General features: G+C 63.9%; 288 protein-coding genes, 1 tRNA gene and 3 pseudogenes (1 of these 292 running past the window's edge). 133 read left to right on the top strand and 159 right to left on the bottom strand.

What is annotated here, in order from left to right:
• Positions 1-104: 104 nt before the first annotated feature.
• From AB8717_RS21510 to AB8717_RS21480, 7 genes are all read left to right on the top strand, one after another.
• Entirely contained in the window at positions 105-356 is a 252-nt protein-coding gene (locus tag AB8717_RS21510; RefSeq protein WP_443751087.1) for a hypothetical protein, read from the top strand.
• Positions 357-540: 184 nt separating this feature from the next.
• Positions 541-1,434 carry a dioxygenase family protein gene (locus AB8717_RS21505; RefSeq protein WP_443751086.1) on the top strand — a complete coding sequence of 298 codons (894 nt, stop codon included), beginning with the start codon at positions 541-543 and terminating at the stop codon, positions 1,432-1,434.
• A gap of 92 nt (positions 1,435-1,526) precedes the next feature.
• Positions 1,527-2,234 (top strand): hypothetical protein, encoded by a 708-nt coding sequence (locus AB8717_RS21500; protein ID WP_443751085.1) that lies wholly within the window; start codon positions 1,527-1,529, stop codon positions 2,232-2,234.
• Positions 2,235-2,356: 122 nt separating this feature from the next.
• Positions 2,357-3,184 (top strand): flagellin, encoded by an 828-nt coding sequence (locus AB8717_RS21495; protein WP_443751084.1) that lies wholly within the window; start codon positions 2,357-2,359, stop codon positions 3,182-3,184.
• 98 nt (positions 3,185-3,282) lie between these two features.
• Positions 3,283-3,675, top strand: coding sequence for a VOC family protein (locus tag AB8717_RS21490; RefSeq protein ID WP_443751083.1), 393 nt, complete (start codon positions 3,283-3,285; stop codon positions 3,673-3,675).
• 122 nt (positions 3,676-3,797) lie between these two features.
• Positions 3,798-4,259: a hypothetical protein gene (locus tag AB8717_RS21485; protein ID WP_443751082.1), complete on the top strand. Its 462-nt coding sequence runs from the start codon at positions 3,798-3,800 to the stop codon at positions 4,257-4,259.
• A 64-nt stretch (positions 4,260-4,323) separates the two neighbouring features.
• The gene (locus AB8717_RS21480; RefSeq protein WP_443751081.1) at positions 4,324-7,065 is read left to right on the top strand and encodes an MGH1-like glycoside hydrolase domain-containing protein; all 2,742 of its coding nucleotides are present in this window, start codon (positions 4,324-4,326) and stop codon (positions 7,063-7,065) included.
• An 18-nt stretch (positions 7,066-7,083) separates the two neighbouring features.
• On the opposite strand, the gene AB8717_RS21475 is transcribed toward AB8717_RS21480, so the two are convergent.
• Positions 7,084-7,383 (bottom strand): hypothetical protein, encoded by a 300-nt coding sequence (locus tag AB8717_RS21475; RefSeq protein WP_443751080.1) that lies wholly within the window; start codon positions 7,381-7,383, stop codon positions 7,084-7,086.
• 120 nt (positions 7,384-7,503) lie between these two features.
• On the opposite strand from AB8717_RS21475, the gene AB8717_RS21470 reads away from it, so the two are divergent.
• Positions 7,504-7,674 (top strand): hypothetical protein, encoded by a 171-nt coding sequence (locus AB8717_RS21470; protein ID WP_443751079.1) that lies wholly within the window; start codon positions 7,504-7,506, stop codon positions 7,672-7,674.
• Positions 7,675-7,747: 73 nt separating this feature from the next.
• Here the strand turns inward: AB8717_RS21470 and cimA are convergent, their stop codons facing one another.
• The gene (gene cimA, locus AB8717_RS21465) at positions 7,748-9,343 is read right to left on the bottom strand and encodes a citramalate synthase (protein ID WP_443751427.1); all 1,596 of its coding nucleotides are present in this window, start codon (positions 9,341-9,343) and stop codon (positions 7,748-7,750) included.
• Between the two features lie 110 nt (positions 9,344-9,453).
• Here cimA and AB8717_RS21460 point away from each other — a divergent pair, with 110 nt between their 5' ends.
• A complete protein-coding gene (locus AB8717_RS21460; protein ID WP_443751078.1) occupies positions 9,454-11,982 on the top strand; it encodes a hypothetical protein in 2,529 nt (842 codons plus the stop codon).
• Positions 11,983-12,275: 293 nt separating this feature from the next.
• Positions 12,276-12,935 carry an ankyrin repeat domain-containing protein gene (locus AB8717_RS21455; RefSeq protein WP_443751077.1) on the top strand — a complete coding sequence of 220 codons (660 nt, stop codon included), beginning with the start codon at positions 12,276-12,278 and terminating at the stop codon, positions 12,933-12,935.
• 66 nt (positions 12,936-13,001) lie between these two features.
• On the opposite strand, the gene AB8717_RS21450 is transcribed toward AB8717_RS21455, so the two are convergent.
• Complete coding sequence (locus tag AB8717_RS21450) at positions 13,002-15,404, bottom strand: TonB-dependent receptor (protein WP_443751076.1); 2,403 nt, start codon at positions 15,402-15,404, stop codon at positions 13,002-13,004.
• Between the two features lie 192 nt (positions 15,405-15,596).
• Between AB8717_RS21450 and AB8717_RS21445 the strand changes: the two genes are divergently transcribed.
• The 4 genes from AB8717_RS21445 to rhaT all read left to right on the top strand — a co-directional run bounded on the left by AB8717_RS21445 (position 15,597) and on the right by rhaT (position 20,589).
• Positions 15,597-16,754, top strand: coding sequence for a glycerophosphodiester phosphodiesterase (locus AB8717_RS21445; protein ID WP_443751075.1), 1,158 nt, complete (start codon positions 15,597-15,599; stop codon positions 16,752-16,754).
• Between the two features lie 112 nt (positions 16,755-16,866).
• Positions 16,867-18,549: an alkaline phosphatase D family protein gene (locus AB8717_RS21440; protein ID WP_443751074.1), complete on the top strand. Its 1,683-nt coding sequence runs from the start codon at positions 16,867-16,869 to the stop codon at positions 18,547-18,549.
• Positions 18,550-18,624: 75 nt separating this feature from the next.
• Entirely contained in the window at positions 18,625-19,521 is an 897-nt protein-coding gene (locus tag AB8717_RS21435) for an amidohydrolase family protein (protein ID WP_443751073.1), read from the top strand.
• A 3-nt stretch (positions 19,522-19,524) separates the two neighbouring features.
• A complete protein-coding gene (gene rhaT, locus AB8717_RS21430) occupies positions 19,525-20,589 on the top strand; it encodes an L-rhamnose/proton symporter RhaT (protein ID WP_443751072.1) in 1,065 nt (354 codons plus the stop codon).
• A gap of 85 nt (positions 20,590-20,674) precedes the next feature.
• Here the strand turns inward: rhaT and AB8717_RS21425 are convergent, their stop codons facing one another.
• Genes AB8717_RS21425 through rhmD form a run of 3 tightly spaced genes read right to left on the bottom strand, consistent with a single transcriptional unit; the run spans position 20,675 to position 23,505 of the window.
• The gene (locus AB8717_RS21425; protein ID WP_443751071.1) at positions 20,675-21,424 is read right to left on the bottom strand and encodes an SDR family NAD(P)-dependent oxidoreductase; all 750 of its coding nucleotides are present in this window, start codon (positions 21,422-21,424) and stop codon (positions 20,675-20,677) included.
• Complete coding sequence (locus AB8717_RS21420; protein WP_443751070.1) at positions 21,421-22,293, bottom strand: fumarylacetoacetate hydrolase family protein; 873 nt, start codon at positions 22,291-22,293, stop codon at positions 21,421-21,423. Before AB8717_RS21420 ends, AB8717_RS21425 begins: the two co-directional genes overlap by 4 nt.
• Before the next feature lie 12 nt (positions 22,294-22,305).
• Positions 22,306-23,505: an L-rhamnonate dehydratase gene (rhmD, locus tag AB8717_RS21415; protein ID WP_443751069.1), complete on the bottom strand. Its 1,200-nt coding sequence runs from the start codon at positions 23,503-23,505 to the stop codon at positions 22,306-22,308.
• A 100-nt stretch (positions 23,506-23,605) separates the two neighbouring features.
• Between rhmD and AB8717_RS21410 the strand changes: the two genes are divergently transcribed.
• The 4 genes from AB8717_RS21410 (at position 23,606) to AB8717_RS21395 (ending at position 27,999) form a co-directional block, all read left to right on the top strand.
• The gene (locus tag AB8717_RS21410; protein WP_443751068.1) at positions 23,606-24,424 is read left to right on the top strand and encodes an IclR family transcriptional regulator; all 819 of its coding nucleotides are present in this window, start codon (positions 23,606-23,608) and stop codon (positions 24,422-24,424) included.
• 27 nt (positions 24,425-24,451) lie between these two features.
• On the top strand, positions 24,452-25,228 hold the full coding sequence (locus tag AB8717_RS21405; RefSeq protein ID WP_443751067.1) for an SDR family NAD(P)-dependent oxidoreductase: 777 nt from the start codon (positions 24,452-24,454) through the stop codon (positions 25,226-25,228).
• A 222-nt stretch (positions 25,229-25,450) separates the two neighbouring features.
• Complete coding sequence (lldD, locus tag AB8717_RS21400) at positions 25,451-26,581, top strand: FMN-dependent L-lactate dehydrogenase LldD (protein WP_443751066.1); 1,131 nt, start codon at positions 25,451-25,453, stop codon at positions 26,579-26,581.
• The gene (locus tag AB8717_RS21395; RefSeq protein ID WP_443751065.1) at positions 26,581-27,999 is read left to right on the top strand and encodes a rhamnogalacturonidase; all 1,419 of its coding nucleotides are present in this window, start codon (positions 26,581-26,583) and stop codon (positions 27,997-27,999) included. Before lldD ends, AB8717_RS21395 begins: the two co-directional genes overlap by 1 nt.
• Here AB8717_RS21395 and AB8717_RS21390 read toward each other — a convergent pair.
• The 4 genes from AB8717_RS21390 to AB8717_RS21375 form a co-directional block, all read right to left on the bottom strand.
• Complete coding sequence (locus tag AB8717_RS21390) at positions 27,996-28,109, bottom strand: type II toxin-antitoxin system ParD family antitoxin (protein WP_443751426.1); 114 nt, start codon at positions 28,107-28,109, stop codon at positions 27,996-27,998. The genes AB8717_RS21395 and AB8717_RS21390 overlap by 4 nt on opposite strands.
• 71 nt (positions 28,110-28,180) lie before the next feature.
• A complete protein-coding gene (locus AB8717_RS21385; protein ID WP_443751064.1) occupies positions 28,181-29,737 on the bottom strand; it encodes an MFS transporter in 1,557 nt (518 codons plus the stop codon).
• 116 nt (positions 29,738-29,853) lie between these two features.
• Positions 29,854-31,017: a beta-galactosidase BglB gene (bglB, locus tag AB8717_RS21380; RefSeq protein WP_443751425.1), complete on the bottom strand. Its 1,164-nt coding sequence runs from the start codon at positions 31,015-31,017 to the stop codon at positions 29,854-29,856.
• 64 nt (positions 31,018-31,081) lie between these two features.
• The gene (locus AB8717_RS21375; protein ID WP_443751063.1) at positions 31,082-35,047 is read right to left on the bottom strand and encodes a beta-galactosidase; all 3,966 of its coding nucleotides are present in this window, start codon (positions 35,045-35,047) and stop codon (positions 31,082-31,084) included.
• 171 nt (positions 35,048-35,218) lie between these two features.
• On the opposite strand from AB8717_RS21375, the gene AB8717_RS21370 reads away from it, so the two are divergent.
• Together AB8717_RS21370 and rhaM are read left to right on the top strand one after the other, a co-directional pair.
• Positions 35,219-36,469, top strand: coding sequence for a rhamnogalacturonan acetylesterase (locus AB8717_RS21370; RefSeq protein WP_443751062.1), 1,251 nt, complete (start codon positions 35,219-35,221; stop codon positions 36,467-36,469).
• A gap of 10 nt (positions 36,470-36,479) precedes the next feature.
• The gene (gene rhaM / locus AB8717_RS21365; protein WP_443751061.1) at positions 36,480-36,794 is read left to right on the top strand and encodes an L-rhamnose mutarotase; all 315 of its coding nucleotides are present in this window, start codon (positions 36,480-36,482) and stop codon (positions 36,792-36,794) included.
• Positions 36,795-37,276: 482 nt separating this feature from the next.
• On the opposite strand, the gene AB8717_RS21360 is transcribed toward rhaM, so the two are convergent.
• Positions 37,277-38,104 (bottom strand): DeoR/GlpR family DNA-binding transcription regulator, encoded by an 828-nt coding sequence (locus AB8717_RS21360; protein WP_443751060.1) that lies wholly within the window; start codon positions 38,102-38,104, stop codon positions 37,277-37,279.
• A gap of 456 nt (positions 38,105-38,560) precedes the next feature.
• Here AB8717_RS21360 and AB8717_RS21355 point away from each other — a divergent pair, with 456 nt between their 5' ends.
• Together AB8717_RS21355 and AB8717_RS21350 are read left to right on the top strand one after the other, a co-directional pair.
• Entirely contained in the window at positions 38,561-40,459 is a 1,899-nt protein-coding gene (locus AB8717_RS21355; RefSeq protein WP_443751059.1) for a calcium-binding protein, read from the top strand.
• Positions 40,460-40,793: 334 nt separating this feature from the next.
• Positions 40,794-43,643 (top strand): beta strand repeat-containing protein, encoded by a 2,850-nt coding sequence (locus AB8717_RS21350; RefSeq protein WP_443751058.1) that lies wholly within the window; start codon positions 40,794-40,796, stop codon positions 43,641-43,643.
• Here AB8717_RS21350 and AB8717_RS21345 read toward each other — a convergent pair.
• From AB8717_RS21345 to AB8717_RS21335, 3 genes are all read right to left on the bottom strand, one after another.
• Complete coding sequence (locus AB8717_RS21345; protein ID WP_443751057.1) at positions 43,640-44,425, bottom strand: IS110 family transposase; 786 nt, start codon at positions 44,423-44,425, stop codon at positions 43,640-43,642. The genes AB8717_RS21350 and AB8717_RS21345 overlap by 4 nt on opposite strands.
• 124 nt (positions 44,426-44,549) lie before the next feature.
• On the bottom strand, positions 44,550-45,164 hold the full coding sequence (locus tag AB8717_RS21340; protein WP_443751056.1) for a hypothetical protein: 615 nt from the start codon (positions 45,162-45,164) through the stop codon (positions 44,550-44,552).
• 5 nt (positions 45,165-45,169) lie between these two features.
• On the bottom strand, positions 45,170-48,466 hold the full coding sequence (locus AB8717_RS21335; RefSeq protein WP_443751055.1) for an RHS repeat domain-containing protein: 3,297 nt from the start codon (positions 48,464-48,466) through the stop codon (positions 45,170-45,172).
• 1,332 nt (positions 48,467-49,798) lie between these two features.
• On the opposite strand from AB8717_RS21335, the gene AB8717_RS21330 reads away from it, so the two are divergent.
• Both AB8717_RS21330 and AB8717_RS21325 read left to right on the top strand, forming a co-directional pair.
• On the top strand, positions 49,799-50,014 hold the full coding sequence (locus AB8717_RS21330) for an RHS repeat domain-containing protein (RefSeq protein ID WP_443751054.1): 216 nt from the start codon (positions 49,799-49,801) through the stop codon (positions 50,012-50,014).
• A 24-nt stretch (positions 50,015-50,038) separates the two neighbouring features.
• Positions 50,039-50,824, top strand: coding sequence for a hypothetical protein (locus tag AB8717_RS21325; protein ID WP_443751053.1), 786 nt, complete (start codon positions 50,039-50,041; stop codon positions 50,822-50,824).
• Here the strand turns inward: AB8717_RS21325 and AB8717_RS21320 are convergent.
• The gene (locus AB8717_RS21320) at positions 50,821-52,254 is read right to left on the bottom strand and encodes an FGGY-family carbohydrate kinase (RefSeq protein ID WP_443751052.1); all 1,434 of its coding nucleotides are present in this window, start codon (positions 52,252-52,254) and stop codon (positions 50,821-50,823) included. The two genes, AB8717_RS21325 and AB8717_RS21320, sit on opposite strands and share 4 nt — an antisense overlap.
• Positions 52,255-52,406: 152 nt before the next feature.
• On the opposite strand from AB8717_RS21320, the gene AB8717_RS21315 reads away from it, so the two are divergent.
• From AB8717_RS21315 to AB8717_RS21290, 6 genes are all read left to right on the top strand, one after another.
• Positions 52,407-54,530, top strand: a complete 2,124-nt coding sequence (locus AB8717_RS21315) for a bifunctional rhamnulose-1-phosphate aldolase/short-chain dehydrogenase (protein ID WP_443751051.1) — start codon at positions 52,407-52,409, stop codon at positions 54,528-54,530.
• Positions 54,531-54,654: 124 nt separating this feature from the next.
• Positions 54,655-55,971 carry an L-rhamnose catabolism isomerase gene (rhaI, locus tag AB8717_RS21310; RefSeq protein WP_443751050.1) on the top strand — a complete coding sequence of 439 codons (1,317 nt, stop codon included), beginning with the start codon at positions 54,655-54,657 and terminating at the stop codon, positions 55,969-55,971.
• 630 nt (positions 55,972-56,601) lie between these two features.
• Positions 56,602-60,351, top strand: a complete 3,750-nt coding sequence (locus AB8717_RS21305; protein WP_443751049.1) for a TonB-dependent receptor — start codon at positions 56,602-56,604, stop codon at positions 60,349-60,351.
• A 307-nt stretch (positions 60,352-60,658) separates the two neighbouring features.
• The gene (locus AB8717_RS21300) at positions 60,659-63,391 is read left to right on the top strand and encodes an exo-rhamnogalacturonan lyase family protein (protein WP_443751048.1); all 2,733 of its coding nucleotides are present in this window, start codon (positions 60,659-60,661) and stop codon (positions 63,389-63,391) included.
• A gap of 39 nt (positions 63,392-63,430) precedes the next feature.
• A complete protein-coding gene (locus tag AB8717_RS21295) occupies positions 63,431-64,984 on the top strand; it encodes an alpha-N-arabinofuranosidase (protein WP_443751047.1) in 1,554 nt (517 codons plus the stop codon).
• Positions 64,977-65,756, top strand: a complete 780-nt coding sequence (locus AB8717_RS21290) for an alpha/beta hydrolase family protein (RefSeq protein WP_443751046.1) — start codon at positions 64,977-64,979, stop codon at positions 65,754-65,756. Before AB8717_RS21295 ends, AB8717_RS21290 begins: the two co-directional genes overlap by 8 nt.
• On the opposite strand, the gene AB8717_RS21285 is transcribed toward AB8717_RS21290, so the two are convergent.
• The 4 genes from AB8717_RS21285 to AB8717_RS21270 form a co-directional block, all read right to left on the bottom strand.
• Positions 65,745-66,833, bottom strand: coding sequence for an aldose epimerase family protein (locus AB8717_RS21285; protein ID WP_443751045.1), 1,089 nt, complete (start codon positions 66,831-66,833; stop codon positions 65,745-65,747). The two genes, AB8717_RS21290 and AB8717_RS21285, sit on opposite strands and share 12 nt — an antisense overlap.
• Positions 66,834-67,060: 227 nt before the next feature.
• Entirely contained in the window at positions 67,061-67,822 is a 762-nt protein-coding gene (locus AB8717_RS21280; RefSeq protein ID WP_443751044.1) for an SDR family NAD(P)-dependent oxidoreductase, read from the bottom strand.
• Positions 67,823-67,832: 10 nt separating this feature from the next.
• Positions 67,833-69,071: an oligogalacturonate lyase family protein gene (locus AB8717_RS21275; protein ID WP_443751043.1), complete on the bottom strand. Its 1,239-nt coding sequence runs from the start codon at positions 69,069-69,071 to the stop codon at positions 67,833-67,835.
• Positions 69,072-69,079: 8 nt separating this feature from the next.
• The gene (locus AB8717_RS21270; RefSeq protein WP_443751042.1) at positions 69,080-71,440 is read right to left on the bottom strand and encodes a glycoside hydrolase family 2 protein; all 2,361 of its coding nucleotides are present in this window, start codon (positions 71,438-71,440) and stop codon (positions 69,080-69,082) included.
• 248 nt (positions 71,441-71,688) lie between these two features.
• Between AB8717_RS21270 and AB8717_RS21265 the strand changes: the two genes are divergently transcribed.
• Positions 71,689-73,290 carry a hypothetical protein gene (locus AB8717_RS21265; protein WP_443751041.1) on the top strand — a complete coding sequence of 534 codons (1,602 nt, stop codon included), beginning with the start codon at positions 71,689-71,691 and terminating at the stop codon, positions 73,288-73,290.
• A gap of 69 nt (positions 73,291-73,359) precedes the next feature.
• Here the strand turns inward: AB8717_RS21265 and AB8717_RS21260 are convergent, their stop codons facing one another.
• Positions 73,360-73,713: a DUF2147 domain-containing protein gene (locus tag AB8717_RS21260; RefSeq protein ID WP_443751040.1), complete on the bottom strand. Its 354-nt coding sequence runs from the start codon at positions 73,711-73,713 to the stop codon at positions 73,360-73,362.
• Positions 73,714-73,832: 119 nt separating this feature from the next.
• Here AB8717_RS21260 and AB8717_RS21255 point away from each other — a divergent pair, with 119 nt between their 5' ends.
• The 4 genes from AB8717_RS21255 (at position 73,833) to AB8717_RS21240 (ending at position 77,536) form a co-directional block, all read left to right on the top strand.
• The gene (locus AB8717_RS21255) at positions 73,833-74,633 is read left to right on the top strand and encodes a DUF1295 domain-containing protein (RefSeq protein ID WP_443751039.1); all 801 of its coding nucleotides are present in this window, start codon (positions 73,833-73,835) and stop codon (positions 74,631-74,633) included.
• Positions 74,630-75,646, top strand: coding sequence for an SAM-dependent methyltransferase (locus tag AB8717_RS21250; protein ID WP_443751038.1), 1,017 nt, complete (start codon positions 74,630-74,632; stop codon positions 75,644-75,646). The genes AB8717_RS21255 and AB8717_RS21250 overlap by 4 nt, the downstream gene beginning before the upstream one ends.
• A gap of 76 nt (positions 75,647-75,722) precedes the next feature.
• Positions 75,723-76,733 carry a zinc-binding alcohol dehydrogenase family protein gene (locus tag AB8717_RS21245; protein WP_443751037.1) on the top strand — a complete coding sequence of 337 codons (1,011 nt, stop codon included), beginning with the start codon at positions 75,723-75,725 and terminating at the stop codon, positions 76,731-76,733.
• A 35-nt stretch (positions 76,734-76,768) separates the two neighbouring features.
• The gene (locus AB8717_RS21240) at positions 76,769-77,536 is read left to right on the top strand and encodes an IclR family transcriptional regulator (RefSeq protein WP_443751036.1); all 768 of its coding nucleotides are present in this window, start codon (positions 76,769-76,771) and stop codon (positions 77,534-77,536) included.
• Positions 77,537-77,609: 73 nt separating this feature from the next.
• Here AB8717_RS21240 and araD1 read toward each other — a convergent pair whose 3' ends face one another.
• Positions 77,610-78,605 (bottom strand): AraD1 family protein, encoded by a 996-nt coding sequence (araD1, locus tag AB8717_RS21235; RefSeq protein WP_443751035.1) that lies wholly within the window; start codon positions 78,603-78,605, stop codon positions 77,610-77,612.
• 164 nt (positions 78,606-78,769) lie between these two features.
• On the opposite strand from araD1, the gene AB8717_RS21230 reads away from it, so the two are divergent.
• The 3 genes from AB8717_RS21230 (at position 78,770) to AB8717_RS21220 (ending at position 83,723) form a co-directional block, all read left to right on the top strand.
• Complete coding sequence (locus AB8717_RS21230) at positions 78,770-79,726, top strand: family 43 glycosylhydrolase (protein WP_443751034.1); 957 nt, start codon at positions 78,770-78,772, stop codon at positions 79,724-79,726.
• A gap of 37 nt (positions 79,727-79,763) precedes the next feature.
• The gene (gene galA, locus AB8717_RS21225) at positions 79,764-82,196 is read left to right on the top strand and encodes a beta-galactosidase GalA (RefSeq protein ID WP_443751033.1); all 2,433 of its coding nucleotides are present in this window, start codon (positions 79,764-79,766) and stop codon (positions 82,194-82,196) included.
• 144 nt (positions 82,197-82,340) lie between these two features.
• Complete coding sequence (locus AB8717_RS21220; RefSeq protein ID WP_443751032.1) at positions 82,341-83,723, top strand: oligogalacturonate lyase family protein; 1,383 nt, start codon at positions 82,341-82,343, stop codon at positions 83,721-83,723.
• Between the two features lie 191 nt (positions 83,724-83,914).
• Here AB8717_RS21220 and AB8717_RS21215 read toward each other — a convergent pair whose 3' ends face one another.
• Positions 83,915-85,777 carry a glycoside hydrolase family 2 protein gene (locus AB8717_RS21215; RefSeq protein ID WP_443751031.1) on the bottom strand — a complete coding sequence of 621 codons (1,863 nt, stop codon included), beginning with the start codon at positions 85,775-85,777 and terminating at the stop codon, positions 83,915-83,917.
• Between the two features lie 287 nt (positions 85,778-86,064).
• On the opposite strand from AB8717_RS21215, the gene AB8717_RS21210 reads away from it, so the two are divergent.
• Together AB8717_RS21210 and AB8717_RS21205 are read left to right on the top strand one after the other, a co-directional pair.
• Positions 86,065-87,015: a FecR family protein gene (locus AB8717_RS21210; protein WP_443751030.1), complete on the top strand. Its 951-nt coding sequence runs from the start codon at positions 86,065-86,067 to the stop codon at positions 87,013-87,015.
• Positions 87,016-87,139: 124 nt separating this feature from the next.
• On the top strand, positions 87,140-87,907 hold the full coding sequence (locus AB8717_RS21205; protein ID WP_443751029.1) for a response regulator: 768 nt from the start codon (positions 87,140-87,142) through the stop codon (positions 87,905-87,907).
• A 47-nt stretch (positions 87,908-87,954) separates the two neighbouring features.
• On the opposite strand, the gene AB8717_RS21200 is transcribed toward AB8717_RS21205, so the two are convergent.
• The 13 genes from AB8717_RS21200 to AB8717_RS21140 all read right to left on the bottom strand — a co-directional run bounded on the left by AB8717_RS21200 (position 87,955) and on the right by AB8717_RS21140 (position 102,731).
• Positions 87,955-88,512 carry a YceI family protein gene (locus AB8717_RS21200; protein ID WP_443751028.1) on the bottom strand — a complete coding sequence of 186 codons (558 nt, stop codon included), beginning with the start codon at positions 88,510-88,512 and terminating at the stop codon, positions 87,955-87,957.
• Between the two features lie 25 nt (positions 88,513-88,537).
• A complete protein-coding gene (locus AB8717_RS21195; RefSeq protein ID WP_443751027.1) occupies positions 88,538-89,215 on the bottom strand; it encodes a TorF family putative porin in 678 nt (225 codons plus the stop codon).
• A 1-nt stretch (position 89,216) separates the two neighbouring features.
• Complete coding sequence (locus tag AB8717_RS21190) at positions 89,217-90,461, bottom strand: S8 family peptidase (RefSeq protein WP_443751026.1); 1,245 nt, start codon at positions 90,459-90,461, stop codon at positions 89,217-89,219.
• Entirely contained in the window at positions 90,458-91,102 is a 645-nt protein-coding gene (locus AB8717_RS21185) for a zf-HC2 domain-containing protein (protein ID WP_443751025.1), read from the bottom strand. Before AB8717_RS21185 ends, AB8717_RS21190 begins: the two co-directional genes overlap by 4 nt.
• Before the next feature lie 7 nt (positions 91,103-91,109).
• Positions 91,110-91,700, bottom strand: a complete 591-nt coding sequence (locus AB8717_RS21180; protein WP_443751024.1) for an RNA polymerase sigma factor — start codon at positions 91,698-91,700, stop codon at positions 91,110-91,112.
• A gap of 288 nt (positions 91,701-91,988) precedes the next feature.
• The gene (locus tag AB8717_RS21175) at positions 91,989-93,152 is read right to left on the bottom strand and encodes a TIGR03118 family protein (RefSeq protein ID WP_443751023.1); all 1,164 of its coding nucleotides are present in this window, start codon (positions 93,150-93,152) and stop codon (positions 91,989-91,991) included.
• 140 nt (positions 93,153-93,292) lie between these two features.
• A complete protein-coding gene (locus AB8717_RS21170; RefSeq protein ID WP_443751022.1) occupies positions 93,293-96,382 on the bottom strand; it encodes an efflux RND transporter permease subunit in 3,090 nt (1,029 codons plus the stop codon).
• Positions 96,382-97,302 (bottom strand): hypothetical protein, encoded by a 921-nt coding sequence (locus AB8717_RS21165; RefSeq protein WP_443751021.1) that lies wholly within the window; start codon positions 97,300-97,302, stop codon positions 96,382-96,384. The genes AB8717_RS21170 and AB8717_RS21165 overlap by 1 nt, the downstream gene beginning before the upstream one ends.
• Positions 97,299-98,582, bottom strand: a complete 1,284-nt coding sequence (locus tag AB8717_RS21160; protein WP_443751020.1) for a TolC family protein — start codon at positions 98,580-98,582, stop codon at positions 97,299-97,301. The genes AB8717_RS21165 and AB8717_RS21160 overlap by 4 nt, the downstream gene beginning before the upstream one ends.
• A 105-nt stretch (positions 98,583-98,687) precedes the next feature.
• Positions 98,688-100,046: an ATP-binding protein gene (locus AB8717_RS21155; RefSeq protein WP_443751019.1), complete on the bottom strand. Its 1,359-nt coding sequence runs from the start codon at positions 100,044-100,046 to the stop codon at positions 98,688-98,690.
• Entirely contained in the window at positions 100,043-100,696 is a 654-nt protein-coding gene (locus AB8717_RS21150) for a response regulator (protein WP_443751018.1), read from the bottom strand. The genes AB8717_RS21155 and AB8717_RS21150 overlap by 4 nt, the downstream gene beginning before the upstream one ends.
• Positions 100,697-100,758: 62 nt before the next feature.
• The gene (locus tag AB8717_RS21145; RefSeq protein ID WP_443751017.1) at positions 100,759-101,748 is read right to left on the bottom strand and encodes a YncE family protein; all 990 of its coding nucleotides are present in this window, start codon (positions 101,746-101,748) and stop codon (positions 100,759-100,761) included.
• 62 nt (positions 101,749-101,810) lie between these two features.
• Complete coding sequence (locus tag AB8717_RS21140) at positions 101,811-102,731, bottom strand: phosphatase PAP2 family protein (protein WP_443751016.1); 921 nt, start codon at positions 102,729-102,731, stop codon at positions 101,811-101,813.
• Between the two features lie 77 nt (positions 102,732-102,808).
• Between AB8717_RS21140 and AB8717_RS21135 the strand changes: the two genes are divergently transcribed.
• The 5 genes from AB8717_RS21135 to AB8717_RS21115 all read left to right on the top strand — a co-directional run bounded on the left by AB8717_RS21135 (position 102,809) and on the right by AB8717_RS21115 (position 111,673).
• Positions 102,809-103,465, top strand: coding sequence for a TetR/AcrR family transcriptional regulator (locus tag AB8717_RS21135; RefSeq protein ID WP_443751015.1), 657 nt, complete (start codon positions 102,809-102,811; stop codon positions 103,463-103,465).
• A 478-nt stretch (positions 103,466-103,943) separates the two neighbouring features.
• Positions 103,944-107,297 carry a TonB-dependent receptor gene (locus AB8717_RS21130; RefSeq protein WP_443751014.1) on the top strand — a complete coding sequence of 1,118 codons (3,354 nt, stop codon included), beginning with the start codon at positions 103,944-103,946 and terminating at the stop codon, positions 107,295-107,297.
• A gap of 60 nt (positions 107,298-107,357) precedes the next feature.
• Entirely contained in the window at positions 107,358-108,866 is a 1,509-nt protein-coding gene (locus AB8717_RS21125; protein WP_443751013.1) for a tryptophan halogenase family protein, read from the top strand.
• Positions 108,863-110,320 carry a tryptophan 7-halogenase gene (locus AB8717_RS21120; protein ID WP_443751012.1) on the top strand — a complete coding sequence of 486 codons (1,458 nt, stop codon included), beginning with the start codon at positions 108,863-108,865 and terminating at the stop codon, positions 110,318-110,320. Before AB8717_RS21125 ends, AB8717_RS21120 begins: the two co-directional genes overlap by 4 nt.
• Positions 110,321-110,638: 318 nt before the next feature.
• The gene (locus AB8717_RS21115) at positions 110,639-111,673 is read left to right on the top strand and encodes a LacI family DNA-binding transcriptional regulator (protein ID WP_443751011.1); all 1,035 of its coding nucleotides are present in this window, start codon (positions 110,639-110,641) and stop codon (positions 111,671-111,673) included.
• A 207-nt stretch (positions 111,674-111,880) separates the two neighbouring features.
• Here the strand turns inward: AB8717_RS21115 and AB8717_RS21110 are convergent, their stop codons facing one another.
• Positions 111,881-113,932 (bottom strand): glycoside hydrolase family 97 protein, encoded by a 2,052-nt coding sequence (locus AB8717_RS21110; protein ID WP_443751010.1) that lies wholly within the window; start codon positions 113,930-113,932, stop codon positions 111,881-111,883.
• Positions 113,933-114,339: 407 nt separating this feature from the next.
• Here AB8717_RS21110 and AB8717_RS21105 point away from each other — a divergent pair, with 407 nt between their 5' ends.
• From AB8717_RS21105 to AB8717_RS21095, 3 genes are all read left to right on the top strand, one after another.
• On the top strand, positions 114,340-115,356 hold the full coding sequence (locus tag AB8717_RS21105) for a cupin-like domain-containing protein (RefSeq protein WP_443751009.1): 1,017 nt from the start codon (positions 114,340-114,342) through the stop codon (positions 115,354-115,356).
• Positions 115,353-116,021, top strand: coding sequence for a DUF6445 family protein (locus AB8717_RS21100; protein ID WP_443751008.1), 669 nt, complete (start codon positions 115,353-115,355; stop codon positions 116,019-116,021). Before AB8717_RS21105 ends, AB8717_RS21100 begins: the two co-directional genes overlap by 4 nt.
• A 177-nt stretch (positions 116,022-116,198) precedes the next feature.
• Positions 116,199-118,442, top strand: coding sequence for a beta-glucosidase (locus tag AB8717_RS21095; RefSeq protein ID WP_443751007.1), 2,244 nt, complete (start codon positions 116,199-116,201; stop codon positions 118,440-118,442).
• On the opposite strand, the gene AB8717_RS21090 is transcribed toward AB8717_RS21095, so the two are convergent.
• The 6 genes from AB8717_RS21090 to AB8717_RS21065 form a co-directional block, all read right to left on the bottom strand.
• On the bottom strand, positions 118,443-119,495 hold the full coding sequence (locus AB8717_RS21090) for a LacI family DNA-binding transcriptional regulator (RefSeq protein ID WP_443751006.1): 1,053 nt from the start codon (positions 119,493-119,495) through the stop codon (positions 118,443-118,445).
• Between the two features lie 329 nt (positions 119,496-119,824).
• On the bottom strand, positions 119,825-121,354 hold the full coding sequence (locus AB8717_RS21085) for a tryptophan halogenase family protein (protein WP_443751005.1): 1,530 nt from the start codon (positions 121,352-121,354) through the stop codon (positions 119,825-119,827).
• Entirely contained in the window at positions 121,351-122,070 is a 720-nt protein-coding gene (locus tag AB8717_RS21080; protein ID WP_443751004.1) for a SapC family protein, read from the bottom strand. The genes AB8717_RS21085 and AB8717_RS21080 overlap by 4 nt, the downstream gene beginning before the upstream one ends.
• Positions 122,071-122,159: 89 nt before the next feature.
• Positions 122,160-125,210, bottom strand: a complete 3,051-nt coding sequence (locus AB8717_RS21075) for a TonB-dependent receptor (protein WP_443751003.1) — start codon at positions 125,208-125,210, stop codon at positions 122,160-122,162.
• A gap of 407 nt (positions 125,211-125,617) precedes the next feature.
• A complete protein-coding gene (locus tag AB8717_RS21070; RefSeq protein WP_443751002.1) occupies positions 125,618-126,844 on the bottom strand; it encodes an alginate lyase family protein in 1,227 nt (408 codons plus the stop codon).
• Between the two features lie 75 nt (positions 126,845-126,919).
• Positions 126,920-129,919, bottom strand: a complete 3,000-nt coding sequence (locus AB8717_RS21065) for a TonB-dependent receptor (RefSeq protein ID WP_443751001.1) — start codon at positions 129,917-129,919, stop codon at positions 126,920-126,922.
• Positions 129,920-130,356: 437 nt separating this feature from the next.
• On the opposite strand from AB8717_RS21065, the gene AB8717_RS21060 reads away from it, so the two are divergent.
• The 7 genes from AB8717_RS21060 (at position 130,357) to AB8717_RS21030 (ending at position 140,408) form a co-directional block, all read left to right on the top strand.
• Positions 130,357-130,818: a hypothetical protein gene (locus tag AB8717_RS21060; RefSeq protein WP_443751000.1), complete on the top strand. Its 462-nt coding sequence runs from the start codon at positions 130,357-130,359 to the stop codon at positions 130,816-130,818.
• A 110-nt stretch (positions 130,819-130,928) separates the two neighbouring features.
• Positions 130,929-133,322 carry a glycoside hydrolase family 31 protein gene (locus AB8717_RS21055; protein WP_443750999.1) on the top strand — a complete coding sequence of 798 codons (2,394 nt, stop codon included), beginning with the start codon at positions 130,929-130,931 and terminating at the stop codon, positions 133,320-133,322.
• A 219-nt stretch (positions 133,323-133,541) separates the two neighbouring features.
• A complete protein-coding gene (locus AB8717_RS21050) occupies positions 133,542-136,574 on the top strand; it encodes a glycosyl hydrolase family 28-related protein (protein ID WP_443750998.1) in 3,033 nt (1,010 codons plus the stop codon).
• A gap of 86 nt (positions 136,575-136,660) precedes the next feature.
• Positions 136,661-137,698, top strand: a complete 1,038-nt coding sequence (locus AB8717_RS21045) for a substrate-binding domain-containing protein (RefSeq protein ID WP_443750997.1) — start codon at positions 136,661-136,663, stop codon at positions 137,696-137,698.
• A gap of 77 nt (positions 137,699-137,775) precedes the next feature.
• Positions 137,776-138,102, top strand: a complete 327-nt coding sequence (locus tag AB8717_RS21040; RefSeq protein ID WP_443750996.1) for a YciI family protein — start codon at positions 137,776-137,778, stop codon at positions 138,100-138,102.
• 420 nt (positions 138,103-138,522) lie between these two features.
• A complete protein-coding gene (locus AB8717_RS21035; RefSeq protein WP_443750995.1) occupies positions 138,523-139,086 on the top strand; it encodes a gluconokinase in 564 nt (187 codons plus the stop codon).
• Positions 139,086-140,408, top strand: a complete 1,323-nt coding sequence (locus AB8717_RS21030; protein WP_443751424.1) for a gluconate:H+ symporter — start codon at positions 139,086-139,088, stop codon at positions 140,406-140,408. The genes AB8717_RS21035 and AB8717_RS21030 overlap by 1 nt, the downstream gene beginning before the upstream one ends.
• Here AB8717_RS21030 and AB8717_RS21025 read toward each other — a convergent pair.
• From AB8717_RS21025 to AB8717_RS21010, 4 genes are all read right to left on the bottom strand, one after another.
• Positions 140,405-141,181: a glycosyltransferase family 2 protein gene (locus AB8717_RS21025; RefSeq protein WP_443750994.1), complete on the bottom strand. Its 777-nt coding sequence runs from the start codon at positions 141,179-141,181 to the stop codon at positions 140,405-140,407. The genes AB8717_RS21030 and AB8717_RS21025 overlap by 4 nt on opposite strands.
• A 93-nt stretch (positions 141,182-141,274) precedes the next feature.
• On the bottom strand, positions 141,275-142,213 hold the full coding sequence (locus AB8717_RS21020) for a polysaccharide deacetylase family protein (protein ID WP_443750993.1): 939 nt from the start codon (positions 142,211-142,213) through the stop codon (positions 141,275-141,277).
• 35 nt (positions 142,214-142,248) lie between these two features.
• The gene (gene fdhD, locus AB8717_RS21015; RefSeq protein WP_443750992.1) at positions 142,249-143,040 is read right to left on the bottom strand and encodes a formate dehydrogenase accessory sulfurtransferase FdhD; all 792 of its coding nucleotides are present in this window, start codon (positions 143,038-143,040) and stop codon (positions 142,249-142,251) included.
• Complete coding sequence (locus tag AB8717_RS21010; RefSeq protein WP_443751423.1) at positions 143,033-145,330, bottom strand: FdhF/YdeP family oxidoreductase; 2,298 nt, start codon at positions 145,328-145,330, stop codon at positions 143,033-143,035. Before AB8717_RS21010 ends, fdhD begins: the two co-directional genes overlap by 8 nt.
• A 152-nt stretch (positions 145,331-145,482) precedes the next feature.
• Here AB8717_RS21010 and AB8717_RS21005 point away from each other — a divergent pair, with 152 nt between their 5' ends.
• Entirely contained in the window at positions 145,483-146,730 is a 1,248-nt protein-coding gene (locus tag AB8717_RS21005; protein WP_443750991.1) for a spinster family MFS transporter, read from the top strand.
• Here the strand turns inward: AB8717_RS21005 and AB8717_RS21000 are convergent.
• The gene (locus AB8717_RS21000; RefSeq protein ID WP_443750990.1) at positions 146,727-148,562 is read right to left on the bottom strand and encodes a glycoside hydrolase family 35 protein; all 1,836 of its coding nucleotides are present in this window, start codon (positions 148,560-148,562) and stop codon (positions 146,727-146,729) included. The two genes, AB8717_RS21005 and AB8717_RS21000, sit on opposite strands and share 4 nt — an antisense overlap.
• Before the next feature lie 131 nt (positions 148,563-148,693).
• Positions 148,694-150,337, bottom strand: a complete 1,644-nt coding sequence (locus AB8717_RS20995; protein WP_443750989.1) for a sodium:solute symporter family transporter — start codon at positions 150,335-150,337, stop codon at positions 148,694-148,696.
• Positions 150,338-150,464: 127 nt separating this feature from the next.
• Between AB8717_RS20995 and AB8717_RS20990 the strand changes: the two genes are divergently transcribed.
• Positions 150,465-151,238, top strand: coding sequence for a FadR/GntR family transcriptional regulator (locus AB8717_RS20990; protein WP_443750988.1), 774 nt, complete (start codon positions 150,465-150,467; stop codon positions 151,236-151,238).
• On the opposite strand, the gene AB8717_RS20985 is transcribed toward AB8717_RS20990, so the two are convergent.
• Positions 151,220-151,930 (bottom strand): 2OG-Fe dioxygenase family protein, encoded by a 711-nt coding sequence (locus AB8717_RS20985; RefSeq protein ID WP_443750987.1) that lies wholly within the window; start codon positions 151,928-151,930, stop codon positions 151,220-151,222. The genes AB8717_RS20990 and AB8717_RS20985 overlap by 19 nt on opposite strands.
• Positions 151,931-152,188: 258 nt before the next feature.
• Positions 152,189-152,965 (bottom strand): siderophore-interacting protein, encoded by a 777-nt coding sequence (locus AB8717_RS20980; protein WP_443750986.1) that lies wholly within the window; start codon positions 152,963-152,965, stop codon positions 152,189-152,191.
• 164 nt (positions 152,966-153,129) lie between these two features.
• On the opposite strand from AB8717_RS20980, the gene AB8717_RS20975 reads away from it, so the two are divergent.
• From AB8717_RS20975 to AB8717_RS20965, 3 genes are all read left to right on the top strand, one after another.
• Positions 153,130-154,641: a carboxylesterase/lipase family protein gene (locus AB8717_RS20975; RefSeq protein ID WP_443750985.1), complete on the top strand. Its 1,512-nt coding sequence runs from the start codon at positions 153,130-153,132 to the stop codon at positions 154,639-154,641.
• Between the two features lie 148 nt (positions 154,642-154,789).
• Entirely contained in the window at positions 154,790-158,659 is a 3,870-nt protein-coding gene (locus tag AB8717_RS20970) for a LamG-like jellyroll fold domain-containing protein (protein ID WP_443750984.1), read from the top strand.
• Positions 158,660-158,728: 69 nt separating this feature from the next.
• Positions 158,729-161,077, top strand: coding sequence for a DUF5703 domain-containing protein (locus AB8717_RS20965; protein WP_443750983.1), 2,349 nt, complete (start codon positions 158,729-158,731; stop codon positions 161,075-161,077).
• Between the two features lie 4 nt (positions 161,078-161,081).
• Here the strand turns inward: AB8717_RS20965 and AB8717_RS20960 are convergent, their stop codons facing one another.
• A complete protein-coding gene (locus AB8717_RS20960; RefSeq protein ID WP_443750982.1) occupies positions 161,082-162,194 on the bottom strand; it encodes an EAL domain-containing protein in 1,113 nt (370 codons plus the stop codon).
• Between the two features lie 579 nt (positions 162,195-162,773).
• Here AB8717_RS20960 and AB8717_RS20955 point away from each other — a divergent pair.
• Positions 162,774-165,662, top strand: a complete 2,889-nt coding sequence (locus AB8717_RS20955) for a TonB-dependent receptor (protein ID WP_443750981.1) — start codon at positions 162,774-162,776, stop codon at positions 165,660-165,662.
• An 80-nt stretch (positions 165,663-165,742) separates the two neighbouring features.
• On the opposite strand, the gene AB8717_RS20950 is transcribed toward AB8717_RS20955, so the two are convergent.
• Positions 165,743-166,747: a cupin-like domain-containing protein gene (locus AB8717_RS20950; protein WP_443750980.1), complete on the bottom strand. Its 1,005-nt coding sequence runs from the start codon at positions 166,745-166,747 to the stop codon at positions 165,743-165,745.
• 3 nt (positions 166,748-166,750) lie between these two features.
• The gene (locus tag AB8717_RS20945; RefSeq protein ID WP_443750979.1) at positions 166,751-168,262 is read right to left on the bottom strand and encodes a tryptophan halogenase family protein; all 1,512 of its coding nucleotides are present in this window, start codon (positions 168,260-168,262) and stop codon (positions 166,751-166,753) included.
• A gap of 134 nt (positions 168,263-168,396) precedes the next feature.
• On the opposite strand from AB8717_RS20945, the gene AB8717_RS20940 reads away from it, so the two are divergent.
• Positions 168,397-170,658, top strand: a complete 2,262-nt coding sequence (locus tag AB8717_RS20940; RefSeq protein WP_443750978.1) for a prolyl oligopeptidase family serine peptidase — start codon at positions 168,397-168,399, stop codon at positions 170,656-170,658.
• A 419-nt stretch (positions 170,659-171,077) separates the two neighbouring features.
• Here the strand turns inward: AB8717_RS20940 and AB8717_RS20935 are convergent, their stop codons facing one another.
• Positions 171,078-172,592: a glycoside hydrolase family 27 protein gene (locus AB8717_RS20935; RefSeq protein ID WP_443750977.1), complete on the bottom strand. Its 1,515-nt coding sequence runs from the start codon at positions 172,590-172,592 to the stop codon at positions 171,078-171,080.
• Between the two features lie 305 nt (positions 172,593-172,897).
• Here AB8717_RS20935 and AB8717_RS20930 point away from each other — a divergent pair, with 305 nt between their 5' ends.
• Entirely contained in the window at positions 172,898-175,630 is a 2,733-nt protein-coding gene (locus tag AB8717_RS20930) for a DUF5695 domain-containing protein (RefSeq protein WP_443750976.1), read from the top strand.
• Between the two features lie 13 nt (positions 175,631-175,643).
• Positions 175,644-177,050, top strand: a complete 1,407-nt coding sequence (locus AB8717_RS20925; protein ID WP_443750975.1) for an amino acid permease — start codon at positions 175,644-175,646, stop codon at positions 177,048-177,050.
• Positions 177,051-177,103: 53 nt separating this feature from the next.
• Here AB8717_RS20925 and AB8717_RS20920 read toward each other — a convergent pair whose 3' ends face one another.
• The 3 genes from AB8717_RS20920 to AB8717_RS20910 form a co-directional block, all read right to left on the bottom strand.
• Positions 177,104-177,748, bottom strand: a complete 645-nt coding sequence (locus AB8717_RS20920; protein ID WP_443750974.1) for a GntR family transcriptional regulator — start codon at positions 177,746-177,748, stop codon at positions 177,104-177,106.
• Positions 177,749-177,871: 123 nt separating this feature from the next.
• Positions 177,872-178,870 carry a 4-hydroxyproline epimerase gene (locus AB8717_RS20915; protein ID WP_443750973.1) on the bottom strand — a complete coding sequence of 333 codons (999 nt, stop codon included), beginning with the start codon at positions 178,868-178,870 and terminating at the stop codon, positions 177,872-177,874.
• A 255-nt stretch (positions 178,871-179,125) separates the two neighbouring features.
• Positions 179,126-180,040: a dihydrodipicolinate synthase family protein gene (locus AB8717_RS20910; protein WP_443750972.1), complete on the bottom strand. Its 915-nt coding sequence runs from the start codon at positions 180,038-180,040 to the stop codon at positions 179,126-179,128.
• A gap of 85 nt (positions 180,041-180,125) precedes the next feature.
• Here AB8717_RS20910 and AB8717_RS20905 point away from each other — a divergent pair, with 85 nt between their 5' ends.
• Positions 180,126-181,343, top strand: a complete 1,218-nt coding sequence (locus AB8717_RS20905; RefSeq protein ID WP_443750971.1) for an NAD(P)/FAD-dependent oxidoreductase — start codon at positions 180,126-180,128, stop codon at positions 181,341-181,343.
• A gap of 9 nt (positions 181,344-181,352) precedes the next feature.
• Positions 181,353-182,531 carry a M24 family metallopeptidase gene (locus AB8717_RS20900; protein WP_443750970.1) on the top strand — a complete coding sequence of 393 codons (1,179 nt, stop codon included), beginning with the start codon at positions 181,353-181,355 and terminating at the stop codon, positions 182,529-182,531.
• 222 nt (positions 182,532-182,753) lie between these two features.
• On the opposite strand, the gene AB8717_RS20895 is transcribed toward AB8717_RS20900, so the two are convergent.
• Positions 182,754-184,520, bottom strand: a complete 1,767-nt coding sequence (locus tag AB8717_RS20895; protein WP_443750969.1) for a DUF885 domain-containing protein — start codon at positions 184,518-184,520, stop codon at positions 182,754-182,756.
• 98 nt (positions 184,521-184,618) lie between these two features.
• On the opposite strand from AB8717_RS20895, the gene AB8717_RS20890 reads away from it, so the two are divergent.
• Complete coding sequence (locus AB8717_RS20890; RefSeq protein ID WP_443750968.1) at positions 184,619-187,027, top strand: beta-L-arabinofuranosidase domain-containing protein; 2,409 nt, start codon at positions 184,619-184,621, stop codon at positions 187,025-187,027.
• 194 nt (positions 187,028-187,221) lie between these two features.
• Positions 187,222-188,835, top strand: a complete 1,614-nt coding sequence (locus AB8717_RS20885; protein ID WP_443751422.1) for a family 43 glycosylhydrolase — start codon at positions 187,222-187,224, stop codon at positions 188,833-188,835.
• A gap of 72 nt (positions 188,836-188,907) precedes the next feature.
• Here AB8717_RS20885 and AB8717_RS20880 read toward each other — a convergent pair whose 3' ends face one another.
• Both AB8717_RS20880 and AB8717_RS20875 read right to left on the bottom strand, forming a co-directional pair.
• Positions 188,908-191,784, bottom strand: coding sequence for a TonB-dependent receptor domain-containing protein (locus AB8717_RS20880; protein WP_443750967.1), 2,877 nt, complete (start codon positions 191,782-191,784; stop codon positions 188,908-188,910).
• 231 nt (positions 191,785-192,015) lie between these two features.
• Positions 192,016-193,539, bottom strand: coding sequence for a tetratricopeptide repeat-containing sulfotransferase family protein (locus AB8717_RS20875; protein ID WP_443750966.1), 1,524 nt, complete (start codon positions 193,537-193,539; stop codon positions 192,016-192,018).
• A 588-nt stretch (positions 193,540-194,127) separates the two neighbouring features.
• On the opposite strand from AB8717_RS20875, the gene AB8717_RS20870 reads away from it, so the two are divergent.
• From AB8717_RS20870 to AB8717_RS20835, 8 genes and pseudogenes are all read left to right on the top strand, one after another.
• On the top strand, positions 194,128-197,001 hold the full coding sequence (locus AB8717_RS20870; protein WP_443750965.1) for a TonB-dependent receptor: 2,874 nt from the start codon (positions 194,128-194,130) through the stop codon (positions 196,999-197,001).
• A gap of 343 nt (positions 197,002-197,344) precedes the next feature.
• Entirely contained in the window at positions 197,345-198,958 is a 1,614-nt protein-coding gene (locus AB8717_RS20865) for an alpha-L-fucosidase (RefSeq protein WP_443750964.1), read from the top strand.
• A 63-nt stretch (positions 198,959-199,021) separates the two neighbouring features.
• Positions 199,022-201,660 (top strand): annotated as a pseudogene (locus AB8717_RS20860) (beta-mannosidase).
• Positions 201,657-204,176 (top strand): glycoside hydrolase family 3 C-terminal domain-containing protein, encoded by a 2,520-nt coding sequence (locus tag AB8717_RS20855; protein ID WP_443750963.1) that lies wholly within the window; start codon positions 201,657-201,659, stop codon positions 204,174-204,176. The pseudogene AB8717_RS20860 and the gene AB8717_RS20855 overlap by 4 nt, the downstream one beginning before the upstream one ends.
• An 8-nt stretch (positions 204,177-204,184) precedes the next feature.
• Positions 204,185-206,020, top strand: a complete 1,836-nt coding sequence (locus tag AB8717_RS20850) for a glycoside hydrolase family 35 protein (protein WP_443750962.1) — start codon at positions 204,185-204,187, stop codon at positions 206,018-206,020.
• 223 nt (positions 206,021-206,243) lie between these two features.
• Positions 206,244-207,656 (top strand): glycoside hydrolase family 125 protein, encoded by a 1,413-nt coding sequence (locus tag AB8717_RS20845; RefSeq protein WP_443750961.1) that lies wholly within the window; start codon positions 206,244-206,246, stop codon positions 207,654-207,656.
• 7 nt (positions 207,657-207,663) lie between these two features.
• Entirely contained in the window at positions 207,664-209,961 is a 2,298-nt protein-coding gene (locus tag AB8717_RS20840) for a GH92 family glycosyl hydrolase (RefSeq protein WP_443750960.1), read from the top strand.
• An 8-nt stretch (positions 209,962-209,969) separates the two neighbouring features.
• Positions 209,970-210,983, top strand: coding sequence for a N(4)-(beta-N-acetylglucosaminyl)-L-asparaginase (locus AB8717_RS20835; RefSeq protein ID WP_443750959.1), 1,014 nt, complete (start codon positions 209,970-209,972; stop codon positions 210,981-210,983).
• On the opposite strand, the gene AB8717_RS20830 is transcribed toward AB8717_RS20835, so the two are convergent.
• From AB8717_RS20830 to AB8717_RS20765, 14 genes are all read right to left on the bottom strand, one after another.
• Positions 210,980-212,464 carry a tryptophan halogenase family protein gene (locus AB8717_RS20830; RefSeq protein WP_443750958.1) on the bottom strand — a complete coding sequence of 495 codons (1,485 nt, stop codon included), beginning with the start codon at positions 212,462-212,464 and terminating at the stop codon, positions 210,980-210,982. The two genes, AB8717_RS20835 and AB8717_RS20830, sit on opposite strands and share 4 nt — an antisense overlap.
• Entirely contained in the window at positions 212,464-214,641 is a 2,178-nt protein-coding gene (locus AB8717_RS20825; protein WP_443750957.1) for an endo-beta-N-acetylglucosaminidase, read from the bottom strand. The genes AB8717_RS20830 and AB8717_RS20825 overlap by 1 nt, the downstream gene beginning before the upstream one ends.
• A complete protein-coding gene (locus AB8717_RS20820) occupies positions 214,638-216,710 on the bottom strand; it encodes an alpha-L-fucosidase (protein WP_443750956.1) in 2,073 nt (690 codons plus the stop codon). Before AB8717_RS20820 ends, AB8717_RS20825 begins: the two co-directional genes overlap by 4 nt.
• A gap of 108 nt (positions 216,711-216,818) precedes the next feature.
• Positions 216,819-217,556 carry a GntR family transcriptional regulator gene (locus AB8717_RS20815; RefSeq protein WP_443750955.1) on the bottom strand — a complete coding sequence of 246 codons (738 nt, stop codon included), beginning with the start codon at positions 217,554-217,556 and terminating at the stop codon, positions 216,819-216,821.
• Positions 217,557-217,723: 167 nt separating this feature from the next.
• Positions 217,724-218,458 carry a GntR family transcriptional regulator gene (locus tag AB8717_RS20810; protein WP_443750954.1) on the bottom strand — a complete coding sequence of 245 codons (735 nt, stop codon included), beginning with the start codon at positions 218,456-218,458 and terminating at the stop codon, positions 217,724-217,726.
• 12 nt (positions 218,459-218,470) lie between these two features.
• Positions 218,471-219,262 (bottom strand): copper homeostasis protein CutC, encoded by a 792-nt coding sequence (locus tag AB8717_RS20805; RefSeq protein WP_443750953.1) that lies wholly within the window; start codon positions 219,260-219,262, stop codon positions 218,471-218,473.
• On the bottom strand, positions 219,259-220,167 hold the full coding sequence (locus AB8717_RS20800) for a BadF/BadG/BcrA/BcrD ATPase family protein (RefSeq protein ID WP_443750952.1): 909 nt from the start codon (positions 220,165-220,167) through the stop codon (positions 219,259-219,261). Before AB8717_RS20800 ends, AB8717_RS20805 begins: the two co-directional genes overlap by 4 nt.
• Before the next feature lie 155 nt (positions 220,168-220,322).
• Complete coding sequence (secB, locus tag AB8717_RS20795) at positions 220,323-220,739, bottom strand: protein-export chaperone SecB (protein ID WP_443750951.1); 417 nt, start codon at positions 220,737-220,739, stop codon at positions 220,323-220,325.
• 28 nt (positions 220,740-220,767) lie between these two features.
• Positions 220,768-221,376 carry an aspartyl/asparaginyl beta-hydroxylase domain-containing protein gene (locus AB8717_RS20790; RefSeq protein ID WP_443750950.1) on the bottom strand — a complete coding sequence of 203 codons (609 nt, stop codon included), beginning with the start codon at positions 221,374-221,376 and terminating at the stop codon, positions 220,768-220,770.
• A 59-nt stretch (positions 221,377-221,435) separates the two neighbouring features.
• The gene (locus AB8717_RS20785; protein ID WP_443750949.1) at positions 221,436-222,122 is read right to left on the bottom strand and encodes a hypothetical protein; all 687 of its coding nucleotides are present in this window, start codon (positions 222,120-222,122) and stop codon (positions 221,436-221,438) included.
• 110 nt (positions 222,123-222,232) lie between these two features.
• The gene (locus AB8717_RS20780) at positions 222,233-223,645 is read right to left on the bottom strand and encodes an efflux transporter outer membrane subunit (RefSeq protein WP_443750948.1); all 1,413 of its coding nucleotides are present in this window, start codon (positions 223,643-223,645) and stop codon (positions 222,233-222,235) included.
• 1 nt (position 223,646) lies between these two features.
• The gene (locus AB8717_RS20775) at positions 223,647-227,117 is read right to left on the bottom strand and encodes an efflux RND transporter permease subunit (protein ID WP_443750947.1); all 3,471 of its coding nucleotides are present in this window, start codon (positions 227,115-227,117) and stop codon (positions 223,647-223,649) included.
• The gene (locus AB8717_RS20770; protein WP_443751421.1) at positions 227,114-230,239 is read right to left on the bottom strand and encodes an efflux RND transporter permease subunit; all 3,126 of its coding nucleotides are present in this window, start codon (positions 230,237-230,239) and stop codon (positions 227,114-227,116) included. Before AB8717_RS20770 ends, AB8717_RS20775 begins: the two co-directional genes overlap by 4 nt.
• Positions 230,240-230,401: 162 nt before the next feature.
• Entirely contained in the window at positions 230,402-232,297 is a 1,896-nt protein-coding gene (locus AB8717_RS20765) for an MdtA/MuxA family multidrug efflux RND transporter periplasmic adaptor subunit (protein WP_443750946.1), read from the bottom strand.
• 238 nt (positions 232,298-232,535) lie between these two features.
• Between AB8717_RS20765 and AB8717_RS20760 the strand changes: the two genes are divergently transcribed.
• Positions 232,536-233,141, top strand: coding sequence for a response regulator transcription factor (locus AB8717_RS20760; RefSeq protein ID WP_443750945.1), 606 nt, complete (start codon positions 232,536-232,538; stop codon positions 233,139-233,141).
• Between the two features lie 95 nt (positions 233,142-233,236).
• Positions 233,237-234,892: an ATP-binding response regulator gene (locus AB8717_RS20755; RefSeq protein WP_443750944.1), complete on the top strand. Its 1,656-nt coding sequence runs from the start codon at positions 233,237-233,239 to the stop codon at positions 234,890-234,892.
• Here the strand turns inward: AB8717_RS20755 and AB8717_RS20750 are convergent.
• Positions 234,816-235,136 (bottom strand): GxxExxY protein, encoded by a 321-nt coding sequence (locus AB8717_RS20750; protein WP_443750943.1) that lies wholly within the window; start codon positions 235,134-235,136, stop codon positions 234,816-234,818. The genes AB8717_RS20755 and AB8717_RS20750 overlap by 77 nt on opposite strands.
• Before the next feature lie 290 nt (positions 235,137-235,426).
• On the opposite strand from AB8717_RS20750, the gene AB8717_RS20745 reads away from it, so the two are divergent.
• Positions 235,427-247,918: a hypothetical protein gene (locus tag AB8717_RS20745; RefSeq protein ID WP_443750942.1), complete on the top strand. Its 12,492-nt coding sequence runs from the start codon at positions 235,427-235,429 to the stop codon at positions 247,916-247,918.
• Positions 247,919-247,924: 6 nt separating this feature from the next.
• Here the strand turns inward: AB8717_RS20745 and AB8717_RS20740 are convergent, their stop codons facing one another.
• From AB8717_RS20740 to AB8717_RS20730, 3 genes are all read right to left on the bottom strand, one after another.
• The gene (locus AB8717_RS20740; protein ID WP_443750941.1) at positions 247,925-249,202 is read right to left on the bottom strand and encodes an MFS transporter; all 1,278 of its coding nucleotides are present in this window, start codon (positions 249,200-249,202) and stop codon (positions 247,925-247,927) included.
• Positions 249,203-249,316: 114 nt separating this feature from the next.
• Positions 249,317-251,332, bottom strand: a complete 2,016-nt coding sequence (locus tag AB8717_RS20735) for a tetratricopeptide repeat-containing sulfotransferase family protein (protein WP_443750940.1) — start codon at positions 251,330-251,332, stop codon at positions 249,317-249,319.
• Complete coding sequence (locus AB8717_RS20730) at positions 251,332-252,180, bottom strand: LysR substrate-binding domain-containing protein (RefSeq protein WP_443750939.1); 849 nt, start codon at positions 252,178-252,180, stop codon at positions 251,332-251,334. The genes AB8717_RS20735 and AB8717_RS20730 overlap by 1 nt, the downstream gene beginning before the upstream one ends.
• 387 nt (positions 252,181-252,567) lie before the next feature.
• On the opposite strand from AB8717_RS20730, the gene AB8717_RS20725 reads away from it, so the two are divergent.
• The 14 genes and pseudogenes from AB8717_RS20725 (at position 252,568) to AB8717_RS20660 (ending at position 272,367) form a co-directional block, all read left to right on the top strand.
• The gene (locus tag AB8717_RS20725; protein ID WP_443750938.1) at positions 252,568-255,297 is read left to right on the top strand and encodes a TonB-dependent receptor; all 2,730 of its coding nucleotides are present in this window, start codon (positions 252,568-252,570) and stop codon (positions 255,295-255,297) included.
• A 65-nt stretch (positions 255,298-255,362) separates the two neighbouring features.
• Positions 255,363-256,505 (top strand): TIGR03364 family FAD-dependent oxidoreductase, encoded by a 1,143-nt coding sequence (locus AB8717_RS20720; RefSeq protein ID WP_443750937.1) that lies wholly within the window; start codon positions 255,363-255,365, stop codon positions 256,503-256,505.
• Complete coding sequence (gene phnX / locus AB8717_RS20715) at positions 256,489-257,319, top strand: phosphonoacetaldehyde hydrolase (protein ID WP_443750936.1); 831 nt, start codon at positions 256,489-256,491, stop codon at positions 257,317-257,319. Before AB8717_RS20720 ends, phnX begins: the two co-directional genes overlap by 17 nt.
• Positions 257,320-257,322: 3 nt before the next feature.
• Positions 257,323-258,633 carry a DUF5690 family protein gene (locus AB8717_RS20710; protein WP_443750935.1) on the top strand — a complete coding sequence of 437 codons (1,311 nt, stop codon included), beginning with the start codon at positions 257,323-257,325 and terminating at the stop codon, positions 258,631-258,633.
• A 1-nt stretch (position 258,634) separates the two neighbouring features.
• On the top strand, positions 258,635-260,257 hold the full coding sequence (locus AB8717_RS20705; RefSeq protein ID WP_443750934.1) for a TauD/TfdA family dioxygenase: 1,623 nt from the start codon (positions 258,635-258,637) through the stop codon (positions 260,255-260,257).
• A 68-nt stretch (positions 260,258-260,325) separates the two neighbouring features.
• Complete coding sequence (locus AB8717_RS20700) at positions 260,326-261,255, top strand: purple acid phosphatase family protein (RefSeq protein WP_443750933.1); 930 nt, start codon at positions 260,326-260,328, stop codon at positions 261,253-261,255.
• A gap of 199 nt (positions 261,256-261,454) precedes the next feature.
• The gene (locus AB8717_RS20695; RefSeq protein ID WP_443750932.1) at positions 261,455-264,277 is read left to right on the top strand and encodes a TonB-dependent receptor; all 2,823 of its coding nucleotides are present in this window, start codon (positions 261,455-261,457) and stop codon (positions 264,275-264,277) included.
• An 84-nt stretch (positions 264,278-264,361) separates the two neighbouring features.
• Complete coding sequence (locus AB8717_RS20690) at positions 264,362-265,000, top strand: sulfotransferase family 2 domain-containing protein (protein WP_443750931.1); 639 nt, start codon at positions 264,362-264,364, stop codon at positions 264,998-265,000.
• A complete protein-coding gene (locus tag AB8717_RS20685; RefSeq protein ID WP_443750930.1) occupies positions 264,997-265,617 on the top strand; it encodes an aspartyl/asparaginyl beta-hydroxylase domain-containing protein in 621 nt (206 codons plus the stop codon). Before AB8717_RS20690 ends, AB8717_RS20685 begins: the two co-directional genes overlap by 4 nt.
• The gene (locus AB8717_RS20680; protein WP_443751414.1) at positions 265,614-267,530 is read left to right on the top strand and encodes a tetratricopeptide repeat-containing sulfotransferase family protein; all 1,917 of its coding nucleotides are present in this window, start codon (positions 265,614-265,616) and stop codon (positions 267,528-267,530) included. The genes AB8717_RS20685 and AB8717_RS20680 overlap by 4 nt, the downstream gene beginning before the upstream one ends.
• 3 nt (positions 267,531-267,533) lie before the next feature.
• Positions 267,534-268,484: pseudogene (locus AB8717_RS20675) on the top strand (aspartyl/asparaginyl beta-hydroxylase domain-containing protein); the annotation flags it as partial.
• A gap of 33 nt (positions 268,485-268,517) precedes the next feature.
• Complete coding sequence (locus AB8717_RS20670) at positions 268,518-269,345, top strand: sulfotransferase family protein (RefSeq protein WP_443751420.1); 828 nt, start codon at positions 268,518-268,520, stop codon at positions 269,343-269,345.
• Positions 269,346-269,471: 126 nt separating this feature from the next.
• On the top strand, positions 269,472-271,577 hold the full coding sequence (locus AB8717_RS20665; protein ID WP_443751413.1) for a phosphocholine-specific phospholipase C: 2,106 nt from the start codon (positions 269,472-269,474) through the stop codon (positions 271,575-271,577).
• 37 nt (positions 271,578-271,614) lie between these two features.
• Complete coding sequence (locus AB8717_RS20660) at positions 271,615-272,367, top strand: DeoR/GlpR family DNA-binding transcription regulator (RefSeq protein WP_443751412.1); 753 nt, start codon at positions 271,615-271,617, stop codon at positions 272,365-272,367.
• Here AB8717_RS20660 and AB8717_RS20655 read toward each other — a convergent pair.
• Positions 272,364-273,158, bottom strand: a complete 795-nt coding sequence (locus tag AB8717_RS20655; RefSeq protein ID WP_443751411.1) for a UTRA domain-containing protein — start codon at positions 273,156-273,158, stop codon at positions 272,364-272,366. The two genes, AB8717_RS20660 and AB8717_RS20655, sit on opposite strands and share 4 nt — an antisense overlap.
• Before the next feature lie 3 nt (positions 273,159-273,161).
• The gene (locus tag AB8717_RS20650; RefSeq protein WP_443751410.1) at positions 273,162-273,737 is read right to left on the bottom strand and encodes a phosphonate degradation HD-domain oxygenase; all 576 of its coding nucleotides are present in this window, start codon (positions 273,735-273,737) and stop codon (positions 273,162-273,164) included.
• Positions 273,738-273,888: 151 nt separating this feature from the next.
• On the opposite strand from AB8717_RS20650, the gene AB8717_RS20645 reads away from it, so the two are divergent.
• From AB8717_RS20645 to AB8717_RS20620, 6 genes are all read left to right on the top strand, one after another.
• On the top strand, positions 273,889-276,030 hold the full coding sequence (locus AB8717_RS20645; protein ID WP_443751409.1) for a phosphocholine-specific phospholipase C: 2,142 nt from the start codon (positions 273,889-273,891) through the stop codon (positions 276,028-276,030).
• Between the two features lie 162 nt (positions 276,031-276,192).
• On the top strand, positions 276,193-276,675 hold the full coding sequence (locus AB8717_RS20640; RefSeq protein WP_443751408.1) for an RNA polymerase sigma factor: 483 nt from the start codon (positions 276,193-276,195) through the stop codon (positions 276,673-276,675).
• A complete protein-coding gene (locus AB8717_RS20635) occupies positions 276,672-277,730 on the top strand; it encodes a FecR family protein (protein WP_443751407.1) in 1,059 nt (352 codons plus the stop codon). Before AB8717_RS20640 ends, AB8717_RS20635 begins: the two co-directional genes overlap by 4 nt.
• Before the next feature lie 109 nt (positions 277,731-277,839).
• Positions 277,840-280,815 (top strand): TonB-dependent receptor, encoded by a 2,976-nt coding sequence (locus tag AB8717_RS20630; protein WP_443751406.1) that lies wholly within the window; start codon positions 277,840-277,842, stop codon positions 280,813-280,815.
• A 464-nt stretch (positions 280,816-281,279) separates the two neighbouring features.
• Positions 281,280-283,427 carry an outer membrane protein assembly factor BamB family protein gene (locus tag AB8717_RS20625; protein WP_443751405.1) on the top strand — a complete coding sequence of 716 codons (2,148 nt, stop codon included), beginning with the start codon at positions 281,280-281,282 and terminating at the stop codon, positions 283,425-283,427.
• A gap of 141 nt (positions 283,428-283,568) precedes the next feature.
• A complete protein-coding gene (locus AB8717_RS20620; protein ID WP_443751404.1) occupies positions 283,569-287,063 on the top strand; it encodes a glycosyl hydrolase 2 galactose-binding domain-containing protein in 3,495 nt (1,164 codons plus the stop codon).
• 53 nt (positions 287,064-287,116) lie between these two features.
• Here AB8717_RS20620 and AB8717_RS20615 read toward each other — a convergent pair whose 3' ends face one another.
• Both AB8717_RS20615 and AB8717_RS20610 read right to left on the bottom strand, forming a co-directional pair.
• The gene (locus AB8717_RS20615; protein WP_443751403.1) at positions 287,117-288,007 is read right to left on the bottom strand and encodes a hypothetical protein; all 891 of its coding nucleotides are present in this window, start codon (positions 288,005-288,007) and stop codon (positions 287,117-287,119) included.
• Between the two features lie 182 nt (positions 288,008-288,189).
• Positions 288,190-290,064 carry a glycoside hydrolase family 97 protein gene (locus AB8717_RS20610; protein WP_443751402.1) on the bottom strand — a complete coding sequence of 625 codons (1,875 nt, stop codon included), beginning with the start codon at positions 290,062-290,064 and terminating at the stop codon, positions 288,190-288,192.
• Positions 290,065-290,211: 147 nt separating this feature from the next.
• Between AB8717_RS20610 and AB8717_RS20605 the strand changes: the two genes are divergently transcribed.
• From AB8717_RS20605 to AB8717_RS20590, 4 genes are all read left to right on the top strand, one after another.
• Positions 290,212-290,724, top strand: a complete 513-nt coding sequence (locus AB8717_RS20605; RefSeq protein ID WP_443751401.1) for a hypothetical protein — start codon at positions 290,212-290,214, stop codon at positions 290,722-290,724.
• A gap of 53 nt (positions 290,725-290,777) precedes the next feature.
• The gene (locus AB8717_RS20600) at positions 290,778-292,343 is read left to right on the top strand and encodes an alpha-N-arabinofuranosidase (protein WP_443751400.1); all 1,566 of its coding nucleotides are present in this window, start codon (positions 290,778-290,780) and stop codon (positions 292,341-292,343) included.
• An 80-nt stretch (positions 292,344-292,423) separates the two neighbouring features.
• The gene (locus tag AB8717_RS20595; RefSeq protein ID WP_443751399.1) at positions 292,424-295,027 is read left to right on the top strand and encodes a glycoside hydrolase family 3 C-terminal domain-containing protein; all 2,604 of its coding nucleotides are present in this window, start codon (positions 292,424-292,426) and stop codon (positions 295,025-295,027) included.
• Between the two features lie 8 nt (positions 295,028-295,035).
• Positions 295,036-297,360, top strand: coding sequence for a glycoside hydrolase family 31 protein (locus tag AB8717_RS20590; protein WP_443751398.1), 2,325 nt, complete (start codon positions 295,036-295,038; stop codon positions 297,358-297,360).
• On the opposite strand, the gene AB8717_RS20585 is transcribed toward AB8717_RS20590, so the two are convergent.
• Positions 297,345-297,839, bottom strand: a complete 495-nt coding sequence (locus AB8717_RS20585) for a DUF3237 domain-containing protein (RefSeq protein ID WP_443751397.1) — start codon at positions 297,837-297,839, stop codon at positions 297,345-297,347. The two genes, AB8717_RS20590 and AB8717_RS20585, sit on opposite strands and share 16 nt — an antisense overlap.
• A 154-nt stretch (positions 297,840-297,993) precedes the next feature.
• Between AB8717_RS20585 and AB8717_RS20580 the strand changes: the two genes are divergently transcribed.
• Complete coding sequence (locus AB8717_RS20580; protein ID WP_443751396.1) at positions 297,994-299,055, top strand: alpha/beta hydrolase; 1,062 nt, start codon at positions 297,994-297,996, stop codon at positions 299,053-299,055.
• 157 nt (positions 299,056-299,212) lie between these two features.
• On the opposite strand, the gene AB8717_RS20575 is transcribed toward AB8717_RS20580, so the two are convergent.
• Positions 299,213-302,230 carry a TonB-dependent receptor gene (locus AB8717_RS20575; protein ID WP_443751395.1) on the bottom strand — a complete coding sequence of 1,006 codons (3,018 nt, stop codon included), beginning with the start codon at positions 302,228-302,230 and terminating at the stop codon, positions 299,213-299,215.
• Positions 302,231-302,608: 378 nt separating this feature from the next.
• Here AB8717_RS20575 and AB8717_RS20570 point away from each other — a divergent pair, with 378 nt between their 5' ends.
• The 6 genes from AB8717_RS20570 to AB8717_RS20545 are packed head-to-tail and all read left to right on the top strand — an operon-like array spanning position 302,609 to position 308,874.
• A complete protein-coding gene (locus tag AB8717_RS20570) occupies positions 302,609-303,124 on the top strand; it encodes an RNA polymerase sigma factor (protein ID WP_443751394.1) in 516 nt (171 codons plus the stop codon).
• A 3-nt stretch (positions 303,125-303,127) separates the two neighbouring features.
• Entirely contained in the window at positions 303,128-304,111 is a 984-nt protein-coding gene (locus tag AB8717_RS20565) for a FecR family protein (protein ID WP_443751393.1), read from the top strand.
• Positions 304,108-305,655, top strand: coding sequence for a tryptophan halogenase family protein (locus tag AB8717_RS20560; RefSeq protein WP_443751392.1), 1,548 nt, complete (start codon positions 304,108-304,110; stop codon positions 305,653-305,655). The genes AB8717_RS20565 and AB8717_RS20560 overlap by 4 nt, the downstream gene beginning before the upstream one ends.
• Positions 305,656-305,674: 19 nt before the next feature.
• Positions 305,675-306,370, top strand: coding sequence for a SapC family protein (locus AB8717_RS20555; protein WP_443751391.1), 696 nt, complete (start codon positions 305,675-305,677; stop codon positions 306,368-306,370).
• 11 nt (positions 306,371-306,381) lie between these two features.
• Positions 306,382-307,368 (top strand): cupin-like domain-containing protein, encoded by a 987-nt coding sequence (locus tag AB8717_RS20550; RefSeq protein WP_443751390.1) that lies wholly within the window; start codon positions 306,382-306,384, stop codon positions 307,366-307,368.
• Positions 307,369-307,374: 6 nt separating this feature from the next.
• On the top strand, positions 307,375-308,874 hold the full coding sequence (locus tag AB8717_RS20545) for a tryptophan halogenase family protein (RefSeq protein WP_443751389.1): 1,500 nt from the start codon (positions 307,375-307,377) through the stop codon (positions 308,872-308,874).
• 149 nt (positions 308,875-309,023) lie between these two features.
• Here the strand turns inward: AB8717_RS20545 and AB8717_RS20540 are convergent, their stop codons facing one another.
• Positions 309,024-311,870: a TonB-dependent receptor gene (locus tag AB8717_RS20540; RefSeq protein WP_443751388.1), complete on the bottom strand. Its 2,847-nt coding sequence runs from the start codon at positions 311,868-311,870 to the stop codon at positions 309,024-309,026.
• Between the two features lie 320 nt (positions 311,871-312,190).
• Between AB8717_RS20540 and AB8717_RS20535 the strand changes: the two genes are divergently transcribed.
• Positions 312,191-313,825, top strand: coding sequence for a carboxylesterase/lipase family protein (locus tag AB8717_RS20535; RefSeq protein ID WP_443751387.1), 1,635 nt, complete (start codon positions 312,191-312,193; stop codon positions 313,823-313,825).
• Between the two features lie 60 nt (positions 313,826-313,885).
• On the top strand, positions 313,886-315,973 hold the full coding sequence (locus AB8717_RS20530) for an alpha-L-arabinofuranosidase (protein WP_443751386.1): 2,088 nt from the start codon (positions 313,886-313,888) through the stop codon (positions 315,971-315,973).
• Positions 315,974-316,368: 395 nt separating this feature from the next.
• Here the strand turns inward: AB8717_RS20530 and AB8717_RS20525 are convergent, their stop codons facing one another.
• From AB8717_RS20525 to AB8717_RS20405, 25 genes are all read right to left on the bottom strand, one after another.
• Positions 316,369-316,707 (bottom strand): hypothetical protein, encoded by a 339-nt coding sequence (locus tag AB8717_RS20525; protein WP_443751385.1) that lies wholly within the window; start codon positions 316,705-316,707, stop codon positions 316,369-316,371.
• Between the two features lie 34 nt (positions 316,708-316,741).
• Positions 316,742-317,323: a tetratricopeptide repeat protein gene (locus AB8717_RS20520; protein ID WP_443751384.1), complete on the bottom strand. Its 582-nt coding sequence runs from the start codon at positions 317,321-317,323 to the stop codon at positions 316,742-316,744.
• The gene (locus AB8717_RS20515) at positions 317,313-318,125 is read right to left on the bottom strand and encodes a sigma-70 family RNA polymerase sigma factor (protein WP_443751383.1); all 813 of its coding nucleotides are present in this window, start codon (positions 318,123-318,125) and stop codon (positions 317,313-317,315) included. Before AB8717_RS20515 ends, AB8717_RS20520 begins: the two co-directional genes overlap by 11 nt.
• Positions 318,109-318,963 carry a flagellar type III secretion system pore protein FliP gene (fliP, locus tag AB8717_RS20510; protein WP_443751382.1) on the bottom strand — a complete coding sequence of 285 codons (855 nt, stop codon included), beginning with the start codon at positions 318,961-318,963 and terminating at the stop codon, positions 318,109-318,111. Before fliP ends, AB8717_RS20515 begins: the two co-directional genes overlap by 17 nt.
• Positions 318,960-319,373 carry a hypothetical protein gene (locus tag AB8717_RS20505; RefSeq protein ID WP_443751381.1) on the bottom strand — a complete coding sequence of 138 codons (414 nt, stop codon included), beginning with the start codon at positions 319,371-319,373 and terminating at the stop codon, positions 318,960-318,962. The genes fliP and AB8717_RS20505 overlap by 4 nt, the downstream gene beginning before the upstream one ends.
• A gap of 38 nt (positions 319,374-319,411) precedes the next feature.
• Complete coding sequence (locus AB8717_RS20500) at positions 319,412-319,681, bottom strand: FliM/FliN family flagellar motor switch protein (protein WP_443751380.1); 270 nt, start codon at positions 319,679-319,681, stop codon at positions 319,412-319,414.
• Between the two features lie 81 nt (positions 319,682-319,762).
• Positions 319,763-320,545 carry a FliM/FliN family flagellar motor switch protein gene (locus tag AB8717_RS20495; RefSeq protein WP_443751379.1) on the bottom strand — a complete coding sequence of 261 codons (783 nt, stop codon included), beginning with the start codon at positions 320,543-320,545 and terminating at the stop codon, positions 319,763-319,765.
• Positions 320,542-321,741, bottom strand: a complete 1,200-nt coding sequence (gene flgF / locus AB8717_RS20490) for a flagellar basal-body rod protein FlgF (RefSeq protein ID WP_443751378.1) — start codon at positions 321,739-321,741, stop codon at positions 320,542-320,544. The genes AB8717_RS20495 and flgF overlap by 4 nt, the downstream gene beginning before the upstream one ends.
• An 11-nt stretch (positions 321,742-321,752) precedes the next feature.
• Entirely contained in the window at positions 321,753-322,151 is a 399-nt protein-coding gene (locus AB8717_RS20485; protein WP_443751377.1) for a flagellar hook assembly protein FlgD, read from the bottom strand.
• A 12-nt stretch (positions 322,152-322,163) separates the two neighbouring features.
• Positions 322,164-323,012: a hypothetical protein gene (locus AB8717_RS20480; RefSeq protein WP_443751376.1), complete on the bottom strand. Its 849-nt coding sequence runs from the start codon at positions 323,010-323,012 to the stop codon at positions 322,164-322,166.
• Positions 323,003-323,458: a hypothetical protein gene (locus AB8717_RS20475; RefSeq protein ID WP_443751375.1), complete on the bottom strand. Its 456-nt coding sequence runs from the start codon at positions 323,456-323,458 to the stop codon at positions 323,003-323,005. The genes AB8717_RS20480 and AB8717_RS20475 overlap by 10 nt, the downstream gene beginning before the upstream one ends.
• Position 323,459: 1 nt before the next feature.
• The gene (locus AB8717_RS20470) at positions 323,460-324,779 is read right to left on the bottom strand and encodes a FliI/YscN family ATPase (RefSeq protein ID WP_443751374.1); all 1,320 of its coding nucleotides are present in this window, start codon (positions 324,777-324,779) and stop codon (positions 323,460-323,462) included.
• Positions 324,776-325,465 carry a FliH/SctL family protein gene (locus AB8717_RS20465; protein ID WP_443751373.1) on the bottom strand — a complete coding sequence of 230 codons (690 nt, stop codon included), beginning with the start codon at positions 325,463-325,465 and terminating at the stop codon, positions 324,776-324,778. Before AB8717_RS20465 ends, AB8717_RS20470 begins: the two co-directional genes overlap by 4 nt.
• Complete coding sequence (locus AB8717_RS20460) at positions 325,462-325,797, bottom strand: hypothetical protein (protein ID WP_443751372.1); 336 nt, start codon at positions 325,795-325,797, stop codon at positions 325,462-325,464. The genes AB8717_RS20465 and AB8717_RS20460 overlap by 4 nt, the downstream gene beginning before the upstream one ends.
• Positions 325,778-327,055 carry a flagellar basal-body MS-ring/collar protein FliF gene (gene fliF, locus AB8717_RS20455; protein WP_443751371.1) on the bottom strand — a complete coding sequence of 426 codons (1,278 nt, stop codon included), beginning with the start codon at positions 327,053-327,055 and terminating at the stop codon, positions 325,778-325,780. Before fliF ends, AB8717_RS20460 begins: the two co-directional genes overlap by 20 nt.
• 3 nt (positions 327,056-327,058) lie before the next feature.
• Positions 327,059-327,379, bottom strand: coding sequence for a flagellar hook-basal body complex protein FliE (gene fliE, locus AB8717_RS20450; RefSeq protein WP_443751370.1), 321 nt, complete (start codon positions 327,377-327,379; stop codon positions 327,059-327,061).
• Positions 327,376-327,798 (bottom strand): flagellar basal body rod protein FlgC, encoded by a 423-nt coding sequence (flgC, locus tag AB8717_RS20445; protein WP_443751369.1) that lies wholly within the window; start codon positions 327,796-327,798, stop codon positions 327,376-327,378. The genes fliE and flgC overlap by 4 nt, the downstream gene beginning before the upstream one ends.
• Before the next feature lie 2 nt (positions 327,799-327,800).
• Positions 327,801-328,142 carry a flagellar basal body rod protein FlgB gene (locus tag AB8717_RS20440; RefSeq protein ID WP_443751368.1) on the bottom strand — a complete coding sequence of 114 codons (342 nt, stop codon included), beginning with the start codon at positions 328,140-328,142 and terminating at the stop codon, positions 327,801-327,803.
• 18 nt (positions 328,143-328,160) lie between these two features.
• On the bottom strand, positions 328,161-329,282 hold the full coding sequence (gene flgI / locus AB8717_RS20435) for a flagellar basal body P-ring protein FlgI (RefSeq protein ID WP_443751367.1): 1,122 nt from the start codon (positions 329,280-329,282) through the stop codon (positions 328,161-328,163).
• The gene (locus AB8717_RS20430; protein ID WP_443751366.1) at positions 329,267-329,845 is read right to left on the bottom strand and encodes a flagellar basal body L-ring protein FlgH; all 579 of its coding nucleotides are present in this window, start codon (positions 329,843-329,845) and stop codon (positions 329,267-329,269) included. Before AB8717_RS20430 ends, flgI begins: the two co-directional genes overlap by 16 nt.
• Positions 329,842-330,267 (bottom strand): hypothetical protein, encoded by a 426-nt coding sequence (locus AB8717_RS20425; RefSeq protein WP_443751365.1) that lies wholly within the window; start codon positions 330,265-330,267, stop codon positions 329,842-329,844. Before AB8717_RS20425 ends, AB8717_RS20430 begins: the two co-directional genes overlap by 4 nt.
• 5 nt (positions 330,268-330,272) lie before the next feature.
• Positions 330,273-331,049 (bottom strand): flagellar hook-basal body protein, encoded by a 777-nt coding sequence (locus AB8717_RS20420; RefSeq protein WP_443751364.1) that lies wholly within the window; start codon positions 331,047-331,049, stop codon positions 330,273-330,275.
• 17 nt (positions 331,050-331,066) lie between these two features.
• Entirely contained in the window at positions 331,067-331,801 is a 735-nt protein-coding gene (locus tag AB8717_RS20415) for a flagellar hook-basal body protein (RefSeq protein ID WP_443751363.1), read from the bottom strand.
• Between the two features lie 629 nt (positions 331,802-332,430).
• A complete protein-coding gene (locus AB8717_RS20410) occupies positions 332,431-347,391 on the bottom strand; it encodes a glycohydrolase toxin TNT-related protein (RefSeq protein WP_443751362.1) in 14,961 nt (4,986 codons plus the stop codon).
• Between the two features lie 150 nt (positions 347,392-347,541).
• A complete protein-coding gene (locus AB8717_RS20405; RefSeq protein ID WP_443751361.1) occupies positions 347,542-348,690 on the bottom strand; it encodes a tetratricopeptide repeat protein in 1,149 nt (382 codons plus the stop codon).
• A 223-nt stretch (positions 348,691-348,913) separates the two neighbouring features.
• On the opposite strand from AB8717_RS20405, the gene AB8717_RS20400 reads away from it, so the two are divergent.
• Genes AB8717_RS20400 through AB8717_RS20385 form a run of 4 tightly spaced genes read left to right on the top strand, consistent with a single transcriptional unit; the run spans position 348,914 to position 353,069 of the window.
• Entirely contained in the window at positions 348,914-349,183 is a 270-nt protein-coding gene (locus AB8717_RS20400) for a flagellar biosynthetic protein FliQ (RefSeq protein ID WP_443751360.1), read from the top strand.
• 9 nt (positions 349,184-349,192) lie between these two features.
• Entirely contained in the window at positions 349,193-349,957 is a 765-nt protein-coding gene (locus AB8717_RS20395; RefSeq protein ID WP_443751359.1) for a flagellar biosynthetic protein FliR, read from the top strand.
• Positions 349,957-351,030 carry an EscU/YscU/HrcU family type III secretion system export apparatus switch protein gene (locus AB8717_RS20390; RefSeq protein ID WP_443751358.1) on the top strand — a complete coding sequence of 358 codons (1,074 nt, stop codon included), beginning with the start codon at positions 349,957-349,959 and terminating at the stop codon, positions 351,028-351,030. The genes AB8717_RS20395 and AB8717_RS20390 overlap by 1 nt, the downstream gene beginning before the upstream one ends.
• Before the next feature lie 5 nt (positions 351,031-351,035).
• Complete coding sequence (locus AB8717_RS20385; protein WP_443751357.1) at positions 351,036-353,069, top strand: flagellar biosynthesis protein FlhA; 2,034 nt, start codon at positions 351,036-351,038, stop codon at positions 353,067-353,069.
• Between the two features lie 285 nt (positions 353,070-353,354).
• On the opposite strand, the gene AB8717_RS20380 is transcribed toward AB8717_RS20385, so the two are convergent.
• The 5 genes from AB8717_RS20380 to AB8717_RS20360 form a co-directional block, all read right to left on the bottom strand.
• The gene (locus AB8717_RS20380; protein ID WP_443751356.1) at positions 353,355-354,041 is read right to left on the bottom strand and encodes a hypothetical protein; all 687 of its coding nucleotides are present in this window, start codon (positions 354,039-354,041) and stop codon (positions 353,355-353,357) included.
• Positions 354,042-354,070: 29 nt separating this feature from the next.
• A complete protein-coding gene (locus tag AB8717_RS20375; RefSeq protein WP_443751355.1) occupies positions 354,071-355,180 on the bottom strand; it encodes a putative toxin in 1,110 nt (369 codons plus the stop codon).
• A gap of 25 nt (positions 355,181-355,205) precedes the next feature.
• Complete coding sequence (locus AB8717_RS20370; RefSeq protein ID WP_443751354.1) at positions 355,206-357,911, bottom strand: hypothetical protein; 2,706 nt, start codon at positions 357,909-357,911, stop codon at positions 355,206-355,208.
• Positions 357,912-358,224: 313 nt separating this feature from the next.
• A complete protein-coding gene (locus AB8717_RS20365; protein WP_443751353.1) occupies positions 358,225-358,956 on the bottom strand; it encodes a hypothetical protein in 732 nt (243 codons plus the stop codon).
• Positions 358,941-362,213, bottom strand: coding sequence for a hypothetical protein (locus AB8717_RS20360; RefSeq protein WP_443751352.1), 3,273 nt, complete (start codon positions 362,211-362,213; stop codon positions 358,941-358,943). Before AB8717_RS20360 ends, AB8717_RS20365 begins: the two co-directional genes overlap by 16 nt.
• Between AB8717_RS20360 and AB8717_RS20355 the strand changes: the two genes are divergently transcribed.
• Positions 362,212-362,799, top strand: coding sequence for a hypothetical protein (locus AB8717_RS20355; RefSeq protein WP_443751351.1), 588 nt, complete (start codon positions 362,212-362,214; stop codon positions 362,797-362,799). The two genes, AB8717_RS20360 and AB8717_RS20355, sit on opposite strands and share 2 nt — an antisense overlap.
• Before the next feature lie 812 nt (positions 362,800-363,611).
• Here AB8717_RS20355 and AB8717_RS20350 read toward each other — a convergent pair.
• A tRNA-Ser gene (locus AB8717_RS20350) sits at positions 363,612-363,687 on the bottom strand.
• 156 nt (positions 363,688-363,843) lie between these two features.
• Positions 363,844-364,266 carry a hypothetical protein gene (locus tag AB8717_RS20345; protein ID WP_443751350.1) on the bottom strand — a complete coding sequence of 141 codons (423 nt, stop codon included), beginning with the start codon at positions 364,264-364,266 and terminating at the stop codon, positions 363,844-363,846.
• Positions 364,267-364,579: 313 nt separating this feature from the next.
• On the opposite strand from AB8717_RS20345, the gene AB8717_RS20340 reads away from it, so the two are divergent.
• Positions 364,580-365,371 (top strand): IS5 family transposase, encoded by a 792-nt coding sequence (locus AB8717_RS20340; protein WP_443751349.1) that lies wholly within the window; start codon positions 364,580-364,582, stop codon positions 365,369-365,371.
• Between the two features lie 882 nt (positions 365,372-366,253).
• Here the strand turns inward: AB8717_RS20340 and AB8717_RS20335 are convergent.
• From AB8717_RS20335 to AB8717_RS20310, 6 genes are all read right to left on the bottom strand, one after another.
• The gene (locus tag AB8717_RS20335; RefSeq protein ID WP_443751348.1) at positions 366,254-369,322 is read right to left on the bottom strand and encodes a hypothetical protein; all 3,069 of its coding nucleotides are present in this window, start codon (positions 369,320-369,322) and stop codon (positions 366,254-366,256) included.
• Between the two features lie 450 nt (positions 369,323-369,772).
• Entirely contained in the window at positions 369,773-370,105 is a 333-nt protein-coding gene (locus AB8717_RS20330) for a DUF6572 domain-containing protein (protein ID WP_443751347.1), read from the bottom strand.
• A gap of 2 nt (positions 370,106-370,107) precedes the next feature.
• Positions 370,108-373,929, bottom strand: coding sequence for a hypothetical protein (locus AB8717_RS20325; RefSeq protein WP_443751346.1), 3,822 nt, complete (start codon positions 373,927-373,929; stop codon positions 370,108-370,110).
• A 350-nt stretch (positions 373,930-374,279) separates the two neighbouring features.
• A complete protein-coding gene (locus AB8717_RS20320; protein ID WP_443751345.1) occupies positions 374,280-374,693 on the bottom strand; it encodes an Imm70 family immunity protein in 414 nt (137 codons plus the stop codon).
• Entirely contained in the window at positions 374,693-374,944 is a 252-nt protein-coding gene (locus AB8717_RS20315) for a hypothetical protein (protein WP_443751344.1), read from the bottom strand. Before AB8717_RS20315 ends, AB8717_RS20320 begins: the two co-directional genes overlap by 1 nt.
• A gap of 32 nt (positions 374,945-374,976) precedes the next feature.
• Entirely contained in the window at positions 374,977-389,484 is a 14,508-nt protein-coding gene (locus AB8717_RS20310; protein WP_443751343.1) for a hypothetical protein, read from the bottom strand.
• A 518-nt stretch (positions 389,485-390,002) separates the two neighbouring features.
• On the opposite strand from AB8717_RS20310, the gene AB8717_RS20305 reads away from it, so the two are divergent.
• From AB8717_RS20305 to AB8717_RS20295, 3 genes are all read left to right on the top strand, one after another.
• Positions 390,003-391,610: a family 43 glycosylhydrolase gene (locus tag AB8717_RS20305; RefSeq protein WP_443751342.1), complete on the top strand. Its 1,608-nt coding sequence runs from the start codon at positions 390,003-390,005 to the stop codon at positions 391,608-391,610.
• 122 nt (positions 391,611-391,732) lie between these two features.
• Positions 391,733-393,949: a hypothetical protein gene (locus AB8717_RS20300; RefSeq protein WP_443751341.1), complete on the top strand. Its 2,217-nt coding sequence runs from the start codon at positions 391,733-391,735 to the stop codon at positions 393,947-393,949.
• The gene (locus tag AB8717_RS20295) at positions 393,949-394,695 is read left to right on the top strand and encodes a DUF3142 domain-containing protein (protein ID WP_443751419.1); all 747 of its coding nucleotides are present in this window, start codon (positions 393,949-393,951) and stop codon (positions 394,693-394,695) included. The genes AB8717_RS20300 and AB8717_RS20295 overlap by 1 nt, the downstream gene beginning before the upstream one ends.
• Positions 394,696-394,708: 13 nt before the next feature.
• Here the strand turns inward: AB8717_RS20295 and AB8717_RS20290 are convergent, their stop codons facing one another.
• On the bottom strand, positions 394,709-394,906 hold the full coding sequence (locus tag AB8717_RS20290; protein WP_443751340.1) for a hypothetical protein: 198 nt from the start codon (positions 394,904-394,906) through the stop codon (positions 394,709-394,711).
• A gap of 162 nt (positions 394,907-395,068) precedes the next feature.
• Positions 395,069-395,845, bottom strand: coding sequence for a FadR/GntR family transcriptional regulator (locus AB8717_RS20285; RefSeq protein WP_443751339.1), 777 nt, complete (start codon positions 395,843-395,845; stop codon positions 395,069-395,071).
• Positions 395,846-396,392: 547 nt separating this feature from the next.
• On the opposite strand from AB8717_RS20285, the gene AB8717_RS20280 reads away from it, so the two are divergent.
• The 3 genes from AB8717_RS20280 (at position 396,393) to AB8717_RS20270 (ending at position 402,468) form a co-directional block, all read left to right on the top strand.
• Positions 396,393-399,326 (top strand): TonB-dependent receptor domain-containing protein, encoded by a 2,934-nt coding sequence (locus AB8717_RS20280; RefSeq protein ID WP_443751338.1) that lies wholly within the window; start codon positions 396,393-396,395, stop codon positions 399,324-399,326.
• 221 nt (positions 399,327-399,547) lie between these two features.
• A complete protein-coding gene (locus tag AB8717_RS20275) occupies positions 399,548-400,816 on the top strand; it encodes an MFS transporter (protein ID WP_443751337.1) in 1,269 nt (422 codons plus the stop codon).
• Positions 400,813-402,468: a glycoside hydrolase family 43 protein gene (locus AB8717_RS20270; RefSeq protein WP_443751336.1), complete on the top strand. Its 1,656-nt coding sequence runs from the start codon at positions 400,813-400,815 to the stop codon at positions 402,466-402,468. The genes AB8717_RS20275 and AB8717_RS20270 overlap by 4 nt, the downstream gene beginning before the upstream one ends.
• A gap of 9 nt (positions 402,469-402,477) precedes the next feature.
• Here the strand turns inward: AB8717_RS20270 and AB8717_RS20265 are convergent.
• Positions 402,478-403,974 (bottom strand): annotated as a pseudogene (locus AB8717_RS20265) (tryptophan halogenase family protein).
• 119 nt (positions 403,975-404,093) lie between these two features.
• On the opposite strand from AB8717_RS20265, the gene AB8717_RS20260 reads away from it, so the two are divergent.
• The gene (locus tag AB8717_RS20260; RefSeq protein WP_443751335.1) at positions 404,094-405,116 is read left to right on the top strand and encodes a LacI family DNA-binding transcriptional regulator; all 1,023 of its coding nucleotides are present in this window, start codon (positions 404,094-404,096) and stop codon (positions 405,114-405,116) included.
• Between the two features lie 43 nt (positions 405,117-405,159).
• Here AB8717_RS20260 and AB8717_RS20255 read toward each other — a convergent pair whose 3' ends face one another.
• Positions 405,160-406,737, bottom strand: coding sequence for a glycoside hydrolase family 43 protein (locus tag AB8717_RS20255; RefSeq protein ID WP_443751334.1), 1,578 nt, complete (start codon positions 406,735-406,737; stop codon positions 405,160-405,162).
• A 234-nt stretch (positions 406,738-406,971) separates the two neighbouring features.
• On the opposite strand from AB8717_RS20255, the gene AB8717_RS20250 reads away from it, so the two are divergent.
• The 3 genes from AB8717_RS20250 (at position 406,972) to AB8717_RS20240 (ending at position 411,719) form a co-directional block, all read left to right on the top strand.
• A complete protein-coding gene (locus tag AB8717_RS20250; protein ID WP_443751333.1) occupies positions 406,972-409,875 on the top strand; it encodes a TonB-dependent receptor in 2,904 nt (967 codons plus the stop codon).
• 156 nt (positions 409,876-410,031) lie between these two features.
• Positions 410,032-410,733 (top strand): SapC family protein, encoded by a 702-nt coding sequence (locus AB8717_RS20245; protein ID WP_443751332.1) that lies wholly within the window; start codon positions 410,032-410,034, stop codon positions 410,731-410,733.
• Entirely contained in the window at positions 410,730-411,719 is a 990-nt protein-coding gene (locus AB8717_RS20240; protein WP_443751331.1) for a cupin-like domain-containing protein, read from the top strand. Before AB8717_RS20245 ends, AB8717_RS20240 begins: the two co-directional genes overlap by 4 nt.
• Here the strand turns inward: AB8717_RS20240 and AB8717_RS20235 are convergent.
• The 9 genes from AB8717_RS20235 to AB8717_RS20195 form a co-directional block, all read right to left on the bottom strand.
• Positions 411,716-413,266, bottom strand: coding sequence for an MFS transporter (locus AB8717_RS20235; protein WP_443751330.1), 1,551 nt, complete (start codon positions 413,264-413,266; stop codon positions 411,716-411,718). The genes AB8717_RS20240 and AB8717_RS20235 overlap by 4 nt on opposite strands.
• 49 nt (positions 413,267-413,315) lie before the next feature.
• Positions 413,316-414,452 (bottom strand): hypothetical protein, encoded by a 1,137-nt coding sequence (locus tag AB8717_RS20230; protein WP_443751329.1) that lies wholly within the window; start codon positions 414,450-414,452, stop codon positions 413,316-413,318.
• A 229-nt stretch (positions 414,453-414,681) separates the two neighbouring features.
• Positions 414,682-416,388, bottom strand: coding sequence for a ShlB/FhaC/HecB family hemolysin secretion/activation protein (locus AB8717_RS20225; protein WP_443751328.1), 1,707 nt, complete (start codon positions 416,386-416,388; stop codon positions 414,682-414,684).
• An 8-nt stretch (positions 416,389-416,396) separates the two neighbouring features.
• Entirely contained in the window at positions 416,397-426,440 is a 10,044-nt protein-coding gene (locus AB8717_RS20220) for a YDG domain-containing protein (protein WP_443751327.1), read from the bottom strand.
• A gap of 241 nt (positions 426,441-426,681) precedes the next feature.
• Positions 426,682-427,782, bottom strand: a complete 1,101-nt coding sequence (locus AB8717_RS20215; RefSeq protein WP_443751326.1) for a sialidase family protein — start codon at positions 427,780-427,782, stop codon at positions 426,682-426,684.
• On the bottom strand, positions 427,779-429,047 hold the full coding sequence (locus tag AB8717_RS20210) for an MFS transporter (protein ID WP_443751325.1): 1,269 nt from the start codon (positions 429,045-429,047) through the stop codon (positions 427,779-427,781). The genes AB8717_RS20215 and AB8717_RS20210 overlap by 4 nt, the downstream gene beginning before the upstream one ends.
• 10 nt (positions 429,048-429,057) lie before the next feature.
• Positions 429,058-431,730: a family 78 glycoside hydrolase catalytic domain gene (locus AB8717_RS20205; RefSeq protein ID WP_443751324.1), complete on the bottom strand. Its 2,673-nt coding sequence runs from the start codon at positions 431,728-431,730 to the stop codon at positions 429,058-429,060.
• Between the two features lie 132 nt (positions 431,731-431,862).
• Positions 431,863-432,267, bottom strand: a complete 405-nt coding sequence (locus tag AB8717_RS20200) for a hypothetical protein (protein WP_443751323.1) — start codon at positions 432,265-432,267, stop codon at positions 431,863-431,865.
• Positions 432,268-432,385: 118 nt separating this feature from the next.
• Positions 432,386-433,510, bottom strand: coding sequence for a carbohydrate porin (locus AB8717_RS20195; RefSeq protein WP_443751322.1), 1,125 nt, complete (start codon positions 433,508-433,510; stop codon positions 432,386-432,388).
• A gap of 70 nt (positions 433,511-433,580) precedes the next feature.
• Here AB8717_RS20195 and AB8717_RS20190 point away from each other — a divergent pair, with 70 nt between their 5' ends.
• Positions 433,581-434,294 carry a MucR family transcriptional regulator gene (locus AB8717_RS20190; RefSeq protein WP_443751321.1) on the top strand — a complete coding sequence of 238 codons (714 nt, stop codon included), beginning with the start codon at positions 433,581-433,583 and terminating at the stop codon, positions 434,292-434,294.
• A gap of 2 nt (positions 434,295-434,296) precedes the next feature.
• On the opposite strand, the gene AB8717_RS20185 is transcribed toward AB8717_RS20190, so the two are convergent.
• From AB8717_RS20185 to AB8717_RS20125, 13 genes are all read right to left on the bottom strand, one after another.
• Entirely contained in the window at positions 434,297-435,199 is a 903-nt protein-coding gene (locus tag AB8717_RS20185; protein ID WP_443751320.1) for a fatty acid desaturase family protein, read from the bottom strand.
• Positions 435,196-436,029, bottom strand: a complete 834-nt coding sequence (locus tag AB8717_RS20180) for a MipA/OmpV family protein (RefSeq protein ID WP_443751319.1) — start codon at positions 436,027-436,029, stop codon at positions 435,196-435,198. Before AB8717_RS20180 ends, AB8717_RS20185 begins: the two co-directional genes overlap by 4 nt.
• Positions 436,026-436,415 (bottom strand): hypothetical protein, encoded by a 390-nt coding sequence (locus AB8717_RS20175; RefSeq protein ID WP_443751318.1) that lies wholly within the window; start codon positions 436,413-436,415, stop codon positions 436,026-436,028. The genes AB8717_RS20180 and AB8717_RS20175 overlap by 4 nt, the downstream gene beginning before the upstream one ends.
• On the bottom strand, positions 436,412-437,512 hold the full coding sequence (locus AB8717_RS20170; protein WP_443751317.1) for a GNAT family N-acetyltransferase: 1,101 nt from the start codon (positions 437,510-437,512) through the stop codon (positions 436,412-436,414). The genes AB8717_RS20175 and AB8717_RS20170 overlap by 4 nt, the downstream gene beginning before the upstream one ends.
• Positions 437,505-438,323 carry an alpha/beta hydrolase gene (locus tag AB8717_RS20165; protein ID WP_443751316.1) on the bottom strand — a complete coding sequence of 273 codons (819 nt, stop codon included), beginning with the start codon at positions 438,321-438,323 and terminating at the stop codon, positions 437,505-437,507. Before AB8717_RS20165 ends, AB8717_RS20170 begins: the two co-directional genes overlap by 8 nt.
• Positions 438,320-438,658: a permease gene (locus AB8717_RS20160; protein WP_443751315.1), complete on the bottom strand. Its 339-nt coding sequence runs from the start codon at positions 438,656-438,658 to the stop codon at positions 438,320-438,322. Before AB8717_RS20160 ends, AB8717_RS20165 begins: the two co-directional genes overlap by 4 nt.
• Positions 438,655-439,566: an arginase family protein gene (locus AB8717_RS20155; protein ID WP_443751314.1), complete on the bottom strand. Its 912-nt coding sequence runs from the start codon at positions 439,564-439,566 to the stop codon at positions 438,655-438,657. The genes AB8717_RS20160 and AB8717_RS20155 overlap by 4 nt, the downstream gene beginning before the upstream one ends.
• Before the next feature lies 1 nt (position 439,567).
• The gene (locus AB8717_RS20150) at positions 439,568-440,956 is read right to left on the bottom strand and encodes an aspartate aminotransferase family protein (RefSeq protein ID WP_443751313.1); all 1,389 of its coding nucleotides are present in this window, start codon (positions 440,954-440,956) and stop codon (positions 439,568-439,570) included.
• Between the two features lie 14 nt (positions 440,957-440,970).
• The gene (locus AB8717_RS20145; protein WP_443751312.1) at positions 440,971-441,621 is read right to left on the bottom strand and encodes an MtnX-like HAD-IB family phosphatase; all 651 of its coding nucleotides are present in this window, start codon (positions 441,619-441,621) and stop codon (positions 440,971-440,973) included.
• Between the two features lie 63 nt (positions 441,622-441,684).
• Positions 441,685-443,112 carry a sensor histidine kinase gene (locus tag AB8717_RS20140; RefSeq protein WP_443751311.1) on the bottom strand — a complete coding sequence of 476 codons (1,428 nt, stop codon included), beginning with the start codon at positions 443,110-443,112 and terminating at the stop codon, positions 441,685-441,687.
• A complete protein-coding gene (locus AB8717_RS20135) occupies positions 443,112-443,768 on the bottom strand; it encodes a response regulator transcription factor (RefSeq protein WP_443751310.1) in 657 nt (218 codons plus the stop codon). The genes AB8717_RS20140 and AB8717_RS20135 overlap by 1 nt, the downstream gene beginning before the upstream one ends.
• 12 nt (positions 443,769-443,780) lie before the next feature.
• Complete coding sequence (locus tag AB8717_RS20130; protein ID WP_443751309.1) at positions 443,781-444,977, bottom strand: beta-ketoacyl-[acyl-carrier-protein] synthase family protein; 1,197 nt, start codon at positions 444,975-444,977, stop codon at positions 443,781-443,783.
• A 1-nt stretch (position 444,978) separates the two neighbouring features.
• Positions 444,979-445,233, bottom strand: coding sequence for an acyl carrier protein (locus AB8717_RS20125; RefSeq protein WP_443751308.1), 255 nt, complete (start codon positions 445,231-445,233; stop codon positions 444,979-444,981).
• Positions 445,234-445,406: 173 nt separating this feature from the next.
• Between AB8717_RS20125 and AB8717_RS20120 the strand changes: the two genes are divergently transcribed.
• From AB8717_RS20120 to AB8717_RS20105, 4 genes are all read left to right on the top strand, one after another.
• Entirely contained in the window at positions 445,407-445,826 is a 420-nt protein-coding gene (locus tag AB8717_RS20120) for a DUF2147 domain-containing protein (RefSeq protein WP_443751307.1), read from the top strand.
• A gap of 121 nt (positions 445,827-445,947) precedes the next feature.
• On the top strand, positions 445,948-447,588 hold the full coding sequence (locus tag AB8717_RS20115; protein WP_443751306.1) for a hypothetical protein: 1,641 nt from the start codon (positions 445,948-445,950) through the stop codon (positions 447,586-447,588).
• 133 nt (positions 447,589-447,721) lie between these two features.
• The gene (locus AB8717_RS20110; protein WP_443751305.1) at positions 447,722-448,459 is read left to right on the top strand and encodes a FadR/GntR family transcriptional regulator; all 738 of its coding nucleotides are present in this window, start codon (positions 447,722-447,724) and stop codon (positions 448,457-448,459) included.
• Positions 448,459-448,911, top strand: coding sequence for a GNAT family N-acetyltransferase (locus AB8717_RS20105; RefSeq protein ID WP_443751304.1), 453 nt, complete (start codon positions 448,459-448,461; stop codon positions 448,909-448,911). The genes AB8717_RS20110 and AB8717_RS20105 overlap by 1 nt, the downstream gene beginning before the upstream one ends.
• Here AB8717_RS20105 and AB8717_RS20100 read toward each other — a convergent pair.
• The 10 genes from AB8717_RS20100 to AB8717_RS20055 form a co-directional block, all read right to left on the bottom strand.
• Entirely contained in the window at positions 448,908-449,942 is a 1,035-nt protein-coding gene (locus AB8717_RS20100; protein WP_443751303.1) for an arabinan endo-1,5-alpha-L-arabinosidase, read from the bottom strand. The two genes, AB8717_RS20105 and AB8717_RS20100, sit on opposite strands and share 4 nt — an antisense overlap.
• Positions 449,943-450,266: 324 nt before the next feature.
• On the bottom strand, positions 450,267-452,972 hold the full coding sequence (locus AB8717_RS20095) for a TonB-dependent receptor (protein WP_443751302.1): 2,706 nt from the start codon (positions 452,970-452,972) through the stop codon (positions 450,267-450,269).
• Between the two features lie 234 nt (positions 452,973-453,206).
• Positions 453,207-454,349 (bottom strand): cellulase family glycosylhydrolase, encoded by a 1,143-nt coding sequence (locus tag AB8717_RS20090; RefSeq protein ID WP_443751301.1) that lies wholly within the window; start codon positions 454,347-454,349, stop codon positions 453,207-453,209.
• Positions 454,350-454,411: 62 nt separating this feature from the next.
• Positions 454,412-455,614: a 1,4-beta-xylanase gene (locus tag AB8717_RS20085; RefSeq protein WP_443751300.1), complete on the bottom strand. Its 1,203-nt coding sequence runs from the start codon at positions 455,612-455,614 to the stop codon at positions 454,412-454,414.
• 4 nt (positions 455,615-455,618) lie between these two features.
• Positions 455,619-456,758, bottom strand: a complete 1,140-nt coding sequence (locus tag AB8717_RS20080) for an aldose epimerase family protein (protein ID WP_443751299.1) — start codon at positions 456,756-456,758, stop codon at positions 455,619-455,621.
• A 155-nt stretch (positions 456,759-456,913) separates the two neighbouring features.
• On the bottom strand, positions 456,914-458,233 hold the full coding sequence (locus AB8717_RS20075; protein ID WP_443751298.1) for an extracellular solute-binding protein: 1,320 nt from the start codon (positions 458,231-458,233) through the stop codon (positions 456,914-456,916).
• The gene (locus AB8717_RS20070) at positions 458,230-459,060 is read right to left on the bottom strand and encodes a carbohydrate ABC transporter permease (protein WP_443751297.1); all 831 of its coding nucleotides are present in this window, start codon (positions 459,058-459,060) and stop codon (positions 458,230-458,232) included. Before AB8717_RS20070 ends, AB8717_RS20075 begins: the two co-directional genes overlap by 4 nt.
• Positions 459,057-459,935, bottom strand: a complete 879-nt coding sequence (locus AB8717_RS20065; RefSeq protein WP_443751296.1) for a carbohydrate ABC transporter permease — start codon at positions 459,933-459,935, stop codon at positions 459,057-459,059. The genes AB8717_RS20070 and AB8717_RS20065 overlap by 4 nt, the downstream gene beginning before the upstream one ends.
• Complete coding sequence (locus AB8717_RS20060; protein ID WP_443751295.1) at positions 459,932-461,038, bottom strand: ABC transporter ATP-binding protein; 1,107 nt, start codon at positions 461,036-461,038, stop codon at positions 459,932-459,934. The genes AB8717_RS20065 and AB8717_RS20060 overlap by 4 nt, the downstream gene beginning before the upstream one ends.
• A 122-nt stretch (positions 461,039-461,160) precedes the next feature.
• Positions 461,161-461,373, bottom strand: partial view of a hypothetical protein gene (locus tag AB8717_RS20055; RefSeq protein ID WP_443751294.1) — the 3' portion only. 72 nt of this gene lie beyond the right edge of the window; 213 of the gene's 285 nt are visible here — the last part of the coding sequence; its start codon lies off the right edge, out of view; it ends in the stop codon at positions 461,161-461,163.

Here is a 461,373-nt window from a genome sequence, read left to right as displayed (position 1 = left end):
CTCAAGACGTGGGTTCCGCTTATCGTCCGGCTCAACGACCTCGTCATGCAGGCGGTTGACGCCATGCCGGAATTGAGGCCTCATGCCCCGACCAAGGGGGAAACATGGCGTCGAAATACCAGCTGAAGCGTCCTTTGCTAACGGCGATCGTATTGTCGATCGTCGGCGCGTTCGGGCTCAAATTCTACCAGGCCTTCGCGCATCATGCCTTCTACGGCGGCGTATCGCCCGAAACGCTGGGCTATATTGCCGGCACGGGCGCCGTGACGACCGTTGCCTTCTTCATTCCGATCGCCCTTGTCCTGCTGATCTGGCAAGGCATAGCCGGCCTGTTCGGCAAGAAGGCGCGGGCCTAGACTTCGCCGGTTTGCGCAGGTCTTTGTTTCTGAATGAAACAAAAAGCCGCTGGAAGACATCTAGATTTGAATATAGGTTCTCCTGCCATAAAGAAGAGCGTCTCCTTTTCACGGCCGAAATCACGGTGCCGCATAGGCTGTGCTAAGACCAGCGCATGTTAAAGACTTTGTATGCGGGTATATCATGAAGCGTCGCACATTCCTGACTTCAGCCTTCCTTGGCGCCGGCGCGGCCGTCCTGCCGCCGCAAGGCCAGGCGTCCACGCCAGCGGCGGCCGGCGAACTGACCGCCCAGACGACCGAAGGGCCGTACTATCTGGGGCTGGACCTGATGCGCGCCGATATCACCGAAGGACTTAAGGGCTTTCCGCTCGATGTCGTCTTCACCGTGCTCGATCCGCAGGGCCGGCCGTGCGCCGGAGCCCTGGTCGATATCTGGCATTGCAATGCGGAAGGCGACTATTCCGGTTTCGACAAGCCCGGTGTCCAGGGCCGTACCGGCACGACTTACCTGCGTGGCACCCAGACGGCCGGCGCCGATGGCACAGTGACCTTTCACAGCCTCTATCCGGGCTGGTACCAGGGCCGCACGACCCACATCCATTTCAAGGTGCGGTCCGGAAAATTGACCAACCTGACCTCGCAATTCTTCCTGCCCGATACGCTGAGCGAGTTCCTCTACACCCAGGTGTCGGCCTATCATCGCACGGCGCTGCGCGACACGCTCAACTCGACCGACGGCATCGCGATCGCCGCGGGCACCACGGTCGAAGGCAATGTCCGCGAGGCCAGGGGGCGGTATGTGGCGTCGCTGACCGTGCGCGTCGATCCCGCGGCCAATCCGCCGGTCGACCGGCCGCCCGCGCCCGGTCAGATGCCGGACGGTCTGGCGGGGCTGATGCCGCCGCCCATGGACGGCAAGGGGCCGGGGCAAATGGAGAAGGGCAGACCTTTCGGTCCTCCGCCTGGCATGAAGGCGCTTGAAGGTGAAAAACGCATCGCCGCTCTCCTGCCCGACGCCGAGCGTTCCGCAGCCATGCCGCCGATCGGTGGACCGAGGATGTCGCCGAAGGCGTAGTCGGGTCCGCCTCTGGCGTCGATGCGGTGCGGACCACGGTTGATGCGGGAGCGTGTAACGGCCTATATGATGTCCCAGGCTTTGAGGTGGACATGGCAATTCGGAAAATCGCGAAAACCCTGGGCGTTGCAGTGGCCTTGGCGGTCTGTGGTCTCTCGGTACAGGGACAGAGCCTTGCGCGACCTTCACCGCAGGCGTCACGTACGCGGGACTATTCCCAATTCCGTAAACTGGCAGACCCTTTGAGATTGGTCGATTTGGTGTCCGCGACGCTGGTCTCCCGTATTGCCGCTGACGAGTCGATGCAGGACCAATCACCGGAGTGGCGCGAAGCCTTTGGCGCCGCGCTCGACCACGGCGTACATGCCCGTTCCGAAATATTGATCGACACCGTGATGAGGGACGCATTCAAGTCCTTCAGTCATGACGAAATCGTGCGCCTGAACGAGATTTGCTCGAAGCCGTTTTTCAGACAATACCAAACAGCCAAATACGATGCCCTGCTTGGTAACGGCGGCGGTGCGGCGGCGGACGACGTGATAAGGACAGATCCGGACTTTCACGCCATGTCCCAAGCCGATCAGGAGCTGACAGGCAAATTTCTTTATGCATTCGGCCAATCGGTCAGCGCCGCGCGCGACGTGTTGAACGCGATCATAGCCGACGCTTACCGTGAGGCGGAAAAAGCAGATGCCGACGACATCGGGATGGCGGTCGGACCGCCCATACCTGTTCCTCCTGTTCCGGGAAGCGCACCTTCGCCGCCGCCCGCCAAGACACACGCAGGGCACACGCACTGAGAGCTGCCTAAATTCTTCCGTCGTCTTTAACAACCGTTAGCCGTGCTCTGCCATAATGGCGCCCAGGTGATGGACACGACCGGCTGCAAAACAGCAGCCGGCGCCAAACATGGAGGGTCAAAATGAAGTCTTCCATCAATACGAATATCGGCGCGATGGTCGCGCTGCAAAACCTGAACGCCATTACGGCGGACCTGATGACGACCCAGAACCGGATATCGACCGGGCTGAAGGTCGCCAGCGCCAAGGATGACGGCGCAACCTACGCCATAGCCCAGAGCCAGCGCGCCAAGGTCAGTTCGCTCGATGCCGTCAAGGAGTCGCTGTCGCGCACCTCGTCGGCCGTCGACGTCGCCATGAGCGCCGGCGAGTCGATCTCGGACCTGCTGACCCAGCTCAAGGAAAAGGCGCTGGCCGCGTCGGACACCTCGCTCGACACCACGTCGCGCAATGCCCTGCAATCCGACTTCAACGCCATCCGCGACCAGATCACCAAGACGGCGTCGAACGCCAGTTTCAACGGCATAAACCTGATCAACGGGTCGCGCACCTCGATCGCCGCCCTGGCCGATGCGTCCGGAACCAGCCACATGACGGTCGCCGCGCAGAACCTGTCGCTGGGCGGATCGATCATCACGCTCGGCGCCGCCGCATCCTTCTCGACCGCGACGTCGGCCCAGGCCCTGCTGACCACGATCGACAGTTCGATCAACAATGTGTCGTCGGCCTTGTCGAGCATGGGTTCGACCTCCAAGGCGCTGGATACGCACGCCACCTTCATCGGCAAGCTCCAGGACACGCTGACCGCCTCGATCGGCCATCTGGTCGACGCCGACATGGCGACAGAAAGCGCCAAACTTCAGGCCTTGCAGACCAAGCAGCAACTGGCGATCCAGTCCCTTTCGATCGCCAACCAGTCGCAGAGCTTCCTGCTCAGCCTGTTCAAGTAACTGCTGTCATCTGCTGCCAGCAGGTGCGGCGGTTTGCGCTGACGGCTTTGCGGCGTCATGCGGCGTACGATAGGCTTCTTTTCAAAAGGAGCCATGTCATGACCGTAAACACGAAGGGCGCGATCCCCTTTCTGCGCAGCGAGAAGGCTGTCGAACAGCTGGAATTCTACAAGACTGCCTTCGGCGCCATCGAGCATGGCCGCCGTCCGACGCCCGACGGACGCCTGATGCAATGCCATTTCGAGATCAATGGCGGCTCGCTGATGATGAGCGACAGCTTCCCCGAACACGGTTACCCGTTCGAGGGTTTCAAGGGCATAGTCCTGACCCTGATCATGGAAGACGGCAAGGCGTTCTGGGAGCAGGTGGTGGCCGCCGGCTGCACGGTCGAGATGGCCTTCGAGACGCAGTTCTGGGGCGACCGCTACGGCCAGGTCAAGGATCCGTTCGGCGTCATCTGGGGGATCAACGAACCGGCGAAGGCGGCGTAACGCCGCCTGTCCGCAGCGGCGCTTGCAGGGTTGCCGGCGCCGCGCCAATGCACCGACCTGGGTGGACGTGCGTCTGCGGGAGGCGTATCGTTGAAGCGGGCATAGTGATTGGGGGACGGGCAATGCATCCGGCAGTGAAGGCTTTGATCGCGTGGTGCGTGGCGGGATATGCCGCAGTATTTGTGCGCGATATCCTGCAACATGCTTTTTTTGGGTCTATCGGCAGCCTGTTTGCCTTTCCCGGCATAATCGCCACCCTGATCCGTTGCGCAATGCGTATCCCTTTCGCGACCGTCTGGTGCCTGGCCGTCCTTGTCCTGGCGGTCCTGATACGTATGGGACTGCGGCGCTTCCTGTCCGGCGTGCGCGCGCCTGTCGGCGTAAGTTTCGTCCTCGCGACGGTGGTGATCATTCCGTTGACGGTTTGGAGCGGCTGGGGGCAAATGCGGGAGGGCCTGATCAGCCCCGCAGAATTTCTGGTCCAGGCTGTTGTCCTGGGCGCGCCCTACGGCCTGGCGGCGTTCGGTGTCTACTGGACGGTCTACCGCGATCCGGCGCAACCGGACCTGACCAAGGTATTCTAGGAGTCTTAATGCGCGACGATGCCGCCTTGCCTGACGGTCTTTTGGTAAAGACGGGGGAGCGCGCATGAAGGTTTCGCGGCGCAGCATCCTCCTGGCCGCACCGGGCCTGGCCGCCCTGCAGGCCTTTGCCGCGGACAGGACATCGCCCCCGTCGCGGATCGGCAATCGCGACCTGCCCTTGCCCGAGTGGGGACCGTACAGCGACCAGTGGAACGGGGTCTCGCATATCTGCGATGAGCTTCGCGGCTTGCGTATGGATTTCGCCTGCGCACCGGCGATCCTGCGGCGGGAGACCCTGGTGCCCTATGCCGAAATGGGGCTGGACATGCAGCCGGTGCGCGCCGACCCGCGCCTTGGCTATGTGCGCTGGGAGTGCGGGCTGAAGGCCGGCATTGCCATGCACCTGGAATGGTGTGCGCTGGGAGCTGACGGGGGCATGTTGCGGCTGGCAGCGACCAACCGGTCGGACGCACCTCTACCGTTGTTGGTCAACTGGCTGGCGCGGCTGTCTCCGCCGACGGCGCCGGCGCGGACGCGATGGCAGGACCGTTCGGGTATTGCGGCTGTGGCGAAGAAGGGCGAGGCGGCGCGGCCCGCCGAGGTGCGCCTGCCGCCGGGCGCGGTCTGGGTCGGCGCGCTCGATTACCGGGACCTGGAATGGGCGAAGCCGCGCTTCGATGATCACCTGGTGTTCGATGGGCGCAGGCGCGGCGAGGTTTTCGAAGCGGGGTTCGTTGGCAATACCGGTATCGGCCAGGGCTTCGGCGCGGATGCGGGCGACCGCGCGGAGTGGGCGTTCATGGCGGGCGCCATGCGCGATGCCGTGATACGTATCCGCTATCGTATCGCGAAGGGCACGTCGGCATTCCGCGTGTCGGGGCCGGCCGATGCTATAGTGACGCTCGGCGGTGGCGGTGACCCGCAAGGCTTCCGGACAGTGGATGTTGCCGTTGGCGCAGTGAAGGCCGGGACGCAAAACCTGCGTTTGACCGCGCTGGGCGGGCAGGCGGTCGAGATCGACGGCTTTGCTGTTGGCGAGGCGGCGCAGATCGATACGGTGATTTTTGCCGATCATGGATGGAAATTGCAGCCCGAACGGCAGATGCGGACCCAAAATGCGCTGACGCTGCGGTTTCCGGAAGAGACCGGCAGCGCCTATGCCATGGCGTGGACCGGCGGCAAGGGCGCGGTCCATGGCGTGGCTGCCGACGACGTCCGGACGCTCGGCTGGGCGCTGAACGACCCCAGCCTGTTCACCATGAGCCGCGTGGCGGCCAGCGGCTCGGGCTATGTGACGATCGCGACGCCGGAGGTCGTGACGCTGAAGCCCGGCGAAACCGTGGTGCGTGACTGTTTTGTCGGGACGGCGGCGGATACGGTCGAAGTTTGGCGGGCGGCGGGCGGCGACGCTGCGTTGGAGCGGGCGCGCAGGGCGGCGGAAGAGGCCCTGCCCGAGGGCGCGCAGCGCCTGATGGCGACGCTATCCACCAATGTCGTCTTTCCCGTGTGGACGGGCGGCAAATGGGTCCGGCTGGTGACGCCCGGCCGCGAATGGAACTCTGTCTACACCTGGGATTGCGGTTTTATCGGACTGGGCCTGGCGGGGCGCGACCCGGGGCTGTCGGCAGCCGTGCTCGACGCCTATCTGACGCGGAGCGACGACGATCAGGCGGCCTTCCTGCACCACGGCACGCCGCTGCCGATCCAGTTCTACCTGTTTCACGAACTGTGGAACCGGAACGGCAGTCTGGATTTTGCCCGCGCTCGCTATCCCGGCCTGAAACGCTATGCGCGGTTTCTGCTGGGCGATGAGGGATCGACCTGCCGCGATCTGAAGTCCGGGCTGATCCGCACCTACGATTATTTCTACAATACCGGCGGGATGGACGATTATCCGGCGCAGATGGCGGTCCACGCAAAAGGCATGGCGGCCTGTGTGGCGCCGGTCATCACGACGGCGCACGTCATACGCTGCCTGCGCATTCTGGTGCAGGTGGCGGGCGCGATCGGCGAGCGCCGCGATATCGCCGTGTGGGAGGCCGAGATCGCTCGGCTCGGGGGCGCCCTGCAATCGCAGAGCTGGGACGAGGGCTCGGGCTATTTCGCCTATGTCGTCCATGACGAGGATAAGCGGCCCGTGGGGAAGTGGCTTTCCGACAAAGGCGAGAACTTCAATATGGGACTGGACGGGGTCAGTCCGCTGCTGTCGGATATCTGCACGACAGCACAGGCCAGAACCCTGATCGATAACCTGATGACGCCGGGGCGGTTGATGACGCCGTCGGGGATTACCGCGGTCGATGCGCGGGCCTCCTATTACGACCGCAACGGCTACTGGAACGGCAGCGTGTGGATGCCGCATCAGTGGCTGATGTGGAAGGCCTTGCTCGATTACGACGAGGGGGCGAAGGCGTGGCAGGTGGCGGAGACGGCGTTACGCGTCTACGAGGCCGAGATCGCGCGCAGCGGGCGGGCCTACGAGAATTTCGACGCCGTGACGGGCGCAGGCGGCGGCTGGCATCCGTTCGGCGCCTTGTCGTCGCCGGTGCGGTGCTGGGCGGAAGCTTACGGCCAGGCGGGGACGCTGAGCACGGGGTTCAATACGCGCGTGGTTCGGCAGGTGTGGGACAGCGGGTTGACGGCCGATCTCGAAATATCCGGGGCGCGGGCGGTGACGGTGCTGGCGGTTTTGAAGCGTGAACCTGTGACGGCGACGTGGAATGGCCAAGCCATTGAGATGGTTCGGCGGGGGCAGGGTGTTGACGTTATTGTCCCTCCGGGAAGAGGAAGGCTTTTGCTGCGATGAACGTCGCCTGAGCGGTCATTAGCGGGAATAGAGGGCTATTGCGCCGGCGATCAGCATGATCGGCATCTGAATGTAGGTCAGCCAGATCAGGATGACGTGCAGGCGGATCACGGTTCGCGCCGCACCGGTCTTTACCTTCGACAAGGCCCAGAGCCGCGTCAGCGTACCGTCCGACTCCCAGCCGAGATCGATGCGCTGGCGTTCGGCGGTACTGAGGACGAACCAACGGACCGCCAGACCCAGAATACGGCCGACAAAAAAAGCCGCTATAGTCGTGGCCAACAACACAGCCGCGACAAGGCCCGATACGAAATCCATTATTTCCCCCACCAAAAGCCCCATAAATGTGGGCTCCGTGCCAGCGTTTGTCCAGCGCGGGGTTCCCGTTGAACGTCGCGGGCGGTGCCAGGGATTCAAGGGTGTCCAAAGGAGATACCCATGCTTAAATCCGCGATTGTCCTGTCCCTTATTGCCGCCGGTCTGGCCCTGTCGGCGTGCTCGTCCATGGGAATGGCCGACCAGGGCGCAACGAAAACGCCCACATCCCAGGCCCCGTCGAATCCTACGCCTTCCAGCCCGCCGGCCATGCCATCGTCGTCGGGCTACTGATCCGCGGGATCCGAATGCCGATACGGTGCGTAAGGGAAGGTGGGGCTGCTGACGAGCGGCAGGTCTGGCCGGCCTAACCGACCGATTTGGCGCCCGACTTCATCAGGTGGTAGGTGATGGCGTCGTACAGCGCGTTATAGGACGCATCGATGACGTTGTGGCTGACGCCCAGCGTATTCCACGTCTGGCCGTCGTCGTTGCGGCTTTCGATCATGACGCGGGTCAGCGCCGCCGTCGCTTCCGACGGTGTCAGGATGCGCACCTTGTAGTCGTTGAGATGCATGCTTTCCAGCTGCGGATAGTGCGGCGTCAGCGCCTTGCGCAGCGCTGCATCGAGCGCATTGACCGGGCCGTTGCCCTCGGCGACCGTCATGACCTGCTGGCCGGCGACGGTCAGCTTGACCGTGGCTTCGGCGACCGTGAAGCGCTTGCCCTTGCCATCGATGCGGCATTCGTTGAGCGCGCGGAAGCTTTGCAGGTCGTAATAGTGCGGCAGCTGGCCGAGGCGCTCACGCGCCATCAGCTCGAAGCTGGCGCTGGCATCCTCGTAGGCGTAGCCCAGGGCTTCGCTGTCCTTGACCGCCTTGACCAGGTCCGAGATGTGGTCGTCGTCGGCCGCGACGTCTATCCCCATCTGCTCGAGGCGGCTGAGGATATTGGCGCGGCCGGCCTTGTCCGACACCAGGACCAGGCGGCTGTTGCCGACCAGGGCCGGGTCGATATGCTCGTATGACCGGCTGTCCTTGGCCATGGCGCTGACGTGCAACCCGCCCTTGTGCGCAAAGGCGCTGGCGCCGACATAGGCGGCGTGGCGGTTGGGTGCGCGATTCAGCCGGTCGTCGACCAGGCGCGACAGCTGGCCGATATGGGTCAGCTGTTCGGCGCTGATGCCGGTGTCGAAACCCATCTTGAGCATCAGAGTCGGGATCAGGGCGATCAGGTTGGCGTTGCCGCAGCGCTCGCCGATGCCGTTGATCGTGCCCTGGATCTGGCGGACACCGGATTCGACCGCGGCCAGGGAGTTGGCGACGGCCTGTTCGGTGTCGTTATGGCAGTGGATGCCGAGTTGGGCAGTCGGCAGGGCCTCGCGCACCGTGGCGACGATCTTGCGGACCTCGGACGGCAGCGAGCCGCCATTGGTGTCGCACAATACCAGCCACGAGGCGCCGGCTTCATGCGCCGCCTTCAGCGCATCCAGCGCATACTGCGGGTTGGCCTTGTAGCCATCGAAGAAGTGTTCGGCGTCGAAATGGGCTTCGCGGCCTTGGGCGACGACGTGCGCCAGCGAGTCCGCGATCATGCGCAGGTTTTCAGCCAGTGTGACCTTGAGCGCGGTTTCGACCTGCCAGGCCCAGGTTTTGCCGACCAGGCAGACCGCAGGCGTGCCGGGCGCCATGACGTCTTGCAAACCCGGATCGTTCGACGCTGAACGGCCGGCGCGGCGGGTCATGCCGAAAGCCGAGATTTTTGAGCGCTTCGTGGCGGGGAGGGCGGCAAAAAAGGCGTCGTCGGTCGGGTTGGCGCCGGGCCAGCCGCCTTCGATATAGTCGATGCCGAAGGCGTCGAGCGCCGCCGCGATCGCCTGCTTGTCGGCCACGGAAAAGTCGATGCCCTGGGCCTGCGCGCCGTCGCGCAGGGTGGAGTCGTAAAGATAGATGCGTTCGCCCATGGCCCATCTATAGGCCGATATGGAAATGTTCAACCCATATCGCCATTTGCGGGCGGTATGCGGACCTGAGACGCTTTGGAAAACAGTGGCGGAAAACCAGGAGTTTTCCCATGCCCGTTGTTCCGCGTCCGCAGAATTTTTCCGTCATGCCGTCCGTGTCGTCCGGCGGTACAGTCTCCAATCCCATGAGCATGGACGCGGCGACGCTGCCTGGGCGGCAGATATCGGCACTGGGCGAGGCGATTCAGTCGTCGGGCGCACAGATGTCGGACATGTTCGCCAAGGCAGCCAAGGAAAAGGCTGAGACGACGGTGGCACTGGACGGCAGCAATAAGCTGACACAGATGCGCTTCGACCTGGCTGATCCGAATAAGGTCTTCCCCGGCGTGAACGACTGGTCGAAGACCGACCATGCTTTGTCGGAGTTCGACAAGGGCTGGGCCGATATCTCGGCCAACATGTCGCCGGGCGCCCAGGCCATGCTTGACCAATCGGCGCTGACGATCCGGGGGGATTTGTCCAAGGACCTTGCGCGCCAGGACGGCGACCGCGCCAGGACTTTTCGGGCAAATGCCCTGAACACGCGGGTGAACCTGGCCACCGGCGCGCTGATGACCGGGGCGAGCGACAATGACGCCGCCTATGCATCCCAGGCCCGCGCGGCCTTGGTCGCAAGTGGACTGGGACAGGGGTTGTCGGGTGAAGACCTCGATAAACAGACGGCGCTTGCCTTCGGGCGACGGGTGGTCGAGCCGGTCGTCACGGCGCGGCTGAGCCAGGGCGATGTGACCGGAGCCCGTGCCTTCTTCGACAGCCACCGCGAAGGCATGGCGTCTGACGATGCCGATCTGATCGACAAACATCTGGTGGAAGCCGGGCAGGCAGCCGACACGCGGAACGCGGTCGATGGCCTGTGGGATCGTCTTGGTCCGAAAAACCTCAACGATCCGATCGATGTGAATGCGGTCGAGAGCGACCTGGTCGATCGCTATGGTGGTGATAGCAAGGCTTTGCAGCGTGCCCGCGACGAGGTCCTGCACCGCCTGTTGGGTCATGTCGAGGCCCGCGATGACTACAATGCCGGCAATGCCAATGCGGCGATCCAACTGGTCAGGGGCGGGGCATCGCCGGCGCAACTGGCCATCTCACCACAGTTCCTGGCCCTGCCGCAGGACCAGCAACAGCAGATCGCAGACTGGCATCGCGAGCAGGTAACCGACAAGCTGGCGGGCTTCGCGCCCGACCAGAACCTTGACCGCATAGCGCGGCAGTTCGCCGCGTATCACGACCTCACCGGCGACGATGCGCTCAGGCGGATGTCCGAGGCCCGGATTAGCGCGCTGGAGCCGGTGCTTGGCGGGGACCTGACGAAACAGGCGCTCGCGAAGAAACAGGCGCCGCCGGCACTCGACAATACCGAGTTCGCTGCCCTCGTTAAGAACATCGGTCTCGATCCCGATCTATCTGATGTCTTTGGCAAGGCGCAACTGGGCGTGGTTCGTTCAGCGGCTGACAAGGCTTTGGCTCAGACTGGCACGGCCCTGACACCGCAGCGGCGTCTTGAGATCACATTCGAGGCGGCACAGAATGCCGTTTCAGGGCATCCATTGTTTGAAGCCGCGTCTGATGATGCCAGCGACCCGACAGGCTGGGCCGGTGTCCTCGGTCGAAAAACCTATGGTCCGGCAGTTCAGGTCGCAGCGGGGTACGGTTCACTGGCAGCGAGCGATATAGATCTTTTCCACCGAAAAGCGCCCGTTGCATCGGGGACAGATCAGAACCAGGCAGACGCGTCAAATAGTGAGAAGACGGCCACTGTCGATCAGCAGGTGCTTCAGATATTGGCGGATCGCTTAAAAGACCCGTTCATTCACTACGACCCTGCATTGGGAACTTTGGTCCAGACGAACTTCAACATCGATGGACAGACCACAAACACGCCGTTGAGTCCGGACGCCATCAAGGCTTTCAAAGAACGGGCCCTGAATTCGATCACCTACGTTTATGACACGCCGTCGCCGCAGGAGTTGGCGCTTAAGGAGCAGATAGCGCCGGGAAGCACCGCTGCCGCGCTGAAGGCGCTGATGGCGCCAAAGCGCCAGACTCTGCAGGAAAAGAACTTGGCTGAAGCCAGAGCCAATCTGCAGGACCCGCGGGTGCGTGCCTATCTGGCAACGATCGCATACGCCGAAAATGGCGGGCAGGGGGCGTTGCTGGAATACAACTCGTCGTTCGGTGATCATCCGGAAAACCCAAAAGACCGCAAAACGTTCAGCGACTTCTCAAAGTTTCCCCCGTCGAGCGGGGTTGAATATAAGGGCACGGCTCAGACCGCAAATGGCCGCTATCAGATAACCGGCTATAGTTATCCCGGACATAGTAAGGCGCTTGGACTTACGGACTTTTCCCCCGATACCCAGGATTTGATAGCCGCCCATATGATGGCCGAATCTCGCGTAATCGACGCGTTGCGTAGCGGTGACTTCACCGCCGCAGTCGACCGCTCGAGAGACTGGGCTTCGTTTCCGAAGCTGCATAATGGAAAGTGGGGGACACGGTACGATACTCAGAAGGTAGTGCCGTATGAAAAGCTGCAGCAATTTTACGATAACTGGTTGAAGGCCCATCCCGACGGCTAACCTTGCGAAGAAATGCATTGGAAATGACCTCTTTGCCATTTTGTTGCCGCTATTTGATCCCTTATTGTTCTCCATTGTTGAGCTGGTCGAAAGCGTACGGATTAACGATCGGTTCTGTCCGGAGTGCCTTGGGGAGGGTTGGATAAGTGGCAATTCGACGCGTTGTGCCGACGGTCGCAGTCGAGGGTCTGTATGCGTTTGTCCAGGCATTGCGAGCTAAGCCGTGTGTCCTCGGTTTGACGATGCTTTTTGTATGGGGGGGAATTATCAGTTCTTCCACGGCTGGAAGTCATATGGACGGCAAGTGCAAAACTATGGCGCGGCCGCCCGATCATAGCCATCAGAACAATGATAATGCTGCACTATTCACCGCTGCCGTGGCATCGGGTGATTGGGGCCTCGTCCGTGCCTATCTCCTCTGGGAATATGCAACGCCAGGCAACCTGACACCGAGGCAAAAGGCCAGGGTCGAGCGTGAGAGACTATCGGCCGAACTGATCCCATATTCGGCCAAAGGGGATCGGAGGACCGTGCTGCGTTATTTGCGGTTGGGTGCCGATCCCAATGCCGGTGCGAACGCCGACGACTTCGCCTTTCCGCTTGCTTGGGCGGCGCGATGCGATCATCCCGAAGTTGTAAAAATATTGCTGGCGCACGGCGCCAAGGTTAATGCCCGGTTTACCTATCCCTTGACGACGGGCATGGGTGTCGATGCCACGGCGCTGGAGTGGGCTGTGGAAAATGATGCGCGCAAGTCGGTCGCGGTCCTGTTCGCGCATGGCGCAAATCCCCGTCTTATGTCGCACTTTGAACCCCTTCCAGGTTTTGAGGACACCGCAGATACCAGCAAGGGGACACGCACCGCCCTTGATGCTGCGACAGACCCTGAAATCAGACGAATGATCCGGAAGGTGTTGAAGGATCGGCGCCGCATCGTAACGAAGGCCGATTGATCATTATAGGCGCGAAAGCCCGGCGATCATGTGATCGCCGGGCAGTCTTGTGCTGCTCCGAATAAATCAGAACTTGGTGGTCAGGGTGACGAAGCTCATGCGCGGGGCCATCGGGTAAGTGTTGTAGGTGCCCGAGGCGGCGCCGACGACCAGGGTCGAGGTCGTCTTGATGTTGCCGAGGTTGGTGACGTTCAGCGACAGGCGCGCATAACGCAGGGGCGACCCTGCCGGCATGTCGAAGCGGTAGCCCGCCTGCAGGCCGGTCAGGAGATAGCCCTTGACCGACAGGTCGTTGGTGTAGGTGGCGTAGCGCTTGCCGACATAGTCGCCCGACAGCTGCATGTCCCAGTTGCTGTAGTTGGCCGAGACGATCAGCTTGTTCATCCAGTCGGGCGAGGCGGGAACCGCCTTGCCGGCGGTGTGCACGGTCGTCGAACCCGACATGTAGTCGTCCTGGAAGGTCGACTTGTTGTAGGACACGGCGTCGTAGACCGACCAGTGATGGCCGAAGTGGACCGTGCCGGCCAGGTCGATGCCGTCGGTCTTGACGTCGCCGACATTGGCGAGCACCGCGGCGCCGGCGACCAGCGACAGGATGACCGGGGTCGGGCTGATCGACAGCAGGCGATTTTTGAAGTCGACATGGTAGGCGCTGACCTGGCCTTCGATACCGGTGATCGGACCGGTGAAGGTGTGGTGGAAGCGCCAGCCGGCTTCGGTCGTCACCGACGTTTCCGGTTTCACATTGGCCTTGAAGTAGTCGAAGGCCGACTGGTTGGCCAGGCTCCAGGCCGAGCCGCCGGCGCCGTAGACGATGAACTGGCGCAGGTTCTTCTGTGCGTCGGCGAAGATCTGGTCGGTCTTCGACACATCCCATACAAAACCGACCTGCGGCAGGAAGTTCTCGGTCGTCTTGATCGTGCCCGACGGATAGACGGTCGGATTGGTTGCGCCGGGTGCGTTCTGCTGGTTGATCGGGAAGTAGCCCGTGCCGGTCTGCGACATCGACTTGAAGCCGTACTGCACCAGCAGGTTCGGGGTCAGGCGCCACTGGTCCTGGACGTGCAGGTTCAGCACCTCGACGTTGAACTTGCCGTAATACTGGTCGAAATTCTTGCCGGTCGGGATCTGGTACGGCGTCAGGTCGGTGTTCGACGCCGTGAACGGATACCAGGCGCGGTGCTGGGTCGAATAGAGCTTTTCATACCAGGCGCCGGCTTCGATATCGTGGTCGCCGGCGTGGATCTTGAAGGTCGAGATCAGGCCCGAGCGATTCTGCAGGTATTCGGTGGTGCGCACGGCCCAGCCGGTGCCGCCGAAGATCGACTTCAGCCGCGCGATCTGGTCGGTCGCGCTTTCGCCGGCCGGACCCGGATAGTAGACGGCGAACAGGGCGGGCAGGCCAGCCTGGTTGATCGGGCCGGCGACGATGCCGCGGCCGTAGTCGTAGTGGTAATAGGCCTGGTTCGACCAGCTCATAGTGTCGTTGAAGCGGTAGTCATACTTGACGTAGGTCAGCGCGTCCTCGCGCTGGGCAGCCGAGTGGTAGTTGCTGAAATTGTTGCCGGCCGAGGCGGGCGGCGCGCCGGTGGTCGGGTTGAGGTAGCTGAGCGCCGCGTCATAGTCGGGATAAAGGAACGGACGGACGTAGGGCGCCGAGGTCTCGCCGGCCACGTGGGCGATCGAATCCTCGTTCGGCTCGACCTTGGTCGAATAATCGACATAGGCGGTCAGCTTGCCCTTGTCGCCGGTATGGGTGAACTTGGCGTTGAGCTGCTCATCCTTCTGGTGGCCGTTGAAATCCCAGGCTTTGGCGTCGTGGTGCAGCAGCGAGACATAAAGCGCGTTGCCGTTGCCGAAAGTGCCGGTGTCGAAGCGCAGGAAGCTGCGCGTCGTCTGGTACGACCCCAGCGTTTCGGCGAAGGTCACCGTGCGCGCCTTCGACGGATCGCTCGAATAGGTTTCGATGGCGCCGCCGAGGTTCGAGGTCGATGCCACGCCCAGGCCCGCCGCGCCCGAGGCGAACTGCACGCGGCTGACGTTTTCCGAAATGACGGCGCGCGACGGCGACAGGCCGTTCCAGTTGCCGTACTGCTGGTCGCCCAGCGGCACGTCGTCAAAGGTGTAGCCAAGCTGTTGCAGCGAGAAACCGTGGACGAACAGGGTCTCGTTCTGCTCGTTATTGCCCCAGGGGTCGGCCGTTTCGAACAGCACGCCCGGCAGGGTCTGAATGGCCTTCAGCGGGCTGATGCCCGGCAGGATCTTCTGCATTTCGCTGCCGCCGAGATCGACCGAAGACCGCGTCGTGCGATTGACCCGGACGACGACTTCCTGGCTGGCGTCGTCATTGGCCGGAGTGGCCTTGGCGTCCTGGGCGAAGGCATGGGGAGCGAAGGCGAGCGGTGCCAGGCTCATGGCGCCGGTGGCGAGCAGAGCCGCACGCAGGCTCAGGCGATTGGAAAAGGTCATGGAAGGTCCCGGGGAGGATAAGGGTGAAGCCGTCCGGATAGGCGCGCCGCGTGACGAAACGGCTGCAATTGCAGAACAGTTTTATGACGTGGCCGGTCGGCAACAATTCCCTTACGGAAACGGGGTTTGCGTGACATATTCCTGTCGTGCGACTGTCGGCAAACTGTCTTGAATTCGCGCTATGCCGCAGGCATGATGACGCAACTCCCCTCGATCGGCCGTCGCGGTTTCTTTACCGGTGCGGCTTCGCTTGCCGTTTCTCTGGCTGCCGCCCGCATGAGCCACGCCGCGCCCGTATCCGAGCCGTTCAAATCGCCGCTGATCATCGGTCACCGCGGCGCGCCTGGCTATATGCCCGAGCATACACAGGGCTCATACGAAGAGGCGATTCGCCGAGGCGCCGACTTCGTCGAGCCCGATGTGGTGGCGACGAAGGACGGGCATCTGGTGACGCGCCACGATCCGGTGCTGACCGATTCGACCGATATCTTGGCTCACCCGGAATTCGCCGCGCGCAAGCGCACCGTGAAGTTCGCCGGCGGCTTTGAAATCACCGATTTTTTTGTCGCCGACTTTACGCTGGCTGAACTCAAGACCCTGCGCTGCAAGCAGGTCATGCCGGGCCGCGACCATAGCCGCGACGGCCAGTACCCGATCCTGACCCTGGAAGAGATGATCGACATCGTCCAGGCCGGCGCAAAAAAGGCCGGCCGCGCGGTCGGCATCTATCCCGAAATCAAGTTTCCGAGCTTCCACCGCTCGCTGGGCCTGCCGATCGAGGATCACCTGCTCGATGTGCTCGGCAAGGCCGGCTATACGGGCGCGTCTTCGCCCGTGTTCATCCAGTCGTTCGAACAGGGCAATCTGCAATATCTCAAGACCAAGACCGATATCCGGCTGATGCAACTGGTCGACGGTTCGGGCACCGATCCCGACACCGGCGCCATGCAGTTCAAGCCGCCATCGGACAAGCCCTATGACTGGACGCTGGCCGGCAAGGCCGGCACCTATGGCGACCTGCTGACGCCGGCAGGCCTCGATGAGGTTGCCAAATACGCCACGATCATAGCGCCGTGGAAGCGCCATCTGCTGGCCTTCAAAAAGGGCAGCGACGGCAAGCCCATTCCGGTCGTGCGCAAGGAGATCGTCGACAACGCCCACGCGCGCGGTTTGAAGGTTCACATCTGGACCATGCGCAACGACGCGCCCTATCTCGACCCGTATTACAACGGCGATCCGATCGCTGAATTCCTCGATTTCTTCCGCATGGGCGTCGACGGCGTCTTCACCGACTTCGCCGATACGGGTGTCGCGGCACGGGAGGCCTTCCTGAAGGAGCGCGCCGGCTAGGGCAGGCGCCCAGTGTCCACGGCCTGTGGATAAAACCGTCACGCAACCGCAAAATCCCTGTCATCAAATCGCTTTACACGCGCGCAGCGGTACCCCTTCGACGGAGCGCGTCATGCCGCTGAACCGCCGCACCCTTTTGTCCCTCAGCGTATTGCCCGCCATTCCGGCCTTTACGGGATCGGCCGAGGTGCCTGCGAAGGGCGTGCGTTTCGAGCACGGGGTAGCTTCGGGCGATCCGCTGACCGACCGGGTGATCCTGTGGACGCGCATCAGCGGTGTGGATAAGCCTGTGGATGTCGTGTGGCAGGTTGCCCGCGATGACACCTTCTCAGACATCGTAGCGCAGGGCCGCGTTACGGCGGATGCCGGCCGCGACTACACCGTCAAGGCCGATGCGGCGAGTCTTATGCCCGGCACGGCCTACAGCTATCGTTTTATCGCCAAGGATGTGACTTCGCCGGTCGGGCGGACCCATACCCTGCCGGAAACGACCGACGATGTGGTGCTGGCGGTGGTGTCGTGCTCGCTGCATTCCAACGGCTATTTCAACGCCTATCGCCATATCGCGGGCCTGGACCGGGTCGATGCCGTCGTGCATCTCGGCGACTATATCTATGAATACGGCGCAGGCCCGGAAGACTATGGCATGGGCAATGGCCGCACGCTTGGGCGCACGCCTGAGCCGCCGTACGAGATCGTCAGCCTCACCGACTACCGCACCCGCCATGCGCAGTACAAGCGCGACGACGACCTGCAGGCGGCGCACGCCCGCGCCCCATGGATATGCGTCTTCGACGACCACGAAATCTGCAACAATCCCTGGGTCGGCGGCGCCGAAAACCACAATCCGGAAAAAGGCGAGGGCCGGTGGTGGGACCGCAAGGCGGCGGCGCTGAAGGCGTATCGCGAATGGATGCCGATCCGCGATCCCGCGCCAAAGCAGCTGTCCGAGACCATCTACCGTTCGTTCCGCTTTGGCCAGATCGCCGAGCTGATCATGCTCGAGACGCGGCTGCTGGCGCGCTCGAAGCAACTCGACTACGGGACCGACCTGAAGATCATCGACGGCAAGCCCGACTATGCTGGCTTTGCGCACGCGCTGAACGATCCTGGCCGCCAGCTTCTGGGGCCGCGGCAAACGCAGTGGCTGGGCGAAACCCTGACGACTTCGGTAAGGGACGGCGTGCGCTGGCAGGTGCTGGGCAACCAGGTGCTGATGGCGAAGAATCCCGGCCCCGATATCGTCCGTGTTCTCGGTGAACAGCGCGTGGATGAGGTGCTGTCGGTCCTGCCGGCCGATGCGCGCGCCAAGGTCCAGGCCATGATCGGGCTGTTTTCGGGTGGCAATGCCATGCCGTTCAATCTCGACGCCTGGGACGGCTATCCGGCCGAGCGCGAGCGTTTTTACGAGCTGATCAAGGCGTCGGGCGCGCGCGTTGTCGTGACGTCCGGCGACAGCCATACGGCCTGGGCCAACGAACTGCACGACGCCAAGGGCCAGCGCGTCGCCGTCGAGCTGGGTGTGACCTCGGTGACCAGCCCGACGAAATTTCTCGATGCCTGGCTGCCCGACCTGCACCTGGCCAGGACCTTGGCGGAGCAGAACCCGGAAGTCATTGCGGCCGACGACAGCTACAACGGCTATGTCCGCCTGACCCTGACGAAGGACGAGATGTCGGGAGAATGGATGTCGGTCGACACCATTACCTCGAAGACCTTTGCCTGCGTCTCGCAAAAGCGCTTCATAGCCTATCCGGTGGAGGCTGGCGTATCGGCCCTGACCGTTTCGGGTTGACTCCGCTTTCCCACATAATATGGTAATGGTCCAATAAATAGGAATGTTTCAAGGCATTCTGACAGGGGCCACACCATGACGATTGCGCGCTTTGTCGACGCCCATATCCATTTGTGGGACCTGGGCCACTTGCGGTACCCGTGGCTGACCCCGCCCTTTTCCGACGATGGCCCGAACGGCAGTGTCGAGCCGATCGCATCAACCTACCTGCCTGTGGATTACCGCGCCGATGCTGCGGACTATCCTGTGGAAAAGGCTGTGCATATCGACGCCGGCGCGCATCCCGGCGACGCGCTGGCCGAGACGCGCTGGCTGCAGGACCTCTGTGACACGCAAGGCCTGCCGAACGCCATCGTGGCCTTTGCGGCGCTGAACGATCCGGATGTGGAAAAGCTGCTGGCGGCCCATGTGGAAAGTCCCGCCGTGCGAGGCATCCGCCACATCATCAACTGGCACCCCAACCCAAAGCGCACCTATACGCCGAAGAACCTGCTCGACGACGACGCGTTTGCGCGCGGCTATGCGCTGCTGGGCAAATACAACCTGTCCTTCGACCTGCAGATCTATCCCAACCAGATGACGCAGGCCTATGCCCTGGCGCGCCGGCACGAGACCGTTCCGGTCATCATCAACCATATGGGCATGCCGGTCGACCAGGACTGGGAGGGGATCGCGCGCTGGAAAGACGGTATGCGGCTGCTGTCGAGCCTGCCCAATGTAGCGGTCAAGATTTCGGGGCTCGGCTTTATTGTGCGTCCGTGGACGGCGGAAATGATGCGGCCGTTTGTCTTGGAAACGATCGACCGTTTCGGCGCCGATCGCAGCTTGTTCGCCAGCGACTTACCGACGGACAAGCTGTTCAACACCTACGGCCATGCCATGCAGGCCTATGACGAGATAACGCGCGCCTTCAGTCCCGATGAGCGCGAAGCCATGTTCGCGGGCAACGCCGAACGCATCTACAGGATCTGAACCATGACCCCCAATCCGCCCTTAGGCGTTGTCTTTCACTGGCTCGGCGGCTTCGCCTCGGGCAGCTTTTACGTGCCCTATCGCGGCGTCAAACGCTGGCCGTGGGAGATCTACTGGCTGATCGGCGGCGTCTTCAGCTGGATCGTCGCGCCCTGGGTCTTCGCCTTCGTCAAGGTGCCGCACCTGTTAGACATCCTGCACGGCGCCTCGCCCGAGACGTTGAAATGGTGCGTCATCTTTGGCCTGTTGTGGGGCCTGGGCGGCCTGACCTACGGCCTGACCATGCGTTATCTCGGCCTTGGCCTTGGGACGGCGATTGCGCTTTCGCTGTGCGCCTTCTTCGGCACCATTGTACCGCCGATCTTCAAGGGCACCTTTTTTACCGAGGTCCTGCCGACGCAACACGGCCAGATCGTCATGCTGGGGCTGTTGATCTGTCTTGCCGGCATCTGCGTTATCGGGTTTGCCGGCCACAGCAAGAACAACGACCTGCCCGAAGACAAGCGCCGTGAGACGCTGAAGGAATTCGATCTCAAGAAGGGGATCGCCGTCGCCATCTTCTGCGGCATCATGTCAAGCTGCTTCGCCTATGGCCTTGCCGCCGGTGACCCGATCACGGCGACGGTGGTGAAGTCTGGCGTCGATCCTTTGTTCGGCGGCCTTGCCACCCTGTGTGTCGTGCTGCTCGGCGGTGCCACGACTAATATCCTGTGGTGCGGCTACCTGATCATCAAGAACAAGAGCCTGGCCCAGATGGCGGCGCCGGTGCCGGCAGGCGAAAAGAAGCCGTCGGCGGGCCTGAACTTCCTGCTGTGCGTTGTAGCGGGCGTCACCTGGTACCTGCAATTCTTCTTCTACCAGATGGGCGAAAGCCAGATGGGCAAGTACGGCTTCTCGTCGTGGACCCTGCACATGGCGTCGATCATCGTGTTCTCGTCGCTGTGGGGCTTTGCCCTGAAGGAATGGAAGGGCGCGAAGACAAAGACCCTGGCTCTGGTCATGGGCGGCCTGACCCTGCTGATCCTGTCGACCGTGGTGATCGGCTACGGCAACTGGCTGGGTGGTTAGGGCCGGTCGCAATAAAGCAAAGACAAAACCCCGGCGGATCGCTCCGTCGGGGTTTTTCCTGTGGCATTATTTTACAGGTTTATTCTTAGAACGTAGTCCGGCCGCCCGAGGTGTCGAAGGTCGAAGCCGTGGTGAACGAGCACTCTTCCGACGCCATGAAGGTCACCATGGCGGCCGATTCGTCGACGATGCCGAGGCGGCCCATGGGGATTTTGCCCTTCATATATTCGACCTGAGACGGCGGCAGCTGCGCCAGGATCGGCGACTCGAACGTCGCCGGCGTCAGCGCATTGACGATGACGCCCTTGGTCGCCAGCTCCTTGCCGAGGCTCTTGGTGAAGCCGATCACGCCGGCCTTCGACGCCGAATAGGCCGAGGCATTGGGATTGCCTTCCTTGCCGGCGACGCTGGCGACATTGACGATGCGGCCATAGCCGTTTTCCAGCATGAAGGGGATGACCTCACGGCACGTATAGAAGGTGCCGTTGAGGTTGATCTCCATGACCTTCAGCCACGAATCGACGGGGAATTCCCACACCGGCACGGTGGCGCCGGTGATGCCGGCCGAATTGATCAGGATATCGATCCTGCCCAGGATGTCCTTCGACTGCGCAGCGGCGGCTTTGACAGCGTCGAGGTTCGACACGTCGAGCGCGACGACCCCCGAGGCTCCCGTCTCGGCCTTCGCCGTTTCCAAGGCTTCGGCATTGAGGTCCCACAGCACGACCTTGCCGCCTTCGGCGACGATGCGGGCTGCCGCAGCCTTGCCGAGGCCTGAAGCCCCGCCGGTTACAATGGCCGCGCGGCCGTCAAAACGTCCTGGGTAGGTGGTCACTCGATAATCTCCTGGCCTTCGAGGGTGAACGCCACCACGGTCTGGCGCTGTTCACCGAGCTTGCTGACGCCCAAGTGCATGGTGTCGCCGGCGTTCAAATAGATGGGGTTGGGCTTCTTGCCTTCGCCGACGCCGGGAGGCGTGCCGGTGATGACCAGGTCGCCCGGCTGCAGCGTGATGAAGCGCGAGATGTAGGCGATGCATTCGGCGACGTTGAAGATCAGCGTCTTCGTATTGCCGGTCTGCATGCGCTGGCCGTTCACATCCAGGAACATGTCGAGGTTATGCACGTCGCCGACTTCGTCGGGCGTGACCAGCCACGGGCCGGTCGGCGCGAAGGTGTCGCAGCCCTTGCCCTTGACCCACTGCGTGCCGCGTTCCTTCTGGAAGGCGCGTTCCGACACGTCGTTGACCAGGACGTATCCGGCGACGTGGCTGAGCGCTTCGGATTCTTCGACATAGCGGCAGGTCTTGCCGATGATCAGGCCCAGCTCGACTTCCCAATCCATTTTGGTGGCGTCGCGCGGCTTCATGACAGTGTCGTTCGGGCCGGTCAGCGAGGTGACGGCCTTGGTGAAGAAGATCGGCTCAGGCGGAACCGGCAGGTTCGATTCGGCGGCGTGGTCGGCGTAGTTCAGGCCAACGGCGATGATCTTGCCGATGCCGTTCACCGGCACGCCGTAGCGCGGCTGGCCTTCGACGACCGGCAAGCTGGCGATGTCGAGCGCGGTCAGCTTCTTCAGCTGCGACAGGCGCACTGTGTCGGGCGTCAGGTCGGAGACGATGCCCGACAGGTCGCGGATCTTGCCGTCTGCGTCGACGACACCGGGCTTTTCCTGGCCCTTGGGACCAAAGCGGCAGAGTTTCATGGGGATGATTCCTTAGTGGCTGTAAGGCCGCAGCAGTTTGACGGCGGGGTTCAATTCCACGCCGAAGCCGGGCTTGTCCAGTTTGTTGACGTTCAGGCGGCCGTTTTCCGGCACCGGTTCACCCAGCAACTGCGGGTGGAACATCGGCGCGACGTGGTCGGCCTTGGGCGCCATCATCAGGAACTCGGCAAACGGCGAGTTATGGCGCGTGATGACGAAGTGATACGAATAGACCGAAGAGCCGTGCGGCACGACCATGATGCCGCGGGCGTCGGCCATGGCCGAGATCTTCAGTAGTTCGGTGACGCCGCCGCACCAGCCGACATCGGGCTGGATGATGTCGCAGCAGTCCATCTCCATCAGCATGCGGAAGCCCCAGCGCGTAGCTTCGTGCTCACCGGTCGTGACCAGCATGCCGGCGGGAACGTTCTTCTTGAGCTGCTGATAGCCCCAGTAGTCGTCGGGCGAGATGGCTTCTTCGATCCACTTCAGGCCGTGCTCATGGCATTTGTGCGCCAGCTTGGTGGCGTAGTTGACGTCGAGCGCCATCCAGCAGTCGTACATCAGCCAGAAGTCGTCGCCGCACTTTGCGCGCATGTCGGCGACCATCTCGACATTCTTCTTCAGGCCTTCGTCGCCTTCGACCGGGCCGTGCAGCAGCGGCATCTTGCCGCCGATAAAGCCCATTTCCTTGGCCAGGTCGGGGCGGGCGCCGGTGGCGTAGAATTGCAGCTCGTCGCGCACATTGCCGCCCAGCATATGATAGACCGGCTCACCGCGCAGGCGGCCCATCAGGTCCCACAGCGCCAGGTCGATGCCCGAGATGGTGTTCACCACCAGGCCCTTGCGGCCATAATATTGCGAGGCGAAGTACATCTGGTCCCAGATGGTCTCGTACTCGAACGGATCGCGGCCTTCCAGGAAGCGCGCGAAGTGCTTTTCCACAAGATAGGCGGCCGGTTCGCCGCCGGTCGTCACGGCGAAACCGACCGTGCCGTCTTCGGCCTCGATTTCGACGACCAGGGTGCCCAGAACGTTGATTCCGAAGGATTTCCGGCTCTGGCGGTATTCGGGATAGCGCCCCATCGAGGTGGCGATGTGGTTGTCGATCCAGTGGCCTTCGCCCTGGTCGTGATAGTCGGCGCCGCCGCCGCCTTCGCCGCCTTTGATGACCGACGCACGCACCTGTTTGATTTTTGGATATTTCGCCATAGTCTCACAAAATGGGACTCAAAAGTCCGCTTCCTGGTGATGAAAGGGAGCGGGATCGACGCTTGCGTTCGTCCCACAATTTAGATATGGGTTCTAGAGAATGAAAAATTCGACGTCAATGGAAAATGCAGGCGAAGGCAACGCAGACGAGGGGACGGTCCGCATGGCGGGCGCGCAAACCCTTGTGCGCGGCCTGGAAGTCCTGACCGCCGTCGCCCACGGCCCGCGCAAACTGCCCGACCTGTCGGAGGCTCTGGGCCTGACGCGCTCGACCACGCACAGGCTGGCGACCAACCTTGTCGAGCTGCGCTTTTTGAACTTTACGCCGCGCGTCGGCTATAGTCTTGGGCCGAAGCTGCTTGAGCTCGGACACCTGGCGTCGCGCCAGATGAACCTGCCGCGCGTGGCGCACGACTACCTGGTGCAACTGTCGCAGCAGACCGGCGACACCGTCCACCTCGGCATCCGCGACGCCGATCGCGCGCTCTATCTCGACAAGGTCCAGGGCTCGCGCCGCATCGAGATCAGCTCGCGCATCGGCGAACGCCAGCCGCTGCGTTCGACAGGTATCGGCAAGGCGCTGCTGCTCGACGACAGCGAGAAGTCGCTGCGCCAGATCTACGAAGACGAGACCGTGGCCTTTCCCGGCTATCGCGTCGACGAGACCCTGTGGCTGGAGCGCATGCACCAGTACCAGAGCGCCGGCTACGCCTTCGACCTGGAAGAAAACGAAGACCGCATCCGCTGCGTCGCCGCGCCCATCCGCGACGCCGGCTCCAATATCATCGGCTCGATCAGCGTATCGAGCGCCGCCCAGTATATGGACGATGCCCGCATGAAGCAGATGGTCGACTACGTCGTCCAAACGGCCGGCGCCATCTCCTCGGAATTCGGCTGGGCCAACACTATAAAAACATAAGACAAAAGACGAAAAAGGAAGAACATAATGCTGTTGCAGGGACAACGGGTCTTGATCACCGGCGCGTCGCGCGGGATCGGCCGCGCCACCGCCATCGAATGCGCCCGCCACGGCGCCGACGTGGCGCTCAACGTCTATAATGACGACGAGGCGGCCGCATCGGTCGTCGCCGAGGTCGAGGCGCTAGGTCGCAAGGCTGTCCTGTTCAACGGCGATGTTGCCGATCCGGCGTCGGCGCCGGCCTTTGTCCAGACCGCCGTCGAGCGCCTGGGCGGGGTCGACACCTTCGTGTCGAACGCCGGCATCTGTCCGTTTCACAGCTTCCTCGACATGCCGCAGGACGTTTTGTTGCGCACAATGAACGTCAACCTGACCGGCGCCTACTATATGTGCCAGGCGGCGGCCAACCAGATGGTGAAACAAGGCCGTGATAGTCAAGGTCGGGGCGGCTCGATCGTCGCCGTGTCGTCGATTTCGGCCCTGGTCGGCGGCGAGATGCAGACCCACTACACCCCCACCAAGGCCGGCGTGCATTCGCTGATGCAGTCGATCGCCATTCCGCTGGGCCGTCACGGTATCCGCGCCAACTCGGTCATGCCGGGCACGGTCGCCACCGACATCAATAAAGAAGACCTGGCCGATCCGGCGAAGCGCGAATATATGGAAAAGCGCATTCCGCTCGGTCGCCTCGGCCGCCCCGACGATATCGCCAAGGTCGTCGTCTTCCTGGCCTCGGACCTGGCGAGCTATGTCACCGGCGCCTCGGTGCTGACCGACGGCGGTTTGTTCGTCAATCTCCAGTAATTCCTCAGTACTTTCGGAGCCTGCGGCCTTCCCCCTTCCGTCACTCGCTCCGCTCGCGCCACCTTCCCCGTAAACGGGGAAGGCATTAGTAAAATAAAGCTCCCTTCCTTCCCTGCGAAGGGGGGAAGGTGGCTCCCCGAAGCCATGGCGAAGGGGAGGCGGAAGGGGCAATATGCTGCGTCATCACGCGTCAAAGCTTCAGTTTAAAGCCGTGCCGAACCCATGATTATTTCCGCCCCCACCGACTATCGCGAAGCGGCGCGCCGCAAGCTGCCGCCGTTTCTGTTCCATTATCTCGACGGCGGCTCGGGGGCCGAAACGACGCTGGGCGCCAATGTCGGCGACCTGCAGACCGTCGCGCTGAAGCAGCGCGTGCTCAAGGGCTCGGAGACGCTCGACCTCAAGACGTCGTTCTTCGGTGTCGAACACGATCTGCCGATCTGCCTGGCGCCGGTTGGCCTGACGGGCATGTACGCCCGCCGCGGCGAGGTCCAGGCGGCCAAGGCCGCCGCCGGACGCAACATCCCCTTCATCCAGTCGACCGTCAGCGTCTGTTCGCTGAAGGAAGTGGCCACCCAAAGCGACAAGCCGATCTGGTTCCAGCTCTATGTGCTGAAGGACCGCGGCTTCATGCGCGATGTGCTGCAACGCGCCAAGGCCCTGGGCGCGGCGACACTGGTTTTCACCGTCGACATGCCGGTGCCGGGCTCACGCTACCGCGACCCGCATTCCGGCATGAGCGGACCGAACGCCGAACTGCGCCGCATCTGGCAATCCGTCATGCATCCGGCCTGGGCATGGGATGTGGGGCTTCACGGCACGCCGCACGATCTCGGCAATATCTCAGCCTACCGCGGCAGCACGACGGGGTTGAAGGACTATATCGGCTGGCTGGGCGCCAATTTCGATCCGGGCATTTCATGGCAGGACCTGCAATGGATCCGCGACGAATGGCAGGGCCCGATGATCATCAAGGGCATTCTCGATCCGCAGGATGCCCGCGACGCACAGGCCTTCGGCGCCGACGGCATTGTTGTGTCCAACCACGGCGGCCGCCAGCTCGACGGCGCCCTGTCGTCGGCCAGGGCGTTGCCGAAGATTGCCGAGGCGGTGAAGGACAAGATGACGATCTTCGCCGATGGTGGCATCCGTACCGGCCTTGATGTCATGCGTATGCTGGCGCTGGGCGCCGACGGTGTCTTGATCGGTCGCGCCTTCGTCTATGCCCTGGCGGCGGAAGGCGAACGCGGTGTGCGTAACCTGCTCGCCCTGCTGGAAAAAGACATGCGGACGTCGATGGTGCTGACCGGCGTCAAGTCGATCCGCGAGGTCACCTCGGACATCCTGGCCTGATGGCCAGCCGCGATATCCGCGACTTCGGCGCCAAAGGCGATGGCGTCACCGTCGATACGGCGGCGATCCGCGCGGCGATCGCGGCAGCCGACCATGGCGACAGCGTCGTCTTTCCGATCGGTCATTACCTCAGTTTCTCGATCCCGCTGAAGAGCGGCGTCCATCTCTATCTGACCGAAGGCTGCGTGCTCGAAGCCGCCGATCCAGCGCGCCACGGCGGGCAATACGATCCTGCCGAGCCCAATCCCTGGGACCTGTTCCAGGATTTCGGTCACAGCCATTGGTGTAACAGCCTGATCTACGGTGTCGGCGTCGAGGACGTGTCGATTACAGGCCCGGGCCTGATCGACGGACGCGGACTGACGCGTGAAGGCCCAGGCTCGCGCTGGAAGAAGCAGGCCGGAGAGTTTCCGCTCAGCATGCAGGGCATGTCGGCCGAAGAGATGGCCATCCTGTCGCCCGAGGTGTCGGAGATGGCCGGCCTTGGCAACAAGACGCTGGCCTTTCGCGAGGCGCGCAATGTCGTGCTTCGCGATTTCACCATCCTGAACGGCGGGCACTTTGCCCTGCTGGCGACGGGCGTTGATGATCTGGTGATCGAGAACCTGTTCGTCGACACAAACCGCGACGGGCTCGATATCGACAACTGTCGGCGCGTCACGGTGCGGGGTTGCCGCGTCAATACGCCGAACGACGACGCCATCGTGATCAAGGCCGGTTATTCGCTGGGGCAGAAGCGGCCGACCGAGGACGTGCTGATCAGCGATTGCCATGTCTCGGGCTTCGATCTCGGCACGCTTTACGACGGCACGCGCGGCCGCACTCAGGAATTTTCGCCCGACCGCGACCGGGTGACGGGCCGTATCAAGCTCGGCACCGAATCGAGCGGCGATTTCCGCCGTATCCGCATCGAGAACTGCACCTTCGAACGCTCGCGCGGCCTGGCGATCGAAACGGTCGACGGTGGGATTATCGAGGACGTGACGATCAGCAACCTGACCATGAACGAGGTCACCACGGCGCCGATCTTCCTGCGTCTGGGCGCCCGGTTGCGCGCGCCGGAAGGGGCCTTGCCCGGGAGCCTGCGTCGCGTGCATATCCGCGACGTCTCGGCCGAAGGCATTCTTGGCGACTATTGCGCGCTGATCATGGGGCTGGATGGCCATCCGATCGAGGACGTCACGCTGGAAAATATCCGCCTCAGCTATAATGGCGGCGGCACCGAGGCCGATGCCCAGCGCCACATCGCCGATCTCGACGATGCCTATCCCGAACCCAGCATGTTCGGCCGCACTCCGGCCTGGGGCCTGTGGACCCGCCATGTCAAAGGGTTGAGCCTAAGCAATGTCGAAATGACCCTGGCCGCGCCCGACTCCCGGCCACAGACCCTGTTCGAGGACACCGAACACCTCGACTAGGAGTCTGCTTCGAAACGTCGGTGCATTTCAGCCAGAAACGCCTCCGGATCGAAAGGTTTCGACGGTCCGGAATTCTCACCGTCGATAAGCGCCTGACGAAGGGCGATCATCCGGAGGTTTTCTGAATCGGGTGCGGAGGCTTCCATATGGGAAACCTATCACGCTTAAGTCCGAATGGCGACTAACGCCCACGTCCCCATAGCTGCGAATACTTCCAGCCCGTCAGGTTCTCGACGATTGCGCCGCTTTCCGGCGTGGCGGGCTCGGTCGCGCCGCCCCTCAGACGATCGATCTCGTTCATCAGCACGGCGTGGGTCTTGCCGTTGAGCTTGAAGCTGAGCGCGACCAGGAAACCCAACAGCATCACCACGATCGGCCCGATGACCAGGATCAGCGCCAGGGTCTGCAAGGCCTGCGGCGACTGTGTCTTGGCGCCTGACACGAAACCGCCGGCGCTGATCACCCAGGTGGTGCCGGCAATGGCGACGGCCTGGCTGAGCTTGCGCACCAAGGTCATCACGCCGGCGAAGATGCCTTCGCGGCGCTGGCCGGTGACGGCTTCGTCGACGTCGGGCAGGTAGTTGTAGACGCTCCACGGCACGAGGTTCAGCGTGCCGCGGCCAAGGCCTGCTAACATCACCGGCACGAACAGCCAGAAGAGCAGGGCAGGTGGCACCGTGCCGCCGAGCGCGCCGGTGAAGATATTGTGTTCGATACCGGCAATCGCGTCGCCATAACCGGCGGGCCGCACGATGTAGAAGCCGTAGAGCAGCAGGCAGCCGGTAATGAACGCCGTGATGGCGATGCTGTAGGCGCGCACGGGACCTGCCCTGAGGATGACCAGGATGGCGATCGCCACCGACAGCAGTTGGAAGCCGTACATGGTCGTCATGGTCTGGGCGATGATCAGCGGCGAGCCCAGCATGACCGTGGCGACGAACAGGGCAAAGGCGCCGTTGAAGATGTCCTGCGAGATATAGCCGCCGAGATAGATGCACAGGTGCTGGCGGAAGGCGCGGATGCGTAAGGTAGAGAACAGGTCGCCGAAGATCTTGATCGGGATCAGCAGGGCCCGGCCGAGGTTGAGGGGCTCGGGCTTGATCAGCTTTTCTTCGTCCGAATAGGGGCGCTCCCAGGTGCAGATCACCGAGATGATGATGACCAGGCTGGCCAGGGCGCCGAAGATGGCGCCGTTGATCAGGAAGGTGTTGGGTGAATTCTTGCCGCCAAAGGTATTGATGATGACCGCCGGCAGGCCCGAGGCCAGGATGGCCGACGCCTGGGCGCACAGCATGCGCGCGCCGGCGAACTTGGCCTTTTCCTTGTAATCCTTGGTCATTTCCGCCGGGAAGGTCTCCCACGGAATGAGCACGAAATTGTAGGTCAGTTCGAAGAACAGGTAGGTACAGAGGTAGTAGAGGAAGGTCTGGCCCGACACCCACATCAGGGCGAAACTGGGCAGCAGCGGAATGGCGATCAGCAGGAAGATCTTGCGCCGCCCGATCTTCCGTCCCACCCAGGTATGGCGCAGATTGTCGGAAATATAACCGATCAGCGGGCAGGTGAAGGCGTCGAAGAAGCGCGAGATGGCGAACAGGCTGCCGGCGCTCGCGGCGCTCAGGCCGCAGAATGTCGTGTAGAAATAGATCAGCCATCCCGACGTCACCGCCGTGATGCCGGCGCCGACAAGGTCGCCCGATCCCCAGCCCAGATAGTTGAAGAAGCCGGGCTTACGCATTTTCTGATCCGCCACTAAAGGCACTCCCTACTTTTTTCTTCTCCCCATCAAAGATGGGGAGGGGGACCACGAAGTGGTGGAGGGGTATCTGGCCCGTAAAGACCCTCCAGGGTATTTTAGATAAACCGGTACAGGAACTCGCCCATCGCCAACAACGCCATGGCCTGGCCGAACGGCATGCTGGTCAGCGGGATGTCCTTGTACTCCTGGATCGAGTTGAACACCGGCGTGCCGAACGACACCTGGGTCAATTCGCCTTCCTTGGAAATATGCGCGCGAACCGCCTTGGCGCCGCGGATGCCGATCTCTTCGTATTTTTTGGAAATGTATCCCTTGCGCACGGCCTTGAGGATGCCGTAGGCGAAGCCGGCCGACGCGGCGGCTTCCTCATACGACGTCTCGTCGTCGAGAATGGTGCGCCACAGGCCAGACGGCGCCTGGACTTTGGCCAGCGCCGCGACCTGAGCTTCCAGCGTGTCGATCAGGAACAGGCGCAGGGCGTCGTCCTTCGGCAGGTTCAGCAGCTCGATGAATTCCGGGATGACGATGGTGACCCACGAATTGCCGCGCGCCCACAGGGCATTGGCGAAGTTGTGGCGGCCGTCGAAGGTCCAGCCGTGGAACCACAGGCCCGTCTTGCGGTCCGACAGGTATTTGATGTGCACCATGAACTGGCGCTTGGCTTCCTCGACATAGTGCGGGCGGTCGAGCAGCAGGCCGATCTTGGCCAACGGCAGGACCGACATCATCAGCGTGTCGTCCCACAGTTGCTGGTTGTTGACGCTGTTATAGACGATGTGCTGGAAGCCGCCCTCTTCGGTGCGCGGCAGCTCGTTATAGACCCACTCGCCCCAGACATCGAGATAGGGCAGGTACCGGCGGTCGCCCGTGCGCTCATACAGATAGGCCAGGGTGATGAAGGGCGCGACGGTATTGATATTGCGCGACGGCATGCCTTCGCGGAACCGGTCCTCGAACCAGTTGATCATGACGTCCCACGACTTCTGGTCGCCGGTCATCTCCCAGACCTTGTACATGCCGTACAGGCCCACGCCTTGCGTCCACTCGAAACCGTGCCAGCTCTTGGTGTCGATGACGCGGCCGTCTTCGAGGCGCAGCAGGAATTCGCCGGTCTCGTCGCGGATATTGATCAGGTTGTCGATCAAACGGTCGCAGGCATCGATATAGTCGTCGCGGTCGGCGCCGAGCGCGGCCGTCTGGTGCGCCAGCAGCGGATGGATGCGGTCGGGATGCGGCGGCTTCAGCACCTGGTTGTTCATCGACTTCTTGGAAACGGGTACGTTCATAATAGCACTTTTGGAGAAGCTGGGGAGGGGCAGGAAATCAGCGTTGCAGATTGGCGGGCGAAGGGACGGGGTCGACGGGCACGCCGCCGCGTATGGCGTTCAGCACGACGAGCTTCACGGGTTCGAGGGCGTTTGCCGGCTTGCCGTCGCTGGTGACGGCAAGGGTGATCGTGTTCTTTCCGTTGGGGTTGAGGATGCCCGGCGGAATGACGAAGGTGCGTTGCGGGCCGACATTGGCGGCGAAGTGGCCGACGTGCCAGCCGTTGACGAAGATGAGCGCGCGCGTGACGTGGCTCGACTGCGGCTTGTCGGCATCGCCGATCACCAGGCCGACCTGGACGTCGTGGCCTTTCGGCAGGTCGAGCGGAACCTCCGTGCGCAGCCAGTAGGTGCCGGGCGCGGGCGGGGCGTCGTCGGGCTTGGCGGGTTGCCAGGTCGAACCGGTCGGGTCGGCCTTGTCGGCGTCGCCGCCCTTCGGCAGGTACCAGCCGAGGCGCTCGCCATAGAGACCGCCATTGTTCATCGGGCCGCGCACCAGGTCGGCGATTTCCTCGCCGCCCTTGTTGCCCTGGATCTTCCACGCGATCGGCGTGGCGAAGGCTGTTCCGCCCGACTGCGCCAGCGAGACGCTGATCAGGCCACGCGCTTCCTTGTGTTCGTCGGCCGCCGACAGGTCCCAGTTGTGCGAATGGTTGCGCACCATGACCGAGATTTCGTGTTCGCCGGAGTTCAGGACCGGCAGCGCGAACTTGGCGATATTGGTCGTCTGCGGCCGCGCCTTGCCGGCGGGCACCTCGTCCTGGCCGACGAACTTGCCGTCGATCCATAGCTGCAGCATGCCGGCGCCACCGCCGCCATAGTTCAGGTCGATATGGTCGCGGACCTCGCCAGCATTGACCGTAAAGCGGCCGCGATACCAGACGTCGCCGTGGTGGAAGCCATAGTCGCTCATGCTCAGCACCGGCTGGCCGGCGGGCGGTTGTGTCGCCGGGATGGCGGCCGAGCTTGTCAGGTCGGCTTTGCGCCAGGCATTGTCGTCGAAGGCCGGATTGGCTTCGGGCGAGTCGACACGGCGCTGCCACGCCTGGGTCCTCAGATCGGGCAGGGTGATGGCGTCGGGACCGGCGATCGTGCCGCTGATCTGGCTGCCGTCGGCCTGTTTCGTCAGGCTCAGTTGCGCGCCGTTGAAGGTCACGACGGGGGTCGAATAGAGATTGCCCCAGATTTCCATCGTCGAGGGCACGGACGTATCCCCCGTCAGGGCCAGGACCTTGCCGTCCTTGAATTCCGCATTGCGGATCAGCGCGGGGCTACGTTCCAGGAAGGTCCCGACGCCTGTCTCCTGCCGCCAGAACTGCTGTGCCGTCGCGTCGTCGCCAATCAGCAGGAGCAGGGCGGGCTTGCCGCCGCCGCTGATGCGCACACGGATCAGACCCTGGTGCGTATAGCTGAGCTTGAGATCGCCGGACTTTGTGTCGAAAACCGACGTCGCCTTGCCTTCCAGAACCTCGACCTTGGGCGCGCTTTTATAGCGCAGCACGGTCTCGCCGGTCTCACCGGCACGGCCGTACAGCAGCGCCAGGTCCGAGTGGTTCTCCTTGCCGCCCAGGATCAGGCTGGTCTGCAATTCCGACGTCGAATAGACGAGATGCTGGTTGCCGAGGCTATAGTTCGCCAGGAACAGCTTGCCGTCCTGGCCATTCAGCTGCGTCGACACCGTATAGGTCCCGTCCTTCGTCGTCAGCGGGAAGGTAAAGACGTCCCTGGTCGTGGTGTTCGACGGATTGTGGATGGCGAAGATCAGGTCGCCTTCGCCCTTGGCGCCGACATCGTGATAAAGCTTCACATTGGGCGACGAGCTTTCGATCGGCGCGCCCTTGTCGAGGTCGGACAACAGCCACCGGGCCGCCTGGACGAACTGGCCCTGCTGCTTGAAAGTATATTGCTTGGACCGCAAACGGCGCGCTTCGTCGATACCCGCGCCATAGTCGTACGACGTATAGACGACGCTGGCCGGCAGCCAGCCCCACGACGTGCCGCCGAACGCCATATAGACGCTGTGGATCGAAAGGCCGTTGATCAGCGATGATCCAAACGCCGTGCGGACATATTCCGAACCGACGCGCTTGGCCGTGCAGTCATAGGTGCCGGGGCTGCCCCAGAAATCGAACCAGCCGCCGCCGATTTCCGCTGCGAAGCCCGGCGTATTGGGCGACGCCAGCGCCCCGACCTTGACCACGCCCTTGGCGTCGGGCGTTGGGTCGCCGTACATGCCCCAGTTGGGCACCATGTTCGGCTTGCCGATCTCGGTCGTGCCGTTGCAGCCGCCGCCGGGATAGCCGTCGAAGCTGTAAAGATCGGTCGGCCCGGCGACCGCGAACGGCGCGGTCGATGTCGGCGGCGTCCAGTTGGGCAGGCGCCCGGCCGAATTGTGGAACAGCGGCACCGTAATGCCGTCGGCGCGCACCTTGTCGGCCAGGTGCTGCATATAGCGTTTGCGCGAGTCGGACGTGTCGCCCAGCTCGTTCTCGATCTGGTAGGCGATGACCTTACCGCCGCCGGTCGTGATCTGGTGGCGCGCAATGATGGCGTCGATCTGGGTCTGCCATTCGTCGACCGCCGCCAGATATTCCGGATTGTCGCTGCGCGCCAAAGGCTTTTGCCGCGCCAGCCAGCCCGGGAAACCGCCCATGGTCAGTTCGGCATTCACATAGGGGCCGGGGCGGATGATGATGTACAGCCCTTCGTCCTCGGCCATCTCGATGACGCGCTCGATATTGCGCACGCCCGAGAAGTCGTAGCTGCCGGGCGCCGCCGACTGATAGCCCCAGTCGAGATAGAGGGTGACGGCATTATAGCCGGTCGCCTTCATCTTCTGCAGGATATCGCGCCACAGCGACGGCGAGGGCAGGCGGAACATGTGGAATTCGCCCGACCAGATCATCTCTCGCTGGCCGTCGATCATCAGCGAGCGCTTGTCCCAGGTGATCTTCGCCGGCTTGGCCTTGGGCGCGGTGGCGGCGTCCACGACCGAAGTGGCTTCCTTGATCACTGTGAAATGACGTACCGAGCCCGACACGCCGCCCAATTGCTTGCGCGGCGTCCAGGTCTTGAGCCCGTCCGTGCTGTCGGAATACCAGTAGTGCTTGGTCAGGTAGTCGTCGAAATAGATGCGCCAGCCGCCGTCTTTCAGCGGCACCAGGGCCGGGCCTTCGATCCAGTCGCCCCAGCCGGCCCAATCGCCGGTCTTTTCGATCGTCCACGGCCCCGTCAGACTGGGCGCGGTCGCCAGTTCCAGCGTCTTGGTCGTCTCGTTCTTGGTGACGACGACATAGCGGCCGTTGTCCTTGATCGGAAACGTATCGATATGATTGTTGTCGAGGCCCTTCATCACCTGTGCCGGCCCGAAGTGCGTCAGGGTGGCGTCGGTCGCCTTCAGCGCATAGGCGGCGAACGGCCCCTTGGTGCCGCCGGTCGACAGCGACACGACGATCGACACCGAGCCGTCCGTATCGCGGAACCATTCCGGCGCCCAGACATTGGTCAGCCCCGGCAGGTCGATCGTGACGTCGCTTAAATGTTCCCAGCTCTTCAGGTCGCGGCTGCGCGCCACGCCGAAGGTCTGACCGGTCCAGCCGGTCGTGTACGCAATATAGTAATAGCCGTCCGCCGCGTGCAGGATCGACGGATCGCGCAGCAGGCCTTTCGGCGGCTGATAGGTTTCCGACGCCAGCGAAGTAAAGGTGACGCCGTCATAGGACGAAAACAGGCTGAGCTTGTCCTGCGACGTGGCGTTGAAGGCCGACATCACAAAGGTCGTATCGCCCTTCTGTGCGGCGACGGGCACGACGGGCGCATTGGCTGACTGCGCGGCCTTCTGGCTGGTCAGCCCCATGGTGTCCATGAAGCTGTCGCCGGTCTGAGCTTGCGCGCACGCCAGTCCCGGCAGCAAAATTGCCGCCGTGATCAGCAGTGCTGCTTTTGTCGCTGCCTTACCCGCCATGTCCTCGCTGTCCTTTGTAGGATGCGGGAATTTGACATTGACAGTGCAGGAGATCAATGAAAAATATCAAATTCAATCACATTTCTCCTAAAAATAAGCAAGGACTCGCTTGTTTTGATCAAATTCAATCATTGCCGTCGCCAAATCCTGCGATCGGGAGGCTTGGCGCTGATGACATCGTTGGCGATTCTGACGGCCGGCGGCGTTTCCGCGGCGACTCTCCCCGCGACTTTCACGTTCGGTGCGGCGAAAGCCGTTCCGGGCGCGATCGTGGCCGACCGCTCGGCCTATGACGCGGCGCGCGGCTATGGCTTCACCTCGCTGCCCGGCGGCAACGAGCAGGCGTTTTCGATTCACGCCGCGCCGGGCGATTACGAAGTCACCGTGACGCTGGGCGGGGCGCAGGCTTCGCGTACCGCCGTCTGGGCCGAGGACCGGCGGCTGATGGCCGCGCCTGTCGCGCTCAAGGCCGGGGAAACGCGCACCCTCACCTTTGTCGTCAATGTCCGCGACGCGGTGCTGGCGACGGCCGACCAGGATTTCGACACGCCGCCGCACGTCGGTTTGCGCGGCGACGACGGGCAAGGCCGCACCTGGGACGACAAGCTGACGCTGAGCTTCTCAGGCTCGGCGCCGGCCATCCAGACGATCGCCGTGAAGCCTGTGACCGCGCGCCGCATCCTGATCGCCGGCGACAGCACGGTCACCGACCAGGCTGGCGGCGACTACGCCAGCTGGGGCCAGATGCTGCCGCGCTTCGTCGATCCGGCCCTCTCGGTCGCCAACCATGCGCGCAGTGGCGAGACCATGAAGTCGTTCCTCGGCTCGCTGCGCTGGGACAAGCTGATGAGCGAGACACGCCCCGGCGACGTCGTTCTCATCCAGTTCGGCCACAATGACGAAAAGAAGCAGTGGCCGCGCACCTATGCGGCCGCTGATGGCGCCTATCCGGCGTTCCTGTCGGCCTTGGTCGCCGATGTCCGCCAGCACGGCGCGTCGCCCGTCCTGGTAACGCCGGTGGCGCGCCGCAGCTTCAAGGACGGCCGCATCGAAAATACCCACGCCGGTTACGACGCCGCCGTGCGTGATGTCGGCGCGAAGCTCAATGTCCCGGTGATCGACCTGACCGCCAAGACCGCTGCCCTTTACGAGGCGCTGGGACCGGACACGTCGGCCCTGGCTTTCGCCAATGACGGCAAGGATAAGACGCACCATAACGCTTACGGTGCCTATGCGATCGCCTGCTTTGTGGCGCACGACCTGGCTGTGCTGCCGGGACTCGCTATAAAGACCGCGCTGGATGCGCCGGCCTGCACGCCCGACCATCCCGACGACCCGCGCCACTACGCCATCGAACCCGGCGACTGGCCGATCATGCGCGCCAAGCCCGTACAGGGCGCCGAAGTCAAACCTGTGAAATAAGAGAAGATCCATGGAAACCATCGCCTTCACCATGCAGCTCAAGCCCGGCTTCGAGGCCGAGTACAAGCGCCGCCACGACGAAATCTGGCCCGAGCTGTCCGACCTGCTGCATCAGGCCGGCGTCTCGGACTATTCGATCTTCCTCGATCCGAATTCGCTGGTCTTGTTCGGCGTGCTCAAGCGCACTGCCAACCACGGCATGGACGCGTTGCCCAGCCTGCCGATCATGAAGAAATGGTGGGCCTACATGGCCGACATCATGGACACCAACCCAGACAATTCGCCGGTCGTAAAGGACCTGACGCCGGTGTTTTATATGGCGTGAGGCTCTGAAGTCGAATACGACTCCACCTTGGCGCTCCCTGCGAAGCCAAGGTAATTGCATATGGCCTCTAAGGTATTGAACGGACTTCCCTTCTCCCCACTTGAGGGGAGAAGGTGGCCCGCAGGATCGGATGAGGGGCTACTGCACCTTCAGCGCGCGCATCCTATGACGATTTCCCCACACCTTGGCCTCAGGGCCTTTCCTCTCTCCATTTGAGGAGCGGAGCGCCAGCGAAAAAAGCGCGTAGTGCCAAGCTGAGCGGCAGTGCCAGCACATGCGCTCGCGGAAGATGCCGGATTTACCCCTCATCCGGCCCTTCGGGCCACCCAACGCTGGCGAAAGCTATACTTTCGCTGGCGCTATACCCCTATTCAAGGGGAGAAGGAAAAGGCAACGCGCCACCTCGGATGCCATATGCGATTGCCCTGCCTACGAAGCGAGGGGGCCGCGCGGAGCGCGATGGGCGGGGCTCTTTCTTAACCTTAAGCCGCCGCCGCGCTTTCCTCAGCGCGAACAACCCGCACCTCGATATCGTGCGCCCGCAACCATTGCAGCGCTTCCGGGCTCACCTTGTCGTCCGTAATGACAACGTCGATCTGTGACAGCGGACACACGGACAACGACGCCGGCGCGTCGAACTTGCTGGAATCCGCCAGCACGATGACTTGGTTGGCGCGCTCCATCAGCCGGCGCTCGGATTGCACCAGCAGCGTATCCGTCTGCATCAGCCCGTTGCGCGTCAGCGCCTGGCAGCCGATAAACATGCGCGCCGCGGCGAAGTGCTGCAGGATGCCGTCCTCATAGGGGTTGAGGATGATACGCTGTTCGCGGAACAACTCGCCGCCGGGCAGGGTGACTTTCACACGCGAGCGGTCGAGCAGGCATTGCAGGATCGGCACCGACGTCGTCAGCACGTGATAGGCGTCGTCGGCCATCATCGAGGCCATCATCCACGTCGTGGTGCCGCCGTCGATGATCATCGACAGGCCGGGCGTCACGAAGTTCAACGCCTCACGCGCGATGGCGCGCTTGGCGGCGGCATTGGTGATGACGGCGTCGGAGAAGGCCGGCTGGCTTTGCAGGCCGTCGCTGCGGCGGTCCTCACCGGCGCGCGCCGTATAGAGCTTGCCCTCGGCGCGCATCGCCCCGCCGCGCACGCGCAGCAGATGGCCCAGTTCGTGCAGTTCGTTCAGGTCGCGGCGGATGGTCGCCGGCGACACGCCCATGCGCTCGGTCAACTCGTCCACCGAGGTCACGCGGTCGCTGCTCAGTTCGTCGATAATGCGTTTCCAGCGGTCCTGCAGATGCATGTGTATCCCCATTGTCCGGCCCCTGTCCCGCAGCGCGCCGGTCGATACTGATGTTACGAACGTTCCGTTATGCGCATTTCCGTTGCCGGAGTGATCGCAATTGATCGAATCTTATAATGTGGAACACAAGCGCTGTCGAGAGCGGGATGTGCGATTCCCTTAGTTGATTTGTCCGGTAAGGTTAATACTTAAGAGTTTCGGTTGAGTGAATTGCTATTAAATACGTCTAAATGGGCGATTGAACATTCCAAGGCTCGCCTTATGGAAATTATAAATTGCGCAATATTGTTCAACTGGTAACATATGCCTTAATATTCCGGTAACGGTACGCAACGTCGGGAATTCCTCTGGTAATTAACCATTGTTATTGCCCATATGAACGTTCCATGCGGTGTTTATCGTTTCTCCGGTCTTTTGTTTACACAATGTGCAAAGCTCAATATTCAGGGGAAAAGCATGGTAACGCCAATCAATATCATTACGGGCAGCAATGATGCTGACACAATTGTCGACACCAGGGTGAGCGACTGGATTCTCGGCCTTGACGGCGACGACCACATTGTCGCCACGACGGGTGGCATCGATACTGTGTTTGGCGGTGACGGCAATGATACGATCGTGGCGCTGGCCAGCGGTTCCGCGCTGCTTGATGGCGGCGACGGCGACGACAGCATCTTTGCCGTGCTTTCGGCAAACGCCTCAGCGACGATTTCCGGCGGCGACGGCGCGGACAGGTTCGACATCTATAGTGCCAGCGGTGGCAGCGCCCTGGTAAGCGGCGGCTGGGGAAGCGACACCTTCCTGACCGAGAGCGCGTCTACGGGCACGCATATCACGGTGGCCGATTTCTCCGCCGGAAAGGGTGGCGACGTCATCGACTTCTCGCAGGACGTCCTGAACACGTTCCAGGGCTATACCGGCGGCAATCTCTTCGACCAGGGCTATGTTCGATACGTCCAAAGCGGCCATGACGTGCTGGTGCAGACCGATATCGACGGCACGGGCAGCGCCTTCGGCTTCCAGACTACCCTTGTTCTCAAGGATGTCAGTGCGGCAACCCTGACCACCGGCAATTTCGCAGGTTTTAGCGACAACCTGTTCGGCAATGCCCAGGACAACTATCTCGTTGCTCACGCGGGCAATAACGTTGTGGCGGCCCTTGCCGGCAACGATACGATCGACGCTACGGCCACCGGCATCCACACCCTGGCCGGCGGCGACGGCGATGACCGCTACTGGATCTCCAACGCGGACGACGTCATCATCGAAAACGACCATGCCGGCTATGACGCCGTATGGAGCACCGTCAGCTATACACTGGCCGGCAATCTCGAAGAGCTCGACCTGCTCGGTAATGGCAATATCAACGCGACCGGCAACAGCGACGACAACTACATCTACGGCAATGCCGGCAAGAACGTGCTGTCCGGCATGGCCGGCAACGACACCATCGACGCCACGGCCGGCGGCAAGGACACACTGATCGGGGGCGACGGAAACGACGTCTATTGGATCAACGATACCAATGACGTGATTGTCGAAGCCAACAACGGCGACTGGGATACGGTGTGGTCCGAGGTCAGCTATACGCTGCCGACCCACGTCGAAGAGCTGGATCTGCTGGGCGCCGCCAATATCAACGCCACCGGCAACAGCGACGACAACTACCTCTATGGCAATTCGGGGAACAACGTCCTGTCGGGCATGGCTGGCAACGATACGCTCGATGCCACGGCCGGCGGCCACGATACGCTGATCGGCGGCGACGGCGACGACGTCTACTGGATCAGCGACGCCAGCGACGTCATCACCGAAACCAGCGCCCTCTACTCAGGCGGCTGGGACGATGTCTGGAGCTCGGTCAGCTATACCTTGCCGACCAATGTCGAGGAACTCGACCTGCTGGGCAGCACCAACATCAACGCCACCGGCAATAATGGCGTCAACTACCTGTTCGGCAATGACGGCAACAATGTCCTTTCCGGCCTGGGCGGCAACGACACCCTCGTTGGCAATGCGGGCAACGATACGCTGAACGGCGGCAGCGGGGCGGATTCGTTCATGTTCTCGGCGGCGTCGGGCAACGGCAAGGACACGATCCAGGATTTCGTCCACGGCACCGACCAGTTGGTCTTCACCGGTTCCGACTACGGCTTTTCGGCGGGCCATAACCTGACCTCGGCCGAGTTCAGTGTCGGCAGCTCGGCCGTCGGCAGCCATGCCCAGTTCATCTGGAACACCGCGACCCATACGCTCTACTGGGACGACGACGGCAATGGCAGCCATGCGGCGATCGCGATCGCGACCTTCACAAACGGTGCGACGGTAACCGCCAGCGACTTCCACTTCATCTAAACGACACTACAGTCGTTGAGCGGCCGCACCCCGGGATCGCCCCGGGTGCGGCTCTTTTGTTATTTGGCGTGGATCCCGGTGCGCGATCGGCCAGTGACCATTTTCGCCCGATAGCAATTTCCAATTGCCTATTGTTACCTGACTGATACGGTCGGGTATTAACGGTTTCGCAACCCTGTGAAACCTTGTGGGGTAGGCCGGTTCCATCAATCCATGTTCGTGCGGGGGCATCTTGCGATGCCGCCTGCCGTCCGTGTGACGGACAGGGGCTGTTACCCCGCCCATTGCCGCGCACAGGCGCGGCAATGGTCAAATTCTGAGGGGAGGGACGCCCATGACATCCGTGATCAACACTATAACCGGCACCAGCGGTGACGATACGCTCAACGACACCGACGCCAGCGACATCATCCTCGGCCTGGGCGGTGATGATTCCATCGTGTCGGCGCACGGCATCGATGCGGTCTTCGGCGGCGCCGGCAACGACTTTATCCTGGGCTACGGCGGCGGCCTGTTCGGTGACGCGGGGGACGATACTATCATCGGCCTTGCCGACGGTCCGATGCTGATCGACGGCGGCGCCGGCAAGGATACGATCTTTGCCTTCCTTGCCCCCAACGCGGGCGTCACCATTCTCGGCGGCGCCGGCGCTGACCGTTTTGACGTCTACGACTTCAGCGGCGGCAGCGGCAGCGCCAGGATCACCGGCGGCGCCGGCCGCGACGCCTTCGTGACGGAGGGCTGGTATTCGGAGGCGCATATAACGGTTACCGACTTTGACGCGGGCGCTCGCGGCGACATCGTCGATTTTTCCAGTGACCTCATAAACACCTTCAGCAACTGGGGATACACGGGAGGCGACCTATTTGCACTGGGCTATGTCCGCTACGTCCAGAGCGGCCATGACGTGCTGGTTCAGACCGATGTGGACGGCGCCGCGGGCGGCGTGTTCGGTTTCCATACCGCCATGGTTCTGAAAAACGTCGATGCGGCCGATCTTGTCCGCGCCAATTTCGTCGCCTACACGGGCAATGTCATAGGCGACGGCAATGACAACGACCTTACCGCCAACGCAGGCGACAATGTCGTCATGGGCCTGGGCGGCAACGATACGATCGACGCCACGGCGGCGGGTACGCATACCCTGGCCGGCGGCGACGGCGACGACCTCTATATTATTGCGAATTCGGACGACCGCATTATCGAAAGCGGCGCCGGCTGGGATGTCGTATGGAGCACCGCCAGCTACACGCTGACCGACAACCTCGAAGAGCTCGACCTGCTGGGAACCGCCAACCTCAACGGCACCGGCAATACCGGCGACAACTATATCTACGGCAACAGCGGCGACAACGTGCTCAAGGGCATGGACGGCAACGATACGCTCGACGCCACGGCCGGCGGCCACGACACGCTGATCGGCGGCAATGGTGACGACGTCTACTGGATCAGCGACGCCAGCGACGTCATCACCGAAACCAATGCCAGCGATGATGGGGGCTGGGATGCCGTGTGGTCAGCGGTCAGCTATACCCTGCCGACCAACGTAGAGGAGCTGGACCTGCTGGGTACGGCCAATATCAACGCCACGGGGAACGCAGGCGCCAACTATCTCGATGGCAATGCCGGCGACAACGTCCTGAACGGCATGGCCGGGGACGATACGCTCGTCGGTAATGACGGCAACGACACCCTCCAGGGCGGTGGTGGCGCCGACAGCATGGCCGGCGGCGACGGCAGCGACTACTACTATGTCGACAATGCCGGTGACGTGGTCGTCGAAGACGCCGGCGGTACGGGCTGGGACCAGGTCGAATCCTCGATCACCTATACGCTCACCGCGAACGTCGAAGAACTGGACCTGCTGGGCACCGCGAACATCAACGCGACCGGCAACGAACTCGACAACTACATCTATGGCAATAGCGGCAACAACCTCCTCAGCGGCATGGCCGGCAACGACACGATCGACGCCACGGCCGGCGGCAAGGATACGCTGCAGGGCGGCGACGGCGACGACGTCTACTGGATCAACAATGCCGGCGACGTCATCATCGAAACCAATGCCGGCGCGTCCGGCGGCTGGGACGATGTCTGGTCCAGCGTCAGCTACACCCTGCCGACGAATGTCGAGGAACTGGACCTGCTGGGTTCGGGCAATATCAACGCCACCGGCAACGCGGGCATCAATTACCTCTATGGCAATTCGGGCAACAACTATCTGAACGGCCTGGCGGGCAACGACACCCTGGTCGGCAATGCCGGCAACGATACCCTGCAAGGCGGCGGTGGCGCCGACCTGATGCAGGGCGGTGCGGGCGACGACTATTACTATGTCGACAATGGCGGCGATGTCGTCTCGGAAGAATCGACCCCGGGCATCGATGACGGCGGCTATGACCATGTCGCGTCGTCGATCACCTACACGCTGGGCGCCCATATCGAAGAGTTGGACCTGATCGGCACCGCCAATATCAACGGCACGGGCAACGCGCTCGACAACTACATCTACGGCAATGCCGGCAACAACGTACTCGGCGGCGCGGCCGGCAACGACACGATCGACGCCACGGCCGGTGGTCTCGACACCCTGGTCGGCGGCGCCGGCGACGATGTCTACTGGATCGCCAACGGCCAGGACGTCATCACGGAAAACGCCAACAGTGGCTGGGACGCCGTCTGGTCCAGCGCCACCTATACTCTGGCGGCCAATGTCGAGGAACTGGACCTGCTGGGCACCGCCAATATCAACGGCACAGGCAACAGCGGCGACAACTACCTGTCGGGCAATTCGGGCAAGAACGTTCTTACGGGCGGTGACGGCAACGACACCCTGGCCGGCAATGCCGGCGCCGACACCCTGATCGGCGGCAACGGCGCTGACCAGTTCGTTTTCTCGGCGGCCGCGACCAACGGCCTCGATGTCATCCAGGACTTCGTCCACGGCGTCGATCAACTGGTCTTCTCGAAGGCCGATTACGGCTTCGGTGCGGGCCACGTCCTGACGGCGTCGGAGTTTACGGCCGGCACGTCGGCGGTCGGCGCCTCGGCCCAGTTCATCTGGGACGCCGCGACCCACACCCTCTACTGGGATAGCGACGGCACGGGCAGCCACGCCGCCATCGCCATTGCGACCTTCACCAACGGCGCGACGGTCGACGCCAGCGACTTCCACTTCGTCTAAGCGGCGAAGCCGGTCATCAAGAGCCGCGCCTGGGAGGCAATCTCAGGTGCGGCTTTTGTTATCGAGGAAGGGAGAGGGCTGCAAGGGCGGTAAATGACTCTGACCCCTTTTCTCCGGGCGGTAAATGACTCTGACCCCTTTTCTCCCGCATCGGATTGGGCTCGCCGTTTGATGGTCGCGGAGATCGCCTTGATCTGGGCTTCGAACGCCGTCAGGCTGGTTATCATGGGTGCGAAGATGTCCCGCAGCTCGGGCTTCTGGCGGAACAGGAAGTCAAGACGCTTGTTACGCATGCCGGGCGTGGTCGATCCGCCCAGCCGCAAGCCAAAGAGTTTCAGCAAGCCGCGCATCTGGTTGACCATGGTGTTGTGAGCCCGGACCATTTGTTCGCGCATCTTGAGCCGCGCCCGATCGAGGTGGGTCTGGCTATCCTTCATATGCACGGCCTTGAACCAGCCGGTCCGCGCCATCTGCGCCAGGCCCTCGGCGTCATGGACATCGCTCTTGTTCACCTGGACCGACAGGACGCCCTTGGCATGGCGGGCGCAGATGCAGACGACCGGAAGACCGCGCTCCAGAAGGCCGTGATAAAGGAACGACGACAAGGTGCCGGTCTCAAGAACGACGCGGACGAGGTCAGGGCAACGCGCGTTCAACTGCGTCGCGATGATCTCGGGATCAGTAACGCATACCCCCCGCCAAGCCACTTTACCGTCAGTGTCGACAGCGCAGATATGGGTTGTCTTGTCGGAAACATCCAAACCGGCATAAAACTCGGTCATGACCATTCTCCTTCATCAGGCGGCGTCAAAAACGACGTCACCTCAAGAATGGCACGATAAAGCAATTACGCCATGTCCCCGAAATCCCGAGCTTTTTATCTTGCCCTAAGCCAAAAAAACATAATTAGAGGAGCTTGATGCTATCGACTCTGGTCCCAGCAGCCAAAGGCTTAATCTTGTCCAGCAGTTGCGCGCCGATGCTCCAATACACTTCCATATCGATGACTTCCCGATTTTCTCTCCGGTCCTCCCCTCCCAGGAACAAAGGCTTTTTATAGCCGACAGACTGGTAGGTTGCGATTGAGCTGTTTGCTCCGAAGAAGTCGTTGAAAGCTCCAACCGCGAGGATGTCGTCGGAGTTTTCAACTAATTCGACATCATGGAAGTTTTCCAGGCTAGATTCCATAGAAAGGACTTCCCCTTGGTCAATATCAACCATGTGGATGGTATTATGGTCGTTTGGGTCAAAAGCAAATTGTCGGCCAAGCCAATCGTAAGAAAAACAAAAAAGCTTTCCTCTTTGTTCCGGAAATATAGACAACACAATTTTTGTCCAAAAATCACATTTAGAAAAATCGTGAAATCTGTATATTCCTCGCCCGTATGATTTACCACTGTAATGTGGATTTACATGCTGAGATATGATGGAAGACCCTGGATATATATCTGGGACAGCTTCGGACGAAGTATTGTCCACCCGAAAGTATTTTTCGAATTCGCCAAAAGAAATCATATCCATTAAACCTAATTGGTACACTTAAACGTTACACTACAGATCGGCGTACCCGCAGGTGAGCCCTTAGTCTGCTGCTGAATTTGCGCACCAAAACTTCTATTCACACTGCTATCTAACGGCGCCATATTTGTAGTCTTATCTGCGCCTCCAAGCTGCAAGTCGATAGTATGATCGACATCGCTTCCCGCCGGAACATTATTTTGACGCTTAAAAGCACTGGTCGCAGTACTCGACCTAGTCGGGTTCGGGACAGTGGTCAATTCGCCATTTTTAGCCGCAGCATCAAGGCTAGCGGCCTTTTGCGCAGCTGCCGCATTTTGGGCATCACTCCATCCTGTCTTTCCTTTCAAGGTGATGTTAATGCTTTCACTACCGGCTTGGCCAGCGCCCGCAGCAGCCTCGATTGGAATTGCGATTTCAGCAAACGCCGGTCCCATTTGAGACATTAAGCTCGGATTATAGTTATCGCCATTGAAGCGCGGATCGTTTTCTTCGCGCCTCCACTCTTCTTTCACTGCCTGCACATATCGGCTAAACGCGACGCGCATGTTGCAACCGAAGTCGCATGGCTTATCCCTCAAGCCAGTTGGGTCGGTACCATTGATTGGATCCCCGCCCGTATAGGCATACAGATCCAGATCGTCTTTTGATCCGATGGGGTCAGTTTGTAAAAACCGTCCCCATCTAGGATCATAGACGCGGGCCTTGTAGTAATAGAGCTGAAGCTGCGACAGGGCGAGCTGGCCGGTGTAGCGGAAGGGCGAACCGCCCCAGAACTCATTGTTGCTGATGTCCTTGGGTTCGCCGTAGGGGCCGTACTTGTAGAGATCGATCAGGTTGCCCGCACTGTCGGTGTCGGCGATGACGCTGCCATGATAGTCGGTATACAGCGGCCGCATATTGTTGTTGTCGGCACCCACCAGCCAGACCAGTGGATTGTCGGTGCCGCCGCCATGGAGGAAGCGCGCGCTCATGCCGCCGCTGGGGGCGTAGATCGCGATCAGGTTGACCCCGTCGTACAGGAAGCTCGACCAAGTCGAGCCGCCGTCGACCGAGTACTTGGCCAGGCGCCCTTCCGGGTCGTAGACCATCCGGACATTGGCTGAGGGGCTGACACCCGACAGCATGCGGTTTTCGGCATCGTAGGTGAAGGTGCGGTTCGGCGTCTGCAGGCTGTCGCAGATCAGGTTCTGGTGGGCATCGTAGCCGCCCGACGGACAGGCCGTGGTCGTGCCCACGAGACGCGAATCCCGGTTCAGCCCGTCATAGGTCGGGCTGTCGGCGGAATTGACCGTTTCCTTGTAGTCGTAGACCGTGGACGAAGCCGACGATGTATAGAGCTGGCCCGCAGGATTGTAGTCAAAGGTCCAGCCGATATCGTAGCCTGTGCCGTTGAGGTCGTTGCTCATCGACGTCAGGCGGCCGATGTCGTCGTAACCGTACGACGTCGATCCACCCAGCCGGCCGATGCCCGTCAGCCGGCCCAGGCTGTCATAGGTCATGCTGGCCAGGCCCGAATCGGCGTTCAAACCGACCGTGCTTATCCGGTTTGAATTATCGAGGGCATAAGTGAAGTTGTTGATGTCGGGGAAGGTCAGCTGTGTCCGTGCCGACATTTGGTTGTAGCTATACCAGATCGTCCGGCTGTTCATGTCGGTCGTCTGGATGACCCGGCCCAGAGCGTCATAGGTATATGACACACCCTGGCCGCTGCTGGTGAAGCGCTTGTACAATACGTGACCCAGAAGGTCGTAACCTGTGTCCATGTCGGCAATGGCTGACCCGCCCTTGTGCACTTCATGGTTCAGATTGTCGTAGCTGTACGAGAAGGTGTTGCCGTCGCGCCGCCGCCACGATGTCCGGTTGCCGTTGCTGTCGTAGCCGTAGGTCTCGTAATCGTTGGGATTGTAGGCCCCGGCCGTCGCCAGCGCATTGGTCGGCGTAGACGGGTCATAAGCCGAAGGCCGCGTTGTCGACGGATAGTAGAGGGCGGCCAGACGATCGAAGCCGTCATAGGCCAGGGTCGCGCGGTTCCCGTTGGCATCGACCGTATCGATGACCTCGCCGTCAAGAGAATAGGAATAGGTGGCATAAACGCGCTGCGCCGAGGTGCCGACGGCTTGCCAAGTCTGCGAAACTCGTCCGTAAGCATCATAGACATTTTGGGTGATCCGGTCCGGACCGTAAGTTGCGCTGGTCGTATTTAGCGCGCAAGCGTTGTCTGTGGCTGTAAGGGATCCGTAAGTTGTTGGATTCATGCGGGTGGCAGTACAAGAAACACGACCAAAAGCGTCATAGCTTGTTTGGACTGCGGAATAGACGGTGCCATTCGCCGAAACCTTAACCATGGCGACACGTCCGTACTGGTCGTATGAGGTTTCAACTTGGCGTTTGGGGACGAAATTCACCCAGTCGGCCTCAGTTTGGCCGCTCATGATGCCTGTCTCAACGAGCTTGACCTGGCCGGCGGAGTTATATGTCCAACGGGTTGCTGGTCGCGACAAAGGGCCAGATCCGTCTGGGTCAGGGCCAACTTCGCCGATTTTCTGATTCAAAGAATTATATCTGTAGACTGTCTGAAAAGTCGTCCCTGGCATCGGATTTTCTGCAATCAGATTACCAACCGAATCATACGTGTACGTAGTTGTTTGCCACACATTATTGATCGTATAGGGCTGGGTGGTGTCGGCATTTCCAGCCATGATTGTCTTGGACGTCAGCAGAAGGTTGTTGCTGTTGTATTGGTATATTGCAATCTGATATTGAGCCGCCGCCGCACATGGGTGAACGGGGTCGTAGCTTGCCGTGCTTGGCACCGTTACGGAGCAGGTTAACTTCACAACTGGGCTTTCGGCATTTACCAACGTGCCTGAATTATTCAAAACCTTGGCGTACATAGAAGCGTAGCCGTACCGTGTTTGCGGACGCACGCCGTTCGCATCTGTAGGACCGGTCTCAGTCAGGATCATGCCGGTTGTGGCGTCGTGGGTGTAATCTGTTCTGTTGCCGTTTGCGTCAACGATGTAATTGGGCTGGTTGCAAGTGAGCCTGTTGGCGCAAACGCTATCGTAATTTGACGACGTATTGATGGCAGAAAGGGATGAGCCAGGCTTTGGCGAAACCGAAGTTTGAATCAAATTACTTCGCGAATCGAAATTATAGTTGCTTTGTATAGTGTCTACGACGACGTTTTGTAGTTGACTATGGTTAGTGTAATAATCGAAGTTAAGCGTTTTGTTGTTTTCGATTTCCCTGCTAAAGCAAGGCCATCCAAAAGAGCAGGTATTGTACTTTCGTACGGACATTGGGAATCCGAATGGCGGAGTAGACGTAAACTCACTTTGTCCGCTGTAATTTGGTACAGTGCCAGCCACATATCCAGAATATTGCCAAGTCGCTCCATTTTTGGTTACATCGTATATTAGCCCAATATTAAAATTTGGACTGTTTTGCGGAGCAGGAAACCGAGTGTTTGAGCAGGCGGGAGTCTTGACATTTAAGCCGGACCATTCACAAATATTATAATAAATATTGTCAGTTACTTGACTTTCGGGTGTTGTTATATAAATTGCTCCAGCAACCCGCCGATATTTTGTGGACCTATTGTACTGATCGGTCACCGACATGTTTTCTGTGTTGCCATCGCTGGACAACGAGTACGTATAACTTGCCGTTGGCCAAGATTTGGAAAAATTGCAGACCGTTGCGAGTTGATCGCAGTAATCAACAGATCTGTTGAAGGCCGTAACTCCGGTCAGTTGGTTGGTGTCATTATAATTGTATTTTAATTGATAACCAATGTTTGATGATACTGAGTTTATTAGAAGCTTTCCACCCCTAAAGATGTATGCAATTGATATGACGACTCCATTGGAGTGCTGTATTTTTGTATTTACCGTTGGGCATGAGCTGGAATTTGTTGGGCTGTAATCTGTGAAAGTGTATATCGTCCCGTCTTTGGAGGTATAAGTCGCCGTATCGTTTCCATTGTCGACTAGGGTTCCGCCATTGTTGTTGAGAGATATGAAACCGCCGTTCTGATACGAAAATGTCTCCGAGGACCCGTTCACAGCGACGCTAAGAACAGTATGCAAGAGGGCGTGGGAGCCATCGGTATTGCATTGGCTGTTGGGTCCTCCGTTCGCTTGGTAGAGTCTAATAGAGCCGTAATAAGGGTCAGATTCAATGTCGACGCCTATACCCCAATAGCCAACATAATTTCCGCGGCCTCGGACGCTGTCCGAGAGGGCGCCAACCCCGGAACCAATCCCGACCACAGGTTGATCCATAGCAAATTGATCTGACAAGAGGTCGACGTTGTTGGCGTCGCGGAACGAATATTCAGGCGCAGCGTTGATATGGGAATAGTCTGCGCCCGGGTCACTCGCTCGTGCACGCGTCCCGACCACCAAGAGACTAACCGCAAACGCCATTGCAACCGCCGCGCCAATATGGCGTGACACGAGTCTGGACAATTTAAGCATAAAGCCCCCACTAAATCTGTCTCAGGAGCAACCACAGTTCGACCCCCGGGGCAAGAGCCAAAAACACGGCGGAGATGAAATATTGTGTTTGCAATCCTGACGAATATTGCCTTAGCCTAAAGGGACTTGGGTCGCGCGAACGCGGGGGAAATGATGTCGAATTCGGCTCTGAAAAAGACGCTGCTTGTGGCGGCTATCGCCGGCGCTCTGGGCGGGCTTGTATCGCCGGCTTTTGCGACGCCGACGACCTATAAGTACGATGCGCTTGGCCGCGTGATCGAAGTTGATTATCCCGACGGCTCGATCGTTTATTATTCGTACGATGCCGCCGGCAATCGTACCAGCACGACGCGTCACGCCGGTTCGTAATTCCGGGAGTTAGGGCAGGCCGTCATGCGCCTTGTCGGCGGTATCCAGCGTATGAAAACCGGTATCGCGGCGCATCCCCGGATTCGCCGCGCACTTGCGTTTGGCCGGACGCTGGCATCGCGACTTTTGGTCACGGCGGACCGCCGCCGCCGCACTGTTGCTGTCACGGGTGCGGTTCTGCTGCACGTGCTTTTCCTGCTGTTCATCCTGCCGCAGACCTCGAAAGGGCTGTCGACCGGTGGGAGTGGTGGGCTGGCCGAAGGCGGCGACGGCCATGGATTTGTGGTGGAGCTGACCACGCTGAAGGCCGAGCCGGAGCTGGCTACCGCTGTGGCTTCGTTGCCCCAGGAAGACTTCACGCCGGCGACATCCGATACTGCGGTAACGGTTGACGTGGTGGCGGACGCCGCCCTGACATCGCCGGATGCTGCTGTCCCCTCCGTCAAGCCGCCTGAGCCGCCGTCACCGCAAACGGCGGCACAACAATCGAAGACGCAGCCGGCGGCCGCTGCCGGCGGATCCGGGCGGGACGGCCAGACCGCCGGCGCGGGTGACGACTTGTGGGCGGCCATCGCCCCGTGCTGGAAGCGGCTGGCCGCACGCGATGCCTTGCCGGTCAGGCTGACGGTCAGCTTTGCATCAACTGGCGTGTTGGTGCGGGCGCCGGAAATCGTGCGCGATCCCCAGGCCGCGGTCGATATCCATACACAGCTGTCCGAAGCCGAAGCCATCCAGGCGCTCAACGAATGCGGCGCCTATACCATGGCCGCGGGCCGCGAAAACGTAACGATCAATTTTCCGAAACCTTAAGCCGCCACGGCCTCGGTCACGGCCGAGGCCCACAGGCCGCGATAGGCGCGCATGTCCTGGATGAGCAGGGGCTTTACCCGGCGGTGCAGCACGCGTGGCGGCATGGCTTCGCCGAAGCGGGCCAGCGCTGCCGCACCCGTCGTGACGGCGCTGGTGGCGGCATTGCAATAGACCGGACCGTCATGCAAGGCTGCGATCAGGCCGCACAGCAGGGGATTGCGGGCGGCCACGCCTTCGATCAGCAGGTCGCGGCCCGACTGGATCATGTCGAGGCAGGTCGTGCTGAGCAGGGCCTGGTAGAGCAGGCCCAGCGCCGTACGCGTCTGCGGCGTGTCGTTCTTCAGGCCGCGGATCTCGCCGCGCAGGCCGGGATAGGGGCCGCCGGCGTCGAGGAAGCTCGGCAAGGCCAGGGCGGCGTCGTGCATGACATCGCTCAGTGTATGGGCGTCGATATCGAGATGGCCGTTGTTCATGGCCGGCGTGCCGCCGGTGATGATCTCGAACGCGCGGCCGCCCATGAAACGCGCGCAGGGCAGGGGGCGGCCGAAGACATCGACCGCGCCCAGGCAGTCGCGGCCGGCCTGAAGGCCGTCGAGCGTCCCACCCGGCGCCATGGCGATGAACCAGGTTCCGGTCGACAGCAGGGCCGGGGGCTCACGGTCTGCGGGCCAGCCGCTGAGCAGTGCCGCCAGGGCCGCGTTGGAATCGTGCACGCCGACATGGACGCGCGTGCCGGGGCTGAGACCTGTCGCGCGGGCGATATCGTCCGAAAGTGCGCCGGCGGTTTCCCAGGCCGACTTGACCGGACCGAAGCGGCCGGCCCAGCCTTCGGTGCGCGCCAGCGACGAAAAGCGTGCCTCGCGCGGCGACCACAGGTCCGAATGGCAGCCCAGCGAGGTGACTTCGGACGCGATCGCGCCGCTCAGGCGCCAGGCCCAGTACTGCGGATAGGGGATGATGTGGCGAACGCGCGCGAAGGCTTGCGGATCGCGGCGGCTTAGCCAGAATATCTGCGCGCCCAGGTTCAGTCCGCGCGGCAGGGCCGGCGACAGGGTTTCCTCGAAGGCCGGGCGAATCTGGGCGTATTCGCCGGCAAACGGCTCGGGGATGGCGAACTCATAGTCCTGGACCGGCGCGACCAGTTCGCCAGCGTCGTCGATGAAGGCGCAGGCGGCGCCGTGCGCCACCGGCATGATGCGGTCGATGTTGAGGTCGGCGAAAGGGGCCAGCTGTTTCAGCAGCCACGCGAAGATGGCGTCGGTATCGATGGCGTCGTAAAGCGGAGCCTTGAAGGTCGGCGTGGCGATGCGGCGTTCGGCCAGGATCGCGCCGCCGGGCGCGACGACGCTGAGCTTTGCGAAGCTCTTTCCGACATCGAGAACGGCGCAATTCGGCCCGTTCTGCGCGTTATGATCGCGTCTTCCCGTCATAGCCTGCCTGTACGACTGGCTCCGCTTCGGCGGGCCAGTGTCATTATTTGACCAATTATGATTGAAAACTTTCGATCAAAACGTTATCGTCGTTTTCAAGCACAGTGTGTCTGTTTGTCATAAAAACATATAATATTAGTGGGGAGTATTCAATGAGCTTGTCGCAGGACGTCGTTTTGGGCACCGGACAGGACGTTGTGTCCGCGGCTGCGGACGTCCGTGCGGGCGTGTTGAACAAGCCCGGCAATCGCTGGGACGAGGCGACGGCCGCCGGGCTCGACGAAGCCGGGCAACTGCTCTATCGCTCCAACCTTTTGGGCTCCGACCTGTCGGTGACCAATTTCGGCGGCGGCAATACCTCGGCCAAGCTGATGGATGCCGATCCGCTGACGCGTCAGCCGGTGGAGGTGCTGTGGGTCAAGGGGTCGGGCGGCGATCTCGGCTCGATGGGCCGCGACGGTTTCGCCACCCTGTATCTCGACCGCGTGCGCGCGCTGGAAGCCCTCTATCGCGGCCGCGCCTTCGAAGACGAGATGGTGGGCTTCCTGCCGCACTGTACGTTTGCGCTCAATCCGCGCCCCGCCAGCATCGATACGCCGCTGCACGCCTTCATCCCTTATGCCCATGTCGACCATCTGCACCCTGACGCCGTCGTGGCGATCGCCGCGACACATGAGTCCGAGGCTCTGACCGCGGAAATTTTCGGCGGTGAGGTCGGCTGGATCGCCTGGCAGCGCCCGGGTTTCGACCTCGGCCTGCGCATCGGTGAGGCCGTGCGCGCCCATCCGCACTGGAAGGGCCTGGTCCTCGAAGGCCATGGCCTGTTCAGCTGGGGCGCCACGGCGCGCGAATGTTACGATGCGAGCATCGACCTGATCGGCCGGGCCGTCGACGCGATCAATGCGCGGCTTGAGCCTGTGACGCCGGCCCCGGCGCCCGGTGCGGCGGCGATGCGCGCCCTGATCGAGCGCCTGCGTCCGCTGGTCAGTTCCGTGCGGCCCAAGCTGTGCGAGCGTTTGAGCGATGATGACATGCGCGCCTTCCTGGCCTCGCCCGAAATGCTGGGCGATGCGGCCCAGGGCGCAGCCTGTCCCGACCATTTCCTGCGCACCAAGCCGTGGCCGCTGGTGCTTGAACCTGAGCCGCTGCTGGGCGAGGGCGGCGATGCCTATGTCCGCGATGCCGTGGCTGGCTATCGCCAGCGCTATCGCAGCTATTATGAACGCTGCCGTCACGACGACAGCCCCGCCCTGCGCGATCCCGATCCGGTCGTGGTGCTGGTGCGCGACACCTGCGCCCTGGCCTTTGCGGCGGATCGCACCGGCGCGCGCATCGCCGGTGAATATGCCCGCAACGCCCTGACCGTCGTCCGTGGCGCCCGCGCGCTTGGCACCTACAAGGCGTTGGACGAGCAGGAGATGTTCGACATCGAATACTGGTTGCTCGAGGAAGCCAAGCTGAAGCGCCAGCCGGCGCCCAAGGCCTTTGTCGGACAGGTGGCGATGATCACCGGCGGGGCCGGCGGCATCGGCCGCGCCGTGGCGCAACAGATCCTGGCCGAGGACGGCTGCGTCATGCTGACCGACATCGACGCCGCGCGCCTTGAGACGGTGAGGGCGGACCTGTCGAAGCGTTTTTCCGCCGACCGTGTGCGCGCCTTTACCGTAGATGTGTCGGACGAAAGCGGTGTGGAGGCGTCGTTCGAGGCCTGCGTGCTGGCGTTTGGCGGCGTGGATATACTGGTGGCCAATGCCGGCATCGCCTCGGCGGCGCCGGTGTCTGAAACCTCGCTCGACCTGTGGCAATCGAACTTCCGCGTCCTGTCGGAGGGCTATTTCCTGCCGTCGCGCGAGGCCTTCAAGATCATGAAGGCCATGGGCGGGGCCATCGTCTTCGTGGCGTCGAAGAACGCGCTTGCGGCCTCGGCCAATACCTCGGCCTATTCATCGGCCAAGGCGGCGGAACTGCAACTGGCGCGCTGCCTGGCGCTCGAAGGCGCGCCGTACGGCATTCGCGTCAATGTCGTCAATCCGGACGCGGTGCTTAAGGGCTCGACCATCTGGACCGGCGAATGGCGGGCGCAGCGCGCGGCCGCCTATAACCTGCGCGAGGATGAGCTCGACGATTTCTACCGCCAGCGCAGCCTGCTCAAGCGTTCCGTCCTGCCCGAGGATGTGGCCGAGGCCGTGGTCTTCCTGGCCGGTCCGGCGGCGGCGAAATCGACGGGTAATATTCTCAATGTCGATGCCGGCAATGCGGCCGCGTTTACGCGATAGGAAGGCATTTCGTCTGATCACGACACCGGGGGACAATGGTGATTTGACTCGGGGGGCGGGCCATGGCTTTCTAGGGGCAAGGCGCGGACAACCATACAGACGCCGGTGTATCAGGGAGGAGTAGATGGGTTTTGTCGCGATCGACAGGGCCATGCTGGGAATTCCGCCGGAAGTCATTGCCAAGGATAATGACCGGCTGATGGAGGCTCACCTCGCCGACTACGCGGCGCTGGGTGCGCGGCTGGCGCGCGAAAACATCGACATAGAAGACATTGTCGCGAGGGTGATGGCGCTGGAAGTCGGTCTGCCGAGCTGGGGCATGGTGTCCGGCGGTACGCGTTTTGCCCGCTTCCCGCTGCCGGGAGAGCCTGTCGATGTCTACGAAAAGCTTGAAGACTGCAGTGTCGTCCACCAGCTGACCGGCCTGACACCGCGTGTCTCGCTGCACTTTCCGTGGGACAAGACCGATGACTATGTGGCGTTGCGCCAGTTCGGCGAAGCGCACGGCATCGGCTTCGATGCCATCAATTCCAACACCTTCCAGGACCAGGCCGGCCAGAAGCGCTCGTACAAGTTCGGTTCACTCAGCCACAGCCAGGCCCAGACGCGCCAGCAGGCGATCGAGCATAACCTGCAATGCATCGATATCGGGCATACGCTGGGATCGAAGGCGATCACCGTGTGGATCGGCGACGGCTCGAACTTCCCGGGCCAGTGCGAATTCACGGACTCGCTGGAACGGTATCTCGACAGCCTGCGTGCCGTCTACCGCCACCTGCCGCACGACTGGCGCCTGTTCATCGAGCACAAGATGTACGAGCCGGCCTTTTACTCGACCGTCGTGCAGGACTGGGGCACCTCGATCCTGTGCGCCCAGACCCTTGGCGACAAGGCGCAGTGCCTGGTCGACCTGGGTCACCATGCCCCCAACGTCAATATCGAGATGATCGTGGCGCGCCTGGCGCAGTTCGGCAAGCTGGGCGGCTTCCACTTCAACGATTCCAAGTACGGCGACGACGACCTCGATTCCGGATCGGTCAATCCGTTCCAGCTGTTCCTGGTGTTCAACGAGCTGGTGTCGGCCGAGATCCGCGGCAAGGGCAGCTTCCGGCCGTCCTACATGATGGACCAGTCGCACAACGTCACCGACCCGATCGAAAGCCTGCTCAATTCCGCGCGCGCCATTGCCGGCTCCTATGCCAAGGCGCTGATTGTCGATCGCGTGGCGCTCAAGGGCTACCAGGCCGACAACGACGTCATCATGGCGCACAACTGCCTGCGCCTGGCGTTCGAAACCGACGTCCGCGCCGCCCTGGCCATGGCCCGGGTGCGCAGCGGCGGGGCCATCGACCCGATCGCCTGTTACCGCGCATCCTCCTATCGCGCACTCAAGGCCGAGGTCAGGCATTACAATCCGAATCTCGGTGGCGGGATTGTCTGACAAGGCGATGCGGGCGCCTTTGCAAGTCCGTTGATCGATAATGATCAATTTTGACTGTTGTCAGAACGCAGTTCGTCCCGACGCGGGCCGTTGGCACCGGATGCGGTCACTTCACATGAACATATTGAAATAATAAGGTTTTTATTCCCGACCTATACTGTCGGACCGGAAACAATGTTTCGTAATATTGGTGCGGGGCTGTGGTGCAAAAGACCCTTGCCGACGCTTGTTCCTGCCGGCTGAGGAATAAATAAATTCGTTTTCTTTCAATGCCATATATTGGTATTTCTGCGATATTCCCTTTTGTAGGCGCGTTCATGGGCACGAATTTCGTTGCGGGCGCTACATGTTTGGCGCCGTGGGCGGTATTTGTGTGATCTTTTTGTTACGTCAGAGACCGCAAATGATCATTAGCGTGATGTAAACAAGGCGGAAGTGCGGCAAGCGCCTTGACTTGTCATTATCAATCATCGAAGGTGAAAACATGATGGCCTGACTCTTGTCGGGCTGACGGCTGTTTTCGCGGCGGCGGGACCAAAGGTCCGACCATTGTGCAGTAGCCTCGGCTCCGCCCGGATGGCCGGCGTAGAAAGTTACAAAAAGCGGTATAACCGCACCAGGAGGATCAACGTGACGAAATTCACCAAGACAGGCCGTATCGGGACTCTGCGCGCCAGCACCGCGCTGGCGCTTGTCGCCCTGTTCGCCGGTTCGACCGCCGCGTCGGCGCAGACGGCCGAAAAGAAGGCCGACGACAAGCCGGCAGCCGATTCCAGCGTCATCGTCATTACCGGTCAGCGCGCTTCGCAGCGTTCGTCGATCGATCGCAAGAAGCACGCCAAGACGGCGACCGACTCGATCGTCGCCGAAGACATCGGCCAGTTCCCGGATAAGAACGTCAACGAATCCATCTCGCGCATCGCCGGCGTGTCGCTCGACCGCGGCGATAACGGCGAAGGCCAGGGCTTCTCGATCCGCGGCAGCAGCGGCGAAACCACCCTTGTCGATATCGACGGCATGAGTGCCCTGAATACCAACGGTTCGCTGTCGGCGCCCGGCTTGTCGACGGCGGCCGACGGCGGCCGTGGCGCCGATCTGCGCGAACTGCCGGCCGACATGGTCAAGAGCATCGACGTCATCAAGGGTTCGACCGCGGCGACGACCGAAGGCAGCCTGGGCGGCAGCGTGCATATCGAGACGCGGACCGGCCTCGATTTCAAGAAGCCCTTCTTCCAGCTGACGGTCGATCAGCATCAGAATTCGATCGACGGCAAGTGGACGCCGGAATGGAGCGCCGTCTTCGCGCGCAAGTTCCTGGGCGGACGCCTGGGCATGAGCGGCAACATCGACTACAACGAAGTCCGGACCGTTGCCGACCAGCAGCAGCCGCAGACCTCGGGGCAGGCTGGACCGGCGCGCAATGCCGACTTCGACCAGTCGCCGGAAAAGACCTTCAGCTTTGCCAACGCCGTTGTTGATCCGACGCAGACGGCGGCGAACGTTGCGGTTCCAGGCTACAATTCTTTGTCTCCGGTCGACATCGTTAAAAAGTCGGGAGCCGCGGCCACAAAGGCGGACTGCTATGCAGCCTTCCCCTCGTTGACCACGGCTCAGCTGAACGCCATTACGGCCGCATCGACCTCTTCTGCCGCAAGCGGAAACCGTCAGTCGGCGATTACCGAGCAGACAAACGAACTGTCGACCTGTCTGAATCAGTGGAACGACTATGCGCCGTCGTTAATCCGTTACTTCTCGAAGCGCGCCTATGAGCGCCGCCTGGCGGCCCAGCTGCGTTTCGACTACCGCGTCAATGACGATCTGACCCTGTACATTTCCGGCAATATCAAGAACCGTACCGTCGACAACCGCGACGATACGCTGAACCTCGGCAGCCCGGCCTATAGCCAGTCGGGTTCGATCTGTATCCAGGGCATCTGTAGTTCGTCGGGGACGGTTCCGACCTTCGGCAGCACTTCGACCTCCAATATCTACAACACGCCGCGCACCGTGGCGACCGGCCTTGGCTATGGCTTCTACCCCGACAGCGCGCCGGGCTGTGCGACGACGGTCTCCGGTACGGGTACGGCTCAGACGACGACCGGCTGCGGCATGGAAAGCGACATCACCAATGCCGTGGTCGATGCGACGCACCACCTGACTTCGTTCACCCTGAACGACGCCAATGCCAATATCGACGCGATCCACTATCATACGCTGGTCACGTCGTGGGGGGCGCAGGTCGGCGGTCACTACAAGCACGATAACGTCAAGCTCGACTTCTTCTACGGTGACTCGGGTTCGACCTGGTCGCGCGCGCAACTGCGCACCGCGGTCAACTACACCTACGGCCCGGTGAACATGTCCATCACGCCTTCGGGCCTGTGGGCTTATGAATTCCCGTCCGGCTTCGATCTGAATACCCTGCCATATGCCGGTCTGAACTCGGTTGTTTCCCGGGCGTCGACGTCCGCCAGTTCCGTGCAGGCCGCCGTTCCGGCCTATACGGTCGCGCAGGCCGCGCAGTACGGCACCAACTTCAACGTCACCTGGCGCGCCGGCATCTCGGATGACAACGAAAAGCAACTGAAGTGGGACCTGACCTACGACTTCGATAACAAGCTGCCCTTCCTGCAAGACGTCCAATGGGGCGTTCAGAGCCGTAATCACCGCGGCGACGGCTGGGGCGGCGGCGGCTACACGGTGACCCCTGCCGTAGGCACTGTCGGCGCTGCCGGCTATGTCGCGCCGGTCATCGTTCCGACCGAAAACCTCACGGTCAACTACCGCGATTGTCTGCCGACCGCGACCTCCACGCAGTCGTGCCAGTACGGCTATACACCGAGCGCGGTTATCGGCGCGAACAACAGCGCGCTGACCAGCCTGAGCAACCAGCTGTCCGGCGTCTACACCTTCACGCCGGACCAATTGAAATCACTGGTTTCCAGCGCGCTCTATACGCGTGGCTATGATTTCATGGGCGACTACGCGCAAAAGGGCAACGTCCTGGCATCCTGGCCGTTGCTCAATCCGGACACCATCGCCAACGCGCTGACCGGCCAGACTTTCGACTTCAGCTGCATGAAGACGTGTGTGGCCAACGACGGCAAGACCTATTCGCAGCCGCACTATCAGTTCCGCGAAAAGACCAACGCCATGTACCTGATGGTCGATTTCGCGCAGCAACTGCCGTTTGGCCTGGAATTCGACGGCAACGTCGGCGACCGTGTCGTCAAGACGGATGTCGTGGCGACCGGCTTCATGACCCTGTCGCATACCGCCATCAACGGCGGTTGGGTATCGACGAACCCCAATGCCAACATCACAACGACCTCGGTGCTGCTCAACACCGCGCTCGAAAACCACACGATCGACTGGCTGCCCAGCTACAACCTGAACCTCTGGATTCTTCCGGACCAGCTGGTGGCGCGTTACTACACCGGCCACGTGATCTCGCGTCCGTCGCCCTCGGCCCTGCTGCCGCAAGGCACCTGCACGATCGACGAACGTCAGGACTCGAGCATCAATACCGATCTGGCGGAAGATGGCACCAATGCCTGCTCGGGTCGCGTCGGCAACCCCGCCCTGAAGCCCTACAAGGCGATCAACCACAACGAGTCGCTGGAGTGGTACCCGAACAAGGACTTCAACATATCGGTGGCGTACTTCTACAACAACGTCATCACCGGCAAGCCGATCGCCGGCAATCTGTCGGCCGCTTCCTTCTTTGCCGGCAGCGCGGCCAAGGACCCGGTAACCGGCCAGTTCTTCTCGGACTACGACTTCAACGTTCCGTCCTGGATCAACGGTCCGGGTGGCCTGCAGCGCGGTATCGAATTCTCGACCAAGCTGGCCTTCACCAAGCTGCCTTGGATGCTGAAGTACTTCGGTATCGACTACAACTATACCACGATGAGCACCACCAATTATCAGGTTGCTTCCGATCTGGTGACGGGCGCCGTCCTGCCGCCGCAATATCAGCGCGACTTCACCCAGAACGCCGCCCTGTGGTATGACGACGGCCGCCTCAACATGCGTCTGACCTGGCAGAAGCAAGCCGGCTATTTCGACTATATCTCGTCGTGCTCGAACGCGCTCAACAACTATCCCACCGCGTTCCAGCAGTGCTCCGGACAGACGATCCGCACGCCTTACAATCCGGGCGGTTCGAACTTCCGCGACATGACGAGCTTCCTCGACATGAAGATGAGCTACAAGATCAACAAGAACCTGCAGGCCTTCTTCTCGGGCCGCAACATCGGTCACTCGCTGACCTATCGCAACATCCAGCCGAACAACACCTATTCGGACGGCGCGCCGACCCTGGAAATGATTTCCTACGGCGGCGCAACCTGGGAAATGGGCTTCACCTGGCGCAACTAAGCCTGGGTCTTCCAGACCTGAAAAGCCGCCGTCCGGGAGACCGGGCGGCGGTTTTGTTTTGCGCAAAAAAAAGCCCGGCGCACGGGGACGGGCGCCGGGCAAGGATTCGCGAGCGGAGGAAAAACGACTGCGCGAAAAGGTGACGCGAACGTCACCATCGACTCTTCAACGCGACTGAAATGAAAGTCCGTCGCGTGCTTGCAGGAAATGCGATTTTGCGCAAAAATGACTGAAATCGATCGAAGTGCCGCCGGATCGCCTGTTGCGGTTCGTTGAAGTCCTGACATCAGAAATCCAGGGGAGCGCCATGCGCCAATCCGAACCCGCCATTCTCTCGCGCCGTACGCTGCTGCTCGGCACGGCCGCCGTCGCCGGCATGGCTGCCGCGGCGCCGGCCCTGGCAAAGCCTGCGCCAGCCACGCCGGGCACGGACGCCATCTGGCTCGATGGCACCGCGCCGGAGCTGTTCGAAGGCGCGACCTTCGGCGTGCCGTGGCCGCGCGGCGCGGTTTCGGCCAAAACAGGCTTTGCCATCGGCGACCTGCCCACGCAGTCCTGGCCGCTGGCCTACTGGCCGGACGGGTCGCTGAAATGGTCGGCGCACGCCGTCGGCGCGGCACCCGCCACGGCCAAGTCGTTTGCGTTGACCTCCGGCAAGGACAATCCCGGCGTGGCCACGCTCAAGGTCGATCAGTCCGGCGCCGATATCGTCGTCACCAACGGCGCGGTCGTATGGACCATCCCCAAATCCGGCAAGGCGCTGATCAGCCAGGCGACCAATGGCGGCAAGCCGGTCATGGGCGCGGTGACGCTCGGCGCCCTGGCCCAGGACGCCGCCACGCTTGAGGAATCCGCGACCGTAACGCAAACCGCCTACGACGGCGTCGTCGCCACGGCCACTGTCGAGCAGTCGGGGCCGGTGCGCGCCGTCATCAAGCTCGACGGCCAGCATGCGGGCCAAGGCCGCCAGTGGCTGCCGTTTTCGGTGCGCCTCTACGTCTATGCCGGTGCACCCTCGGTGCGCATCGTCCACACCTTCATCTTCGACGGCGACGAGCACAAGGACTTCATCCGCGGCCTGTCGGTCAACGCCGCCGTACCGATGCACGACGAGCTCTATAACCGCCATATCCGCTTTTCCGGCCAAGACGACGGCGTGTGGGGCGAGGCGGTGCGCACCCTGACCGGCCTGCGCCGCGATCCCGGCAAGCCCGCCAAGGACGCGCAGATCGCCGGCAAGGCCGTCGACCCGGCATCGCTGAAAGGGCCGTTCGCATCGGAAATCCAGTGGATCCCGGCGTGGAGCGACTTCACCCTGTCGCAGCCCAATCCGGACGGCTATAGCATCACCAAGCGCACGCTTCCTGGCCAAGGGTGGATTCAGTCGGTGACGGAGCACCGCGCCTCCGGCCTGGTCTATGCCGGCGGCGCCTCGGGCGGCGTGGCGCTGGGCATGAAGGACTTCTGGCAGCGCTCACCGTCGCGCCTCGATGTCCGCGGTGCGGCAAGCGATCAGGCCAAGGTCACCGCCTGGCTGTGGTCGCCCGATGCGCCGGCCATGGATATGCGCTCCTACCGTCCCGACTGGGGCATGGACACCTATGAGAAGCAGAACCAGGGCCTCGACATTACCTACGAGGATTTCGAGCCCGGCTGGAATACGCCCTACGGCATCGCGCGCACGACCGAGCTGACCCTGTGGGCGCTGGACGCCACGCCCGAGCGCGCGCGCTTCGCCGCCATGGCGCGCAATGTCGCAAAGCCGCCATTGCTGACCGTCTCGCCCGAACGCCTGCACCTTGCCGGCGTCTTCGGTGACTGGAGCCTGCCGGATACGTCGACACCGACGCGCGCCCTCATCGAGAACCGCATCAGCTACCAGCTCGACTATTACCTCAAGCAGATCGAGACGCACCGCTGGTACGGCTTCTGGACCTACGGCAACGTCATGCACACCTACGACGCCGACCGCCATGTCTGGCGCTACGACGTCGGCGGCTTCGCCTGGGACAATTCCGAACTCCAGTCCGACATGATGTTCTGGTACGGCTATTTGCGCTCGGGCCGCGCCGACGTCTTCCGCATGGCCGAGGCGATGACGCGGCAGACCGGCGAGGTCGAGGTCTATCACCTCGGCAAGTTTAAGGGCTTCGGCACGCGCCATGGCGTCCAGCCCTGGCTCGACTCGTCCAAGCAGCCGCGCGTGTCGAACGCTGCCTTCCGCCGCTTCTACTATTACCTGACGGCGGACGAACGGACCGGCGACCTGATGCGTGACCTTAACCGGTCGGACGAGACGCTTACCTCGGTCTTCATCGAACGCAAGGTGTCGTCCGAAGGCGGCAGCGGCATCGGCATCCGCGCCAAGATCCCCGGCACCGTCGATTGCAGTTTCGGCACCAGCTGGGGCTCGTTCCTTGCCGCCTGGCTGACCGAATGGGAGCGCACCGGCAATACCTACTGGCGCGACCGCATCCTTAACGGCATGAACTCGATCGCGACCCTGAAATACGGCTGGTTCTGCGGCGGCGCGCCGTACGATCTGAAGACGGGCAAGTTCGTCGGCGCCGGCGACAAGATCGACGTCTCGCACCTCAACGGCGTCTTCGGCGTCATGGAGGTCCATCAGGAATTGCTGACCCTGGTCGACGTCCCGGCCTACAAGAAGGTCTGGCTCGACTACTGCAAATATTACGGCGCGCCAGCCGCAGAGATCACGGCTTTCCTGGGCGTCGCTCCCAAGGACCGAAGCTTGCGCGACGCCCATTCGCGCTACACAGCCTATGCGGCGCGCGAGCTGAAGGACCCGAAGCTGGCCGACCGGGCCTGGAGCGAATTCCTGCAAGGCGAGGGGCGTTTCCCGCCGGCGCTCAGCACGCAGACGAAGCGCGTCGACGGCCCTGCCGTCCTGCACGTCACGGACGAAGACCCGCAGATTTCCACCAACGGCGCGGCGCAATGGGGGCTGGCCGCCATCGAAAATCTGCAATTGATCGGCGATACGGTGGAGACATACGGCGCAAAATACGTTAAGGCCTAGGTGAAATAGTCAGACAATATCACCTATGGGGATTTTTTGATGCTTAAAACCCTTGCCGTAGCCGCAAGTGCGCTTCTGCTTGCCGCCACCGCGTCCGTCAACGCCGGCACCCTGACCGCGCAAGGTGCGCTGAAGGCCGACCAGCCGGGTCCGCAGATCAGCCGCTATATCTACGGCCAGTTTTCGGAACACCTCGGCCGCGGCATCTATGACGGCGTCTGGGTTGGCCCGGATTCCAAGATTCCCAATGTCCGCGGCATCCGCACCGACGTGGTCAACGCGCTGAAGGACATCCACGTACCGGTCATCCGCTGGCCGGGCGGCTGTTTCGCCGACGAATACCACTGGCGCGACGGCATCGGCCCGCGCGACCAGCGCCCGCAGCGCAAGAACAACTGGTGGGCCGGCTCGCCCGAGACCAACGCCTTCGGCACGCACGAATTCATGGACTTCGCCGAACAGGTCGGCGCCGATCCTTACCTGTCGATCAATGTCGGCTCGTCCAACCCGACCGAGATGCGCGAATGGATCGAATACATGACGTCGGGCGACCAGGACACCCTGGCCAATGAGCGCCGCAAGAATGGCCGCGACAAGCCGTGGAAGACGCCCTTCATCGGCTTCGGCAACGAGGCCTGGGGCTGCGGCGGCAATATGACGCCGGAATTCTATTCCAACGAACTGCGCCGCTATACCGGCTTCTATCACCGGTCGGCTGAAAACCCGACCGTGCGCATCGCGTCGGGCGCCAATGCCGGCGACACCAACTGGACCGACGTGGTCATGAAGAATGCGTCGCATAATATCGACGCGCTTTCGCTGCACTACTATACCCTGCCGACCGGCAACTGGGACAAGAAGGGCGCGGCGACCGGCTTCACTGCCCAGGCCTGGACCGACACCTTCGCCAATACGCTGAAGATGGAAGACCTGATCACCAAGCATTCGGCGGTCATGGACCAGTACGATCCCAAGAAGCGGGTCGGCCTGTTCGTCGACGAATGGGGCACCTGGTACGATGTCGAGCCGGGCACGATCCCGGGCCACCTCTACCAGAACAATACCCTGCGCGATGGCGTGCTGGCGGCGGTCAATTTCAACATCTTCCACCACCACGCCGACCGCGTCCGCCTGACGGCTGTGGCCCAGACGATCAACGTCCTGCAGGCCATGATCCTGACCAAGGACGACAAGATCGCGCTGACGCCGACCTACTACGCCTTCAAGATGTACGTGCCGTTCCAGGACGCGACCTACCTGCCGCTCGACATTACGGCGCCGACCTTCACCATGGGCGACAAGACGATCCCCGCCTTCAACGCCTCGGCGGCAAAGGGCAAGGACGGCAAGATCTATATCGGCCTGGCCAATATGGACCCGAACGACGACGTCGCCCTGTCGGTCGACCTGGGCACGCTCAAGGCCAGGTCGGTGTCGGGACAGATCCTGACCGCCGACAAGATGGACGCCTATAACGATATCGGCAAAGCCCCGGTCGTCGCGCCGGCCGCCTTCAAGGGCGCCAAGCTGGCCGGCGGCAAGCTCAGCATCACCCTGCCGGCCAAGTCGGTCGTCGTGGTGACGCTTGACTAAGCCCGAACCCACCCGGGTCATTCAATTGTCGGACGGCGCGGACAACGCGCTGTCCGGCGACTGGCCGGACCGGGTGTTCACGGCCGTAAATCGCGCCGAACTCCACGCCTTCGAGATCGCCGCGCCGAAAGGGGCGGCGATCGTTTGTGGCGGCGGCGGATATGTGCAGCTTGTCCATGATCGCGAAGGCAATGACGTCGCGCAATGGCTGAACGGGCTGGGCTATAACGCCTATGTCCTGGTCCACCGCCTGCCGGGCAACGGCAATCCCAAGGCTATCGCGCTGACGGACGCCATGTCGGCGTTCGCGCATATTCCGGCGGACCTGCCGCGCGTCGCGGTCGGCCTGTCGTCGGGCGGACACCTGGCCGGGACGATCGCCTGCCAGGCCGAGGCCGACATCAAGGCTGCGATCATCGCCTACGCGCCGGTCAACGCCAACCACAGGGATTACAAGGCGCCGGCCGGCAAGCCCGACTTTCCGCCACCTGAAAAGCAGGCCTTCTACAACGACTGGCCGATCGGTATCGCCGCCGAAGCGCACGGCGTGCCGTCCTGTCCGGTCTTCCTGGCTTATGCGCTGCACGACACGGCTGTGCCGGTCGAGCACGCTTTAAACTTCATCAAGACGGCGCGCGACCTGAAGCTCGATCTCGACGCGCACATTTTCGCGCAGGCGCCGCACGGCTTTGCCCTGCGCGATACGTCGGGAACGCATCGCGCCTGGCCGGCCCTGGCCGAGGCCTGGTTGAACGAAAAGCTATTTCGCTGAGAAGGCAAACACCGTGGTCGCCCGCAGCATCTGGCCGGGCTTGAGCTCGGTCGACGGGAAGTCCGCGTGGTTCGGACTGTCCGGGAAGTGCTGGGCTTCCAGCGCCACGCCTGCGCCGGCGCCGAGCGGCCGGCCGTCGGCGCCGGTCAGCGAGCCGTTGAACCCGCCCGCCGTATAGACGACCAGACCCGGTTCGGTCGTGCTGACGGTCAGCTTGCGGCCGGTCGAGGGATCGCTCAGGACGGCGGCCGTCTTCATGCCCTTGCCCGTCAGCACAAACGTATGGTCCAGACCCTTGGCGGCGATCACCGACGGATGGTCGGAGGTGACGACATCATGGATCGGCCTGGCCTTGCGCAGGTCCATCGGCGTGCCGTCGAGCGGCAGGATCTCGCCTGTCGGGACGCGGTGGGGATCGGTGACCAGGTACTTGCCGGCGTTGATCTGCAAGGTCTGGTCGTAGACATTGTCCTGACCCGACAGGTTGAAATAGGCGTGGTGGGTGAGCGCGACGACGGTCGGCCTGGTGGTCGTCGCCGAATAGTCGAGCGTCAGCCTGCCCGCGGAAACGCGATAACGCACCGTGACGTGGACTTCGCCCGGGAAGCCGTTGTCGCCATCGGGGCTGACAAGCGAAAGGTCGAGGCCGCATTTGGCCGGCGTCACCGTCCAGATGCGCGTGCCGAAGCCCTTTGCCCCGCCGTGGCTGACCACGACATCGGGCTTGTCGAGATCGACGCGCTGTCCCTCAAGCGTAAAACCGCCGCCGGAAATGCGGTTGGCGTAACGGCCGATCAGGCTGGAGAAGTTGGCCCGGCCTTCATAAGCGGCGAGCGAATTGAGGTTGCGGATCACATTGCCCATCACGCCCTTGCGGTCGGGCACCTCGATGTCCTTGAGGATGCCGCCGAGGCTGAGCACGGTGACGTTCATTTTCGGCCCGTGGATCGTCCAGGCGTCGACCGCCTGGCCCGACGACAGCTGGCCGTAGGGCGCCTTGTCGACCGTGCAGGCGGCGGCGGGCAGGGCGGTCGCGGCGCCGGCCGCAACGACAAGGGCGACAAGGGCTGGTCGCATATCCGCTTCTCCAAAAAAGAGGCCGTTTTGCTGTGCGCAAAACGGCCCAATATGTTCCCACAGGGAGGAAGGGGAACGGAATCATTGGGGCCGTCACAGGACGGTAGCGCAACGGCCCCGGCAGGAAAAGGGAAGGGTCGATGTCAGACGGCCCTTGCAACCGATTACTACAGCAACCATGCTAACTGTCAAACAAAAACGATCAAAAATGATCTAAATCGATCAAATCAAGCCGGCATCAACTGCCCGCCGTTGACGTGCAGGATCTGGCCGGTGATGTAACGGGCCATGTCCGAAGCCAGGAAGACGACCGGGCCCGCGCAATCCTCGGGCGTGCCGATACGGCCGAGGTGGACCGAGTTCTTCATGGCTTCCATGCGATCGGCCGGGGTCTGGGCGTGGAAAGGCGTACCGATCACGCCTGGCGCGATGGCGTTGACGCGGATATTGCGTTTGGCCAGGTCGCGCGCCATGTGCCGCGTCAGGTTGTGGATATAGGCCTTGGCGCAGGCATAGTGGCCTGAGCCCGGCCCGCCGCCGTCATTGCCGGCAATCGAGCCGACATTGATGATCGACCCGCCGCCTGCCGCTTCGATGTGCGGCACGGCGGCCTGCGACGCGTTGATCACCGAACGGACATTGAGGTTCATCACGGCGTCGTAGAGGTCGTCGTCGATCTCCATGAACGGCTTGCGGCCGCACAGCGAGCCCGCATTGTTGACCAGGATGTCGAGCTTGCCGAGCCTGTGCACGGCCTCTTCGACCATGCCCCTGGCGGTCGTGGGGTCGGTCAGGTCGGCGCGGACCAGTACGGCCTCGCCGCCGGCCGCCGAAATTTCGTCGGCGACGCCTTGCGCGCCGTCTTCGTTCGAATGGTAGTGGATGGCGACGCGGGCGCCGAGGTCCGCGAAGGCGCGTGCGACGGCCGCGCCGATGCCGGAGCTGGCGCCGGTGACGAGAACGGCCTTGCCGCTGATTTGGTCGAGCATGATGATTCTTCTAGTTCAGGGGAATTATGATCAGCGACAGTTTCTTGCCCTGGGTCAAGAGGCCCGACTGGATCAACAGGCGCGTGCCGTCGGGGCTGAAGCTGGGGTGCGCATGGTCGGGCTTCATGACGTGGCCCGTGGTCAGCAGGGTGTGCGCGCCGCTTCTGCGGTCGATCAGCCAGACATCGCCATCGAAGTCGTCGCCCGCGGCGAAGCGGCCGTCATAGGTGACGCCGTTGTGCCAGAAGCTGTTGGGGCCGGTGCGGTCGCTACCGACGACGCTCTTGACCGGGACCTGGCCCAGGTTCTCGACCGTGCCGTCGCGCAGATCCACCACCATGATGCCGGTCGGGCGTTCGCGTAGGCTTGCGGTATGGCCCATCAGGTTGAAGATGACGTGGTCGGCGTCGGCGAACTGTTCGTGCGTTACCCAGTCGGTCGCGGCTTCCGGGAAGACGGGCCGGTTATTGGAGCCGTCCGCATTGACGATCCACATGCGCTGCGGCGCGTCGCCGCCGGTTTCGTTGCAATAGAGGATTTCGCCGGGCTTGAACGGATTGGCCTGGACGTGGCCGACACGGAAATCGGTCTTGACGACGGTGCGGGTCGCGCCGGTTTTCAGGTCGACGGCCAGGAGGCCGCCCGGCACCTGCGGCACGGGCTGGCCCTGCGGGCGCGGCGGCGCCTCGATCTGGTCGAAGCCGACATAGGCCGTCGTGCCGTCGGAATCGAGGGTGAAGCCGCCGGCCAGGATAAAGCCCTGGGGCAGGGTGGCGACCAGGGTCTCATACCCCTTCGGCGACACCTTTCCGGCCTCGGCATCGGCCAGAAGCGGCGTCAGCGCGATGCGGTACAGGCTCAGGCGATTGTCGGCGGCCTTGCGCAGATAAAAGACCTCGTTGGCCTGGCGCGACACCATGATCGAGGTCAGGTAGACGCCCGGTCCGTCGGTCAGTTGCACGATCGTGCCGGACGCTTCGTCGATGGCGAAGATCTCGCCCTTGCCGTCGCCGGCGCGCGAGCCCGAGCGAAAGACGATATGCTTGCCGTCGAAGGCCCATTGCTGGTCGGTCGGATACATCTTGGCGTCGCTGACCGTGCCGTTGGTCAGAAGGATCAGCTGGCGGCCGGTGACGGCGTCGGTCATGACGCGTTTTTCGGACGGATAGACCTTGCCGGCCTGGGCGAAGGCGGGGGCCGAAACGAGACAGGCCAGCGACAGCGTGGCGGCGAGGAAATGACGGGACATGATCGGGCTCACGGTTTGGCGGTAAGGGTGGCGGCGCCGGCCTTGAGGCCGGGTGCCGAAGCGTCGACGGTGATGGCGCCGGACGTGCGCGTGGCGCGGACCATGATCAGCGCATGACCTTGCCAGGTCGTGCGTTCGGGTGAGGCAAAGGCCGTGTGGTCTGTCGGTGAGCCATTATCGGCGGCGGCGAGGCTGCCGGCGCCGGAGACCTTGATCGACAACGGTACGGCGGCGTTCGGCACGACCACACCCTTGGCATCGACGACCTCGGCGCGGACAAAGCCGATATGGTCGAAGCCGGGCTGCAGCGTCTTGCTCTCCGCCGTCAGGCGAATGGCGGCGGGGGCACCGGCGGTCTGCAAGGTGGTCTCGGAAATGGCCTTGCCGGACGCGTCGTAGCCGACCGCCTTGACCGTGCCTGGCGCGAAGGCGACGTCCCAGGTGCGCGCGCTGTCGTCGGCATTGCGCGGTTTCTTGCCCAGGCTCTTGCCGTTCAGGAACAGCTCGGCCTGCGGCGCGTTGGAATAGATTTCGACTTTTTCCGTGTGCGGCGAAAGATTATCCGGCGTCCAGTCGGCCAGCACGCCCGGCCCCTTGGGCTGAGGCATGGCGACGCCCGTCATGGTCGGCAGTTCCGACGTGTCGATGACCGCCGTGACGCGGCGCGCGATGGCGATGACGGGGGCGTCCGACCACCATGAGGCGCGCTCGGCGCCGATCGGCTTGATGACGTCGTCGCGGTCGATCAGGCCCGACGGGTTCGAGATGAACGGCCAGCCCGCGCGGTCGGCCTCACCCAGATAGTCGGCGCCGGTCCACAGGAACATGCCGGCATAGGCGGGGTTGTCGCGCACCACCAGCCACGAGTCCCGGTTTTTGGAATTCTCGGTGCCGATGATCTTGCGCTCGGGTTTGTCGGCGTGCGCCTTGGCCAGTTCGGTCTCGCGATAGTTCTGGCCGACGACGTCGAGCATGTCGGCAAGGCCGTTGTCGTAGTCATGCGTGGTGTTGGGGCGGAACAGGGCCATGGTCACCGGGCGCGATGGGTCTTCGGCATGGAAGACATCCTTCAGCCGCGCGATGATCGATTTGGCGACCAGCGGGTAAGGGGTGTCGTGGATTTCGTTGCCCATCGACCAGATGGCTATTGACGGGTGGTTGCGGTCGCGCCTGACGAAGTCGCGCGCGTCCATCGACGACCAGTCGGTGAAGAAGAGGTGGTAGTCTTGCGGATTCTTGGCGACCGTCCACTGGTCGAAGGCTTCGCCCATCACGACAAAACCCATACGGTCGCAAAGGTCGAGGAATTCCGGACTGAAGGGGTGGTGCGCCGTGCGGATGGCGTTGACGCCCAGGCTTTTCAGGGTCGCCAAGCGGCGCGCATAGACATCGAGCGGCACGGCCATGCCGAAGGCCCCGCCGTCGGCGTGGATGGCGACGCCCTTGAGCTTGATGTTGCGGCCGTTGAGCCAGAACCCGCTATCGGCCTTGAACTGCATGTCGCGCACGCCGAAGGTGACGGTGTTGTCGTCCAGCACTTCACCATTATCGGCGACGACCTTGATTCGGGCTGTATTCAGCGCCGGATCGTCGAGACTCCATAGGCGCGGATTGACCAGCGTGCCGTCGGCGGTGAGCGTCGTCGTGCGGCCGGCCGGCAGGGCCAGGGCGCCGGCCTTGATCGTGGTCAGGGTCTTGCCGTCGGGGCCAACGACTTCGACTTCGAGATGAGCCGTGCGATCGGCCTTGCCCTGGTTGACGACGCTGCTTTCTATATGGACGGCGGCCGTACCGGCGCCGACCTGTGTGGTCACGGCATTGCCATAGGTGTCGGCATGGATATCGCCCGTGGTCATCAGCCGGACGTGACGGTAGATGCCGCCGCCGGCATACCAGCGCGATGCTGGCTGCGACGAGGTATCCGCGCGCACGGAAATCACATTGTCGCCGGCCTTGAGGAACGGCGTCAGCTCATAACGAAAGCTGGCATAGCCGCTCGGGCGATAGCCGAGGTGCATGCCGTTGATCCAGACGCCCGACCGTTCCATTACGCCGTCGAACTCGATGAAGATGCGCTTGCCGGCATCCGAAGGGGAGAGGGCAAGATGCTTGCGGTACCACGCGACCCCGGTCGGCAGCCAGGCGCCGGAACCGGTCGCGGGCGCCGTCTGGTCGAACGGACCGGCAATTTCCCAGTCATGGGGCAGGTCGATCCTTTGCCAGGCCGAATCGATAAAGGCCGGCGTTTCCGCGCCCGCGATGTCGCCTTTGGCGAACAGCCAGCCGGCGTCGAGCGTGCGGGTTTCGGCGGAGGCCGCGCCGGTCCAGGCGAGAACCGCCGCACTGGCGGCCATTGCGATGAATTTCATATCTCATTCTCCCTGGTATGCGCCGTTATACGATCAGCCTGGCTGGTTCCGTCGTGTCAGGTTTGAAATTTGATCATTTTCGATCAAAAAATTCGGCCACCATGTGGCATACCCGCACCGTGTTTTGAATGAAATTGATTACAAACAATCATCGGTGAACAAAGTCAATTGACGGTTTCCGACTTTCGTGAACACTGAATTATGTCGGGCCAAACACGCAATTTCGAAAACGCAATCAGGGGGAACCGATGTTCCAGTTAAAACGTCTTGGCGCAACCGGTGCGGCGCTGGGTGTCATTCTGGCGCTCGCGGCATCCGTTGCCGTGGCGCAGACCAATGGCCAGGCGACGCCGGGCCAGTCGCAGTCGTCGAGCCCGGCCGCCGCGCCGGCGCAGCCGGACCCGGGCGCCTCGGCATCCGACCAGACGTCGGGAACCGTCACCATCTTCAGCAAGCGCAATACGCGCCGCGCGCCCAACAGCACAGTGATCGGCACGCAATCGGCGTCGTCCTGCGGCTTCATGGATACGACGAACTCCGCCAACGACCAGGCCGTGCAGGACTATCTGACGGACTTCTACGGCGACGACGCCAATCAGATGGAAGAGCAGTCGGCGCCGAGCGACATCAGCGGCAACGACCCGACGAACAATTCCCCGGCGTCGAAGACCATCCGCAACAATTCGCCCTACGGCGACGCTTCCCGGGAGGGCAGCACCAATACGCCCGACGGCGTTGGAGAACCGGGCAGTCCGCCGCCGTCGCAGACCCCCGGCGCCGCGAGCTGCGGACCTGCCGACCAGGCTTTCGCCGCCGGCCGCTCTTATATCGCGCAGCACGACCATTCGCTGACCGATGCCTATAATGCCTTCGACGCTAAGGACTTCCCCAAGGCCCTGGCCCTGTTCAAGGCGTCCTACGACAAGATGGGCTACGACGTGGCCGCCCTGATGGAAGGCAAGATGTATGTGGCCGGTCTCGGCACGCCGCGTGACATGGACAAGGGCATTGCGTGGCTGAAGAAGGCCACGGAGGCGCCGTTCGATCCGAAGATGGCCGTCCGCTTCAATCCGGACGATCCGGACTACATGAACTCCCGCATCGACGCCGCCATGACGCTGGCCAAGATCTATGTCGCCGGTTACCACATCAAGCGCAGCCCCGCGGATGCCAAGCACTGGTACCTGAAGGCCGACGACTTCGGCTTCGTGCCGGCCAGCCACATCGTTGGCCAGATCTATGAAAACGGCTATGCCGGCGAAAAGAGCCTGCCCAAGGCGGTGACCTATTTCAAGAAGGCCGGCATCGTCGGCTACGCGCCGTCGGAATACGAGCTGGGCGTCATCCTGTACAATGGCGGCGACGGTGTGGCGCAGGACAAGAAGACCGCCGCCGACTGGCTGTATCAGGCGGCCAAGCGCGGCTATGCCAACGCACTCTACGCCATCGGCCGCATGCACGACCTGGGCGACACCCTGCCGGCCGATCCGCAGAAAGCCATCGTCTACTACAAGGAAGCCGCGCTGAAAGGGCAACCCGATGCCCAGAACGCCCTGGGCCTGTACTTCTACACCGGCGAGATGGTCGGCAAGGATCTGGTCACCGCGCGCAAATGGTTCCTTGCTGCGGCCAAGGGCGGCAATGCCGACGCCATGTTCAACCTGGGCGTCATGCTGGTGAACGGCGAAGGCGGTGCGAAGGACATGGTCACGGCCTATGTCTGGTTCCGTCTGGCCGATCAAATGGGCCTTGAAAAGGGCGGCGCCGCGGCGAAGGAACTGGAAGGCAAGCTGACACCGGACGAAAAGGCGAAGGCCGAAGCCCTGCTGCAGCCGGCGCCGAAACAATAGGCGTTTTACCAAAAACGCCGGGGGCGGGCCGGGCCATGCTGCGTAAGACGCGGCATGGCCCGATCTGTTTCAGTCGAGGCGGGTCCAGTCCATATGCTTGCAGATCAGGCCGCCCAGGACGCAGCCTGTGGTCGTCATGCTGCGGGCGGTGGCGGTGATAGTGATGCGGTAGGTCAGCTTGCGCTGCGGATCGTAGGCCTTGCCCGTCCAGCGCATCGCCCCGCCATGGCTCAGCGTCATGACCAGTTTGTCGTCGACCTTTTCGTCACGCACGCCCGGCTTGATCCAGGTGTTGATGGCGCAAAAATCCGGACCGCAGGGCGCCATGCGGACGCGGGCCTTGCCGTCGCCACGCGCCCATTCGCCCTGCAGGGCTGAGGTGTCGGCAGTCGCCATGGCGGCTACAGCCAGGTATATGATCATGGTCGGTCTCCGTCAGGCCCCTGACCGTCTACGTCTGCTCCACAAAATTGGATCGCGGGTGAACCGCCACGCCCCTGGCGCCGTAGACACTCCCGGAAACACGCTTTCGGGAGACCGGCATGGAGCCAGTGTTCGTCATCACCATCGCGGTCGGTCTCAGCGCGTTCATGACGCTGGCCTGGGTCATCCAGCGCCTGACGGGGAAAAGCGGCTGGGTCGACACGGTCTGGTCCCTGGCCGTCGGCGCCGGTGGCGTGCTGGCCTCGGCCTGGCCTGAATCCGGCGCCGTTACCGGACGCCGCATCGCCGTGGGTATATTGATCGCCCTGTGGTCCCTGAGACTGGCCGGCCATATCGCCGCGCGCACGAAAGGTGGCGAAGACGATCCGCGCTACGCCGATCTTGCCCGGCAATGGGGCAGTCTGTTTCCCGCCTATCTTTTTGTCTTTTTGCAGATCCAGGCCGCCGCTGCCCTGATCCTGGTGCTGGCAGTACGTTTGGCCGCTGTCCGGCCGGGGCCGTTTCCGGCGACGGGCGATTTTCTGGGCGTCGTCCTGCTGGTCGTCGCCGTGGCGGGTGAAGCCTCGGCCGATGCGCAGCTGGCGCGCTTTGCCAAGGCCAATAAAGGCAAGAAGGCCGTCTGCGACATCGGCCTGTGGGCCTGGTCACGGCACCCCAACTACTTCTTCGAATGGCTTGGCTGGTGCGCCTGGGCGGTGGTGGCCATCGATCCGTCCTGGCCATGGGGCTGGGCGGCGCTGGCCGCGCCGGTACTCATGTACGTCCTGCTGGTCCACGTCTCAGGTGTTCCGCCGTTGGAAGCGCATATGCTGAAAAGCCGCGGCGCGGCCTTCGAAGCCTACCGCGCGCGCGTCAACGCCTTTTTTCCCGGTCCTCCGCATAAGGAAGCTTCACGATGAACCTTGCGACGACGCTCGCTGAACGCGCCCCGCTGCCAGACGGCCTGACCCTGTTCGCCATCGACCTTTTGTGCGGGCAGACGCGCCGCCAGCTCGACCGGCTGGCGCCATCCGATGAAGCGGCCTTTGCCGCCGCCATGGCCGACTATCCGATCGCCGCCCACACCGACGCGGCCAATGCCCAGCATTACGAACTTCCGCCGGAATTCTTCGCCCTGATCCTCGGGGACCGGCGCAAATATTCGTGCTGCCTCTATCCCAGTGACGACACGACGCTCGATCAGGCCGAGATCTATGCGCTCGACGAAACCTGCGTCCATGCGGGCCTGGCCGACGGGCAGGCGATTCTCGAGCTCGGCTGCGGCTGGGGGTCGTTGTCGCTCTACATGGCCGAACGCTACCGCAATGCCCGCATCGTCTCGGTGTCGAATTCGCATTCGCAGCGCGCCCATATCGTCGCCCAGGCCGAGCGGCGAGGGCTCAGGAACCTAACGGTCGTTACCGCCGACATGAACGACTTCATGGCCGAGGAGCGCTTCGACCGCGTCGTGTCGGTCGAGATGTTCGAGCATATGTCGAACTGGCGCGGCCTGCTGGAACGCGTGCGCGGGTGGCTTAAATCCGATGGCCGGCTGTTCCTGCACGTCTTTACGCACAAGTCCCGGTCCTACCGCTTCAGGCATGACGCCGACGACTGGATCGGCAAGTACTTCTTCACCGGCGGCATCATGCCGGCCCACGACCTGGCGCACCGCTTTCCGGACCTGTTTGCCGTTGAGGCCGAATGGCGCTGGTCCGGCGCCAATTATCGCCGCACGGCGCTCGACTGGCTCGATAATTTCGACGACCGGTACGACCGCATCATGCCTATCCTGGGTCAGGTCTACGGCAAGGACGCAGAGCTGTGGCGCAAGCGCTGGCGGCTGTTCTTCATGGCGACGGCGGGCCTGTGGGGCCACGCCGGCGGCAGCGAATGGGGCATTGGTCATTATCGCATGTTGCCGATACGATAATTGCTTTTACCCTTGCAATCTTTCTCATGTGCCAATAACTTTCACATAAGAAAGTTATTGGCACGGAGATATGCGCGTGAAGACCCTCGTCTGCGAGAAGCCGTTTTCGCTTCAACTGGGCAACCAGCCGCGCCCTGAACGTAAGCCCGGCGAGGCGCTGATCCGCATCCGGCGCGTCGGCCTGTGCGGCACCGACTTTCACATTTTCTCCGGCAACCAGCCGTTTCTCAGCTATCCACGCGTCATGGGTCATGAGCTGGCGGGCGAGATCGTCGAAACAGATACGGGCTCGCGCCTGACGGTCGGCGAGCTGGTGACGATCAACCCCTATCTGCCGTGCGGACACTGCGTAGCCTGCCGCAAGAACAAGCCCAATGCCTGCGTCAATATCCGTGTCATGGGCGTCCATGTCGACGGCGGCATGACCGAGTTCGTGTCGGTGCCCGAAAAGGCGGTCGTCCCCGTGCCGGGGCTGACACCTGACCAGGCCGCCATGGTGGAATTCCTGTCGATCGGCGCCCACGCCGTGCGCCGCGGCCATGTCGTCGAGGACGAGCGCGTTCTGGTGGTCGGCGCGGGTCCCATTGGCGTCGCCACGGCGCTCTTCGCGCAACTGGCGGGCGCCGAGGTCAGCCTGATAGACACCAATGCCGGCCGGCTCGACTATGCCCGCAAGGCCATCGGCCTCGAACACACGGCTCTGGTCGGGGACGGTCTCGAAGACTGGCTGACGGGCCGGACGAACGGAGAGGGGTGCGACGCCGTGTTCGACGCGACCGGCAACGCGCGAGCCATCGAACAGGGCTTCGCGCGCGTCGCCCATGGCGGCCGCTACGTCCTGGTCAGCGTGGTCAAGGACACGATCTCTTTCGCCGATCCTGAATTTCACAAGCGCGAAATGACACTGATCGGCAGCCGTAACGCCACACGCCACGACTTCCAGCTGGTCATCGATTTGATCCGTGATGGCGCTATTCCCACAGCCGCCCTGCAGACCCACGCCTTCGCCATGGAAGACCTGCCGCGCGTGGTGCCCGAACTGATGGCCGACCCTGGCTCGGTCCTCAAGGCCATCGGCAGTTTTTAAGTTGCCAACAGCGTCCTGAACGCATACCCAGAAGCATGGCCCAGGACATCGAAACCGACGATTCAACGAATGAAGACACTGCCGGTCCCCGCCGCGTCTATTCGGCGCCGGCGCTGGAAAAAGGCTTCAATGTCATCGAGTTGCTGGCCGACACGCCGCATGGCCTGACCATCAGCGAAATCGCGTCGCGCCTGAGCCTGTCGATCAGCGAAATCTTCCGCGTCATCATGGTGATGGAGCGCCGCGCCTGGCTGCGCAAGGGGCCGGGCGACCGTTTCCGCGTGACGCCGAAAGTGCTCGACCTCGCGTTCCGCGCCACGCCGGCCGAGGAGCTGTCTGTCGTGGCCTCGCCCGTCATGCATGATCTTGCCCAACGCATTGGGCAGTCCTGCCACCTGGTGGTGCGCAATGAAGACCAGGGGCTGGTTATCCTGCGTCAGGAAAGCCCCGGACCGACGGGCCTGTCGGTGCGCATCGGCGCCAGCCTGTCGCTGGAAAAAAGCAGCTCGGGGCACGTCCTGCTGGCCTTCGGGCCCGAAGGCAAGGTCACGGCGAAGACCGAAGCGCAGCTCAAGGCCGTGCGCGCGCAAGGCTATGAGATGATGGACAGCGCGCGGACGCTGGGCGTCACCGACATCAGCTATCCGGTCTTCGGCTTCGACGGCCATCTGGCCGCGGCCCTCACCGTGCCGTTTCTCAAGCTGATCGACGGCACGCAGACGGTCGACCGCGATGAGGCGCGAGACCACCTGGCCCGCGCAGCCGCCCGCATTTCGGCGGGGCTGGGCGGACCGGAAAAGTAAGCTGAATCCTGGAGCGATGGGCTCGGGATGGTGGAAGGGAAAAGGCCGGAGATATAATCTCCGCCTTTCAACCTTACAGCGCCTGAATGACGACCTTTTCCTCGGACTCGGTCTTCAGCACGTTCTTCAGGCCGTAGACGAACGGCGCGGCGATGATTTCGAAGACGTCGCCGTCCTTCGTCTTGACCCCGTCGGCGAACGAGGCCGTCGCCGTGCCGAAGCAGTGAACGTGGACGTCGCCGGGCTGGCGGAACAGGCCGTACTTGAAGTGGTGGTGTTCCAGGTTGGCGAAGGTGTGGGACATGTTGTCCTCACCCGAGATGAAGGGCTTTTCCCACAGGACTTCGTTGCCGCGCCAGATGCGCGAGGTGCCGCGCACGTCGGCGGGCAGGGGGCCGGTCAGGATTTCGACGCCGAGCGAAGCCGGGCGCAGCTTGGAATGGGCCAGCCACAGATAGTTCTGCTTTTCGACGACGTGGTCCGAGAATTCGTTGGCGATGGCGAAGCCCAGGCGGAAGGGCGTGCCGTCCGGGCCAATGACGTAGATGCCGGCCATTTCGGGCTCTTCACCGCCGTCTTCGGCAAAGGCCGGCGATTGCAGGTCCTGGCCCGGGCCGACCAGCACATTGCCGTTGCCCTTGTAGAACCATTCCGGCTGGGCGCCGACTTCGCCGGCGGCGGGCTTGCCGTTCTTCACGCCCATCAGGAACATGCGCATCGAGTCCGTCTGGACCTCGGCTTGCGTCGCGGCCTTGTGCATCTTGTCGCGGCCTTCGGCGGAGCCGAGGTGCGTCAGGCCGGTGCCGGTCAGGTGCAGGTGAGCAGGATCCGGATGGTCGATCGGCGCGAGCACGCGGCCTTCGCTGAGCGCTTCGGCGACATCGACGCTGTCGCCCAGGCCCTGGCGGGTAATGGCGTCGGCGATCGGGATACCGGCCTTGATCGCGACCTGCGCCAGCTCATAGGTCGAAGAGACGCCGTCGACGATGCGCGCGGCGCCGTCGTCGTCGGCCGCCAGCACATGGCGTTGTCCGTCGCGGGACGTGATCTGGATAAGGCGCAGCGTCATTGTACAAGTCTCCCTGATAACTCTCTGTTGCCCTAACGCGGTCATTCGGGCGTGTCAATTGTCTGACAACTTAATTTAGATGATTGGTCCTATTGTCATACATTTGAAGCCTGATAAGCTATGCGGAACGAACCAAAAAACGCCTGACAGAGGAAACGATAGCCATGTGCGCGAAGAAATCCAACCGGGGATTTGCTCTTGTTCTGGCGGCGGCCGCGTGGTCGTCGGCGGCGCTGGCGGGCAACCCGATTTCCCAGCGCTTCAACGCCGATCCGTCGCCGCATGCCTTTGCCGGAAAATTCTATCTCTATGCCACCAACGACCAGGACAATTCCGGAAAATACTGGGATTCGACCGACTGGCGGCTGTTCGTGTCGAAAGACCTGGCGCATTGGGACGATGCCGGCTCCTTCCTGTCGGTGACGGTGTTCAAATGGGCCCGACCCGACGCCAAGGCCTGGGCCCCCGAAGCGGCCACCCGCAACGGCAAATACTATTTCTATGCCCCCGTCGGCGGCGACAAGATCGGTGTGGCGGTCTCGGACCATCCCGACGGTCCCTTTGTCGACGCCATCGGCGACGCCCTGATCGACAAGGCGCGCGACGCCAATGCCGGCGCCGAGCCGATCGATCCGGCCGTGCTGATCGACAAGGACGGCCAGGCCTATCTGGTCTTCGGCACGCGCGTGCCCAAGATCGTCAGGCTGAAGGCCGACATGATCCATACCGACGGTCCGATCCAGGACCTGGTCATCACCGGCTTTCCCACGGACGATCCCAAGAAGAAGTATGGCGAGGCGCCGTTCCTGTCGAAGCACAACGGCCTCTACTATTTCAGCTTTTCGACCGGCTGGCCGGGGCAGATCGTCTATGCCACGTCGAAATCGCCGATGGGACCCTACGCCTATCGCGGCGTCATCCTCGACTACCGCCCGATTTCGACCAACCACCAGGCGATCCTGGACTATAAGGGCAAGTCCTACCTCTTCTACCACGACAAGCTGCTGCCCGGCGGCGGCGATTACAAGCGCTCAATCGCCATCGACAGCCTGACTTACAATTCCGACGGCACGATCAAAGAGGTCGTGCCTACTGAAGCCGGCGTGAAGCCGGTCCACTAAACAAGACGGCGCCAAGCCGGAAAACTGGGAGAGAACCATGAATCGCCGCCAACTGATGATGGGCGTGGCAGCCCTGGGCGCCGCCTCGGCCCTCGATATCCGCACCGCCTTCGCCGCCGAAACCGGCCGCGAAGTCCTGTCGCTCAACAAAGGCTGGCGCTTCCACGACGGCGACATCGCCATGCCGAAGCCCATGACGCACGAAGACAGCTATATGAACGCCAAGGCGGGCAAGACCTGGGGGGCAGCGGCGCCGGAATACGACGACTCGAAATGGACAAGCGTCCGCCTGCCGCACGACTTCGCGCTGGAACAGCCGATCGTAAAGTCCGCCGACGTCTCGCAGGGCTATCGGCCGCGCGGCATCGCCTGGTACCGCAACACGCTGGTTTTCGACGAGGCCGATCGCGGCAAGCATATCGAGATCCAGTTCGACGGCATCGGCACGCTGGCGACCATCTGGTTCAATGGCACGCTGATCGCGCATAACTGGAGCGGTTATAACTCGATCTATCTCGACGTCACGCCGTTCGTACAATACGGCAAACATACAAACTCGCTGGTCGTGCGCGTCGATGCCGACACCATGCAGGGCTGGTGGTACGAAGGCGCCGGCCTCTACCGCAACGCCTATGTCGTCAAACGCAGCCCGGCGCACATCATCACCGACGGCGTCTTTGCGCACCCGGTCAAGTCGGCTTCTGGCTGGGATATTCCGGTCGAGGTCACGCTCAATTCGATCGCCAAGGCCGACCAGGCGGTGAAAGTGACGAGCGAGCTGTGGGACGGTGACAAGCGCATAGCATCGGCCGAGACGACGGCAGCGATCGCCCCGCTGCGCAAGGCCGTGGCCACGCTCAAGCTCAGCCATGCAACCCCGCGCCTGTGGAGCGACGAAACGCCCGAGCTTTACCGCGTCGTGACGACGGTCAGCCAGGGCGACGCGGTGCTCGATGCCGTGACCACGACCTGCGGCTTCCGCACGGAGCGCTTCGACGCGGACCACGGCTTCTTCCTCAACGACAAGCCCGTGAAGCTCAAGGGCGTGTGCCTGCACCAGGACCACGCTGGCGTCGGCGTCGCCGTGCCCGACGCCCTTTGGGATTTCCGCCTGCGCCGCCTCAAGGACCTGGGCTGCAATGCCATTCGTTTTGCGCACAACGCGCCGGCGAAAGAATGCCTCGACGCCTGCGACCGCCTGGGCTTCCTGGTGATGGACGAGAACCGCGTCTTCAACCCGTCGCCCGAGCACATGGCCGAGCTGGAGTGGATGGTGCGCCGCGACCGCAATCATCCGTCCGTCGTCCTGTGGTCGGTGTTCAACGAGGAGCCGATGCAGGGCTCCGAAGCCGGTTATGAGATGGTGCGCCGCATGCGCGACACCGTCCGCCAGCTCGATACGACGCGGCCGGTGACGGGCGCCATGAACAACGGCCTGTTCAACCCGGTCAACGTCTCGCAGACGCTCGACGTCACGGGCTTCAACTACCAGCAGGACAAGTACGACGCCTTCCACAAGGCCAATCCGACCTTCCCGCTGACCTCGTCGGAAGACACCTCGTCCTTCTCGGTGCGCGGCGAATACGCCAATGACGAGGCACGCCATATCAAGGGCGGTTACGACGCATCGCCCGCGCCATGGGGCGAGACGCATCGCGCCGCCTGGAAGGCCATCCACGAACGTGAATGGATCGCCGGCGGTTTCGTGTGGACGGGCTTCGACTATCGCGGCGAGCCGACACCCTACGACTTCCCGACCAATGCCTCGCTGTTCGGCATCATGGATTCGTGCGGCTTCGAGAAAGTGCCCTTCTATATCCACCAGGCGCAGTGGCGGAAGGATCCGGTTACCCGCATCGCCATCCACTGGAACTGGGCGGGCAAGGAAGGCAAGCCCGTGCGCGTCATGGTCTGCTCGAACGCCGACGAGGTCGAGCTGAAGCTCAACGGCAAGTCGCTCGGCCGCCAGAAGGCCGACTATTACGAGATGAATTTTTACGACGTAACCTATGCGCCCGGCCGCCTCGAAGCCATCGGCTACAAGGCGGGCAAGGCCGTCAGCCACGATGTCGTCGAAACGACCGGCAAGGCGGTGGCCCTTCAACTGACGCCAGACCGCAAGGCGCTTGCCGGTGACGGTGTCGACGCCATGCCGATCACGATCGCGGCGGTCGACGCCAAGGGCCGTGTCGTGCCGGACGCCATGGACATGGTCACCTTCGCGGTCGACGGCGCCGAACGCCTCGGCGCCGGCAATGGCGATCCCAACTCGCTGGAAGCCGACGTGGCCGATAAACGCTCGCTGTTCCACGGCCTGGCGCAACTGGTCATCCGTTCGCACGAAGGGGCAGGGCAGGCGGTCGTCACCGCGACGGCGGAAGGCCTGAAGGCAGCGAAGCTGACGGTGGCTGTGACCGTGGCCGAAACGCCAAAATACCAGGCGACGGTAGCGACGCCCGTGAAGGCATAAGGCGTCAGCCTCCTCTTCCCAAAGCGAAGAGGAGGCTTGCGCGATTTTGATCAATTTTTATCGAAAGCGGCGGACATCGATCATCGGAGCGTATAAGCTGGGAGAAAGCCCATAATACGTGTCCGCAGGTTCGAAAGGTCTCCCATGAAATCGCTCGCCGTTTCCGTTCTCGCCCTGACCCTCGTCCTGGCCGGGCCCGCCTTCGCCGAAATCCCCGTCTTGCAGGCCGCGCCGTCGCAGACGCAGACGCCGCCCAAGGAATGGATCGACAAGACGACCGGCCATCATATCGTGCGCATCTCGGAAGAGGCCGGCAGTTCCAGCAACTATTTCAACGTCAATTCCTACACGCCTGACGGCAAGTGGATGGCCTATTCGTCGCCCTCCGGCATCATGGCGCTGGACCTCAAGACGTTTACGTCGAAGCTGGTTGTGCCGGGCAAGGTCGCGCTGATGTTCGTCGGAAAGAAGACGGGCGCGATTTACTACACGACCTCGGCCGTGGCGACGCAAGGCCACGACGCCGCGCCCAAGGACGCCGATCCGCGTAAAGGCCCGCGTGTCATCATGAGCTTCGACATCAATACGGGTAAGTCAGTCAGGATCGCCGATCTCGATCCCGGCTACATGGTCGCGACGATCAATGCCGACGAGACCCTGTTCGCCGGCGCGCGCGAAACCGAGCGTCCTGCCGAAGGCCCGCGCGCCGCGCTGGGCGGCCCCAATGGCGGCGGCATGACCGACCCCGCTCAGGAAGTCCTGCCCGACGGCCGCAAGGCGACCTATGCCGAGGGCCGCGAAATCCAGATCAACCGCCGCCTGATGCAGAAGATCCCGATGGAGATCTTCACCATCGACATCAAGACGGGCGCGAAGAAGACGATCACCGCCTCGACCGACTGGCTGAACCACCTGCAATTCTCGCCGACCGATCCGGGCTTGCTGCTCTATTGCCACGAGGGCAACTGGCACATCGTCGACCGCATGTGGCTGGTCCGCGTCGACAAGCCCGATACGCCGAAGGCCGTGCATAACCGCACCATGAACATGGAAATCGCCGGCCACGAATGGTGGAGCAACGACGGCAAGACCGTGTGGTACGACCTGCAAACCCCGCGCGGCGAGGACTTCTGGGTGGCGGGCTATGAGATCGCGACGGGCAAGCGCACCTGGTACCATCTCGACCGCAACGCCTGGGGCGTGCACTTCAATTCGTCACCCGACGGTTCGGTCTTCTCGAGCGACGGCGGTGACCCCGAAATGGCTGCCCACGCGCCCGACGGCAAATATATCTATCTGCTCAAGCCGCACATGATCCCGGATGTTGCCGGCATCCACGCGGACAATGCCGCCAACCTGATCCAGGCCGGCGCCTTCGAGCCCGAAAAGCTGGTCGATCTCAACCCGCACAACTACCGCTCGGAGCCCAATGCCAGCTTCACACCCGACGGCAAGTGGCTGGTCTTCCGCTCCAACATGTGGGGTCCCGGTCACGTCTACGCCGTCGAGATCGCGAAGAAGAATTAGGACTGAGTGTCTGGAAGGCGACGCTTCCCCCCTTCCGTCATCCGCCGCTTTGACAGCGGCGTCTGCCACCTTCCCCTTAAAAGGGGAAGGAAGGGAGTTTACCTAATTCCTTCCCTGCGGAGCGGGGAAGGTGGCGCGAGCGGAGCGAGTGACGGAAGGGGCAATCGACCGGCCGACTGCCCCTCATCCCGTTAGTCCTTCTCCTTGCCGACATAGTAGTTGGCCAGGACATCGAAGGCTTCCTTGTGTACGCCGGTCTCCGATATCAGGCCCTTGCGGTTCCAGCCGTTCTGATACACCGGGTGTTCGCGGCGCGGCGACTGGAAGTCCTTGAGAATCCACGGCGACATGCCGCGCAGGGCCGGGATGTTGTCGGCCATGGCGAGGGTCTGGCGATAGAATTCCGCCTGGTATTCCTCGGTGAACTTCATCGGGTTTTTGGCGTCGTGGACGCCTGCCAGGGCGTCGGCGCCGAATTCCGAGAAGATCATCGGCTTGCCCGCCGGCATGACCCAGGTTTCCTTCGCCACGTCGGCCAGTTTGTCGTCGCCGTACCAGCCGTTATAGGTATTGGCCGCCATCAGGTCGAGGTGCTCGACCAGCGGGTCGTCGATCGCCATCTCGATATGGCCGTTCTTCATGTTATGCGACACCAGCAGGGCCGCGCTGATCATGCGCGTGCCGTCCCGCGCCCGGGCATCGTCCGCCAGGGTCGCCAGGAAGCGGTTGCGTTCCGGCGTATTGGGCGTCTCGTTGCCGACGCTCCACACGATGACCGAGGCGCGATTGCGGTCACGCAGGATGTTTTCCGCCAGCATGTGTCGCGCGGTGAGCAGCGTCTTGTCGCTGCCGAAATCGACCGACCAGTAGACGGGTATCTCGCTCCAGATCATCAGGCCCATCTCATCGGCCATACGCGTCGTCAGCTCGGAATGCGGATAGTGCGCCAGGCGGACGAAGTTGCCGTGCAGCCCGGTCTTGATTTCGCCGAGCAACGCCCGGATCGCTTCCGGCGTCATGCGGCGGGCGGGGTTCGCGCCGAACTCTTCCTCGTGCATCGAAATGCCGCGCAGGAAGACAGGCTTGCCGTTGAGCAGGATGTCGGTGCCTTTGGCCTGGATGGTGCGGAAGCCGATCTTGTCGGTCAGCGTGTCGTCACCCGCGGCAAAGGCCACGTCGTAAAGCGTCGGGCTGTCGGGCGACCACAGTTTCAGCCCCTTGGGCGCGGCAATGTCGAGGTGCGCGTCGCCATTGCCGTCGGTTTTGAGCGCGATCGCCTTGCCCGTGCCGATCTTCACCGAGACGTCGCGGTTGCCGGCGGATGCGCCGTTCAGGTGCACGCTGCCGCGGATATGACCGTCGAGGTCGAGGTGCAGGAATTCGTCGTCGATAAAGGTCTCGGGCGTGTAGATCAGCCGGATCGGCCGCGTCACGCCGCCATAGATATCCCAGTCGGTGACGGTCGGCGGGACGGTCGTGTCGTCGTGCGTCGAATCGACGCCGATGGTGACCTGGTTGTCACCGGCGCGCAGCAGCTTGCCGACCTCGATGGCGAAGGGCGTGAAGCCGCCCTCGTGCTGGCCGGCCAGCTGGCCGTTGACATAGACCTTGACGCGGTAGTTGACGGCCTCGAAGCGCAGGAAGGCGCGGCGGTTGCCGACAGCCTCGGCGGTGAAATGGCGCTGGTACCACATCAGGCCGTCGAACCAGCGCAATTCGGGTTCAGCGGCATTCCAGGCGCCGGGCAGGGTCGCCTTCGGCGCCTTGTCCATGTCGAATTCGAAGAAGTCGACATCCGGCTTCTTCGCCACCTCGGCGTCGACATTGATATCGCGGAAGCGCATGGCGCGCGGCGCCGGCGGGCGGCCGTTGATGTCGGTTTCGGCCGTCCGGTAAAGGTCGGTCGAATAGGCCCACAGGCCCGACAGGTCCTGGCCGGGCCGGTCGATGGCGTCGGTCAGCAGCACGGCAGGCGCCGCGGGCATCGCATTTTGCGCCAGGGCCGGCGCAGCACAGGTCAGGGTAAGGGCCAGGACGGCCAGTGTGTACCGCATATTCACTCCCGTGGGGTTTCCCATTATCGTTGTGCAGGCACATGACGGCAGTTGCATCAAATTGGCAATACCAATTTTACGCCTGTCCTGACCGGTTTGCGTTTTTTTAAATTCCGGCCGCGATATTTTTCAGAGGAAAATCTGTCGCCGGGTGTCTTCTGTCGTGTACAGGTTCGTTACGGTCGGAAACACACGGCTTTCCGGCGCAGCCAATGGGTTTCAGGGTCGCGGAGTCATGACGGGGAAAGCGGTAAAATCTGCCATGACCAGCCGATCGGGAGCGCGCCATGTCACCGATTGACGAAGCCGCCCTGGCCTGGATCGCAAAGCAGGCGGCGGGGCCGCTGAGCGACGCCGACAAGGCCGCCTTCGATGCATGGCATGCCGAAAATCCGCGCCACCGGGGTGCTTACCTGCGCGCCCAGGCGATCTGGCATACGCTCGACAAGGCCACCATCCAGCCGAACCTGCGTCCGCAGCCACCCGCGCGGAAAGTGCTGATGACGCGCCGCACGGCCATCGCCGCCGGCATGGCGGCAGTGGCTGCCGGCCTCGGTGCACTACTGCTGCCGCGACGGACGCCCGATGCCGTGCTGACGACGACCATGGGCGAGTTTCGCAAGGTGCCGCTGCCCGACAAGAGCATAGCCAGCCTCAACAGCGGCAGCCATGTCGAGGTGAAGATCACGCCGAAGCTGCGCCGCGTCGTGCTGGTCGAGGGCGAGGCGTGGTTCGAAGTCGCGAAAAACCCTGAAAAACCCTTTGTCGTCGAAGCCGGCGCCATCCGTGTCCAGGCGGTCGGCACGGCCTTCAGCGTCCGCCGCCGTGACGGCGGTGCCGACGTGCTGGTCACCGAAGGCATTGTCGAAGTCTGGAGCGAGGGCGGCAGCGAAGGGAGCGAACGCAGGCGCCTCCAAGCAGGCGACGAGGCTTTCGTGCCGTCTGACGCCACGGCGATCCGGGTCGCCGCCGCGCCCGCCGAGGTTGAGCGCAAGCTGGCCTGGCGCGAAGGCAATATCGTACTCGACAACGAAACGCTTGATGAGGCCGCGGCTGAATTCAATCGCTACAACGGCCAGAAGATCACGATTGCCGATCCGGCGGTCGGCCGGACGCGTTTCGTCGGCCAGTACCGGATCGACCAGCCGGCGCAGTTCGCGCAGTCCGTGCAGGCCGTCACCGGAGCTAAAGTTTCGATTGAGGACGGATCCATCGTGATCGGCCCCCCTGCCGCCTGACGGCTGTAAATGCCGAAAATCCAGATAAAACATGGGAAAGACGCGCCTTTTTGCTTCGGCGTTTACCGAATAGTTGCAAAAAATGGTGCATGGTGTTCGCGAAAGAGGAACACGACCCAGGACTATGGAACGGACCGCACTGATCCTTGAAGACAGCCGCATCCAGGCCCAGATCATCAGCAAGATGATCGAGGGCCTTGGCTGGGCGCCGATTCACTTCGAGACCATGCGCGACGCTTCCGAAGGCCTGACGCAGATGGCCGTGCACGCCCTGTTCCTCGATGTCTTCGTCGGCCAGCACAATACGCTGCTGCATCTCGACCGCTTCCGCAAGCTGGCGCCGTCCGCGCCGATCGTGCTGATGACGGCCGGTTCCAGCAAGGACGCCATCGAGGAAACCCTGACGCAGGCGCGCCGCTCCGGCGCCGACTTCGTGTTGCGCAAGCCGTTCAACGAAATCCTGCTCAAGGATATCCTGACGACGGCCGAAAGCAACCTGTCGGGCGGCAAAAGAAAGCGTCACGTCCTGGTCATCGATGACAGCCGTACGGTCCGCATGATCGCCGCGCGGGCCTTTGAAAGCGGCGGCTACCGCGTGTCGCAGGCGGAGTCGATGGAACAGGCCTTTGCCGACATCGATATCGCCCACGTCGACGTCGTGCTGTGCGACGTCTTCATGCCGGGCATGGGCGGTTTCGCCGGCATGCGCACGATCAAGACCACCTGGCCAAAAGTCCGTATCATCTCGATGTCGGGCGGCCTGGAAGCCAAGGTCAGCGAGCAGGACGCGCTCAACGCCACCCGCCGCATCGGCGCCGACGCCCAGATCCGCAAGCCCTTCGAGGCCGAGGACTTGCTGCAGGTCACCGCGGCCCTTCTGGACGCCGCTTAACAGCGCTCAGAGACCGCGCCATCAGCGGCGCTGCGCAGTGGCTTGTACTAGTCTCGTAAAGCCACGGCCGTCGCCGTGATGTCGAGATCGATCTCATCGCCGATCAGCAACCGGTCGCGGTCTATGCCGAAATCGCTGCGCCGGATATGCGCCCGCGCATTGAGCGCAAGCGCGCCGTCCGTCCGGTGGCATGTGGCCGTCAGGCTGATCCTGCGTGTCACGCCGTGCAGGGTCAGGTCGCCGGTAATGACCGCCTTGCCGGCGCCCGTCGTCACCACCTGCGTACTGCGGAAGGTGGCGGTCGGAAAGCGGTCGACGTCGAAATAGTCCGGACCGTGCAGCTTGCCGTCGAACCAGCCGGCGCCGATGGTCAGGCTTTTCATGTCGAGCCGGACCTCGACCGAGCTGGCTTCGGGCCTGTCGGGATCGAAGGCGCCGGTGCCCGTCGCCTTTTCGATGCGGCCGTCGGAGCGAACGAACCCCACCTGGTGATAGGAAAAGCGCACCGTCGTCGTATCGGATTGCAGGGCATATTCGCGCGCGCTGGCCGGCAGGGCCGAGGCGGCGAGGAAGGCGATGAGGACGGGCAGGGCTGGCATGATCATGTATACGCCTTTCCTGTCCGGCCGTTCAGAAGGCGCGCACCGCGCTGAGCACAATCCCCGTCCCGCCGTCTTCGCGGCCCCAGGCGTAGAGCGACGGCGTCTGCGTCACCGACAGGCGCAGCTCGCAGGCCCTGAGCGCGGCCGCGACGCCGGCGCTGAGGTCATAGCGCGGGCGCAAGCCCCACGTACCGGACAGCCGCCGCAGCCACCCGGCGTGCGCGAACAGGCGGACATGCGGTGAAATCTGTCGGCTGCCGCTGAGGTCCGCGTAGAGGGTCTGGACATCGCGGCCGTAATAGCGCGGCGAGTAGGACAGCCGCGCCGTAATCCCTGCGGTGATCAGTCCGGCATAGAGCTCATCGTAATCGTAGCGCTCGCGGTCGTCGATATGGGTGTGGCTGACACCGCCTTCCCATGACAGGTCCGATGCCGGGCGTGTCACGTAGCCGGCATAGGCGGTGTAGTGGGTGAGGGGCGCCGACTGGCCGCGACCGGGCGCCGCTGCCAGCGAAATTCCGCCATAGAGCCCCCCCTCCTCGTCGTAATTGACATCCAGCCTGACATCAGGCCGGCCATGACTTAGCGACACGCCGCGAAACCGGTCGTCGCTGTCGAGCGCGGCGCTGGCCGACAGCTGGCCGGCGTGGGCGGGAAGTGCGAGCAGGCACGACAGGAGAAGGAGCCGTGCGATCAGGACCTGCATCTCAGGGGCGTCCGCCGGCGGCGAGATCGGCCGGGCAGCCGGCCTGTATCGCCAGGCGTTTCAGCGTAGCGCACGGATCGATGATATTGTCGGTCCCCGTGGTCACCAGGGCCGACGCCGCCTGTGCCTTGTTGCTGCGCTCGCGCAGAAGGGCGAACAGGCCGCTGACATGGGCGGCGGCGTAGGAACTGCCGTTGACGAACGACCAGCCGCCGGGCCGGGTGGTCGGAATATCGCGCCCGGGGGCGCCGAAGGCCTTTATGTCCGACGAACGGTCGCCTTCGTCTATGACCGCGATGACGCCGGCGTGCGACGCCGGAAAGCCGCCGTCGCCTTCGGCCGGATCGACGGCGCCGACGACGGTGATGCCGTGCGACTGCGCCGCGTCGATCAGGTTGCCCAGAAGCCGGTCGGACGGCCCGGACAGGCTCATATTTATGACGTCGGCCTTGTGCTCGACCGCGAAATACAACGCCTTGGCCAGGCTCAGCGTATCGCACACCGTAGCGGTTGGGTTTTCCTGCCAGCAGGCGCGCAGGGCCATCAGCCGGGCATTGGGGGCGACGCCGACAATGCCCTTGCCGTTGCCGGCCGCGGCCGCGATGATGCCGGCCACGCCGGTGCCGTGGATTTCGGGCGCGTCGTCGCGGCCGGTGACAAAGTTCTGGCGCACCGCGACCTGGCCGATCAGGTCGGGATGCCGCGCATCGACGGAGCTGTCGATGACCGCGACCTTGACGTTTCTTCCCGTGGCGATGCGGTGGAGCGCGTCAAGGTGCCATTCCCGCATGTCGGGCTGGGCGGCGGACAGGGGGTCGCCCGAGGCTTTTCCCTCGGTTCTGCCCTGGCCGTGATAGGTCTGCATGGGCTCGGCCCATTCGATGCCGGGGTCATGCGACAGCTTGTCGGCGGCGTCCTTGGCCGATTGCTCCGGCGGCACTTCCATGACGAAGCAGTCGAGCCCGACCATGGGCATGGCCCAGCGGTCGACTACGGTCAGGCCGTTGGCGTGCGCCCGGTCGCGCGCGAAGGCCTCGCGCTTGGCCCCCTGTGCGCCCGTGGCGTAATTGCCGCCATAGCTGCCCTGCGGGGTGAAGTGGGCCGGCGGCATGCGCAGGAAGACCAGCACGCGATGATCGGTATTGGCGTCCTCGGCGTGGGCGGGCTGGAACAGGATCAGGCACAGGCCCAGCACCACCAGCAGGACACCGGCCACAAACAGGCTGTTGCGCGTCGCGGTCCTCATCTGCCGTCTCCGCTGTCGAGCGGTTCGGCGACCACGACGGCCTTGTCGGCGTGCAGGGTCTTCAGGGCTGTGTCGCGCGCCTGCGGCGGCACGGCCAGGATATAGGCGTCGGCCTCCGTCGGCCCATCGACCAGGCGGGCATGGGCGGCCTTCAAGGCGCCGCGGACCTCGCTTTCGCGGGCATCGGGCCGGAAGACGACGACGACATTGCCGGGGCGCGGCTGGTCGCGCGACGCCAGGGCGTGATACTGTGGCTGGGCCTGGGGTTTCGAAGACAAGCCGAGCCACAGGCCGCCGCCCACCAGCAGCATAAGCTGCGCGGCCACCGCCCAGCGCATCCAGGCCGGGCTGGCCGCCCATTGCCGGGCGATCGTGGCGCGTGGCGCCGCGGGCGCGGCGTCGATGTCCGCCATCAGCTTCGCGAAACCGCGATCGGTGTCGCCAACTGCCGCTGTATCGGCGAACAGCGCCTTCAGGCTGCGTTCGCTGGCCAGTTCGGCCTGGCAGGCCGGGCAGTCGGCCAGGTGCGCCTCGACGCGGGCGCGTTCGTCCGCGTCGAGGGTGTCGGTGGCGTACCAGGGCAAAAGCGCGTTGACCGCGTCGTGCTGGTCGCCATGCAGGGAAATAATGGTTCCGGTCATGATACTCTCACAGCCAGTCGGCCAGTTGACCGGCCAGCTGCGCCTTCAGGTTACGTCGGGCGTGGAACATGCGTGTCTTCACCGTGTCCACCGGGCAATCCATGATTTCGGCAATCTCACGATAGCCCATTTCATGGAAATAGGCGAGGTCGACCACGGCGCGGTGATCGGCGCTCAGGGTTTCCATGGCGTGGTCGAGGACGATACGCGTCTGGCGCTGCCCCAGGTGCTCCTCCGGGGTCTTGTCCTCGCTGCGCCGGCTTTCGGCGTCGGCGTCCTCGACCGCTTCGTCGAAGCGGCTGAGCGCCTTCAGGCCCTGACGGTAGGCGATGCCGAACACCCAGGTCGACACCTTGCTCTGGCCGTTGTAGCGGTCGGCGCGGTTCCACACGACCATCAGCGTGTCGTTCAGCGCTTCCTCGACACGGTCGGGGCGCCTTATGAAGCGCGTCAGGAAGGCGGTCAGGCGCGGATGATAGAGACGATAGAGGGTCTCGAAGGCGCGCCGGTCCCGTCCGACGACACGGCCCACCAGATCCACCTCGTCATGGTCCGCGCCGGGGACTTTCTTGCCGCCGTCGCCGCGCAGTTTGAGCATCGCACTCTCCGTCCGAACACATATATTCCCGATGCGTGCCAATCGGTTCACTCCGGACGAAAAAAAATAAAAAGCCCCGTCCTCCGGGGACGGACCGGAGGACGGGAAACACGGTGCCTTGCGGTCGGGGGTGAGGGGGGCGTTGACCGTTCGGCGCCGTGGTTGGGACCTTTCATTCCGCCGCGGCCGGACCTGCTCCAACACCGATCGGCTCTTTCTCGTTCGGTGTTGGCGAGGGCGAGGCGCCATGCGGCTTTTGAGCTGAAAAGCGCAGCAGGGCCAACAGCCCTACTGCATGTCGATCCGGCCATACGCGCCGTGGGCTTCGTTCGACGGGCCCGAAGCATAGAACAGCGTGTTCGACGGCTGGTTCTGCAGGTTGTTGCCGAAGGCGATGCCCCACAGGCCGTCTACGACGATCGCCTGGCCGTTGGATTTGCTGAGCGTGCCGACCCATGTCCCTGTCGCCGGGTCATAGGCGTTGATCTTGCCGTCGCCGAAATTGCCGACCAGCAGGTCGTTGCTGAACTGGCCGAAATTGGCCGGCGCCATGGCCATGCCCCACGGCGCGTTGAGCGCGCCCCCAGCGGCGACCAGCCGCTTCACAAGGTTGCCGTCGGTATCGAATATATCGACATAGCCGAAGCCCGCACCGGCGGTCTCGTCGTCGCTGGCCGCGTTCTTTTTCGCATAGGCGACATAGAGCTGGCCGCCGATGGCCTGGATGTTGAACGGGCTGTAGTCGGCGGGAATATTGGCGTCGGTAAAGCCGCCGGCCGCGGCGATCTTGGTGAAGGTGCCGTCGAAGACATCGATGCGCTTGTTGTGGAAGTCGGCGGCATAGAGCTTGTTGGTCGTGCCCGCCACGATGGCCAGGCCCTTGTAGACGGTCCCGGTGGCCGAACCGTCATAGACGACGAAGGCGTGCGTGCCGTCGACCGCCGGCGCCCAGGCGGTCAGCGTTCCGCTTTCGCCCGCGAAGATGAAGGGCGCCGCGCCCGACGCCGCGCCGGCATAGCCGCCGTGACCGACAAAGGCGCCACCGCCGACCGTGGCGTTGACGACGAAGCTGGTGCCGCTGTTGAACACGATGCCGGTCGGGTCCGCTGCACCGGCCAGGCCCGCGTTCAGGGTCACGACCAGGGTCTGTGGTACGCCGTTGCCGTCATAAAGGGTCGAGGTGCTGGTGCCGTTGTTCGCCACCCAGACAAAGCCATTGGGGTTGAAGGCGACGCCCCAGCCGTTGACCAGGTTGGCGTCGGTGTGCGGAAGGGTGTTGGTGTCGCGGACCACGTCCATGGCCGCATAGGCGGTCGACATCGAGGACGAATAGCTGCCGCCGCCGCCACTGCCGCCGCCGTAGCCGCCACCTCCGCCATAGCCGCCGCAGGCGGCGAGCGCGAGGATACCGGCAGCGGCGACCGTTACGCCGAGAGCGTACGCTTTTTTCATGATGTTCCTCCATCGACCTTCGGCCCGATGCGGCCGGTTCGGCTATGGATGCCGGGCCTTGGAAGAAACGTTCATTCCCAGCGCAAACGCCGCACGGCTCGCCGTACTCGCGGCGGCGAACAGGCCGCCGTTGGGATGATTTAGATCTGTCGCGCCGGCGTCCGGACCTTCGGATGGCGGTAGCGCCAGATCAGGGCCGGCAGCACGACCAGGCTCATCAGGGTCGAGGTGATCAGGCCGCCCAGGATGACGATCGCCATCGGCCCCTGAATCTCACGGCCGGCCTGGCCGGTTTCGAGCGCCAGCGGCAAAAGGCCGAGCGCCGTCACCAGTGCCGTCATCAGGATGGGCGTAACCCGCTCCTGCGTGGCCTGGGTGACCAGGCCGATCGACCATTCGTGCCCTTCGTCGGCCAGTTGTTCCGTATGGGCCAGCAACAGGATGGCGTTGCGCGCGGCGACGCCCAGCAGGGTCACGAAGCCGACCAGGGCGCCCAGCGACAGGCTGCCGCCGGTCAGCGCCACGGCGGCGACGCCGCCCACCAGGGCGAAGGGCGCCGACGCCGCGATCAGGCCGACCGCGCGGCCGCTGCCGAAGGCGAGCGCCAGCAGGGCGATGATGCCGACGACGGCGAGGCCGGTATTGAGCAGCAGCTCGTTGCGCGCACGCGCGGCATCGTCGGCCACGCTGACATAGTCGAGATAGACGCCGGCCGGCAGCCTGACCTTTTGTGCGACGGCGGCTTGCGCGGCCTTGGTCACGCGCGTGACATCGGACGGCTTAGGGTCGGCGGTGACCGTCTCGACCAGCCGGCCGCCGATGTGCGAGATGATGGTCCGGCTGTCGCTCAGCGATACGCGGGCAATGTCGCCCAGCCGCGCCACCTGGCCGTCGGCACTGCGGATCAGCAGGTCGGACACGGCTTCCGGCGACTGGCGCAGGTCGTTGGGCAGGGTGACCGCCACCTGGAGGGCGCGGTCGCTGCGGTAGATCTGCGCGGCGGACGCGCCCTCATAGGCGCTCTGCACCGCACTCAGGATATCGGCCGGCGAGATATTGTGCTCGGCCGCCGCCGAACGGTCGATGTCGACATGGACGCTGGGCGTCTTGGGCGGGGTTTGAACCTTGACGTCGCCGGCCCCCGGCACCTTTTCCAGCGTCGCGGCGATATCTCCGGCCGTGGCCTCGAGACTGTCGGCGTCCGAGCCGTAGACATTGACAGCCAGGGCCGCGGTCTCGCCCGTCAATGACTCGCCGATGCGGTCGCCGAGGAAGGTCATGACTTCGGTTTCGAGGCCGGGATAGCTGTCGAGCACCTTGTGGATGCGTTCCTCTATCTCGTCCTGGTCCTTACCCGACAGGTGCGGCTTCAGCTCGACGTGGAATTCCGAACGGTTGGTGCCGAAGGTGTCCTCACCACCTTCCGACCGGCCGATTTCCTGCTCGACCGTGGCGACCCCGTCGATGGCCAGCAGGTCGTGCGAGATCGACTCGCCGTAGCGCCGCATGACCGACAGCGACGTCCCCGGGGGCGAACTGACGCCCAGCACGAAATGGCCTTCCTTGAACGACGGCAAAAGCTCGGTATTGAAGACGAACAGGCCGGCGATCGCGGCGACGCTTATTATTCCTGAAATCAGGAATAGAAATCCCGGGCGGGCGCACAGACCTTCGAGCATACCGGCGTGCCGTTTCTTCAACCATTGCAGGACGCGCGGCTCGGCGGGAATATTCGTATTTTTCAGAAATAAAAGGCTGAGCGCCGGCGTGACGACGATGGCCACCAGCAGCGAGATCAGGGTCGCCAGGATGAAGGCCAGGGCCAGAGGCGCGAAGAAGGCGCCCTGCAGCCCATGCATCAGCAGCACCGGCACCAGGATCAGGGCGACGACCAGGGTGGCGTAGATGACCGGGGCGCGCACTTCCAGCGACGCCTTGAGGATGACGTCCGCGATCTTTTCGTCCTCGCGGCGTTCGCGCAGGCGGTGGACGATGTTTTCGACATCGATGACGGCGTCGTCGACCACGACGCCCAGCGCCACGGCCAGGCCGCCCAGCGTCATGGTGTTGATGCTCATCCCCAGGCGGTCGATGACCATGATCGCGGCCATCAGAGACAACGGAATGCTGACGAAGGAGATCAGCACGGTCTTGAAGCTGCGCATGAAGCCGAACAGGATGACGGCGATCAGCACGGCGCCGATGACGATGTCCTCGGTAATGCCGGACAAGGCGGTCTCGATAAAGTTGGCCGGGCGATGGAGCGCCGGGCTCATGACGATGCCTTGCGAACGCGCGGCGGGCTCGAGCTCCTTCAGCGCCGCCTCGACGTCGCGCGTGACCTTCAGCGTATTGGCGCCGTACTGGCTCGATAGCGCGATCAGCACGCCGGGCTTGCCCATGATGACGGCGTCGCCATAGTCCGGAGCGGGCGCTTCGACGACCTCGGCGACATCGCCGATATGGACGATGGCTCCGGTCCCGCCGGTGATCGGCGTGGCGGCGATATCGGCGGCGGTCGAGGCCTGGGCCCTGGGCTCGACCAGGATGCGCTGCTCAGACGTGTCGATGAAGCCGCCGCCGCTCAGCGCCGTCGAAGTCTGTGTCGCCTTGATGACGTCGTCGAGGCTGAGGTTGCGCGCCGCCAGGGCATCGGGCCGGACGCGCACTTCAAGCCGGCGCACCTGGCCGCCGTAGACGGTGGCGCGCGCCACGCCCGGCACGGCCATAAGGCGCGGGCGCACCTTCCACTGCACGAAGTCGCGCAAGGCCTGGGGGTCTGCCCTTGTGCCGGTGAAGCCAACCTTCAAGAGGTCCATGGTCGACGAGGTCAGGGGCGCGACCTTGGGCGCACCGACGCCGGCCGGCAGTTCCGACGCGGCTTCGGACAGGGCCTCGGCGACGATCTGGCGCGCGCGGTAGGGCTCGGCGCCGTCCTTGAAGATGACGGTGATGATCGACAGGCCCTGGATCGAGTCCGAGCGTACCTGCTGCACGCCCGCGGCGCCGTTGACCGCCTGTTCGACCGGACGCGTGACCAGTTGCTCGACCTGTTCGGCCGACAGGCCCGGCGCCTCGGTCTGGACTTCGGCCTGGGCGGGCACGAAGTCCGGGAAAACGTCGTAATTGGCGTTGATCAGGGTCAGGGTGCCCATGACGAGCAACACGAAGGCGGCCAGCGCCACAAGACGCGGGTGACGCAGGCTTAAGGTGACGAGCTGGGCCAGCATCAGTCGTCGCCGTCCTTGGCGGCGGACGCGGCGTGCGGCGTTTCGGCGGCCAGCAGGGCCGACGCGCCCTGCACGACGACGGTGTCGCCGAGGCGGAAACCGTCCTGCACGATCAGGCCGTCGGCCGTGACGCGGACGCTGTGCACGGCGCGCTTGTCGAACGCGAAGGGGCCCGTCTTCACCCAGGCATAGACCTGGCCGGCCGATCGCAGCAGGGCGGCATTGGGAATGAGGACGCCATCGGATATCCCGCCGCCGTACAGCCTGGCCTTGATGGCCAGGCCGGTGCTGAGATAGGCGGCCTGAGAGCCGGTGACGAGGGTGATCAGGCCTGGCGATTGCAGCCGGGCATCGGCCGTGCGGGCGATGCCGAGCACGCGGGCATTGGCGCTGCCCAGCGGGCCGAGGTCGAGCACGGCGCTCTTCGCCGTATTGAGACCGGCGCCCGACGGTGTGTCGACGCGGACGATGGCGGCCTGCGCCATGGCGAGATCATGCGCCAGCGCGGAAAGGTCGCTGTCCGGCAGCCGCGCGAAAGCCGCGCCCCACTCGACGGCCAGGCGCTGTTTCAGGACGGCGGCCTTGGCCTGGTCGGCGACGGCCTGTGCTTTCGCCGCCTCGGCGGTCTTGGTCGATACGGTCGCGTCTTTTGCCAGTGCCGCCGTGCGCGCGGCCTCGGCCTGCGACGCGGTGGCGGCGGCTTCGGCCGTCGTCAGGTCGCCCAGCAATTGCAACAGCGGCGACGGGTCCTGCACGGTGGCGAAGCCGTCGACCGCGGCCGTCGTGTGCGCCGTCCCGATCGGCGCCGTGCGAATCTGCAAGCGCGCCTGCGTGGCGGCGTCGAGGCGCACAGGGCCGGCGACGGCAAGAGCCGGGGCCATCAGCATTGTGACGGTGAGCACGGCGAGGCGGAAAGTCATTTCGTCATCTCTTGACTGAGAAGGCTGAGTTCGGACGCGTCGGCCGGCTGGCGGGCGGCGTCCTCGAGTTTCAGGCGGTCGTCCGATGCGGTCTGGGCGGCCTGTAGGGCGCTGGCCCGGGTCTGCGTCAGGGCGGCGGCGGCGGCCAGGGCCTCGGTGCGGTCGCTTTCACCGGCCTTAAGCGCGCGTTCGGTCTGCGCCGACAGGGCTTCGGCCAGCGACAGGTCTTTCGTGCGGATCGCCGCTTCGGTTTCGAGGTCGGCGCGGTAGCTGGCTGCGGCCGCGTCGGCGTCGTGCAGGGCGGATTTCACGCGGTCCTCCAGCATCTTGCCGGCGGCCAGCCGGGCCTTTTGCGCCTGGGCGATATTGGCGCGATTGCCGTCGAGCGGCGGCAGGTTCAGCGTCAGGTTGACCGGCCACTTCACCGCGCCGCGTTCCCAGGTGTAGCCCGGCGCGATCGTGATGTCGGGATATTGCGCGGCGATGGCCGCCCGAAGGTCGTTTTCCGCGGCGTCGTAGTCGGCGACGGCCGAGGCGATGTCGGCGCGGCTGACCAGGGTCTTCGCGATCAGGGCCCCGGCCGTCTCGTTGTCGAGCGGCGGCGGGGGCGCGATGTCGGGCAGGCCGGCAACCGTTTCCGGCGCGGCGTCGAGCGCGCGGGCAAGGTCGGCCTCGGCCTGGATGGCCTTCGCTTCGGCCTGACGCAGGGTCTGGCGCGCGGCTGAAGCATCGAGTTCGGCCTGGGCGCCCAGGCCGCGCGGGTCCTCGCCGCTGGCGACGCGTCGGGCGAGGGCCGCCGCAAAGGCCTCGCGCTGGCCGACCAGCGTCCGGTCGATGGCGACAAGCGCGCGGGCGAAATAGCGGTCGCTCAGGGCCTGGCGCAGGCGCTGGCGGCTCGACCACACGGCGTCGGCCAGGGCGTAGCGCGCCTTGATGACGGCAAGATCAGCGGCGGTGACACGCGCCTCGCGTTTCGCCCCGATGTCGAGCGGGATGCCCACGGCGCCGCCCCACAGCCACGGGCGCCGGGCGTCGGCATCCTTCGAATATTCGGCGGTCAGGGTCAGGCTGAGCGGCGGCAGGTTTTTCGCGGCCTTTTGCGCCGACACGGCGGCATCGAGGCTGGCGCGGGCGGCGGCCACCGCCGGATCGTGGTCGATGGCGATCCGCACCAGCGCACCGGCGTCGGCGGGCAGGGGGCCGGTGACGGCCGGCGCGGCCAGGGTTTGCGGCGTCAATGGTGCGGCGGAGTAGGAGACGCAGGCCGACAGGCCGAGCATAAGCCCGGTTGCCGCAAGTCCATGGATTCCAGCCCGCACCATCACCTGATCACACCCGTTTCCGGAGCCCATAGGCGGTCAAACTGAAGCGAAACTGAAAGCGTGTCATCGGAAGCGGACCTTTGCGCTTACGCCCGTTCCGTCGCCGGGCGTTTCAAGCGCGATATCGGCCGGCAGGATGTCACAGATCGTCCGGACGATGGCGAGGCCGAGGCCGCTCCCGGGCTCGGTCCGGCCCTTGCCGCGATAGAAGCGGGTGAACACGGCGTCGCGCTCGGCCTCGGGGATGCCCGGACCGTGGTCGCGCACGGTCACGGCGGGACGGCCGTCCTCGACGCCGATCGCAACCTCGACCGCCGAACCTTCCGGAGCATATTTGATCGCATTGTCGAGCAGGTTGCCGAGCAGCAGCGCCACCATGGCCCTGCGCGTCCTGAAGGTGATATCGGCCTCGCCCGAGAGGCTGAGCTCGATCCGGCGGTCGCGCGCCTTGGGATAGGCGGTGCGGATGGCGTCGGCGACGACCTCTTCAAGTGTCACCGGCACGGCTTCCGCCGTTGCGTGCTGCAGCCGGGCCAGGGTCAGCAACTGGTCGAGCAGGGCCGAGGTCCGCTGCACCCCGTCGCTCAGCGCGTCGAGCAGGCGCTCGCGCTCGGGGCCCGGACCGGCATTGCGCGCCACCTCCGCCTGGACGCCCAAGGCCGCAAGCGGCGTCCGCAGTTCGTGGGCCGCATTGTCGGTAAACAGGCGTTCCTGGGCCAGCGAATGTTGCAGCTTGGCCAGCAACTGGTTGAGTGCCCGCGACAGGGGCGTCAGTTCGACGGGCACCGCTTCGTCGATCGGCGACAGGTCCTCCGGCGTACGTTCCCCGACCCCGCTCGCGAAGCCGCGCAGGTCGCGCAGGCCCCAGCGCACGCCCAGCCAGACCAGAAGGCCGATGATCGGCAGGACGAACAACAGCGGCAGCGTCACGCCCCAGACGATCTTGCCCGAAACTTCGCTGCGGGCCTCGAACTTTTCGCTGACCTCGACCGTCGTGTCGTCGCCCGGCGACCGCATAGTATAGACGCGCCAGGTCTCGCCGTTCAGCCGGATGGTGGTGAAACCGCGCGGATATCGCCCGGAATTGGGCGGCGGGCTGTTGTCCGAAGCGATCAGCAGGGCGTGCCCCTTCCAGACGCGGAAGCGTCGCCATCGGGCATAATCGTCCAGCGCGTCCTGGTCGTCGGGCGTCATATGCATGGCGCGCGGATCGATGCTCAGCCGGCTGCCGCCGTTGTCGGCGTGCGACAGCAGCCACAGCTCCTGCGCCGTCGTCGTCAGGTTGGAATCATAGATTTCGGAAATCTCGTCACTGGCGCTGATCCAGGCGATGACGCCGATCAGCACGGTGACCAGCAGGAAGGGAAGCGCGATGCCCTTCAGGATCTGCGTGGCCAGCGAGGGGCGCAGGAACCGTTTCATGGATTGATCACGTAGCCGACGCCGCGGATGGTGGTGATCAGGTCGCGGCCGACCTTCTTGCGCAACGAATAGATGGCGGCCTCGACCGTATTGCTCTCGAAGTCGCCGTCCCAGCTATAGACCTGGGTTTCGATGTCGCCTTTGCTGACGATGCGGCCCATGCGCTGCATCAGGAGCTGCAGGATCTGGAACTCGCGCGCCGTCAGCTTGACCCAGGTGCCGGACCGTTTCAGCGTCCGCCCCGCGGTGTCGAGTTCCAGGTCGCCGTGGCGGATGACGGTCTGGGCGCGGCCCTGGCTGCGGCGATGAACGGCGCGCAGGCGGGCCAGCAGTTCGGCGAGGGCGAAGGGCTTGACGATATAGTCGTCGGCGCCGAGGTCCAGGCCCTGGATGCGGTCGTCCAGTCCGTCGCGCGCCGTCATGATGACGACCGGCACGTCGGACGTGGTCCGCAGGCTTTTCAGCAGGTCCAGACCGGAAATCGACGGCAGGTTGATGTCGAGGATGGCGGCCTCGTAGGGATTGGCCGCTAGGGCCGTGCGCCCATCCTCGCCGTCCTTCAGCCAGTCGACCGTATAGCCCGCCTGTTGCAGGCCGGTCTTCAGGGCATCGCCCAGCATGGCGTCGTCTTCGACCAGGAGGATGCGCATGTCAGATTCGCGAATTCATACCAGGTGAAGCCAATACACTGTGTCGCCGCCCCTCGAAAGCTTTACTGGCCCACGACGAGAATGGCGAAGGTATCCGGGACGACGCCTGGACGTTCGCCGGCCTTGGCGGGCGGCGCGTAATCGGCGAAGGGGAGAAAGACGCGGCCCGTGACCGGGTCCAGCGCGGCCGTGCGTGCCCCGGCCCTGGTCGTCACCGTGTCGACGACGTGCGGCTTGCCGTCGAAACCGATGACGGTCAGCTTGCCGTCACCCGAGGGGACGTAGCCGAGGCCTGTCTTGGCGTCGTAGAGCGCGCCGTCGGGACGCTGGCCGATGGGGAGGGTTGCGACCTCATTGCCGGTGTCGGCCTCGGTGATGCGGGCGATGCCGTTCTTGCACGCCGACAGGATCAGCCGGCCCTTGGCGACGAAGGCGACGCCGGACGGCTCGTCGCAGTCCTTCATGGCGTAGGTCGCCTTGATCGCATGGGTTTTGCCGTCGATGACGACGAGTGCGTTCTTGTCTTCCAGGTGGGTGAAGACCAGACCCTGGCCGTCGATGGCGGCGGCTTCCGGATCACCGCCGACCGGAATTTTCGCCACGAGGGTGTGCGAGGCGACGTCGACGACATCCACCGTGCCGCCGCCATTAGCCATGACATAGGCCTGGCCGCTGACCGGTTCGACGATAGCGGCGTCGGGCTTGGAATCGGTCGGCACAGATGCGACCTGCGCACCGGTCATGGCGTCGTTGAAGGTGACGGTGTTGCTCTTGCCGTTGGTCACCAGCAGCGTCTTGCCGCCGTCGACCGGAAGCGCGATATGGGCGCCTTGCGTAGCGACAAACGCCGGGGCCGCCTGGCGCGTGCCGAGGTCGAAAGCCGAGATGGCCGGGCCATGGGCGACGTAGACGCGATTGTGCGCGGGATCGAAGGTGACGTAGTCCCATCCGCCCGTTCCGCCGATCTTCAGGGTGTCGATGACATGCAGCGGCCCGGCAAGGGCGGCGGAGGGCAGGGCCAAAAGGCTGGCGGCGGCGATCAGGGATTTCATGGCGAGGTCTCCTTCGCCGTCCTCCTGCCAGACGAATATGATGCCAAAATGAACGGCCTGAATTATGACTCCGATCCGAGCGCATACAGGCGCAGGTCGGCGGCGTGGTGAAGCGCGATATGGATGCCGCCCGCGACGACGAGCGTGGCGAGGCAGATCGCCAGCAGGGCGCGCGCGCCGACAGGACGCGCCGCGCCGTGGGCGTAGAAGACGGCCAGGACACCCACCCACAGGGCGCCGAAGGTCAGCCCGCCTGCCACGTCGGACAGCCAGTGCGCCGCGAGATATAGCCGCGAAAAGGCGATAAGGGTCACCAGCCCGGCGGCTGCGCAGGCCAGGGGCAGGCGCAGCCGCTTCGGCAGTTCGCGGCCGATCAGGACGGCCAGGAAGCCGTAGAGCACGGCATTGGTCGTGCTGTGTCCGCTCGGAAAGGAAAAGGCGTCCCAGCCGCTGTGGTACAGATCGGTCGGCCGGGCGCGGTGCAGCGCCACCTTGATCGCCGTATTGAGCAACGAGCCGCCGGCGATCGCCAGGATCCAGTAGAGCAGGGCGCGCCAGGTCCGCCTCCAGGCCAGCCACGCCGCGACAACCACGCCCAGGGTGACGACCATGATCGAGTCGCCGAGTTCGGTGACGGCAATCAGCCCGTTGTCGCCGGCCGGCGTGCGCAGGGACCGCATCAGGGCGTAGACGGCCTTGTCGGCGGCGAAGGACGGGTCGCCCTCCAGCACGTCCTCGGCGATGCTGAAGAAGACGAAGGCGGCAAACAGCATGACCACGATCATGACGCAGAGGAATGCCCACTCGTTTTTCAAGGCGTCCGTATACCGGGCAAACCCCGGACTGCGGCGGCCCAGCCACAGGCGCACGGTCTCCGATCGCCGCGCCAGCGGCGGCAGGACAGCCTGGACGCCGGCCGCAAGGGCTGCGACGGCGGCAACCAGGATGATGACGATGAGCAACAGCCGAAGGTCGGGGGACATGGGGTCATTGATACGGGGCGCCGTGTCAAAAACCCATCGGATTTCGCGCATGGCCCGAAGTGTGCTAGACACGCCTCGTGCGGTACGATCCCGATCATAAGGCGCGCACGCGCCTCCGGCTGCTGACCGAAGCCGCCATCCTGCTGCGCGAGGCGGGACCCGACGGGCTGTCGGTCGCCACCCTGATGAAGCGCCAGGGCCTGACGCATGGCGGCTTCTACGCCCATTTCGAATCGAAGGAAGACCTGATCGAGCAGGCGATCGACGCCATGTTCGACAAGACGTGCGAACGCTTCGTCGCCCGCACGCGCGGTCTCAATCCGCGTGAGGCGCTGATCGCCTATGCCGACTACTACCTGTCGCCGGCCCATATCAACCGCGCGGGCCAGGGCTGTCCGGTGCCGGCCTGCGCCGGCGATGTGGCGCGGCTGGGGGCCGGGGCGCGCCGCCATTTCGAAGCGGGCATCGCCCGCCTGGAAGGCCTCATCGCAGACACCTTCCTGATGGCGGGATTGTCGCCGGCCGATGCGGCGTGGGAAGCCGCCGGCCTGCTCGGCCGCCTGGCCGGGGGCGTGGTCGCCGCGCGCGCGGTCAAGTCTTCGGCCATGCAGGACCATATCGCCCACGCCGCCCGGCTGGGCATAGAACGCGATCTCGACCGCCTGCCGCGCTCCGCGCCCGACCTGCGCGGCGACGGCGCCTTACGCCTTTCCGCCGCGCCCGACATCGCCTGAGCGCCGCCCGCGGCAGTGTGACATTTATGCAAACCTGTCACAGACTACGCCGCATTTCTGCCGGAATGGCTTGCCTTGGCGGGTGACGTTATATTATGACCATCATATAACAAGAGCGACGACCACCTTCAGGTGGCGCGATATCAAGGGGCCGGCAGCGATGCCGGATCAGGGAGAGAGGACTTTACATCTGCGGCCTGACCAAGGCGTCAGGGCCACTCCGCCGGAGCATCAGCACATGCCCGGCACAAATACCGAAAGAGACCTGGCGATAACAGTCACGGCACGCGCGCTCCAGGCGCGCAAAGCCTCCCGCTCAGTCTCCATAAACGTGTTGGACGAAGAACAAGCAAAAAACGGCCGGCAAACCGGTCAGATGCGGCGCTGCTCACGCGGCCGCTCTGTCCGTATGCCGGCGCATAAAAACGCACGCCAATCACAATGCCGGCGCGAACGTCGGCTGAACATGGAGAAAGCAATGAAGTCCAACCGTTTCAACGGTACGCAGCTGCTCAAGGGAAGTGTTTCCCTGATGGCGCTGGCGGCCGTGACGATCGCCGGCCATGCCCAGGCGCAGGCTGCCGCGAGCACGGACAAGAGTGACGAAGTCGTCGTCGTCGGTGTCCGCAAGGCGCTGAAAACCGCACAGGACATCAAGAAAAACGCCGACACGCAGGTCGATTCGATCACCGCGACCGACATCGGCGCCTTCCCGGACAAGTCCGTCGCCGAAGCCCTGCAGCGCGTGCCCGGCATCACCGTGTCGCGCTTCCAGTCGAGCGACGACTCGACCCACTTCTCGGCCGAACCGGCCCAGGTCCTGATCCGCGGCCTGACCTTCGTGCGCACCGAACTCAACGGCCGCGACATCTTCACCGCCGACGGCGCCCGTGGCCTGAACTTCAACGACGTGTCGCCCGAACTGATGGCCGGCGTCGATTCGTACAAGAACCTGACGGCCGACATGATCGAAGGCGGCATCGCCGGCTCGGTCAACCTGCGCACCCGCCTGCCGTTCGATTCGAAGGGCCAGGTCATCGCCCTGTCGGGCCGTGCCGACTATGGCGACCGCTCGAAGAAGGCGACCTACGAATATTCCGGCATGTACTCGAACCGCTGGCAGACCTCGGTCGGTGAGTTCGGCCTGCTGGTCAACTATGCCAATTCGCACGTCCTGACCCAGACCGAAGCGGTCGTCATGCAGCGCATCGGCACCTTCTGCGACGCCGGCTACGCCGACTCGTCCGGCAACCCGATCGTCAATTCGGACGGGTCCGTCCCCTGTACGCACAATCCGTACGGCGGCAACGGCTGGGCCTACATTCCCGACCAGGTCAACTATTCCCAGGTGGAATACGACCGGACCCGCCACGGCACGTCGCTGGCCGCGCAGTACCAGAACAACGACAAGACGTTCGAAGCCACGCTGCAGTACAACGACACCTATTACCGCAACGCCTGGCGCGAACGCTCGTCGAACGTCAGCCTGTTCGGCCTGTGGGCGGCGCCCGCCTTCTCGCCGCAGACCACGGCCATTGTCGGTCCGGCCGACGGCTCGTCCTTCACCTTCGCGCCTGACGGCACGCTGACCTCGGGCATCATCACGACCGGTTCGGGCGGCTGGGGCGGCTCGACCGCCGACAATCTCAACCGCGGTTCCGTCGTCGCGGGCCTGCCCTTCGTCAACTACTGCGGCGCGGGCGCGGTTCCGGCCTGCACCACGCAGCGCCAGGGCATCACGGTCAACGACGAAGCCCGTATCTTCAACCACACCGAAGGTACCAAGGATATCTCGCTGAACGCCAAGTGGAAGATCAGCGACCAGCTGCGCACCAATTTCGACGTGCAGTACGTCAAGGCCCAGACCAACAATTACGACATCCTGGTCGCCGCCTCGACGCTGGCCAATGCCGACTACAGCGTCAACGGCGACGGCACGCCGCAGATCAAGCTTGAGCCGGGTTCGAACGTCAACTACGCTCCGGGCTTCCTGTCGAACACCCACAACTGGTTCATCCCGTACATCCAGGACCACTACGAAGACAACGACGCGACCCAGGCCACCCTGCGCGCCGACGCCGAATACCGCTTCCACGACGCGGGCTGGCTCGACACGCTGAAGGTCGGCGTCCGCTATGCCGACCGCAAGCAGAAGGTCCGCTATTCGGCCTACAACTGGTCGCCGGTCGTCCAGCCCTGGAACGGCTGTAACAATCCGGGCTTCAGCCTCGATAACACCACGGGCGGCGCCTATACCTGCAACCCGACGGCCCCGGCCTTCAAGGGCTACGGCGCCGGCATCTGGGCGGTCGAACCGCTGCGCAGCGGCTTCTACAACGGGGACGTCTACAACAACGGGCCGATGGTCTTCCTGTCGAACGACGTGCTCGGCGACTACCAGCGCCAGGTCCAGGCCCTGTCGGGCTCGACGACCGGTTCGCCGCTCGGCTGGACCCCGTTGTGCCAGCGCGCCAGCAACACCGAAGGCTGCTTCGTCGACTCGGAAATGCTGAACGTATCCGAAAAGACCGAAGCCGCCTATGCGATGCTCAAGTTCGGCGGTCCGGACAAGACCATCTTCGGCGGCATCACCGTCAATGGCAATATCGGCGTCCGCTACGTGACGACCGACATCGAAAGCCGTGGCGGCGTGGCCTTCAACAACCCGACCTGGTACACGCTGCTGGCGCCGTGCTCGACGCCCACCAGCTCGGCCAACCTGGTCAACCCGTCGTGCTACCTGACGGCCGACATGCAGACCTTCAGCCAGGGCGCGGGCACCAAGAGCACCTACGGCGCCACGCACAACAACTGGCTGCCCAGCTTCAACATCCGCTTCGGGCTGGACGACAAGAACTTCATCCGTTTCGGGGCGTCGCGCGCCCTGTCGCGGCCTGATTTCGGCCAGCTGCGCAACTACGTGCAGATCCAGGCGCCGACGATTAACACCACGTCGAACTCGCCCTTCATCATCTGGAAGAATCCGGCGGGCTCGCATACCGATCCGAACAACGTCCAGGGCTACAACTTCGTCTTCAACGCGGATTCGGGCAATGCGGCCCTGGCGCCGATCACTGCCGACCAGTTCGACCTGAGCTACGAGAACTACATCAGCTCGACCAGCTCCTTCACCTTCGACCTGTTCTACAAGCACCTCAACGGCGATATCTCCTACGCCGAACTGCCGCGCGCCGTTACCTTCAACGGCGTGACCGAGAACGTGGTCGTCCGCGGCCCGGGCAACGGCAAGGGCGGCGGCACGCTGCGCGGCTTCGAAGCGGCCTACCAGACCTTCTTCGACTTCCTGCCGTCGCCGTTCAACGGCCTCGGCATCCAGGCCAACTATACCCGCACGGAGCAATCGGGCATCACCAACTCGAACCTGGCCAACGAGCCGGGCTACGCGGCGGGCGGCACGATCGCATTCGGCGGCGGTCTGCAGGTCAACGGCGCGGTCTTCGACTCGCACCGCCTGGCCGGCATCTCGGACGAGAGCTACAACATCGTCCTGCTCTACGAAAAGGGTCCGATCGCCGGACGCATCGCCTATAGCTACCGTTCGGACTTCCTGACGAACAACCTCGACTGCTGTATCGGCCTGCCGATGTGGCAGAAGGGTAACGGCTTCCTCGACGCGTCGCTGCGCTATCGCCTCAGCGACAATGTCGAGCTGTCGATCGACGGTTCCAACCTGCTCAACACCACGACCGTGATGCAGCAGCAGGTCATGGGCGACTCGTCAGTCACGCCGGGCGCCAAGCCGGTCCGCATCGACTCGGCCTGGATCCGCAACGACCGCCGCTTCCAGATGGGCGTTCGCTTCAAGTACTAAGGCGTAACCGGGCGCGGCCTCTTGTCAGGCCGCGCCCTTTTTGTTTTTTGCGAGTTCGCCATGCAATCGAAACGCACCATCGTGATCCTTGGCGGAGGCACCGCCGGCTGGATGTGCGCGGCAGCCTTGTCGCCGCTGATCCGCACCGGCAGGATCAGTGTGTGCCTGGTCGAATCCGACCAGATCGCCACGGTCGGGGTCGGCGAGGCGACGTTGCCGCACATCAAGGACTTCAACGACAGTCTCGGCATCGACGAAGCGGCCTTCATGCGTGCGACCCATGCCACCTTCAAGCTGGGTATCGCCTTCGCCGGCTGGGGCAGCGAGCGCTATATCCATCCCTTCGGCATCTTCGGCCAGGACTGGGGCGGGACGCCCTTCCAGCACCACTGGCTGCGGGCCCGCCAGCAGGGCGAGGCCGCGCCGCTGGAGGACTACAGTTTCGCCGTAACGGCCGCCTCCGCGCACCGTTTTGGCTTTCCGGACGGTGATACGGCGTCAGTGCGTTCGACCTTCGCCTACGCCTATCACTTCGACGCGGCCCTCTATGCCGGCTTCATGCGCGACTTCGCGACAAAGGCCGGCGTGACCCGGACCGAGGGCCGCGTCGTCTCCGTCGTCCGCGATACGAACAGCGGCGATGTCACGGGCCTCCGGCTCGAATCCGGTGCGACCGTGGCCGGCGACCTGTTCGTCGACTGCTCGGGCTTTATCGGCCTGTTGATCAACGCGGTCGCGCCCGATCAATGGGAGGACTGGGGCGACTGGCTGCCGTGCGACCGGGCCTGGGCGGTGCCGAGCCGCAGGATGGACGATGTCGCACCCTATACGCTGTCGATCGCCCGTGAGGCGGGCTGGCAGTGGCGTATCCCGCTGCAGCACCGCACCGGCAACGGCTATGTCTTTTCGAGCCGCTTCACCTCCGAAGCCGAGGCGATGGACGTCTTGATGGCGAATCTTGCGACCGAACCCCTGGCCGATCCGAAACTGCTGAAATTCCGCGCCGGCCGGCGGCCGAAGTCGTGGAGCGGCAATGTCGTTGCCACAGGCCTGGCCAGCGGCTTTCTGGAACCGCTGGAATCGACCAGCATCTATCTTGTCCAGGCGGCGATCCGCGAACTGATGCCGCTGCTCATGACCGGCAACGACGATCCGCGCGCCCGCGATGCCTTCAACCGCGCCATGGCGACCGAATACGACCGTATCCGCGACTTCCTCATCCTGCATTACCATGTGACGGACCGCACCGAGCCGCTGTGGCAGCATGCGCGCACCATGGACGTGCCGGACTCGCTCAAAGAGAAGCTCGCCCTCTTCCGGACCCGGGCCTATATCGAATCCTACAATAGCGGCCTGTTTTCCCCGCCGAGCTGGCTGGCTGTGCTGGTGGGGCAAGGCATCCTGCCGACCGGTTACGACCGCACGGTCGACTGGATGCCGATGGATCGCCTTGCCGGCATGCTCGACGAACATCGCCGCCGCATTGCGTCGGAAGCCGGCATTATGGCGTCGCACGCGGCAGCGCTGGCCTCCTATCTTGCGCCGGCGCCCGCGGAGATGGCGTCATGAGCAATCCCGTCCGCAAGGTTCTGGTCGTCGGGCGCGATGCCCCGCTGTGGCTCAGCGTCCTGGCGCTGCACCACGCCTTGTCGCCGGCGGGTATCGCGGTCGAAGCTGTCGAGTTGCCCGCCATGGCCCGGCCGCAGGACATACAGGCGGCCCTGCCGGCGCTCGAAGCCTTCCATAGCCGCATCGGCCTCGACGAAGGCGATGTATTGAAGGCGACGCGCGGCAGCTTTTCCATGGGACAGATGTTCGAGGGCTTTGCCGCGGGCCGGCCCTTCTTCCATGCCTATGGCAGCCACGGCACTCCGATCGCGGGCGTGCCTTTCCTGCCGTACCTGACGCGCGCGCGGCGCCAGGGCCTGGGTGTCGCCTTCGAGGATTTTTCACTGACGGCGGCCGCCGCCAAGCAGGGGCGCTTCGTCCTCCCCGACGACGAGACCGGCCCGTTCGCCCGGACCGACTACGGCTACCATCTGCCGGCCATGGCCTATGGTGAGATGCTGAAGCGGCAGGCCTTGCGGCGTGTGCCGGTCCATGCGGCGCGCCATGCCGAGGCCGTGCTCGACGCTGGCGGCGATATGGCGGCTGTCGATATCGGCGGTTTGCAGATCGCCGCCGACCTGTTCGTCGACGCCACGGGCGCGCAGTCGCTTCTGTTGCGCAAGGGGCTGAACACACCGTTCGAATCGTGGCGGCACTGGTTCCCGGGCGATCGCGTCCTGACAGCGGCCGGCCCGGCGCTGTCGCCCATACCGCCCTACGCCAGGATTACGGCGGCCGACACCGGCTGGACAGGATTGTTCGCCGCCCGGGACGCTACGCATATCGTCCATGTCTTCGACGGTTCGCAGACCCCGGATGAGATCGCCGCGCGCGGCATCGGCTTCGGCGACGCGGTCGTGACGCCGCTGGCGCCTGGCGGCTCGACGGCCTGGGTGCGCAATTGCATAGGCATAGGCGAGGCGGCCTGCGTCTTCGATCCGCTCGACGCCGTGGGATTGCAAGCCGTGCAAATCGGCCTGGCGCACCTGGTGACGGTGTTTCCCTATGATCGCGTCCATCAGCCCGAACGCGCCGAATATAACCGGCTGATGACCATGGCCAATGAAGGCTTGCGTGATTTCCAGCTCCTGCACCATGTGCTGTGCCGGCGGACCTCGGCCTTCTGGCAGAAGGCCCGGGCCGCCCCTCCGCCCGATCGGCTGCGCCATCGCCTTGACTCGTTTCTGTCGGCCGGCGTCCTCGCGCCGCAGGATCAGGACAGTTTCACGGCCGACAGCTGGAATGCGGCCCTGCTCGGCCACGGCCTGGTGCCGGACGCTTACGACCCGCGCGCCGACCTTACCCCGGACGCCGCCCTGAAAGGCAATCTTCAGTATATGCTCGGCTTTATCCGCGAGCAGGTCGGCAAGGCCTACGACCACGACACCTACCTGAAGGCGTTTTGCGGCGGGTGATTTTCCGCGATGGGCTCGTTTCCAACTGCGATTGACCTTCACTTGATCGCCGTTGGCAAGGGCGACTGCCCACCGCCGGCTTGTTCTCAAAGAGCGAAGCGTTAGAACGCTTCTATAGGCGGCGAGCCATGCGGCGTTTGAGCTGAAAAAAAGCCTATGCCAACGGTCATTCTTGATGGCCGTTGGCATAGGAACCGTTTTCATGAGGTGATTGATTGTTTCAATCATGATAAGGTCCTGTGGACGGGAGGGACCCATGACCCCTGCCGGCCAATAGTCCGAGAGCGCGACAGCGCCGGTGCCACAGGGTAGAGCAGGGTGAAGAGACCGACTTCGTTAGACATCGCCGCGATTACGGGCGTGTCGCAGACCACCGTTTCGCGGGCGCTCAGTCATTCGCCGCTCGTCAACGAGGAGACGCGCCAGAAGATCCTCGATGTGGCGCGGCAGCTGCACTACAAGGTCGACGCCAACGCCCGCAAGCTGCGCTCCAAGAAGATCCACACCATGGCGGTGCTGATCTCGGCCGACCTCGACAATCCGCAGAACCCGATCAATCCCTTCTTCCTGCCGCTGATCGGCTCGATCCTGCAATATGCCGGCGAGAAGGGTTTCGACATCATCACTTCGCTGCAGCAGCCGACCGACGACTGGGGCACCGACTATGGCTTCTCGCGCCGCGCCGACGGCATCATCTTCCTCGGCTGCAAGGATTTCGAGAGCTACACCAACAAGTTCGAATACCTGAACCAGGTCGGCGATCCCTGGGTCGTCTGGGGCGTCAACCGCCCCGACTGCGCGCGCCTGTGCATCGGCAGCGACAATGAGGACGGCGGCTTCAAGGCGACCAGCCACCTGGCCAGACTCGGCCGCCGCCGCATCGCCTATTTCGGCAAGTCTTCGCCTGAACATCCCGAGTTCAAGGAGCGCTTCGACGGCTATCGCCGGGCACTCCACGCGGCGGGGATCGAGTACGACCCCAAGCTGCACCGCGACTGCTTCCTCGAGCGCGACGAGGGCTTTGCCGAGGTCGGCCGCATGATCAATGAAGGTGTCGAGTTCGACGCGGTCTTCGCCTCGTGCGATCTGCTGGCCATGGGGGTATTGCAAGGTCTGAACCGCCACGGTTTCCGCGTGCCGCACGACGTGTCGGTTATCGGCTTCGACGACCTTTGGGTGTGCAGTTCGCTGTCGCCGGCCTTGTCGACCATGCGTCAGGACACCGAAGCCGCGGCGCGCGTTCTGGTCGACGGCCTCTCGGCGCTGATCGAGAACGAGCCGGTCAAGGATATCCGCATGCCGACGCAACTGGTGGTGCGGGAATCGTGCGGCGGGCTTTCAAGGATGAACTGAGGACTTAACACCTCCCCGTTTTCGAAGAAAATGGGGAGGGGGGCCGTCCCACGAAGCCTTGGCGAAGTGGGATGGTGGTGGGGTTTCTTACTTTCTTTCCACGCGTAGGCGATTCAAAGAAAGCAAGAAACCCCACCACCACCCTCCGCTAAAGCTCCGGGCGGTCCCCCTCCCCATTCGTTCCGAACGGGGAGGTACAAGAAGTGCCTACTTCCCCGGCACCAACCGTATGGCGAATCCACCCCCCGGGGCCATTTTCAGCATCAGCACGTCCTTGGCTGTCACCGTCTTCTTCTCGATGACGATATCGAAGCGTGCAGGGCCCTTGTCGTCCGCATGGTCGCCGTCGCGGTAGATCTCGGCCGTATAGGTTTTCCCCGGTGTCAGGAAGCTCAGCGGCACGCTGGCCGTCCGCCACTGGTCGTCGCTGATCCCGCCCAGGTACCAGGTCTGCGACGTCCGGTCCTTGCGCGCGATGACGGCATAGTCGCCGGGCTCGCCCGACAACATGCTGCTCTCGCTCCAGTCGGTCGGGACATCCTTGATGAACTGGAAGGCCTGCGGATATTTCGCATAGTTTTCCGGCAGGTCGGCCGCCATCTGGATCGGGGAATAGAGCACGACATAGAGCGCCAGTTGCTTGGCCTGGGTCGACAGCAGGTCGCGCTTGTTGCCTTCCAGGCTCAGCACGCCCGGCGTGAAGTCGAACGGACCCGCCAGCATGCGTGTGAAGACGAGGTTCGCCTCGTGCTCGGGCGGATTGATGGGCGTGCCCCAGGCGTTATATTCCTGGCCGCGCGCGCCTTCGCGCGACACCCAGTTGGGATAGGTGCGCCTGAGACCCGTGTCCTTGATCGGCTCGTGGCTGTCGACGGCGATATGGTACTTGGCGGCCAGTTCCAGCACCTTCGTATAGTGGCGCGAGCCCTCCTGGCTGTCGCTGAAGCCGTAGTGGATGCTGTTGCCGGGGCCGGCGAACTGGTCGGTGCCCGCGTCAGTGACATAGCCGGTCTTGACGCTGTCGACGCCGTTGGCGGCGTAGAGCTGGTAGGCCTGGTCCATCTGTGATTCGTAGCGCGCCATATTGCCACCGGTCTCGTGGTGACCCACCAGATGGACGCCCTTGGCCGCTCCATAAGCCGCCAGCGCCTTCAGGTCGAAATCGGGTGTCGGCCGCGTATAGTCGAAATCCTTGCCGGAGCCGAACCACTGGCCGTCCCAGCCGGGGTTCCAGCCTTCGACCAGCACGCCGCGGAAGCCGTTCTTCGCGGCAAAGTCGATATATTTCTTGGTGTTGTCGGTCGTGGCGCCGTGCTTCGGTCCCTGGGCCCAGGTCGATTTCTCGAGGTGCATTTCCCACCAGATACCGACATATTTGTACGGTTTGACCCATGACACGTCGCCCAGCTTATTGGGTTCGTTGAGGTTGAGCTCGATATTGGAATTGTAGAGCGCCGGCGCATTGTCGGTGATGATCATCGTCCGCCAGGGTGAGGTGAACGGCGCCTGGCGCTCGACGCTGGGCCCCAGCGAGCCCGGCGCCAGATGCGCTTTCAGCCGCTGGCCGTCGACGCGGCGCACCCACATGGAGGCAAAGTCGGTCAGGGCCGCTTCGTGGAGCGCGATATAGACGCCCTTGTCGGTCTTGATGGTCAGCGGCGTATTGGCCTGGCTGACCTCGTTGAGGGGCGTCTCGTTATAGAGATATTCCAGATTGTCCCATTCGCCACCGACATTCCACCATGCCTTGGCGGGATCCGCGACGGCGAACTCGGTCTGCTCGTCGATTATCTTCACGTCCTTCAGCTGCGGCTGGTCGGGAAATTCGTAGCGGAAGCCGATACCGTCGTCGAACAGGCGGAAAACCACAGTCATGTGGCGGTTGTCGTAGACCTTCTGCACGAAGTCGACGCGCAGTTCGTTGTAATGATTGCGCACGTAGCGGCGCTCGCCCCACGGCTGCTCCCAGGTCTCGTCCGCCGAAGAGGTCTTCTGCGAATCCAGGGCGAACTGGCCGTCGAGCGCCGGCGCATTGGCCACCAGGAAGCCCATGCGCGACGGGGCGATGATGACAGCGCCCTTGCGGTCGACCTCGTATGAAATCTTGCCGGTGGCGTCGGTATAGAGCTTCACGCTGAGCGTCCCGTCGGGTGACGAGCCCTGCGCCACCAGGTCGTCGGCCAGCGCCGGGGAAACGAGGCAGGCGGTCAGCAATGCCGTGGAGAACGACAAGGTACGCATGGCGGACTTGAAGCGCATATCTATACATCCCTGCATGAGTCCGGTGTGTCTCGGACCTTTGGTACATGTTTGTTGTTTCGGATGTACTATGCCAACGCTGTCAAGGTAACCCTAAAATATTCAATGCATACGTATTCAATTCAATGCATAGAATTGCATACGTATTCAATATTGAACTTCATTTGGTATGGCCGTAGCTTTATTATGCAATGAGTGTCCGGCAATTTCCCTTCCGGACTTTCGGCCTGCAGTGGGGGAGGGTCATGGCCTCTTCCGCGTTCTTTCTGGGTTCCGGGTTAGTGACTGAACCGGGGACCGAAAATTACGGAGCCCGTCTTTGTAATTTTGTTCTTCCCAACACACTGTCCCCTTGCCTCGCGGCAAGGGGATTTTTTAGCATGTAGAAAAGCAAAACGGGGACGGGCATGCGGGATCCATTTGCAAATCTGGCTCAGGTGGCGACGATCGATGCGCCGTCGCCCCAGGTCTTCCATCGCGATATCGTCGCCGCCGAAGAGCCGGTGATCATCCGGGGACTGACCGGGGCGTGGCCGGCACTCGAGGCCGGGCGGACCTCGGCCGCGGCCATGAGCGCCTATCTGCGCGGCATCGACACCGGCGGGTCCGTGCCTGTCATGGAGGCGCCGGCCGCGACCGGCGGCCGCTTCGGCTATATGAACGACATGTCGGGCTTCAGCTTCTCCAAGCGGCAACTGAGCCTGACGGCGACGCTGAACCGGCTGGAGGCCATCCTCGGCCAGGCCGATGCGCCCTATATCGCGATCCAGATGTTGCCGCTCCTGTCGCACTGCCCGGATTTTGTGCGCAGCAATCCCATGCCGCTTCTGTCGCCGCAGGTCAGCCCGCGCCTGTGGGCGGGCGGAGCCGTGCGCACCCAGACGCACAACGACCGCGACCACAACCTGGCCTGCGTGCTGGCGGGGCGGCGGCGGTTTCTGCTGTTTCCGCCGGAGCAGGTCGCCAACCTCTATGTCGGGCCGCTCGACCAGCCGCCGCCCTTGTCGCTGGCTGATCCCGAGGCGCCCGACTACGACCGCTTCCCGCGTTTCCGCGAGGCCATGGCCGCGGCGCGCGTGGCGTACCTGGAGCCCGGCGACAGCCTGTTCATGCCGAAATACTGGTGGCACCATGTAACCTCGCTCGAGCCGTTCAACGTCATGATCAACTACTGGTGGGGCGATATGCCGGCGGGCCTGGAGAACCCCAATGACGGCTTCCTGGCGGCGCTGCTGGCCTTCCGGCATCTGCCGCCCGGCGAGCGCCGGTACTGGAAGGCCATGTTCGACGCCTACGTCTTCGGCGCCGAGGGCGATGTGACCGGCCATATTCCGGAGGCGGCAAAGGGCGTGCTGGGCGCCCTGCCGCCGCCGATGCGCGCGCGGCTCAGGCAGGAACTGAAGCTCATCCTGTTGAAATCATGAACCCCTATGGTCCGCCCGCCAGCGCCCGGCTGGAGATTCGCCGTATCGGCGCCGAACAGAGCCCGCTTTTGATCGTCGACGATCCGGTCGCCGAGCCACTGGCCCTGATCGACGCGGCGTGCCGAACCGCCTTCTATACGCCCGACCATACGCTTTATCCGGGTGTCAATGCGCGCCTGCCCGAAGCCTACTATGCCGCGATCCTTGCCCTGCTGCGCGGGCCGCTGGAAGGCGTTTTCGGCCTGCCGGCAAAATCGTACCTCGACTATTTCGGCTTCTTCGGCCTGGCCGCGCCCGGCGACCTGAGGCCGATCCAGGCCGTGCCGCACTATGACGGCGCCGATCCCGGCCTTGTCGCCATGGTCCACTATCTTTGCCCCGAAACCTACGAAGGCACGGCTTTCTATCGCCACCGCGCGACCGGCATCGAAACGGTCGATCCGGCGCGCGAGGCGGGGTTTGCCGGGGTGGCCGCCGCTGAACTGGAAGCCGGGCAGGGGATGGCGGCCTATGAGGAGATCGCCCGGGCCGGGATGCGCTTCAACCGGCTGATCGTCTATCGTGGCAACAGCCTGCATCGCGGGCTGCTGGGCGGTGCGGACCTGTCGGCCGATCCTTTGCGCGGCCGGCTGACCGCCAATGGTTTTGTCAAACGCAAGGTGTGAGTTGTTTTTGTGGCGTCGGTTGACAAAGCTATTCTAAGGTGATGTAAGATAAAGCCAATGTCAGGCCGGGATATTAGTCAACGGCTTACGTGGCGTTATTTTATACTGCGGAAAATAAACTCTAAAGCCCGCAAGCTATAGTATGGCGCCGGATAAGTAACCGCAGGGATGCCAACAATGGTCACACCGTCGAAACTCGCCATCGCGGCTGTATTGTCCGCAGTCGTTATTGGAAGCGCTTCCATATCAATGCCGGTTTTGGCCCGCGCCGCGCAGGATCATTCCGCGTGGAGCAACAAAAGCTTGGGCGCCGATGCGCGCGCCGACCTTTTGCTGAAAGCGATGACGCGTGAGGAGAAGCTGACCCTCGTCTTCGGCTATTTCGGCGCCGACATGAAGGACAAATACACGCGTCCGCCCGAATCGCGCTGGTCGTCGGCGGGCTATGTGCCGGGCATCGCGCGCCTGGGCATTCCCGCGCAATACGAGACCGATGCCGGGATCGGCGTCGCCACCCAGCACGATGCCGACCATTGGCGTGAACGCACCTCGCTGCCGTCGGGTATTGCCACGGCGGCCACCTGGGATCCGGACCTGGCCTATAAGGGCGGGGCGATGATCGGTTCCGAGGCGCGCGATTCCGGTTTCAATGTCATGCTGGCCGGTGGCGTCAATCTGCTGCGCGAGCCGCGCAACGGCCGCAACTTCGAATATGCCGGCGAAGATCCCTGGCTGGCCGCCAACATGGTCGCCGCCCAGATCAACGGCATCCAGTCGAACCACGTCATTTCGACGATCAAGCACTATGCGCTCAACGCCCAGGAAACCGGCCGCCACTTCGTCAGTTCGAACATCGGCGAAAACGCCGCCATGACCTCGGACCTGCTGGCCTTCCAGATCGCCATCGAAAAGAGCAAGCCCGGTTCGGTCATGTGCGCCTATAACCGGGTCAATGACGATTATGCCTGTGAAAACAAGTGGCTGCTCAACGACGTGCTGAAGACCGACTGGGGCTACAAGGGCTATGTCATGTCGGACTGGGGCGCCGTCTATTCGACCGCCAAGGCCGCCAATGCCGGCCTCGACCAGGAATCGGCCGGTCATTCCTTCGACAGCCAGCCCTTCTTCAAGGAGCCCCTGGCCGCGGCGATCGCCAGGGGCGAAGTCAAGACAGCCCGCCTCGACGACATGGTGCGCCGAATCCTGCGCAGCCTGTTCGCCACAGGCCTGATGGATTCGCCCGAAGTGGCCGACAAGCCGATCGATCTCGCCGCCCATGCCAAGGTCACGCAGGCCGACGCCGAAGCCGGCATGGTACTGCTGAAGAACGACGGCAATGTCCTGCCGCTCATCAGGACCGCCGAGACCGTGGCCATCATCGGCAGCCACGCCGATGTCGGCGTGCTGTCGGGCGGCGGCTCGTCGCAGGTCCACGGCGTCGGTGGCAATGCCGTGCCGGGTCTCGGCGATCCCGGCTTTCCGGGGCCGGTCTATTATCACCCCAGCTCGCCGCTCAAGGCGATCGCCAAACGCATCCCCGACGCGAAGATCGTCTATGACGACGGCACCGATCCGGTGCGCGCGGCGAAACTGGCTGCCGGCAGCGACATGGTCGTCGTCTTCGCCAACCAGTGGACCGGTGAGGATCTCGACTTCTCCGTGACCCTGCCGGACAACCAGGACGCCACGATTTCGGCCGTTGCGGCGGCCAATCCGAAGACGGTCGTGGTACTGGAAACGGGCGGACCGGTGCTGATGCCGTGGGCCGACAAGACGCCGGCCATCCTCGAGGCCTGGTATCCCGGCACCGAAGGCGGCGAGGCGATCGCCCGCGTCCTGTTCGGCGAAATCGACGCGACGGGCCGCCTGCCGGCGACCTTCCCGGCATCGCTCGACCAGCTTCCGCACCCGGCGCTGTCCGACAACAACGGCAATCCCAAGGCCTTGTTCGACGTCACCTACGACGAAGGCGCGGCCGTGGGATACAAGTGGTTCGACAAAAAAGGCCTGAAGCCTCTGTTCCCGTTCGGCCATGGCCTGAGCTACACGCAGTTCGCCTATTCAGGCCTCAAGGTCGCCAACGCCAAAGGCAAGGTCACGGTCAGCTTCGACGTCAAGAATGTCGGCGGCCGCGCCGGCAGCGCCACACCGCAGGTCTATGTCGGTCCGGACGGCGATTTTGCCGGCTGGGAAGCGCCGAAGCGCCTGGCGGGTTTTGCCAAGGTGGCCCTGGCCCCCGGCGCCGCCCGCCATGTCAGCGTGACGGTCGATCCGCGCCTGCTGGCGACCTATAACAAGGGCTGGGTGATCAAGGGCGGCAAATACGCCGTCTCGCTCGGCGCCTCGTCGCGCGACATCAAGGATACGGTATCGCTGACGCTGGCCGCGCGGACCCTACCAGTGACCTACAAAGGAAACTGATCAGGCGTTCGGTGTTGTCGCCGACTCGCGGATGACGAGGCGGTGCGGCACCAGGGTGACAAGGCCGCTGTCCGATACGGGCGGCGGCTCACCGCCGACGATATCGAACAGGATTTCGGCGGCCCGCGCGCCCATGGTCTTGAGCGGTTGGTGGATGGTGGTCAGCGGCGGCCAGATGATTTCCGACACGGGCGTGTCGTCGAAACCGACGACCGAGAGGTCGCGCGGCAGGCTGAAGCCCATCTTGTGCGCGGCGAACAGGGCGCCCACGGCCATGTCGTCGTTGGCGCAGATGATGGCGGTCGGATGGCCCGGCGTGCCGAGAATCTTCACGGCGATATCGGTGCCCGAGCGGAAGGTGAAGCTGCCGCGCTCGACGCGCGCCGCCGCTGGGTCCAGTCCACCCTGGTCGAGCGCCCGGACGAAGCCGGCAAAGCGGTCCTCGGCCGAAACGTGCCCTTCGAGGCCCTTGATGAAGGCGAAGTTGCGATGGCCGAGCGACAGTAGGTAGCGGGTCAGTTCAAAGCCCGCGGCCTCGTCGTCTATGCTGACGCTGGGGATGATCTGTTGCGCCGGCCGGCCCGCCGATAGCGCTACCACGGGAAAGCGCGCGGCCTTTATCTTTTCCAGAAGCTCGGCGTCGTCGGAAAAGGGCGGGGTCAGGATCAGGCCGTCATAGCGCCGCGAGCGGATAAGCTCCATGACCGTCTCGGCCTTGCGCAGCGAATGCTGGTTGACGGCGTGCGTGCCCAGCTGGAAGCCGACCTGGCCGCACGCCCTGAGCGCGCCAAGCTCGATACCGGCGTAATAGAACGAGTTCGGTTCGTTCTCGACATCGGACGAATAGATCAGCCCCAGCACGCGGCTCTTGCCGCCCGCCAGCGAGCGCGCCTGCATGTTGACCTTGTATTGCAGCTTTTCGACGGCGGCCAGCACGGCCTGCCGTACCTTGTCGCTGACGTTCGGCCCGCCGTTGAGCACGCGCGAAACCGTGACCCGCGCTACCCCTGCCAGCGCCGCCACATCGTCGATTGTAGGCTTCCCCGATCCCACCTGGTTTTAACCCTCGAAACAATTTTCGTATAATGACGGCAGTTCGCAAATGATTGCAATAGCTTACCCGCGGTCATGAGGGCTGACCGCGGGTTTTTTCAGCTCAGGCGCCGCATGGCGCGCGCAAAAAAGAAGCCGGTTCTCCAGGGAGAAAACCGGCCGGGATCATGGAAGATCATGAAGTTGGGAAGAACGCCGCTCAAGCCAGAGCGGGGTAACGCGACAATGGAAGCGCTTCCATCATCTGTCTCTTTATGGCGTGCAGCGCTTGAAGAGTCAACAGAAACAACAGGTGGCCTGACCAGATTGTGCCGATTTTTTGCGACTTGTCACGCCATCGCCGGATGCCGGGCCAGCAGGGTTTGCAGGAAGGCGCGGTTGGCCGGCAACTGGGCGGCCGAGGTGCGGGCGCGCTCGACTTCCTGCCGGGCCAGGTCGTGGCGCCGCCGGTCCGCGCCGAAGGTGCGCCAGGCCGGAACCCGGGTGTCGAACGCCATGCCGTAGAGGACGTATTGATAGCTGGCGGCGGGAAAAATTTCCGCGCGGTGCGGAAAGTCCTCGATGCCCGGCGTGCGTGTCGCCCACAGCTGCAACAGGTCGCGCAAGGTGCCGGACAGGGTTTCCGGCTGGCGGTTGGCGACCCAGAAAGGCTCGTCGCGCTGGCTCAGGCTGTAATGCAGCTTGAGAAAGTCGACGATCGCCGCCCATCGCCCGGCAAAGGCCGCGTTGAAGCGCGGCGCCAGCACGTCCATGTCGGCGCGCGAGGCCGGCATGCGGTCGGCCAGCGCCTTGGCTGCCAGCTCGATCATGACGATCGATGAGGCTTCAAGCGGTTCGACGAAGCCCATGGACAGGCCGATGGCGACGCAGTTCCTGACCCACGGTGTCTTGCGGTAGCCGGCGTTGATGGCGATGCGGCGGGCATTTTCACCGGCCCTGCCGTCGCCGAGATAGGCCGAAAGCGTGGCGCGCGCCTCGTCTTCGCTGGCAAAGGCGCTGGAATAGACATAGCCGGTGCCGCGCCGGGCGTGCAGGCCGATATCCCAGATCCAGCCGGCGGACTGCGCGGTCGACAGGGTCGCAGAGCGGATGGGGGCGGCCGGCGTGTCGTAAGGGACCTGGATGGCAAGGGCGGTATCGACGAACAGCTGGTCCTTCACGTCGGTCAGGCCGGAGCCGAAATGCCTGCCGACCAGCAGGGACCCCATGCCGGTGCAATCGACGAACAGGTCACCGCCCAGCGTTTCACCCCCGGCCAGCCGCACGCCCGTCACATAGCCGTCTTCATCGGATTGCACGCCCTCGACATCGGCGACGACGTGGCGGACCCCCAGCTTTTCGACGCAGTGGTGTTTCAAAAAGTCCGCGAACTTCACGGCGTCGAGATGGTAGGCGTAGTTGGCGACCGGCTGGTATTCCGGCGTTCCCAGGGTCTTGGGCGCGCGGTCCTGTTCGCACAGGGCCGGCTGGAAGCTGACGAAGTCGGCGAAGTCGAGGTCACGGCCGCCGGCCAGCCAGTCGTCGGCCAGGCTGATCTCCTCGAACCGGCGGGGCGCCGTGAAGGGGTGGTAATAGCTGTGGCCGGGCCTGAGCCAGTCCTGGAACTTCGACGCCTGCTTGAAGGTCGCGTCGCACTGCACCAGGAAGTCGAGCTCGGAAATCCCCATGGCCTGCAGCGTCTCGCGCATGCTGGGCCAGGTGCCTTCGCCGACGCCGATCGCTGCGATCGTGGGCGACTCGACCAGGGTGACCGACAGGCCGTCCGCATCGCGCGGCCGGAAGCGCGCGGCCAGCACGCCGGCTGTCATCCACCCGGCCGTGCCGCCGCCGACGATGACCAGGGAGCGCACCGGCTTCATAGCACCACGCGCCGCCGGTTCTTCATCTCGATCAGCCGGTTGAGATTGTCGTGTGACGACACGACGTGGATCGCCAGGTCCAGGAATCCCGAGGCATTTAGGCTGGCCAGGGTCGTGCCGTCGAGCGTCCTCAGGGTGTCGGTGCGGATCGTATAGAGTTCCGGCAGCTTGTATTCGGTCGACTCGTCGAGGCGAATGTCGAGGTCGAGATAGGCGATCAGGCCGGCCTGTTCGAAGGCGGCGAACATCGCCTGTTCGACCTCGACACCGGCGTGGAGGGTGCGCAGGGTCGCGGCCGCCTGGTCGAGACCCGGAGCGTTGCCGCCGTGGTCGAGGAACAGGGGTTCGCCGTCCTTGCGGCCGACCCAGGGGTGGTCAAGATCGACCATGATCATATGGCTTTGGCCGCCGTCACCCAGCCCGATCGAGAACGGGCCGCGCTCCAGGATGGCCGGCACATAGCGCGCCTCCCAGCGGGCCGTTTCGCCTTCACCTTCGAGATACAGGTTCTCGTGCGGGTCGAGGCCGAGGATGGCGACGGCGTGATAACCGTTGTCGTCGCGGCGGAAAAAGATCGGGTATTCGCGCTGCAGGTCGCGAAATTCCGGGGGGAAGACGCGGACCTGGTTGACGGTCTCGCCGTTGCCCGCGCCACGCAGCCGCTTCAGCCGCACGTCGTGGTGATCGACATTGTTGAGGACGACGATTTTATTCATGAGCTTTCCGTTTTCCCGGTAACGGAGTGAGGGCCGAAGGCAGAAGCCCGCGGCCCTCACAACGCAGCTATAGTTTGACTACGAGACTATCAGAACTTGTACCGCACGCCCAGTTGGTAGCGTGAATCCAGTTCCTGGGCGAAGTAGATCTCGTTCGTCGCCCGGGCATATTCCTTGTAGGTCTCGTGGTTGAGGTTGAGACCTTCGAAGGTGATCTGCACCTGCGGCGTGACCTGGTAGTTGATGACCAGGTCCATCTGACCGAACGGCGCGACGAAGGTCGGGTTCCGGGCGGCGCCGTCACGGTTGGTCGACTTCAGGTACTTGTCCCGCCAGTTGTAGGCCAGGCGGCCGGACCAGGCACCCTTGTCGTAGATCGCCGTGATATTATAGGTGTTCGACAGACCCAGCACCGCGAACTGATCGATGTCCGAGGAGGCGGCTTCGTCGAACCGGACGTCGCCGTCGACCGTGGTGTAGCTGGCGGCGATACCGAAGCCGGTGTCACCGAAGAAGTGCTGGCCTTGCAGTTCGAAGCCGTGAATCTTGGCCTGCTTGCTGTTGACCGGCGTGTTGACGTCGAAGTTGAACAACGGATCGTTGGCATTCGCCGTCACGTCGTAGGCGCCGTTGATCTGGTCGATATAGGCCTGGGTCAGCTGGCCACCGACCAGATGGCTCTGGTACTCGTTGGTGGCGGCGGCGACGTTGCCGGCGTTCTTGTCGATCAGGGCGACCATGGTGAACAGGGTGTCGTCGGTGATGCCCTGGCCGATGCCGGTCAACGCCGTGATGGCGCTGCCCGAACGCGAACCGGCGGCGCCCGAGGTCGGGTCACGCAGGCCGAACAGGTTCTTGGTCACGACGCCCGAACCCACGAAGTTGCTGACATCCTTGGCATAGTAGCCGATCGAGATGTAGCTGTCCTTCTTGTAGTACCACTCCCACGAAACGTCGAAGTTGTCCGACTCGAGCGGCTTGAGCGAGGGGTTGCCCTGGCCGGCCGACGGGTTGACGCCGAAATAGGTGGGGCGGCCCGGACCGCCGACGCTGGTGGTCAGGAACATGTCGCCGAAGCCCGGACGCGCGATCGTCTTGCTGTACGAGATGCGGCTGACCATGTCGTCGGTCAGGTTGACCTCGAAGTCGAGGTTCGGCAGCAGGTTCGAATAGCTCGACGTCGCCTGGATGCTTTGCGGCGTGGTGCCCGTCTGGCCCAGGAAGTCGTTGTTGGCCGTCCACACGATCGCGGTCGGCAGGAGCTGGCTGGCCAGGACCTTGACGTCGGTGCGTTCGAAGCGGATGCCGGTCAGCAGCTTGGCGTCATGTCCGAGGAAGGTCGGCTTCATGGCGAACTGAAGGTAGGCCGAGCTGATATCTTCCTGCACCTGGTTGAAGTTGCTGCCCTGGTTCTGCGGAGTCTTCACGCCGCCGAGGCCGGTATTGGCGGGGTTGGCGTAGGCCGCCACCATCGCGTTATACAGGTCGATGGCGTTGTCGCGGAAGGCGATCTGCGTCTGGCCGGCCGGGATGTCCTTGAACAGGCACGACAGGCAGTATTGATGCACGATGCCCGGCGCATACTGGGCGACGTCGCCCGGATGGCCCACGCCCCAGTCGCCGAGGGTGTCGACGGTGCTGGAATCGGCTTCCTTGAGCAGCGACCGGCGCCAGCCGACACCGAAGTCGAAGTGGCTCTGGTCGTCGACCGCGTACGAGCCGTCGAAGCGGGCTTCGTCGAGCTTGTCGGTCTGGCTGGCCGTGAAGGTCCGGGCCGGCTGGGTGCCGAGGTCGCCGATATCGAGGACGCCGTTGCCGTTGCCCGAGATCGAGTCGTTCATCGTATAGCTTTGGACCGGATAGCCCGTGCTGAAGTCCAGCGAGTGGGCCGCGATGACCTTGGCGGCAGCGCCGGCGGTCGTCGAGGTCGTGCCGTTCGGATTGCCCGGCAGCGACTCGCTCTTGCCCGAGTGGACGTCGAGGGTCAGGGTCAGCTTGTCGGTCGCCCGCCACTTGGCATTGAAGCCGATGTCGGTCAGCTTGTTTTCAACGCCGCGCTGCTGGTTTTCGAAGCTCATGTCCTTCGTGCCGTTGATGTTTTCCTGCAGGAACACCGCGGTCGAGTTGGGCTTGGCGCCGTCGAAGATCACCTGGTTGAACGGGCGGTTGAACCAGTTCGACTGGTCCGAACGCGCTTCGCTTTCCTTGGTGTCGGCGTACAGGCCGTCGAGCGTGAAGGTCAGGTTTTCGGACGGACGCCATTGCGCCACGGCCGAGACGTTGTCGCGCTTGTAGTTCGTTTCAGCATAGTCCGTCCGGTTGTCGTTCGGGAACATGACATAGTCGGTCGCAGCCGGCGTGCCGGTGATCTGCGTGCCGGCCGTGACGCGGCCGTTCGACGGGTTGAGGAACTGGGCGCCGGTGTCGCGGTTCCAGCCGTTGACGCTTTCTTCGCGGGTGGCGACGTTCGACTCGGAATGCGAACCGAAGAGCGACACGCCGAAGTTGTGATTGTCGTTGACGAAGTTATAGACGCCCGAGATTTCGCCGGTCGACTTGTTCTTCAGCTGGACGCCGCCGTCATACAGGCCCTTGACCGAGATGCTGCCGTTCGAGCCGGGCTTCTGGTCGAGCGGACGCAGTGTGCGGACGTTTAGCGTGGCGCCGATACCGCCCGAGGCGATATTGGCCTTGCCGGTCTTGTAGACATCGAAGCCGCTGATGCCGTCCGAGGCGATCTGGGAGAAATCGAACGAACGGTCCTTACCGGTCACGCCGTCGCCCGAGGCGTCGCCGCCGACGGCTTCGACGCTGGCGGTCGGCATGGTGCGGCCGTTGAGCGTCACCAGGTTGTACTGCGGACCAAAGCCACGGACCGTGACCTTCTCGCCCTGGCCGTTGACGCGGCTGATCGAGACGCCCGGGATGCGCTGGACGGATTCCGCCAGGTTGGTGTCCGGATACTTGCCGATATCTTCCGAGTTGATCGAGTCGACGACGCCGTCCGCCTTGCGCTTCAGGTTCATCGACTTTTGCAGCGAGCCGCGGATGCCGGTGACGACGACGACGTCCGTGTCGGACTTCGACGGCGCCGCCGTTTGTGCGTCGGCGGCCATGGCGCTGGCGCCCAGCGCAACCATGGAAGCGCCGCACAAGAATGCGGACCGCAGAGTTATTTTACCACTTCGTAATGCCATAAGGCCCTCCCAATGAGACCGTGTCATGCAATAGGCGGCCGGCTGAACTCCCCGGCGCCCCTACGCAACGTTTTGTCTTTTGTGTTCCAGGACGAATTGTTTATTTTTCAGAGATTTACGAGAATTTTGTCGTCAGAAGGCCGGCACGATTCCGGGCGGAGTCGCGGTGGATGTCTGGCGGTAAATCCGCATAGGCTCCCTGGTTTTTGTGTACTTATCTGCATCCCCCGAACCCTACCGACGACAGGAATCACGTCGCTGATACAATTGGGAGCGCTTCCAATTCAGTACGATTCTTTAGTTGTGTTGTCAATCGCGACATAATCGTGTTTTTGACGCGTTCTGACCTGTTACGGCAAAAGTGGATAGACCAGTGTCGTTCTTGCATCACTTTTGGCGATGACGTGGGAGGTGACGGTGGGGTCGCGGTATCCCCAGGCGGCGCGCAGCAGGGCATCGTAGAGGTCCTGGGTGTTCATGCTGATCTCCTGCCACGTCCAGTCCTTCTCATGGCCGGCATAGGTGGCGATAAAGCGCGTCGACGCCTTTAATCCCTTGCCGTCGGCGTCCTGCCACGACCACAGGTCGACGCCAACGCATTCGCCGAGGCCAGCCACGTCATAGGTTGCCTGCAGGGTCCAGGTCGAATAGTGGAACGACCGCGTGCGCTTCAGCTCCTGCGGCAGGCTGCCGCCGGCGGTGAACTGCGGTTTGATGCGCCGGTCGGCGAAGGCTGCAATGACCGAGCGCGCCAGTTCGGTCTTGCCGGCGAACAGCGCGAATTCCGATAGCTCGAGGTCGTACCAGATGGCGTGGTTGTTCGCGGCGGCGCGCTCGGTCCGGCCGTTTTCGCTGTCGGTCATCCATGTCGTAAGATCGCCGAACCAGTTGCGGAGCGCTTCGACGTCGCCGGCCGACAGGGCGCGCGACGGCTGAAGAAGGCCGACCGACTCGACGACGGGTAAAAGCTCCGCGGAATCGATGATGCCGTAGGACCGGCCCGACACCTTGCCAGGCACGCCCTGGGCGAAGTCGAGATTGGGCTTCATCCGCGTTTTCGGATCGACGAACCAGGTCTTGAGGACCAGGGCCGCGCGGTCGGCATATTTTTGTTGGCCGGTAAAATAATAGGCGAGGGCCAGGGCCTGAACGGCGTCGGCCATCTCGCCGAGGCGCGTGCGGTCGAAGGCCTCGGTGGCGCGCTCCGGGTTTATCTCGCCGTCGCGGTTGATATAGGGCAGGCCATCGGGTTTGGCCGGATCGGGCCAGAAATAGGGGGCGATCGACATATAGTCGTGCCGGTCGCCGGATGGCGGCATCCGTGTCTTGTCCGTGACGCTCCACGGCCCCTCGGTCATGGCGGCGTCGGCCGCCTTCATCAGCTTCACATAGGCGGGCAGCGTCGGGTCTTTTGCGATGCGCGCCTTGGAAAGCGCCAGGGCTTCGGGACGCCACAGGAAGGTTTGCCGCCCGTCGAAGCTGGCGGCATAGCCATTGGCGCCATCGCATACAGGCGCGGCGATGGCGGGTGAAGCAAGGACAAGGCCGGCAAGGGCAAGGAAAACGGGCAGGCGCATGGGGCGTTCCAAAAAAAGCGCCGGAGACTGTAAACAGTCTCCGGCAGTGGGGAGTAACTCAAGACATCGCGATCATCAGAAGCTGGCGCGCAGCGTGACCTGGTAGGTGCGGCCGTCATAATCGAGGCGGCGCGGCTTCATGGGATCGTTTTCGTATTCGGCGCGGGTGGCGTCGGTCAGGTTGAAGCCGTCGAGCGCGATCGAGAGGCGCGAATTGAAGTTGTACGAGGCCGAGAAGTCGAGCTGGCTGCGCGCCTTGACAGTGCGGGCGGCGCCGACGAAGGTGTTGCCGGCGGCCAGGTCGTACTTGTCGCGCCAGTTGTAGACGAGGCGGACGCCGAATGTCTTGGTCTCGTAATAGCCGATCAGGTTGACGTTGTTCTTCGACACGCCGGGCAGGGTCAGGGGCGCGCCCGACTGGTCCTTGCCGTCGATCGTCGTATAGGCGTAGTTGAACGAGCCGCCGAAATTCTTCCAGAAGCCCGGCAGGAAGTCGAGGTTCTGCTGGGCCACCAGCTCGACGCCCTTGACGGTCAGCGGCGACAGGTTGGTCTTGCCGCTGATATTGACCGTGGCATTGGCCAGGACGGCCGGCTGGCCCGCCGGGGCGGTATTGACCATCACATCGCTGACGCACTTGCCGCCGGTGACGGTCAGGTGACCTAAACCAAAGTCCTGGCCGTGGATCAGGCCGTCGCTTGGGCACAGCACATTAAGGTCGGTGATGTTGCCGATATAGCCGTCGACCTTTTTCTGGAAGACGTCGATGGCGAACAGCCCGCCGGGGCGGTTGTACCATTCCAGCGACGCGTCGAGCGAATCCGCCGTGTAGGGCTTAAGCGCCGTGCTGCCGACCGTGACCGTGTAGGTCGGGTTGGCGGCGTTGGGCGTGGGTGCCGTGACCTGGGTGGTCGGGGTGATGTCGCGCGGCTGCGGCCGGACATAGGTCGAGTAACCTGCCAGGCGCAGCACCATCTTGTCGGTCAGGTCGGCGACGACGATCAGCGAGGGCAGGGTGTTGTCGTAGTGCTGCTTGTAGGTATGAAGGCTGAAGGTCTTGTCGGGGTTCTGGTCGAGTGAGCCGATCGTGTTCTTCGTATCTTCGTACCGGACGCCGGCCGAACCGCGGATACCGATGCCCAGGATCTCGGTCTTGAACTTGGCCAGCACGTAGGCCGCGGAGATGTCGTTGCCGTTCGAGAAGTTGTTGAGGCTGAAGTTCGTGTCGCCGCTGTTGTTGACCAGGCCGTAGGGCGTCAGGAACACGCCGTGCGCCGGGTCGAGCGTCCAGGTGACCGGGGTCAGCGACGACAGGGTCTTCTGGATGTCGGCGGCGACCCAGTTCTGGGTGTAGCCCTTGGCCGTATTGCCGAAGAAGTCGTTGACGAAACGGTCGGTCGAGGACAGCGACGTGTTGACGTTGGCGCCGATCGTGCCCTGGGCGGTGTTGCGCGAACCCGACGAGGTATATTCAGCCTCTTCGTAGCGGGCGCCGAACTGCACGCTCGACAGGAAGAAACCGTCCTTGAAATAACGTTCGGCATCGGCCTGGACGGCGTTCAGTGTATTGAGCGCGCGGCCGTTCGTCCCCGTCAGGCCGAAGCGGCTGTTCTGCGGGTTGGTCAGCTGGGTGGCCGAGCTCGACTGCGTATAGGGGCCGGGATTGATGTGGCTGGCCGTCGGCGTGTTGAGTGTGATGGCGAAGTCCTGCAGGTCCGAGCCGCCGGTATAGACGCTGCCATTGACGCCGTTATTGCTGCCGTTGGCCACCGAGTAATTGTTCTGGACGATGTCGATTTCGATCTGGTTGGCCAGCGAGCTGGCGCGCGAAACCGTCGCCACGCCCGAGAGGCGCCACAGCTCATTTTTGAACTCGATGCTGGGATTGACCGACCATGTCTCCTGGACCGCCGGCTCCGACCGCCGCGAGTCGGTGATGGCGGCGTTGCTGTAGTCGAACCTGTTGATATAGGCGTTGGTGCCGTTCGGCTCCTTGATGAAATAGATCGGCCCCAGATTGGTCAGGTGCGCCGACGCCGTGCCGGCGGCGGTCGACGACGGATAGGTGCCGGTGGCGCTGGCGCGCTGGCCGCCCGTCGTATCGACATAGAGCAGGTCGTTGGTCGCGTCTTCAAGGTTGCGGCGCGTATAGAAGGCGGTCGTGCCGACCTTCAGGCTGTCGCTGACCTTCCATTCGAAGCCGGTGGCGCCGGACACCAGGTGGCCGGAATTGTACTTCACGACCTGGCGCATTTGCGACGGATACTGGATGCCGGCCGAGCCGCCGGCGGTTGCCTGCGCCTGCAGGGCATCCCAGTCCGGGTTGAGGCCGGGCGCCTTGCCGTTGCCGACCTGGGTCGGGCTCAGGAAGCCGTAGGTGTTGACGAAGATCGAGTCGCGGCGGAACTTTTCATCCTTGGCGGCGATGACGCCGAAGACCGCGAAGTCGGGCGAGAAGTGGTGGTTGACGCCGAAGGTGACCGACGGGCTCGAAAGCTTGCCCAGGGTGTCGTATTCGGTCGAGGCCTTGATGAAGCCGCCGTCCTTGCGGCCCAGTGCCGGGGCGATGCGCAGGTCGATATTGCCCGACAGCCCGCCCGATTGGTCGGCCGCGGTCGGCGACTTGATGACCGTGATCGACGAGAAGATGTCCGAATTGAAGGCGCCGAGCGGCGTCGAGCCGTTGAGGATCGGATCGGCGAAAGCGATGCCGTTCAGTGTCGTGCGGGCAAACGTACCCGGCAGGCCGCGCAGGTTGATCGTCGCGTTGCGCGAGTCGGCTTCGCGGTTGATCTGGATGCCGGGGATGCGCTGGATCGCCTCGCCGACGTTGAGGTCGGGGAAGCGGCCGAGGCCATCCGACGAAATCGAGTCCGAGATTTCCAGCGTGTCGCGCTTGGTCTTGACGGCATCGGCGTAGGATTTGCGAAAGCCGGTGACGACGACCACGTCGCTGTCGGACTTGGCGGCGGGCGCGGCGATTTGGGCGAAGGCCGGGGCGGCGAAGACGGCCGTGGCGATGGCCAGCAGGCTGGCGGAGGCGGCGACGCGCACCGTATGGGCGGTGGATGGCATTATGAGCTCCCTGGTCTGACAGTGATGGCCCGCCTTATTTATGGAAGCGGTTTCATCGTTGACACAGGGCTATCGCAAATCGTGACGGCGGTCCACATAGAGAGATGACCTTTTGGCAGAATTGGTCAAATTGGTCTGATCTGTGTAACTATATTGTCACAATATAAGGAATGTTAATCCCGATTATAGGGAAATTGCGTAATTTGTATGGCAAATATGATGGATCCGACGGTGCAAATGCTACGTCGCCGCAAGTGGCTTGACCAAACGTCAAGATTCGGCTTGCGTTAAAAATCGGGACGCCGTGACCGGGATTGTAGCGCCGATAGGGCGGCCGGTACAGAAAATTGGAAACGCATCCAATTTTTTCGCCCATGCTGTTGACAGTACGCTTTTCCGGAATAACGCTGTTTCCCTACCATAAAGGGGAGGCGGGTATGATCCGCAGGCTTGGACTGGCGGCGCTGATCGCGTCGGTGCTCGATATGGGCGCGAATTTTCTGCTGTGGGGCCTTTGGAAGGGCATCAGCCCGGTGCGGATCTGCCAAGTCGTCGCCAGCGGCCTTTACGGCAAGGCGGCGTTCGACGGCGGATATGTCACGGCCCTGGCTGGCCTGGCGCTGGAATATGTCATCGTGCTCGGCATGGCTGCCGGCTATCATGTCATGATCCTCCTGGTGCCATGGACACGCCGGCATTGGGGTGTTGCCGTCGTCGCCTACGGTCTCTTTCTCTATATCGTCATGAACTATGCCGTCGTGCCGCTGTCGGCGGCGGGCCGTCCCTATCCCTGGCCGATCGTCTGGGATGTCAAGCTGGCCTTCAACCTGTTCTGCCACATCGTCCTGGTGGTGCTGCCTTTCGCGCTGATCCTGCGCCGCGACGCCTCGAAGCGGTAGCGCTCACAAAGGAATACGTATGCAGCCGGCCGCGTGGCGTTGCTTTCGCCGCGGGTTGTCTGGCATGGTCGCGCAAAACATATACGACCAGGCGTAAGAGGAAACGACATATGAAAACCCTGCTCATGACCGCATGCGCCGCCGCGGCGTTGCTGCTGGCGTCCGGCGCGGGCGCCGCTCAGATGGTCGACCACTATACGCTCGACCATGACGGCGTCCGCATGGAGATCACCGCGCCGCGCGGCGATATCATCCGCGTCCGGGCGGGCAAGGGCGCGCTTCCGGAAGACGCCTCCTGGGCGGTCAATGCCGATATCAAGCGCACCCTGTTCGAAGTGTCCGACGCCGGCCCCGTGGCAGAGATTTCCAACAATAAACTCACGGTCAGGGTCGACAAGGCGACCCTGGCGGTCACCGTGCTCGACAAGGCGGGCCATGTCGTTCTGGCCGATGCGCCGGGGCAGGCCCTCGGCTTTGAAAACGGCGGCTTCCGCGTACGCAAGGCCATGCCGGAGGACGAGCACTATTTCGGCCTGGGCGACAAGACCGGGCCGCTCGATCGCCGCGGCGGCGCCTTCACCAACTGGAACAGCGACACCTTCGGCTATGGCGTCGCCACTGACCCGATCTACAAGTCGATCCCCTTCGTGCTGGGCGTCGATGAAAGCGGACACAGCTTCGGCCTGTTCATGGACAATACCTGGCGCAGCTTCTTCGACATGGGCAAGAGCGAACGCAACGCCTTCGTCTTCGGCGCCGAGGGCGGCCCGGTCGACTATTATATAATGACGGGCGACGGCCCCAAGGACATTGTCGAGGACTATGCCTACCTGACCGGCAAGGCGCCGTTGACGCCGGAATGGGTATTGGGGTTCCAGCAGTCGCACTGGGGGTATCTGACCCAGGGTGAGGTCAAGGGCATCGGCGACCACCTGCGCGCTGACAAGCTGCCGGCCGACGTCGTCTATATGGATATCGACTACCAGGACCGCGACCGGCCGTTCACCGTCGACAGCAAGGCGTTTCCGGACCTGGCGGGCCTGGTGTCTGGCCTGAAGGCGGAAAACCTGCACCTTGTGCTGATCACCGACCTGCACGTCGCCTATGCGCCGAACCAGGGTTATGCCCCCTATGACAGCGGCGCCGCCCAGAACCTCTTCGTGCGCAAGGCCGACGGTTCGACCTTTGTCGGGCCGGTGTGGCCGGGCGACGCCGTCTTCCCCGACTTCAGCCGGCCGAAGGCGCGCGATTGGTGGGGCCAGCAGTACAAGACCTTCGTCGGCATGGGCGTCTACGGCTTCTGGAACGACATGAACGAGCCTTCGGTCTTCAATACGCGCTCCAAGACCATGCCGCTTGACAACCTGCACCGCATCGAAGAGCCGGGCTTCGCGCCGCGCGACGCCACCCATGCTGAGATGCACAATGTCTTCGGCATGCTGAACACCCGGGCGACCTATGAAGGCGTGCGCAAGCTGGCGCCCGACACGCGGCCCTTCGTGCTGACGCGCGCCACCTATGCCGGCGGCCAGCGCTATGCCGCTACCTGGACCGGCGACAATACGTCGAGCTGGGCGCATCTGCGCCTGTCGACCTCGCAACTGGTCAATCTCGGCCTGTCGGGCTTCGCCTATGCCGGCGACGATATCGGCGGCTTCGCCGGGGAGCAGCCGTCGGCCGATCTGTTGACCAAGTGGATCGAGGTGGGCGCCTTCAATCCCATCTTCCGCGACCACTACCAGAAGGGCAAGGAGCCGCAAGAGCCGTGGGTCAGCGGGCCGGAGCACGAAAACATCCGCCGCCACTATATAGAAGAGCGCTACCGGTTGCTGCCCTACATCTATTCGCTGGCCGAGGAGAACAGTCGGACCGGTCTGCCGATCATGCGCCCGGTCTTCCTGGAGTACCCGAAGGCCGTGGCCAATGACGGCGTGGCCGACCAGTTCATGCTGGGGCCGAACCTGCTGATCGCGCCGGCGCCGAACGGCGAATCGCCAGCCGCCTATGACGTCACCCTGCCGGGCGAAGGCTGGACCGACTACTGGACCGGCGAAAAGGTGAAGGCGGCGTTCAGGGAAACGCCGAAGCTGGAACGCCTGCCGGTTTTTGTGCGCCCGGGGGCTATCCTCGCCAAGCAGCCCCTGGTGCAGTCGACGATGGAAACGCCGAAGGGCGCGCTTGAGCTGCATGTCTATCCGGGGCCGGACTGCACCGCGCAGCTCTATTTCGACGACGGGACGAGCTTTGCTTATACGCGCGGAGTGTTCCTGCGCCAGACCGTGAGCTGCCGTGTCGAAAACGGTACGCTGCATGTGGCGCTGAGCGATCGCGAAGGCAGCTACAAGCCGTGGTGGACCGGGATATCGCTCGTCGTCCATGGCTGGAGCGGGAAGGGGGCGACTCTGAACGGCGGGGCGCTGAAGGCGGATGTTGCCGGCAATGCGCTGGTCGTCGGCCTGCCGGATCTGGCCAAGGCCTCGGACATCGTCGTGGCGGGGCAGTAGGCGGTAATAAAGGACGACTTAACCCTCCCCATAATGGGGAGGGTTAAGTGCCCTATTGTGCCGGTATTTCTTGCTCAGACCCATACCGCACATCGATGTTAGCGCTGTCATTTGTCCCACTATGTAGCACAAGCAATCCACGTTGAATCGGCCACATTTTTATGTTAGCGCTGTCATAACATACAACAGCGGCAGCCATAGCCGACAGGGAGACCGACCATGTTCAAAGCGATCCTCAAGCGTACTGCGTCCGGAATTTGCCTTGGCCTGCTGGCGGCGGCCGTCGCGATACCCGCCCATGCGGCGTCGCAATCGGCTTACCTCACGGCGCCCAACGATCCGCTGGCCGTGACGGTCAAGGCGGCCGGCGACGGCAGGGCCGATGACACCGCAGCAATCCAGGCCGCGATCGACCAGGCCGCCAACAAGGGCGCCGGCGGGGTCGTCTTCCTGCCGTCGGGCCGTTATCGCATCACAAAAAGCCTGCTGATCCGCCTGGCCGTGCGCGTCTACGGCACCGGCCCGACCCGGCCGGTCCTGGTGCTGGCGGCCAATACGCCAGGCTTCCAGAAGGGCGTCGGCACCATGGTCGTCTTCACCGGCGGGGATCAGTACGAAGTCGGGAAAGTCCCCGTGCCTGTGCCCAGCGCGGTCCCCTTCAGCGAGAAGAACCGCGACGCCAATTCGGCGACCTTCTATTCGGCCCTGTCGAACGTCGATTTCGAGATCGGTGATGGCAATCCGGCGGCGGCCGGCGTGCGCTTCCGCACGGCGCAGCATACCTATCTCAGCCATATCGACTTCCATCTCGGTTCGGGCTTTGCCGGTGTCTACCAGGCCGGCAATGAATGCGACGACCTGCATTTCTATGGCGGCCGCTACGGCATCGTCACCGAAAAGACCTCGCCCGCCTGGCAATTCACCCTGCTCGACTCGACCTTCGAGGGCCAGCGCGACGCAGCCATTCGCGAGCACGAAGCCGGTCTGACACTCGCCAATGTCTCCATCAAGAAGGTGCCGGTCGGCATCGAGATCGACCGCGGCTATGGCGACTCGCTGTGGGGCTGGGATGTGCGTTTCGAGAGCGTGTCGAAGGCCGCCGTCATCGTCAGCAATGAGAACAACGCCTTCACCCAGGTCGGTTTCGACAACGCCACGGCGCGCGACACGCCGGTCTTCGCCCTGTTCCGCGACAGCGGCAAGACGGTCAAGGCGCCGGCCAAGACCTATCGCGTCAAGGCCTTCACCTATGGCCTGAAGTTAGATTCGCCCACGGCCATGGGGCATTTCGATACGACGTTCGACGCCGCTGCGGTTTCCGCCCTGCCGGCGCAAACGGCGGTGCTGAAATCCCTGCCGCCGGTCGCCGACTGGGCCAATATCCACGATCTCGGCGCCAAGGGCGACGGCACGACTGACGATACGGCAGCCGTCCAGAAGGCGATCGACACGCATAAAGTCGTCTATTTCCCGATCGGCCTTTACCGCGTCACCGACACGATCAAGCTTCGTCCCGACAGCGTGCTGATCGCGCTTCATCCCAGCCTGACGCAGCTTGAACTGCCCGACAATACGCCGGCCTTCGCGGGCGTCGGCGACGCCAAGGCAATCGTCGAAAGCGCGTCGGGCGGTAACGCGACGATCAGCGGCATCGGCCTGTTCGCCGGCATGATCAATCCGCGCGCCACGGCGCTGATCTGGAAGGCCGGTGAGCAATCGCTGGTCTATGACGTGCGCATCCATGGCGGTCACGGCACCAACCTGGCCACCGGCGGCGGGCGCAGCGATCCCTACGCCAGGACCGCAGATGGCGATCCGGCGCTGTTCTGGGACCGCCAGCGGCCCAGCATCTGGGTCCGCGACGGCGGCGGCGGAACCTTCGCCAATGTGTGGACGCCGAATACCTTCGCGCAGGCCGGCTTCTATGTCTCGGACACGGCGACGCCGGGCCATGTCTACGAGCTGTCGGCCGAGCACCATATCCGCAACGAGATTGTGCTCGACGGCGTGAAGAACTGGGAATTCCTGGCGCCGCAGACCGAGGAAGAGGTGCGTGAAAGCCAGGACACCGTGTCGCTGGACGTCCGCAATTCGTCGAACATCCTGTTCGCCAACTACCACGGCTATCGCGTTACGCGGAACATCAAGCCGGCCATCAGCGCGGTCAGGCTGACCAATTCCGGCGACATCCGTTTCCGCAACGTCCATATCAACGCCGAAAGCGGTTTCGCGACCTGCGATGACAACGGTTGCGGCACCTATCTGCGCGCCAGCAAGTATCCGTTCGAAAACGCCATCGTCGACGACAATCGCAAGGTCCAGGTGCGCGAGCGCGAATTCGCCGTGCTCGACGTGCCGGCGGGCGCCATCGCCCCGGTGCCGGCGGCCAGCCCCGGCGTGGAAAAGGTCGCCACCGGCTTCTATTCGATCGCCGGCGCGGCGGTCGACGCTGCGGGCAAGCTCTACTTCATCGACCGCCGCTTCCAGCGCATCCAGGCCTATGCCGAGGGCGAGGGGCTGACGACCGTGTCGGACGCGCCGGTCGATCCGATCAATCTGGCGGTCGATGGTTCCGGCAACCTGCTGGTCCTGTCGTCCTTCGGCCCCGAAGCCTCCGTCTATAGCCTCAAGCCGGGATCGGCGGGTGCGGCGCTGCAGGTCCTGAAGCCCCAGGCCGCCACGGCCCATGCGGGCGCGAAGACCCTGCTGCCGGTCAATATCTGGAACAATGGCGAGTTCCGCGACCAGCTCAATCCCGACACCTACGAATTCACCACCCTGTCGGAAATGTTCATGCGCGACATGGGCGCGGCCAAGGCGCGCGAATACGTATCGCCCGACGGCAGCCTGGTCCTGCCGGCCTTCCGTGTCTGGCAGCAGGGGCCCACCACACACCTCGGCTGGCGTTTCTCGGATACGCTCGACACCTATGGCTTCCAGGCCAGGAAGCCTGGCGATCGCGTCTATATCGTCAGCGGCGCCGAGGATACGACCTATGCCGGAACCGTGGGCGAGGGCGGGGCGGTCAAGGATATCAACCCGTTCGCCAACCGCGGCGGCGAAAGCGTGACGACCGACGCCGCCGGCAATGTCTATGTCGCCAATGGCCAGGTCTTCGTCTATGCTCCGGACGGCACCGAGACGGCGCGCATCGACGTCCCGGACCGGCCGTTGCAGCTGATCTTCGGCGGCAAGGACGGCCGGACGCTCTACATCCTGACGCATCATAGCCTTTATGCCGTGAAGCGGTGAGGAGTCCCCGGTAGGTGAGCACAGGTGACAAGGCATAAGCCGGGTGTTAGCGCTTTCGTAAGCGAATTACCGGAATCCTTCGAGTCGTGAACGAACAGCCGATCAAAGCGAAAGCGCGCGCCTCCAGTACCGGACGGGTGACGCTCGACGACGTGGCCCGCCGCGTCGGTGTGTCGAGCATCACCGTGTCTCGCGCCTTCCGCCGGCCCGACAAGGTGGCCGACGAGGTGCGCGAGCGCATCCAGCGCGTCGCCGACGAGATGGGCTATGTCAGCAATCGCGCAGCCAGTTCGCTCGCCTCCGCACGGTCGATGAACATCGTCGTGCTGGTGCCTTCGCTGCGCAACATGGTCTTTGTCGAGACGCTGGACGGCGTCGAAAAAGCCTTGCGGCCCAAGGGCTACCAGATGCTGCTGGGTGTGACCAACTACTCGTCGGAGGAGGAAGAGGCGCTGGTGCGCGCCTACCTGGCCTTCGATCCCGACGGCATCCTTTTGACCGGTATGAACTACCGCGAGTCGACGCGGCGCCTGATCGAGCGTGTGCGCGTGCCCGTGGTCCATATGATGGAGCTGTCCGACCGCGACGGCGTCTACAGCGTCGGTTTTTCGCAGGAAGCGGCGGCCGAGGCCATGACCGAACACCTGTTGGCCCAGGGGCGCACCCGCATCGCCTTCGTCGGCTCGCAGCTCGACTCGCGTACGCTCGCCCGCAACCGCGGCTATCGCGACACCCTGATCCGCGCCGGCCTCTATGAGCCCAGGCGCGAGCTGATGGTGCCGGATCCTTCGTCGGTGGCGCTGGGGGGCATTCTTCTCGAACGCATCCTGCAACAGGCGCCCGATATCGACGCCATCTTCTTCTGCAATGACGACCTGGCGCAGGGCGGGCTGTTCGAATGCCAGCGCAAGGGCGTCGCTGTGCCCGAACAGCTGGCGATCGGCGGTTTCAACGACCTGCCGTCGTCGGCCTGCACGGTGCCGGCCCTGAGTTCGGTCGCGACGCCGCGGTTCGAGATCGGCGTCAGGGCGGCGGACATGCTGCTGACCCTTATGGACGGCCGCACCGTGGCGCGGCCGCATGTCGACCTCGGCTTTGCGCTGAAACCGCGCCAGAGCACCTGACGCCCTCAGCCGCGTTGTTTTTTTACGTCCCGTGACGTACCGGTGAGGCGTTTCAACGCTGCATATCGGGATTTGCGATGCCAAAATTCCTGACCATCGGATACGGTGACGAGGCCGGGTACGAAAAAACGCCTGCCAGCCTGCGCGACGCGGCCCACGCCGCCGACGCGGACCTGCAAAGGCGCGGGGCGATGATCGCCATGGCCAGGACGCCCGTCCAGGTCCGCAATACCGAAGCGAAGGGCGTCACGACGGCGGGCGGTCCGTTCATGACATCGGCCTTGCCGGTCGCGGGTTTCGCCGTGATCGAGGCTGCCGACCTGGACGAAGCCATTGCGATCGCGGCCAGGGCCCCATGCGCCGTCTGCCATGGTGTTGTCGAAGTGTGGCCGCTGGAATTGTAACGAGATTCCGTTTGACAAGCCGGCGCTTCAGGTGCAGTTTGTTGATGTTAGCGCTGTCATAAGCGTTAACGGGCAGGACAATGAACAGGACAGTCCGCTGACAGGCGGCAAATTCGTACAATTTTGACAATGTCGCTGTGTTTGGCGGCGCGATTCTCACGTCATGACCGGAAATGACGCGGCGAAAGCGTCCCACATAGTGCGATCTTGTGATGTTAGCGCTGTCATCGCTGCGGCGAAAGACAGTGTTCCAGGCTTCCCGGCATGCCTTCCCTGTCATGCCGGTTTCTCCAACTCGCACCGGCGTGAACTGTCATTCCCGTTCATCGCCATAGTGCAGCACGTTCCCGGACGCCGGTTTCTCTCTGGACAACCTGCATTCCCTGGTCCGGGAACGTGTTCTTTCTTTCGGATGCCGTAATGACTTTTTCGCCGCTGCCCGACGATATTGCCCCGGACCCCATGCCCGCCGTGCGGGCCATCGTCGTCATGGGCGTCAGCGGCAGCGGCAAGACGACGCTGGGCGGCCGCATCGCGGCGGCGCTGGGTTATGTCTTCGTCGAAGGCGACGACCTGCATCCCGAAGACAATGTCGCCAAGATGTCGGCCGGCATCCCGCTGACCGACGAAGACCGCTGGCCGTGGCTCGACCGCGTCGCGGACACCATCCAGGCCCTGAGCGCCACGGGCTGTGTCGTGTCGTGCTCGGCGCTGAAGCGTGCCTATCGTGATCATATCCGTGCCCTGGCCGGTGTCGCCGTGACCTTCGTCCACCCGGAGGTCGACTTCCCGACCCTGGCGCACCGCATGGAAAACCGGCCCGGCCACTATATGCCGCCCAGCCTGCTCGACAGCCAGTGGGCGATCCTGGAACGGCCCGACGCCGACGAAGGCGCCATTCGCCTGAAGGGGATATTGAATCCGGATGCCCTGACCGACCAGATTCTGGATTGCCTGTCGGCTCTGCGCAAGGCCAGCGCCTGATGACGGCGCAACTCCTGCCGCTTTTGCCGGTCGCCGCAGCCGTGGCGCTGCTGACCGTGTTGGTCGCCTGGGCGCGCGTCCAACCCTTCATCGCCTTTATCGTGGCCGCGCTCCTGGCGGCGCTGATGTCGGGCATGCCGTTCGCGGCGGTGGCCAAGTCGCTGGAGCACGGCATCGGCGATACGGCCGGATCGCTGGCCGTTATCGTCTGCCTGGGCGCTGTCTATGGCAAGCTGATTTCCGACAGCGGCGCCGCCCAGCGCATTGCGTTGAGCCTGGTCAGGCTCTTCGGCTCGAAGCGCATGGCCCTGGCCATGACGTTGACCGGCTTCATCGTCGGCATTCCGTTATTTTACAATGTCGGCTTCGTGCTGATGGTGCCGCTGATCTTCTCGCTGGTCTACCAGTCGGGCCGGCCCGCCGTGGCCCTGGGCATCCCGCTGCTGGCCGGGCTGTCGATCGCCCACGGCTTCCTGCCGCCGCACCCGTCGCCCACCGCGCTCGTGCAGCAATTCCATGCCGATCTCGGCCTGACCCTGATCTACGGCCTGATCGTCGGCATTCCGACCCTGATCGTCGCAGGACCGCTGTTCGCCATGACGCTGAAAGGCATCAAGGCCGACCCGCCGCGCCTGTTCGAGGTCGAGCCCTTGCCGGAAAGCGCCCTGCCGGGTACCGGCATAAGCTTCCTGGCGGCGCTTTTGCCGGTCATCCTTTTGGCCGCGGCCACGGGCGCATCGTATTTGCCGCTCGGTGCGGCAGCGCCCATCGTCGCCTTTACCGGCAGCCCGATGGTCGTCATGCTGGTATCCTATGTCCTGGCCATTCTTGTGCTGGGCCTGCTGCGCGGAAAATCCCTGCCGCAGGTCATGGCGCCGTCCGAACAGGCGCTGCGCGATATCGCGCCGATCCTGCTGATCATCGCCGGCGCCGGGGCGCTGAAGCAGATCTTCGTCGACAGTGGCGTCAGCGGCCATCTCGGGCAGCTTCTGGCTGAGGTTCCGCTTCCGCCGCTGGTCCTGGGCTGGGGCGTGGCCATGGTGGTCCGCATCTGCCTGGGTTCCGCGACCGTGGCCGGCCTGACCGCGGCCGGGCTGGTGGCGCCGCTGGTCGCGGCGGGGCACGTCAATCCGAACCTGATGGTCCTGGCCGTCGGCGCCGGCAGCCTGATGTGCAGCCACGTCAACGATTCCGGCTTCTGGATGTTCAAGCAGTATTTCGGCCTGTCGCTGAAGGACACCTTCCGCTCGTGGTCGCTGATGGAGACCCTGGTCGGTATCGTCGGCCTGCTGCTGACGCTTGGTCTGTCGGCCGCCGTCTAGCTTTCACCAAAAAGCAGACTGCGCAGTTGGGTAAGCGCGACAGGCGCCGGGCGCGAACGCCGGCGCGGCGCGGTGCGCCATGACACGAGGTTCAGCATGGCCAGGGTCTGCTGCACGACCGTGACGGGCGTCAGCACCCGGAAGACATCGGCCGTCATCGACAACTCGGCCAGCGTCCCGCGCCAGGCGCCGATCTTCTGGGCCTTTCGGATATTGAAAACGTCCGGCCACTCGACGACCGCGATCGGCAGACCGGCGCCGGTGATCAGCCCGTTCATGAAGGCCTCGGCGCCCCATCGCGGCAGGCGCCGCATATGGGCGACATGCGGTTTGACCAGGGCTGCCGGCAGCACGCGCTCACCCGACACGAAATCGAGCCCGAGCGCGCGGTAGAGCGCCAGGCTGTTGGCGCGCAGGCTGATACTGACGCCTGAGAGGCCGTCGAGCACGGGCTCGGCCAGGGCGAAAATGTTCGACGCCTTCAGCCCCTTCAAATCGGCGTCGATCAGCATGATGTGGTCGCCCGACGCGGCTTCGATGCCGAGGCTCAGGGCGTGGGTCTTGCCGCGGTTCCTGGCGTAGGAAATGACCCGTACATCCGGGAAGCTCCGGGCTACGGCCGCCGTGCCGTCGGTCGAGCCGTCATCGACGACGATGACTTCGCGGAACAGAGGATGGCCGCCGACGGCCCGCAGGATGTCGCTCAGGCTGTCGGCTTCGTTATAGGCGCAAACGACGCACGAAATCGAAGCGGGGGGCTTGGAACTGTCCATCGGGCATCCTCACTGATGCCCCAAGCGATAGGCCTTGCGCCATAACGGATTCAATGATGCGGCCGATACCTTGTGATCAGGCCGTCATAAAGGTTACCGGTCGGTATCGAGACGCGTGTAGGCCGTCTGGATGTCCTTCGGCGGATCCTTGAAATCGTCCCAGGGCAGGTCCTTGTTGAGGCCGCGCGACCAGCGTTCCAGCCATTCCAGCCCGTCCTTGCCGACATAGGTATCCGGTGTCTGGTAGGCGGGATCGGCCATGGCCTGCTCCAGCGTCACGACGCCCAGGTCGTGACGCTTCAGGATGTCGGCCAGGTCGTCGATGCAGTCGGCGTTGAGGCGCGTGTCGTGCAGCAGCATGACATAGGCCATGTCCCGTCCGAACAGGGCGCGCCCGGCCTTCTGATACAGGGTAAGGGTCCGGTCGGTGTAGGCCAGGTATTCGGCACGGATCTTCGCCACCCGCCTGGCATTCTTGCGCGTCACGGCGTCGTCATAGGGTTCGGAAAACATCCAGTCGGAATTTTCCATGGTCACCGGTGCGATGCGGTAGTTGTGATCCTTCAGCCAGGCTTCGATATCGGTCTTCTTCTTTTTGGTCGGGCCGGTTTCGAGATAGGGATAGCGGAACCAGGTCAGGGTCTTGCCGTGGCTTTCCAGGAGCGGGCGGATGACCCGCTCCCCCTTCAGGATGTCGGCCGTATAGGCACGCGCCGACAGCTTGTTCGGGCTCTCGTGCGAATAGGTATGGTTGCCGAGGTCGAAGCCGGCCGCGACCCAGTCCTCCAGGAGGGCGGTCTGCTGCGTCCGGTCCATGTCGGCGATCTTGCCCTCGTTGACGAAGCCGATGGCCGGAAAGCCATGCCGCTTCAGGCCGTCGAGCAGCCGGGCATTGGCGTCGTTCACATAGGGCTGTGAATTGTGCAAGGTCAGGCCGGGCAGGTCGTCGAAGGTCAGGGCGACGGTGTCGCCCGCCCGCGCAGACAGGGGCGGGGCCAGCAGCAGGGCGGCAAGAAAGACGTGTTTGTGCATGCGCCTGTGATGCCTGCTCGTGCTCGTTTTCGCAACTAAAAGATGATGCGTTCGGGGTGGGTAAAGACCTCGAAACCGTTGGCGCGGGCAATGGCCACGACCGTCAGTCCGGCGGCGTCGGCCGTGCGCAGCGCCAAGGCGGTCGGCGCCGAGACGGCGATCAGCACCGGCGCGCCGAGGAAGGCCGTCTTTTCGACCATTTCGACCGAAACGCGGCTGGTCAGGACGACGGCGCCCGGCCGGATGTCGCCCTGGCGCGCCAGCGCTCCGGCCAGCTTGTCGAGGGCGTTGTGCCGCCCGACATCTTCGCGCGCGGCGACGAGGCCGTCGCCGGGTGTCCAGAAGCCGGCGGCATGAACTGCACGGGTGCGCGCCGAAAGGGGCTGCGCCGCCTCAAGCCGGTTGACGGCGGTCAGGATGTCGGTAGGCGACAGTGTCAGGCCGGCGCTGATCCGCGGCACGCTGCGCACCGCGTCTTCGAGGCTTTCCACGCCGCAAAGCCCGCAGCCCGTAGGCCCCGTCCGGGTGCGCCGGCGCGCCAGGCGCTCGGGTCCAAGGCCCGGCACCAGCCAGGCGCGCGCCTCGATGCCGTTCGGCTGCGCCACGATCTCGATGCGCCGGATATCAGCAGCCCGGGCGACAATGCCTTCGGTCACGGCAAAGCCGGTGACGAAGTCTTCGAGGTCGGCCGGCGTCGCCATCATGACCGCCTCGGATGAGCCGTCGAAGACGAGGGCGACGGGGGTCTCTTCGGGCACGTCGCGCATGCTGTCGAGGGCTTCGCCGCGCCAGACGCGGTTGCCGACGGGAATGGCGGTGTCAGGCATGGGCGGCCGACTTCCGGATGCGCACGGGCAGCGACTTGTAGGACGGCGTGCCGCTCTTCCTGTCATGGGCGGCCAGCGGGATCAGCACATTGGCCTCGGGGTAATAGGCGGCGGCGCAGCCGGTTGCGATATCGTGGGCGAAGACCGCGAAACGGCGCAGGACTTCGCCAGAGGACAGGGATTCGACATCGACATGGTCGCCGGTCTCGAGCCCGCGCGCCGCCATGTCGGCCGCGTTCATGAAGACGACGTCGCGCCGGCCGAAGACGCCGCGATACCGGTCGTCGTGGCCGTAGATGGTGGTGTTGAACTGGTCGTGGCTGCGGATGGTGGTCAGGGTCAGGGCGTCGGCCGCGACATCCACTGCGGCCAGGCCTTCGAAGACCTTGAAATCGGCCTTGCCGGACTTCGTCTTCCACCTGCGTTCGGCGGTGGCTACCGGCAGGCGGAAGCCGCCCGGCGTCTTGATGCGTTCGTTGTAGTCGTCGAAGCCTGGAATAACCTGTTCGATGGCGTCCCGAATACGGTCGTAATCGCCGGCAAAGGCCTCCCAGCCGATGCCGTGCTTGTCGCCAAGGACCGCCCTGGCCATGTGCGCGACGATCCACGGTTCCGACCGGACCTGATCGGAGGGCGGGGCCAGCTTACCGCGCGAGGCGTGCACCATGGAAACCGTGTCCTCGACCGTCACCGCCTGTTCGCCGCCGGACTGGATGTCGCGCTCGGTGCGGCCAAGGCATGGCAGCAGCAGCGTTTCCTTGCCGATCAGCAGATGCGAGCGGTTGGGCTTGGTGGCGATGTTGACCGCCAGGTCCAGGGTGCGCATGGCTTTGAAGCAGGTCGTCATGTCGGGCATGGCGATCGCCAGGTTGCCGCCCAGCGCGATCAGCACCTTCGATCGGCCGTCCGCCATGGCGGCCATGGCTTCGACGGCATTGTGGCCGATGCCTTCCGGCACGTCGAAGCCGAAGACCTTCTTGATATTGGTGCGCAGGTGGGCGGGCGTCTTTTCGTCGATGCCCACCGTGCGATCGCCCTGGACGTTGGAATGGCCGCGCAAGGGACAGATGCCGGCGCCCGGCTTGCCGATATTTCCGCGCAGCAGAAGCAGGTTGCTGATCTGCTGGACCGAGGCCGTACCGTGGCTGTGTTGCGTCACACCCATGCCATAGCAGCAGATGACCGACGAGGCCTTGGCATAGATGCCGGCGGCGTGTTCGAGGTCGGCTCGGGAAAGCCCGCCGACGGCCTCGACATCGGCCCATTCCGTCCGGCCCAGGTCGGCCGCCAGGGCTTCGAAGCCCGTCGTATGCTGCGCGATAAAGTCGCGGTCGAGCAGGCCCGGGCCGCCAGCGGAAAGGTCCGCCGCGTCCTTTTCGAGCAGGGCCTTCATCACGCCCTTCAGCACGGCGATATCGCCGCCGACTTTCAGTTGCAGATAGGTGCTGGCGATCGGCGTCGATGATAGCGTCACCATCTCGACCGGGTCCTGCGGCGAGGTGAAGCGTTCGAGCGCGCGTTCCTTCATCGGGTTGAAGACGACGATCGGCGCGCCGCGCTTCGACGCATTGCGTAAAGTCGCCATCATGCGCGGATGGTTGGTGCCGGGATTGTGCCCGATCGACAGGATGGCGTCGGTCAGGTCGAAATCGTCGAGCGACACCGACGCCTTGCCGAGCCCTAGCGCTTCCGCCAGGCCGACGCTGGTCGCCTCGTGGCACATGTTCGAGCAATCGGGGAAGTTGTTGGTCCCAAAGGCGCGGGCGAACAGCTGGTAGAGGAAGGCGGCTTCGTTCGACGCGCGGCCGGACGCATAGAATTCGACCATGTCGGGGTCGGGCAGGGCGTTCAGGACCCTGGCGATGCGCGCGAACGCGTCGTCCCAAGAAATGGCGACATAGGTGTCTGTCGCCGCGTCATAGGCCATGGGGTGGGTCAGCCGTCCAAGATTCTCGATATCGTGGTCGTGCCAGGTCAGGAGTTCCGTGACGGTATGCTGCGCAAAAACCTCGGGCGTGGCGCGTTTCTTCGTCGCCTCCCAGGTCACGGCCTTGGCGCCGTTCTCGCAGAATTCGAAGGCCGAAGTGTGCTTGGGATCGGGCCAGGCGCAACCCGGGCAGTCGAAGCCGTCGGGCTTGTTTTCCCGCAGCAGGGTCTGGGTGCCGGTGACCGCGTCCATCTGGCTGCGCACAGCGCGCGCCACCGCGCCCAGCGCATCCCAGCCGCCGGCGGAATGGCCGTAACCGCGCAATCCTTTTGTATCGCGGGCTTTTTCGTCTTTTGCCGGCATCGCCTTCATATCGGAATGGGGATTGTCGGCCATGGCATGTCTCCGGTCTCTATCGCGACTTTTATAGCTTTCCCCCGAATAGCCAAGGGGTTGCCGATCACGATCTGCGCCTGCGGTTTGCATTTGTGCGTGACGGGCGTAAGGCTGCAATCATGACCGAATCTTCGTCCACATCCGACAATGGCAGGCGCTACCTCGTCCTCGCCATGCTGGTCGCCGTTTATGTGCTGAACTTTCTCGACCGCCAGATCATCAGCATTCTGGCCGTGCCGATCAAGGCGGAATTCCACCTCAGCGATGCACAGATGGGCTGGATGGGCGGGCTGGCCTTCGGCGCCGTGTATTCGATCCTGGGCGTTCCGGCAGCGTGGGCGGCCGACCGGACGTCGCGCAAGCGTATCATAGCGGCGGCGCTGATCCTGTGGTCGGGTTTTACCGCGGCCTGCGGGTTCACGCAGAGTTTCGCCCAGCTGTTCGTTGCGCGCATGGGCGTCGGCATCGGCGAGGCGGGCGGCGTGGCGCCGGGCTACAGCCTGATTTCAAGCTGGTTTCCGCCCCGGTCGCGCGCCCGGGCGCTGGCCGTCTATTCGCTGGGCATTCCGATCGGCGTGGCCACGGGGACCTTTGTCGGGGGATTGCTGGCCTCCGACTGGCGGCGCGCCTTCGTCGTGGTCGGCCTGGCAGGCCTTGTGGTCGCCGTGCCGTTCCTGTTTCTGGTGCGCGAGCCCGGCCGCGACGCAGCCCCAGCGGCCACACCCGGTATTGCCAGCGTGGCGAAGATGGCATTCGCCAAACCGTCCTTCTGGCTGTTGTCCCTGGCCGCCGGCTGCTCGTCGCTGGTCGGCTATGGCATCCTGTTCTGGTTCCCGTCCTTCCTGGTGCGCAGCTTTCATTTCACCCTGCCGCACGCCGGGCAGTTCATCGCTATGGTGACGCTGATCGGCGGTGTCATCGGAATCCTGAGCGGCGGTATCCTGGCCGACCGGATAGGCCAGGCGCGCAAAGCCGCTTATGCGGTCATCCCCGCCATAGCCTTCCTGATCTCGGCGCCGCTCTATGCCTTGGGCATGCTGGCGCCGTCGCCGGCGGTGGCCTTCTGGCTGTTCCTGGTGCCGCAAGCCCTGAGCCTGATGTGGCTGGGCCCTCTCGTGACCGCGGTCCAGCATCTCGGCCCCGCGCAATCGCGCAGCCAGATGTCGGCCCTGGTCCTGCTGGTCAACAGCCTGATCGGTTTAGGCCTCGGGCCGTACTTCTTCGGCAAGGTCTCGGACCTGTTGAAGCCCGAACATGGGGCGGACTCGATCAAGTACGCCTTTCTGGCGGGCCTCGGCTTTTACGTCGTGGCGGCGGTCCTGCTGCTGATTGCGTCCCGCCGCCTTCAGAAAGATTGGGTGGCTTAGACCGAGCCCGGCAGGTCCCAGATCTGCTTCGGACTGCCCGAAAGGCTGCGGTCGCCGCCTTCGTGCAGGTCCAGCACGACGACTTCGTTCCGGCCCGGTTTCAGCCACGCGCCCGGCACGAACATGGCCTGTTGCGGCCCGGTCGACCAGTAGCGGCCGATGTTCGTGCCGTTGATCCAGACATAGCCTTTTCCCCAGCCGCGCATGTCGAGGAAGGTATAGCCGGGTGTCTGCACATCGAAATGGCCGCGATAGAAGGCCGGGCCATTGGCCGGCGCGCTGCCGAACTTCAGGCTCGCAATGTCGTCGAGCGGCAAGCCGTAATGCGCCCAGCCCTCAAGCGGCTTGCCGCCAAGCGACGCCTGGCCGATCAGGCCCTTCTGGTCCTTGCCGATGTTCTTGCCGTAATTGCAGTGCCCCATGGTGTCGACCAGCACGTCCAGCGTGGCGCCGGCGGGCAGGTCGATCACGGCCGACTTTTCCTCGAAACGGCGGTCGAGCGTGGCGTAAAGCGCGCCGTTTGAGCGGATCAGCGCATAGTCGCGCACGTCGCCGAAGGCGAGGCCGCCCTTGAGCGCCGTCTTGCCCTTGTGGCGATAGAGCATAAGGCCGTGCATCTGGCCGAGCGCTTCCAGGCTCTGCGGCGCGGGCGAGGTGACGGCCTTGCCCAGTAACTGGTCGAGCGAGGCCGTTTCGGTCAGCTTGAAACGCTTGACGTTGATCGAGGCTTCCGGCTCGGGCATTGGCTTGAAGGCGTCGGCCGGGAGCAGGTTCTTGAACAATGCCAGCACCGCCTGGAATTTCGGCGTCGGCCGCCCGGCTTCGTCGAGCAGGGCGTCGTAGTCGTAGCTGGCGATGTCGGGCTGATAGCCGTCCTTGTTCCAGTTGGCGCCCGGCGTAAAGCCCCACGACGTGCCGCCGTGCAGCATGTAGAAGCTGATCGACACCTTGTGCTCCAGCATCCATTTGAGGCTGTTGAGCAGGGGCTCGGCCGGCATGGTTTCGTGCATCTTGCCGTAGCTGTCGAACCAGCCGCCCCACAGTTCCGAGCAGAAATAGGGGCCCTCGGCGCGGACCTTGTTTCGGGTGGCGAATTCGTTTTCGGCGACGTATTTCGTGCCGAAATTGATGCCGCCGACCACGCCCGGCACGGAGCCCTTGGAGAAGAATTCCGCCGGATCGGCCGTGTAGAGCATGCCCGAAAAGCCTGCGTCCCTAAGCGCCTGCCGCTGGGCGGCCAGATAGGCCTGGTCGGAGCCATAGGCGCCATATTCGTTCTCGATCTGCGTCAGGACGATCGGCCCGCCATTGTCGATCAGCAGCGGCGTCAGCTCCTGGCCAAGGCGTTTGATCCAGCCTTTGACCGGCTCCATATAGCGTGGATCGGTCGAACGCGCCGTAATGTCGGGCGTCGGGAACAGCCACGCCGGCAGCCCGCCGCCGTCCCATTCGGCGCAGACATAGGGACCCGGGCGCAGGTTGACCAGCAGGCCTTCTTCCTGCGCCATCCGGATATAGGCGGCGACGTCGAGATTTCCGGAAAAATCGTACTGGCCCTTTTTCGATTCATGCGCGTTCCAGAAGACGTAGGTGGTCAGGGTGTTGAGGCCGAGCGACTTCAGCTTTTTCATCCGGTCGCGCCACGAGGCGCGCGGGATACGGGGGTAATGCATCTCGCCGGCCAGGATCTGGAACGGCTTGCCATCCAGCGTGAAATCATTGCCTGAGATGCCGAAACGCGGCTCGGCGGCCAGGGCGGGAACGGTGCGGGCAGCAACACCGGCAGCGGCGACGGCCGCGGATCCGGCAAGAAAGGTTCGGCGGGTGGTCATCGGCATAGTCCCTGTTCGGTGTCTTAATGCGCGTAAAAAATCGCACTATTTACCGGGTGTCAATTGCCGGAGGTGGCAGTCGTCTGAAATTTTCGACGACCATCCCGATAATTGGTATGAATTATTCCACGCTACCAGAATGTGATATAGAGGGCGGCCAGGACGACAATGACGCCGAGCGCCATGGCGTTGAAGGCGGGGCGGGTGCCGAAGTCGATTGTCTTCAGGTCGGCGGTCCGTGCAGCCCCTGTATCGCGCGTGACGAGGGAAACCGCCACGCATGACGCCAGCGCGATCCAGAACACCCAGCCGACGCGATTGAGGAAGGGCATCTCCGGCACATGGACCACAAGCCAGGCTTGCCAGCCCGCCAGTCCGGAAAGGCCGTGCAGCCAGGCGGCGTAGTAGAAGAGGCATGAGGCCAGGAAACCGACCGCCACGGCGGTAAAGGCGCCCGCCGTCGTGCAGCGTTTCCACAGCATGCCGAGCGTGAAGATCACGACGATGCCGGGTGCGAAGAAGCCCGTCAGGCTCTGGCCGAACTGGAAGACCTGGTCGAAATGGCCGAGCAGCGGCCTGGCGACAAGGGCGGCGATAGCCACGGCGGCCACGGACGCCAGACGGCCGATCCGGACCAGCGTCCGGTCGGACATGGCCGGGTGCGCCGGCTTGACCAGGTCCATGGTGAAGATGGTCGCCACCGAATTGATCTTCGACGCCGACGACGCGACGATCGCCGCCACCAGCGCCGCGAAGACAAGGCCGAGACAGCCGTGCGGCAGCAGCGTCATCATGGTCGGATAGGCATGGTCCGAGGTTTCGATGCCGGGCGCCAGGATCAGGGCGGCCATGCCCGGCAGGACGACGATGACCGGCACGAGCAGCTTCAGCCAGGCGGCGAACGCCACGCCGGTCTGGGCTTCCGGCAGCGACTTGGCGGCCAGGGCGCGCTGGATAATGTACTGGTTGAAACCCCAGTAGGAGGCGTTCATGATCCACATGCCGCCGACCAGCACGGCTATGCCCGGCAGGTCCTTATAGTACGGGCTCGATTTCGGCAGGATCATATGGAAGTGGTCGGGGAAACGCGCCATGAGGATATGAAAGCCCTGGGCCATGCCGCCGGCCGAGGCCTGCCCGCCGATTCGCGACAGGGTGATGGCCGCGATGATCAGGCCGCCGAGCGTCAGGAGCGACACCTGCACGGCGTCGGTCAGCGCTACGGCTTTCAGGCCGCCCGAGATCTGGTAGGCGAGCGCAAAACCGCCCAGCAGGACAAGGGCTGCGACCGGATCGAGCCCCGTGACCGTGGTGACCGCCGTGCCGCCCAGCCATAATATGCCCGTCAGGTTGATCAGCACGTATTGCATGAGCCAGAAGACGGCCATCAGCGTCTTGACGCTGGGGCCGAAGCGCTGCGCCAGGAAGCCCGGCATGGTCAGCACGCCGTTCCTGAAGAAGACCGGCAGGACGTACTTGCCGACCAGTATCAGGGTCAGGGCCGACATCCATTCGTAGGAGGCGACGGCCAGGCCGATGCGGAAACCTGAGCCGGACATGCCGATGATCTGTTCGGCGGAGATATTGGCGGCGATCAGCGACGCGCCGATGGCCCACCACGGCAGTTGCTGCTCGGCGAAGAAATAGCCGGAAGGGCTTTCCGCCTCGTTCTTTTTCCGGCGGGACACGAATTGCGCCAGGGCGAAGATCGCCACGGCGTAGAGCGCGGTGATCGATATATCCAGTACGGACAGATGGTTGGATGCAGACAACACGCTCAAGGCCCCGACAGCCCTGTTTTCCTAAAGTACCCGGCGCCCGCCTGTCACTCATTTTATGTACGCCGCTTGCGTCGGTGCGGCGGGTCAACCATAACAGGGCTGTCACGAACGGGCAGGGCCGATGGACGACACCGACACTTCGCGCAGCATGGACGGCGACTATACCTTCGAGGAAGTCGCGTCGCAGGGCCGCCTGCATGGCCAGCTGGCGCGCAAGCTGGCGGTCGATATCCTCAACGGCGTCTATCAACCGGGCGATATCCTGCCGCACCAGCTCGATTCCAGCGAAGCGCTCAACATCTCGCGCACGCCGTACCGTGAGGCCCTCAAGATCCTGGCGGCCAAAGGCTTTGTCGAAAGCCGCCCCAAGCGCGGCACGCAGATCTGCGACCGCACGCGCTGGAACCTGCTCGACCCGGAAGTCATGGGCTGGATGTTCGAAACGACGCCGTCGCCCGAATTCATCGACGGCCTGTTCGAACTGCGCCTGATCAACGAGCCCGCCGCCGCCGAACTGGCTGCCGAGCGCAGGACCGAAGAGCAGGTTCAGCGCATGAAGACGGCCCTCGATGTCATGGGGCGCGAGACTCTGGCGACCGAGACGGGCCGCCTGGCCGACCTCGACTTCCACAAGACGCTGTTGCTCGCCACGCGCAACGAGGTCCTGGCTTCGCTCAACAGCTCGATCGCGGCGGCGATCGCCTGGTCGACGCGGCTGAAGTCGACCGACCCCAAGGATGCGCGCGACAGCTGGCCCGACCATGCCCGCGTCTATGAAGCGATCGCGGCCAGGAACCCCCGCGCGGCGCGCTGGGCGATGGAATCTCTGGTCCGTTTCGCGCTGGAAGACACGCGCCGTTCGCAACGCCGCCGGCTTCAGTCGGACGACGCCTGAATTTTGAAGGTTAGCACAAGCACGTCGCGATAGCCGGGGCGGTCGGAATCGGCCTGAGTGACTGCCGTGACGCCGTGCACGACGCGGTGATCGTCGATAAAGACCGCGTCCATCGGCGTAGCCAGTGTAAACGCGCCGAGCGGCGTTCCATCCGGACGGGCGATCGAGGTCACGCCCTGTTCCAGATTCACCCGGTCGATCAGCATGACCAGCACCCGGTCGACGCCGTCGCGGTGCATGCCCTCGGGCGTCGGCTGGCCCGTCTCGCCGGGCGTGGCTTCGATACGGAATTGGTGCATTTCGACGAAGATGTTGGCGGCGGTATCGAGTTCGAAGACGGCACGGCAGGCTGCAACCACGGCGCCGAACACCGGATTGGCCGTGGTTTCCGGCTTCACACTGGTAAACCAGCGCTCGATGCCGCCGTTCAGGCTGTTGTAATCGCGGCTCTGGTAATGCGGCTGGTGCGGCAGGCGCTCCAGTACGCCTTTGTTCAGGTTGAACACGGCGTGGCGGCGGCGGCGATAGTGTCCGCCGTCGGCCATGTACTGGTCGAGGTCAAGCGCGTTCCAGCTGTCGGCGAAGGCTGAAAAGTCCCTTACGGAAACGGCGCCCAGGTGTTCGCGCATCGTAGCCGCCGGCACGATGGCAAATCCGGACTGGCGGACCTGGTCGTGAAGCGTATCGAACATGGATGGACCCTCCTGGTGCCGGTCATATAGGAAATTGCCGAGCGGATTCAAAGGCCAATGCGATGGCAAGTCTGTACGCGATCACGAAAGGCGCATATCGGGAAACCCAACGTGAAACAATTTGTATGATTCCGGGGTTGAGTTTGTGTGCGCCGCAACATATATTCACAAGGTCAGCGTTGAACTTGTTCCGCTGGCAGCCCATTCCTGGGCGTTTCCTCCCTGTAAACTTGGCCGCGCGCAAGCGCGGCCTTTTTTTTACTCGATCGGCTCATGAGTTCCGGCGTCACCCTGGCGCCAGTAGCCCGAAGCCTTGATGCGGCGCGGATCGGTGCCGCGCGCCATCAGGATTTCGCGAACCTGCCGTGCCTGTGACGCTTCGCCGGCCACCCAGATATGGGCATTGTCCGGAATATCGAGCCTTGCCACGGCGTCGGCCAGCACGCCCGCGCCACGGACCACCCAATTTATCTCCGCTGATGCCCTGGTTTCGAAATCGAGTCGGCCGGCCTCGGTCGCGATTTCCGCCAGCACGACGACGCGCTTGCCGGCGGGCAGCTCTTCCAGCCGCCGGCCTATGGCGGGCAGGGCGGTTTCGTCGCCGATCAGGATATAGGCGTCGAACGCGTCCGACAGAACCTGCGAGCCGCGGGGTCCACCGACATGCAGCTCGTCGCCGGGTCTGGCGTGAAGCGCCCAGTGCGTGGCCGGACCGGCGTCGCCGTCCGCGCCATGCAGGGCGAAGTCCAGCGTCAGGCTGCCTTCGGTCACGTCAAAACGACGCGGCGTGTAGTCGCGCATCAGGCTCTTTTGACCGTGCGGGCCGTTCGGGTCGGGAAGGGTAAGCACACCCGTCTCGGGATCGGGCAGGAACAGCTTGATATGGTCGTCGAAACCCAGGGACTGGAAGCCGGACATATCGCCGCGCAACGTCATGCGCCGCAGGGTGGGCGTCAGGTCGGTGACGGTTTCGACCGTCAGGCGGCGGCGCTTGGGCTCGAAGCGGACGCGCGTGGGCTGGGGAATATCTGTCATGATGTCATCTTTCATATCGCTATAATTAGATATATCTAGTTATAAACGAATGCAAGGCCCTTGCGAGCAATTCGCAATTTGGTGATCGACGGCGGACGGGCTTTACCGCAGCGCAGCGAAGGTCTAGGGTCCGTCCCGCAAAGTTGCGATATGGAGCTTCCGCCATGCGTTTCCTGCTTGCCGTCCTGCTGTGGTTCGTCGCAGGCGCCGCGACGGCGCAATCCATCGTCACCGTGGATCAGGGCAAGGTGCAGGGCGCCGGCGCCGACGGCATCGACCGTTTCTTGGGCCTGCCCTATGCCGCTCCCCCCGTGGGCGACGGCCGTTGGGCGCCGCCGGGACCCGCACCGGCCTGGGACGGCGTGCGCGACGGCGCGAAGGCCCCACCGAAATGCCCGCAGAGCCCCGATGGTCTGGCCAAGGGCGTCGAAGCCGAGGATTGCCTCTATCTCAATATCTACCGTCCGTCGCAGCCGGGCACCTATCCGGTCTATGTCTATGTCCACGGCGGCAGCGCCGTTGCGGGCTCGGCCAACGATCTCGACGGCTCGGCCCTGGCGCGCCAGGGCATCCTCGTCGTCACGATCAACTATCGCCTGGGCGCGCTGGGCTTCATGGACAGCCCGCTGGTCTCGCCGGGCGGCGGCGGAGGCAATTATGCGCTGCTCGACGTCATCGCGGCGCTGAAGTGGGTGCGGCACAATGTCAGCCACTTCGGCGGCGATCCCGACCAGGTGACGATCGGCGGTGAGTCGGCCGGCGGCACCATCGTCTGTCCGGTCATGATGGCGCGTCCGGCGCAGGGCCTTTACCGCGCCGCCATCATCTCCAGCGACGATTGTCTGCACGATGTCGATACGGAGAAAGCGGCCTGGCGCCGCGCCGTGGCCCTGGCGAAAAAGCTCGGCTGTACCGACGCGGCCTGCCTGCGCCAGAAGACGCCGCAGGCGCTGGTGGCGGCCGGAGGCGAAGCCAATCCGATGGTCTCACCCTCCGGTCTGGTGCCGGACTTCGGCTATAATCTCATAGCGTCAGGCGACTGGCCGGCCGTGCCGATGCTGATCGGCTCGAACCACGACGAGGGCAGGGCCGGGGGCAAGAGCTATCTCGGCTACGACGCCGCCCACTATACCGACTGGCTGCATCGCCTGATGCCGCCCGACCAGGCCGACAAGGTGGCGGCTGCCTATGCCGATGAGCACGCCGGCGATCCGCACGAAATCGCCTACAAGATCAGCGCCATCCTGACCGACAGCGGCATGCGCGGCTATGGCGGGTGCTCGAACCTGCAGCTGGCGCGCAACGCGGCGCGCGCGGCGCCGGTCTGGTACTACCAGTTCGAAGACCCGTCGCCGCCCTATGGCGACGGCAAGCTCGACTTCCAGTTCGGGGCTGCCCATGGTTCGGATCTGCCCTTCCTGTGGCCGGGCGCGCGCTATGCCCGCGATGCGGCGCGCTTCACGCCGCAAGAACACCAACTGTCCGAAGACATGCTGGAGGCCTGGGCTGAGTTCATCAAGACCGGCCGGGCCGGCTGGCCAAGCCTGACGCCGGATGGTGGGGAATATATGGCCTTCCGCACCGACGGCAGCCGCGTGGCGCCGCTGGAGGCCGTGGCGGACCTGCACAAATGCGCCCTTTGGGACGCTTATCCCTGGGTGCTCGACCGCGGCTGATTAGCACTTTGTTTGGTAATCGCGCCTACCTTTCCCTCAAAAGCGACGGAAAATGACACCGGTTGCATTTAAGCCGGAACAGCCATAAATCTGTCGCTGAATTAGATAATCGTCCGGCGCGTTTTTCGCCGGCACAGGGAAGAAAAACATGACCTACGCCTCCCGCCGCAAAGCCGCCCTGGTCCTGTGCGCCAGCCTCGTCGCGCTCGCCGCCACACCCGCTGTGACGCACGCTGCCGATAATAGCGGGCTATTGTTCTATCTTTCCGCCAACAAGAGCCTGACCGCCGACTACGCCAAGGGCGAGGCTGTTCCCAACTTCAACACCAAGGTCGACCTGGTCGGCAACGGTTTCGCCGGCGGCGCCTTCGCCACGGCCGACGACAATGTCCTCAGCTGGAAGGCGCCCGGCAATATCTACGCCCAGCGCGGCACCCTGTCCTTCTTCTGGCGCTCGCGCACCCCGGTCGGCCGCGCGCCCTTCGTGCTGTTCCGCGTCGGCTATGCCGACCACACGTCGTGGGACATGGTGTGGCTACGCATCGACTATAATGGGCACGGCTACGACGCCTTCGTCACCGACGACAACCTGGCCCGCGTCCGCGTCTCGTTCAAGCTGGACGAACTGCCCAAGCCCGACGCCTGGCAGCACATCGCCGTGTCGTGGGACGAGAACAAGGGCATCAAGCTCTATGTCAACGGCAAGGAGGTGGCGCACAAGGACCAGGTCGCCGTCCTGGATACCGGTCTCGACCAGTTCGGCACCGCCGCCCGCGCCGTCAGCCCGCACCAGGTGATGAGCCGCTACAATTTCATGCGCGGTTCTGACTATGATGAGTTGCGCATCTACGACCACATGCTCGACGACGCCCAGATCGCGGCCCTGGCGAAAAACGAAGTCCCCGATGTCCCGGCGCAAGCCCCAGGCAATCTCGCCGATGCCGCGCAGATGGCCGAATGGAACCTGCGCTATGGTTGGAACCGCCCGGGGGATGTGCCGGTCGAGCTGACAGCGCCTGTCACCACGATCCGCAAGGTCGAGTTCACCGACGCCAAGGACATCAAGGAGTTCATGTACAAGGCGACCGACGGGATCGCCGAAACGACCTGGCCGGGCGTCTACAACCGCTCGCGCCTGCCGGGCCGCAACGACTATTTCCCGCTGCCCGACTGGAACGTCTATGTCGACGGCGGCAAGACCCTGACCCTGACCCTGCCGAACGAGCCGTGGAACCATGTGGAACTCGAGGGCGCGGCCTATGGCAACCTGACCTGGGCGGCCGACGAAAAGGCCACGCCGGCCGAGATCGCGAAGCGGGCCAAGGATCAGGAGCGCACCTTCTGGCAGTTCCCGGCGGAAAAGACCGGCGGCGTCCTTCGCTTCAACAATATCGCGCAGGAAACGCCGATCCAGGAGATATCGGCCTACGACATCCATCCAGGCGCGGTACCGGCCGGCACGGTCACCCAGGTCTATACGGTGCGCGCCAACGCCGCGGCGGACTCACCGGATCTTACCGACCTCAACGCCTTTATCGCCGGCCGCTATACGCCGGACGCGCGTCAGACCGTGGTGGCCCTGCCCGACGCGGCGCCGTCGCGTCCCAAGCCCAAGGATACGGGGGCAAAACTGCCGCTGGTCCATGTGCTGATCCCGTACGAATACGGCGCCTCGCCCGCCAATCTGATGCTCTACCGCTCGTGGGGCTATGGCTGGGAAAACATGCATGACGGGCTCGACGGCATCGCCATCGACATCCCGGCGCTCAACGTCAAGCCGACGGCGAACGGCCTGTTCCCGCTCAACATCCAGGTCAAGGATCCGATCTGGCCCGAACGCGACATGCTCGACGTCACCGTAGCGGTGAAGCCGGGCGAGGCGAAGACGGTCTGGCTCGATCTGCGCGACCGCATCCTGCCGAACAAGAGCTTCTACCTGACCTTCGCCGGCGGCGGGCAGGACTTTGACGCCCAGGCGCTGGACGGCATGAAGCTGCGGCTGGTCTTCAAGGACCGCCAGGAGGCGCTGAAGGAGCACGTCACCGACCGCTTCGCCGAGGTGAAGGATAACTGGGGCTACCTGGTCGAGGAGCATACGGCGTCGAAGCGCGAGAAACTTTATGAGCGCGTCGTGACCGATGCCGGCGACCTGCTGCGCGTCGACCCTGATAACATGCTGGCGCGGGAATACTGGACCGACATCACCTTCGGCAGCCAGGGCCAGATGGCCTACACCTTGCCCGCCACCCCGGCGGGTGTGCCGACCTGGGCCTTCCGCCAGTTGGAAGATCTGAAGGGCGTGCGTCACTTCATCAACTGGTGGATCGACAATCGTCAGTCCGATTACGGCGACTTCGGCGGCGGCCTGTCTGACGATTCCGATTTGGTGGAACAGTGGCCCGGCTTGGCGCTGATGGGTGTCGATTCGGAAAAATTGCGAGTATCTCAGATGCGCGTCGCCGACGCCATCTATCGCAACGGTATGTTCACCAACGGCCTGGCCACACTGATGCTTGATGAGCTGCACGCCTATGAGGACGGTATCAACACCAATTCGGAAGCCATGTATCTCAACTATGGCGACCCGAAGGTGGTGGAGCGCCTGATGACGACAGTCGCCGCCTATGACCGCATCATCTCGGTCAATCCGGCGGGCCACCTGCACTTCAACACCAACTGGTACAGCGGCAGCGACAGTTATCGCGAAGGTCCGTTCGAGTGGGGCAAGTACTATTCGTACCTTGTCCTGCACCCCGGCATCCTGATGGGCGAATACAACGGCGACCCGACCGGCAAGAAGTTCGTCACCGGCCTGGCCGACGGCATCATCGTCCACGGCAAGCCCGACGCCGCCGGCATCATGACCTATCCCGACGAAATCAACTGGCGGACGGATGCGACGCGCGGCGACCTGCCGGCGGGCCAGTCGCCGATGCAGCTGATGTGGGCGTCGTGGCGTTGGACGGGCAACGACAAGTATCTGGGGCCTATCCTGTCGTCGGTCCAGAAGGCGTCTTCGCAGGATTCGGTCAGTGTCGGCGGCGCACGCGTCAAGGCCGAGAAGGATAATATTCGCCCGATCAACAGCCTCAACGAGGACCTGGTCAATGTACTGGGCAAACAGGATACCTGGGGCGCGGCCGCGGTGCGCAAGGGCAAGGGTGGCGGACTGGAAGGCTTCGTCGCCTGGGAGATGACCGGCGACAAGTCGTACCTGGATGCCCTCTACGGCGCCGACATGCGCCGCGCGGCGACCACCATGTACAGCCAGACCGAAGGCCACTGGTGGACCGACCGAGTCGAACTCGACAGCCAGTACCTGCAACGCACGCGCCTGGGCGGCATCGCGCTGACCCGCGGCAACATGTTCCAGGGCAACACGGTCAGCTGGGCGTTCGCAGATCCGGAAGCCGCGGTCAATGTCGCCATCCTGGTGCCGAACCCGTCGCGCGACCATTTCAAGGTCATAGCGTTCAACGTCACGGACAAGCCCGTCCAGGCGACCATGACCGGCTGGAATGTCAATTCCGGTCAATGGGAAATAAAGGCTGGCAAGGGCGACGACAAGGACGCCTTCGTCGGCGATCCGGCCGTCTCTTCCATGAATTTCGAAAAGACGGTGGGCGTCTCCCTCACGATGCAGCCGGGCCCGAACCTGTTCGAATTCACGCTCAAGACACCGAACGGTACGAAGGTTCAGGACCGTCCGGACCTTGGTATCGGCCGCGACGACATCAAGCTGTCGCGCAGCAATGTGGCGGTGACCGTGCACAGCCTCGGCGCCAAAGATGCACCGGCGGCCCGCGTCGAATTGCTAGATGGCAAGGGCAATGTCGTGGCCAAGGCGGCGACGCCGAGGTTGGCCGCGCCGGTCGACCTCAAACCGCATACAGCGACGGTGAAGCTTAGCCTGCCGGCGCGCTTCGACGTCGGTACCGGCCGCGTGCGTGTGGTGATCGAGGGCGTCGCCGAAATCACCCAGCTCAACAACACGGTCGCGCTGACTGATGGAAAGTAACTTTCATTCCTGATTGCCTCGTCATCCGGAATCGTGGAGGGTCGCCCCTTAACGACTCCGGAGGACGGCATGACACGAGTGACGCGCAGGGGCATGGCAGGTCTGGCAGCCGCCGGGGCAATAGCAGCGCATGTTCCGGCACGGGCCGAAACGCCCGCCGCCAACCCCTATAACCCCGTCTGGACGTCGCAGAGCCGCAATGCGCTTGAATCGATGCCGTGCGGCGGCGGCGACATCGGCCTCAATGTCTGGGTCGAGGACGGCGACGTCCTGTTCTACGTGTCACGCAGCGGCGCCTTCGACGAGACCAATGCCTACCTGAAGCTCGGGCGGATCCGCCTCAAGCTGACGCCCAAGCCGTTCGCCGACGGCCAGCCTTTCAAGCAATCGCTCGACCTCGACCGCGGCCACGTGACGATCGAAGGCGGGCAGGGGACGAAGGTGACGATCTGGGTCGACGTCTTCTCGCCCGTCATCCACGTCGATATCGACAGCGCCCAGCCGGTCAAGCTGGTCGCGCGCTATGAAACCTGGCGGACCGCCGACCGGCCCTACACCCTTGAAGAAGTCGGCATGCATCGCAGTTACGATGACGCGCCGGTCGTGCCGACGGCCTTTGCCGACAAGACCGCGTTCGACGGCGCCGATATAATCTCGGTCCACCGCAACCGCGACACCGACACGGTCTTCGACCTGCTGGTCAAGCAACAGGGGCTGGAAGGCGTCAAGGCGCAGATGTGGAATCCGCTGGCGGGCCTGACCTTCGGCGTACTGGTACGCGGCCAGGACATGGTCGGCGCCGGGACGACGACCGGGCGCTATGCCAGCACCGACTTCACGGCGTACCGCCTGCAAAGCGCCAAACCGCGCCGCCGCCATGAGGTGCGTATCCACTGCCACGTCGCCAATACACGCGATGAAGCCGAATGGCGTGCCGGTATCGAAGCCCTGGCCGCCAGGTCGCTGGCGGGCAAGGCCGATGCCCGGCGCAAGACGCAGACATGGTGGCAGGCCTTCCAGGATCGCAGTCATATCCGCGTCAATCCGGGCAAGGGCGCAGCCGACACCGGCTGGCGCATCGGGCGCAACTACCAGCTCTTCCGCTATCAGTTGGGCACGAACGCCTATGGGCGTTATCCCACCAAGTTCAACGGCGGCAATTTCACCGTCGATCCGCAATTCGTCGATCCCACGCTCACGCTCAGCCCCGATTTCCGCAAATGGGGCGGCGGCATCTTCACGGCGCAGAACCAGCGCCTGGTCTACTGGCCGATGCTGAAAAGCGGCGACTTCGATATGATGGACGCACAGTTCCTCTTCTACGACCGCGCGCTGAAAAACGCCGAGCTGCGCACGGAAGTCTACTGGGGACACAAGGGCGCCAGCTTCACCGAACAGATCGAAAGCTTCGGCCTGCCGTGCGGCTTCGAATACGGCTGGCGGCGCTTCTGGGGGCAGGCAGGCAGCAAGGAACCTGGCGTCGACGACAATGCCTGGGTCGACCGCATCTGGGATACCGTCTTCGAATTCTGCCTGATGATGCTCGACGTCGAACGCTTCGCGGGCGAGGATATTTCGCGCCATATGCCGCTGATCGAAAGCTGCCTGACCTTCTTCGACGAGCACTATACAAAGCAGACGATGCTGATGAAGGGCAAGCCCGTCGACGACAACGGCCATCTCGTCTTCTTCCCGGGCAGCGCCATCGAAACCTACAAGATGACGTTGAACTCGGTCGTGACGATCTCGGCGTTGAAGACGGTAATCACGCGCGTGCTCGGCCTGCCGGCGTCCTATCTCGACGACAGCCGCCGCACCTATTATCGCGACTATCTGAAACGCCTGCCGCCGCTGCCGATGCGCACCATGCAGGGCCACCTGACGATCGCGCCGGCCGAGGTCTTCGACCGCATACAGAATGTCGAGATACCGCAGCTCTATCCCGTCTTTCCGTACGGCCTCTACGGCATCGGGCGGCCAGACCTCCAGGTGGCGATCGACACCTGGCACTATGGCGTCGAGACGCCGCAGCAGAAGGACTATGTCAGCTGGCACCAGGACGCCATCTTCTGCGCGCGCCTGGGCCTGACCGAGGAGGCGAAGAGCCGCATCGTCCAGAAGCTCGACGACAGCGGAAGGCGCTATCCGACCTTCTGGGGGCCGGGGCACGACTGGGTGCCCGACCACAATTGGGGGGGATCGGGCATGGTCGGTTTGCAGGAAATGCTGATGCAGACGGTCGACGACGACATCTACCTGTTCCCGGCGTGGCCGCGCGACTGGGATGTCGATTTCCGCCTGCACGCGCCGGGCAAGGTCGTCGTCGAAGGCAGCCTCAAGGCCGGAAAGATTTCGGGTCTCAAGGTCAGCGACGGACGGATGACGCGGGTAAAGCTGCCGGACTGGGCCAGCCTGTAGCCCGTCACATCGCCTGGACGGCCTTTTCCGTGCGCGACAGCCGGTCCGAAATATCGCCGAAATAGGCCGGGCGGCCGAAACGGTAGCCTTGCAGCAGGTCGCAACCGATCAGCCGCAGCAGCTTTTCCTGGTCCTCGGTTTCGACGCCTTCGGCCACGACACTGAGTGACAGGGCGTGGGCGATATTGACCGCACCGGTCAACAGCGCACCGGCCTTGGGATCGCGGCCGATCGTGGCGACCAGGGCGCGGTCGATCTTGACACGGCGCAAGCCGAAGCGTTGCAGGTGACCGATACCCGATATGCCAGCGCCGAAATCGTCGAGCGAGAAGCCTATGCCCCTGGCCGACAACGAAGTGATGACGGCGCGGGCGCGTTCCGGGTTTTCGAGGATGTGGCGTTCGGTGATTTCCAGCTCCAGCCGGTGGGCCGGAAAGCCGGTCTCGTCCAGGATCGACTGTACCTGGCTTTCGAAATCGGAATGGCGGAACTGCACCGGCGAGATGTTGACGTGCAGCCGAACCGTGTCGAGGTCGGCCATGTCCGAACAGGCGCGTTGCAGGACGAAAAGCCCAAGGCGATGGATGATGCCGCTCGAATCGGCGGCACCGATAAAGGCGTCGGGCCCGAGCTCGCCGTCCGGCCGGCGTGGCCAGCGCACCAGGGCTTCGACGGCCTCGACCGCGTGGGTCGCGGCATTGCAGATCGGCTGGTAGGCGACATCGAACTCGCCATTGATCAGGCCGCAGCGAATCTCGGCGTCGAGCTGCTGGCGTTCGGCGCGGGCACTGTCCGAGGTATCGTGAGGCGGCTTCGAAGCGGGCAGGGGCTTGTCAGCGTGCCGGAATATGTCCTGAAGGCGTTTCCCGCCGGCGAAAGCCTGGCGCAGGCAATACAGGCAGGTTCCGGCGAGGAGGAAGACCAGGACGCCTGTCAGGATGGCAATATCGGTGATCCGGGATGCGATCGTATCGGCGGCTGCGGTGCCGCCTGTCGCGGCCACGGTCCGCAGTGTCGAGGCCAGAAGAGCCAGTATGGCCAAGCCCGTCATGGTCCCGCCGCCCAGAACGAAAATGAAGGGCGTCTTGCGCCCCCGTTGCTTGCCGTTGCGCTGCATTTTGCCACCACCTTCCCTGTGCAATCGAGTGCACTTTTCAGAAAGTGTTAGCGCAGAGTCATAAATGGCAGGTTACGCAGCGGCCACCGCGAGCGGAGGGAAAAACGGCGACGGAAGGTCAGTCGACGACCGGCAGGCGGTGGGCGCGGGCCCAGAGGACGACAAGGCGGACAACGAAGCGAGACAAGGTTTTCATGGAGAATGCTCTCTTTTGTTGGAAGCGGTTAGCGGGCGGAACCGGGGGCCATGCCGAAGGTAACCAGGGCGGCGGCGATGCGGTCGAACAGCGTCTTCATAGGGAATTCGGAAACACAAAAAGTTGATGACAGCGCTGTCTATATCATTCTCGCACATGCGAGAAAAGAGGGCAGGCTGTCACATTTCACCGCCGCAATTGTAACAGTCCGTGTAGCCGCCCACCCGGCCCGGCCGTGATAATTGCGCAACAAGATACCGCTGCCGTCACGTCTTCATCGCAAAAATGACGTATATCGTATAAAATATTTTGACTGCCCGCCGTTTTCATGGCCTCCTCGGTTCACAGGATTTGTCCGGCTAATTGGGGTTTTAAAAATGATAATGAAGACGAGTAGGAAGGCGTTCCTTTTGGCGGCCACGGGTTTGGTGGCGGCAATGGCGTGCGCGCCTGCGCTGGCCGAGGACAAGCCGGCGGATACGAAATCGGCCGAAACCAAGGTCGAAAACGGACAGGAAGTCGTGATCGTTCGCGGCGTCCGCGGCTCGGTCAAGGATTCCGCAGACAAAAAACGCCGCAACAAGCAGATCAGCGATTCGGTCTCGGCGGAAGATGCCGGAAAGTTGCCGGACAACAACGTTACGGAAGCCCTGGCCCACGTCACCGGCGTGCAGATTACGCGCCAGCACGGGGAAGGCCAGGACATGGCCATCCGCGGTATCCAGGAAGTCGGGACGACGATCAACGGCAATGCGGTCGGCGGCGGCGCCATGCGGTCGATGAACCACAATGGCGGCGCTTTCGAAGACGGCAATACATGTGATTCCGCACAAATCACCGGCGCATGTAACGCCCAGGGGCCGACGCTCAGCGACATTCCCGCGGCGCTTATCAAGTCGGTGACAGTGTACAAGACCCGCACCGCCGATCAGGTCGAAGGCGGCGTGGCCGGGGTGGTGAACGTCGAACTGCGCCGTCCGCTTGATCTGCCGAAGGGTTTTACGGCGGCGGGCAGCTATCGCATGTCGTACAGCAATCTTGGCGACAAGGAGAGCCCGTACGCCAGCGTCCTGCTGGCCGACCGTTTTGACACCCCGATCGGTGAAATGGGCTGGCTTGCGAACTTCGGTTACGAGCGCAACAACTACCAGGAAACGCACCTGGCGACCGAAACGACGCAGTATTTCTATTCGAGCGGATATTTTAACGGCAATACAGCGGACGTCGCCTGTTTGCACCGGGCGGACACGTGGTGCGGTACGGCCAAGACTCCGTACTATGTTACCGCCTACCGCGTCTGGAATGGTATCCAGGATGGGGTGAAGTCCCGGCCGACCGCGAACTTCGGCTTCCAGTGGAAGCCGAACGAGAACCTTGATTTCGTTTTGGAAAGCACCTACCTCGGCTCGGACGAGAAGGCTGAAAACGACTATATCTCGGTGAAGACGTCGGGGGACTGGAACCCCAATTACGCCATTACGACGTTTGCCGACGGGGCGACGGTGAAGACCGAAACGGTCACGCCCGGTGACTGGGATCCGACCGGAAACAATTCGGTCTATAACGAACTGATTTCGGGGTACTGGCATAACACGTCGAAGACGTTCACCAACAACTTCGAAATGCACTACCACAAGGACAGGGTACAACTGAATGGCAGCATCCAGTACAATACCACTGAGGTGCTATCGACCAACATCTATCAGGATATAAAGGTTCTCGGCCTTAATACCGCGATCGTGAATTTCGACGGCCCCGGGGATCGGGCCACCGTGACCTTCCCGCAGGCTTCGGTCGCCACCGATCCCGCCAACTACCGGATGTATAACTTCCACAATGAACAGAACAACTCGACCAGCCGGGATCTGAACGGTCAGCTTGACCTGACCTATACGGTCAGCGACACCTTCCCGATCCGCTCGCTGCAGGCAGGTTACCGCCTGACGAGCCACTTCAGCAATTCGTTCAACGGGTACCGCGATGCCTTCACCAATGCCGCGCTTTCGGCCTGGCCGACGGGCAGCAGCCTTGATTACACCAAGTTACCCGCCGGCTTCAGCATCCCGGGCTTCTACCACCTGAGCAATACTGCGCTGCTGAGCCACTGGAGTGATGTAATCACCTATCTGTCCGGTAGCCAGGGTTCCCTGTGGGCGACCGACGTGCCAACGGACCGCGACTCAAACTCGAACGCCGAAACCGAATTCTCCAATACCTGGTACGGACAGTTCAATTACGCGTTCAAGGCCTACTTCCCGATTGACGGCGTAATCGGCGTCCGCGTCGCGGCCACCAAGGGCACCGCTCATGCGAACTCGTTCCGTGACGCCCACACCACGACGGTGAACGGCGTCACGACTACGGTGCCGGCCAGCGTCGTCAACGACGACGTCGAAGGTCACTACCGCGACATCATGCCGAGCTATAACGCCACGGTTCACCTGAACGACAAGACCCTGCTGCGCCTGGCCTATACCTACAGCATCCAGCGTCCTGCCTTCTCGGCCATGTCAGGTACGGCGCACATCTACTACGACGCGACCGGCAAGGCAGCCAGCGGCTGGGGCGGTAACCCCAATCTGAAGCCGATGAAGGGGCCGAACTATGACGCTTCGCTGGAATATTACTTCGGCCGTGGTGGGGTGGTCTCGCTTGCCGCCTATCTGAAGGAGCCTGACGGCAGCTTCTATTGGAAGAACAACGAACTGCGCAGCTTCCCGGAACTCGGTGTCGATACGCCGATCCCATACGGCGAAACCCTGAACGCAGGCCGTGGCGTCTATCAGGGCTACGAATTTAACGCTCAGGGCTTCTTCGATTTCCTGCCGGGCGTCTGGCACAATTTCGGCGGCGCCGTGAACTTTACCTATAACCAGATATTCAAGATCGAGTATCCGGATGCATCGACGCTCAGCGATCAGGGCTTTGCCCCGCTGGCTGGTAATATGGCGCCGTACACATCGAAGAACACCTATAACATTCAGCTCTACTACGACACGCCCAAGTTCAACGCCCGTATCGCGTATAATTACCGGTCGAAATATTACGGTCAGGTGAGCTACGGGCTGGCGCAATATACGCCGGTATTCGATGCGACCTCACGCCTCGACGCCTCGCTGGCCTGGACGCCTGTCAAGCAGTGGACCTTTACCCTCGAAGGCTCGAACCTGCTGAACAACAACGAACTTGCCTACTACGGCCAGAAATACTACCCGGCCGAAACGCGCTTGCAGGGCCGCACCATTCAGGTCGGTGCACGCTTCCGGTACTGATCCGGACTTGCAAAAAAGAACCCCGCCGGTCAGCCGGCGGGGCAGCCGTCTGGCGCCTGGATTGTGTCATCACCCCGGCGTCAGGAGCGCTTCGGCGGGCCAAAGAGAAGGTGCTTGAATTGCGCCATTTCCTGTGGGCTCAAGCCAGGGCTGAAGGCGCTCCGGACGTGCTCAGGTAAATGGGCGACGGGATCGCCGGCGCTTTCGAAGACGAAATAGTCCATCATATGCCGCCAGGCATCGCGCTGCGCGGCCGGCATGGCCTTGAAGGCGAGGGCGGCGACATGGAGAGCGCCCATGGCATCGACCAGATCAGGCCTGGCGTCATTCCACCAATAGTTGATCAACATGTTGAGCGGTCCGGTCGTCTGGACGTGATGCCACCACAGGGGAGGAATGAACAGGGCATCGCCTGGTTCCAGGTGCGCGACGAGCGCGTGGTCAAGCGCGGTTTTCAGTCTGGGATAACGAACGAAATCCGGTTCCTCCAACGACGCCATGCTGATCGGCACGCCCGCGGGCATCCGGTCCAGCGGGCCGGGATAGAGGTTTGCCGTCTGGTCCGGCGGGAATAGCGTAAAGGTTTTCTCGCCGGCAACGTGGACGGCGATATTGCTGGTGTAATCGAAATGAGTCTGGGTACGCAGCGTATTGCCGATCCAGATGCGGGGCGGGGCGTCGCGCGGCAGCAATGGCATGTCGAGGTCACCGGCCATGGCGGGCAGAACGTTCTGGACGGGTTGTGCCTGTACATAGATTGCATCGTCCTGTCCGGAAAGGCAGTCCTCCACGACGGCGCGCAGGCTACGGCTGACGTTCTGGTAATTCACACCCGTCAGGTCGTTGTTGTAGAAGAGGCGTCCTTGCAGCGCCTTCGGGCAGACCGAAACCTGCACCGGGGCGCCGGTATCGAAGCTGAGCAGGTATGCGCCAAGCGCCTCGGGTGAGGTCCGTGCGGCCTGCACGGCCGGCCATTGCGATGCCAGGCCTTTCAGGATGACGGGCCGGCCAGCCATGCGGATATCGGCCTCGAAGGTGCGCCGGTCCATGCCGTCGATGGCATCGACGCATTGCGTTGAAGACATGGCTCAGGCTCCGCTCATCTCGGCGGCGCACGTCCGGCCAATATAGTCGTCGTGCCGGGGCATGGCGTTGACCATGCCCGTCGTGCCTTCGCGCACGCGCTGCATCCGCCAGCGGAATTCGTCCTCGGCCATGCTGTCGGCGATCGGATGGTATCCTTTCGGCATCTGGCCCTGGCCGGCCAGCACGGCGAACCAGCTGGCTTCCTTGAACAGTTCGTCCGGCTTGACCAGCGCCTGGTTGTGGCGGGCGAAACTGTCCATGCGGAAGGCGAGGCTGTCGGGGATGTCCATGTTGCGGCAATAGCTCCAGAATGGCGTGTCTTCGCGCTCCGTCACCTTATAGTGCGCGATCAGGAAATCCTTGACGTTTTCGTAGGCCGCCAGCATGTCGCGGTTGAAGCAGGCGCGCTGTGTTTCCGATATGCCGGCATTGGGGAAATAACGGATAAGCATGAGGATGGCTTCCTGCGCCAGGTGGATCGAGGTCGATTCCAGCGGTTCGAGGAAGCCGCTGGCCAGGCCGACCGCCACGACATTGTGGCGCCACTGGCTTTTGCGGTGGCCGGTCGTGAACTTCAGTACGCGCGGTTCGGCCTGCGCCTTGCCGTCGAGGCGCTGCATCAATTTGTCGCTGGCTTCTGCTTCGGACAAGTAGGCGTCGCAAAAGACATAGCCGTTGCCGGTGCGATGCTGCAGTGGGATGCGCCACTGCCAGCCGGCCTCGCGCGCCGTCGAGGTCGTGTAAGGGGTGAGGGCAGAGCCCCGCTCACACGGTACGGCGACGGCGCGGTTGCACGGCAGCCAGCGGCTCCAGTCCGTGTAGCCCGTCTTCAGCGTTTCCTCGATCAGCAGCCCACGGAAGCCCGAGCAGTCGATGAACAGGTCGCCTGCGACCGTTGCACCGTCGCCGAGCGTCACCGAGACGATGTCGCCGCTTTGAGGATGCTGCTCGACCGAAACGATACGGCCTTCACGCCGCACCACGCCCAGACCCTCGGCAATGCTGCGCAAAAACCGCGCGTAGAGACCGGCGTCGAAGTGGAAGGCGTAGTTGACGGCGGGGGCGTTCGGATTGATCTCGGACATGCGGCCGAAACGGTTGGCGCGCGACGCCATCGTCTGCGGATTGAACAGGCCGAAATCCTTCGAGCCCCCGTTTTGAGCGTAGCGCAGCCAGTAGTGGGTGAAGTTGATACCGTTCATGTCGACGCCGTAGACGCCGAACGGATGGAAATAGTCGCTGCCGGGCGCGGACCAGTCGACGAAGCGGATACCGAGCTTGAAGGTGGCGTTGGTCGCGCGCATGAACTGGTTTTCGTCGATCCCCATCATGGTGTTGAAGGTCTGGATCGTCGGAATCGTCGCTTCGCCCACGCCGACCGTGCCGATCTCCTCGGACTCGATCAGGGTGACCGTGTAGCGCTTCGTGCCCATGACTTTCGCAAGCGCAGAGGCCGCCATCCAGCCGGACGTTCCGCCGCCCACCACCACGATCTTTTGCACGCTGCCGCCCATTGCTTTGTCCTTGTGTTGCGGACGATATTCAGGGCAGGGCAATTGTAAGTCAATATGTGCGTATATCGTATAAAATATTTGACTTAAGCCGCGGAGTCCGGACATGGTGAGGCACAAACCTGAAGGTTAGGGATATGATGCGTTCGACCTGTCTTGTCGTGGCCGGCAGCCTGCTGGCGCTTTCCACCGCCGTTCATGCGGCTCCGCCGTCGATCGATGAGCGCTACGCCACCGCCGCGTCGTATTTTACCGGCAAGGTGGGGGAATTGGTGACCGATCTCGACCTTCGGGCGGTCTTCGTCACCGGCGGGGCACAGGTCCTTTATCGTCATGGCCCGAGGATGCACGGCACGATCGTGCTGGCCGACTCAGGCACGGGGCAGGGGCGCGACCTGGTCAGCGACGACGTCCTGGCGCAGGCGGTGGCGGCGTTCACCGGCCAGGCGGGCCCCAAGGCGATTATGCCGCTGGACTATGATGCCGCGGCCAACGTCCTGACCTTTGGCACCGGCGACGCATCGTGGCGTTATGACCTGAAGAGCGCACACCTCGACAAGGCGCCGCCGCCTCCGGCCGCTGACGATGGCGTCGTCTCGCCGGACGGCCGCTACAAAATCGTGCACCACGGCTACGATCTTTCGCTGATCGAGATGGCCACCGGCCGCGAAGTGCCGCTGACCGCCGATGGCGGCTACGACCAGCGCTACGGCATGAATTACCCGCAGTTCGCCGACATGGTCGCCGCCAACAGCGAAACGCCGCCGATGCGCGTGAGCGCACAGTGGTCGCCCGACGGCAAGTGGGTCCTGACCTACCGCATGGACCGCAACGGCAGCTATATCTGGCACGGCGTTCAGCCCAATCCGCTTGGCAGCCAGTTTCCGCGCCACTTCGACTATGTCTATCCGACGGCGGGCGCCGCCCAGGTGCCGCAGGTCCTGCCGGTTGTCATCGATGTGGCCGCGGCGCTCAAAGGCACCGTCAAGCCGAAGCTCCTCAACGTACCGGCCTTGCCGCTGCTGTGGCCGGGCGATCCGGATCTCGGCTGGGACGGCGATCGTGTTCAGTACCAGTGGCAGAAGCGCGGCTATACCGAACTCGATCAGTATTCGGTCGATCCCGAAACCAATGTCGCCACCATCACCGTGCACGAAGCGATCAAGCCGCTGGTCACCGTCACGGCGACGGCGATTCGTCCTGTGCCGGAGCTGAAAGGCAATCTCGTCATCTCGGAACGCAGCGGCTGGGCCCAGCTCTATTTCGTCGCCGACGGCACCGATCCGTCGGGTGGCAAGGCGCTGACCAAGGGTAACTGGGAGGTCGAGGAAATCGTGCGCACGGACCCTGGCCAGGTGCTGATCACCGGCATCGGGCGTGAGGCCGGGGTCAATCCTTATTACCGCAGCCTCTACCGGGTCGGCCTCGACGCCACGATCAAAAACCTGACGCCGGAGCCGCTCGATCACGACGTTACGATCGCCGACGACGGCAAGACCTTTATCGACCGCATGTCGAGCCCGACGTCGCCGACGCGGACCTTGTTGCGCAATATGGCTGACGGCCGCATCGTCGCGGAGCTTGGCCATGCCGACCCGTCGGCCTTGATGGCCAGCGGCTTTGTCGCGCCCGAACCGTTCGAAACTGTGGCCGACGACGGCAAGACGAAGCTCTACGGCATGATCTTCCGGCCAAAGGGCTTTGACCCGTCGCGGACCTATCCTGTCATCGAATACGTCTATACCGGGCCGACGACGCACGTCATCGACTATGGCTACCGCCGCACCATCGGCGGCCCGGCCGAGTCGATGGCGCAGATCGGCGCCATCGTCGTCGAGATCGACGGCCGCGGCACCTCGCAGCGCGGCCAGGCCTTCCGGTCTTCCGCCTATCAAAACCTGGGCGAGGTCGGGCTGGACGACCATATGTACGTGCTGAAGGCGATGAAGGCGAAATACGCCTATTTCGACCTGTCGCGCGTCGGCGTCTTCGGCCATTCGGCCGGCGGCTACGACACGGCGCGCTTCGTGCTGCGCCGGCCGGACTTTTACAAGGTCGGCGTCGCCAGCTCGGGCAACCAGGACCTGCGTTTGGATAAGGCGTGGTGGCCGGAAGTGTCGATGGGCATGGCCGATGACGCGACGTGGGAGCGCAATTCCAACACCTCGGTGGCGAAGAACCTGAAAGGCCACCTGATGATCATGCACGGCGATATCGACGACAATGTGCCCATCGCCGCGACGCTCAGGCTCGACCAGGCGCTGACCGAGGCGAACAGGCCGCATGAGCTGGTCATCCTGCCCAACCGGACGCACGACACCTATACGCCCTACTTCTGGCGCAAGCATTTCGACTTCTTCACGGAATATCTGCTGGGCGAAACCCCGCCGGCGCCATAGGGCTAGGTAAATCGAAAATTGCCATCACTTTTCCTCTCCCCATCGGAGGCAGGCCCATCGCATATGGCATTCCAAGGTGGGGCTTTTCCTTTTCCTTCTCCCCTTGAATAGGGGAGAAGGTGGCCCGAAGGGCCGGATGAGGGGTAAATCCGGCATCTTCCGCGCGCGCATCTGTTAACACTACCGCTCACCTTGGCGCTACGCGCCTTTCTTTCGCTGGCGCTCCGCCCTTCAAATGGAAAGAGGACAGACCCGAAGGCCAAGATGAGGGGAAATCGTCATAGGATGCGTGCGCTGAAGGTGCAGGAACCCCTCATCCGTCCCTTCGGGCCACCCAACGCTGGCGAAAGCTATACTTTCGCTGGCGCTATACCCCTCAAGTGGGGAGAAGGGAAAGTAGCATAATTCGTTGAGATTTTTTAGGGCGTCACGCGCAGCAGCATAGCTCCGTGGCGCGGGATGGTGACGGTTTGCGTGGCGGCGGGCGTAAGGTCGGACTTCGCCCACACATCGCGCACCTTGGCCGGTTTCAGCCCGAGGTCGGCCCAGGTCACCGTCACGTTGGCTACGTCCTCGCCGCGGTTGAACAGGCCGACCGCCGTCGAGCCATCGCGCAAATGTTTGGTCCAGATTTCGCGCGTACCGTCCTTTTTCGCCGGGAGGCCTTGCGCGCCGGCCGCGTCCTGATCGATGGCGATGACCTCGGGGTTGGTCAGCAGCGCCAGCGTTTCGGGAGTCATATGGCGCACGTCGTTGCCCAGGATCAGCGGCGCCGCCATCATCGCCCACAGGCTCATATGGGTGCGGTATTCATCCGTGCTCATGCCACCATTGCCGACCTCGAGCATGTCTGGATCGTTCCAGCCGCCCGGGCCGGTATGGTTCGGTACGCCGTTCTTTTCGAAGCCGATCTTGGCCATCGTCTCGTACTTGTCTTCGATATCGCCGGTCGTGCGCCACAGACTGCCGCCGACGTCGCGCCCCCACGAACCGACGTCGAAGCGGCCGTATTCGCAAAGGCTGAAGATCATCGGCCGCCTCGTTGCGGCGATCGCCTCGGCCATCTGCTGGTAGACGGCGTAGACGGATTCCGGCGTGTGATAGAAGGCTTCGCCTGAACACAGGTCGTATTTCAAATAGTCGATGCCCCAGGCGGCGAAGGTCCTGGCGTCCTGTTCGATATGGCCGTAACTGCCTTCGTAGCCGGCGCAGCTTTTCGGCCCCGGCGAGCTGTAGATGCCGAGTTTCAACCCCTTGGCGTGGACGTAATCGGCCAGCGCCTTCATGTCGGGGAACTTGGCATTGGGCTGAAGGACCCCTGATGTGTCACGGGCGCCCTGCCAGCCGTCGTCGATATTGATATAAACGTAACCCGCGTCACGCAGGCCCGACGTCACCATGGCGTCGGCGATTTCGCGCACTGTCTTGTCGTCGATATCGGTGGCGAACTTGTTCCACGAATTCCAGCCCATGGGCGGGGTCTCGGCACGCGCCAGGGGTTTTACCACGCGGCGCGGGGGGAGGGGATGTGTCGGGAAATCGAGCGCTTTCAGCGCTGTCTTGGTCGCGGCATGCGCCGGAATATCGAAGTCGGCGTACCACAGCTTGCCCGTCATATGGACGGCCTTGGCGTCGCCCTTGAGCACGATATCGGTCTCGGTCACGCGCGGATTGCCGTTGAACAGGTGGAAGACCAGCGTGTCGCCATCCACCCGGACATCGTCCATCTTGAGATCGCCGTACCAGTGCGAGGTCACGGTACCACTATATGTGCCATGGTCCTTATGCACCTGAACGCGGGTAAAGCCCGGAAAGTCGGGGCCGCCGTCGAAGATCCAGCCGCCGGTCGGCGGTGCAGCGTGCGCGGGCAGCGCAGCCATTCCCAGCAAGGCGACGACCGGCAGAAGAGTGCGAAGGGCGGATTTGCGGGACATGGGTGGCTCTTTCATCAATGCTCTGAGTATAAGATCGTATAATTTATATTGACCGTCAATACGGGACGTGTACAGTCGCCTTATCGTCACCTCGCTACCCTTGGAGGTGACGCCGGCCGCGGCGGCACCGGATTTTGTCCGATTTTCCGACTCGGTTTTGTTGCGCGCTCCAGACGTATCGGACCGATGGGCCTCCCTGGCGTCGGCACCCCGTCTGGAAAGACTTTCGATCCGCCGGGTGCCTTTAGGCGGGCGCCGGCGGATCGCTTTTCTTTTGGCCCGAGATGGCCGCTCAGGATTATCGCATGCCCAGGCTGAACGCTTCCGTCCTCGCCGTCCTTTTCGCCCTCGGGCTTTCCGGCGCGGCCCACGCCGCCGATACGCCGTGGAACAGCCCGGACGCCAGGATCGACTATTACGACGCGGCGGGCTTTACCGTGGGCCTGCAGGACTCTTCGCAGACCCTGGTCGCGCTCCAGCCCAAGGGGCAGGGTGGGTTCGACTTCGCGCCGTCCGGCCGCTTCACCCAGCGCCTCAAGGATGGCTATTACCGCCTGGGCGATATCGACCTGCGCGTTCGTGCGGTCGGAGTCGACGCCTGGTCCGACTATTCCAGCGCCTTCAAGCGCGCGCCGGTCAAGGCGTTGAAGGTCAAGGGCGCGCTGGCCGCCGCCGACATCACGCCCAGCCTCAACGGCATTCCGCTGACCGTCAGCCGCGTCTGGGCGGTCGATCACGGCCAACTGACCCTGCGCTTTACGCTTTCCAACCCCGGCAAGACGGCGGTCGAGATCGGCGGCCTCGGCCTGCCGATGATCTTCGACAACATCATCGCCGACCGCACGCTGGAACAGGCGCACGAACAGGCGTCCTTCTACGACCCTTATGTCGGGCGCGACGCCGGCTATCTGCAGGTCACGCGGCTGAACGGCCACGGCCCGGCGCTGCTGGTCGTGCCGGAAAAGAACACGCCGTTCGAGCTCTATAAGCCGATCCTCGACCGCACCAATCGCGAAGACCGAAGCCCCGTCATCTACAACGACCCGATGCGGCGCGGCATGGTGTTCGAAGGCTTCTACGACTGGATGGTCGCCTCGAAGGGCTTCGCCGACACCGACTGGAAGGGTGTGCAGCAGTGGAACGAGACGTCGAGCCTGGTGCTGAAAGTGGGGGAGACGCGTACCATCGGCCTGCGCTTTGTCCTGTCGCCCTCGGTCCGCGCTATCGAAGACACCCTGGCCGCCAACAGCCGTCCCGTCGCCGTCGGCGTGCCGGGATATGTCGTGCCGACCGACATGCCGGCCGACCTGTTCCTCAAAAGCCCGTCGGCTGTAAAGACAATCGCCGTCTATCCGGCAGGTGCGCTCGATGTTGTGAAAGCCGCGCCCACGAAAGGCTGGCAGCGCTACACCCTGACCGGCAAGATGGATGGCCGTGCGCGTGTGACGATCACCTATGCCGACGGCAGCGTGCAGACGGTCCACTATCTCGTCACCAAGCCGGAAGGCCAGGTCGTCGCCGACATGGGCAAGTTCCTGACGACGAAACAGTGGTTCGACGATCCTGCCGACCCGTTCCATCGCGGCCCGTCGATCATGACCTATGACCGCGACGAGAAGAAGATCGTCACCGACGATCCGCGTGTCTGGGTGTCGGGACTGAGTGATGAGGGCGGGGCGGGGTCGTGGCTGGCCGCCGCCATGAAAGAGCTCGATAATCCGACCCCGGACGAAATGAACAAGGTCGAGACCTTCGCCAACCAGACCCTGTGGGGCAAGATCCAGGTATCGGACGGCGAGCACCAGTACGGGGTGCACAAGAGCATCTTCTATTACGACCCGAAAAACATGCCGGCCGGCACATACGATCCCAAGAAGGATTGGTCGACCTGGACGTCGTGGAGCAAGGAGGGCGCCGACGACCTCGGCCGTTCGTTCAACTATGTCCACGCCGCGGCGACCTGGTGGAGCCTGTATCGCGTCGCGCGCTACCACGACGGGCTGGCGACACAGGGCACGTGGCAGACCTACCTCAAGCGCGCCACCGGCACGATCGAGGCCATGATGCGTGACGCGCCCTATTACACGCAGTTCGGCCAGATGGAGGGCAATGTCTTCGTCAGCATCCTGACCGACCTGAAGCGCGAGGGCTGGACGCAAGACGCCGATACGATCGAGACCCTGATGAAGGGCCGCGCCGACCAGTGGGCCAAGGAGCCCTATCCCTTCGGCTCGGAAATGCCATGGGATTCGACAGGCCAGTCGGAAGTGTATGATTGGATGAAATATTTCCACCACGACGACAAGGCCACCGCCACGCGCGAGGTCATACTGGCCTACGATCCGACCATCCCGCACTGGGGCTATAACGGTTCGGCGCGGCGTTTCTGGGACTTCCTCTATGCCGGCAAGCAGTCGCGCATCGAACGCCAGTTGCACCATTACGGCTCGTCGAACAACGCCATCCCGCTGTTCGAATCGTACCGCGACGATCCGTCGGACTTCCACCTGCTGCAGGTCGCCTATGGCGGTCTGATGGGCAGCCTGACCAATGTCGATTCGGACGGTTTCGGCTCGGCCGCCTTCCATTCCTTCCCGGACGCCATGCATTTCGACGCCATCAGCGGCGACTACGGCATGAGCTTCTTCGCCCACGCCTACAGCGTCGCCTCCTACCTGGTCGACGACCCTCGTTTCGGCTGGATCGGCTTCGGCGGCAATGTCGAAACGAAAGGTGGCCGCGTCGTCATGGCGCCGAAGGACAGCGCGCGGACGCGGGTCTTCATCGCGCCGGCGGGCTTGTGGCTGACGCTCGATGCGGGCAAGGTGCAGGCCGTGGCCTATGATCCGAAGTCGGGCAAGGTCGAGCTGACGCTCGATCCGGCGGACGCACATACGCCGACCGCCTATGTCAACTTCACCGTGACAAAGGCCAATGCCCGTGCCTATAAAATGGTTTCAAATGTAACTCAGGACAAGGGCGCCTATGCCGTATCGCTTTCGGCAGCCCCCACCACGATCGTTCTGACACAACAATAATTAGGGGAACTGTATGGGATTGTTCGGACCGCTTAAGCCTCTGACCCAGGCCAACGAAGACGGTAAGGCCCTGGCCAAGACTTTGAGCTGGCCGCACCTGATGGCGCTGGGCATCGGCGGTATCATCGGCACCGGCATCTACACATTGACCGGCGTCGGCGCCGGCCTCGCCGGACCGGGGGTGATCCTGTCCTTTGCCCTGTGCGGCATCGTCTGCGCCTGCGCGGCGCTGGCCTATACCGAGATGTCGACCCTGATCCCGACGGCCGGGTCGGCCTACACCTACACCTATTCGGCGATGGGCGAGATCCTGGCGTGGATCGTCGGCTGGGCGCTGATCCTCGAATACAGCCTGGCGTGCTCGACCGTGGCGGTCGGCTGGTCCGCCCACCTGGTCGGCTGGCTGGAGCAGGGGATCGGCCTGCATCTGCCGGCCGTGCTGCTCAATGGTCCGGCGGCGGGCGGAATCGTCAACCTGCCGGCGGTCTTCGTGTCGCTGGCGGTCATGGGCCTGCTGCTGATCGGCGCGCGGGAAAGCGCCACGCTCAACATCGTGCTGGTCATCATCAAGATCGTGGCGCTCGGCGCCTTCGTCGTGCTGGGCCTGCCGGCGATCCAGGCGGGACACTACGATCCCTTTATGCCGTTCGGCTTTCTGGCGCATGAGACCAATGGCGAAAAGTCAGGCGTCATGGCCGCGGCCGCCGTCGTCTTCTTCGCCTTTTTCGGCTTCGACGCCGTCTCGACCTCGGCCGAAGAAGCCAAGAATCCCGGCCGCGACCTGACCATCGGCATCATCGGCTCCATGGCCCTGTCGACCATCATCTACATGCTGGTGGCGGCGGTCGCGGTCGGCGCCCTGCCGTTCAAGGAGATCGCCGACAGCGGAGAACCCTTGCCGCATGTGCTGCGCAGCCTGGGCTATCCGCTGGTCGCCAGCCTGGTCGGGGGGGCGGCCATCGTCGCTTTGCCGTCGGTCATCCTGGTCATGATGTATGGTCAAAGCCGCATCTTCTTCGTCATGGCGCGCGACGGCCTGTTGCCGTCCATCGTCGCCAAGGTCAATTCGAAGGGTTCGCCAGCACTGATTACGTTGATTACCGGCATCTTCGTCGCTTTCTTCGCCGGCTTTGTGCCGTTGAAGAAGATCGCCGAACTGTCGAATGCCGGAACCCTGATCGCCTTCGTCGCCGTCAGCCTGTCGATGATCATCCTGCGCGTTAAGAAGCCGGAATTGCAGCGCGTCTTCAAGACACCGGTCTTCTGGCTGACCGGCGGACTGGCGATCTTCGGCTGCATCTTCATCTTTTCCAGCCTGCCGAAGGAAAGCCAGATATTCACCCTGATCTGGATGGCGATCGGACTGGTCTTCTATTTCGCCTACGGACGGTGGAACAGCCGTTTGCGCAAAGCCAAATGACAACAAAAAAGGCGGGGTCGAACCCCGCCTTTTCAGTTTGATTGCAAGGCGTTTCAGCCCTTGAACTCGCGGCGCAGGTCTTCCAGAGTCGAGGCGATGTGGTCGTGCATCATGGCAGCGACATCCTTGGCCTTGCCCTGCGACCACAGTTCCAGCATGGCCAGGTGTTCCTTGTGCGCGCGGTCGTCACGGCCGGCGGGCTCGAGATGCTTGCCGACATAGCGCTCGGAAATGATGTTGAGGCGCTCGATGATCTGCGTCGTCAGGGGCTGGTTGAGCGGCTGGACCAGCGACATGTGATAGGCGCGGTTGAGCTTGCCGACGGCGGCCTTGTCCGAAATCGACGCCTTGTCGAGCGCTTCCAGCGCGGCCTTGGCGACGGCCTTGTCTTCCTTGGTGGCCAGTTTCGACGCTTCGGCCACCGCATCGGGTTCGAGCTTCAGGCGCAACGCATAGACCTCTTCGGCCTCATCGGCGCTCAGGGGGCGGACGAAGAAGCCACGATTGGCCTGCGACAGCAAAAGGCCTTCCTGTTCGAGACGCGCCAGGGCTTCACGCAACGGGATCTTGCTGACACCGAGTTCGGCGGCCAGGGCGTCTTGGCGGATCGGCGTGTCGGATTGCAGGCGGCCGGAAATGATCCGGTCGCGGACGAGCGTGAAGATTTGTTCGGAGAGCGTCTGAACGACCAGGCCCATGCGATACCCTTTGAGTAGACGGGTGGGGAGAGCGCCCCGACTCGAAAGTGCAGTTATATCGTATACAAATTAACGTTCTTTATAACGAAAAGGCAAGCCTTCCGGCCTGCCTTTTTTGCTGCACTATAGTACTTGGAAGCCCTGCCAGAACTGGTCTTCGCGATCGATCCATATGGTGTTGAACCCGGTCGCGATCGCAGACCCTTCGATCGAGGGGATGATGCCCTTGACGCCAGCTATATCGACCTCGGCTTCGACGCGGCCGGTGAAGCGGCTGCAGATGTAGCTCTCATGCACGAAACGGTCCCCGACCTTGAGCCGGCCGGTGGCGTGAAGGTGCGCCAGGCGCGCCGAAGTGCCGGTGCCGCACGGAGAACGGTCGATGGCGCGTTCGCCGTAAAAGACGGCGTTGCGGCCGTGGGCGCCTTCGCGCTTCGGCTTGTCGGCCCACAGGACGTGACTGACGCCGCGAATGGTTGGGTTGAGCGGATGGATCGGCTCATAAACGTCGCGGACCTGTTGACGGATGGTGCGCGACAGCTCGATGATCCGTGCGGCGCCCAGATTGTCGAGATCCGTATAGGCGCCTTGCGGTTCGATGATGGCGTAGTAGTTGCCGCCATAGGATACGTCGAGTGTCAGGGGACCGAAGTCCGGAACCTCGATCTGGATGCCGGTCATGGCCAGATAAGACGGGATGTTGGTGATCTTCACCGAGGTGATGCGGTTGCCTTCGGACGTGTAGTCGATATCGATCACGCCCGCCGGCACTTCCAGCTTGAGCTTGCCGGGCGCGCGCGGCGTGACCAGGCCGTTTTCCAGGGCGAAGGTGACGATGCCGATCGTGCCGTGGCCGCACATCGGCAGGCAGCCCGAAGTCTCGATGAACAGGATGCCGGCGTCGGTGTCGTCGCGCGTCGGTGGATAGAGGAAGCCGCCCGACATCATGTCGTGGCCGCGCGGCTCGAAGCACAGGCCGGTGCGGATCCAGTCGAAGCGTTGCAGGAAGTCCTGGCGGCGTTCGCTCATGGAATTGCCACGTAACAGCGGCGCGCCGCCGGTGACGAGGCGGACGGGATTTCCGGCGGTGTGGCCGTCGATGCAGGCAAAGGTATGGCGCATGGTGTGAACTCGGTGCCCGAAGGCCGGTATAAATACAAGTAACAGCGCAAGCGCTTTTGGCTACGGGCGGTACCCCCCTTCCGTCTGGATCGGCTTGACGCCGACCCAGCCACCTTCCCCGTAAACGGGGAAGGAAGGGAATTTTATTGTCTAATTCCTTCCCTGCGAAGCGGGGAAGGTGGCTCCCCGAAGCCTTGGCGAAGGGGAGACGGAAGGGGCATTGCCGCCCCTTCAACGAAACGCTTACGCTTACGATCAGGCCGCTTTCGTCATCTTCAGGCTGGGGCGCGTGGCCGCCGCCTGTTCGACCATGGCGGTGACTTCGGCGCGGCGCGCGCCCGACAGGGGCAGGCGCGGCATGCGCACGCGTTCGGAACCGCGGCCCATGATCTGCTCGGCCAGCTTGATCGACTGGACGAGGTCGTGCTCGGCGTCGAGGTGCAGCAGCGGCAGGAACCAGCGGTAGATGTCTCGGGCAAGCGCGATATCGCCGGCCTTCAACGCCTTGACCAGCATGACCGATTCCTGCGGGAAGGCCGAGGTCAGTCCCGAAACCCAGCCTTGCGCGCCCAGCAGCAGGCCTTCGAAAGCCACGTCGTCAAGGCCGGCGAACAGGGTAAAGCGATCGCCGAAGGCGTTGAACAGATCGGTGAAGCGGCGCGTATCGGCGGCCGATTCCTTGACGGCGACGATGTTGCGGATGGGCTTCAGCGCCTCAAGCACGTCGGTGCCGATATTGACGCGGTACGAGGTCGGGTTGTTGTACAGCATGATCGGCAGCCTTGTGGCTCCCGCAACTTGCGTGAAGTGCGCAACCAGCTCTTCGGGCTTCGGCACATAGACCATGGCCGGCAGCAGCATCAGGCCGTCGGCGCCGATCTTTTCGGCATCAGCGGCAAAGGCGGCGGCGCGCGGCGTCGTCATTTCGGAAACGCCGACGACGACGGGCACGCGACGGTTCACCACCTCGACGATGGCGCTGAGCAGAGTGCGCTTTTCATCGGCTTCCAGCGAGTTGTTCTCGCCGCACGTTCCCATGGCGATGATGCCCGTGACCCCGTCGCGGATCAGGTCGTCGACAACGCGCTGGGTATCCTTTACGTCGATGGACAGGTCTTCCTTAAACTGGGTCGTGACGGCTGGAAAAACGCCCTGCCAATCGATTTTCATCACATCGCTCCTGAGTCTTGCTAACTTGATATACCGTATACTATATTCTTTGGCGGTGCAATAATAAAGCCTGAAACGATCGTTTATGAACATTTTTATCATTGGTGGCGGAATCGTCGGTCTGAACGCGGCGCTTGAGCTGCAGGGGCGGGGCCATTCCGTCACGGTTTATGAGCGTTCGGAGGGGGGCAGCGTGGCGGCGTCCTACGGTAATGCGGGCCATATCGCCACCGAACAGGTCGAGCCGCTGGCTTCACAGGCGATGATTCGCTCGGCCTTCTCGCGATTGTTTATCAATGGCGGCGCCCTGTCGCTGCCGCCGGCCGGCATTGCGAAATGGCTGCCGTTTTCGCTGCGGCTGATGCGTGCGGCAAGGCCTGAGACGTTTGCGCGCGGAAAGGCCGCCCTGTCGGGGCTGATCGGCGAAGCGCTGCCGGCCTGGCGTCGGCGGCTTGGCAATATCGGCGCGGCGGACTTGCTGCGCGAAGACGGCCACTTCGTCGTCTGGGAAACGCCTGCGACGGCGGCCGCCGGTCTCAAGGCCTGGCGCGAAACCGATACCGGGACCGCAACGTGGCGCGAGGCCGACGCCGAGGAGCTGGCGGCGTTGCGCGGATTCACCACGGTACCGGTCGCGGGCGCCATCCGCTTCGAAGGCACGGGCCAGGTCGCCGACCCGCGCCGCTTGCTCGATACATTGGCCGAGACCTTCACGGGGCGGGGCGGCAAGATCGTCCACGACGAGGTGACGGCTTTACGCATCGAAGACGGCCGCCCGGTCGTCGGCACGGCGCAGGCCGACGCGGCCGTCGTCTGCGCCGGCGTCTGGTCGAAGCCGTTGATGGAAGGACTGGGTTACACCGTCCCGATCGTGGCCGAGCGCGGCTATCATATCGAATCCGTCGTGCCGTCGTGGCCGCAAGGCCTGCCGCCCGTCGTCTTCGAGGACCGCTCGATGATCGTCACGCGTTTCGAAAGCGGCGTGCGCGCGGCCAGCTTCGTCGAGCTCAATAAGACCGACGCCCCGCCCGATGCGCGCAAATGGCAGCGCCTGGAACGTCACGTCCGCGACCTTGGCCTACCGTTCGGCGATCCTTCGAAAGCGGCGCGCTGGATGGGGGCGCGGCCGACCCTGCCGGACTATCTGCCGGGGATCGGACGGGCGAAGGGGCTTCCCGTCTACTATGCTTTCGGGCACCAGCATCTCGGCTTGACGCTGGCGGCGGTGACCGCCGAGCGGGTAGGCGCCATGGTCGATGACGGTGTCGTCCCGGTCGAATTCGATCTTGCACGATTTCAATAGGAGAGGCCGATGATTGGCGGTTCCACGATAGAGGCCGAACTGGCGAAGCTTCAGCCGCCGGTTCAGGCGGCGGGCATCACGCGCGAAGAGCGTCTGGCGCGCATCGAAAAGGCGCGCAAGCTGACGCGCGATCTCGGTGCCGACGCGCTTCTGGTCGGGGCAGGGGCCAGCCTCAACTATTTTACCGGCGTGCCGTGGGGCGCGTCGGAGCGGCTGGTCGCCCTGTTTCTGCCGGTCGAGGGCGAACCGCTGATAATCTGTCCCTATTTCGAGCGCGGTTCGCTTGAGGCCGACCTGAAGATCGAGGCTGACCTTCGCCTGTGGCAGGAGGACGAAAGCCCGCACGCCCTGGTCGGCCAGGCCATGCGCGACGTCGGCGCCTCAAAGCTGGCGGTCGATCCGGCTATGAGCTTCGAGATGGTGAACCGCCTTGGTCGCGAAACGGGCCTTGAGCTGATCGAGGCCGGGCCGGTGATCAACGGCTGTAGAATGTATAAATCAGCGGCCGAACTGGCCCTGATGCAGCAGGCCAAGTCGATGACGCTGGAGGTGCATCGTGCGACCTCAAGGATCATGCGCGAAGGCATCACCACGACCGAGGTGATCAATTTCATCGAGGCGGCGCACCGCAGACTGGGCGCCGCCGGCAACAGCTTCGTCATCGTGCAGTTCGGCCGCGCCACGGCCTTTCCGCATGGCCTGCCGGGCGTGCAGACCCTGCGGGAAAACGACCTCGTGCTGATCGACACGGGCTGCTACGTCCAGGGCTATACCTCGGACATCACGCGCACCTATGTGTACGGCGGCGCGACGGACGAGCAGCAGCGCATCTGGGATGTCGAAAAGGAAGCGCAAGCCGCGGCCTTCGCGCGCGCCGAGGTCGGCATTCCGTGTGAAGCGGTCGATGCCGCGGCGCGCGCCGTGCTGGAACGCCATGGACTGGGGCCGGATTACAATCTGCCGGGCCTGCCTCACCGGACCGGGCACGGCATCGGCCTCAGCATCCACGAACCGGCCTATCTGGTGCGCGGGGACAAAACCCTTTTGGCCCCGGGCATGTGTTTTTCCAACGAACCGATGATCGTGGTCCCCGACCGCTTCGGCGTGCGGTTGGAGGACCATATGTACGTTACCGACAATGGCGCGAAATGGTTCACGGAACCGCAGCCGGCGATCGACCGGGTTTAGGGGGAGGGCGGATACCACTTCGCCCTCCCTGCTTGCGGGGAGGGGGGACCGCGCGAAGCGTGGTGGGCGGGGTGTGACCGTAGACGTTACGGTGTTTGTCTTTGGGGGATGAGAAGAATAGGTTTGGCGTGCGGGTCCGCTTACGAAGAGCCCCGCCCACCGCCTGACGGCGGTCCCCCCTCCCCATAAATGGGGAGGGCGAAATCATTCTGGCTCGCTGCCTTACTCTCCATTCGCATACGGACTCTTCCCACCGTCGGCGATAAAGCGGTCGATGCGCGCATCCAGCACCGGCAGCGGCACCGATCCCAGTTCCAGCACCGCATCGTGGAAATTGCGGATATCGAACTTTTCGCCCAAGGCCTTCGCCGCACGATGGCGGTTCTTCCAGATATCCATCTCGCCGAGATAGTAGGACAGGGCCTGGCCCGGCCAGGCGATATAGCGGTCGACCTCGGTCGTGACCTCGTGCTCGGACAGGGCGGTATTGGCCAGCAGATAGTGTTGCGCCTGTTCGCGCGTCCAGCCCTGGCTGTGCAGTCCCGTATCGACGACCAGCCGGGCCGCCCGCCACATCTGGTAGCTCAGCATGCCGTAGCGTTCGTAAGGCGTCGTATAGATACCCATTTCGTCGCCCAGACGCTCGCAATAGAGCGCCCAGCCCTCACCATAGGCCGAGATAAAGGTGTCGCGGCGGAAGGGCGGCAGAGCCTTGTTTTCCGAGGCCAGCGGCATCTGGAAGGCGTGACCGGGCGCCGATTCGTGCATGGTCAGGGCCGGTAACGAATAGAGCGGCCGTGACGGCAGGTTATAGGTGTTGACCAGGTAGACGCCGGGGCCACCGCGTCCGCCGGTATAAAACGGGGCGATGTCGTCCGGCACCGGCACGATGGCGAAGCGCGACCGCGGCAGGCGGCCGAAATACTGCGCGGCCTTGCCGTCGAACATCTTGGCGATCCAGGCCGCGCGCTCGAGCAGGTCCTGGGGCTTCGTCACATAGAATTGCGGCGCGGTGCGGAGATAGGCGTTGAACGCGGCGATATCGCCCTTGAAGCCGACCTGGTCCATGACCGTCTTCATTTCGGTCTGGAGATGCGCGACTTCATCGAGACCCAATTGGTGGATCTGGTCGGGCGGCAGGTCGAGCGTCGTATATTCGCGGATCTGCGATTGATAAAAGGCCTTGCCGTCCGGCAAATCGACGGCCGCCAGCGACTTCACCGCGCCCGGCTGGTATTCGTTCCGGAAGAAGGTGAGCAGCGCCTTGTGCGCCGGAATGACCTTGTCGCGCACGGCCGCCAGCCCCTCGGCGCGCAACTGGGCGGCCTTGTCGGCGGGCATGCCGGCCGGCATCTTTTTAAACGGCGTGTAATAGAGATTGTCCTCGGGCGCGGCGGGACCGATCCCCGTCAGGATGCCGGCGTCGCGGCCGTCAAGCACGACCTGCGGCACGGTGAAGCCGCGCTTCAGACCGGCGCGCATATTGTCGGTGTTCTGCTGGAAATAACGCGGGACGTCGTTCAGCTGCGAGATGTAGTTGCGGTAGTCTTCCTCGGTGTGCAGGGTGCCGCGCGCCATATCGGCCAGGTCGCTCCAGAACGAGGTGTCGCCGGCCAGCGGCCGCTGATAGGTCTTGTAGACCTGGTCCGCGATCAGGGTTTCGATCTGGAAGCGGTAGACGGCGTAGTCCTCGGCGCGCTGCTTCGTCAGGGTCTTCGGGTCGATAGCCTTCAGCCCCTTTAGCACGGCCTGCCAGTACGCCAGCTTCTTCTGCTGCGCGGCCTCCGACACGTCGGGCAGGTGCGCGGCCGGCTGGCCCGCCGGCGTGTCCTCGTCGGCCGCCATCTGCTGCCCGCGCCAGGCATATTCCTTGGTGTAGAGGGCGACGAACTTCGCGTCAGGGCCGGTCTTCTTCACCGCGGCATGCGCCGTGGAGCCCGCGGCGACAAGAACCAGCGCAAGCGCCGTGGCGTGGAAAAGACCCTTCATCGTAACCCTCGGAAAATTGCTTCGGCAGCCGATCGTATATTGCAACAATATTGTATACCGTATAATTGTTATCGCGCAACCGCCGCAGAGGACGTCCCATGCCTGTTTCCACGTTTTCCCCCAGCCGCCGCCAGCTTCTGGCCGGGACCGCCGCCTCTGCCGTCCTGATGAGCGCCGGACGCGCCTTTGCTGCGCCGTCCGTATCGGCCGTAACGCCGCTGCCGCTCGACAAGGTACGGCTGCTCGACGGGCCTTACAAGACCGCGGTCGACGCCAATCACGCCTATTTGCTGCGCCTGTCGCCCGACCGCTTCCTGCACAATTATCACAAGTTCGCCGGCCTGCCGGTGCGCGGCGCCGTCTATGGCGGCTGGGAGTCGGACACGATCGCCGGAGAGGGGCTGGGTCATTATCTGAGTGCGCTTTCCCTGACGTACCAGCAGACGGGCGATACCGAATGCGTGCGCCGCATCGACTATATCACCGCCGAGATGGCGCGCGTCCAGGCCGCTCAGGGTGACGGCTATTGCGCGGGCTTTTTGCGCAAAAGAAAAGACGGCACGATTGTCGACGGCAAGGAAATCTTCGCCGAGATCAAGGCCGGAGACATCCGCTCCTACGGCTTCGATCTCAACGGCGCCTGGTCGCCGCTTTATAACGTCCACAAGGTCTTCGCGGGGCTGCTCGACGCCCACCAGATGGCGGGCAGTGCGCGCGCGCTCGAGGTCGCCAAGGCGTTTGGCGGCTATATGGACGGCGTCTTCGCCGCGCTTTCGGACGAACAGGTCCAGCAGGTGCTGAACTGCGAATATGGCGGCATCAACGAAAGCTTCGCCGAGCTCTACGCCCGCACCGGCGACACGCGCTGGCTGAAACTGTCGGAACGGATTTACGACAAGAAGGTGCTGGACGCCGTCGTCGCCGGTCGCGACGAGCTGTCGAACATCCATTCCAACACCCAGATCCCCAAGATTATCGGTCTGGCGCGGATTTCCGAGCTCGACGACAAGCCGGAGTTCGCCAAGGGCGCCGGCTTCTTCTGGGAGCGCGTGACGGGCCACCACAGCTTCGTCATCGGCGGCAATGGCGACCGCGAATATTTCTTCGAGCCCGACACCATCTCGCAGCACATCACGGAACAGACCTGCGAGCACTGCGCCAGCTACAATATGCTCAAGCTAACGAAGCACTTGTACAGCTGGCAGCCCGAGGCGCGCTACTTCGACTATTATGAGCGCACGCACCTTAACCACGTTCTGGCGGCGCAGAACCCCAAGACCAGCATGTTCACCTATATGACACCGCTGATGTCGGGGTCGGCGCGCGGCTTCTCGTCGCCCGAGGACGACTTCTGGTGCTGCGTGCTGTCGGGCATGGAAAGCCACGCCAAGCACGGCGAGTCGATCTACTGGCAGGGCAGGGACGGCAAGGGCGACGTGCTCTACGTCAACCTCTATATTCCGTCGACGGGAACCTGGGACAAGCGCAAGGCGACGTTCGAGCTGACGACGCGCTATCCGTACGAAGGCAAGATCGCGCTCAAGCTCAAGCAATATGCCGGCGGTTCCGTTCCTTTCACCGTGGCCTTGCGCATTCCGGGCTGGGCGAGGTCGGCCACTGTCGCCGTCAACGGCCAGACGGTGCCGTCGCGGGCAGAGGACGGCTATGTCCGTATCCGCCGCGCCTGGCGCGCCGGCGACGTCGTGACGCTGGACCTGCCGCTGGAGCTGCGTTTCGAGTCGCCCGTGGATAACCCGAAACTGGTCACCCTGCTGCGCGGCCCCATGGTCATGGCGGCCGATCTCGGCACGGTCGAGACCGAATTCACCGGCGACGCCCCGGCCCTGGTCGGCGCCGATTTGCTGGGTGGCTTCAAGCCGGTCAAGGTTGAGGACGCGACCTACCGCACGGCAGGCATCGGCCGCCCGGGCGACATGGATTTCACGCCCTTCTATTCGCAATATGAGCGCCGCAGCGCCGTCTATTTCCAGCGCTATACCGACGACGAATGGGCGACTGCCCAGGTCGCTTACCGCGCCGAGCAGGCCCGCCAGCGCGACGAGGCGGCGCGTTCGGTCGATGTCATGCACCTGGGTGAGATGCAGGCCGAGCACGACCACAATCTGCAATCGGACATTTCATGGCCGGTCGTCTACCGCGCACGCAATGGCCGCGACGCCAGGAACGGCGGTTATTTCTCGTTCGACTTCAAGGTGACACGCGACGGCAAGGACGCCGGCCCGCTGATCCTGCAGGCGACCTACTGGGGATCCGAGAACAACCGCGTGTTCGACATCCAGATCGACGGCACGGTCATCGCCACCGAGCGCCTGAGCGGCCGCCAGCCGGGCGCCTGGATCGATGTAGACTATCCCGTGCCGGAGGCTTTGACCAAGGGCAAGCAGAAGGTGACCGTGCGCTTCCAGCCCAAGGAGGGCAAGTCGGCCGGGCCCGTGTTCGGGGTCAAGCTGTTCACCGCCGGTGCTGCGCCGGTGAAGGCGTCGTGATGGCAAAGATTGTGAGAGACGACTTCGCCCTCCCTGCTTGCGGGGAGGGGGGACCGCGCGAAGCGTGGTGGGCGGGGCTCTTTCCCAAGCCAGTCGCGGACTCGGCATGTCGAGTGTTGAATGGTACTGGGATTGGCGATTTGAATCCACGCCGTTCGTGGTCGTTGAAAGACCGCAAGAGCCCCGCCCACCGCCTGACGGCGGTCCCCCCTCCCCGTAAACGGGGAGGGCGAAGCGATCCTTTTTCCTCAACGCTTCTAGCGGCAGTTTCGGCTCTCGTTTTTGCTACTCCCGCCCTTGCTGAGCCGCCAGGCATCCCCGTCCATGCTGCGCACAATCCCATCCTGTCGGACGGCCAGTACTATTCCACCGACCCCGCGCCGATCGTCGTTGGCGACACCCTCTATATCCTGACCGGTCGCGATGAAGCGGCGCCGGACGTCAACGACTTCATCATGAACGAGTGGCAGGTGCTGGCGACGAAAAACGTCGAGTCCGGCGATTGGATCCACTATCGCCATTTCCTGCGCCCGGAACAGGTCTTCAAGTGGGCCGAGCCCGGCCGCGCCTATGCCGGCCAGATTATCCAGGGCCCCGACAAGCGCTTCTACCTCTATGCGCCCGTGCTGGAAGCCAATTCCGAAAACGAAGACGGCTTCGCTATTGGCGTCGCGGTCTCCGACAGCCCGCTTGGCCCATGGACCGACGCCCATCCGTCCGGTCCGATCGTGTCTCAGTCGGTGCCCGAAGCCAACAAAATCCAGAATATAGACCCGACGCCGTTCGTCGATGACGACGGCCGCGTCTATCTCTACTGGGGGACGTTCGGCCAACTTCGCGCCATGGAGCTGAACGCCGACATGGTTTCGCCCAAGGAGGCGGAAACGAAGATCACCGGCCTGACCGGTTTCTTCGAGGCTGCCTGGCTGTTCAAGCGCAAGGGCACCTATTACCTGGCCTATGCCGCCAATAACGCCGGACCAGACTCGGCCTGCACCCAGGCCGTCTATCACGCCTGCATCGCCTACGGCACCGCGCCGTCGCCGCTTGGGCCGTGGACCTATCGCGGCGTTATCCTGCCGCCGGTGTCGTCAACCACTTCACACCCCGGCATCGTCGAATTCAAGGGCAGATGGTACATCACCTACCACACGGCCGATGCCAAGGGCGGCGGGCACTTCCGCCGCAGCGTCGCCATCGATGAAGTCCATTGGGACGACACGAAGACGCCGGCCGCCATGCTGCGGGTCGTGCCGACGCCTGTTGCGCCCTCCGTCACCGGTCCCCAGCGCAATATCGCGCCTGCCGCGCGCCGCATGGCGTCGAACTGGCCGGTGCCCGTGCAGTACGGCATCGCCGCGCTCAACGACGGTATTGTGCGCGACAATCCGCTGCCGCCCGACATGTGGGGCAGCTGGTCGCCGAACAATCCCGCGCAGCAATGGGTGCAATATCAGTGGCCGAAGCCGGTGACGCTGAATGGCGCGCGCATTCGTTTCTGGACCGACCACCCGGCGGGATCGGGCGAGGGCGTAGCCGTGCCGAAGGCCTGGCATCTCGAAGCTTGGACCGGCAAGACCTGGCAACCTATCGAGGCCAGCTACGGCACATCGCCGGACGCCTTCAACGCGGTCACCTTCAAGCCCGTGACAACGCGCTGCCTGCGCGCCGTCTTCGACGCCTCGACAGACGGGAAGACCTTCGCTGCCGTCGCTGTGCGGGAATGGGAGACGCTGGCGCCGAAGCCTGTCAAGGTCACCATCGCCCAGGGCCATGTTCCCGCGTCGCCGGGCTGCGTCGCCAACTGATTTTTGGAAAATCGGAACAAAAGAAAAGGCCCCCGACACTGTCAGGGGCCTCTCTCATTTCACACTGCCGCCTTAGTATTTGGCGGTCAAACCGACAAAGAGCATCCGGCCCAGCGGATCATAGACGCCGGGATAGGTGTTGCCGTTGCCGAAGGAACTCAGCAGGCCGGCCGAGATCGCCGGCGGCGCCTTGTCGAACAGGTTGTTGATCCCGCCGCGCAGGGCGATGCCGTGGCCGACATCCCAGGTGCCGTAGAGATCGATATAGTTGTACGCCGGGATCTTGGCGTTCAACGTCGAGGTGACGCCGGACAGGAAGCTGTTCGACGTATTGCTCGACAGAGCCACGGAGCCATAATAGCGCCAGTTGAGCGATATGGTGGCCGGCAGGGTGTTGAGCGCCCAGGTCACGCGGGCATTGTGGCGCCATACCGGCGAGGGCTGGCCGCAGACCGGACCGAACAGGCCCTTGCAGTCATAGGACCCCATGCCCGGCAGGGGCTGGGTCACTTTACGCGACAGATAGGTGCCGACGAAGCCGATATCGAAATGGCCGAAGGTCGCCCAGTCAAGGTTGTAGTTGGCGTTGATGTCGTAGCCCGACGTCTTGAGGTAGCCGGTATTGACGTTGGTCGAAATGATGTAGCCGGCCGGCCCGAACAGGATGCCGCTCGACGGATCGCGGTGGAACTGCTGGCAGAAGAAGGCGACGCCGTTCTGCAGGCACTGGTTGATGATCAGGTTGGGGTCGACCGTCGATATGTAGCCATCAACGCGGATGTCGTAATAGTCGACCGACATCGTAAAGCGGCGCATGGCCTGCGGCGTAAGCACGAAGCCGAGCGTCGTCGTCTTGGCGCGTTCGGGATCGAGCGCCGGATTGCCGCCGCTTTGCTGCACGCAGACATCGGCCGGGCAGGGCGCGATATGGCCGTATTGCGAAGCTGTCACGCCCGACAGCTGGCATTTGGCCAGGCTGGCGGTCGGCACGGCGCCGCCGCACGGATCGACGCCGGACACATTGCCAAGGCCCTGCTGGGCGAACAGCTCGGCTATATTGGCGGCGCGGATGGCGTCGTTATACGAGGCGCGGAAACGGATGTCGGTATTGGGCGCGTACTGTACCTCGATCTTGGAGGTCGAGATGTTCTTGTTCGGCGCCGTATAGAGCTGCGAATGCGCCTGGTAGCGCGACACGCGATAGCCGGCATCGAGCGTCAGTTCGTGGATCAGCGGCTTGTCCTGGACCAGGGGCACGTTGACTTCGGTGTAAAGCTCGTCGCTCTTGATCTCGCCGTCGGCATTGTTGGTGCCCGAAGCCTGCGCCTGGGCGTCGGCCTTGAACAGCAGGGTCTCGTCGCGTTCTTCGGCACCGACCGCCAGGGCCACGCCGTCGTTCGCCCACGGCACGTGGATGCCATAGACGCCGAGGTCGGCGTTCAGGCTGGCGCTGGCGACGCTGAGACGCTGGTCGCCGTGCGTGAAGGTCTGGGTGTAGATGTAGTTGTAGCCGGCGGCCGACGGGCCGTTCGAACTGAAGATGTCGATCGGCACGCAGGCCGGGTCCGAACCGTCGACGACCGACTTGCAGGTCGGCGTGCCGTTCACCAGAACGACCTGCATCGCCTTGCCGGCCTTCGCCTGGTCGACATCGTTCTGATAGTTGGAATCGAACAGCATCTGCGACTGCATGAAGCCGACATCGTAGCTGAGGCCGTCGTTGATCTGGCCCTTGACGCCGATATTGTAACGGAAGTCGCTGTGGCGCAGGTCGTTGCGGCGCGGCGTGCCCTTGGCCATGCGGTAGCCGACCAGGGTGTGGGCGTCGGCCGTCGAGGTCGTCGATCCGCACAGGGTCATCTTTTGCTGGTCGCTCATCAGCGGGTTGTCGCAGTTGATGGCGAAGTTGGTGCCCAGCCAGATGGCCGACGGCGCTTCCTGCGAGAAGGTGTGGTCGTCCATGTACATGAAGCTGCCGTACAGCTTCGCCTTGTCGTTCAGCACATAGTTCAGGAAGGCGCCCGAGGTCAGGCGGTTGTCCGAACGCTGGATGTAGTTGGTCGGCGCATAGTTGTAGAGGAAGCTCGAATCGTTGGCAACGAAGGTCTTCGATCCGTCCTTGGCATTGGCCAGGTCCGCCCCGGCGTTCGGCCCGGTAAGCGGATCGAAGTGGCCGTACGCATGGTTGCCGGAACCGCCGCAGGCGAAGGTCGAGCCGGCCGCGTCGGGGAAGTAGAGGCTGCAGGCGCTGTAGTCGCGGCTGTCCTGCATGACGGCGGCGGCGCGGCGATAGCCGATATAGGCTTCGATATTGCCGCGCTTGTCGGCGAAGTCGCTGCCGAAGGTGATGTTGTAATAGTACTTCTCGCCGTCGGTGACGTTGGACGGGGGCAGGCTGTATCCGGCGCCCTTGATGACGCTGCGCACATAGCCGGCGTCGTTGGAATGCTGGTTGACGCTGTACTGCGCGTCCATGACCAGCCCTTTCAGGTTCTTCTTCATGATGAAGTTGACCACGCCCGATACGGCATCCGAGCCGTAGACGGCCGAGGCCCCGCCGCTGACCACGTCGACGCGGTCGACAAGGGCGGACGGGATGAAGTTCACGTCGACCGCCAGCGTCGGCAGCATGCGCTGGCCGTCGATCAGCACCAGGTTGCGGTTGGATCCCAGGCCGCGCAGGTTGACGTTCGACGTGCCATCAGATCCGCCCGACACGTTGTCGTTGGAATCGGGTGTGAATTGCGGCAGCCGGTTGATCACGCTTTCGACCGCCGTCGTGCCCTGGGCCTGGATCTCTTTCGAATCGACCGTGGTGATCGGGCTTGAGCTTTTCAGGTTGGGGCGCTTGATGTGGGTGCCGGTCACGATGACGTCGGCTGTATCGGCCTGGGTTTGTGCGACCGCTGCGGACGCCAGTCCGGTCGTCAGTCCGGTTGTCAGGGCCACAACGGCGGCGCCTGTGAAAAAAAGCCTACGGGAGACGTGGCTTAGCATGGTTGCAGTCCTCCACCGAACCTGGCTGCCTCTCGGCGGGCAGCCTTCCAGCGTCCGGTTGACGGACAGGGACCACGTTTATTGTCCGACTACAATATATATTATACGATTTAAAAGATATCGTATACAATCGTGTCGTTTGTGTCACATTCGCAGAACGACGTTTTCCGGTATCCCTTTGACTTAATCGGCCCTGAAGCCCATGGCGCGCAAACGTTCGCGCAAGGGCGAAAGCTGGGCTTCGTATCGCTTCCAGGCGCCGACGCCTTCGGCATTGATGGGCTTACGTACCTGGACGGCGCTGGCGGTCGAGACGGCGCCCCTGGCTTCGTGGGGCCGGAGGCAGGCATCTTCAAAGGGCAGGCCGCAGGCGGCGACCAGCCGGCGGATTTCCGTGTCCGGATCGGCGATCAAGGCTTCGAGCGAGACCTCGATGAGGCCGTCGCCAAGCACCGATTTCCAGTGGCCCATCAGGTCGCGGAAATGGCGGTAGTGCTCCGCCAGGTCGTCCTGGTCGTAGGACCAGCCGTAGGCGCTGGTGAACAGAAGCTTGTACGACCCGAACAGGGCGTCCATCGGATGGCGGTCCAGCCCGATGATGATGGCGTCCGGGAAGGCCAGCCGGATCAGGCCGGCATATTCGTGGTTGGACGGCAGCTTATCGATGACATAGGGCCGGCCGTCGAGCAGGAAGGCCGTCTCGTGCGCATAGGCGTCGGCTATGTCCAGCGGATCGAGCCCGGCCGCGGCCGCCACGACTTCGGGCGCCAGCCGCCGTCCGGTCGTCACCCGGGTCATGCGGTGCGTCACTACGCCGAAGGTCTTGAGCTCACCCAGGGCCTGGACCTGGCTGTGCGCCGCCAGGATGCGTTCGATCAGCGTGGTACCCGAGCGCGGCAGGCCGACGATGAAGATGCGCCGGGGGCCTTGGCGGGGACGGCCGTCTGGCCGGCCGAATCGCGCCGCCGGGAAATGGGTTTTCCAGGCGGCGACGGTCTCGGCTTCTTCGGCCGCCGACCAGGGCTCGATCTTGCGGGCGAGGTTCGACCCGACCTGCAGGCAGTCCCAGGCGTCTTCCGTGCGGCCCAGGTCGTCATATTCCTTGAACAGGGTATAGGCGACCCGGCAGGCCTCCAGGCTGGTTCGGCATTCCATCGTTTCGAGAACCGGAATGTGGTTGTCGTCGTCGCGCCACCGCCGCAGATAGGCCAGGTTGAAATAGGCGGAAACCGGAGGCGTCGGCGACAGGGTGATGGCCTGTTTGAAAGCCCGTTCCGCCATTTTTATGTCGCCCGTGGCGCGGCAGACGCTGCCGAGGCTGTACCAGGCCTCGGCGTGGTCCGGGTTTCGCTCGGTCGCCTCAAGCATCAGCGGCAGGGCTTCGGCGGGCAGTCCGGCATGGGTCAGCGTATAGCTGACGCGAACCAGGCTGGCCGTATCGGCCTGTCCACCGGCGATGACTTCGCGCGCGCTTGAAACGGCTTCGGCGACGCGTCCGTCGCTCATCAGCGGCTTGCCGCGCAACGACTGCATCTGGGCGCGCAGACGCGACCCTTCGGGCGCATGACGGGCGGCCTCGGCGAAGGCTTCCTCGGCGGCCTGGAAGGCGTCGACACCAGCGGCGGCCGTTCCCAGCACCCACCAGGCCTCGACCGAGTCCGGAGCGGCGGCGGCCGCGGATTCGGCGGCGGAAAGGGCATAGGGCATGTCGCCGCGACGGATTGCTTCGTGAGCGGCTTTGAGAAAAGGCGAGGTCATCGTTGAACGGACGCTGGGAAAGACCGGCAGACATAGTACCAATTGCCGCTCAAGGAAAGCCTTTCGGCGTGATTTCAAAATGGGTCATGACCATTTCGGGTCGGGTTTTTCATATTTTGGGACCCGTGCGGCGGCAGCGGCGAAGAAATGCATATGCCGCCCGTGCTCTCGCGTTCGTGTGTTGCAAAAGCAACATCAGGCAGCGAAATGCGTTGGCAGGCTGTGGCGAAAAAACGTCCGGCGCCGGCCGGATTTTTAGAGCCGGGTTGCGCAAAGGCTTGAAAGGTAAACGGGTGCGTTAGGTGCGGTTTTGAAAAATGGATATGACGAATGTTTGAAATTGGCCGCTATCTGCGCCAAAATATGACAGTACGACAAAACTAACGGTTTGACGGTTCCTTCGTTTTATATGTAAGAAATATTTCACCAGCGGCCAGCCCAAGCGCCGAATTGGTACTAAAAAGGTAATGCATCACGCAAAAATCGTTCCCGGGCGCCGGGATTCGGATGTGAAATGAAAAAGGCGGAGAAGAGGGTATGAAGTTAAGATCGTATGCGTTGATAACGACGGCCTTGACTGGGGTCATGATTTCAGCCGGGGCCTACGCACAGGACACGGCGGCTCCGGCCGCGAAAAAGGACAGCGCTTCGGATGAAGTCGTTGTCGTCGGCGTTCGCAAAAGCCTGCAGAAGTCGCTCAGCGTCAAGCGTAACGCTTCGGCGCACATCGACGTCATCACGGCGGAAGACGTCAGCAAGTTCCCGGACGTGAACGTCGCCGAGTCGCTGTCGCGGCTCCCCGGCATCACCATCGACCGCACCGGCGGCGGCGAAGGCAACCGCGTCGCCATCAACGGTATCGACTCGCGCCTGGTCGTCGTTCAGCTGAACGGCAATCCGCTGGCGACCGCGACCGGCGGGGCCAACAACCACGACACGGGCCGCAGTTTCGACTTCACCAACCTGGCGCCCGAACTGATCGGCAATGTCGAGGTCTACAAGACCCCGGAAGCGCGCCTCGACGAAGGCGCCGTCGGCGGCACCATCATCCTGAACACGCTGAAGCCGCTGTCGCTGCCGAAGAATACCTTCACGGTCAATTACAGCTACAATATCAACGAGCGGAACAAGGAAAAGGATCCGCGCTATTCCGTCGTGTACAGCACGAAGGACGATAGCGGCCGCTTCGGCTTCATGATCAACTACTCTTACAACAAGTCGGTACTGGGCAGCGGCTCGATCGTGGCTTCGTACCAGCCGGTGTGCAGCGCCGCCCACTGGGGCGGGGTCGACGTCAACGCCAAGACCTGCAACACTGCTGGCACCGCCTTCACCAATCCGTCGGCGCTGCCGACGGTGTCCAGCGGTCCGGCCCTGACCACGAGCATGCTGGTCCCGCAGTATATCGCGCTGTCGGCCACCACGCAGCAGCACGAGCGCAAGTCGACCTTCGCGGCCTTCCAGATCCGTCCCAGCGACGATATGGACATCAACATCTACGGCATTGATGTCCGCGACGACGATTCGAGCTATAACCAGTGGTTCCAGACCGATCTCAGCGTCGACTGGAACGAGACCAACCCGTACTATACACGGTATCAGACAGACGTTTACGACGGCGCCGGCAACAAGATTCACAGCGTCGGCGACCCTATCCGCAACGCGCAGAACGGCAACCTCTATCCCACGAAGCTGTCGAGCGTGACGACCAACGCCTCCGGCGTCACCGGCGGCACCGGCACTTTCGCCGTTCGCCAGGACGAATACTACAAGCGCACCATCATCCACACCCAGGGCCTGTACCTGGACGGCAAGTGGACGCCGGGCGCATGGACGATCAGCGCATCGATCGGCGACACCAAGGCCACCGGCGGTTCCGATCCCGAATATTTCCTGAGCTTTTACGGCACCGACAGCGGCACGTTCGCGCTGACGCCGGACGGCGCGTCACTGAACCTGACCAAGTCGGCGACCGACCCGACGCTGTTCGCCACGCGCAAGAAGGGTGATCAGGCGGGTTTCGTGAAGACGGCCGTGTCGCTCGACCAGTTCGACTACGCCAAGTTCGACATAAGGCGCGAAGTCGAATGGGGCCCGTTCACCGAAATCCTGTTCGGCGCCAAGTACCAGAAGCATCGCGACATCAACACGCCGCACTTCTACAACACGACGTTCAACGTCACCGGCACTATGGGTGACTTCCCGACCTACCTCAGCGATCCTGCACTGGTCGATGGTCTTGGCTCTTCCGGTGACCTGAAAACCTTCGTCGCCCTGACCCAGGACGCGATGGCGCAATATTCCATCGCCAATAAGAGCTCGGGCAACGCCACGGCCGATTACCGCGACGCCGGCAACCTTTGGGACACGACGGAAAAGGTCGACGACGCCTATATCCAGGCCAATTTCCGTTCAGGCAAGTGGCACGGCGACGTCGGCGTCCGCTACGCCAAAACCGAGAATGCGCAGACCTATAGGTCGACCATGGACTACTATCCGTGGGACGAAGAAATGATCTCGATCGACAAGAGCTATGACGACATCCTGCCGTCGTTCAACGCGGTCTACGATCTCAGCGACGACATGCTGCTCCGCTTCTCGGCGGCCAAGGTCATGTCGCGCCCGACCTTCGCCGACATGTCCGGCCAGATCGAGTACAGCCTTGACCGCTACAGCACGGCGGCCGGCCACTTCGGCGGCCACGGCGGCAATCCCGACCTGAAGCCGTACCGCGCGTATAACTATAGCGCTTCGTACGAGTGGTACTTCGCGCCGAACAGCTTGCTCAACGTCGACCTGGTCTACAAGGACGTCCAGTCCTACATCGTCCAGAAGTATACCTTCCAGGACGTGACCCTGCCGCAAAGCGCGTTGAACTACTGCCTCGGCACGGTCGGCCGCGTCTGCAACCGTGTGGAAAACATGCTGGTCAACGCGCCGTACAACGGCAGCAACGCCAAGATTTCCGGTATCTCGGTCGGTTATCAGGGCAATCTGCCGTGGGGCTTCGGCATCCAGACCAACGCGACCTTCCTCAATCAGGAGTACTCGTCCTACCAGGACCAGTACAATACGACGGCGGGCAAGCTGGCCATGCCGTACCTGTCGAAGTGGAGTTACACCATTTCGCCGTACTACGAGAAGGGCGCCTGGCAGGCCCGCCTGTCCTACACCTACCGCACCAAGTACAACGTCACGCTCGGCGACGACCTGACGCCGCCATCCTATGTCGACGGCTGGGGCCAGCTGGATGCGTCGGCATCGTACAAGGTCAACAGCCACATCTCGTTGAACGTGTCCGGCCAGAACCTGCTCGACAATCTCCAGCACCCCTATACTAACGGCGGCCTGCCGCTGGGCTGGAGCAAGTACGGTACCCGCGTCACCTTCGGCATCACCTTCAAAAACTAATACAAACCTGATCGGCCCCCGTCCCGCAAGGAACGGGGGCCGTCTCCCTGGCGCGGAGACCTGCTGTGCCAGCTACCCGACCGGTAACGGCCTCCCGCTGTTTCCGCCTGTTTTATTTCCCTGGGACAGGCGTGAGAAACCTTTGGGATCGGATGCTTGTGTGTGTGCATCCTGCGGCCGGTCCTTTCGGGCTTCCAAGGTGCGGGCAAGCCGGCAATTTCGCCGGCCATCCGTCACCGCAACTCAAGAAGCGGCGGTCCTTAGCTCCTGAGAGGACTGCCGTTTTTTGGTCCTGTAGCGCCCGGGCGTATAGTATCCGAAATGTGGAAAAGGGAGAGCGTGGATGTCCAATACGCAGTGGAATCGCCGTCAGTGGCTTGCCGGCGCGGCATCGATCGGCCTCGCTGTTGGATCGCCCGGGGTGGCGTCAGCAGCGACGACTGAAAAAACACCGGACGACCTCGACCGCGAATGGCTGAATGCCACGAAAGCCTATGTCCCCGAACGCTCGCGCCGCTTGGCCCAGGCGCAGGCCGGGGCGGGCGCCGGACCTTTCCGTCCCGACTGGGAGTCGTTGCAAGGCTACAGCGTGCCCGAATGGTACGCCGACGCGCGCTTCGGCATCTTCGTCCACTGGGGCATCTTTTCGATCCCGGCCTTCGGCAGCGAATGGTATTCGCGCAACATGTACGTCCAGGGCAGCGCGGAATACGAACACCATATCAAGACTTACGGGCCGCAGACGCGCTTCGGCTACAAGGATTTCATCCCGAGCTTCAAGGCCGAGGCCTTCGACGCCGACGCCTGGACGTCGCTGTTCCGCGACGCCGGCGCGCGCTACGTCGTGCCGGTGGCCGAACACCACGACGGCTTCTCGCTCTACGACAGCCACCTGTCCGACTATACCGCGGTCAAGATGGGGCCGAAGCGCGACCTCATCGGCGAGATCGCTAGGTCGGCGCGAAAGAACGGCCTGCACTTCGCCCTGTCTTCGCACCGCGCCGAGCACGACTGGTTCTTCGACGGCGGCCGCCGCTTCCCGTCGGACGTGTCAGACCCGGCCAATGCCGGACTGTACGGCCCGGCCCAGAAGCGCCTGACCAGCGGCCCGGACGAGGCCCTGTTCGGCGACTATACGCACGTTTCGCAGGCCTGGCTTGACGACTGGCTGGCGCGCCAGATCGAGCTGGTCGACCGCTATTCGCCGGACCTCGTCTATTTCGACTGGTGGATCGGCCAGCCGTCGTTCCGCAATACCCTGCCGACCTTCCTGGCCTGGTATTACAACCGCGCCGCCAAGGCCGGCGGATCGGCCATCGTCAATTACAAGCTCGGCGAATTCGCCGACGGTTCCGCCGTGCTCGACATCGAACGCGGCCAGGCGCCCGGCATCCGCAAGGACGTCTGGCAGACCTGCACGTCGATCAGCGACAAGTCGTGGGGCTATATCGAAAACGACACCTATAAATCGCCGGAACAGCTGATTCACCTGCTGGCCGACGTCGTGTCGAAGAACGGCAACCTGCTGCTCAATGTCGGCCCGCGCGCCGACGGCCATATCCCCGACGCCGCCCGCGACACCTTCCTGAAGATGGGCGCGTGGCTGAAGGTCAATGGCGAAGCCATCTACGGTTCGCGGCCGTGGGTCGTCTTCGGCGAGGGCCCGACCGAGACGGCGTCCGGCACCTTCGCCGAAAGCAAGGCCAAGCCCTATACGGCGCAGGACTTCCGTTTCACGGTCAACAAGGGCGCGCTCTACGCCATCCAGATGGCGTGGCCCGACAGCGGATCGGCGACGATCGCCTCGATCCGCCCGGACTATCCCGTGCGCGCCGTCAAGCTTCTCGGATCGGGCGCCGACGTGCCCTTCCGCCAGACCGGCGACGGCCTGGTCCTGACCCCGCCCGCGGACTCGCCCCGTCAGCTGGCCTACGTCTACCGCATAGAGAGCCATTAAGGCCGGCCGGCTCGCGCCGGTCCGCACCATCGATACTGTCAGCCCAGCAAACAGGAGTGCCTGATGAGGATCATTTTCAAGGGAGCCATCGTCGCGACACTCATGTATGCAGTTACCTCTCTCCAAGCCGCCATCGCCTTTGCCGCCGCGCCTGAAATCCGTGTCATCGACGGGGGCTGGCATGTGCGCCTTTCACCCGGCGATGCGGCGGTCAAATCCCATCCCGAAGCCGCCGGCTGCTGAAAGCCAGCGTGCCCGGCACCGCCCAGACCGACCTGATGAGCGCCGGCAAGCTGCCCGATCCCTATATCGGCGACAACGAAGCCAGGGTGCAGTGGGTCGGCCTGTCCGACTGGCAGTACCAGACCGAGATCGAGGTTTCCGAAGCGACGCTGCATCGCGACCACGTCGACCTCGTCTTCGACGGGCTCGACACCTTTGCCGAGGTCCGGGTCAACGGCAAACCCGTGCTTAGCGCCGACAACATGTTCCGCGTCTGGCGCGTGCCGGTAAAGGACGCGCTGCACGCCGGCAAGAACCTCGTAGAGGTCGACCTGGCGTCGCCGATCAAGCGCATGGCGCCCAAGGTCGCCGCCATGCCCTATGTCATGCCGGGCGCTTACGATTCCGCCTTCGGCGACGAACCGCTCGGCCGCAACAGCTCGACCTATGTCCGCAAGGCCGGATACCAGTACGGCTGGGACTGGGGTCCGCGCGTCGTGACGCTCGGCATCTGGAAGCCAGTCAAACTTGAGGCTTATGACAGCGTCCGTCTCGACGACTTCCACGTGGCGCAGGTCCATCTCGACGACACCGTCGCGGCGCTCGACGCCGGTTTCGACATCGTGTCGGACCGCGTCCAGCCGGCAAGCGTGACGGTCGATATCACCGCGCCCGACGGCAGCCATACCCGCGTGACGCGGGAAGTCAGCCTGTTCGCTGGCAAGGTCCCCGTGCGCGTGCCGGTGCAGATCGCCAATCCGAAACGCTGGTGGCCCGTGGGCTACGGCAAGCCCGACCTCTATACGGTGACGGCGACGGTCAAACAGGGCGACGAGGTGATCGGGACGGAGACGCGCCGCATCGGCCTGCGCACTGTGGAAATTCGCCGCGAAGCCGATCAGTGGGGACGCAGCTTCGAACTGGTCGTCAACGGCGTGCCGGTCTTCGCCAAGGGGGCCAATATGATCCCCTTCGACATGTTCCCGACGCGCGTGACCGAGGCCCAACAGGACCATGTGCTGCAATCGGCCGTCGACGCCAATATGAACATCCTGCGCATCTGGGGCGGCGGCACCTATCAGGACGACCACGTCTATGACAAGGCCGACGAACTGGGGCTGATGATCTGGCAGGACTTCATGTTCGGCGGCGCCATCATCCCGTACGACCGCGACTTCCGCGAAAGCACGCGCGTCGAGGCGGCCGAACAGGTCAAGCGCCTGCGCAACCATCCGTCGGTCGTCATCTGGGTCGGCAATAACGAGGTCCAGACCGACTGGGAAAACTGGGGCGGCGCCACGCGCGACGTCAAGGCGCAGCTGTCGCCGGAAGAACGCGACCGCGTCATCACCGGCATGGTGCGCATGTTCGACCAGGTTTTACGCTCTGCCGTCGAACAGAATTCGCCGGGCACGCCGTACTGGGCCAGCACGCCGTCGACCGATTACGACGGCCCGGCCGACCAGGACAATGACGGCGACCGCCACTACTGGAGCGTCTGGGGCGGCAAGCCGGTCGAGGAATATCTGAACGTCACGCCGCGCTTCATGAGCGAATACGGCTTGCAATCCTTCCCAGTGATGGAGACGATCAAGGCCTTCGCCGGACCTTCCGACATGCAGCCGGAAACCCCGGTCATGCGCGCCCACCAGAAGTACGACAAGGGTAACGGCAACAAGCGTCTGATGCTGTACATCAACAACAATTACGGCCAGCCGAAGGACTTCGACAGCTTCGTCTACCTGTCGCAGGTCATGCAGGCCGAGGGCATAGAGCTGGCGGCGACCCACCTGCGCGCGGCCATGCCGCAAAGCATGGGGTCGATGTACTGGCAGATCAACGACGTCTGGCCGGGCGCCTCGTGGTCCAGCATGGACTATTTCGGCCGCTGGAAGGCGCTGCAATTCCACGCCAAACGCTTTTACGCCCCGGTCATCGTCACGGCCCTGCGCAAGGACGGCGTCACGACGGTCAACCTGGTGTCGGACGAGGGCGCGGCTCGGACCTTCGATTACCGTCTCAGGGTCATGGACCGCGACGGCAAGGTACTGTCCGACGCCACGCGTTCGGTCGCGGTGGCGGCGCGCACCAGCTTGAAGCTCGATGCCCTGGCCGACGCCGATCTGCTGAAGGGCGCGTCGCCCGACAGGACCTATGTCGTCGTCGACCTGCTCGATCACGGCAAGAACGTGTCGCGTGCCATCGCCTATTTCGTGCCGTCGAAGGGGCTCAAGCTCAGCGATCCGAAGATCAAGGCCGACCTGAAAGCCGTGCCCGGTGGCTACGCCGTGACGCTGAGTTCAGGCACACTGGCGCGGCAGGTGTGGGTCGATTTCGGCGCGCTCGATATCCGCCCGTCGGACAACGCCTTCGACCTCCTGCCGGGTGAGCCGGTGACCCTGACCTTCACGTCGGCGGCTGACATCGCCACTGTGAAAAAGGGCTTGAGCGTTCGCTCGCTCTACGGGGCGGCGCAATGACGCCCTTGGTCTTGATGCTGGCGGCCCTGGCCGCGCCGCCAATGACGGTGGACGAGAAGATCGCCCAGCTGCAAGCCGCGGCGCCCGCCATCCCGCGCCTTCATGTGCGCGGTTACAACTGGTGGAACGAGGGCCTGCATGGCCTGGCCCGCAACGGTGAGGCCACGGTCTTCCCGCAGGCCATCGGGTTGGCGGCGACCTGGGATCCGGAGTTGCTGAACAGCGTAGGTGAGGTCGTGTCGACCGAGGCGCGCGCCGGCTTCAATACGATCGGCCGCGACGCCGACCACGGCCGCTACCAGGGCCTGACCATCTGGTCCCCCAATATCAACATCTTCCGCGACCCGCGCTGGGGGCGGGGGCAGGAGACCTATGGCGAGGACCCGTATTTGACGGGTACGTTGGGTGCCGCCTTCGTCGAGGGGCTTCAGGGGCCCGATCCGAAGCACCCGCGCACCATCGCTTCGGTCAAGCACTTCGTCGTCCATTCGGGGCCCGAGGCCGGGCGTCACGGCTTCGACGTCGATGTTTCGCCCTACGACCTTGAGGCGACCTTCACGCCCGCCTTCCGCCAGGTGATCACCGAGGGCAAGGCGCAATCGGTCATGTGCGCCTATAACGCGCTGCACGGCACGCCGGTGTGCGCCGATGGCGACCTTTTGAACGGGCGCCTGCGCCGCGACTGGGGCTTTACCGGCTATGTCGTCACCGATTGCGACGCGGTCGAGGACATGTACGCCTTCCACTTCTACCGGCCGACGCCGGAGGAAAATGCCGCCGCCGCCTTGAAGGCGGGGACCGACCTCAACTGCGGTACCTACTACCGAAATCTCAAGCTCGCGCTGGACAAGAAGCTGGTGACGGTCGCCGATATCGATCGCGCGACGAACCGCCTGTTTGCGGCGCGCAAGCGTCTCGGCCTCGACGGTGCGGGCAGTCCTTACGATGGCATCACGGCGGCGCAAATTCATACGCCCGCGTCCCAAACCCTCGCGCTGAAAGCAGCGCGCGAGTCGATCGTGCTGTTGAAAAACACTGGCGTCCTGCCATTGAAATCGTCCGCCCGCATCGCTGTTATCGGCCCCAATGCCGATACGTTGGAGGTGCTTGAAGCCAACTACCACGGCACGGCGATCGCGCCGGTGACGCCGCTTACCGGCCTGCGCAAGGCGTTCGCGAATGTGACCTATGCCCAGGGCTCGAACATCGCCGATGGCGTCGCCATCCCAATCCCGGAAACGGCGCTGACAACGCAGGCCGGGGAGGCGGGCCTCAAGGGCGAATATTTCGCGACCGGCGATTTTTCCGGCCCGCCCGCCGTGGTCCGCACCGACCGCAGTGTCAATCTCGACCTCTATGGCGCGGCGCCGGTCAAGGGCTTTGAAAAAGGGCCCTATAGCGTGCGCTGGACGGGCTTTGTCACGCCGCACGCGCCCGGCGATTACCAGCTCAAAATCTATACCGAGCGCTGCTGGGAATGCGACAACCGCCACGACGCGGTGACGCTCTATATCGACGGCAAAGCGGTCCTGGCCGATACGGGTGACGGCAAAAATCTGGACGCCGGCGTCCATTTCGACGACGCCAAACCCCACGCCATCCGCCTCGACTTCGCGCATACGGGCGGCGACTGGGGCATCCGTCTGCAATGGCAGGCCCCGGCCGACGCGCAACGCGCCGAAGCGGCTGCCGCAGCCAAGGACGCCGACGCCATCGTCGCCTTTGTCGGCCTGTCGCCCGATGTCGAGGGCGAGGAACTGTCGATCCTGGTCCCCGGTTTCGATCGCGGCGACCGCACCGATCTTGGCCTGCCCGCGCGCCAGCAAGCCCTGCTCGAAGCGCTGAAGGCAACTGGCAAGCCGCTGATCGTCGTCAACCTGTCGGGCGGCGCGGTGGCGCTCAACTGGGCAAAAGGCCACGCCGATGCTGTCCTCCAGGCCTGGTACCCGGGCGAGGCGGGCGGCACAGCGATCGCCGATATCCTGACCGGCGGCTATAATCCATCGGGCCGCCTGCCGGTCACCGTTTATGCCTCGGTCCAGGACCTGCCACCCTTCGTCGACTACCGCATGACGGGCCGGACCTATCGCTATTTTACCGGTAAGCCGTTGTTCGGCTTCGGCTACGGCCTGTCCTATACGCGCTTCGCCTATAGCGGCCTCAAGGCTCCCGCCACGGTCAAAACTGGTGAGACCATCACCGTCCGCGCCACCGTGACCAATAGCGGCGCGGTGGCGGGCGAAGAGGTCGCCGAGCTGTACCTGACGCCGCCAGCAGACGGGCAGGGGCTCTTGCGGTCGCTGGCCGGCACGCAGCGTGTCCATCTGCAACCCGGAGAAAGCTGCGAGGTCGTCTTTACGCTCGACCCGCGCGCCCTCAGCATCGTCAAACGCGACGGTTCCCGCATCCAGACCGACGGCGCCTTCGGGGTCTTTGTCGGTGGCGCGCAACCCGGCGACGGGCCGGGTGTTGCCGGCAGTATAAATCTCAGCGGCCACGCCGTGCTTCCGAAATAGGTCTATCCATGACGTCCCGCAGAGCTTTTATCGCAGGTCTGGGCGCCAGCGCCCTTATCCCCACGGCATCGGCCCTGGCCGCCTCGCCGCGCTTCACGGTGCAGGGCGACCAGTTCATGCTCGACGGCCAGCCGCTCCAGATCCTGGCTGGTGAACTGCACTATGCGCGCATCGCGCGCGCGGACTGGCGCGACCGCCTGAAGAAGCTGAAGAGCCTGGGGCTGAACACGCTGTCGGCCTACATGTTCTGGAACGCGCACGAGGTCACGCCGGGTAAATACGATTTTTCCGGAAATCTCGATATTGTCGCGTGGCTGACCATGGCGCAGGAGGAGGGGTTGCACGTCCTGCTGCGCGCCGGACCCTATGTCTGTGCCGAATGGGACGGCGGCGGCTATCCGGCGTGGCTGTTCCCCGACGAAACGGTAAAGGCGCGCACGCTCGACCCGGCCTATATGGAGCCGGCGGGACGCTGGTTGAAACGGCTGGGCCAGGAGATCGCGCACCTCGAAATCGATCGCGGCGGGCCGATTCTGATGACCCAGGTCGAGAACGAATACGGCTCGTTCGGCAACGACCACGCCTATATGGCGGCCGTGCGCGACCAGGTCCGTGCCGCCGGTTTCAAGGGCCAGCTCTATACGGTCGACGGCGCGGTGGTGATCGACGGCGGCGCGCTGCCGGACCTGGTCAACGGCATCAATTTCGGCACCTACGACAAGGCGGAAAACGAGTTCAAGCGCTTCGCCCAGTACAAGCCGCAGGGGCCGCGCATCTGCACCGAGCTGTGGGGCGGCTGGTTCGACCATTTCGGCGAGATGCATTCCTCGGTCGCCATCCCGCCGCTGGTCGACAGCCTGAAATGGATGCTCGACAACAAGATTTCGATCAGCTTCTACGTGGCGCACGGCGGCACCTCGTTCGGCTTCAACGCCGGCGCCAATTTCGACCGCAACAAACAGCTCTATCAGCCCGATATTTCGAGCTACGATTACGACGCCATGTTCGACGAGGCCGGGCGGCCGACGCCCAAGTTCGACGCGGCATTTGCCCTGTTCAAGAACTACTTGCCAGCCGAACGTTTCGCGCCCCTGCCTGCGCCGCAAAAGGCGATCGAGATTCCGCGCTTCCGCCTAATGGAAACCGCAGCCGTCACGCCGCTCTTTGGCAAGGCTGTCGAGGCCGCCGCCCCGAAGACGCTGGAAAAGCTCGGCCAGGCGCACGGCCTGATGCTCTATCGCCATCGCTTCACGAAGGCCGCCAAGGGGATCTTGCGCTTCGGCGAGGTGCGCGACTACGCCGTCGTCTCGGTCGGCGGCAAGCGCATCGGCGTCCTCGACCGGCGGCTTAAGGAAAACGAAATCGCGATCGCAGCGAAGGCCGGCGACTGGCTCGAAGTCCTGGTCGATACCATGGGCCACATCAATTACGGCGAGCGCATCGGCAAGGACCAGAAGGGGCTGATCGGCGACGTCACCCTGAACGGAAAGCCGCTGACGGGGTGGGCGCACCAAGGCCTGCCACTCGATAGCCTGGTGGGCCTGTCGTTCGGACATGCCATGCCCACGGGTCCGGCCTTTTACCGCGCGACCTTCGATCTCAAGGAGACGGGCTATACCTTCCTCGACATGCGCGGCTGGGGCAAGGGCTATGCCTGGGTCAATGGCGTGAACCTCGGCCGCCACTGGTCGGTCGGGCCGCAACGCGCCCTGTTCGTGCCGGAAAGTTTCTTGAAAATAGGAACAAATGAAGTCGCCGTCTTCGATCTGCATCCGACGGCCGACGCCAGCATCGCCGGCGGCAAGGTGCAGATCTGGGACCTGCCGGGACTGGTCAAGGGGTAGGGTGGCAGATGGTTTTTCCGTGTCTACCATTTCCCCCTTTCCGTCTGGATCGGCTTGACGCCGACCCAGCCACCTTCCCCGTAAACGGGGCAGGTGGGAGGTTTAATGGCCTAATTCCTTCCCTGCAGAGCGGGGAAGGTGGCACGAGCGTAGCGAGTGACGGAAGGGGCAATGCGGTGTTTCCATGCGGTACGCAGCATCAACTTGAAATGAGGTGCGCCCAATGAACCGTCGTGAACTGATGACCGGTTTGGTGGCTATCGGGTCCCTGAGTGCGAGCGCCGTCCGTGCCCAAACCCCGACGATCGGCAGGCCGGCGCCGGCAGCCCGCCGCTATGTCAGTCCCGCCGTCGAGGCCGTTATCGCCAAGATGCGCAGGGCCATCGGCGATCCGAAACTCTCTGCCTTGTTCGAGGCCTGTTATCCCAACACGCTCGACACCACGATCGAGATGGGCGAGGTCGACGGCAGGCCCGACGCCTTCGTCATCACCGGCGACATCGAGGCCCTGTGGTTGCGCGATTCCTCGGCCCAGGTCTGGCCGTATCTGCCGCTGGTCAAAAACGACAAGGCGCTCCAAATCCTGTTCCAAGGCCTGATCCAGCGCCAGGCGCGCTGCATCTTGATCGACCCCTACGCCAACGCCTTCCTGAAAGACCCAGCGGCGATGACCACGCTCAAATGGTCGATCGGCGATCTGACGACCATGAAGCCAGGCGTCGCCGAGCGCAAATGGGAGATCGACAGCCTGTGCTATCCCATCCGGCTGGCGCATGGGTATCTCACCGCGACGGGCGACAAAACGCCCTTCGACGACACCTGGCGCCAGGCCATGCAGGTGGTGCTCAGGACCTTCCGCGAACAGCAGCGCAAAACCGATACCGGCCCTTACGTTTTCCAGCGCAAGGCCGAGGCGCCGACCGAGACCCTGGCGCTCAAGGGTTACGGCAATCCGACGAAGAAGATCGGCCTGATCCATTCGGGCTTCCGGCCGTCGGACGACGCCTGCACCTATCCGTTTCTCATCCCGTCGAACCATTTCGCTGTCGTCAGCTTGCGCCAACTCGCGGCGATGTCGGAGGCTACGGGGCTCGGCGCGGCTTTCGCGCAGGACTGCCTGGCCTTGGCCGCCGAGGTCGATACAGCCCTGAAAGCGCACGGCCTGATCCCCGACGGCAAGGGTGGCAAGATGTGGGCCTATGAGGTCGACGGCTTCGGCAATGCGCTCTTCATGGACGACGCCAATGTGCCGAGCCTGCTGGCCTTGCCCTACCTCGGGGCGGTGAAAGGCGACGATCCCGTCTACCGCGCCACGCGCGCGGCGGTGTGGTCCGACCGCAATCCTTACTTCTTCAAGGGCGCGGCCGGCGAAGGCATAGGGGGGCCGCATGAAGGTCTGAGATTGATCTGGCCGATGTCGCTGATGATGCGCATCCTGACGTCGCACGACGACGCCGAAATCCACGCGTCGCTACAAATCCTGAAGACGACCGACGCGGGCACGGGCTTCATGCACGAGGCCTTCGACCAGGACAATCCGGCGGTCTTCACGCGCGCCTGGTTCGCCTGGGCCAACAGTCTGTTCGGCGAGACCATTCTGGACTTATATAGCCGCAAACCGTCACTTCTTGCCTGAGGTTCACATGATCTCACGCCGCCAGGTCCTGGCCGCCACCGCCGCCTTTACCACCCTGCCGCAGACCGTCCTGGCCGCCGCCAGCGACAACCCTTGCGACCACGTCGATCCCTTTATCGGCACGGGCGGACACGGCCACGTCTTTCCCGGCGCGACCCTGCCGTTCGGCATGGTCCAGCTGTCGCCCGACACCTCGTGCGCCGGCTGGGATTCGTGCTCGGGCTACCACCAGAAGGACGGTTCGATCCTCGGGTTTTCACACACCCATTTGAGCGGCACGGGCTGCGCCGACATGCTCGACCTGCTGGTCGTGCCGCGCACCGGCCCGGTCGTCCTGCAGCCCGGTACGGTCGAGGCGCCCGAGGCCGGCTACCGTTCGCGCTACGACCGCAAGACCGAGACCGCGACGCCCGGCTATTACAGCGTCGATCTGACCGACAGCCGCGTCCGCGCCGAGCTGACGGCCACCTTACGCACAGGCCTCCACCGCTATACCTTCCCGCAAGGCGAGGCTGGGCACCTGCTGATCGACTGGCACCACGCCAACGTTAACTGGTGGGAAAAACCCGTCCGGGCGCATATCGCCAATGCTTCGCTACGCCTGATCGGCAACGACACCCTGGTCGGAGGACGCCAGGTGTCGCAGTGGGCGCAAGGGCGCTGGATCTTCTTTGCGTTGAAACTGTCGCGGCCCGTTTCGGCGGCGACGCTCTATAGCGACGACCAAGAGGCCGACGGCGATACCGTCAAAGGCACCAACCTGAAATGCGTGCTGGAATTCGCCGACGCCGGGTCGGCTCCGCTGCTGGCCCGGGTCGGCATCTCGTCGGTCGATATCGACGGCGCCCTGCGCAATCTCGACGCCGAATGCCCGGACTTCGATTTCGAGCGTGTACGCGGAGCGGCCCGCGCCGCCTGGGAGCAGGAGCTGTCGCGCGTCCGCGTTGAAACCGGTGACGCCGACGCCAAACGCATCTTCTACACGTCGCACTATCATGCGCTGCTGGCGCCGACGATCTTCAGCGACGTCGACCGGCGCTATCGCGGCATGGACAACGAAGTCCATACGCTGAAACCCGGCGAGGAAAACTATTCGACCTATAGCCTGTGGGACACCTACCGCGCGGCGCACCCCTTCTATCTGCTGACACAAGGCCAGCGCATGCCGGCCATGCTGCAGGGCCTGGTGCGCATGGGGCAGGAAAGCCCCGCCGGCCCGCCGATCTGGCCGTTGCAGGGCCGCGAGACCGACACCATGGTCGGCTATCATTCGGCCGCCGTCCTGGCCGAAGCGTACCGCAAGGGCGTCAAGGGCATCGACTACAAGGCCGCCTTTGCCGTCATGCGCAAACGCGCCTTCGACGACGACGTCCATGGTCTCGGCTGGTACCGCAAACTCGGCTACATCCCCGCCGACAAGGTCGACGAATCCGTCTCGCGCACGCTCGAATTCGCCTATGACGACTGGGCGGTCTCCAAGTTGGCCGAAGCGGCGGGCCAACCCGCCGACGCGGCGTTCTTACGCGAACGCTCGCGCAACTATCGCAACGTCTTCGACTACTATACCCACTTCATGCGCGGGCGCCTGAGCGACGGCCAATGGGTCACGCCCTACTGGCCGGCCTCGCTCGGCCACAATCAAAAAGCGTGGCGCGACTTCACCGAGACCAATAGCTGGCAGGCCACCTTCCTCAACCAGCACGACCTGTACGGCTACATGGCGCTGTTTGGCGGCGAGACCGAATTCGAAGCCAAGCTCGACGGCCTGTTCGGCGCCTCGTCCGACATGCCCGACGGCAATCTCGACGACATATCGGGGCTGATCGGCCAGTACGCCCACGGCAACGAACCCAGCCACCACGTCGCCTATCTCTACGCCTATGCCGGCGCGCCCTATAAGACCCACGCCAAGGTCCGCCAGATCCTGACGACGCTGTACCACGCCGCGCCCGATGGCCTGGCCGGCAACGAGGACTGCGGCCAGATGAGCGCCTGGTACCTGCTGAGCTCCATGGGATTCTATCCCGTCGATCCGGTCAGCGCCGTCTACGTGCTGGGCTCGCCGCTGTTCGACAAGGCGACGATCAATGTCGGCGAGGGCAGGACTTTCACCGTTGAGGCGCCCGGCAACGGCCCCGACGCCATCTACATCCAAAGCGCCACCCTCAACGGCCGGCCCCATACGAAATCGTGGATCAGCCACGCCGACATCATGCGCGGCGGCAAACTCATTCTGCGTATGGGCAAGACACCGAACAAAGCGTTCGGCCGCGCGCTTTCGACCCGTCCTCCGTCCTTTGTTTGAGGTCTAACATGCTCAACTTCAGCCGCCGTTCCGTCGTCCGCGCCGCCGCCATTGCTGGATCACTGGCCGCCGCCTCCCAGGCCAAAGCCGCCGCGCCGGGCGCCATCGTCGTCTCGACCTGGGACTTCGGCGTCGCTGCCAACCAGGCGGCGTGGGACGTGCTGAAGGGGGGCGGCTGGGCGCTCGACGCGGTCGAGGCCGGGGCGCGCGTGCCCGAGATGGACCTGAAAAACCACAGCGTCGGCCGCGCCGGCTATCCCGACCGCGACGGCCACGTCTCGCTCGACGCCAGCATCATGGACGAGGCCTATCGCTGCGGCGCCGTCGCCGCGCTGGAGCATATCGCACATCCGATCTCGGTGGCGCGGCTCGTCATGGAAAAGACCCCGCACGTCCTGCTGGTCGGCGAAGGCGCCCTGCAATTTGCCCTGTCGCAAGGCTTCAAAAAAGAAGAGCTGCTGACGCCGGAATCGAAGGCGGCCTGGAAGGACTGGCTGAAGACCAACAACTATCAGCCCGTCGCCAACAGCGAGATGAAGACCTACGGCAAGGCGCCGGGAAGCAAGGTCCCCGGCGATGTCCACAACCACGACACGCTCGGCATGCTGGCGCTCGATGCGCAAGGCCGCCTTTCGGGCGCATGCACGACCAGCGGCATGGCGTGGAAGCTGCGCGGCCGCGTCGGCGACAGCCCGATCATCGGCGCGGGCCTCTATGTCGATGGCGAGATCGGCGCCGCCACCTCGACCGGCGTCGGCGAGGAGGTCATCCGCACCGCCGGCAGCTTCCTGGTCGTCGAACTGATGCGCCAGGGCCGTTCGCCCCAGGCGGCGTGCGAGGAGGCGGTCATGCGCATCGTCCGCCGCCGCCCCGAGGCCGCCAAGACCTTGCAAGTCGGCTTCCTGGCCTTGAACAAGAACGGCGAGGTCGGCGCCTTCGCTATCCAGAAGGGCTTCGTCTACGCCCGCTGCGATGCCAACCGTACCGACGCCGTCATTCCATCGGCATCGGTGTTCACCTAAGCCATCCCATCCAGCATCGCCGTCATGGTCGGCATGGTCTCGACCGTGCCGGCGACGGCTTCACGCACGCGTTCGAAATGCGCCGCGACTGCGTCGTCGTCGATGATGTCGGCCAGCGGGTCGTAGGCTTCTGGGATGATGTCCTGGCCCAGCATGACGGCCAGCCAGCTGGTTGGCTGGAACAACTCGCCCGGTGTCAACACGATGCGCGACGAGGCGCGGAAATGGTCGGTCTTCCACGTCAGGCTGTCGGGCACGTCCATATTGCGGCAATAGGCCCAGAACGGCGTGTCGTCACGCGTCGTCGCCTTGTAGTGCAGGATGATGAAGTCGCGGATGGTCTCGTACTGGTTGGCCATGGCGCGGTTGTATTGTTCGATGAGCAGCGGATCGATCTCGCGCCCCGGCCACAGGTCAAGGAACTTGACCAGACCCGACTGGATCAGGTGGATGCTGGTCGATTCGAGCGGCTCCAGGAAACCTGCCGACAGGCCGATCGCCACGACATTGCGGTTCCACGCCAGCTTGTGGCGACCGGTCGTGAAGCGGACGAATTTCGGATCGGCCAGGGCTTTGCCATCGAGGCCTTGCACGAGATTTTCCGCCGCCGCCTCGTCGCTGATGAAGTCTGAGGCGAAGACGTGACCGTTGCCGGTCCGGTGCTGCAGCGGAATGCGCCAGCGCCACCCGGCCTGGTCGGCGGTCGAGCGCGTATAGGGCGTCAGCGGTTCGGTGCGTTCGCTGGGCACGAAGGCGGCGCGGTTGCATGGCAGCCAATGGCTCCAGTCCTCGTAGCCGCTGTGCAGCGTCTTTTCGATCAGCAGACCCGACAGGCCCGAGCAGTCGATGAAAAAGTCGCCCTTGATCTCTTGTCCGCTCTCCAGCGTCAGCGTGGTGACGAAGCCGCTGTCGGGGTTCTGCGCGACGTGTTTGATCTTGCCTTCGATACGACAGACGCCCGAGGCTTCGGCGCGGCGGCGAAGGTAGGCGGCGTACAGGCTGGCGTCGAAATGGTAGGCGTAGGACAGGGTCGACAGCAGCGACTGGTCGCGTGGCGGCGTGCGGAAACGATCGTGCTTCGCGGCCATACAGTTGAGCGAATAGGTCTCGAAATCCTCGACGATGCCGTTGAGCCTGCGCCGCGCCAGGAAGTGTTCGAACCCCGTGCGGCCGAGCGGCTCGCCGATGGCGCCGAAGGGGTGGATATAGCGGCTGTCTTTCCTGCCCCAGCCGACGAATTCGATCCCCAGTTTGAAGGTCGCACTTGTCTGGCGCACGAAGTCGCGTTCATTGACCTCGAGCAGGCGATTGAAGCGCTTGATCGCCGGAATGGTCGCTTCGCCGACGCCGATCGTGCCGATATCCTCGGATTCGACCAGGACGATGTCGGCCAGCCGTCCCTTGGTGATGTGCGACAGCAGCGCCGCCGACATCCAGCCCGCCGTGCCGCCGCCGACAATGACCAGGGTTGGGCGCTCCATCACGCCGTCCAGTCGAACGTCGCGGTCGTGGCCGAGGTGGCGCCGTCTCCACCCGTGGCGACCAGGCGAAGCGTCGTTGTTGACGCGCCCGCCGGCCGCTTCAGCGCCTCGACATAGTAGCGGTCGCCCGAGATGCGGCCGAGCCAGACGGTGCCGGCGAACAGGTCGTAGTGATCAGTTGCCGGATCGTGCGTCCATTGCAGTCGGATTTCCGCCGACTGACCGGCGACGCGCGACGCGGCGACCGTGAAGCCCTGTGGCGCCGCCAGAGGCCTCGCGGGTCCGGCCGTCAGAGACAGCCTGCCGATATGGATATCGATTGTGCCCGCACCTTCGAAGCCGAGCGACAGGGCGGCCAGTTTACGACCGGCATAACGGCCGAGGTCCTGCTGCCACGTCCACCAGCCGGACGGCGACGGCTTCGCCGCGACCTTGACCCAGTCGACGGCCGACGGCGCATCCTCGAAAATAAGACCGAGTCGAAGTGCGTCGTGGGTCTCGCCCTTGCCGGTAAGGCCGACTGTAAAGCCGGCCGGCACGGCAAAGCCGGTCTTGAACAGCCGCAGCTCGGTGGCGGTCTTCGCCGTCAGCTTGCCCGAAACGCGCAAGGATGCGCTGCCGTCCCACGCCGTGTCGTAATCATAATCGACGGTGAGCGCGCCATCGCCGCCGCCGTGCATCGGTTTCGTCCACCACGTCCAGGTCGGCAGGACGTCCTGGCTGCCGAGGTTGAACCACGGCGTGGTTGCAACCGCCTGGCCCTGATGGAAGAAGCGGTCGCCTTCGCCCGTGTTGAACGATGTCGCAAAGGGCAGGGCGCCCACGACCGAGCGTTCCGTGATGAAGTTCGCCACGCCCCAGGTGATCGGCAGGCGGATCTGATCGGTCGGCTTTCCGGGCGCTTCATAGTCGGTATAGACTTTGCGCACCTCGGGCGCGCCGTAGGTTTTCGTCTGGTCGAGCGAAGGGGCGTTGTCGCGCGCCGGATTGCCGGTCTGCCCGGCCCAGAAGCTGTTGTGCAGCTGGTACCATTTGGCGCGGCTGGTCTTCGGATCGGTCCAGGCCAGCAACTCGGCCTTGTCAGGCGCGCTGAGGCTGGTCGAGGCGCGCAAGGCGTCGAGCCGGGCGCGGCGCATTTTCCGGAGGCCGTCCTCGACACTGTAGATCTGCAGGCCGCCCTTGGCCCCGCCCGTGCCGTTGGGCGCGATGACGGTCGGCGCGATCAGGCCGAAATAGCCGGGCCCGGGATAGAGTTGCAGGCCGTAGAAGACCGCCATGGGATCGTAAGTCTGGCCGAGGTCGGCGGGCGAGGGCAGGGCGTTCAGCGCCGGCCCCGAACAGCAGCCGCGCGTCATGCCGTAATGGCTCCAGCCCTGGTCGATCATCATCGAGTCGGCGCGCAGCGCGTCGGCCTCACGCGGGGTTCCGTCGACGTGCGGCGATCCCGGCCAGACGGCGCGGGCATCGGTATAGCCGTTGTAGTACTGGATATGGAAGTCGCTGAGGCCCGCTGTCTTTGCCTCGGCCTTCATCAGGCCGATCAGGTCCTGGACGGCGCGGGCATCGTCGGCCGTATAGCTCTCGAAATTGACGAAATAGCCATCAAAACCAAAGTATTGCGCCAACTTCACTAGCTTCTTCGCCACCTCGGGGCGCGGCATCGCCGTGCCGTCGAACATGCGCTTGTCGGGCTGGAACATGGTTCCAAGGCACAGGGCGCCGTTCCTGTGCGCCGCATCGATCAGACCGGCATTGGGCACAAGACCGGTCGTGTTCCAGCCGACGACGACGTCCTGGTACTGCCAGGCGCGCTCGACGTGGACCCGGCCGCCGGCGCCCATGGCGTAGCGGCGGCGATTGTAATCGACGTCGGGGCCATCGAGCGTGAGATAGGCGGCGACCAGGGTCCCGCTCGAGGTATGGGCGTCGAGTTTCGGGTGCGCCTGGGTGGCGGCAAACGGCGCGATACGCTGCACCTTTCGCACATGCGAACGGTAATAGGGTGCATCCGGATCGGTCTCGGGATCATAGGCCGCGAAGGTCGTCCAGGCGTCGCCGTGGCTGAGCGGATAGACCGGGGCCAGCGAGGCGGCCTGAGCGCGCGCCGCTGCGGGCAGACAGGCGGCGGCCATCGTCATGGCCAGGAAGCCCCGGCGATCGGGTGAGAACAGGCTCATCGCGTAATAATCCCCACGGCGCCGACGACAATAACAGGTTTATCCTGCACCGCGTTCGGCAATCTCAGGCGCAGATAACGGGCGGCATGCGGCTGCGCGAAGCGGATGCGCTGTTCGGCGCGGCTGGCCGCGATATTGGAAAATTCGCCCTTCGCGACGCTGTCTCCCCAGGTCTTGCCGTCATCGCTCAGCCAGGCTTCGTAACCGGCGGGCGGGCCCATCCTGGCGATCTGGTCGATCGGCACGTCGAGCCTCTGTTGCGGCGTCAGGGTGAAGCCCTTGATGGTATAGCTCTGCGCCAGATCGATCACCAGTTCGAGCGGCTGATTGGGTGCGCCGGTATAGGGCTTGCCGTCCTGGACGTCGCCACCGTCGGCCGTGACGTGCCAGCGCGCCGGCGAAAGATCGAAGTCGCGCGTGCTTATGACGCTGACGGCGCCATTTGCCGGCTTGCGCGCGATCGCCTTGACCGTGCCGCCATTGGGCAGGGCGAAGGGCTGGGCGTAGAGGGGCGACTTCGCCGTCGGCGCGCTGCCGTCGAGCGTATAGCGGATCTCAAGGCCCGGCGCGGGCGAGCCGATCGTCACCTGGCCTTGCGCGTCGCGGCGGACCCAGGGCTCCTCGACTACGTCCGGCATATGGAACAGGCCGAAACGATTGACGACCGGCGCCGCCGAGGCCGCGAGGACGCGCATACGCACGGCGGTCGTGCTGACCGGTTGTTCGAGGCGGACCAGGCGTTCGGGTCCGATCGACGGCGGCCGGGCGATTTCCCGCCAGCCTCCGGCCTCGCGGATGTCGATGGCGAACCCGTCGACGCGGACGCCGTAGCGGATGTCTTCAGACAGGCGGATCACGTCGAAGGTCTGAGGCCTGGCAAGGTCGAAGCGCAGCCACGCGCCGCCCGTATCGCGATTGGCCGCCGCCCAGGCCGTCTTTTCCGACAGCACATTCCCTGCGGCGAAAGCAGGACTGAGCCGGCTGCTGGCAGTGATGCGCGCAGCCTTGGCCAGATTGGCTCCGAACGTCTTGTCGCGGATCGATTTCCACGCCTTCAACGCCGCCACATCGGCGTCGGGGATGCGGCCCCGCCGGTCGGGCGCGACATTGAGCAGCAGGCTGGCGCCGCGCCCCTGCGACTCGAACCATAGCCGGGTCAGGGTCGCCGGCGACTTGGGCGCCTCGTCGGCGTGCCAGAACCAGCCCGGGCGGATCGACACATCGACCTCGGCCGGGTTCCAGACGGGGCCGCCGCGCACGCCTTGATTGGCCTTGTCGAGGCTGTAGGGCGACGTCAGGTCCCAGGTCGGCCAGCATGGATTGCCTGCCTGGCCGTCCTCATTGCCGACCCAGCGGATGTCCATGTCGGAATCGGCGAACATGACGGCGTTCGGCTGGTTCTTGCGCACGATCTCGCGCACCTTGTCCCACTGGTAATAGGTGTGGCCGTCGATCTTGCGGCGTTCGCGCGCCCCGCCGTAATAGCCGTCGCCGCCGTTGGCACCGTCGAACCAGACTTCGAACAACGGGCCGTACTGCGTCGTCAGCTCGTTCAGCTGGGCATGGTAATATTCGACATAGGCCGGGCGGCCGTATTCGGCGTGATTGCGGTCCCACGGCGACATATAGACGCCGAACTTGAGCCCGTGGCGGCGGCAGGCCTCGGCCATTTCGCCGACGATGTCGCCGCGCCCCGCCTTGTACGGGCTGTTTTTGATTGAGTGTTCGGTAAAGCGGCTCGGCCACAGGCAGAAGCCGTCGTGGTGCTTGGCGGTCAGGATTAGGCCGTTCAGCCCGCCCGCCACCACGGCGCCGGCGATCTGGTGGGCGCTGAAATCGGTCGGGTTGAACAGCGCTGTCGACTCGTCGCCGTAACCCCATTCGCGATCGGTAAAGGTATTGATCGTGAAGTGCATGAAGGCGTGCGCGCCCAGCCTGTGCCAGGCCAGTTGGCGCGGGGCGGGCACGGCGCCCGAAGGCGAGGGTGTTGCGGCCTCCGAGGGCAGGGCGACCGCGGCGGAAAGAGCCGCCGAGCCCGTAAGGAGGGAACGCCGTGTCAGTATGGTCATGCCTGCCTCCGCTTACAGGGCCGTACATTGCGGCCTTGCATTGGTCATGACAACTTTTATGCGTCGCGACGGATCACGCAAGTATAAAAACGTTTTCCGTCGTAAAAATTACGGGTTATGCGCCAGTTCGGACATCAGGTCGTAGGCGTCGCCGCGATAATACGATTTGGTATATTCCGCCGGACGGCCGTCGGCCAGGAAGCCGCGGCGCTCGATCAGCAGGCCCGGCGATCCCACCGGGATTTCAAGCAGGCGGGCCTGTTCGGCATTGAACGCCACGGCGCGCAGGCGCTGCAGGGCGCGGATTGGCCGTGTGCCGTTGGCTTCCAGTGCCGAATAGAGCGAATCCTCGACCGATTCGAGCGACGGCAGGCAGTCGGCCGGCACGGTCGAATAGTCGAGCCCCATCGACGTGCCATCGGCGAAGCGCATGCGGTTGTAGCGATAGACGATCGTGCCGGGCGACAGGCCCATCGACAGGGCCTCCTCCGGATTGACCGTGCCCGAGGTCTTGGACAGCCACTGGCTGGACGGGATGCGGCCGCGCGACATCATGTCCTCGGTGAACGAGGTCATCTTGGAATAGCTCTTTTCGACGCGTTCGGCGACGAAGGTGCCGGCGCCCTGGCGGCGCGTCAGCAGGCCTTCATAGACCAGGCCGTCTATGGCCTTGCGCACGGTGATGCGGGAGACGCTATATTGCTCGGCCAGCTCGCGCTCGGTCGGAATGGCGTCGTTGGGCAGCAGCTTCTTGCCGGTGATCGCCTCACGCAGCGAGTCCTGCAGTTGCAGATACAGGATCGCGGGTTTCGCGCCCTCCGAAGCTTCCCGTTTGTTGACAGCCATATAGCCCCGGCGCTGAAGTGTCATTACAACCGGACGAAGCCGGCGAAACCAAGTTATAAACTGGTATTGTAAAATAACCTTATACGCAAGGCATGTGCGTTGGCCGGGACGCCGGACGACGGATTGCACGGCCTGTTTTCACGGCATCAAATTACCGTGGGCGGGGATCAGGCGCCCGATACCGTCGAGTCGATGATCAGATCGGAGGCCTCCGCGCGGTACCAGCCTCGCGTCACCTCGATCGTCCGGCCGTCCTTCAGGAACCCGCGGCGTTCGAGGAAAAGCCCCGGACCGCCGGCGGGAACGCTTAGCTGGCCGGCCTTGTCCTCCGGCAGGATGACGGCACGCAGACGGTGCAACGCTCTGACGGGCGAAGGGCCGCTACGTTGCAGGGCTTTGTAGAGCGAGTCCTCCAGCGCCACATCGGCCGGCAGGTAGTCGCTGAGCACGGCCGTCTGTTCGACGGCGACAGCCAGATCGTCGTGATAGCGGATACGCTTCAGGCGCGCGACCGTCGTGCCGAAGGGAACGCCGAAAGTCATGGCTTCGTCACCGTTGACCGTGCCGGTCTCGCGTTCGGCCCAGACGCTGCGGGTCTGGCGGCCGGCGCCCAACAGATCTTCCTGGAACGGAAAGGGCACGGCCGATTCCGGCTTCCCCGCGACAAAGGTGCCCATGCCGCGCCGGCGGACGACCAGACCCTCGCGCTCCAGCTCGGCCAAGGCCTTGCGCACCGTGATGCGCGATACGCCGTAATGGGCCGCCATGTCGCGTTCCGGCGGCAGGGCTTCGCTGCCGCTCAGCCGGCCTTCGTGTATGGCCGTGCGCAAGACCCGCTCGAGTTGCAGATAGATTGGGCCGTTGCTGGCGGGCAAACCTGACATGACGCTGAAAAACGACATCCTGCCTCCGATCTAGCCGCGCGCGGCGCCGCGTCTTGCCTGGGATTGAGCCGATTGGCCGGCGTCTATGTCCGCCAGGATTTCCAGCGTGCGCGAGATTTCCTCGGGGTCGGTGCGGCGATGGTCGGGCGAACTGTAGCCGAGGCGCAAGGCCTCCTGCGAAACGATCTCGCGGGGCAGGCTGCACGAGCCGTGGACCCATGCGATGCCGGTCCGGGCAACGATTTCGCGAACGGTCTTCGATCCGACACCGACGCCAGCCATGACCTCGATGCGATTTCCGGCCGTCTTCGACGCGGCCACCAGGGCCTTCAGCGTCTTGACGCCGGAGGGCGCGTCCATTTCGCCGCCGGAGCTCAGGACCGCATCGATGCCCAGATCGCGGGCGATCGCCAGGGCGGTGACGAGGTTGGGCGCGAGGTCGAAACTGCGATGCAGTGTCACCTTTAGTCCCTGGCGTTTCGCGTGGCCGGCCAGGCGGCCCAGGGCCATTTCGTCGAGATGGCCGGCGGCGTGGTTGGCGCCCAGCACGACGCCTTCCAGCGAAAGCGCGGCCACGGTGTCTATATCGCGCAGCATCATATCGATTTCGCCGTGGGAATAGGTGAAATCGCCGTCGCGCGGACGGATCATGACGCGCGTCGGACAGGCCAGCCGGCTGGCCGCCTCCATCATGCTGAGGCTTGGCGTCAGGCCACCCGCGCTCAGGCAGGTGCACAGTTCGATACGGTCGGCGCCGTGCGCGGCCGCGATCTCAAGACCCTCATGCGTATCGACGCAGACTTCGAGGCGCGCACGGGTCATGATCCGGCCTCTTCGGCATCATGGCTGGCTTCAACCCGGCCCTGGCGCGCCAGCAGCAGGGCGCCGTCCAGCGCATCGCCCCTTGGTTCGGCGATAAAGGTCGAGAGCCGGGCGGGCAGCAGCGGCCGCACGAGATGGGCCAGTCCGCCCAGCAAACAGATCTGAGGGGCGCCGAGCGCGATCAGGCCATCGACATAAAATGCGCAATCGGACGCCAGCCGGTTGGCCAGCGCGACGGCGACAGCATCGTCCTTTTTCACAAATGCGAAGACCATCGGCGCCAGAGCCGCGAAATCCCGCGGTGTCGCCCTTTCGGACCAGTCGACAATATCGACCGGCGCGCCGAAATGATCGATCAGGGCGCGGGTGAAAGGTGTCTGAACGGCAAATCCGTCATGAGCCTGCAAGGCGGCGAGCAGGGCGTCGCGCCCCAGGGCGGCGCCCGATGCCCGTTCGGCCAGGGCGAAGCCCCACCCGCCGCGCGGAATACCAATGCCGTCGATCACGGCGTAGCTGGAATTGCCGGTGCCGATGATCTGGATAGCGCCATCCTCGCCGCCGAACGCGCCAAGACAGGCGGCGTGGGCGTCCGAAGATATCTTGAGCGAGGCGAAGGCGTCACCGCGGACGGCGATCCCGGCGCAATCCTCGGGCTTGAGGACGCCGGCCAGCCCGAAGCCTGCGGACGCCGCCGTCAGGACGCCGCGCGGCAAGCCGGCCGTCTGCAGCGCGTCGTCGATGGCGGCCGAAATGTTGGCCCAGACGAAATCCTGGCCCAGGCGAACATTGGCCGCGCCGCCAGTGGCCTCGGCGAGGACATGGCCGCGCCCATCCCGGATGCGGACCCGGCACTGGGTGCCGCCGCCGTCCACGCCGATATAGATTCGCTTGTTCAAGTCTTTCATGGCCGTCATGGGCCTGGATATTCCACACATCTGGGGCCGCCGTGGCCAGCATCTTTTATATGGTGCTGACCAATGTGACCGTTATCATGTCAATTAAACCTGAAAGGCTGAATTTGTCCATGAAAAGATTCTCGAATTTGAAAACGGCGGCTGTGTCAGACGGTCTGTTTCAGTGAGCGCCAGTTGGCTTCGAAGTCGATAGGGTCGAGGATCAGGGCCGGGAAGCGGGCCCGCATCAGTGTGGAATCGATGACCTCGCGGGCATAGGGCAACAGCAGGGCGGGGCATTTGCCGAGCCGGACGCGGTCGAGCGCCTCGCCATCGAAGCCCGAGATATGGAAGATGCCGGCCTGCAGCACTTCGATCATGAAGGCGGTGCCGCCGTTATTGGTGCCGACGACCGATATTGTCAGCACGACCTCGGTAAGGCCGCCCTGGACCTGGGAATGGCTGACCTTGACGTCGATCTTGACCTGGGGCTTCCAGGCGTCGGTGAAGATGGACGCGCCCGCCGGGGCCTGGAAGGACAGGTCCTTGAGGTAGATCTGGCGCGTGGTGAACTGTTCGGTCATGGGATCGTCCGGGTTGGAGGTTATGGGGTCAGGCCGTCAGTGGCCCTTCGGTGTCGAAGACGGTTTCGCCGGGCTGCACATAGTCCATGATCAGGTGGATGCGTGCCTCGGTCCCGTCGTTCCGGACGGCGTGGGTGCGGCGGTTGTTGATTTCCCACATCTCGCCCTCGGGCATGTGGAATTTCAGCTTACCGACGTAGAAGACCGCCAGGGGGTTGGTGACGATGGGCACATGGATGCGGTGGCAGCGCTTCAGCGACTCGCCCTCGTCGACGTGGGGCTTGATCTCGGCGCCGGCCGGCAGCCGTGTCAGCAGGGTCCGGATGAAGTAGCCCGGCCCGCAGGTCTCGGCGACCCGGCGCTGCCGCAGGGTCTGCAGATAGGCGCCGCGGACATGGTCCATCAGCGGGCGGATGACGGGCTCGAGCTCGTGAAAAATCGGGTGGACGGTCGGATCGGTATGCCGGAAGTCGGCGTCGGCGATCAGTTTCAGGGTCTGGGTGCTGGCGTGCGCCCGGAAATCGGCCTGGCGGCGGCCGTCGGCGGCCCAGTCGTCTTCGCCGTATTGCGAAACGATGGCCCTGAGGGCGGAAATGTCGAAGCGGCCGAGCTTCTGGGCATCCTGGGCAAAATTCATGGACGAGAGTCACGCCTGATAGGTCATTACCAATCATTATGTCCAATTTTGCGCGAAGTTCAATAAGCGTAACCGTGGGCGTCGATAACCGGGGCGTCCATGCGGGCGACAAGGTCGCGCAGGTCCGCGTCGTAATAGTCGCGGTAGGGCCTGTGCTCGCTCGTATTGAGGTCCGGCACCGATTGCAGGAAGTCGCGGACCAGCATCCTTTCCGGTCCGCGCAGACCAGGGAGGTTCGCCGGCAGGTCCCGCCGCAGGGTCTCCATTTGAAGAATTTTCGGAGCCTGCGCACCCGCATAAAGGCGGTCATACAGAAAGGTGTAGAAGCCGCGGCCGCTACCGCGGATCGTTTCGATGCAGGCCTTTGTCAGGTTGAGGCCATGGCTGACGAATGTGTCGGGAAAAGCATCCTTCAGCCGGTCGATGCGCGCGTTGTCGTCGCCGAGTGTCGCGAGGTTGCGGATGGTGGCGGAAAAATCGAGGCTGCCGTCCTGGCTGCTTACCCGGAACAACGGGTTGGGTTTTGCTTGGCCCTGCTGGAAATGGAACCAGGAGACGTAATAGGACCACGGATTGCGCACGGTTCCCAGCACCGGCAAGGCCTGGAAAGCCTCGGGAATCTCGCTGTACGGCAGGTGATAGCCGACACGGGTGGCCTTGGGGATGCACGTCATCATCATGTGGTTGACGAAGGTGCCGCCGGACTTGTGGAGGTGCAGGAAAACGAAAGTCGGGCAAATGATCATGACCTTTTATCGCACGCGGCCGCGCGGTGTGCAAATAGCGGTGCGCGCGGGAGCGGCAGCTCGGGCAACATCATGACCAAGCGCAAGGACGACCGCGCCAGAGGACGTTGTCAGTGTGCTGACAATGTCCCGGCGTCCCAGCCGCCGCCCAGGTCCTGGATCAGCGACACGCTGGCCTCCAGCCGCGACCGGCGGACGGTCAGGGTGCTGACGCGGGCCGACAGGGTGGCGTTCTGCGCCGTGATGACGTCGGAATAGGCGACGTGGCCGACCTTGTACTGGTTGAGCACGATCGTCTCTGCCTGCCCGGCCGAGGCTTCGGCCTGTTCGCGCAGGGTTTGCTCGTCGCAGAGCACACGCAGGGCCAGCAGGTTATCTTCGGTGTCCTGGAAGGCCTCCAGCACGGTCTGGCGATAGCGCGCGACCTCGACATCGTAGCCGGCCTTGGCGCCCTTGACGGCGGCGCTGCGCGCGCCGAACTCGATCAGCGTGTCCGCGACATCGGCGCCGATCGACCAGGTCGAATTGTGCGCCGAGAACAGCTTCGACAGGGTCGAGCTCGATGCCGAATCCGATGCCGACAGATCGAGCGTCGGGAAGAAGGCCGTCTCGGCAATGCCAACATTGGCATTGGCGGCGGCGACCGCGCGTTCGGCCGCGGCGATATCCGGGCGCCGTTGCAGCAACGACGACGGCACGCCCGGCGGCGTTACCGGCACGATGGTGGTCAAGGCGCCCGACGGGAGATCGAGCTGATCCGGCGGCACCCCGATCAGGGTCGCGATGGCGTGCAGGTACTGGCCGCGTTGCAGCGTCAGGGCCGTCAGGGACGCCTGCGCGCTCTTCAGCTGGCTTTCGGCCTGCAGCACGTCCGACCGGTCGGTGATACCGGCCTTGTATTGGTTCTGCGTCAGAGTCAGCGCCTTCTGGTAATTGTTGGCGGTAGCCGTCAGCAAGGTCTGCTGTTCGTCGGTGGCGCGCAGATCGAAATAGGCGATGGCCAGGGTGGCTTGGGCCGACAGGGTCGCATTGGCCAGGTCGGCGCGGGCGGCGGCGGTATTGGCCCGGGCCTGTTCGATCTCACGCCGGACCTTGCCCCAGATGTCGAGCGACCAGGCGGCGTCGAGCCCGGCGGTAAAGCGGTTGCCCGAGGTGGTGGTTGTCGATGACGACGATGTTCCGCTGCCGCCCGAGCGTCTTGCTCCGAAGCTCAGGCCCAGGGTCGGCCACAGGTCGGCGCGGCTTTCCGATACGGTCGCGGCGGTCTGTCGCACGACGGCCTCGGCGGCGGCGACATTCTGGTTGCCGATCGTCACCTTGCGTTCCAGCCCGTCGAGCACCGGATCGTTATAGACGCTCCACCATTCACCCTTGGGCGCCGTGTCGGCCGGCGCAGCCTGCGACCAGCCGTCGAGCGCCGTATAGCGCTGGGGCGTCGGTGCGTCCGGGCGGTGATAGGTGGGGCCGACGGCGCAACCCGACAGGGCCGTGGCGACGAGCAGGCAGGGGATCAGACGCTTCATATTACGCTCCCGTCGCCGAAGGTTGCGGGTGCCCGTCCGGCGCCGGCTTCGGCTTCTTGCGCCCGAACCTGAGGCGCAGCTTGTCCATGTAAAGATAGACCACTGGGGTGGTCAAAAGGGTGAGGGCCTGGCTGGCGATCAGGCCACCGATGATGGTGACGCCCAGCGGCTGGCGCAGCTCGGCGCCCTCGCCGAAGCCGAAGGCCAGGGGCACCGCGCCCAGCACGGCGGCGGCCGTGGTCATCATGATCGGGCGGAAACGCAGGCGGCAGGCTTCGAAGATGGCGTCTTCGGCCGACCAGCCTGCGCGCTCGCGGGCCAGGGCGAAATCGATGATCAGGATGGCGTTCTTCTTGACCAGGCCGATCAGCAGGATGACGCCGATCAGGGCGATCAGCGAGAATTCCGTATGGAAGGCCATCAGGGCCAGCAACGCGCCGATACCGGCAGACGGCAGGGTCGACAGCACGGTGATCGGGTGCACATAGCTTTCGTAGAGGATGCCGAGCACGATGTAGATGGTGACGATGGCCGCCAGGATCAGCAGGCCCTGGCTGCTGTTGGACTGCTGGGCGGTTGCCGCCGTGCCGCCGAAGCTGCCGTGGATGCTGCCGGGCATGCCGATGGTGGCGACGGCGTCGGCGATCTCGGCCTGGGCGTCCGACAGGGCCTTGCCGGGCGCCAGGTCGAACGACAGGGTCGCCGCGACCGACTGGTCCTGGTGGTTGACCGAAACGGGCGTCGCCGACAGGGCGAAGGTCGCGATGTCGCTCAGCGGGATCATGCGCTCGGCCGAGGTCGTGATGGCATTGCCTGTCTGGGCCTGGCCTGCGCCGCCCCCGCCCGTCGTCGAGCGCGACACGCCCGCGCCCGACAGGGCCGAGGTCGAACCGGTGACGCCGTTGCTGAGATTGGCCACCGTCGCGGCGCTCTGGCCGTTGGATGCGGCTGCGCCCACCACGCCGCGTCCGGAGCTGGAGGCCGCGCCCGCGAAGGGATTGGCGGCGGGTGCCGGGGTGCGGCTGTAGAGCTCGGAGGCCGCCCCCGTATAGTCGATGCCGGAGGCAGCCGAGGTTTCGCGGTTCAGCACCGCCGGCGCCGACAGGCGCAACTGGTTGGCCGGCGAGGTCGTGGTCGCGGACGCACCCGACGTGGGCGGCAGGTAGACGCCCCTCAGGTCTTCAGGGCCTTGGGCGAACATCGGGTCGGCTTCCATGACGACGTGATACTGGTTGAGCGGCCCGTAGATGTTCGAGACCTGGCGCTGGCCGAAATAGTCGTAGAGGATGCTGTCGACCTGCTGTGAGGTCAGCCCCAGCTTCGACGCCGTGGCGCGGTCGACCGTGACGTACGAGGCCAGCCCGTTGACCTGCTGGTCGGTGCTGACGTCGGCGAAGACGTCGGTGCGCTTCTGCATCTCGTGCATCAGGGCGTCCGACCAGGTCTTGAGCGTGCGCGAGTCGTCGCTTTCCAGCGTATACTGGTATTGCAGGTTCGACTGCCGCCCGCCGACGCGGAAGTCCTGCGAGACCTGGAGGTAGAGCTGGGCGCCCGGCACCTTGCTGAGCTTGGGGCGCAGCCGGTTGAGCACGTCGTCGGACGACAGCCCGCCGCGCTCGGCCTTGGGCTTTAACTGGCCGAAGGTGAAGCCACCGCCGGAACCGGTGAAGCCGACGACCGTCTCGACCGCCGGATCGGAGGCGACGATGGCCTGCAGCTTGCGCATCTTCGCCGAGGTCAGGGCGAAGGAAGACGCCTGGTCGACCTGCAGGCCCCCCTGGATCTGGCCGGTATCCTGCTGCGGCAGGAAGCCTTTCGGGATGATGACATAGAGATAGACGTTCAATCCGATGACGATGAACAGGACGATCAGCACGAACAGCTTGTGGTCGATCGACCAGTTGAGCGCCTTTTCGTAGATGCCGAGGAAAAAGGGCGATTTCGGCCGGCCGTCCTTGTCGGGCTTCGGCTTCTTTTCGGCCTTCGCCTTCTTGCGAGGGTCGATCAGCCGCGCCGACAGCATGGGTGTTGTGGTCAGCGATACCAAGAGCGAGATCATCACCGAGGCCGCCAGCACGACGGCGAATTCGTTGAACAGCCGGCCGACCACCCCGCCCATGAAGAGGAGCGGAATGAAGACGGCGATCAGCGAGATCGAGATCGACAGGACTGTAAAGGCGACTTCCGATGCGCCGCGTATCGCCGCCTTGAACGGCGGCATGCCCTCTTCGACATGGCGGGTGATGTTCTCGAGCACGACGATGGCGTCATCGACGACGAAGCCCGTGGCCACCGTCAGCGCCATGAAGGACAGGTTGTCGAGGCTCAGGTGGAACAGGTACATGAAGGCCAGCGAGCCGAGCAGCGACACCACAACGGCCAGGGCCGGAATGACGGTGGCGCGGCCGTTGCGCAGGAACAGGAAGACGACGCCAACGACCAGCAGGGTCGAGATGCCGAGCGTGCGTTCGACATCGAGCAGCGAGGCGCGCGTCGTAATGGTGCGGTCGACGGCCAGGTTGAGGTCGATCTGCGGCGGCAGCTCGGCGCGCAGTACCGGCAGGGCTTCCTTGATGCGGTCGACCGTTTCGATGACATTGGCGCCCGGGGACTTGGTGACGCGGATAACGATGGCTTCCTTGCCGTTGGCCAGGCCGAGGTTCTGGGTGCTTTCGGGTCCGTCATAGACGGTCGCCACGTCGGATAGCCTGACACTTGCGCCGTGGCGCGTGGCGATGACCAGGCCGGCATAGTCGGACGCCTTCATCGCCTGGTCATTGGCGTAGATCTGGAGCTGGCGGTTGCCGTCGGTGAAATAGCCCTTGGGCTGGTTGGCATTGGTCGCCGAAATGGCGGCGCGGATGTCTTCCGGCGAGATGCCGTAGGCGGCCAGCGCCCGCGGATTGAAGTCGACGCGCACGGCGGGGGCGGCCCCGCCGCCCAGGCTGACATCGCCGACGCCGTTGATCTGCGACAATTTTTGCTGGAGCGTGTTGGACGCGGCGTCGTAGATCTGCGCCGTCGTCATGGTTTCCGATTGCAGGTACAGGACCACGATCGGGGCGTCGGCGGGATTGACCTTACGATAGGTCGGGTTCGAGCGCAGCGCGGTGGGCAGGTCGGCCCGTGCCGCAGCAATCGCGGCTTGCACGTCGCGCGCCGCCCCGTCGATGTCGCGGTTGAGCCCGAACTGCAGCGTGATATTGGTGCTGCCGGTCGTGCTGTTCGACGTCATTTCGGTGACGTTGGCGATCAGCCCCAGGTGCCGTTCCAGCGGCGTCGCCACCGAGGTCGCCATGACTTCGGGCGAGGCGCCGGCCATGTTGGCGCGCACCTGAATGGTCGGGAAGTCCACCGTCGGCAGCGCCGCCACCGGCAGGACGAAATAGGCCGCCACCCCCGTCAACGCGATCCCCAGCGTCAGCAGGATGGTGGCGACCGGCCGCCGGATGAAGGCTTCGGGCAGGCTCATTCCGCGGGCTCCGCGTCGGCCAGCTCGGCGGAGCGGTCCTTCGGCTTGAAGCGCGCCCCCAGCCGGTCGAACGTCACGTAGATGACCGGCGTGGTGAAGAGCGTCAGGAGCTGCGACGCCAGCAGGCCGCCGATGATCGACAGGCCGAGCGGGAAGCGCAGCTCGGCGCCGTAACCGCCACCGAGCAACAGCGGCACCGCGCCCAGCAGCGCCGCCAGTGTCGTCATGATGATCGGGCGGAAGCGCAGCAGCGCCGCCTGGTGGATGGCGTCGCGCGGACTGAGGCCCTGTTCGCGTTCGGCGTCGAGCGCGAAGTCGATCATCATGATGGCGTTCTTCTTGACGATACCGAAGAGCAGGATCAGCCCGATAATGCCGACGACGCCCAGGTCCTGATGGAACAGCCAGAGCGCGATAAGCGCGCCGATGGCGGCGGACGGCAGGGTCGACAGGATGGTGACCGGGTGGATGAAGCTTTCGTACAGGACGCCCAGCACGATGTAGATGACGACGATGGCCGCCAGGATCAGCCACAGCTCGTTGTTCAGCGAGTTTTCATAGGCCGCGGCGGCGCCCAGGAAGGTCGTGGTGATCGAGATCGGCACGCCCATCGACTGCTCGGCCTTGCGGATCGACGTGACTGCGTCGCCCAGCGCCACGCCCGGCGCCAGGTTGAACGAGATCGTCGCCGACGGGAACTGGCCGACATGGTTGATGACCAGCGGCGCCTGGCGCGTCTCGATATGGGCGATGGCCGACAAAGGCGTCTGGCCGCCGCCGGAGGTCGGCACGTAGATGTCGTTCAGTGCTTCGGGGCCCGTACGGAATTCCGGCGCCGCTTCGAGGATGACGCGGTACTGGTTCGACTGGGTAAAGGTGGTCGAGATCATGCGCTGACCGAAGGCGTCGTACAGTGCATTGTCGATAGTCGACAGGCTGACACCCAGCCGTCCGGCGGTGTCGCGGTCGACATTGACATAGGCCGCCAGGCCTTGCGCCTGGATGTCGGAGGCGACGTCCGTCACCTGAGGCAGGTGCGACAGCTTGTCGACCAGCTTGTCGCTCCATTGCGAAATCAGGTTGAGGTCGGTGCCTTCCAGAGCGAACTGGTACTGGGTGCGCGACAGCTGGGCGTCGATCGTCAGGTCCTGGACAGGCTGCATGTAGAGGGTGACGCCGGGGACGCGGACCTCGTCCTGCAAACGCCGGATGATGGCCGCCGCCGACCCGTGGCGCTGTTCCAGCGGGTTGAGCTCGATCAGCACCCGGCCGGCGTTGAGCGTGGTGTTCTGGCCGTCGACGCCGACGAAGGTCGAGACGTCCTTGACGTCCGGATCCTTCATGATGGCGTCGGCCAGCTGCCGCTGCAGCCCGGTCATCTTGGTGTAGGATACGCTTTGCGACGCCTCGACCACGCCCTGGATTTCGCCCGTGTCCTGTGTCGGGAAAAGGCCCTTTGGAATGAAGATGTAGAGCGCGATGGTGATGGCGACCGTGATGGTGGCGATCAGCAGGGTCAGGCCCTGGTTGTCGAGCACCCAGCCGAGGCCGCGGTCATAATGCTTGATGGTGCCGTCGATGAAGTTTTGCGTCTTTTCGTCGAGCGAGCCCTTCTTCGGTTCCTTGGGGTGTTTGAGCCACAGGGCGCAGAGGGTGGGAACCAGGGTCAGCGATACGACCGCCGAGATGACGATGGTAATGGCAAGCGTCACGGCGAATTCGCGGAAGAGGCGCCCGACCACGTCGCCCATAAAGAGCAGGGGGATCAGCACGGCCAGCAGGGATACGGTCAGCGAGATGATGGTGAAGCCGATCTCTCCGGCGCCTTTCAGCGCCGCCGTCATGGCGTCGTCACCGGCCTCGATATAGCGGCTGATATTCTCGATCATGACGATAGCGTCGTCGACCACGAACCCTGTCGCAATCGTCAGCGCCATCAGCGACAGGTTGTTGAGCGAGAAGCCGAGCAGGTACATGACCCCGAAGGCGCCGACCAGCGAGATGGGGGCCGCCACCGCCGAGATGAAGGTTGCCGGCACGTTGCGGAGGAAGACGAAGATGACGGCGACGACGAGCAGCACCGCCAGGCCCAGTTCGAACTCGACATCGGTGACCGAGGCGCGGATGGTGACGGTGCGGTCGGTCATCGGCGTGATGACCAGGCCCGGCGGCAGGCTTTCCTCGATACTCGACGAGGTCACCTTGTCGCACGCCTTTCCGGTGCAATAGGTGTGCGGCAACAGCGCCTTGATGCGGTCGGCGACCGCGATGACGTTGGCGCCGGGCTGGCGGCGGATGTTGAGGATGATGGCGGGCGTCGTCTTGACGGTATCGCCCTCGCGCGTCGAGGCATAGGCGCCCAGTTGCGCATTCTCGGCGCCGGGCACGACCTCGGCCACGTCCGACAGGTGGATGGCGCTGCCGTTGCGGTAGGCGATAACCAGACGGCCATAGTCGTTGCTGTCGGTGATCTGGTCGTTGGCGTCGATCGAGTAGGCGCGGGTCTTGCCGTTGAAGCTGCCCTTGGCGCCGTTGACATTGGCCGCGGCGATCGACGAGCGCAGGTTTTCCAGCGTGATGCCGTAGGCCGCCAGGGCCTTGGGATTGGCCTGGATGCGCGTCGCCGGGCGCTGGCCGCCCGACAGGCTGACCAGGCCGACGCCTTCGATCTGGCTGATCTTCGACGCCACGCGTGTGTCGACCAGGTCCTCGACCTGGGTCGGGTCCATGGTCGGAGAATAGACGGCCAGGGTCAGCACCGGCGCGTCGGCCGGATTGACCTTGGCGTAGGTTGGCGGGGCCGGAAGGTCCGACGGCAGCAGGTTGCCGGACGCGTTGATGGCGGCCTGGACTTCCTGTTCCGCGGCATCGAGCGAGATGTTGAGCCCGAACTGCAGGGTGACGACCGAGGCGCCGGCCGAGCTGACCGACGACATCCGGTCGAGATTGGGCATCTCGCCCAGCTGCCGCTCCAGCGGTGCCGTCACCATCGAGGTCATGACCTCGGGCGAGGCGCCGGGATAGAAGGTCTGGACCTGGATGGTCGGGTAATCGACCTCCGGCAGGGCCGACAGGGGCAGCAGGTGAAAGCCGATCAGGCCCGACAGGAAGATCGCCGCCATGAACAGCGACGTCGCCACCGGGCGCAGGATGAACAGGCGCGACGGCGAAAAGGCGCTGAGCTTGTCCTTGGCGTCGACGCTGTGCTTGGGGCCCTTGGGCTTGGAGCCGTCGGGCTTTGGGCCTTCGGATGTATCTGGCGTATCGGTCATGACGGTGCCGGGCTATTGCGCCTGGCCCTGGCCGCTGTCTTGCGCGGCGCGGAGCTGTTGCAACCTGGCCTTCTGCGCCGGGGTGAGGATCGCCTGGACCTTCTGCATAGCCGCCTGCATGGCGGCGTGGCGGGCGTCGGGATCGTCGGAGCCCTGGGCCTGTTGCCGGGCATCGGCCATGATGGCGTCGACCTTGGTTTGCTGGTCGGGCGTCAGGTCGAGCTGCTTCAGGAGGCCCGCCATGCGGCCGCCGCCACCGCCGTGGCCGCCCCCTTGGCTATTATCCTGGCCGGTCTGACCGCTATTGCCGCTTCCGGTCGAGGCGTCACTGCCGTGCTTGCCCTTCCAGCCGCCGGGCGACTCTGCCGGGGCTGCCGGGCCGTTCGTCTCGCTGCCCGCCATGGCCGGCGCACCGGCTTGTCCACCCTGGCCTTGTCCCTGGCCGTGCTTGTGGCCGGAACCGCTGCCGCCGCCACACGGGCTGGAACCGCCCTTACCCTTGCCGCCAGCCGCCGCCGAGGACGAGGAGCCGCCGAAGAGGTGGCCGAAGAAACCGCCATCGGAGGAGGAGGAGGAGGAAGACGATGCCGACGAAGCGGACGCGCTGTTTTGGCTTCCGCTTTGGCCGCCGTTCCGGCGCTTGCCGAACTGGCCCATATTGGGCGACTGGCCGGGCAGGGCGACGCAGGCGCCTTCGCGCAGGCGGTCGGTGCCGTCCGTGACGACGACCTGGCCGGCCTCGACGCCGCTGAGGATGGCGGTCTTGTCGTCGGCCGCGGGGCCGGTCTGCACCGGCGTGACGTGAACCGCGCCGCGCTTGTCGGCGACGTAGACGAACAGGCCTTGTGGGCCGCGCAGGACGGCCGAGGACGGCACCACCACGATATTGTGCAGCGTGTCGACCAGGATGCGGACATTGACGAACTGGGACGGGAAGAGGGCGCCGTCCGCATTACCGAAACGCGCCTTGGCGCGCAGGGTGCCGGTCGTCGTGTCGATCAGGTTGTCGAGCGATAGCAGCTGGCCGCTGGCCAGCGTCTTCGACTGGGCGCGATCCATGACCGAGACGGTCAGGGTATTGCCGCCATGGAAACGGCCGGTGACGGTCTGCACCTGGTCTTCGGGAATGGTGAAGGCGACATCGATCGGCGACTGCTGGGTGATGGCGACGATGCCGTTGCTGTCGCCGGTCGAGACATAGTTGCCCGGATCGACCTGGCGCAGGCCGGCACGGCCGGAAATCGGCGCGGTGATATGGGCGTAGGTCAGGTTCAGGTTCTGGGTCGCGACATTGGCCTGGTCGGCCTTGACCGTGCCTTCCAGCTGCTCGACCGTGGCCGCCTGGGTATCGACCTGCTGTTGCGAGATCGAATCCTGGGAAAGCAAAGTCCTGTAGCGGTTGAGATCGACGCGCGCCGCCGCCAGCTGCGCCTGGTCGCGCGCCAGATTGCCCTCGGCCTGCATCAAGGCGGCCTGGTAGGGACGGGGATCGACCTGGGCCAGGAACTGCCCCTTGGTGACCATCTGGCCTTCGGTGAAGTTGATGCTCTGCAACACGCCGCTGACCTGGGTATGGACGGTGACGGTCGCCGTCGGCGTCACCGTGCCCAGCGCATCGAGATAGATCGGCATGTCGCCGAGCTCAGCGGTCACCGCGTCGACCGGCGTGAAGCCGTTGCCGCCGCCGCGCCGTCCGCCGCCCTGCGACTTGGCCGGGGCGTCGCCGTTATGACCGATGATGTACAGGACGCCCACGGCCACGACGGCCAGGATAACGATGGGCCACAGCCAGGTGCCGAGCGTTCGCTTTCGCGTCCCTCTCAGGTTGGCGGGGGCGGCGCCGTAAACGGCATGAGGGGCGGCTGTGTCGTCCCGGCGGTCGGAGGGAGGGGGCGTATTATCATCCATGGCGTCTGTTTCCACGCGAGCCGGGCCCGCATCCGTCGTCATCAAGAACGCTATTGCAGCATCAAATTTCGATAGTGTCGTGAATAAGCGCGTTTTTTTTCAAACGAATGATGAATTTTACGCAATCCGCTGCCGGTTTGCCGCCTGTGCGCGTCGCGTGAAAGGGCTGTCCGGCAGGGACTCCCTTCCGGAAGAATCCGCGCTATAACAGTGCTATTCAAAAACCTCGGCCCCGGCAATGACCCGCCTTCTCCTCATCGATGATCATCCCCTGTTTTGCGGCGGCTTCGTCGCATCGTGCGGGGCCCTGCGCAAAGGCTTCGCGGTGACGGTCGCCGAAACGGCCGGGGAAGCGCGGCGCACCTTGCGCGAGCAGCCGGGCTTCGACTGCATCCTGATCGATATCCTGCTGCCGGACGCCGACGGCCTGGAAGCCATGCAGGAGCTGGCGCGCATCGATCCGCTGGTGCCGCGCGTCGTCATCTCAAGCCGGGACGACCGCGCCGTGCGCCTGCGCGCACAAAGCCTCGGCGCCTCGGGTTTCGTGTCCAAGACCGCTCAGCCTGCCGCCATCATGCAGACGCTGGACCGGATTCTGGCCGGCGAAATCTGCTTCGAAGAGGATGCCGGTGACGAGACGGCGCACGACGGCCCCCTGCGCGCCCGCCAGCTGGAAGTGCTGAAACTTCTGGCCGAAGGCTGCGCCAACAAGGATATCGAAAACCGCCTGAACCTCGCCGGCCGCACGGTCCGCGCGCATCTGACGACCATCTTCAAGGCGCTGGGTGTCAAGGGCCGTGCCCGCGCCGTGCTCGAGGCGCGGCGCCAGGGGCTGATCAGCTGACTACCCGGACCCCGACGACCAAACCGGATATCGACCCGGTCGAGGCCGAGGCGATCATTACCCTTTACCGCCACGTACCGGGTGCGTTCATCGCCGTGCCGATCGTCGCCATAAGCCTGATCGCCATGGCGTGGTCCTATGCCGACCACGGCCACATCATCGCCTGGACGCTGGTCACGCTGGCCACCCAGCTCGGCCGCGCGGGCCTTTATATCGCCTACCGCCGCCGGAAGCCGCAGGGTCCCGAGCTGAAGCGCTGGGCGTTCGGCTACACCGTCTACATGTTCATTACCGGAATCGTGTGGGGCGCCACCGCCTTCATCTTCCTGGTGCCCAATGTGCCGATCACCGTCGCCCTGACCTTCTGCGGCATGTACAGTCTCGGTGCGGGCTCCATAGCGGTCAACGCCTACCATCTGCCCAGCTATTACGCGTTCGTCGCCAGCATGTTCGTCACGGCGCTGATCATGACGTTGCGCATGGGTGACATGGGCTTTGTCATCCTGGGCCTGGGCTCGATCGGCTTCGCGGTCATGACCATCCTGTTCGCGCGCCTGCAAAGCCGTATCATGCGTGAAAGCATCGCCATCCGCTTCGAGAACATCAAGATCCTGGCCGAGATGAAGGAGGCCCGCGATGAAGCCGAAGCGGCGCGGCGCCAGGCCGAGGCCGCCAACCTGTCCAAGTCGCAGTTCCTGGCGGCCGCCAGCCACGACCTGCGCCAGCCCCTGCACGCCCTCAGCCTGTTTTCCGGCGCGCTCGGCAATTTCAGGCTGGGCGAGGAGGAGACCGCCGTCGTGCGGCATATCCAGAGCAATATCGCCGCCATGGAAGGCCTGTTCAACGGCCTGCTCGACCTGTCGCGGCTGGAAGCCGGCGCCGTGCGCAAGGTGGTCCGGCCGTTCGCCGTCCGGCCGATGTTCGACCGGCTCGACCGCTTTTTCACGCCCCTGGCCAGCGAAAAGGGGCTGTCTTTGCGGCTGGTGCCGACAGGGCTGTGGGCCCTTGGCGACGAAATCCTGGCCGAACAGATCCTGATGAACCTGATCGCCAATGCGCTGCGCTATACCCGCGAGGGCGGGGTGGTGATCGGGGCGCGCAGGCAGGACGGCCGGATCGTGTTCCAGGTCAGCGACAGCGGCGAAGGCATTGCCGAACCTGACCGCAAGCGCATTTTTGAAGAGTTCGTCCAGATCGGCAACCAGGAACGCGACCGGCGCAAGGGGCTGGGCCTGGGCCTGGCCATTTCCGCGCGGACGGCGGCATTGCTGGATACGCGCATCGACCTGCGGTCGGCGCCCGGCAAGGGCTCACGCTTCGGCTTCGGGTTACCGCGCGCCGAAGCGGCCTTGCCCGAGATGACAGGGGGTTCCCGCCCGGCCGGGCCGCTCGGCGGGCTTCGCCTGCTGGTCGTGGACGACGACCAGGCGGTGCGCGAGGCGCTGGCCCTGCTGCTGAAAGGCTGGGGCGTCGATTTCACGATCGCCGACGGGATCGATGCGGCGAAGGCGGCGCTGGCCGGCAGCGCGTTCGACGTGGTGATCAGCGATTACCGGCTGAGGGAAGGGCCTGTGGGGCTTGATTTCCTGACGGGTCTGGACGGCGTTAAGGGCCGGGCGCTGGTGACGGGCGACGTCGATCCGGACCTTCTGCGCAGCGTCGAGGCTGCGGGCGTCATGCTGGTGCATAAACCGGTCGATCCTGCGCGCCTGCGGGCGATGCTGAACCATCTGGCCAGTGTGAAAACTTGAAGCCGTTGTGTATGCCGAAGCCGAGCAAGAAGATTGGAAGTGATCCGCAGATTAAGCAGGGCAGAACACCACTTTTATACCTCATCGGCAGTGACGGCTCACGCCGGCGCGGGATGGTTCGCAATGCGAGTTCAACGCCCAAAGCCGCCGGACAGACCGGCTCCGGAAAGCCGCATCCCAAAGCAGGATGCACCTCCGTGGCCGCGCCGACGATGGCGTAGGTTGCGGGATCGCGGTTTTCCATCGTTTCCCCCTCGGAATAGCCTCGGTCCGCGCTTTTTGCTAATGCTCGGCGATCCCCGGCGGAAGGCATAGCCTCTTTAGGCTAGCCGAAGAAGGCAATTGCTACGGTTAACGGACAGGTGCACATTACTGCCACGACACTTTGTAACATGCATTACATACGGGTATCGGCGCCGCAAACATAAGCCAGACAAGGCGCCGCGTGGGTTGGGATTAATCATTTTCAGCACGGTTTGATTCGCGGAAGGCGCGCGCCTTTCCGCGCGCGTGCGGCTATTCATGGGGCGGGCGATGCGTAAGAAGGTGGCGAAAGCGACGAAACCGGCAATCACGAAGGCTCCGAACCCCGTCCGCAAGAGGCTGATCACGACGGCGTCGTGGGCGGCGATCGGGTTGTGCCTGTCGATGGCCGCCATGACCGCCACGCCCGTCCTGGCCGACACACCGCTGAAAACGGTCGACGCGCTGCCCTTCCTGATCAATCCCGACAACGGCCACAAGGAAAGCCTGGTCCAGACGCTTTCCACCAATGTCTACCTGACCGACCAGGGCAACCAGATCATTGACGCCACGAAGATCGACGACACCTTCGTCTCACCGGATTCGGGCGATACCTACCGGGTGACCGGCGTCACGACCGATCCGATCACCGGGCGCGTCACCGCCATCACCGCCGTCGACGTCACCACCCACAGCACGACGGGCGTCAGCTTCGACCGCTCGAAATCTATCATCCCCAACACGGTCTACAATCCCGACACGGGCCTCAACGAAGCCGTCGGCAAGGTCTTCTCGACCTCGGTCGTGCTGACGACCGACTACAACCTGGTCGTCCTGCCGGTGGTCAAGGACGACTACATCTACCTTCCGGGCTCGACCGAAAAATTCAAGGTCACCAAGGTCTATGACGACGGCCACGGCCACGCCATCCTCGACGCCACCGGCAGCGGCGGCACGACCAAGACGGGCCTGGCTTTCGTCACCTACGCCAAGACCGAGCTCGACAAGGTGCCGCTCAACCAGATCGGCACCGACGCCACCGGCAACAGCAGCGCGCTGATCTCCTCGCCCAGCGGCGAACACGCCTATACCAAGACGGGCAAGGGCGACGACGGCGATAACGGCAAGGACGGCGGCGGGGTCGAGATCTGCTTCGGCATCCTCGGCTGTATCGACATCGCCTATCACCCGACGTCGGGTGACGCCGGCGCGCCGGGACCGAACTTCACCGAGACGGTCGACCTCAGCAAGATCGGGCCGGACAACCACCTGTTCACCAAGAGCGCCAAGACCCCAGGCATCTCGCTGACCAGCTTCGGCGGCAATGGCGGCAAGGGCGGCGACGCCTACGGCAATATCGATGCGGCGCCGGGCGGCGCGGCGGGCCAGGGCGGCAATATCTGGCTGGACAACAAGGTCGATATCACGACGACGGGCGACGAATCCCACGGCATCTTCGTCAAGAGCAATGCCGGCGTCGGCGGCAAGGGCGGCAAGGGCTTCATCGCCGCGACGGGCGGCGGGGGCGGCAGCGCGACGCAGGGCGGCACGGTCACCGTCTATAACGAAGGCACAATCGTCACCGGCGGCAAGGGCGCCATCGGGATCCAGGCGCAGTCGCTCGGCGGCGCGGCGGGCGACGGCGGCGCCAGCTATGGCATCATCGGCGAAGGCGGCGGCGGCTCCTCGGGCGGCAATGGCGGCACGGTCTATGTCAACAATTCCGGCCAGATCACGACCAACAAGGACTTTTCGCACGGCATACTGGCGCAGTCGATCGGCGGCTCGGGCGGCAATGGCGGCGATTCCGGCGGGCTGTTCGCTTACGGGGATTCCGGCTCATCCGGCGGTAACGGCGGCAGTGTCACGGTCGTCAATTCTGGCGGGATCGAAACCTGGGGCAATAATGCGCGCGGCATCTTCGCCGAGTCGATCGGCGGCGGCGGCGGCACGGGCGGCGACAGCTCCGGCCTGGCGGCGATCGGCGGCTCGGGCGGTCCCGGCAGCGTCGGCGGCGTGGTCAGCGTCGACAATTCGGGCGTCATTACAACCCACGGTGACAAGTCGATCGGCATCTTCGCGCAAAGCGTCGGCGGCGGCGGCGGCGACGGCGGCTCGTCCAGCGGCCCCTTGCTCAGCATCGGCGGCGACGGCAAGTCGGGCGGCGACGGCGCCACGGTCACGGTCAACAATACCGGCTGGATCACGACCGAGGGCAACGACGCCCACGGCATCTTCGCCCAGTCGGTCGGCGGCGGCGGCGGCAACGGCGGCTCGTCCGATTCCGAAGGCGTCTTCGGCGGCATCGCCGTCGGCGGCAAGGGCGGCGCGGGCGGCAAGGGCGGCACGGTCAACATCACCTTCAACAACGCGACCCAGGGCGGGCTGATCGAAACGACGGGCGACCGCTCGCGCGGCATCTTCGCGCAATCGGTCGGCGGCGGCGGCGGGGCCGGCGGCACGGCGCGGCAGGTGTCGGTCGGCATAGGCGCGGCGATCAGCCTGGCGGTCGGCGGCTCGGGCGGCGACGGCGGGCTGGGCGGCACGGTCAAGGTCGGCGATGTCGACGACTGCGCCATCGCGTCCACCTGCTATGGAGTCAATGCTGACGACCTCTATATCAAGACGACGGGCGACAATTCCGAAGGCGTCTACGTGCAATCGGTCGGCGGCGGCGGCGGGGGCGGCGGCTACGCCATCGCCATTGCGGCGTCCGGCGGCATCGGCGGTTCGGTCTCGCTGTCGACGGCCATCGGCGGTTCGGGCGGCAAGGGCGGCCAGGGCGGCGACGTCACGGTGCGCACCGGCGGCACCATCGTCACGGGCACGGTCGGCGGCGCCTACGTCATGAAGGACAGCGTGCAGACGTCCGAAGTGCGCAATGACGGCCAGTTCGCGACCGGCTTCCTGGCGCAATCGGTCGGCGGCGGCGGCGGCAAGGGCGGCTTCAGCGTGTCGGCGGCGGTGGCGGGATCGGCCGGCGTGTCGCTGTCGCTGGCCACCGGCGTCGGCGGTTCGGGCGGTTCGGGCGGCGGCGCGGGCAAGGTCGATGCCGATTTCAACGGCACGATCACCACATATGGCGACGACGCGGCGGGCGCCATCATCCAGTCGGTCGGCGGCGGCGGCGGCACCGGCGGCTATAATGTTTCGGCCTCGATCGCGGCGGGCATCACGGGCGGCGCGGGTTCGATCGGCGTCGGCGGTTCGGGCGATGTCGGCGGCGCGGGCGGCACGGCACTAGGCACGATCGGCGGCGACGTGACGACGCACGGCGCGCGCTCGACCGGCGTGCTGGTGCAGTCGGTCGGCGGCGGCGGCGGTGACGGCGGCTTCAACGTCTCGGGCTCGATCGGTGCGGGCGCCGGCGCGGGCGTCGGTATCGCGGTCGGTGTCGGCGGTTCGGGCGCGGGCGGCGGCGCGGGCGGCCGTGCGGTCGGCACGACGCTGGGCCAGATCACGACGACCGGCGACGATTCCGGAGGCCTGCTGGTGCAGTCGATCGGCGGCGGCGGCGGCAATGGCGGCTTCAACGTATCGGGCGCGATCGGCGCGGGCGGCACGGCGGGCGGCGGCATCAGCGTCGGCGTCGGCGGCAGCGCCGGTTCGGGCAGCAACGGCGGCTATGCCGAAGGCCACGCCAACGGTTACGTTTCGACGACCGGCAAGAATTCGACCGGCGTGACCGTGCAAAGCCTGGGCGGCGGCGGCGGCAACGGCGGCTTCGCGGTGGCGGGCTCGATCGGCGTCGGCGGCGTCGGCGGCGGCACGATCAGCGTCGGCGTCGGCGGTTCGGGCGGCGGCGGCGGCACGGGCGGCGAGGTCCATGGTTTTGCGACCTCCATCGACACGACCGGCGAAGGCTCCGGCGGCTTCCTGGCGCAATCGGTCGGCGGCGGCGGCGGCAATGGCGGCTTCTCCGTGGCCGGCGGCCTGGCGGGCGGCGGTACCGGTGCGGGATCGATCAGCGTCAGCCTGGGCGGCACGGGCGGTTCGGGCGGCGGCGCGGGCGCGGTCGAAGGCCGGGTCAGCGGCCCTGTCACGACGCAGGGCAAGGGGGCGGCCGGCGTCACGGTGCAAAGCGTCGGCGGCGGCGGCGGCAGCGGCGGCTTCTCGATCGCGGGCGGCATCACCGGCGGCGGCACGGGCAGCGGCGCCATCAGCGTCAGCCTGGGCGGCACGGGCGGCCTTGGCGGCAGCGGCGGCACGGTCGACGCCTCGTCTTCGACCATCATCACGACAAAGGACAATTCCGGCGGCTTCCTGGCGCAGTCGGTCGGCGGCGGCGGCGGCAATGGCGGGTTCAGCGTCGCCGGGTCGATCGGCTTTGGCGGCACGGGCGGCGGCGCGATCGGTGTGGGCATAGGCGGCTCGGGCGGCGGCGGCGGCTCGGCCAGCCGTGTCACGGCGGCGGTTACGGGCGATATCGTCACCGGCGGCGCCAATTCGGACGGCGTCGTGGCGCAATCCCTGGGCGGCGGTGGCGGCAATGGCGGCTTTGCGATCGCGGGCTCGATCGGCGGCGGCGGCACGGGCGCGGCGGCGATCAGCGTCGGCGTCGGCGGTTCGGGCGGCGACGGCGGCACGTCGGGCAAGGTCGACCTGACCGTCACCGGCGCGACCGAAACCTTCGGCCAGGACAGCCACGGCATCATCGCTCAGTCGATCGGCGGCGGCGGCGGCAACGGCGGCTTCAGCGTCGCGGGCAGCATTTCGGGCGCAGGCACGGGCTCCGTGTCGATGGGCGTCTCGGTCGGCGGCAGCGGCGGCAAGGGCGGCGACGCGGGCGCGCTTCCCACCGACACCGTGACTCTGAACGTCACCGGCGACACCGACCAGACGACGGGCCTCACCACAGCCGTGGTGACCCACAGCTCGGGCGCGCGCGCCGTGCTGGCGCAAAGCGTCGGCGGCGGCGGCGGCAATGGCGGCTTCTCGGTGTCGGGCACGGTCTCGATGGCCTCGACGGGCGCTGGCAATATCGGCGTCGGCGTCGGCGGTTCCGGCGGCCTGGGCGGCCAGGGGCGCGCCGTCACGGGCAACGTCACGGGCGACGTCATCACGCTCGGCGACGACGACGCGCAGGCCATCCTGGTCCAGTCGATCGGCGGCGGCGGCGGTAACGGCGGCTTCAACATCACGGCCGGCATCGCGGGCTCGACCAAGGGCGCGGGTGATGTGCTGGTCGGCGTCGGCGGCATGGGCGGCGACGGCGGCGCCAGCGGCGCCGTCACGGGCACGGTCACGGGCAATATCTCGACGCGGGGCGACAATTCGGCGGCGGTGACCTACCAAAGCCTGGCGGGCGGCGGCGGCAATGGCGGTTTCAATATTACCGGCGGGATCGCCCTGACTTCGTCGAGCAGCGGCGCGGCGGGCAATGTCGGCGTGGGTGTCGGCGGCTTCGGGGGCAAGGCGTCGAACGCCGGCCTGGTCGACGCCACGGTCACGGGCGACATTACGACGATCGGGGCATCGTCCTACGGCGCGCTGATGCAAAGCGTCGGCGGCGGCGGTGGCAATGGCGGTTTCAACGTCACCGGCGCCATCACGGCGGGCGGCGGCAAGGGCGGCAGCGTCGGCATCGGCGTGGGCGGCTTCGGCGGCGCGGGCGGGGCCGGCGGCGCGGTCACCGGCCACCTTGACGGCAATGTCACGACCTCCGGCGCGGATGCCTATGGCGCCATGCTGCAATCCCTGGGCGGCGGGGGCGGGAACGGCGGTTTCAACGTTACGGCGGCGGCGACCCTGACCAGCGGCGACAATGGCGCCGTGGGCATAGGTATCGGCGGCTTCGGCGGCTCGGGCGGCCATTCCGGTGACGTCCATGCCACGGTCGACGGAACCTATCTGACCTACGGCGCGCGCTCGGACGGCGTCATCGTGCAGTCGCTCGGCGGCGGCGGCGGCAATGGCGGCATGAACATCACTGGCGAGCTCAACGTCTCGGCCAAGGGCAAATCGGGCCAGGCTTCGATCGGCGTCGGCGGTTTCGGCGGCGACGGCGGCTATGGCGGCGAAGCGTGGCTCGACCGCACGGGCGACACCGAGACGGCGGGCGCGGACAGCGAAGCCATCCTGGTGCAGAGCGTCGGCGGTGGCGGCGGCAACGGCGGCATCAACGTCTCGGGCGGTCTGGTCGCTTCCAAGGGCGACGATGCCTCGATCAATATCGGGCTTGGCGGTTTCGGCGGCAATGCCAGCTACGCCAGCGCCGTCCACGCCACCATCATGGGCAATGTCTATGCGACAGGCCTGGGCGCGGACAATTCGGGCAGCAAGCTGTTCACCGGCGCCGTGGTGGCGCAGAGCGTGGGCGGCGGCGGCGGCACCGGCGGCCTCAATGTAACGGGCGGCGTCACCCTGACCAAGTCGGGCAGCTCGTCCAAGGAAGCGTCGATCGGCATCGGCGGCTTTGCCGGCGGCGGCGGCAATGCCGGTACGGTCGACCTGGCCATCGGTTCGCCGACGGCCAGCCGCGTCTCCGTCGTGGCGGCGGGCGACAACCGCGCCGCCGTGGTGGCGCAGTCGCTTGGCGGCGGCGGCGGTATCGGCGGGATCGACATCTCCGGCGGCATCACCAGCAACAGCGCCCTGGCCTTCGGCATGGGCGGCTTCGGCGGTGACGGCGGCCTGTCCATGGACGTCACGGCGACCATCGACGCCGATATCGGCACCAGCGGCGACGGCACGCGCGGCATCGTGGCCCAGTCGATCGGCGGCGGCGGCGGGGCCGGCGGCATCAATGTGTCGGGCACGGCCACGCTCAACGGCGGCGACGACACCTCGATCACCTTCGGCCTGGGCGGTTTCGGCGGCGCCGGCAATATCAGCGGCGCGGTCAAGGTCACGCAGAACGGCCAGATCATCATCGACGGCAAGAACGGCATCGGCCTGCTGGCGCAAAGCGTCGCCGGCGGCGGCGGCGACGGCGGGCTGAACGTCTCGGCCAATATCACCAATGCCAGCCAGAACAAGGACGCCAAGCGCGTGGTCGCCGGGGTCGGCGGCACGGCCGGCGAAGGGGCGGATGCCGGCGACGTCACGGTCAACAGCACGGGCGGCATCGCCGTCAACGGCCCGGCAAGCACCGCCACCGACGAGGATCCGAACGACCCGACGACGACCGTGTTCAATTCGGCCGGCATACTGGCCCAGTCGATCGGCGGCGGCGGCGGCGAGGGCGGCATGAACCTGTCCCTGTCGGCGGCGCGCAATGCCGGCGACACCGTGCAGTTCGGCATGGGCGGCAGTGGCGGCGCCGGTGGCAATGCCGGCAATGTCACCGTCATCCGCGGCTATGACGCGGGAACGGGCGCGGCCGACGCCGGGATCATCGCGACCGTGGGCGACTTCAGCAGCGGCCTGGTGGCGCAGAGCGTCGGCGGCGGCGGCGGATCGGCCGGAGTCAACATCAATATCGCCGTCAACAGCGAAACCAACCCGGACAGCGGCAAGAATTTCAAGTCGGCCGTCATCTCGGTCGGCGGAGACGGCGCGGACGCCGGCGACGGCAAGGTCGTCACCGTCAGGCACGACGGCGACATCTACACGGACGGCGTCGACAGCCACGGCATCGTCGCCCAGTCTGTCGGCGGCGGCGGCGGCTCGTCCAACGTCAATCTCAGCTTCGGGCGCCTGGGCGAAAAGACCAAAGGCGTCAATTTCGGGGTCGGCGGCGCCAACGGCGCGGCGGGCATCGGCGACTTGGTCGACGTCGACCATGTCGGCACCATCTACACCCAGGGCCTGGGCTCCATCGGTATCAAGGCCCAGTCGATCGGCGGCGGCGGCGGCTCGGCCAACGGTTTCAACCAGTATCTCGATCCTGTCATCGACGCCTTTACCGGCCACCTCGACAGCTCGTCGGGCACCATCAATATCGGGCGCGAAGGCGGCAGCGGCGGCCAGGGTGGCGAGGTCCGGGTCCATTCCGACGGCTCCATCTTCACGGTCGGCGACGACGCCATGGGCATCATGGCCCAGAGTGTCGGCGGCGGCGGCGGCGACAGCGGCACGACCACGATCGGCGGCGACTACAGCGCCGAGTCCGGCAGCTACGGCGGCAATATCGCTGTCGGCCTCGACGGCGGCACCGGTGCTATCGGCGGCATCGTCACGGTCGGTGCCGAAGGCGAGATCGAGACCGAAGGCGCGCGCGCCAACGCCATCTTCGCCCAATCCCTGGGCGGCGGCGGCGGCATGGGCGGCACGGTCGGCGACAAGCTGGCGCTCAACAGCGTCGACGACGAGAACACCACCACGGCCGACATCAATATCGGCGGCAAGGGCGGGGACGGTTCGTATTCGCAACAGGTCACGGTCAACAACGCGGCCGATCTCCTGACGTTCGGCGACCAGGCCAGCGGCATCTGGGCGCAGTCGATCGGCGGCAGCGGCGGCAATGGCGGCGACTACCTCCAGGCCACCATCCAGACGGTCAAGTCCGGCAAGACGGCGCGCTCCTTCTCGTTCGACATCGGCGGCACGGGCGGCACCGGCGCTGTCGGCGGCGGGGTTACGGTCACCAACAGCAGCTTCATCGAGACCGCGGGCATCCAGTCTTTCGGCATCCGCGCCGAAAGCATCGGCGGCGGCGGCGGCGACGGGGGCGCGGTGTCGCAGGCCAAGCTGCTCGGCGGCGGCGGCACCGACCAGTCGGTCAATTTCAATGTCGGCGGCCATGGCGGCGACGGAGGCAAGGGGGGCCTGGTCACCGTCACCAATACGGGCGCCATCCTGACCCAGTCGCAGGGTGCTGAAGGCATCCGCGCCACTTCGACCGGCGGCGGCGGCGGCAATGCCGGCCTGATCATCAGCGCCCTGCTGGCGGCGACGGGCGCCGACGCCCAGACCCAGAACTTCACCATGAATATCGGCGGCGACGGCGGCACCGGCGGCGAAGGCGGCGAGGTTCACGTCTACAACACGCACGCGGCCGGAGACTTCAGCGGCGTCATCTGGACGCAGGGCGACTCCGCGCACGGCATCTTCGCGCAGAGCCTGGGCGGTGGCGGCGGCAATGGCTCGTCGATCGTCACCCTGACCGGGCTGAACAGCGGCAAGGATTCGTTCGCGGCCGGACTGAACTTCGGCGGCAAGGGCGGCAGCGGCAATATCGGCAGCGCGGTCAGCGTCGACAATTCCGGGATCATCGAAACGGACGGCAACAATGCCTACGGCATCCTGGCGCAATCGACCGGGGGCGGGGGCGGCAATGGCGGCCTGGTCCTGTCGGCGGCGGCGGCCTTCAGCCAGAAGGCCAGCGCGCCGGTCCTGTCGATCGGTGGCTTTGGCGGAGACGGCGGAGACGGCGGCGACGTCACGGTCAGCAATACCGGCGCCATCTATACGTCGGGCACGGGCAGCCACGGCATCGTCGCCCAGTCGATCGGCGGCGGCGGCGGCAATGCCGGCATCGGGGTGGCGGTGACCAATGACGCGGCCAGCTTCGCCATCTCGAATACCCTGTCGCTGATCGCCGGGGCGGCCGGCGGCGGCACGGGCGGCAAGGGCGGCGCCGTCACGGTGACCCAGGCCGGCGACGTCGCCGTGCTGGGCGAGGGCGCGCAGGCCGTGGTGGCGGAAAGCATCAACGGCGGCGGCGGCCACCTCGATTTCGACCTCAGCGGCGTGGCGGGCATGCCCGGCTTCTCCCTGAAGAGCCTCTTCGCCGATGCTTTCGGCATCGGCCAGAACGACACCGTCACCGACCCAGTGATCGCGACGCGCCTCGGCGGCGTCGATGTCAGCCAGATGAATGCGGGCAAGGTCACGGTCAACACCACGGGCAGCTTCGGCGTCGGCGGCGACAATGGCGTCGGCAGCTTCACCCAGTCGCTGGGTGGCGGCGGGGGCACCCTGCACCTTAAGGTCGGGCAGGCCGCGGCCGACACGCTCAATTCCGCCGCGATCGCCTATTCGGTCGCGCTCGGCGGCTCCGGCGGCAGCAATAATTCCGGCGCCGGCCTGGATGGCCAGCGCACCGGGGACATCCTGACGACGGGCGTCAATGCGCTCGGCGTCCTGTCGCAGACCATCGGCGGCGGCGGCGGCCATGCCGTCATCGACATCACGGCGCAGAGCGGCGCCCTGGTCGGGCCGATCAATCTCACCTTCGGCTCAAGCCAGACCTCGGACGCGACGGGCGGCGACGTGTCGCGCACCGAAGACGGAAACGTGTCGACGATCGCCGACCTCGCCAGCGCCATCATGGTGCAGTCGATCGGCGGCGGCGGCGGCGCGGCCAGCGTGACCATCCACAGCGATCCGTCGATAACGGGGACAAGCTCGGCGGCCAATCAGGGCGCCATCCATCCGGTGGCCATGATCCCGGCGCCCACGCCGATGACGTTCGCCTTTGGCGCCAATGGCGGCACGGGCCTCGACGGCGGCGATGTGATCACGACCTACAGTGGCGGCGGCGCCACGCAGGGCGACCATGCGCTTGGCCTGTTGATCCAGTCAATCGGGGCGGGCGGCGGTGAAGCGACCATCGGCGGCAACCAGGCCGCGGCCGTGACACTGGGCGGCAGCGGCGGCGCGGCCGGCAACGGCGGGGTGCTGACCATCACCAACACCAGCGATATCTCCACCGAAGGCGCAGGCAGCCACGGCGTCATCCTGCAATCGATCGGTGGCGGCGGCGGGGCTGTATTCGGCGCGGGGCCTGGTTCCACGGTCTCGTTGAATACCGCCAACAGCGGCAATGGCGGAGCCATCATTCTCGACCAGGCCGGCAGCGTCTCGGCGACCGGCGCGGGCGCGGACGGCATCGTCGTACAGTCCCTCGGCGGCGGCGGCGGGTGGATCGACACCCTGTTCGCCGGCACGGCGGGCGGCAGCGGGCAGGGCGGATCGATCCGGCTCGACCTCGAGTCCCAGGTCGCCGCGACCGGCGCAGGCTCTACCGCAGTCCTGGCACAAAGCCTGGGCAGCCTCGGCGGCGGCGACATCACGATCAATGCCGGCGGCCTGGTGCGCGGCAATGCGGCGGGCGTCCGCATCGACGGCGGCGCCAACAACACGCTGACTGTGTCGGAGTCCGTGTCGGCCGTGTCGGGCCTGGCCATTTCGGGGACGACGGGCAACGACGCCGTCCTCAATGACGGCCTGGTGATCGGCAATGTCGACCTCGGGACCGGGGCCAACAGCTTCGCCAACCATGCCGGCGCGGTCTTCGTCGCCTTCAACACGATAAACCTCTACGATCCGCCGTCGCCGGCCGCTCTGCCGGCGGCCCCGGGGGCGACCTTCACCAATGCCGGCGACTTCCAGATGGGCCTGCCGGCGCCCCGCCGGCCGATCGACTTGGCTCATGGCGCGGCGTTCGACACGGTCGATGCCGTCGGCCATCCCGAAACCAATCTGCTGTACGGGGCGCGGGTCATCAATACGGTCGCGCTGGACGGCAATTTTGTCCAGACCGCCACGGGTCACATGGCTTTCGATGTCGCCTTCGGTCCCTATGCCTCCGACCGCGTCAATGTCACGGGCACGGCGGCGGTAGCAGGTACCGGCGCGGTCACCCTGACCTGGCTTTCCGGGCCGGCCCCCGTCACCCTGTTCGCCACCGCGAAGGGCGGCGTCGACAACGGATTGAAGATCGACGACACCCTGGCCATGGACTACCGCGTCCTGGCGGGCGCTTCGGGGATCCAGGTGGCCTTCACCAGCGACTTCGGCCAGCCCTTCCTCAACCGCAACGGCCGCAACCTGGGTCACCATATGGACTCGGCGATCGGTCTCGGCGGCTCGGAAGGCATCGGCCGGGCGATGGCGCTGATCGGCAACCTGACGGCGGGCCAGGAACGTATCTATTCTTCCGTCTTCGACGAGCTCAGCCCCGAGCCCTTCGTTACGCCGCTGCTGGTCCAGGACGCCTCGGCCGAACGGTTCAGCCGCGACATGTTCGGCTGCGCCACGGCCGGCGACGCGGGCGACCGCAACTGTACCTGGGGCCATGTCGAGAACAATTCGCTGAGCCGGTCGGCGGATTTCGAAAGCTTCAGCGCCTCCAGCGACGGCTCGACCCTGAGCACCGGGTTCGAGCGCCCGCTCAACGATCCGTGGTCGGTCACGGTCGCCGTCGGGTACGACCGCATCGGCACCCTGCTGGCGGGCAGCGGCCGGGCGCGCTCGGACGGCCAGAGCCTGAACCTGGGCGTCGGCCTGCGGCGCCTGATGGAGAACGGCAGCGACCTGGCGCTTTCCCTGTCGTCGGGTTGGCAGGATGTCGACACGAAGCGCATGATCAATGTCTTCGAACCGGCCTTCGGGACCTCGCACGAGAAGACCAACTTCCTGAAGGCGGCCCTGAAATGGGGCAAGACCTACCGGAGCAACCACCTCTACGCCCGGCCCATGTTGAATGCCGCGGTCACCACGCTGCACCAGAGCGCCTTTCAGGAGCAGGGCCTCGAGGGTATAGGCGTGCAGGGCCTGGATCACACCCAATATGTCACCAGCGGCGGCCCGGAACTGGCGCTGGGCTATGCGTCGTCACCCGAGTTCGGCCATGTCACAAGGCTGGAACTCGATGCGTCCCATAGCTGGCGCGGGGTGTCGCGGATCTCCATGGCCTATCGCCTGATCGGGGCCAATCCGGACTCTGATCCCGCAATGACCGGAACCTGGGTCGGGCGCGGGGTCGATCATGTCGGGATCAACTTCGAATCGGCGGAGGTCAACGGCCGCATGACGGTACGGTTGAACTACAGCCAGGATTCCGCCGCCAAGCTGCGGTCGAGCTCGGTCGGCCTGACGCTGAAAATGAAGTTCTGACCGCGGCTATTCCAGCTTGTTGGCCTTGAACAGCGCCGGGAAAAGCTTGATCCACAGGCCGGTGACGACCAGCGATCCGACGCCGCCGAACAGGGCGGCGCCGACCGGGCCCATCAGGCGCGCCACGACGCCGGTTTCGAATTCGCCGAGCTCGTTCGACGCGCCGATGAAGAGATAGGACACGGACGAGACGCGGCCGCGCATGTGGCCCGGCGTGACGATCTGGATCAGGGTGCCGCGGACATAGACGCTGATCATGTCGGCGGCGCCCAGCACGATCATGGCGGCGATCGACAGGACAATCGAAGTCGACAGGCCGAAGACGATGGTGGCGACGCCGAAGATGGCGACGCCGCCGAACATCCACGGGCCGGCATTGCGGCGGATCGGCCAGTTCGACAGCAGGAAAGAGGTCGCGATCGCGCCGATGGCCGGCGATGCGCGCAACAGGCCGAACATCTCAGGCCCCGCCTTCAGGATGTCCTTGACGAAGATCGGCATCAGCGCCGTCGCCCCGCCCAGCAGCACGGCGAACAGGTCGAGCGAGATGGCGCCCAGGATGACCTTGTTGCCCCATATATAGGCCATGCCTTCCTTCAGCATGGTCATCTTCGAGCCCGACGGCGCATCCGGCGCGGTCGGCGTGCGGATGGTCAGGACAAGGCTTGCGGCAATCAGCGACAACACGGCACAGAAGCCGTAGGCGAAGCGTGGTGAAAACCCGACCAGCACGCCGCCGAGCGCCGGGCCGACGATCAGCCCGGTCTGGAAGGCCATGGAGTTGATGGCGATGGCGCGCGGCAGGACGTGCTTGGGCACCAGCATCGGTCCGATGGCCGAGCTGGCCGGGGCGGAAAAGGCGCGCAGAGCGCCCAGCACGGCGCTGAGCGCGAACAGGCCCCAGAACGGCGGATGCGGCAGGAAGGAATAGGCCAGGAAGGCGGCCGACAGCAGAAGCTGGCCCATCAGCACGAAGCTGACGATGCGCTTGCGGTCGTGGCGGTCGGCTACGATGCCGGCCGGGATCGTAAAGGCGAACAGGGTGAGGAACTGCGCAAGGCCGATCAGGCCGACATAGAGGGCCGATTCCGCTATCCCTTCCTTTTCGCGGGCGATGTCGTAGACCTGCCAGGCGATGGCCGCGCTTTGCGCCGAGGTGCCCAGCACGCCGCACAGGCGCGACAGCCAGAAGGCGCGGAAGTCCGGAATCTGCAACGGATGGCGATTGTCGGGCGCTGGGTCGGGCAGGGCGGCGGTGTCGGTTGTCGGCAAGGGTGTGGTCACGGTGATTCCAAAACGCTTCGGGCCCGGTCGATCGGGTCTTAGCGCAAGCCGTCCGCATACGGCAAATCCGAAACCGCCACGGGCCTTCACATGTTCTTTCATTTGTCGCGCGAATCAGCCGGTCCGGTAACGCACCTGGGCATCCCCCAGCGCAGCATTCAGCGGCTCTATCCACGGCGCGAAGTTGCGCCACTGGTCCAGGCTGTCGCGGAAGATCGGCTGACGGACCTGTTCGGAGCTGGGCGTGCGGACACTGCGTTTGGTCTTGTGGAATTCGACGCAGCCCGGTTCGAAATCAAGCCCGCAATAGTCGAGGATGCGCCGGACGCTGCCGTCCAGATCGTCGACGACGTCTTCGTGGGGCACGCGCAAAATCCGCCCCGGCAGCGCGCGGTCCCAGTGGTCCATCAGGTCGAGATAGGTGCGATAATAGCGCGCTATATCGTCGATCGCATAGGTGAACTCCTGGCCTTGCGCGAACAGTTGCTTGAGGTTGCTGAAGCAGCAGGCCATGGGCTCGCGCCGGGCGTCGATGATCTTGGCGTTCGGCAGCATCAGGTGAATTAGCCCGATGTGGCGGAAATTGTTCGGCATCTTGTCGATGAAATAGGCCTTGCCGCCGCGATAGACCTGCGTCTCGCTCATGTAGCGGCGGCCGAGCGCCAGGATTTCGTCGGCCGACAGGTCCTGCATCGAGCCGGGATAGCGGGGCTGATCGAGGTCCATGTCGGCGCCCTGCAGTTCCAGCGCGATGCGCTGGATGTCCGACAGCTCGTGCGTACCCTCGACCTGGCTATGCGAGGCCAGGATCTGCTCGATCAGGGTCGAGCCCGAACGCGGCAGGCCGACGACGAAGATCGGATCCGGATCCTTTGCGCCCCAGCCGGTGCGGCGCGCGAAGAACTCCGGCGTGCAGACCGCGATCTGCTCGCGCGTGTTGATTTCCTGGATTTCGGCGCGATAGCGGCTTTCCGAGCGCTTCAAGGTGTTGCCGCGTTCGTAGAAGGCCCACGAGCGGGCGAAGTCGGCGCGGTCCTCGAACGCCTTGCCGAGGGCGAAACAGAGATGATAGCGATCGACCAGGCCGGTCGTCGCCGCGGCCTCCTCGCGCTGCATGACCTCCAGTTCCTCGTCGGTAAACCGGTACATCTTGAGATTGGCCAGGCTCCAGTAGGCGTCGCCGAAATTCGGCCGTGCCCGCGCCGCCTGGCGATAGGATTCGACGGCGTCCGGAACCTGGCCGACGGTCTTGAGCGCATGGCCGAGCCACAGGGGCACGTCCCACGACTGCGGCATGTCTTCCAGCATGTCGCGATAGATGCGGATGGCGTGCTCGTTCTGGCCCAGGCCGACAGCGGCCGTGGCGGCCAGCGTCCGGTAATCCGCATTCTTCGGATCGACGGCCAGCAGCGTGTCGATCTCGTCGAAGGCCTGCATGTATTTCTGACGCTTGATCAGGGTCTGCGCGTAATCGTAGCGCGCCGCCCGGTAGTCGGGCGTCAGTTCCAGCACGGCTTCCAGCAGGGTCTCGGCGTCGTTCAGCACGTCGCAGGCCAGGCCGATGCGCGCCAGCAGCCGCATGGCTTCGGGGTGGTTGCCGTGCGCCAGCAGGTACTGGCGCGTAATGTCCTCGGCGGGCTTCAGGTCGCCGTCGGAAAACAGCGAGGTCGCCTGCACGACTTCGGGCGGCAGGGCGGCCAGCGTCGCCACGTGGTCCCCGGCCGTCGCCGCATCGGCGGCATTGCCCGTCATGCCGTAGAGCTTGACCAGCATGGACCAGCTGGCGGGCAGGGCGGGGTTGATATTGACGGCCAGCAGCAGGGCCTGGATGGCGGGATCAGCGTCCTTGCGCTGGACGTGGCACAGGCCGCGTTCCTGGTGCAGGCGGCTGAAGTGCGGATGCGCGGCCTCGAGCCGGTCCAGCACCGCCATGGCCTCGGTCACCTGCCGGAGATGGCGGTGGCTGGACGCCGCCAGCAGGAGAAGGTCGCGGTTGTCGGGCAGGGCCTGCAAATGACCGCCTGCCCGTTCCAGCACCTCGGCATGGCGGCCTTCGGTCTGCAGGCGGCGCAAGGCCGTGATTTCCGCTTCCATCGAGGCGGCCGGGGTCAGTTCGGTGTGGGTATTCATCAGTGTTGCCGTTGCAGTTCGGGGGCGGCCGCTGGGGCATACCATGCCTTGGCGATGTCGGTGGCGCGGCGGAACATGGGGTGGTGGCGCTTGTCGATGACCGAAATCAGGTAATAATGAATGGCCGGCAGCGGCACCTCGGTGCGGATCGGCAGGTAGACGATCCGGGGATCCGGCGCGCATTCTATAGAGAAGAAGAAGCTCATCCCCATGCCGAGCGCGATGGCCTCGCGGATGGTCTCGCGCGTATGCAGGTCCTGGATGTCGCGCGGCATGACGTCGACATCGGTGAACAGGCGCTGGATCGCCGTGCGAGTCCGCGACCAGGTTTCGCGCATCAGCAGGCTTTCGTCGGCCAGACCACGGATATCGAACGCGGGCAGGCGCGCGGCGGGGTGATCTGTCGGGAAGGCGGCCATCAGCCGGTCCTCGCGGATCGGCACGTATTGAAAGTTGGGATGAACCGGCGGATCGGTGACGATGGCCATGTCGCACTGGCCCGAGCGCAGCAGCTCAAAGGTGTCGCGGGCGTTTTCGATGCGCACCTGGCAGTGCAGCCGCGGAAAGGCGATCTTCATCTCGTGCGCCAGCCGCGCCGCCAGGGGCGGCGTGTCCGACCCGAGGCGCAGCAGCAGCCGATCGGACTGGTCGTCCTCGAGAATCTGCTCGACATTGTCGACCGACGAAAAGAGCTGGTTGGCTTCGCGGAACAGGGCTTCACCGGCCGGCGTGAGTTTTAATGGCGGAGTGCGGCTCAAAAACAACGAAATCCGGTAGCGCTCCTCCAGCGCTTTTAACTGTTTTGAGACGGTCGGCTGCGACAGGTGCAGTCGCCGGGCCGCCTGCATGATGCTGCCTTCCTTCGCCACGGCGTAAAAAGATCTCAGGTGCAAAATATTTACGCGCATTTCAGCAACCGAAAGATGATGTTATAGCGTACATTGCAGTTTTGTGACATTTTATTGTACTTTTCGCAAAGGTCCGGCGTCTATTTATAGAGCACAATTTGGCGATTTCCTCTAGTCATTGGATGAATACCGCCTATGCATATAATGAAATTGCCTGTTGTGCGGCGCAACGATTAAAAAACGCCCGAAATTTGTTCCCTTTGTTTCGCTAGGTGGGGGAGCGTTTCAGCCTGAACATCACGGCCCCATGGCCACCCGAACGGCACGCGCGACACCGGTTGCGCGGCCTTCGCGGCTTGCTGCCCGATTTAACGAGGACATTTCGATATGAAATCCGCACACATGATCTCATGCGCCTTCGCGGCCCTGGCCACCGGCCTGGCGTTCGCGCCGGTCGCCGGCCAGGCGTCCGCCCAGGACACCAAGGCCACCAAGGCCGATGACGGCGCTCAGGAAGTTATCATCACGGCCCAGCGCCGCAGCCAGAGCATCCAGAAAGTGCCGATGACGGTCCAGGCCTTCACGAGCACCAGCCTGCAACAGCTCAACATCACGACGCTGGACGACCTGCTGAAGTATACGCCGAACGTCGAATTCCCGAAGAACGGCCCGGGCCAGGGCAATATCTACATGCGCGGCCTGAGCGCCGGCTTCGCCGGTAACCAGTCGCAAGGCACCGTCGGCAACTTCCCGAACGTCGCCGTCTATCTCGACGACCAGTCGATGCAGTTCCCGTCGCACAATGTCGACGTCTACATGGTCGACATGGACCGCGTCGAAGTGCTGGAAGGCCCGCAAGGCACCCTGTTCGGCGGCGGCGCCGAGGCCGGCGCCCTGCGTTACATCACCAACAAGCCGAATCTTGTCTCCACCCTGGGCAAGCTGGATGTCAGCTACGGCTTCCAGAAGGGCGGCGACGCCAATACCAGCGCCAGCGCGGTGTTCAACCTGCCGCTGATCAAGGACACGTTCGCGCTCCGCGCCGTGGTCTATAGCGACCGCCAGGGCGGCTATATCGACAACGTGCAGTCGACCTTCACGCGCGGCAATTTCGACGACAACGGCTATTTCGGCGTCAGCCCGACCAACGGCATCTGTCCGAACGGCCAGCCGGCCGGTCACCGTCCGGGCGGCACCGCCCTGGTGTCGTGCACGATCGGCGGCACCGCGGTCGCCAACAACCACGACGTCGCCAAGGACAACTGGAACCCGACGACGACCGACGGCGCGCGCCTGTCGGCCCTGTACAAGATCAACGACGATTGGGATGTGCTGATCGCCGAAAGCCTGCAGTCGATGGATTCGGAAGGCCTGGCGGTCGAATATCCGACCGGTTCGGACGGCCAGACGCTGAAGCCGCTGCAGATCACCGCCTTCTCGCCGTCTTACGACAAGGACAAGTTCCAGAACACGGCCTGGACGGTCAACGGCAAGCTGGGTGCGCTGAAGCTGGTCTACACGGGCGCCTTCATGCGCCGCAACATCGAACAGCAGATGGATTACACCAACTACTCGCGCACCCTGTACGGCCAGTACTATGAGTGCACGGGCGGCAATTCCGGCCTGATCGGCAGCGGCAAGGGCTATCCGATCACCTGCTATTCGCCGGTCACCAACTGGCACGACAAGATCGAGAACACGCACCAGACCCACGAATTCCGCGTCAGCACGCCCGACGACTGGCGCCTGCGCTTCGTGGCCGGCGCCTTCTACGAGCAGTTCATCATCAAGGACGTGATGGACTTCAACTACAAGACCATCATCTCGTGCGACGATCCGGGCGTCCTGGCGGCGGCGATCGCCGGCACGGGTCCGCTCTGCGTCGGCAACGACGCGACCATCCCCGGCACGACGGCCAGCCAGCCGGGCGTGCGCAACGACAATACCGGCTTCGGTGAAGACACCAAGCGCGGCTACAGCCAGGGCGCCCTGTTCGGGTCGGTCGACTTCGACATCATCCCGCACGTCCTGACCGCCACGCTCGGCACGCGCTACTACAATTACAACGAATACGAAAAGGGCTCGGTCTACCACACGGCGGCCGACTGCCTGAACGTGCTCGTCTGCCCGGCCAAGCACAATATCGACGCCGACCACGACCGCGTGAACTACCACGGCTTCAAGAGCCACTTCGGCCTGCAATGGACGCCGGCGGAACACACCCTGTTCTACTACACCTATTCGGAAGGCTTCCGTCCGGGCGGCTTCAGCCGTTACCCGAACACCAAGGCCAACGACGCCAACGGCATTCCGCAGTTCATCAGCCCGATCGTCTATACGCCGGACTCGCTGGTCAACAACGAAATCGGCATGAAAAAGGACTTCTTCGACCGCAAGCTCCAGCTGAACCTGACGGCCTATGCGATGAAGTGGACCAATGTGCAGATCGCCCTGTACCAGCCGTGCTGCCTCGGCAACACGACCTTCCTGGTCAACGGTCCGGACTACGACATCAACGGCTTCGAGGCGCAGTTCATCGCCCGTCCGTGGGAAGGCCTGACCCTGCAAGGTTCGGCGACCTACAACGACAATACGCAGTCGAACTCGCCGTGCCTCATCGACAACCAGGACGGCAGCACCGGCAAGACGCCTTCGCCGAACCTCGGCAAGTGCATCACCCAGGTCAAGACCGCGAACGGCCTGGTGCCCTTCACCAACCCGTTCGGCGTCCAGGGCGGCGTCTCGGCCTTCTCGCCTAAGGTCCAGGCCAATATCCGCGCGCGTTACGAGTGGGCCCTGGCCGACTACCGCGCCTTCGCCACGGGCAATATCAGCTACACCGACAAGATGTATACCCAGCCGGCCAACTACACGCCGGGCACCAGCGCCAACGAAAACCCGGTTCCCGACACCACCTACACCCGCTGGGAGCTGCCGGCCTACACGACGATCGGCGCGTCGTTCGGTGTGACCAGGGACAACTGGACGGCCGAAGTCGTCGGCACCAACCTGACGAACTCGCACGCCTCGACCTTCACGAGCACGGCGCAGTTCATCAAGTCGCAGGTGCCGCTGCGCCCGATGACCATCACCTTCAAGCTGTCGGCCGGGTTCTAGATCCCAGCCTCCTGACCTCCGGGAGCCGCCTGTCCGCGGGCGGCTCCCATCGCCTTTTTGATCCCATGACCGATAAACTGTCTTCCAAATCCTATGATCTCGTCGTTGTCGGCGCCGGCATAGTGGGCCTGGCCCACGCCTGTCTGGCGGCGCGCAGCGGCCTGAAGGTCTGCGTCGTCGAGCGTGACGCGCAGGCCGTCGGCGCCTCGATCCGCAATTTCGGCTTCATCACCGTGACCGGCCAGCAGCGCGGCGAATTTTACGCCATGGCCAGGCGTACGGCTGGTGTCTGGCGCGAGCTGTCGGCGCGTTTCGGCTTCGACGTCCTGCACCAGGGCCTGTTCATGTGCGCCCGCCGCCCCGAGTCGGAAGCCGTCCTCGACGCTTTTCTCCGGACAGAGATGGGCGAGGGGTGCCGCATCATGACGCCGGCGGAAGCCGGCCTTCCCCTGACGCCGGATGTCCGCGCCGTTCTGCATTCGCCGCACGACCTGCGCGTCGAGTCGCGCGACGTGCTGCCGAAGCTGGCCGGCGTCCTGGCCGAGGTTTTTTCGGTCGATTTCTTTTTCGATACCCAGGTCCTTGCGGTCGAAGAGGGCCACGTTGCGACGCAGCGCGGCCGGCTGGACGGCCGCCGGATCGTTGTCTGCCCCGGCGACACGCTCACCGGCCTCTACCAGGACATCCTGCAAAAACACGGTGTGAAGCGCTGCAAACTGCAGATGCTGCGGCTGGAAAATCCGGGCTTCCGCCTGCCGGGCGGGGTGATGTCGGACCTCGGCCTGCTGCGCTATCTCGGCTACGCCGAACTGCCAGAGGCTGAACCCCTGCGCCAGGTCGTCGCGGCCGAACAGGCGCAGCACCTGCGCGAAGGCGTCCACCTGATCGTGGTGCAAAGCCAGGACGGTTCGCTGGTCGTCGGCGACAGCCACGACTACGACAATCCGGCGGCGCCGTTCAGTTACGAGGCGGTCGACCGGCTGATCCTCGACGAATATGCCCACGTCCTGGGCGAGGCGCCGGCCATCCGCGAGCGCTGGACGGGCACCTACGCTGTGGCGCCCGACCGGCAGTTCCTTATCGAGACGCCGGCGCCGAACGTGCGCCTGGTCGTCGTCACCTGCGGCGCGGGCGCTTCGACCGCCTTCGCCCTGGCCGAAAAAACCCTGACAGATCTGGGAGTTGAGACCCATGCCCACAGCCATTAAGGCCCCGATGCTTAAGGGAATAGTCTTCGACTGGGCCGGAACGATGATCGATTTCGGCAGCTGCGCCCCGGTGGAAGCCCTGGTCGAAGGCTTCTCCGCCGAAGGCGTCGCCCTGACCATGGCGCAGGCCCGCCGCGACATGGGCCGCGCCAAGCGCGACCACGTCGCTTCGGCGCTCACCAATCCCGAAGTCGCGGCCAACTGGATGGCCGCCAAGGGGCAGCCGTCGACCGAGGCCGATATCGACCGGATCTATGAGGCCCTCGGGCCGCTGATGATCGCGGCCGCCGCGCGCCACACCGACCTGATACCGGGAGCCGCAGCGACACTGGCCGATGTCCGCGCGCGCGGGATCAAGGTCGGATCGAACACCGGCTACACCCGCGCCATGATGGTGCCGATCCTGGCCGCTGCCGCCGCGCAAGGCTATGTGCCCGACGCCGTCGTCTGCGCCGGCGAAACGGCCGAAGGCCGCCCCAGCCCGCTGATGGTGTGGAAGCTGCTGGTCGAGCTGGGCGTCTATCCTGCCAGTGCATGCGTCAAGGTCGACGATGCCGAGGTCGGGATCGGCGAGGGCCGGTCCGCCGGCTGCTGGACCGTCGGCGTGGCGGCCTCGGGCAACGGGGTCGGCCTGACCCTGCCGGAATACGAGGCGCTCGATGAAGAGACGCGCCGGGCGCGCATCGCTGCCTCGGCCGACGCCCTGTCGAAGGCCGGCGCCCACTACGTCATCGACACCGTCGCCGACCTGCCGGGCGTGCTCGACCAGATCGAGGCGCGCATGGCCGCCGGCGAGAAACCCGAAGGGAACTAAGTCATGCTGATCATGGGCGAGGGCGGCGATATGGCGGGCCGGACGCGGGCCGGTTCGGGATTTTCCGGCTGGCTGGACCGGCATCCGGCGTTCCTGGCCCTGTTCGGCGGGCTGATGGCGTTCGGCGTCTACTTTTCCATGTACGCCTTCCGCAAACCCTTCACCGCCGCCAGCTTCAGCGACGTGGCCGGGGTCGGCATCGACTACAAGGTCGCCCTGGTCATCGCCCAGGTGTGCGGCTACGCCCTGTCGAAATTCATCGGCATCAAGGTGGTGTCCGAACTTCCCGCCCGGTTCCGCTCGCTGGTGCTGATAGGGCTGATCGCCGTCGCGGAAATCGCGCTCTGCCTGTTCGCCGTGGTGCCGGCGCCCTACAATATCGGACTGCTCTTCCTCAACGGCCTGCCGCTCGGCATGGTCTGGGGCCTGGTGTTCGGCTTCCTCGAGGGCCGGCGGACCTCGGAAGTCCTGGGCTCGATCCTGTGCGCCAGCTTCATCGTCTCGACCGGCGTCGTCCAGTCGGTCGGGCGCTGGCTGTTGCTGAACCATTACGCCACCGAATTCACCATGCCCGCCATGGTCGGCGGCCTGTTCGTGCCCTTGCTGCTGGTCTGTTTGTGGGGGCTGAACCAGCTGCCGCCGCCCAATGCCGCCGACATCGCCGCCCGCGTCGAGCGCGGTCCGATGAACGGCAAGGCGCGGGCCGAACTGCTGGCGCATTATGCGCCGGGCCTGATCGTGCTGATCGTCCTTTATGTCCTGCTGACGGCCCTGCGCGATTTCCGCGACAACTTTGCCGCCGAAATCTGGCAGAGCGTCGGCCTCGGCAACGAGCCGGCTGTCTTCGCCATCTCGGACCTGCCGATCGGCATCGTCGTGCTGCTGGCCATGGCAACGCTGGCCCTGTTCCAGAAGAACCGTCCGGCCCTGATCGCCAATCTGGGGCTGATCGGTATCGGCCTGATCATCACGGCCGGCGTGTCGCTGGCCTATGGCGCGCACCTCATCGGTCCGCTCGGCTGGATGATCGGCCTGGGCGGGGGGCTTTATCTGGCCTATACGCCGTATAACGGCCTGCTGTTCGACCGGCTGGTGGCGGCCACGGGCCGGGTCGGCACGGCCGGCTTCCTGATCTATGTCGCCGATTCCAGCGGTTATGCCGGCTCGGTGGCCCTGCTTCTCCTGAAGAACCTGACCACGCTCAACATGCCGTGGGTGTCGTTCCTGATGATCAGCAGCATCGTCACCGGCATCGGCGGGCTGGCCTGCCTGGCCTATGCCATGGTCTACCTCTGGCGCAAGCTGAAGGCCTGACATGTTTCACCTGCGGGATGTCAGCCCGGCCGCCCTGTGGTTCGTCGATCTCGATGGCGAAAGCTTCAGTCTCGATGCCGAAACACTCGCCGATCTGAGTCTTGAAGCCCGCGACGCCCTGTCGGGGCAGAGACGGCCCGACGCCGGCTGGCAGCCCGGCGATACGATCCGGACGGCCGAAGCGGCCCCGGACGGCTGGGCCGTGACCCTGGCGTCGGGGCAGCGGCTTGGCGTGACGCACGAGCGCCTTCAGGCCTTTCGCGATCCGCACGCCTGGCAGATCGCACGAAAGCCGTGGACCGCCGCCGAAGCCGGCGGTTTTCCGGTCCACGACTATCGCCGTTTTCTGGAAGACGACGACATCCGCCGCCTGGCCTTGCTGCAACTGGCGGCCCGCGGCTTCGTCCGCCTGAGCGGCGCACCGGCGATACCAGGCGAGATTGAAACCCTGGCCCCGGCCTTCGGCTGCCTTCGCGAAACCAATTACGGCCGCATCTTCGATGTCCGGACCAAGGTCGATGCCGCCAATCTGGCCGATACGGCCCTGGCGCTGGCGGCGCATACCGACAATCCGTACCGCCTGTCGCCGCCCGATGTGCAGATCCTGCATTGCCTGAGCACGGCGGGCGAGGGCGGGCGCAGCCTGCTGGTCGACGGCCTGGCGGTGACCGAAGCCTTGCGGCGCGACGCCCCGGCGGACTTCGATCTTTTGCGCCGCGTACCGGTGCGCTTTGCCTGGGCCGACGGCACGACCCGCCTCGAAGCCGTCGCCCCTGTTCTCGCCCTGAACGCTGACGGCGCACTGGAGCGTATCCGCTACAATCCGCGCTCGATGCAAAAAGCCCTGGCCCGCGACGATGACCAGAACACCGCCTGGCGCTCAGCGTTTGCGCGCTTGTCCGAGCGGCTGTCGGCGCCCGAAACCTGCCTGGCCTTCGACCTCAAGCCAGGCGACATGGTCCTGATGGACAATCGCCGCGTTCTGCACGGACGGACCGCATTTACGCCGGACGGCGTGGCGGTCCGCCACCTGCAAGGCGCCTATGCCGACATGGACGGCGTCCATTCGACCCTGCGGCGGCTGACCGAGGCCAAGGCCAGCCGCGATCTCGATGCGCTCGAAGCCTTGTTCGCTGACGACCGCCTGTCGCAGGCCTACGGCGAAGCGATCAGTATCCGCGACCACATGCTGCAGGCGGCGGAAGGCGCCGTCGCGCGCCGCAAAGGCCCCGAACTGGCCGCCGCCGCCCTGCTGCACGATATCGGCTGGGGGATGGACGGCGCGCACGAAACGGCTGGCGCAGACTATCTGTCGCCAATGCTGGGGGAGGGCGTGGCCGGTCTGATCCGCAACCATGTCGACGCCAAGCGTTATCTGGTGGCTGCGCGGCCGGATTATCTGGCCCGGCTATCCGCCGCCTCCATTGAGACCCTGCATCGACAGGGCGGCCCGATGACCGAAGCGGAGTGCCACGCCTTCGAGGCCCGGGCGGATTTCGACCTTTCGCTCGAATTGCGCATCCTCGACGATGACGGCAAGGCCTTGCGCGCCCCGGCGACCGGGTTCGCGGACTATCGGCCGCTGCTGAAGGCGCTGCTCGTCCGTCACGCTCTCCTGACATAAAAAATTAAAACACCGGGCCGCCATCCTGGTATATACCAATCTCCCGGGCACATGGAGAGGGCGGCGAATTGACGCCAAGTCGCAGACAGGTCCTGGGCGGAGCCGCGGCGGCGGCCGGTGAGGCGCTGGCGCCGCACGCCATGGCCGAGTCCCCGGCGCACCTGTCCTTCCTCGTCATCGGCGACTGGGGCCGCGATGGCCTGAGCCACCAGCGCGATGTCGCCGGACAGATGGAACGGGCGGCGGGCGAATTCGACTGCCGCTTCGTGGTCGCCGTTGGTGACAACTTCTACGAAGACGGCGTGCAATCGGTCACCGATCCCAAGTGGCGCACCTCGTTCGAGGACGTCTACACCGGTCCCCGACTGCAAAAGCTGCCGTGGTACGCGGCGCTGGGCAATCACGACTATGGCGGCGTTCCCCAGGCGCAGGTCGACTATACGGCGCACAGCGCGCGCTGGACCATGCCGGCGCGCTATTTCGAAGTGCCGGATATCGCCGGCGGACAGATCGGCCTGTTCATTCTCGACACCTCGCCGCTGATCGCTGAAAACGCCGAAGGCGACCGCCCCATGGCCGTCAATGTCAGAACTGAGGACGGGGCCGCGCAACTGGCCTGGCTCGACCGGCGCCTGGCCGCCTCACATGCCCGTTTCAAGCTGGTCTTCGGGCATCACACCCTGTTTTCCGGCGGCAGCACGCACGGCGATACGCCCGACCTGATCGCGCACCTCCTGCCGGTGCTGAAGCGGCACGGCGTGACCGCCTATATCAACGGCCACGACCACGACCTGGAGCATATCGTCCGCGACGGGATAGACTTTGTCTGCACCGGCGCCGGCTCGGAAGTCCGGCCGGTCAACCCGATTTCCGGCACGCGGTTCTGCACCGCGCGCCCGGGCTTTTCCGTCATCGCCCTGCGCGACGGCCTGTTGAGTCTGGAATTCCGCGGCCACGATGGCACGAGCCTCTATAGCGGCGCGCTCGGCGCCGTCTGAGGCGCGCCGGAGCCGGTGTGACAAATCCACACAAATCCCACAAAATCATATTTGAATGCCATAAAATCCAACAAAATATGGCCGTCCAATACACATCTGTCACAAACAAACGTTAACCGTCTCGCCCGTGACCGGGCAGCGGGGGGCATTCCCGTAGATTTGCGATCGCCCGCACGCTGTTATTCCACGGAGAGATTTTATGAAAATGCTCATGACTGGTGCGGCTGCAGGCGCGCTTTTCTTTCTCGCCGCGCCCTCGTTCGCGCAAACCGACACCCAGGCCCAGCCGCAGGCCGACAAGGGCGATGGCGAAGCCGTCGTCGTCACCGGCTACCGCGGCTCGCTGGCCAAGGCGCGCAAGATCAAGCGGGACTCGGTGATCGAAAAGGACGCCATCGTCGCTGAAGACATGGCCAAGTTCCCGGAACTGAACCTGGCGGAATCGCTGCAACGCCTGCCGGGCGTGCAGATCACCCGTGAAGCCGGCGAAGGCCGCCGCATCAGCCTTCGCGGTCTCGGCCCCGACTTCGCCCGCGTGCAGCTGAACGGCATGGAAGTGCTGGGCAATGTCGACTCGGCGCAGGACAGCCGCGGCCAGCGTTCGCGCGACCGCGCCTTCGACTTCAACATCTTCGCCTCGGAACTGTTCTCGAAGGTCGAGGTCGAAAAGACCTTCCAGGCGGCGCAGAACGAAGGCGGCATGGCCGGCACGGTCGGCCTGTTCACCGGCAAGCCGTTCGACTACGGCACGGGCGCCAAGGGCGCGGTCTCGGTCAAGGCCGGCACCAACCAGTACACCAAGGACACGCAGCCGCGCATCGCCGCCCTGTACAGCTACAACTGGGACAACAGGTTCGGCGTCGCCTTCTCGGTCGCCTACGCCAAGCGCCAGACGACGGAGCAGGGCCACAACACCTATAATTACAGCCATCTCGGCGCGACCGACTATTCCGATCCGGCGCATCCGACCGGCGACGCCTACGACCTGGTCGCGGCCGGCCTCGACATCTCGCACCTCAGTGCCGACAAGCAGGCGCGGTTCCTGAAGGGCGACCTCTATTTCGCCGACGGCAACCGCATTTCGTCCTGGGATGCGCGCATGGAACGCCTGGGCCTGACCGGCGCGGCGCAATGGCGTCCGACCGAAAACCTGCTGCTGACGCTGGATGTGCTGCACAGCCAGTTCACCACGCACCGCGATGAGCTGCACCTGGCCACCCGCCCGATCGAGGGCCTGGGCTCGACGACGCTCGACACCGCGGCCGGCGGCGTCTGGCCGGCCCAGTTCCAGACGGGCACCGTCCTCAACGACTTCACCGTCGACAGCAGCGGCTACGTCACCCGCACCGACGCCAGCAACGTCACCTTCGGCAGCGAACACCGCCGCGAGCTCAACAAGAACAAGTTCGACCAGGCCGTGCTGACCGGCAAGTGGGACCTGTCCGACCGCCTGACGATCGACGGCCACATCGGCTACGAAAAGTCGACCTACGAAACCCCGTACGACGACAAGTTCTACATGCGCGCCAAGGGCAACCTGGTCGCGGACTACGGAACGAACGGCCAGTCGGCCAGCTTCTCGTATCCCAACACCAACCTGACCGATCCGTCGATCTACGCGCTCGACGACTTCTATTACCGCGCCTTCCACAACGGTTCGACCCTGCAGGAAGGCCTGGTGAACCTGACCTTCAAGGCGAACACCGTGTGGACCTTCCGCGCCGGCGCGGCCTATCACAAGTTCTCGCAGGACGGCGCCAACTTCTTCTATGACGGCGGCGTCAACGGCACCAACGGCGAAATGCGCGGCAAGCCCGTCACCGGCGTCACCGACGTATTCACCAACAGCTTCGGTTCGTGGCTGATCGGCGACTACGCCGAGGGCTTTGCCAAGTTCAACGAATATCACCGCCTTGCGCCCAAGTCCGACGGCACCGGCGGCACCATCCAGGACATCGAGAACGTCTACAAGGTCAAGGAAGCGACCGTCTCCGACTACGTCCAGGCGGACTGGGACAGCGAACTGATGGGCCACCGCTTTCGCGGCAATATCGGCCTGCGCGGCTATCATACCGATACCGAAAGCAGCGGCTGGATCCAGGGCGACAGCTACGCCTATCTCGGCACGACCGACGTGAAGGGCAGCTATTCGGGCGTCCTGCCGGCGCTCAACACGGTACTGGAAATGACGCCGGATGTGCTGCTGCGCTTCTCGGCCACGCAGAACCTGAACCGTCCGGGCCTAGGCTCGATGGCGGCGGAAGGCACCGCCTTCCTGGGCAACGACACCTGCGACCTGTCGAAGACGCCGACCAACAACTGCAATATCAGCGCGTCGCGCGGCAACCCGAACCTGAAGCCGTACAAGGACAACACGCTCGACCTGGCCATCGAATACTATTTCGGCAAGGTCGGCCTGCTGTCAGCCGGCGTCTACCAGAAGGACATCACGAACTTCATCGGTTCGGAAACCCTGACCGACGTTCCGTTCAGCCAGACGGGCGTGCCGTCGGGCACGATACCGGGCGCCACGGACACCACCATCGTCCACAGCTTCTCCATGCCGGTCAATATCGCCGGCCACACCAGGCTGAGCGGCGTCGAACTGGCGGCGCAGACCCAGTTCACCTTCCTGCCGGCGCCGTTCGACAATCTGGGCGTGGTGGCCAACTATTCCTATGTCGACGCGCCGTCGATCACCGGCATCTCGAAGACCAGCTACAATGCCACGCTGTATTACGACACCGCCCTGTGGGGGGCTCGTGTTTCGATGAGCCACCGCAGCAAGTGGTTCTCGGGCTATAGCAGCACGGTCATGAGCGCCGGTACGCAAGGCTACGACGCCTCGACCTATGTCGACGCCGCCGCCTTCTGGAACATCACCAAGAGCCTGCGCGTCACCTTCGACGCGATCAACCTGACCAACCAGAAGGATACCCAGTTCTGGGGCCAGAACGAATACCTCTATAACCAGACCCAGAGCGGCACGACCTATATGATAGGTCTCGGCTACAAGTTCTGACACAAAACTATCGTATGACCGGGCGCTTCCCCTTTCCGGGGGAAGCGCCTTTTCCCGTATTCGCAGCATGCCAGCCCGTAAAGCATGATCGTTTCCCACCGCCACCGCTTCATCTTCGCCGCCGTGCCCAAGACCGGCACCCATTCGGTGCGCCAGGCCCTGCGCGCGCACCTGGACGAGGGCGATGCCGAGCAGGTGGGCCTGTTCGTCAACAGGCGCTTCCCGTGGGAAGACCTGGCCGCCATCCGCCACGGCCACCTGTCGCTGCGGCAGGTCCGGCCGTATCTGGGCGACGAAGCCTTCGGCGGCTATTTCAAGTTCGCCTTCGTGCGCAATCCCTTCGACCGCTTCGTCTCGTACTGCGCCTTCATGCTGCGTGACGGGGAGGTCTTCCAGCAGCAACCGCGCGAAGCCATGTACCATTTCCTGTTCCGGGCGCCGCCGGAGCAGCACATCCTGTTCCAGCCGCAGTCGTCGCTGCTGGTGGATGACGACGGCGCCACGCTCCTGACCGACCGCATCGGCCGCGTCGAAGACATGCAGGCATCCTACGACGCGATCTGCGCCCATATCGGCATCGCGCCGAGCCCGCTCGCCCGGGTCAACGGCAGCCGCCGCAGCGATTATCGCCGCTATTACGACCAGGCCCTGATCGATGGCGTCGCCGCGCGTTATGCTCGCGATCTCGACCTGTTCGGCTATACGTTCGAGGGCGCGCAATGACGGACACGCCTGTCGCCAATCCGCGCAAGACCACGACCGTCCGCAGGCTCGGCCCCGTCGATATAGCCGCTTTGCAATCGGCCGTCCTGGCGATCCCGGAAGAGGTCTGGGCCGCGGAGAACGCCGGCAAACCCAACCGGTTCGACGTGCTCGATGAAACCCGCCATATCGTCTTCCGCTTTATCGAAAGCACGAATGACTGGCGCCGGTCGCACGACCGCCCGTCCTGGGTGCAGTGGCGCGCCGTGCTGGAGCCGGTCCTGGCCCAGGCCGTCCGCGGCTACGGCTATGCGCGCGGCGTCTTTCCGCGCGTGATGTTGGCCAGGATGCCGCCGGGCGGAGTGATCCATCCGCATGTCGACGCCGGTCCGGCCGCCAAATGGCCGCACAAGATCCACGTGCCGTTGACGACCAATCCCGGCGTGGTGTCCTTCTTCGGCGGCGACGAACACCATTTTCCGGCAGGCGACGCGGTCGAGGTCAACAATCTCGGGCCGCACTGGGTGTGCAACAACGGCGACGCCGCGCGTATCCATCTGATCTTCGAATATTATGACGCCGACCAGCCGGATCCCGACTGGCTGGAGCCGTTCCTGCGGCTAAGCCAGGCGCGATGACCTTGTCCGGCTTATCGGATCGCGACGCCTTGTTGCAGCAGGCCCGGGACCTGCGCGCGGCAGGCTGCGTGCCCGAAGCGCTGGCCACGCTGGCAAAAATGCAGGTGCGGTTTCCGCGCTTCAGCCGCCTCCACCAGGAGCGCGGCCACTGCCATATCATGCTGGGCAATGCGCCGGCAGCGCTGGACGCGCTGCATGAGGCGGTGCGCCTTAATCCGACCCTCCCGGCCAGCTGGGACATGCTGGAACAGCTTTACCGCATGCTGGGCGACGCAGGCCGGGCGGGCGCGGCGGAAAGGCACCTGGCCATGCTGAAGCAGCTCCCCCCCGAAGTGGTGGTGGCCAACAGCCTCCAGGCCGATGGCGATCTGGCGCCGGCCGAGACCATTCTGCGCGACTATCTGCGCAAGGACGCAGGCAATGTCGGCGCGCTTCGCCTGCTGGCGCGGATCCGCAGCGACAGCGGCGCGCCCGCCGAGGCCGAAACGCTCCTCAGCGCCGTCCTGACCCAGGCGCCCGACTACCATGCCGCCCGCCTCGACTACGCCATGGCCCTGTTGCAGCAACAAAAGCATCTGTTGGCGCGGGAGCAGGCCGAGACCCTTCTCAAGCACGACCCGGACAACCGGGACTATCTCAAGCAGTATGCCGCCGCCTGCGTCGGGCTGGGCGACCATGAGCCGGTGATCGACATCTATGCCCGTCTGCTGGCGGGCCAGCCTGACACCGGCCCGGACGTGGCCGACCTGCGCCTGTGGCGGGCCAATGCGCTCAAGATTACGGGCCGGCAGGACGAAGCCATCGCCGACTACCGCGCGTCATTGGCGGCGCGGCCGGACTACGGCGTCGCCTGGTTCAGCCTGGCCAATCTCAAGACCTATCGCTTCAGCGGCGACGACGTCACGCGCATGCAGGCCGCGGCGGAAGCAGCCGGTCTCCAGGACATGGACGGGGTCTATCTATCGTACGCGCTCGGCAAGGCGCTGGAGGACCAGGGCGATTACGAAGCCTCGTGGCGGCATTATGAGCACGGCAATGCGGCGCGCGCCCGGTCCAGCCGTTTCAATCCCGACGCAGCGGAGGCCTGCGCCGAGCGGCTGAAGTCCGTCTTTAGCGCCGGATTTTTTGCCGGGCGCGAGGGCTGGGGCGCCGACACTGCCGCGCCCGTCTTCGTCCTGGGCCTGCCGCGCTCGGGCTCGACCCTGATCGAACAGATCCTGGCCTCGCATTCCGCGGTCGAAGGCACGCAGGAACTGACCGAGATCGGACGGTACGCCGTCGAGCTCGGCGGCCGCGATCCGGATTGCGGCCTGCCGCTGCATCCCGAAGCCATTTTGCGCCTGACCAAGGCCGAGGCGCGGGCGCTGGGCGAACGGTTCCTGCGCGAGACCGAGACCTACCGCCGGCTGGGCCGGCCGTTCTTCATCGATAAAATGCCGAATAATTTCTGGCATATCGGCTTGATCCAGCTGATACTGCCCCGGGCGGCGATCATCGATGTACGGCGCGAACCCATGGCCTGCTGTTTCAGCAATCTCAAGCAGCTGTTCGGCACCACAAACCAGGAATTCACCTATGGTGTCGACGTGATCGCGCGGTACTACCGAACCTATCTCGGCGTGATGCGGCACTGGAACGGCGTGCTGCCGGGGCGCGTGCTGACGATGGCGTACGAAGACGTGGTCGAGGACATCGAAGGCAGCGTACGCCGAATGCTGGCCCATTGCGGGCTGCCGTTCGAGCCGGCCTGCCTGGCCTTTCACAGGACCCGGCGCAGTATCCGCACGCCCAGTTCCGAACAGGTGCGCCAGCCCATCGGCCGCGAGGGCCTGACGCAGTGGCGGCATTATGCGCCATGGCTCGAGCCCCTGCGCGATGCGCTCGGCGACGCCGTGACCGGCTACAGGGACTGAGCGATGCGGCTGTCGCAACCCTTCTTCCAGCTTCCGGTGCTGTTCGACGTCGAACGCCTCCAGGCCGAGGTTTCGGCCCTGCCGGACGAAGCCTGGGTCGCGCACCCCGACCAGGTGCCCGGCAACAGCGCGGCGCGCCTGATCAGTGTCGACGGCGCCGAGACCGATGCCGTCCACGGCCAGATGCTGCCGACGCGCTGGCTCGAGACCATGCCCTATCTGCGCTATGTCCTGGCCGGGTTCGGGGTGGTGTGGGGCCGCTCGCGGCTGATGCGCCTGGCGCCCGGCGCGGACGTTCCCGAACACGCCGACATCAACTACCACTGGCACACGCGCGTGCGGTTGCACATCCCCGTCTTCACGCGGCCCGAGGTGATCTTTCACTGCGACGGGCAGGCCGTGCACATGGCCGAGGGCGAGGCCTGGATCTTCGACAACTGGCGCCGCCATCGCGTCGAGAACAGGGCCGATACCGCCCGCGTCCACCTGGTGGCTGACACGACCGGCACGGCGGCCTTCTGGCAGTTCGCCACGGCGCGGAAACCGCCGCGCGAACGCTGGCGGACGGTGACCTTCAACCCCGGCGCCGGTCCGGAGCTGCTGACCGAAGGCAACCGGCGCACGCCGGTCATGCCCGCCGCCGAAGTGCAGCTGCTGGTCGACGACCTGCGGGCGGAACTGACGGTCACGGCCGACAGCCCCGAGGCCAGGGCGCGCGCCGAACAGTTCGGCACGCTGCTGGAAAACTTCGTGTTCGACTGGCGCCAGCTGTGCGCGCTGCATGGCACGGACGGGCAGGGGCGGGCGGAATTCACCGGCCTGGCCGGCGCCGTGCACGAGGCCGCCAAGCCGCTGGCCGAGGGGGTGGTCATGCGCACCAACCAGGCCGGGGCGTTGCTGGTGCTGGGCAAGCGCGTACTCCAGCATCTTGTCGCGGACGACGCTGTCCCTCCGCCCGCGCGCCGGCCCGCCCTCCGCGAGCGCCCGCTGGAAAAGCCGGTCTTCATCATCGCCGCGCCGCGCTCCGGCAGCACCCTGCTGTTCGAGACCCTGGCCTGCTCACCCGTCTTCAACAGCTTCGGCGGCGAGGCCCATTGGCTGGTCGAGGAGCATGCGTCGCTGCGTCCGGGCGCGCCGGGCCTCGATTCCAACCGGCTGACCGCCGGCGCCGCTACGGCCGAAATCGCCGCCGCCATCCGCCAGGCCGCGCTGGCCCGGCTGCAAGGGCCGGAAGGCGGAGCGCCCGCCGAGGGCATGCCGCTGCTCGAAAAGACGCCGAAGAACGCCCTGCGCATTCCGTTCCTGAAAAAGGTGTTCCCCGACGCACGCTTCATCTTCCTGTGGCGCGATCCGCGTGAGAATCTGAGCAGCATCATGGAGGCGTGGCGCGGCGGCGGATGGATCACCTACCGCGCCTTGCCAGGCTGGGACGGGCCGTGGTCGCTTTTGCTGCCACCGGGCTGGCAGTGGTTGCGCGGGGCGCCGCTGGAGGCGGTCGCCGCCTGGCAATGGCAGTGCACCAACCAGACCGCGCTCGACGACCTCGGCCAACTGCCGCCGGAAGACTGGACCAGCCTCAACTACTCCGATTTGCTGACCGATCCTGCGGCGGCGGCGCAACGCCTGTGCGGCTTTGCCGGCGTGCCGTTCGATACGGCGCTTAAGGCGCGCACCGAAGGCCCGCTCCCCATGTCGCGCTACACCCAGTCCGCGCCGGACCCGGACAAGTGGCGCCGCAACGAGGCGGCGGTCATGCGCGTCCTGCCGGGCCTCGAAGCGTGCTGGCAACGCTTGCGCGCCCTGGACAGACAATGATCCAACAAAACTGCGCCAGGTTTTGAGAGGAAGCGCATAAATTCCCACATTCCTGGCGCTGAAATACACATCTGTCACAAACCGGCGCTAACCGTGGTCTCTCACCGATTGCATGAGGATGCCGCGATGCCCGGGCACGACCGCCGCGAAGTCTTGAAGACCCTGCTGGCCGGAGGCGCGGCAGCCGCGCTCTATCCGTCGCTGGCCAGGGCCTTCGAAATCCCCGCCCACAATCGGACCGGCACGATCCGTGACGTCGAGCACGTCGTCGTCCTGACCCAGGAAAACCGCGCCTTCGATCATTATTTCGGGAGCCTGAACGGCGTGCGCGGCTATGGCGACCGTTTCGTCATTCCGGCGCCCGACCACGGCCGGCGGCTGAACCGCACGGTCTTCGTGCAGCCCAACGAGCACGACGCCGACCCGGCCCTGATCGCGCCCTTCCGCCTGGACACGAAACAGGACTTCGCCGTCGGCCGCCACGACGGCACGCCGCACAGCTTCGTCAGCGGCCAGGCGGCCTGGGACAACGGGCGGATGGGTGCGTGGACGATGGCCAAGCACAACCACGCCATGGGCCATTTCACGCGCGAGGACATTCCGTTCCAGTACGCCCTGGCCGAAGCCTTCACCGTGTGCGACGCCTATCACTGCGCCATGCACCTGTGCACCAATCCGAACCGGCTCTACATCTGGACAGGCACGCACGATCCGCTGGGCCGCAACCACGGCCCGGCGATCGACAACGCCTATGACAGCCTGGGCGCCGACGGATACGGCCACGGCGGCTACAGCTGGACGACCTATCCCGAGCGCCTGCTGGCCGCGGGCGTCAGCTTCCAGATCTACCAGCTGATGGAAGACAATTTCACCGACAACCCCGTCGTCGGCTTCAAGGTGTTCCGCGATGCCCTGACCAGTCATACCCGGTCGGCCGCCCAGACGGCCCTGGTCGAGCGCACGATGACAACGCGCGGCCTCGACAAACTGAAGTCCGACGTCGTCGCCGGCACGTTGCCGCAGGTGTCGTGGATCGTCGCGCCGGCCGCCTATTCCGAGCATCCCGACCCGTCGTCGCCCTTCCAGGGCGCGGACTATACCGCCCAGGTGCTGGACGCCCTGACCGCCAATCCCGAGATCTGGTCGAAGACCGTGCTCCTGGTCAATTTCGACGAGAATGACGGCCTGTTCGACCACGTGCCGCCACCCGCGCCACCCGCGCGCGATCCGGCCGGCGGCTATCGCGGCGCCACGACCATTCCGGCCGATGACGAATATCATGTCAAAAGCCAGGACGCGGGCGATGCCGCCTATCTCAACCGGCCCTACGGCCTGGGCATGCGTGTGCCGATGTACGTCGTCTCACCATGGAGCCGCGGCGGTTATGTCTCGTCCGAAGTCTTCGACCATACCAGCATCCTGCGCTTCCTCGAGGCGCGTTTCGGCGTCGCCGAACCCAATATCAGCCAATGGCGGCGTGCCGTCTGCGGCGACCTGACGCGGTGCTTCGACTTCAAATCGCCGAACGATTCCAAATTTCTGGAAACCCTCCCGCGCACCCGCATCCTGTCGGACCGGGCCGGCGCCCTGCCGCGCACACGGCCTTTCCCGCCCGAGACCCTGACCGCGCCGGTCCAGGAAGCCGGCCTGCGCCGTCGCCGCGCCACGCCCTACCATCCCGACATGACGATCGAGGCCGGACGCCTTGTGCTGCGCAACGACGGCGCCGGCCTGGCGGCGGTGTTTCATGTCTACGACGTCGACGACCTGGCGACCGATCCCGGCCGCTATACGGTTGGGGCAGGGGCGTCGCTCGGCGCCGGCCTGCCCACGCGCGCCGACGGCATGGACCTGTTCATTCTCGGACCGGCCGGCTTCCACAGGCGGCTGACAGCGAAGGCCGTGCGTTTCTCCGCCCGTATGGTGCGCGAAGACAGCGCCGTCGCGCTGGAACTGACCAACCTGACGGCGTCGCCGCTGCTGGTCGAGGTCCGCGACCTGAGCTACGGCCAGAAGGGCCAGTCCGTGCAGCTTGGGGCCACAGTCGTGCGCCTGCCGGTTAACCTGACGCTCAGCCATGGCTGGTATGATCTGGAAATTCTCACGGACGGCCAGGTCCTGCGCCTGGCCGGCTTCATGGAAGACGGACGCGACGGCATGAGCGACCCGGCGGCCCACGGTCCGGCCAGGCTGACTATCGAAACCCGGGACATGATTTTGTCGCGAACCTGATCATACTTCCGCGAAGGCCAAGGGCTTTTAGAAACGCATGCTACAAGAAACTCGACAGGCGGAAATTCTCAATCTTTTGCAGGTGCACCGAAGCCGCCAGATCTCCGACCTGGCCGTGCATTTCGACGTGTCCGAAGAGACCGTGCGCCGCGACGTGCGCCAGCTTGAGGCCGAGGGTCACGCCCACCGCGTCCGCGGCGGCGTCAAGCTCAAGGAAACAGCCTTCGAGCCGCCCTATGTCATCCGCCGCAACCAGAACGCCCAGCAGAAGCGCGCCATCGCGCTGAAGGCCGCGACCCTGGTAGAGGACGGCATGACCGTGCTGATCGATTCCGGCTCGACCGCCTACTGGCTCAGCCGCTGCCTGTCGAAACGGCGCAACCTGACCGTGATCACCAATGCGCTGGACGTGGCGCGCGAAATGGCCGGCAAGACCAATAACCGCATCTTCTTCGGCGGCGGCGAGATCGACTACGACTACCAGTCGTGCTTCGGGCCGGAAACCGAAGCCTTCATGGGCGGCTTCACGCCGGAAATCGCCTTCTTCTCGATCTCGGCCGTCGACTCGCGGCGCGGCCTGCTCGACTTCCACTATCCCGAGGCGACTCTTAAGGCGAAACTGGCGCCGCTGGCCACCAAGGTCGTGGTCCTGGCCGACGCGACGAAGTTCGAACGTCAGGGCATCGTCAAGGCGCTCGACTTCGACCAGATCGACGTCTTCGTCACCGATGCCGAGCCGGGCGCCGAGCTGAAGTGCGCGCTTTCCGATATCGAGATTCTGATCGGCTAATTGCCGAGCCGGATGTCGACCGTGACCTTGAGCGCGTCGTGCAGCCAGTATTCGTGGTCGTATTCGACGACGCGGCCTTTTGCGTCATAGCTGATCCGCTTGATCAGCAGCCCTGGCAGGCCGGAGCGGACACGCAGGGCATCGGCCTCGCGCTGGGTGAGGGCGCACGGGCTCATCTCGACGCGGTTGCGCACGACATCGATGCCGTAATGACCGCTCAGCACCCCGGTGAGCGAGCCGTTCAGGTCGTGGTCGAGGAGGCCCGGCGCCAGGCGCGGATCGACGAAGATCGTCTCCACAAGCGCCGCGCGTTCGTCGATATAGCGCCGGCGGCGGATTTCAAACAGCGGCGCGCCCTCGGCGACACCGAATATGCCCGCCAGCTCCGCCGTGGCCGCGCAGGTCCGCATATCAAGCGCTTCGGTGCGCGGCTCGCGCCCCTGGGCGGCCACATAGGTCATGAAGCTTTCCCAGCGCGTCGGATCGTAGACGATCGGCGGCGGCGCCACATACCAGCCGCTGCGGTTCCTGCGGTAGATCAGGCCCTCGGCCTCGAGCTGGAACAGGGCCGCCCGCACCGTACCGCGCGCCGCGCCCGTCGCCGTCTGCATCTGCCGCTCGGACGGCAGCCGCGCGCCGTGCGGCAGCTCGCCGTGAGCGATATGCCGCGCGATCAGGTCGCGCACGTCCAGGTAGGTGTAGGCATCGGTAGGGCTTCGGGGTTTCACCCACCCGGCGGTCGTCGAAGACAAGGCGTGATCTTTCGCGTCAGTGGTCGATGCGGCCATCATGCCTTAGCCGAGTTCGGCGGTTTTTCCAACGCAGGCACGCAAAAGGGGCGCATAGCTGTCCACGTTCGCCGGCTGGGCGCCGACCACCTTGCCCATTTCGTCGTAACCGCGCAAACGCAATGCCGCCTCATGGTGCGGGTGGGCGCGGAAGGCTTCGCACTCGGCTTCCGACAGGGGGCCGCCTTGCAGGGCCAGGCTCTGGACCGACGCCGCACTCAGGCGGCCGATATAGCCGGGATCGACCGCCGCCAGATAACGCTTGGCCTGGACATGCAGGGCGACCGGCTCGGTCACCGCTTGCGGGAAGGCGCGTGCCAGGAAGCCGGCGCCGATGCGTTCATGCCGCGTGTCGATGCCCCGGTCCGCCGCGTCGGCACCCTGCTTTTGCAGCAGATGGCCGATATCGTGCAGCAGGGCGGCGACGACCAGCGCATCATCGGCGCCGTCCGCCCGCGCGTGATGGGCGCATTGTTCGGCGTGTTCCGACTGGCTGACGTCCTCACCATAATGCTCCGCCCCGCGCGCGGCATAAAGTTCAAGAATCTGCGCGACAAAATCGGTGGACAGGGAGGATTGCATACAGGGCTCGCGGCAAGGACAGGATCATAACTGGTCTATACCAAATAGCCTGTTCCGCCGGCAAGCGCCCGGCCGAATTGTCATCAAAAATTAAAACACGGCACCCGTCCATCTGGTCTATACCAAAATCAGACCTGATGGAGGACACCGCATGACGACGTTTTCGCCGCACCGGCGCGACCTGTTGAAACTGGGCGCCGTCGGGCTGTCGGCGGCCTCGCTCCTCTCCCTGCAAAAAGCCATGGCCATTCCGGCCAATGCGAAGACAGGCAGCCTGATGGATGTCGAGCACGTCGTCATCTTCATGCAGGAAAACCGCGCCTTCGACCATTATTTCGGCACCTTCGCAGGTGTGCGCGGGCACGGCGACCCGCGCCCCTTGCGGCTGCGGAACGGCCACAGCGTCTGGCGCCAGCCCAGCGACGAACACGCCGACGGCTTTGTCATGCCGTACTGGGCGGATTCGAAAACCAGCAGCGCCTATGTGATGGGCGGCGGCGACCAGGGCCACGCCGAGGCCGTGTCGATCGTCAACGGGGGCCATTTCGACGGCTGGGGCACGTCGCGGCAGATGCACAACCGCATGACGCACTACAAGGCGGCGGACCTGCCCTACTATCACGCGCTCGCGTCCAACTTCACCATCTGCGACGCCTATCACTGCTCGACCCTGACGCAGACCTATCCCAACCGCCTGCACCTGTGGACAGGGTGCAACGGCGCGGGCGCCGTGGGCGGTGAACCCGTGCTCAGCAACTATGGCGAGGACGAGACGCCCAGCGCCGACATGGCCGAGGACCGGCCGATGCAGCCCTATACCTGGACCACCTATGCCGAGCGCCTGGAAAAGGCCGGCGTCAGCTGGAAGGTCTATCAGGAATACGACAATTTCGGCGACAACATCCTGCATTGCTTTGCCAGTTTCCGGCCGTGCGACCGCAGCTCGAACCTCTACAAGCGCGGCCGGTCGTGGGTGTCGGAACACCGCTCAGGGGCCGACCGCAAGCGCTCGGACGGCGAACAGCTCGTCGAGGCGTTTCGCGCCGATATCGCCGCCGGCACCCTGCCGCAGGTGTCGTGGATCGTCACGGCCGCCGCCCTGTCGGAGCACCCGAGCTATACGCCGGCCGAGGGCGAGAATGTCTGCGCCAGGCTGATCGCCGCCCTGACCGACCACCCCGAGGTTTTCGCCAAAACCGTCTTCATCATCAATTACGACGAGGCCGGCGGCCTGTTCGACCACATGCCGCCACCCATGCCGCCGGCCGACGAAACAGAGGGCTGGAGTGGGGTCAGCACGGCGGGCGAGTTCCAGGATTACGACCGCCACCCGGTGGGACCGATTCGCGGCCGGCACCCGCTCGGCCTCGGCATCCGTATTCCGGCCATCATCGTCTCGCCGTGGACGCGCGGCGGCTATGTCTGTTCCGAAGTCTTCGACCACGTCTCGACGCTGAAATTCCTCGAGCGCCGCTTCGGCGTCATGGAACCCAATATCAGCCCGTGGCGGCGCGCCGTTTCCGGCGACCTGACCTCGGCCTTCGATTTTTCAGCGCCCGTTACAGCCACGCTCAGCCTGCCGTCGACCGACGACTACAAGGCGCGCCTGGCGCACGCCGCCAGTCAGCCTTCGCTGCGCATTCCGGACGTGCAGTCCGCTGGCGGCCAGCCGCGACAGCAGCGTCCGGCGCGGCCGTTGCCCTACCGTATTCAGGCCAATATCCGGCCAACGGACGCAAGCGTGCTTGTCGACTTCGCCAATACCGGCGACAAGGCGGCGGTATTGACCGTCCACGATTACGCGCCGTACGCGCAGGGGCCGTGGCGCTATACGCTCGATCGCGGGCAAACCCACGCCGCCGGCCACTGGAACGACGGTCTGCGCGAAGTCTACGACCTCGTCGTCCATGGCCCGAACGGTTTCTATCGCCATTTCGCCGGTCGGCTGCGCGAGGACGACAAGCCCGTCGACGATCCGGTCACGGTAACGATCGACGAGGCGCAGGGCCAACTGGTGCTGCGTCTGGAAAACCGGTCGGGCGTTCCGGTCGCATTGAGCCTGGCCTTCGCGGCTGACTATGCGCGCGGCGATAGTCTGCCGGCGCAAAAGGCTATTATATTGGCCGGGCAATCCGCTCAGACCCTGCGCTTCGATGTCTCGGCGGCGGACCACTGGTACGATTTCAGCCTGACCCAGGGCGCGCGTCCGGGCTGGCTGCGGCGCTATGCCGGGCACGTCGAAACAGGCGTTGCCAGCCGCACCGACCCTGCCATCGGACCTATGATCCTTTAAGAGGGCATAGAAATCGGCCGAAAACGGAAAATTTGCGGACATCGCGCGGAATCGCTTGAGGTACGCGGCCATTCGTTCATCTAACGGGTGGGATCGTAACGCATCCCGGTTCGAACGGTGAGTATGGCACAGGCTGGCCAAAGAAATGGGGACGCGCCGGACTTGAGCGCACGCCTGTCGGAATACAGGCCGGCGATCCGCGGCTTCTTCGCGCGCCGCGTCGGTTCCGCGTCCGAAGCCGAGGACCTGACCCAGGAGGTCTTTGTCCGGATTCTGAACCGGAACGGCGATGGCGCCATCGACAATCTCGAAGGCTATCTTTTCCAGGCTGCCGCCAACCTGTTACGCGAACGCGGGCGCCAGGCAAGTGTGCGGCAGGCGGCACAGGTTGTGGAAATCTCACCGGACCTGCTGTCGGGAGATGAGGCACACACGCCCGAGCGCATCTTACTGGGTAAGGATGCCCTGCGGGCGGCTATGCAGGCGCTTTACGAGCTTCCGGAGCGTACGCGCGCGGTGTTCATGTTGAACCGGTTCGAAGAGATGAAAGGGCCCGAAATCGCCCGTCACCTCGGGATTTCGGTCTCCGCCGTCGAAAAACACATGATGCGGGCATTGGGACATTTGAGGCAGCGTGCGAAATGATCCGCGGGATAATTGACATCAACCGCCGCCGGTACCCGGAAGATCCGGATGAAGCCGCGGACTTCTGGCTCAGCCGCCGCGTACTGGGCCTGATGTCGGCGCACGACGAGGCTGCCTTCCAGGCCTGGCTGGAAAGCCCGGCGAACGCCGAAGCTTTCGCGCGGTCGCAGGCGGCCTACGACCAGATGTCGCCGCATGCCGCCCATCCCGAAATCGTGGCAATGCGGGCGGGGCTCCTGCGCGCGGGTCGGCCCCGGCGTTCCCCCGTGGTCTGGTGGGCTGTCCCGGCCGCGGCCGCGGCCCTGGTGGTGGTCGCCTCTGGCGTGTTCCTGGCCAATGACCCGGGCCCAGGCGCCGCCGCGCTCAATCCCGCCGCCGGCGGCCCCCAGCATTACGAGACCGCCGTGGGCAAGCACCGGTCCGTCAGGCTGGACGACGGTTCGACCGTCGACCTCAACACCAATTCGATCATCGAGGTCGCGTTCAACCGCGAAAGTCGGACGGTAAGGCTGGTCCGCGGCGAAGCCCTCTTCAAGGTCGCGCACAACAAGGCGTGGCCTTTCGTCGTCGCCGCCGGAGACCGGGAAGTGACGGCCGTCGGGACGGCGTTCGACGTGCGGCTGGATCCGGACACCGTAAAGGTGGTGATGGTCGAGGGAAAGGTCCGGGTTGCCCCCCTGAAAAGGCGTGGCCTGGCCGTCATTATTCCCGCCCTGGCATCCGAGTCCATCGTGGCGGGCGAGGAGCTGTCGGCCAACCCCGGAAAGCCGGACGTCGAGGTTTCGACCGCCGACGTGCAGAAGTCGACGAGCTGGCGCAGCGGCGAGGTGATCTTCCGCGACGATACGCTTCAGACCGCGGTCGACGAGTTCAACCGCTATACCGAAGGCAAGATCGTCATCGCCGACCCCAAGGTGTCGGCCCTGAAGGTTAGTGGCGTATTCCATACCGACCGGCCCACGAACTTCCTCGCCGCCGTGACGGCGTTTTACCCGCTGTCGACGCGAAAACGCTCGGAGGACGTCACGGAGCTGGAGTGGCGAACCGAAAAATAAAAAATAATAGTCTGACTAATGAGGTTCTGCGTCCCCTGATCATCTTGTTTTCCAGAGGCTCGCGTTCTTTGAGCCCAAGGCCAAAAAAACAGGCAGGGGAAACAACCGAATGTTCACAGGAAGAATGTCGCGCGTCTGGGCGCTCAGCACGGTCGCCGCAATTGCCATTTCAGGCGCCGCCCACGCGGAAGAGACCAAAAATATCGATATCCCGCCGCAGGCGCTCGGCTCCGCGCTCGAAGCCTTCGGCCAGCAGGCCAATGTCGAAATCCTGTTCGACCGCAAGCAACTGGAAGGCAGGACGTCGCCCGGGCTGAAGGGCGCCTTTACACCGTCTGAGGCGCTGAAGCGCCTGATCCAGGGCACCGGGGCAAGCTTCAACCAGCCCAATCCCACGACGTTCGTGGTCTCCGCCGCCGGTCCCGCCACGGCCGACAGCGGCGACAGCGGGGTGGTCGTCGTCAAGGGCTACAAGGCCAGCCTCCTGTCCGCCCAGAATATGAAGAAGAATTCGAGTTCGATCGTGGACACGGTCGTCGCGGAAGACATCGGAAAGCTGCCCGACAACAATGCGGCCGAATCCATGGCCCGGATCCCGGGCGTGCAGATCAGCCGTTCCGGCGACGAAGGGAATGCCGTCCTGGTGCGCGGCCTTCCGGACGTCACCACGACGGTCAATGGCCGCGACATTTCCACCGGCGAGCAGCGCCGCGTCGCGATGCAGGACTTTCCGTCCGGGGCGCTGGCGTCGATCGAAGTCTACAAGTCGGCGACGGCGGACCTGCTCGATCCCGGCCTGGGCGGCCTTGTCAATGTCCGCATGCGCAAGCCGTTCGACTTCAAGGGCTTCGAAATCAACGGGGCGACGCGGGTCACCTACAACGACCAGAACGGCAAGTTCGACCCGAACGGCAACATTCTGATCACCAACCGCTGGCAAACCTCCCGCGGGGAGATGGGCGCCCTGATCAACCTGTCCTACTCGGAACAGAATTTCCGCAATTCCGTCCGCTGGTCCGACCAATGGATCGCGAACGCCGGATGGTGGCAGGCCACCAGCCCCGCCTCGGCCGGCAACACCTTCTACTATCCCTCGGGCGTCGGCGTTTACAACGACAGCGGCCTGCGCAAGCGTCCCTCGGCGAATACGGCCTTCCAGTGGAAGGTTTCGGATAACCTGGAAGTGTACGCCGAAGGGTTGTGGCAGGCCTACCGCGCGTCGGGCGCGGACGACTGGGCCCGCATGTCGCTGAACGACGCGGCATCCCTGACCAATGTGGTGCTCGACCCCGACCAGTCCAATCAGGCCCTCAGCTTCACCAAGCCGAGCGGCGGCGGTGTCGGCGACTTTTACCAGTCGGTCTGGGACGGGCGAACGGACACGTCGCAGGTCGCGGTCGGCGGTACCTATACCAAGGATCGCCTGAAGGTCTCGACGGACTTCGCCTATACCGACAGCATCTATTCCGCCCTGTCATGGAGCCTGGACTCGGAACTGAAGAATTCGCCGACGGTCGAGGTCAGTTTCAACGACAACGGCGGCACGGCCTTCAGCCTGCCAGGCCTCGACGTTTCCGACCCCGGCAACTACGTCTGGCGCGGCTATTTTGAATCGATCTACAAGGTCCAGGGCAACGGCATCCAGTGGCGGGGCGACGTCGTCTACCAGCTCGACTGGGGCATCATCAAGAACGTCAGCGCCGGCCTCAGATATACCAACCGGGACGCGTCGCTGCGCTCGGGCAACCGCTACGGCTGGACGCTTCCCCTGGCCCTGCCGTATGCCAGCGTGCCCTTCGGCGACCTTGCCCTGACGCAGGATACCTTCCGCGAAAATACGCAAGGTTTCCGGCACTGGCTTGAACCGTCGATCGACGGGGTTCGCGGCAATATCGGCGCGATCGAGGCGGCGACCACGAACGCCCTGCAGACCCTGGTGAACATGTATCCCAACGACCAGTGGCGGAAGGATTCCCTGGCCTTGTGGACCAAGCCCCTCGACTATAACCCGCTATGGGGGTTCCACGCGCGGGAATCGACGCGGACCGGCTATGTCCAGACCCGGTACGAAACCCAGCTTTTCGGCATGTTCGCCGACGGCGTCGTCGGCGCCCGCGTGGTGAATACCATCGGCGACTACAGCGGCATTTCCAGCGTCACGGCCGCCGACGGCTCCGTCAAGCAGGAGCCGAGGACGTCGTACCAGAACTATGTCGATGTGCTGCCGAACCTCAGCCTGCGGCTGAAGCCGACCAGCAAGCTGCAGCTTCGTTTCGCCGTAACCAAGACCCGGACGCGGCCCGAGTTCTCCCAGCTCAACCCGGCCCTCACCATCACGCAAATCCTCAAGACGTCCTCGACGGCCGTGGGTACGGCGGATGCCTACGGGTCCGCCGGCAATCCGGACCTGAAGCCGCTGACCTCGACCAATTACGACGCGACGGTCGAATATTACGCTCCGCACGGCGCTGCCGGAATGTCTTTGTTCTACAAGGACCTGAACGGCTTCATCTTTTCCTACAGCCGCCGCGTCCAGGATCCGACCTACGGCGCCATGGACGTCACGCGGCCGGAAAATGCCGGCGAAGGCCGGATTGCCGGTATCGAAGTCGGAGGACAATCCTTCCTCGACTTCCTGCCCGGCAAGTGGAGCGGTCTCGGTATTCAGGCCAACGCAACCTATCTGGACGGCAAAAACAGGATGCCGAATGCCGACGGCACCTTCGGGAAAATGGTCGTCATCCCGAACGTATCGACCTGGAGCTACAATCTCGCAATCTACTATGAGAAGGACAAGATCTCGACGCGACTGTCTTACAATGGCCGGTCGAAGTGGATCAATGGCTACAACCAGGTCCTGCTGGACGCCGGGGCCACGGGGCAGGGAACCGAGGGCGTCGACCGTCTCGACTTCTCGTTCAACTACTCGCCGACGGACAAGCTGACCGTCAATTTCGACGTCAGCAATATCCTCGCCAGGCCCTTCCACAACTACAACTACTACCAGCCCGGCCATCAGTTCCCGATCGATATCCGGGACGAGGGCCGCTACTACGGGATCTCGCTGCGCTACCGCATCAACTAGGCCTCCCGCCTTGGATGGGAGCCGCGCGCATGCGCCCGGCTCCCATCTCTTTTTGCAAAGCCGCGCCTGGATGGTATGCCCCAACTGCGGCCAGCCTAAGTCCCGATAAAGGCTGATGACGGACGCGTCGCCATGGCTCGCGGCGCCTTCGTCTACAATGTCGAAACGGCGGACCAGAAAAGCATAACCGAGGCGCCGGGCGCGTCGCCGCCGACCTGCCCAGCGGCGTGAACTATGCACCCGGCAGTTCGCCCTCGGGGAGGGCCGGCTTCGGATTTCCAGACACTCCACCACGACTCGCCGTAAGCTCGGGCTCGTCAATGACCCTGTCGGCCGCATCGGCGTGCCTGAGGACCGTGCCGACGCGGTCGTTTTTCCGGCATCGGCAGGCCCGCTACGTCACGAGGCAAGTCCTGCACGTCAGCGTCTGCCAAGCTGATGCCGGCTTAAAAGGAAGAACGGCGATGACCAGGCAAGGCGGATTGAGGCTGATTGGCGCTGTGGCAATCGCCGCCCTGCTGCTGGCGGGCTGTTCGCAGCGCAGGCCGATCGACGCGACGTCTGACGCTTCGGGCGCCGACTGGCCCTGGTACCACGGCAATCCTCACGGCACGCACTATTCGACGCTCGACCAGATCACCACGGCGAACGTCAAGGGGCTGAAGGTCGCCTGGACCTTCGACTCCGGCGACGCCGTCGGCGAGGGCGGCAATCAGTCCGACATGGAGGGCAACCCCATGATCGTGCGCGAGCGGCTCTATTTCGTGTCGCCGAAGGGCCGGCTGTTCTGCCTCGACGCCGCCACCGGCAAACGGATCTGGCTGTTCGATCCGTCGTTCGGCGACGTCATCGCCACCAAGCAGCGCCTGCGCGGCGTCAGCTACTGGAGCGGCGGCGCCGATGAACGCATCCTCTTCACCTTCAAGGGCAAGCTGATGGCGGTGGACGCCGTCACCGGCCGGCTGGCCGCCGGCTTCGGCCACGACGGCGCTGTCGACCTCGCCGAGGGGCTGGGGCGCGACCCGCAAAGCGTGTCGGTGGGCAATGTCTCACCCGGCGTGGTTTACAAGGACCTGATCATCATGGGATCGACCGGCAATACGCCGGGCCATATCCGCGCCTATGACGTGCGCACCGGCGCCTTGAAATGGACCTTCCACACCATCCCGCAGCCCGGCGAATCCGGCTACGGCACCTGGCCGAAGGACGCGTGGAAGACCGCCATGGGCGCCAATGCGTGGTCGGGCCTGACACTCGATCCCGAACACGGGCTCGTCTTCGCGCCGCTGGCCTCGGCCGGCATGGGCGCCAAGGACTTTTACGGCGGCGACCGCACGGGCGACAACCTGTTCGGCACCTCGCTGGTCGCGCTCGACGCCAATACCGGCAAGCGGGTCTGGCACTTCCAGCTGGTCAGGCACGACGTCTGGGACCGTGATCCGCCGACCCCGCCGACCCTGATTACCGTCAAACGCGGCGGCAAGGCGATCCCGGCCGTGGCGCAGACGACCAAGGCCGGCGTCGTCTTCATCCTTGACCGGCTGACGGGCCAGCCGCTCTACCCGCTCAAGACGCTGCACCCGCCGATGAGCGACGTGCCGGGCGAGGTGACATCTGCAACCCAGGTCCTGCCGGCGTCGCCCGACCCCTTTGCCCGCCAGCAGCTGACGGCCGGCCTCCTGACCAACCGCACGCCCGAGGCCCACGCCGCCGTCGCCCGGACCTTCGCCTCCCTGCGCTCGCGCGGGCCGTTCGATCCGCCTTCGGTCGAAGGTACGATATTGCTGCCCGGCATGGATGGAGGCGCCGAGTGGGGCGGGGCGGCCTACGACCCCGATACCGGCGTGCTTTATATCAATGCCAACGAGATGGCATGGGTCCTGAAGGTCAGGAAGCAGCCGCCGAAGATGGCCGGCGCCAGCGGCGAGGCCCTCTATCAAAACACCTGCGCCTCGTGCCACGGTCCCGACCGCAAGGGCAGTCCGCCGGAATTCCCGTCACTGATCGACGTCACCAGGCGGCTGACGGCCGCACAGATCGATACTCAGATCACGCGCGGCGGCGGCCGCATGCCGGGCTTCGGCCAGATGCCGGCGGCCGACAAGGCGGCGATCATCGGCTATCTCGGCAACGATCCGGCGCAAAAGGTGCAGAAGACGGCAGGGGAATCTCCGTCCACGGACAATGACCCCTACGTCTTCGGCGGCTATAACCGTTTCCTCGATCCCGACGGCTACCCGGCCATCGCGCCGCCGTGGGGCACGCTGAGCGCGCTTGACGTCAATACCGGCCGCTATGTGTGGAAGCAGCCGCTGGGCTACTATCCCGAGCTCAAGGACCATGCGACGGGCAGCGAAAACTATGGCGGGGCGGTCGTGACCCGGGGCGGGGTCCTGTTCATCGCCGCCACCGTCTACGACAACCAGTTCCGCGCCTTCGACAAGACAACCGGCAAGCTGCTGTGGCAGACGACCCTGCCGGCGGCCGGGATCGCCACGCCCGCGACCTATGCGGTCCACGGCAAGCAGTACGTCGTCATCGGCGCCGGCGGCGGCAAGAACGCCAAGGGCAAGCCCGGCGGATCGATTATCGCCTACAGCCTCGGAAACTGACCCCCGAGGACCGTCTTCGCCGGCTGCCGGGCTCAGGTCGTTCCGGGGGGCCGCCGACCCTTGACCGCAAGCCCGCAACCGGAAAGAAAAGGCGATCGAAGAGCCGCAGCCGGCCACAGGAACGAACCCGGGAAACGACGCATGGACAAACATTGGTTACTGGCGGCCGCCTTTGCGATAACCGGGGTTTTGCTGGCGGGCGGCGCGCGGGCTCAGTCGCCCAACGACCTGACGCCCATGTCGCCGCTCTTCCCGCCGATGGCGCGGCCGGTCGACATCGGCCCGTACAATGCCGAGTTCCTGCCGGGCGGCGACGGCCTGGCCTACCGGGTGCCGGGCTACGGCGCGACCGACACGGTCACGATCGGCCAGACCTGGACGCTGCAGGCGTGGATCAAGCCGGTTCGCCTTCCATCCGGCGCCGCCGTGGTCGCGGCGATCGGCCGTCTCGACACGCCCGAGAGGCGGGCCCTGGTGCTCGACGGGCAAAGGGCAGGAGTCAGGGTCGGCGACCAAACCCTGATGGCCGACGGCGCGTCCATTCCGCTTAACCGGTGGACCTTGATCGCCGCGACCAATGACAGAACGGGCCTGCGCCTTTTCGTCAACGGCCAGGAAGCCGCAAGGCGTCCGCCCGCCGACGCCGGGACGGCCGACGCGACGGTGAGCCTGGCGCCGCGTGAGGCAGGCCATGCCGTCTTTGCCGGAAAACTGGCCGATGTCCGCCTGCTGGCGCACGCCGTGAACCCGGACGACATCGGCGATCTTGCCGCCCATGCGCCCGATGACGAACTGACGCGGTTCGACAGCGGCAGCCCGCCCTGGCCGGTTTCGATCCGCACGCAAGGCGGGCTCTATCAACCGCAGCCGGCCTGGACCCTGCCCAAGGGAAAGGCTCCGTTTTCGAAACCGGTCGCGAAGCCGGCCGATACGGTGCCAGCCCTGGTAGCCGGGGCCGACGGGCAGTTTCGGATCAACGGCTGGCGCCTGATGCCGGCCCCGGACGTAGCGCAGGACGGCGCTGCCTTGTCCATGCCCGGAGCCGATGACTCGAAATGGTACGTCGCGACGGTCCCCGGCACGGTGCTGACGACCCTGGTCGATCGCGGCGTCTATCCCGATCCGGCGATCGGCCTCAACAACATGGCCATTCCCGAAAAGCTGGCCCGCCAGGACTACTGGTATCGCGCGGAATTCATCGCGCCGGTGTCGGTGACGGGGCGGCACAGTGCGCTTCGCTTCGACGGCGTCAACTACACCGCCGAAATCTGGCTGAACGGAAAGCGTCTGGGTGCGATGAAGGGCGCTTTCGTGCGCGGGCAGTTCGATGTCACCGATGCGCTTCTGCCCGGTCAGATCAATGTCGTCGCGGTCAGGGTTTCGCCACCGCCGCATCCGGGCATTCCCGATGAGCAGTCGCTGACCTCAGGGCGCGGGCCGAACGGCGGGATCCAGACGCTCGACGGCCCGACCTTCGTGGCGACCGAGGGCTGGGACTGGATCCCGGGTATCCGCGACCGTAATACCGGCCTGTGGCGACCGGTCGCGCTGGAAACGACGGGCGACGTCCGCATCGGCGACAGCCGGTTCAGCACGACACTGCCCGGGGCGGACACGCGCCTGGCCGATGTGGCGATCGACGTGCCTCTAAAGAACCTGTCGGGCAAGGCGCTGACCACAAGCGTCACCGTCGCCTTCGACGACGTCGCGGTGACGAAGCCGGTCGAGCTGGCGCCCGGCGCCGAGGGGGTCGTCCATTTCGATCCATCGGCCTTTCCGCAACTGGCGATCAGGAATCCCAGGCTGTGGTGGCCGAACGGCTACGGCGCGCCCAATCTCCACACGGCGATCATAACGGCCGGGGAGGGCGGTCAGGTCTCCGACCGCAAGGCCGTGCGCTTCGGCATGCGCCAGGTCACCTATCAGATATCGCTACTCGACAAGGCCGGCGAGCTCGAACGCGTCGAGGTCGATCCGACGCGCGCTTACGCGCTGGGTCAGTCGATCGTCGACGAGTCGCACGAACATATCCGCAAGGTGCCGGGCGGCTGGGCCGCGTCGTTCAAGCCGGGCGCCGAAACCTCCGCCGCGGTGACCCGGGTTGCCGGCGACCAGGGCCTGGCGCCGCACCTGCTGATCAAGGTCAACGGCGTGCGCATCGCCGTGCGCGGCGGCAATATTGGCATGGACGACATGATGAAGCGCGTCGACCGCGCCCGGCTGGAACCGGTCTTCCGACTGCACCGCGACGCCCACCTCAACATCGTCCGCAACTGGGTGGGCCAAAGCACCGAGGACACCTTCTATGACCTGGCCGACGAATACGGCCTGATGGTGCTGAACGATTTCTGGGAATCGACGACCAATTCCAATATCGAGGCCGAGGACGTCCCGCTGTTCCTGGCGAACGCCACCGACACGGTGCGGCGCTTCCGCAACCACCCGTCGGTCGTCGTGTGGTTCGGCCGCAACGAAGGCGTGCCGCAGCCGGTGCTCAACACCGCCCTGCAGGACATGATCGAGCGCGAGGACGGCACGCGCCTCTATATGGGCTCGTCCAACGAGGTCAACCTCGCGCCCAGCGGCCCCTATAACTGGCGCGAACCCGCGACCTATTTCACCGATTTCGCCAGGGGCTTCGCCGTCGAGATCGGCACGCCGTCCTTCCCGACGCTCGAGGCGTGGAAGCGCGCCGTGCCGGCTGAGGACCTGTGGCCCATCAACGATACCTGGGCGTACCACGACTGGCACCAGGACCGGAACGGCTCGGTCAGGACCTTCATGGAGGCCATGGAGACGCGCTTCGGGCCGCCGACAGGCCTGGAGGACTTCGAGCGCAAGGCGCAGATGCTGGAATACGAATCCTACCGCGCCATATTCGAAGGCTTCAATGCCGGGTTGTGGACGACAAACACCGCGCGCATGCTGTGGATGACGGCGCCGGCCTGGCCGTCGTCGCACTGGCAGATGTTCTCGTCCGACTACGACACGCACGGCGCCTATTACGGCGTCCAGAAGGCGTCGGAACCCGTGCACGTCCAGATGAACCTGCCGGATTACAAGGTCATCGCGGTGAATAACGGGTTGCCGGCCATTCAGGCAAATGTTACCGCGCGGGTCATGACCCTGAAGGGGAGGGTGATCGAGACGCGCACGGCCCGGCTCGCGGTCGCCGGTGGCGGTCAGGCGGCTGCCTACACGCTCGCCCTCGACGCCGACATGCAATCGGGACCGGTCCTGGTGCAGCTCGAGGCCCGCGATGCCGCCGGCAAGATGTTGTCGACCAACACCTATTGGCAGGCCCGGACACCGGCAGACCTGAAGGCGCTCGACGACCTGCCGAAGGCGACGATTACGACGCAGGCACGTGTGCGTACCGATGGCCAGGATCGCGTTGTCGCGCTGACGCTTCGCAACCCCGGGAAGACGCCGGCGCTTGCCGTCAAGCTCGGCGTGTTCGCGCCGGACGGCGAGCAGGTCTTGCCGGCCTATTTCAGCGACAATTATATTTCCCTGATGCAGGGTGAGGTCCGCACCGTCGAGATACGCTATCCGACCGTAAGGAAGGCTTCGGAAATCAGGGTCCGCGGATGGAATGTCCTTCCATCCCTGCAACAGCTCCGGGACTTGAACTGAAACGACTCCGGGAGATCCCGGGCGCACCGAAGGGCTATGCGGCCCCCGTAGATTCAGTGGGATGGCATATTTTTGCTTTCCAGCGTCAGGCGGCTGTCGCCGCAGAAGCCGCAGGCGGTGCCAAAGAACATCTTGCCCTTCTCGCGATCGCCCTTGAGCTGCCAGTCGAGCCAGTCGACGACCACCTCGGCCGCGATGCCGCCGTGCGGCTGCATATAGGTGCCGCCGTGGCCGACCGGGATGTTCACGAGCGCCGCGGGGACCGTGGTCAGGCGCGCATAGTCGTCCATGCCGTTGGCGTACGCGATGTCGCTAGGGCCGCCAAGGATATAGAGGGTCGGCACATGGATGTCGGCCAGCATCGCCTTGTGGACCTCCATGCCCGGGATCAGGTTTTTGTCGCCGTTGAAGACGCCGCTGTTCATGACGACCAGGGTCTTCACGCGCGGGTCGGGCGCGACGATGATGGCCTGTAGCCCGCCGCAGCTCCAGCCCGACACGGCGATGGCGTGCGTATCTATCTTGTGGAAGTAGGGGCTTTGCGGGCGGTCGTTTTCGCGGACCGCCCAGTCGATCGCTTCGGTCAGCGCCGAAGCCCGGGTCGCCATGCCAAGGCCGGGGCCCTCCGTCGGCTTTGCCGCCTCGGGATGGAGCGCGGCGATCACACCGGGCGCCACGATCAGATAGCCGTGCGAGGCGATGTCCAGCAGATGGTTGCGCGAACTGGTCCCGTCAGCGCTGCAGCCGCCGTTGCCGAAGACGTAGACGGGAAGTTTTGCCTGTCCCATGGCCTGCGGGTGATAGATGACGTGGGCGGGAAGGGTCGGGTCCTCTTCGTAGACGGCGGAGAAGGGGCCGCTGCCGGTTTCCGTTTCGGCCGCCTGGCACGTTCCGGCGATGATCGCGGCTGCCACCGCGGCCGCTATGGTCGATGAAATCTTCACGGAAGGTCCTCTCAGTTCCTGCGCCGCTTGGTCGTCGGCATTCTTAAAACGCTCGGGCCGCGATGTTCCGCATCATCGTCAAAGCGTGCCCTGGCGGTAGAATGCCGAAGCGGCGCAAGGTGCAGCCAGGGCAAGGAACGCCGCGACCGCCAGCAGACGAAGACCCTTCGAGGCCATGGCGGCTATCGCCTCGGCGTGAGGACGATCACCCCACCGCCCGAACCCTTCACGGCGAGCGAAACATGGCTTTCCGCGGTGACAGTCGTCGTGCCTTCCGTCAGGCTGTTGGCGTCGGCGCCGTCGGCCCATTGCCGGGCGGAATAGGCGCCCTTGCCCAGAAAGGAGAAGGGGATGTCGATCGTCCGGCCCTCCTGGTTGGTCATGGCGCCGACATACCACGTGTCACCCTTGCGCCGTGCGAGGGCGACATAGGTTTCGGGCGTCCCGCCGATGAAGCGCGTTTCGTCCCACGCTGTCGGCACGCTTTTGACGAAGTCGAAGCCCTGGGCGTCTTTGTAAACCTCGGGATCATCGGACACCATCTGCAGCGGGCTTTCATAGACGACGTACATGGCCAAGGCCTGGCCGCGAGTCGTCTGCGTCATCGGCATGATGTCGCGAACCTGGAAGGTGTCCGGCGTGGCGTTGTGGAAACCGCCCGGCGTATAGTCCATGGGGCCGAGCAGCATGCGCGTATAGGCCAGCCGGACATTGTGGTCAGGCGTGATGCGTTTGCTGAACTTGTTCCACTCGGCCCCCATGACACCTTCCTGGGTTATGAAGTTGGGATAGGTGTGCTGCAGGCCCGCCGGCGGATAGGCGCCGTGCATGTCGAGCAGCATGTGCCGCTTCGCCGTGCCCGCCGCCAGGTCACGGTAAAAATTCACCATCTCCTGGTCGTCGCGCTCCATGAAGTCGACCTTGATGCCCTTGATGCCCCACTTCTGATAGGTATCCAGGACCTCGTCCATGCGCGGCTGGACGTGGCGCCAGTGCGCCCACAGGATCAGGCCGACGTGACGGTCGGCGGCGTATTTCACCAGGGCCGGCATGTCGATCGCCGGGTCGGCCCGCGTGATGTCGGTGCCGGGATCGGGATTGCAGCACGGCGTCGAGCCATAGGCCCAGCCGGCATCCATCAGGAAATAGGAAAAGCCGGACGCAGCGGCGAAGTCGATGAAACGCTTATAGAAATCCATGTTGGGCTTGACGCCGGCAGTCGGCCCCGACCACCAGTCCCACGCGGCCTTGCCCGGCTTGACCCAGGAAAAATCTCCCGACGGCGGTGGCGCGAGATTGCCGATAAGCCCTGACGGGATCATGTCGCCGGCGCGATCGCCCATCATGACGACGCGCCACGACGTCGAAAGGCCGTCGGCCGAGCGGACGGCCACGTCCGGATTGCCCGGCGGTGGCGTCAGGTGAACGTGCAAGCCGTGCGGCGCGGCGGCCAGACTGCTACCGGCATAGCCGACAAGGTCCGATTGGGCGATGGCGAAGTGCGTCTTGCCGCTGGCCGAGGCGCACACCGCCGGGACGTCGTAGAGCGTGTCCGTCTTGAGCTCGGACACCTTCAACGGACTGGAGGGGTTCTCGTGCGAGCCGGCGTATTCGCTGACTTCGCACGTTGCATCGTTCGGGAACAGGAAGCTGGTCGCTTCGCCCTTGATTGCATAGGGGGCGCCGTTCGGCAGGCGGTAGCGGAAGGCGATCCCGTCGTCATAAGCGCGGGCTTCCAGGGTGACGCGGCGATGCGCGCCGCCGGTTTCGCGATAGGTGACGACGATGGCGTTATAGGCGTCAACCGTGGTTTTGGCCTTGGTGGCGATCAGCGGCAGGATCTGTTTGTGCACCGCTTTTTTGACTTCGACGACCGACAGCGGCCCGTAAGGTTCGGCATCGGCCAGGACGAGACCGAGCGGCGAGGGCGCGATGACCGGCTCGCCCTTTCGGGTGACGGAATATTGCGTACCATCCCGCGAAAGCTTGAATGCGATACTCTTGTCGGGGGAGCTGACGATTGTCGTCGCCGCGAAGGCAGCCGCGAAAAGGAGCATTTTCGATATCCCTGTGAAGCCGGCGGCCAGACCCCGCCCTTGTTTTGCCGATAAATGTCACAGGTAAAACTAACTGCCAATAGCGATAGTTCCTTTTTGTGCCTGGTGGCAGATATTTCGTCAAACCCATGAGGGATATGGCCGATCATGCGTTTTATGCTTGAAGTTCCGGATGAGCGGCCAGAGGATGTGACGCACCTGACCATGCTTGAAAATGCCGCTGCCAGGTCCGACTCCAGGCCGGACGACATCTCGGTCCTGATCCGCCGTCGCGCCGAGATTCGCGACGAAATCAGCCGAAGCCGCAAGGCCCTGCGGAGGCTGGCGACCGAATTTCAGGACGTCGACGCCGCCATCCGCACTATGAAGGAGGCCGGACCCGCTGTGCGCGGGCCAGCTTCGGCGCCCGGCGGCACCAGCAACGTGACGCGCATCCTGTTCGAGGCCCTCACTGCGGCCGAAACCCCGATGACGTCCGAAGCGCTCGCACGACGGGTCATGGGCGAACTCGGTCTTGACGCGAAGAACAAGGCGGTCACCAGGTATGTCGTGCGCCGGGTCTGCATCTGTCTATGGGAGCAGGTCCAGAAAGGCCATTTCAGGAAGGCCGAACCCCTGTCGCGCCCCATGAGGTGGGAGCGCGTCCGTCCCAGACAATAAAATACCTGCGCCGCCAAAAAGGCAGCGCCATCAGGATAAAAAGGGAGACTTTCATGCGGTATTTCGTTTCGGCCATTGCCCTGGCCGCAGCTGTCCTTGTGCCCGTGACAGCGTCCGCCGCGGACGCATCGGTGCAACTGACACTGGACACGGCCAAGACGGGCGCGGTTATCGACCGCCACATCTTCGGGCAGTTCGCCGAGCACCTGGGGACTGGGGTGTACGGCGGCATCTGGGTCGGCAAGGACTCGCCCATCCCGAACACGCGGGGTATCCGCAATGACGTCGTCGCGGCGCTGAAGGCGATCAAGGTGCCCGACGTGCGCTGGCCCGGCGGCTGCTACGCCGACCAGTACCACTGGCGCGACGGCGTCGGGCCCAAGCGCAACGCCCGCGTCAATACAAGCTGGGGCGGCGTCATCGACAGCAACGCATTCGGCACCGACGAGTTCATGGATTTCGCCGACCAGGTGGGAACCGAAGCCTATATCTCGCTCAATGTCGGCTCGGGCACCGTGCAGGAAGCCGCCGACTGGATGGAGTACATGACGGCCGACCAGCCGACGGCGCTGCAAAAGGAGCGCGCGGCCAACGGCCATCCGGCGCCGTACAAGGTCGCCATCATGGGTATCGGCAACGAAAGCTGGGACTGCGGCGGGCTGATGACACCGGCGGAATATACCGGTGAACTGAAGCGCTTCGGCCGCTTCGTCAGCAATTACAACGCGTCGGCGCCGACGCTGAAAATCGCCGTCGGGCCCGGCACCGACGACACGGTGTGGACCGAAGCCGTCATGAAGACGTGGAAGGAGCGCAGGGGCTGGTCGTTCGACTTCCAGGGCATGTCGCTGCATTCCTACACGGTCTATGACGGCTGGCCGCCGCACATGCCGGCCACCGGCTTCGACGAGCAGGCCTACGCCAACGTGCTCTCGGAAACGCTCAAGATGGAGCCGCTGATCCGCAAGCAGACCGCGGTCATGGACCAGTATGACCCCGAAAAGAAGGTCGCCCTGGTGGTCGATGAATGGGGCGCGTGGCTGGCGCCGACGCCCGGTACGCATGATGGCTTCCTGCAGCAGCAGAACAGCCAGCGCGACGCGGTACTGGCGGCCCTGAATATCAACATCTTCGCGCGTCATGCCGACCGCGTCCGGATGGCCAATATCGCCCAGATGGTCAACGTCCTGCAGGCGATGATCCTGACGGATGGGCCGAAGATGGTCCTGACGCCGACCTATCACGTCTTCCACATGTACGTACCGTTCCAGGACGCGACCTTCGTGCCCGTCAGCTACGACGCCGGCACCTACACGTCGGGCAAGGTCACGCTGCCGCGCGTCGATGCCATCGCGGCGCGTGACAAGGCCGGCAAGGTCTGGATCGCCATCACCAATCTCGACGCCAACAAGCCTGTCACCTTCAGCGTCTCCGTTGCCGGGCTGAAGGTATCGAAAGCCGCCGGCCAGACGCTGTCGGCGCCAAAGCTCGACAGCATCAACACCTTCGACGCCCCGAATACGGTGACACCTAAGGCCGTCTCGGCAAAGATCGAGGGCGGAAAGCTGAGCCTGACCGTCGCGCCGGCTTCGGTTACGGTCGTGGGCCTGGAGCCCTGATTGAAAACGGCGGGGGCGAGCGTATGCTTGCCCCCGATTAATGAGATCGCCGCCAAGGCAACCATAAAAAGGGAGATATCATGTTGCGCAAAAAAGCCGCCTGGTTGGCCGTCGCCAGCCACCTTATCCTGGGCGCATTCGCCGCTGTCGCGTCCGCCGAGACTGTGCGCGACGCCGCCGACACCAAGGCTGCAGCCCTGGTCAAGCAGATGACGATCGATGAAAAAGTCGGGCAACTGGTCAATGTCGCCCCGGCCATCCCGCGCCTCGATATCCCGGCCTACAACTGGTGGACAGAATCGTTGCACGGCGCTATCGGCGCGGTGCCCACGACCAACTTTCCGGAACCCGTCGGCCTGGCCGCCACCTTCGATGCGCCGCTGGTGCACGACGTCGCCTCGACCGTCAGCGTCGAGGTCCGCGCCCTGCATACGCTGGGGCGGCAGACCGGGCATCTCGGCCATATCGGCACCGGTCTCGACACCTGGTCGCCCAATATCAACATCTTCCGCGATCCGCGCTGGGGACGCGGGCAGGAGACCTACGGCGAAGACCCGTACCTGACGGCGCGCATGGGTGTCGCCTTCGTCACCGGCATGCAGGGACCGGACCCCGACCAGCCCGACGTCATCTCGACGCCCAAGCACTTCGCCGTCCATTCAGGACCTGAGCCGACGCGGCACGTCGCCAACGTCTATGTCTCGCCGCACGACCTGGAAGACACCTATCTGCCGGCCTTCCGCGCCGCCATCGTCGAGGGCAAGGCAGGTTCGGTCATGTGCGCCTATAACCGCATCGACGGCCAGCCCGCCTGCGCCAGCGACCTGCTGCTGAAGGACCACCTGCGCGGCGCCTGGAACTTTCAGGGCTATGTCGTCTCGGATTGCGACGCCGTCGTCGATATCGACGCGCATCACAAATATGCACCCGATCCCGCCGCCGGTGTGGCGGCGGCGTTGAAGGCCGGGGTCGACAATGAATGCAACGGTGCGACGCTGGGCGACGCGACCAATCTCGGCGACCGCTATAAGGAAGCCCTGGCGCGCGGTCTGATCAGTGAAGGCGATCTCGACCGGGCGCTGGTTCGCCTGTTCTCGGCACGTTATCGCAACGGCGACCTGGCCGGCATTTCCGGCAAGACGCCGGTTCCCGTGACGGCGATCGGCACGCCCGAGCACCAGGCCCTCGCGCTGAAGACCGCCGTCGAAAGCCTGGTCCTGCTGAAGAACGACGGTGTGCTGCCGTTGAAACCCGAGATCCGGATCGCGGTGATCGGGCCGCTCGGCGACGCGACGCGTGTGCTGCGCGGCAACTATTCGTCGTCGCAAAGCGCGCCACCCGTCTCGGTCATCGACGGTCTGCGCAAGGCCATGCCCAAGGCGCAGATCACGCTCGTGCCATTCTCGCCTTCGGTGACGGATGGCGATCTGGTGCCCGACAGTGCCTTCGTCACGCCTGACGGCAAGCCGGGCCTGAAGACCGAATATTACAATGCGACGGCGTCCGGTTACGATGCCGAGCCCGTCGTCACCCAGGTCGAGCGCAACGTCGTGTCGCAGGCCGACCAGATGCCGAAGGTCTCGGACAAGCATAAGATCGTGTGGACCGGCTTCCTGGTGGCGCCGGAAAGCGGCACCTATCGTATGGCGGTCACCGGCGTAAAGGGCGACATCAAGACCGGCGGTAACGGCGTCGGCTCGACGGCCTATTCGCACTGGGGGCAACCGCTGACCCTGGTCGATGTCGTATTGAAGAAGGGCCAGCGTTATCCTGTTCAGCTTCAGACCGAGCCCGGCGTCTCGGCCACGCCAGGCGTCTTCTGGAAGCGCGTGTCGACCGATCTCGACGCGGATATGAAGGCGGCCATCGCTAAGGCCGACATTGTCGTAGCGGCTGTCGGCCTGACCTCGGACCTCGAAGGCGAGGAAATGCCGGTCAAGGTCGAAGGCTTCTCGGGCGGCGACAAGACGTCGCTCGACCTGCCAGCCGACCAGCGCAAGCTTCTGGAAAACGCGAAGTCTTTCGGCAAGCCACTGGTCGTCGTCGTGATGAACGGCAGCCCGGTCGATCTCAGCTGGGAAAAGGAAAATGCTTCCGCGATTCTGGAAGCCTGGTATCCCGGCCAGTCGGGCGGCCAGGCCGTCGGCGATGTCCTGGCGGGCCGCGCCAATCCCGGCGGCCGCCTGCCGCTGACCTTTTATCACAGCATCTCGGACCTGCCGGCGTTCGATGACTACGCTATGAAGGGCCGGACCTACCGCTACTTCACGGGCACGCCGGTCTATCCGTTCGGCTATGGCCTCAGCTACACGACCTTCGAATATGGGCCGGTCACCGTGACCGGCACGCCGGAGAAGGGCTTGCATGTCTCCACGACTGTGCGCAACAGCGGTAGCCGCGAAGGCAGTGATGTCGCCCAACTCTACATCGTGCCACCGGCCTTTGCCGGTGCGCCCAAGCTGGCCCTGCGCGGCTTTACCCGCGTTTCGTTGAAACCCGGCCAGTCGCAGCCGGTCACTTTTGACCTGTCGCCGCGCGATCTGAGCTTTGTGACGGCGGACGGGCAGCGCCAGCTGGTGCCGGGACAGTATCGAGTCTCGGTCGGCTCGGGCCAGCCCGATACGGGCGTGGTGACGCAGTCGGCCGGTTATGCTGTAGATACCGCGGTCGAATTGGCGAAATAGGACTGCACATGCGGAAAGCCATTATCCTCACCTGCGTCTCGCTATTGGCGCTTGCCGGTCAAGTACTGGCCGGCCAAGTGCTGGCCGGTCAAGTGCTGGCCAGCCAGGTCATGCGTGACGATCACGGCATCCGGATCGATACAGGCGCCGGTATCGTGTCGGTCGAAATGATGTCCGATCGCATCGCCCATATCCGGTTCGGGACGAAGGACTACGCCGGGAACTACAATCCGGCCGTCATCACGACGGCGAAGCCGGTTGCCTTTACGGTGTCGGAAGCCGCCGACACCGTGACGCTGGCCACTGCGGCGTTCAAGGTGCAGGTTGCGAAGACGGATGGTGCGGTCGGCTTCCTGACCCTTGATGACAAGCCCTTGCTGGCCGAGGCGGGGCGCGACCTCGGCCACGGCGTGACGCAGAAATTCGGCACGCCCTTCGGCGACCCGAATATCGTCTATGGCCTGGGCCAGCACCAGAATGGCCTGTTGGACTACAGCGGAACGACGGTCCATCTACAGCAGGCCAATCGCGACGTCGCAGTTCCCATGCTTGTGTCGCCTAAGGGATTCGGCATTCTGTGGAACAATGCGGCGGTGACCGACGTCGATATCGCCCTGCCGTCACAGCCGACCCTTGTCGTGCGCTCCGAGGCCGGACAGGGCGTCGATTACGATTTCATCTACGGGCCCGAGCTTGACGACGTCGTCAGGGGCTACCGCTGGCTTACCGGCGACGCGCCGATGATGGCGCGCTGGACCTGGGGCCTGTGGCAGTCGAAGGAGCGTTACCGTAGCCAGGCGGAGCTCCTCGCGGTGGCGGCGAAGTACCGGGCGATGAATGTCCCATTCGACGCCGTCGTCCAGGACTGGCAATACTGGCAGCCGGGACAGTGGGGTAGCCACCGTTTCGACCCGGCGCGCTACCCCGATCCCGCCGCCATGGTGAAGGCCTTGCACGATCAGCACGTGCACACGATCGTCTCGGTCTGGGCGCGCCTCGATCCCGGCAACGCCAATACAGCCGAACTGGATGCCGCCGGTGCGTTGTTTCCGAAGACCTACCCCAATGTCTACCCGGCAGGGCAGGGGCGTTGGTACGACGCCTGGAACCCGAAGGCGCGCGATCTCTATTGGCGCCAGATGATGCGGAACCTGGGCACGCTCGGCTTCGACGGCTGGTGGCTGGATGCCTCCGAAGCGGAACTGGGCGGCGACTGGGGCGAGATGCGGAGCGTCACGACGGCGGCCGGTCCCGGCGCGGAGGTCTACAACGCCTATCCGCTGATGCATACGGCGGCCGTCCACGACGGCATGGTACGCGATCAGCCGGACAAGCGCGCCTTCATCCTGACCCGGTCGGCCTATGCCGGCCAGCAGCGTAACGCTGCCATCACCTGGTCCGGCGATACAATGGGGACTTGGGACGTGTTGCGCCGGCAGGTCCCTGCGGCGCTGAATTTCAGCCTCAGCGGCATACCCTACTGGTCGGCCGACATCGGCGGTTTCTTCGGCGGTGACCCCAAGGACCCGGCCTATGCCGAACTCTTCACACGCTGGTATCAGTTCGGCGTCTTCAACCCGATGTTCCGCGTGCACGGCACCGGCGCGGGCAAGGAGCTGTGGGCGTTCGACGCGCCGACACAAAAAATCCTGCTGGACTATGACAGGCTGCGTTACCGGCTGCTGCCCTACATCTATTCGGCGTCGTGGGAGGTCACGAACCACCAGAGCACCCTGATGCGCGCGCTGGCGTTCGACTTCCGCGACGATACCGCGGCGCTCCATGTTGCCGACGAATATATGTTCGGCAAGGCGCTGCTGGTGGCGCCAGTGGTCCAGGCGAATACACACGACCGCGCCGTCTATCTCCCCGGCCGAGACACCTGGTACGACTTCTGGACCGGGAAGGCGCGGGCCGGGGGCAAGGTGGTCGTCGCGCCCGCGGATATCGCCACCATTCCGGTCTTCGTGCGGGCGGGCAGCATCCTGCCGCTCGGCCCCGTCAAGCCATACGCAGACGCGCGGTCGGACGCCCCGGTCGAACTGCGCGTCTATCCCGGACGCGATGGCGTCTACGAGCTTTATGACGACGCCGGCGATGGCTACGCCTACCAGCAGGGGCAACACGCCACGGTGCGTATGACGTGGTCGGACAGCGCGCATCGTCTCGACATCGCCGCGCGCCAGGGGACATTCGACGGCATGCCTGTGCGGCAGATCTTCACCGTGCGGTGCGGACCTGATGGAGCAATGCCGCAAACCGTTACCTATGCCGGCAGGCCGGTGTCGATCAGTCTGCCCGGATGTTCGGCTGCGAACTATTCCGCGCGATAGAAACGGATGCGGACGGCGGGCCGGTCGCTCAGGATCTCAAGCGTCCCGACCATGGCCGACTGGCCCAGCCACTGGTAGCGGCCGAGCGGCGGTTCGAACAGGGCGACGGTGCGCACGGGTTTCGACACGCCGTTCTCCGGTGGACACAGGGCGCCCTGGTTCAGGACATTGATGATCGCGCCGTCGTCGGTCTTCAGCATGTAGTCGGCACGCACCCCCCAGCAGCCGTCCGCCCGCTGCAACTGCCAGTCCCAGCCGCCCGGAACGAGAGTGCCGCGGATGCCCGGGCCTTCAAACGTCCCGCCGGTGATCGGGACGATATTGCGCGTGCCCAGCATGGTCTTGCCGGGCGACATACCGGTGCCGAGCGTCACCGTCTCTTCGAAGGCGAAGGTCAGCTTCGGCGCGTCGGCCGGCGTCTCGGCCGGGGCCGGCGTGGCGATGAAAAGCGTCAATCCGATAGCGATGGCGCGCAGCATGAAGTCTCCCGGGAATAGCGCCGCCGTGGTCGCGGCCTTACCTACAAGACGCGCGAGGCGACAAGTCTCGCAAGGAAAAGTCTGAGGAAAGGGCCGCCTCTTGCGTCTTAAGGAAAATGGCCGGAGATATCGGTCCGAAAAAAGGGAGACGCACATGACACTTGATTTCCGCTCCGCGACGGCGTGCACCGCCGCCGTCCTGCTGGTTTTCGCGGCACCGGCTTGCGCGCAGGTCCAGACCATAACGCCGCCCGCCGTCGCCGGCGCCAGGCCCGTCACGGTCGAAAAGATCAAGGTCCACAGCGTCTCGATCGAGGGCAATCTGGAGGGCGAGTCTCCCGACCGCGACGTCATCGTCTACCTGCCGCCCGATTACGCCGCGAACCCGAAGACGCGCTATCCCGTCGTCTACGCCCTGCATGGCTATTCCATCAGCAACGAGATGTGGACGCAGGAAATCAAGACGCCGCAGACGGTCGAGGGGGCCTTCGCGCTCGGCACGCCCGGCATGATCATCGTCGTGCCTAATTCGCGGACCCTCCACAACGGGTCCATGTATTCGAACTCGGTGACGACGGGCGACTTCGAGGACTTCATCGCGCACGATCTGGTCGCCTATATCGACGCGCACTACCGTACGATCCCGAATCGCCTGAGCCGCGGCCTGGCCGGCCACTCGATGGGCGGATACGGCACCATCCGCATCGGCATGAAGCATCCCGAGGTCTTTGGCGCACTCTATGCCATGAGCCCGTGCTGCCTGTCGGCGCGCGAGGCTCCGCAGCCCGCCATGGCCGCCGCGCTCGAGGCCGCGAAGACGCCGGAAGAGGCGACAAAGCTTGACTTCTTTTCGCGGGCGACTTTCGCCGCCGCGGCCGCCTGGTCGCCCAACCCGAAAAAGCCGCCGCTCTATCTCGACCTGCCGACCGACAAGGGCGTGGTCGATAAATCGGTGCTGGCGCGCTGGGCGGCCAATACGCCGCTGTCGATGGTCGACCAGTACGTTTTCAATCTCAGGCAATACCAAGCGATCGCCATCGACGTCGGCGACCAGGACGGGCTGAAAACCGACGCCGAGGCTCTGCACGTGCGCATGGACGATTTCGGCGTCAAGAACAGCTTCGAACTGTACAGCGGGACGCATACCAGCGCCGTCGCCGACCGCTTCCAGAACCACGTGCTGCCGTTTTTCGGCAAGGTGCTGAAGTTCCATTAGCAGGCTGCTGTTTTGTCGCGCAATGTGCCAAAAAGGGCGTCACACTTTTTGGGGACATTGCGCTCTGATTTTTGTTTTGTCGCGCAATGTGCCCCCAAAAAAGACGTCACACTTTTTGGGGCACATTGCGCTCTGGCGTTAGCGCTAACATTTTTCCTTAAAAGTGCAGGCGAATCCCAGCCGCCAGCCGGGTCTCGCTGGACGTGGCGCTGAGGAACTGTTCCTTGAAGCGGCCATGCGTCGAAAGGGGTTCGCCGAGCAGATTGGTGGCATAGCCATAAAGCTCGGCGGATTTCGTCACCTGGTAGCTGAAGGTGGCGTCGAGCTGGGTATGGGCATTGACGAAGGTAGGCTCGTACGCATCCTGGCTCTGCCCGATCTGTGACAGATAGCTGTCGCGCCAGTTCAGCGCTGCTCGCGCCTGCCACGGCCCACGCTCGTAATAGAGGACGAGGTTGGCGGAATTGCTGAGGCCCGCGACCGCCATGGTCTGGTCCACGCGACGGACGTCGAACGGCTTGTCCGTGCCGACCAGGGTGATGTTGCCCGCAAGACCGAAGCCACTGCCGCCGAGAAGGTGCTGGAAGGCAAGTTCTTCACCCGTGACGTTGGCGCTGCCGCCATTCTCCGGGCGGCTGATCACGAAGTTGGCGGATGTGTCGCCGGCGTCGGGGCGGGTGAAGTCGCTGCCCGTCGACGGATCGAGCACGCCGTTGATCGGCGCGACATAGGTGTTGGTGGCGATGAAGTCGTCTACGTGCTTGTGGAACAGGTTCAGCGACACGTAGGACGACCGCGAATAGTACCATTCGACGGTCAGGTCGAGATTGTCGGAAAGATAAGGCCGCAGGTAGGGATTCCCTTCCTGCGCGGCGAAATTGCCGGGGCGGGTGAAGGTGATGCTGCGCGTCGGGTTGAGCGACGAGACGGGCGGCCGCGTCAGGGTCCGCGACAGCCCGAGCCGCGTGGTCACCGCGTCGGACAGGTCGAGCCGGAAATCGACGGCCGGGAGCCAGTAGGCGAAGTGGTTCCGGGCCTGCTTCGCCACTTCGGGACCATAGACGGAATTTTCGAGGGTCAGATCGACATAGGTCAGGCCCACCAGGGACTGCTCGGTCCCGTAGGATGCGAGATGCGTGGCCTCGTAACGCAGGCCGCCCGTCGTGGTAAGCGGCATCCCGAACACCTCCGCGCGGTTGCGCGCCTCGATGAAGCCGGCTGTGGTCTGTTCGCGGACGCGGTAGCTGCTGAGCGCGTCGACCGGTTGAAGCGATTGCCCTGACGCCTGCTCGTACACCCGCGCAACGGCGTCGACGTCGTAGCGGATAAGCCGCGGCGGCAGCAGGGCGGCATTGGCAAATCCGTTGATGAAATCGGACGGCCGCGTAATCTGGTCGGTGAACAGGCTGTCAGGCAGGTCCGGCGTTGCCGGGTAGCCGCAATAGAGGCACATCACCGAGACATCGTTGACCTGACGCACATTCTTCAGGCGCTGAGTAAGGTCCAGTCCGGATCGCATGCGCCAGCCGTTACGCTTCCACTCGACGTGCAGGCGCAACTGGTTGATCGTATCGTGGATGTTGTCGGCCTGACGCGGCAGGATGTGCGGCCGCATCATCGACGGGTCGAGATAATCGTTGCCGTTGCCCGGCGGCCCTCCGTTCTGGACGCGGCCGGGAAGGCGCTCATTGTAGCGCAGGATGTAGGGCAGGGCGTCGTGGCCCTGGCCGAGAACGAATTGCGACTGGTTCGCGTAGCCGACATCGGCGGAATTCATCTCGATTTCGCCGTGCGGGTTCTGCACGGACGAAGCGCTGTTGGCCGACACCGTCAGAGTGAGGCCAGGCTGCGCGTGCCACGACAGGTTGGCGCCGGTCGACAGGTTGACCGTGCGCGTCCGGTCACGGGCGGCGTCCACGTCCATGGCATTGAGCTGGTAATAGTCGACGACCGTCCCGTTGGCATTGGTGCGGACGTTGGCCGTCGTCGGATCGTTCGTGGTGAACCAGGTCCCCAGCGACGCGGTGTCTATGGCGTCGAACAGGTCGGAATACTGTATGTGTCCGCCGATCTCCAGGCGGTCGTCGGGACGGTACTGTACGACCAGGCGGCCATTGGTGCGGGTACGGCGGACGTCCTGCATGCTCATAAGCCAGCTTTGCGGCGTATAGATGTGGCCGGTCGTATTCAGGCCGTCGTCGACGACGCCCGGCGCGTAGACCGTATCGCGCTTCCATGCGGAAATAGCGACACTGTTTTCGTGCGTCGTAAAGGACTGGCGGCTGAAGGAGGCGAGAATGCCGAGTTTACCGCCAAGGAATTTTTCGCTGACCAGACCGCCGGCAACCGGTTCGGCGTGCGCCGACGTGCCGCTGTCGACCGTGGCGGCAAGCGTGAAGGCGGCGCGATTGCCCGGATAGTCGAAGGGTTGCGGCAGCCGGATGTCGATCGTGGCGCCGATCCCGCCGGACGGCATGTCGAGCGCCGTCGTCTTGTAGACGTCGACGGCGCCGATGAAGTCAGCCGACAGGTCGTTGAAGTTGAATTCGCGGCCGGTATTGCGCGACGGCATCAGGTCGCCGTCCATCAGCACCGTGTTGAATTCCGGTCCAAAGCCGCGCACCGTCACCTGGTAGCCTTCGCCGTGCGACCGGCTGATCGAGACACCGGGAACGCGCTGAAGCGATTCCGCGAGGTTGGCGTCCGGAAACTTGCCGACATCGTCGGCGACGATGGTGTCCACCACATGGTCCGCCGAGCGTTTGCGCGCGATCGACGAAATCAGCTTCTGCCTGAGGCCAAAGACCGTGACCACGGCCGGCGGCGCGGCCGGCGCCGTGACGACAGGCGCTGCTGGCTTGCGGACGACGAGGAAAACGTTCTGCTGCGTAAGCCGGAAGGTAAGGTCCGTACCGGCCAGGAGCTGTTCAAGCGCTGCCTCGCGCGGCATCATCCCGGCTATCGCAGGGCTTCTCCGTCCGGCGGTGAGATCGGGCGCAAACAGGACCTGGGTCCCGCTCTGAACGCTGAAACCATTGAGCGAGTCTGCCAGGGGCGCGGCCGGCAAGTTGAAGCGGAAGGCCTGCTCGGACGCGGCAACGGGTGTCGCAGCCAAGGCGAACACCGGCGCGCACACGCCAAGCCAGGACCAGTTCCGGTCCGTCCTTCGCCTCATTCCCGTTCTCTACCCTGTTTTTTGTTTTGTCGGGGTATTTGCACCCAGGTGCATTATGACGATGTTCTGCGATTTCGCAGCATCTTTGTCGCCGTGCCGGTGCCGATGTCCTTGGCTTTGTTGCGAAAATATAACGTTTCCGCCAGTGAAACCGTGTGTTTGCAATGGTTTGCCGATGGAATGGCCGGGCTATGGCATTTTTTTGAAAAAAAAGTCCTCCGGCGATGAGGGAAACGCCGCCTTGTGCGTTTTCAATTATCGGTCACAGCTTTACGGACGTGCAATAGACTGAGGATTTCGCCGAAAGTCGCTACATCCGCAATTGCGAAACCAAACTCCAATAAGATGGGCCCGCTTACAAGGGCCTGGCACAGGGACATGTCGGTTCAGGATCGGAACGCAATCGTTGAAGACCTTGTCAGGGAGTACAGGGATGCCTTGACGCGCTTCTTCGTCAGGCGGACCTCGGATCTGACCGAAGCCGAGGACCTGACGAACGAACTGTTCTTCCGCCTGATCCGGCGCCTGAACCGCGAGCCGGTGGAAAATCCCCAGGCCTTCCTGTTCCACGCGGCGGCCAATCTCGTCAACGACCGGCACCGCCGGTTGAAGTCCAGGCAGATGTACGCCGCGACGAACCCTGACGCGAAGGGCGACGGCATTGAGGATATTTCGCCGGAACGCGTTTTAGAAGGAAAGCAGGCTCTGCAGTCGGTCATGCGGTTACTCGACGGCGTCGATAAACGCACCCGGGATGTCTTCCTGCTCCACCGTGTTCACGGCATGAAGTACGCCGAGCTCGCGCAAGCCTATGGAATTTCTGTCAGTTCAGTTGAGAAGTATATTATGAAGTGCCTGGTCCAGATCGCAAAACATTCCGGGGACAAGGCTTAGACCATGGCTCAATCCGACCGCGATGCCCTTTACGAAGAGGCCGCCCTGTGGTGGTCGCGACGCCATGAAGCCGGGCCTGAGGTACGCGGCGCGTTTGCGCAGTGGCTTGCCGCCGATCCGCTGCATGCGGAAGCCTTCGACGCCATCGAGCGCGCCTGGGAAGCCTTTGGGGACGCCTTGCCGGACGCCGATGAGATACTCGGCGACGCCGCAGGAGCGCCTTCGGTGCTGGCGGCGCGCCGGGCGTCCCGCCCGGTATCGCGCCGCTGGTTCGGCGCGGCCCTTGTGGGGACGGCCGCCGCAACCGGAGCCGGTGTCTTCGTCTGGCAAAAGAGCCGAACCGAAACCTACGAATTCACGACCGGCATGGGTGAACGCCGGCGCGAGACCCTGGCGGACGGGTCCAGCGTCGATCTCGACGCCAATTCGCATCTGCGTGTCGAACTCAACGGCTGGACACGCAAGCTCGACCTCGTCAAGGGCCGCGTCCTGTTCGACGTCGCCAAGGACGCTGACCGCCCCTTCGTCGTCACCGCGGCGACCGAAACCGTCACCGCGCTTGGAACCCTCTTCTGGGTCGAAGTGCGCAATGCCGAGACGACGGTTTCCCTGATCCGGGGGCGGGTCCGCGCGGAAACCGCGGGTGACAGCCTCGAGCTGGCGCCGGGCGACCTTGTCGCCTTCGGCGGCGGGCGGCGCCTTCGCCTGGCCCACGGCATTGACGCCACGGGTACCCAGGCCTGGCGCACCGGCCGGCTGGTCTTCGACAATGAGCCGCTTGCCCGCGTGGCCGAACGCATGAACGACTACAGCGCCGACAAGATCATCCTGGGCGACGCAAAGGCAGGGTCCATCCGGATCAGCGGCAGCTTCCTAGCCGGCCAGACCCAGGCCTTTATCGACGCGCTCGAAACCTATTACGGATTGTCGGTTTCGCGCTCCGGGCAAGGCCTGACGGTCCGTTCCAAGGGACATCCGCAGGCATGACGCACGCGATCGAAAAGCTGGTGATCGTGGGCGGCGGGACCGCCGGCTGGCTGACCGCGGGCATTATCGCGGCGCGCCACCAGGGCCGGATCAAGGCGGGCAGGTTCAGCGTGACGCTCGTCGAGTCGCCCAATGTGCCGATCATCGGGGTGGGCGAGGGGACCTGGCCAACCCTGCGCTCCACGCTGGAAAAGATGGGCGTTTCGGAAACCGCCTTCTTCCGCGAATGCGACGTGGCCTTCAAACAGGGCGCCAGGTTCGCCAAATGGACGACCGGGCGCGACGACGATTTCTACTACCATCCGCTCATGCTGCCGCAGGGCTTCGCCCAGGTGAACCTGGCGCCGCACTGGCTGGATGGATTGCAGGACCGCAGCTTCTGCGACGCCGTGTGCCCGCAGGGAGAACTGTGCGAAGACGGACTGGCGCCCAAGACCATTACCACGCCGGAATACCAGGCGGTCGCCAACTATGCCTACCATCTCGACGCCGGCAAGTTCGCGCCCTTCCTGACGCGGCACTGTACGGAAAAGCTGGGCGTACGGCACGTTCTGGCCGATGTCTCCGGCGTCAACCTGGCGACGACGGGGGATATCACCAGCATCGACACCAAACAGGCCGGCACCATCTCGGGCGACCTGTTCGTCGACTGCACCGGCTTTTCATCGCTGCTATTGGGCGGCGCGCTCGGCGTGCCGTTCCGCGACTGCGGCGATATCCTGTTCTGCGACCGGGCGCTGGCCGTGCAGGTGCCGTACACGTCGGAAGACGCCGCCATGGCCTCGCATACCATCTCGACGGCGCAATCGTCCGGCTGGATATGGGATATCGGCCTGCCGGTCCGCCGCGGCACCGGCCACGTCTATTCCAGCCGCCATACCAGTGACGAGCAGGCGGAAGAAGAGCTGGCGCGCTATGTCGGCCCGGCCATCAAAAGCCTGTCGGTTCGCAAGATCACCATCCGCTCGGGCCACCGCGAAACCTTCTGGAAAAATAACTGCGTCGCCGTCGGCCTGGCGGCCGGCTTCCTCGAACCGCTCGAGGCCTCGGCTATCGTATTGATCGAGCTGTCGGCCAAGCTGATCGCCGAACAGATGCCGGCGTGCCGCGAGGTCATGGATATCATCGCGGCGCGCTTCAACGAAACGACCCATTATCGCTGGGGCCGGATCATCGATTTCCTGAAGCTGCACTATGTGCTGACCAAGCGGACGGACACCGCCTTCTGGCGTGACAATGTCGATCCCGACACGATCCCGGATCGGCTGAAGAACCTTCTACATTTGTGGAAATATCAGTCACCCTGGTATTTCGACGAGTTCGACCGACTGGAGGAGGTCTTCCCTGCGGCCAGCTATCAGTATGTGCTCTACGGCATGGGCTTCCGCACCGAGGTTCTGCCCGAGGACAATGCCGCTACCGAAATCCTGGCGCGCCGCCACATCACGGAGAATGTCGCGGCGACCCAGCGCCTGCGGACCCAGTTGCCGAAGAACCGCGACCTTATCCGCAAGATCCACGAATACGGCCTGCAGCCGATTTAACCAGAGCGAGAAACGCCCCGTGACCAATATCGTCGTGCTGAATACGGAAGCTCATAAAGGCGTGCGCGTACGCGCCAAGGCGTCGGCGCGTCTTGGCGACGGCGAGCGTTTCGTGCCCGTCGTCGTCGGCGAATTCGGCCTGCTGGCCGTCCATTATCCGATACTCCTGTCGAAGGACTCCGAGACTGGCGCCTTCTATGCCGGTGCCATGCTCGGCTTCGACGATCATGAAAACCTGTTCCTCGACGAAGCGAAGGGCTTCGACGCCTATCGGCCGCTCAACCTCCAGCGCGCGCCCTTCTTCGCCGCCGGCGACGAACTGGCGATCGACCTCGACAGCCCGCGCGTCACCGAGAGCGAGGGCGAACCTCTGTTCGACGAGGGCGGGACGCCGACGGCCTACCTTCAGGGCATCATGAACGCGTTTCGCGAATTGAAGCCCGGCATGGAGCGGACGAAGCGCTTCATAGAAACGCTCCTGGCCCTCAAGCTGGTCGAGACCGTGACCCTGGATCTCGCCTTCGACGACGGCACCCGCCGCATCACCGAAGGGCTGTACACCATCGACCAGGACGCCTTGCGCGCCCTGCCGGACGACGCGGTCGTCGACCTTTTCCGCAAGGGATACCTGCAACTCATCTACCTGATGATTGCGTCGCTGAAGCAGGTGCCGGTCCTGGCGCGGCGTAAGAATCTGAGACTGCTCGAAGCCTGATGGGCCGGGGCATGCGCGAGATCATCGGCCGCAGTGTCCTGGACGCGGACGCCTTCCGTCGCGAAGTATGCCTGCCTTGTCAGCCCGTGATCCTCCGGGGGCTCGTCGCCGACTGGCCTGCGGTGGCCGCCGGTCGTGCACCGCAGGCGTTTCGCGACTATCTCCTGTCGTTCGACAATGGCGGCCGCATGGACGCCTTTGTCGGCGATGCGGCGATCGCCGGAAAATACTACTATGGCGACGGCCTCAAGGGCTTCAACTTCGAACGCCGGCCGATGCGGTTCGGTGACGCCGTAGAGGCCATCGTAAACGGCCTGGACGGCAAGACGGTCTATGCCGGGTCCGTGCCGGCCGACGACTTCCTGCCGGGCTTCAGCGCGCAGAACCCGATGCCGTTCGTGCCGCCGGGCAGCGGGCGAATCTGGCTTGGCAATGCCTCCAACGTTTCGTCGCACTACGACACGCTCGACAACCTGGCCTGCGTCATTGCCGGCCAGCGACGCTTCACACTCTATTCTCCGGCGTTGACCACAAAGCTCTATGTCGGCCCGATCGACAACACCATGGCGGGACAACCGGTCAGCCTGGCAGCGTCGCTACCGGCCGATCCCGCACGGTTCCCCCAGTTCGAGCGTATACGCGGCCAGGCCGTGGTCGCCGAACTCGAGCCCGGCGACGCGCTCTATCTGCCCAAGCTGTGGTGGCACCAGGTCGAGGCGACGGCGCCGGTCAACGCCCTGGTCAACTACTGGTGGGACGGATTCGCCGCCGGCCCCGACGCGCCCTATACGGCCATGCTGCTGGCCATGATCGCGATTGCCGAACGGCCGGCAGCCGAGCGCACCGCCTGGCGCGCCTTTTTCGACCATTATGTCTTTCGCCCGAACGGCCACCCCCTGGCGCATCTTCCGGAAGAGCAACATGGGCTTCTCGGCCCGCTGAAGGCCAATTACGGCAAACTGCGCGCCCGCGTCATGCATCTCCTGCGCGGCGGTTAATCTGCGATGAACACGCCTTCGGACCGCCGGCTTCGCAGCATCGTCATCGTCGGTGGCGGCACCGCCGGCTGGATGGCGGCCGCGAGCCTGGCCCGCTATCTCAAGCCGCTCGGCACTGCGATCCGGCTGATCGAGTCGGAACAGATCGGCACGGTCGGCGTCGGTGAGGCGACCATCCCGCCGATCATGCAGTTCATCCGTAGCCTCGGCATAGACGAAGACGAACTGATCCGCGCGACCAGGGCGACCTTCAAGCTCGGCATCGAATTTCGCGACTGGACGCAGGCCGGCAGGCGCTACGTCCATCCCTTCGGCCAGGCCGGGTACGACATGGAGGGCGTGCCTTTCCACGCCTGGTGGCTGAAGGGCGGGCGTCCGGGCCGGCTGGAAGACTATTCGCTGATGGCGACGGCTGGCGGGCAGGGCCGGTTCATGCGGCCTGTCGCCAAACGGCATTCCCCGCTCGAAGGCATCACCTATGCCCTGCATTTCGACGCAGGCCTGTTCGCCCGCTACCTGCGCACCTATGCCGAACAGCGCGGCGTCGTGCGTACCGAAGGCAAGGTCGTCGAGACTGTGCTGAAACCCGACAATGGCTTCATCGACCACGTCGTGCTCGATAGTGGCGAAAAGGTAGCCGGCGACCTGTTCATCGACTGCAGCGGCTTTCGCGGTCTGCTGATCGAGGATGCGCTGAAGACCGGATATGACGACTGGACGCACTGGCTGCCATGCGACCGGGCGCTGGCCGTGCCGTCACCGCGCCTGGCGCAGCCGCCTTCGCTGACGGCTGTCACGGCACACGAAGCCGGCTGGCAGTGGCGTATCCCGCTGCAACACCGCACCGGCAACGGCTATGTCTATTCCAGCGCCTTCACCTCGGACGAGCGGGCGCGCGACGTCCTGCTGTCAAACCTTGAGGGCGGTGCTCTTGCCGATCCTCTTGCTCTGCGTTTTACGGCCGGGCGCCGCAAGCGGGCCTGGGAAAAGAACTGCGTCGCGCTTGGCCTGGCCGGCGGCTTTCTCGAGCCGCTGGAATCGACCAGCATTCATCTCATTCACCGCGGCATCGCGCTTCTGCTGACGCATCTTCCCGACCGCGATTTCGAGCCGGCCGATACCGTGCGCTACAATTGTATCGTCAACGCCGAATACGAACGAATCCGCGACTTTTTGCTGCTGCATTACGCATTTACCGAACGCAGTGACGCGTTGTGGCGGCATTGCCGCAACCTGCCCATGCCCGACAGCCTGAAGGACAGGCTCGACCTGTTTCGCGGCTACGGACGCATTGCCTCCGAACCCCAGGAGCTTTTTCCGGTGCAGAGCTGGCTCTATGTGATGATGGGGCAGGGGATAACGCCGCGCAGCCACGACCCCATGGCCGACCGGCTGGCGCCCGGCCAGATTTCGCAGGCGCTTGGCGAACTGAGACAGGTCGTGCGCGCCTGCGCTGACGCCATGCCGGACCACGCCGCTTTCATCGCCGGGACCTGCGCCGCTTAGGGCAAAAAAAGGAGGCCGCCAGGGGTGACGGCCTCGAGTTGCACCAGGGAAGGTGTTCAGCAGGGAGAAAGCAGCGGCGCCAATAGGGTGCGCCCGAATATATACGCGGCGGACGCCGGGGCTGTGGGAATGCAGCCCCGGCTTCCTTTTTAATAGTGGTAGCGGACACCCAGCGTCCAACGTTGGCCGTAGTCGTACAGATCGAGGATCTGGTCCTTGAAGCGGCCATGCGATGTCAGGGTCTGGTTAGTCAGGTTCATGCCTTCCAGATAGACCGTGATGTGCTTGTTGATGTCGTAGCTGGTGGAGATATCGACATTGGTGCCGGCATTGATGAAGGTCGGCTCGGTCCCGAACTGCGAGACGTTCTGCGTCTGGCCGAAGTGGTCGAGATATTCATCGCGCCAGTTGACGGCGACCCGCGCCTGGAAGCCCTTCTTATCGTAGAAGGCGACCAGGTTGGCCGAGTTGGCCAGGCCCGTGACCGCGAAGCCCGAAGTCGTCAGATCGTTCGGGTCGTAAGGCTTGTCGGTATCGACGAAGGTGGCGTTGGCCTGCAGGCCGAAGCCGGTCTCGCCGAACACATGCTGCCACGCCAGTTCGACGCCGCGCACCTGGGCCGACGGTCCGTTGACCGAAGTCGACAGCGCGAACTGCGCCAGCTTGTTGGTCGTCGGATCGATCGTGCCGTTGATCGACTGGGTCACCGTCTTGGTCACGATGAAGTTGGTGACGTCCTTGGTGAAGGCGTCGAACGCCAGGTACGACATCTTGTCATAGTACCACTCGGCGCCCAGATCGAGGTTGTCCGACAGGTACGGCAGCAGCGTCGGATTCCCGCCGCTGGCGGTCAGCGCGTTGATGCGCTGGCCCTGGCCGACATTGAGGTCCGGCGTCATGGCGCTGAGGCCCGGACGCGTCAGGGTGCGCGAGGCGTCGAAGCGCAACTTCAGGGTATCGGTCAACTGGTAGTTCAGGTCGATGTTCGGCAGCATGTACCGGTAGTGGTTCTTGACCGAAAGCGTCTGGGTCGGTGTGTAGGCCAGGTCGAAAGCCGTCGGGTCGTGGGGTTGGATGGTCATGCTGACGGGCAGCTTGCCGATACCCTGCGACAGAACATGCGTGTCTTCATCGCGGACGCCGAGATTGACGGTCAGCGGCCGGCCGGCGAGTTGCAGCTCGGTATTGAGCGAGATGAAGGCGGCCATGGTCTTTTCCTGGACGCGCTGCACGCTGCCGCTGCTCAGTTCGATCTGGAACGGTCCGTTCTTCTGGGGATCGCAGCCGCTGGTGCAGGACGGATCCACGCTCTGCAGGTAGTTGAAGACGCCCAGGCCGTCGAACATCGGGATGGATGCCGGCAGGTTGCTGTTGCCGTCCCAGCCGCGGATGAAGTTCGAGGTGCTGAAAGAGCCGGTGAGGTACTGCGCCGGGATCATCACGCCGCCGGAGTGGGGCAGGGGCGAATTGGCGACATTGCTGCCCGAGGCCGGGCCGTAACCGGCATAGGACTGCCAGTTGCCGTTGTCGAAGTCGCCGTAATTGGCCATGTCCTGGGTTTCGTCGACATAGTGGGCGCCGAACTTCAGGTGCAGGTTGTCCTCGTCCCAGGTGCCCAGGAACTTGGTCTGGTTGACGGTGTCATGGTTGCGCTGGCTGGTAATGACGACGACGTGCGAGCCCAGGATGGTCGGATCACCGAAGCGGGCATGGTTGTTGTTCGGGCCATATTCGGTCGTGTACGGCACCGTCCCGTCACCGACGCCGGCGACGCCGGTATTGTTGGTCAGCGGGCCGCCATAACCGATGTCGCCGCCGATGCCGTCGAGTTCACCGTTCGGGTTGCGCCAGGATTGGGCATTGTCCGTGTCGAATTCCAGCTTCAGCTTGTCGTTCACGGTCCATTTGACGTTCAGACCGATCTCGTTGTTGCGGTAATGGGTGTAGTTGGTGTTGCTGTCGATATCGGTCGGCGAATTGGCCTGGGTGAAGCTCGAAATCGTGCCGTCGGGCGTCTGGGTGACGTTCTGCAGCGAGCCGCTGTTGAACCAGATGGCGTAGCCGTACTGATGGGCGGTCGACCAGTTGCGCGAATAGTCGTCGTTCAGCGTGATCAGCCAGTTGTCGTCGGGGCGCCACTGGAAGACCAACCGGCCGTCGACGCGGTGTTCGTCATTGGTTTCCTGGAAGACACCGTAGTCTTGCGTGAACCACGCGGGAATCGAACCGGTCGTCGAGGCGCCGGCCGGAGCGCCGGCCAGTTGCGACGGCGCCAGCAGGAAGCCGCCCCAGCCCTGGTTCTGCACGTGGTTGGTTTGCGTCTTCAGGTCGGAATAGGCGATGTCGGCCAGGACGCCGAACTTGCCGCCGGCGAAGGTGTCGGAGATCAGCACGCCGCCATTCGGCGAAGCCTTGCCCGATTTGTCGTTCTGGTTCGCCGACGCGGTCGCGGCGAAGTGGAAGCCGGGACGGTCCATCGGCTTCGGGTATTTGATGTTGATCGTGGCGCCGATGGCGCCGGACGACAGCGAGGCGTCGGGCGTCTTCAGGACGTCCACTTCGCCGACGAAGTCCGCGCCGACGCCGCTGAAGTCGAAGCTGCGGTTGCCGTTGCCGGCCGAGGCCTGGCGGCCGTCGAGCAGCGTTTCGTTGAAGCTGGGGCCGAAGCCGCGGATCGTGACCTGCGACGCCTTGCCGGTCGATGTGCGGCTGATGGTGACGCCGGGAATGCGCTGCACGGCGGCGGCGAGGTTCGAATCCGGGAACTTGCCGATGTCTTCGGACGAAATGGCATCGACGACGCCGACGGCCTTCTTCTTGACGCTCATCGCCTTCTGCAGCGATCCGCGGATGCCGGTGACGACAACCACCTGGCTGTCCGAAGCCTGCGTCTGTTGAGCCATGGCGGCGCTGGCCGTCACAGCCAGAGCCAGGGCGGAAATCGATGCGCCCAGATGGAGCACCGCTTGGAAGCGGGGCGTTTTGGAGTGTTTCATTGCGTGTTTCCTCGACCCTCGAAGTCCCTGTTTTTGTCCCGCGGGCCCAGGGTCCAGGTCCGCGTTCAATGACAAAAACGGGCATGGTCGAAAAACACTCAGACAATTTGTTATCGCTCACATTGAGTGAGGATTTTTTGCAACAGCCGAGGAGTGAGCGTTCCGTTCACGCGGCTGAGGGATTTGCCGGCTGCTGCGTTTTTTAAGGCAAAACAGGAATGCCACGGGCTTCACGGCCGCGGCGGCCAATGACAAAATAAAAAGGGTATGCCATGGAAAATCAGCATCGTTTTCAGCGCGGCCTAAGCCGGCGCCATGCCTTGATCGCGTCTGCCGCCGGATTCGGCCTTGGGCTGGCGGGGAGAGCGGATGCTGACGCGGCGCGTCCCGGCGGCGTTGAGGATGCCGGCTGCGCGACACCGCCCGGTGCGATCGCCAAAACCCGGTACGGGCGCGTGCGGGGCTACGTTCAGGACGACGTGCTTCACTTCAAGGGGGTGCCGTATGGCGACGATACCGGCGGCGCCAACCGCTGGCTGCCCGCCAGGCCGCCCAAGCCATGGGACGAACCCTGGCCCGCGCTGGCCTACGGTGCCAACTGCCCGCAAACCCTTCATACTTTCCGCGCGATCGAGCATACCTTTCTTCAGCAGTGGACCGATGGCTTCCAGGGCGAGGACATGCTGAAGCTCAACATCTGGACGCCGGCGTTGAGCGGCAACCGGCCGGTCATGGTCTATTTTCACGGCGGCGGCTTCAGCTTCGGCTCGTCCTATGAGCTGGCATCGCACGACGGCGCCCGCATGGCGCGCGTCCATGATGTCGTCCAGGTCTCGGTGAACCATCGGCTGAACGTGCTCGGCTTTCTCGACCTGAGGGACGTCGGCGGATCGGACTACGAGGACTCGGTCAATGTCAGCATGACGGACCTGACGGCAGCCCTGCAATGGGTTCGCGAAAACATCCAGAATTTCGGCGGCAATCCCGACAACATTCTGATTTACGGTCAGTCCGGCGGCGGCTCCAAAGTCACGACCCTGCTGGGCATGCCCTCCGCCAAGGGCCTGATCCATCGGGCGATCGCCCAATCGGGCGGAGGCGGAAACATCCCCAGCGCCGAACAATCACGAGAGTTTGCCCGCGAAGTCGTGAAGGACCTCGGCATTGCGCCGAAGGACATGGCGGCATTGCAAAAAATGGACTGGGCCACCCTGTTTGCCGCAGGCAACCGCGTCGCCGACCGCATCAGCGGTCCGCGGGTCATGGGACCGCTGGGACCGGGGCCGGACGCCGGCGCCGTACCGCGCGTCGGCTGGGCGCCGACGCTGGATGGCCATCTGATTACCGTGCGGTCCTTCCAGGACGCCGCCCCCGAAGCAGCGAAGGACGTACCCGTTATCTTCGGCAATGTCAGCGAAGAGGGGATGAGCTTCAGCCAGAACCCGACCGAGGCGCAATGGCGGGAAAAACTGGCCGCGGCGCTTGGCGCCGGCAAGGCCGATGCCCTGGTCGATGCGATGAAAAAAGCCCATCCTGAAAAGGCGATCCGTACCCTGTCGTACGGGGTCGGGGGGCTGGCCAGCCGCAATCGCGTGCAGCACATGGTCAAGCTCAAACACGAGCAGGGCGCCGCGCCCGTCTATCAGTATCATTTCCAGTGGCAGTCGCCGCAGCTCGATGGCGTTGCCGGCGCCTGGCATACGGCGGATCTCGCCTTTTGCTTCGACAATACGCGGCTGTGCGCGCAAGGCACCGGCGATACGCCGGAGGCGCGCGTGCTGGCCAGCCGCATGGCCGGCGCCTGGGCGGCGTTTGCGCGCACGGGCAATCCCAGCCAGCCCGGACTGGAATGGACCGCCAGCGACCCGGTCAAATGCCAGACCATGGTGTTCGACAACCGCTCCCGCATGGAAAACGACCCTGAGGGCGATGTCCGGCGTATACTGCTGGGATAAGCTTTTAAAAAAGAAAACAGGCCGGCGCGGTGAGGCGCCAGGGCCAATTGGGAGACCGCAATGACCATCGAAATGCCGAAGATGTCCCGCCGCAGCGCGCTTCTGGGGGTTGCCACGCTTGGCGCCATGACCGCCTTGCCGGTGGGGGCGGCGACTGCCCCGACGCTGGGCGCGACGATCGCCGCCGCCACGACGGGCGCGCCGATCAACCCGTTCATGTACGGCGGCTTCATCGAGCATATCGGCGACCTGATCAACCACAGCCTGTGGAGCGAGGTGCTCGACGACCGTAAGTTCTTCTGGCCGGTCAATTCCGAGCCGGTGCCAGGACCGGCAGGCGGCAATCCGATGCGCACCCAGTCGAACAAGTGGCATCCGACGGGCGCCGATGCGACGGTCACCATGGATACGGCCGGCGCTTACGTCGGCGCACATAGCCCCGTCGTACACGTGGCGGGCAGCCCTGCCGGCATCGGCCAGTCGAAGCTGGCCCTGGCGCGCAAGGACTATGTCGGTCGCGTCGTCATCGCCGCCGAGCCCGGCGTGTCGGTCTCGGCCACGCTGATCTGGGGCGGTGGTGCCGACCAACGGCTGAGCGTGAACATCCCCGCGTCGGGCGCTTGGTCGACCGTGCCGCTGAAATTCGCCTGCGGTGCCGACACCAAGGACGGCCGCATCGAAATCACCGGTACGGGTACCGGCACCTTCCGCGTCGGCGCGGTTTCGCTGATGCCGGCTGACAATGTCGGTGGTTTCCGCGCTGACATGATCGCGTTGATGCGTGAGATGGACTGCCACCTGATGCGGATGCCGGGCGGCAATTTCATCTCGGCCTACGACTGGCGCTACACGGTCGGCGATCCCGACAAGCGCCTGCCGATCATGGATCCGGTGTGGCACGCGGTCCAGCCCAACGACGTCGGCGTGGATGAGTTGCTGCACATGGCGCAACTGATCAATGCCGAGCCTTACTGGTGCATCAGTACCGGGTTTGACGAACCGCGCTCGGGCGCCGAGATCGTCGAATACGTCAACGGTGCCGCCAGCACGGAGTGGGGCGCCAAGCGTGCCGCCAACGGCCACCCCGAACCCTGGAAGGTCAGGTACTGGGACGTGGGCAACGAGATGTACGGCCACTGGCAGATGGGCCATATCGCCCGCGAGCAGTACTATGTGAAGCATAACCTGTTCGTCGACGCCATGCGCGCGGTCGATCCGTCGATCTATATTGCGGCGCCGGGCGGGTTCGCCGACGAGATGACGACCGGGCAGGGCATCTTCATCGCCGGTCAGCCCAAGGTCGAGATCGGCTCGGACCGCGACTGGGCCTACGGCATGTTCCAGAACTGCATGGGGCGTTTCGACGCCCTGCAGACGCACGCCTATCCGGCGGAGAACAAACATTACGACTTGGAGACCGGCAAGCTGGTCGATATCCAGCAGCCGCTCAACGAATGGTCGCGCGCCATGGCGCAGCGCATCCAGACCATGGCCGACTGCTGGGAGGCCTACAAGACGCATTTCCCGGACCTCAAGGCCGGCAAGGTCAAGGTCTTCTTCGATGAGTGGGCCTATCATTTCCAGCCCGACCTCAAGGGCTCGCTTGCAATCGCCATGGCGTTGCACGAATTCTACCGCCATACGGATTTCATCGACGCTGCCGCCTATACCATGGCGACGGCGTGGATGGATTTCGACCGCACCAACTCGGTGATCAGCGCCAAGGGCCGGGTGTTCCAGCTCTACAACCAGCACTTCGGCGTCATCCCGGTCGCCGTCAGCGGAAATTCGCCGGTGCCTGGGCCGAAATATCCGATCGGCGGCGATCAGCCGAGCGTCAATACGGGCAGCGCGACCTGGCCGCTCGACGTCTCGGCGGCATTGACGCAAGATCGAAAGGCGCTGATCGTCGCCGTGGTCAATGCCACCGAGCAGCCGCAGAGTCTGAAGCTCGACGTCCAGGGCTTCAAGTCAGGCCGCAGCGGCCGGTCCTGGCGGCTTACCGGGCCGAACCTTGATGCGCAGAACCGCGTAGGCGCCGCACCGCAGGTCGGCATCGAGGCGCGCACCTTCAATCCGCGTGTCGGCACAGTGTCTTTGGCGCCGATCAGCGTCGAACTGTTCGAATTCCGAACCGTTAACGTTTAGACAATCGGGTAGGGCGCTATGCCTCGAAATTGAGAACGACGATGTCTCAGGCGGCGGCGAACGAACAATCCGACCAGACGGCCGGCATAAAATTCACGCGGACCCATGACGCGCGGAAGTAACACGTTTGATCTGTCGGTCGACGCCGCGAGTAAAATATTTCGCCAGCAATTTTCCAGTGAAAATTGCTGGCGATGTACGCTGCAAATGCCGCAAATCCACGCCGTTTCTGGCGTGAATTTGGTTTGCCTACGGTGCGCTTACAAACGCTGGGTAAGCCAGAACTGCCATTCGATTTCCCATAAGATATATTAGGCGTGAAAGCGCTGTAGCCACCAGTTAGAAATGGCGCCCTCCAGCATTTTCGTGAGAGGCGCTCCAAGTGACGTTTCACATCATCCGTTCCTGAGTTCCAAGATGCAGCGCGCCATCAAGGTAGTCCCCGCTTCGTCGGCTTCCAGGGTGTCCACAACGCGCTCGACGACTTGTTGAAACTTGGTGTCGTTGACCAGGCCATGACCGAATTGCTCGGCCAGGATATTCTGGATCAGGGCGCGCCGCAGCTGGTGGTCGTCGACGGCTTCCGTCGCGGCCAGCGCCTTCAGGCTGGCCACCCAAGAGGACTTTGCCTCCGTGCCAGACCCCTTGCGCCGCGTGGAACGGGTCTTTGAATGGTCCAGTATGCGCTGGCGCAGAATCATCGCCAACTGATCGACCTGAGATATCGGATCCATTGTTCACACCTGGGCGCAGTGGCCGCCTGAAACTTTAATGCCGGGTATCTTTGAAGCTATACTGTTTCAACAGGAAGTGGGCACCGGACTCGACTTCTTCCTGCCCCCCGTGTTCGCTCGGCCGGTTGAGAATCTCCTGGATGAGAATCGCCATATTCCGGTTCAGCGGGGGCAATTCAGTGTTCCGTTCGATCCCGGCCTGGAGCCGCGTGACCGCCTCGTCGAACCGGCCCGCCACCATGGCGCCCAGACCTTCAACGAACAGGCGCAGGGGATGTTCGGCCGGCAGGTTCAGCAGCGGCGCCAGAACGGCGTGGGCGCCGGTCGGGTCGCCCGACGTCAGGATCAGAAATCCCAACTGGAAACGCGCAATGGCGAAGTCCGGTGCCAGGTCGACGGCCGTCTGCATAGCGACCCGCGCTTCGTCGTAGCGCTCCAGTCCCGCCAGCACCGACCCCCGCATGAAGGGCAGCCTGGGATCGCTCGGGTAGTCGAGGACCAGTTCGTCCAGGCGTAACAACGCCGCCTCCCCGTTGCTTTCCATCAGGCTCAGCACGGGTTCCAGAAGGTCGGCGGGTGTCATATCGCTCCGGGTCGGCACATCGTCATTTTTCAAAGATAAATCCCCCTCCGCTATACAGCCTCTCCCGCAGGGTTGTGAGAGAAGATCTGTGGATTTGTGAAATTCGGCCCTTGCTCAATTCCATGATTTTGGAAATCTGATCGAAGCTGAGACCATTCAAGTAATGATATGTTATCACCAAGGTCTGCTGAGGCGGCAGTTTCGATACCTCGTCCTTGAGCGCCCCTATCAGCTGCTTCCAGGCCAGGCTGTCGTACGGTGAGGCGCGGGTATCGGCGGCATCCTCGTCCATATAGAGTCCGCTGCCTTCCAGCATGAAGCCCAGCGCCAGTCCGGTCGCCATCTCGATAAGAGCGGCCATGGCCGCCGGAGCCTCGAGCACTTCGGGCTTTTCGACCGTAAGGGACTTCAGGCGCTCCGCCCTCACCCGCCTGCGGTAGGACAGCTGCTCGCGCAACTCGCTCATATGGGAAAGGCCGTCAAGGATACTGCCGGATATGCGCCGGCGGGCGAAGGGGCGAAAGCCCACGCCACGCTCCGGATCGTACCGGTCGAGCGCCTCAAGCAGCCCCGTATAGGCAAGCTGGCACAGGTCGGCAAACTCTATATCGCCGCTTTTCCGGTCAAGGAAGTGCCTGGCCGCGATCTGACGGGCGAAGGTGTGATGAAGATCGAACAGCTTGCGGCGCGCGGCTGCGGAGCCGCTGGCGGTGAATTCCCGCCACAGAGCGGCTTCCCCCTCGTCCTGGTCCTCTGGCCGGTTCTCTGGCCGGTTCTCTGGCCAGTCTTCCGGCAGGGCTTGCGGACTTGCGGCGATGTTATCGGAAGCTGCCAACGACCCCCTCTAAGACAAGACTCCACCCGTCGATCATCACGAACATGAGCACCTTGAGCGGCAGCGACAGTGTCGACGGCGGCACCATCATCATGCCAAGCGACAGCAGAATGCTGGACACCACAAGGTCGATGAGAACGAACGGCAGCAGGATGACAAAGCCGATCTTGAACGACACCCGCAGCTCGTTCAGCATGAAGGCGGACGCCAGCTGCATGGTCCCGACATCGGCGGCCTTCCTCGGCAGCGGTTGCCGCGACATGTCGTAGACAGCCTTGATGTCCTGGTCATGGACCTGCCGCAGCATGAAGGTGCGCAAGGGCTGGCTACCGTGATCGAGCGACTCCTGCATCGAGGCCGTGCCGTTCAGGAAAGGCTGTAGCCCGTCCGTGTTCACCTTTCCCAGGACCGGCGACATGATCAGCATGGTGAGGAACAGGGCCAGGCTGACCAGCACCTGATTGGGTGGCGTTTCAGGCATGCCGAAAGCGTGCCTGAGCATGGAGAGGACGACGACGATGCGCAGGAAGGGCGTCATGCAGATAACCAGGGCCGGGATAAGCGCCAGCAGGCCGAGCACCAGGGCCGTGCGCACGGCCTGGGTCGTATCGGTGGAATTGATGGCCGGCGCCGACGCCGGAGGCGGTGCGGCGGCCGCAGCCTTTCGCACGGCCGGCTTGGCGTCGTCGGGGACCGCGGCGGAACTCGCGCTGGAGTCGACCAGGGCCGTGGCCTGATATCCGGTGACTGGAATGGCGTTCATGGCGGAAGCCGCCAGGGGAAAAACTCCGGCCAGCACCAGCCCGGCGAACATCAGGGGGTACAACAGCCATTTCATGACGGGATCCCGCTCTTGCCGGGCGCGTCGGGATCGGCAACAAACGCGCCGTGCGGGCTGGTGACGATCACCAGAGTCTTGCCGTCGCATTCCATCAGGTTGACCTCGACCTGATAGCCGAGGCGGACCGTCTCGACCAGCTTGAGGCGCCCCGGCGCCTCGGCCGCCGGCAGCGCTGCGAACCGGAAGTTCGCCACCAGGCGACGCCAGTCCGGCGCCGTCCTTGCGGGCGCGGGCCCGGCCCCGGTCCGCATGCGGTAGCGCAGGGCGAAGGCCCCGGCGGCGCCCAGGGCGCAGCAGAACAGCAGCGCCCCCACGATCCGCCATGGCGATACGTCGTGACTGGGCGCAAGACCGAGGGTCTGGGCGCGCGCCGGCAGGGCCATGGCGCCGCCCGCAAGGACCACCATGACATTGCGGAGACAGGGGCGCGGACGGAACGGCGGCATCAGAGGTGCGCGATCTCGACGATTCTGACGCCGAAATTGCCGTCGACCGCAACGATTTCTCCGCGCGCGACCTGCGATCCGTTCAGCCATAGATCAACCGTGCCGTTCAGCCTCGTATCCAGCTCGACGATCGATCCGACCTTGAGGGCCAGTATCTCCTGCACCGACAGCTCGGCCTGGCCCAGCGCGGCATTGAGCACCACGCGCGCGTCCTTGAAGATCGGCGAATCCGTCGAAATGACCGAACGGCTGTCCGATCGGGCGGACACTGCCTCCCCCTTCCCTTTGCTGGCGGCCGCTTCCTTGGCGGTGCTGTTTTCCGATCGAGTATTCATTTCACTATCCGGGACTCAAGCTTTGAACATAAGGGCGAGACGGGCTTCGGCGGTCGTCAGAACCGCCTTAGCGAAGACATCGTCAGACAGGAGGCCGGCGATATCGACGGCCTGGTCGAGGGGGCGGTCGAGCACCAGCACGTCGCCAACCGCCAGTTCGTTCAGTTCGGACAGGGTCAGCTCGACCTTTCCAATCCGGGCTTCGAACGGAATCCGGACATCCGCGAGTGCGGTGGCCATCGGCTGCAGCGGACACTTCGGACCGGCTGGCCGCCCGAGGGCGGCTTTCGCGTAACCGAAGACGACGCCAGCCGGAATGGCCACGACGAGAACTTCGCGTCCCGAAGGTTCGGCCAGGCTCACCAGCAGACCGCCGTCGTCATCCAGGGGATCTTCCGGCCTGTCTGCTACTAACTTCGGACGGCCTGCGACGCCCATAGCGCGCTCGAGCGTTTCGGCCAGGCCGTCCAGTATCTTCTCTTCAAGCCCGGCCAGAAGCCGCCGGTCGGCGGGCGTCGGATCGACAGCCTCCGAACGCAGGTCGAGCGCCCGGTTGACCAGGCGCGACAGGGCCGGTCGTCCGCCACGGACCGCGACAACCGTCCGGTAGACGCGCCAACCCGTTCCGTCGCCGTCCGGCCGGGAAGCGCTCATGGTCGCGCGCACCCCGGCGACGACGACGCCGGACGCGACGAACCATTCCGCGCTCCATTGGGCAACGGCCTGCTCAAGGGTTTCACGCACGGCTTCCAGGCTAAGTACGCCCCAGGGAAGCCAGTCGCGGACGTTTACTGTCACCCGTGACCTCTCATGCCGAACAGTTGCTGGATCATATCGTTGGTCGCGCTGACCACCTGGGACGACGCGTCAAAGCCGCGCTGAATGAGGATCAGGTTGCCGAATTCCGCCGTCAGGTTGACGTTCGATGCTTCGACCTGCCCGGTTTGCAGCGATCCGGTGCCTTCGGTGCCGCTGGTGGCGTAGTGCACTGCGTTCTTAGGGGCATTCCTGAACAGGCCGTTGCCGACCCTGACCAGTTGCTGTTGGTCCTGGAAGGTGGCCAGCGCCACGGAGCCCACGATCGTCGTCTGCGAATTCGAGTAGTTGAGGACGACCTGGCCCTGGGAATTGACGGTAACGCTGCTGAGCGTTCCGACGGCGTTCCCGTCGACCTTCGACGCCTGCAAGGTGTTGGTGGTGCCGGCAGAGAAGCTGGTCGCGCTGGAAAAATCGAGCGCGACGGACATGGCATCGGCCCCGGTAGGCGTTGCATTGATCGTGATGGACGATCCGGCGGCCGCGACGCCGCCAGTGAAGGTCACAGTGCCTGTCCCGAGTGTCGCACCGGTTTCGTCCTTGATGGTGGCTGTCCAGTTCACGCTGGTGCCGGTCGACGTGCCGGTCGTGTCCTTGGCCAGGCTGACATCCCAGGTATGGGCGACGCCGTTGGAATCGTAGACCCTAATATTGGGCACGTCACCCGTGGTGGCGGACGACGACAGGTTCTGGGCGAAGGTGATCGTCTTGGTCGCGACCGGCGCAAAGGTCTTCTGGTTGGTGACGTTGACGACTTCGGGCTGGTTCGAGGCACCCAGTGTCATCAGACGGCTGCCCGCCTGGTCTACGACATAGCCTTTGGAATCCACCGAGAACTGCCCGGTCTTGGCGTAGAAGGTGTCGCCATGTTCATCCTGCACGACCAGGAAGCCGTTGCCGTCGATCGCCAGGTCCAGCGCACCGCCTGTCTGTTGCAAGGTGCCCGGCGTGAAATCGATGGTTTCCTTGTTGTAGCGTACCCCCGCGCCGTTCGAGCCGCCCGACTGCGAGTCCGTATAGCCCAGGCTGCCATTGGGGTCGCTGAAGACGTCGCTGAACGACAAGGTCGAGGCCTTGTACCCCAGGGTGTCCAGGTTGGCGACGTTGTTGCTGATCGTCTTCATGCCCTGCGAATAGGCCTGCATGCCACTAAGCCCGATGTATATCGATCCAAGCATTCTTCTGGTCCTTATTGAACTTGCGTGATGGCGGACAGTTCGACGTTCGCGACGGTCTGGCCGTCGGAGGTCGCGATGGTAAGTGAAGGCTTTCCACTGGCGAAGGTCACGGACTTGACCGTGCCGATGGCGTTGGTCGACCCGGTCGTGGTGAAGTCAACCGTCTTGCCCAGCAAACCGGTCGCCTGGAGCGACGATTGCGTGTCCAGGAGGGTGGAAATCGACGTATTCAGGCTCTGGATCTGCTGGAGCTCGGAAAACTGCGCCATCTGGGAAACGAACTGGAAGTTGTCCATCGGCTTCAGCGGATCCTGATAGGTCAGTTGCTGCAAGATGATCTGCATCAGCGACTTGAAGTCGAGGCCCGATGCACTGTCACTCGATGTCGCGCTTACGGCTGAAACGGCCATGGGGATCTCCGGTTATCGGGTCTTGGAAAGGTGGCGGATGACGGCGCCGTTCAGGCGCAGCTCGCCAAGGGGAAGGCCGGCCTCGGACGCGGCTTCGTCGGCCACGGTTTTCAATGTCTGCCGGTCGCTTTCGCTCAGGCCGGGCGCCGCCGCGACGATGTGCAACTGCTCGTCGCCTTCCGACACGGTGATGCTCACATGGCCGGAAGCGGCTTCCGTCTCAGGCTCGAAGCGGAAAGGCGCCTGCGCCTTGCGGGGCGCCGTGACGTCTTTCGCCGCATCGCCCGTGCGGATAACGGAAAAGGCCGGACGCGCCGCCGAAGCCATGACGGGCATGTCGGCCACGACCGGCGCCTGAAGCGCCCCCACGGGCCACGCCTGCATCACAAAGGTGCGCGCAGACGCGCCGGGAGGCCGGGCGGATGGCACGGCGGCTGCCGGGAGCCGGACCGCCGGGTCGGTCACGGCCGGCTCCGCGACGGCGGACTCCGCGGCGGGCGCGGCCGAAAAGGCAGCGGAGGACACAGACGCGTAGACCGGCGCCACGGGCGCCTGCCGTGCCACGGACGGAAGGGGCGGAGGCGCATCGGGCGCCACACCGGGAACCTCGGGGGCAGCCCCCTGGCCTTCAGACGGCGCCAACGGCGAGCCGAAACCCGCAGGACCGCCCAACCCGAACATACCCAGGGCGTCGAAACCGAAAACGTATTGCGACAGCACCGGCGCCGCCTTCGTTCCGGTTTCATCGTCGCCTTCCTGCGGCGATGAAAAGAGGGTCTTGAACGGCAAGGTCTGGCCGGGTTGGCCCGCAGGCGTCCCCAGCCCCAGCACCTGCGGCAATTGTGTCGTGTCTATTCGCATGGCGCCCCCCAGCCCGATGTCGTTCGCCCCATCTGTATGTCCATGGCGGCTTCGTCGCGCCGTCTGGCGTCGAGCCGGACGGCGCGCGCGGTCAGCTCATCCACCGCGTCGGCGCGGGCCGACAGGGTCTGCAGCACGGTGCACAGGCCCTGGCGCATGGCCCGGACCTCCCCCATGTCCTTTTCAGTGTTCGCGATGGCCGATTGCGTGCGCAGGATTTCCGTCGCCCAGGCCGCCGACGCCGTCAGTTGCAGCGACCCGCCCGTCACGACGCGCTTCCAGCCGTCTTCCTGCGCCCGGAGGTTCCGGCCTTCCTGTTCGCGCTGCCGGCCGAGCCGTTCGAGGCGGGCGTTCATGCGCTCGACCTCGAGCTCGGCGCGCTGGCGCTGGGCGTCGCAGATCTGTCCGATGGCCTTCAACTTGCCGATGCGGGCGTCGCGTTTCATCCTATGCGCGCCCCTCTATCACGGTCTTCAGCGCATCGGTCGTCCGGCCAAGCGGCGAATGTTCCGAAGACGATTGCTTCAGGTATTTCATCAGGGCGGGCCGGCGTTCGATAGCCCGGTCGATCTCCGGGCTGGCACCGGCGACATAGACGCCGCTTTCGATCAGGGTGCGCGAGGATTCGTATGTGCTGAGCAGGGCAACGCCGGTCTGGGCGTCTTCGCGATGCTGGGGGCTCATCAGGTCCCGCGATACGCGGCTGATGCTGCGCGGCACGTCGATCGCCGGGAAATGCCCGCGCTCGGCCAGCGGCCGCGACAGCAGGATATGGCCGTCGAGCAGCGACTTGAGCATTTCCGAAATCGGATCGTCGATGTCGTCGGTTTCGCTGAGCACGGTCATGATGCTGGTGATGGCGCCGCCGGATTTCAGCGCGCCGCAGCGCTCGACCAGCTTGGGAATCGCCGCGAAAACGCTGGGGGTGTAGGCCCTGAGCGTCGGCGGCTCGCCGGCGGCCAGGCCGGTCTCGCGCATCGCCATGGCCAAGCGCGTCACGGAATCGAGCAGCAGCAGGACATGGTGCCCCTGCCGGCACCAGTGCTCGGCGATCGCCAGCGCGTAGTCGCCGGCGCGGACGCGCATGGCGGCAGCCTGGTCCGACGTGGCGGCGACCAGCGCCGTCTTGTTGCGCGCCTCGGCCGGGAGCGCCTCGGACCACAGGGCCTCGACCTCGCGGCCACGCTCGCCCACCAGGCAGATGACGACGCGATCGGCCCGCGCCTGACACGCCAGTTGCGTCATCAGGCTGGTCTTGCCGACGCCGCTGGCGGCAAAGACGCCGACGCGCTGCCCCTCGCCCAATGTCAGGAAGGCATCGATGGCGCGGACGCCGGTCTCGAAAACCCGCTTCGGCGGCGCCCGGTCGAGCGGTGCGGTGGCCGCACGTGTCAGCGGCGCAAGGTCGCGTCCCCGGATCGCGCCCTTTCCGTCGATCGGCCGGCCGAGTGCGTCGACGGCCCGGCCCAGAAGTCCATCACCCACCGGCGCAAGATCGGCTTCACGGCAGGCTTCGACCAGGGCGCCGGCGAAGGTGCGGACGTCGTCCTCAAACGGCACCAGCACGACCGAACCGGGATTGACGCTGACCACCTCGGCCAGGATTGGCTGGGCGTCGTGAAGCGATGTCTCGACCCGGCACAGGGTGCCCAAGGGCACATTCGGGCCGTCGGCCTCGATAAAGGTCGGCAGGATGCGCTGCACCTGGCCGGTACGCGCCACCAAATCCGCCGAACGGATACGCCCCAGGAAAGGATGTTCGGTCATGATGCGCCTGTCCCCCCTTCGGTCATATCGCGGAGCAGCGCCCCGAGCTCAGCCCACTGCCGGTCGAGCCCGACGTCCAGCGTGCCCAGCTTGAGCTTGATCCGGCATTCGCCGCTTTTCCGCGCCACCGAGGCGTGGACGGCCGGACCGAGAGAGCCCAGAGTGCGTTCCAGCGCCGCCAGGGCCTCGTCGTCCGGGAAATCCGCCGCAGAAACCTCGATATGCAGCACCGCGCGGGCCTCAAGAGCCTGAACCTGATGGCGTACGATCGCGGCAACCAGGTGCGGCCGCTCGTCGGCTCCGCCGAGAATATTGGCAAGCGCCTCGTGCGCCAGCACCGGCGCCAGGCTTTCCAGGCCGCCCAGGGCTTCCGCAAAGACAGCCTGCGCCTGGGCGATACCGGCCTCCAGCCGGGCCAGCCGCTTCTCGCCCTGGTCTTCGGCCTCGCGAAGTCCCGCGTCCCGCCCCTTGGCCTCGCCCTTGCGGAAAGCTTCGTCCGCTTCGGCCCGAACTTCGGCGAAGCGGGCTTCCTGCGCCTCCAACTGCTTTTTGAGCGCCTCGTGTTCGGCGCGCAGCTTCAGAAGTTCCGGATCGACGGCCTTGGCCGGCGTATCGCCCGGCACAACAGGTGCCCCGGTCCAGGCCGACACCAGCGCGGCGCCATCCTTTTTCACAACCCGGCTCATGCGTGCGCTCCGTCAACAGGCAGTGACGCCGCAAGCGCGCGCAAGGTCTCCGCCGTCTTCGGCGTGATGGTATAGTCGGCGCCATCCATGGGTTGCTGTCCCAAGGTGCGTGCCGCCAGCCAGTCGGAAAGCCCCGATGTCCGCGCAACCTGAGGGACTGCCTCCAGTTCGAAAATGTCGCCGACATCGGTATAGGCAGCCAGCAGAGCGCGCATCATGGCCGCCTGACGGGGCTCAAGCATCGCCAGCACCGCGGCGATATCTTCCGTAGTCGCCGTTGCCAGCTCGATTACCAGCTTGCGCAGGGCCTTTTCAGAGTGGACCGGCGGCATCGCCCTCTCCCTCCTCCAGCAAGGCCTGGAAACGATTGGCAAACTCCCGGCGCTCGGCTTCGGTAAGCTTGCGCGGCTGGCGCCCGCCCCGGCGGATCTGAGCGAAAGCGGCGACACCGCCGATGGCGACCGCGACGGCCGCCGAAATCCAGAAGGCCGGCCAGGGGAACGGCGACGGCTGCGACGGCGCGACGACCGTCCTGACGGTATGCCCGCCCGTATAGGCCGCCGTAACGCCGTAATCCCCTGCGGCGGCCGGAGCGGCCGGCCCTTGCGTGGTCACGGAAATCTGGTCGCCGAGATCGGGATTTTCGCTGATCGCCGACGCCGCGGCGATGCGGATATTGCGCATGCTGTCGGCGTCCCGGGCGGCCGCATCCCCGACCGAGACCGCCAGCGGGAACTTGCGCAGTTCCGGCGTCCAGCCGGCAAAGGCGCCTTCGCCGCCGCCCGACGTGCCGTCGGCCGGCCGCGCGGTCACCTTCACCGCGAAATCGTGGTCGGGGTAGGTTGCGGAAAGCGCCTGGCGCACCTTGTCGGTATAATAGACTTCGGCGGCGTGCTGGGCGGGCGCTTCCGATGCCGGCGCATCCAGCGGCGTGTCCACTGCGACCGTTTCCGAACTGACGACCTGGCCTTCACCGTCCAGCACCACGACATTGGACACGTCGAGGTCGGACACGGCAGCTGCGACCAGACGCTGGATCCCACGGATCGCGCCGGGTGAAACCGGCCTGCCGGGCTTCATGGTCAGGGCGATCGAGGCCTTGGGCGGGCGCTTGTCGTCCTGGAAGACGGTCGGGTCAGGCAGCGACAGGTGCACCCGGGCCGTATCGATCCCATCCATGGCCATGATGGTGCGCGCCAGTTCGCCCTGCAGGGCACGCTGGTAATTGATCTTCTGGGCGAATTCGGTCAGCCCGATGTCGGACTTGTTGAAGAGTTCGAAGCCGACCGTGCCCTTCAGCGGCAGGTCCTCGGACAGGATGCCGAGGCGCGTGGCGTCGACCTTATCCTTGGGCACCAGAATGGTCGTCCCGCCGTCGGCCAGGTGATAGGGCACCTTCTTCTTATCGAGGTCCGCCACGATGGTCGCCGCGTCCATGGACCGCAGGTTCGAAAACAGGACCGCGTCCGGCTGCCGCAGGAACACAAAATAGAGCGCGGCCGCCACGAAGCCGACGATGACAAGCCCGCCTACCGCCAGAAGGATCTGGCGCTCACGCGACATGGAACGGACCTGAACGAAGATACTCATGGATTACAGCTGCATCCGCATGATTTCCTGGTAGCCTTCGACCACCCGGTTGCGCACCTGGAGCATCAGCTGCAGCGACAGCTGCGCCTGTTCCAGGGCGTAGATGACCCGGTGCGGCGGCACCGAATCGTTGACGATAAAGGACTTCACCAGCGAGTCGGCTTCGGCGGACTGGTGGCCGACACGGTCGACCCCATCGGAGATCATCTGGACGAAGGATGGGCCATGTACCGACGACGGCGCCTGGGCCGGCGACGGCATCAGGGCGTCGGTAGCGTCGGTGGCGGTGACCGCGCCGATGGCGGCTAACGGGTTGGTGCTCATGACGAGCGTCCCATGTCCAGAGCCTTGACGTACATGGTTCGCGCCGCGTTCATGGCGACCAGGTTGGCCTCATAGGCGCGCGAAGTCTTGACCATCAGCACCATCTCGGCCGAGTGGTTGATGTCGGGATAGGAGACATTGCCGTCGGCGTCGGCCATCGGATTGCCGGGTTCGTGCACCTTGCGCGGTGGCGTATCGACGGGCTCGACGCCGTAGACGGCGACGCCGTCGAGACTGGCCGGGTTGCTGCCAAGATGCCCCTGGAACGACGTCTTCGGGCCCGACACCAGACGCATGGCCCGGTAGGGTCCGCCGTCCGGCGTCTTCACCGTGTTCACGTTGGCCAGGTTGTCGGCGATCACCTCGAGGCGCCGCCATTCGACATCCAGGCCGCTCAGGCTGATTTCCATGGCTTTCATGATCAGCTGGTCCCCAAGGCTGTACGCGTTTGCTGCATCTGCAGCGTCAAAATCTGGATCAGGGCGGCGTAGCGCGCCGTGGTCATCGAAGCCGTCGCCATCTGCAGGTCCAGGCGGACGCCCGAAGCCTCGGCGGCATCGGTGTCGCGCTCGACCTTGACCTGCACGGCATTGACTGCGCCGGCTCCGCGCTCGCTGGCGGCGCCCAGGCTGTCCTCGAACGACACCTTCAACGGCCGGTACCCCGGTGTGTTGGCATTGGCGATGTTTTCGGACGTGACCGCCGCGCGTTCGGTCAGTCCGTCCAGCGCCTTCAGCGCCATGACCGCTGTCAGACCCGACATGAGGCCCCTCCCCTGTGATTATTGAACGACGATGTCGGCATGCAGCGCCCCCGCGGCCTTGATCGATTGAAGAATGGAAATGATGCCGCGCGTGTCGACGTGCGCCTGGGTCAGCGCCTGCACTAGGTCCGCGACCGTGGTGTTGGGCAGCCGGACCACGGCGTCCTGGCCTTGCGTGGTTTCGATCTTCTTGCTGGCGACATACAGGCCGCGGCCATAGCCGTATTCGCTTGTGTAGGGTTGCCCGGCGTCGTTGTCCTGGCTGACCGAGACCTTGATATCGCCCTGCGACACCACGACGCTCGAAATCTGCACGCCGCCGCCGGCGACGACAGTGCCGGCGCGCTCGTTGACCACGATGACGGCGCGCGCATCCGGCGTGACCGACACGTTCTCGATCTGCGATACGAAGGCATAGGTGTCGCTGCCGACGTTGCGGGCGTCGATGGTGACGGTCGCCGCGTCAGTCACGCGCGCCACCCGCCGGCCGAAGCTGGTATTGATGCCGTCCTTGATGCGTTCGGCCGTGGTCGCGTCGGCGTCCTGCAGCACGAAGGTCAATTCGCCGTCGCGGTTGACCAGGCTGGACGAGGCCGGCGTTTCGATCGTCGCGCCGCCGGCAAGCACGCCCGACGTCGGATAGTTCTTCTGCTGACGGTTCTGTTGGGCGTCGAAGCGGTAGCCGCCGACCACCAGCGTGCCCTGCGCCAGGGCATAGGTCTGCTGGTCCGGGCCCATCAGGGGCGTCATCAGGAGCGTGCCGCCCACCAGGCTGCGCGCATCGCCGACCGACGACACCGTGGCGTCGATCCGGTCGCCCATGTGCGCCGACGGCGGCAGGACGGCCGTGACCATGACCACGGCGACGTTGCGGCTGTGCACCTCGTCGGGCGATATGTTGGCGCCCATGCGGCTCAGCACGTTCTTCACCGCATCGCGCGTCACGGCGCTGGCCGGAGAATCGCCGGATCCGGCAAGGCCCGTGACAATGCCGTAGCCCACCAGCGCGTTTTCGCGCCAGCCAAGGAACCTTCCCAGGTCCTTGACGCGGACGGTATCAGCCCAGGCCGGCGCGGCCAGGACGGACAAAAGACAGGCAATCAGACCGATGCGCGCCGCGACTGTCACCTGTGCCACCATGAAAACAGACCGGGTTTCTTTTCGCCAGGCCCGGGCCCGCCATAGACGATGGAGGCGTCGGCCAGCGCGCTGGAATAGACGGTATTGGTGTTGCTGATGTCGGCGCGACGCACGCGGCCGGTCAGGTGGATGCGGGTCTTTTCGCCGTTGAGGTCGATCAGCTGGTCGCCCGTGACGTGCAGGTCGCCGTTGGGCAGCACGCCGTCGACGACGACGCTGATGCGCGCGACCAGTTGATCCGACCGGCCGTTCTGTCCGTTGGTGGAATAGTTGTAGTCGCCCGATGCGTCGAGATGCCCGGCATGTTTCAGGCCGGACACCTGACCCGACAGGCCGGCGCCGCTCTCACGCGTATTGTGGCTGGTACCGGACGCCTGCGACACTTCCTGGATGAGGACGGTCAGGCTGTCGCCGACCGCTTCCGCCGCGCGATCCGACGCCAGGGCGGGCCAGGTCCCGCCATGGGCGTACAGGTCTTCAGCCAGCACCCGGCACGGGACGGATGCGGCCAGCCCCAGGATCATGGCGATCGCAACGGCTTTGTTACGGCAGGCACCGTTCATCCCGCATCTCCTGTAAAGCGCACGCTCATCACCGTGCCGTCGGCGGCGCGGACGAACAGCTTCTGGCCGGGGCTGGCCGGCTGCAACGCTTCAACTTCCCGCTGCACTACGACAGGCCCGACATGAACCTGGACGAACAGCTTCTGGCCAGGCGAGATGCCCGCCATCATCGATGCCGGGATCGCCGCGATCACGTCGCCGGGCTGCAGGGCGCGGGTCATCCGGGCGGCGCGCATGGCTGCGTCGTAGCGCACGGCCGGCGCGGATTTCGTGCCGTCGCAGGCGACCGCCGTAAAGTCCGAAACCCCCGGCACAGCGCCGACCGCCAGCGCACGGGTGGCGCGCAGGCAGGTATCTGCCGCCTGCGCGGAGGGCAGGACGGCGGATGCAGCTATGGCGATGAAAATCCCGGCGGCCGACATCGTGCTTATCTCTTCAGCTCGTTGTCGATGCCCATCAGTTGGTCGCCGGCCTGGACGACCTGAGCGTTGGCCGAATAGGTGCGCTGCATCAGCAACAGGGTCACCATTTCACGCGACAGGTCGACGTTAGACGCTTCGGAAAACCCCTGGGCCAGCACACCGGCGCCCTCGGTCCCAGGCGCGGCGCGCACGATGTCGGCGTCCGACTGCGGCACATAGAGGCCGCCCCCGATCGCCGTCAGGGTCGAGGGATCGTTGTCCTGCGACAGCTCGATCTGCCCCAGGCTGACCGGCTGCGCGGAACCGTCCACGGTCGCCGTAACCTTGCCGTCAGCCGAGATGGTCAGAGCGGAGGCGTCGTGCGGCACCGAGATCATGGCCTGCAGCGGCATACCGTTCGAGGCGGCGAGATACCCGTCGGGGTTGACCATCAAGCCGCCACCGCGCCACAGCATGGTCTGGCCGCCCGGCCCCATCAGTTCGATAAATCCCGAGCCGTTGATCGCCAGGTCGAGCGGCGCTCCGGTGGCATTCAGTTGGCCCTGGGTGAAATCCACCGGCGCACCGTCGAGCTTCACGCCCAGCATAGCCGCCTGCGCGTCCGCCGCCGATGTCTCGTGGCCGTCGGCCGGCAATGCCACCGGCGCCACCATCTGCGAAAACTGCGGATGGCTTTGCTTGAAGGCCCGTGTATTCAGATTGGCGATATTGTTGGCGACAATATCCAGCGCGCGCTGCTGGGTATCGAGCCCAGTGGCGCCGATATAAAATACTCCGTTCACTGACTTCCCCCCTACCCTTACCCCTGTCCGAACGTCGTGATGGCTCTGCCCATCAGATCGTCATATGTGTTCATGAGATGCTGGCCGGACTGCGCCTGACGCAGCGCCGCCATGATGGTCATCATTTCCGCGCCGAGTCCGACATTCGACGTCTCAAGCGCACCCTGGCGGACCGATGCCGTATCGAGCGCGGCGACCGTCGCGTCCGGCGCCGAATAGAGCCCGTCCTCGCTCAGCCGCACCGCCTTCGCATCTGCGAAATCGACGACGCCGATTCGGCCGACCGGTTCGCCCGACTGCACGACGGTGCCGTCGTCCAACACCTTGAAATCGCCGGCTTTCAGCACCAGGTCGCCACTGCCATGCTGCTGCAGGATGGCACCCTGCGCCGTGACCAGATGCCCTTCGTCGTCGCGCCGGAACTGCCCCTGGCGCGTATAGAGCGTCTCTCCGCCCGGTGTGCGGACGGTGAAGAAACCCGTGCCCGAAACGGCCAGATCGGAAGGATTGCCTGTATCTTGCAACTGTCCTGAGGCCAGGTCGATGCTCAGCGAAGGCGCTTGCGCCAAGCCTGCCGCGGCGCCTGATTCGCCCGTCAACGCGTCGATATTCGGCGCACCGACCAGGCTTTCGAAGCTGATCTCGCGCTTGTAACCCGGCGTCGCGGAATTAGAAATGTTTTGCGCGGCAACCTCCACGCGTCTCTCGACGCGCGACAGGATATCGCCGACACTTTCCAGAAATGCCCCCACTGGAACTCCTCCCCTAACGGAAGAGAAGCCACACTTTGGGCGATCAGGCAAGCCCCCTGAAATATGATAACGTCAATATGTCATAATTTCAAATTATGGGATATTAAGTGGATACCGCACCGCGCGAAAGCATGATCTTGCCCATCCTGTTGTTGCAGAAGCCTTGGGTGGTCGGATGTGCGGATACAGCTTTCGTTCTGACGATCTGCCATAATTCGCAATTGATATTGCTTCACCGAAATTCCGACAGGAATAGTGCACCTGTCACCCTGTTCCGAAAACACGCTCCCATCCGTTCCCCGCTGTGTCACGCCCATGTTCCAACCCGCGTCACTTCAACCCCGCCACAGCGGACGAACAAGACCAGACGGACAAGCGCTGATGTTGCCCCCTGAAGCCTCATCATGATTCCCGGTACGCTTTGAATTTGCCCTTGTCCTTCACCGAAACGCGGCCAGCATCAGCGTCAACGACTATGTTTCTGCAAGAGCAGGCGGCCGCATTCTCGGGCATTGAAGGAACTGAATCGCCACAAATTCCACATTCGTAGAAAATGTCAGGGCCGGCTGGATAGCCACCGAGCGGATTAAGAAATAGATATTTCCTAGACATTTATTGATCCTCTAAATCTAAAATTTGGGGGCGGGCACTACCTGATCGACACGCCGGATATAGCCTTGCTCGACCAAATCTTGAATAGGCATTGGAAGTTCATGCTGAATCCCAAGGCCAGGCTGATTGAACCACGGCGCACTAGGTCCGGTCGGAACATCCGGTATAGGCTTTAGAACCTCGTAAGTGCTGAATGGCTTGGCATCCGAACCCGGAGGAAGCGCTCTCGCTGGGTAAGGCGTGCCTTCCTTCGCAACAAATGTACCTAAGTCTTTGAACTCTCCGGTCGTTTTATCGAAGAATCCGCCGTAGCGATCAAATCGATATCCGACATCCAGCGTCTGAGGCACAGGGTCGCCCAAGAAACCTCTATTGGGGGGCCATACAATCTCATTTGGTGGAGCAACTGATTTAGCAGCATTTACCTCTGCGCTCTCTGCGGCCGCCACCTTATCCGCTGCCTCCAACGTCTCCGCTGTCTCTAATAGATTTCGTGCCGCATTTAATTTGCTGCCTAGGGAGACCATTTTCGGCAAAGCCATTTCGGGCGTAACGATGCTCGTCGCTATTGAGAGTGCGGTGAAAGTAGAAGCTCCGGTGCGTTCTTCCGGCCGGATGGTCTCGTGCTTGAAATGGACGAGATCAGGAACGAACATTCCAATGGGCCCCGCAGAAAACTGCAACCCCTTATTAATAAGAAGTTCACCCATATCCCGCCCATCGTTTCTGGCCTGCTTCCAGAACCCTGACCACTGAGCCGCGCCCGCTGCGGCCTCCCCCGCCCGCGCGCGGTATGCCCAATATGCGGCAGCGTCAGGATTGCCGATAGCTGCGTAATCCGACGAATGCCGCATGGCGTCGTTGTATGTTTCAGCCTCTGCTTTTCTTACCTCGTATCTCGCCGCTGCCGCCTTAAAGTCGTAAGTGTCCGCTCCGTAAGAGATCGACAGTCCAAGCGCGTCAATACGAGAGTCCCGGTTGAACTCGTGGAACTGGCCGCCATCCACGGAAACGACGTACACTCCGGCGCTTCCGTCATCGCGCGCGGCCCACTCGACGGTCACCTGCCTCCCTTCCGCCTTGGCGCCATCATCGAACCTAAAGAGCTGCCCGCCTTTGTCCTCGGCGCCCTCCTGGGGAACCATTTGGTCGCCCTGCTTCACTTGGGGATACGTATCCTGATAGAACGTCCCGTCATCACGGACGGAGCCCGAGTAGCTCCCGCTCAGGATGTGCTGGGCACGCAGCGCCTCCTTATCGAGCGCGCCAAATTTCACAGCACTTAGCCCGTTGTCATTGAGGGCCGCGTCGATCTGTTCCTGAGCTTGCTGTTTTTGAGCGGCTGCCTTGGCAGCGGCGCTTTTCGCGCTCTGTTCGGCCTGACTTTGCTGCATGCCATCGGCGATCATATGACCGATGGTGCTGCCGATGGCGTCTGGCAACATGGTTTTCAAGCTTTTGCCGAAGCTGTCGTGCGTCAGGACAGTCCGTGTAGCTGCGCCTGCCAGCAGTACTGCCGCTCCCGTAAGCACATGGCCGAGATCGCCGGCCGCACCGCCGAGAACGTTGCCATTCTCCCATTCTCCCATCCCCTTCCCTACGGAAGCGGAGACACTCGCGCTAGCGAGTTGGGTCCAGTCGAATTTCTTCTGGACACCGAATGCGATGTTTGTCGATTGCTGGATCGCGCTGCTGGCCGCGCCTTGAGCCCAGGCATCCCAGCCCTGGGTCGCCGTGGTCCAGGGCTTTGCCGCACCGTCCTCAAGTCCGACCTGTCCTTCAATATAGCCCGCGACAAAGGCGGCGCCGAGTTCAGCCCAGTTGAACTTCTTCTGGTTGCCGGCAAGCATCTCGACGCCTTGGCGGGCTGCGTCGGACAGTGCAGAAGAAATTTGCGGCGGCATCCAAGAAGTTGCGGCGCGGACCACGATAGACACGATGGTCGCGATGATGTCGCCGATGACACCACAGCCGCCATGCTTGGGCGCCGGCGGTTGCGGCTGCTGCGGCAGTGTCGGCGTGGTGTTGCCGAGTGCGTCGGCCGAGTTGTACGGCTTGAACACGCTCGACGCATTGTGCAGGTTCGTCACATTGTCGGGGACGATCAGGCTCTGACCGGCCGACAGCGCCGTCCCGGCCGACAGGCCGTTGGCCTGGGCCAGCAGGTACCACAGACTGCTGTCGCCCCAGACATTCTGCGCGATCGACTGTAGCGTGTCGCCCGCCATGACCGTATAGCCGCTGGCCGACTGGGCGACATTGGTCGAATTGTACGCCTGGTAGTTCTCGTCGAAATTGGCGTTGAACGGGACGACCTGCGTCGCGTTGGTGGAATACAGCGCCGAGCCGGCATTGTAGGCGTTGGAGGCGTCTCTTGCCAGCTGTTGCGCGTAGTCGACCTGACTGGCCAGTTGGTCGGTGCCGACATCGCCGACCACATGGCCGTTGAGGTAGAAGAAGGTGCGGTAGGCGCCGGCAATGCCGTTGACCGATTCCTTGCGCGTCAGCACCTGGCCGAAGCTGTCGGTCTGGTACTTCATCACCCGGTGAATGGCGGTGTCGTCGGCCTCGGACTGGTTGCCGTTGACATCGTAGATGTAGCTGGCATTGCCCGCCCCGCTGTTCGGGTCGGAGTTCGAGATAGTGGTTGTCGAGGACTTGGCCTGGTTCCACCAGACATAGTTGTAGGTCGTCGTCGTCGTGGTGCCGGCGGTGATGCTGCCGTTGTTCACCTGGCTCGATTGAGCGGTGGCGGACTGCGTCAGGACTCCGATATCGGTGCCGCCGCTGGTGTAGGTATTGGTGATCGTACTGAAATAGCGAGAGGTCGTACCCAGGGCGTTGACGCTGGTCGTGATATCGCTTTCAGACGTAATCCTGCCGTCGTTCAGGCCGTATGTCATGGCGCGCGTTTCGATCACCGAACCGTCGACGGGGTTGTACTCGGCGTACGATGTCATCCGTCCCAGCACATCGACCGTTCGCGACACGGTAAGGTAGTTGCTGCCGCCTGCTCTCTGGGTATAGACGGTTTGCAGATAGTCGTCCGTGGTATAGGCGTACGTCTCGATATGACCGTCCTGGCCATAGCTCGCACTCATCCGGTCGCCGCGGGCGTTGTAGGTGATGGTGACACCGGTCGATCCGGCCGAGATCACGCCGCCGGACAGCGTACCCATGGTCACGGTGAACCGGTTCATGCTGTCGTACTTGTACCAGTAGTCCTGCAGACCGGTCATGCTCGATCCCGGCGCGTAGGTCGCGACGCCGACGCGGTCGAAGTTCGTGTACTTGGTCTTGATCTCACGGCGGTTGCCGACGGCGTCGTAGGCGTAGGTGATGTCGGCGTTGGGATCGCGGATCTCGGAGACGCGGTTGAGCGCATCGTAGGTGATGTAGGAGTTCTGATAGTCGCCCGGCGTCGATCCGATGCGGTAATAGCCTTCGATCGTCCGATTGCCGTTCTTGTCGTAGGCATAGACCGACTTGATGCCGGTTCCGGTGTCGGTGATGCTGCCAACCTGGCCGCTGGTCGTATAGGTATAAGCAAGGTACTGCCCGGCCGTGCTGGTTTGCAGGGTCAGCTGGCCGTTCAGGTCGTAGCTATAGCTGGTCGTATGACCGCCGAAGTCGGTGCTGGAGACGACCTTGCCGAAATAGTCGGTCGTCGACGCGGACGAATGGCCGAAGGCCGCCGTCGTCGTCGTCCACGATCCGATACCGGCCTGGCCCACCGTCACGCGACCGCCAGCCGTCATGACATTCCAGCTATAGCCGTAGGTCGTGGTCTGCACGTATCCCGTGGCCGACGTACCGCCGAAGATGGCGGATTTGGTCACGCGGCCCAGCACGTCGTAATCGGTCGTTTCGGTTCCCGACTGGACATTGTTCCAGTGCTTGATGCGTTCACCCAGCCCGTCATAACCATAGGAGTCGACCAGCTGCGATCCGCCGCGGATGGCGTGCGCCACCGTGGTCAGCCGGTTGTCCTTGTCGTAGGTATTCGTCGTCTTCGCGCCGGTCGCATCGGTCACGGTCAGGGCATTGCCGAAGACGTCGTAGGTCGTGCTGACGACCCCACCGTCCGGATTATACTGCGCCGTGGCCAGCGAAGCCGTGCCGTCGTAGCCGGTTCCGGCCTGGAGAGTCTGGGTGGTCAGGTAGCCGTTGGCGTCGCGGTGGCCGATCTGGCGCCCCGACTTGTCGTAATAATAGGTATCGACGGGGTTCGCCAAGGCGCCGACGCCGTTCTCGCCGACCACGGTCACCTGGGCGCCGGTTTTTTGCGTCAGGTTGCCCAAAGCATCGTAGGTGAACCCAGTGGTATTGCCATTGGCGTCGGTCTGGCTGGTGATGTCGCCGAAGGCGTTATAGGCCTGGGTGCTGTCACTATAGGCGACCGCGGGTATGGCGCTGTTGGCCAGGGTCCACACGCCGCCGCTTTGCGTGGCGGTGAAGACGGGTACGGTCGCAAAGCTGGTCGAGGTCGGATTGGGCGGGCTGCCGTTGTCGAAGGTCACCGAGCCGGCCTTGGCGTCGACGACTTTGCCCGAAGCGTCGGTCGCCAGGTACTTGACGTCCCAGCTCGTGCTTGCCGTGCCGTTGAACGGAGGCTTTGTCAGATCGATCACGAAGCTGCCGGGGATCGGGGCGTTGTTGGCGTCGACCATCTGGGTGGCCGTAACCGCCGTGTAGCCGCCAGATGACCCCGCGGTCCGCGCGTAGAGCGTAACGGCCGAGGCGTTGGGCACCGAGACCTGCATCGCCTTGCCCATCGGAATCTGGGTCGAGGAACTGCCCGACTTGCCCGGATCGATCGAGACGTAAAACGCCGCCTGCCCGATCACAACGCCGGCCTGCGCCAATTGTATCACCACATAGGCATTGCGTGGCGGCGTATTCGGATTGGAGCCGTTGGCGATCGTGGGCGAGAAGGTATAGCTGGTCGCGCCTGAAGGAATCGCATGGCTTTCCTGCGTGACGGTACCGTCGCCGGTAACCGATACGATAACCGGATAACCGTTCTGAATGGTCGACAGGTCCGAGCTGGTAAAGCTGACGGTGACATTCGGGTCGGTATTCTGGTTCCAGTTCGCGACGGTCCAGCTGGAATCTATCTTCGCAAAACCCTTGCCTCCCACGACCACATTGCCGCCGCTGGCGACGGTGCCGTCGAGATTGGCGCTGACGGGCCGCTTGACATCGGTCAGTTCGTTGCGGCTGTCGTAGAGGCTGTAGGTCGTGGTGATGCCGGACGCTCCGCGCGCCGCGTCAAGGCTGGCGGCATTGCGCAGGTCGGTCGTGCCCTGGCTCTGGACCTGAAGGGTGACATTGCCGTTCTTGTCGTAGCCATAGGCCTTGGTGACACCGTCACCCATGTTGGAGCGCCAGACGCGGCCGGCGGCATCGTAGTCGGCGAATTCCTGCGCCTTGGCGCCGTTGCGGTTAGTGTTGACGCCGCGCTGGACGACTTCGCCATAGGCATCGTACCAGCTGTCGACCGTCTGGGTGAATATCCACTGGCCGCCCGTCAGCGTCGCTTCGCCTTCGAAGATCTGCTGACCAACGCCATCGTAGCCGTACTGCTTGGATTCGGTCACGGTCGTGCCGTCGGACTTGGCGCGCGTATACTGTTCGATCGTCTTTTGACCGTTGGCGTCATAGCCATAGGTGGTGACGAAGCCTGTGGCATCGGTCTTGGTCGCCAGCCGGCCGCCGGCGCCATAGACGAAGGTCGTGGTCTCGGCGCCCGATGTGCCGGAGCCCGCCACCGTCGTCAGGATGTTGCCCAGACCGTCATAGGTATAGGCCGTGGCATTGGCCGCCGCCGGGACATTGGCCGCGGTCGTCACCGTGGCCAGCCGGCCCAGCGCGTCATAACTGTAAGTCGTCTGGTCTCCCGTCGCCTCGGTCTTCGTGGCGACCAATCCAAGGCTGTTATAAGTATAGGTGACCGTGACGTCGCCTGAGGTCGAAGTGACGCTGTTGCCGCTGACCGTGGAATAGGCTGCGGTCTTGCGCGTCTCGGTCAGGCGCTGGCCGTCATGGTCGTAGGTGTACGTCGTGGTGCGGTCGTTGCCGTTGGCGGCCGGGGCGGCCGGCGGATTGCCCCCTGCGGTGAATGGTCCGCTCAGCGCCGTGGCGTACTGGACCTGCTGTGTCGTATTGCCTTCGGCATCGAGCGTCCAGGCGGTCATGAAGCCACCGGCATCGATCTGGGCAACCTTGCGGCCCAGCTTGTCATACCAGGTATAGGTATTGTTGCCATTGGCGTCGGTCTGCCGGATGGCGTTGCCGTTCAGATCGTAGACCGTGCTGGTCGTCAGGTTACCGGTCTGGCTGGCCCAGGCCGAGCCGTTCCACGCACCGGTCTCCACGCCGACAATGCTGGTCGAGGTCTGGCGGTTATCCTTGTCGTAGGTATAGTCCGTCTCGCGATAATTGCTTGCGTTGACCGGCGACGGCGCCGTCGTCCCGGCAATAGCGGACAAGGTAAGAGAATTGACAAGAGTCTTGTGATCCTGCCATTCGGCCAGGTACATGACGACGCCGGCCTTGGTCCAGTTGCCCGCCAGGTTGTTCGTCCAGAATGTTATCTCGTCGCTTGTCGGGTTTCGCCGGAACGCACCCTGATAAGCTGCCGTAATGAAAGCGGTCGTGGTACCATTTACCTGCAGGTTTGCCGCCACGGTTGCATCGCCGATGAACGACGCATAGGTCGCTTCCAGAGCCCCCAATTGCTCACCATCAGGGTCAACCGGATGCCCTTGGGCATCTCTCTGCCAGTTTTGTCCCGCCGGCTGGTCGGCAGCCGCGTTTGCCGCCAGGACGCCCTGCCAGTATGAAACTTCCGAGGCAACGGGAAGCCGTCTCAGGCCGATATCGTACATGCGATAGATTTGCGCGAGGACGCCATTGGAGAAGGTCGGCAGCTGCAACGGATCACTATAGACCTTCTGCGACGTGACGTTTCCGTTCCAGTCATAGGTCCACTGCGTCAGGATACCTTGAGCATTGACTTGCGCCGTCTTACGGTTCTGGACGTCATAGTAGGTCAGGGTGATATTGCCGTCGGCATCCTGGGCCGCGATCTGGTTGCCGCGGCGGTCGTAGGCGAAGGATTGTGTTGGAATTACCGGCGGAAACAAATTCGCGCCGTAATCCGAACCGACGGTGATCGTGTCGCCGCTCTGCTGCACCAGTCGGTTGTCTGCGTCGTAGACATAGTTGGTCGTGCGCTGCTCGGCCCGGCCTTGCGCCTCGACCATCTGGGTGCGGTTGCCGAAAGCGTCGTAGGCATAGGCGGTGGTAGCGGCCGGCGCGACCGCCGTGGCCGCAACGGTCTGCGTCAGCATCTCGCCACGCGCATTGTACGTATAGGTCGTAACCCCGCCTGCCGCGTTGCGCATTGTCAGGCGGTCGCCAAAGGCGTTGTAGGTATAGGTCGTGCCGGCCCCGTTGCCATCGACCGAGGCCAGGACGCGGCCATCGTTGTCGTAGCCGAAGCTTGTCGTGTTATCATTGGCGTTGGTCGTAACGGCCGGCGGGTTGGCGCTGATCCCCGCCCCGCTGACGGCGGTGGCATAGCGCGTGACGACCGTGACCTTGCCGTTGATGTCGTAAGACTTGCCGGTGGCATAGCCCAAGGCGTCGACCGCCAGGATCTGCTGGCCGCGGGCGTCATAGTAGAAATAGCCCGTATTGCCGTTAGGGTCCCTGACCGAAGTCAGGTCGCCAAAGGCGTTGTAGGTATTGGTCGTGACTGCGCCCGTAGGATCGGTTGTCGTCAGCACCCGGCCATCGTTGTCGTAGGTATAGGTGGTGGTGCTGCTGGCCTGGTCATAATTGGTCACGATGCGGCCTTGGGCGTCGTAGACGTGCCAAATGGCCGCAGCGCCCGTGATCATCTGACGCAGCACGCGTCCGTCCGCGTCGTAGAGATAGGTCGTTTCCTGCGCGTCCGAAGTACCATAGGCCACCGTCCTCGAGGTTACCCGGCCCCAGATGTCGTAGATATTGTGCGTCACTATGCCCAGAGGGTCGGTGACGTTTATGACGCGGTTGTCGGCGTCATAGGTATATTGCGTAGTCCTCGGTTGAGTGTTGGTCAGGGTTGCATACTGCGTCATCTGCAGCAGGTTGCCGGCGTTATCGTATTGATAGACGCTCTGGTATCCAAGCGCGTCCTTGCTGGACGTCAGGCGTCCGGCATTGTCATAGGTGGCATAGGTCGTGCGGTTATTGGAATCGTTGGCGATGGCGTTGGAATTGGCGCTCAACCAGTTCCGCATATCGGTGAGCGTCTGCACGCCTTTATTCGTGTTCAGCACCGCGTACTGGACGGTGGTTAGTACATTGCCATCAAGGTCGTATGTATAGGCCGTTACGGCTCCGGTTGGATCGGTAACGAACGTTTTGCGCCCCGCCGCGTCGTAAGCGATGTTAGTCACCAGCGCATTGGTAAGGTCCTGAGCGCCCAGAGGATACCGGATTTCACGCACGACGCGTCCGTCGGCGTCGTAATTATAGCCGGTCATGAAACCAGCCGCATCGGTCGTCGTGACCAGCCGGTTGGCGGCGTCGTAGAGGTTCGAAGTCGTCCTGCTGCCCGTGCCGGCGTTCGCCGTTACCCATGTCTGCATCTGAGACAGAGTCTGGGCATTGGTTGAGCTGTTCAGCGCAGCATACCGGACCGTCTGCGTAACATTGCCGTTGCCGTCGTAGGTATAGGCCGTCACCGCGCCGTTCGGATCGATGACGAAGGCTTTATTGCCGGCCGCATCGTAGGTGTAGCGGGTAACCGACGATCCGGCCGGCGGGGTCGACGGCAGATTCGGGAATACGACGCTGGTCGGATAGACCACCTGCTGCACCAGGCGGTTGTCGGCATCGTAGGCATAGCCCGTGACATAGCCGTCAGGGTCGATCGCATAGACCAGGCGACCGGCCACGTCGTAGCCGGTCCAGTTGGTCAGATCTCCGGCGGCCGCATTAGCGGAGGCCCAGCTCTGCATCTGCGCCAAGGTCTGCACGCCTGTGCTCAGGTTCACCGTGGCGTACCGGACCGTGCGGTTCACCCGGCCGTCATTGTCGTAGGTATAGCCTGTGACGGCTCCTGTCGCATCGATGACGAAGGCCAGGCGGTTGTCGGCGTCATAGGTCGAACGTGTGATATGACCCCCGGGATCGGTGACCTGGACGACATTGCCATCACCGTCGTAGCTGTATTGTGTAATGAGATTGAGGCCACTGGGATCCACGATCGACTGGATCACCCTGTTGGCTTTGTCGTAGACGGATTTGACCACGCGGCCTGCCGGAGACGTCTCCGTGACGGCGCGTCCGGCCTGATCGTACGTCCAACTCGTGGTCAGGTTCAGGCCATTGGCGTCAACGCGCTGGCTCAAGGTATGACCGTCGAGGTCGTAGGTATAGGCCGTCACCATGCCCGTGGGATCGGTGACCGTCAGGGTCTGGCCCTTGCCGTCGAACACCCACGTCGTTGTCAGGTTCAGCCCGTCGCCCGGGTCGACCGTCTGCGAGTACATCCGCCCCGCCGCATCGTAGACATAGCTGGTCGTCCCACCGCGGGCATCGGCCGTCGCGGTCATCATATCGGCTTTGCTGTAGCTATGCGTGACGACGTTGCCTGCACCGTCCGTGGTCTTGATCACGTTTCCATCGGCGTCGTAGTCGAAGGTCGTCGCGACGCCCATTCCGTCGACGATCTTCACCGTCTGGCCATAGGCGTTTTTCGTCGTCGTGGTGACGATGCCGTTGGGATCGGTGACGGTGATCTGGCGGTCGAACAGGTTGAAAGCGTAGTGGGTGACCGCACCCGTCCCGTCCGTCGTGGTCAGTACATGACCAAAGCCGTCATAGCTGTAGCTGGTCGTCAGGTTCAGGCCATCGACCTGGGTGAGCACCCGCCCGGCCCTGTCGTAGGTCGTCTTGGCGATATTGCCCTTCGGATCGGTGACCTGGGTCGTGCGGCCAAACGCGTCGTACTGGTAGCTGGTGGCCAGCGCCAGCCCGCCGACGTCGGCCGTCGAAGTCAGGAGCAAGCCTCGGCGGCTGTAAGTCTTGTTCGTCTGGGTCGCCAGGGCCGTCGTCAGCGCATCGATGCGGCTCGTCACCTCACGGAAGGCGTTGTAAGCATAACCCGTGATATTGCCCAACGCATCGACGGTATCGGCAACCACGCCATTCGTGCTGTAGTCGACATGGCTGTAGCTGTCGGTTGCACTGAGCGTTATGGCGTTGGTTAGGGTAGAGGTGATCTGGCCACCGGTCAGTGTGGCCAGGGTCCCTGCGGCGATCTTGTTGGTGTATGTCGTAACGTCGGTTTCCTCACCGAACGCGTTGTGGGTGTAGCGGGTGACTCCGCCCGTGCCGTCGATCTGATAGGTCAGACGCCCGTCGACATCGTAGTAGAACAAGGTCCGGCGGCTCTCGGCGTCGGTCTGCATAATCAAACGACCCGCAGCGTCGTATGCGTAGCTTATATGGCCGGCAGCCCATACGGCGTCGATCTGCGCCTGAGTAGGATTGCTGCCCAGTGCGGCGATCGCGGCCGCGCCATTGCCCGTCAACTCCGCGCCCTTGCGGCCCAGGCTGTCGTAGCGGATCAGGTCCGTACGCCCGTCGGCGCCACCCGAGGCGGAGCTGGAGCTGGCCACCGCCTGGCTGTAGAGGTTGTACACGGCGTCGTAGCCGTAGGTCGTCGTCTCGACCGCACCGCCCGTCAGGGTCTGGGCCTTGGTCAGGACATGGCCATACTGGTCGTAGGTGTAGCTGGTGATCTCGAGCGTGCCCGACGGCGCCGGCAGGTTCGCATAGATTGGCGGCGTTGCGATCAGGGCCGCCGTGCTGATGACCTGGCCCTTGATGACCGTGCCGGCGTTGCCGGCCGCCGTATAGGAGTCGTAGCGCGTGATATTGCCTTCGCCGTCGATATCGGCGCGCAGCAGGCCGCGACCGTCATAGACCCACCAGTGGTTGATGTCGTTGGCGTTCGTGCCGGCGTCGCTCAGCAGTTGCGCGAACGTGCCGCTGACCCAGTGCGCGCTATTGGTCTGGGTGGCGTAGGCGATGGTCTGCGTCTTGCGCCCCGCCGCATCATAAATGATCTGCGTCAGGTAACCATCGGCGTCGAGCGTGCCGATCACCTGATCGTCGGCATTGTAGAAGGTGCGCGTCGTCCTGTCGGCGTTCGCGTCGGCGCCGGGAAGAATGACCGCTGTCGGCGCCGTCGTCTTGAAGGCGGCGACGGTCGCAGCCGACAAAACGCCGGCATAGGCCGTCGTCGTGATCAGGCGGCCGGCGGCATCGTAGCTATAGGCCGTGACCGCGCCCCAGGCGTCGATCTGTTCGGCCAGGCGGCCGTCGGCGTCGTAGACGCTCCAGCTCCAGCGGTCGCTCGCCGAGGCCGCCGGCGTAATGCTGGGCAATCTTACCGGCGCTGAGCTCGCGCTCTCATTGGCCAGCAGCGTCAATTGCGCTGCGGACACCAGCGTCGCATACTGCGTCGTGCTGACCAACTGGTCGGCGGCATTGTAGGCATAGGTGACAATCGCGCCGTCCGCGGCGACATCGGCGACCTTGCGGTTCAACGTGTCGAAGACATGATAGGTCGACAGGCCCGTCGGGTCGGTCGTCCGGATAAGGTTGCCGACCGAATCATAGGTGTAGGTCGTCGTGGCTGACAGGCCGCTGGCGCTGTCCGTGACGCTGATCAGTTCGCCGGCCTTGTCGTAGGCCGATGTCCTGACCGTGCCGTTGGCCAGGGTCACCGCCGTCTGCAGGCCTGATGCCGTATTGGTATAGACGGTCTGGGTGAGCTTGCCATTATAGTCGGTGGCGCTGAGCGTACGGCCAAGGCCGTCATAGACATAGGTCTCGGTCGCCGACGAACTCGACAGCTTGCGGCTGAGCAGCAGGCCCGCCTGGTCGTAGACATAGGTCGTCGTGCTGGCGGTTGACGAGACACCGTTGCCGCTGCTGTCGGTCTGGCCGTAGGTCGTCACCGTCGCCACCAGCCCACGCGCATCGTAGGTCGTATCGGTGCGCTGCGTCTGGGTCTTGTCGACGCCCGCGGATGAAGCCCAGCTATCCATCGTCGCAGACGATTGGTTTCCAGCTATCAGGTAGAGATTGGCGGTATACTTGATGACACTGGTCTGCAGCCCGTTGCTGGTGTTGTAGATATAGCGTGTCACATCGCCGCGCGGGCTGATCGTATAGACCAGGCGGCTGGCGGAATCGTAGACATAACGCGTCACCAGAGGCGAAGACGAGTTCGCCGCCTCGGTCTTCATCAGCAGCTGGTTGGCGGCGTCATAGGCATAGGTTGTCTGGTTGCCCAACGAATCCGTCATCGACAGGCGATTGCCGTTGGCGTCGTAGGTGTAGAGATACGAGGGCGCTGGCGAACTCGACATCGTCGGGAGCGTTGAGATCGACGGTTGAGCGATGGCGACGTTCATCGGACCGGTACCGCTGGCCGCGCCTTGAACTATCAGGCCTGCATATACAGCCCCTGCGGGTGCTGTACCTGATACGCTTCCGTAATTGGCCGTGGTAATTCCACTGGAACCAAGCACGCCGCCAGGCGTGATTGCGCTGCCGACACCACCTATATAATTTCCATATGCGTCGAACCAGGACAGCACCAATGAGACGGTGCTGGCACCTGAGCTAGCAGCATATACGCTTCCGCTTACCGTCTGCCCCGGGGTTACAGGCATCAGCCCTCCGCCCGTCTGCTGCAAGTTCATCAACCAACCAGCGGCAGGCGTCGATGTTGTTTGACGGCGGTAAGCGTTGGTCCCGCCATCAGTTTCGGTCGTCTGGGTCGTTGATACCGTATTATCCGTGGTCCATAGGCCGCCCCAGTTCTGGGCGATATTCGTAAAAGCCGTGTCTCCTCCCGCGCTTCCGAATGACACTGAAGGCTGTGCAAGACCGACGTTAAGCGGAGCCGTCCCGCTTGCCGTTGCTTGCACCAAAAGTTCCACCGAAGCCGCACCCGGTGGCGGAAGAACCGTGCCGCTTCCATAACTGGCGGCAGTCACCCCGGCGCTACCGAAGGAACCGTTAGTAGCAACCGAACTTACCAACGTGCTGGTGATTAATGTACCGGAAGAAGAATACCAAGCGGCGTAAAGGCCCAAGGCGCTTGCGCCCACACTGCTGACATAGGCGCTAAGGGTTACGGGATGACCTGGTATGACCGCCGTGCGGCCATTAGCGCCCTGGCCAAGATTCATCTGCCAGCCCGTTGGCGGCGTGGTTGTCGTCTGACGGCGGTAAACGTTGACGCCACCGTCGACCTCAGTAGCCTGCGTTGTCGCTACGGAACCAGACGTATTCCACAACTCATTCCAGTTCTGCGCAATATTGGTGAACTGCGAATCACCAGCGCCACCAGAGGTCGCCACTGAAGGCCTGGCAATGGCGACGTTGAGAGGCCCCGTGCCGTTAGCAGTGGCGACGATCGCCAACGATACAAAGGCGGCATTGGCAATCGCATTTACCGATCCACCGGCGAAGTTTGCGGTCGTGAGGCCATTTGCTCCCAGCGTCCCGCCGGGCGCAACCGTGCTGACGCCAGTGCTCCCGATATAGGTTCCAGCACTGTTATACCACATCGCCCGCAGTTCGAGACGGCTGGCCCCGGAACTGGCGGCATAAACACTGAGCTGGACAGCTTGGCCTGGCACGACAGCCATCTGACTCGGGGCCGTTTGGGCCATATTGAACTGGAAGCCCGCAGCCGGCGTGGTCGTAGTCTGGCGCCGATAAACGAAGACGCCACCGTCCATCTCGGTCGTCTGGGTCGTCCCGACTCCTGAGGTTTCTCCCAAATTGCCCCAGTTCTGCGCGATATTGGTAAAGTTGGGATCACCAACAGGACCGCTATAGGTCACGTTACCGTTGGTGTCGTAGATGAACTGCGTGGGGGGCTGGGGCGAAGACGACGGCGGAATCAACTGGATCAACTGATTGTTGCTGTCATAGACCAGGGTCGTGGCATTGCCCTGCTGGTCGGTGACCGTTGTCCGTCCCGTCCCGTAGGTCAGATAGGTCGCGCTGGTGACGCCCGACGCGGTCGTCTGCGTCAGGCTGGCGACGCGGACATTGCTGTCGTAAGTGATCGTCAGGCTGGTGCCGTCGCTCTCGGTGATCGTTCCGATATTGTTGCTGGTGCCAAGATAGGTATAGGTCGTGACATAGGTCTTGCCGTCGCTGACCGAATTGTCGTTGGGGCTAAGGTCGGTCGTCACCGTTGTCAGGCGATTGCTGGTGTCGTAACCGTAGCGCACGCGCGTCTCGGTCTGCAGGCCCGACGCATTGGTATAGCTGGTGACGATCGAGGTCAGCAGCGAGCCCGTATACACAAAGCTGGTATAGTCGCCATTGGCCGTTGTGATCTTCGCCAGCTGCGAACCGCTATAGGTGTAGGTAAGTGTATTGCCAGACGCGTCCGTCGACTGCAGGATCCGGCCCGTCGTGGCCCCCTCGTACACCTCCTTCGCCCGGGTTTTGCCGTCCTGCCAGGTCCACTGGCCCGCTGTCGCATCGTAGGTTATCGTATCGGTTATGCCGCTCTCGACACCCACATAACAAGCGCTTGAGCTGTTGTAGGTATAGACGACGGCCGAACCATCCGCTCCGTAACGCGTAATGGTGCTGGCGGGCTTGTTGTGGAAGCCGGTGAGGTCCGTGACATGGCGCTGGTAGTTCTCCTGCCACGCCGCCGCCTTGCTGTTGTAGGTATTGGTGATGGCGTCGTCGAGGCCAAGGCCGAACAGCATCTCGTCCTGGCTCTGGATGAGAAGGTTACCGTTGGCGGCATTGACGATCACGTCGCTGCCATTCTGACCCAGCTTGGAGGTCCCGATCTCCCCCTGGCTGCCCAGCACCGCCAGCGACGATTTGACCAGACCTTGTCCGCTACCCGTGACGATCGCGACCATTGTAAACCCCTCGACCTGCAGGTCCACCCCGGACCTTTTCGTTCCTCAAGGAGTCAATCGGCCGTTTCGGGATTCCGTTTAGGGCTCAAAAGGCGAAATTTCTGAAAAAATTACATCCCATTGTTGCATAACGACATTTTTTTACATTTTTCAAAATTGGCGGCCGCCCTGCCGCGGCGCCAGTGCGATGACCGCCTGCGCGATCGTGCGGCCGCTCTCGCCCACAGGCGTGTTCAGGGCGATATCGCGGACTCGCTGGGCCGCCTGCATGTCGCCATCGTGCTCAAGCAGCAGAACCTTTGCCAAAGCGCCGGAAAAGCAGCGGCGGTCGAGGCGCAGGGCCGTGTCCGTCCGCCGGCGGGCGCCGTCGATATCGCCGTCCAGAACGTCCAGCACCGCCAGGGCGCCGTGCGATTCCGCGAAAGTATCGTCCAGCGCCAGGGCATGCTCGAAAATGCCGCGCGCCCTTGTCCGGTCGCCGGCCGCAAAATGAGCCCATCCCGAAGCGATCCAGGTGCCGAGATGGCGGCCGAACAGCTCGGCGCTGCGGTCGATACATTCGGTCGCACCGGCAGCGTCGCCGCGCGCCATCAGGACCAGGCCCTTGCCCAGCCAGTTGCGCGGGCTGTCGGCGCGCGCCGCCAGCCCGCGATCGAAATACCCCATGGCTTCGTCCAGACGGTCGTCCTGCAAAACGAGCATCCCAAGGGTCGACAGGCCGTCGGACGTGTCCTGCGCCTTTGCCGCCCAGCCCTGCGCCAGTTCGGGCATCTGAAGATCGATGGCGACCATGGAGAGCGCGCCCAGCAGGTCGGTATCGGCCGGATGGATTTCAAGCGCTTTCGTGCCTTCGGCAAGCGCCTCGTCGAGATCGCCTTGCCGATGCAGGGCCTGCACCTTAAGCGAAGCCGCCGCGGGAATTGCGGCAACCGTGGCGTCGTCCAGAAGACCGGCCGCGCCGGCATGATCCCCGGTTATCGATTTGCACCAGGCCAGGTTGAAGCGCAGCCCCGGATCCTGCGTCTGCCCCGACAACAAGCCCTGGAAAATGTCGGCGGCCGCGTCGAAGCGATCCTGATGCAGGGCCGCCAGGCCTTCGAAATTGCGCATGACGGGCGTGAGGGGCGCAATCGCTTCGTAGCGCCTGATCAGGTCGAGCGCGACGCCGGGCTGGCGAACGTCGAGCGCCGCCGAAACCGCATCGCCAATCAGGCGGAGATTATCCGGATCGCTTTCCAGATAGCCGAGCAGGCGCGCCAGGTGCGGCTGCGAGTGATTCAAGGCCGATATGTCGCCCATATGGATGTACTCCCCCAAAATTTGTGCGCGGCGACGGTACAACCGGCACCTTCCCGCGCGCATCGCTCCAGTGCCCCCGCGAGCATGCGAATATGCGCAACCTATCGCCGCAGCCCTAAGACGGCAAGCCGAACTGCATCATCGCGCCGAACTTGCAAAATGGCATAGGTTCGCTTAACGATAAGACACACAGCGTAGTTTGTGTGCGGGGGGAGTTTCTGTAATGGGTGCCGACGAAGCGACGGGGCTGATGAATCAGCTCTTCTGGTATGCTGCGGTCATATCCGCGCCAGTCTTGATCGCCGTCCTGATCGTCGGCCTGCTGGTCAGCGTCTTTCAGGTCGCCACGCAGTTGCAGGAAATGACCCTCAGCTATGTCCCGAAACTCCTGGCCGCCGCCGTCGTGCTGGTCACGGTGGGACCATGGATGGTTCACAAGGTGGCCGAATTCGCCGTGACCATGATCCGGCTGATTCCGTCGCTGGCCAACTGAGCCTGCGCCATGGCCTCCTTCGATATCGTCAACCGGGTGTGTGCATGCCTGCTGCTGGGGTTGCGGGTGTCGCCCGTCTTCGCCCTGGCACCGCCCTTCTCGCTGGTCAGGACGCCTGTCCTTTTCCGCGTCCTGTTCGGGCTGGGCGTGGCGGCGTGCCTGGTCGCGGTCGACCCGGTCGCGGCACGGATCGACGATCTCAGCGTCGGCAACCTGATCGTGGTGGCCGTGCGTGAACTGGGCCTGGGTCTCGTCTTCGTCACCGCGTTCCAGCTGATGTTCGGCATGCTATACGCCGCCGGCCGCACTGTCGATATCCAGGCGGGTTTCGGCCTGGCCCTCCTTATCGATCCGACCAGCCAGAACCAGATGCCGCTGGTGGGCACGCTGTTCGCCTATGGCGCGGCCGCCGTCTTCTTCGCCATGGGCGGCCATCAGGACCTGCTGCGGCTGATGGACGCCTCGCTGCGCGCCATGCCGCTCGGCGCCGGCTATCTTCAACCCGACGGGCTTGCCCGCATCACCGCCTTCCTGGGCGTCATGTCGGCGACCGCCTTCGGCGTGGCTGGCGGCGCCATCCTCTGTCTTTTCCTGGCTGACGCCGCCATCGCGCTACTGTCGCGCACGGTGCCGCAGATGAACGTTTTGGTGCTGGGTTTCCAGATCAAGACGCTGCTTCTGCTGCTGGTCCTGCCCGCAGCCTTCGGGGCGTCGGGCGCCCTCCTGGCGCGCATGTCGACCCTTACGCTGGAGGCCGTTCGCGGCTTGCTGTGATGGAAGAGCAGTCGGATCAGAACAAGTCGGAGCCACCCACACCGTTCAAGCTCAGCAAGGCACGGGAAAAGGGGTCGGTAGCGCGCGGCCTCGACCTAGGCTTCGCTACCAGCCTGATCGCCTTCGCCGGTTATCTGTGGATGTTCGGCCCGGGCCTTGCCGGGTCCCTGTCCTTGGCTGCCCGAAGGACACTGGTGACCGCCCCGACCCTAGCCGCGGGCCCGAACGAAAGCCTTCAGCTTATCGCCGTGGTTCTGACCACCATCGCCCAGCCCATGCTCTTCCTGTTCGGCACAGTCTTCGTCGTGGTGCTGGTGTTCGAAATCGTCCAGACCGGCTTCGTCTTCTCGCTGGCGCCGCTGAGTCCGGAATTCAGCCGGCTCAGCCCCGCCAACGGCTTCAAGCGTATCTTCTCGGTGCGGCAGCTTGTGGAAACCGGCAAGAACGTCTTCAAGCTGGCCATCTATTCGGCGCTGGCCGTCCTGGTCGTCCTGGATGCCCGCGCGCTGACCGTGCCGGCCATCGCCGATGCCCACGGCCTTGTCGACGCGCTGGCCCGGGCAAGCTTCCGGCTGCTGATCCTGTTCGCCGGCGCCGCGGGACTCGTGGCCATACTGGACCAGCTGATCTCGCGGCGCGATTTCTTCAAGCGCATGCGGATGACGCGCCAGGAAACCCGGCGCGAGGCCCGCGACCGTGAAGGCGATCCTCGCTTCAAGCAGCGCCGCCGCCAGGTCCACCGCGAATACGCCAAGCTGAGCAAAAGCCTGCGCAACGTGCGCAATGCCGACGTCCTGATCACCAACCCTACCCACTATGCGGTCGCGCTCAGCTACGACACGGCGACCATGACCGCGCCCAGGGTGGTTGCCCAGGGCGCCGACCAGATGGCCCTGCGCCTGAAACGCCTGGCCTTCCTCCACGGCGTGGTCACGATCGAAAATCGTGAGCTGGCCAGGACCCTTTATCACCGCTGCGAGATAGACCGGGAAATCCCCGAGACCTGCTTCCGCGCGGTGGCCAATATTTACCGGCGCCTGCGCCGGCAGTCTTCTCTTCAGACGCGTGCATAACGGACATGATCAAGACCTTCTTCTCGAAAAATCACGATTTGGTTCTGGTCGGCGGTGTCATCGCCATCCTGCTCGTCCTGTTCTCACCGATTCCGCCGGTCCTGCTGGACCTGCTGATCATCGTGAACTTCGCCCTGGGCATGACCATCCTCTTGATGACCTTCTATGTCGACAAGCCGGTATCGTTCTCGACCTTCCCGTCGCTGCTGCTGGTCGCGACGCTGTACCGCCTGTCGCTCAACGTCGCGGCTACGCGCCTGATCCTGACCCAGGCTCACGCCGGCGAGGTCATCGGCGCGATCGGCGCTTTCGCCGTCCAGGGCAGTTTCGTCATCGGACTGGTCGTCTTCTTCATCCTGGTGATCGTGCAGTACGTCGTCGTGACCTCCGGCGCCCAGCGCGTGTCCGAAGTCGCCGCGCGCTTCGTGCTCGACGCCGTCCCCGGCCAGCAGATGAGCATCGACGCCGACCTCAACATGGGCCTGATCGACCAGGACGAGGCCAAGCGCCGCCGCAAGGCCATAGAAAAGGAAGCCGCCTTCTACGGCGCCATGGACGGCGCCAGCAAATTCGTGAAGGGCGATGCGGTCGCCGGCATCATCATCCTGCTGATCAACATCATCGCCGGCTGGATCATCGGTGTGGCCCAGATGGGCATGGACTGGCTGACGGCGTTGCAGACCTTCAGCCTGCTGACGATCGGCGACGGCATTGTCACTCAGGTGCCTGCCCTCATCATATCGACCGCTACCGGCATCATCGTTACCCGGTCCTCGGCCGACCGCCGGCTCAGCACCGAAGTGCTTTCGCAGCTGGCCTCGGTCCCCAAGATCCCGCTGATCGTCATGGGCGCGCTGTTCGTGTTGCTGCTGCTGCCGGGCATGCCCAAATGGCCGATCGCCATCCTGGCTGCGCTGGCCGCAGCCTTGTGGCTGTCCTCACGCCGCAAATCGCGCGCCGCCGAAACCGCCGCCGAGGACATGATCGTCGACGATGCGGCTGCGGGCAAGGGCGCCGGCCAGGGCCGCGCCACCATCCAGATCCTGCTGGGCAGGGAGCTAAGCGTCCATTGGACGCCGCTGAAACCGTTGCTGGGCGAGCGCATCGAGACCCTGAGGTCGCAGCAGGAACAGGCGTCGGGCTTTGCCTTCCCCGCCGTCGTCTTCCAGGACGGCCCGGCGCTGGGCGCCAACGATTACGAGGTGCAGATCTACGGCGCGCGCCACGCCCGCTCCAGGCTGTTCCCGGACAAGACGCTGGCCATCCGCACCGCGGCCGTCAAGGACACCCTGCCGGGCGTCGAAACCCGCGATCCGGCCTTCGGCATCGCCGCCGTGTGGATCGACGCCGACCTGCGCGACCAGGCCGAACGGGGCGGCTATACCCTGGTCGATCCTGTCACCGTGCTGACCACCCATCTCGGCGAAATCCTGCGCAGCGGCGCGGCGCAGCTGCTGACGCGCGCCCACGTCATGGCCATGCTGGAAGAGGTGCGCGGCCGCCAGCCGGGCCTGATCGAGGAACTGGTGCCGTCGATCATGACGGTCAGCGACATTCAGCGCATCCTGCAGAACCTGCTGGCCGAAGACGTCTCGATCCGCAATATCGACCTGATTGTCGACACGCTGGTCGACGTCGGTCGGCAGACCAAGGACCATGCCGATTTGACCGAACTGGTGCGGCAGAAGCTCAACCATGGCATCTGTCACGATCTGCGCGCCGGCGGAGATCAGTTGGCGGTGCTTAGCCTCAATCCCCGGCTGGAAGCGCAGATTACCGACAATATCCGCCGCAGCGACGGCAAGTCAGGCCTGGTCATCGAACCCCGGCTGGCCGAACAGCTGATCCGCACGCTGATGCCGCTGGCCGACCGGATGATGCAACAGGGCCTCTCGCCGGTCCTGCTGTGCGGCCCGGAAATCCGTCATCATCTCAAGGCCTTCACGCGGCGAACCATTCCGCGGCTGGCGGTCCTCTCGGTCAACGAGGTCCCGCCGTCGGTCGATCTGAGTTCATTTGATGTGGTGGCGATTGATTAGCCGTGACGTCATTACTGACGCCCATAGTTTATCGAGCTATATCAACAACTTGGACCGCCGCCGGCTGGGCGTTAGGTCTGCTACAAAAAGACACCTCCATATGATCAGGTTCGCGTTGTCATCCTGTTGCCCGTGCCGCCATTCCAACCCCGCGCAGCGGGGCCAACAAGACACGCGAACAAACAACGCTGTTGCCCGAGAGACGGCATTACGCCTTTGAGGTCTCGGGTAATCGCAGGTCAACCTCGGGCGGGAGCTGATGCTCCATTGCGGCAACAGTTAATGCTAAACTCCCGTGCGAAAAAAGCCTCCACGGAAGCTACCCTTTAATATTCGCCTAGTTTCATTGAATATTTGATAATTCGAAATTAAATCATCGATACTATTTGTTACAGATAGTAAATTACCACCAAGTACCGAATCCATTTCGGCACTATTTTTTGTCAAAAAATCCGAATCGATGAACTCTGACCAACGGGTACCGAAATAATTTGCCCACGCCAACTCTGCCATACCTCCTTTTATTGATGTAGGAAATGCTCCAAGAAAAAATGAGTATGCGTCCTCCTGCTGCAATTCCGAATTATCTCTCTCATAATCTGTTATTAGATGGAGATAACCGTAATGAGCTTTAGATATTAAAATCAATTCCTTGAACAAATTCATCCAATTGAATTTATCAACATACATAGCATCAAATATTATAGCACCTGATCCAAATTTTCCCGTGTGATGGACTGATAATTGAGAGACAATTCTATGCTTTTTCCTGCAAAAAAATGGATTACCAGACCAATAGGATATCGCATCACTCTCTTTAGCAATCGGCTTATTTATAGGCTCGAAATTTGATGCAAACTCCGGACTAAGAAGGCGGTTTGAGAAAAAAAACCGAAGCAAATTCTCACCAAATTCAACCTGTTTGGTGTCTTCGTCGGTCAGAATGGAAATGAGTATCTTAGGTTTAGCCATATATATATCCCCAAATTATCATAAGGCTATTATGGCCTAACGACTTTATTACCCTTCAGCACAACGTTCGTCCAGGAACCCGTTGTCGGATTGAATTCAAAAATTTTCCCTCCTGTTGCCGCAACGGAACGTTGTAATGGCAGAGATATCGTCTTGGTGCCAGGGCTTACCACGAGGTTAAACGACTGCCCGCCATCAAGGGCGAGCTGATACTGAGCTCTAAGCTGTTCGGTAAATGAAAGTGATTGGACTTTCTTGATATCCAGGACTCCAGACTGGGCACCCCACAAATCAGGTATTGTCGTAACTTTACGTCCGTCGGCCAATGTCACTGTTACGGCTTGCCGATTCTCTGTCATTCGTAATGAATCTTGAACTGCATTTTGAAAGGTTCCGCCGTCAGCCTTGTTCAAGCTTATTTGCTTTGGGCCTGTAAGAAGTAGCGGCTCTCCACTCTCTGCGGCAGGCGGCGCTGCGAAGCTCGGGCCTTCGCCGAGCCCTACGGGTGCATGAGTGACTGTCCTTTTGAGCGCCGAGAAAATGCCGCCGGTCACTGACGCCAAGCTCTTGACTACGCCCACGCCAGTTTTCACCCCCAGTACCAGATCGCCGGCGGTCACAATCCCTTCCGATGCATCCGACGGTTTGCTCTCAGTATATTTAGCCCCGTCGTAAGCGCTCTTGATTCCGCCCTTTACTGCGTCATGGGCAAAGCCCCAGACTTGCCCTTCCGCAAACCTTACCGGCCCTCCAATCACTGTGAGAGCAGTGCTGGTGAATTCCACTGCGGCCCCTTGGGCGGGATGGTCGTTCAAATAGGTGTCTATACTTCCTTCGATATTCTTTACGGTCCCACCAAATTGGATCGCCAAGTGGTCGCCCGTCTTGCCCAAAATACGGTCGTGCTCCCCTGTAACCGTGACGTCTTGCGCCTGAAGACTTTGTGATACCGGCGCGTTTTGGGTTTCGACGTTTCCCGTAGCAGACGAACCATAGAGCATTTGGTGGATTTGCGCTCTGGCTTCTTTCGGAAGATCTGCGGAAGAAGCGTCCAAAGCGCCCAGAACGGCTGCCGTACCTTGTTCCCTAAGCTCTTCCTTGGTTTTGGGATCACTGGTGGTCAGCGCCTGCTGCTGCAAGTCGTACCCTTGGACAGGTCGGCCTTCATTTGCGCACGTAACTCAGGCGACATAGCGTCCCTGCCCACTCGTGTCCGCGCGTCATCGATAGTCGCGAGCGCACTGCTAACAATAGCTCGCTTAAACTGCGCCGCGCTGATTGAATCCGCAATGATATTCCCAATGGTTCGCCGATGGCGTCCGGCAGAGATTCACGCAGGCTCTTGCCGAAGCTCTCATGCGTCACGGCGGACCGCGTCGCGGCGCCCGCCAGCAGACCAGCCGTACCCGAGATGATCCGGTCGGCCGTGGGACCGAGAGGATCAGTAAGGACATTGATCTTGGCCCCATTTGCCGCCGTTATTGTCTCGGTCGGATGAAGCAGGCCGTTCACCTCCCAGTCCGCGACCGCCATCGCACCCGACACGGCTACCGCCGTCCAATCGAACTTCTTCTGCATACGTGCAGCGATGTCGACGCCCTGGCTCACGACATTGGTCGCAAGGCCACGTTCGAGCATTTGTGGAAGGCCGGAGCCCGGGAGCCAATGCCCGAACGCACCGCCGACGGCGCCGGAGATCGTGCCCATCGCCACGGCGTTCCAGTTAATGTTCTTCTGCATCCCCGCAGCCACGGCAAAGCCCTGGCTGGCCAGCCCGCCAGCAAGCCCTGCCACGGCGCCAGCGACGACCGCCTGTCCAAGCGTCGCACCGGCGGCAACGGTGGAGGCATATGCAATGTCTGCTTCCGCTATCGATCCGGTAGCCGCCCATGCCGTAGCCGCCGCCGCGTTGGCGGCCTGGCCGACCAGATACCCTTCCATCTCGGGCGCCACGATCGCCGTGACGATAACCGCGATGGCGATCATAATCACTTCCCCCACGAACCCGCAGCCGCTGTCGCGTTGTGGCGGCTGCGGCTGGGTCGGCTTGGTGTTGCCCATGGTGTCAGCGGGGTCGTACACCTTGAAGGTCGAAGCGTTGTTATGGATATTGGCCGGCTTGGCCGGAATGCGCAGGGTCTGACCGGCGCTCAGCGTCGTATCGGCATACAGCCCGTTGGCATCCGCCAGGATGTACCACAGGCTGGAATCCCCCCACAGGTTCTGTGCCACGTCCTGCAGGCTTTCCCCGCCCAGCGCCGTGAAGCTCGATGTCGACTGGTCGAGCGTGGCGGCATTGTACGCCTCGTAATTGATGTCGATATTGCCCGCCAGGTTGCCCGCCGGCGTCGTGTAGTCGAACGTCGTCCACGCCTGCGTCACCGTGGTCGAGCTGGCCTTGTCGTTGGCCAGCTGCTGCGCATAGTCGATCCGGTCGGACAGGCTGTCCGTGCCCACATCCCCGATGGCATGTTCGTCCAGATAGAAGAAGTCGCGCCCCGCGCCGCCGGTGTAGTTGCCCGTCTGCGCCGACACGTACCATTCCCGCCGCGACACCACCTGCCCCGCCATGTCGGTCTGGTAGAAGATCTTGCGGTTCACCCCCGTGTCCTGAAGCTCGTACAGGAAGCCGTCGCCGTCGTACGAATAGACGGAATTGCCCGTCGTCTGCCCCGTCGCCGTCACCGTCGCCGTCTTGGCCGAGGTCCACCAGGCATAGCTGTACGTCGTCTCGGTCGAGGGCTGAGAGGTGCCGTTCTTGTACTGGTCGGACTTGGAGTGCGTGATCACCCCGATGTCCTGGCCCGTGTAGGTGCTGCCGTTCAACAGCTTGTAGTCGTTGTGGATCACGCTCTTATAGGTGACCGCCGTGCCGTTCTCGGTGCCGTAGGTGTAGTCCGTCTCGTCCGTCACCCGCCCGTCGCCGTCATAGCTCATGTGCCGCGTCTCAAGCGTCGAGCCGTCGGCGTTATTTTCGACATAGTCGGTGTTGCGCCCCAACAGGTCGTTCGTCCGCGTCACGCGCTGCACCGCCGCCCCCAGTGAGCCGTTGCTCACGGTCGCTATGGTGACGCCCGTCACATAGCCGTCGGCGCTGTACTGATAGACCTCCTGGTGACCGTCACTGGCGTAGGTCGCCGAATGCCGCTGGCCGTCAACGTCGTAGGTAATGGCAACCCCGCCACTGATAACCCCGGCCGAAAGCGAACCGCCCGTCAGCACGAAGCGGTTCATGCTGTCGTACTTGTACCAGTCTGTCGAGGACGTCGTGCCGCCGCGGATCGTGTACGAACTCTTGACGCTGCGGCGGTTGCCGTTGGCGTCGTAGGTATAGACGATGTCGCTCTTGCCGTCCTTGTATTCCGTCACACGGTTCAGCGCGTCGTAGCTGATCCCCGCGTTTTCCGTGAAGGTCGACGTCGTCCCCGTCTTGAAATAGGTCTCGCGCACGCGGTTGCCGTCGTTGTCGTAGGCATAGACCGACTTCATCGTCACCACGACCGCCGCCGTCGTGTCCGACTGCGACACCGAATATGGGTCCGACGCATAGTCGCGGTGCGAGGTGTCGACAATCGTCGCCACCTGGCCCGCCACGGTATAGGTGTAGTCGACCTCGCCGCCGCCGGTCGTGTTCTGCTGCACCGTCACCCGCGCCGCCTTGTCGTAGGTGAAGCTGGTCGCATGCGCCCCGAAGTCCGAACTGCTCAGCACCTTGCTGAAATAGTCGCTGACATAAGACGCCACCTGCCCCCACGCATTCGTCGTGCGGGTCCAGTGCCCGTCGTCCGTCTGGCCGGCCGTCACCCGCGTCGTCGCCGTCCCCGCCGTCCACACATAGCCGTAGCTCGTGATCTGGCTGCCGAAGGTCACGGTCTTGCTGACCCGCCCTTGCAGGTCGTAATCGGTCGTCTCGGCGCCCGACTGCGCATTGTTCGTGTGACGGGTACGCTCGTTCAGTTCGTCGTAGACATAGGTGTCGAGCAGATAGGTGCCGTCGCTGCGGACAGCGTGTAGCTCACATCGCCACTGTTACGCGCCGCGTGATCGACCCCCAGAAGGCGGTTGTCCAAGGTCGTAAGGTCAGTAAGTGACTCTGACCCCTTTTCCTTCGTGACCCCTTTTCCTTCGTATTTCCTTCGTATTTCCTTCGCTTGAGGTCATCAAGGAGGACGGAGTTAGGCTTCTACGCCGATGGTTGCAAACCAGATGCTATCCCCAAACGAGCCACAAACTCCAGACGCTCGGCCACCGCAGCTAAGCCGCTCTTGTCTTTGGCAACCTCATACATCAACGGGTCAACGATGCCGCTGTCCCGAATAAATTCAATATACTGCTCAATCAGATGCGGAACGCGGTCCGGTTCTGTCAGCGCTGCGGCCGCAACGCCATAATAGGCCCGAAGCGGGAAGCCGTTGCATAACGGATGGACCCGCGTCTCAATCGGTTCGTTGAGCCCCTGTGCACATTCTCCAAGCGACGAGTAGCGCTCAAAAAATTCAAACCCATCAGCCTCAAGCATGGCTCGGATGTTCTCCGCCGCGACAGTCGCGTCAACTTCAACATGAGGGAACCGGATAATCTGCTTTTCGTCTCTAGCGGCTACAAACGGGAAGAATTGCAAGCCCCTGTAAACGGTCGTCGTGTTCTTGCAATTGGCATCCCCCCATATGTGCCCCAACTGATTAACAATTTCATCAACTCGGTTGTGACGCACACCAAGACCACAATTTACAACCTGATACCCACCGTTTTCAGGCATTGGAAATGACGGCAGCGATAAATATAGAAACCCGAAACGTTCACGCTTAGAAAATGATACGTCTATCCCTTTCCGTATCTTGAACCCTCGGCCTTCCAATATCGGCTGCATTTCATCTACTAGTGCTTTAACCGCTCTGTTCAAAATTTCCACCATTCGCCTGGCTGAGGATATGTTGGGCCATTGACCCTTACTGGAGTAGTGGGCGCAATTTTGGCACCGGCCGGCAACCCAATAGCCTCACCTTTTGCGCCTACAATCACGCCGCCATTTTGCTCAAGAAGCGGGAAATGCAGTTGCTGCCGGGCAGTCAATGGCGCGTCCGTACTGAGTTTAAACTCCAATGCACCAAATTGTCCATTATCCAAGCGATATCCAGCCAAATCAAGAACTGTACGCCCCTCAGCTAGGGTGCCGTCAGCATTGAAAGCTCTGACTGACAATCGTTGAGTCGACTGACCTGGCAAATACGCTTCCGTGCTCGCCCGAGCGACTCCGTCAGCTTCGAACTTTAGGCCCTGTGTAAGTCTCGGCGGGACTGCGGTCTCTGCGGCAGGCGGCGCTGCGAAGCTCGGGCCTCCGCCGAGCCCTTCGGGTGCATGAGTGGCCAGTCGCTTAAACCCGACGATACCGGCAGTGCCTAACGCCTTTACTCCGGCTATTGCCTGTGGCCCTTGGATGGCAAGCGATACGCCCCAAACGAGTCCGTCCCCTTGTTTGTATGCCTGGCTGTCAACATAACCTGTGGGATCGTTGGGATTCTGACCGTTTACGGTCGAATATTCTTGGCCGAACACGCCGATAGCGACGTCCTTGGATTTGTCCTGGACGACACCCCAGCCCATACCTTCCAATGCAGCCACCGGGTTAGCCGCCATCATAACAACGCCGGCAGTGTTGATTAGAAAATCGGCGGCCGGATTTTTGGCACGGAAATCCGCTATGCCACCCTCGATCTGGCCGTGGATCGACCCCACTTTTTCTGACGCCCAGTCCACCGGACCAAACAGATAGCCATTACGCGGATCATGGTTGGTCACAGGAAGATCGCCATAATCCATCGGAGCATCATACTTCTGATCCGGAGTATTGAACCTATACTGAGCTTCGATACCCTGCCTTATGTCGGAATAATCGTCACCAGCGAACACTTTATCGAAATAAGATCCAATTGCCGATTTAAATGTTCTAGCAGATTGCGATCTTATAGTTTCGTCACTCGACGCAGCCTGGTCCCGTGAATTTTGTAGATTTTGCTTCAGCTCGCCCTCTGCCGCGGCATCTGCGTCCAAATCCGCCTGCGACAGTTTTCCCGTTCTCTGCTTTTTGACTGCCTCGACCTTATCATTCATTTGAGCCGTAACGACATCGAGACTACTCGCCTTTTTTATGGCTTGCATTTGCGCGTCGTGTTGTTGCATCTCGTCCGCGATAATCCCGCCGATCGTATTGCCGATGGCGTCCGGCAGGGCTTCACGCAGGCTCTTGCCCAGGCTCTGATGCAGAGCCATGCTGCGGACCATTACACCAACGGTCAGCGATGCGCCCCCGGTTGCCAGTCCGCGCTCGATCAGGCGTGTGCTGGCATCCGCCGAGTTCGGCGTGGTATCGAACAATTCGCCGGCCCAGGCCGATGCCGCGCCCTCCGCACCCGATACCGCCACCGACGTCCAGTCGAACTTCTTCTGCATCCGTGCAGCGATGTCGATGCCCTGACTCACGACATTGGTCGCAAGGCCGCGCTGCACCGTCGTTGCCAGGTCCGTACCCGGCATCAACTGACCCAGGCCGCCACCGATCCCGCCGGAAATCGTGCCCATGGCAACCGCACCCCAGTTCACTCTCGACTGGATTCCCGCTGCCACGGCGAAGGCTTGGCTGGCGAGACCGCCGGCGAGACCGGCTATGGCGCCGGCTTCGACCGCGCCTACAAGGGCCAGGCTGCTGGCGGCCGCGGCCGCCGACGCGGCTGTTGCTGCGGCAGCGGCTGCGGTCGCTGCAGCCGCCGCTGAGCCGGAAACGGCGGCAGTGGTCGCTGCAACTGCGGCTGTGGCAGCAGCATCGGCAGCCGCCGCCGACGCGGCCGTCGCGGCTTGCATAGTATAACCTTCGGCCCATGGCGCCACGACCGCCGTGACGATGACCGCGATGGCGATCATGACCACTTCCCCGACGAACCCGCAGCCGCTGTCGCGTTGCGGCGGCTGCGGCTGGGTCGGCTTGGTGTTGCCCATGGTGTCGGCGGGGTCGTACACCTTGAAGGTCGAGGCGTTGTTATGGATATTGGCCGGCTTGGCCGGAATGCGCAGGGTCTGCCCGGCGCTCAGCGTCGTATCGGCATAAAGCCCGTTGGCATCCGCCAGGATGTACCACAGGCTGGAATCCCCCCACAGGTTCTGCGCCACGTCCTGCAAGCTTTCCCCGCCCAGCGCCGTGAAGCTCGATGTCGACTGGTCGAGCGTGGCGGCATTGTACGCCTCGTAATTGATGTCGATATTGCCCGCCAGGTTGCCCGCCGGCGTCGTGTAGTCGAACGTCGTCCACGCCTGCGTCACCGTGGTCGAGCTGGCCTTGTCATTGGCCAGCTGCTGCGCATAGTCGATCCGGTCGGACAGGCTGTCCGTGCCCACATCCCCGATCGCGTGTTCGTCCAGGTAGAAGAAGTCGCGCCCCGCGCCGCCGGTATAGTTGCCCGTCTGCGCCGACACGTACCATTCCCGCCGCGACACCACCTGCCCCGCCATGTCGGTCTGGTAGAAGATCTTGCGGTTCACCCCCGTGTCCTGAAGCTCGTACAGGAAGCCGTCGCCGTCGTACGAATAGACGGAATTCCCCGTCGTCTGCCCCGTCGCCGTCACCGTCGCCGTCTTGGCCGAAGTCCACCAGGCATAGCTGTACGTCGTCTCGGTCGAGGGCTGAGAGGTGCCGTTCTTGTACTGGTCGGACTTGGAGTGCGTGATCACCCCGATGTCCTGGCCGTTGTAGAGCCCGCTTTGCGCATTGCGCAGCTGGTAGTCGTTGTGGATCACGCTCTCATAGGTGACAGCCGTGCCGTTCTCGGTACCGTAGGTGTAGTCCGTCTCGTCCGTCACCCGCCCGTCGCCGTCATAGCTCATGTGCCGCGTCTCAAGCGTCGAGCCGTCGGCGTTATTTTCGACGTAGAACGTATTGCGGCCCAACAGGTCGTTCGTCCGCGTCACGCGCTGCACCGCCGCCCCCAGCGAGCCGTTGCTCATCGCCGCTATGGTGACGCCCGTCACATAGCCGTCGGCGCTGTACTGATAGACCTCCTGGTGACCGTCACTGGCGTAGGTCGCCGAATGCCGCTGGCCGTCAACGTCGTAGGTAATGGCAACCCCGCCGCTGATAACCCCGGCCGAAAGCGAACCGCCCGTCAGCACGAAGCGGTTCATGCTGTCGTACTTGTACCAGTCCGTCGAGGACGTCGTGCCGTTGTGGGAAGGGCGGTTCAAATCGACGATCGTCGATGCCGAAGACTATGTCATGGCCTGCTATCGTTACATCGAGGCGAATTCGGTTCGGGCGCGTATGGTTGCCAAGGCGGAAGACTATGTCTGGTCGAGCTATACTGCTAATGCTTTTGGCCGCGCCGATCCCCTGCTTTCGCATCATGAGGTCTACGGGCGTCTGGGTGACACAGCCGAAATCTGTCAGGCGGAATATCGTCCCCTTTTTACCGAGGGGCTTGGCGAGAATGTTGTGGCGATCATTCGCGACGCAACCCAGCGCGGGTGGGTTCCGGGCAGCGACCGTTTTCGGCGCCAGATCGCAGAAGCGCTTGGGCGGCGCGTCGAGCCGCCGGTCAGGGGGCGCCCCAGAAAGACCGAGGAAGAATTCACACCGCCAGATACTGCTCCTGTCCTCCTATCTTTTTGCACCCAGTTTGCCAGATTCTTAACTCCCATCCCAATCTTTTGGCTCTTCCGCATCCAGATAATCATAGCAGCGCAAGATTGCCGCCCATGCCGATGCCTCTGATTCTTCACCGGACCAGCGGGTGACTTTCATCCATTCCGCTGCCGACGAAAACCAACCGTTTGTAAGCCACTGATTTGTTTTTCGCTTCAGGAACGCAGTCTTTGCGGCTTCAACGTCTGCGGGGGTGAACTCGCCGTACAAGTCATTGCGACAAAGCATATAGGCCATTTGCGCCTCAGAGCTGACACGCTTCGGTGAGGCTGGAGGTGTTAGAGACTGTTTCAAAAGGTCTCTGACGCGATCGAATTTCATTAAAAAAGACAGCGTGTTGCGCAACACGCTGTCTTTGAATTCGTATTATCTACGCGAGACCCAAACGCCATTCGAACATATTGGATCCGCTTTCGAAGATTCAACGAATAGCTATTGCAACAATTTCAGTGAGGATGGCTCTAACTTAGCACCAATCAATTGCGTAAATTCGTATGCGCAAATGACAATTTTCTACGTATGAAAGAGCGCGATTCAAAAACGTTTATCAATGCAAATGGCATCGAATTTGAACGCGATTTTGATACGCATTTATCATCGAATTCATATCGAAATGGGCCAACGAATTAGCGTGGAATTTAACGCATATCGGATCGTACCATCGATAAATATCACCATCAAATATGAGCCCTAATTTGAGGGGTAAATTAATTCGAATTGACATCGGGGAAAAATAAGGGATAACTAGCTTAACGAAGAGATAAATCTCTTCATCAAGTTTGCCGAACGACCATGGAGGGTCAACGGGGCTCGATATATCATTCCAAACACGGCAATTCGTCGAGGCGACACGTCGCATCGATTTTCTGTGTTTAAAAGACTGGCGGACGTAGCTGGACTCGAACCAGCATCAGCAACTTAGTAGGGAGCCGCTCTTTCCAGTTGAGCTATACGTCCGCCTTGTAGGCCCTGCCTGTCGACAGGCAGGGCCTATCTACTTGCAGAAACCATCCAAGACGTTAGCACAGCCGGACATCACCCGAAAGGGGGAGTTCGTGAATTTTTAACTATATGCCGTGTCGATTATCGACACGGCATTCTCATTATGTGGGATTATTTTATCCCATTTATGATGGTCCAGGTTTGCCAGCACATGGCATCGCCCTTCAGTTTCTCTTCCTTCATGCCTTTTAAGTTCGTGACCATCTCAAGAAGGTAGAACTCGTTGCCACCGTCGCCGCTGCGGACCTTGTACATGATGTTCTCGCACATAGTGTTCGGTAGCTTGGTGCAGTTTGGATAGCCTGCCGAAAATACGAATATCAATGTATCTGGCTCATCTGACGGCAGTGGCAGCACGTCAAAGCCAAACTTCTTGAGATACGCGTCGCGTAGATCAGACGTGTATGGATGATATTTGAACGGCACGTTCTCGCCTTTATCATTCACACAGAACAATTTCGGCGTCGCGTTCGATGTCTCCGCCAGACACACTCCAGCAGCGACGATAGCGCATAGCGCTACGACTTTTCGCATAGTCTCCCCATGTTCAAACGGCCCGAGCCAAGCTGGCGTCAGGCGGTTAGAAACGCGCGAACAGGGTAAGCACGCCCCACGTATTCCCCGCTCTGTATCGTGAGATACAGAGGAAGAGGGTATTGTATTCGGTGGGCCGCCCGACCTAGCGGGATGCCCTGTTCAACGTTTCATACGTATCGCGAAAAGTTTCTACGCTCCGCGCGACGTGAGAACGTTAGCACATAATGCGTATTCGGTCATGCGCATTGTTTTCTTGACTTTCGAATCAACCTGTGATAGATTTCAAATTGAAAATTTATCTAGGTTGTAAATGTCGAAGGGTTATCCATCGGACATAACAGACCTCCAATGGGATTTTATTCAGCATCTTATCCCAAGGGCGAAGTCGGGTGGACGGCCGCGCACGACGAATGTGCGTAGCGTCGTGAACGCGATTTTGTATCAAGTGCGAACGGGCTGTCAGTATCGACAGCTACCGAACAATTTCCCACCCTGGCAGACAGTCTATCGCTATTTCAAAGCGTGGCAGAAGAAAGGGATCGTTCGAAAGATTTCTCGTGAAGTCTATGAACTCGCACGCGTAGCGTACAATCGCGATCTGTCGCCCAGCGCTGTTGTCATCGATTCACAGTCTGTGAAAACTGGCAAAGCTGGTGGCTCGCGTGGCTATGACGGTGGCAAGAAAGTCAAGGGCCGCAAGCGTCATCTAGTGACAGACACGCTCGGCCTATTCGTCGATGTGCATGTCACAAAAGCGAACGTTCACGACACAAAAGGCGGTCAGAAAGTTTTGGCCAAAGCTGCCAAATGGCTGAAACGCAAGCCAGAAGCTGTCTATGCCGACAAGGGCTATCAAGGCGCGCCATTTGAAGAGTGGACCAAGAGCAACATTGGCGCTCAGGTGCTCACGTCGAAAAACCCCGCCATGATCGCTAAAAAGTTCATTCCTATGAAAAAGCGCTGGGTTGTCGAGCGCACCTTCGCATGGTTCGGCGACTATCGTCGCATCAAGGAAGATCATGAACGTCTGATCACTCACAGCACAGCCATGATACGCTGGGCTATGATAGCGTTCACGCTAAGACACATATGCACTGATTAATTGGCGAAGCCATGTCTGAAATCATGAAAAGGTATTTAAATACCGCATGTGTAAAGTCTTCATGAGTGCATCATGCACTATGTGGAGATATTATGTTACACTTCTCTATGACAACATGGGAAAGGCGATCCAAGTTTTTTAGATCGCGCTTAGTTCGCTACTTTGCCGCATTTTTAAATGTTCCAATAAACATTCATCAGGATTTTTACAGATCTAAAATGCAAGAGGAATATTTAAAAATCAAACGCGAACAGCATAATCCATAAAGAATTTTAAATCATCAAGCTCGTTAAAATGCCCTATGTAAACGGCAGATTTATTATTCAACCTGCGAATAACAATTCTGTCCACGCTAGGGTCAATTTTCGATTTCAATCTAGACCCAAGAGATGATATGTTCAGATCGGAGCTGACAAGGTGAAACGAAGTGGTTTCCCTCCACTCTTTTAAAGAAATTCTTTCAATTTCTTCGATTAAAGCTTCGTACCTATGATCATACGAAGCGTTTCTGTGAATACGATACGAAATCCAGTAGTGCGAAGCCATATTATTCCTATCAAATCAAACGTTGGTGTTGGGTGGACATTGTCCACCCAACATACGCTGTTACAGACGCTTACAGTGGTCACAGAGCGGAAGCCCGCCGGTACCCTGCCTCTTATTGTAGGACTCGATATTATTGCCCTCCGTGCACTTGTTGTCATCGTGGTGCACCTTGGTTCCCGGCTTTGCCGAGTGGAAAGCAGCTACTTTAGCCATATGTTTTCTCCTGTAGGACCCCGTCTGGGCCACAACCGGGAACATAGTGAGAACTCATCGCTTTTCAAGGGCGAGTCCATAAAAAATATTAACTATGCCGAGATTTTTTGTGCCCGTTTGTTCTCACAGAGCTTCAAAGAGCTGATTTGACAACGCTCTGACGCTGTGATGGCAAAAACTTTTGAAACAGTCTCTAAGGTAATTCGCCTCCGCATCACCAACCGCGCGGGATACCGCGCCGGAGAAATTCTTCCATGATCTGTTCGCCGTGACAATGACTGTCGATATATCGGAACTGGCACCAGATCCAGCCTGATAACCCGATCCTCCCGCTGTTACAGGCCCAGTATGACCGAGGGACGGGTTGCCGCCCGGTCCAATCTTGCCGTCAAAACCCACCCAATCGCTGAAAATATCCCAAGCGGCAGCAAACCAGTTGCGTTTCGCCGGAGCCGTCGAACCGGCAAGCAGAGTGTAATACCCAACGTCGGTCGGTTGTCCGAGGACTGTCCCGTAACGCAAATCGGCGGTCGTAGCCGATGCGCCCGAAGCAGCTAATTTGTCCCTATAGAACACATCGAAGTCTGAGGGCGGATTGTCAACGTCGATGAGCGTGCCATTGGCACGAGCCTCCTGTTTCAGTCTTTCATTGACTTCTGGAGATATGCCGCCCCCCGTTGAAGTATACGCGGCCTGTATTCCATCGGCGACGATGCCGCCGATCGTATTGCCAACGGCGTCCGGCAGAGATTCACGCAGGCTTTTGCCGAGGCTCTGATGCAGGGCCAGACTGCGAATTGTTACACCCGCGGCCAGCGACGCGCTCCCGGTCGCCAACCCGCGCTCGATCAAGCGCGTACTGGCGTCCGCAGAATTCGGGATGGAGTTGAACAAATTGCCAGCCCAGGCTGCAGCACCGCCAGCTACGCCGCCGACAGCGACAGCTGTCCAGTCGAACTTGTGCTGCCAACCCGCGGCGACATCAATTGTCTGGCTAATAGCGCTTGTGGCCGCACCGCGTTCAAGGCCCGCCATAAAGCCTGTGCCTGTTATGAATTTGCCTACACCTGCCCCGACCGCGCCGGAGATCGTGCCCATCGCCACGGCTTTCCAGTCGATCTTCTTCTGTATCCCCGTCTCCACGCCGAAGACCTGGCTGGCCAGTCCGCCTTCAAACCCCGCTATGGCGCCGGCTTCAACAACTGCCAGCGGCGCGGCGGCGGCGACAGAGGTCGTGCCGGCTATGGCCGACAACGCCCCCGGAAACACGATCGCCGTAACCACAACCGCGATGGCGATCATAATCACTTCCCCGACGAACCCACAGCCGCTGTCGCGCTGCGGCGGCTGCGGTTGGGTCGGCTTGGTGTTGCCCATGGTGTCGGCAGGGTCGTACACCTTGAAGGTCGAAGCGTTGTTATGGACATTGGCCGGCTTGGCCGGGATGCGCAGGGTCTGCCCGGCGCTCAGCGTCGTATCGGCATACAGCCCGTTGGCATCCGCCAGGATGTACCACAGGCTGGAATCCCCCCACAGGTTCTGCGCCACGTCCTGCAGGCTTTCCCCGCCCAGCGCCGTGAAGCTCGATGTCGACTGGTCGAGCGTGGCGGCATTGTACGCCTCGTAATTGATGTCGATATTGCCCGCCAGGTTACCCGCCGGCGTCGTGTAGTCGAACGTCGTCCACGCCTGCGTCACCGTGGTCGAGCTGGCCTTGTCGTTGGCCAGTTGCTGCGCATAGTCGATCCGGTCGGACAGGCTGTCCGTGCCCACATCCCCGATCGCGTGTTCGCCCAGGTAGAAGAAGTCGCGCCCCGCGCCGCCGGTGTAGTTGCCCGTCTGCGCCGACACGTACCATTCCCGCCGCGACACCACCTGCCCCGCCATGTCGGTCTGGTAGAAGATCTTGCGGTTCACCCCCGTGTCCTGAAGCTCGTACAGGAAGCCGTCGCCGTCGTACGAATAGACGGAATTCCCCGTCGTCTGCCCCGTCGCCGTCACCGTCGCCGTCTTGGCCGAGGTCCACCAGGCATAGCTGTACGTCGTCTCGGTCGAGGGCTGAGAGGTGGTCCCCTTGTACTGGTCGGACTTGGAGTGCGTGATCACCCCGATGTCCTGGCCGTTGTAGAGCCCGCTTTGCGCATTGCGCAGCTGGTAGTCGTTGTGGATCACGCTCTCATAGGTGACAGCCGTGCCGTTCTCGGTACCGTAGGTGTAGTCCGTCTCGTCCGTCACCCGCCCGTCGCCGTCATAGCTCATGTGCCGCGTCTCAAGCGTCGAGCCGTCGGCGTTATTTTCGACGTAGAACGTATTGCGGCCCAACAGGTCGTTCGTCCGCGTCACGCGCTGCACCGCCGCCCCCAGCGAGCCATTGCTCATGGTCGCTATGGTGACGCCCGTCACATAGCCGTCGGCGCTGTACTGATAGACCTCCTGGTGACCGTCATTGGCGTAGGTCGCCGAATGCCGCTGGCCGTCAACGTCGTAGGTAATGGCAACCCCGCCGCTGATAACCCCGGCCGAAAGCGAACCGCCCGTCAGCACGAAGCGGTTCATGCTGTCGTACTTGTACCAGTCCGTCGAGGACGTCGTGCCGCCGCGGATCGTGTACGAACTCTTGACGCTGCGGCGGTTGCCGTTGGCGTCGTAGGTATAGACGATGTCGCTCTTGCCGTCCTTGTATTCCGTCACACGGTTCAGCGCGTCGTAGCTGATCCCCGCGTTTTCCGTGAAGGTCGACGTCGTCCCCGTCTTGAAATAGGTCTCGCGCACGCGGTTGCCGTCGTTGTCGTAGGCATAGACCGACTTCATCGTCACCACGGCCGCCGCCGTCGTGTCCGACTGCGACACCGAATATGGGTCCGACGCATAGTCGCGGTGCGAGGTGTCGACAATCGTCGCCACCTGGCCGGCCACGGTATAGGTGTAGTCGACCTCGCCGCCGCCGGTCGTGTTCTGCTGCACCGTCACCCGCGCCGCCTTGTCGTAGGTGAAGCTGGTCGCATGCGCCCCGAAGTCCGAACTGCTCAGCACCTTGCTGAAATAGTCGCTGACATAAGACGCCACCTGCCCCCACGCATTCGTCGTGCGTGTCCAGTGCCCGTCGTCCGTCTGGCCGGCCGTCACCCGCGTCGTCGCCGTCCCCGCCGTCCACGCATAGCCGTAGCTCGTGATCTGGCTGCCGAAGGTCACGGTCTTGCTGACCCGCCCTTGCAGGTCGTAATCGGTCGTCTCGGCGCCCGACTGCGCATTGTTCGTATGACGGGTACGCTCGTTCAGTTCGTCGTAGACATAGGTGTCGAGAAGATAGGTGCCGTCGCTGCGGACAGCGTGTAGCTCACATCGCCACTGTTGCGCGCCGCGTGATCGACCCCCAGAAGGCGGTTGTCCAAGGTCGTAAGGTCAGTAAGTGACTCTGACCCCTCTGACCCCTCTGACCCCTTTTCCTTTCTCCTTATTCTTCCGGGCCAAGTCCACCACCAGGTCGGTCGCCAAAAGTATAGCCTCGTGAATCGAGCTCTTGGGATATAGCATAATTCTGCTCTCGTGTAGCCGTTCCGCCCCACCGACCACCTGATTCGGTTAAATATCGCTGAGTGAACGGCGACAGAGTATTACTGTCTGCGGCAAGTATTTACTGCTTTAGTACTTGGTTGGGAGCGCCTCATGGGAAAACCGGATGTCCATAGCAACGAGTTGCGCCTCGACCGCTTGTAAGATTGTCTCGGCGGAGGCCGTCGGGCGATGTTCATGGACAAGCTTAATTCGCACCGGCAGTCCCTTTGATTGCGGCACCGCTTCAAGATACTGACCTGAAGTCAGGTAATTGAGGTAGCCGCCGAGCTTATTTTCAAGCGCTGACAAATGTGCTTCCTCATCCTCCCACGGCAAATGATCCGATATGAGCAGGACAAGTTCATTCATGCGTTTATCGACGCCCATACCGTCTACTGTATCTGGCTGCTGAATAGTCATCGTCAATATCCCTTTGGAAGATCATCGGGTCGGATAATACGTACCTCGGTTTTGGGAGGAATTACAGTCCCTGCTGGATAATTTACACCCCCCTTAGTTCCAACAATGGTACCCCCATATTGTTCAACCAATGGGAACCCATTTGTCTGATTAGGGGTTAGCGGAGCCGTGGCGCTGCCTTTCGCCTCAAGTAAGTCAATGGCCAGGGTGTCGGGATTTGTGCCGAGGCCATCGACTCTGATTTTGAACGGTGCCGTGCCTGTGGATGTGTTCGGCCGGATCGACACCTCCTCGACGAAATTATCCAATGTGTCGGCTCCAAAATTACTGACGCGCCCTTGGAATGCCGCTCCGCTAGCTTTGTTAAGTTGGACTTGGCTCGGTAAACTCTCTGCGGCCTCAGAAGTTCCGAGAACTTTGGGCATATTGCCATATGTATCTATCCCATACTCACCGTCGAAGGAAGCCGCACTAAAGCCCGGAATTGTCGTGGGCGCCCTGGGAATGAGCATGGACGTAGAGCCTGCAAATCCACCGGCAATTAGCGTGATCCCCCCTTCCGCATATGCCGCTTGCTGTGGATTGAGCCCCGCCGCTTGCAAACCCTGATTGGTTAGTGTCTGTGTTGGCCTTCCGGTGAAAACTGTCCTCAGACCGGCCTGGAAGTCATCAACGCCGTGAGTAGCAAGCACGCCACCGCCGACAGCGACAGGAACCCCGACGCCAATCTCGCTTGTCGCCACACCCCCAATTACGGCTGCGCCGCCACTGCCAACCTCAAAAACTCCCCCCACCGTCTGCACCCCACCCATTACACGGGGGTGCGACTGCATCCACGGGACGACTGAATGGTCATAATTTCGCTGAACAGGATCGATATTCGCGACAAGCGCCTTGAATTGAGCCTGTTGCTGCTGAACCTTTTGATACTCGCCAGGGGATTGCGGCTGGTAGTAGAAGACATGGTTCCACGTACCGTTGTCGCCCAGCTTATTGGAGCTGAAGCGTGGGAAAAAGTCATGCTCACTTCCCAGACGGGTCCAATGCCCGCTAAATAAATCACCAAGAAAGCTATGATGCGGTCTTTGACCAACAACCACGACCACAGGGTTCCCGTCAGCATCGGTCTCGCCATCGGATTGCGTGACCGGCGAGCCGTAGTCGCCATCGGTCATCACTTCGGCGCCAAGCGGACCCCGCAACCGGCCCCCCAGCGTATTGTCCAGCGGACCGTAGCCCGCGGCGTATTGACCATCTGCCGTCTGATATTGGGCTTTATCGGCGCCGCTGAGCATGGCCTCCATCATGTCGTCTTTTGATAGAACGCCATCGTCCTTCGTCGCCCGCATCTGCCCTTTGATACCATCCCCGATCATCCCGCCAACGGTACTGCCGATCGCTTCCGGTAATTGCGCCATCGCGCTCTTGCCGAAGCTGTCGTGCGTCAGGATCATCTGCGTCGTGGTCTGGGCAAGGAAGGCGGCAGTGCCCACAAGCCCCCGCCCTACCGGGGTCAGGGTTCCGTCCTTGTTGAAGATCCCGCCGTCGATATTGTCTTGTCCCCAGTCTTCCGCCAGCTTCGCGGCCCCGGCGCCCGCGCCCGCGACCGCAACCGCCGTCCAGTCGAACTTCTTCTGAAGCCCGTAGGCCATGTTGACGCCTTGCTGGATAACACTGGCGGCTGCGCCCTGGGCCACGGCCGCCCAGTCGCTCGCGGCGTTCTGAGCCGCGCCCGCGGCATCGCCGGGTGTCTGCGGGAGCGACAAGCCATCCATTATCCCAGCCGTCGTCATGGCGGCCTTGACCTCGGTCCAGTTGAACTTCTTCTGGTTGCCGACGAGAATCTCGACGCCCTGGCGCGAAGCATCGGCCAGTCCCGCCGAAAGCTCAGGCGGCAACATCCACGTCACCGCGCGAACGACATAGGACACCACCATCGCGATGACGTCCCCGACGAACCCGCAGCCACTGTCGCGCTGCGGCGGCTGCGGCTGGGTCGGCTTGGTGTTGCCCATGGTGTCGGCGGGGTCGTACACCTTGAAGGTCGAGGCGTTGTTATGGACATTGGCCGGCTTGGCCGGGATGCGCAGGGTCTGACCGGCGCTCAGCGTCGTATCGGCATAAAGCCCGTTGGCATCCGCCAGGATGTACCACAGGCTGGAATCCCCCCACAGGTTCTGCGCCACGTCCTGCAGGCTTTCCCCGCCCAGCGCCGTGAAACTCGATGTCGACTGGTCGAGCGTGGCGGCATTGTACGCCCCGTAATTGATGTCGATATTGCCCGCCAGGTTGCCCGCCGGCGTCGTGTAGTCGAACGTCGTCCACGCCTGCGTCACCGTGGTCGAGCTGGCCTTGTCGTTGGCCAGCTGCTGCGCATAGTCGATCCGGTCGGACAGGCTGTCCGTGCCCACATCCCCGATGGCGTGTTCGTCCAGATAGAAGAAGTCGCGCCCCGCGCCGCCGGTATAATTGCCCGTCTGCGCCGACACGTACCATTCCCGCCGCGACACCACCTGCCCCGCCATGTCGGTCTGGTAGAAGATCTTGCGGTTCACCCCCGTGTCCTGAAGCTCGTACAGAAAGCCGTCGCCGTCGTACGAATAGACGGAATTCCCCGTCGTCTGCCCCGTCGCCGTCACTGTCGCCGTCTTGGCCGAGGTCCACCAGGCATAGCTGTACGTCGTCTCGGTCGAGGGCTGAGAGGTGCCGTTCTTGTACTGGTCGGACTTGGAGTGCGTGATCACCCCGATGTCCTGGCCCGTGTAGGTGCTGCCATTCAACAGCTTGTAGTCGTTGTGGATCACGCTCTTATAGGTGACCGCCGTGCCGTTCTCGGTGCCGTAGGTATAGTCCGTCTCGTCCGTCACCCGCCCGTCGCCGTCATAGCTCATGTGCCGCGTCTCAAGCGTCGAGCCGTCGGCGTTATTTTCGACGTAATCGGTGTTGCGCCCCAACAAGTCGTTCGTCCGCGTCACGCGCTGCACCGCCGCCCCCAGTGAGCCGTTACTCATGGTCGCTATGGTGACGCCCGTCACATAGCCGTCGGCGCTGTACTGATAGACCTCCTGGTGACCGTCACTGGCGTAGGTCGCCGAATGCCGCTGGCCGTCAACGTCGTAGGTAATGGCAACCCCGCCGCTGATGACACCGGCCGAAAGCGAACCGCCCGTCAGCACGAAGCGGTTCATGCTGTCGTACTTGTACCAGTCCGTCGAGGACGTCGTGCCGCCGCGGATCGTGTACGAACTCTTGACGCTGCGGCGGTTGCCGTTGGCGTCGTAGGTATAGACGATGTCGCTCTTGCCGTCCTTGTATTCCGTCACACGGTTCAGCGCGTCGTAGCTGATCCCCGCGTTTTCCGTGAAGGTCGATGTCGTCCCCGTCTTGAAATAGGTCTCGCGCACGCGGTTGCCGTCGTTGTCGTAGGCATAGACCGACTTCATCGTCACCACGGCCGCCGCGGTCGTGTCCGACTGCGACACCGAATATGGGTCCGACGCATAGTCGCGGTGCGAGGTGTCGACAATCGTCGCCACCTGGCCCGCCACGGTATAGGTATAGTCGACCTCGCCGCCGCCGGTCGTGTTCTGCTGCACCGTCACCCGCGCCGCCTTGTCGTAGGTGAAGCTGGTCGCATGCGCCCCGAAGTCCGAACTGCTCAGCACCTTGCTGAAATAGTCGCTGACATAAGACGCCACCTGCCCCCACGCATTCGTCGTGCGGGTCCAGTGCCCGTCATCCGTCTGGCCGGCCGTCACCCGCGTCGTCGCCGTCCCCGCCGTCCACGCATAGCCGTAGCTCGTGATCTGGCTGCCGAAGGTCACGGTCTTGCTGACCCGCCCTTGCAGGTCGTAATCGGTCGTCTCGGCGCCCGACTGCGCATTGTTCGTATGACGGGTACGCTCGTTCAGTTCGTCGTAGACATAGGTGTCGAGCAGATAGGTGCCGTCGCTGCGGACAGCGTGTAGCTCACATCGCCACTGTTGCGCGCCGCGTGATCGACCCCCAGAAGGCGGTTGTCCAAGGTCGTAAGGTCAGTAAGTGACTCTGACCCCTTTTCCAGGACAAGCAAAGCTGTTGACCCAGGGACGGCCCCTTTAGACCACATGCACGAGACAGGCACGCCTCCATATCGACGGCAGTAAACGTCGGCGCCGGCCCCACGCGGTTGGCTTTATTGAAAGATGATCGGCAGGTTGCGACTTTGGCTAAGCCTCGCCAGATTGATCAGACGATCGAGGAGCGGCTCGCCATCCACATCGAAGAAACAGTCATACAGGCTATTGATCCTCAGCCCAAAGCTCTTCGCTACCTGCTTCTGCCAGTCTGAGCTCAACGAGATCGGTGGCCGATGACGGAACTCATCGCTGATCGTCTCAAGCTCTTTTTCCAGCTGAGCGGATTCCTCTGGGGACCACTTACCATCACAGTCGGAATGTAGAATCAGCGTAGGGTATTTCGAGCCAGCAACTCCATCTTCCAGCTCTTTAACCACAGCATTTCGGAAGATGCTGAAATCCGAGTAGGCGCCGACCTCCACGCCATCCAGTTCGTCGCCATTGTCGAATATTGTCAGATACAAGCCCATCAGTTTCTCACGAAGCTTATGTTGCGGGGATATTCTTTGGCGAGAGCCTTCAGGTCAGCATGCACTTTGCATTCCTTGGGAACGTCGATGACAAGCTTCTTCTGCTCTTGAACAGCACGATAGGCTAAAAGGCGTATTTGGTAGGTGGCTCGCAACTCGGAAACCTTCTTTATAAGTACAAGCTTTTCAAACGTTTCACCATCAGGTCGCGCACCCCGCGCGACTTGCTGTTTAGTCATTTTAAAATTCATTTTCCACTCCAATGGGCTGAGTAATATTCAGGCTAAGGCTTTGACGGCGTCTTCACGGTCACACCCCACCTATCGAGCCAATTCTGGAACGTCGGGTTCACCGGCCGCGCCGTCTCGATCGTAAACGGTCCCGGCTCAAATCCGGAAGGTGGCTTATACGAGAAGTAAGTTTGCAAGCGAAGCTGGTATGTCGATTCCAACGTGTCCGTTCCGCCCTTGACCTCAAGATACCCACCTTCTGTGGAGTCGAAGATCGTTCCAACGGGCTTTCCGGTGGACGTGTATTTCACATCACCTACAATGACTTTGAATGCCGAACTGTCCATGTCAGCCTGCGTCGGCCGCCAAAGCTTAGTATTCTTTGGAAGACCCAACTGCGAAAGCCTATCAGCTTCGTAGGCAGTACCAGCTTCCAACTGCACCGGTACTGCACTGTCTGCGGCTAAGGGAACTTCAGCCACCGCCGGCTCGGAAGTTAACGCCGTGGCGCCACGAGCGGGCATGGCGAGTACCATTGCCAAGTTTATGTCATTGTTTGTGGCATTTGTGCCTTCCTCATGAGACATCTCCTCGTAATGACCGCTACGCCAGCTATCATACACGTATCTTTGCGCCGGCATTCCGATGGCGCGGAAACCATAGTCGATGCCGCGAGCCATTGGCTTGGTAACTACGTTAATGGCTCCGGAAAACGCAGACAAAAGATAGCCAACCGTGCCTGCGGTTTCGCCCACGGTCGATCTAGCCAATTGAACGCCTGCATGGCCAATCGTGCTTAGGTTGGGCGTCGTCCAGGCGGCTGTGTAGGCCGACCTCCAGGCTGCGGCCGAGCTGTAATAGAGCGCGAGAGATTGTATTGCTGGCTCCTGGTAGTCTCTTACTACCGTTGCCCAAAGTCCGGTCGGCTCGACGTCGCCTTCTACCATTTCAGAGCTATATGAATTGGTAGCCGGAATGACCGGCAGTCGTGTTTCAATGTTTGCTCCGTCTTGAGCACCCAGTGAAATATTATAGGTCTGAAGAGGAGCTCTCGTTCCGCGCACAACGACTTCGGGATCCAAGGATACGGTTTCATCTCGTCGTACGGCTGATTCCGAATTCAAGAACCAGTCCGGGAAAGCGCTGGCCGACCTTCCTACAGTATTCGTACCATTGAAATAATAGTGAGCTCCATTCTCATCGGCTATGAGCGTGACGCCGCCTCTTCCGACGTTGTATAGAATAGTGTCGCCATTACTATTTACAGCCTTTAGCTGTTGCGTCCCTTCACCGTACACCCAAACTCCGTTCTTAAGTTGCCGTCCGTCAGGTGCTCCTGGTCCGGCATAATCGAAACTATGATCTATTGGCGTCCCATCACCAGGGCGATCGCCAGGATCGTAAACGCTTTCCATGGTGCTGGCGAGACCCGCAAGAGGATCAGACGTTTCTGGATCGTCACTAGACTTCGCATCGGAAGGAGCTTTTTGAACAGTATCGCTTCCGCCCTGTTCCTCGAACTGGCTTTGCTTGATACCATCCCCGATCATCCCGCCGATGGTACTGCCGATCGCTTCCGGTAATTGCGCCATCGCGCTCTTGCCGAAGCTGTCGTGCGTCAGGATCATCTGCGTCGTGGTCTGGGCAAGGAAGGCGGCAGTGCCCACAAGCCCCCGCCCTACCGGGGTCAGGGTTCCGTCCTTGTTGAAGATCCCGCCGTCGATATTGTCTTGTCCCCAGTCTTCCGCCAGCTTCGCGGCCCCGGCGCCCGCGCCCGAAACCGCAACCGCCGTCCAGTCGAACTTCTTCTGAAGCCCGTAGGCCATGTTGACGCCCTGCTGGATAACACTGGCGGCTGCGCCCTGGGCCACGGCCGCCCAGTCGCCCGCGGCGTTCTGAGCCGCGCCCGCGGCATCGCCGGGTGTCTGCGGGAGCGACAAGCCATCCAGTATCCCAGCCGTCGTCATGGCGGCCTTGACCTCGGTCCAGTTGAACTTCTTCTGGTTGCCGACGAGAATCTCGACGCCCTGGCGCGAAGCATCGGCCAGTCCCGCCGAAAGCTCGGGCGGCAACATCCACGTCACCGCGCGAACGACATAGGACACCACCATCGCGATGACGTCCCCGACGAACCCGCAGCCGCTGGCGCGCTGCGGCGGCTGCGGCTGGGTGGGCTTGGTGTTGCCCATGGTGTCGGCGGGGTCGTACACCTTGAAGGTCGAAGCGTTGTTATGGACATTGGCCGGCTTGGCCGGGATGCGCAGGGTCTGCCCGGCGCTCAGCGTCGTATCGGCATACAGCCCGTTGGCATCCGCCAGGATGTACCACAGGCTGGAATCCCCCCACAGGTTCTGCGCCACGTCCTGCAGGCTTTCCCCGCCCAGCGCCGTGAAGCTCGATGTCGACTGGTCGAGCGTGGCGGCATTGTACGCCTCGTAATTGATGTCGATATTGCCCGCCAGGTTGCCCGCCGGCGTCGTGTAGTCGAACGTCGTCCACGCCTGCGTCACCGTGGTCGAGCTGGCCTTGTCGTTGGCCAGCTGCTGCGCATAGTCGATCCGGTCGGACAGGCTGTCCGTGCCCACATCCCCGATCGCGTGTTCGCCCAGGTAGAAGAAGTCGCGCCCCGCGCCGCCGGTGTAGTTGCCCGTCTGCGCCGACACGTACCATTCCCGCCGCGACACCACCTGCCCCGCCATGTCGGTCTGGTAGAAGATCTTCCGGTTCACCCCCGTGTCCTGAAGCTCGTACAGGAAGCCGTCGCCGTCGTACGAATAGACGGAATTGCCCGTCGTCTGCCCCGTCGCCGTCACCGTCGCCGTCTTGGCCGAGGTCCACCAGGCATAGCTGTACGTCGTCTCGGTCGAGGGCTGAGAGGTGGTTCCCTTGTACTGGTCGGACTTGGAGTGCGTGATCACCCCGATGTCCTGGCCCGTGTAGGTGCTGCCGTTCAACAGCTTGTAGTCGTTGTGGATCACGCTCTTATAGGTGACCGCCGTGCCGTTCTCGGTGCCGTAGGTATAGTCCGTTTCGTCCGTCACCCGCCCGTCGCCGTCATAGCTCATGTGCCGCGTCTCAAGCGTCGAGCCGTCGGCGTTATTTTCGACGTAGTCGGTGTTGCGGCCCAACAGGTCGTTCGTCCGCGTCACGCGCTGCACCGCCGCCCCCAGCGAGCCGTTGCTCATGGTCGCTATGGTGAGGCCCGTCACATAGCCGTCGGCGCTGTACTGATAGACCTCTCGGTGACCGTCACTGGCATAGGTCGCCGAATGCCGCTGGCCGTCAACGTCGTACTCAATGACCACCCCGCCGCTGATAACCCCGGCCGAAAGCGAACCGCCCGTCAGCACGAAGCGGTTCATGCTGTCGTACTTGTACCAGTCCGTCGAGGACGTCGTGCCGCCGCGGATCGTGTAGGAACTCTTGACGCTGCGGCGGTTGCCGTTGGCGTCGTAGGTATAGACGATGTCGCTCTTGCCGTCCTTGTATTCCGTCACACGGTTCAGCGCGTCGTAGCTGATCCCCGCGTTTTCCGTGAAGGTCGACGTCGTCCCCGTCTTGAAATAGGTCTCGCGCACGCGGTTGCCGTCGTTGTCGTAGGCATAGACCGACTTCATCGTCACCACGGCCGCCGCCGTCGTGTCCGACTGCGACACCGAATATGGGTCCGACGCATAGTCGCGGTGCGAGGTGTCGACAATCGTCGCCACCTGGCCCGCCACGGTATAGGTGTAGTCGACCTCGCCGCCGCCGGTCGTGTTCTGCTGCACCGTCACCCGCGCCGCCTTGTCGTAGGTGAAGCTGGTCGCATGCGCCCCGAAGTCCGAACTGCTCAGCACCTTGCTGAAATAGTCGCTGACATAAGACGCCACCTGCCCCCACGCATTCGTCGTGCGGGTCCAGTGCCCGTCGTCCGTCTGGCCGGCCGTCACCCGCGTCGTCGCCGTCCCCGCCGTCCACGCATAGCCGTAGCTCGTGATCTGGCTGCCGAAGGTCACGGTCTTGCTGACCCGCCCTTGCAGGTCGTAATCGGTCGTCTCGGCGCCCGACTGCGCATTGTTCGTGTGACGGGTACGCTCGTTCAGTTCGTCGTAGACATAGGTGTCGAGCAGATAGGTGCCGTCGCTGCGGACAGCGTGCTTGACGCTGGTCAGACGATTGTCGCCGTCATAGGTGTTGTGGGTGAGTGCGCCGAGCGCGTCCGTGGCGTCGGTCAGGTTGCCGAAGGCGTCGTAGGCATTGGTGACGACGCCCGTGTCGGGATTGAACTGCTTGACCGTCAAGGCGGCGTTGCCGTCATATCCCGTTCCCGCCTGGAGCGTCTGGGTCGTCAGGTTGCCGTTGGCATCCTTGTGACCGACCTGGCGGCCGGACCGGTCGTAGTAGTAATAGTCCGTCGGATTTACAGTCGAGGCGGCACCGGTTTCGCTGACGCTGGTCACGCTCGCGGCGGTCTTCTGGATAAGGTCGCCGAGGACGTCGTAGTAGAATTGCGTGGTGTTTCCGTTGGCGTCCGTCTGGCTTTGGATATCTCCAAAGGCGGTAAAGGCCTGGGTGCTGTCGACATAGGCCTTAGGCGCGGCGTTGGTATTGAGCTGCCACTGGGCGCCGCTGGCCGCCGCGGTAAAGGCGGCCCGGCTGCTGAAGGCGGTCGCGATCGTCGGGGTGGCGCCGGCGCTGGCGAAATTGAGCACGCCGCTCTTGGCTTCGCAAATCCGGCCGGACGCATCGGTGGCCTGGTAGACGAGATCCCAGTTCCCGGTTGCGGTGCTGAAGGGGGCCTGGTTGAAATTGCAGGTGAACCCGCCGGAGATCGGATTGCCGTTTGCGTCGTAGAGCGATGTCGTGCCAACCAGCGTGTAGTTGCCCGATCCCGACTGGCGGGCATAGACCTGCAAGGTCGTCGCCAGGGCGTCCACGCCCTGGATCTGCAGGTTCGATCCGGCAGGGGTCGTGTTTGTTACCGGAGCGTTGGCCGCGCCGCTGATATAGTACCGGGTCTGCCCGTCCAAAAGCGTCACGGTCGACGAGCCGACGGTCTGTGTCACGGTGACCGTGTACCAGTATCCCTGCGTGGTGGTGGATGGCGGATAGGTTATCCTCTCGGTACTGCCAAGGCGGACCGAGCCTGCATCCTGGTCAAAGCTATAGCTATAGGTGTTGCTGTCGCCAATGGTTCCGCTCGAATTGATCAGCACGTGGATCTTGCCGGCGCCGGGCACCTGCGTAATGCTGGGCGAACTCAACTGAATCTGGATATCCGTGGTGTAGCTGGAGGTCGAACTGCCGCCGCCGTCCGTCTGGATGACATTGATCGAGTTCGGCGAAACCGTGACGTCGCTGACGCTGACATTGGTGCCATTGCTGGTCAGGGCGTTCGGCTTCTTGACCGTGGTCAGTTCGTTGCGGCCGTCGTAAAGATTGATAGTGCTGGCCGTCCCGCTGGCCGCCACCGCGCCGGCCAGGTTGGTGACGCTGCGCAGGTCGGTGACGCCCAGGCTCTGCATTTGCAGGGTAACGTTGCCGTTGGCGTCGTAGCCATAAACCTTTGTGGCCCCGCCGTCGGAATTGCTGCGCCAAACGCGTCCCGCCGCGTCGAAGTCCGCGAACTCCTGCGCCTTGTTGAGCGCGCCGCCGGTATTGGTGCCGCGCGCCACCACCTCGCCATAGGCGTCGTAATAGGCGTCGGTCGTCGTGTCGCCGACCACCCAGGCCGATGCCGGCTTCGACAGTTTGAACGTCGATGTCACCTGCCCCTTGGCGTCGTAGACCGTACCGGTGGCTTCATTCACCTTCGTCGTCGTGTCCGACAAGGTGCGCGTCCACGACTGGAACGTCGTGTTGCCGTTGGCGTCATAGCCGTAGTTGACCACGGTCAACGCCGCATCGGTCTTTGTCTTCAGGCGTCCGCCTTGCGTATAGTCGTACTGGTACGTCGTGGTGTGCGTCGTTCCGGATTGCACATCGTTGGCCGAACTGGTCAGAACGTTGCCGAGCGCATCATAGGTGGTCGTCGTCACCAGCTTGGCTGTGGTGGCGTCGGCCGTTATCACCTGCGAGAGGCGCCCCATCTTGTCGTAGATATAGCTGGTGATATCATTGGTCGCCTCGGTCTTCTTGGTCACCTCGCCGAGGGCATTGTATTCGAAGGCCACGGTGGCGACGCCGTTGGTCGTTGTCGACAACGCGCCGGTAGTCGAGTCGACCGCGGAGTAGGTCAGCCCGCCACGCGCCTCGGTCTTGCGCTGGCCGTTGTGGTCGTACGTGTAGGTCGTCGTGCGATCGTCGCCGCTGGTGGCGGGGGCCGCGGGCTTGGCGCCGCCGGCGGTCAGCCCGCTCATGACGGTCGTGCCTAAGACCGTGGCGTACTGCGTCTGCGACACCACATTGCCTTCGGCGTCGAGCACGTAGCTCGTCATATAGCCGGCGGCATCGACCTCGTCGGTCTTGCGGCCGATGTTGTCGTACCAGGCATAGGACTTGTTGCCGTTGGCGTCGACCGTCATGACGGCATTGCCGTCCGCGTCGTATTGCGTATGCGTCGTCAGGGTCGTCGACGCGGCCGCCTTCCAGGCGCCGCTCGTCGTGTCCCAGGCGCCGTTGACCACACCCAGGACCTGTGTATCCGTCCGGCGATTGTCGTTGTCGTAGAGGTAGGTGGTCTGGCGGTACAGCCCATCGGCCGGTGATGGCTGCGAAGCGGTCGTGATCGTGCCCGTCACAGCCGTCTGATAGGCCAATTGGTATTGGACATTGTTCGCCGCATCATAAATCCAGGTTGTCAGGTATTTCAGCGCGTCGACCTGACCGACTTTCCGGTTCTGGTGGTCGTAATAAGAGTAGGTGGTGTTGCCGTTGGCGTCCTGTGCCGAGGTCTGGTTTCCGCGCTTGTCGTAGGTAAAGTTCTGCGTCGGCGTCACGGTCGAAGTCGCTCCCATGGCCGTCGTCACGGTTACCGTGTCGCCGGTTTGCTGGGTCAGATGGTCTTCGGCGTCATAGATGTAGGTGGTGGTCCGCTGCTGCGTCGTGCCCCAGGCCTCGTACATGCGCGACCGGTTGCCGAAGGCGTCGTAGTCGTACTTGGTGGTAAGGGTTGCCAGGCCTGGCGTGGCCGTCGATCCCGGGACGTCCTGCTGCTTCAGTTGCCCGCGCAGGTCGTAATAAGAGTAGGTCGTCGCGCCCAACGCGTTCTGCACCGATGCCTGTTCGCCGAAGGCGGTATAGGTATAGGCCGTCTGGTTGCCATTGCCATCGACCGAGGTCTTCAGACTGCCGTCGTTATAGTAGGTGAACGAAGTCTTGTTGTCGGTTTGCGCATTGAAGCTCATGGTCGGCTTAGGATCGTTGACCGAAGTCACGGTCGCCTTGCCGGCATAGCGGATCACGCTCAAGACCTTGCCGTTGATGTCATAGGTCTTTTCGGTGACATAGCCCATCGCGTCGACAGCCATGGTCTGCTGGCCGCGGTTGTCGTAATAGAAATAGCCGGTCTTGTTGTTGGGATCCTTGACCGAGGTCACCTCGCCAAACGCATTATAGGTATTGGTCGTGACGGCGTTCGTGCCGTCGACCGTCGTCAGCACGCGCCCAGCATTGTCGTAGGTATAGGTGACGGAGTTGCTCCGCCCATCTGTCTTTTGGTAGACCCAGCCCTGCGCATAATAGCTGATCGACGTCTGTACGGCCTCGCTCGTGCCATAGGCGACGGTTGTCGACGTCAACCGGCCATCGTTGTCATAGCCATATTTCGTCGTCGCCGCATCGGACGTGCCGTATGCCGCTGTGGTCGTACTGAGGCGCCCGAAGGTGTCGTAGACGTTGTGCGTGGTGGCGATCGGATCGGCGACGTCTGTCAGCCGGCCCATGAGGTCGTAGGTGTACGACGTAACCCGCGAACTGGTCCCGGTCAGGTCGGCGTACTGCGTCTTGGTCTTGACGCGGCCGTCGATGTCGTAAGTGTATTTGGTCTGGTAGCCGAGGGCGTCGGTGCTGATATCCATGCGCCCATTGTTGTCATAATGGGCCGACGTCGTCCGGTTGCCGGTATCGGATGCGTGCGCCGAGGCCCACGTATTCATCGTCGCCAGAGACTGGACAGAGGTTATCGCGTTCGTCGTCGCATAGCGCACGGTCTGTGTGACGCGGCCGAAGATATCGTACGTATAGCCCGTCACGGCGCCGGCGGGATCGATGACGAAGGCTTTGCGGCCCGCGGCGTCGTAGGCGATATTGGTGACCACAGCGGTTGACGGCGGCGGCTCAGGCAGCGACGTCGCCACCGTCCCCAGGGCATAGTGGACTTCGCGCACCACACGATCGTCGAGGTCGTAGGTATAGCCTGTGACATAGCCCGCCGCATCGGTCGTCGTCGCCAGACGGCCTGCCGTATCATAGGTATTCGTCGTCGTCCGGTTATTGCCGTCATTGGCAATGGCGTTGCTATTGGCGCTCAACCACGCCTGCATCTGCGCCTGGCTCTGGGCGCCTGTCGAGGTATTCACAGCGGCGTACTGGACCGCTTTCGTGACATTACCCTCGCCATCGTAGGTGTAGCCGGTCACCGCACCCGCGGGATCGATGACGAAGGCTTTGCGCCCGGCGGCGTCGTAGGCATAGCGGATCACTTCGGACCCGGCCGGGGGCGTCGCCGGTAAGGGCGACGCCGACGTTCCCGTCGGATACCGGACCTGTTGCACGACGCGGTCGTTATTATCGTAAGTGTAGCCCGTGATATAGTTGTCGGGATCGATCGTATAGCTGACGCGTCCGGCGGCGTCGTAATACGTCCAGGTGTTGAGACTGCCGGAGCCGTTGGCGCTGGCCCAGGTCTTCATCTGGTCCAGGGTCTGCACGCCCGTATTGCCGTTCGCCACGGCGAACTGCTGCGTCCGCGTTATCCGTCCGTCATTGTCGTAGGTGTATCCCGTTACCGCGCCCATGGCGTCGATGACGAAGGCCTTGCGCCCGCCGTCATCATAGGCGTAGCGCGTAACTTCCGAACCGGTGGGCAGCGGGGACGACGTCGGGGGCGGAACCGACGTTCCGGCCGGGTAGCGAACCTCTTGCAGGACGCGGCCCTCGTTGTCGTAGCTATAGCCGACGACAGAGTTAGCGGGATCGATCGTATAGTCCGCCCGGCCGTCGGCGTCGTAGTGGGTCGAGCTGTTGAGACTGCCCGAGGCGTTCGCGGCCCCCCAGGCCTGCATCTGCGCGTATGTCTGGGCGCCGGAATTGGTGAATTTCACCGCATATTGCTGCGTACGTGTCACCCGTCCGTCGTTGTCGTAGTTGTAGCCGGTGACCCCGCCCATCGGGTCGATGACATAGGCCAGGCGGTCGGCGGCGTCATAGGTGTAGCGCGTGACGCTGCCGGCCGGCGAGGTCTGGGTGACGGTCCGGCCGGCCAGGTCATAGGTCCAGGCCGTCGTCAGGTTCAGTCGGCCTGTGCCGTAATCGACGTATTGGTGAAGCTTATGACCATCAGCGTCGTAGTCGTATTTGGTGACGATATTGGCAGGGTCGGTAACGGTCACCGTCTGGCCCTTGCCGTCGAAGGCCCAGGTGGTGGTCAACGCCAGCCCGCCCGATGCGCTGTCCACGGTCTGGGAATACACCCGTGCCGCCGCGTCGTAGGCATAGCTGGTCGTGATGCCGCGGGCGTCGACCACCCTGGTCATTACATCGGCGCTGCTGTAGTCGCGCGTGACGACATTCCCGTTGGCATCGGTCGTCTTGTACAGATTGCCGTCGGCATCGTAGTCCCAGGTGGTGATCGCGCCCGTGCCGTCGACGATCTTCACCGTCTGGCCGTAGGCGTTCTTCGTCGTCGTCGTGACGATGGTGTTCTGATCCGTGACCGTGATCTGGCGGTCGAACAGACTGTAGCTATAGGTCGTCTGCTTGCCGTTTCTGTCGCTGACCGTCTTCACATGGCCGAAGCTATCGTATGTGTAGCTGGTCGCCTTGTTGAGGCCATCGGTGTCCGTCTTGACCTGTCCGGTGCGGAAATAGGTCCAGGCCTCGACATTGCTTTGCGGATCAGTGACCTGCCGTGTCCGCCCGAAAGCGTCGTAGTCGTAGGTTGTAAGCAGTGCGAGCCCGCCGACATCGGCCGTTGAAGTCTTCAGCAGGCCCCGACGGTTATAGGTCTTGTTCGTCTGGGTCGTAATGCCGGCGGACAAGGGATCGATCTGGCTGGTTGCGTCCCCGAAGGCATCGTAGCCATAGGTTGTCGTGGCGCTGAGCGCATCGACCGTATCGGCCACCGTCCCGGTGACGTTATAATCGACGTGGATGCGGTTGTCGGTAGCGCTCGCAATCGCGGCAATCGACGCGGTCAGCGCCGGGGTTATGGCGCCCCCCGTCAATCCCGAAAGGGCCACCTTGGCGGTGTAGGAAACGGTGTCGCTTTTCTCGCCGAAGGTGTCGTAGCCGTACTGCGTGACCCCGCCCGTCCCGTCGATCTGGTAGGTCAGGCGTCCGTCGGCATCGTAGTAGAACAGCGTCCGGCGACTGTCGGAATCGGTCCGGCTGATCAGGCGTCCCGCCACGTCATACCCATAGCTGATCTGGCTGCCGGCCCATATGCTGTCGATCTGCGCCTGTGTGGGATTCGCCCCCAGTGCCGCCAGTGCCGCCGATCCTCGTCCCGTCAGCTCGGCGATCTTGCGTCCCAGGCCGTCGTACTTGATCGTCGATGTGCGGCCGTCCGCCCCGCCCGAAGCGGAGCTCGAACTCGCCGTGGCTTGGCTGATCAGGTTGTACGTGTTGTCGTAGGTGTAGGTCGTCGTCTCGACCGCCCCGCCCGTCAGCGTCACGCTCTTCGTCAGGACGTGGCCATATTGGTCGTAGGTCAGGCTGGTGATCTCGAGCGTGCCTGACGGCGCCGGCAGGCCGGCATAGGTCGGCGGGGTCGCGATCAGGGTGGCGGTGCTGATCACCTGCCCCCTGGTGACCGTTCCGACGTTGCCCGCCGCCGTATAACCGTCGTAGCGCGTGGTGTTGCCCTCGCCATCGATCTCGGCCCGCAACAGGCCGCGACCGTCATAGACCCACCAGTGGTAGATATCGTCTGAAGATGTCGTCGCTTCGGCCTGCAACTGGGCCAGCGTGCCGCTCGCCCAGTCCGAAGACTGGGTCTGGGTGGCGTGGGCAATCGTCCGGACCTTGCGGCCGCCGGCATCGTAGACGACCTCTGTAAGGTAACCTTCTGCGTCGAGGGTGGCGACCACCTGGCCGTCGTTGTTGTAGAAGGTGCGCGTCGTGCGGTCATGGGCGGCATCGGCCGCCGGCAGGACGATGGCCGTCGGTGCCATGGTTTTGAAGCCCGCCACGGACAGAAGAGTGGCGTAGGCCGTCGTCGCGATCAAACGGTTGGCGGCATCATATTTATAGGCTGTGACCGCACCCTGAGCGTCGATATCCTCGACCCGGCGCCCGGCGGCGTCGTAGACGGTCCAACTCCAGCGGTCGCTCGCCGAGGTGGCCGGCGTAATGCCGGGCAACCTGACCGGCGCTGAGCTCGCGCTCTCATTGGCCAGCAGCGACAATTGTGCTGCCGTCAGCTTCGTTGCGTAGGCTGTCGTGCTGACCACCTGGCCGTTGGCATTGTAGGCATAGGTGACGATCGCGCCGTCCGCCGCCACATCGGCGACCTTGCGGCCAAGCGTGTCGTAGACGTAATAGGTCGATAGGCCGGTCGGATCGGTCGTGCGGATGAGGTTTCCGACCGAATCGTAGGCATAGGTCGTGGTCGCGGTCAGGCCGCCGCCGCTGGTGGTGTCCGTGACGCTGATCAGTTCGCCGGCCTTGTCGTAGGTCGATGTCCTGATCGTGCCGTTGGCCAGGGTCACCGCTGCCTGCAGGCCTGATGCCGTATTCGTATAGATGGTCTGGGTGAGATTGTTGTTATAGTCGGTGGCGCTGAGCGTGCGGCCAAGGCCGTCATAGACATAGGCCTCGGTCGCCGACGAACTCGACAGCTTCTTGCTGGTCAGCAGGCCCGCCTGGTCATAGACATAGGTCGTCGTGCTGGCGGTTGACGAGACACCGTTGCCGCTGCTGTCGGTCTGGCCGTAAGCCGTCACCGTCGCCACAAGACCTCGCGCATCGTAGGTCGTATCGGTGCGCTGCGTCTGAGTCTTATCGACGCCGGCGGACGAAACCCAGCTGTCCATCGTCGCCGATGTCGGCGTGCCGGCCGTCGTATAGACATTGCCGGTATAGCGGATGGTGCTCTTCTGCGTCCCGTTGGTATTGTAGAGGTACTGCGTCACGTCGCCGGCCGGGCTGATCGTATAGAGCAGGCGGCTGGCGGAATCGTAGACGTAGCGTGTGATCAGCGGCGCCGACGAATTGGCCGCCTCGGTCTTTGAAACAAGCTGGTTGCCGGTGTAGGCGTACGTCGTCCGGTTCCCTAAGCCGTCTGTCATCGACACCCGATTGCCGTTGGAGTCGTAGGTGTAGACGTAGGAAGGCGCAGGGGTTGTGTTTATAGACGAGATGGCTGTTACGGACGGTCGAGCGATCGCCACATTCAGCGGTCCGCTGCCATCGGCGGTCGCCTGGACGGCCAGCTCTACCTGATATGCACCCGCGGGAACCCGAACTGTGCCATATCCATAATTGGCTGTCGAAAGGCCGCTGGCCCCAAGGGTCCCGCCGGAGCCGATCGTACTGATCAGAGTGCTGCTGATAAATGTCCCGTTGGCGGTAAACCATGACGCATAGAGGCTGACTCCGCTGGCCCCGGTGCTCGCCGTAAAGGCACTCAAGGCAACGACCTGATCGGGAACAACGGCGGTAAGGGTTTGCGTCCCCTGTCCGAGGTTCATTTTCCAGCCGGACGCCGGAGTGGATGTGGTCTGGCGACGATAGACGTTGATACCGCCATCCACCTCCGTCGATTGCGTCGTCGCGACAGTGTTATTGCTGGTCCCCAGATCGCTCCAGTTTTGAGTGATGTTGGTGAAGTTGGCGTCGCCGCTGGTCCCTCCCACGGTAATGACCGTTGGCTGGGCAATGGCTACGCTCACGGGTCCTGTTCCATCGGCGACGGCGTAGACATACAGTTCCGCATAAGCGGCGCCCGCCCGAGGCATTAATGTTCCGCTTGTGAACGTAGCGGCGGACAAACCGTTGGCATCCAGCGTTCCGCCCGGGACGATCGTGCCGACGACATCGCCTGCAAAGGCGGCGCCGCTGGCATCACGCCAGAGAACGCACAGGTTCATCGCGCTTACATGCGCACTGGCCGTGTAGACACTGAACTGAATGTTTTGGCCCTGCGCGACGGCTGCCAGCGCGGCGCCCTGCTGCCCCAGCCTCATGACCCAATTTGCGGGCGGCGTCGTCGTCGTTGTCGTCCGGCGATAGACGTCTGCACTCCCGTCGATCTCGGTCGTTTGCGTTGTCGTGACGCCGGGATCGCTGCTTTCGCTCCAGTTCGTGGTGAGGCTGGTAAAGTTGGGATCGCCGACCGAGCCACTGTAGGTCAGATTGCCATTGGCATCGTAAGCAAACAGCATCCCTGGCTCAGGCGATGACGAAGGCGGAATCAGCTGAACAAGCCGGCTATTACTATCGTAGACCAGGGTGGTGGCATTCCCCTGCTGGTCGGTGACCATCGTCCGCCCGGTGCCGTAGGTCAGATAGCTGGCATTGGTGACGCCCGAAGCCGTCGTCTGCGTAAGGCTGGCGACACGTCCTGAGCCATCATAGGAAATCGCCAGGCTGGTGCCGTCGCTCTCGCTGATCGTCCCGATAAGGTTGCTGCTGTTGATATAGGTGTAGGTCGTGACGTAGGTCTTGCCGTCGCTGACCGAATTGTCGTTGGGGCTAAGGTCAGTCGTAACGGTGGTCAGCCGGTTCAATCCATCATAGCCGTAACGCACCCGAGTTTCCGTCTGCAGTCCCGAGGCGTTGGTATAGCTGGTGACAATCGAGGTCAGCAGCGATCCTGTATAGACGAAGCTGGTATAGTCGCCGTTCGCCGTGGTGATCTTCGTAAGCTGCGAACCGGTATAGGTGTAGACCAGGGAATTGTTGGATGCATCCGTCGACTGGATCAGCCGTCCGCCATTGGCGTTGTCGTAGGTATCGACGGTGCGGGTCTTGCCGTCCTGCCAGTACCACTTGCTGGTGGAGCTGTTGTACGACAGCGTATCATAGGCGCCGCCCATCTCGTTGCCGATATAGACGCCAGACGTCGTGTCATAGGTATAGACGACGGCGCTGCCGTCCGCGGTTGTGTGCGTGATCGTGCTGCCGGAGGTGTTGACCGTGCCGGTCAGCCCGCCCACCTTGCGCTGGTAATTTTCCTGCCAGCCGTTCGCGGTCAGAGTGCTCTGGCTGTTGTAGGTATCGATGATGGCGTCGTCGAGCCCGACGCCGAACAGCATCTCGTCCTGGCTCTGGATGACAAGGTTGCCGTTGGCGGCATTGACGATCACGTCGCTGCCGTTCTGCCCCAGCTTGGAGGTCCCGATCTCGCCCTGGCTGCCCAGCACCGACAAAGACGATTTGACCAGACCTTGTCCACTGCCCGTGACGATCGCGACCATATGAGCCCCCTGAACCTGAAGCTCCACGCCGGACCTTCTTGTACTTCACAGAACTCAATCGGCCGTTTCCGGATTTTGTTTAGCGATCAGAGCCTGAAAAATTTGAGGAAATCGCTGTCGCTACGCAATTCACCACATCATGTCGACGTTTGCCGCTCAGCGTTGCGCCGCATAGGTGGAACCCAGGCGATCCGGTTCACATTCCGCAGCAATCCCTTACCGCTGGCGCGCCAGGTTCCCTGGCCACAAAAACCGCAGGCGTACATGTTGGCTGACCAGGACTATGGCCCTAAGACCCGTCTATGCCGAAGCGCGCCCGAACCTGGCCGCCTATCGCGGGCCCTTTCTTGTTCAGATATAAGTCTATACCCTCCCAAAGCGCTGGTGATGAAGCACACCTCCACAACCGGAACAAGGTCAAGCAGAATACCCGCAGCACCCTCGTAAACGCATCGAAATAGCGTAAAACGGCAGGGTGTGAGTCGCATCCCGCCGTCCCGTTTGCCAGGAGATTTCCCATGTCGCAGTCGCGCCGCGGCCTTTTTAAAACCCTGCTGGCCGGCGCCGCCACGGCCGCCGTTCCGCTAACCGCCGAAGCCGCCGCGCCGAGAACAGCCACCTGGCCGGCCGGCATAGAAGGCAGCCGCAAGGCCGACCTGGGCGACGGTACCTATCTCAATCCGATCATCGCCGGCGACCATCCCGACCCGACCATCCTGAAGGACGGCGCCGACTACTACATGACGTTCTCGTCGTTCTTTTCCTATCCCGGCCTGGTCATCTGGCATTCGACCGATTTGGTGAACTGGGCGCCGGTCGGCCCTGCCCTGTCGAAGCCGCTGGGCACCATCTGGGCGGTCGACCTGTGCAAGCACAATGGCCGCTATTTCATCTATATTCCGGCTGCGCCCGATGGCAGCACCTGGTCGATCCATGCCATCTGGGCCGATCGCATCGAGGGCCCGTGGAGCGATCCGGTCGACCTCAACATCCACGGCTGCATCGATCCCGGCCACGTGGTCGGCGAGGACGGCAAGCGCTACCTGTTCGTCAACGGCATCCGCAAGATCCGGCTGACGGACGACGGTCTGGCGACCGATGGGACGATCGAGCCCGCCTACGCGCCGTGGCATTATCCCGACGACTGGATCGTCGAAGGCTTTTCGCCGGAAGGACCGAAGCTGCTGCGGCACGGCGAATACTTTTATCTCATCACCGCTGTCGGCGGCACGTCGGGTCCGCCGACCGGCCACATGGTCATCGCCGCGCGTTCGAAATCGATCCACGGCCCGTGGGAGCACTGCCCGCACAACCCGATCGTCCGTACACGGAGCGCCGCCGAACCGTGGTGGTCGCGCGGCCATGCCTCGCTGGTCGAAGATCCTGCGGGTGACTGGTGGCTGGTCTATCACGGCTATGAAAACGGTTTCCGAACGCTGGGCCGCCAGACCCTGCTCGAGCCCGCCGAATGGACGAAGGACGGCTGGTTCCGGGCGAAGGGCGGCGACCTGTCGAAGCCCCTGCCCAAGCCGAAAGGCGGCAAGGCGGGCCCGTCCGGCCACGCTCTGTCGGACGATTTCACGAAGAACCGCTTCGGCATCCAGTGGTGCTTCCACGACCCCAAGGCCGACGAGATGCAGCGCGCGAAGTACGAAGACCATGCGCTTCGTATTGCCGGCCGCGGCACCTCGCCCGCCGACACCTCGCCCCTGACCTGCGGCGTCGGCGACCGGTCCTACGAGGCCGAGGTGGCGATCGAGCTCGACGGCGAGGCCGAGGGCGGCCTTTTGCTCTTCTACAACAACAAGGCCTTTGTCGGCCTGGGCTGCACGCCGAAGCGGATCAAGGCCTTCGTGTGGAACGAAGAACAGTCCTGGGCCGGCGCGGACATCAATGCCTCAAGGGTCCGGCTGCGCGTGACCAACGACGAAAACATCGTCACCTGGTACTACTCGCTCGACGACGGCAAGACATGGATCCGGCAGGGCCTGCGCAACGAGGTTTCGGGCCTGCACCACAACGTCTTTGGCGGCTTCCTCAGCCTCAAGATCGGTATCTACAGCGCCGGCCCCGGCAGCATCCGCCTCCGGGACTTCACCTACCGCGCCCTTCCCACGGCCGCCTAGGTTTAAAACCTAGCCCTTCGTACGTATATTCCCACACACGTTCTGGACAAAAATGGCTGGAAATGACCCTTGCGGTCCGGCACGCGCGCGAGGCAGAGTCAGCCCGATTGAGGGGGATTGCCATGCGTGTGCCGGGTTTCAGAGGACTTGCCGCCGGAGGGCTGGCGGCTTTGGCGTGTGCGGTCACCGCAGGTCCTTTGTCGGCCAGCAGCGACTATTTCCCGTCAACCTTCTTTTCGCTGTCCGAGGGCAATACCTATTCCCTGTTCCAGCCCTCTACAGCCATGGCCGTCCCCTTCCTGGCGCCGGCCAATGACAGCCGCGTCAATCTCCTGCTGCTCCTGGCCGACGCCCGAGGCGTGCGCCCGCACTTCCTGTCGGGTCCCACCCCGTTCGGCCGCCACGGCCGCTATGTCGCCCAGACGCCGATAGACTTCCGCACCCTTACGGCCGTATTCGACACCGCGCGTCCTCGTCACGTTTCCGCGCCAGACGATACCTCCGGCAGTATCATGGACGGCCAGGGCGACCGCTGCCGCAGCAATGCCGCCTCGGGCGCCGCCTATGTCGCCGCGTTGAAATCGAGCGCCGCAACACCGGCCGAAAAGCGGCTTCTGGCCACCGCCCGGGCAGCGCTTGCGGCCGCCTGCGTCAGCGGCGCCAAGCCCGCGCCGTTCAGTTCGCCGAACGGCGCCGTTACATCTGCGCCAGGGCATGATTTCGCCACCTATCTGGCCGGGGCGTCCGCCTTTTACAGCGGCGACTTCGCCGCGGCGCGCACGGCCTTGACCGCCGTGACCGCCAGCGCGCAGCCGTGGCTCCGCGAGGCAGCCCTCTACACGGTGGCACGCGTCGACCTGAACGCCGCCGAAGCCGGCATCGACGGACCGTACGGCGAGGTTTCGCTGGCAAATGTCGACGTCTTCGCCCTGGCCCGGGCCGAGGGCGGGTTCCAGACCTATCTGCACGACTATCCCCGCGGCGCCTATGCGGCGTCTGCGCGCGGCTTCCAGCGGCGGGTGCTGTGGCTGCGCGGCGACAAGGCCGGCCTGGCCGACCTCTACGAAAAAACCTTCGACGACAAGGCCGCCGCCGGCAATGTCTCGATGATCGCGCTGGCTTATGAAATCGACAACGTCCTGCTGGGCGACGCCAGGCCGGGCGACATCCGCACCGAGCGCTTGCGGGCGGTCATGGACCTCATCGGCATGCGGACGGAGACCGGCAAGCCCGCGGCGCTGACCCGGGCCGATCTCGAGGCCCAGGCGCCCCTGTTTGCCACGCAGCCGGAGCTCTACGCCTATCTCAGGGCGGCCTACAGCCTCTATGTCGAGAACCGTCCGGCCGATGCGCTGAAAGCCCTGGATGGCCTGAAGGCCGCCCCGCGCATGTCCACCGTCCGCTTCAGCGGCCTGGTCCTAAAGGGACTGGCGCTGGAGGCCCTGCATCAGCCCGCCGCCGCCCGCGCCCACTGGCTGGCCCTTGTTGCCCGCACCGAGCCTGTGTTGCAGCGGCCGGCCGTGGAACTGGCCCTGGCGCAGACCTATGAAAAGAGTGGCGAAGTGGCGGCGGTTTTCGCCAAGGGCTCACCGATCCACGATCCGACCTATCGCGAAATCCTGCTCAGCCACTCGGCCTCGCCCGACCTGTTGCGCGCCCGCGCCATGGCCCCCGACACCCCTGTCCATGAACGGCAGCTGGCGCTCTACGTCCTGCTGTACAAGGAGCTGACGCGCGGCCGTTACCAGGCGTTCACCGGCGACTGGCAGCTCATGCCCGATCCCGCGCCACCACGCACCCATGGCGACAAGTTGCAGATCGGTTTGAACAATCCCCCCGCTCTGACCGATTTCGCCCATTTCGGCGGGGCGCACGACGGCTACACATGTCCCGGCATCGCCACGGTCGCGGCGGCGCTTGCCGCCAGCGCACGCGACGAGGCCAGCCTGATCTGCCTTGGCGAGTTCATCCGCATCTACGGCTATGACACTTACGGCTATGACGGTTACGAATATAACAGTTTCCTGCGGCAAGATAATCCGCCATCCAAGCCGGGCGCGCCGCCGCAACCGGCGGAACTCGGCACTGTGGCGGCGCAGTTCCCGGGCATCGGCATTTCAAGGTTCGATATCTACAAGACCATTATCAAAGACCGAAACGCGGCGGCCGATGTGCGCGCCTATGCCCTCTATCGCATGGTCAGGTGCTGGGCGCCGAGCGGGGCCAATCATTGCGATGAAACCGACGTGCCGCTCGACCAGCGCCGGCAGTGGTTTGTTGAGCTAAAGGCGCGCTACCCGTCGACGCCGTGGGCCAAAAAGCTCAAGGTCTACTGGTGATGCGGCCCTGGCTGACATTGCTGATGGTAGTGGCGCTCACGCTCCAGGCCTGCGGTCCGGCGGCGCAGCGGCCTGTCAATGCCGCCGACTACGACTCCTTCTGGCTGTGGGCCGGGGTAACGCCGCAGCCGGTGCTGGCCCGGGCGAAGAGCCTGTACATCCTGCAAGGCCAGGTCGGCTTTTCGCCTGGCGATCCAGCCGCGAAGGGCCACCTGATCGCCCAGGGCGGCGCCATGCCGCGTATGCGCGCCGGTGAGGTATGGATCGTCTATCGCGCCCACACCCTGAACTGGCCGCCCGAAACCTATGACCAGATCCTGCGGCAATGGCGCGTCTGGCGGACGAACGGCGTGCCCGTCGCCGGCATCCAGATCGACTTCGACGCCCGCACGCGGCACCTCGACCAGTACCAGGCCTTTCTGCGCGACCTGCGCCACCGTTTGCCCGCCGGTTGCAAGCTGAGCATCACCGGCCTGCTGGACTGGAGCAGCCAGGGCGACTCCACCGTGCTCAACAGCCTCAACGGCGTGGTGGACGAGATCGTGCTCCAGACCTACCAGGGCCGGCGCACCATTCCAGGCTACCAGGCCTATCTGGCCAGCCTGTCGAAACTCACCGTCCCCTTCCGCATAGGGCTGGCACAGGGCGGGGAATGGTCTGCTCCCGCCGCGCTGAAGACCAACCCATACTTTCGCGGCTACGTGGTCTTCCTGCTGAATGCGCCCCAGCCGAAGACCGGTGAATAAGGCGGGCTTCCACCTATTTTTGCTGGCGCAGGAAGTTCATCAGCTTGATTTTCTGCGTCATCGTCACGGTCGCAGGATCCGCAGGCGGCTGGGTGGCGCGGTTGATCGACAACACCGTGTCCCGCAGGTGGACAGCGCACTTCTCCAGCCGGTCGGCAGGCACGCCATTGGGCCGCGCGCTTTGCGCGGCCTGCTCCTGCAACCGCGCCATATATCGGATTGCATACGGGAGGTGCGAATTGGGATTGGGTTGGGACATTGGCGTGCGCCCTGCTCTGCGACTCAGGCCCCAAGGCTAGCACGATGGTTAACGGGATATGAATCGGATTTCCCGCTCCGGCTTCGGGTTTCGGTGGATTAACCGGCTTCCGGCTCAGCTCGCCGGCATCGGCCGTTTGGCGATGTCCTTCATCGCCTGGCGGATGAGCGATTCCATGCACCAGCGCGCTTCGGCGGCATCACCGCGCTCGATGGCTTCGTAGACGGCGCGGTGGGCCGCCACCGGTTCCGCCCCCAATATGCCCAGCTCGATCTTGTACCGGGTCGACAGGGCCACCGACATGCCGATCGACGTGTTCAGCGAGGTCAGCTGGTCGTTGTCGGCGGCCGCCAGCAGCGCGGCGTGGAAATCCTTGTCGGCCTGCAGTCCCGACTCGGTAAACAGCGTGTCGCGGTCCATGACCTCGAGCGCGCGGAACATCGCCGCCAGGTGGGTGACATTCCGCCTGAGCGCCGCCAGTCCCGCCGCGGCCGGCTCGATGATCAGGCGCAGTTCGAACAGGTTGCGCACAAGCCGTTCGTCGGGCTCGTTGGCGAACATCCATCGGATGACGTCGGGATCCAGCATGTTCCACGTCGTCTTTTCGGTGACGCAGGTGCCGCGCTTGGGCCGGGGCTCGATCAGGCCCTTCGCCGCCAGGATACGCATGGCCTCGCGCACGGCCGTGCGCGAGATGCCCAGCGAAATCGACATGTCGAGTTCCGTCGGCAGCACGTCCCCCGGCAGCCTGCGGCCGGAGATGATTTCCTCGGCCAGCTTCTGTGCCAGCAAGTCGTGCAGACGCGAAGAGTTCCGGCCGGCCACGGCCTGCCCCTCCCCGGCTTCGGTGTCCCAGGTGACGACCTGGCGGCGTTTTGGCGCTTTACTCATCAATGTCTCTGGACAGTCGAATCGCATGCGCTGCGGCGAAGACGGCATCGCCCTTTCCGCAGTCATACGGTTTCTTTTTTTGTTTTTATATAAGCAGACCGTTTAAAAAATTACAACTGATGAGAATGAATTCAGGACGGTGTCACCCCTGTCCCCGCATCTTGACCCCATGACACGACGCCGTATTGTGAAAATTTTTTATTACATAAAATCAAATAATTATAAAAAATACACTGCACTTTTCGCCAAGCCCTGGTGTCATCCGCGAAACAAAGTTACGAATCCTGTTGACGAATATGTCGGATTTGTGTGCATATAACATCAGACCATATAGCGCATATGCGGCTGTTCAGGCCTACGGCATCACCAATCGTGCCGAGGCTCCGCCAAGGCCGCATTGCCGCCGCCGTGGTCATGAGTATCGGTTTTATAAATATAAAAATCACTTGGCACCCGCCAGAGACGCGCGTTTCCGCAATCGCGGAAATAACCGGGGTCAAAGCCAAGCATAATTGCCAATAAATCAAGAACTCATACGGGAAAAACAATGGAAACCGTCAAGTCCTTGCTCCTGAGCGCGTCAGGAGCAGCCATCCTCTGTGCACTAACCCTGCCGCTTGCGAGCCACGCACAGGAAACCGCCAAGGCGCCCGCCACCGCCGACAGTTCGGACATCATCGTGACCGCGTCGCGTATCACGACGCGGGGCTTCAAGGCCCCGACGCCGACCACGACGATCACCACGACCGACATCACCAATATGGCGCAGCCCAACGTCTTCACGACGATTGCCCAGCTGCCGTCGCTGCAAGGCTCCAGCGGCGTCGCGACCAACACTTTCTCGACGTCGAGCGGCCAGCAGGGCCTGAGCTCGTTCGCCCTGCGGGGCCTCGGCGTCAGCCGGACCCTGACCCTGCTCGACGGCCAGCGCGTCGTGCCGTCCAATATCGGCACCGGCGCTCCCGACATCAGCCTGTTCCCGCAACTGCTGCTCAAGCGCGTGGACGTGGTCAACGGCGGCGCCTCGGCGTCGTGGGGTTCCGACGCCGTCGGCGGCGTCGTCAACTTCGTCACCGAAAAGAAGTTCCAGGGTTTCAAGGCCAATATCGAGGCCGGCGAAACGACCTACGGCGACGACAAGCAGGGCCTGTTCCAGGTCGCCTTCGGCAAGGCCTTCCTGAACGACAGGCTGCACACCGAATTCGCGCTGGAATACCATAAGGAAGACGGCATCAAGGCGGGCGACTTCGGTGAAAACGCCGCCAGCGGCCGCGACTGGTACCGCTCCTCCACCCTTCTCAACACCGGCATCACCAACAACGGTTCGCCGCAGTACGTCTACAATGACCACGCCCAGTCGATCACCTATTCGAAGTACGGCCTGATCACCGCAGGTCCGTTGCAGGGCATCGCCTTCGACCAGAACGGCAATCCGTATAACTTCGTCTACGGTTCCAACGGCGTGCCGCAGAAGGACGCCAACGGCACGGTCGCCGGCTGCTATGTCGGCTTCTGCGTGGGCGGCGACACGTCCGCGAACGTCGGCGTCGGCGCAACGCTTCAATCGGGCATCATCCGCTCGAACTTTTACAACCGCACCTCGTTCGACCTGAATGCGGACAACGAAATCTACGTCACCGCCAACCTCGCCAAGGTCGATACGCACAACCAGCCGAATCCCGGCTTCACCGAAGCCGGCCTGACGATCCAGTGCTCGAACGCCTATCTCCCGACCTCGATCTCGTCGCAGTGCGGCCCGAACGGCATCACCAGCTTCAAATACGGCACGGTCACGCCCTTCCTGCCCAGCATCCGGGTCAATACCCAGCGCAAGCAGGAACGCTTCGTCCTGGGCGCAGACGGCAAGTTCGGCATGTTCGGCAGCGACTGGACCTACGATGCCTATGTCGAGCACGGCACGGAAACATCGGACATCAATGTCCATAACCTGCTCTTGAAGGCGCGCTTCACCAACGCGATCGACGCCGTCATGCTGAACGGCGTCATCGTCTGCCGCGACGCGACCGCCCGCGCCAACGGTTGCCAGCCGATCAACATCTTCGGCAACCAGACGCCCAGCGCCTCGGCGATCGCCTACCTGCAACCGGCCGCCGGCGCCTTCCAGCACACGATCCAGACCCAGGACGTGGCCGCCATCAGCATCTCGGGCACGCCCTTCTCGCTGTGGGCCGGCCCCGTCTCGGTCGCGACCGGCGCGGAATACCGCCGCGAATGGTACCGCGCGGTGGCGGACCCGTACGGCAACGGCGTCGTCGGCGCCAGCCCCAGCGCCTACAGCTCGACCTACCCGGCCGATCCGGCGCTCAGCACCAGCGGCGGCAACTTCTACGCCGGCAACTACCGCAATGGCACCGGTAACTTCAACGTCGTCGAAGCCTTCCTGGAATTCAACGTTCCGCTGGTCAACACGACCTCGCTCGGCCAGTTGAACATGAACGTGGCGGGCCGCGCCGAAAAGTATTCGACGGCCGGCGACGCCCAGGCGTGGAAGGTGGGCTTCACCTGGGATACGCCGTTCGACGGCGTGCGCTTCCGCGCCGTCAATTCACAGGACGTGCGGGCGCCGAACCTGAACGACCTGTTCGGGCCGACGACCTCGACCAACAATCCGAACTTCACCAACCCGTTCACCAATTCGACGCTGACCGTTTCGGTAAACTCCGGGTCGAACCCCGGCCTCAAGCCGGAAATCGCCCACAACTTCAACTTCGGCGCCATCCTGGCCAACCCGAGCTGGTTCCCCGGCTTCAACGCCTCGATCGACTATTACGACATCAAGCTGACCGACGCGATCGCCAGCGGTCCCAGCGCCACCCAACTGGTGCAGTACTGCTTCGACCACTCGGTGCCGGCGGCGTGCAACACCTTCGACCTGACGGGGACGAATCCCTATGTCAACGTCGGCTCGATCAACGCCGCCTCGATCCGCACCAGCGGCGTCGACTACGAGGTCAGCTACCAGGTTCCGCGGCCGCTCGGCCTGGAAGGCAACCTGGTGCTGCGGGCGCTTGCCACCAACGTCCAGAACTTCACGACCACGCCGGGCCTGCCTGGCACAATTCCGTCGCAGACGGCGGGTGTGAATACCGGCGCGACGCCCGACTGGAAAGCGCTGTTCGTGCAGAGCTATTCCACGAAGACCTACAGCCTGACCCTGCAGGAACGCTGGTTCAGCGACGGTGTGTACGGCACGCAGTACGTGGTCTGCACCACGGGCTGCCCGGCGTCGACGGGCAACAACCCGACGATCAACACCAACACCATGAAGGGCGCGACCTATGTCGACCTCGCCGGCTCGTACACGCTCCGCAAGGGTGTCCAGGCCTACTTCAAGATCGACAACCTGTTCAATGTCGATCCGGTGCCGTCGCCGCAGACCAATACCGGTCTCGACGTCAACCCCGCGCTCTATGACACGCTGGGCCGCTTCTACCACGTCGGCGTGCGGCTGAGCTTCTAGAGCTCCTGTGCCGGATATCCGACGTCCAGAGCGGATATCCGGCCGATACGTCACGGTGTCGGCGGACGTGCGATCCCAACGGCATGCCCGCCGGCCATGCGGCCGAGCGCTTCCCGAAACCTGCAACACTCCGGTTCCAACGATTCCGTGTGCGACCTGCCCCCCTTTTCCATCGGGAAAGGGGGGCGTATTTTCCGCCTGGACATAAGCAAGGGCCTTCTATGGCGTTTTCCAAGAGCCGCGGCGTCCGGTGGGGCATCATCGCCCTGGTGACGGCCGGCACCATCATCAACTACCTGACACGCAGCACGCTCGGCGTGGCGGCGCCGACTCTGATGACCAGTCTCCACATGAGCGAGAAGGAATACGGCTTCATCACCGGCCTGTTCCAGTTCGGCATCATGCTCCAGCCCGTCGCCGGCTTCCTGCTCGACGTCGTCCGGCTGAAAATGGGCATGTTCCTCTTTACCCTGGTCTGGGGCCTGATCGCCATGGCGCATGCCCTGGCGGGCAACTGGCAGGCCCTGGCCTGGTTGCGGGGCTTCCAGGGCTTCGCCGAAGGCGTCGCCCAGCCCGGCGGGCTGAAGGTGGTGTCGGAATGGTTTCCCGCGCGCGAACGAGGCCTGGCCGGCGGACTCTACAATATCGGCGCGTCCGTGGGCTCGATGCTGGCGCCGCCGCTGGTGGCATGGGCGATCCTCTACTACAACTGGCAGGCGGCCTTCGTCATTACGGGCGTACTGGCTATCCTCTGGGCCTTCCTGTGGCTCTTCTGCTACCGCTCACCGAAAGAGCATCCGGCGCTGACCGAGGCGGAACGCGCCTATATCGACAGCGGCCAGGAAAAGCATCTCGCGGCCTCGGAGACGCGCCCGTCGCCCCTGAACATCCTGCGCCAGCGCAATTTCTGGGGCATCGCCATCCCGCGCTTCCTGGCCGATCCCACCTGGGGCACGCTGGTCTTCTGGCTGCCGCTGTATCTGGCCAAGGTTCGCGGCTTCGACCTCAAGCACATCGCCCTGTTCGGCTGGCTGCCCTTCGTCGCCGCCGACCTCGGCTGCCTGTTCGGCCCGCTGCTGGTCGGCATCATCCAGAAGTCCGGCGCCACCCTGATCAACGCCCGACGCCTGACCTTCACGGCCGGAGCTGTCCTGATGGTCGGGATCGTCTTCGTGGCCTCGGTCAAGAACCCCTATGCCGCCATTGCCCTGCTGTGCCTGGCGGCGTTCGCGCACCAGACCCTGTCGGTCACCGTCATCACCATGGCGTCGGACCTTTTCCGGCAAAGCGAGGTCGCGACCGTCGCCGGCATGGCCGGCACGGCCGCCAATCTCGGCGCCCTGCTGTTTTCCCTTGCGATCGGATCGCTGGTGGCGACGACGGGGTATGCGCCCTTCTTCTTCATCCTGGGCGGCATCGACCTCCTGGGCGCGGCCCTGCTGTGGCTGCTCGTCCGCCCTGCAACCCCGGCCTCGGAGGGCAACGGGTGATTCAAAATCCAGTCTTGCGTGGCTTCAATCCCGATCCATCCATCATCCGCGTCGGCGGCGACTATTACATCGCGACCTCGACCTTCGAGTGGTTCCCGGGCGTCCAGATCCACCACTCCACGGACCTCGTCAACTGGCGCGTGGTCGCCACACCCCTGCGGCGGCCCTCGCAACTGGACCTGCGCGGCATTCCGGACAGCTGCGGCGTCTGGGCGCCCTGCCTCAGCCATTCGGACCGCACATTCTATCTCACCTACTGCCTGGTCAGGCGCTACGGGCGCACGACCGAATATGGCGCCGAAGGCACGTCACTGCGCGATTTCCATAACTATGTCGTCACGTCGGACGCCATCGACGGCGACTGGTCCGATCCGGTCCATCTCAACAGCAGCGGCTTCGACCCGTCGCTTTTTCACGACCATGACGGCCGGTCCTGGCTGCTGAACCTGCTGTGGGATCATCGCAGCGGCCGGGACCGCTTCGGCGGCATCGTGATCCAGGAATACCGCCCCGGCACCGGTACGCTGGCGGGAAGCCCGGAGCTTATTTTCAAAGGCACCGACCTCGGCTTTACCGAAGGTCCCCATCTCTATCGCCGGGGCGACTGGTATTATCTGCTGGTCGCCGAGGGCGGCACAGGCTGGGGACACGCCGCGACGCTTGCGCGGTCGCGCACCCTGCGCGGTCCTTACGAACCCTCGCCATACGGCCCCATCATCACCAGCCGCGGCCAACCCGACATCCCGCTGCAACGCGCCGGCCACGCCGACCTTGTCGAGACACCGGACGGAACCTGGCTGATGGCCTATCTGTGCGCGCGGCCCGTGCCGGGTACGGCGTGCTCGGTACTGGGCCGGGAAACAGCGATCCAGCCCGTGAGCTGGACCTCCGACGGCTGGATCGCACCAGCCCTGCCGGCGGCGGCGGCGGACAATCCGGTCAGCCCGGCGGCGGCAACAACGGAGCCGCCCGTCCAGCGGTACGATTTCAATCAACCCACCCTCGATCCCGATTTTCAGTGGCTGCGCACGCCCTATCCCGAAACGCTTTTCAGCCTGACCGAAAAGCCCGGGCACCTGACGCTGTTCGGGCGCGAGACGATCGGCAGCCATTTCGAACAGAGCCTGGTCGCCCGCCGCCAGACGTCGCTGCGCTATCAGGCGACAACGGTCCTCGATTACGACCCCTGCCATTTTCAGCAATCGGCGGGTCTCGTCTGCTACTACAACGCCACCAAGTTCCACTACGCCTATATCAGTCACGATCCCGAGCTGGGACGGCACCTGCGCGTGATGTCGGCCCTGCCCGACCCACGGCGCCCTGAAACGCTCTCGGCGATCTATCCCCTGCCCGCCGGACGCATCGCGCTGCGCGTGCTGTCGGACGGCCGGCAGATCCGCTTCGCCTGGAAACCGGAAGGCGCGGCCACGTGGAACGAACTTGCGGAAATTTTCGACGCGACCGCCCTGTCGGACGAGGCGACGCTGCCGGGACACCCCAGCTTCACCGGCACGTTCGTCGGAATGGCCTGCCAGGACATGTCGGGCGAAGCCTATCCCGCCGGCTTCGCGTGGTTCGAATATCAAAACCGGGACGCCGCCGAAGCCGCCGCCATTCCGGCGCCGGTCCTCCGGCGTCACAGCCTGGGATAGGGCCCGGCCCTAGCCGCCGATCCGCCCGAGCATCACGCGATGCGGCTCCAGGGCCGCCAGCAGGGCCTGGCGCGCCTGAGCGACGTCGCGGCGATGCGGCGCCATGGTGTCGCGGTCGAGGCTGTCGCGCCGCCAGGCCGGCAGCCCAGTGCGGAAGCCCGCGCCGTAGAGCACGTACTGGTGACTGGCCTCGGAGAAGACCTCCTCGCGATGGGTGAAATCGCCGTGCCACGGCGGCCGGTGCGCCCAGGTTTCCAGCAACCCTTTCAGGCTGTCGCGAACGGTGTCGGGCGCCCGGCTGGCGCGCCAGAACGCCTCGTCGCGGCGGCTCAGGACGTAGTGGAGCTTGAGGAAGTCGACGATGCGCTCCCAGCGGTAGGTGAAGAGCGCGTTGAAGCGGCGCGCGACCGCCTCCATGTCGGCGCGGCCGGCCGGCATCTGATCGGCGATCATGCGTGCCGCCAGCTCTGCCATGACGATCGAAGACGCTTCCGGCGGCTCGACGAAACCCATGGCCAGGCCCAGCGCGACGCAGTTCCTGGTCCAGGGCGTCTCGCGGTATCCGGCGGTGATATTGATACGCCGGATATCGCCTTCGTTGACGGATGCTCAGGCATAGGCCTTGAGATCGCGGACGGCCTCGTCCTCGGTCGCGAACCGGCTGGAATAGACGTAGCCGGTGCCGCGCCGCGTCGGCAGGCCGATATCCCAGATCCAGCCGGCGCGCTGCGCGGTCGACAGGGTGGCGCAGGCGACCGGCGCGTCCGGCCGGGCATAGGGCACCTGAACCGCCAGCGCCGTATCGATCAGCAGGTGTTCGCCGCACCCCTTGAACGGCACGCCGTAATGCCCGCCGGCCAGCCGCGCCGCAAAGCCGGTGCAGTCGATGAACAGGTCGCCCGTGATGTCGGCATGGCCGCCGGCACATCTGAGCGCCGTGATATAGCCGCCGGCGTCGTTGATCGCCGACGTGACGTCGGCGCGGACATAGGCGACGCCCAATTCGGTCGTCGCGTGGTGCTTGAGGAATTCGCCGAACTTGCCGGCATCGAGGTGATAGGCATAGTTGGCCAGGCCGGCATATTCCGGCGTGTCGTGACGCCTGGGCGCCAGCCCGGCCTCGCATAGCGCAGGCTGGAAGGCGACGAAGTCGGCAAAGGCGCCCTCGCCGGTCCACTCCGCGGCCAGGTTGACCTGGGAAAAGCCCTGAGGCGCCGTGAACGGATGGTAGTAGACGTGGCCGTCCTCACCCCAGCCGACGAATTTCGAGCCCTGTTTGAAGGCAGCGTCGCAGGCGCGCATCATGTCGGTTTCGCGCACCCTCATGCGGCGCAGGGTCTCGCGGATGGTCGGCCAGGTGCCTTCGCCGACACCGATCGGCCGGGCCGACGGCGATTCGACCAGGGTCACCTTGAGGCCTTGAGGATAGCGCGCCGCGATCAGTCCGGCGGCGATCCAGCCCGCGGTCCCGCCGCCCACCACCACGACATGCTGCACAGGCGTCATCGCGCTCTCCCTGTTTACCGGCTCATTTTATGTAAACGTTTTACATGCTATTTTGTAAAGGGGTTGCCCTCGATTTGAGCATGGACTAGCCTGTTATTTTCAGCAGAAGGGTTGCGCACTTGGCCACACCGACGATCAAACAGGTTGCCCAGCTGGCGGGCGTTTCGATCGCCACCGTGTCGCGCTGCCTCAACGAGCCCGACCGCGCCGGCAAGAAAACCCTGGCGCGCGTCCGCGAAGCCGTAGCCGAGCTGGGCTATACGCCCAACCTGCTGGCCCAGAACTTCCGCCGGGGCCGCACCAATATCGTCATGGTCGTCGTGCCGCAAATCGGCCTGCCCCTGTTCGAGGACGTGCTGAACGGTATCAAGACGGTGCTGGGCGGGCGCTATTCCCTGGTCATCACCGAAGCCAATGTCGACAGCCAGAAGAGCAGCAATTTCATCGACATGCTGGTGTCGCGCCAGGTCGAAGGTGTGATCCTGCTGGCCTCGCTCCTGCCCTTCAGCCCGCAACTGATCGCCGCCAACCAGACGCAGCCCCTGCCGCTGGTGGTAGGTTTAGAACCCCTGACCGACGACCTCGAAAAGCTGCCCAGCGTCCATATCGACAACTACCAGGCCGCGCTGGAAGCCACGCGCTACCTCGTCGATCTCGGCCATACGCGCATCGCCTTCGTGTCGGGCGCCGCCAACTCGCTGATCACCGGCGACCGCGAGCGCGGCTTCCGCGCCGCCATGGCCGAGGCAAATATCGCGGTCGCTCCGGCCCTGGTGCAATATTCCGACCTGACCATTACCGGCGGCGGAATTGCCGCGCAGCATCTGCTGCGCATGACCGACCGGCCGACCGCCATCTTCTGCGCCAATGATGACATGGCGCTGGGCGTGATGAGCTCGGCGCGGCGCATGAAGATCGATGTCCCCGGCCAGTTGTCGGTCATGGGGTTCGACGACACCTGCTACGCTGAAATCTCGAATCCCGCCCTGTCGACCGTCCACCAGCCGGCGCGCGATATCGGCGTGCGCGTCGCCCAACGCCTGTTGCAGGAAATGGAGACGCCGGATCACGAGTCCTTGCGCGTCGAAACCCTGCCGCACAAGCTGGTCATTCGCGAGTCGACCCGGCGCCCGATGGCTTAGACCCAAGCCCCCCCCCTTCCGCCGCCCGCTGCACACGCGTCCGCTATGGCTTTTCGGAATAGACGAAATCACGGAAATCGGCCGGAACCTTGCGCCCGGTCAGGTCCTGGGCGCACACGCCGACAAAGGTGCCGGTAAAGCTGGCATCGACATCGCGGCCGGCATCGTCGCTCAGCGTCGCGGCTTCGAGCGCCGGCCCGACCGCTTTCCACGGCCCGGTGCCCGCGGCGACGAAGAACTGCTGGCGGTTGCCGTCGCACACCAGGTGCAGACGGATTTCGCCCTGCGGCAGGCGGACACGTTCGCCGAGGAACTCCACGGCCTGGGTCTCGTCGGCGCGGCACACCATGACTCCGGCATAGCGCCCCAGCACGTCGTCGTGCGACACGTAGAGGTAATGGAACTTGCGCGAATTGTAGTAGGCGACCAGTCCGGCCATCTGCTGGAAATCGTCGGGCGCGTAATCCATCACGACCTCGGCCGAAAAGACAGGTTCGGTCTGGCGGCGCGCCACCAGGGCCTGCTCGAACAGGGCGCCGATCGACTGACGGCCGAACAGGCGCAGATAGCCCGGGCGCGCGGCCAGGGTGAACAGCCGCCCCGGCTCGGGCGAGCGCAGCCACTGGAAATCCTCGGCTAAGGGTCCCGGCGTGAAGCGATAGTGGATACGCGATTCCGCCGCCGCGCGCTCGCCTTCGAAAACGGTCTCGTCGGGCAGGACGCTGCCCGATGGCGTACGGAACCAGCCGTCGCGGTAGACGATCTCCTGCAGCCCGGTTTCGCGCCCCATCGGGCTCTGCCCCTTGCGCGAGCACAGGAAGGCCAGGAACAGGCGGCCGTCGGGCAATTCGGCCAGCGAACCGTGGCCGACGCGCTGCAATGGATGGCCGGGCGCCCCCCGCGCCGTCAAAAGAAAGCCGGCCGGATCGGTCTCATACGGCCCGCCGATGGTGCGCGACCGCGCCACCGTCACGGCGTGGCCATACCCCGTGCCGCCTTCGGCAACGAACAGATAGTACCAGCCGTCGCGCTTGTAGAGGTGCGGGCCCTCGGTGCCGCCGCAGCCCGAACCCCGATAGATGGTCGTCGGCCGGCCGACCAGGCGCTGCAGGCCCGGATCGTACTCCTGCAAAACGATGCCGCCGAAGCGGTCGTGGCCGTCGCGGTGGTCCCACACCATGTTGAGGAACCATTTGCGGCCGTCGTCGTCGTGGAACAGGCTGGGATCGAAACCGCTGGCATTGAGAAAGACCGGATCGGACCACGGCCCGGCAATGTCGTGCGCCCAGGTCAGGTAGTTCGGCGTGTCCTTGAAATTGCCGTCGAAGCGGCTGACGCGCGTGTAGCATAGCCAGAACCGCCCGTCGGAATAGCTCAGGCACGGCGCCCAGACGCCGCAGCTGTCGGGAACGCCACGCATGTCGAGCAGCCTGGCCTCGTTCAGCGGCCGCGCCGCCAGTTCCCACGCGCGCAGGTCGCGTGAAGCATGGATCTGCACCCCCGGAAACCATTCGAAGGTCGAGGTCGCCACATAGACCGTACCGTTGGCGACGCAGATCGACGGATCGGGGTTGAAGCCCCTGAGGACCGGATTCTTGACCTTCGCCAACTGGTGTCGCATCGCTCTTCCATCATTGAATGGAAACGTTTTTATTCGTTTCGCTTGGGTGATAGACCGGAATATGCATTGAAAACAGTATGTTTTTCAAGGGATAAAATCACATCTGTTGCATTTTTGTCAGAATCCATTCTGATTTTTTGTAAACGTATTGGCAATTTTTCGAGTCTGTGTAAAAACGTTTACATTCCGGAGCCGCCGCCACAGCGCGCTAGTCCGGCAAACAGGGAGCATTCAATGAAAAAGACCACCCTCGGGACAGCCTCGTCCCTGGCACTGATCGCCGCCTGCGCCGGCCTCGTGCCCGCCATGGCGTCGGCCCAGACGGCCCAGACCGCCGCCACCCCGTCCGACAGCAATGTCGTTGTCGTCACCGGCCTGCGCAAGTCGCTGCAGAGCGCCATCACCATCAAGAAGAACGCCAGCGGCGTCGTCGACGCCATCAATGCCGAGGATATCGGCAAGTTCCCGGACACCAACCTGGCGGAATCGATCCAGCGCATCCCCGGCGTAACCATCGACCGCAGCAACGGCGAAGGCGCGCGCGTCACTGTCCGCGGCTTCGGCCCGGAATATAACCTGGTCACGCTCAACGGCCGCTCGATGCCCGGCGGCATCAGTTCGTCGTCGCAGTCGGCCTCGCGCTCCTACGACTTCGCCAACCTGTCGGCCGACGGGATTACGGGCGTAAACGTTTACAAAACGGGCCGCGCCGACACGCCGACGGGCGGCATCGGCTCGACGATCGACATCCGCACGGCCCGGCCTTTCGACTACAAGACGATGCAGGCCACACTGCAGGTCAAGGCGACCGACGACACCACGACCAAGGGCACCAGGCTGACCCCCGAAATCTCGGGCCTGTTCAGCGACACCTTTGCCGGCGGCAAGCTCGGCTTCCTAGTCAACGGCAACTATTCGGAACGCAACAGCCGCCTGGAGCAGGTCTTTATCGGCGCCTGGCTGCCGAACGTGGTGCCGAATTCGGGTGCCAACATCGTCAGCCACAACACCAATCCCGACGGCAACACCTGGGCGCCGCAGAACGAGAACTTCCTGTATACCGACCACCTGCGTACGCGCCTGAACGGCCAGGCCGTCCTGCAGTTCCGCCCGGTCGACTCGGTCGTCATGACGGCGGACTACACCTATACCCTGTACCGCGAAACGGCGCAGAACCACGAGGCCGGCGCCTGGTTCACCTATGGCGGCGACCTGCACAACGCCACGATCAACGAACACGGCACCGTGGCGAACTTCGAGGACGCCGGCGCCGACCTGTCCTTCCAGGATTCGAACGACAAGTTCCGCAACGAGAACAAGTCGGCCGGCTTCAACGTCAAGTGGGATGCCTCGGACAGCCTGACCTTTACCCTCGACGCCTCGGATTCGACCGCCGTGTCGGGCCACGGCGCCGACGGCAACAACGCCTTCGCCCTGATCGGCTTCCTGTCGGCCACGCCCGGTTACGGCGACTCGATCTTCTCGGCCAAGACCTTCTGCACCTGCAATCTCGACATCCCGAAGACGACCTACACCTTCACACCGGGTCATTCCTGGGACAGCCTGACGACGGCGAACCTGGCCGGCCTTTTCGCGGAAGACAACGCCAACTATTTCCGTACGGAGATCAAGCAGGTCCGCGCCGACGGGCTGTGGCGCAACAGGTCTGACAGCGGCCTGAAGAGCCTCAAGTTCGGCGTCTCCGACACCAGGTTCACCACGGCGGCCCGCAGCTGGCAGGATCAGCTGAGCCTCGGCTTCTACGGCGATACCGGCTCGCTGACCATCCCGCTGACCAAGGTCGGCATGGACGGCCTGTTCAGCCCGTTCTCGGGCGGCGGCGCGACCTCGGTGCCGTACATGTACACCTACAAGCTCGACGACCTGGTGAAGGCCAGCGCGTCCCACTACGGCTGGCAATGGGGAATTCCCGCGACGCCGCTCAATGACGACCACATCGCCGAAGAGGTCAAGGCCGCCTACGCGCAAGCCGACTTCGACACCGACTTCAACGGCATGCGGTTCAAGGCCCTGGCCGGCCTGCGCTATGAGCACACCGACGTGACGGCCAACAGCCTGGTCCAGGTCCCGGCCGCCATCGTCCAGACCTCGGCGACCGAATACTTCACCCAGATGGCTTCGGGCTCGAGCTTCAGCAACGTCAAGCGCAAGTACGACGAATTCCTGCCGAGCCTCGACACCAGCCTGGCGATCCGCGACGACTTCATCGTGCGCGCCTCGTACAGCCGCACCATCACGCGTTCGGACCTGACGGCCATGGTCGGTACCGAGGCCTTCTCGAACGATCCGAAGCCCGGTGCGCGCACCATCTCGGCCGGCAATCCGGGCCTGCTGCCTTACGCTTCGGACAATATCGACCTGACGGCCGAATGGTACCCCAACAAGGACACCTATTTCACCGTCAACTACTTCAGCAAGAACGTCAGCAACTTCCTGACGACCTCGACCTCCGACGTGCAGGTGGCCGGCCTGACGGATCCCGCGCTCGGCGCCCGCGCCCAGCTGGCCAGGACGGAACTGGCGGCGCACGGCAACAGCAATCCGAGCTCGCAGGACATCTTCATGCAGATGACCGCGGACGCGGGCACGTCCTCGATCACCGGCGACGCCACCGACCCGGTCATCACCTGGCAGGAGACCAAGCCGACCAACGCCAACACCGTCCAGGTCCACGGCTTCGAACTGGCCGCCCAGCATGTCTTCGGCGACACGGGCTTCGGCTTCCAGGCCAACGTCTCGCTGCCAGCCGGCGGCGCCCACTTCAACAACGCCCAGATCGGCAACCAGTTCGCCCTGCCCGGCCTGTCGAAGTCTTACAACCTCGTGCTCTTCTACGACAAGAAGGGCATCCAGGGCCGCGTCGCCTATACCCACCGCGACGAGTTCCTGTCGGCCATCGGCCAGCTCTATGTCGCGAACGAACCGCAGTACACCGAGGCTTACGGTCAGCTGGACGCTTCGGCCAGCTACGACTTCACGCCGCACCTGTCGGTCTTCTTCGACGGCATCAATCTGACCAACTCGTCCCTGCGCATCCACGGCCGCTATACCGAGCAGCTGGTGTCCGCGCAGGTCTACAAGGCCCGCTACCAGGTGGGCGTGAAGTACAAGTTCTAAGCGTACCCGCCGGCCGGCCGTTTTCCCGCGGCCGGCCGGCACCCGACACGTGCATTCCTTTCTGTCTTCCCTAGCCTGCAGGCCATTCCCCTCGTGGGAATGGCCCTTTTTATGAGAGCCCGGAGTCTCAAAGCGGGCCCGATCCTGGAGGACGTCATGACCCGATATGTTGCCGTTGATGCCGAAGCACACCGCCACGCCCGCATTGTCAGCGGCCCGCGCGCAGAGTTCGGCAATGCCGTGCCGTTCGTCGGCATCGTGCCCGGAGAATTCGCCCGCATCGCCGCCCATCATCCGATCTTCCTGCGGCGAAATCGCGCGGGCCTTCTGGAACCCGGCGCCATGCTGGGCTTCGTCGCCGGCGAAAACCTGTTCCTCAACGACACAGGCTGGGCCACACCCTATGTGCCGCTCGAATTCCAGCGCCAGCCCTTCATGCTGGTGCCCGACGAGGACACGCAATGGCGGTTGGCGATCGATGCCGACAGCCCGCGCCTTAGCGCCGATGACGGCGAGCGCCTGTTCCTGGCGGGCGGGCATCGCTCGGACTATCTCGAACAGGCGCACGAGGTGGTGACGCGCTTCTGCCAGGGCGTGCCGGCGGCGCACGACTACGGCGAGCGCTTGACGGGCCTCGGGCTGGTCGAACCGGCGCGGATCGAGGTCCGCTTCGACGACGGCCGCGAGACGCGTATCGAAGGCCTGCACACGATCGACCGCGCGCGCTTCGACGCCCTGGACGGCGATGCACTGCTGGGCCTGCGCAACGAAGGCTGGCTGGAGCTTCTCTACATCCAGCTGGCGTCGCTGGCGCAGGTGCCGAACCTGATCGCGCGCCGCGACGGACGCTTCGCATGACCACGGCGGTCAGGCGCTGGCAAAACGTCGATGCGGTGCTTTTCCTCGACGTCATCAAGCCGCAGGCCAGGCCGGCCGTGCTCGAAAACCTCGTTGGCGACTGGCCGATGGTGGAAGCCGCGAAGGCCTCCGACGCCGGGGCAAAGGCCTATCTCAAGGGCTTCGCCGCCCCCGATCCCGTGCCCTTCTTCGAAGGCCCGGCTGATATCGGCGGACGCTTCTTCTATGCCGATGAGCGCCTCGACCGGCTTAATTTTTCGATCCGGCAGGCTCCGTTCGACGTCTTTCTCGACCGGCTGGCGGGCCCGGAAGCCCTGTATGCGGGATCGCTGCCGCTGGCCCGTCATTTTCCCGGCTTCGCCCGGGCCAACAGCCTGGGCGGCCTGATCCCGTCGTCGCAGGCCATGGCATCGCTGTGGATCGGCAACCGGACACTGGTCGCGCCGCACTACGACATTCCCGAAAACATCGCCTGCGTGGTCGCCGGGCGCAGGCGTTTCACCCTCTTCCCGACCGGCCAGTTCCGGAACCTCTATGTCGGGCCGATGGACGTCACACCGGCAGGCCAGGCGATCAGCCTGGTCGATATCCGCCATCCCGATCTCGAGCGCTTTCCACGCTTTGCCGAAGCGCTTGAGGTCGCCGAGGTCGCCGAGCTCGGGCCGGGCGATGCCCTCTACATCCCCAGCCTGTGGTGGCACGGCGTCGAGTCGCTGGAACCGTTCGGCGCCCTGGTGAACGTCTGGTGGCGCGACACGCCGGCCTATACGGGCTCGCCCTATGCCGCGCTGCTGCACGCCGCGCTCACCCTCAAGGACCTGCCGCAAGCACAACGGCAGAATTGGCGCGAGGTCTTCGACCACCTGATTTTTCAAAGCGACGGCCCGGCTCAGCCGCACCTGAGCGACGCGCAACGCGGCCTCTTCGGCGCACCCTCGCCCGACAGGGCCGCGCGCCTGCGCAACATTATCGAGCGTTTTAGCTAGCGCTTCAATTCTGCTTCCAACGCCTCCAGCGACTTGCCGCGCGTTTCCGGCAGGCCGAGCAAGAAGAGCACCGCGAAGCCCAGTCCGAAGACGGCATAGAGGCCGAAGGTCCAGGCGCTGCCCATGCCGTTGAGCTGGATGGGGAAGAGGAACTGCACGCCGAAGCTGACAATGGCGTTGAGCGTGCTCATGGCCGCCATGGCGACGCCGCGCACGGCATTGGGATAGATTTCCGACAGCATGACCCACATGACCGGCCCGAGTGACACTGCGAAGCTGGCGACGAAGCCGAGAATCCCCAGCAGGATCAGCCGCGCGTCGGCATGGGTCGCCTTTTGCAGGAACAGGGCCTCATGCGCCTTGTACGCGCTTTCGCCGACCGTCTGCCTGGCTGCGGCCTTGAAATCAAGATCGCTGGCAAAGGCCTTTCCGGCGAGCCGCGTCACCGCCGGCAGCTTCGTCTCGGCCGCGACAGACGACGCATCCGCCGGCGACAGCGAATAGCGCGCCTGGTTGAAGCCATAACCGATCACCGCCATGGACAGGGTGATGCCGATGACGCCGGCGACCAGCAAGGGCTTCCTGCCGATGCGGTCGATCAGCAGCATGGCGATGACGGTAAAGACGATATTGACCAGCCCGATCAGCACGGCCTGGGCGAAGGCGGCATTGGTGCCGACACCCGATTGTTCGAAGATGGTCGGCGCGTAGAAATAGACGGCGTCGATGCCGGTAATCTGTTGCGCCACGGCCAGCATCGCGCCGACGCCGACGACATAGGCCAGCGACGGCGAAAACAGACGCAGGATGCGCTGGAAAAGCGGCGGCTGGGCGCCCGGTCCGGCGTGAAGACCGGCCAGCAGGGTTGCGGTCTCCGCCTCGCCCTGGAACCGTGCGAAGATCTTGCGCGCTTCGCCTTCGCGCCCCCGCAGCGCCAGGAAGCGCGGGCTTTCCGGCACGCGAAAGAGCAGCAGGAACCAGGCCGCCGCCGGCAGGGCCGACACGCCCAGCATGTAGCGCCAGGTTTCGGTATCCAGGTGGATCGCCGACAGCCAGGGCGCACCGGAATGGCTCAGCCGCAACAGGCCGTCATTGAGGAAGTAGGCCGCCGAAAAACCGAAGATGATGTTGAGCTGGTTGATCGACACCAAGGTCCCGCGGCTTTTGGCCGGCGAGATCTCGGAGATGTAGATGGGCGCCAGGCTGAGGCTGCCGAAGGCGTAACCGCCGACCGCGCGCGCCAGGACCAGCGACCAGACATCCTGGGCAAGGGCCGCCCACACCGCCGAGATCGTATAGAGCGCGGCCAGCACGATCAGGATCGGCCGCCGGCCCGTATAGTCAGCGATCGAGCTGACGGTCAGCGAGGCCGGGATGTTCATCAGTGTCGGCGCGGCCACGACGAGGCCGATCTGCCAGTCGGCCAGGTTGAAACGGCTGGCGACCGTGCCGATGGCGCCGGAAATCACGGTGGCGTCGACGCCGAAAAGAAACCCGCCCAGCGCGACGATCGTCGCCCAGGCATAGGGCGCCCTACTGGTACTCATAAGCCTTTGTCCCCTGTTTCTCTTTTTATTGCCTTAAGGCCGCTTATCGTTAAGGTTGGGCCTTCCACCGCGTGACGGCGGCATTCCATCGGGTTGCGATGGCTGGATTGTCCTGGAGCCGTGAATCGCCCCAATAGCCGTTACTGTAAGGCTTTCCCCACATGGCCTGGGCGTCCCAGTCGGCATTGATATAGGCCAGGATCCGCACCTCGGGATGCGCCGCCAGATAGTCGAACAGCGGCTGGTACCACTGGCTCCAGATGTCGACGGCGCTAAGTTTCGTGCGTCCCTCGCCCGGCTTGCCGTCGTAGTCGCGCGTTATATCGGCGCGGGCTTCCGCTTTCAGGTCGTAGCCCTGCGGTGTCGATTCCGCGATCATCACCGGTTTGTCATGCTGCGCGGCAAAGGCCACCAGTTCGTCGCGCAGCGCCCCCTGCGTCGGCGCGGTGAAACCATTCTTTGCCGGCACGGCGCGATCGGGATCGAGGAACCACGACATGGCCGCGACATCGACATAGGCGTCGCCCGGGTACCACGGGTCGATGGCGATGCGGCGGCCGCGGATCAGCGAGGCCAGGGGCGAGCATGAGGCCTGCCAGACATAGCGCACATTGCCGACGCCCTGAGCGCGCATGCGGTCGACGATGTGGCGGAAGGCGGCGACATAGGCCGGTGCATTGTCATAGCCGTCGTTCCACGGCCCGTCGAACTCGTAGCCGATGCGCAGCAGGATCGTCTTGTCGCTCGCCTTGAAGAAGCGCGCCAGATGGTCGATTTCCGCGTCGAACGTGCCGTCGGCGATGCGCTTCAGCCCGCCGCGATGGCCGGCCTCGGCGATCGACAAGCCGATGGCGACCGACGATACCGGCAGGCCGGTGACGCTTTTGTAGGCGCTGGTTACGCCCGCGCCCCAGTCGGCGTCCGCTGCCGGGCGGTTATGTTCGTCGACACCCAGACCGCCGAAACCGTGCGGATCGAACAGGTCGTAGAAGCCGAGATAGGTGGTGACGCCGTCCGGGCGCACACAGCACTGGCTGAGATAATAGTCGCGGACCGATCCGAAGTCCTGGCCGACGATATAGGCCCGGGGTATCGGCTCGGCTGCCAGGACCGCAGCCGGCAACAGGGCGGCGGCGATCAGGCCCGCACACACCCTGAAGAGTTGAAATAAAAACGTTTTTATCACATCTCGCCCACCATAAGACTGGATATTACAGAATTATGTGATGATTTCAAAGCCAATCTTATGAGATTTAATGAAAACGTTTTTATTTCTGGCCGCGCAAGGGTCTTGCGCCTGGTCTGTCGCCGCCGCAGCGCTCCCTGAAGGCCCGCACGACAAAGGCCGGCGCTTTCGGGCGCCGGCCTTTGAATGTTTCCGCATCCCGCCGGCCGCGGCGGGGCAAGCACCGGAATCAGAAGGCCACGTTCACATTGGCATGGGCCAGCCACGACCCGGCGCGCGTGGCCTGGTCGGGCGCCAGTGCACAGGCCGCGTCGATATTCATCATGACGTGGCGCGTCAAATGGACTTCGGCGCCCGCTCCGGCCGAAGCGACGCCGCGGGTTTCGCGGGCGGCGTTGTCGCGGCCATAACCGGCGTCGACAAAGAAAAGCGGCGTGACCTGGGCGCTGACGCCCCAGCTTTTCGCCGGGCCGCGCAGCTCGTTGCGCACGACCAGCGCCGTGTCGAACGCGCCGTTGTCGAGCGTATAGCCGCGCACCAGCGACGACCCGCCCAGCCCCGCCTGCTCGGTCCGCGGCAGAGCCACGGCGGAGAATTGGCCGATGGCCTCCGTCTTCAGCGCCAGGACGTGTCCGATCGGCGTGGTGCGGCTGTAGGTGCCGGTCAGATAGCTGTAGGTCGCGCCCTTCTGACGGCCCTGCGAATAGAGGATCGCCTGCTCGTCGCTATTGCCGCCGTTCAGGCCGCCCGGGCTCATGTGAACAGCCAGGTCCAACACCGAACGCCCACTGTGGTGATAGCCGAGATAGAGCTGATAGGTCTCGACCGAGATGTCGTAGACATCGAGCTTGCCGAAATAGGTAATGCCGGTCTGGTGACGCGCTTCGATGCCGAAGCGCACGTCGGTCGCGCCACGGTCCCCATAGAGGTCGGAAATGGCGAAGCGATAGCCCAGCGTGCCTTCGGCAGCCTTCAGCCGGACGCTGAACGGGTTGCCCGGCTGGAAGGTTTCGACCGCGTCGGCGCTGGCCTCGATCTGGCCGCGACGTCCGAACGGCAGGGTGTAGCTGAGCGCGGTGCTCTTATAATGGGGGTCGTCCGCGCCCTGCAACGCGTCGCGCGAGGCCGTCGACTGGAGCGACAGGATGCTGTCGGCGCCAAAGACGCCGCCGATGGCGCCGCCGACGAAATAGCGGTCGAAGCTTGTCGTGGGCGAGCCGTCATTGCTGTAGCCGGCATAAAGCTGCCACGGCTTGCCGTGACGCACGGCGAGCGTGAGGTCCGACACGCCCAGTTGGTCACCGGGCGCGAACATGGCCTGGACGCTGCGGAACGGATAACGGTTGATCCAGTCGAGATCGTAGGTCAGTTCGCGGGCATCAATGGCCTGGCCGGACTGCAAGCCGACCTCGCCGCGCAGGCGGGCGGCCTCCTTTTCGGACGCGCCGCCGACCGAAACCTTGCCGGCGCGGAACTCGACGACGCGAACCTGCACGACGCCGCCGGTAATTTCCTGCTCCGGGGTCGACAGGGAGACGAACGGATAGTTCAGGTCACGGTAATGGCGGGCGACCGCAGCCTCGATCTCGGCGATCAGCTTGCGCGACAACGGCTTACCGAGATAGGGCCTGAGGATGCCTGCGATCGCCGGATCGCTTTTGAGGCGGGCGACGTCACCGACCGTGACGCCGTCGCCCGCGCCGTTGTGCGCCGCTTCCGACGCCCCAAGCAGGACGATGGCGCGAAGATCGGGGCCGATAGGCGTCGCGTCCTGTTCGGACGGCACGGCGTTCGGTGTCGCAATCGGAGTCATCGTGCCCTGCGGCACCGCCGGCAGGTGGCGTTCGACGGCCTGGCCGTGAGCCGACACCGCGGCGAGCAACGGCAGCAGGGAGATCGCCTGGGTCAGGCCTTTGAACTTGGACTTGGAAAACATGGCCTGCTTTATTGCGTGCTGAAGGTGATGGAGGACGAGACAGCCTGGTTGTCGGGATAGGGCTGGTTGCCGCCCCCGCCGCTGCTGAATGCGGCGCCGGAGTCGCCGGCGACCTGGAGGTTCGCACTGGAGGCGGCCGCTTCGCCGCCGCCGGAGGTGCCGTCGCCCGCACCCTTTGCGCCGCTATCGCCTGGAGACGAGGTCCCCGACGACGACGTGCCGGAAGACGATGTGGAGGATTGGGTCGCAGAGGACGAAGGTGTCGACGGCGACGGGCTGCCACCGGACATGACGATCTGCGCCGGCTGGACACTGGGCTGGCTGCTCGGCGGCGTGGACGGAACGACCACCACCTGATTCTGCTTGGCCACCGCCGTAATCGTAAAGACGCCCGGCACGACGGTGACGGCGTAGTTGGACCCGGCCTGCAGCGTCCCCTGCCCGATCGCATATACGCCCGGATCCTCACCCGAGGTCCGTTGCAGGCTGCCACTCAAGGCATCGTTGCCCGCCAGGCTGCCGGTAGCGAAGGTATAGGTCAGCAGCGGATCGGCGGCGCCGGAGAACTTGCCGGTGTTGTCGGCAGCCAGGGTAAGACTGCGCACGGCGATCGTGCCGATAGTGCCCGTGGCGGAACCGTTGACCGTGTAATTGCCGGCGTCCGTACCCGAAACCGTCAGGCCCGCGACCTGGACGGACTTGCCCGCGCCCGCATTGGCGTCGGCGTACGTGGCGGCCGCCGGCATGTTCAGCGCCACGTCGTCGCCCGAAAGGACGCCGGACAGCGTGTAGTTGGCCGAGGTCAGGCTTGCCGCCGTCGTGGCGTCGTAGGTTTTGGAAGTCGTACCTGTAAGGCCGGCGGCAAGCGCGGCCTTGGCGATCGAACCGAACGCGGTCTGAGTGGCGACGGTATAGTTGCCGCCATTATTTCCGTCGTTGACCGTATAGCCGTTGACCAGAACCGTACGGGCGCCGGCATTCTTGCTGTCGAACACCTGCGACGTACCGGTCACCGTATCCGAGTCTTTGAGGCCCGAAACGCCGACCGTGCCGCTCGAAGTCGTTGTCGCGTCATAAGTCTTGCTATCGGAGGAAGCCGTCAGGGTCAGGGCGGCCTTGGCGATCGAACCAGACGCGGTCTGAGTGGCGACGGTATAGTTGCCGCCACCGTTGCCGTCGTTGACCGTATAGCCGTTGACCAGCAGCGTACGGGCGCCGGCATTCTTGCTGTCGAATACCTGCGACGTACCCGTCACCGTATCCGAGCCTTTGAGGCCCGAAACGCTGATCGCGCCCGTCGAAGTCGTTGACGCGTCGTAGGTCTTGCTATCGGAGGAGGCCGTCAGGGTCAGAGCGGCCTTGGCGATCGCGCCCGAGGCCGTCTGAGTGGCGACGGTATAGTTGCCGCCACCGTTGCCGTCGTTGACCGTATAGCCGTTGACCAGCAGGGTGCGGGCGCCGGCATTCTGGCTGTCGAACATCTGCGACGCGCCGGTGACCGAATCCGAGCCCTTCAGGCCCGAAATGCTGACCACACCCGTCGAAGTCGTTGTCGCGTCGTAGGCCTTGCTGTCGGAGGAAGCCGTCAGGGTCAGAGCGGCCTTGGCGATCGTGCCCGAGGCCGTCTGGGTGGTGACGGTGTAATTGCTGCCGCCGTTGCCGTCGCTGACGCTATACCCATTGACCAGCAGCGTACGGGCGCCGGCATTCTGGTTGTCGAACACCTGCGTCGCGCCGCTAACCGTATCCGAGCCCTTCAGGCCCGAAATGCTGACCGCGCCCGTCGAAGTCGTTGTCGCGTCATAGGTCTTGCTGTCGGTCACCGCAGCAAGTGTCAACATCGCCTTGGAGATCGTACCCAAAGCCGTCTGACTGGAGGTGATGGCGTAGTTTCCACCGCTATTGCCGTCGTGGACGGTATAGTCGCTATCCACCGACAGGGTGCTGGCGTTGGTACCGAGCACGTTCTTCGAACCGAAGGACTGCGTGGCGTCGACCGTGTCCGAGCCCTTGAGGCCAGTGACGCCGACAGTGCCTGTTGAGCTCGTGCCGCCGTCATAGGTCTTGCTGTCGGTCACCGCAGCAAGCGTCAGCGTTGCCTTGGAAATCGTGCCCAGAGCGGTCTGGCTGGAGGTAATGTTGTAGTTGCCGCCGCTGTTGCCGTCGTGAACAACGTAGCCGTTATCCACCGACAGCGTACTGGCGTTGGTACCCAGCACGTTCTTCGAACCGAAGGACTGCGTGGCGTCGACCGCGTCCGAGCCCTTGAGGCCAGTGACGCTGACGGTGCCAGTCGAACTCGTGCCACCGTCGTACGTCTTGCTGTCGGTCACCGCAGCAAGCGTCAGGCTGGCCTTGCCGATCGTGCCCGCGGCCGTACCCGTCGCATCGACCGTGTAGTTGCCGCCGCTATTGCCGTCGTGGACGGTATAGTTGCTATCCACCGACAGCGTGCTGACGTTGGTACCGAGCACGTTCTTCGAACCGAAGGACTGCGTGGCCTCGACCGTATCCGAGCCCTTCAAGCCCGTGACGCTGACGGTGCCAGTCGAGCTCGTGCCGCCGTCGTACGTCTTGCTGTCGGTCACCGCAGCAAGCGTCAACGTCGCCTTGGAGATCGTGCCCAGAGCGGTCTGGCTGGAGGTGATGTTGTAGTTGCCGCCGCTGTTGCCATCGTGGACGGTATAGCCGCTATCCACCGACAGCGTACTGGCGTTGGTACCGAGGACATTCTTCGAACCGAAGGACTGCGTGGCGTCGACCGTGTCCGAGCCCTTGAGGCCAGTGACGCCGACAGTGCCAGTCGAGCTCGTGCCGCCGTCATAGGTCTTGCTGTCGGTCACCGCAGCAAGCGTCAGCGTCGCCTTGGAAATCGTGCCCAGAGCCGTCTGGCTGGAGGTGATGTTGTAGTTGCCGCCGCTGTTGCCGTCGTGGACGGTATAGTTGCTATCCACCGACAGGGTGCTGGCGTTGGTACCGAGCACGTTCTTCGAACCGAAGGACTGCGTGGCATCGACCGTATCCGAGCCCTTCAGGCCAGTGACGCCGACAGTGCCCGTTGAGCTCGTGCCGCCGTCGTAGGTCTTGCTGTCCGTTACAGCCGCAAGCGTCAGCGTCGCCTTGCCGATCGTACCTGCGGCCGTACCGGTCGCATCGACCGTGTAGTTGTCGCCGCTATTGCCGTCGTGAACAACGTAGCCGCTATCCACCGACAGCGTGCTGGCGTTGGTACCGAGCACGTTCTTCGAGCCGAAAGACTGCGTGGCATCGACCGTGTCCGAGCCCTTGAGGCCAGTGACGCTGACGCTGCCGGTCGAGTTCGTGCCGCCGTCGTAGGTCTTGCTGTCAGTTACAGCCGCAAGCGTCAGCGTTGCCTTGCCGATCGTACCTGCGGCCGTACCCGTCGCATCGACCGTGTAGTTGCCGCCGCTATTGCCGTCGTGGACGGTATAGTTGCTATCCACCGACAGCGTACTGGCGTTGGTACCGAGCACGTTCTTCGAGCCGAAGGACTGCGTGGCGTCGACCGTGTCCGAACCCTTCAGGCCCGTGACGTTGACAGTGCCAGTCGAGCTCGTGCCGCCGTCGTAGGTCTTGCTGTCGGTCACCGCAGCAAGCGTCAACGTCGCCTTGGAGATCGTGCCCAGAGCGGTCTGGCTGGAGGTGATGTTGTAGTTGCCACCGCTATTGCCGTCGTGGACGGTATAGCCGTTATCGACCGACAGGGTGCTGGCGTTGGTACCCAGGACATTCTTCGAACCGAAAGACTGCGTGGCATCGACCGTGTCCGAACCCTTGAGGCCAGTGACGCTGACGCTGCCCGTTGAGGTCGTACCGCCGTCGTAGGTCTTGCTGTCGGTTACAGCCGCAAGCGTCAACGTCGCCTTGTTGATAGTGCCCAGAGCGGTCTGGCTGGAGGTGATGTTATAATTGCCGCCGCCATTGCCGTCGTGGACGGTATAGTTGCTATCCACCGACAGCGTACTGGCGTTGGTACCGAGCACGTTCTTCGAGCCGAAAGACTGCGTGGCGTCGATCGTGTCCGAACCCTTCAGGCCCGTGACGCTGACCGTCCCGGTCGAGCTCGTGCCGCCGTCGTAGGTCTTGCTGTCGGTCACCGCGGCAAGCGTCAGCGTCGCTTTGCCGATCGTACCTGCGGCCGTACCCGTCGCATCGACCGTGTAGTTGCCGCCGCTATTGCCGTCGTGGACGGTATAGTTGCTATCCACCGACAGCGTACTGGCGTTGGTACCGAGCACGTTCTTCGAACCGAAGGACTGCGTGGCATCGATCGTGTCCGAACCCTTCAGGCCCGTGACGCTGACCGTGCCGGTCGAGGTCGTACCGCCGTCATAGGTCTTGCTGTCGGTCACCGCGGCAAGCGTCAGCGTTGCCTTGCCGATCGTACCTGCGGCCGTACCCGTCGCATCGACCGTGTAGTTGCCGCCGCTATTGCCGTCGTGGACGGTATAGTTGCTATCCACCGACAGTGTGCTGGCGTTGGTACCGAGCACGTTCTTCGAACCGAACGACTGCGTGGCGTCGACCGTGTCCGAACCCTTCAAGCCCGTGACGCTGACGCTGCCGGTCGAACTCGTGCCGCCGTCGTAGGTCTTGCTGTCGGTCACCGCAGCAAGCGTCAGCGTTGCCTTGGAAATCGTGCCCAGAGCCGTCTGGCTCGAGGTGATGGCGTAGTTTCCGCCGCTATTGCCGTCGTGGACGGTATAATTGCTATCCACCGACAGCGTGCTGGCGTTGGTACCGAGCACGTTCTTCGAACCGAAGGACTGCGTGGCATCGACCGTGTCCGAACCCTTCAGGCCAGTGACGCTGACCGTGCCGGTCGAGCTCGTACCGCCGTCATAGGTCTTGCTGTCTGTTACAGCCGCAAGCGTCAGCGTCGCCTTGCCGATCGTACCTGCGGCCGTACCGGTCGCATCAACCGAGTAGTTGCCTCCGCTATTGCCGTCGTGGACGGTATAGTTGCTATCCACCGACAGCGTGCTGGCGTTGGTGCCGAGGACATTCTTCGAACCGAAGGACTGCGTGGCGTCGACCGTGTCCGAGCCCTTCAAGCCCGTGACGCTGACCGTGCCGGTCGAGGTCGTGCCGCCATCATAGGTCTTGCTGTCGGTCACCGCAGCGAGGGTCAGCGTCGCCCTGGTGATCTCACCCACCGCCGCCGAAGCGGTCGTCGAAGCCAGGGTGTAGTTGTTGGGATTGCCGGACAGGCTGATGCCGCTGGCGGTCACCGTCTTGGACGACCCGACGTTCTTGCTGTCGAACGCAGCGCCTGTCATGGCGAACGTTACGCTGTCGCTTCCGGATACCAGGCTGGCGGCGCTGAGCGTCAGGCCGGACATGCCGGCCGTCGTCAGGGCATCATAGGTCTTGCTGGCGCTGCCCGAAAGAGTCGGCGTTACGCTGGCCGCGTAGGCATAGACGAAATGATTGCCAGTCGGCACGGCGCTGGCAAAGGTACCCAGGCTGAAATCGTAGGCGTTGTTGTAATAGTTGGTCGCCGTCAGGCCGCCGAAGCTGTTGACCGGCAGGGTCCCGGTCGGATCGGCGGCGTTCTGCGTATAGACGGTGAAACCGCCGCCGGCGTCGAGCGCGCTCGAACCGGCCGTATTGCTGAAAATGCCGTTGGCCGCCAGAAGGGTCGCGCCTGTCGTATGAACGGCGGCGCCGAGATTGATATTGCCCGAGCTGGCGCGGGCGTTCAGCGACGTCAGGGCCGTCGTGCCCCCGATAATTCCGTTCAGCGTCACGCCGGTGCCCTTGAGAGCCAGGGCGTGGGCGCCGTCGACCGTGCCGTTCAGGCTGAGGGTTCCGCTTGTGGCGGTCAGGACCGCATCGGCGTTCAGCGTCACCGCATCGCCAAGGCTTTGATTGCCGCTGGTGGTGATATTGCCGGCCAGCCCGGTCGTGCCGCCGCTGTTGGTCGTCAGCGCGGTCAGGGCCGTAGTCCCGCCGATGGCGCCGCCGAAGGTCGTCGCGCCGGTGGTGTTGACCGTCAGCGAATAGGCGCCGTCCACCGTCTTGCCGAAGGTGATCCCGCCGTTACCGGTCGAAGCCAGGATGGCGTCTGCCTTCAGCGTCGCAATGTCGTTATAGGTCTGGCCGCCGCTGGTCGTAATATTAGCGCCAAGCCAGGTCGTACCTGCACTGTCGGTGGTGACGGACGCAAGCGCAGTCGTACCGCCGATGGCGCCACCGAAGCTGGTCGTGCCCGCCGTATTGACGGCCAGCGCATAGGCGCCGTTCACCGTATTGGCGAGAGTGATATTGCCGCTGCTGTTTGACGTCAGCGTCGTCGTACCCGTCAGGGTCACGGCGTCGTTATAGGTTTGCGCGCCGGTGGTCTTGACGGTGTTTTTCAGCGTCGTGCTGCCGGCGGCGTCGGTGGTCAGGCTTGTCAGGGCGGTGGAGCTGCCCACCGTATTACTGAAGGTGGTGGCGCCGGACGTATTGACGGTCATGGCGTAGGCGCCGTTGACCGTACTGCTGAACTTGATGGCGCCGCCACCGGTCGATTTGAAGGTGGCGGCGCCCGTAAGCGTCAGGGCCTCGCCAAAGGTCTGGTTGCCCGTAGTCGAGACATTGCCCTTGACGGATACGGTACCGCCGGTGTCGGTGGTCAGGCTGGTCAGGGCTGTCGTGCCACCGACCACGCCGTTGAAGAGGGTGGGATATTGGTTATTGACCGTCAAGCCGTAGGCGCCATCCACGGTCTTGTTGAAAGTGATGGAGTAGCCGCCGGTCGAGGACACCGTCACAGTACTACCCAGCGTAACGGCGTCGTTATAGGTTTGCGCCGCGTAGGTCGTTACATTGCCGGTCAGCCGGGTGGTTCCCGCACTGTCGGTCGTCAGACTGCGTAGCGACGAAGTACCGAATGTCGTCGTGCCGGATGTGTTGACGGTAGCGACCGTACTCGTGCCGGTGACGGCGTGAAAGGTGATGTCACCGCCGCCGGTCGAGGCCAGCGTACTGGAGCGGTTCCAGTGCACGGAGTTGGCGTAGGTCTGGGCGCCCGTGGTGGTGATATTGTATTGCACCACGGTCGTACCCAGGCTTCCGGTGCCAAGGCTGGTCAACGCCGACGTCGCGCCGATTGCCGCACCAAAAGTGGTGGTGTTGCTGCCGCTGTTGACGGTAAGGCCGTAGCCGCCATCGATGGTCGAGCTGAAGGTGAGCGCGCTGTTGCCGGTACTGACCGAAGTGTCGGCCGCCAGGGTGACCGCACTGCCGAATGTCGTCGCGCCCGCCGTGCCGATAGAACCGCCCAGCGAAATTCCGTTGACCGCCGTGACCGTCAGACCGCCGCCGAAGGTCGCCGCCTGGTCGAACCTAAAGGCGCCGCTGGCGATAATCGCGGTATTCGCCGTACCGGTCCCCGACTGAATGTCCGTATAGGCCGTCGCGCCGAACGTGTTCGACACGTCGCTTTGCAGGGCGCTATAGGTCGTATCGGCGGTGGTGTAGGTCAGTTTGCCGGAGGTGACATTGAAGCCGGTGACGTCGAGGCCGGTCAGGTTGCCCACGGACAGGTTCGGCGCGTCGGTATAGGAAGCGCCGGTGATCGCGCTATCGCCATTCAGGATTTCGGTGACGCCCAGTCTGGTCGCCGCGCCGACCGTGTTCGGATCGACCATGATGTAGTAGTAGCCGTTGGCGCCACTGGTGCCGGTTCCGCCCAACTGGCTGCCGCCGTTGTAGACATTCAGCGTCGCCCCGGCCGCGGCCCCGCCGCCGACACCATAGGCATAGCCGCTGATGATCTGCTTCGGCATACCGAAGGTGGTGAGCCAGGGATAGTAGCCGGCAGCCGAGCTCCAGTAACCGGTACCGAGGCCGTTGGGCAGGGTGCCCGACTGCATTTGCGCCGTCGTCAGGCTGTCGGCATTGCCGTTACCCTGACTGACGCCGATCGCATTGGCCTGGCCGGTCGTGTCGGCGTCGGAAGATCCGACGGCTGTGCTGTCGTCGGTACCGACAAAGCCCCCGACATCACCGTTGCCGGTCACCCGACCCGTGGCATAGGCGTTGAACACGCCGCCTTCGTTCCAGCCGACAAGGCCGCCGACATCTACGTCCCCGGTCACCGATCCGGTAGCGTAAGCCCCGTCGATCGTTCCATTGTTGTAGCCGGCCAGCCCGCCGACATATTGCGCGATGGGAGCATTGACCGCGCCAGTGGCGAAACTGTTGCTGACCAGACCGTCATTATAGCCGACCAGTCCGCCGACATAACTTATACCGCCGTCACCCGTGACGGCCGCCGAAGAATAGACGTTCCGAATCGTGCCGCCGCTGTAGCCCGCGACAGCGCCGACCAAGTCGTTCGCCTCGATGGCCCCGCCAAGGATACCGATGTCGCGAATCGTTCCGTTGTTGTTGCCGACCAGGCCGGTCGCACCGCCGTTGGTCTGCGTTATCGTCAGATTGCTGATGGTGTGGCCAAGGCCCGTCAGCGTGCCGTCGAAATCCTGCAGGACCGATGCCGAGTAGGCAGAGCTGGCGGCCAGGTCGGTCGAAAAAGCGTAGTTGCCGGTGCTGTTGCCTTCAAGGCCGGCCAGGTCATCCAGGCTGGTCAGCAGGCTGTAGCTATTACCGTTGATGGTCAGGGAACCGCCAGCCCCCGTGAAGCTCAGCGACTTGCCGAGCGCGAAGGCATAGTCGCCATGGGCGGTCGTTAAGGTCACGCTGCCCGCGCCCGATACGGTCACATTGGCGTTAAACTGGATCGAGTGGTAGGCATCGAAGGTCAGCGCCTGGCCGGTGGACCAGGCGATATCGGAATTGACGATGATATCGCCGTTGCCGCCGGCGACGGGCGCCGTCGTCTGCAGGACGACGTCGGTCGTCGCGAGATTGTCGTTGATCGTGGCGGCGGCGGAGTCATCGATGACCAGGTCGTCCGGGTCGGTCAGCCAGGTCCCCGTCTTGCCGCGGGCCGACGTATCGACCTTCGCACCCTTGAAATTCACGGCGTGGCCCGAGGTCTCGACAAAGCCGCCGTCGCCGCCGTTGAGGCCGCCGCGCGCCAGGGCCGTGCCCTGGAACACCAGCTGGCCGGCGCTCATGTCGGCGATCGCCGAGACGCTGCCGCCCTTCCCGGTCGCCGCCGTCGCCGAAGCGTCGAGCACGCTGCCGGAGGCCACCGTGACCTGGCCGCCGGTGACTGAGATCGCGCCGCCGTTGCCGGCCGCGTCGGCGGCCTTGAGCGTGCTGCCCGAAACCTGGACCGAACCGCCGGCGCCCGCCGTAAGATAGATATGGCCGTCGGCCGACGTCACGCCGGTGGCGCGGAGCACGCCATCGGTATTGCCGGCCAGGGCGTAGACGCTGCCGCCTTCGGCACGCAATTCGGCCGCGGCCGCTTCGATGGCGCCGGTATTGGTGACCGACGTATCCTTGCCGCCGCTCAGCACCAGGAACCTGCCGTCGTCCAGGCTTGCGTCGCGCATCAGGATGCGGCTGCCGGCCAGCAGGCCGATCGTGCCGTTCGGCGCGGTGATGGTCCCGTCATTGCGCACATTGGTGGCGATCAGGGCGACGTCGCCACCCAGCGCGCCGATCTTGCCGAGATTGACGACCGAGGCCAGGGACTGGCCTTCGAAGGTGTGGTCGCCGCCCTTCAGGAAACCGGCATTATCGAGATCGAGGGCCGAGGCGACGAAGCTGCCGCCGACCTTGACCACGCCCGACTTGCCCACGATGACGCCGTTGGGATTGATCAGATAGACCGAGCCCGTCGCCGACAGCAGGCCGTCGATCGAACTGAGATTGCCGCCGGTGACACGGTTCAGCGTCGCGCCCGTGCCGTTGTCGAACTGGACGGTGCCGCCCTGCCCGATCGAGAAGCTTGTCCAGTCGATGACCGCCTTGTCCGAGGCCTGGGTGATCACCAGGCCGGCGCCGTTTCCGGAAACGTTTGCATTTCCGGCCACGACCCTGCCGTTCGTCGGCAGGGTCACGCTCTGGGCTTGCGCGTGCGCCAGGGCCGGCGCCATGGCGATGACGGCGCACAGCATGGAGCCATGCATCAGCCGGCCACGCGTGTTGCGAATTTTCCGGAAAGAACGAAACGAGACAGCTTTGCTGTCCTGGGCATAGATCGACATGGCTTCTGCACTCTAAACTTGCAAGTGCATTTATACCGTGTCGAGGTTTCGCCTTGGTTAAATTGTCGTCGACAAAATGCCTTAATTTTTTCAGTTATCTCAATATTTTAACACAAAAGAAACGGACGGGCAATCCTGCCCGGACGGATGATTCCGGCAACCGTCAGACAAGCCCTTGCGGATCAACGACCACGTGGGTGATATGGCGGCGTCCGCGCGTATAGGTGATGTGGAGCCGGCCGTCCGACGCCTGGATGACCGCCGGATAGGCATAGCCTTCGGTAAGCGCCTCGTCCTCGAGCGTCAGCACGTTGCGCCAGTGTACGCCGTCCTCCGACAGGCCGATATTGAGCGGCCAGCGGTCGCCCTTGCCCGGCTCGTCCGGGCGGTGGGCGCTGTGGTTGTAGACGATCAGCTGCCGCCCGTCGTGCAGCGTCACGGCGTCTATGCCCGAATTGGGATTGGGCAGGTCGACGGCGCCGATGCCGCTCCAGGTCAGGCCGTTGTCCTTCGACCAGCTCGATGCCACGACACCCTGGCGCGAGCGCGCCACGACCTGCAGGCGGCCTTCCTTATGGAAGAGGATGCTCGGCTGGATAGCCTCGATCGATACTTTCGACGGCACGTTTTCCGTCCGCGCCCAGGTACGGCCCTTGTCGGCGGAGCGCTCGAAATGCAGCTGCCAGGCGACGTTGGACGCACCGGTCATGCCCTCCGCCGCCTCGGTGCTGGACGGGGACAGCCAGGTTCCGTCCGGCAAGCGGACCGGCTTGTTCTTGATCGGCCCCAATATGCCGTCCGCCAGGCGTTCCGGCTTCGACCAGGTGCGGCCGTCGTCGGCCGAGCGGATGCACATGCCCCACCACGCCTGTGGACTGGGGCCAACCTTGTAGAACAGCACCAGGTCGCCGTCCGGATCCTGGAACAGGGCCGGGTTCCAGGTCGGATAGCGCGTGCCGTCCGGCTGGACGCCGTCGGCGACCTGCGTTTGCGGCTGCCACCGGCCGCCTTCCATGCGGGCAAACCAGATGCAGACGTCGGGGTTGCGCTCCCTGGTGCCGCCGAACCAGGCCGCCGCGATTGTCCTGGCGCGGGTCTCGACAATGGTCGAGGCGTGGCATTCGATATAGGGCGCGGTCTCATAGATATTGCCCTTGTGCAGCACCGGATCTTTGCCCGCAGGTGTCTTCGGCGCGGCGCGCGACGGCGGCGCGGCCAGGGCGAACAGGCCAAGGGCAGCGGATTTCAGGAACAGGCGTCTCATGACTGGATCTCCGCTGAGGGAACAATCGGCTTGCGCACGCCGAACAGATAGACGAGCGCGGACAGGCTGGCGGCGGCGGCCCCGACCAGCAGGGCCGGTACGAAACTGCCCGTCCACTGTACTATATAACCGGTAACGACCGGCGCCAGGGCGCCGCCGATATAGCCGCCGAAATTCTGCACGGCGCCGAGCGAGGCGACCTGTTGGGGCGGCGCGACAGCCGAGACCAGCGCCCACGATCCGGTGGAGGCGACATTGGCCAGGAAGATGACGGCCGAGATGCAGATGAGCGCCAGCAGGTTGCTGTGCACCAGCGCGGCCGGCACGGTGAAGGCCGCCATACCGAACATGGCCCCGATCGTCAGGTATTTGCGCCCCTTCACCGTGGAACCGGTCAGCCTGACCAGCCGGTCCGACAGTCCCCCCGCGACCAGGCAGCCGATGAAGCCGCAGAAGAACGGCACGAAAGCCGCGAAGCCGGAATGGATCGTGTCCATGCCGCGCGCCATCTGCAGGTAGTTGGGCAGCCAGGTCAGGTAGAGCCAGTTGAGATAGACCGAGCCGAAAAAGCCGAAGATCATGCCCCAGGTCGTGCCATGCCGGAAAAGCCGGCCCCAGGTCTTGAGGCCTCCGGACGCCTTTGGCGCCGGTTCGGGCCGGGCGATGACCGCGCGCGCTTCGTCGCTCAGGCGCACCTGATCCGGATTACGGTAGGCCGACCACCACAGGACGGCGACGAACAGGCCGGCGATGCCCAGCGCCACGAAGACGGCCCGCCATCCCCAGGTGACCAGCATGAGGCTCAGGACCGGCGGCGCGATCGCCGTGCCCAGCGGCGACGCCGAATTGAAAACGCCCGTCGGAAAGCCCCGCTTCTCAAGCGGAAACCAGTCGCTGACCACGCGCGCGGCCGTGGGAAACTGCGGCGACTCGCCGATGCCGAGAAGGATGCGCGCCCCGAGGAACGAAGCCAGGCTGTTGACCCGGCCGCACAGGGCCTGTGCCACCGACCAGAAGACGATCCCGAAGGTCAGCATCAGCCGGGGGCGATAGCGGTCGATCAGGCCGCCTATGGGCAGCTGCGCCAGGGCATAGCTCCACGAAAATGCCGACAGCAACAAGCCCATATGGCCCAGCGACAGGCCCATGTCCTGGCGGATGGCGGCATTGGTCACCGACAGGGCGCTGCGGTCGAGATAGTTGAGCACGCCGGTGACGACCAGCAACAGCAGCGACAGGCGCTGGACCTGAGTAAGCGAACGCACCTTCAATATCCTAGCCCCTGCCTGTAAAAAGATGGCGTCCGGATCCCACCAGCGAGACCTTTCCGCCCGGTACGACGATACGCGCCAGGGCGCCCGGCGGAATGTCAACGTCCATTTCGATCCGGCCGCCCTTGCGCCGCCACCGGCTCCTGACATCGCCGAAAACCGTGCGGTGCGAGACATCGGCATGGTTGAGCGTGCCGACCGGCCGCGGCGCCACGGTGATGACGCGGCCGTCGGCGTCGGCGAAATCGACCCGGATGCCACCGACCGCGCCGAACAGCCAGCCTTCCGCGTGCCCGAGCATGAAGTGGTTGAGCGACTTGGTCGGATCGGCGTTCCAGGCCTCGGTCAGTGCGGTCGCGCCCCTGGCCAGCATGTAGCCGTAGCTGGGCCTGTCGGTCACCGACATCATGTCGGACAGCACGTCGTCGCGGCCGTTTTCCGTCAGCGCACGCACGACGTAGTGGAAGCCGACATCACCCGCCGTCACACCGTTCCGGCTGGCGCGGACAGCGCGGACCAGCGCGTCGAGGACGCGGCTGCCTTGTCCGTCCGGCACCATGCCGAGCGCCAGCGGCATGGCGTTGGCGGTCTGGCTGCCCCGGTCGTAGCTGCCGGCGCCGGGGTTGAAGAAGCGGGCATTGAAGGCGCTGCGTACCTCGGCGGCGCAAAGACGATAATCGTCTCCCGGCTGCCCCAGCACGTGTGCGACCCTGGCCAGGGTGTCAAGCACCTGAAAGTAGGTCGCCGTGCCGCTGAGCGCCCGGCTGGTCAGTTGCGACGGCCCAAGCTTGCCGTCGGGCGCATAGTCGTACCAGTCGCCCAGGCCGAAATCGAGGATATGGCCCCGGGCGCGCGAGGCCAGATAGCCAGCATAGCGCTGCATCGCCGGCCACGCGTCACGCAGGATCCGGGAATCGCCATATTGCCGGTAGGCCGCCCACGGCGCCAGCACGACCGCCCCGCCCCATTCCGGCGAATTGCGCGCGTCGGCGTCACTGCCGTCCGGGTTCAGGAACTGCACATATTCCGGCGCGATGCCCGGCACCATGCCGTCGGCCTTTTGCGTATCGGCGATGTCGCGCGCCATCTTTTCGTAAAGTGTTATGGCGTCGCGGTTGTAAAACACTGTCAGGGCATTGAGGTGGCTCTGCTCCAGCCAGCCCAGCTTTTCGCGGTGCGGGCAATCGGTGAGCACGCTGTAGCTGTTGCTCAGCACCGCCCGCTCGATCAGCTTATGGATGCGCACGAACAGCGGGTCGCTGCAATCGAAGCGGCCCGCTTGCGTAAGATCCGCGTAGCAGAACTGTCCCGCGATCGACACGATCTCGGCTTCACCCGGCTCAACTTGCAGATAGCGGAACCCGTGGTAGCTGAAGCGCGGCACGAAGCTTTCATCGCCCTGCCCCGCCAGGATGTAGTTCCATTCGACCCAGCCTTTTTCCGGCCCTGCATTGAAGCTGCGCTGCCAGACCGTGCCGTCCTCGGCCAGGGTCTCGCACGGCCGCAGGCGGACCTTTGCGCCCGCCGGGCCGCGCACCACCATGTCCGGCCGGCCTGCGAAGTTTTCGCCGAGGTCATAGACGAAGACGCCCGGCTTCGGTTCGGTGATTTTCACCGGGTCGAAGCGCCGGTGCTGGCGGACCGGCGGAATCGGCTGGGCCTTGAGCTGCCCTTTCGGCGCCGGTGCTTCAAGCGCCGCACGCCAGCCGTCTGTGTTGCTGTCGGCGACCGTGTCCCAGCCCGGGCGCTCACGGCGGGCATCGACGTCCTCGCCGCCGTAGATCGACGAAAACAGGATGGGGCCTTCCGTCGCCTGCCAGCTCTCGTCGCTGATCACGTGACGGACCGATCCGTCGGCCATGAACAGCGTCATGTGCAGGCTGAACTTCGGCGCGCCATAGCTCTGGCTGAACTTGGTCTTGCGGCCCGGGACGCGCTCGGTGTTGTACATGCCATTGCCGAGACGGACACCCAGGCGGTTGCCGCCGGCCCGCACCCACCGCGTCACATCGTAGGTGCAGTAGAAGACCGTGCGGTCGTATTCGGTCCAGCCCGGATCGAGCAGGCTGTCCGTCACCGGCTGGCCGTTGACCGTCAGTTCGAAATGGCCAAGCCCCGCGATCGAAACCACGGCGCGCGTGACAGCCTCCGCCATGAAGTCCGTGCGGAAGATCGGCAGGACGGTGTCTTCGGGCGCTGCCAGCGCCATGGTCTGGCCGCGAACGTGCGGCGTTTGCACGGGGTCGGGTTTGGCCGCGATCCATCGGCCTCGCCATCCGTCGATGACACCGGTTACCCATTGTGACGGTTCGCTCCATTGTGCGGCCCCCTCTTCCGTCGCCACGGCCCAATAATAGGGCGTATGCGAGGCGAGGTTCAACGGCGCCGGCGGTGTGACGGTCAGGGCGCTGCCGGTGACAAGGCCGCTGTCCCAGATATCGCCCCGGCGGGTTTTCAGAAAGGCCTCGCTGCTGGCGACGATCACGCGGACCGGCCCAGGCTGCACATCCCGCGCGCCTTGGGGCGCCGTCAGCACCCAGCGAAAACGCGGTTGCAGACTATCGATGCCAACGGGACCGGTCAGCCATTCCACCCGCAGGTCGCCCGCAGTCGCGGTCGCTGCCTTACCGGCCGCCGGCAGAGCCGCCAGCAGCCCGGCGGCAGACGCTGCGCCCACAATCTCCCGCCGGCTGATGCCGGTTCCTGCCATACGTCCTCCGGTGGGCCTTATGGCCTCTGCTGCCTTCGCCTATCAAACGACAGACTTCGGCGGATTCCAACAGGATTTTGCAGTCCGTGGACAGCCGGCCTATGAGCGGGCGGCGGCGTGTCCGGCATTAAGGGCGGCGGCGCAGAAGGCGTTCAGGCGGCGATTATGTTCGGCCACGGCGTCGCCGAAGCGGCGCTGGTTGTCGGCGATCTGGCTGTCGCAACGCCGTTCGAGCGTTACCGTGTCCTGGCCGGTTTTGAGAAACAGGTCGCGGCACAGGGCGCGCGTCGCCCCGGCAGCGGCATCGCCGCCCTGGTTCATGATCTGCTCACGGCGGGGCGTACTGGCATTGAGATAGGCCGTCGAATGCCGCGTCAGCCAGTCGGCGCTGTTGGCGCAGGCCCAGTAATGTTGCGTATTGTCTTGCGAAAACGCGTACGCCTGAGGCGCCATTGCGCCGGCCGACAGGGCCGCCGCAGCCAGACAAAGTATTCCGTACTTCACGATTCGATTCCTTCCGGGCCCATACACGTGCGGCCCCATGCAGGAATTGAGCCACCCCGAGTGCCCGGCGTCATCCGGTTTCACCTGCGGGCCGAGATTGGCGCAGGTCCCCACCTCTTTAAAGCGCCGCGAAATCGACGACCGAGCGCAGCATGAAGACACTGGCGGTCTTTACGTCCGGCCGGGCGCCGGGATGGACTACCAGCTGGACATCAGGCTGCAAAGTGATGGCCGGCGTCACGGGCCGGGAATAGCTGAGCTCATAATCGGTCTCGTACCGCGCCTGCCCCGGCGTCTGCTGCCGGTACGGCGCGCTGAAGCGCACCTGCGCGATGGCAAAGCCCATCTGATCGCCGCCGGCCTTCGCCCAGCCGGGCCCGTAGACGCCCAGCCCGCGATAGCTGTCGACGGCGTTCAGGGCGCCGTTGGCCTGCCCCAGGCGCAGCCAACCCTTGATGGCGTGCGCCGCGTCGTCGGGCTGCCCCGCCAGGGTAAAACCGAGCTGTCCGTAGGTGCCGGCATTGCCGCGCGACACGCCCTGTCCGTCCAGCCTAGGATAGGCCGCCGTATAGCCCCAGTGGTCGAGCTTGAAATAACCGCCGGCGAAGGTGCGCTTGTATTCGACGATGTAGTTGGCGCCTTCCTTTTGCGACAGTTTCAGGCTGACAAAGGCCTTGGGATGGGCGGGATCGCCCGGCACCCCGTCGAAGAGCCCGAACTTGAACGTGGTCCTGTCGTCGATGATCCAGCTGGTCATCGTCCCCAGCCCGCTGATCGGGAAGATCGACGGCCCGGTCTGGGCGAATTCCGGCCCGATGCCGTGCGACGAATTGAGGAACAGCCGGGCGTATTTCTGCACGTCGAAGACGCCGTTGAGGTTCATCAGCCCGAAGCTGGAGATCAGGTGCCCGCCGGCATAGGTCTTCTTGACGTAGGCTTCGAACAGCCGCCACGCCGGCACGGCGTCGATATTGTCGACGCCCTGGATGTCGCCGACCCGCCGTTGCGACAGCCCGCCGCCGAAATCGCCCAGCACATAGCCATGCGCTTCCCAGCCGTCGCCGCCCTTCCATACGGCTGTGAGATCGAGATTGGCCAGCACGTTGGCACCCGGCTTGACGCCGCCCGCCGTGACATCCGCCACGTCGGTCGTAAGCACGGCGTCGTAGGTCGTCGATCCCGCCCGCGCAGCCTCCGGCGCGGCGAGTGCCGCCACGATCCACAGCCATCGTAAATGTCGCATCATCGCCTCCCGGCCCCCGTTACGCATACCGCATCAGCCTCGCGTCAGGAAAAAAATCTACCGTGTACGCATGAATGGTACCGATGGCATCCCGCGTCCTTTTCAAACCAAGGCCGAAATTCTCGATTATCTTGGCTCCGACACGATCGAGTGCCTTATCTGCGGCCGCCGCCTGACCGTGCTGTCGCCGCACCTGCGGGCCCGTCACAGCCTGAGCGCCGACGACTATCGCCTGCAATTCGGCATCCCCTTCAGCTACGGCCTGGCCGGTCAGCGGTTCTGCCAGACGTCGCGCGAGCGCATGCTGGCACTGTATGAACGCGGCGCGATCGCCGCCCCCGATGCCGAGGAAGTCCGCGACCGCTTCCAGAATACGGGCGAACGCCGTCCGGCCTGTTCGGCCGTCCGCCAGGCCGATATCGAAAAGCTGCTGCGCAACCGCAGCCGCCGCGAACAGTGGCGGCCGCAGGACTTCGCCGAATTCCTGCACCGCGTCGAAAGCGGCCGCAGCGTGTCGGATGTAGGCCGCGAAGCCGACATGCCGTCCGCCCAGACCTTTTTCAAATACATCGCCAAGCATCCGCCGCTGAAGGCGCGCTACGATCGCGTGCGCCAGTCCCAGCCACTGTCGGTCCAGGCCCGCACCCGCCGCACAGGCTCGCTCTATCGCGAGACCATCGCGCGGCTGCGCAACAGCGGCCTGACCTGGACGCAGATCTCCGCGATCACCGGCGTGAAGTCGTCCACGCTGCGCAATGCCTGGCGCAAGATCGCAACCGGCTGACCTCATTTGCGCTTCGGCTTCGGCCGCGCCGCGACGGGAAAGCCCCAGGTCCGCGGCTCGAGGAAGCCCAGGATATGCGCCGTGCGGATGATGAAGACGCCCTTGTCCGCCTGCTCCGCCGCGATCGAACGGCGCAAGGTCTTCATGCGCGTCCAGTGCTGTTTCGGACGATAGTGATGCTCGGCGTGATAGCCGTTGTTCAGGAAGACGAAATTGTAGACCGGCGCATAGGTCGACACCCCCCAGGCGATCGGCTCATCCGGATTGCCGCCTAAATGTTCATAATATCCGGAAAGATTGGACAGGCACTGGCCGAGATAGCTGGCGATAATTCCTAAAATTGCGAAGGGCCAGGCGACGACCAGGAAGACGCTCCAGACGGCCAGCATGCTCCAGAACTCGTTCATGGCGCGGCGGGCATCTGCCGGCCGGCGGCTGCGGATCCTGGCGGCCAGGGCGAATGGGTCGTCGTCGCGGAAGAATTGCAGGAAGACGTAGGACCACAGGGGCTCGGGCTTGCGGTCGGCGCCGAACTGATAGATCGACAGCGGATCGACCGTGTGCCCGTCTTCGTCGGGATAGTCGGCATTGCCGGCGTGATGCCACAGGTGGACGTAGTGGTACATGGTCTGCGGCGTGATCAGGCTCCACGAGATCAGGTAGGCCACCATGCGATTGGCCCAGCTTGCGGTAAAGAACGGATTGTGGATGAAGTTGTGCGCCACCGAATTCAGGTTCCAGCCGACGCTGAAGGCATAGACGACAAGGCCTATGATGCGCTCAGGCCAGGTCATGTGCCACCACAGGCAGGCAAAGGCCACGATCAGCAGGAATTGCAGCAGCGCCAGGGCCGCGGGTACGGCGTCCCAGGCGCTGACGGCGAATATCCGGCTTTTGTCCTTCACAGCAGGCTCTCCGCGTCGCGGGCGCCGAAGTGGCGCGCCATGCCGATGCTCAGGATGTAGATGTTGCGCGACTTGAGGATAGGGCTGCGCCATTCCTCACCATCGATGCGATCGGCGCTGGCCTGGACGAAGACGGTCGTCCGGTCGCCGATCTTGTGGCCGAGCGTCACCTCGGTGCCGAAGGTGAAATAGTTATTCTTGAGCACGCGCGGCAGGCCGATCGTGTCGGCATGGCGCGGCTTCAGCCCGAAATAGTCGTCCGAGAAGTTGGCGTCGGCCCACGATCCGCGCAGTTCCACCCCGATTGCCGTCGTCGGATTAAGCCGCGCGCCGGCGTCGTAGGACAGGTCGCCCGACCAGCCTTGATACGCGTTGAGCGCGTGGCGCAGGCGGACCTCGATATCGCCGAGCTTCGTCTGCCACAGCGAAAAACCGCCGAACTCGAAGGCGTCGGGCATGCGGTGCGCGCCGGGCGGCAATTCGTCGCGGAACGACTCCCGGTATTCCAGCACGGGTCCGACGCGCCAGTGGCCGACATGGGCGGCGGTCCATTTTATCCCGTCATCCAGGCTGATCTGCCAGCGGTCGCCGACCTTGAGCTCGACGATGGGATAAAGCTCGACCGTCGGCTTGTCGGCGCCGATATGCTCGGGCCGGCGGCGCAGGATGACGCCCAGGTCGCCGCTCAGCCCATGGGGCACGGCCGCGTCGATCGTGTTCCACGACAGCGACTGGCGCATGAAGGCCCAGGTGCTGCTGGGGGCGGCGGACGTTTCGGCCGGAACCGGCCCCATGGGCGCCGCCGGCGCGGTGTCCTGCAACCAGATCATGCCTCAGTCCTCTCGCCGCTGGCCAGAAGACCGATGCCCGCCAGGATCAGCACCGAACCGCCCAGTGTCGCCACGTCGATTTTTTCGTGAAAGACGAAGAGGCTTATTCCAAGGACCATGCAGTAGCTGATGGCTGTCAGCGGAAAGGCCCGCGCCAGGTCGAGCCGGTGAAGGATGGCGAGCCAGACGACCAGCCCAAGCCCTTCGACGGCGATCAGCGTCCAGAACAGCGGAGACGTGCCGAGCCGTATAGCCAGGTCCACGGGTGTGCCCTGGCCGAGCCCCGTGCCCAGCGCCTTGGCCAGGTACTGGTATACGGCGACGCACAAAGGCTGGGCAATGAGCAGCGGAAACAGCGGCCATTTGCGCGGGCGAGCCGGGGTCATGCCACCTCCATCACGGGATCGGCCGCGAACATCGGCGACAGGACCTTCAGCACCTGGGACACGACCGCGTTGCGATGGGTGAAGGCCATGTCGGTGCGCAGCAGGCGGCAGCCCAGCCGCAGCTTGTTGGCATAGGCCGCCTGCCCGGCCTGGAAGACCTGCAGGCCGTTGTCCAGGCACCAGGCGACATTGTCGAACCATGACACGAAATAGAGGTTGTGCGCCCGGCCGGCCTCCCCCATCACGAAGACCTTGTCAATCAGGGTCGTACCGTCGTGCAACAGCAGGTTGGCGGCCAGAAGCTCGCCGTCTTTCAGATACAGGGCGCAAAAGGCGCGGCCCGGCTTGCCCTCCAGCACGGCGCGGAAATAATCCGGCGTCAGGTCCTCCAGCACCATTTCGGCGCGGGCGCGCGTCGCACGATAGAGCGCCATGACGGCGTCTTCGAACCCGTCGAGCGTCGTGACCCGCTTAAGTTCGACGCCGTTCCGGCCCCGCAGCTTGCGCCGCATGTCCTTGCGCGTTGCATGCGACAGGCGCGCCAGGTAATCGTCCAGGGTGGTGAAATCGATCGGCAGGCGCGCCACCGGCAAGCCCGATACGACGCCGAAGCCCCGCCCGGCCAGCAGCGGCTGCCATAGTGGCCGGTCGGTCTCGGCCAGGTCCTTGACGGCCATCAGCGCGCCGCCGCGCGCCCGGGCCGCCTCCAGGAACGCGTCGAGCAGCAAGGCCGCGATGGGCCGCGCCTGCGGCGGATCGGCGATGCCCAGCATGGCCATCTCGGTGCACGGCGAACCCAGCGCCGCCAGCGACGCACGCAGGAACCAGGGCGCGCCCTGCTTCATCTGGACGATCGCCTTGCGCAGGCCGGGATGGTCGAGCGTTGTTTCAAGATCGTAGGGCGTCAGAAACGCCGGAACGGCGCCCACCACCCTGCCCGCTTCGGCGACTGTCACATAGAAAAAGCGAAAGCCCGGCAGGCCCGCACGCTCGACCGCCAGATGATAGGCGTGATCCTCCAGCGCGTCCCCGAAGCATCGATTCCAGTCTTCGGGCGCGATGTCGGTCACCGAATCGTGGACGCGCGCCTCAAGCACGGGCGGGTTCCGGGATGGCCGCACGGATGGCGTCCAGCGTCGCGGCGACGACCTTGCCGCGTTCCTGGTCGACATGGATCATGTGGTAGCTGTCCTCGAGCACGACGACGCGAACCTGGCCGCCGGCCGCCGCACGCAGGCGGTAGGCATTGGACAGGTTGCACACCTCATCGTCACGGGCGTGCACGATGGTCAGCGGGGTCCGGTTGCGCGGCGCGACCTTGAGCACGGCCTGCCCCAGACAGTAGGTGTCGGCGATGCTCTTGTACGGCATGCCATCGAGCGCCCCGGGGATCAGCGCCTCCTGCGACGTCGCCGCAAGCTCGCGCAGGCGCTCATCCTTCAGGCCGAAGGGATGGCTTTCCTTGACGATGTGCGATCGGGCGATCGGCAGGTGCATCAGGGGCCAGGTGTAGGGCACGAGGGCGTAATGCGCGCGCATGGCCCAGCCGTCGAAGGCGAACAAGGGCGCATAGACGGTACAGCTGGCGATCGGGCGAACCTGCGCCAGCATGAAGCCCAGCAGCCCGCCGACGCAGATGCCGGCGACGTGCACGCGGTCGTAATCCCGCGCCTTTTCGTCGTAGACACGGACCAGGCTGTCCAGCCAGTCGCGCCAGCCGGTGGCGATGACCTCGGGATAGCCCTTGCCGTGCCCGGCCAGCATGGGCACCTCTACGTCGAAACCCTGGAGGGTCAGCTTCTTGGCGATATATCGCATCTCGCCCGGCGCGCCGGTCAGTCCGTGGACCAGGATGACAAGGTCGCGCCCGCTGCTGCTCGCCCTACCCTCCGCGGACATCATGTTCATGCCGTCCTCCCGGCGATCAGCGCCACGCCCGAGGCGATCAGCACCGAGGCCCACAGCTGGCGCGGCGACAGCTTTTCACGCAGGACCAGCCAGCCGGCCAAAGGCACCGTGACATAGGTCAGGCAGTTGACCGGATAGGCGATGGCCAGCGGCAGGACACGCAAGGTGAATATCCACGCCACGGCCTGGACCGCCCACAGGCCGATGCCCAGCCACGTCAGGGGATGCATAAGCGCCCCAGCGACACCATTGCCGGCGTCGGCGGCGCGCTTGTAGCACAGCTCCAGCAGCGTCTCGGCGACGACGCACAGGCCCAGCAGGGCAAACGCGATCATGCCGCCCTCCGGATATGGGGCAGCAGGCAGTCGCGCAAGCGCCGGTTGGCGGCGGCGTTTATACCGATGCTCTCGGCATCGAGGCGGATACGCGACGGCTGGTCGAGGCCGGCTTCGACCCGCTTCAGCAGGGCGGAAAACAGCCCGGGACCGTAGGTCGGCGGGCTGGCGTCGCCGACGATATCGGCGCCGCGCAAGCGCCGGCCGTCCGTCAGGGTCGACAGCCACAGGATCAGCCGGTCGAGGCGAAGATCGCCCTGGTCCCAGTTGGTGACCGCGTCCAGCGGCGAAAGAACGTCCTTGTCGATGGTGATGTAAAGGTCGTCCGTGCCGATCATGCGATCGACGAGCTCAAGGAAGAGTGCGTCACCCAACGTCTCAATTGTGGGAATGCGACGGCCGGCGACGACGCACTCTTCCTTGGCGCCTGCGCGGAGGGGAAACGGGGTGAGAAGCCCCTCGCGCACAACACTGAGGTCGGCGCCCTTACGGGCGCTGTCCTCCATATCCGGGCTGCACATGGCAACCGAAATGACCTGGCGCACGCCGGAAAAGCGCGCGACCCTGGCGGCCCAGCTGCCGCAATGCATGCCGGGCGAAAAGCGGACCCAGTCCGGGTGATTGTCGACGTGCAGGACCGTCATGCCGCGTTCCGGCGACATCTCGGCCGCCCGGCGGATCAACAAAGCCGATACGTGGTGGAAGTCGCCCGAACCGGCGAAGACCAGGGTCGGTCCGCTGTCCGCCATGGCCTCGCGGATGCGGGTTTCGAGCGCGTCGAGCGCCGCCGGCCGCGACCATAGTCTCAATGCAGGTCCCAGATCGCGCGCGCCGATGCGGCCGGCGCCGGACACCAGGTCCGGCTGCAGGTCGAAGGCGTTGTCGAGATCGAGGATCAGCGTGGACATGCTATTTGCCGACACACCGGCGGAACAGGGTATCGAGCAGGCGGATGGCCAGGTCGATCTCGCTTTCGCTGATCTCCAGCGACGGGGCCAGCGTGATGACGTTCTTGTGGTAGCCGCCGACGTCGAGGATCAGGCCGTACTGTTCGCCGTCGACCTCGATGCCGCCGCGCAGGCCCTCAGCCTCCATGGCGTCGAGCAGCGCCTTGTCGGGCGTGAAGCCGTCCTCCTTGCAGATCTCGCAGCGCAGGGCCAGGCCCAGGCCGTCGACATCGCCGATCTGCGGCCAGCGTTTTTGCAGGTCCTTCAGTGCGTCCAGGAAATAGGCGCCCTTGCGCATGACCTTGGCGCCGTAATCCTCTTCCGACACCATGCGCAGGGTCTCGAGCGCGACCGAGGTGCCCATGGGATTGGCGTTGAAGGTCGAGTGCGTCGAGCCCGGCGGGAAGATGCCCGGATTGATCAGGGCTTCCTTCGCCCACAGGCCGGACAGCGGATTGAGGCCGTTGGTGATGGCCTTGCCGAAGACCAGCACGTCCGGCGTCACGCCGAAATGCTCGATCGCCCACAGCTTGCCGGTGCGGTAGACGCCCATCTGGATTTCGTCGACGACCAGCAGGATGCCGTGCTCGTCCAGCACCTTTTTCAGCTCGCTGAAGAAGTTCATCGGCGGCACGACATAGCCGCCCGTGCCCTGGATCGGCTCGACATAGAAGGCGGCGTATTCGCACTGGCCTGTCTTGACGTCGAGCACGCCGTTGTACTCGGTCTCGAACAGGCGCTTGAACTTCTGCACGCAGTGGTGGCCGTACTCTTCCTTGGTCATGCCCTTGGGGCCGCGGAAGTGGTAGGGGAATTCGACGAACTGGGCGCGGTCGCCGAAATGGCCGAAGCGGCGGCGATAGCGGTACGACGAGGTAATGGCCGAGGCGCCGAGCGTCCGGCCGTGATAGCCGCCCTCGAAGGCGAACATCAAGCTCTTGCCGCCGCAGGCATTGCGCACGATCTTCAGCGAATCCTCGACGGCCTGGGCGCCGCCGACATTGAAGTGGACGCGGCCCTTTTCGCCGAACTTGGCCTCCATGTCGCGGGCGATCAGCGCCGCCAGTTCGATCTTCTCGCGGTGCAGGTATTGCGAGGCGACTTGCGGCAGGGTGTCGAGCTGGCGGTGCGCCGCGGCGTTAAGGCGCGGATTTCGGTAGCCGAAATTGACCGCCGAATACCACATCTGCAGATCGAGATAGCGCTGGCCCTGGGCGTCCAGCATGTAGGAACCGTCGCAGCCGGTGAAGACGCGTGGCGTCTCCATGTAGTGGACGGTGTCGCCGTGCGAGCAGTACTGTGCTTCAAGCGCCAGCAGCTCGGCTTCGGTCAGGTCCTGGGAATCGTACATGCGCTACTCCGGTATCAGGCGGTGTGACGCCGCGCGTGCAGGCTGGCCAGCGCCGCGCGGACATCGTCAAAGGTTTCGAAGGGGGTAAAGGCCTGCTTGCGCTCGGCGGCGTAGGCCGCCAGCTTGTCGCGCGCGAACAGGATGTCGGCGCGGGCGCTGACGCAGAAATCGGAACGGCCGTCGCCGATGAAGACCATCGGCCCGTCGCCCGCCGCCTCGGTCACCACGGCGCATTTGCAGACGCCCGAACCGGCGGCGCAGCCCAGGCGGGCGTAGGGCTGAGCCAGGCGGTAGCTTTCGCCGTCGAGCGCCAGCTGGTTGGACACGACCGGAAGGCCATCCAGGCCATGGCGCGACAGGATGCGGGTTATGAAACGGTCCACCCCGTCGCTGACGACGGTCAGGGCGACGCCGTTGTCGCGGCACCAGCCGGCAAAGGCGATGAAGCCAGGGCGCAATTCGCAACGGTCGAGCACGGCGTCCAGCGCCGCCTCATCGGTATCGATCAGGGCGATCTGGCCGCGCATGCATTCGGCGGCGGTGATGCGGCCGGCAACCCAGTCGTCTTCCAGCTCGCGCCAGCGCGGATCGGCACGGTGCGCCAATACCTGGTCGGTCGTGTCCAGCACGGTGATCGTACCGTCGAAATCGCAGTAAACGCGCATACTCGGCTTCCTGTCCGGCTCGGGAAGCCGAAAACCTAGACAGGCAGGCTGACGTGAAACTGATCAGATATTAAGAAGCGGTAAGACCAGCCTGGCCGCCAGGCCCGACTGACCGTCGTCGCGGTCGCGCAGCACGATGCGGCCGCCCAGCAGGTCGGCGGCGTCGCGGGCGATTGCCAGGCCCAGCCCCGACCCGTTGCGCGTATTGGTGGGCGCCCGCCAGAAGCGGTCGAAGGCCTTCGCCTTTTCCTCAATCGTCATGCCCGGACCGCGGTCGCGGATCTCGATAAAGCCAGAGCGGAAATCCGGATCGCTTTCGATATGGACCACCAGTTCCGAGCCCGGCGGCGTATGGCCCATGGCGTTTTCGATCAGGTTGGCCAGGGCCAGGCGCAAAGCCGTGTCGGAGCCGCCGAGCCCGAAATCGTTGCCTTCGACCGCCACATCGATGCGGCGTTCCGCGATCACCGGCGCGGCGTCGGCCAGCAGTTGGCCGACCACCTCGCGCACGCTGGCAATGCCGGCGTCGGGCTGGCCGGCCGCCCCCAGCCGCGCCAGCACCAGCAACTGGTCCGCCAGGCGCGCGATCCGCGCCGTGGCGGCGTGCAGCGCCAGGAGCCGGGTCTTCAGTTCCTTGGGGTCGCCGATGCGGGCGCACAACTGCGCTTCGAGGCTGAGCGCGGCCAGCGGCGTGCGCAGCTGGTGCGCCGCCATCTCGATGAAGGTGCGTTCGTGCAGAAGGCCGTCCTCGATCCTGCGGAACAGGCCGTTGATGACGGCGGTCAGCTGCCCCAGTTCAGCCGGCCAGTCCTCGGCATGCACGGGAATGAAGGGCGGGCTGCCCTGTTGCTCGGCCAGGCGTGCGCTGAAGCCGTCGAGGTCGCGTAAGCCGTTTCTCAAACTGATCCAGATGATGATCAGCAGCAGGATGGCGATGCCGACAAAGGGGGCCGCCAGCTGCAGGGCGATATTATCGACCAGTTCCTTGCGCACGGCCATGCGCTCGCCGACCTGGACGACCGGATTGCCGCCGATCGCCGCCAGCGTGTAGACGCGCCAGGTCTGCCCGCCGTCCTTTACATAGTGGAAGGTCGAGTTTTCGGACGGCAACGGCGCCTTGAGGTCCGGTCCGGTGTCCGATTTCAGCCGCAGCTTGCCGTGGTACCAGATGCGAAACATGCGCCAGTCGGCATAGGCGTCGAAAGCCTCGCGGTCTTCGGCCGACAACAGCGGCATGTCGTCGACCTCCATGACCGAGTTCGTATCCTTGCGGATATCGGCCAGTTCGTCGCGCATCAGGTTGACCAGCAGGTTGGCGCCCAGCACCAGCTGCTGGTCGAAGACCTGGTTGACCTCGGCCGTGACCGCGGTGCCGGCGACGCCGGCAATGGCCAGCACACCCAGGAAGGTGACCAGCGCCATGCGCGCGAACAGGCCTCGCGACAGCGAACGCGGTGTCAGCAGGAGGCGGACAAGACCCGGTAATCGCATCAGCGGACGACCATGTAGCCGAGCCCGCGGGCGCTGACGATCGATTCCATGCCCAGCTTCTTGCGCAGGCCGTAGATGGCCGATTCGACCGTATTGCTTTCGACGTCGGTGGCGTCGTCATAGATGCCGTTTTCGATATCGGATTTCGACACCCAGCGCCCGGCCCGCGTCACCAGCAGCGACAGGACGCGGAATTCACGCGCCGTCAGGCGTATGGGCTTGCCGTCCTGGCGCACGACGCGGCCTTCGAGATCGAGCTCATAGGGGCCGAAGCGCACCCCGCCATTGATCTCGCCGGTGCTGCGCCGGATCACGGCCTTCAGCCGCGCCAGCACTTCATCGAGGTCGTAAGGCTTGGTGACATAGTCGTCGGCGCCGTCGTTGAGCGCCTGCAGGCGGGTTTCGCGCTGGCTCCGGGCCGTGATGACCAGTATGGGCAGGCCGTTGCCGCGCTTGCGCAGGCGGCGCAGCAGGGTCAGCCCGTCGCCGTCCGGCAGGCCGAGATCGAGCAGCGCAGCGGCGAAGGCGGTGTAATCGAGCGCCTGCTCGGCATCGTCGAGCGTCACCACCCAGTCGACGGCATAGCCCAGCTGTTCCAGCGCCGCCTTGAGGCCGGCGCCCAGGGCCAGGTCGTCCTCGATCAACAGAACCTGCATGGCGGCCAGTGACTACTCCATGCGCGACAGGACAAGCGACGCGTTGCTGCCGCCGAAGCCGAAGGCGTTGCACAGGCTGTGGCGGATGTCCACTCCCTCGCGCGCCGCATTGGGCACATAGTCGAGACCCAGCTCCGGGTCGGGCGTGCCGAAATTGACCGTCGGCGCGACGAAGCCCTCGGATACGGCCAGCAGGCTGGCCAGCAGGCTGACTCCGCCCGCCGCGCCGAGCAGGTGGCCGTGGACGCTCTTGGTCGCCGACACCGGCACGGCCTGGGCGTGGTCGCCGAAGACGGCGCGCAAGGCGTTGGTCTCGGAAATGTCGCCGGCCAGGGTCGCCGTGCCGTGAGCGCTGACATGGCCGAGCGCTTCCGGTGCAAGCCCGGCGTCCTTGAGCGCCAGGCCGATGGTTTTTGCCTGGCCTTCGGTATTGGGGCCTGTCATGTGGCTGGCGTCCGACCAGGCGCCATAGCCCGACAGCTGCGCCAGCGGTTCCGCGCCGCGCGCCTGCGCGGCCTCGAGTGTTTCCAGCACGAAGAAGACCGCGCCTTCGCTGAGCAGCAGGCCGCCGCGTTCATAGCAGAACGGGCGCACGATCGCGTCAGGCCCCTGGGCCAGCAGCCGCATGGCCGACCAGACGCGCAGCATGGTGTGGGTCAGCGGCGCCTCCGTGCCGCCGGCTACGACGCGCTCGCAGCGGCCGGACTGGATCAGGGTCATGGCCTCGCCGATGGCGTGCGCCGCCGACGAACAGGCCATGGCATAGGTCAGGCTCGGCCCCTTGCAGCCCCAGGCGATCGATATCTGGGCGCACGGCGCATTGGCCATTGAGCGCATCAGCGCCTGGCTCTTGATCTCCTGGCGCTCATGCCAGTCGAGCACGCTCTGCTCTATGGTCTCAAGCCCGCCGCCGCCACACCCGACATAGACGCCGGCCTCATCGAGCAGCGGCCCCTTTTCGAGGCCGGCCATGGCGATCGCGTCCGTCGCCGCCGCCAGCGCCAGGACCGAACAGCTGTCGAGCTGCTTGGTGCGGATGGCCTCGATCGACGGATCGTCGACCTTGCCGCCGGCAAAGCCGGTCATGGCGCCGTCGAGCGGGCGCGTCGCGGCCTTGCCCGAGCGGTAGAGCGCGCGCAGCTCCGGCAGCGAACTGGCGCCGGGAATCCTCAGGCCATACCCGGTGATGACGACGGCGGGACGGGCCATGTCAGGCCGCCGCCTTCTTGGGCGAACGCTCGATCAGCGCCAGCAGCTCGGGCATCGAGGTAACCTCGCGCAGCTCGCGGTCGTTGATGGCGATGCCCAGGCGGTCTTCGACCGCCATGACGATTTCGATCATTTCGAGGGAATCGATGCCGAGTTCTTCCAGGCTTGTCGCCTGGCTGACGGCGGCTTCGGTCGTGTTCATTTCCTTGGCCACAACCTGATAGAGAACGGCCGAAGGGGTCTGGTCGGTAGACACAGGTGATGCTCCCGGACATAGCACAGCAAGGCCGCGCAAGCAGTCCAACAAAAGCCATCACATTCCCACGTCATCGTGTGTGGCGGAAAGCCATGGCGATATCAAGGCGTCGCGCCCTATTTTTTCCCGATTTCTGTCGTTCTGCTGTCGCCGCCGGGACACGGGAGGGTGACATGCCGGGACTGATCATGATGCTGGCCGCGGCCGAAGCCGCCACGCCGGTGGGGACATGGATGACGCAGGAGCGCGACGCCATCGTGCGCATCGTCGCCTGTCCGGGCCACGCGTCCGAGCTGTGCGGACGCATCGAACGCATCCTCGACCCCACCGAAGCCGACGCCCGCGACGAGCACAATCCCGATCCGTCACGACGCAGTCAGCCGGTGCTGGGACTTTCCATCCTCAGCGGCTTCACGCCGGTCAAGGCCGGCTGGTCGGGCGGCCGCATCTACGATCCAGACGACGGCCGTACGCATACGGGGCTGGACCTGCGGCTTGACGGCGCCGACCGGCTGGTCATCTCGAAACCGGCCTCGCTGTTTATCCTCAAGGCCGAGGTCGGCAAGCAGGTATGGACGCGCGTCGCGCCCTGACAGCGGGGCATACCTCGGGTAAACTCCCTATTTTTCGCAAGCGCGGCTTCGGTCAAAAAACCGGATTGACAATGTTTATCTGTTTTATATGATAAATAATACAATAAAAATGGAGGATGCCATGCCGACCGTGATTTCGAAACATGCCCGCCGTTCCTGGCTGGTCGCAGGCGTTGCGGCCCTGACGCTCGGCGCAACCTCGGCGCACGCCGGACAGGCCCTGATCAGCGACCATCAGGAGCTTTATCCGCGCGCCGTCCTCATCGCGCACTCCGCCACGCACAACGGCGACATCGTGGCCAGCGCTTCCAGCTTCGACGGCGGCGGCCACCAGGACATCTTCGTCAGCCGCGACAGCGGCAGGACTTTTTCGCTGATGGGCGCGGTGACCGACGCCGCCTTCACGAAGGGCCTGTGTTGCGGCGGGCTGTATGAGCTGCCGTCAGCCGTCGGCGCCCTGCCTGCCGGCACGCTTCTGTGGGCCGGATCGGTCGGCGGCGACACGTCGTCAGCCCCCATGGAAATCCGCATCTATGCCAGCCGCGACGAAGGCGCGACCTGGAGCTACCTGTCGAACTGCGCCACCGGCACGGTGCCGCGCAGCGGCGGCGGCCTGTGGGAGCCGAACTTCGCTATCGCCGGCAATGGCGACCTTGTCTGCTACTATTCCGACGAGACGCGCGCCGGCCATTCGCAGATCCTGACCGAGGTCACCAGCCATGACGGCGTGACCTGGAGCGCGCCCGTCGACGTGGTGTCGAGCCCGACGCAGGCCGACCGCCCCGGCATGGCCAGCGTCGTCAAGCTGGCCTCGGGTTCTTACCTGATGAGCTTCGAAATGTGCGGCCCGCTCAACTGCGCCGCCTTCACGAAGACCTCGCCCGACGGGGTGAACTGGTCGCCCACCGACGGCCACGGCACGGCCATCGCTTTGGCCGACGGCACCACCTTCTGGCACACCCCGACCCTCACCCTGGCCAACGGCCAGTTGCTGGCAACCGGGCAGATCCTTACGAAAAACGGCACGCCGGTCACCGGCAATGGCGGCACCCTGTTCATTAACCGGGCCGGTGACGGCACCGGCGGCTGGACCAGCCTGCCCTCGCCCGTCGCGATCACCATGCCGTCGGGCACGGCCGGCAACTACTGCCAGAACTATTCCTCGCCACTCCTGGCCCTGCCGGACGGCCGCCACGTGCTGCAGCTGGCCAGCGATTTTTCGGGCACGGTGTGCAAGACCTGGTTCAATGTCGCGCCGCTCAACGGCGTCACGGTCAGCGGCAACGATGTCAGCGTCAATACCGGCGCCTCGGCCAGCGGCACCTTCACCATCGGCGCCACCGGCGGCTTCGGCGACACCTTCAATCTCAGCGTCTCGGCGCCCGGCCTGCCGGCCGACGTGTCGCTGTCGGCCAGCAGCCTGACCCTGGGCGTCGGCGCCTCGTCCGACGTACAGGTCACAGTCAAGCCGACCGCCACGGCGATGAACGGCGTGGGCGGCCTGTTCGGCGGCACGATCGCCATGGCCGGGCTGGTCTTCTGCGCCGGCCCGCGGCGGCGCAAGCTGGCGATCGCGGCGGCGGCGGCCGTCACCACCCTGTCGGGCTGCGGTGGCGGTGGCGGCGGAAGTGGCGGCGGCAGCGTTTCGACGCCCACGCCGGTCACCACCAGCTACAAGGCCACCCTGACGGCGGTCAGCACCAGCGACCCGCAGGTCACCGCCAGCCGCGACTTCACCGTCCGCATTACGCGACCGGGTTAAACCCCGCCGCAACCGGCAGGCGTTGACGGCATACGCAAAGTATTAATATGATAAATGAGATAGTCGCTTTTCTTTTGGCGCCGGCCTGCTATCGGTGTCTTAGAGACCCTCATTATCGGATACCTTGCCGTCGATGCACGTTGACAAAGAAACAGACGCCAGTGCGCTGCTGGGCCGCAACCTGACCGTGGGCCTGCTCGACCACCTCGGCAAGGCGATCGTCACCGGATTCTACGACAACAAGACCTTCCCGACCGAAGCGCAGCTGGCCGACCAGTACAAGGTCAGCCGCTCGGTGACACGCGAAGCCGTCAAGATGCTGACGGCCAAGGGCCTTTTGACGGCCCGCCCGCGCCAGGGCACGGTCATCCAGTCGACCCTGCACTGGAACCTGCTCGACAAGGATGTGCTGCGCTGGCTGCTCGAACGCAAGTTCTCGCTGGGCCTGCTGCGCCAGTTCACCGAACTGCGCATCGCCATCGAGCCCAAGGGCGCGGAGCTGGCGGCGCAATACGCCACCTATGAAGACCTCAACCGCATGAAGGCGGCGTTCGAGCGCATGGCGGCGGCCGAGGACGGCCACGGCGACCCGACCCTGGCCGATATCGACTTCCACATCTCGATCCTGTTCGCCTCGGGCAACCCGTTCTACTACCAGTTCCAGGAAATGATCCGGACGGCGCTGCAGACCTCGATCAAGTTCACCACGCGCATCAACCAGGTCACGCCCAACCTGCCGGCGCACGAAAACATCATGAAGGCGATCTTCGACCGCGATCCGCCGCGCGCCTTTGCCGCCATGCACCTGATCGTCAACGACGTGCTCGACGTCATCCACGAACAGCAGCGGCAAAACGCCCTGGGCAACTGATGAAAATCCGCTTTGCAGACAGCGACGACATCCCGCAGCTCTTGCAGCTCTATCGTCACCTCGATCCCGACGACCGGATAACCAGCATCGAGGACGGCCGGCGGAACTGGGACGTGCTGACACGCTATCCCGGCAGCAACATCATCGTCGGCCACGTCGATGACGCCATGGTCGCGACCTGTACCCTGATCGTGATTCCGAACCTGACGCGCGGCGGCATGCCCTATGCCCTGATCGAAAACGTCGTGACCGACGCGGGCCATCGCAACAAAGGCCACGGCAAGGCCGTCCTTAAACACGCGGCCGAGGCGGCGTGGGCGGCCGGCTGTTACAAGGTCATGCTGATGACCGGATCGAAACGGCCGGAGACCCTGAACTTCTATCTGGGCGCCGGTTTCGAGCAGAGCAAGACCGGCTTCCAGATGCGCAGGCTGCCGATCCGTCAAGACTAAAGATCGATCTGCACGGACGGCCAGCCGGCGGAATCCCACGTCATTTCGGAAATGCGCAGGGTCGGCGCGGCGCCGTTCTTCGTATCGTAGGCGTGATAGACCAGCAGGTCGCGGCCGCCATCGCGCACCACGGCGCAGTGACCCGGCGCGATGAAGCGATGCGAGCGATACGGCCGGTCGTAGACGACCGAGGTACCATAGCCGTCCATCAGCCTCTTCCCGTCGCGGTCGACATAGGGGCCGGTAACGGATTGCGAGCGGCCGCAGGCAACGTAGTAGTTGCTCTGCATCTCCTGGCAGCAATGGTCGTACGAAGCGAAGAGATAGTACCAGCCGTTGCGCTTGATCAGGAAGGCCGCCTCGATGGCGTTGTCGGCGCCGTCGGGCGCCGGACGATAGGCCAGGCTGTGCAGGGTCTTGTCGCCGGGGACCGGCTTGCCCGTCCCGGGATCGAGCGCGACCAGCTTCAACCCGGTCCAGTAGCTGCCGAAGGCCAGCCACTGCTTGCCGTCGTCGTCGGCGAAAAAGTTGGGATCTATGGCGTTATAGCCGTCGCCCGGATGGGTTTCGAGCACCATGCCGCGGTCGGTCCATCCGTAGTCCGGTGAACTCTTGTCGAGCGTCTTCGTGGTCGCCAGCCCGATCATCGAGCGCATCGAGCCGCCGGTCGACACGGCGTAATACAGGCGGAATTCATTGCCGACGCGCGAAATGTCCGGCGCCCAGCAGCAGTTGCCGCCCACAATGGCGTGCGTCCAGTCCGGCATGGCGTCGAAGACGGGGCCGTTGGTCTTCCACGTCACGAGGTCGGTCGAGGTGCGCCAGCTCATAAGCCCCGCGCCCTGCCAGCCGCCGGAACCGAAGACGTGCCAGGTGTCGCCTTCGCGGATCATGACCGGATCGTGCAGCGAGGTGACGAAGCCCGTCATGCGCTGGTTTATGGTTTCGGCGCGGGCGCCAAGGCCGACCAGTGCCAGGCCGGAAGACGCGCCGATCAGCAGGGCGCGGCGGGAGGTACGCGAACGATCCATGGGAGGGCTCCAGAAAAAAGAAAAGCGTGCCGGCAGTTTGGACGCCCCGGGAAGAAAGGGATGTCTTTGAAGCCCGGCACGCGGAAGACGAAAGACCACGGACAGGCCGTCTTCTCTTGAGGAAAATGCGCGCGGACCCAGGGATCAGGCCCGCGCGCCGGAACGGGCAGGACCCGAACTTTGTAATTCCAGTGGCGATTGATTTGCCTCGATCGCCGTTGGCAAGGGCGACGGCCCGCCGCCGCTGGTGCGGCGAGCCATGCGGCGCTTGAACTGCAAAAAAGCGAGTACCAGCGGCCATTCTTATGACCGCTGGTACGAGACTTAGTACTTGGCCCGCAGGCTGAAGCCGATGAACTTGTCATCGTAGCGGATGTCGTGCGGGAACAGCGGGGTGTCGAAGTAGCTGTGATACTTGCCGCCGTTGATGTTGACGCCGTCGACACTGACGGTCAGGTGCGAATTGATGTCGTAGCTGACCGAGAAGTCGAGGCGGCCGTTCGGCTTGACGTAGTTGAACTTGGCGCCCGAGCCCGGGGTCAGTTCGCCGGCGCCGAAGAAGCCGTCCGTATAGGTGTCACGCCAGTTGTAGACGATGCGGCCGGTGATCCCGTACTTTTCGTACAGCAGGCCGACATTGTACGCCGTCTTGGACACGCCCTGGATCTGCGAACCGAACAGCGGGCTGGTCGGGTCGGTGACCTTGGACGGAGCGTAGGTGTAGTTGGCCATCAGGCCCAGGCCGTTCCAGCCTTCCGGCAGGGTATCGAAGAAGAACTGGCCGGCGACTTCGTAGCCCGAGAGCTTCGAGGTGCCGAGGTTCAGCGGCTGGGTGACGATGTACTCGATGCCGCCGATCGTCTGGACCGAGGTGCCCACCGCGGTGCGGTCGACGATCTTGCGGTCATAGGCGGCGACTTCGAGGTAGTTGCTCTTGCCCCAGTAGTATTCGGCCGTCAGGTCGGTGTTGTCCGACTTCTCGGGACGCAGGTCGGGGTTGCCGCCCGACGCGCTGGGACGGATGTTGGCGTTGAGCGGCACGTCGTAGGTGATTCCCGGGTTCAGGTCGCCGAAGAAGGGCCGCGTGATGACCTTGGCATAGGTCGCCCGCAATTGCAGGTGGTCGGTCAGGCGCAGGCGGGCGCTGGCATTGGGCAGCAGGTCGTTGTCCTTGGTGTGGCGCGTCTGCGGCGTCTGGACGCCATTGACCACGCCGGTGCCGCTCAGGTCGCGCTCGGTGCTGGTGGCGCGGGCGCCGACCAGGCCGTCGAGCGACCAGCCGTTGCTGAAGCCGAAGCCGTACTTGGCCTGCAGGTACAGGGCCGTCGTCTTTTCCGAAGCGTCATAGTCGCGCGTCGGATCCCAGGCCGGGTCGCCCGGGCCCTGGCCGTAGAGGGCGCGCAGGGCGTCGGTGTTGTCGCGCAGGTAATCCGGGTCCGGCGTATACCACTTGGCGCCGTTGTTGATGACCGGGATGCCCGTCGGCGCCTGGATCAGGAAGCCGGCCGGCAAGACCGAGCTGACCAGGGTGACGCGGTTGCCGCCCGGCGCGCCGGGGTTGGCGGTCACGGCGCGGAAGGCCGCATCGCGGTCGGCGTAGCGGACGCCGAACTGCAACTGCTTGATAAAACCTTCGAAGTCGTAGGTGCCGTCGACGCGCGTCTGAAACATGGTCGACTTGGACGTGTTGTAGTCCTGGAACAAGCCGTTCGCCAGGCGGAAGTCGCTGGGGCTCGACAGCGGATCACCCGGCATGACCGTCGTGGCGTGGCCGCCGTCGTCGACCGTGATGTTCACCGCCGAAATCTGCTTGCCGATATCGACGATGGTGTTGCGGTTTTCGTTGTAGGAACGGATGTAGGACAGGTCCCAGTTCACCGCCAGCCGGTCCTGGTGCCACTTCAGCCCGCCGCCGTAGATGTACTGGTCGGTCTTGCCGGTCTTGGCCTGGGTCGAGGTCAGGCCCGGGACGTTGTTGAAGGTCGCCTTGTCGCCGATGCACAGGTGTTCGGCCGGATCGTTCGGATCGGAGCTGGGGAAGCCCGCGCCGTTGACGTGCGCCGTGTCGAAGCAGGTGCTGGTGTTCTGCACATTGCTGATGCTTTGCGCGGCAAAGATGTCCGAGAAGATGAAGAAGGTCGCGAAGGTCGACTTCCAGCCGGCATATTCGGCGTCGGCATAGACTTCGAGATTGTCGTTAGGCTTCCACTGGAAGACGCCGTTAAGCTGCGGACGGTTATAGTCGCCCGTGTCGGTCAGGCCACCGACGCAGGTCGGCAATACCGCACCCGTGCCGCCCGGAGGGCCGTTGCTGCCCGAACGCGGATCGCAGTTGAACGAGATGGGGCGCGAGAAGTGCTGGTCCGAATAGGAGGCGTCGAACAGGACGCCCATCTGGCCGGCCGAAGTGTCGAAGCGGTCCGACAGCAGGATGCTGGCGACGTAATCGCCCTTCTTGGTGTAGGCGCCTTCATTGGCGCGCAGGTTGCCCGCGATCGTCAGGCCCTTCTTGAAGTTGAAAGGCTTCTGGCGCTTGATGTTGACAACCCCGGCCACGCCGCCTTCGACCAGGTCGGCCGAATTCGACTTGAAGACGTCGACGCCCGCCACCGATTCCGCCGGCAGGTCCTGGAAGGCATAGCCGCGGCCGACGCCGGTGAAGATTTCACGGCCGTCCAGCGTCGTTTCGATATCGCCCAGGCCGCGGATGATCACGCCGGTGATTTCGTTGTTGTACTGGTTGGCGGTCTGCACGCCGGGAATGCGCTGCATGGCGGCGGCGACGGTGTTGTCCGGGAACTTGCCGATGTCGTCCGAAACGATCGAGTCGACGACATTGTCCGACTTGCGCTTGATTTCGGCGGCGCGCTGCAGGCTGCGGCGCTGGCCGACGACGACGACAGTATTGGTGTCCTGGCTGGCTTCCGGCTGGGCCGCGGGCTTGGCGTCCTGCGCAAAGGCCGGCAGGGCCGTGAGCAGAATGGCGGCGGCCGAAGCCGTGCCGAGAATGAGATGTTTCCTGTGGGTCATGGACTCGTTTCTCCTGTGGCTGTTCTTTGTCTTTGTTTGGTCGCGCAATTTATCCGAAAAGCGGTGGCCACTTTATTGGATTGCGCTCTGGCACGATCCTCGCCGCACCTTGATGTCTTATTTATATGATAAATAAGATTGATGCTACAAGCTAATTTTATCGTACATATTCGAAAGGGTGGATTGTGACAAATTTGTCGCCGTGCCCGGCGGCTTCGCCGGGCACGGAAAGGCTTACTGGCCTTGGGTCTTATGGGCCTTGAAGGCGGCTTCGGCTTCCGCCGTCATGCGCTTGATCTGGTCGGTTTCAGCCTTGCGGTACGGCGTGCCGTCGGGCTGGAAGATGTCGTGGAACCAAAGCGTCGGCTGGGTCGTCGTATAGGGCCGCTGCCACGAATCCCACGGCATGTTGGTCTGCGTCTTGCCGACAACGAAGCCCCAGTTGATCATGGCGACATTGTACTTGCGGCCCATGGGCAGCGCCGAATCGAAGGTCGAGCCGTTGCCGCGCGCCATATATTCGGTCAGCAACAGCGGCCGGCCGTAGGGTTGCAGCGATCTTATCCGCGCCTCGAGGATTTCCGGCCAGTCGTAATTGTGGAAGCTGATGATGTCCGATTGCGCCAGCTGGATCGTCTCGACGGCGTTGAGGTGGCCATTGGGCGACCAGTCGTCGTTGTGCCACAGCCCGCTGGTCAGCGGTTGGACAGGCCCCTGCCCGCGCGCCCAGTCGAAGACCTGGGGCAGCAGGCGCGCCACGGCCTTGATTTTCACCGGCTCGTCGAGCTGACGGTAATTGCCGCCGCCCTGGTTGTCGGGCTCGTTCCATACGTCCCATGCCAGGATGCGTTCGTCCTTGGCGAAGCGGCCGACAATGCCCTCGACATAGGCTTTGAACTTCGGCGTCTGGCTCTCGTCCATCAGCCCGTCGGTGCCGGGGCTTTGCACCCAGCCGGAATTGTGCGTGCCGGGGATGGGCGGATGCTGCGTGCCGAGCGCCGGGTTCGGGTCCCAGCACGAATCGAACAGTACGAAGATCGGGCGGATACCGTGTTTCGCGGCGATCCCCAGAAACGTGTCGATGCGCGTCTTGAAGCCTTCGGGGTCCTGCTCATACAGCTTGTTGTGCAGGAAGACGCGCATGGTGTTCATGCCCAGGCCCTGCGCGTAACCGAGCTCGCGGTCGATTTCCGTCGGGTTGAAGGTTCCGGCCTGCCACATCTCGAACTGGTTGATGGCGTCGATCGGGATGAAGTTGCTGCCGACCAGCCAGCGCTGCTGTCCGTACCACGCATTGGCCTTTTCCGCCGTCCAGCGCGGAAGGGTCTGCGCATTGGCCTCGGGGGAATACGCCTGTGTGGATACTGTCAACGCCATGCTGCCTGCTACCAAAAAAAGTTTCGCCTGTTTCCAGATTTGCGGTTTCATAGTCCTTTTTCCTATTTTTGGGCAGCGAAATCCGCTGCGGCGCGGGCGGTGGCGGCGCGGATCTGCTCCGTTTCGGCCGGGCGATAGGGCTTGCCGTCGGCGTAGAAGATGTCGTGGAACCAAAGCGTCGGCGCGTTGGCCGTATAGGGACGCTGCCACGAATCCCACGGCATGTTGGTCTGCGTCTTGCCGACGACGAAACCCCAGTTGATCATGGCGACGTGGTATTTTTCGCCGAGCGGCAGGGCGCTGTCGAAGGTCGACCCGTTGCCGCGCGCCATATATTCAGTCAGCAGCAGCGGGCGGCCATAGGCCTTCAGCGTCACGATGCGCTTTTCCAGGTCTTCCGGCCATTCGTAGCTGTGGAAGCTGATGACGTCGGATTGGGTGATCTGGATCTCTTCCGTGCGGCTATGCTTGCCCTTCAGCGACCAGTCGTCGGTCACCAGCCACACGCCAGACGTCAGCGGCTGGACCGGCTTCTGGCCGCGCGCCCAGGTGAAGACCTGTGGCAGCAGGCGCTCGACATTGGCGACCTTCTGCGCCTGGTCGCTGCGGCCGCCGTCTTTGGCGCCCGCCTTGCCGGAAACCGTCCAGTCATTGGTCTGGCCGTCGCGGTTGTCGGGCTCGTTCCAAACGTCCCATGCCAGGATGCGGTCGTCGTTCGCGAACGCCCCGACGATGCCTTCGACATAGGCCTTCAGTTTCGGCGTGTTCTCCGGCTTGAGGCCGACGGCGCCAGGGCTTTGCACCCAGCCCGAATTGTGCACGCCGGGGATCGGCGCCGGCTGGGGTCCGAGGTGCGGATACGGGTCCCAACACGAATCGAACAGGACCAGGATCGGCTTGATATGGTGCTTCGCTGCGATCGTCAGGAAGGTGTCGACGCGCTTTTTGAAGCCTGCCGGGTCCTGCGCCCACAGCTGGTCGTGCAGGAAGACGCGCATGGTGTTCATGCCGATGCCCTCGGCGTAGCCCAACTCGCGGTCGATCTGCTCGGGGTTGAAGGTATCGGCCTGCCACATCTCGAGCGGATTGATGGCGCCGCTGTTGATGAAGTTGCTGCCGACCAGCCAACGCTGCTGGGCGTACCATGTATTGGCCCTGTCGGCGCTCCAGCGCGCCGGGGCCGGCGCTTGCGGCGTGCGGGCCAGGGCCGGCTGGACGACAAACGCCAGGGCGACGGCGGCGACAGTGAGGGAAAGTCGGGTCATCGGCCTACTTCGCGCTAAAACGGTAGATCAGGGTGTTGGAATAGGTCTCGCCCGGGTGCAGCAGGGCCGAGCCGAAGGCCGGCTGGTTGGGCGTATCCGGGAAGATTTGCGGTTCCAGCACAAAGGCGTCGCCCTCGCGGTAGATGTGGCCCGACTTGCCCGACGACGTGCCGTCGAGAAAGTTGCCGGAATAGAACTGGATGCCAGGCTGATCGGACAGGAGTTCGAGCTTGCGGCCCGATACGGGGTCCTCGACGACCGCCATCAGGCGCGGCTTCGGCGCACGCGTACGGCTGGCGACCCAGTTATGGTCGTAACCGCGGCCATAGACGATCTGGGTGTCGGACGCATCGCGGACGCGCGCCCCGATCGGCGTGGGCTTGCGAAAATCGAAGACGGTGCCCGCGACCTTGCGGACTTCGCCGGTCGGGATGGCGCCTGCGTCGGTCGGCAGATAGGCGTCGGCCAGGAGCGTCAGCCTCTGGTCGTAGACCGGGCGTTCACTGCCCTCGCCCGCCAGGTTCCAGTAGGCGTGGTTGGTGATGTTGACGATGGTGGTTTTCGTCGTCTTCGCCGTATAGACGATGCTCAGCTCGTTGTTTTCATTGAGCGAATAGGTGGCATCCACGGTCATCTGGCCGGGATAGCCCATGTCGCCGTCGGGACTGACATATTCCAATTCGACGCTGGTGTCTGTCACCCTGACGACGCTCCAGTTGACCTTGTCGAAACCCTTGGTGCCGCCGTGCAGCGAGTTGACGCCATTATTGACCGGCGCCTGAAAGGCTGCGCCGTCGATGCTGTACTGGCCCCTCGCGATGCGGTTGGCGAAACGGCCGACCGTCGCGCCGAAATACTGAGGCTGCGACAGGTAATGGCCGAGGTCGGCATAGCCCAGTGCGATGTCAGCCCCCTTGCCCTTGCGGTCGGGCGTGGTCAGCGCCTGGAGGCTTGCGCCGTACGTAATGACGGTGGCGGAGACGCCCTTGTGGTTCTTCAGCGTGATCGCTTCGACCGCGCCGCCATCGGGCAGCATGCCGAAGGGTTTGCGCGCCGTTTCGGCGGAGGCGGCGTGTGCGCCCGCCAGCAGGCAGGCGACCGTCACTGCGGCCGCGACGCTTAATCGCGAAGGGTTTCCAGCCATCATGTCCTCTCTGTTTTTCGTGAATCGCGTGTGGTCCGCGACATGAAATATGTTTTATCGGATTTATCAGATAAATAAAAGAGGCATTCTTTCGCAGTCCACGCGCTCAATCAGAACCTCTCCCGGAATCAGGGCAGGTTCGGGTGTGGAGGCGCCTACGACAGGTTCGTCAGCATGTCGTTGATGCGGTTCTCAGCATCCTTCAGCGCCCGATCGACGGGCTTGATACCGGTGATCGCCGCCGCCAGCTCGTCGCTCAGCATGTCCTGGATGGCGAACTGACGCTGGACGTCGATCGGCAGCCCCTTGCCGTAACTGGTGATCGCCACCAGGTCCTGGCGATGCGGCTGATTACGATACGCAGGATCGCTGGCCACCGCCTGCATCGACGTCAGATGCCCCGAGCGCGTCCACTGCATTTCGTTGACCGCCAGGAATTTCAACAAGCGATAGGCCGCCGCCATCTGCGCCGGCGTACGCTTGCGCACCGGCATCACCCAGGCGTGGCCGTCGACGAAGGCCGAGGGTTCCGCACCGAACAGCTGCGGGTACGGCATGACGCGATAGCCGTTATAAAGCGGCCGGCCAGGCGTCGAAGCTTCGGTATCGAAAGCGCCGATCATCCAGGTGCCGACGATATAGACCCCGCCGGCGCCATTGACGAAGGCCGAGGTCGCCGCCGCATATTCCTGATCGCGCGTCGTCAGGTTCTCGTCATAGATGCGCTTGAACAGGCCGACGATTTCCCGCGCCCGCGGCGTATCGAGCCGGATATGATGCGGGTCGGGGAAGATGACCTCGTGCTCGGCCAGGAGATAGGTATAGAGGTTGCGCGCATAGGCGGCCTTTTCGTTGACCATCGACTGCACGAAATAGGGCTTGCCGGTGCGGTCTCGGAACTGCCGCGCCTGCGCCAGCAACTCTTCCGGTCCGCGCGGCAGGATGGGCGTGCCGTCGCCCGCCACCAGCCCCGCCTGGCGGAACAGGTTCATATTGATATGGAAAAGCTGCGTCCAGGTGTCGAACGGCAGGCCGTAGATGTCGCCGTCCATGCTGACGGCGCGGCGCGCCACCGGGGTGAACTGGTCCGGCGTGATGCCGATGCCTTTCAGGCCCGCCGCCAGCGGCATCAGGAGATGATGCGCCTTGTAGTCGGGGATGACCGCCATATGCATGGTGACAAGATCGGGCGCGTCGTCGGCCGAAATCTGCGCCGACAGCTGATCGTAGCCCGGCCAGGCGACTGTATTGACGACAAGGTGGATGTCGGGGTTTTCCTGCTCAAAGCGATCGAGCAGGCCGGTGATGATCTCGCACTCGCCGGTCGGGTTCTCGGTCGGGGCGCCGAACTTCGGCACGTGGGCGCGGCAGTCGCCGAAGATGCGCTGGACCGTCAGCACCGTGCGCCGGTCGCGCGGCGCGCAGGCCGACAGCGCCGAAGCTGCCAGCAGACGGAGGACACCGCGCCGGTTCATGACCGCACCATGCCGGTGACGGCGCGCACGATGTGGCGCTGGAACAGGATATAGACGATCAGCACCGGCAGGCCGGCGGCCACGGCCTCGGCCATCAGTACGCCGAGGCCCGTCACCTCGGCATAGTTGGTCTGGGCCGCCGCCATGCCCTCGGTCAGGGTGTACATGTCGGGCCGCGTCGCCGAAATCAGCGGCCACCAGTAGTCGTTCCACGACAGCAGGAACGTATAGATGCCGAGGCTGGCCTGGGCCGGCACGGTCTGCGGCAGCAGGACGTGCCAGAAGGTGCCGAAGGTCGAGGCGCCGTCGAGCCGTGCCGCATCCTCGATGCCGCGCGGCAGCGCTCGGAAAGTCTCGGTCATCAGGAAGACGCCGAACGGCGCCGACAGGCCGGGCAGGATCAGTGCGGCGTAGGAATTATGCCAGTGCAGGGCGCTGAAGATATGGTGGCGCGTCAGGATCACCGACTGGTCGGGAATGGCCAGGCCAAGCAGGACAAAGCCGTAGATCCAGTCTCGGCCCGGAAAGCGCAGGCGCCCGAAGGCGTAGCCGGCCAGCGACGACAGGGCAAGGACGCCGATCACCTGCGCGCCCGAAACCAGCAGCGAATTGAGGAACCAGCGCAGCAGCGCGCGATTGCCGAACAGCTCGGCGTAATTGCCCAGCGTATAGGGTCCGGATGGGTGCAGCGGCGCATGGCGCATCAGGTCGACATTGGGGCGCAGCGACAGGAACAAGGTCCACAGAAGCGGCAGCAGCATGGCCGCCACCATGACGGCGCAAAAGGCAGCGCGCGCAACGTCCCAGGGCTTGAAGCGTGCGCTCATGCCGGCACCCTGCGCAGGCGCTGGACGAGTTGCGGCATCATCGCCGCTACGAGGATCAGCACGAACAGGATCTGCGACGCCGCCGCGGCATAGCCGACGTCCCAGTGGTTGAAACCAGTCTCGTAAATGTAGAGGACCATGGGCCGCGACGCGCCGTTCGGCCCGCCTTGCGTCAACAGTTGCGGCTGGCCGAAGAGCTGGAATTGCAGGGCGCATTCGTAGGCCGCCACGAGAATAAGCGTCGGCGTCATCTGCGGCAGGGTGATGCGCAGAAACGCCTGCCAGGGCGTGGCGCGATCGAGCGCCGCCGCCTCGTACAGCGAGCGCGGCACCTGCTGGAGCGCCGACAGGAAAAGGATCATCGGCAGGCCGAGGCTCCACCACACGGTAATCAGGGCGAGGCTGGGCAAGGCCAGGCGCTGGTCGCTCAGGAAGGCGAGCGGCGGGTGATGAAAGGCCGTGGCGGCACGCGCCAGCAGCCCGCCGTCGGGCGTCAGGACCTGCCGCCAGATAATCGTCAGGACGGTCACCGACAGGACCGAGGCGGCAAAGACGATGCTGCGCAAAAAGGCCGCGAAGCGCCCTGCCCTGTTGAGCGCCAGGGCCAGGGCCAGAGCCAGGACGACCAGCGGCGGCACGCAGATCAGCACGAACAGGACGCTGTTGCCCATGGCCTGCAAAAAGGTCGGATCCCGCAGCAGCCGGACATAGTTCTCGACGCCGATGAAGTGCTCGCCGCCGAACAGGTTGGCGCGAAAAAGGCTGAGCCGCATCCCGGCCAGCAGCGGATAGACGAGCAGCCACAGATAGACGGCCAGGAACGGCGCCGCGAACAGCAGATTGCCCCAGCCGGCAGGCGTCCGCAGGGACCTCATGCCGCCTCCGGCGCGTGCCACGCGCGGCCGGTAGCATCGAACAGGTGAGCGCACGCGCCGTCGAACTTCAACCCGATATCGGCGCCCGCCTGGTGCGGGCTGAGGCCCGGCTCGGCGGCAACGATCTCACGCCCGTCGTCGAGGCGGGCATGGACGAAGGACAGTTCGCCCAGGCGCTCGACGAAATCGACCTTCGCCCTGGCGGTCGGCCTTGCCCCGCCGACGCTGACATGTTCGGCACGCAAGCCCAGCTTCCACTCGGGACTGTCCGGCAGGCCGGCAAAGGCGATGGCGGTCTTGACGACGATACCCTGCGCCAGTTCGAACTCGGCGTGGCCGTCGCGGCCGCGCCTGATCGCGCCATCAAAGATGTTCATCGGCGTGGCGCCGACAAAGCGCGCGACGAACAGGTTGGCCGGGCGCGTGAAGATTTCGAGTGGCGTCCCGATCTGCTGGATCTGGTGATCGTGCAGCACCATGACGCGGTGCGCCAGCGTCATGGCTTCGACCTGGTCGTGGGTCACCATGACGACGGTGGCGGCCAGGGTACGGCTCAACCCCGCCAGTTCACGCCGCGTCTGAAGGCGCAGGGCCGGATCGAGGCTCGATAGCGGCTCGTCCATCAGCAGCAGGTCGGGGCGCTTGACCAGGGCGCGGGCGAGGGCCACGCGCTGCTGCTGGCCGCCGGACAGCGCATTGGGCTTGCGCTCGAGCAGGCCGTCGAGGCTCAGGGCCCGCGCGCTGTCGGCGATACGCGCCGCGATCTCGGCCGCCGGCACCTTCATATTGCGCAAACCGAAAGCCAGGTTGTCGCGCACGGTCATGTGGGGATACAGAGCATAGTCCTGGAAGACCATGGCGACGCCGCGCTCGGACGCCGGCAGGTGCTCGACCGGCCGGCCGTTCAGCAGGATCGCGCCGCCGTCAACAGTTTCCAGTCCCGCCATCATGCGCAGCAGGGTCGTCTTGCCGCAGCCCGACGGCCCCAGAATCACGAAGAATTCGCCGGCGCCGATCGCAAACGAGATGCCGCCGAACACGGTGGTCGCGCCATACGCCTTGGCGACGGCGCGGAACTCCAGGCCCTGTTGAGATTTTGACATGGTCGGCGTGGCGGTGAACGGCTTATGCTTGCGGCCTTATGGTGGCCGGATGAGGCGACCTTACTCCGCCATGCCGCCGTGCGGAAGATGCCATCTTATATCTTTAATATGATAATATCGGCTCAAGCGTCGGCGACGGTCTTGATCGTCCATTTGGAAACCGGCCCGGCCGGCGCTTCCGGCGGGTCGTCGTGCCCGCTCAGCCAGGGTTGAAGCTCGATCCTCTGCCTGCCCACCGACAGGACCAGCCGGCCCAGCCCGAAGGCGCTGACGACGGCGGTCGCCGGCTGCTTCTTGCCGGCAAGTGCGATCCTGATCGTATCCTGGGTCGCCAG

The sequence above is a fragment of the Asticcacaulis solisilvae genome (assembly GCF_052327315.1).
GTDB lineage: Bacteria > Pseudomonadota > Alphaproteobacteria > Caulobacterales > Caulobacteraceae > Asticcacaulis > Asticcacaulis solisilvae_B.
This window is presented reverse-complemented; position numbering and strand designations above follow the sequence as displayed.

Excerpts from the sequence above, each read along its gene's own strand:
- AB8717_RS21510 (WP_443751087.1), top strand. The coding sequence starts at position 105 with ATGGCGTCGAAATACCAGCTGAAGCGTCCTTTGCTAACGGCGATCGTA.
- AB8717_RS21505 (WP_443751086.1), top strand. The coding sequence starts at position 541 with ATGAAGCGTCGCACATTCCTGACTTCAGCCTTCCTTGGCGCCGGCGCG.
- AB8717_RS21500 (WP_443751085.1), top strand. The coding sequence starts at position 1,527 with ATGGCAATTCGGAAAATCGCGAAAACCCTGGGCGTTGCAGTGGCCTTG.
- AB8717_RS21495 (WP_443751084.1), top strand. The coding sequence starts at position 2,357 with ATGAAGTCTTCCATCAATACGAATATCGGCGCGATGGTCGCGCTGCAA.
- AB8717_RS21490 (WP_443751083.1), top strand. The coding sequence starts at position 3,283 with ATGACCGTAAACACGAAGGGCGCGATCCCCTTTCTGCGCAGCGAGAAG.
- AB8717_RS21485 (WP_443751082.1), top strand. The coding sequence starts at position 3,798 with ATGCATCCGGCAGTGAAGGCTTTGATCGCGTGGTGCGTGGCGGGATAT.
- AB8717_RS21480 (WP_443751081.1), top strand. The coding sequence starts at position 4,324 with ATGAAGGTTTCGCGGCGCAGCATCCTCCTGGCCGCACCGGGCCTGGCC.
- AB8717_RS21475 (WP_443751080.1), bottom strand. The coding sequence starts at position 7,383 with ATGGATTTCGTATCGGGCCTTGTCGCGGCTGTGTTGTTGGCCACGACT.
- AB8717_RS21470 (WP_443751079.1), top strand. The coding sequence starts at position 7,504 with ATGCTTAAATCCGCGATTGTCCTGTCCCTTATTGCCGCCGGTCTGGCC.
- cimA (WP_443751427.1), bottom strand. The coding sequence starts at position 9,343 with ATGGGCGAACGCATCTATCTTTACGACTCCACCCTGCGCGACGGCGCG.
- AB8717_RS21460 (WP_443751078.1), top strand. The coding sequence starts at position 9,454 with ATGCCCGTTGTTCCGCGTCCGCAGAATTTTTCCGTCATGCCGTCCGTG.
- AB8717_RS21455 (WP_443751077.1), top strand. The coding sequence starts at position 12,276 with ATGGACGGCAAGTGCAAAACTATGGCGCGGCCGCCCGATCATAGCCAT.
- AB8717_RS21450 (WP_443751076.1), bottom strand. The coding sequence starts at position 15,404 with ATGACCTTTTCCAATCGCCTGAGCCTGCGTGCGGCTCTGCTCGCCACC.
- AB8717_RS21445 (WP_443751075.1), top strand. The coding sequence starts at position 15,597 with ATGATGACGCAACTCCCCTCGATCGGCCGTCGCGGTTTCTTTACCGGT.
- AB8717_RS21440 (WP_443751074.1), top strand. The coding sequence starts at position 16,867 with ATGCCGCTGAACCGCCGCACCCTTTTGTCCCTCAGCGTATTGCCCGCC.
- AB8717_RS21435 (WP_443751073.1), top strand. The coding sequence starts at position 18,625 with ATGACGATTGCGCGCTTTGTCGACGCCCATATCCATTTGTGGGACCTG.
- rhaT (WP_443751072.1), top strand. The coding sequence starts at position 19,525 with ATGACCCCCAATCCGCCCTTAGGCGTTGTCTTTCACTGGCTCGGCGGC.
- AB8717_RS21420 (WP_443751070.1), bottom strand. The coding sequence starts at position 22,293 with ATGAAACTCTGCCGCTTTGGTCCCAAGGGCCAGGAAAAGCCCGGTGTC.
- rhmD (WP_443751069.1), bottom strand. The coding sequence starts at position 23,505 with ATGGCGAAATATCCAAAAATCAAACAGGTGCGTGCGTCGGTCATCAAA.
- AB8717_RS21410 (WP_443751068.1), top strand. The coding sequence starts at position 23,606 with ATGAAAAATTCGACGTCAATGGAAAATGCAGGCGAAGGCAACGCAGAC.
- AB8717_RS21405 (WP_443751067.1), top strand. The coding sequence starts at position 24,452 with ATGCTGTTGCAGGGACAACGGGTCTTGATCACCGGCGCGTCGCGCGGG.
- lldD (WP_443751066.1), top strand. The coding sequence starts at position 25,451 with ATGATTATTTCCGCCCCCACCGACTATCGCGAAGCGGCGCGCCGCAAG.
- AB8717_RS21395 (WP_443751065.1), top strand. The coding sequence starts at position 26,581 with ATGGCCAGCCGCGATATCCGCGACTTCGGCGCCAAAGGCGATGGCGTC.
- AB8717_RS21390 (WP_443751426.1), bottom strand. The coding sequence starts at position 28,109 with ATGATCGCCCTTCGTCAGGCGCTTATCGACGGTGAGAATTCCGGACCG.
- AB8717_RS21385 (WP_443751064.1), bottom strand. The coding sequence starts at position 29,737 with ATGCGTAAGCCCGGCTTCTTCAACTATCTGGGCTGGGGATCGGGCGAC.
- bglB (WP_443751425.1), bottom strand. The coding sequence starts at position 31,017 with ATGAACAACCAGGTGCTGAAGCCGCCGCATCCCGACCGCATCCATCCG.
- AB8717_RS21375 (WP_443751063.1), bottom strand. The coding sequence starts at position 35,047 with ATGGCGGGTAAGGCAGCGACAAAAGCAGCACTGCTGATCACGGCGGCA.
- AB8717_RS21370 (WP_443751062.1), top strand. The coding sequence starts at position 35,219 with ATGACATCGTTGGCGATTCTGACGGCCGGCGGCGTTTCCGCGGCGACT.
- rhaM (WP_443751061.1), top strand. The coding sequence starts at position 36,480 with ATGGAAACCATCGCCTTCACCATGCAGCTCAAGCCCGGCTTCGAGGCC.
- AB8717_RS21360 (WP_443751060.1), bottom strand. The coding sequence starts at position 38,104 with ATGCATCTGCAGGACCGCTGGAAACGCATTATCGACGAACTGAGCAGC.
- AB8717_RS21355 (WP_443751059.1), top strand. The coding sequence starts at position 38,561 with ATGGTAACGCCAATCAATATCATTACGGGCAGCAATGATGCTGACACA.
- AB8717_RS21350 (WP_443751058.1), top strand. The coding sequence starts at position 40,794 with ATGACATCCGTGATCAACACTATAACCGGCACCAGCGGTGACGATACG.
- AB8717_RS21345 (WP_443751057.1), bottom strand. The coding sequence starts at position 44,425 with ATGACCGAGTTTTATGCCGGTTTGGATGTTTCCGACAAGACAACCCAT.
- AB8717_RS21340 (WP_443751056.1), bottom strand. The coding sequence starts at position 45,164 with ATGGATATGATTTCTTTTGGCGAATTCGAAAAATACTTTCGGGTGGAC.
- AB8717_RS21335 (WP_443751055.1), bottom strand. The coding sequence starts at position 48,466 with ATGTCCGTACGAAAGTACAATACCTGCTCTTTTGGATGGCCTTGCTTT.
- AB8717_RS21330 (WP_443751054.1), top strand. The coding sequence starts at position 49,799 with ATGTCGAATTCGGCTCTGAAAAAGACGCTGCTTGTGGCGGCTATCGCC.
- AB8717_RS21325 (WP_443751053.1), top strand. The coding sequence starts at position 50,039 with ATGCGCCTTGTCGGCGGTATCCAGCGTATGAAAACCGGTATCGCGGCG.
- AB8717_RS21320 (WP_443751052.1), bottom strand. The coding sequence starts at position 52,254 with ATGACGGGAAGACGCGATCATAACGCGCAGAACGGGCCGAATTGCGCC.
- AB8717_RS21315 (WP_443751051.1), top strand. The coding sequence starts at position 52,407 with ATGAGCTTGTCGCAGGACGTCGTTTTGGGCACCGGACAGGACGTTGTG.
- rhaI (WP_443751050.1), top strand. The coding sequence starts at position 54,655 with ATGGGTTTTGTCGCGATCGACAGGGCCATGCTGGGAATTCCGCCGGAA.
- AB8717_RS21300 (WP_443751048.1), top strand. The coding sequence starts at position 60,659 with ATGCGCCAATCCGAACCCGCCATTCTCTCGCGCCGTACGCTGCTGCTC.
- AB8717_RS21295 (WP_443751047.1), top strand. The coding sequence starts at position 63,431 with ATGCTTAAAACCCTTGCCGTAGCCGCAAGTGCGCTTCTGCTTGCCGCC.
- AB8717_RS21285 (WP_443751045.1), bottom strand. The coding sequence starts at position 66,833 with ATGCGACCAGCCCTTGTCGCCCTTGTCGTTGCGGCCGGCGCCGCGACC.
- AB8717_RS21280 (WP_443751044.1), bottom strand. The coding sequence starts at position 67,822 with ATGCTCGACCAAATCAGCGGCAAGGCCGTTCTCGTCACCGGCGCCAGC.
- AB8717_RS21275 (WP_443751043.1), bottom strand. The coding sequence starts at position 69,071 with ATGTCCCGTCATTTCCTCGCCGCCACGCTGTCGCTGGCCTGTCTCGTT.
- AB8717_RS21270 (WP_443751042.1), bottom strand. The coding sequence starts at position 71,440 with ATGAAATTCATCGCAATGGCCGCCAGTGCGGCGGTTCTCGCCTGGACC.
- AB8717_RS21265 (WP_443751041.1), top strand. The coding sequence starts at position 71,689 with ATGTTCCAGTTAAAACGTCTTGGCGCAACCGGTGCGGCGCTGGGTGTC.
- AB8717_RS21260 (WP_443751040.1), bottom strand. The coding sequence starts at position 73,713 with ATGATCATATACCTGGCTGTAGCCGCCATGGCGACTGCCGACACCTCA.
- AB8717_RS21255 (WP_443751039.1), top strand. The coding sequence starts at position 73,833 with ATGGAGCCAGTGTTCGTCATCACCATCGCGGTCGGTCTCAGCGCGTTC.
- AB8717_RS21250 (WP_443751038.1), top strand. The coding sequence starts at position 74,630 with ATGAACCTTGCGACGACGCTCGCTGAACGCGCCCCGCTGCCAGACGGC.
- AB8717_RS21240 (WP_443751036.1), top strand. The coding sequence starts at position 76,769 with ATGGCCCAGGACATCGAAACCGACGATTCAACGAATGAAGACACTGCC.
- araD1 (WP_443751035.1), bottom strand. The coding sequence starts at position 78,605 with ATGACGCTGCGCCTTATCCAGATCACGTCCCGCGACGGACAACGCCAT.
- AB8717_RS21230 (WP_443751034.1), top strand. The coding sequence starts at position 78,770 with ATGTGCGCGAAGAAATCCAACCGGGGATTTGCTCTTGTTCTGGCGGCG.
- galA (WP_443751033.1), top strand. The coding sequence starts at position 79,764 with ATGAATCGCCGCCAACTGATGATGGGCGTGGCAGCCCTGGGCGCCGCC.
- AB8717_RS21220 (WP_443751032.1), top strand. The coding sequence starts at position 82,341 with ATGAAATCGCTCGCCGTTTCCGTTCTCGCCCTGACCCTCGTCCTGGCC.
- AB8717_RS21215 (WP_443751031.1), bottom strand. The coding sequence starts at position 85,777 with ATGCGGTACACACTGGCCGTCCTGGCCCTTACCCTGACCTGTGCTGCG.
- AB8717_RS21210 (WP_443751030.1), top strand. The coding sequence starts at position 86,065 with ATGTCACCGATTGACGAAGCCGCCCTGGCCTGGATCGCAAAGCAGGCG.
- AB8717_RS21205 (WP_443751029.1), top strand. The coding sequence starts at position 87,140 with ATGGAACGGACCGCACTGATCCTTGAAGACAGCCGCATCCAGGCCCAG.
- AB8717_RS21200 (WP_443751028.1), bottom strand. The coding sequence starts at position 88,512 with ATGATCATGCCAGCCCTGCCCGTCCTCATCGCCTTCCTCGCCGCCTCG.
- AB8717_RS21195 (WP_443751027.1), bottom strand. The coding sequence starts at position 89,215 with ATGCAGGTCCTGATCGCACGGCTCCTTCTCCTGTCGTGCCTGCTCGCA.
- AB8717_RS21190 (WP_443751026.1), bottom strand. The coding sequence starts at position 90,461 with ATGAGGACCGCGACGCGCAACAGCCTGTTTGTGGCCGGTGTCCTGCTG.
- AB8717_RS21185 (WP_443751025.1), bottom strand. The coding sequence starts at position 91,102 with ATGACCGGAACCATTATTTCCCTGCATGGCGACCAGCACGACGCGGTC.
- AB8717_RS21180 (WP_443751024.1), bottom strand. The coding sequence starts at position 91,700 with ATGCTCAAACTGCGCGGCGACGGCGGCAAGAAAGTCCCCGGCGCGGAC.
- AB8717_RS21175 (WP_443751023.1), bottom strand. The coding sequence starts at position 93,152 with ATGAAAAAAGCGTACGCTCTCGGCGTAACGGTCGCCGCTGCCGGTATC.
- AB8717_RS21170 (WP_443751022.1), bottom strand. The coding sequence starts at position 96,382 with ATGCTGGCCCAGCTCGTCACCTTAAGCCTGCGTCACCCGCGTCTTGTG.
- AB8717_RS21165 (WP_443751021.1), bottom strand. The coding sequence starts at position 97,302 with ATGACTTTCCGCCTCGCCGTGCTCACCGTCACAATGCTGATGGCCCCG.
- AB8717_RS21160 (WP_443751020.1), bottom strand. The coding sequence starts at position 98,582 with ATGCTCGGCCTGTCGGCCTGCGTCTCCTACTCCGCCGCACCATTGACG.
- AB8717_RS21155 (WP_443751019.1), bottom strand. The coding sequence starts at position 100,046 with ATGAAACGGTTCCTGCGCCCCTCGCTGGCCACGCAGATCCTGAAGGGC.
- AB8717_RS21150 (WP_443751018.1), bottom strand. The coding sequence starts at position 100,696 with ATGCGCATCCTCCTGGTCGAAGACGACGCCATGCTGGGCGATGCCCTG.
- AB8717_RS21145 (WP_443751017.1), bottom strand. The coding sequence starts at position 101,748 with ATGAAATCCCTGATCGCCGCCGCCAGCCTTTTGGCCCTGCCCTCCGCC.
- AB8717_RS21140 (WP_443751016.1), bottom strand. The coding sequence starts at position 102,731 with ATGTCCCCCGACCTTCGGCTGTTGCTCATCGTCATCATCCTGGTTGCC.
- AB8717_RS21130 (WP_443751014.1), top strand. The coding sequence starts at position 103,944 with ATGAAGTCCAACCGTTTCAACGGTACGCAGCTGCTCAAGGGAAGTGTT.
- AB8717_RS21125 (WP_443751013.1), top strand. The coding sequence starts at position 107,358 with ATGCAATCGAAACGCACCATCGTGATCCTTGGCGGAGGCACCGCCGGC.
- AB8717_RS21120 (WP_443751012.1), top strand. The coding sequence starts at position 108,863 with ATGAGCAATCCCGTCCGCAAGGTTCTGGTCGTCGGGCGCGATGCCCCG.
- AB8717_RS21110 (WP_443751010.1), bottom strand. The coding sequence starts at position 113,932 with ATGCGCTTCAAGTCCGCCATGCGTACCTTGTCGTTCTCCACGGCATTG.
- AB8717_RS21105 (WP_443751009.1), top strand. The coding sequence starts at position 114,340 with ATGCGGGATCCATTTGCAAATCTGGCTCAGGTGGCGACGATCGATGCG.
- AB8717_RS21100 (WP_443751008.1), top strand. The coding sequence starts at position 115,353 with ATGAACCCCTATGGTCCGCCCGCCAGCGCCCGGCTGGAGATTCGCCGT.
- AB8717_RS21095 (WP_443751007.1), top strand. The coding sequence starts at position 116,199 with ATGGTCACACCGTCGAAACTCGCCATCGCGGCTGTATTGTCCGCAGTC.
- AB8717_RS21085 (WP_443751005.1), bottom strand. The coding sequence starts at position 121,354 with ATGAAGCCGGTGCGCTCCCTGGTCATCGTCGGCGGCGGCACGGCCGGG.
- AB8717_RS21080 (WP_443751004.1), bottom strand. The coding sequence starts at position 122,070 with ATGAATAAAATCGTCGTCCTCAACAATGTCGATCACCACGACGTGCGG.
- AB8717_RS21075 (WP_443751003.1), bottom strand. The coding sequence starts at position 125,210 with ATGGTTGCGCTGGGCGCCAGCGCCATGGCCGCCGACGCACAAACGGCG.
- AB8717_RS21070 (WP_443751002.1), bottom strand. The coding sequence starts at position 126,844 with ATGCGCCTGCCCGTTTTCCTTGCCCTTGCCGGCCTTGTCCTTGCTTCA.
- AB8717_RS21065 (WP_443751001.1), bottom strand. The coding sequence starts at position 129,919 with ATGCCATCCACCGCCCATACGGTGCGCGTCGCCGCCTCCGCCAGCCTG.
- AB8717_RS21060 (WP_443751000.1), top strand. The coding sequence starts at position 130,357 with ATGATCCGCAGGCTTGGACTGGCGGCGCTGATCGCGTCGGTGCTCGAT.
- AB8717_RS21055 (WP_443750999.1), top strand. The coding sequence starts at position 130,929 with ATGAAAACCCTGCTCATGACCGCATGCGCCGCCGCGGCGTTGCTGCTG.
- AB8717_RS21050 (WP_443750998.1), top strand. The coding sequence starts at position 133,542 with ATGTTCAAAGCGATCCTCAAGCGTACTGCGTCCGGAATTTGCCTTGGC.
- AB8717_RS21040 (WP_443750996.1), top strand. The coding sequence starts at position 137,776 with ATGCCAAAATTCCTGACCATCGGATACGGTGACGAGGCCGGGTACGAA.
- AB8717_RS21035 (WP_443750995.1), top strand. The coding sequence starts at position 138,523 with ATGACTTTTTCGCCGCTGCCCGACGATATTGCCCCGGACCCCATGCCC.
- AB8717_RS21030 (WP_443751424.1), top strand. The coding sequence starts at position 139,086 with ATGACGGCGCAACTCCTGCCGCTTTTGCCGGTCGCCGCAGCCGTGGCG.
- AB8717_RS21025 (WP_443750994.1), bottom strand. The coding sequence starts at position 141,181 with ATGGACAGTTCCAAGCCCCCCGCTTCGATTTCGTGCGTCGTTTGCGCC.
- AB8717_RS21020 (WP_443750993.1), bottom strand. The coding sequence starts at position 142,213 with ATGCACAAACACGTCTTTCTTGCCGCCCTGCTGCTGGCCCCGCCCCTG.
- fdhD (WP_443750992.1), bottom strand. The coding sequence starts at position 143,040 with ATGCCTGACACCGCCATTCCCGTCGGCAACCGCGTCTGGCGCGGCGAA.
- AB8717_RS21010 (WP_443751423.1), bottom strand. The coding sequence starts at position 145,330 with ATGCCGGCAAAAGACGAAAAAGCCCGCGATACAAAAGGATTGCGCGGT.
- AB8717_RS21005 (WP_443750991.1), top strand. The coding sequence starts at position 145,483 with ATGACCGAATCTTCGTCCACATCCGACAATGGCAGGCGCTACCTCGTC.
- AB8717_RS21000 (WP_443750990.1), bottom strand. The coding sequence starts at position 148,562 with ATGACCACCCGCCGAACCTTTCTTGCCGGATCCGCGGCCGTCGCCGCT.
- AB8717_RS20990 (WP_443750988.1), top strand. The coding sequence starts at position 150,465 with ATGGACGACACCGACACTTCGCGCAGCATGGACGGCGACTATACCTTC.
- AB8717_RS20985 (WP_443750987.1), bottom strand. The coding sequence starts at position 151,930 with ATGTTCGATACGCTTCACGACCAGGTCCGCCAGTCCGGATTTGCCATC.
- AB8717_RS20980 (WP_443750986.1), bottom strand. The coding sequence starts at position 152,965 with ATGACAGATATTCCCCAGCCCACGCGCGTCCGCTTCGAGCCCAAGCGC.
- AB8717_RS20975 (WP_443750985.1), top strand. The coding sequence starts at position 153,130 with ATGCGTTTCCTGCTTGCCGTCCTGCTGTGGTTCGTCGCAGGCGCCGCG.
- AB8717_RS20970 (WP_443750984.1), top strand. The coding sequence starts at position 154,790 with ATGACCTACGCCTCCCGCCGCAAAGCCGCCCTGGTCCTGTGCGCCAGC.
- AB8717_RS20965 (WP_443750983.1), top strand. The coding sequence starts at position 158,729 with ATGACACGAGTGACGCGCAGGGGCATGGCAGGTCTGGCAGCCGCCGGG.
- AB8717_RS20960 (WP_443750982.1), bottom strand. The coding sequence starts at position 162,194 with ATGCAGCGCAACGGCAAGCAACGGGGGCGCAAGACGCCCTTCATTTTC.
- AB8717_RS20955 (WP_443750981.1), top strand. The coding sequence starts at position 162,774 with ATGAAGACGAGTAGGAAGGCGTTCCTTTTGGCGGCCACGGGTTTGGTG.
- AB8717_RS20950 (WP_443750980.1), bottom strand. The coding sequence starts at position 166,747 with ATGTCTTCAACGCAATGCGTCGATGCCATCGACGGCATGGACCGGCGC.
- AB8717_RS20945 (WP_443750979.1), bottom strand. The coding sequence starts at position 168,262 with ATGGGCGGCAGCGTGCAAAAGATCGTGGTGGTGGGCGGCGGAACGTCC.
- AB8717_RS20940 (WP_443750978.1), top strand. The coding sequence starts at position 168,397 with ATGATGCGTTCGACCTGTCTTGTCGTGGCCGGCAGCCTGCTGGCGCTT.
- AB8717_RS20935 (WP_443750977.1), bottom strand. The coding sequence starts at position 172,592 with ATGTCCCGCAAATCCGCCCTTCGCACTCTTCTGCCGGTCGTCGCCTTG.
- AB8717_RS20930 (WP_443750976.1), top strand. The coding sequence starts at position 172,898 with ATGCCCAGGCTGAACGCTTCCGTCCTCGCCGTCCTTTTCGCCCTCGGG.
- AB8717_RS20925 (WP_443750975.1), top strand. The coding sequence starts at position 175,644 with ATGGGATTGTTCGGACCGCTTAAGCCTCTGACCCAGGCCAACGAAGAC.
- AB8717_RS20920 (WP_443750974.1), bottom strand. The coding sequence starts at position 177,748 with ATGGGCCTGGTCGTTCAGACGCTCTCCGAACAAATCTTCACGCTCGTC.
- AB8717_RS20915 (WP_443750973.1), bottom strand. The coding sequence starts at position 178,870 with ATGCGCCATACCTTTGCCTGCATCGACGGCCACACCGCCGGAAATCCC.
- AB8717_RS20910 (WP_443750972.1), bottom strand. The coding sequence starts at position 180,040 with ATGAAAATCGATTGGCAGGGCGTTTTTCCAGCCGTCACGACCCAGTTT.
- AB8717_RS20905 (WP_443750971.1), top strand. The coding sequence starts at position 180,126 with ATGAACATTTTTATCATTGGTGGCGGAATCGTCGGTCTGAACGCGGCG.
- AB8717_RS20900 (WP_443750970.1), top strand. The coding sequence starts at position 181,353 with ATGATTGGCGGTTCCACGATAGAGGCCGAACTGGCGAAGCTTCAGCCG.
- AB8717_RS20895 (WP_443750969.1), bottom strand. The coding sequence starts at position 184,520 with ATGAAGGGTCTTTTCCACGCCACGGCGCTTGCGCTGGTTCTTGTCGCC.
- AB8717_RS20890 (WP_443750968.1), top strand. The coding sequence starts at position 184,619 with ATGCCTGTTTCCACGTTTTCCCCCAGCCGCCGCCAGCTTCTGGCCGGG.
- AB8717_RS20875 (WP_443750966.1), bottom strand. The coding sequence starts at position 193,539 with ATGCCCTATGCCCTTTCCGCCGCCGAATCCGCGGCCGCCGCCGCTCCG.
- AB8717_RS20870 (WP_443750965.1), top strand. The coding sequence starts at position 194,128 with ATGAAGTTAAGATCGTATGCGTTGATAACGACGGCCTTGACTGGGGTC.
- AB8717_RS20865 (WP_443750964.1), top strand. The coding sequence starts at position 197,345 with ATGTCCAATACGCAGTGGAATCGCCGTCAGTGGCTTGCCGGCGCGGCA.
- AB8717_RS20855 (WP_443750963.1), top strand. The coding sequence starts at position 201,657 with ATGACGCCCTTGGTCTTGATGCTGGCGGCCCTGGCCGCGCCGCCAATG.
- AB8717_RS20850 (WP_443750962.1), top strand. The coding sequence starts at position 204,185 with ATGACGTCCCGCAGAGCTTTTATCGCAGGTCTGGGCGCCAGCGCCCTT.
- AB8717_RS20845 (WP_443750961.1), top strand. The coding sequence starts at position 206,244 with ATGAACCGTCGTGAACTGATGACCGGTTTGGTGGCTATCGGGTCCCTG.
- AB8717_RS20840 (WP_443750960.1), top strand. The coding sequence starts at position 207,664 with ATGATCTCACGCCGCCAGGTCCTGGCCGCCACCGCCGCCTTTACCACC.
- AB8717_RS20835 (WP_443750959.1), top strand. The coding sequence starts at position 209,970 with ATGCTCAACTTCAGCCGCCGTTCCGTCGTCCGCGCCGCCGCCATTGCT.
- AB8717_RS20830 (WP_443750958.1), bottom strand. The coding sequence starts at position 212,464 with ATGGAGCGCCCAACCCTGGTCATTGTCGGCGGCGGCACGGCGGGCTGG.
- AB8717_RS20825 (WP_443750957.1), bottom strand. The coding sequence starts at position 214,641 with ATGAGCCTGTTCTCACCCGATCGCCGGGGCTTCCTGGCCATGACGATG.
- AB8717_RS20820 (WP_443750956.1), bottom strand. The coding sequence starts at position 216,710 with ATGACCATACTGACACGGCGTTCCCTCCTTACGGGCTCGGCGGCTCTT.
- AB8717_RS20815 (WP_443750955.1), bottom strand. The coding sequence starts at position 217,556 with ATGGCTGTCAACAAACGGGAAGCTTCGGAGGGCGCGAAACCCGCGATC.
- AB8717_RS20810 (WP_443750954.1), bottom strand. The coding sequence starts at position 218,458 with ATGTCGTTTTTCAGCGTCATGTCAGGTTTGCCCGCCAGCAACGGCCCA.
- AB8717_RS20805 (WP_443750953.1), bottom strand. The coding sequence starts at position 219,262 with ATGACCCGTGCGCGCCTCGAAGTCTGCGTCGATACGCATGAGGGTCTT.
- AB8717_RS20800 (WP_443750952.1), bottom strand. The coding sequence starts at position 220,167 with ATGAAAGACTTGAACAAGCGAATCTATATCGGCGTGGACGGCGGCGGC.
- secB (WP_443750951.1), bottom strand. The coding sequence starts at position 220,739 with ATGACCGAACAGTTCACCACGCGCCAGATCTACCTCAAGGACCTGTCC.
- AB8717_RS20790 (WP_443750950.1), bottom strand. The coding sequence starts at position 221,376 with ATGAATTTTGCCCAGGATGCCCAGAAGCTCGGCCGCTTCGACATTTCC.
- AB8717_RS20785 (WP_443750949.1), bottom strand. The coding sequence starts at position 222,122 with ATGATCATTTGCCCGACTTTCGTTTTCCTGCACCTCCACAAGTCCGGC.
- AB8717_RS20780 (WP_443750948.1), bottom strand. The coding sequence starts at position 223,645 with ATGAAGCGTCTGATCCCCTGCCTGCTCGTCGCCACGGCCCTGTCGGGT.
- AB8717_RS20775 (WP_443750947.1), bottom strand. The coding sequence starts at position 227,117 with ATGAGCCTGCCCGAAGCCTTCATCCGGCGGCCGGTCGCCACCATCCTG.
- AB8717_RS20770 (WP_443751421.1), bottom strand. The coding sequence starts at position 230,239 with ATGGCGGCGATCTTCCTGTCGGGCCTGATCGGCTTTCACCTGCTGCCC.
- AB8717_RS20765 (WP_443750946.1), bottom strand. The coding sequence starts at position 232,297 with ATGGATGATAATACGCCCCCTCCCTCCGACCGCCGGGACGACACAGCC.
- AB8717_RS20760 (WP_443750945.1), top strand. The coding sequence starts at position 232,536 with ATGACCCGCCTTCTCCTCATCGATGATCATCCCCTGTTTTGCGGCGGC.
- AB8717_RS20750 (WP_443750943.1), bottom strand. The coding sequence starts at position 235,136 with ATGGAAAACCGCGATCCCGCAACCTACGCCATCGTCGGCGCGGCCACG.
- AB8717_RS20745 (WP_443750942.1), top strand. The coding sequence starts at position 235,427 with ATGCGTAAGAAGGTGGCGAAAGCGACGAAACCGGCAATCACGAAGGCT.
- AB8717_RS20735 (WP_443750940.1), bottom strand. The coding sequence starts at position 251,332 with ATGAATACCCACACCGAACTGACCCCGGCCGCCTCGATGGAAGCGGAA.
- AB8717_RS20730 (WP_443750939.1), bottom strand. The coding sequence starts at position 252,180 with ATGCAGGCGGCCCGGCGACTGCACCTGTCGCAGCCGACCGTCTCAAAA.
- AB8717_RS20725 (WP_443750938.1), top strand. The coding sequence starts at position 252,568 with ATGAAATCCGCACACATGATCTCATGCGCCTTCGCGGCCCTGGCCACC.
- AB8717_RS20720 (WP_443750937.1), top strand. The coding sequence starts at position 255,363 with ATGACCGATAAACTGTCTTCCAAATCCTATGATCTCGTCGTTGTCGGC.
- phnX (WP_443750936.1), top strand. The coding sequence starts at position 256,489 with ATGCCCACAGCCATTAAGGCCCCGATGCTTAAGGGAATAGTCTTCGAC.
- AB8717_RS20710 (WP_443750935.1), top strand. The coding sequence starts at position 257,323 with ATGCTGATCATGGGCGAGGGCGGCGATATGGCGGGCCGGACGCGGGCC.
- AB8717_RS20705 (WP_443750934.1), top strand. The coding sequence starts at position 258,635 with ATGTTTCACCTGCGGGATGTCAGCCCGGCCGCCCTGTGGTTCGTCGAT.
- AB8717_RS20695 (WP_443750932.1), top strand. The coding sequence starts at position 261,455 with ATGAAAATGCTCATGACTGGTGCGGCTGCAGGCGCGCTTTTCTTTCTC.
- AB8717_RS20690 (WP_443750931.1), top strand. The coding sequence starts at position 264,362 with ATGATCGTTTCCCACCGCCACCGCTTCATCTTCGCCGCCGTGCCCAAG.
- AB8717_RS20685 (WP_443750930.1), top strand. The coding sequence starts at position 264,997 with ATGACGGACACGCCTGTCGCCAATCCGCGCAAGACCACGACCGTCCGC.
- AB8717_RS20680 (WP_443751414.1), top strand. The coding sequence starts at position 265,614 with ATGACCTTGTCCGGCTTATCGGATCGCGACGCCTTGTTGCAGCAGGCC.
- AB8717_RS20665 (WP_443751413.1), top strand. The coding sequence starts at position 269,472 with ATGCCCGGGCACGACCGCCGCGAAGTCTTGAAGACCCTGCTGGCCGGA.
- AB8717_RS20660 (WP_443751412.1), top strand. The coding sequence starts at position 271,615 with ATGCTACAAGAAACTCGACAGGCGGAAATTCTCAATCTTTTGCAGGTG.
- AB8717_RS20655 (WP_443751411.1), bottom strand. The coding sequence starts at position 273,158 with ATGATGGCCGCATCGACCACTGACGCGAAAGATCACGCCTTGTCTTCG.
- AB8717_RS20650 (WP_443751410.1), bottom strand. The coding sequence starts at position 273,737 with ATGCAATCCTCCCTGTCCACCGATTTTGTCGCGCAGATTCTTGAACTT.
- AB8717_RS20645 (WP_443751409.1), top strand. The coding sequence starts at position 273,889 with ATGACGACGTTTTCGCCGCACCGGCGCGACCTGTTGAAACTGGGCGCC.
- AB8717_RS20635 (WP_443751407.1), top strand. The coding sequence starts at position 276,672 with ATGATCCGCGGGATAATTGACATCAACCGCCGCCGGTACCCGGAAGAT.
- AB8717_RS20630 (WP_443751406.1), top strand. The coding sequence starts at position 277,840 with ATGTTCACAGGAAGAATGTCGCGCGTCTGGGCGCTCAGCACGGTCGCC.
- AB8717_RS20625 (WP_443751405.1), top strand. The coding sequence starts at position 281,280 with ATGACCAGGCAAGGCGGATTGAGGCTGATTGGCGCTGTGGCAATCGCC.
- AB8717_RS20620 (WP_443751404.1), top strand. The coding sequence starts at position 283,569 with ATGGACAAACATTGGTTACTGGCGGCCGCCTTTGCGATAACCGGGGTT.
- AB8717_RS20610 (WP_443751402.1), bottom strand. The coding sequence starts at position 290,064 with ATGCTCCTTTTCGCGGCTGCCTTCGCGGCGACGACAATCGTCAGCTCC.
- AB8717_RS20605 (WP_443751401.1), top strand. The coding sequence starts at position 290,212 with ATGCGTTTTATGCTTGAAGTTCCGGATGAGCGGCCAGAGGATGTGACG.
- AB8717_RS20600 (WP_443751400.1), top strand. The coding sequence starts at position 290,778 with ATGCGGTATTTCGTTTCGGCCATTGCCCTGGCCGCAGCTGTCCTTGTG.
- AB8717_RS20595 (WP_443751399.1), top strand. The coding sequence starts at position 292,424 with ATGTTGCGCAAAAAAGCCGCCTGGTTGGCCGTCGCCAGCCACCTTATC.
- AB8717_RS20590 (WP_443751398.1), top strand. The coding sequence starts at position 295,036 with ATGCGGAAAGCCATTATCCTCACCTGCGTCTCGCTATTGGCGCTTGCC.
- AB8717_RS20585 (WP_443751397.1), bottom strand. The coding sequence starts at position 297,839 with ATGCTGCGCGCCATCGCTATCGGATTGACGCTTTTCATCGCCACGCCG.
- AB8717_RS20580 (WP_443751396.1), top strand. The coding sequence starts at position 297,994 with ATGACACTTGATTTCCGCTCCGCGACGGCGTGCACCGCCGCCGTCCTG.
- AB8717_RS20575 (WP_443751395.1), bottom strand. The coding sequence starts at position 302,230 with ATGAGGCGAAGGACGGACCGGAACTGGTCCTGGCTTGGCGTGTGCGCG.
- AB8717_RS20570 (WP_443751394.1), top strand. The coding sequence starts at position 302,609 with ATGTCGGTTCAGGATCGGAACGCAATCGTTGAAGACCTTGTCAGGGAG.
- AB8717_RS20565 (WP_443751393.1), top strand. The coding sequence starts at position 303,128 with ATGGCTCAATCCGACCGCGATGCCCTTTACGAAGAGGCCGCCCTGTGG.
- AB8717_RS20560 (WP_443751392.1), top strand. The coding sequence starts at position 304,108 with ATGACGCACGCGATCGAAAAGCTGGTGATCGTGGGCGGCGGGACCGCC.
- AB8717_RS20550 (WP_443751390.1), top strand. The coding sequence starts at position 306,382 with ATGCGCGAGATCATCGGCCGCAGTGTCCTGGACGCGGACGCCTTCCGT.
- AB8717_RS20545 (WP_443751389.1), top strand. The coding sequence starts at position 307,375 with ATGAACACGCCTTCGGACCGCCGGCTTCGCAGCATCGTCATCGTCGGT.
- AB8717_RS20540 (WP_443751388.1), bottom strand. The coding sequence starts at position 311,870 with ATGAAACACTCCAAAACGCCCCGCTTCCAAGCGGTGCTCCATCTGGGC.
- AB8717_RS20530 (WP_443751386.1), top strand. The coding sequence starts at position 313,886 with ATGACCATCGAAATGCCGAAGATGTCCCGCCGCAGCGCGCTTCTGGGG.
- AB8717_RS20525 (WP_443751385.1), bottom strand. The coding sequence starts at position 316,707 with ATGGATCCGATATCTCAGGTCGATCAGTTGGCGATGATTCTGCGCCAG.
- fliP (WP_443751382.1), bottom strand. The coding sequence starts at position 318,963 with ATGAAATGGCTGTTGTACCCCCTGATGTTCGCCGGGCTGGTGCTGGCC.
- AB8717_RS20505 (WP_443751381.1), bottom strand. The coding sequence starts at position 319,373 with ATGGTGGTCCTTGCGGGCGGCGCCATGGCCCTGCCGGCGCGCGCCCAG.
- flgF (WP_443751378.1), bottom strand. The coding sequence starts at position 321,741 with ATGCTTGGATCGATATACATCGGGCTTAGTGGCATGCAGGCCTATTCG.
- AB8717_RS20485 (WP_443751377.1), bottom strand. The coding sequence starts at position 322,151 with ATGGCCGTTTCAGCCGTAAGCGCGACATCGAGTGACAGTGCATCGGGC.
- AB8717_RS20480 (WP_443751376.1), bottom strand. The coding sequence starts at position 323,012 with ATGCGAATAGACACGACACAATTGCCGCAGGTGCTGGGGCTGGGGACG.
- AB8717_RS20475 (WP_443751375.1), bottom strand. The coding sequence starts at position 323,458 with ATGAAACGCGACGCCCGCATCGGCAAGTTGAAGGCCATCGGACAGATC.
- AB8717_RS20470 (WP_443751374.1), bottom strand. The coding sequence starts at position 324,779 with ATGACCGAACATCCTTTCCTGGGGCGTATCCGTTCGGCGGATTTGGTG.
- AB8717_RS20465 (WP_443751373.1), bottom strand. The coding sequence starts at position 325,465 with ATGAGCCGGGTTGTGAAAAAGGATGGCGCCGCGCTGGTGTCGGCCTGG.
- AB8717_RS20460 (WP_443751372.1), bottom strand. The coding sequence starts at position 325,797 with ATGCCGCCGGTCCACTCTGAAAAGGCCCTGCGCAAGCTGGTAATCGAG.
- fliF (WP_443751371.1), bottom strand. The coding sequence starts at position 327,055 with ATGAGTATCTTCGTTCAGGTCCGTTCCATGTCGCGTGAGCGCCAGATC.
- fliE (WP_443751370.1), bottom strand. The coding sequence starts at position 327,379 with ATGAGCACCAACCCGTTAGCCGCCATCGGCGCGGTCACCGCCACCGAC.
- flgC (WP_443751369.1), bottom strand. The coding sequence starts at position 327,798 with ATGAAAGCCATGGAAATCAGCCTGAGCGGCCTGGATGTCGAATGGCGG.
- AB8717_RS20440 (WP_443751368.1), bottom strand. The coding sequence starts at position 328,142 with ATGTCGGGTCTGACAGCGGTCATGGCGCTGAAGGCGCTGGACGGACTG.
- flgI (WP_443751367.1), bottom strand. The coding sequence starts at position 329,282 with ATGGTGGCACAGGTGACAGTCGCGGCGCGCATCGGTCTGATTGCCTGT.
- AB8717_RS20430 (WP_443751366.1), bottom strand. The coding sequence starts at position 329,845 with ATGAACGGTGCCTGCCGTAACAAAGCCGTTGCGATCGCCATGATCCTG.
- AB8717_RS20425 (WP_443751365.1), bottom strand. The coding sequence starts at position 330,267 with ATGTCGGCCGCCGGGATTTTCATCGCCATAGCTGCATCCGCCGTCCTG.
- AB8717_RS20410 (WP_443751362.1), bottom strand. The coding sequence starts at position 347,391 with ATGGTCGCGATCGTCACGGGTAGCGGACAAGGTCTGGTCAAATCGTCG.
- AB8717_RS20405 (WP_443751361.1), bottom strand. The coding sequence starts at position 348,690 with ATGGGCGACATATCGGCCTTGAATCACTCGCAGCCGCACCTGGCGCGC.
- AB8717_RS20400 (WP_443751360.1), top strand. The coding sequence starts at position 348,914 with ATGGGTGCCGACGAAGCGACGGGGCTGATGAATCAGCTCTTCTGGTAT.
- AB8717_RS20395 (WP_443751359.1), top strand. The coding sequence starts at position 349,193 with ATGGCCTCCTTCGATATCGTCAACCGGGTGTGTGCATGCCTGCTGCTG.
- AB8717_RS20390 (WP_443751358.1), top strand. The coding sequence starts at position 349,957 with ATGGAAGAGCAGTCGGATCAGAACAAGTCGGAGCCACCCACACCGTTC.
- AB8717_RS20385 (WP_443751357.1), top strand. The coding sequence starts at position 351,036 with ATGATCAAGACCTTCTTCTCGAAAAATCACGATTTGGTTCTGGTCGGC.
- AB8717_RS20380 (WP_443751356.1), bottom strand. The coding sequence starts at position 354,041 with ATGGCTAAACCTAAGATACTCATTTCCATTCTGACCGACGAAGACACC.
- AB8717_RS20365 (WP_443751353.1), bottom strand. The coding sequence starts at position 358,956 with ATGGTGGAAATTTTGAACAGAGCGGTTAAAGCACTAGTAGATGAAATG.
- AB8717_RS20355 (WP_443751351.1), top strand. The coding sequence starts at position 362,212 with ATGCTGTCGTACTTGTACCAGTCCGTCGAGGACGTCGTGCCGTTGTGG.
- AB8717_RS20360 (WP_443751352.1), bottom strand. The coding sequence starts at position 362,213 with ATGAACCGCTTCGTGCTGACGGGCGGTTCGCTTTCGGCCGGGGTTATC.
- AB8717_RS20345 (WP_443751350.1), bottom strand. The coding sequence starts at position 364,266 with ATGCGAAAAGTCGTAGCGCTATGCGCTATCGTCGCTGCTGGAGTGTGT.
- AB8717_RS20340 (WP_443751349.1), top strand. The coding sequence starts at position 364,580 with ATGTCGAAGGGTTATCCATCGGACATAACAGACCTCCAATGGGATTTT.
- AB8717_RS20330 (WP_443751347.1), bottom strand. The coding sequence starts at position 370,105 with ATGACTATTCAGCAGCCAGATACAGTAGACGGTATGGGCGTCGATAAA.
- AB8717_RS20320 (WP_443751345.1), bottom strand. The coding sequence starts at position 374,693 with ATGGGCTTGTATCTGACAATATTCGACAATGGCGACGAACTGGATGGC.
- AB8717_RS20315 (WP_443751344.1), bottom strand. The coding sequence starts at position 374,944 with ATGAATTTTAAAATGACTAAACAGCAAGTCGCGCGGGGTGCGCGACCT.
- AB8717_RS20310 (WP_443751343.1), bottom strand. The coding sequence starts at position 389,484 with ATGGTCGCGATCGTCACGGGCAGTGGACAAGGTCTGGTCAAATCGTCT.
- AB8717_RS20305 (WP_443751342.1), top strand. The coding sequence starts at position 390,003 with ATGTCGCAGTCGCGCCGCGGCCTTTTTAAAACCCTGCTGGCCGGCGCC.
- AB8717_RS20300 (WP_443751341.1), top strand. The coding sequence starts at position 391,733 with ATGCGTGTGCCGGGTTTCAGAGGACTTGCCGCCGGAGGGCTGGCGGCT.
- AB8717_RS20295 (WP_443751419.1), top strand. The coding sequence starts at position 393,949 with ATGCGGCCCTGGCTGACATTGCTGATGGTAGTGGCGCTCACGCTCCAG.
- AB8717_RS20290 (WP_443751340.1), bottom strand. The coding sequence starts at position 394,906 with ATGGCGCGGTTGCAGGAGCAGGCCGCGCAAAGCGCGCGGCCCAATGGC.
- AB8717_RS20285 (WP_443751339.1), bottom strand. The coding sequence starts at position 395,845 with ATGAGTAAAGCGCCAAAACGCCGCCAGGTCGTCACCTGGGACACCGAA.
- AB8717_RS20280 (WP_443751338.1), top strand. The coding sequence starts at position 396,393 with ATGGAAACCGTCAAGTCCTTGCTCCTGAGCGCGTCAGGAGCAGCCATC.
- AB8717_RS20275 (WP_443751337.1), top strand. The coding sequence starts at position 399,548 with ATGGCGTTTTCCAAGAGCCGCGGCGTCCGGTGGGGCATCATCGCCCTG.
- AB8717_RS20255 (WP_443751334.1), bottom strand. The coding sequence starts at position 406,737 with ATGCGACACCAGTTGGCGAAGGTCAAGAATCCGGTCCTCAGGGGCTTC.
- AB8717_RS20250 (WP_443751333.1), top strand. The coding sequence starts at position 406,972 with ATGAAAAAGACCACCCTCGGGACAGCCTCGTCCCTGGCACTGATCGCC.
- AB8717_RS20245 (WP_443751332.1), top strand. The coding sequence starts at position 410,032 with ATGACCCGATATGTTGCCGTTGATGCCGAAGCACACCGCCACGCCCGC.
- AB8717_RS20240 (WP_443751331.1), top strand. The coding sequence starts at position 410,730 with ATGACCACGGCGGTCAGGCGCTGGCAAAACGTCGATGCGGTGCTTTTC.
- AB8717_RS20235 (WP_443751330.1), bottom strand. The coding sequence starts at position 413,266 with ATGAGTACCAGTAGGGCGCCCTATGCCTGGGCGACGATCGTCGCGCTG.
- AB8717_RS20225 (WP_443751328.1), bottom strand. The coding sequence starts at position 416,388 with ATGTTTTCCAAGTCCAAGTTCAAAGGCCTGACCCAGGCGATCTCCCTG.
- AB8717_RS20220 (WP_443751327.1), bottom strand. The coding sequence starts at position 426,440 with ATGCATGGCTCCATGCTGTGCGCCGTCATCGCCATGGCGCCGGCCCTG.
- AB8717_RS20215 (WP_443751326.1), bottom strand. The coding sequence starts at position 427,782 with ATGAGACGCCTGTTCCTGAAATCCGCTGCCCTTGGCCTGTTCGCCCTG.
- AB8717_RS20195 (WP_443751322.1), bottom strand. The coding sequence starts at position 433,510 with ATGCGACATTTACGATGGCTGTGGATCGTGGCGGCACTCGCCGCGCCG.
- AB8717_RS20190 (WP_443751321.1), top strand. The coding sequence starts at position 433,581 with ATGAATGGTACCGATGGCATCCCGCGTCCTTTTCAAACCAAGGCCGAA.
- AB8717_RS20180 (WP_443751319.1), bottom strand. The coding sequence starts at position 436,029 with ATGATCTGGTTGCAGGACACCGCGCCGGCGGCGCCCATGGGGCCGGTT.
- AB8717_RS20175 (WP_443751318.1), bottom strand. The coding sequence starts at position 436,415 with ATGACCCCGGCTCGCCCGCGCAAATGGCCGCTGTTTCCGCTGCTCATT.
- AB8717_RS20165 (WP_443751316.1), bottom strand. The coding sequence starts at position 438,323 with ATGAACATGATGTCCGCGGAGGGTAGGGCGAGCAGCAGCGGGCGCGAC.
- AB8717_RS20160 (WP_443751315.1), bottom strand. The coding sequence starts at position 438,658 with ATGATCGCGTTTGCCCTGCTGGGCCTGTGCGTCGTCGCCGAGACGCTG.
- AB8717_RS20155 (WP_443751314.1), bottom strand. The coding sequence starts at position 439,566 with ATGTCCACGCTGATCCTCGATCTCGACAACGCCTTCGACCTGCAGCCG.
- AB8717_RS20150 (WP_443751313.1), bottom strand. The coding sequence starts at position 440,956 with ATGTACGATTCCCAGGACCTGACCGAAGCCGAGCTGCTGGCGCTTGAA.
- AB8717_RS20145 (WP_443751312.1), bottom strand. The coding sequence starts at position 441,621 with ATGCGCGTTTACTGCGATTTCGACGGTACGATCACCGTGCTGGACACG.
- AB8717_RS20140 (WP_443751311.1), bottom strand. The coding sequence starts at position 443,112 with ATGCGATTACCGGGTCTTGTCCGCCTCCTGCTGACACCGCGTTCGCTG.
- AB8717_RS20135 (WP_443751310.1), bottom strand. The coding sequence starts at position 443,768 with ATGCAGGTTCTGTTGATCGAGGACGACCTGGCCCTGGGCGCCGGCCTC.
- AB8717_RS20130 (WP_443751309.1), bottom strand. The coding sequence starts at position 444,977 with ATGGCCCGTCCCGCCGTCGTCATCACCGGGTATGGCCTGAGGATTCCC.
- AB8717_RS20120 (WP_443751307.1), top strand. The coding sequence starts at position 445,407 with ATGCCGGGACTGATCATGATGCTGGCCGCGGCCGAAGCCGCCACGCCG.
- AB8717_RS20115 (WP_443751306.1), top strand. The coding sequence starts at position 445,948 with ATGCCGACCGTGATTTCGAAACATGCCCGCCGTTCCTGGCTGGTCGCA.
- AB8717_RS20110 (WP_443751305.1), top strand. The coding sequence starts at position 447,722 with ATGCACGTTGACAAAGAAACAGACGCCAGTGCGCTGCTGGGCCGCAAC.
- AB8717_RS20105 (WP_443751304.1), top strand. The coding sequence starts at position 448,459 with ATGAAAATCCGCTTTGCAGACAGCGACGACATCCCGCAGCTCTTGCAG.
- AB8717_RS20100 (WP_443751303.1), bottom strand. The coding sequence starts at position 449,942 with ATGGATCGTTCGCGTACCTCCCGCCGCGCCCTGCTGATCGGCGCGTCT.
- AB8717_RS20095 (WP_443751302.1), bottom strand. The coding sequence starts at position 452,972 with ATGACCCACAGGAAACATCTCATTCTCGGCACGGCTTCGGCCGCCGCC.
- AB8717_RS20090 (WP_443751301.1), bottom strand. The coding sequence starts at position 454,349 with ATGGCGTTGACAGTATCCACACAGGCGTATTCCCCCGAGGCCAATGCG.
- AB8717_RS20085 (WP_443751300.1), bottom strand. The coding sequence starts at position 455,614 with ATGACCCGACTTTCCCTCACTGTCGCCGCCGTCGCCCTGGCGTTTGTC.
- AB8717_RS20080 (WP_443751299.1), bottom strand. The coding sequence starts at position 456,758 with ATGGCTGGAAACCCTTCGCGATTAAGCGTCGCGGCCGCAGTGACGGTC.
- AB8717_RS20075 (WP_443751298.1), bottom strand. The coding sequence starts at position 458,233 with ATGAACCGGCGCGGTGTCCTCCGTCTGCTGGCAGCTTCGGCGCTGTCG.
- AB8717_RS20070 (WP_443751297.1), bottom strand. The coding sequence starts at position 459,060 with ATGAGCGCACGCTTCAAGCCCTGGGACGTTGCGCGCGCTGCCTTTTGC.
- AB8717_RS20065 (WP_443751296.1), bottom strand. The coding sequence starts at position 459,935 with ATGAGGTCCCTGCGGACGCCTGCCGGCTGGGGCAATCTGCTGTTCGCG.
- AB8717_RS20060 (WP_443751295.1), bottom strand. The coding sequence starts at position 461,038 with ATGTCAAAATCTCAACAGGGCCTGGAGTTCCGCGCCGTCGCCAAGGCG.